Genomic DNA, 437102 nt, shown 5'->3' with positions numbered 1-437102 from the left:
AGCTCCTGGTGGCTCCTGGGTTGATCTTGGTCGACGATCCATCTACCAGGAGCTTCGCCACGTTCACAGCACCAACACACCTACCCCACCACCAGGATGAAAAAGGCTCAATGAAGGGGCCTTTCATTGCAAATTTTGCTATGAAAGGCCCCTTCATTGCAGTCGCGATCGTTGCGGCCGCGCGTCAGGCCCAGAGCTGCCCGTCGAGCCTTTCGGCCGCTTCGTCGAGCGAGCCGGCGTACGCGCCCGTCGAGAGGTACTTCCACCCCGCGTCCGCGACCACGAAGGCCACGTCGGCGGGCTTCCCCGAAGCGTCGGCCTTCTCGGCGACGGCCAGCGCCGCGTGCAGCACGGCGCCGGTCGAGATCCCCGCGAAGATGCCTTCGTGCTCCAGCAGCTCGCGCGTCCGGCGAAGCGCGTCGTACGCGCCGACGGAGAACCGGCTGTTGAGCACGCTCGCGTCGTAGAGCTCCGGGACGAAGCCTTCGTCGAGGTTCCGCAGGCCGTACACCAGCTCGCCATAGCGCGGTTCGGCCGCGATGATCTGCACGTCCGGCTTCGCCTCGTGGAGGTAACGCCCCACGCCGACCAGGGTGCCGGTGGTGCCGAGGCCGCCGACGAAATGCGTCAGCGTCGGCAGGTCCTTGAGCAGTTCGGGCCCGGTGCCGCGGTAGTGCGCGTCGGCGTTGGCCGGGTTGCCGTACTGGTAGAGCATGACCCATTCCGGGTTCGCCTCGGCGAGTTCCTTCGCGCGGCGCACGGCCTCGTTGGACCCGCCGGCGGCCGGGGAGAAGACGATCCGCGCGCCGTACGCCTGCAGCAGCTGCTTGCGTTCGGTGGAGGTGTTCTCCGGCATCACGCACACCAGGCCGTAGCCCTTGAGCTTCGCGGCCATGGCGAGCGAGATCCCGGTGTTGCCGGAGGTCGGCTCGAGAATCGTGGAGCCGCGCCGGAGGATGCCTTCACGCTCGGCGGCCTCGATCATCGCCAGTGCGGGGCGATCCTTGATCGAGCCGGTCGGGTTGCGGTCCTCCAGTTTCGCCCACAACCGCACGTCGTGGGTGGGCGAAAGCCGGGGAAGACCGACCAGCGGGGTGCCGCCGAGCGTGTCGAGCAGCGACTCGTAGCGAGCCATCGATCAGCCACCGGCCACGGCGGGCAGGATGGTCAGGGTGTCGCCGTCCTTGACCTCGGCCTCGAGGCCGCCGGAGAAGCGGACGTCCTCGTCGTTGACGTAGACGTTGACGAAGCGGTGCAGCTTCTCTTCCTTGACCAGGCGGGCCTTGAGGCCGCCGTGACGGGACTCGATGTCGTCGATCACCTCGAGCACGGTCTTGCCGGTCGCCTCGACGGACTTCTCGCCGCCGGTGTGCGTACGCAGGATGGTCGGGATGGACACGGTCACGGCCATGGTTTTCTACCTCCGGTGGGTTCTCTGCTACGCAGACGTTCGGTCCGGGCCGGGTTATTCCCGGGGCCGGGTTCAGCCGATGATCTCGACGGGCTCCTCGGTGATCTCCCCGTCCACGATCCGGTACGACCGGAACTGGTGCGAATCGGGGTCCTTGGTGGAAACGAGCACGTAGTGCGCGTCGGGTTCCGAGGCGTACGAGACATCGGTGCGGGACGGGTAGGCGTCGGTCGCGGTGTGCGAGTGGTAGATGACCACCGGCACCTCGTCGTTGGCGTCCATCTCGCGGTAGAGCTTGAGCAGATCACCCGAGTCGAACTCGTAGAACGTGGGCGAGCGCGCCGCGTTCAGCATCGGGATGTACCGCTCGGGGCTGTCCGATCCCTCGGGACCGGCGATCACCCCGCACGCCTCATCGGGATGGTCACGACGGGCGTGGGCGACGATCTCGTCGACGAGTTCACGGCGGATCCGGAGCACGTCGCCCATCTTAGGTGCTGGACGGGGCGGGTCCATACTCTGAGATTGCCGCCACTCGGACCACGCTCGGTCAGGAGAAGGCTTCGGGCCAGACGTCGCGGTACGCGCGCATATCCCCGGCGGAAGTGGCGTTGAGCACGCCGTGCACCATCGCCCGCCCGAAGACCCGCGCGGCCGCCGAGCAGAGCGTGTCCAGCACCATCGCGCGCCGGGTCGCCGCGACGGGCCCGGCGCCACCGGGCAGCTCCCGGTCACCGGTCGCCAGCGCGAACACCGTGTCGCCGTCGAACATCGTGTGCGCCGGGCGGACCGCCCTGGCGAGACCGTCTTGCGCGGCCACCGCGAGCCGTCGTGCTTCAGCCTTGGACAGCGCCGCGTCGACCGCGACCACGCCGATGGTCGTGTTGAGCCCCGATGCCTTCGCCTCGACATCGCCCGGCCGGTCGGGCCAGCGGACGCCGAATTCGCCGTCGACCTCGTGATCCGCCGCGAACGCGCGGCCGGTCGAAAGGTCAACGGCCTCGCCGGCGGCGTTCACGGCGGCGACGACGCCGACGGTGAACTCCCCGACCTTCTCCGAAGCGGTCCCGATCCCACCCTTGAGTGATCCCGCCTTCGCCCCGGCGCCCGCACCGACGGTCCCTAGCCCGACCGGGCCCAAGGCAGCCGCTTCACAGGCCGCATAACCGAATGAGGCGTCCGGACGGTTTCCCCAGTCGCCTCGGGGCAGGTCGAACAGCACCGCGGCGGGCACGATCGGCACCACCTCGTGCGGTTCGGTCCCGACCGGGATGCCCAGGTTCCGCTCGGCGAGCCAGCGCATGACGCCGTCCGCCGCGGCCAGGCCGTACGCGCTCCCGCCGGACAGGCAGATCGCGTTGACGTGCTGGACCAGGTTCTCCGGCTCCAGCAGGTTGGTCTCGCGGGTGCCGGGCGCGCCGCCGCGCTGGTCGACGGCTCCGACGGCGCCACCGGGGACCAGCACGACCGTCGTCCCGGACGCCCAGCCGTCGCCGACCCGCTCGTGATGCCCGACCAGCACCCCCGGCACGTCGGTGATCATGACGTCAGCGACTGGATGAGGGTCTCCTGCACCCAGGTCAGCCAGTGGTAGACGCCCAGATGCGGCGCACGCGGATCGTCCTCGGGCAGCTCGTCGGGCATGTCATCGGTGACGTCGAGCGCGGTGCCCAGCGCGAGCCGGACGTCGTTGAGCGCGCCCAGCCAAGCGTCGGCCTGCTCGAAGGTCAGCCGCACGTTCCCGCCGTCACGCGGCAGGGTGTCCAGCACGATCTTGGCGACGCCGACCTTCTTGTCCAGCAGTTCGGGCTCGTGGATCGACCGCATCGCGGCGGCGGAGTCGATGTCCTCGCGGGTCGGGTTGTCCGGGTCGAGCTTGTGGAAGTCCGGCAGCAACCGGGAAAGCACCGGGTCGTCCGGCGATTCGGTCGGGCCCATCCGGATGCCGGTCAGCTCGGCCAGCTCGTCCTGCGGCGCCTCCTCGGCGCGCGCGGTGAGCATGTCCTCCAGCTGGCTGACCAGACCGCGCAGAACCGCGGCCTCCTGCTGCTCGAACCCCGCGACGATGGTCTCGCCCTTACGGCGCCATCCGTTCATGAAGGCTGCTCCATCGTCGCCCAGAGACCGGCGGCGTGGAGTTTCGCGACGTCGGTCTCCACCTTCTCCTTGGAACCGGAGGACACGATCGCCTTGCCCTTCTGGTGTACGTCGAGCATCAGCTTCGTCGCGTGGTCCCGGCTGTAACCGAACAGCTTCTGGAACACGTACGTCACGTACGACATGAGGTTCACCGGATCGTTCCAGACGACCGTCCGCCAGGGTTTGTCCTCAGAGACGACCTCTACTCCCTGTGGATCAACCTGCGTCTGCTCGGATGCGACAGGCGTGGACATGCACTCCATGGTGTCACGGGCCCGTTCCGGTATGGGCTGGCAGGTCCGGCCATGTGGGTGAATAGGCTGGTGCCATGGGTTTCCCCGAGGCGGCCACTGGCGCCAGCACCGCGCTGCTCACCGACCACTACGAGCTGACCATGCTGGCCAGCGCCCTGTCCGACGGGACCGCGGACCGGCCGTGCGTCTTCGAGGCCTTCGCGCGTCGTCTGCCCGACGGTCGCCGCTACGGCGTCGTCGCGGGCACCGGGCGGGTCCTCGACTCGATCGCGGACTTCCGGTTCACCGATGCCGAGCTGAGTCAACTGGAAGCGACGGCGGTCGTCGACGACGCCACACTTTCGTGGCTCGCGGACTACTCCTTCTCGGGGAACATCACCGGTTACCCCGAGGGCGAGCTCTACTTCCCCGGCTCCCCGATCCTGACCGTCACCGGCTCCTTCGGCGAGGCCGTCGTGCTGGAGACGCTGATCCTCTCGATCCTCAACCACGACAGCGCGATCGCGTCCGCGGCGGCACGGATGTCGGGTGCCGCGCACGGCAGGCCGATCATCGAGATGGGCGGGCGCCGCACCCACGAGTACGCCGCCGTCGCCGCCGCGCGGGCCGCGTACCTCGCCGGATTCGCCACGACCTCCAACCTCGAAGCGGGCCGCCGTTACGGCATCCCGACCCGGGGCACCGTCGCGCACGCGTTCATGTTGCTGCACGACAGCGAAGAGGCGGCGTTCCGCGCGCAGGTGGACAAGATGGGCGCCGACACCACCCTCCTGGTGGACACCTACGACATCACCAAGGGCATCGAAACGGCCGTCCGGGTGGCCGGGACCGAACTCGGCGCGATCCGCATCGACTCCGGCGACGTGGGCCCGCTGGCGCGCAAGGCCCGCGAGCAGCTGGACGCCCTCGGCGCCAAGGACACCCGCATCGTGGTGTCGGGTGACCTCGACGAACACGCCATCGCGGCGCTCCGCGCGGAGCCCGTCGACGCGTACGGCGTCGGGACCTCGGTCGTCACCGGATCCGGCGCGCCGACCGCCGGGATGGTCTACAAGCTCGTGGAGGTCGACGGCAGGCCGGTCGCCAAGCGCAGCGCGCACAAGGAGTCCCGCGGCGGCAGGAAATCGGCGCTGCGACGGCACCGCGAAACCGGCACCGCCGTCGAAGAGGTGATCTGGACGGCCGCCTCGGCGGTACCAGAACGAGGACCGAACGACCACGAATTGCAGATTCCGCTGGTCCGGGACGGCCGGACGGTGGATGATCTGCCCACGCTGGACGACGCGCGCCAGCGGCTTCGGCGGGCGCTGGTGAGCCTTCCGTGGGAAGGCCTCAAGCTCTCGCACGGGGAGCCCGCCATCCCGACCGTATTCGTCTAAAGAGACTCAGGAGCAACACATGGGGACCGCCTTGATCGTGGTCGACGTGCAGAACGACTTCTGCGAAGGCGGGTCGCTCGGCCTGCCGGGTGGCGCCGCCGCCGCCGAAGCGATCTCCAAGCAGGCCGCGGAAGGCGGCTACGCGCACGTCGTCGCCACCCGCGACTACCACATCGATCCGGGCGACCACTTCAGCGAGACGCCGGACTTCAAGGACAGCTGGCCGCGTCACTGCGTCGCGGGCACCTCCGGCGCGTCGTTCCACCCCGCACTCGACGTGGTCCCGATCAGCGAGGTCTTCTCCAAGGGCGAGTACACCGCCGCGTACTCCGGTTTCGAGGGCAACGCGCGCGACGGCAAGACGCTCGACGCGTGGCTGAAGGAGCACGACGTCACGGAGGTCGACGTCGTCGGCATCGCGACCGACTTCTGTGTCCGCGCGACCGCGCTCGACGCGGCGAAGGCGGGCTTCAAGGTCCGGGTGCTGCTGGACCTCACGGTCGGCGGCTCGCAGCCGACCGTCGACGCCGCGCTCAAGGACTTCGACGAGGTGGGCGTGACCTACACCGGGAAGGCGCCGGTTCCCGCCGCATGATCCAGCACGGCCTCCAGGACACCCTGATCGAAAATCGGCTCGTCGCGATCCTGCGGGCCGCGGACGCGAGCCGGTTCGCCGACGCCGCCACGGTGCTGAACGCCGCCGGGGTGCGGGTGCTCGAAGCGGCGTTGACCACGCCAGGCGCCACCGACGCCATCAAGACCATCCGCAAGAAGCTCGGCGACGACGCGCACATCGGCGCCGGGAGCGTCCGCGAGGTGTCCGATGTGGACATCTCGGCGGACGCCGGCGCGTCCTTCCTGGTCACGCCCACGGTGAACCCGCTGGTCATCGAACGCGCGCACGAACGCGGGCTGCCGGTGATCTGCGGCGCGCTGACGCCGACCGAGATCGACCAGGCGTGGCGTCTCGGCGCGGCGGCGGTGAAGGTGTTCCCGATCGCGGCCGTCGGCGGGATCGCCTACCTGCGGGCGATCCGGGCGCCGATGCCGGACATCCCGCTGGTGCCGACCGGCGGCATCCACCTCGCCGACGTCGGGAAGTACCTCGATGCGGGTTCGATCGCCGTCGCCGCCGCGACGCCGCTTCTCGGCGACGCTCTCACCTCGAGCGGGTCGCTGACGGACCTGGCCACCCGGGCGAGTGAGTTCGTCGCCGCGGCCGCGAAGTACGTCTCACGCGCTTAGGGCCCCTCACCCGCCGCAATTCGTCACCTACTTGCGATCTCGATCCCCGCAAGTAGGTGACGAATTGCGGGCGGGGTCAGGGCTTCTTCTTGCCGTACGGGTCGCAGCGCGCCGTCCCGAGGTAGATGTCGCCCTTCGCCGGGCCGTCACCCTGCGGGAACAGCTTGATGTGCAGCATGTGCGTCACGAGGCTCCCGTCGGGCGGCGTCGGCGTGACGGTCTCGTTGACCGTCAGCGACGCCAGCGCCGTCCCGCCCTTGCCGCCGGCGATGGTCAGCCGGTAGTTCTGCGGGATGTTCTCCGGCAGCGTGAACCCGGAGACGTCGCCGAACTCGATGTAGCCGAGGCTGCCGTCCTTGGTGGTGCTGCACTTCGCCATGAACGTGCGGACCTTGATCACCGGGCCGCCGAACCGTTTGAGCAGCGTGGTCTCGAATCGCCGCCCGGCCGCCTCGGCGACGGCCACCGCACCGTTCCGGCCGCAGCGCGACTCACCGCCGCCGAACCGGGCGAAATCGCCGGTGGCGCCGCCCTGTGTCGTCGCGGTCAAGGGACCGTCGACGTCGCACGGCGCCAGCTCGCCGGTGACCACGTGCTCGTCGCCGATCTCCACGTCGAGCGAACCGACCGACGCGGCCGCCGTCGCGGGCGCGGGCTCGGCCGACGCGATCGCCGGTCCTCCCGTCACCAGCGCCCCGGTCAGCATCGTCACCGACAACAGCCTCGAAACGGGTTTCTTCATGTCCGGCAGCCTCCACCAACTGCCTTTCCCATGCAGGGTCATGCCACCCGGTCGAGTGGATCGTGAGGTGCCCGACATTCGGTCCGCCGCCCGCCGTCTGGCGTTAACCTCGGTTCACATTCGTGTACTCATAGGAGGTCTGAGTGTCTTCGCTGTCCGTGGCCGGCCCCCGTCCGGTCCTCGCCGACCTCGTTCCCGGCGCCCTCGTCCGCGACACGATCCTGGTCGCCGGTGGTGCCGCCCTGACCGGCGCGGCCGCGCAGATCCTGATCCCGGTGCCCGGCTCACCGGTGCCGATGACCGGCCAGACGTTCGCCGCCCTGCTGGTCGGCGCCGCGCTCGGCTGGAAGCGCGGCGCGCTGTCGATGGCGCTGTACCTGGCCGTCGGCGCGGCCGGCTTCGGCTGGTTCCAGAACGGTTCTTCGGGCCTGTTCGGCGCCAGCGCTGGCTACATCGTCGGGTTCGTCTTCGCCGGCGCCCTGGTCGGCGCGCTCGCCGGCCGCGGTGGCGACCGCACGCCGCTGCGCATGGCGGGGACGATGGTGCTGGGCAACCTCGTCATCTACTCGGTCGGTGTGCCGTGGTTGATGGCGTCGACCGGCTTCGGCCTGTCGACCGCGCTGGCGAAGGGCGTCGTGCCGTTCCTGATCGGGGACGCGCTGAAGATCGCCGTCGCCGCGGCGCTGCTTCCGGGCACCTGGGCGTTGGTCTCTCGCTTCCGCAAGGAGTCGTGACCGGTCCTTTCACGGCCCCACGAGCTGCAATGAAGGGGCCTTTCATTGCAAAATTTGCTATGAAAGGCCCCTTCATTGCACGGGGCGGACGATCTTGACGGTGCCCCCGGCTATCGTCTTGTCCCGTGCCTTCCCGTGCTGACTTCCCCGGTGTCCTCGAACTGCTGACCCACGCGGTCGAGTCCGTGGGCGGTGCCGAGCGCGAGGGCCAGGTGCAGATGGCGGACGCCGTCGGCCGGGCGATCCGCACCGGTGAGCACCTGGCCGTCCAGGCGGGCACGGGCACCGGGAAGTCGTTGGCGTACCTCGTTCCCGCGATCCGGCACGCGGTCGAGAAGGAGGCCACGGTCGTGGTCTCCACGGCCACCATCGCCCTGCAGCGCCAGCTGGTCGACCGAGACCTCCCCCGGCTGGCGAAGGCGCTGAAGAAGCCCCTCGGCCGCGAGCCCACCTTCGCGATCCTCAAGGGCCGCCGTAACTACCTCTGCCTCCACCGGCTGGACTCCGGCGCCCCGGACGAGCCGGAAGACCAGCAGTTGTTCGATCCGTTCGCCGTGTCCCGGCTCGGCAAGGAGGTCACGCGGCTGCGGGAATGGTCGTCCGACACCGAAACCGGCGACCGCGACGAGCTGGTCCCCGGCGTGACGGATCAGGCGTGGCGGCAGGTTTCCGTCACGGCCAAGGAATGCCTGGGCGCGTCGCGCTGCCCCATCGGCACGGACTGCTTCGCGGAACGGTCCCGCGCCGAGGCGGGCAAGGCCGATGTCGTGGTCACCAACCACGCACTGCTGGCGATCGACGCGCTGCAGGGCTACCAGGTGCTCCCCGAACACGACCTCGTGATCATCGACGAGGCACACGACCTCGTGGACCGCGTGACGTCCGTGGCGACCGGCGAGCTGACCAGCGGCATGGTCTCCGCTGCCGCCCGGCGCTGCGGGAAACTGGTCGACGACGAAGTGGCCGACCAGTTGCTGGAGGCGAGCGACGGGCTGGCCCTGATCCTCGACGACCTGCCGTCGGGCCGCATGGACTCGCTGCCCCAGGCCCTCACCGGCGCGATCCCCGCGGTCCGCGACGCCGCGCACCGCTGCCTCACCGCGCTCGGCAAGGACCGGAAAGAGGACGTCGACGAGGCCACGGCCCGCAAACTGGCGCGGTCGCTGCTCGAAGAGGTCCACGACACCGCGGTCCGGCTGCTCGAGGCCTTCGACGACGACAAGGCGCATCAGCGTGACGTCGTCTGGCTGACCGGGGACCGCTTCTCCACGAACCCGCGTCCGCCCGCGCTGAAGGTCGCTCCGCTCGGTGTCGCCGGTCTGTTGCGGGAGCGTGTCTTCAACCAGCACACGACCGTCCTCACGTCGGCGACGCTGACCTTGGGCGGCACTTTCGACACCATGGCCCGCCAGTGGGGTCTCCCGCCCGGCGGCGCGAGGGTGGAGAAGGCGCCTGGCGCGGCGACGGACAAGGCCGCTCCCGCCGACAGCGACGACGCCGAGGGCCCGAAGTGGACCGGCCTCGACGTCGGCTCCCCGTTCGATCACAAACGCAACGGAATCCTCTACCTGGCCAAGCATCTTCCGCCGCCGGGACGGGACGGATTGCAGCCCTCGACCATGGACGAGCTGGCCGAGCTGATCGAGGCCGCGGGCGGGCGCACGCTCGGCCTGTTCTCCTCGATGCGCGCGGCGAAGCAGGCCACCGAGGAGATGCGGGAGCGGCTCGACCTGCCGATCCTCTGCCAGGGCGACGATTCCACCGGTCTGCTGGTGCAGAAGTTCTCCGAGGACGCGCGCACCTGCCTGTTCGGCACGCTGTCGTTGTGGCAGGGCGTCGACGTGCCCGGTCCGTCGCTCCAGCTCGTGGTCGTCGACAGGATCCCGTTCCCCCGCCCCGACGATCCGGTCTCGTCGGCGCGGCAGCGAGCTGTGGAAGCCAGGGGCGGCAACGGTTTCCTCACCGTCGCGGCCACGCACGCCGCGCTGCTGCTCGCACAGGGCACCGGACGGCTGCACCGTTCGGTCACCGATCGCGGCGTCGTGGCGATCCTGGACTCGCGACTGGCCACCGCCCGCTACGGCGGATTCCTGCGTGCCTCGCTGCCGCCGTTCTGGCCGACGATGGATCCGAAGGTCGCCCGCGACGCGCTGCGCCGCCTCGACGCCGCCGCCCCGGGCTGAGTGGCCTGGAACACGGCCGAGTACCGTTAACGGAACGCCGAAGACAGGGAGAACCGGTTGTCCCACGAGTCGCCCAACGCACAATCCCGGACCGTCAGCGTCGATGACACCGGAGTGCGGCGCCAGCTCGCGGACGGAAGCGAGGAAGCCGTCATGTGGTCCGAGCTGTCCGCGGTGGTGGTCAGAGTGATCCCTGAAGGCCCGTGGAAAGAAGACGTCTTCTTCATGCTCGCGGGCGCCGACGGGAAGGGCACCGCGATCCCCAGCGGCGACCCGGCCGCCGACGCCTTGATCGAGCGGCTCCAGACGCTGCCCGGCTTCGACAACGAGAAGTTCATCGAGGCCATGACCACCGACGCCGACGAGGCGTACGTGGTCTGGAGCGCCGAAGGCCACGCCGCCAAACACTGAGCCAAGCGCTATGAAAGGTCCTTTCCTTGCAAAATTTGCAAGGAAAGGACCTTTCATAGCATCCGGAGGACCTACTCGACCGGGAAGCTCTCCGTGACCGGGATGCCCTTCTTCAGCGTCCGGCTCACCGTGCACAGCCGCTCGATGGCCCGATCCACCGCCGCCGCGAGCGCCTCTCGATCCGCAGCGGGCAGCGAGGACACATCGACGTCGAAAGCCACATGGACCGCGTCGAGCTCCGAAGCGTCTTCGCGCCTGTCCGCAGTCACGCCGACCCGGAACTTCGAGTCCTCACCGATCCGGCGCGTGATGAGGTTCTCGGCGGTGACGGCCGAGCAGCCCGCCGCCGCGATCTGCAGCAGCTCGGCGGGCGAGAAGGCGCCCTCGGCGCCCTTGCGGCCGATCACGACCTCGGCACCGCGTTCGTTACGGCCGATGAAGCGATGCTCGCCGTCGCGCTGGACTTCCAAAGACACGGTTTTCCCTTTCACAGTGGCGGCAGCCGGGGAGCGATCTCGCCGGCGAGCCGTTCCGCGGCCGGGCACATCTCCTCCGGCCGCTTGACCTTGTTCGCGACGTAGATCTCCACCGTCTCGATCATGGCACGACCGTCGCCGGTGAACGTCCGGTGCGGGATCTCCGCCTGGCAAGCCTTCCACTCGGTCGAGACCTCGACGAAGGCTTCCCGCGATCCGAGAGCGACGCGCCTGCCGTCGTCTTCGAGCGGCGCCTGGTCCCGTTCGAACCGGATCGTCACCTCCGTCTCGCGGTGGTTCCAGTAGCACTCCCAGTTGCCGAACACCGGATCCGGTCTCGCCGGCCCGCCGACGATCGCCTGGGGCAGTTCACCGCCGAGCGCGCAGGCGTCGAGAGTCCCGAGCGAACCCGCGGGGAAGGGGGCCGGACGACGCTCGAGCGGTCCGCGGTTCAGCACCCCAGCCGCGTGCGCGGCGACCGGGTCGACGTAGTCGCAAAGGTGCGCGTGCCAGTTCCGGACATGGCGTGAATGCACCCAGAGCTGGTTGCCGTCCGGCAGCTCGATGGCCCGCTGGCATTTCTCCTCGGTGTCGCTCGGCCATTCACGCACACGCAGCGTCCCGGGCGCGGGCTTCTCCAGCATCGGCGACCCCGGGATGGTCAATTCGAGCCGGACGTCGACGATGTCCTCTTCGTCCGGGCTCAGCCTCAGCAGGACGCCGCAAGCGTTGAAGTTGCCGTTCGCGGTGTCGAGCCGTGGGGTCCCGAACTGTTTCAGCACGGACGGGTCCACCAGCGCGCAGGGGTCGGCCGTGCGCGGATCTCCGACCGAGTTCATCGGCGTGGGGCCTGCCGCGATCGACGCCGGTTCCCTCGTGGCGTAGAGCAGCCCTCCGAGCAGCACCAGCACCGCCGCGGCGGCGCCGATCGCCATGGCTCGCCTGGTCACGCGGAACCGTCGCATCCGTGCGGGCACGCCGACATCCGCGACCTCGGACAGCAGTTCGGCGGCGCGAACGGCGTCCGGACGGCCGGCGGGTTTGCGGCGCAGCAGTTCGGTCAGCACCGGCGCCAGTGGCCCCGCCCGCCGGATCGGCTCCAGGGAGTACGACGTCGCCCGCCGGAGCTGGACGAACGGCCCCACGCTCGCGTCTCCCCACACCGAAGTGCCCTCGACGGCAGCGAACAGTGTCGCGCCGAGCGAGAACACGTCCGCCGCGGCGCCAGCCTGGCGCCCTTCGGCCATTTCGGGCGCGACGTAGCCGGGAGTGCCGACGTCGAGGCCGCCGCCGGTGCGGGTCACTTCCGCCCACTGCGCGATGCCGAGGTCGGTCAGTTTGGCGGTGCCGTCTTCGGCCAGCAGGACGTTGCCCGGTTTGAGGTCGCGGTGGACCATGCCCTTCTCGTGCATCGCCGCGAGCGCGGCGGCGAGCTGGACACCGATCTTCGCCACCTTGCCGGGTGACAGCGGCCCGTCGGTGTCGATGACGTCGGCGAGGTTGCGCGAAGGCAGGTACTCCATGACGAGCCAGCGGTCGTCGCCGTCGATCACGGCGTCGAAAACGGTGACGACGTTCGGATGATGCAGACCAGCGCCGATCCGCGCCTCGCGCCGGATCTGGCCGCTGTCCCCGGCCTGCGACCGCTTGAGGGCGACGACCCGGCCGAGGTCCAGATCGGCGGCACGCCAGACCACGCCCATACCCCCGGCGCCGATCCGCTCCTCCAAGCGATAGCGCCCGGCGATCAGCCGGTCACCCATATGGGGAGTATAGGAGGCTAGGCCCTTTGGGCTAGGACCGTGACGGTTCCGGGATCGACTTCGGTGAACCCGGCGTCCCGGACCGCGACGACGCCGTCACGGCGCCACGAGCCCTCCGGATCCTCGACCGGGCACAGCGCCTTCCAGGTCGCGACCGGCGGCGTCCGCACCGAGCACCGGAACCCGGTCTCGGCCCAGGCCGCCCGTTCGGCTTCGTCCAGCAGCGAGGCCAGGATCATCGTCGCGTGCCCGACCTGGGCGGCGCCCTTGCCGACGGTCATCGTGACCTCGGGGTTCAGCAGCAACCGCGGGAGACCGCCCGGCGCGGGCCCGGGCTCGTCGGCCGGGAGCTCGCTCCCGGAGATCTGCAACCGCGAGACCTCTTTCGGGGTGTCGACGACGCGGCCGGGCACCAACGCCCGCGCCTCGGCGCCGTCCACCTCGATCGTGATGCCGGGCAGCTCCTGGACGGCCTGCCAATGCGCGCCGCGCGCACGCCGGGCGACCTTGCGGATCCGGCCGTCGACCCACGCCTTGAGCGGCTCGTGCCATTCGCCTTCGGGCTCGGCGCGTTCGTCGAGACAGACCGCGACCGCGGCCGCCGCGGCGGCCTCCAGCAACGCGGTCCGCGACGGCGGTTCGGCGCGTTCCATCCGCAGGATCACGGGCATGGCACGGACCTCGGCGGGATCCTCGTCGGAGGTGTCCACCGTGTCTTCGGCAGGCAGCCCCAGCCAGTACGCGTAGCGCGCGGCCAGCGGCTCCAGCACGCTCATGGCCGCGAAAGCTCGAGCCCGTCGGCCGCGTCGGCGGCCTCGATCTCGGCCCTGGTGACCCCGAGCAGGAACAGCACGGCGTCGAGGTACGGATGCGAAAGCGCGGTGTCGGCGACCTCGCGCAGCGCGGGCTTCGCGTTGAAGGCGACACCCATTCCGGCGACCGACAGCATGTCGATGTCGTTCGCTCCGTCGCCGACCGCGACGCACTGCTCGAGCGAGATCTCGTACTCCTCGGCGAACCGGCGCAGCGCCGTCGCCTTGCCAGCGCGGTCGACGATCTCCCCGACCACCCGGCCGGTGAGCTTGCCGTCGACCACTTCGAGCTCGTTCGCGGCGGCGAAATCGAGGCCGAGGTCGTCCACGAGGGACTGGATGATCCTGGTGAATCCACCCGAAACGACCCCGCAGCGGAACCCCATCCGCTTCAGCGTGCGGATGGTCGTGCGCGCGCCGGGGGTGAGCTCGATGGACGCGGCGACCTCGTCGAGCACCGTCTCCGGGAGCCCTTCCAGCAGTGCGACCCGGCGCTCCAGCGACTCGCCGAAGTTCAGCTCGCCGCGCATCGCGGCCTCGGTGATCTCGCGGACCTGCGGTTCGACGCCGGCGTGCGCGCCGAGCATCTCGATGACCTCGCCCTGGATGAGCGTCGAATCGACGTCGAAGACGACCAGTCGCTTGGCGCGGCGGGCGAGCCCGGCCCGCTCGACCGAGATGTCGATCCCGGCCTCGACGGCGGCGTCCGCCAGCGCGGTGCGCAACGCGGCGTCGGCCTCCGGGGTGTCCTGGGCGAGCGAGGTGTACAGCTCCAGCCCGGTGACCGGATAGTCGGCGACACTGCGGATCGAGTCGATGTTGACGTCCAGCGCGGCGAGGCGGCGCGCGACGTCGGAGAACGCCCGCGCGGTGACCGGGCGGCCGAGCATCAGCAGGACATGCGTCGAGTCCTTCTGCCCGATGGCGAACGGGTCGGCGCCGATGGCCGAGCCGATCTTCACCTCGACCTGCATCCCGACCGACGCCATCGCCTGCTCGACGTATTCCTGCAGGCCTTCGGGGTCGCGGTACACCCCGGCGAGCACGCCGAGCACCAGCTGGCCGCGGATCACGACCTGCTCGACGTCGAGCACGTCGACGTCGTGGCGCGACAGCACGGCGAACAGCACCGAGGACACACCCGGCTTGTCGGGACCGGTGGTGGTGATGAGAACTGGTGTCTGCGTCACGGGGTCAGTCTCCCTCAGCCGGAGACGAAAAAGGCGCGTGCCTTGCCCCTGTGTGAGGCAAGGCACGCGCCGATTCCGCTTATCGGGTCACTTCTCGCTGGAGTTGTCCTTGGAGTGATCACCCGGCATGGCCGCCTCGGTGAGCACCTGGGACGGCGCGCGGTGGGTGTTGACCTTCTGCTTCCCGAAGAAGCCGATCTCACCCTCCTTGTGGATGCGCTCGACCATATGCGGGTAGTGCAGCTCGAACGCCGGCCGCTCGGACCGGATCCGCGGCAGCTCGGTGAAGTTGTGCCGCGGCGGCGGGCAGGACGTCGCCCATTCGAGCGAGTTGCCGTAGCCCCACGGGTCGTCCACCGTGACGATCTCGCCGTACCGGTAGCTCTTGAAGACGTTCCAGATGAACGGCAGCGTCGAGGCACCGAGGATGTACGCGCCGATCGTCGAGATCGTGTTCAGCGTGGTGAACCCGTCCGACTGCAGGTAGTCCGCGTACCGGCGCGGCATGCCTTCGGCACCCAGCCAGTGCTGCACGAGGAACGTGGCGTGGAAGCCGATGAACGTCGTCCAGAAGTGCCACTTGCCGAGCTTCTCGTCCATCATGCGGCCGGTGATCTTCGGGAACCAGAAGTAGATCCCGGCGAACGTGGCGAACACGATCGTGCCGTAGAGCACGTAGTGGAAGTGCGCGACGACGAAGTAGCTGTCGGACACGTGGAAGTCGATCGCCGGCGCGGCCAGCATGATGCCGGTCAGACCGCCGAAGAGGAACGTGACGATGAAGCCCATCGAGAAGATCATCGGCGTCTCGAAGGACAGCTGGCCCTTCCACATCGTGCCGATCCAGTTGAAGAACTTCACGCCGGTCGGGACCGCGATCAGGAAGGTCATGAAGGAGAAGAACGGCAGCAGCACGGCGCCGGTCGCGTACATGTGGTGCGCCCACACGGCCACCGACAGCGCGGCGATCGCCAGCGTCGCCCAGACCAGGCCCTTGTAACCGAAGATCGGCTTGCGGCTGAAGACCGGGAAGATCTCCGACACGATCCCGAAGAACGGTAGGGCGACGATATAGACCTCTGGATGGCCGAAGAACCAGAACAGGTGTTGCCAGAGGATCACGCCGCCGTTCGCGGGGTCGAACACATGTGCCCCGAGATGCCGGTCCGCCAGCAGGCCCATCAGGGCCGCGGTCAGGATCGGGAACGCCAGCAGGATCAGGATGCTGGTGACCAGGATGTTCCAGGTGAAGATCGGCATCCGGTACATCGTCATACCCGGGGCGCGCAGGCAGACCACCGTGGTGATCATGTTGACGCCACCGAGGATGGTGCCGAGACCGGAGACGACCAGACCGGAGATCCACAGGTCGGCACCGACGCCGGGCGAGTGGATGGCGTCCGACAGCGGGGTGTAGGCGAACCAGCCGAAGTCGGCGGCGCCACCCGGGGTCAGGAAGCCGGACATCACGATCAGGCCGCCGAAGAGGTACAGCCAGTACGAGAACGCGTTCAGCCGCGGGAAGGCGACGTCGGGCGAACCGATCTGCAGCGGCAGGATGAAGTTCGCGAAACCGAAGAGGATCGGCGTCGCGTACAGCAGCAGCATGATCGTGCCGTGCATGGTGAACAGCTGGTTGTACTGCTCCTGCGAAAGGAACTGCTGCCCGGGACGTGCCAGCTCGGAGCGGATCAGCATCGCCATCGCGCCGCCCACCATGAAGAAGGCGAACGACGTGACCAGGTACATGATGCCGATTTGCTTGTGGTCCGTCGTGCGGAACAACCGCAGCAGGTACGAACCCTTAACCGACTCCCGCGCGGGATACGGGCGCGTGGCGATCGGCTTGGGGGCTACGGCCGTCACTCCTGCCTCCAACACTCAAACCTTGTGGTGGTCAATGTTCTGCCGTCGGCCGGGTTCGAGACCCATTCCGGCGGCTAATGGGGATCGTAGCCCTCACTACCGACAGTCGCGCGCACCGGCTGGCAAGATCGCGCCGTGACCGACGAACACACGCGTGCGGGAGTGGCCGCGGCGATCGCTGTCGGTACTCGGCACGGGCTGCCGACCGGTGCCCCCGATGTCCTGCATTTCAAGTCGAACGTGCTGGTGAGACTGGGTCCGGTGGTGGCACGGGTGCCCGGCACGACGCGCCTCGCGCGTTCCTCCCCCGAAGACTGGCTCGCGCGCGATGTCGAGCTGTCGAGGTACCTCACGGAACGTGATGTGCTCGTCGTCTCACCGACCACGGATCCCCCGGCAGGACCGCATTTCGCCGACGGCCTCCCGGTCACTCTCTGGCACTACACGCCGCACGAACCGGGGCACACCTTGTCGCCGCGCGAGGTGGCGATCTCGCTGGCCCGGGTGCACGCCGCGCTCGCGGGCTACCCCGGCGAACTGCCCGAACTCGGACCGGTCCGAGAACTCCGGACGTTGCTCGACCGGCACGGTTCCGTCATGGGTGGCGCGGCGCCCCGGTTGCGCGAAGAACTCGAACGGGTCGCGGCGGCGCTCCCGGCGGACGAGATCCGGCCGCTGCACGGGGACGCCCATCGGGGGAACGTCATCGCGACGGCGGCCGGACCGTGCTGGCTCGACTTCGAGGACACCTGGCGGGGACCGCTCGGCTGGGACCTGGGCGTGCTCTACGCGGAGGCCGGTCCCGCGGCGCTTTCGGCGTATCCCACCGACGTGCCGCCCTCGTCGTTGGAGCCGTTCATCGCGTTGCGTCGGTTGTTCGAGGTGCCCTGGCGATTCGTGATCGCGCGGCGGTTCCCCGAGCGACTCCCCGAGGCCGAGGCCGCCCTGGAGCGCTACTTCTCCCGCAATCAGTCACCTACTTGCGAAGGGGTGCCACGCAAGTAGGTGACGAATTGCGCGGGGTCAGGAGTTTCGCCGCCACATCGACGCCGTCCGTCCGCACCTCACCGCCGATCTGCCCGGCCCGCGAGGCGACTTCGGGGCGCAGCACCTCATCCAGAGCGAGCGTCAGCGCTTCGGCGGAGGGCTCCCCCGTGATCGACGTCCCCACCCCGAGTTCCCTGACGCGCTGCGCGAAGTAGGGCTGGTCGAACATCTGGGGCACGAGCACCTGCGGCACCCCTGCCACGGTCGCCGCCGTGGTCGTACCGGCGCCACCGTGGTGCACGACCGCCGCGACCCGTGGGAAGAGCGCCTGCTGGTTGACGTCCCCGACGGCGATGCAGTCCGGCTCGTCGTCGATCGGCGCCAGCCCGGTCCAACCGCGGAACACGATCGCCCGCCGCCCGTGCGCCCTCGCCGCCTCGATCATCGCCTTCGCGATCTCCTCCGGGGCGCGGATGCTCCCGAATCCGAAGTAGACCGGCTGCTCCCCGTCGTCGAGGAACGCCTCCAGCTCGGGGGACAACGGACTGTGGTCCGGCAGGATCCAGGCGCCGGTCTGGTGCACGTCCAATGCCGACGGTCCCCGCCACGGCGCCAGCACCGGATCGGCGGCCAGCCACGGGCTCTCGGTGAAGATGTGCCCGCGGACGTCGTCGACCGGTGGCAGGCCGAGCCGTTTCCGTTGCGCGTCGAGCACCCCGCCCCACCGCTCGTTCCATCGTTCCGCGTCGTCGGCCCACAAAGCCGGGATGGCGGCATCGGGATTCTTCGGCGCCCATCCCGGGAAAACGGGCGGACAATGGTGCAGTGAAGGCAGCGTTATCGGGCAGTAAGCGGTGAAGAAATAGGGAATCCCTTTTCGCTCGGCCACCGAATGCGCGGCGATGTTCAACACCATTCCCGCGACGACGGCGTCGCATCCTTCGGCCGCTTCCGGCATCGTCTCGAACTGGTCGACGACCATGGCCTCGGCCATCTTCCTCCGCCCCTCCGGCGTGGCCATCGCCTTGGTCATCGCGGAATCCGGCTTCGCCGTCGACCGGAGCTCCGGCCCCAACGGCACGAAGGAGATCCCGAGACCTTCCGCCCAGTCACGGAAATCCGGCGGCGCGCAGAGCCGGACGTCCTGGCCGAGTTCCCGCAACCGCACCGCCAGTGCCACCAATGGCTGCACTTCACCCCTCGTCCCGATAGTGGACAGGAGTACACGCATGGGAATCCCCCTTCGGCAAAAATGTGAAGGGGCAATTGTGGACCGGGAATGGGGGCTTGCCGCAAGTCCCCCTGTCCGCTATACCTTTGAAGGGGCGAGGGAAATGGGCACTTTCTTCTGCGACCTCGTCATCTGTCGAGGCATCCGCGATCACGGCCGACGGCGGAAGCCGATGCGCATCAGCCGGCTGTGGGCACAGTCTTCGTGAAGCTGTGATCAGCGAGAAGGCTCGCATCCCGGCCGGTCGCGGCACCACCGGCGCCGCTACACAGGTAAGTGGTGCCCACGGCGGGGTGATCTCGATGGCTCGTCGGATGTGGTCAGGTAGGTGGGGCGTGTCCGGAGCACTCAGGCGGCCTCGGCCTGAAGGGCGGGGCCGAGGAGGAGTCCACCGTCGATGACGTACTCCGACCCCGTGATGAACGACGCGTCCGATGACGTGAGGAACAGGAGAAGCCGGGTGACATCGGCCGGCTCTCCCAGTCGGGGAATGGCGAACGGCTCGGGTGAGTAGAAGTCGGCGATCGCCGCGGTGGCACCGGCTGCCGGTTCGTGGATGAAGGGGGTCGAGATCACGCCGGGGTGGATGGTGTTCACCCGGATGTGATCGCGGCCGAGCTCGAGTGCCGCGGTTCGGGTGAGGCCTCGCACAGCCCACTTGCCGGCGACGTACGGCGCGTAGTGAGCCGTGCCGCCCAGGCCCATGGTCGAGGCGATGTTGACGATGGCTCCCCCCGCCGCGCGGCGCAGAGCGGGGGCTGCGGCCTTGATGCCGAGGAAGGTCCCGGTGAGGTTGACGTCGAGGATGCGCGACCACGTGGCCTGGTCCGTGTTTTCGATCGTCGCAGGCGGATTCTGCACGCCCGCGTTGTTGACGAGCACATTCAGGGCGCCGAAGGCGCGCTCGGCGGCTAGCACGGCGGCGGACCACGAGCTCTCGTCGGTGACGTCAAGACGGGAGAAGCGAGCACGGGTCCCAAGCTCGTCGGCGAGAGCGGCGCCGCGTTCGGCGTCGATGCCGCCGATCACCACGTTCGCTCCCTCCGCGTGAAAGGCGCGCACGTGGCTCGAGCCCTGGCCGCCGGTGCCACCGGTCACGAGCACGGTCTGGTTGTCGAAGCGGGGCATCGAATGTTCCTCCGGTACGTGGGCGAACGACCGGGATCACCAGTGATGATGAGCGGCGGCCAGTGGTGAGCCAGACGACTCACCATCCACTCCGACACTAAGTCGACGACAGAGGAGAGTCAAGCCACTCACCTCGTATGCTGGGCCCATGAGCGGGAGCGTGACGACGTATCACCAGCGGGTCGCCCAGGAGAAGCGCGCGCTGATCGTGAGGGCGGCGACCGCACTGTTTCTCGAGCTGGGCTACGACCGGACGTCGCTGGCGCGGATCGCAGAGTGCTCCGGCGTTTCGCGGGCCACGCTGTTCAAGCAGTTTCCGAGCAAAGCCGCCCTCTTCGACGCGATCGTGACCGAGTCCTGGTCGACCGCCGACGAGGAGGACCCTCCGACGGCAGGCAACCTCGTCGACGGGCTCGGCATCATCGGTCGCCGTTACGCCGAGCTGTTGGGCCGCGCCCAGATGACGGACCTGTTCAGGATCGTCATCGCCGAGCTGCCGCGGTTCCCGGAGCTGGCCCATGCGCAGTTCTCGCACGGGAAGATGCCCTACTTCGAGTCCGTACGCGGCTACCTCCTGGCCGAGCACGAGGCGGGAACGGTGCGAGTCGAGGACGTGGAGCTCGCAGCCACCCAGTTCCTGGGCATGATCTCCAACTACGTCTTCTGGCCGGCACTCCTGGTGCCGGGCTGGGAGGTGAGCGCCGAACGCGTCACTCAGGTGGTCGACGAGGCCGTCCGCACTTTCGCCGCCCGGTACGCGACCCAAGACCCGCAGCTACCCCCTCGGCCGTGACGAGCCGGGAACGTTTCTTACGCCGGGTACCAGCCCAAGATCGCTTCGACGACTCCGGCCGGATCCTCCAGCGGCGTCAGATGCCCGGTCTCCGGCAGCACGACCAACGTCGCGTCCGGCAGCGTTTCCACCAGGGTGTTCGCCTCCTCCAGCGGCGTCAGGCCGTCCTCTTCGCCGACCACGACCAACGCCGGCACGTCCGCCGAACGCAGCGTTTCGAGTGAATCGGGCCGCGCCGCCATCGCACGTGCCGCCCACGCCACGCCGGACGGCGGCTGCGTCGTGATCAGTTCGCGAAGCCGTCCGGCCACCTCCGGGTCGGCCTTCTCCGCGAGCAGTCCTGGCGTGACGGCGTCGGGCATCCATCCGGCGCCTTCCGCCTCGACCCGGGCCGCGACGTCGCGCCGGGCCTGCGCGGCTTCGGGGGTGTCGGCCGTCGCCTTCGTGTCGATGAACACGAGCCCGCCCACCCGTTCCGGCGCGAGGCGCAGCACCGCCATCGTCAGGTAGCCGCCCATCGAGCAGCCGCCGAGGACGACCTTGTCGAGTTCGAGCCGATCGAGCAGCGCCACGACGTCACGGGCGGCGTCGTCCAGATCCGGTTCCCGGTCCGTCTCCGGCAACGGGCTGCGGCCGAGGCCGCGCTGGTCGGGCGTGATCAGCCGCAGGCGTTCCGAGAGCGGCGCGCGGACCGCGTCCCACATGCGGGCGTCGACGGGGAAGGCGTGCAGCAGTACCAGCGGGAGATCCTTCATGGCGTAATTCTGTCGCACCCTGGGGCTACCGTCAGATCCGTGCTGACAGAGATCAAGACGGAGAGGCTGCTGCTGCGGCGGCTGCGCGAGGCGGATCGCGAGAACATCGTCGCGCTGCAGGCCGATCCGGAGACGAACAAGTTCAACGTCGTGCCGCACACCGTCGAGGGTGCGCTGGAGCTGTACGACGCCTGGATGAAGCAGTGGGCCGAGCACGGGTTCGGCTATCTCGCGGTGTCCGCCTTGGACGAACCCGAGGTGATCGTCGGCTTCGGCGGCGTCCGCCGGCACGAATGGAACGGCGAGCGAGTGCTGAACCTCGCGTACCGCTTCTGGCCGTTCGCCTGGGGCAACGGCTACGCGACGGAGATGGCGGCCGCCGTCGTCGAATGGGCCGAACGGGAGATCCCCGGCATCCCGGTGATCGCCAACATCATGGTGTCCAACGAGCCGTCGGTCCGGGTCGCCGAGCGGCTCGGCTTCAAGATCCACACGGAGGAGGAGTTCGAAGGAGCGCCCTCACTGCACATGCGGCGCTGAGTCACCAGCGTCCGGGACGGCGCCGGGACCGCGCGCTCCAGCACGCCTTGTGCCAATGACGGCGGTCGGCGACCCCGCCGGTGTCGTCGGCGGGCCAGGCGACCACGTGCGGGGTTCCCTGCCGGATCTCGTGGTCGCAGCCGGGGCAGCGGTAATCCTTGGTGGCCTGCGCGCCGGGCACGGTGCGCACCAGCCAGTCGCCGTCTGCGGCGGATTCGGAGCGCGCCCAGCCGGTCGACGCGCCAAGGTCGGGGCGTCCACCGCGTTCGGGCCGGTTACGTCGTGGCACGCCCGAAACGGTATATGGCCCAGCGCCGGGTGATCCCGCTCGCTCGGTGTTCGGTCCCGCCTGTCGAACACGCGAGTTGCGCCTCCAATCACGCGAGTTGCGCCTCCAGACACGCGAGTTGCGCCTCCAGACACGTGTGATCCGCCTACCGTCACGCGTGATCCGTTGGCCGACACGCGTGATCCGTTGGCCGACACCTGTGATCCGGCGGCCATCACGTGTGATCCGGTGGCCATCACGTGACAGGAGGGGTGGCACGTGGTGGAACCGGGCCGCGGGTATGTGTCGGCCACCCGGTCACGCGTGTCGGCCACCCGGTCACGCGAGTCGGCCGCCGCGACTCGCGTGACGGAAGACGGAACTCGCGTGATTGGAGGCGTAACTCGCGTGACGGAAGGCGTAACACTCGGCTAGCCGCCGAAGTAAGCACCCGGCGTCACACCGACCGCCCGGCGGAAGGCGGCGACGAAGGCGCTCGGCGAGGAGTAGCCGATCCGGCGGGAGACCGCGGTCAGCGGCATGCCTTCGGCCAGCAGCGGAAGGGCCGCGCGCAGCCGGGCCTGCACCCGCCACGCGCCGAACGTCGTCCGGCATTCGGTGAGGAACAGCCGCGCGAGCGTTCGTTCACTCGCGCCGGCGTCGTGGGCGAAATCCGCGAGGCCGCGGCGGTCCGCCGGATCGGCGATCACCGCCCGCGCGGCGGCGAGCGCCCGCCCGTCCGACGGCATCGGCACGGTGATCGGCACGACGTCCACCGGTTCGAGCAGGTCGAAGGCGACGGCCTCGGCCCGGCAGCGCGCGTCGTCGCCGAGGCCGACCGCGCCGAGGTGTTCCAGCAGTTCCCGCAGCAGCGGGCGGACGGCGACGAGCGTCGGTTCGCGCCAGTGCACCGGGCACCGGTCTCGAGCGGCGTAGATCCCTCGCAACACGGTCTGCGCGGTCGCGCCGGTGCGATGCACGACACCGGCCGGGATCCACAGCGCGCGCGTCGGCGGCAGCACCCAGTGCCGCTCGCCGACGTTCACGCTCAGGATCCCCCGCGCCGCCCAGGCGAGCTGGTGCCCGTCGTGCTCGTGCCACGGAAGCCACGTACCGGCGGGCAGCTCCATCTCGCCGAGCACCATCGCCGTCGGCATCGGGGGAAGGAGTCCGATTCGCGACATCACTTGGCAGCCTATCGCCTACCGGTCACGGCTAGCTTCGGGTTCATGCCGATGAACCTGGTGCACCGCAAACTCTGCAGTTCCGCGCTCTGGGCGAAAGCCGTCGCCGCCGAGATGCCGGGCAACATCGCCGGTTTCGACCTCGGCGACTCCGTGCTGGAGATCGGCCCCGGCTTCGGCGCGACCACCCGCGCGCTCGTCCGGCTCGTCCCCCGGCTCACCGCGGTCGAGATCGACGAGGCCTCGGCGGACCTGCTCAAGCGGGAGTTCGACGGCCGGGTGCGGATCGTCCATGGCGATGGTGCGGCGATGCCCTTCGAGGACGGCGAGTTCTCGTCGGTCGTCTGCTTCACGATGCTGCATCACGTGCCGACGACGGCGTCGCAGGACGCGATCTTCACCGAGGCGTTCCGGGTGCTCCGCCCCGGCGGTGTCCTGCGCGCGATCGACAGTCTGGCGAACGTGCCGTTCCGGCTCTTCCACCTCGGCGACACGATGAACGCGCTCGACCCGGTTTCGCTCTGGCCCCGCCTCACCGCCGCCGGGTTCACCGACATCGACGTCGAGCACGTGCCGAAGCGGAGCGTGAAGTTCTCGGCCAGGAAGCCTGCCTGACGCGCAATTCGTCACCTGGTTGCGGTCGTCGCACGCGCGAGCACCGCAACCAGGTGACGAATTGCGGGGGTCAGCCGCGCGCGAGGACCAGCGGGACGAGCTGTTCGGCCGGGGTCAGCGAGCCGTGCTGGCCGACCAAAGAGGACTCGACGGCCTCGGCCAGTTCCCGCACGAGCCCGAACCGCCCCTTCGACGCCACGACCACGTCGCCAATCCGCGGCCGGACCCGGTCGGAGACCGGCCCGAACCAGCCCGCCTCGACGGCCTCGTCGCGCGGAAGGATCCACGCCCGATCGCCGATCACCTCGCGCCAGGCCGCCAGCACGTCGGCCTCGGCGCCCGGTTCGCTGTAGACGTGCCTTGCCCGGACCTCACCACCGATCGCCCGGACGCCGCCGAGCAGCGCCGGTGTCTCGTCGATGTCGACCGCTCCCTCGACGGTCACCATGCCGTGGTCGGCAACGACCGCGAGGAGCGTACCGGACGGCAGGCCATCCACAATGGACTCGACGAGCCGGTCGACATGGCGCAGCTGCATCCGCCATGGCGCCGAACCGGGGCCGTAGATGTGGCCGAGCATGTCGAGTTCGCTGTGGTAGCCCCAGCAGAACGCCTGCCGCGTTTCGAGGCAGTGCAGGATGCAGGCGGCCAGGTCGCCGAGCGCGTGGACACCGACATAACGCGCGCCGGACTGTGTCGCGCGCGTGAGTGCGGTGTCGGCGAACTTCGCCGAAGACACCACGCTGGTCGTGATCCCGGCGGCCGCCGCGCGTTCGAACGTCGTCGGCAGGGGCTGGACCTCGCGCGGCGGCAGAGCGCCGCGGAGATCGCCGCCGTCCACGTGGCTGGTCCAGCGCAACGCGTTCAGGACGCCTGTCCCCGGCACCTCGAAGCTGTACCCGACGAGGCCGTGTTCCCCCGAGGCGAGCCCCGTGCCGATCGCGCCGAGACCGGCCGCCGTCGTCGACGGGAAACCGACCCGCAGCGGTGACTTCGCCAGCTGGGTGAGCACGGGCGCGTCGGCGGCGTGCTCGGCCAGCAGTTCCCAGCCGAGACCGTCGATGAGCAGCACACAGGCGCCGGCCGCCTCTGTCAGGCTCAGCGAGTTGGCGAACCCGTCGGCGCCGAGGGCGGACAGCACGGAGGGGACGACTTGGCCGAGATGCGGCACGTGCGCCGCGACAGGCAGTTCCACCCGGCCAGCTTGCCATCCCGGAGCCGTCGAGGAGATGGGATAATGCCGGACATGCCGACTTACGCTTACCGCTGCCGCGAATGCGCGGGGACCTTCGAACTGCTGCGGCCGATGAGCGAGTCCGGTGCGGCCGCGCCGTGCCCGGAGGGTCACCAGGACACCGTCAAGCTGCTGACGACCGTCGCGCTGACCGGCTCGGCTTCCGGCCCTGCCCCCGTTCCCGCAGGTGGGGGCGGCTGCTGCGGAGGCGGCTGCTGCAGTTGACCCACCCGTTCGGGTGGCACAACGTGTGATCGCCCGATTGGCGGGTACCCCCCTCCCACCAGCCTGGAAGCTCCAGTGGTGGAAGGGAGAACGTCCAGTGGCCACATCAGCACTGGCGGCCGTCGACTTCGGTCAAGGCGTGTCGAGCGCCTGGAGTTCGGTCGCCACTTTCGTCCCGAAACTACTCGCGTTCCTGGTCATCCTGCTCATCGGCTGGCTGATCGCGAAGGCCCTCGCCAAAGCCGTGAGCATGGTGCTCGAGAAGGTCGGGTTCAACCGGCTCCTCGAACGCGGGGGCTTCAAACAGATGCTCGCGCGCAGCCAGTTCGACGCGTCGGACATCATCAGCAAGATCGTCTACTACGCGATCCTGCTGATCGCCCTGCAGTTCGCGTTCGGCGTGTTCGGCCCGAACCCGGTGAGCTCGCTGCTCAACGAGATCGTCGCCTGGCTGCCGCGCGCCATCGTCGCGATCGTCATCGTGGTGATCGCGGGCGCGATCGCCAAGGCGGTCAAGGACCTGGTCGGCAACGCCCTCGGCGGCGTTTCCTACGGCAAGGTGCTCGCCACCATCGCCTCGGTGTTCATCTGGGGCCTCGGTGCGATCGCCGCGCTGAACCAGATCGGCGTGGCCACCGCGGTCACGCTGCCGGTGCTGATCACCGTGCTCGCCACGGTCGGCGGCATCGCCGTCGTCGGTGTCGGCGGTGGTCTCATCAAACCGATGCAACAGCGCTGGGAGACCTGGCTCGGCCGGGCCGAGGCGGAGATCCCCGCCGCGAAGGCGCAGGCCGAGGCCTACCAGCGCGGTCGCGAAGACGCCGGCCGCTCCGGCGACGTGCCGGCCGAGCGCACGACGGTCGGCCAGCCGGTGTCCGCCGGGCATCACGCGGCCGACCCGAACCGGATGGGTCAGCAGCCGACACAGCACCAGCAGTTCCCGCCAAGCCAGGGCCAGGTGCCTCAGCACCAGGATCCCGGCCAGCGGCCCCCCGGTGGAAACATGCCCCCTCCGCCGGAGTACCGCTGACCTTCCACGGGAGCGGGTGGGGCAACCGGCCGCCCTACCCGTTCCCGGTCGGCCGGTCGTCGATCGTGGCGGCCAGCGAACACACGCCGACCAGCCGCGCGGTCATCCAGTCACTGGTGGTCCAAGCGGACAGATCGGCCGGAGCACGGAATGCCCACCCCTTGGTTTTCGCCTCGTCGAGCAGCCCGCGCGTGTAGCCGGCGAGGAGGACGACCCCGGCGACCGCCGCCGAGCCTTCGACCCCCGCCGCGAGGATGTCCCGCACCGCGGCGGAGTGCTGATCGAAGACGGCCGACAGCCCGGGCACGGCCGCCGCCGCGGCCAGCCCGGCGACACCGATCTGCTGGTGCAGCCGGGAAAGCGTGCTACGAGCCGAAGATTCCACCCAGGACGAGACCAGATCTTTCACCCGACCAGGTTAGCCACGCCGGACGATTTGTCGACATCCCGGTGACGACGATCGCAGAACTCAGCACGCTTTGAGTGCCTGATCCAGGTCGTGCCACAGGTCCTCGACGTCCTCCAGCCCCACCGACATGCGGATGAGCCGGTCGGTGACCCCCGCGCCGCGCCGGTCGTCCTCGGCCACGATCCGGTGACTGATCGAAGCGGGATGCTGGATGAGCGAGTCGACGCTGCCGAGGCTGACGGCCGGGGTGATCAACCGGACCGCGCCGATGAGCGCGTGCGGATCCCCGTCGACCTCGAACGCGATCAGCGGACCGCCGACGGCCGGGTAGTGCACGGCGCTCACGTTCGCGTGACCGCGAAGCCGCTCGACGAGCTCGGCGGCTGTCGCGGACGCGGCGTTCACACGCAGCGGAAGGGTCGAGAGGCCGCGAAGCAGCATGTATCCGGCCAATGGGTGCAGCACGCCTCCGGTGGCGAAGCGAATCTGCCGCAGCATCCCCGCGTCTTCGGCGCTACAAGCGACCACGCCACCCATGACGTCGCCGTGGCCGCCGAGGAACTTGGTCGCACTGTGCAGGACGAAGCGGGCGCCGTGCCGTCCCGGCCGCTGGAGCACGGGAGTCGCGAAGGTGTTGTCGACCAGCACCGGGACCTCGCCCGCGGCGCGCACGATCTCGGCGATGTCGACCTCGCGCAGGGTCGGGTTCGCGGGTGTTTCCAGCAGCACGAGGCCGGTGTCGGGCCGCAGCGCCGACGCGACGCCTTCCGGATCGGCCCAGGTCACCTCGGTGCCGAGCAGACCGGACGTGAGCATGTGGTCGGTGCAGCCGTAGACCGGCCGGACGGCGACGACATGCCGTTTGCCCTGCGCGACGGCGGCGAGCAGCGAAGCCGAAACGGCGGCCATGCCGGTGGCGAACGCGACGGCGTCGTCGAACCCTTCGAGTTCGGCGAGCGCCTTCTCGAACCGTTCGACGGTCGGGTTGCTCAGCCGCCCGTAGACCGGTAGCCCGGACAGCGAGCCCGACGCGGCGAATTCATCGATGCGGCTTGCCTCCTCGACGCTGTCCCGCGACGGGTAGGTCGTGGACAGGTCGAGCGGAGCGGCGTGGACGCCGAGGTCCGTGAGATCGTCACGGCCGGCGTGGACGGCTCGGGTACGCAGCGTTGCGGTCATACTCCAGATGGTGCGATTTTCTCCGGATCAACCGCAATATCCTCGGATATCATTCGCTGATGTCGGATTCTGTCGAACTGAGCACGGTTGATCTTCGAATTCTGCGGCTTCTCCAGAACGACGCCCGGATCTCGAACAAGGATCTGGCCGCCGAGGTCGGTATCGCGCCTTCGACCTGTCTCGACCGCGTCAACCGGCTGCGTGAGCTCGGGGTGATCACCGGCCAGCGCGCGGAGGTGGACGCCGCCAAACTCGGCCGCCCGCTCGAAGCACTCCTCTTCGTCCAGGTCCGCCCGCACCGGCGGGCGCTGGTCGACTCGTTCGTCGAGCATCTGCTGGCGCTGCCCGAGGTCCGCGCCGTCTACCACCTGACCGGCCCGGACGACTTCCTCGCGCACGTCGCCACCGCTTCGGCGACCGAGTTGCAACGGCTGGTGCTCGACGAACTGACCGCCCGCGACGAGGTCGCGAGGGTGCACACGAACCTGGTCTTCCAGCACTGGAGCGGGGGACCTTTGCTACCGCCTAGTCGATCCTGACCTTGAAGGGATGCGTGACGTCGGCGGGGCAGGTGAAGACGTTCAGCGCCCCTTGACGGCTGAACGTCCAGCCCGCCGGCTCGCCTTCGTCTGCTTCGCATCCGCAGCCGACCTCGTGCTCCTCCGTGGCCAGCGCGATCGTCTGACGCAATTCGGCGCCGCACTCCCGGCAGCCCAGCTCGGACCGATCGGTGGCGCCCCAGGCTGTCCAGCCGCCGATCTTCGAATAGTGGTCCAGCTCGGGCCAGCCCTCCGGCTCGTCGCCCGCGCCCTCGGGGATACCGAGCGCCGAGCGGGTCTCCGCCGGGAAGTCGCAGAGCCGGGGCAGTTCGTCGATCGAGCACGGTTCGAAAACGCAGGGTTCCGGCAGGTAGGCGGCTTTGGCGTCCTCGGGGGCGGGCGGCGGTTCCGCGATGTCCCGTACCTCGCCCGAATCACGCCAGATCAGCCGCACCGCGGGCCCCTGGTGATGCAGGCTGTCGTGTTCCATCGGGCAGAACAGCATCTGCAGGACGTCGGTGCCCTCCGGGAAGGGCAGCTCCGGGAAGTCGTCGCGGAAGAACTGCGCGGCGCCGACCATCGCCGGGACTGGCTCGTCGAGCGGATGCCCGCCCGCCCAGGCGTCGTCGGAGGCGTCCGGGTCGGGCGGCCAGGTCACCGGGCACTCCGGCCACGGTTCGTCGGACGGCCAGAGCAGCGGGCCGCCGAAGTGGCTTTCGTCCGGACCGGGCACCCCCGGCGCGGGGTGCAGCCGGATGGCCGTCCGGACCAGGTCGTTCAGGCCGGGGATGGGCATCCCGTCGTATGTGAGCTGACGCACTCACGCGAGCTTAGAGGTCCGGCAGCGGATCTTCAGGTTTTGTCCGCAGGATCTCCGCATCGGCCGCGTGCACCACAGCGACGTACTCGTCGTCGACTTCGTAGACGATGCCGTTGAATTCGAACCATGGGGTGGTCTCCGTCTCGACCGGCCCGATCCGGCGGTTGCGCAGTGTCACCGAGACGACCCGTTTCGGGGTCTTCCGGCTCAGGTACCCCGTGGTGAGGATCGTGATCGTCTTGCGGGTCACCGCGAAGAACACGCTGGGATTGGTACTGCCGAAGATGTCGGCCGGGAACACGTAGTGGATCTCGTCGTCCGGATCGAGGAGTTCCTTGATCCGTTTCCTGACCCCCGAGGAAACCGGCATGCCACCCAAGCTACCGGGCCGAGTAGTCCTTGAACCCCTTTCCGGTCTTCCGGCCCAGCCTTCCGGCGGTCACGAGGTGCTCCAGCAGCGGCGCGGGCGCGAAGCCCTCTTCACGGAACTCGTTGAACAGGGTCCGCTGGATCGCCAGCGAGACGTCCAGCCCGACGACGTCGAGCAGTTCGAACGGCCCCATCGGCAGTCCGCAACCCACCTTCATCGCGGTGTCGATGTCGTCGGCCTCCGCGTAGTGCGCCTCGAGCATCTTCACCGCGTCGTTGAGGTACGGGAACAGCAGCGCGTTGACGATGAACCCGGCCCGGTCGCCGCAGTGCACGGGGTGTTTGCCGACCGCCGCGCAGACGGCGTCGACGGTCGCGATCACGTCGGGCGCGGTGGCGATGGTCGAGACGACCTCGACGAGTTTCATCACCGGCGCCGGGTTGAAGAAGTGCACGCCGACCACGTCCGAAGGCCGCGAGGTGGCGGCCGCGCATTCGATGACCGGCAGCGAGGACGTGGTCGTCGCCAGGACCGCGCCTGGCTTCACGACGTCGTCGAGCGCGGCGAAAACGGCCTGCTTGACGGCCAGATCCTCGGCCACCGCCTCGACGACCAGGTCCACGTCGGCCAGTTCCTCGAACTCCACCGCGGGCGAGATCCGGCCGAGCGCGGCGGCGGCGTCCTCTTCGGACAGTTTGCCCTTGACGACTGCCTTGTCCAGCGACTTCTTCACCCGCGCGACGGACGCCGCGGCCTTCTCCGCGCTGCGCGCCCGCAGGATGACCTCGTAGCCGCGTTTCGCGAAGACCTCGACGATGCCGGTCGCCATGGTCCCGGTCCCGACGACACCGACCTTGCGCACCTCCCGCGCCGACGCGGTGTCCACAGTGGACTTGGTGATCGCGTCGGTCACCGTCGGCGAATCGGGCTCGTCATAGGTGTAGAAACCCTGCCCCGTCTTCCTGCCGAGCAGTCCGGCGGTGATCATCTGCTTCAGCAGCGGCGCCGGCGCGTGCAGCCGGTTGCGCGACTGGTGGTACATCGTGTCGAGGATCTCGTACGCGGTGTCCAGCCCGATGAGGTCGAGCAACGCCAAGGGCCCCATGGGATACCCGCAGCCGAACCGCATCGCCGCGTCGAGATCCTCACGCGTGGCGTAGCGCTGCTCGTACATCCGCACCGCATGATTGAGATACCCGAACAGCAGGGCGTTCGCGATGAACCCGGCGCGGTCCCCGATCACCACCGGGGTCTTGCCGAGACGTTCGGCGAACGCGACGACGTCGGTGATCACGTCGGGTTCCGTGACGACCGTGCGGACGATCTCGACCAGCTTGAGGATCGGCGCCGGGTTGAAGAAGTGCATCCCGACGACCTTGCCCGGCCGCGCGGTGTGCACACCGATCTCGGTGATCGACAGCGACGAGGTGTTCGAGACGAAGATCGTGTCCGGGCCGGTGATCTTGTCCAGCTGCGCGAACACGTCGGATTTCGCTTCGAGGTTCTCCGGGATCGCCTCGATCACCAGGTCCACATCGGACAGTTCGGTCAGCGACGTGGTGTACCGGATCCGGCCGAGCAACGCGTCACGTCCGCCGGCGTCGAGTTTGCCGCCGGACACCGCCCGTTCGGTCGAATGCTCCAGATGACCGCGGCCCCGGCTCACGCCGTCGTCGTCGATCTCCACCGCGACGACGGACACGCCGCTCCGCGCGAGCACCTCGGCGATCCCGGCACCCATGGTGCCGAGACCGATGACTCCCACACTCGAGATTTCCCGCGCCACAACCGGCCTCCGGAGGTTACTCGCTGGTAGTTTCCCCGATCGTGCCATGCCGGGGCGCGGAAAGCAGCGGCTGTCACCCTCCGAATCGAGTAAGTGTCACTCGCGGACGAGGTCCTACGGGAGACTTTCCCCTGCGTGCGACGCGAGGACGGCCGTCACGGCCGCCGATGCAATGAAAGGCTCTTTCCTTGCAAATTTTGCAAGGAAAGAGCCTTTCCTGGCGGCGGGCGGCGGGCGGGCGAGGGATCAAGGGACCTTTGCTACCGCCTCCGGGCTACAGCCTCCGGCCGAGGCGAAGTACATGAAGGCCCCTCGATGGACCCAGAGTCCGTGAAGGCCTCCTTCACTACCTTCACGGTAGGCAAGGAGGCCTTCACGGCACGAGACCCTCAGCTCACTCGCCGAAGTTCTGATCGACGAGGTCCTTCACCTTGGTGAGCGCTTCGTCGGCCTGCGCGCCCTTCGCGCGGACCTCGATCCGGTCGCCCTGGCGGGCGCCGAGCGCCATCAGCGCGAGCACGCTGTTGGCGTCCGCGGTCTCGTCGCCGAGCCGCACGGTGACCTCCGCGTCGAGCCCCGCGATGCTCCGGACCAGGACGGCGGCGGGCCGTGCGTGCAGCCCGACCTCGTTCCGCAGCGTGAGTTCGACACTGCTCTCGCCGTCCCGCACACCTTCGTCGAACGTCAGATCCGGCGGGGCGCCCGCCGAAGCGGCGGCCGCGGCGACGGCGTCGCGCTCCGCCCCGCCCTGCGCCGCGACGGCGGCGGCGATCGCGCCTTCGACCAGCGGCGCGTCCACGACGACCGCGGCCGACGGGTCGGCGAGCGATTCGACGGCCAGTTCCGCGGTCATCTGCGCGCTGCCGAGGTCGTACAGCAGGACGACGCCCGCTCCCGCGTCGGCGCGCTGCGTCGCGGCGACGACCTCGTCGTAATCCGTTCCGATCCCGCCTTCGGCCAGACCGCCCGCCGCCGCGATGGTGACGTCCGGTGCCATCTGCGCGGCGAGTTCCGCGAGCCCTTCGGCGAGTTTGGAGCTGTGGGAGACGAGCACGATTCCGACGCTCACTTGGCGGCCTCCGCGAACGCGCGCAACAGCAACGCGGTCGAACGGGCACCGGGATCCATATGCCCCTTGGCCCGTTCGCCGAGGTACGACGCGCGGCCCTTGCGCGGTACGAGGTCCACAGTGGACTCGGCGCCCTTGTCCGCGGCGTCGGCGGCCGCGGACAGGATCGCCGCGACGCCGGAGCCGGAGGCCTCCTCGGCGGCGGAGACGGCGGGGATCAGGGCGTCGACCATGGTCGCGTCTCCCCCGACGGCCTTGCCGCGCGCCTGCACTCCTTCGAGTGCCGCGCGCAGGGCCTCCACGAGCAGCGGGCCGTCCACTTCGGCCGCGTCGCCCAGTTTGACCGACGCGCGCAGGAAAGCCGTGCCGTACAACGGGCCCGCCGCACCGCCGACCTTCGAGATCAACGTCGTGGCGGCCAGTTTCGCGACCGCGGCGGGGGTCTCGGGGGTCGCGTTGTCCAAAGCGGACACGATGGCGGTGAACCCGCGGTCCATGTTCTCACCGTGGTCGGCGTCGCCGATCGCGCGGTCGAGGTCGACCAGTTCCGCGCGATGCTCGGCGATCACCGCGGCCGCCGCCCGCAAGGCGGCGGCGAGCGTCTCGGCGGTGCAGGCCATCAGACTCCCCACCTCAGTGCCGGGGTGTTCACCGGCGCGTCCCACAACTCGGTCAGCTCGTCGTCCAATTTCAGCAACGTCAGGCTCATCCCCTGCATCTCCAGGCTGGTGATGTACGGCCCCACCAGCCGCCGTTCGACCACGATCCCACGCTCGGCCAGCAGCCGCTCGGCGATCCCGTGGGCGAGGTACAGCTCGACCAGCGGGGTCCCGCCCATCGAGTTCGAGAACAGCAGGACCTTGTCGCCCTCGCCGAAGGGCAGGTCCGTGACCACCGCGTCGACCATGCGCGCGACGAGTTCGTCGGCGGACAGGGCCGGTGTCCTCTCGATACCTGGCTCGCCGTGGATGCCGATGCCGAACTCGATCTCGTCGTCGGCGAGGTCGAAACTCGGCTCGCCCGCGTGCGGCACCGTCGGCGCGGTGAGCGCGACGCCGATCGACCGGACCTGGCCGATCACCTTGCGTGCCAAGGCCTCCACCGCGTCGAGCGTGTCACCTCGTTCGGCGGCGGCTCCGGTGATCTTCTCCAGCAGCACCGTGCCGCCGACGCCGCGACGACCGGCGGTGTAGGTGGAGTCCTTGACCGCGACGTCGTCGTCGATGACCACGCTGCGCACGTCCAGCCCCTCGGCGGCGGCGAGTTCCGCGGCGGTCTCGAAGTTGAGCACGTCGCCGGTGTAGTTCTTCACGATCAGCAGTGCACCCGCGTCGCCGGTGGTGGCCTTGACCGCGGCTTCCACGGCGTCCGGCGTCGGCGAGGTGAACACCGCGCCGGGTACGGCGGCGGAAAGCATGCCCTCTCCGACGAAGCCACCGTGCAGCGGTTCGTGCCCGGAGCCGCCGCCGGAGATCACCGCGACCTTCCCGGCCAGTGGCGCGTCCACGCGCACCACGATCGCCGGGTCGTCCTCCACGCGCAGGACGTCCGCGTGCGCCGCGGCGAGCCCGCGCAAGGATTCCGCGACCACCGTCTTCGGGTCGTTGATGATCTTCTTCAAAGCGGCCTCCGACACGTCGGTGGGTGGGGTGTCCCCTTCCTACCTCGCCCGGCCGGATGCCGCCAGCGTCAGGGCTTCGGCAGCTTGGAGATCACCGATTTGGCGATCTTCACTGCCTTCCCGCAGGACGCCGCTTCGTCCTTCTTCTCGTCGTAGTTCTTGTAGATCACGCTGACGATCTCGGCCTCGTCGTCGGCCCACGGCTTGTGCTGCCATTCGACCTTGCACTCGGCGTCGCTGCCGCTGCCGCCCTTTTGGTACGCGGTGACGCCGTCGATCTCGACCTTCGTGCTGCCCTCGCGCTGCTCCGGCGGCAGGCCGGGGCGGAAGCCGATGGAGATCCGCGGGTTGGAGCCCGGGGTCCAGTCGCACGAGTGGAAGGTGGTCAGCGTGGTGGCACCGTGCGGCACCACCTCACCGAGGACGGCGGGGTCGGCCGCGGTGCACGGGTCGACAGCGGTCAGCGTGCCCGCGCTGGAGGGGTACTTCGCCGGTGAGGCGTGCAGGCTCTTCACGGCCTTGGCCGCGACCGCGCGACCGGTCGCACAGGGGTCCCCGCCGTCGTAAGTGACCGAGAAGCTCACCCCGCGTTCAGGCTTGCGCAGCGTCATGATGCCGACGTCGCAGCTCTTGCCGTCCTTGCTCTTCCGCTCGATCTGCGGAAGCCCTTCGACCGCGGAGACGGTGACGCCGCTGGTCGAGACGTACGTCGACGCGCCGATGTCCACACCGATCGTGAGTTGCTTGCCGCCGGCGTCGACGACCTTCGTCCGGCAGCTGCCGAACGAGATGGTGGAGGGCCGCGGGTCCTCCGGGGTGCCGAGGCTGCTCAACGCCTCCTTGCCCACCAGTGGGCAAGGATCGATCGTGCGCATCACCACGGGGGTGACCGCCGGGTCGTTGATGTCACCGTCGGGCACCGAACCGGAACCTGAGCCTGCTTCGGCGGCGACGGTGGTACGGGCGAAGTTGGACTTGCCGAGGTTCTGACCGCAGGCCGACAGCGCGCCGAGTGCGGCGACCAGGGCCAGCACGGACGCGATCCGGCGACGTCGAGCGTTGAGCGACACGTCGTGCACGGTAGCCGGACCGCCTCGCGCCTGTCCGGACAACCCGGCTATTCGCCGCCCTCGCCGTCTGCGCTGGGCGGCACCACGATGGGCCGCAGCTTCGCCCACAGCATGAACAACGCCGCGAACACCAGCATGCCGATGCCCGCCCACAGGTTGATGTTGACGTCGGCGGCCTTGACCAGCTCCTCGTCCGTGGTGAACCAGAGGCCCATGATCGTGAGCACCAGGCCATAGCCGCCGATGAGCAGGGCGATGATCAGCCGGATGTCGAAGACGCCGGCCTTCTTGGGAGCTTGGGACGCAGCCATCTCCGGCCTCCTAGAAGATGATGTTGAGCACGATGGTCAGGATCAGCACGATGCCCGCGAGCAGGCCCGGCTTGCGGTACCAGCCCGCGTCGTCGCCGGTTTCGTCGTGCTTCAGCGACTCCTTCGGGGTGAGGGAGTACACGAGGCCGACCAGCTGGGCCTCCGGCTTCGGCGCGGTGGCGAGCGAAACCGCGACGCTGACCACGATGTCGACGACGAACGCCGTACCGGCGGCCACGAAGCTGACGCCCTGCCCGGTGAGCCCGAGAACCCCGGCCTGCGACAGCAGCCACACGGTGATCGCGGACGCGGTACCGGACACGAGCCCGACCCAGCCCGCCGTCGCCGTCATCCGCTTCCAGAACATGCCGAGGATGAAGGTGGCGAACAGCGGCGCGTTGAAGAAGGAGAACAGGTCCTGCAGATAGGTCAGGATGTTCCCGGAATTCGACGCGATGAACGCGGTGCCGATCGCCAGCACCGTGCCCGCCGCGGTGACCAGGCGGCCGAGACGGAGGTAGTAGCCGTCGGACTCGTTCTTCTTCACGTACGACTGCCAGATGTCATAGGTGAAGACGGTGTTGAACGAACTCAGGTTCGCCGCCATACCGGCCATGAAGGACGCGAGGAGACCGGCGATCGCGACGCCGAGCATGCCGTTGGGCAGCAGGTCGCGCATCAGCAGCAGGATCGCGTTGTTCGCGGTGACCCCGCTGGGCGCTTCGCCGCCATCGAGCAGGATCTGCTTGTCCTGGACGTACTCGGACACGGTGACCGCGGCGATCATGCCGGGGATGATCACGATGAACGGGATGAACATCTTCGGGAACGCGCCGATGATCGGCGTCCGCCGCGCGGCCGACATGCTCTTGGAGGCCATGGCGCGCTGGACCTCGACGAAGTTCGTGGTCCAGTAACCGAAGGACAGCACGAAACCGAGGCCGAAGACGAGGCCGAGGATGGAGAGGAAGCTGTTGCCGAAGCCGGTGAGGTTGTCACCCGGCCAGGAGGACAGCTGCGCATCTCCGCCGGGGCCGGCGGAGACCTTGTCGACCAGTCCCTGCCAGCCGCCGACCTTCACCAGGCCGACGATGGTCAGCGGCAGCAGCGCCGCGACGATCACGAAGAACTGCAGGACCTCGTTGTAGATCGCGGCGGAGAGGCCGCCGAGCGCGGTGTAGGAGAGCACGACCGCGGCCGCGACGATGATCGACACCCACAACGGCCAGCCGAGCAGGAGGTTCACCACGCTGGCGAGCAGGAACAGGTTCGCGCCGGCGATGAGGATCTGCGCGCTCGCGAAGCTGATGCCGTTGACCAGGTGGGCGGGTTTGCCGAACCGGCGGAGCATGAACTCCGGGACACTGCGGACCTTCGAGCCGTAGTAGAACGGCATCATCACGATGCCGAGGAACAGCATCGCCGGGATCGCGCCGATCCAGAAGTAGTGGAAGGTCGGCAGGCCGTAGAGCACGCCGTTGGCCGACATGCCCATGATCTCGACGGCGCCGAGGTTCGCCGAGATGAAGGCGAGACCGGTGACCCAGGCGGGCAGCGAGCGGCCGGAGAGGAAGAAGTCGAGGCTGCTCGAGACCGACCTTCGCGCCATGTACCCGATGCCGAGCACCAGTGCGAAATAGAAGGCGAGCAGGACGTAGTCGATCGGACTTGCGTCGAGCCGCAGGTTCGCATCGGCCAGCACGTGCAACCGACCCACCTCCATTAGTGAATACGTTCACGAGAAACGCCGGTATCGCGTCAATCGCGGACCATACTGCATGGATTCAGGAACGGCAGTGCGGGTGGGCGAGGTCGGCCCGGATGTGTACGAAAGGGCAGTTTTTGACAATTCTTGTCCGGTTCGGCGGACACCGCTTGGGCGAATCGATGGATCCTCCATTGGTCCGTTCGCCCTCGGGCTTCTCGCCCGCTCGAAGCCTGGGCACGGTTGTCGTTCATCCGGCAGAACTGCCGTGTTCGCTCCCGGCTCGGTCCCCTTCACTACCGGGGTGCATTGGGAGTGGATCGAACGGTTTTCCTGGATCGCGGGCATCCTCAGCGCGCTGGTCGCGGTTTTCACGGCTTGGGCGGCGTACCGCGCGGCCAAGGGGACGGCACGCGATCTCGCCTTGCTCGTCTCGGCGGCCACTGACGACCCCGGGCTGCTGGAGAAGGTGGAGGCGGCAGCTCGGAAGCGGGCCGAGACCGTGCGACGGCGAGTGCGCGCGGTCCTGGCCGCGGCGGTGAACGCGGTCGTGTTCATCGCCATCGGCGGCGCGTTCAGCCTCCTGTTCTCGGCCATATCGGACCACGTGGACACCGAAGTCGTCGGCGGCGACGCTCCCCTGACGCAGCGGGAATGCGCCAACGCGAACGAGGCGACGGTATGCGCCCCCGTCCACCGGTACGCCTTGTTCCGGGGTCAGAAGGTGGAGACCCTGTTCGCGGGTGTCCACCGGACGGCGCGACGAGGTGTGGGGGTCCTTTCCGTCGAACTGCCCGGCTGCGCGGCGGAAGTGCGATGGCACGTTTCGGTCGGCGGCGTGGTGGCCGCCGAGGCCGTGTCCCGCGACAGCCTGGTGCGGGTCGAGTTCCCGGTGTCCGGCGACCAGGGATACACGTTCACCGCGGAACGCCCGGCCGACTCCGGCTGCCCCCGGACCGAACTGCGGGTAAGGACCGGGATCACCTTCGACCGCCGGTAACGGAGAAAGGGCCGCTCCTGTTCGGAGCGGCCCTTTCCCGTGACCGGTGGGGGTTTACCGGTCCGTGGGCAGGCCGACTTCGCCGTCCTCCTCGATCAGCCGGGCGAGGACGTCGTCCGGCATGTACGTGCGGTGCGGGTAGCCCGAGCCCCACGAGTTCAGGAACGGCACGGCGCCGAGTTCGTCGGCACGCGGGTTGCCCAGCACCTCGTGCACCTCCTCGACCGTCTTCGCCCAGCGGTAGGCGTGGAGGCCGTTCTTGGCGTCGGGCGTGTAGGCGGCCCGCTTGACGTGATCGTCGTCGGCGTAGGTCTCCGACCACGGGACGTGCCCCAGTTCGAGCAGCACCTCGGCCGCCGCGCGGACGGACGTGCCGTTGTTGTCGCCGGGGTTGGTCTCGCCCCATTCGTCACGCAGCTTCGACTGGTCCCACAGCCATCGCGCGGCATAAAGGTCTCCGTTGAACAGGGTCATGCACCGCGACCAGCCGAAGCCGACGCAAGCGCCTTCCTTGCCCTGGTCGTAGAAGGCGTATTGGGTGTCTCCGTCGGTCGATTCACCGGGTTCGAGGCAGACGCAGTGCCCGCCGCGGATCCTGGTGAGCGTTTTGGCGCCGCCCTTCGCGACGAAGAACTCGCCGGACTTCTCGTCCTTTTCCGGGACGTCGAATTCCTTGTACCAGTTGACGCCGATGACGACCGGAGACCGGGTTGGCCGATCTTCCGTGGCGAGCGCGGTCAACGGATAGCGCTCGATGTGACGCCAGTCGTCCGGGACGAACCGGCCGAGGCGGCCGTCCGCCGGGTCACTGCCGATCGGGCGATAACGCATGGGATCCTCCTATCCCTCATCCCACCGGAATACCGCCGGCGAGTTCACTGCGGCACTATCTTTTCCAGAAACCGCCGCGCGGCCTCCCGCCCGCTTTCGAAGAGGCGCTTCTTCTCCTCTTCGCCGAGCCCGAAGTCGACGGCGGAAATCCCGGTCGTGTCGACGTAGACCGTCCTCCGGTTCACACCTTCCTCGTGCAACCGGTAACGATTCCAGTCCGACAGCAGGGTTTCGAGCGAACCGATGGCGATCCGCAACGCACTCTTCACCGGCTTGTCCCTGCCGCCCACGGGTTCCCCGGAAAGCTTCACGCCCCAGGTCGGCCACCGCGGCTTCTTCGCGTCGGTCCGATCGAAGACGGTGATGGGGAAGTTCGACAGCAGGCCGCCGTCGACCCAGGTGACCGTGCCCTCGGGGCGGACGTCGAACTGCACCGGCCGGAAGTAGAGCGGGATCGACATCGACGCGCGGACGGCGTCGACGATCTTCTCCGCGCCGGGGTCGCGGCCGTACTGGGAATAATCCCAAGGCAACCGGACGAGGACACGGCGGGTCAGGTCGCTGACGTGGACGACCAGGGAATACCGTTGGTACGGAAGCAAAGTACCTTCGGGATCCTCGATGGCGAGATCGGCGAAAGTGTGCACACCGACCTCTTCCAGCAACGGCGTGAGCCATTCGACGAGATAGTCACCGGAATGCATCCCGTCGTGCAGGAGCAGATCGACGCCGTCGCCGATCGGGCCGGTGACCTTGTCGAGCAGGGACTGGTCCTGGAACCGGCGGCAGTCCATGTCGTTCATCACCGCTTCCAGACCGCCGAGATCCTTCCCCGCCTTCTGATAGGCGGCGACCAGCGTCGCGACGATCGCCCCGGCGCTCGTCCCGGCGATCCGCGGGAACGAATAGCCGGCTTCGTGCAACTCCAGCACCGCACCCAGCAGCCCGATGCCTTTGACGCCGCCGCCTTCGAGTACGAGATCGACGTTTTTCCGAGAATCACTCATGGCCCATCACCCCTGCGACCGCGACCACCGGATGTCGGCGGTACCCCTCGCGGAAATCGAGTGTGGCACAGCGTGAGACGGAGGAATCCGCCGTTCACCCGAATGGCACGGAAACAGCTGGTTCTTTTGCGAGAGAACCCGAGTTCGTTAATTTCCCGCTTCCCTTAAGGGCATTCTGTGGCGCGGGAAATAATGCAGATACAAAACCGAGGACTCGATTCGGTATCGGCTGTTCAGCGTCGCGGGCCGGTGCGCCGATGGCGGTTTCGCGTGTCTGGATGGACGACACGTGATGCGGTGGACGACACGCGTGTTCAGGCGGACGAGGCCCCACGCGTGTCGTCCACTCAGTCACGCGTGTCGTCCGCCGGATCACGCGAACCCGGTGCCTGAAGGGGTGCTCAGAAGAGGCGGAACTCGTCCGACTCGATGCCGCGCAAAGCGTCGTAGTCCAGCGTGAGGCACCGGATACCCCGGTCCTCGGCCAGCACCCGTGCCTGCGGCTTGATGATCTGCGCCGCGAAGACGCCCTGCACCGGCGCCAGCAGCGGGTCGCGGTTGAGCAGTTCGAGGTACCGCGTCAGCTGCTCGACGCCGTCGATCTCACCGCGCCGCTTGATCTCGACGGCGACGCTGGCACCGTCGCCGTCGCGGGCCATGATGTCGACCGGGCCGATCGCGGTCGGGAATTCCCGCCGCACCAGGGTGTAGCCGTCGCCGAGGGTCTTGATGTGCTCGGCGAGCAGTTCCTGCAGGTGCGCCTCGACGCCGTCCTTCTGCAGTCCCGGTTCCGCGCCGAGTTCCTGGGCGTGGTCGTGGAAGATCTCGTCGATGGTGATGACGAGCTTCTCCCCCTGCTTGTTCTCGACGATCCACAGCTTGCCGTCCTCGATCAGCCAGCATGGCGGGCTCATCCAGTTCAGCGGCTTGTAGGCGCGGTCGTCCGAGTGCACGGACACCGAGCCGTCGGCCTTCACGAGCAGCAGCCGGGTGGCCATCGGCAGATGGGCGGTCAGACGGCCGGCGTAGTCGACCTGGCAGCGAGCGATCACAAGGCGCACCACGCGAGGGTAGGACAAGCATGGCGATACTGTGCGCATGGACCCCGTTCAGCGTGTCAGCTCGCGTGAGGTGTATCGGAACAACTGGATGATCGTGCGCGAGGACGCCGTCCGGCGGCTCGATGGTTCCGAGGGGATCTACGCCGTCGTCGACAAACCCACCTGCGCCGTGGTGATCCCGTTCGACGGCGCCAGGTTTCACCTGGTCGAGCAGTTCCGCTATCCGGTCGGGATGCGGCGCTGGGAGTTCCCGATGGGCACCGCGCCCGAACTTGCCGACGTCCCGCCGCTCGACCTCGCCGCCCGCGAACTGCGGGAGGAGACCGGGCTGATCGCGGGTTCGATGACCGACCTCGGCACCACCGACGTCGAGCCCGGATCTTCGAGCCAGCGCGGGCGCGTGTTCCTCGCCACCGATCTCACTCAGGGTGAAACACAGCGCGAGGTCGAGGAGCAGGACATGCGGACGGCGTGGTTCGAACGCGGGGAGTTCGAGAAGATGATCGCTTCGGGTGACATAACCGACGCCCAGACGCTGGCCGCCTACACGCTTCTGCTCATGCACGAACGAGTGTCATGAAACCCAGCCCGCGGGCGTGCAATGAAGGACGCTTTCATTGCAAATTTTGCTATGAAAGCGTCCTTCATTGCACGGGGGGCACTCAGTCGGGCCACACCGGGGAGCGCTTCTCCAGGAAGGCCGCCATTCCCTCACGCGCCCCCGGCAGCTGCGACGCCGAGGCCATCACCTCCAGCGCCAGCGCGTAGGCGTCGGCCTCGGGCCGGTCCAGCTGCGCGTAGAGAGTCTGCTTGCCCATCGCCTTGCTCGCCCGGCTTCCCCGCGTCGCGCGCCCGAGCAGTGAGGCGACGGCTTCGTCGAGCGAGTCGTCCGGGACCACGCGGTTCACCAGACCCCAGTCCAGTGCGGTCGCGGCGTCGACGACGTCGCCGGTGAGCGCCAGTTCCATCAGCCGTTTCCGTCCGATAGCGCGGGCCACCGGCACCGCGGGGGTGTGGCAGAACCAGCCGCCCTTGCCACCCGGGAGGGCGAATCCGGCGGATTCGGCGGCGACGGCGAGGTCGCACGAGGCCACCAGCTGGCAGCCCGCCGCGGTCGCCAGCCCGTGCACCCGCGCGACGACGACCTGCGGCACCGACTGCATCGTGCCCATCAGGTCCGTGCACAGGCGCAGCAGTTCGCGCACGCCCATCAGGTCGCGCGCGGCGACGTCGCCGAAGTCGTGTCCCGCCGAGAACACCGGCCCGGCGCCCGCCAGGACGATTCCGGTGGCGTCGGTCCGCCCGGCCTCGCGGAACGCCGCGAGCAGCTCGGCGAGGTGGTCCGCCGACAGTGAGTTGCGCCGCGCGGCGCGGTTCATGGTGATCGTGACGGTGTCACCGTCCCGCTTCACGAGGATGTGCTCGTACTCGGCCATGCTTCGACGGTAACCGACCGGAACGTCCGGCGATACGAATCGGGGCCGACACCGACGTCGGCCCGCAGCCGTCGTCGCAGGTTGGCGGCGGTGCCGAGGCCGGAACGCCGCGCGACCCGCTCGACCGGGAGCTCGGTGGTCTCCAGCAGCCGCCGCGCGAGCCGCACCCGCTGCGCGCGCAGCCACCGCCCCGGCGTCACCCCGGTGGCCGCCGCGAACTCGCGGTGGAAGGTCCGCTCGCTCAGCCCGGCGTGACCGACGAGGTCGTCGACACCGATGTCGTCGGCGATCCGCGCCAGCGCCCAGTCCATTGTGGACGAAACACTCGGCCGCGACGGCTTGGGCGGCAAGGGGTTGTCGACATACTGCCGCTGGCCGCCTTCCCGTGCGGGCGGCATCACGAGGCGGCGGGCGAGGGCGGCGGCGATCTCGGCGCCGTGATCGCGGCGCACCAGGTGCAGGCAAAGATCCAGCCCGCCGACCACACCGGCGGACGTCAGCACGTCACCCTCGTCGGTGAACAGGACGTCCCGCTGGACGACGGCGTCGGGAGCGGCGGCTTCGAGGTCGTCCAGCAGCCGCCAGTGCGTGGTGACGGACCGGCCGTCGAGCAACCCGGCCGCGGCGAGGGTGAAGGCCCCGGAACACAGCGACGCCACGGTGATCCCCGCTCGGTGGGCCTTGCGCAGCGCGGCGACGGCCGCCGCGGGCACCTCGGCGTGCGGATCGACCCGGCCGGGTACGAGGACGAGATCGCAGCCCGCCAGTCCGCTCAGCCCATGGGTGGCCTCGACCTGGCCGAACGGGTGAGTGGCGATCCGGCCGCGGCCGGACGCGCAGAGCCGGACTTCGAAGGGGCCGATGCCGCTGTCGGTCCGGTCCACGCCCCAGACCTCGCCGATCACGCCCAGATCGAAGGACCGGCTGCCCGGCAGGAGGAGCACACCCACGGTTCTCATGGCAGAAAAGTACCGCATCGCGCTTCTTCTGCCACTCCCCTCCGGCGACGGAACGCGTGAAACTCGAAGCCATGACCACTGAGAACAAGGCCCTGCTCGTGATCGACGTCCAGCGCGGCTTCGACAAGCCCGTCTGGGGCCCGCGCAACAACCCCGGCGCGGAGGCCAACATCAAGGCGCTCGTCGACGCCTACCAGGAGCGCGGGCTGCCGATCGTGCTGGTGCACCACGATTCCGTGAAGCCCGGCTCGTCGCTGCAGCCCGGCCAGGAGGGCAACCACTTCAAGCCCGAACTCGACGGTGTGCGCGCGGATCTGGTGTTCGGCAAGAAGGTCAACTCGGCTTTCCACGGCGACATCGATCTCGACGGCTGGCTGAAAACGCGCGGGATCACCTCGTTCGTGCTCGCCGGTATCCAGACGAACTTCTGCTGCGAGACCACCGCGCGCGTCGGCGGGAACCTCGGCTACGACGTGACTTTCGCACTCGACGCGACCTTCACCTTCGACCTCGCCGGGCCGGACGGCAGCGTCCTGACCGCCGACGAGCTGTCCAAGGCGACCGCGACGAACCTGCACGGCGGCGGGTTCGCCACGGTCACCTCGACGAAGGAGATCCTGGCGAGCCTTTGAGGCGTGATGGGCTCGCCCGCCGACGTTGCGAAAGCCACTTTCGCAACGTTGCAGGTTGCGAAAGTGGCTTTCGCAACGTTGCCACCACCGAGGCGCGGCGCGAGTCTCAGGCCCGGTCGATGACCGCCTTGAGGAACCGCCGCGTCCGGTCGTGGTCCGGATCGTTGAACAGCTTGTCCGGTGTGGCGTCCTCCAGCACCTGCCCCTGGTCGAACATCATCACCCGATCCGAGACGTCCCGCGCGAACTGCATTTCGTGCGTGACACAGAGGATCGTGATGTCGGTGGACGCCGCGATCTCGCGCAGCACGCGCAGGACGTCGGCGACCAGTTCCGGGTCGAGTGCCGAGGTCACCTCGTCCAGCAGCAGCACGTCCGGCCGCATCGCGAGCGCGCGGGCGATCGCGACGCGCTGCTGCTGGCCACCGGAAAGCCGGCTGGGGTGCTCGTCCTTCTTGTCCGTGAGCCCCACCATTTCCAGCAGTTCGACGGCACGCGCCTCGGCCTCGTCCCGCGCGACGCCGAGCGAGTGGATCGGCGCTTCGGTGATGTTGCGCAGCACGTTCATGTTGGGGAACAGATTGAACTGCTGGAACACCATGCCGATCCGCTTGCGCGCCTCCCGCAGGTACTTCTCGTCCGCGGGCACCAGTTTCTCGCCGCGCTTCATGTGACTCAGGTAGTCGCCGCAGATCTCGATGGTGCCGCCGTCGACCTTCTCAAGGGTCATCAGCAGCCGCAGGATCGTCGTCTTGCCGGACCCGCTCGGCCCGATCAGCGAAACGAATTCCCCTGGCGCGACAGTGAAATCGAGGTCCCGCAGCACGACGTGCTCGCCGTAGGACTTGACCACCTGCGAGAACCGGATCATCGGGGAATCAACTGTGGGCGGCACGTCGCTCCAACCTTCTCACCAGAATCGAAGCCGGCAGGCTCACCAGCAGGAACAGCACCCCGGCCAGGGTGTACGGCTCGACGACGCGGAACGTTTCGGCGCCGACCTCTTTCGCCCGGTTGAGCACGTCGAGGACACCGATCCCCAGCAGCAGCGGGGTTTCCTTGAACATCGAGATCGTGTAGTTGCCCAAAGCGGGCAACACCCGAGGGACCGCTTGCGGCAGGACGACCGCCGCCCACACCCGTTGGCGTGGCAGGTTCAGCGCGGTCGCGGCCTCCCACTGTCCTCTCGGGACGGCCTCGATCCCGGCCCGGTACACCTCGGCCGCGTACGTCGCGTAATGCACGCCGAGCGCCACGACACCGGTGACGAACGCCGACATCGTGAAACCCGTCAGCGGCGGCACCAGGTAGTAGATCGCGAACACCTGGATCAGCAACGGGGTACTGCGGACGAACTCGATGAACAGCGTGACCGCCTGCGACAGCACGGGAGTCCCCGTGCGGCGGATCAGCGCGAACACCAGCCCGAGCGCGTAGGCGACGGCCGAGGCGAGCAAGGTGATCTCGACCGTGACGAGAAGACCCTCCAGCAGCAGAGGAATCGAATCGAAGGCCGCTTCCCAGCTCCAGTCCATCAGATACCCCCCGCCGCGGCTGTCATCTTCGACGGTGCCCTGCCGAGGCGCCGCGCCGCGACCCGCTCCAGTGCCCGCATCCCGCTGGTGATCAGCAGGGCGATGAGCAGGTAGAGCACGAGTTCGGTGCCGTAGATCCAGCCGATCTCGGAGCCGAACACCGGCCGCAGCAGTTCACCTTGCCGTGCCATCTCCGGAACGGCGATGAACGAGAGCAGCGCCGTACTCTTCAGCAACTGGATGAACAGGTTGTTGAACGGCGGCAGCATTTCCGCGAACGCCTGCGGCAGGATCACGCGCCGCATCCGCTGGGCGGGTGTCAGGTTGAGCGCGATGGCTCCTTCGAACTGTGCCCGCGGGACCGAATTCACCGCACCGCGCACGATCTCGGCGCCGTACGCGCCGTGATTCAGCCCGAGCACGAGGATCCCGGCGAACATCGGGACCAGCTGAAAGCCCACCAGCACGGGCAGGACGAAATACAGCCAGAACAGCTGGACGACCTCCGAGGTACCGCGGAAGATCTCCACGTACACCCGGGAAATCCCCCGCACGAGCCGGGACGGCGATCTCAGCGCGAGCCCGGCGACCAAGGACAGCACCACGGTGAGCGCGATCCCGCCGAACGCGGCGGTGACGGTCGCGGTCAGTCCACTGAGGACGGTCGTGATGATATGCGACACCGACGACGACATGACGTCAGCCCCGTTACACCGCGCAGAGTTTCTCGGTGGTGACGTCGGGCTTCGGCAGGTTGGCCGCCGTGAACCCGAACGGTGTCACGATCTTGGTCCATTCGCCGCTGTCCTGCAGCTTCTTGAGTTCGGCGTTGAAGGCCTCACGCAAGGGGTTGTCGTCCTTGCGGAAGACGAAGGCGCCGGCGGAAACGACCGGCTTGCCGTCCTTGATCGGATCGAAGCCGGGCGTGACTTCGGCTGCCGCGCCAGGGCTCTTGCTCAGCACGTCCTTGAGGGAGATGTCGGTGAGAGCGGCGCAGTAGACCCGGCCGTCGGTGACCGCGCGGAGCATGTTGTCCTGCGAATCGAGGGTGACGATCTGGTCCTCGGCGACACCGGAGTCGGTGGCGTACCCCTTCTCCACGGCCGCCGAGAGCACGGCGACCTTGACCTTCTTGGCCGCGATGTCCTCGAACTTCAGCACCTGCTGCGGATTTCCCTTGGGTACCAGCAAAGCGGTCAGCGCCGAGTAGTCGGGGATCGAGAAGGCCGCCGCGTCGCACCGCTCCTTCTTGATGTTCATCCCGGCCGCGACGATGTCGTACTTCCTGGCGTTGAGCCCGGGGATCAGCTGGTCGAACGAGACCGCTTCGGCTTCCACGTTGTCGATGCCCATGGCCTTGAAGACGGCTCGGGCGACTTCGGGGGCTTCCCCGGTGACCTTGCCACCCTGGTCCGTGAAACCGTAGGGCGCTTCGTTCGCGATACCGATCTTGATCTTCTTGGAGCTTTTCGCCGCCTCCAACGCGTTCCCGGAGGTCGTTGTCGTGCACGCGGACAACAGCACCGGGCCGCCGATCGTCACCGCGCCCAGAACAGCCGACCGCCGGAAGAATTCTCGCCTCGACCACTCGCCGCGCGCCATCGCCGCACCCCTTTTCGATTAATCGGTTCAATCGAAACGTAGGTGGGTACCTTTGTCCCGGCAATGTGAGCGGCTCACCCACCAGTGGCCGTTACGGTACCGAGATTAACGGTGACGTTAAGTGCTCAGACCGTGGCGCTCCCGCACCAATCCGACAATTCCGTCCATGATGTCGGTGAGTTCGTAGTCCTTCGGCGTGAACACCCTCGCGATCCCTCGCTCCAGCAAGAGCTTCTCGTCGTCGGGCGGGATGATCCCGCCGACGATGACCGGGACGTCACCCGCGCCGGCGGCCCGCAAGCCGTCCACGACCTGCGGCACGACCTCGAGATGCGAACCCGAGAGCACCGAAAGCCCGACCACGTGCACGCCCTCCTGGACGGCGGCCGCGACGATCTGCTCCGGCGTGAGCCGGATGCCCTGGTACACCACCTCGAACCCGACGTCACGCGCCCGGACGGCCACCTGCTCGGCGCCGTTCGAATGCCCGTCGAGGCCGGGTTTGCCGACCAGGATCCGCAGCCGCTCGCCGATCTCGGTGTTCGTCGCCTTGACCCTGTCGCGGACGCGGCGGAGTTCCGCGTTGCCCTCGCCCGCGGCCGCCGACGCGGAAACCCCGGTGGGAGCACGGTATTCGCCGAACACCTCGCGCAGCGCACCCGACCATTCACCGGTGGTGACACCGGCGCGGGCACACTCGATCGTCACCTCGAACAGGTTCTCCGACGTTTTCGCGATCGCCTTCAGCTTCTCCAGCGCCGACTCGGCGGCCGCGCTGTCGCGGTGCGTCCGCCATTCGTCGATCGCCGTGACGGCCTGCTTCTCGACGGCGGGGTCGATCGTTTCGATCGCCTTGGCGCCCTCCGCTTGCAGCGGGGAGGGCTCCGTGGTCTCGAACTTGTTGACCCCGACCAGGATCCGCTCGCCGTTCTCCATTCCGCGCCGGTACTCCGCGAGCGAGGCGACGAGTTGCGACTTCATGTAGCCACTCTCGACGGCCGCGACCGCGCCACCGAGATCCTGCACCCGCGCGATCTCCTCGCGCGCGCCCGCCATGATCTCGTCGACCTTGGCCTGGATGACGTGCGAGCCGTCGAAGATGTCCTCGTACTCCAGCAGGTCGGTCTCGAACGCGAGCACCTGCTGCATCCGCAGCGCCCACTGCTGATCCCACGGCCGGGGCAGACCGAGCGCCTCGTTCCACGCGGGCAGCTGGATCGCACGGGCCCTGGCGCCACGGGAAAGCGAGACCGCGAGCATCTCCAGCACGATGCGCTGGACGTTGTTCTCCGGCTGCGCCTCGGTCAGTCCCAGCGAGTTGACCTGCACGCCGTAACGCAGCCGCCGCGCCTTGGGATCCGTGACGCCGTAACGATCCCGGGTGATCTCGTCCCACAGCGCGGTGAACGCGCGCATCTTCGACATCTCTTCGACGAACCGCACACCGGCGTTGACGAAGAACGAGATCCGCGCGACCACCTTGGCCATGTCGGCCTGCTCGACCTGCCCGGAATCCCGGACCGCGTCGAGGACGGCGATCGCCGTGCACAACGCGTACGCGACCTCTTGCGTCGGCGTCGCGCCGGCTTCCTGCAGGTGATAGCTGCAGATGTTGATCGGATTCCACTTCGGCACGTGGTGCACGGTCCACGCGATCATGTCGGTGATCAGGCGGAGACTCGGACCCGGCGGGAAGATGTAGGTGCCGCGGGAGAGGTATTCCTTGATGATGTCGTTCTGCGTCGTGCCGGTGAGCTTGGCCAGCACTTCGTCGACGTCACGTCCCTCGGCTTCGGCCTGCTCGCGCGCCACGGAGACGTAGAGCGCCAGCAGCCACATGGCGGGCGCGTTGATCGTCATCGACGTGTTGGCCTCGGCGAGCGGGATGCCGTCGAACAGGCGCCGCATGTCGCCGATATGCGAGACCGGGACGCCGACCTTGCCGACCTCGCCCTTGGACAGCTGGTGGTCCGGGTCGTAGCCGGTCTGCGTCGGCAGATCGAAGGCGACCGAGAGACCGGTCTGCCCCTTCGCCAGGTTGCGGCGATACAGCTCGTTGGACGCGGCCGCGGACGAGTGGCCCGCGTAGGTCCGCATCACCCAGGGGCGGTCCCGTTCACGGTCCGTGGGATAGGGCACGGTGCACCTCCGGCGCTGGACGACCGCCCGAGCATACCGGCCGGTAACATCGGCCGCGTAGTTGAATCGAACACAGTCGGGTCATTCTCCGGCGACAGGTTCGTGGCGCTGCCGTGCCTCGTCCACGGCTTTCGCGAGCTTTTCCCGCACCTTCGCCACATCGCTGACACCCACAAGGATGACCGGCGCCTCGCGATCCTTCCCGGTGCCCGCACCGAAGTTCGCCGACGCCCACGCCAGCACGCCGAGCCTGCCGAAGGTGATCGTCCCGGTCTTGCCGGGGCCCGGGGTCACCACGGGATCGGCCAGCCCGGCCAGCTCCTGGGACCTTTCCTTGCGGCGGACCAGCGAACTGGTCTCGATGACCCGGCCGTCCGTCACGGCGTAGGTCGTCGAAGCGAGCCTGAGGTAGCGGATCAGCGGCCTGCCGGCGAAATGGAACACCCCCGCGACGGTGAGCACGGCCCACGCGGCCACGTGGAACGCCGTGTCGTGGTTTCCGGCGAAGAACAGCGTGACGCCGCCGAGCCAGAGCAGGCCGACGGGGACGTTGAAGTAGTCGCCGGGATTGAAGAGGGGCCTGCGCACCGGCTGTCCGGCCCAGACGACCCGTTCGCCTGGAAGGAGGTCGATCTGCCCCTCATGCATGCCACGGCACCCTACCCGTCCGCGAGGCGGGCGAGGAGTGTCCGTTCGTCGGTTGCTAACCGGCCGGACGGACCTGGTGAGCCGTCACGATCAGGTCGCGGACGTGGTACCCGTCCGCGATCCTCACCAGCCTCGGAGCTGCGGTTCCGGCGTCACGGTTCGTCCTGCCACCGAGGAAACCCGTGGACAGGCCGTCGTCGAAGGTGATGGTGCCGGTTCCACCCGGATGCTCCACCAGCCGTGGTGCCCCCAGATCACTCAGATACCGCGACGTGACTTCACCACCCCTGCGCCGGACGACGACACGTCGATCGGTCACGACGAACGAACTCGTCCGCGTTTCGAGGTAGCGCTTGATGCCCTTGCCGATCCAGAGCAGCAAGATCACCGACGGCACCACGTAGACGATCCGCGACACGGGCCCCCGCGTCGCGGGATAGAGCAGGAACCCGATGAACAACAACCCCGGCACGCCTGTCAGGTCACTCGTCTCGACGAGCGGAACGCGCCGCGGCGCGCCTTCCCAAAGCAGGCGCTCACCGGACAGCAACGCCCCATCCCCCAGCTGCATGGACGGACGATAAGCCCGCTTCCTCCCGCTGACCAGGGCTTTGCCGGAATCGTGACCGGGGACTGTGACCGAAATCCGGGAGACGGCGCCCGCGGGCGCCGTCTAGCGTGAGTGACCGTGACCTGGAGTTCGTACAGCAGCTATCTGCTCATCGTCGTCCTGATCGTCCTCGCGCCGGGGCCGGACACGATGATCATGCTCAAGAACTCGCTGTCCGGCGGCACCCGCGGCGGCTTCCTCGCCACGGCGGGGATCTTCGTGGCCAACACCGTCCAGGGCACCGCGGCCGCGCTCGGCCTCGGTGTCGTCATCGCGCAGTCGCAGCCGGTGTTCGTGACGCTCAAGTGGGTCGGCGCCGCATACCTCGTCTTCCTCGGTTTCCAGGCGCTGCGCGGCGCGTGGCGCGGCGACTACTCCGGCGTCGCGGCGGTGAAGCAGCAGGGAGCGAGCGGATTCCGCCGCTTCCGCGAAGGCTTCCTCTCCAACATCACCAACCCCAAGGTGCTCGTGCTGTATCTGTCGGTGCTGCCGCAGTTCCTCGACCCCGCGACGACGTCGGCGTGGCACGCGCTGCTGCTCGCCTACACCGTCGCGGTGCTGGGCGCGATCTGGCTGATGACGCTGCTGTTCTTCGTGCACCGCGTGCGCACCTGGCTGGAACGCCGCAAGGTCCGCCGCGCACTCGACGGTGTCACCGGGACCGCGCTGGTCGGTTTCGGCGCGGCATTGGTGCTCGAGTCATGACCTGGGGTGTCTACGGCGGTTTCGCGCTGATGATGCTGGCGCTGGCGCTCGTCCCCGGTCCGGACAACATGGTGGTGCTGAAGAACGCGCTCTCCGGCGGCATCCGCGGCGGGAGTTGGGCCTGTTTCGGGGTCGGCGTCGCGAATCTCGCGCAGGCCACCGCCGCCGCGCTCGGTCTCGGCGCGGTCATCATGAACTCGCGGCCGGTGTTCGAAGCCGTGAAGTGGGCCGGTGCGGCTTACCTCTGCTACCTGGGGATCCGGGCGTTGATCGGCGCCTACCGCGGCGATTACGGGCAGCTCGCCGAGACCGCAGCCGCCCGGCGGAGCGGATTCCGTCGCTGGCGGGAGGGCTTCCTCTCCAACGTCACCAATCCGAAGGTCCTCGTGCTGTACCTGTCGGTGCTGCCGCAGTTCCTGATCCCGGGTGTCACCGGCACCGGCGACGCCTTGCTGCTGGCTTACACGATCGCGGCGGCGGGCACCATCGCCCAGCTTCTGCTGCTGTTCTTCGTGCACCGCGTGCGCACCTGGCTGGAACGCCGCAAGGTCCGCCGCGCACTCGACGGTGTCACCGGGACCGCGCTGGTCGGTTTCGGCGCCGCTCTCGTACTCGAGTAACCCCTTCGGCCGCTCACGCGATACTCCGTATGTCGCAATGGCGCGACCTCAGGGAGGCTTCGATGAACAAGAAGATCTACGGTGTTCTCACCGGAGCCGCCTTCTCCCTCGTTCTCCTCGGTGCGGGCCCCGCCGACGCCGGCGAACGCGGCAACGGCGGCGCTCCTCCCGGGCACACCAAACCGCAGCCACCGTCCAAAGCGGACTTCTCCGGGCACGGTGCCAACAAGCACGGCCCCTACGACTCCACCCGCGACGGTTCGCCGTCCGCCAACGGGAACGGCGGTGGGAAAGCCGCCGGGAAACCCTGTGCCGGTTGTGTCGGCAAGGCCGACGACAAGAACCCGCCCGGACAGCTGCCCGGCGGTTCCGACGCCAACGCGGGCTACGAATGCGACCGCAACCACGGCGTCGGACGCGGCAATCCCGCGCATACGGCCTGCACCCCGGCCCAGCCTCCGGGAGAGAAGCCGCCCGCCGTGACTCCCCCACTCGGGGGGCCACCTGCCCAGGTCGCACCGGCCGCGGTCGTCCCTGTGGCGGCCCAGGCCGCCGCCGTCGTGCCTCGTTCCGACACCGTGGGCGCGAGCCCCGCTTCGCTGGCCAAGACCGGTTTCGATCTCGAACCCGCGCTGCTGGCCGGGCTGGGCCTGCTGACCGCGGGCGGTGCCGTGGTCCTCGCCGGAACCCGGCGGCGCAGGGACACGTGACTACTTTCGGCGGATGACTTCACGGCGTCCACCACGTTGAATCCCGTCTTCAGAAGTACTCAGCCGAGGAGGCCGTTCGTGAGGTTCACCCCCGCCGCCACCGTCGCGACGCTGGCCGCCGCCCTCTTGCTGGGCGGCGCCACCGCCGCGCCCGCGATCAACTCCTACAACGCCACCCCGGCACCCGAGCGCACCGAGGTCGGCGCCCTGGTCGCCACCTGGGACAACGACGGCGACCCCGCCACGCCCGACCGGGTCGACTGGGTGTGCTCCGGCACCATGGTGGACGCCGACACGTTCCTCACCGCCGCGCACTGCACCACCGACTGGCCCGCCAACGTGCGGTTCTTCGTCTCACTCGATCAGGATGTGCAAGCGGGTCTCGACGCGGCAGCGAAGAAGTACCCCGGCGACCCGGCCGCGGTCGCCAAGGCCGTCGCCGTGGAGGGGGTCGCGCACAACGAGCCCGGCTACCCCGGCAACTCGGCCGACTCGCACGACATCGCCGTCGTCCAGTTGCCCGCGAAGCAGGTCGCCGCGCGTTGGGCCTTCAAGCCCGCCAAGCTGCCCAGCGCCGGACAGCTCGACGCGCTCGGCCCGCAGGCGCTGAACTCGACGCCGTTCGTGGTCGCCGGCTACGGCACGCAAGAAGCCGTGAACGGGCCGGGCGGGCACACGCATCCGGGTGGCGGGGTGCGAATGAAGGCACCGGTCACCTTCAACGCACTGAACAGCACGTGGGTGCGGCTCGCGATGACGGCGCCCCAGGGCAACGGCGGCGCCTGCTACGGCGACTCCGGCGGCCCGAACTTCGCCACCATCGGCGGCGAGCGCGTCCTGGTGTCGACCACCATCACCGGCGACGGGCCTTGTTACGCCACCAACGTCACCTACCGGCTGGACTCGCCGACGTCGCGTGACTTCCTCGCGCCGTTCGTCGCCCTGCCCTGATCGCGCGTGAAGGCCCCCTTGCCTCGGCTGAGCCGAGGGAAGGGGGCCTTCACGCGCGTTTGCTCAAGCCCGGTCGGGCTCTCCCGCCACGCGCTCGATCCGGGCGCCGAGGCGGTTCAGGTTCTCCACGAAATGCGGGTAACCGCGGTCGATGTGGAAGACGTCCCAGACCTCGGTGACGCCGTCCGCGCACAGCCCGGCCAGCACCAGCCCGGCACCGGCGCGGATGTCCGCGGCCCACACCGGAGCGCTCGAAAGCCTCTCCACACCACGGACGACGGCGTGGTGCCCGTCGGTGCGCGCGTCGCCGGAAAGCCGCATCATCTCTTCGATGAACCGGAACCGGGCCTCGTAGATGTTCTCCGTGATCATCGACGTGCCTTCGGAGACCGCCGACAACGCCACCGCGAACGGCTGCAGGTCGGTCGCGAAACCGGGGTACGGCAGCGTCACCCAGTCGACGGCCTTCGGGCGCTCGTTCTGGACGATACGGAAACCCTTGCCCTCGAACGTCTCGACCTCGGCGCCCGCCAGGCGGAGCTTGTCGAGGACCAGGTCGAGGTAGTGCGGGTTGACGCCGCGGACGGTCAGGTCGCCCCTGGTCATCGCGGCGGCGAACGCCCAGGTCGCGCCGACGATCCGGTCGCCGATCACGCGGTGTTCGGTGGGGTGCAGCTTTTCGACGCCCTCGACGGTGAGCGTCGAGGTGCCCGCGCCTTCGACCTTCGCGCCCATCTCGATCAGCATCGTGCAGATGTCGACGATCTCGGGCTCGCGCGCGGCGTTGTCGATGACCGTGGTGCCCTCGGCGAGCACGGCGGCCATCAGGATGTTCTCGGTGGCGCCGACGCTCGGGAAGTCCAGCCAGATCTGCGCGCCGCGCAGACCATCGGCCTTCGCCACGACGCAGCCGTGCTCGATGGTGCTGGTGGCGCCCAGTTTGCGCAGGCCGTTCTGGTGCATGTCCAGCGGACGGGAACCGATCGCGTCTCCGCCCGGCAGCGCCACGACGGCCTGCTTGAGCCGTCCGACCAGGGGACCAAGGACGCAGACCGACGCGCGCAGCTTGCCCATCGCGGCCGAATCGGCCCGGTGCGACAGCTCGGCGGGGGTGGTGATCTTGGCCGTGTCGCCGTCGATGACGACGTCGCAGCCGACACTGCGCAGGACGTCGCCCATCAGGGGGACGTCCAGGATCTGGGGGCAGTTCGTGATGGTCGTCGTGCCCTCGGCCAACAGGGCCGCGGCCATCAGTTTCAGGACGCTGTTCTTGGCCCCGACCACGTCGACCTCGCCGACCAGCCGTGCTCCGCCGTGCACGTCGAAGTGCTCGCTCATGGGCGCCAATCATGCCCTCTCGCCCGGATTTGCCTTACGCCGGGCCGGTAGAGTCGGCTTCATGGTCGTTCGCATCAACCGCGTGTACACGAAGGTCGGCGACAACGGCACCACGGCACTCGGCGACGGCTCTCGCGTGCCGAAGACCTCGCCACGGCTGGGTGCGTACGCCGACGTCGACGAAGCCAACTCCGTCATCGGGCTCGCGCTCGCGATGGGCGGCCTCTCCGACGAAATCACGCAGGTGCTGCGTGCGGTGCAGAACGATCTCTTCGATGTCGGCGCGGATCTGTGCGCGCCGATCGTGGAGAACCCGCCGTACGAGCCGCTGCGCATCACCGAGCGGTACATCGAACGGCTCGAAGGCTGGTGCGACGAATTCAACGAGCGCGTGCCGAAGCTGACTTCGTTCATCCTGCCGGGTGGCACCCCGGGCGCGGCGTTCCTGCATCAGGCCCGCACGGTCGCACGACGGGCGGAGCGCTCCGGCTGGGCACTGTTCGAGGCCGAGCAGGCCACGACGAATCAGCTGGCGATCAAATACCTGAACCGGCTTTCCGACCTGCTGTTCATCCTGTCGCGACTGGCGAACCCGGACGGCGACATCCTGTGGCAGCCCGGCGGAGCGTCCTGACGACGCAATTCGGCACCTGGTTGCGGTCGTTGCGTGAGCAACTACCGCAACCAGGTGCCGAATCGCGTGATGAGTAGGAGCTCAGCCCTGTTCTCGTGCTGCCCAATAACGCTCGAGGTCGACTTCGGGCGTTCCGTCCTTGCCCGGGTCGATCGCCTTCATCGTGATCGTGTCCTCCAGGGACACGGACTCGGGAAGGTGGCTCCAGCGGTTCGCGTCCTCGCTCTGAGTCATAGGCCGAGAATAGACGTGGATCACGTCGGAAACCCGGTAGAAATGCCGCTTCGTGATGATCCCATGTTTCCGCGGCCGCCTTCAGCGGCCTAAATGCCCCAGGAACCCCGAAGCGCGGCGAGGGCGTCATGGAAACCGGGGAAGGTCTTCTTCACGCAACCCGGGTCGTCCAGCGTGATCCCGGGCGTCCGCAGTCCCGTGACGCTGAACGCCATCGCGATCCGGTGATCCCGCCGGCACTTCATCAGAGTCCCCGTCGGCACACCCGGCTGGATCTCGATCCAGTCCCGTCCGGTCTCGACCGAGACGCCCATCGCGCGCAGGTTCTCCTCGCACGCCGCCAGCCGGTCGCATTCCTTGATCCGCGTGTTGTAGACGTCCTCGATCCGCACCGGCCCGTCCGCGAACGGCGCGATGGCCGCGAGCGTCGGCACGGTGTCGGAGATGTCGCGCATGTTCACCGTGACACCGCGCAGCCCGCCGGTCCCGGTCACGGTCACCGCGTCCGGCCCCACCTCGACGTCCGCGCCCATCTGCCGCAGGACGTCGACGAAGGCCAGATCGCCCTGCAGAGCGCCTTCGCCCAGGCCCGGCACGGTCACCGAGTTGCCGGTCAGCGCGGCGGCCGCGAAGAAGTAGCTGGACGTCGAGGCGTCCGGCTCGATCTCGTAGCGGCAAGCCCGGTACGGCGTGGGCGGCACGACGAACGTGTCGCCGTCCCGCACGACCTCGACGCCGAAGCGCCGCATCATGGCGATGGTGATCTCGACGTACGGCACCGAAACGAGGTCGGTCACGGTGATCCGCAACCCCTCGGAGGTCAGCGGCCCGACCAGCAGCAACGCGGTCAGGAACTGGGAGGACAGCCCCGCGTCCAGCGTCAGTTCCCCGCCCTTGATCCCGGCGGCCCGCACGACCAGCGGATGGTGTCCCGGGGAGCCTTCGAAGGTGAGGTCGACGCCCAGTTCCTGCAACGCGTCGGTCAGCGGCCCGAGCGGCCGGGCGCGCATCTGTTCGGAGGCGTCGAAGCGGAAGGTGCCGTGCCCGGCGGCGGCCAGTGCCGGCAGGAAGCGCGCGGTGGTGGCGCCGTCGCGGCAGAAGACGTCGGCGCTGTCGACGGCGGGGCCCTCGGGCCTGCCTTCGATCGTCCACTCCCCGTCAGTGCGGGAGACCTGGTAGCCGAGCTTGAGAAGGCCTTCGGCGAAGCCCTCTGAGTCATCCGAACGCAGCGGCCTGCTCAGCACGGTCGTCCCGTGGGCGGCGGCCGCGAGGAACAGGCCTCGGGCGGTGATCGACTTCGAACCGGGGATGTCGACGATGGTCACGGCGTGAGCATACGGCGTGCTCGAACGGCGAACTCACGTGATCAGAGGCGTGACTCACGTGATTGGGGGCGTAACTCAGGAAGCGCGCGGGAGGCGGCGGCCCGGCGGGGCCGATTCGAGCCAGGAGAGAAAACCGGTGAGGGCGCCGGGGCCCATCGCGATCTCGATCGCCTCCTGCGTGGCGGACTCACACCGCAGGACGATCGAGCCGTCGGGGACGGCGTACGCCTCCGTGCCGGAGGGGTCGCGACGGTCCGCGACCTCCATGCTCGCTCGTTGGAACACGCGGTCCGGGCCGGTCCGCAGGCTCCACACGCGGAACCAGACGAACTCGTCGCCCTCGTAGCGGCCCAGCCCCAGATGCCAGCTGGACCGCGCCTCGTCCGGACGCCACCGCAGCGCGACACTCACGCCGCCACCGCGGCGCATCCGGACCCACCGCAACGAATACCAGGCCGCGAGAACGGCCAGGATGGTCAGGGCCCCGAGAACACCCACGGCGATTTCCACGGCCCGGCCCCTGTCCTTCGCCCGGTCAGACTGACTGACCGGCCGCGCGGAGCTGGGCGGTCGCCCTAGCCCGCTCTTGCTCGTCGTCGCCGCTCAACGCCTTCTTGGCCGCATCGACGTCGATCTCGTGCGAAAGTTCCGCGCTTTCGGCGAGGACGCTCACGCCGGTCGCGGTGACCGACAGGAATCCGCCGTGCACCGCGGCGGTCACGGTCTCGCCGTCCGTGGTGGTCACCTTGACGACGCCACCCTCGACGAGCTGACCGAGGACAGGCTCGTGACCGGCCATGATGCCGATCTCGCCCTCGGTGGTCTGCGCCACCACGAACGTGGCGGTACCGGACCAGAGACGGCGCTCGACGGCTACCAGCTCGACAGAAATCTCAGCCACGTAGCTTCCCTTCACTTCAGGTGCTGGCACCGAGTGTAATAGTCAAACTTCCAACTATGCGAACGGCGGGACCAGCGTCCACAGTAGACACTGATCCCGCCGCTCATCGGAACATCACTTCTTGGTGATTTCCTTGTACTTCTTCTCGAGGTCTTCGAGGCCACCGATACCCAGGAACGCCTGCTCCGGGTAGTGGTCGAAGTCGCCCTTGGTGATGCGGTCGAAGGACTCGATGGTCTCCGACAGCGGCACGGTCGAGCCCGGGATCTGCGTGAACGCCTCGGCGACCAGCATGTTCTGCGAGAGGAACCGCTCGATGCGGCGCGCGCGCTGAACGGTGAGCTTGTCCTCTTCCGAGAGCTCGTCCATACCGAGGATCGCGATGATGTCCTGCAGTTCCTTGTACTTCTGCAGGATCCGGATGACCTCGGAGGCCACGCGGTAGTGGTCCTCACCGACGATGGCCGGGTCGAGAATGGTCGACGTCGACGCCAGCGGGTCCACCGCCGGGAAGATGCCCTTCTGGAACACGCCACGCGAGAGCTCCGTGGTGGCGTCCAGGTGGGCGAACGTCGCGGCCGGGGCCGGGTCGGTGTAGTCGTCCGCGGGGACGTAGATCGCCTGCATCGAGGTGATCGAACGACCACGGGTCGAGGTGATCCGCTCCTGGAGCTGACCCATCTCGTCGGCCAGCGTCGGCTGGTAACCCACGGCCGAAGGCATGCGGCCCAGCAGGGTCGACACCTCGGAACCGGCCTGGGTGAACCGGAAGATGTTGTCGATGAAGAGCAGCACGTCCTGGTTCTGCACATCGCGGAAGTACTCCGCCATGGTCAGCGCGGACAGCGCGACGCGCATACGCGTGCCGGGCGGCTCGTCCATCTGGCCGAAGACGAGGGCGGTGTCGTTGATGACGCCGTCCTCGGACATCTCCAGGAAGAGGTCGTTGCCCTCACGGGTGCGCTCGCCGACACCGGCGAACACCGAGGTGCCACCGAAGTTACGGGCGACACGGGTGATCATCTCCTTGATGAGCACCGTCTTGCCGACGCCGGCACCGCCGAACAGGCCGATCTTGCCACCCTCGACGTACGGGGTCAGCAGGTCGACGACCTTGAGGCCGGTCTCCAGCATCTTCGTCTTGCCTTCGAGCTGGTCGAAGGAAGGCGGGTTGCGGTGGATGCCCCAGCGCTCGAGGTCGTCGCCATAGCCGGGCTCGTCGAGGCACTCTCCGAGCGCGTTGTAGACGTGGCCCTTGACCTTGTCGCCGACCGGCACCGTGATGGGGCCGCCGGTGTCGGTGACCTCGGCGCCACGGACGAGGCCGTCCTGCGGCTGGAGCGAAATGGTACGGACGAGGTTGTCACCGAGGTGGCTGGCGACCTCGAGCGTCACCGTCTTGCGGAGCTGCTCGAACTCGATTTCGACCTTGAGCGCGTTGAACTGGTCGGGAACGGAACCGCGCGGGAATTCGACGTCGACGACCGGGCCGGTCACCGAGACGATGCGCCCCTTGGCACGGGCTTCAGTACTGGTCATCAGTCATCACTTCCTGCTGCGGTGAGCGCGTTCGCGCCACCGACGATTTCAGAGATCTCCTGGGTGATCTGCGCCTGACGGGCCTGGTTCATCTCCCGCGTCAGCGTGCTCACCAGATCGTTCGCGTTGTCCGACGCGGCCTTCATCGCGGTCCGGCGGGCCGCGAGTTCGGACGCCGCCGACTCGAGCATCGCCGCGAAGATCCGCGTGTTGATGTACTTCGGCAGCAACGCGGAGAGCAGCTTTTCGGCACTGGGCTCGAACTCGTAGCTCGGGAGCAGGCTTTCCGGCTTCTCTTCGCCCTCGGTGTACTCGACCTCGAGCGGCGCGACGCGCTTGGCGGTCGGACGCTGGGTCAGCATCGAGACGAACTCGGTGTAGACGACGTGGATCTCGTCGACACCCAGGATGCCGTCGGCGTTGCCCGCCTCGTCGTCGGCGCCGTTCAGGAACGACTCGACGATGAGCTCACCGGCCTCCGCGGCGTTGACGTAACCGGGCTGGTCGGAGAAGCCCGTCCAGCTTTCGGTCACCTCGCGGCCACGGAAGCGGTAGTAGCTCAGGCCCTTGTTGCCGGTCACGTACAGCACCGGCTCCTTGCCCTGCTCACGCAGCAGCGTGAGGAGCTCCTCGGTCGCCTTCAGCACGTTGGAGTTGTATCCACCGCACTGACCCTTGTCGCTGGTGATCACGAGGACCGCCGCACGCTTCGGGTCGGAACGCTCGACCAGCAGCGGGTGGTCGAGGTTGGCCGAGGCGCCGGCCAGGGCCGAGAGCACGTTCGTGATCTCGTCCGAGTAGGGCCGGGACGCCGCGACCTTCGCCCGCGCCTTGGTGATGCGCGCGGTGGCGATGAGCTCCATCGCCTTGGTGATCTTGCCGATGGACTTGGTCGCCTTGATACGCGACCGGAGTTCTCGGAGTTGTGCGGCCATGAGCTATCAGCTCACTTCTTCGGTGCGGGCTTGTTGACCTTGACGGTCTCCTGCCCGACCTTCTCGGCGGCCATCGCGTCGGAAACCTCGACGAGGCTCTTGCCCTCGGCGGTGGTGAACTCCTTCTTGAACTCGTTCACCGCGTCGACCAGCCCGGAAGCGGTCTCGTCGGAGAACTTGCCCGACTCGCGGATGTCCTTGAGGAGCTCGCCGTGCTTACGACGGGCGGAGTCGATGAACTCGTGGTTGAAGCGGCGCACGTCCTCGGTCGGGACCGAGTCGTAGTGCCCGTTCGTGCCCAGGTACACCGTGACGACCTGCTCCTCGACCGGGATCGGGGAGTACTGCGGCTGCTTGAGCACTTCGTACAGGCGGGCGCCACGCTCGAGCTGCGCCTTCGACGCGTCGTCGAGGTCCGAAGCGAAGGCCGCGAAGGCCTCCAGCTCGCGGTACTGCGACAGGTCGATACGGAGCGAACCCGAAACCGACTTCATCGCCTTGACCTGCGCGGCGCCACCCACGCGGGAAACCGAGATACCCACGTCGATGGCCGGGCGCTGACCGGCGTTGAACAGGTCCGACTGGAAGAAGCACTGACCGTCGGTGATCGAGATGACGTTGGTCGGGATGTACGCCGACACGTCGTTCGCCTTGGTCTCGATGATCGGGAGACCGGTCAGCGAGCCCGCGCCCAGCTCGTCCGAGAGCTTCGCGCAACGCTCGAGGAGACGGGAGTGCAAGTAGAAGACGTCGCCGGGGAAGGCTTCACGGCCCGGCGGGCGACGCAGCAGCAGCGAGATCGCGCGGTACGCGTCAGCCTGCTTGGTCAGGTCGTCGAACACGATGAGGACGTGCTTGCCCTCGTACATCCAGTGCTGGCCGATGGCCGAACCGGTGTACGGCGCGATCCACTTGAAGCCGGCGGAGTCCGACGCGGGGGCCGCGACGATGGTGGTGTACTCCATCGCGCCGGCGTCCTCGAGGGACTTCTTGACCGCGGCGATCGTGGAGCCCTTCTGGCCGACCGCGACGTAGATGCAGCGAACCTGCTTCTTCGGGTCGCCGGAGTCCCAGTTGGCCTTCTGGTTGATGATCGTGTCCACCGCGACGGCCGTCTTACCGGTCTTGCGGTCACCGATGATCAGCTGACGCTGGCCACGGCCGATCGGGGTCATCGCGTCGATCGCGGTGATACCGGTCTGCAGCGGCTCCGCCACCGGCTGGCGCTCGACCACCGAAGCGGCCTTGACCTCCAGCGGGCGACGGTCGGTGGTCTCGATCTCGCCGAGGCCGTCGATCGGGGCGCCCAGCGGGTTCACGACGCGGCCGAGGTAGCCCTCGCCGACCGGAACCGAAAGGACCTGTCCGGTCCGCTTGACTTCCTGGCCTTCGACGACCGTCTCGAAGTCACCGAGGATCGCGGCACCGATGGAGCGCGCGTCCAGGTTCAGCGCCACCCCGAGGACCCCGCCGGGGAACTCGAGCAGCTCGTTGGCCATGGCCGAGGGGAGGCCCTCTACGTGGGCGATACCGTCACCGGCGTCGACGACGACGCCGACTTCTTCCCGGCTCACGTCCGGGGCGTAACTCGAGACGTAGTTCTCGATCGCGCTACGGATCTCATCCGAGGAGATCGTCAGCTCCGCCATTTCAATCCCGCTCTCGCTTCGTTCGTGCCAGTGTGCAAAGTCGTTGTTGTGGGTCAGCTAGCCAGCCGGCGACGCAGGGCGTCGACGCGCCCCGCGGTGCTGCCGTCGATGACCTCGTCGCCGACGCGGACCACGAGTCCGCCGCCCAGTGACGGGTCGACCTCGACGTGCAGCGCGAGCTGCCGCCCGTACAGGGCGTTGAGCTTCTCGCTCAGCCGAGCGTGCTGCTCGTCGGACAGCGCGCTCGCGCTGGTCACCTGGGCGACCGAGCGCTGACGGCGTTCCGCGGCCAGCTGGACCAGCCGCTCGAGGGCGTTGGCGACCCCGCGGCCCTTGGCGCGCAGGACGACCTGCTCGACGAGGGTCTTGGTGACCACGTCCACCTTGTCGGCGAACAGAGTGCGGACGAGGGTCCGCTTCGCCTCGGCGGGAGCGGTCAGGTCGGCAAGGGCCTGTTCGAGCTCCGGCGCACCCGCAACGATACGAGTGACCCGGAACAGCTGGTCTTCGACAGCGTCGATGTTCCCGGACTTCTCCGCACTGGTGAGCAGCGCCGAGCGGCCGAGGGCCTCGAGCCCGTCGGTCAGTTCGCGCGGGCTCGACCAGCGGCTGCCCGCCACGGAGTCGAGCACCTGCAGGGCCGGCTCGGAAACCTTGCCCGCGAGAATCCCGCGAGCGAGGCCGATCCGGGCTTCGGGCGTGGCCGAACCGTCGGCGACGGCCCGGCGCAGGCCGATCTCCCGGTCCAGCAGGGTGACGACCGAAAGCAGCTCGTCGCCGACCGTCGCCGGGTCGGTACCCGCGGCGGCCAACACCTCGCCGAGACGATTCTCGGCGAGGTCGAGCGCTTCACGGCTCGCAGCATGCAGCGTCATTCTGGTCTACTTTCCCGCTCCGAGACCGGCACCGTTGGTACCGGCGGTCTCCAATTCGGCCAGGAACCGGTCCACGGTGCCGTGGCGGCGCGCGTCGTCCGCGAGCGACTCGCCGACGATGCGGCTTGCCAGCTCCACGGAGTTACGGCCGAGTTCGGCGCGCAGTTCGGCGATGATCTGCGCCTTCTGGGCCTGCAGCTGAGCCTGACCCTGGGCGACGATGCGCTGGGACTCGGACTCCGCCTCGGCCCGCAGTTCCGCCTTGATCTGCTCGGCTTCGAGCCGGGCGTCGTCGCGGATCTTCGCGGCCTCGGAACGGGCTTCCGCCAGCTGCGCCTTGTACTGCGCAAGGTTCTCTTCGGCTTCGGCCTGCGCCTTCTCGGCTCGCTCGATGCCACCCTCGATCAGCTTGGTCCGCTCTTCGTAAGCCGTCTCGAAACGCGGGACGACGTACTTCTTCAGAACGAACAACAGCAGAAGGAAGGCGACGAAACCGAGGATGAGCTCGGGAATGTGCGGCACGATCGGGTTGGGCGCGTCTCCGGCGGCCAACACCAATTCGGTCTTCAGCACAACGTCTCCTTAAAGCGAGATGAGTCGGAAGAACTCAGGCGCCGGAGGCGAGGAAGTAGATGACGATACCGATCAGCGCCAGCACCTCGGTCAGCACGAAGGTGGAGAAGGCGATGCCCTGCAGCTTGCCCTGCGCCTCCGGCTGACGGGCGGTGCCGTTGATGACCGCGGCGAAGATCAGACCCACACCGATACCGGGGCCGATCGCGCCGAGGCCGTAGCCGATGGCGGCGAGACCCGGGTTGATGTTGGAAGCGGCCTCGGCAGCCTGCGCAAGAACGATGTTGCTCACGTGCGTTTCCCTTCAAACTCGGTCCGCGCGACTCACGCGGATCGGGGGCTTTTGGTGTTTCTCAGTGCTCCGACGCCAGCGCGGCGCCGATGTACCCTGCGGACAGCAGCGCGAAGATGTACGCCTGCAGGATCTGGATGAAGGCCTCCAGGAACGTCATCGCGATGGCGAAAAGGAATGCCACCGGCGACGCGACCTTCACGATGCCTTCGCCCTCGGTCAGCAGGAAACTCCCGCCGAGCGTGAAGACCATGATGATGAGGTGCCCGGCGAACATCGCCGCGAAAACTCGGATGGCCAGGGTGGCCGGTGCGATGAAGAACTTCTGCGCGAACTCGATGGTGGAGTACAGCGGCAGAACGAATCCGGGAATACCCGCCGGCGCCAGTTCCTTCTTCAGGTAACCCTTGAAGCCGTGGCGTTTGAACCCGACGTAGTGGTACACCGGGTAAACGACGAGGAACGAGAGAGCGACCGGGAAGCCGATTCGCGCCATGGTCGGGAACTGGAAGAACGGGATGATCCCGAACAGGTTGTTCACCAGCACGAAGCTGAAGAGGCCGAGCACGAGCGGGATGAAGGGCTTGAAGTCGGCAGAGCCGATCTGTTCCCGCGCGATGTTGTTGCGGCCGAAGTTGTAGATCGATTCGGCCATGAATTGTCCCTTACCAGGGACGACCTTCAGCCGGCGCGACGTCACCATGAAGTAGGTGACGATGATGATCAGGGAGATGACCACCAGCAACATCGGCTTGGTGAAGCTCAACCAAGGGCCGGAGCCGAACAACGGCGGTAGGTTGAAGTCTTTGACGCCAGGCGGCGTGAACTCCGCACCTTCGGCTAGTACCAGCGCGCCCACTGGGCTCCTTCCGGTTCTCCCGGCCGGCGTTCACTCCGCCGGGGGAATCGTCACGATCTGGACTTAACGTACCCGACACGTATCGGGCCGTCGGAGGCGGCCACCCCACGATGTGCTGAACACGGTTTCACGTTCCGCACACGAGGATTCTCGTTGCAGTGCTCCCGGGAGACGGACGCCTACCAGCGGGTAAGAGGGGACGATTCAACGCCGCCGCCACACTGCTGTTCGGGGTTCGTCATCAGGAGCCGGCAGCCGAGGCCGCCGCCCATACGCGGACCATATCAGCAGGTTCCGACAGGCCGTACAGGCGTACTACATTGCCCCCGATCGGCCGAGGACCTAGGTCCCGCCCCAGGTCAGGACCTCGGTCCCGGGGTCAGCGGGAAGCGGGGATGATCGTCGGGATCTTGGTCTTGCGGAAGGCCGCGAACTCCACGGCGGCGGACACCAGGATGGCCGCGATCATCGTGATGCCCAAGGACATCGGGTGCAGATCCGACCACCCGCGCAGCAGGGTGAGCGCCCCGAACAGGAGGAAGATCTTGAGCACGTAACCACCGAGAGCGATCACCATCACGAACATCGGGTCCATGCCCGCGCTGAAGCGCATCAGGCCCATCGTCGCGAGGGCGGACAGAATGGCGAGCACGCCGCCGATGGCCGCCCCGACGAGTCCCGGGAGTCCATTGAGGATGGTGAAGAGCACGATGCAGGCCAGCACGACCGGCGGTGTCGCGATCAGGGAGGCCCGCGTCATCGCGTTGGCCGCCTGCAGAACGACCTTGGCGTGAGGGTTCTCCTCCGCCTCGACGGTCTTCTCGGTCTCGCTCACAGAAAACTCCCTGGTCGTCTCAGCCCGCCAGTGTAGGCCCGCGCCGATACCGGCGTTCAGGCAGTCTGAGTTGTGCCGTTCAGGCGGTCCGGTTCCTCGACCGCAGCCTCGGCACGATCGACACCAGGGTCGCCAGCAGGAAACCGAAGCCGACGATCCAGAAAACCGCGACGCTGTCGAACAACGTCACCGAAACCGCGCCGAACGCGAGCAGGCCCGCCCACAAGTAGATGAGCAGTACCGCGCGGCGCTGGGAATGGCCGATCTCCAGCAGGCGGTGGTGCAGGTGCATCTTGTCCGCGGCGAACGGGCTCTCGCCGCGCCGGGTGCGGCGGATGACCGCCATGATCAGGTCCAGCAACGGTACGAAAAGGACCGCGGCGACCACGACGAGCGGCGAGAGCAGCGCGAGCGCGTCCTTACCGCTGAACTGCGGATACGGCACGCGGCCCGACGCGGACGTCGTCGCGCCCGCCAGCATGAGGCCGATCATCATCGAACCCGAGTCGCCCATGAAGATCTTCGCGGGTTGGAAGTTGTACGGCAGGAAGCCGAGACAGGCCCCGGCGAGCGTGGCAGCGATGAGGGCGGGCGGGTACGCGCCGACGTCACCGCCCGAGGAATCGAGCAGGCCGAGCGAGAAGGAGCACGTCGCCGCGGCGGCGATGAAGCCGAGACCGCCGGCGAGCCCGTCGAGGCCGTCGACGAAGTTCATCGCGTTGACCATGACGACCACCAGCACGACGGTCAGCAACGCGCCCTGGTTCTTGTCCAGCACCAGCACCTGGCCGAAGGACTCGCCGCCACCGCCCCACGGCACCCAGAACGACACCCACTGCACCCCGAAGATCACCAGGATCCCGGCGCACATGACCTGGCCGGCCAGTTTCGTCCAGGCGTCCAGTTCGAAGCGGTCGTCGAGCGCGCCGATCAGGGAGATCACCCCGGCCGCGAGCAGGACGCCCAGCGAGTCGAAGGAGAAGTCGAAGCCGCGGCTCAGCGCGGGCAACTGGTGCGCGAGCCCCATCGCGGCGGCGACGCCGAGGAAGATGCCGATGCCGCCCATCCGCGGGATCGGGGTGACGTGGACGTCGCGGGCCCGCGGGTTGGCGATCGCGCCGATCCGGATCGCGACCCGTCGCACGACGCCGGTGAGCAGGAAGGTCACGGCCGCCGCGGTGAGGGCGACGAGGATGTACTCCCGGATCGGGAGACCTTGCGTAGGAGGCATGGTGCGTTACGCCGCCGAGGTCCAAGTCACACGAACACGCTACCGCGCTGGGGGGATACGGCGGCCAACGGTCTAGGCGAGTGACTCCGCGGGCACTCCCAGTACTTCCGCGACGGCGGCGCGGCTGACCGCGCCCTCCCGCAGGATGACCGGGTCGTCGCCGGTGAGATCGACCATCGTGGACGGAACGGGCTCCCCGGTGGACCCGCCGTCGAGGTACACCGCGACGCTGTCGCCGAGCTGATCGACGGCCTCCTGCGCGGTGGAGGCGGGCGGCCGACCGGACACGTTGGCGCTGGAGACCGCCATCGGACCGACGTCACGCAGCAGTTCCAGCGCGACCGGGTGCAGCGGCATCCGCAGCATCACCGTCCCGCGTGACTGGCCGAGATCCCACTGCAGGCTCGGCGCGTGCGGCAGGACGATGGAGAGGTCGCCTGGCCAGAAGGCCTCGATGAGCGCGCGGGCCTGCGGCGGCGTGCCGAGCACGAGTCCGTCCACAGTGGACCAGGAGCCGACCAGGACGCCGACCGGCATGTCCGGGCCGCGGTTCTTCGCCCGCAGGAGGGACTGGACGGCGCCGTCGTCGAAGGCGTCCGCGCCGATGCCGTAGACCGTGTCGGTCGGGAGGACGACGAGGCGGCTGGAGCGCACCGCGCTCGCCGCCGCGGCGAGCCCGTCGGCCCGCGATTCACGCTTGCTGCAGTCGTACACCGCGCTCATGGCGCCTGAGCCTAGCGCTGTGCCGCTTCGTGGCTCGCCAAGGTGCCCCGTCTCGGCCGGGTGGTCGTGAACCGAACCGGCAGGCGTGACTGGATGGACGGCACGTGTGATCAGACGGACGACACGCGTGTCTGGAGGGACGACACCCGCACGCGGCCGGTCCGCCGTGTGTCGTCCGTCTGGACACGCGTGTCGTCCGTCCAGTCACGCGAAATCACCCGGATCGCCACTCGTGACCGGCCCAGCCCGTGCCATGAACGGTCCGTTCCTTGCAAATTTTGCAAGGAACGGACCGTTCATGGCGTCCGCCGCTCCCGTCAGAAGGCGAAAGCGGTGCAGAACGACGTCGCCGTCTTCGCCGGGTCCGCGATCGACGTCGCGGTCAGCTTGACGTGCGCGACGTGGTCACCGCCCGCGGCCCGTTTGGCGTGCGCCGTCGCCGAAGACCGCCCGCCGAACGGGACGGTGGACAGCTCGTTCGGCAGCCGCACCTCCCAGCCCTTCGCGCTGGTGGAGGCGCTCAGGCGGTAGGTATCGGTGTTGTACGGCGCCGCCGCGCCCTTCGCGTTGCCGGTGTTGAGCACCGGGAACGAGCAGCTCGCGAGCCCCTGCTTGGCGAACGCGGGGGCCGACGGCCACAGCGAAACACCCCTGGCCTGCGAACCCGCCCCGTCGAGCGAGGCCACCGTGACGACGTAGGACAGCACGCCCTTGCTGTCGCGCTCGACGTCCGAGACGAGGAACTTCAGCTTGTTCGCCTCGTCGGTGTACTCGTACTTACTCGCGGAACCGGTGCCCGCCTTGAACGCCGCGTCGTTGAGCTGGCGGTAGTCGCCGATGGGGATGGGGACGGCGGTGCCGTCGGGCTTCTTGTAGTCGGTCATGCCGATGTCGGCCGGATTCGCGTCGACGATCCATTCGAACGGCGCGTTGTCCTTGTTCTTCGTCTTCGCGATGATCACGCCGGAATCGGGGGCGAAGGAATCGCTGCCCATCCGGTCGACGACCTCGACGGTGTAATTGTCGTAGCCGCCACCGTCGCAGAACGGATCCTTCGAACGATCGCATTTCGGCGAGAGGTCCCCGCCGTTGAGCGCGATGTTGATACCGCTGTAGGCGCCCTTCCCCGGAAGGACCGAACGCGCCGTGATCCTGGCCGAGACCGGGCCGTTCGAGGCGAGCTGGTTCCGGTCGATCTTCAGTACGTCTTCGGGATCGATGATGTCCAGCTTCATCTTGGTGCGCATCATGTGATGCGAACCCATCGAGCCGCCCTGCGTCGCCGGGATCTGCCAGCGCGTGTGCGGTCCACCGGGACCGTTGAAGCTGCCGCGCGACATCATCTCCCACGGACCGGTGTAGGTCCGGGACGGTGGGGTGCCGAACGGGTTGTTGTAGTTGTCGCCGATGCCGAGAATGTGGCTCAATTCGTGCGCGTAAACCGCCTGACCCGAGCTTTCGGCCTGGGTCGAGGAACCGGTGACCGCGTTCGGCCAGATACTGGCGGCCGATTTCCACGACGTCCACGGGACATAGCGGGTGGACGCCGCGTTCGGCATTCCCTCGACACCGGGGCCGAATTCGGCGGGCACGTTCCCCGGCTCGCCGAACTTCATCACGCCGAATTCCTGCCAGGTCGCGCTCTCGTCCTGGCCGGCGGAAAGATAGAAGATGAAGTCGAACTGTTTGGAGACGTCACCCACGTCCGCCCGCCAGGCGGCGCCCGCGTCGGCGCGCAGGTCACGCTTGCAGTTCGCGCCGGGCGGACACGCGTCGGGCTGGAACTCCATGCCGTATTCGAAGGACTTGCCGGGCAGCCGGTACGGCCCGAACGCGGTCAGTTCGACGCCCATCCTGCCGCCCGAGTCCTCCATCCAGTACTCGTTGATGGTGTGGCCCTGGTTCAGCGCCTGCGGTTTGTTCAGAAAGTCCTGGTAGAACTTCGCGACGCCTGCGCGGGGGATGTCGCTGGCGGCGGGGCCGGGGTTGCCGAACACCGTCGAATGCGCCGGCTGCGTGACGGCGAACTCCTGGTCCGGGTAGTCCGCGAGCACCACGGCGCCCTTGAACGTCCGCTTTGTCGGCTTCAGCGAAGGATCGGCCCAGTTGGTGCCGGGCGGCTTGCGGTAGTCGTCCCACGTCATGTGGTCCTGGTTCTCCCAGGTCGACCCGTCGATCGGGGCGGGCCAGCCCTTCACGGGCACCGCGGCGGACGCGGGCTGGGCTACCAGACCCGGCAGTAGCGCGACGGTGGCGAGGACGGCGAGTGTTCTGAGTGGGGCTCGTCGGAGAGACGATCGCATCGGGGTACACCTCCCAGTCGGACCGCCGATGAGGCGGCCGAGACCGACGTTAGGAGGTGGGCTTTGCCCTGGGCACCGCCGGAAGTCGTGAGTCTCGCTAACTATCCGGCCTTACCCAGCCGCGAAACCTCAGGAGACGCGCAGGGCGGTGACGAAACGAGGTCGTCCGGCGAGGTCGAGGTGCCCTTGCACGTCGGTCAGCACCCGCCGCGCCCGCACCAGCGCCGGGACTGCGGAGCCGTGCGTGTCGTCGTGCTCGATCGCCATCCCGCCGGTGGGCCGCAGCAGCCGGGCGGCGGCGGCGATCGCGTGCCGGATCACCGCGAGCCCGCTTTCCTCCGCGAACACCGCCCGCGGCGGGTCGTGCTCGGCGACCTCGGCCGGCACCGGCGTGCCTTCCGGCACATACGGGGGGTTGCACAGGACCAGGTCGACGAGACCGTCGAGTTCGGCGAACATCGTGCTGTCCGCGACGTCGCCGGAATACAGCCGGATGGGCGTGTCCCCCGCGTCGGCGTGGACGTCGGCGTTGTGCCGGGCCCACGCGAGCGCCTGCGCGTCGATGTCGACGGCGTAGACGACGGCGTCCGGCCGCGCGTGCTGCACGGCCAGCGCCAGCGCGCCGGAGCCGGTGCACAGATCGACCACCACCGGGTACTCGCGCCCGTGCAGCAGTTTGAGGCCCCATTCCAGGAGCAGTTCGGTCTCCGGGCGCGGGACGAACACCCCGGCGCCGACGTTGACCGTGATGTGGCCGAGCGCGGCCCAGCCGGTGAGGTACTGCAGCGGGATCCGTTTGGCCCGCTGGTTCACGAGCTGACCGATCGCGTCGATGACCGGCGGGTCCACCAGCGGCACCATCGGCAGACGCCCGCGGTCGACGCCGAGGACATGGGAGGCGATCAGCTCCGCGTCCGAGCGCGGTGACGCCACACCGGCCTCGGTGAGGATGCGGGTCGCTTCCATGATGGCGAGGCGCAACGGCTGCCGGTTCACTGGTGTTCCTTCACAGAGTCAAGCCTGACACACGAGGCACGCGTGCCGGGGTCGATACACGCGGGCTCAGGGTATCGATTGCTTTCAGCGCACCCGCCACGAGAGCGACGACAACGTCAGCGCCGCTTCGGCCACACGACGCGCGAGGTCGGTCTGAAGGCTCTTCGTCGCCGAAGCGATCCACTCGTCGACGTTCCGAACCCCGACATCGCGGTACTCGACGGCCTGAAGCAGCATTTCGAGCTTGTCCGCGTCGCGTGCGTACAGCGCTTCGGGGCTTTCTGCGGCTTCGTACTCGTCGACGGCGTCGCGTACTGAGTCACGCGCGACGCCGGGGAGCGCAGACGTCTGCGCGGCGGTGATCGCCCGCGGATCCGGCTTCTCGACGAAACCTTTGATCGTGTGCGGAAGATCGCCGGTCCGCGTCTCCTGCGTGTCGTGCCAGAGCGCGAGATACGCCGCCCGGGCCGGATCGGCGCCGCCCTCGGCCGCCAGGAGTCCGGCCAGCTGCGCGACCCGGGTGGTGTGCTCGGCCACCGATTCGGGATCGCGGACCCCGGCCTGCCACCACCCGGCCCGCCGGATCCGCTTGAGCACACCCAGTTCGAACCCGAATCTGGCCAGGGCTTCCACAGTTCTCCTACACGTCGGCGGTGAGATATCCGGCCAGTGTCCCGCGCCGCTGCCGGAGCGTGTCGATGCGGTCGTCCATTTCGGCCAGTTCGCGCCGGATCTCCGCCACCACCGTCGGGCACATGTCCAGTTCCGGCACTTCACCGTTCGCGCACGGCAGCATCTTCGCGATGACCTGCGTGGTCAGCCCGGCGGCGAGGAGCGCGCGGATCTGCCGCACCGTGGTGACCGCGTCGTCGTCGAACGTGCGGTAGCCGTTGAAGTCGCGTCGCGAGGCCAGCAGCCCCTGCTCCTCGTAATAGCGCAGGAGCCGGTGGCTCACGCCGGTCCGCCGGGAAAGCTCGCCGATCAGCATGTGACCCCCGTCATCCGTGGTTGACCCTCACATCGATGTCAGTATCTAACGTCGCCGGCATGACGAATCATTTCGCGCACGTCGTCCGCGGTTCCGGCCCCGGTCTGCTGCTCGCCCACGGCGGTGGCGGCAGCGTCGAGGGCAACTTCGGCGGCATCATCGACGACCTCGCCCGCACCCACACCGTCGTCGGTCCCGACTACCCCGGCTCGGGGGCCACACCGCGCAGCACCGAACCGCTGGACCTCGACGCCGTCGCGGACGAACTGGTCTCCATCGCCGTCGACGCCGGACTCGACCGCTTCGCGATCCTCGGCTACTCCCTCGGCACCGGAGTCGCCGTCCGTGCCGCGACCCGGCACCCCGATCGGGTCACCGGTCTCATCCTGACCGCCGGATTCACGAAACCGGACAACCGGCTCCTGCTGGCCGTCGACATCTGGCGCGAACTGCTGGACGGCGACCGGAAGCTGCTGGCGAAGTTTCTCACCTTCGCCGCCACCGGAGAGAAGCACCTGAACGCGCTGTCGCCGTCGGAGCTCGAAGCCGCCATCGAGGGACTCGCCGGCTTCATCCCGGAAGGCAGCCCCGAGCACGTCGGCCTGGTCGCCGGCGTCGACACCCGGGCCGAACTCGCCGGGATCCCGGTCCCCACCCTCGTCATCGCCACGACACTCGACGGCCTGGCCCCGCCCACCCACTCCCGCGAACTCGCGGCCGGGATCCCCGGCGCCGAACTGGTCGAGATCGAGGCCGGGCACGGGATCGGCGTGGAAGCCCGCGACGAATGGCTCGGCGTGATCCAGAAGTTCCTCTCCGCGGGTTCTAGCGAGGGTACGAGCTGATCACCCTGCGGAATCTTCTAAGGTGACGCGGGTGAAGATCCGGGAAATCCGACTGACCCTTGGCGTGTTCTTCGCGGCGCTCGGGGTGCTGCTCGTCCGTTTCCTGGTACCGCGTCCGATCGGCATGGCGGACAACGGCGACGGCTGGCGCATCCTGTGCCAGCTCGGCGCCCGCGAGCGCGACCGGCCTTCGGAATACTTCGTCCGCTTCTCCTACGGCCCCGCCCCGGCCTGCAACAGCGAGTACATCTCCAGCCAGAGCTGGATCGACAAGATCGCCAGCGAGATCGGGCAGCTGCTCGGCTCGTCCGCGATCCTGAACCTCCTGGTACTGGGCGTGCTGGGCTGCCTGCTGGTCGCGGGCGGGATCGCCGCGATCGTCGTCGGCCTGCGCCTCTCGGTCCGGAACAGCGTCATCGCCACGGCCGCGCTGCTGCTGGTCGCCGCGGACTCGGCCTTCTTCGGGTACTTCGCCTCGGTGCTGAGCGAGGGCGCCGCCTTCGTCGGGATGCTCCTGCTCGCCGGCGGGCTGCTGCTCATGCACCGCACCGGACCGTGGCGCTACACCGGCGCCGCGGTCACCGTGCTCGGCGCGATGATCGGCATCAACGCGAAGTCGCAGACGCTGCTGCTGATCCCGCTGTTCGCGCTCGCGCTGCTGTTCGTCCGCCCGTCGGGCACCCGCGGCCTCGCCAGGTGGGCCCTGCCGTTGGCCGTGCTCGCCGTCGTCGGCACGGGGACCGCGCTGGTGCAGGGTGCGGGCGACTCGGCCAACGCGGAATACCGCGAAGCCAACATGTACCACGTCGTGTTCAACGGGATCGTGGACGGAAAGCACGACACCACCGCCGACCTCGCCGCACTGGGCCTCCCGCCCGAGTTCGCGAAGTACATCGGCACGGGCTGGTGGAGCGCGAACGCGGCCTGGCGCGACCCCGACTACGCCCAGTACCGCGACAAGATCAGCCGCCGCAACGTCGCCAAGTACTACCTCGATCACCCGGGGCGCGTGGTCCAGATGCTGCACCGGTCCGCGCAGGAGACGTTGACCGCGCGGGTGCCGAACCTCGGCAGCTTCGGCGAACACGCCGGGCAGCCGCCGCTGGCCAAGGAGTACCGCGTCCCGGTGCTGTCCGGGATCACCGCCTGGCTCGCCCCGCTGGGACTGTTCGCCCTCCTGCCGATCTGGCTGCTCATCGGCTGGGCGGGGCTCCGTGCCTTCCGCAACCGCACCGGACGCCGCGACGTCGGCATCGTCGTGCTCATGTTCCTGCTCTTCGCGATGGGCCAGATCCTGGTCTCCGGCCTCGCGGAAGGCATCGAGAACGTCAAGCACCAGCAGCTGACGATCTACCCGACCCTGCTCGCCGCCGCCTTCGCCGCGCTCTCGTTCCTGCCGCGGCGCAAGGAAGAGGCGCCGGTCGTCGAGGAACGCGAACCGGAGAAGGCGTCCATCTCCGGCTGACCTTCAGCCGCAGGTTTGCGCTTTCTCGGGGTTCCGGTCGTAGCGCAGTCCGCTTCGGGTAAGTCTTATTCAAGTAGGTAGTCACCCATACCCGTATCATGGGGAAGCCTGTCACTTGACATTACTCATGGGCGTGTCACGGCAATACGGCTCAGACTGGAGCCAGGAACCGCTTTCGCGGCCCCAACACCACTGCACGGAAACTCGACGGATTCGACGATCTCGAAAGAGGATTTCTTGACTTGCCTCAACGAGAATGGACTTCACTACCGCACATACAAGAACCTTACCTTTGAGAAACAAGCCGCATTTCAGGTTCAGGATACCGAAGTAGTGGCCAGTTTCTTCGAGCACAAAGAATCCGACCGCGTCAAGAAGCACGGATTCTACCTGACCGGCATGTATCTCGCGTCGAAATGAGCTCCTAGGCGAAATAGTCGCCATCTGATTACTTGCCTGTCCACGTCCGGTGGTCGGCGCAGTGCAAGTTTCCGAGTGAAGTAAGGTGGGCACGCCTTGTTGTCGCCGAAGGGCTCACGAAATAGTCATGGATCTCCGGGAAACGGAAGTCGTCACGCGGATATCCGCGAACATCGAGACCGAGGATTTCGCCGCAGCCGCCGCGCTGGGCGAACGGCTCATCGGCGAGTTCGAGGCCACCGAGCTGGAGATCTGCCGGGCGGATCCCGAAGGCGGCTGGAAGGGCTACTCGGTCTCCGTCGGCTATCGCACGCCTCCGGCGGACGGTGAGGACCTCGCCGAGACGCTGCACCGGGCCGCGGTACCGGCGCTTTTCCACTTCGGCCTGAACGCGGAATTCTTCGAAATTCACGGCACGCCGGAGACCGGCCAATACGGAAGCTACGACGCCTACGACACCCAAGCCGACGGATACACGCTTTATTCACTGATGGCGGCCGTCGGCGGCACCGACCCGCGTGAACCCGCGTACGTCCCCCGGCACGATTTCTCCCCGCGCGCGGAAAACGATGTCATTTCGCGGGTGCATCTCTACATCCCTACCGGTGACCTGCGCATAGCCGTGGATCTGTGCGGCCGTCCCGCGACCGACCTCTCGGCCTCGCTGGTCCGGATCAGCACGGACGCGGGCCCTTGCGAGGCGGTGCTGCTGTCGGCTTTCCCGGCTCAAGCCGGAGAAAGCGGTGAAGAGGCGCTCAGCCGGGTCACGAGCGAGGTGGCCGACAAGCTCTCGCAGGTGAGCATGTCCGTCCGGGCCATCCATACCGGGCTGGAGGACGACCCGTTCTACACCGAACCCGGCTAGCACGCTGTGTATCCCGTTCGCTGGAGCATCGATCCACCGGAGCCGATCGTGAACCCACCACTCACACCTCAAGATCTGAGAAGCGCCCTGGAAGCGTTGGACTACGTCTTCGAGGCGTTCACAGAGGAGATCGACGAAGAACCGACACTCGGTGAATTCCTCGAAATACTGAGCCTCTCGATTCAGCCGGACGCGGATGTCCTTCCTGATGCTCCTGTCCTCTTGTTGATGAGGGCGAAGAGGAAGAACGGCCGGTGGTACAAAGCCGAACCTTCCGACAGGGTGGCTTCGCTCAACGACAACACCTTCGCCGAGGCCGGTGCGTTCCTGACGCTTCTCATGGACCAGCACACGGCCGGCGGTACCCCGACGATGTCAACCGGGGATCTCGCGAACCGTGTCCTCGAGGTCCTTCAGGCAAGCGAACGCGCCTTTGCCGATATCACGGCCGAGAACATCCATGCGCTGACGATGCCGAAAGCCAAGAAGAGTTTCCGGTCGAAGACCGGCGACGTCATCGCGATCGCCGCGGAGCCGCGGGGATACCACTTGGCGGTTGTGCTCGGCAACGACAGGATGGGCCTCGCCATCGGGCTGTTGGAAGGTGTCTTCTCGCGACCAGCGGTGGGCGACGTGCGCCGCCATCGCGCCCGCCACATCCCGATTCACACAGGTACTCGACTGATCAGGGACGGGACTTGGAAGATCGTCGGGAACCATCCGGACCTGCTCGAGTTGTTCCCTGATCCACCCGATCTCTACTGGAACGCGGTGACCGCCTCGGGGCATCGGTTCGGTGAGCATGGTGGTGCGGGTCCTTTGGAAGGACCTTTCCGTCTCCTCGGAGAGGCCGAGGCGAAGGCCGTCGGCCTGGTGGACGGAACCTACTGCTCGTCCTATATGGACGAATACCTCCAAAAACTGCTCAACGAAGGCCGTTTCGACAACGGACCGGCACCGAGGTCGTGGCTCTGATCCGTCGGGGTCAGCCCGCGTGTTCGGCCAGTCGCTCTTCGCGGTCCGCGGTGATGAGCGCGTCGAGCACGCCGTCGAGGTCGCCGTCGAGGACCTGGTCCAGGTTGTACGCCTTGTAGTTCACCCGGTGGTCGGCGATGCGGTTCTCGGCGAAGTTGTAGGTGCGGACCCGCTCGGAGCGGTCGACAGTGCGGATCTGCGAGCGGCGCGCGTCCGACGCCTTCGCGGCGGCCTCCTCCTCGGCGATCGCCTGGAGGCGGGCCTGCAGCACCTGCAGGGCGCGGGCGCGGTTCTGGATCTGCGACTTCTCGTTCTGGCACGAGACGACCACGCCGGTCGGGAGGTGCGTGATGCGCACGGCCGAGTCGGTCGTGTTCACGCTCTGGCCGCCGGGGCCGGACGAGCGGTAGACATCGATGCGCAGGTCGTTCGGGTCGATCTCGACCTCGACGTCCTCGGGTTCGGGGTAGATGAGCACGCCGGACGCGGAAGTGTGGATGCGGCCCTGCGATTCGGTGGCGGGCACACGCTGCACGCGGTGCACCCCGCCTTCGAACTTCAGCCGCGCCCAGACACCGTCGACGACGGCCGAGCGGCTCTTGATGGACACGGTGACGTCCTTGAAGCCGCCGAGATCCGAGTCGACCGAGTCGAGCACTTCGGCCTTCCAGCCGTGACGCTCGGCGTAGCGCAGGTACATGCGCAGCAGGTCGCCGGCGAACAGCGCCGACTCCTCGCCGCCTTCACCCGATTTGATCTCCATGACCACGTCGGAGCCGTCGTACGGGTCGCGCGGCAGGAGCAGTTCGGTGAGTTTGGCCTCGAGCACGGGGATCTTGGCGGTGAGCTCCTCGGCCTCGGCCGCGAAGGACGAGTCTTCCGACACCAGTTCCTTCGCCGTCTCGAGGTCGTCGCGCGCGGAGTCGAGCTCGCGGACCGTCTTGACGACGGGGCTCAGCTCGGCGTACCGGCGGCCGAGTTTGCGGGCACGCGCCTGGTCGGCGTGCACGGACGGATCGGCCAGCTGCTCTTCCAGCTGGGCGTGCTCTTCGAGCAGACCCCTCAGCGAACTCGAATCCACCACTCCACCTCTCAACGACCTGAACAGAACCATGAAAAACGGCGCCTACCCGGACATGCGGGTAGGCGCCGTCGTTCAAGCTACTTGGCGTCTTCGGCCTTCTTGCGCTTGCCGTAGCGAGCCTCGAAGCGCGCGACGCGGCCGCCGGTGTCCATGAGCTTCTGCTTGCCGGTGTAGAACGGGTGGCAGTTCGAGCAGATCTCGACGTGGAGGTTGCCGGAGGTCTTGGTGCTGCGGGTGGTGAATTCGTTGCCGCAGTCACAGTTGACGTGCGTGACAACGTACTCGGGGTGAATACCGCTCTTCATGGTGTCCTCTCTCGTTGGCCCCGGGTCCCCGTGCGGGGTGAACCGGTGCCGGACTTCAGCGGATGATTTTGCCAGATGCGCTGGCAGTGGACTCAACGCACCCCTCCTCAGGAGTATTCCAACACGTTGAGTTATCAACTATCACGCCCAGTTGTACGAAATTTGTACTTGATCACGAGATTCTCCTCACTGTTGGTAATTCCTCAACAGGAGGTACTGATCATGCGCAGCATCCTCGCCAAGGTGGCGAAGCCGGCGTCCGTCGCCGCGCTGGCCATCGCGGCCCTCGCCCTGGCTCCGGTCGCCGGGGCCGCTCCGGCCGCCCCCGAAGCGGGCGCCACCATCACCGCCGCTGACATCAACCCGGACGCGGGAACGTTCACCACCGTGTCCGACGGCGACCTGGCGATCCAGGGCGCCGGCGACGGCACTCCCGCCGGCGCTGTCCAGTGGTTCAAGAACCGCATCGGCTCCACCGCGTACCAGGGCCTCTGTGAGAAGGCCGTCGAAAACGCATACGGGACCACGGGCGTCTGGGCCTCGGCCAACGCGCACTGGAACGGCGCGAGCCCGAAGCACACGACCGGGACGCCGCCGAAGGGCTCCTTCGTGTACTGGAACATCAGCCAGTGGGGTCACGTCGGCATCGCCGACGGCTCCGGCGGGATCTACGCCTCCAGCATCGGCGGCAAGATCGGCCACGCGTCGAGCGTGCACTACTTCAACAACTACCGCGGCTGGACCCCTGCGGCGGTTCCGCACCGCTGAGCACTCCGGTGGGTCGTGAGCGGCGATTCGGGTCAGAGCCAAGGGTGGCTCAGGTACCTACCTGGTTCCGGCGTCCTTCATGTACCTCAAGCGGGACAAGAAAACTCCGGTACCGAGCCGGTCAAGTCTCGTGAGTGGCGATTCGGGTTAGAACCCGAATCGCCACTCACGACCACCCCGGCCCGGCGCGGTCTGCTGCCGGAATCCGCGCCAGCCAGCACTCCGTCGCACGCGACGAGGTCAGCCGCAGCACCGGCACGTCGGGGTCCGCGGCCCACGCGCGGATCGTGCGCCGTTTGCGGGCGAAAGACCGGAAGTGCCAGAAGATGATCGAATCGCCGGAGAGCATGCTCCGCAGCGTTTCGACGTTGCCGTTGCAGATCCGGCGCCGCGTGACGCAGCGCACCACGGTGCGGCGCACCAGACGGCTCAGCGAAACCCGGCGCGGATAGTCCAGCGCCACGATCAGTTCGGCTCGGGGCAACGCGATATCGCGCCATTTGGCGAACATGCCGTCGATGATCCAGCGGTCTCCTGCGACCAGCGCGCTGATCCGGCGTCGCTGCTCGTCGTCGGGGACGGGGACCCAGCCCGGCTGCCAGGCGAGGTCGTCGTCGACCGAATGGCACGGCAGCCCCGTCCGCTCGGCCAGCTTTCGCGCCAGCGTCGACTTACCCGAACCGGTGACCCCGTAGACGACGATCCGTTCCGGCACCGAACCCACAACGGCCTCCCCCTGGATGCAATGAAGGGGCCTTTCATAGCAAATTTTGCTATGAAAGGCCCCTTCATTGCAGTGCCGAAGGCGACCGGAGGATCAGTCGTCGTCGTTCGAGCCGAGGGCCGTCTTCGAGACCTGCATGAGGAACTCGATGTTGGTCTTCGTCTTGCGCAGTCGCGAGATCAGCAGGTCGATGGCCTGCTGCGAGTCCAGCGCGTGCAGCACCCGGTGCAACTTGTGGGTGACCGCGAGCTCGTCCGGCGAAAGCAGCAGATCTTCCTTGCGGGTACCGGACGGGTTGATGTCCACCGCGGGGAAGACGCGCCGCTCGGCGATCTTCCGGTCGAGCTTGAGGTCCGCGTTCGCGGTGCCCTTGAACTCCTCGAAGATGACCGTGTCACCGGTGGATCCGGTTTCGACCATCGTCGTGGCGAAGATCGTCAGCGAACCGCCGTTCTCGATGTTGCGCGCCGCGCCGAGGAACCGCTTCGGCGGGAACAGCGCCGTCGAGTCGACACCACCGGAGAGGATCCGGCCGGACGCGGGGGCCGCCAGGTTGTAGGCACGACCCAGCCGGGTGATCGAGTCGAGCAGCACGACGACGTCGTGGCCCATTTCGACCAGCCGCTTCGCCCGCTCGATGGCGAGCTCCGCGACCGAGGTGTGGTCGGACGGCGGGCGGTCGAAGGTGGAGGCGATGACCTCACCCTTCACCGACCGCTGCATGTCCGTGACCTCTTCCGGACGTTCGTCCACGAGCACGACCATCAGGTGGCACTCGGGGTTGTTCGTCGAGATCGCGTTCGCGATGTCCTGCATGATCGTCGTCTTACCGGCCTTCGGCGGCGAGACGATCAGGGCACGCTGTCCCTTGCCGACCGGCATCACCAGGTCGATGACGCGGGTGGTGAGCTTGTGCGGCTCGGTTTCGAGGCGCAGTCGCTCGTTCGGGTACAGCGGGGTCAGCTTGGTGAACTCGGGACGGCGCTTGGCCTCGTCCGACTCCAGGCCGTTGATCGAGTCGACGCGCACCAGCGGGTTGAACTTCTGCCGCTGCTGTTCGCCGTCACGCGGCTGGCGCACGACACCGGTGATGGCGTCACCGCGCCGCAGGCCGTACTTGCGGACCAGCGAAAGCGAGACGTACACGTCGTTCGGCCCGGCGAGGTAGCCCGAGGTACGCACGAACGCGTAGTTGTCGAGCACGTCCAGGATGCCCGCGACGGGCAGCAGGACGTCGTCCTCGCGGATCTCGGTGTCGGGCGAACCGCCCTGTTCACGGCCACCGCCGGAACCCCGGCGGCGACGGTCGCGGAAGCGACGGCCGCGACGGCCGCCTTCCTCGTCGTCGTCACCCTGCGGGCCCTGGCCCTGACGCTGGCTGTTGTCCTGGCCGCCGCCCTGCTGGTTGCGCTGGCGGTCCTGGCCACGGTTGTCGCGGTTGCCGTCGCGGTTGCCCTGACGGTTGCCGCCCTGCTCACCACGGTCGCCACGCTCGTTGCGGTCACCCCGGTCGCCGCGATCGCGCTGCTCACCACGGTCGCCACGCTCGTTGCGGTCACCCCGGTCGCCCCGGTCGCCCCGGTCGCCCCGATCGCGCTGCTCACCGCGATCACGCTGCTGGCCACCCTCGCGCTGCTCACCGCGGTCACGCTGCTCGCCACGCTCACGCTGCTGGCCGCCCTGCTCGGGCGATCCCGCGGCGCGGTTGGAGCCGCGACGACGACGGCTGCGGCCGCCCTCTTCCTGCGGCGACTGGCCGTCCTGCTGGCCGTTCTCCTGCTGTGCCGTCCGCTCGCCGGCGGGCGCGGAGCCGTTCTCCGCGACCTTTTCGGCACGCGGGGCTTCGGCCGGGGCGGCTTCCGCCTTCGGTGCTTCGGCCTTCGGGGCCTCCTGCTTCGGGGCCTCCGTCTTGGGCGCTTCGGCCTTGGGAGCCTTGCGCGGTGCATCGATCCCCTCGAGCGGAAGCGTTTCGCTCGCCGCGGCGGGGGTCTTGCGCTTGGTCTTGCCCTGGCGCTCGCGGATGGCCGCGATCAGATCGCCCTTGCGCATACCCGTCGTCTCGCCGATGCCGAGATCCCCAGCGATCGAGCGCAGTTCGGCGACGGTCTTGCCGGTCAATCCGCCGACCGTGCGCTTGGGAGCGACGGCGCCGTTCGACTCGGCGGCGCCACCTTCGACGTCGCTCAAAAGATCGGTGTTGCTCACAAATGTCCTTCCTGACCGATCCACGCCTCCAGGTGGATCAGCGGACCGCCGTTCGCGTCCGATTGCGAAACGGCGTATCTGGCCCCCGATACGGGCGATCAACTCCTCAGCCGTGTCGAACACAGCGGAGCTGCTCCAACAGGACCAAGAAAAGGCCTCCAGCACAGGGATTTGCGTCCTCCAAACGGAGGAAGCGGAATTCGGCACCGCCGAAACCGGGAACCCGCCTGCGTCCATCCGCCACTCCCGCTTGCCAAACGGTGTGCGGTACTGGCGGATCAACGAAGGATGCGGGCCAAGGATGACACTGGTCACCTGGACCGGCACCGGGTGCGGAAACGCACGGTGATCGAACGCCCCCGAGGGTAGACCGCGCCACGGCCCGGTGCAACAACCACCCCCCGCGTGGCGGGGCGAGGCGCCTGCCTGTGACCGAGGCTTTACTGGGCCGCAACCTGGACGCCGCCCGGATCGATCGGCAGCTCGGTGACTTCGAAAGACGTAACGTCGACGCCTGCCGGGAGTATTCCGCCGGTGGTCAGCGCGAGTACGGTCGGGCCGGCTCCGGAGATGGCCGCGGCCACCCCTTCGGCCCGCAGCGCGCGCACCAATTCGCTGCTCGCCGGATACGCCGGCGCCCGGTAATGCTGGTGGAGCCGGTCTTCGGTCGCGGAGAGCAACAGGTCGGGCCGCGCGGTGAGCGCGTGGACCGCGAGCGCCGCGCGGCCCGCCGTGAACGCCGCGTCGGCGTGCGGGACCTGCGCGGGCAGCAGTCCGCGCGTCGCGTCCGTGGAGGATCTCAGCGCCGGGATGGCGACCACGGGCCGGATGTCGTGATGCGGCTGGAGCCGCTCGGCACGGAACCGCTCGCCCTCGTTCCAAGCGACCACGAAGCCGCCCAGCAGGCTCGCGGCGGCGTTGTCCGCGTGTCCCTCGAACCCGGCGGCCAGTTGCAGCGCGTCGTCGTCCAAAGCCTTCTCCGCCAGCGCGTACGCCGCTGCGACGCCCGTCACCACGGCGGCCGCGGACGAGCCGAGGCCCCTGGCGTGCGGAATGGCGTTGAAACACCGCAGTGCCACGCCAGGCGGCTTGAGACCGAGGTGCTCGCAAGCACGCCGGAAAGCGCGGACGACCAGGTGTGATTCGTCGGTCGGGACGTCTTCCACGCCGCCCGCGCCGACGTCGGTCACCTCGATCTTGAGCCCCGCGTCGGTGATCTGGAGCTCGACCCGGTCGTACAACGCCAACGCGAGGCCGAGGGTGTCGAATCCCGGGCCGAGGTTCGCCGAAGACGCCGGGACCTTGACCTCGATCAACGTCATCGCAGGTCCAGCGCGGCGGCGACGGCGGTCGGGTCGACGGCGAGCGGCTCGACCTCGACGTTGCCTTCCAACGCGGTGGCGGGGTCCTTCAAACCGTGTCCGGTGACGGTGCACACAACCGTCGAACCCTTCGGCAGGCGTCCGTCCGCGGCCGTGGCGAGCAGGCCCGCGACGCTGGTCGCCGAAGCGGGCTCGACGAACACGCCTTCCTTGCGGGCCAGCAGCCGGTACGCCTCGAGGATCTTCTCGTCGGTGATCGCCTCGAACAGCCCGGCGGAAGCGTTCTTCGCCTTCATCGCGCCGTCCCAGGACGCGGGGCTGCCGATGCGGATCGCGGTCGCGATGGTGTCCGGATCGGCCACCGGCTCGCCGTGCACCAGCGGTGCGGCACCGGCCGCCTGGAAACCGAACATCCGCGGGGTGTTCTTCACCACACCGTCGCCCGCGTACTCGGAATATCCGGCCCAGTACGCGGTGATGTTGCCCGCGTTCCCGACCGGGAGGCAGTGGATGTCCGGCGCCCGGCCGAGCACGTCGCAGATCTCGAACGCGGCCGACTTCTGGCCGGCGATGCGCACCGGGTTGACCGAGTTGACCAAGGTCACCGGATAGTCGATCGCGGTCTTCTGCGCGAGTTCGAGGCAGTCGTCGAAGTTGCCGTCCACCTGCAGGATCCGCGCGCCGTGCTGCACGGCCTGTGCCAGTTTGCCCATCGCGATCTTGCCCTGCGGGACGAGGACCGCGCAGGTGAGCCCGGCGCGGGCCGCGTACGCCGCGGCCGACGCCGACGTGTTGCCGGTGGAGGCGCAGATGACCGCCTGGAGCCCGCTGGCGAGCGCGTGCGTGATGGCCACGGTCATCCCGCGGTCCTTGAACGATCCGGTCGGGTTCACGCCCTCGACCTTGAGGTAGACCTCGCATCCGGTGAGTCCGGAAAGGTGCGGGGCCGGCAGCAACGGGGTGTTGCCCTCGCCGAGCGTGATCACCTTCGCGCCGGAGGGGACCGGGATCCGGTCGGGATAAGCCTGGATGATTCCTGGCCATGGTTGGGGAATCACTGGTCTTCGCCTTCCACACGCATCACACTGACGACCTGGTTCACCACATCGAGCTCGGCAATGTCGTCCACAGTGGACCGCAGTGCCGCGTCCGGCGCCAGGTGGGTGACCACGACCAGGCTGGCCGTGTCGTTGGCGTCGCGCTGCCGCACCGCGGCGATGCTGACACCGTGCCCGGCGAACGCCTGGGCCACCTGGGCGAGGACGCCCGCTCGATCGGCCACGTCGAGACTGACGTGGTACCGCGTCGGCGTCTGGCCCATCGGCCTGACCGGGAGCGCGGCGTGCGCGGATTCGCGCGGGCCACGGCCGCCGACGACCCGGTTTCGAGCCACCGCGACGAGGTCGCCGAGCACGGCACTCGCGGTCGGCGCGCCACCGGCGCCCTGACCGTAGAACATGAGCTCACCGGCAGCGTCGGCCTCGACGTAGACGGCGTTGTACGCGCCGCCGACCCCGGCGAGCTGGTGGTTGCGCGGGATCATCACCGGATGCACGCGCGCCGAAACGGATTCGGTGCCGTCGTCGGCGGTGACGCGCTCGCAGATGGCGAGCAGTTTCACCGTGCGGCCCAGCACGTTCGCCGCGGCGAGGTCGGACGCGGTGACGTCGGCGATGCCCTCACGGTGCACGTCGGAAGCCGTCACCCGGGTGTGGAACGCGAGCGAGGCGAGGATCGCGGCCTTGGACGCCGCGTCGTAGCCGTCGACGTCGGCCGTCGGATCCGCCTCGGCGTATCCGAGCCTGCTGGCCTCTTCCAGCGTTTCCGCGTAACCGGCGCCGGTGGAGTCCATCGCGGACAGGATGTAGTTGGTGGTGCCGTTGACGATGCCCATCACGCGGGTGATGCGGTCACCGGCCATCGATTCGCGCAGCGGGCGCAGCAACGGGATCGCCCCGGCGACGGCCGCCTCGAAGTACAGGTCCACGCCTGCCGCGTCGGCGGCCTCGAACAGCTCCGCGGAATGCTCGGCCATCAGCGCTTTGTTCGCCGTGACAACGGATTTCCCGGCCTTGAGCGCGTCGAGCAGCCACTGCCGCACCGGCTCGATGCCGCCGACCAGCTCGACGACGACGTCGACGTCGTCGGAGGTGACGAGCTTCGTCACGTCGGAGGTCACCAGTTCCGGCGGCAGCTCGGGGTGCTTGTCGGGGCGCCGTACCGCGATCCCGGCCAGCTCCACGCGTGCGCCCGCCCTGGCGGCGAGTTCCTCGGCCTGCTCGGTGAGCAGCCGGACCACCTCACCGCCGACCGTGCCGCAGCCCAGCAGGGCGACCCTGATCACGCGTCCGTCCACAGTAGACACTTGCTAGACCTCCAGGCGCAGCATGTCGTCCGTCGTCTCCCGCCGCAGCAGCACGCGGGCGCTGCCGTTGCGCACGGCCACCACCGCGGGCCGCGGCTGCCGGTTGTAGCCGCTGGCCATCGAGTAGCAGTACGCCCCGGTGGCCGCCACGGCGAGCAGGTCGCCGGGAGCAAGAGTGTCGGGGAGCCAGCAGTCCCGGACGACGATGTCGCCGGACTCACAGTGTTTTCCCACGACCCGGGACAGCGCGGCGGCGGCCTGGCCGTCCCCGTCGTCGTCGGCGGAACGGGAAACGAGACGGCAGTCGTACACCGCGTCGTAGAGCGCGGTGCGGATGTTGTCGCTCATGCCGCCGTCGACGCTGACGTACCGCCGGGCGGCCTTGTCGCCGAGCGAGACGTCCTTGATGGTGCCGACCTCGTACAGCGTGATCGTGCCGGGACCGGCGATGGCGCGGCCCGGCTCGCCGGCGATCTTCGGCACCGGAAGGCCCGCGTACTCGCATTCCTTGCGGACGATCTCGCGGATCTGCGTGATCATCTGCGCGGGCGGGGGCGGGTTGTCCTTGTCGGTGTAGGCGATACCGAAACCGCCACCGAGGTCGACGATCGACAGCTGGTCGAGCAGATCGGCGCCGTGCTCCTTGCCGAGTTCGGCCAGCAGGCCGACCACGCGACGGGCGGCGACCTCGAAACCGTCGGCGTCGAAGATCTGCGAACCGATGTGGCTGTGCAGGCCGATCAGCTTGAGCGACGGCGCGTTGAGCACGCGGCGCACGGCCTCGGCCGCGTCACCGGAGGCCAGCGAGAACCCGAACTTCTGGTCCTCGTGCGCGGTCGCGATGAATTCGTGGGTGTGCGCCTCGACGCCGACGGTGACCCGGATCAGCACGTTCTGCACGACGTCGTGCCTGGCGGCGACATCGGCCAGCCGCGCGATCTCGTAGTAGGAGTCCACCACGACCGTGCCGACGCCTGCTTCGACAGCGGCTTCCAGCTCGGGCAGCGACTTGTTGTTGCCGTGGAAGGTGATCCGCTCCGCCGGGAAGTTCGCGCGCTGCGCGACGGCGAGTTCGCCGCCGCTGCAGACGTCCAGGCTCAGCCCCTGCTCGGCCACCCAGCGGGCGATCTCGATGGAGAGGAACGCCTTGGACGCGTAGTGCACGAGCGCCGGGTCGTCGAACGCCTCGGCGTAGTCGGCGCAGCGGGATTTGAAGTCGGCCTCGTCGACCACGAACAGCGGCGTGCCGTACTTCTCGGCGAGTTCGCGGACGTCGACGCCCGCGATGCGCACGACGCCGTCTCCACCGCGGAAGGTGTTACGGGGCCAGACTTTCGGGTACAGCCTGTCGAGTTCTTCCGGACTCGACGGCGGGAAACCGGAGGCGTCGGCGTGGGGGTAGACGTCGGCGTGGCGGGGGCCCGCGGGGTGAGCCATTGCTTTTACATCCGTTCCGGAGCAGAGACACCGAGCACGTTGAGGCCGTTCGCCAGCACCTGGCGGGCGGCCTGGCACAGCGCGAGCCGGGCGAACGTGAGGGGGGTGGCCTCCTCGTCGCCCTGGGGAAGAACACGGCCCACGGTGTAGAACTTGTGGTACGCGCCGGCGAGTTCTTCGAGGTACCGGGCGACGCGGTGCGGTTCGCGCAGCAGTGCGGCCCGGCGGAGGACGGTCGGGAATTCGCCGATCGTGCGGATCAGATCGCCCTCGGCGGGCAGCGTAAGCAGGCCGTAGTCCACTTCGCCATCTGTTTTCAGGCCCAGGTCGGAAGCGTTGCGCTGCAACGAAGCCAGCCGCGCGTGGGCGTACTGGACGTAGTAGACCGGGTTGTCGTTGGAGTGCTTGCGCAGCAGATCGAGGTCGATGTCCAAAGTGGAATCGACCGAGTAGCGGATCAGCTCGTAGCGGGCCGCGTCGACGCCGACGGTGCCGACCAGGTCCTCCATGGTGATCACGGTGCCCGCCCGTTTGCTCATCCGGACCGGCTTGCCATCGGAGACCAGGTTGACCATCTGGCCGATCAGCACCTCGACCACGGCCGGGTCGTCACCGAAGGCGGCCGCGGCGGCCTTCAGGCGGGCGATGTAGCCGTGGTGGTCCGCGCCGAGCATGTAGATGCAGAGGTCGAAACCGCGTTTGCGCTTGTCCTGGAAGTAGGCGAGGTCACCGGCGATGTAGGCCGGGTTGCCGTCCTTCTTGATGACGACTCGGTCCTTGTCGTCGCCGTGCTCCTTGGACTTGAGCCACCAGGCGCCGTCCTCGAAGTACAGGTTGCCGGAGTCCTTCAGTTGCTGGACCGACGACGCGACGGCGCCGGAGTCGTGCAGCGAGTTCTCGTGGAAATAGACGTCGAAATCGGTGCCGAAGTCGTGCAGGCTCTGCCTGATCTCGGTGAACATCAGCTCGATGCCGACCCGGCGGAAGGTCTCGGCCCGCTCGTCGTCCGGCAGCGAAAGCGCGCTCGGCTCCTGGCGGATGACCTCGGCGGCGATGTCGTTGATGTAGCCGCCCGCGTAGCCGTCCTCGGGAGCGGGCTCGCCCTTGGCGGCGGCGACCAGGGACCGGACGAAGCGGTCGATCTGCGCGCCGTGGTCGTTGAAGTAGTACTCCCGGGTGACCAGGCCGCCCTGCGCGGACAGCACGCGGCCCAGCGCGTCGCCGACCGCGGCCCAACGCGTACCGCCCAGGTGGATCGGGCCGGTCGGGTTCGCCGACACGAACTCGAGGTTGATCTTGAGGCCGGCCAGCGCGTCGCCGAGGCCGTACTTCTCACCGGCGTCGAGCACCTGCTGGACGATCTGGCCCTGCGCGTCCGCGGCGAGCCGCAGGTTGAGGAAGCCCGGCCCGGCGACCTCCGCCGAGTCGATCCCGTCGGTCGCGGCGAGGGCTTCGGTCGGCGCGTCGGCGAAGTCACGGGGCTTCATCCCCGCCTTCTTGGCCACCTGCAGCGCCAGGTTGGTCGCGTAATCGCCGTGCTCGGGGTTGCGGGGACGTTCGATCGTCACCTTCTCCGGCAGCACGGAATCGTCGAGGCCGCGCGCGGCGAGAACCTGCACGGCGGAGTTACGGACCAGGTCGGCGAGAGCTGCGGGAGTCACTCGCGGAATTCTAGGTGCGACCTGGTCCGGGCTTCGCAGCGACCGCCGGAAGGTGTGAGCCAAGCCGGTGATCATCGCAGGCGTTCACGGTGATCAGACGCGGGGTCTCTACACTGGCCCGCGCAGGGACCACCCCCTTTGGAGAACGCAGGAGCCATGGCTAACGGGACAACCAGAAAAAAGGGCGCGTCGTCGAAGAACGCCATGAAGGCCGCCCGTAGTTCCGTCGTGTCCAAGAAGGGCACGCCCTGGGGCACGATCATCGCCGTCGTCGCGATCGTCGCCCTGGCTGCCTCGGTGGTCACCTATTACATGGTCGCCTCGGCCCCGAAGCGCGACCAGAAGACCCGCGAAGAGGCCGCGGCCGCCTTCGCGCCCTCGCAGCAGGACCCCGACCCCTCGAAGCGGATCGCCGGCGTGACCACGGCGACCTACGAGGGATCCGTGCACGTCACGGCCGCCGAGCGCGTCGCCTACGACAAGACCCCGCCCTTCGGTGGCCCGCACGACCAGGCCTGGGCCGCGTGCAACGGCGTCGTCTACGAGAAGGCCGTCCGCAACGAGAACCTGGTCCACGGCCTCGAGCACGGCGCCGTCTGGATCGCCTACAACCCGGCCCAGATCTCCGGCGACGCGCTGGAGCTTCTGCGGGTCCGCGTCGAGGGCAAGCCGTACACGGTGATGTCGCCGTACCCGAACCTGGACAAGCCGATCTCGGTCCAGTCCTGGGGCCACCAGCTCAAGCTCGACTCCGCCTCCGACGAGCGGATCGACCAGTTCATCGCCGCGCTGCGCACCAACCCGTTCGGCGCGTACCCCGAGCGTGACGCCACCTGCGACGCGCAGATCGAGCCGGGCGACTTCGACCCGACCCCGCCGGGGCCGGACGCGAAGCCGATGGACTACAAGGGCACCGCCGGAACGCAGCAGGACCAGCCCGGCGCCGGTCAGCCGTCCGCGCCCGCCACCCAGCCCTCGGCGCCCGCGAGCAAGTAGTGAGCCAAGTGGACCCCGATCTCCAGTACGTCGACGAACCGGACGACACCTCACGGTCGACCAAGAGCCGATGGCTGGTGATCGGGGCCGCCCTGGTCGTCATGCTGATCCTCGGCTTCGGCCTCGGCGCCCTGACGACCAGGCTGATCGACTCCGACGCGGAGCCCGCGACCCCGGCCGCGGGCTCGGTCGAGGTCGGCTTCGCACAGGACATGTCGGTGCACCACCTCCAGGCCGTCACCATGGCGGGCTGGGCGCGGGACCACACGGCCGACCCGGCGATCAAAACCCTCGCGTTCGACATCGAGCGCACGCAGACCGGCCAGGTCGGCCGGATGAAGGGCTGGCTCGGCCTGTGGGGCCAGCCAGAGCAGGCGACCGGCGCCTACATGACCTGGATGACCGAACCGATGGCAGGCCACGGCGCGCACGGCGACGCCGGCATGAAGCCGTCGAACGGCGCCCCGATGCCCGGCATGGCGACGACGGCCGAACTGACCAAACTGCGGTCGCTGACCGGCAAGGACATGGACGTCTTCTTCCTCCAGCTCATGCTGCGGCACCACGAGGGCGGGACGGCGATGGCCCAGTACGGCCACGATCACACGGCGATCGCGGACGTGAAGTCGCTGACGCAGAGCATGCTGGTGTCGCAGGGTGCCGAGATCACCCTGATGAAGGGGCTGTTGCAGGAACGCGGTGCCGCTCCGCTTCCTGCTTGAGCGGTTCTGTTGTTCCGTGAAGGCCCCCTTCCCTCGGCTGAGACGAGGGAAGGGGGCCTTCACGCGCATCGGGGGCTGACGATGGAGACGGTGCTACCAGGAAAGCTCCCGGCAGCGCTGCGCGCATTGGGGCACTTCTATCTGCAACGTCGCGTGCTCGATCGAGTAGCGGTCCGCCAGGAGGTTCTGCGCTTCGGTCAGCACCGCCGCCTGCTCGACGGTCGGTGCGATGGTGAGGTGCGCCGAAGCGACCTCCATCCCCGAAGTCAGCGTCCAGACGTGCAGGTCGTGGACGTCCTCGACGCCCTTCAACCCGCCGAGTTCGGCCTGGATCCCGGCGACGTCGACCCCCTTCGGCGCGTGCTGGAACAGGATCCGCAGCGCGCGCCGTGCGAGGGCGTAGGTGCGGGGCAGGACGAACAGGCCGATCGCGACACCGATGATCGGGTCGGCGTAGCGCCAGCCGAACAGCAGCGTGATCGCGCCGCTCAGCAGCACCCCGACGGAGCCGATCAGGTCGGCGAGGACTTCGAGGTACGCGCCGCGGACGTTGATGCTCTCCTCCGCGCCCTTGCGCAGGACCAGGAAGGAGACGATGTTCGCGACGAGACCCGCCGCCGCGGCCAGCAGGACGGGCAGGCCGGGTACGACGGGCGGGTCGCTGATGCGGCCGATGGCCTCGATCAGCACGTAGCCCGCGACACCGAACAGCAGGATGGCGTTGCCCAGTGCCGCGAGCACCTCGGCCCGGTAGAACCCGAACGTCCGGGTGAGGGTCGGGCCGCTTCGCCGGGCGAGCATGATGGCCGCCAGCGCCATGCCGACCCCGAGGACGTCGGTGAACATGTGCGCGGCGTCGGAGATCAGCGCGAGCGAGCCCGTGGCGAACCCGACGATGAACTCCATGACCATGAAGCCGGCGCCGATGACCAGGGCGATCGTCAAGCTCTTGAGGTAGCGGCCTGACGCGCTCGACGGCGAGGCCGTCCCATGCCCGTGCCCGTGACCCATTGCTCCGCCTCTCGTGAAGTCGACAGGCCGAATATATTGTCACATGCGCATATGTGCAATACAGGTGAGCCTAAGTTCACCATGTCTTAAGCCGCACAGGGAAGCCATCCCCCATGAGGGCCTTCCCGAAACCTGGTACCGACACGCACCGCTACCGAAGCGACCGGAAGAACCCCCGCAGCTGGCCGACGAAGGCCTCGGGCTGCTCGAACGCGGCGAAGTGACCGCCCTTGGACAGCACCTCGTACCAGCGAAGATCGGTGTAGCGCAGCTCCGCCCAGCGCCGGGACGGCCGGATGATCTCCCTCGGGAAGATCGAGATACCCGAAGGAACTTCAACAGCGGAGAGGTCCCGCTCCTTGCTCTCCCAATAGATCCGCGCCGACGAGGCCGCCGTCCCGGTGAACCAGTAGACGGAGATCGCGTCGACCATCCGCCGCCAGGACAGCGCGGTCTCCGGCGAGCCGTCGTTGTCGGTCCACTCCCGGAACTTCTCGGCGATCCACGCCGCCTGCGCCGCCGGCGAGTCGGTGAGGCCGTAGCCGACCGTCTGCGGACGCGTGGCCTGCTGCTGCGAGTACGCGGACCCGACCGCGCGGAACCGGGCCAGATCGGCGATCGCCGCCTTCTCCTCCGCCGTCGGCTCCCCGAGCCGGGTCTCGTCGTACGGGACACCCGCCATGTTCACGTGCACACCGATCAGCCGCTCCGGCGCGACCTTGGCGAGCATGTTCGTCACCCCGGCACCCCAGTCACCACCCTGCGCGGCATAACGCCCGTAGCCGAGCCGCCCCATCAGCTCGTCCCAGGCCCGGGCGATCCGCTCGACGTTCCACCCCGCCGACGACGGCTTGTCACTCCAGCCGAACCCCGGCAGCGACGGCGCCACGACATGGAAGGCGTCCGCCGGATCGCCCCCGTGCGCCGCGGGATCGGTCAGCGGGCCGAGCACGTCGAGGAACTCGACCACCGAACCCGGCCAGCCGTGCGTGAGCACGAGCGGGGTCGCGTCCGGCTCCGGCGAGCGAACGTGGAGGAAATGGATCCCGAGGCCGTCCACAGTGGTCTTGAAACCCGGGAAAGCGTTGACACGGGCCGCCAAACCGAAGTCGTAGTCCTCCGCCCAGTACCGGCACAGCTCGCGCGCGAACTCCAGCGGAACCCCTTGCTCCCAACCGTCCACAGTGGCTGGTTCGGGCCAGCGCGTGGCGCGCAGCCGGGTCCGCAGATCTGCGATGGCGGCTTCGGGGATCGCCACCTCGAACGGTTCGATCATGCGTCCTCCCAGTTCGTTGGTGACACCAACGCTACGCTGTCCCGATGACCACCGCACCCGTCCGGCTCCGCACCAAGGCCAGCTGGCTGGTCAACCAGGCCGCCACCGTGGCCCACCGGCTCGCCATGGACGAGTTCGCGAAAAGCGGCTCCCGCCGGTACCACTACGGGATCCTGGCGGCCATCGACGAGAACGGCCCGTCGAGCCAGGCCGCCTTGAGCCGCTGCACCGGCATCGACCGCAGCGACGTCGTCGCCGTCATCAACGAACTCGCCGCCGCGGGCCACGTCGACCGCACCCCCGACCCCGCCGACGCCCGACGCAACCTGATCAGCCTCACCGACCCCGGCACCCAGCGCCTGGACCAGCTGGAAGACCTGATCAGAGACACGCAGGACGCGCTCCTCGCGCCACTGAACCCCGCCGAACGCGAGCAGCTGACCAGGCTGCTCGCCCGCGTCGTCGAGCACCACAACGGCTAACGACCACCACTCGTGAGAGGGCCGGGAGACATGCGCTAAGCTTCCAACGTCGCCCAGGCGGCAACGCCCTCGTAGCTCAGGGGATAGAGCACTGCCCTCCGGAGGCAGGTGTCGCAGGTTCGAATCCTGCCGAGGGCACACTACGAAGTGCGAGGAAAACCGCATCTGACCAGCGGTATCGCTGATTTTCCGATCTTCCCCGCACTCCAGCTGACTCCGGCCAAATCCGGCTTCACACGGGTGTCTGTCCCCAATGCGTTCCCATGGGGAACCCACGTGCTCATGTCTTCGGCTTGTGGCCCAGGATCTTCTCGATGCGTGCCCGGTTGGCCGCCTCCCCCTTGTCGAGGAACGCGGCGTAGATCTCCAGCAGCACCGACACCGAGTGCCCTGCCCACTCCGCCACTGTGGCCGGGTCGACCCCGGCCGCCAGCTGGGTGCTGACGGCCGCGTGACGGAGGTCGTAGGGTCGCGAGGCCAGCGGAGTCGCTTGCGCTTCCTCGCTCAGGATCAGTTTCCGCACCGACCGCCACGCCCGCGTGTAGGTGATCATCGGCACCTCGCCGCCCTGCTCCCCCTGAAACAGCCGTCCGTCCGGCGCGTACCCGAACAATCGGATGTGGCGCCACAGCAGACGGGTCAGGTCGGGCGGGAAGGTCACTGTGCGCCCCTCCCCTTCGCCGCGGGCTTTCAGGGGTCGTTCGTCGCGCGGTTTTCCGCTGTCCGTCCACCGTCCTCCCGCGTGCGGTTCGGCGAGGTCCAGGTGGAACTCGCCCCAGTCGTAGACGTGCTCCCCACGTTCGTCGTCCCACTCCGGTTCCGGGAGTGACGCGATGTTGCGCTTGTTCAGAGCGACCGCCTCCTCCGGGCGGAGGCCGGCGTAGTACATCGCGCCGAAGAACGCCTCCAGCCGCGGTCCGCTACGCGGAAGGGAACCGACCCCGGCCAGCAGGGTGCGCGCCTGCACAGGGTTCGGCACTGCTCGTTTGTTGACCTTCCTCTTGCCCGACGGCATGGCGGACCACTTCACCGAACTCAGCGGATTGGAGTCGATCAACTCGCGTTCGACCGCGTAGTCGAGTGCGTTGAACAGCACCGCCCGGGTCTTTCGCGCCACGCTCGGCGCAAACCGTTTGCCGTCGAGGCGCCGGGTCACCGCACGCTGCAAAGCACGCAGAACATCCGGGTCGGTCACCGCTTTCACCGACACCGTCTTGCGCCGACACCACGCCAGCACTTTCTCGACGTCCTCCGGAACCTCGCGGCCGGTGCGGTACTCGGTGTTGTAGCCCCATTGGCGCAGAGCGGACCGCACCACCTTGGCGTCAGGACGATTCTTGGCTTCCTGCATGAACACCGGCATCACGCGAATCAGGGCTTCGGCGATCGTCTGCCGTGCCGTCGCGGCGGTATCCGGCCATTTCATGTCCACATAGGACTCCGTGAACTGATACCAGGTCATGTCGCCCTTGGGCTGCGTCATCGATCGCGGGCGCCCGGTCACGATGTCGAACGGTTCGCCCGCACGCTGCGCAGCGAGCAACGACGAACGGAAACCGTCCGCTTGCGTGTAGAGCTTGAACGACTCCTTGAATTTCTCTTGCTCGACCATCCAGTTCGCGCGGTAGCTGGTCACCTTCCCCGCCGCGTTTACGCGGGACTCCAATTTCCAGATCCGCACCTTGTACGACAGGGTGATCACGCAGCCACCTCCCGTTCAGCCAGCCAAGTTTCAAAGTCGCTGCGTCGGATGCGAACGGCGCCGTTCGGCAGCTTGAGACACTTCGGCGCTCGATTTGTCGCGCGCCATTCGTAGAAGGTGGATGGTGCAACGTCCATCTCTTCGCACACCTCGGTGATGCTGAGAAGTCGCCTCATGAAGGCGTGATCCTGACCCATGGCGAACTCCTTTCGTGCAGGCAGGACGACCGGGTCGCCGGTAGATGCCCGGCGACCCGGTCGCGGTGACGATGTGTAGCCAAATGACGCTCATGCCCAGAGCAGTCCCAGAGCCCTCGGGACGTGGGGGCTGAAACCAAACCCGCAAACCCGCAAACCCGCAAAGTGGTGCTTGACCTGCGTATATGCTTGCGGGTTTACATACGGGGGCGAGACCCGCAAACCCGCAAACCCGCAAACCCGCGCGGGGCGGGCAAGCGGGTTTCGGCTGGCCAGGACTACTGGTCGCGGTTTTCGGACGTGTCGTCGTTCGTGGTGGGCGTGAACGGTTCGGTCCAGTAGGTCCGGCAGTTGTGGTGGCTGTCGATCACGCTGCGTAGAACGATGTCGGTGTGCCAGCGGTCGATGTGTCCTGCGAGCCTCTTGCCCAGAGACCGGGCGGACAGGGGCTTTCCGGCCCGGTCGGTGGGGAAGGTCCCGGCCCAGGGGTCGGTGCCCGCGGTGGGTTCGCCGGACTGGCGGAGTTCCTGCGCGGTGAGGCGGCGGTCGCCGTGCAGTTCGTGCCAGGTGTGGAGGAAGTTCATCCATTCCGCGTTGTCCTCGTCGAGGCCGCGTACGGATTCGGCGTTGGCGAGGAAGTGGCCGATTCCGTGGTGTTCGAGGAATCCCCCGAGGTGTTTGGCCCAGGCGGTGAATTGCCGCATCTGCGGGATGGTGCCGGATGCTTCCGGTGCGCCGTGGTTGGTCCAGTCCAGGATGAGCACCAGGAGGTGACGCAGCACGACCGCCCGGTTTTTCGGTTCCAGGATCCAGGAATCGAGGTTCGGGATGGTGAACCCGCTGCGTGCTTCCGGCCGGGGGCAGTCGGGGTCGAGGCGCACCCAGACCGTCCGGCTCGCCATGTCGCCGCCGGTGCGGAGGTTGTTCCCGGTGGCCAGCCAGAGCCGGTCGTTGGTGTAGGTCGGGGCGGTGTTGGTGCCGAGTTTCCGGTCCGACCACGACCGTTCGGTCATCAGCCGGGCGAGTGTGGCGGAGTCGAGCGCGGTTCCCTCCTTGATGTTGTCGAACACGATGACGCCGGACGGTTCGGCCAGCACGCTGGTGATGGTCTTGCGTAGTTCGTCCTCCGATTCGGTCCAGTTCTGCACGGTCTGCCCCACCAGCAGCCCGACGCAGCCGGTCAGGATCGTTTTCCCCGACCCGGGCATGGACGCCTCGACCAGACCGAACGGGGACAGCGCGCGGGTGTAAGGCCGGATGAGCGGGGTGGCCAGCAAGGCCATGTAGTTGGCCTTGTCTGCCGGGGTCCGCCACGGGAAGTCCCAGAGGAACTTGTCCAGCAGGAATTCCCGCGCGGCGGCCACCTGGTCCGCACTCGGCTTGTCCGGGATCGGGGCGAGGTGGTTGTTGCTGGCCAAGTAGAACTTGGTGTCCGGGTCGTATCCGGGCGTTTGCAGCAGCGTTCCGTCCGGTCGGAGCACCGGGGTGGAGATGATCCCGTTCAGCACCGGCAGACCCGGCCACGATCGCCGGGCGAGCACTGCGGACAGCACCGGCCCGGCCGGGGTGACCTCCGCCGACTTCCCGTTCTTCGCCCCCATCACGGTCGCGTGTTCGGCCAGTAGCGCCGCGAACAGCGACGGCTTGAGCGTCGAGGCGGTGATCGGCAGGGCGGCGTCGTCGTCGGCGGCGACGGGCCCGGCCGCGCCGGAGATCTCCTCCAGCACCACCGGTGCGCCGTCGGCCACGTAGCTGCCGGGGATGATCCGCCCGTCGAGAGCCCGGGTGAGGACCCGGATCATCTCCGGGTCTTCCTCACCGACCCGCAAGACCGGGCGGCCGTCGTCCCCGATGACCCACAGCGGCGTGCCCCCGCTGGACGGCGATGCGCTGGGTACGGATGTGGACATAGGGCCTCCTTCGGTCGTGCGGATGGTGCGTCCGCCGGGTCACGCGGCGGGTTCCAGTGGTTCACCGGAGAAGGTCTCGATCAACGCGGATGCGAGGACCTCGGCCATGGCGGGCGGGACGGCGTTGCCGTAGCCGCGGACCTGTGCGCGTTTGACCTTGCTGGACATCTTGTAGCCGGACGGGAAGCCCATCCCGGCGCCGATCTCGTGGGGTTCGAGCATCCGGAAGGTGCACTTGTCCACCGGCGGGCCCTCGCCGCCGAGCAGGGCGTAGCGGTCCTTGGTGGTCAGCGTCCCGATCGGCTGGTCGGTGCGGTGGGTTCCGCCGTTGCCGTAGTAGGACATCAGCAGCGCCAGCTCCCGGCCCTCGGTCGGTGGGCCGACCAGGCCGTGGTGGTTGCCTCCGGCCGACACGGTCGGGATCGGCCCGCCGACCGGGTAGGCCGTCTTGGCGGAGCCGCCGTTGCGCTGGATGGAGATGAACGGCGGAACCACGACCGCGGTCTCCCGGCGGCAGGTCTGCGACCGCATCGGCCGGTCGACGGTGATCGCGGTACCCACCCCGGCCCGCGCCGCGCACGACACGAGCAGCGGCGGGCACACCAGCCCGTCGGTTTCCCGGGTGGTCCTGGTGGGCATCGGTTCGTCGACCGAGGTGGCGTGCTGGCGCCAGGTGCCTCCGGCCGGGGCCAGCAGCGCGCCCATGTGCCGCTCCAGCCCGGCCTCGATCCGATCCATCGTCTTCGGCGTGAGCGGGTCCGGCCGGCCGCGTTCGTCGACCCGTTCCCCGATCCGCTGCCCCGGGTCCAGGCTCCAGTCGATGATGGACGACGCGGCCAGCACCTCCGGCTCCACGATCTGGTTGCGGCACTTGCGGTGCGGGCACTTGTAGACGTACTGGCCGTTGCGGATGCCGTAGACGCCCATCACATCCGTGGGCTTCTTGAACACCTGCATCGCGTCCACGATCTCGTCACAGCCTGAGCAGTACGCCTTGGGGCGCAGCCACTTGTCCCAATCCGGGACGCGTCCGAGGCTCTTGTGGCAGTAGCCGAGAAAGAACCGGTTCCGGGACTGCGCGACCTTCCCCAGCGTCGGACCGGCGACGTGCATGGCGTTGAGCGCGATCAGCCAGGTGAGGTAGCCCTCGGCCTCGATCTCCCGGCGCCAGCGCTTGAACGCCGACCACTTCACCACCTGCACGACGTTCTCCACGACGCCACCGAGCACGGGTTTGCCGCGCCGGTTCATCGCGCGCAGGTAGCGCGGGATCTCCTCCATCAGCGCCCGTGCCCGCGCCACCGAGGGGTCGAGCGCTTTCGGGCCGGTCTTGGGGTCGAACAGGACCCCTTGCAGGTTCTGGTCGAAGTCCCGTTTCACCCCGCGTGCGTCCGTCCACGGCGGACACGCCGGTGAGCCCCAGAAGAAGTCCACGCGCGGGAACCCGCCGATGTCGGCCTTGGCGATGTCGCCGCGGTAGTGGTCCATCCCCGGGTGGTTCAGCCCGTGGGTGGCGATGGCGATCGGGTCGTGGTTCGCCGCGAGGATGCCCTCGGTGCCGGGGACGGCGAGCACGCCGGTGGTGTCGCCGCCGAACCCGGCGAACTCGTGATACGTCGTGAACATCAGTTCTCCTCGGGTCGGTGCTGGCGGGTGTGCAGGTAGGGCGGCAGGGCCAGGAACCGGAGTTCGTGCCAGCCCTCGCGGTGCAGGTGCGGGACCGCGGTGGCGATGTCGTGGTGCATCCGCCAGACGACGTGGTCGGGAACGCGGCGGGCGTATCCGCAGTCCGGGCAGCGGCGGGGGTCTCGGGATCCGTTGCGGGCCAGTGCGGTCAGCAGCGGCGGCAGGATCACCAGCCCGACGGTGCGTGCGCCGAACTCGGCGGCGAGGTCGAGCAGTTCGGTCCGGAACCGCGGCAGGTAGCCGGTCACGTCCCACACCACGGTGCCGCCGTCGGCGAGCACCTGGCGGGTGGTGGCGTACCCGGCGGCGACGGCGGCGGCGTTGACTGTCTGGTTCGACGAGCATCCGCACGGCGCCAGCGCGGCGCGGGTTTCGTCCAGCGACACCACCACAGCCCGCGGCGGGGTGTGCCGGGTACGCCAGGTGGTCTTCCCGGCCCCGGCCGGGCCGATCGTGGAGATCAGGGTCGGTGTCATGCGGCGAGCTCCCATCCGATGCTGTGGTGGCAAGTGGTGAGGGCGGCGTGCCCGGCGGCGTCGAGAGTGGGTTCGCCGTGCAGGAACTCGTGCAGATACGAGTCGGTGTCGAGACCGGAGCTGTAGAGGCAGGCTTCGCATGTGCGGTGCGCTTTGGGGAGTTCGGCGTAGCCGGTCTCCCGGCATTCGCGGCAGGTACGGCGGGCGGCCATCGCCTTCGCCAGCGCCGCCCGCCGGCCGGGCGTCATCGGCCGGACGGGCTTGGCCTGGTCGATGAGGTAGAGGTTGGCGTAGACAGTCTTCCCGGCCTTGCGGCACCGGAAGTACAGGAACGCCACCGGATCCTGCCCGCCGGGCCGTTTCCCGGTGGCCCGGAGCTGTCGGCGTGTGGCGAGCAGGTGACGGGGTGCGGTGTTGCGCGACAGCAACGGTTTCCCGTACAAGCGGCCGCGGGTGTATTCCAGATCGGGTGACCACGGCACCGCCGCGAGCACCCACGGGTATTGACGTGCCATCGCTGCCCTCCCGGCCAGCACGGGCAGGGCCCGCGCAGCGGGGTGGCTGCGCGGGCCCTGCAACGATTGAGAGGGACTACTTGCTGGCCTTGACCTTGGCGGCGATCTCCCTGGCGAGCGTGCCCTTGGTGACCGAGATCGTCTCGCCGTTGACGCTGATCGCAGCCGAGTCGATGGTGCTCTTGAGGTGCGCGCCAGCGCGCTTGCCCGCGATAGCCCACGCCTCGGCGGCGGTGTACTTGATGCCGCCCTGCGTGATCTCGCTGGTCTTGACGATCCACTCGAAACGGTTCTTCGACATGGTGGTGTTTCCTTCCGGTGTGAGGATTCCGGCCGCCGGTCGACGGCCGGGGTGTGTGGGTTGGTGGTGCGACCGGCCTGGGGTCAGGCCGCTTTCCGGTTGACGCGGCGGGGGTTGCGGCTCCCGGCACGCAGAGAGGTGTCGATGACTCCGAAGTCCTTGGTCATCGATTCGGGGGTGTTCCAGGCGGTGACCGCGGCCTGGAGTTCGGCCCGGGCGTGCGCGAGGTCGAGCAGTCCGGCACCGACGAGCTGACCGAGGGCGTAGGCGGCAGTCGACAACGCCTTGTTCCGCTGCCCTGACGGCGCCGCACGGACACGGTCGGTCTCGCCTGCCACTGCGCGTGCCACGTAGGCGTTCGGCGCCGCTACGGGCTTCTCCTTGCCCGCTGAGACGGCCGTGGAGAGGGTTTTGAGCGAGGCTTGGACCAACCACCCCGGAAGTTCCGGAGGGTCGGTGTCGTCGAACAGTTCGTAGGCCCCGTCCTCACGCACCGAGCCCGGGGCGAGGGCGTAGCCGCCCCAGCCACGGGTGTCCACATGCGGCGCGATGTGCTTGACCGTGCAGGGAAGACGGCACCCGGGTGGTGTCGCGTACCAGAGCTGGCGGCCGGTGGACGGGGTCGTGGTCGTCCACGCCTCCGGCAACGGGCCGCCCCGGTCGGCGGCCAGCGCCTGGAGTTCGTCCCAGCCGTCGGGCCCGGCCGGCTCCGCCGGTTTCCGGACGTCGCAGTCGATGACATGCAGCCCGGACTTCCCGGGATAGACCGCGACGTTGTAGGGCTCCCACGACCACACCCGTTCGATCACCTCGGGGTCAGTGGTGGCCAGGGCTTCCGGGACTACATGCCCGGCGCCGCACGGCCCTCGTCCCGGACAGCGTTCCTCGCGATGCCAGGCGGGCGGCCACTTCCGGCCCGGCATGATCGGGAACACGAACCACCCTCTGCCAGCCATCGTCAGCGCGATGTCGAGGAGCGTCCGCCGTTGGGCGTCGTGCATCGGTCTGCCTCCTTTCGCCAGAACACATCCCGCTCCCAGCCGGGCCGGTCAACGAAGCGGAAGTCGTTGACCGGCCCGGCGGCGGTCACCGTCGGCGCAGGGCGTAGGTGCGGTCCTGGTCCCGGTCGGTGACGACGAACCGGTGCTGCGCCAGCCGGGCGGCGACGCCGGTGACGGCGGGCAGGATCGACGGCCCGCCGACGATGAGCACGCCGGGTTCGTCGTAGACCCGCACTTCGCCGTCGAGATGCCGCGTGCACATCAGGTGCACCTCGGACACGTACACCCCGCTGGCGCCGTAGAAGCCGAGCAGGGCCCGGACATCGTCCGAGTCGTGCACCACGGCGTGCTTGCCGTAGCCCTCGCGCAGTCCGAGCATCACCGTGACCGGCAGGCTCGGATCACCGGCTTCCAGGACTCGCCAGCCGTGGTTCTCCTTGAGCGAAGCGGCGATCGCGGCGTAGTCGCCGATCCCCGGTGCGCCGTCCGAGACGCTCGGATCCCGGATCAGCGTGAACCGCGGCGCCCCGTCGACGGGCTGGTGGATCGCGGCGGTGATCGTCACCCGTGTCGTGCAGGCGGCGGCGACCAGCCGGACGGCGTCGACCCGGCGGGTTCCGGCGGGTGGCACCAGCAGCGGCTGATACACCCCCGCCGCCGACGCGACTTCGCCGTAGAGACCGCTCATGCCCGGGTTTCCGTTCGTCACAAGGCCTCCAGGTGCGCGAGCCAGTAGGCGATCGAGGGACACGCAAAGCCGCACTCGCAGCCGTGGGCGGCCGACCAGGTTTGGTGACCCGGCAGGGAATTCGGGGCCCCGGCACTGATCGCCGCGCCGACGACCGGATGCCCCCGGCGCGCTTCCCCGAGGTGCGACTCGCCGAACCAGCACGAGCAGACGCTCACGACCTCCTCCCCGTTCACGTCGTAGGTCGTCATCAGGTGAACACTCGACATCGGCGTCACTTCCTTTCAGCAGCGGCGGAGCACGGCGGCGATCGCGTCGCGCTCGGCCGGGTCGACGGTCATGCGGTAGTCGTGCTTGGTCTCGACCCAGCGGGCGAGATAGCCGCATCGGTCTTTGGCGGGCAGCCATTTCGCGGGGTCGGAGTCGCCTTTGGACCGGTTGGATTTCGCGGTGACGGCGACCAGGACGCGCGGGTCGTTGGCGTACCGCTGGCGATCGGTACGGGACCAGGAGCGGGTGCCGGAGCGGGCGGCTTCGGCCAGCGGCACCATGTGGTCGACGTCGAGGGATTTCGCGTCGGTGACGGTGACCCCGTCATACGGCGACACCCACCGGCCGCCGGTGACCTTGCACCCGGGACCGGTCGTCACCTTGGCGCCTTGGGATTTCAGGGTGTTTTCGCGGGCGTCGCAGGCACCGGAGACGGTCTCCCAGTGCGGCCAGTCCGCGCGCCGGTAGACGTTGCCGGTGTCCTCGACGGTGACCTTCAGTTTCGCCAGCCGGGCCCGGACAGCGGGAGCGTCGATCCGCGCGGTGCCGTGGTCGGCGGCGGCCGGCGTCGGCTTCGCGGGCGGCGGGGTTCTCGAGTCCTGGCATCCGGCCGGGGTCGACGCGACAGCGGCGGCGAGCGCGACGGTGGCGATCGTGCGGGCGATCACGCGGCCACCGCCAGCGTGACGAGGTCGGCCGCCTGGACTGCGCGGGCGGTGTCGATGTCGACCGCGCGCCACACGATGACCGGGAACGCGCCGTCCTCGCCCGGCGCGGCGCGGCGCATGATCGGGTCGCCGTGTCGGAGCGCGTGGGTGTAGGCGAACCAAGCCAGCCGGAACACGCCCGCGTCGTCCCGAGTCGGCAGGGGCACCCCGATGTCGAGCGCGGCGGCGCCGATGGCGTCACGGGCGATGTCGGGCCGGGTGAAACCGACCGCGAACACGCTCCCGTCGTCGAGGACCAGCACGGTGGGATGGCGCACCCCGAAGCAGGCGTAGGCGTCGGTGGTGACCAAGTCGGGCATGGGCAGGAACATGACGGGACTCCTTGACGTGGTTGGGGTCCGCCGGACCGGCAGGGCGTCGAGCGCCTGCCGCCGGTCCGGCGGACGTCGTGTGATGGAGGGGCCGCGGCTGCCCGGATCGGGGACAGCCGGGTCAGAGCGAGATCCGGCCGTCGCGGACCAGGACCGGGGCCTGCCGCTGGATCTGCGACCAGCGGCGGGCGACTCGGTCACGGGCAAGCGAGCGGGCCTTGCCCTCCGACAGGGCGGGCTTGAGTTCCTTGGCGAAGTTCTTGAAGACCTTGATGTCGTGCGCGGCGTGTCCACGGCGGGCGGGCTTGAGGCGGTGCTCGCGTCGCCATCGCTCTTCGGCCTCGAAACCGGCCCAGCAGCCGACCGCGTAGTCCCTGATGGCCCGCTGGTCCCAGTCCGATTCCCGGACCTTGGCGAGGCTGACCCAGCCTTCATCGCCCAGGAACCGGATCTCGGTGACCGTGAACCCGGCGTCTTTCCAGACCCAGGCGTGACCGAGTTCGTGCGCGGCGGTTGCCAGCTGTTCCGGGTCTTCCGGATCGCGGGCCGGACTGAACAACCCCATGACGAAACCTCCCTATCTGTGACTATGAGTGACCGACCGTGGGGTCGGCGACGGCCCGCGACCGGGCGGCGGCGGGTGATGGCGCGAGTTACGGGGAGGGTTACGGCCCAGGGTGCGAGTTACATCGGTAACTCGCGCCCAAAACGGCCTGTAACCCGGTCTGATCAGCGGAAAGTTACGGAGTTATCGCCCAGGTCAGGGCCGGTTTCCGGCCGCCGGAACCCCGAAATCGGGGTCCGGCGGCCGGGTCGGGGCCGTAACTCAGGCGTCCGGGCCCTCGATCGCGGCGACCTCGTCCCGCCCCGCAAAGCGTTGACGCACAGTGACCGGGTCGACGGGGTAGAGGTTGCCGGTCGACGGCGGTTTGATGCCCAGGGCGTCGAGTTCCTTGACGAGTTTGGGCTTGGTCAGCTCCTTGTAGGGCTTGTATCCGGGGTCGAGATTGCGCAGCGCGCCGACCAGGTCCCCGGCGTTGACTGGCTCGTCGCCGGTCATGACGGTGGCCAGGTCCTCGATCAGGTCCCTGACCTGCGGTTCCAGCGACCTGGGGGTGCTGGCGCCGCCGCGCATCTCCGCCCCGCGGGCGGCGATGGCGGCCAGGTCGTCGGGGGTGAGGTAGAACGACCGGAGCAGGCCGGGGGTGTCCATGAATCCCACGGTCACGGTGGTCCCGCAGTCGTTGAGCGCGTCCTTGGTCTTGGGCTTCAAGCCCAGGGCGGAGATGCCGTTTTCGTGGGCTTTCTCCCCGAGGACGATGTTGTTCCGGGCCTTGTCCCCGATCGCGCCGCACGCCTTGTTCGTAGTGACGGCCATTAGGTCACGCGGCAGGCTGGCGTCCGACGGGTTCGGCGTGGCGAACACCAGCACGATCCCGTATTTCCGGGCGGCGGAGTAGAACCTGACCAGCATGTTCACCAGCTTCTTGCGGTCCTCGGGCTTGTCCTGGCGGAAGAACGCCTGGCATTCCTCGATCACCACGATCCGGGGCCGCAACCCCGGCTCCCGCGCCGCGACCTCCCGATTCACGGCCCTGACCTGGTGTTTCTCCAGCAGACGGCCGCGCACGGCGAGGTCGGCGTAGAGGTGTTCGATGTGTTCCAGGCAGGCGGTGACGTTGTCCTCGGTGTCGCCCTTGACGAACGTGGACAGCACCGGGGCCAGCGGGTCGTAGTCGAAGTTCTCCGCGAAGCAGAACACGTCGATGTCGACCAGCGGGTCCAGGGCGGCGCCGGCCAGCAGGTCCAGCACCAGGGTGGTCTTGCCCGATCCCATGGCACCGGAGAACACGAAGTTCCGTTCGTTCACCGTGGTCGTCACCGTCGACCCGCGCGGGCTCTGCCCGACCGGGAAACCGGTGAAGAAGTCCGTGGAACCCTCGGTGAGCAGCGGATACGGGTCCACCAGCTCGCGCAGGACGCCGGGTTCGAGCCGGAACAGGTCCAGCACGGTCGGGTCGCCCTCGTCCGCGTCGAGGAACAGCTCCTGCGACCGGCAGCCCAGGTTGTGCGCGAGCAGGTCCTTGGCCTTGTTCACGTCCTTCACCGACGCGCCCATGGGGAGCCGGATCTTGGCGGTGTAGGCCTTGCCGCCGTCGGCGAGCATCGGGAACCGCACCCACGCCTGGTCGGTGTCCCTGTTGGGCCAGCCGTCCTTGATCGCGGCGTTCAGCTTGGTGTTGCCGATGTTCGCCAACGCCGTGACCAGCGTTTTCTCGTTCAATTCCTGGTAGGCCACGCTCGCGCTCCGGCGACGCAGCGACTCCGGCAGGACCTGTTCCCCGAGCTTGACACCGTCCTTCCAACGGCGGAACGCCCACACCCCGGCCGCCGCGAGCCCGATCAGCCACGCGTGCAGCACCGACCAGGTCACCACCGCCGCGCCGGTGGTCAGGACGGCGCCGATGGTGCGCAGCACGTCGGTGAGGTTCCAGTCGCCGAACCAGCCGCCGAACCCGTTGAGCAGCCCCAACACCAGCGAGATCCCGAGCAGCAGCACCAGCACGACCGCGGTCTTCTTCGTGATCTGCCACGCCAGCTCGAACCGCAGCTTCGCGGCTTCGGCAGCGACGCGTTTCTGCTCGATGATCTGCGAGTTCAGCTCCGCCACCCGGTCCAGCTCCCCGGACACCAGCGCGGCCTTGCGGGCGGCGCGGGCGTCGAACTGGCCCCGGTCGGCCTTGCGGCGCTGGCGTTCGGCCTCGGCGCCCTTGGAGATGTAGGTGGCGTGGCGACGGACGAACCGGAACGCCGGGGCACCCTTCGCGCGGACCACCTTCCGCCCGCCCCGGACCACGACGGCGGTGCCGTGCGCGACCGTGGACAGGTCCTGGCGGTATCCGGCGTAGCGGGCCGCGCGCTGCGCTCGCTGGTCGGTGATCAGCCGGTATTCCTCGTCGCTGACGATCTCGGCGTCCATCACCGGTCCGGCGGACTCGGGGTTGGACTCGCGCTGCTCAGAGCGGGTGGCGAGGTGGTGGACGGTGGCCAGTTCCCCCGCCGACCCGGCGGACTCGTGCACGGTGGTCGAGGTGGACTCGATGGCGGACTGAGCGGTGGACTCAGGGGTGTCGTTGTGGTCGGTGGGGTTCATCGCAGGATGCCCTTTCGTGCTGGACTCGTGCAGCACCAGGGCAGGGTCGAACCCCGCACCGGGACAGGTGGAGGTCGGCCCTGCCCGGTGTCTGTGCGGGAGGGTGGTTAGGCGTCACCGCCGTTGCGGGCGACGTAGTCGGCCTTGAGGTCGGTGGCCTGTTTCTTGCCGCACTTGAGGGTGCGGCGGATGGACTCGGCGTTCAGCGGGTCGAACCCGGCCGGGCGGTCGTCGAGCGCCTTCGCGAACTCGGTCTTCAACTGCTCCGGGGTGCGCTTCTTCGGCTCCGGGATCGTCGCCCGCGCCGACCGGCGACCACCGGTCCGGCGGGCCGCCGACGGCCGCTTCGGACCGTCGTCCCCGGCCGGGTCATCTCCGGTGTGATCGTCGGCGCGCGGACGGGGTTCGGGCTTAGGGTCGAGGGTGGCGACCCCGGCGGCGTCCCTCCCCCTCTCGCCGTCCGGGGTCGCCTCGGACGCCCCGGACTCCAGGCGGCGGAAGTGCGCCCCGGCAAGGTAGGCGGCGGCCTCGTCGGCCACCGACAGCTCACCGTCCCCGGCCGTGGACACCGGCAGGTTCGACACCGTCGCCGGGGCCAGCCGGCCACGACGGCCCAGCTGGAACAGTCCGGGCTGGAACACCAGCCGCGCCGCGCCGTCCGGGCCGATCTCCGCCACCGCGGACCGGATCGCCGCCCGCCGTGCGGCCTCGACCCGGTCCCGTTCGGCCCGGACGGTACGCGCCGCCGCCTTCTCCTGCCGCGCGGTCTCCTTCGCCGTGCGGCGCAACGCCTTCTCCGCCGTCGACCGGCGCGGCGCGGCGGTGACGATCTGGTGCGCGATCACCCCGGCGACCGACACCAGCCCCATCACCACACCGATCCCGAGGTTCCCGCCCGGCATGGTGATGCCCCGGATCACGGAGATCACCAGCCCGTATCCGGAGAACACCAGCACCCCGAGCTGCAACGCCCACACCGGCCGGTCCGGGTGCCGCACGCGCTGCACGTGGACCGCGACGGAGAACGCGACCATCCCCCACTCGCTGAGCAGGGGCAGCAGGAGCCCGACCTCGCTCCCGAGGTGTTCGCCGCCCCAGTGCGCGACACCCGGGATGGTCAGTGCCGCCGAGACCAGCATCAGCGGGTAGATCAGCAGGTCCACCACGTGCGCCGCGCACCAGGACCACAGGCCCTTGACCGCGGTGACCCGCGCCTGCCGCTTCTCCTTGCGGTCGGCGCGGGTGTCGGCCTTGTCCTTGCGGGTTTCCTCCAGCTGCAGCCGGGTCAGCGCCAGCCGCTGGTCGAACCCCTGCTCCTTCTCCTTGCGCGCCAGCTCCGCCTTGACCCGCTTGTCCTCACGGGCCTGTTCGGCCCGGTCGCTGAAGTAGCTCATCGGGACACCTCCCGTCGATGCGGTCGCCCGGTCCCGGGCGCGGTCTCGTCCTGCCCGGCCTCACCGGGCGAATCACCGTCGTGCGCCATGCCAGGCAGCTCGGGCACCCGGCCGCCAGCGACGGCGCGGTGCCGGGCGGCGCGAGCCCGGCGGGCCAGCAGGATCTCGTGCCGCGCCCACACCCCGGCCACCCCGACCGAGAGCAGGCACACCCACGGCGACACGACCGCACCGGCGGCCAGCGGCACGGCCACTCCGGCCAGCTCCCCGGCGTGCGTGGACGCCCACGCCACCGCCGTCTCCTGCCTCGTGCACCGCGGCTTGCCCTCAGCCATGACGCCACCCCCCTCGCTCATCCGGCCCGCCGTAGAAGTTGCGGGAGTGCCGATCCGGGTAGATTCGGCCCCGCAAGACACCAGACCGGAAACGCAGCCACCGCCAGGTGTTCCAGCCCAGGAACACCACGACCGCGCGGACCGGCCACGCCAGCCAGAACCCGTCCAGCACCAGCAGGTCGAGCCCCAGCAGAGCCATCGCGACGATGATGTTGCGGCGGATCGCGTAGCCCGCGTTCCCGGTGGCCGCCGCACGCCACGCCGCCACATACGCCGCATAGGACAAGTAGCCGAAGTTGGTGTCACGTCCGTACACGCGTGTGCTCCCAGCTCCCCGCCGCCGTGGTGGTGGCGGGGTCGTAGTAGTGGTTGATCGGCCCGCGTGGCGGGGTGGTGATCTGGCGGGTGGTGTAGCCGTCCAGCTCACCGATCACCCCGGCCAGGATCCGCACCAGCAGCACCAGCGGAACCCGGACCAGGTGCAACGCCAGGAACAACGCGAACGCCCCGAACACCTTGCACAGCGCCCAGGTTCCGTTGCGCTCCAGCAGCATCCGCAGCAGCGCCACCGTCGGGTTCAGCGCCAGCGCGTCCGGTGTGGACGGTCGCGTATCGCCCGGGGTCATGACGGCCACTCCAGAATTACCGGCAGGCATCCGCAGTCGGTTTCGGTGTAGTGGTGGAACCCGATGCAGCGGTCATCGGTGCAACCGCACGCGTCGCCGTGCCACTCGTCCGTGCCGAAGTGGCGCTGTGCCCACTCGGTCGGGGTGATCCCGGCGGCGGCCAGCGTTTCCTTGGCCGTGTCGTTGAGGTTCGCCATCGTGGTCAGCACTCCTCGGAGGTCGGGTCGGTCATGGGGCCGGTGGTGCCGCCGTCGGCTGCGGCCGCTGGTAGTCGGTCATGGCCGGGTTCACCGTCCGTTCGTGCGGTCGATGACCCGGCCGGACAGGCTGCGCAGGTTCGAGCGCACCGTGGCATCGGAGTCGGCGGCGAGCCGGATGTCCCCGGACACCGATTCCGCGTGCACCGACGCGTCGCCCACGGCGTGGACCCGGATGTCTCCCGAGACCGTGCCCAGGAAGGCCCTGGCGGCCAGGCTGATCACGCTGACGTCGCCGGAGACGGTGTGGACCGTGGCGTCCGGGGTGCTGGCGATGACGACGTCGCCGGACGTGGTGTTCACGTGCGCGGTTTCGGTCGCCGTGCCGATGGACACGTCGCCAGAGAGGGTGCGCGCCGCGACGGTGCGCGGTACCCCGAAGACGGCCACGTCGGCGCTGGAGGTGTCGACGCTCACCGCGGCGCAGGTGCGCGGAAGTCGGACCGTGACCTGGATCCCGCCGCCGCTGACGACATTGCCGTAGACGGCCCCGCCGTTGACGATGTTGCCGCCGACGACGACGTTGCCGTTGCCGTTGCCGGTGATCGTGACGCCGGTCATCGAGCCGGTCACGGTCCTGGCGGTCATCCGCACGTGGGTGCCGCGCGCGTTCTGCACGACCGTGGTGTTGCCGCCGGGATCACCGGGAACGGTGACCCGCAGCTCATCGCCAGCGGTGACCGCGGTGGCGCCCGCGATCAGCCGCGCGGCGACCGTGTCGATGGGCGCGAGCGGTTCGAGCATGACCGACGCCGTGGCGTAGTCGCCGACCTCGATATCGACCGTGCCGATCGCGTCGCAGTTCAGGACCAGCCGGGCAAGTCCACGACCGTCGTGGGTCAGGGTGCGCATGAGTTGTCCTCCTTGGACAGTGAGAGATGGCGGGGCGGCATGAGCCGGGCCGCGCGGGTCAGTGGTCGCGTTCGGGCGACACGTGTGTGCAGCGGGTGCAGCCGTAGAGGCCAGTGGCCGCGGTGAACGTGCGTTCCGGTCCGCCGCACGCCGGGCAATCAGCGTCGATCGCCAGCACCAGCCCGGCCGGGTCGTCGACCACGACCAGGTTCTGGCCGCTCCCGCCGTCCGTGGCCGTGTCGGTCAGTCGTTCGGATGTCACTTCGCGCAGCACGGGCAGCCTCCACAGTGGACGGTGTTGCCCTCACCGGCGCGGTAGCAGGCGAGACAGGTTTCCATCGCGTTCCCCTTCCACGAGAGGGATATCGGTCAGCGGCGACGACGGGGCGGGCGGTTGATGGTGGCGACCTTCGCGCGGCCGCGTTCGACGTCCTGGCGGCCGGTGTAGCGGCCCAGGTGGTCGACGGTGGTGGTGTGGCTGATGCCGGTCGGGGTGCCGTCCGGGCTGACCATGACGACGTTGATCGTGTCCCCGGGCTGGACGATGCCGGACATGTCGCCGATCGTGCGGGTCATGCGCCCTCACCCACCAGCAACGTGATCTCGCTGTCCCAGTCGAGGACTTCGTCGCCCTCCGGCACGAGCTGTTCGGCCTCGTCCAGCAGCCGGTCGACGTCAGCGCGGGGCAGGCGCAGGATCGCGTGCCCGGACGGGGAATCCAGCTCCAGCAGCACGTGCGAGCCGTGCGCGGTGATCTGGACGTCGCCGTCGCCGACCCGGTCGAGCGTCGACCCGCCGGCCGTCATCGCTTCGGTGAGCAGGGACCGGGCGAACACCCACGGCAGCCAGTTGTCGCAGCCGGTCCGGACGGTCAGCGTGACCGCCCACGGGTCGTCGATGTCGAACGCCAGGTTCGCGCGGGTGGTGGCCTGGACGTGTTCCAGGTCCATCGCCATCACCTCAGCCCGGGTAGGGACCATCGCGATCGGTAGCATGGGAAACCCTTCCTGTTGATGGCCGCCCTGCTGGGCGGCGTGGGTTGGTGGGAAGGCCCGGCCCGGTGGCGCGTTCTTGGCGGGATGAACCACCGGGCCGGGGCCTGCTAGTACGTGATGACGCGCGGCGCGTCCTTCGCGGCGGCCCGGATGGTGCGGATCTTGTCGGCCGCCTGGTCGCGCACCTCGATCGACACGAGACCGTTTCCGAGTCGCACCGGGGCCTGGTGCACCGTGTACTTCCGGCCGTTGTGCCTGATGGTCCAGCCGGGCCGCAGCCCCGCGTAGTCGTCGGCCATGTGCGCAGTTCCTTTCGTCAGAGTGATTCGCTCCATGCGGCCCTGTGTGGCGTACAGGGCAAGGGCTCGTGCTACTTGGTGTTCCGGCCGCTCCTGCGCAGGACCCAGGAGACGAACTCCATCTGCGCGGCGGGGTTGTCGCCGCCGATGTGCCACTTGAGCCAGTCGGAGATCGTCTTCACCGAGTCGCCCTCACGGTGGTGACCGACGATGACCGTGATCACCGGGTCGACCAGCACCGGGCGATGCCCCAGCTTCTCCGACGCTTCCATGACCAGCGGGCTGTACGCGGGCATGACGACTTCCTTCCACAATGGACGATTGGCAGGACTGTGGTGCGGCGTAACGAGGTCAGCCGTAGACCTTCGCGGTGATCTTCTGCTGGCACGCCCACTTTCCGCAGTGGCCGTAGCCGTTGAACTGCCGCTTCGCGCGCTTACCGCACCCACCGCAGTGGCTCTCGGGAAGCCCGTTCCCGGTGTGCGCGACGACCTGCGACCGGTTCTTGCCGACGAACTCAGCGGTCTTGTCGACCGCCTTCGCGGTGGCCTTGACAGCACTGAAAAAGCTCATGACGTCCTCCTGTGATCATGTTGGGTTGATGGGGTGGTGCTTCTCCCGGGACGCGGCGCGTTCGTGGCGGGATGAACCGCGTCCCAGAGGTGGTGCGACAACGTTCGGTGTGATCAGCCGTGCAGGGTCAGAGACGGTCGATATCGAGAGATCCCGTCAGTTCTGTTTCTGGTAGCGCAGGGCGATCCAGGTAGTCACCAGCGAGGCGACCACGCCGATGGCCCGGTGCGCGGCCTGGTCCAGCTCCATCAACGCCGTTCCCGGGCCACAGCCGTCGACCACTCCCTCACGGCGCTGCACCGTGGCGCGCTCGACGTAGCCCTGCTTTCCGGCCAGCCGCGCCAGCTTCCTCAACGGCTCGCGGCGGTCGATCACATAATGCGTCACGCCATTGATCACCGCCCCGGCCAGCACCGCACGCAGCGGCGTCCGGAACCCCAGAACCCGGGTAACCGCAGCAGCGGCCCCAACCTGCCCGGCGGTGTAGCTGGCGACGTGCCTGGCGCAGTGCCTCGCGCCCTCACGCCCCGGCTCACCCTTGCCGAGCGCGTCGGCGCTCGATTGCAACCACTGGTCACACAGTGGATGGATATCGGCGAACGTCGCCTGCAACGCCCCGAACAACGCGAGCCCGCGAACTGTCGATGCACGCACCTCAGGTCACCTCTCCCACTCCCAGGAGGCCAATCGACGCGAAGTTCTTCACAGGATGTGTCCTTTCGTTGGGATGCAGGGGTTAGCGGCCGACGCCGGTTGCTCGTACGGCGTCGGCGAGGATCTCGGCGTGGTCGAACGCGAACCCGCCAGCACGCGCCATCCGGACGGCGACCACGAGCGGGATCCACGACGCGGCGGCCGCGTCGTCGGCGGCGACCGGGGCGGGCATCGTCGGCAGCACCGCGGTGTAGGCGACACCGACATAGCGGCCGCGCGGGTCCCGGCCCGGGGTGTCGTAGACACCGACCAACCGGAGCGAGGTCCGGTCGAGGTCGAGCCCGGTTTCCTCGACGGCTTCCCGTTTCGCGGCCGCCAGCGCGGTCTCACCGGCGTCCACATGCCCGCCCGGGAACGCGGCCTTGCCCTGGTGCGGGTTCTTCCCGCGTTCGATCAGCAGCACGTGCGGCACACCGTCGCGGTGGGCGAACAGCACCACGTCGGCGGCATAGAACACCGGTGCGCGGCGGTCCAGACGGGTCGCGACCCGACCGGCCAGCGCCGCGGCCCAGTACCTCATCTTCGCCATGACCTGACTCCTTCCATAGTGGACAGTGCGGATCGCTGTGTTGCAGGGCCGGATCAGGCTCCGGCAGGGAACGGCGGTGTCAGCAACGGCCCGCTTGCCGCAAGACCCAGGACACGAACGCGGGCTGAGCACTGGGGTTTCGTGAACCAAGGAAGCCCTTGCGGCTCTTGGCGATGTCGGCGGGACAGAGTCCGGCGTCGTAGGAGTCCGTGATGCTGTTCATCGCCATCACCACCTGGTCTGGCGCCATCTTGGTTTTGGAGATTCCTTCTCGGACGGCCTTGTGGTTGCTGTCGAAAACCGGTCGCACGATGTCCTCCTAGGTTGTTGTTCAAGGGAAAGAGCTGGCAGGGATGGGGTTCAGCGACTGGTGCGCCGGAAGGCGTCGGCGATCGCGGCGGCGGCGCCGATGACGCGGTCGCTGTAGCCGCGCCGGTGAAGGTGTGTGGCCAGGGAGTCCAGGACGGCGGCCCGGCCGGCCAGGTTCCTGGCGGTGGCGTAGGTGCCGAGCAGGTAGACCGTCCAGTTGTCGGCCTCCAGCCCGTACCCACCGAACCGGTAGCCCTGGCCGTGGTCGGCGGCGTGTTCGGCGGTGGCGATCATCCCGGCCAGGTCAGCGGCCCACAGGTGCCCTTGGATCCGGTCGGCGACCGCGGTGTCGTCCAGCAGCCGCGAGCCGAGCGGGACCAGCTCAGCCAGGTAGTGCTCCTCGCCTGCCAGCCAGTTCAGCGCCGCGATCCGGTCGCACCCGGTGCGAGCCATCGGCAGGAAGTCCCCAGCGATCTGCGCGGATCGGCGGTCAGCGTCGCGGTAGGCACGGGTCGCGGCCCGGAGTGGTTCGTTGAAGTGGAGGCGGAGTCGCATCACGCCACCGCCCGTCCGGCCGTCGCGGGCACGGTGGCCCCGGCCAGCAGGGCGAGCACGTAGCGCACGAACTCCTTGCGGGCACACGGGTGCACGTGGTCGGTCTGGGGATCGCGCAGCGTGGTGCGCAGCCACAGCGTGAGCCGAGCAACCGACCAGCCCTGACGGCGCCGCTTCGCGATCGCGTCCACCAGGACCTCCAGGAACGCGGCCCGGACCCGGGGTGCGCGGGCGGCGGCCTGCCGCGCGACCTGGTTCGGCACCACCGCGAGCACCGTCGACACCGGGCGCTGGGCCCGCGTCCGACGGGCCGTGGCCTCGTCGGCCTCGTGCCGGGCCAGCATCCGGACCTGCGAGGCGACGTCGCGGTAGACCTGGGCGCGGCGGCGCATCACCGGCTCGGACGTGCCCTTGACCAGCACGCGGGCGTTGGCGGTCAGCTGGTCGGCCAGCTGCGTGAACCGGCGCACCACCACGGTCTCGACATCCTCGGCGTGCAGTGGCACCACCAGCGGGTTGCCCGCGGCCTGCTCCGCCTCGACCTCGACCAGCACCCCGAGCTGCGCGGCGACGTCGCGGTAGACCGTCGAGCGCAGCGCCACGACCTCGTCCGGCAGCCCGGAGGCCTCCAGCACCGTGGCGTTGCGGGTCAGCAGGGCGGCCAGGTCGCGGAACCGGGTGGTGATCGCGGTGGCCGGGTCGGCGTATCCAGGCATGGCGGTACCTCCACAACAATGCGAGAAATGCGGGAAATAGTCAGAAAAGGAGCGAAAAGTCAGCTCAGAAACTCGTGCGCTGGACGGAAACCAGCAGCGGGATCAGCCGCCAGGCCTGCACACCGTGCGGGCCGGGAATCTCAGCGCGGAGCGCGGTCACCGTGGCCTCCAGCCACTCCCGGCACCGCGCGGCCGGCGCCGTCTTCGGCGGCATCGACGCGAACAGCTCGGCGAACACGGCCGGGACGAACAACCGGGCACCCATCACGCCACCTCGCCGAAGCCGTGGAGCTGCGCGAGCAAGCGAGTCGACGTCTTGCCAGCACCCGACACCCCACCGACCGGCCAAGACGACAGCTCGACCACCGAAGCCGTCTCGTCGACCGGGGTAATCGCCGCCTCGAACTCCGCCAGCGTCCGCGTCTCGAAGTCGAACTCCGGCAGGCCGGACACCTCGTAACCCGGGTCCGCCAGCAGATCCGCCACCCCTGCCGGGCTCACCGACAGTGCGTCGAAATCCAGGTCTTCGGCGGCCGCTTCAATCTGGCGGCGGGTCGGTCGTGCAGTCCTCATCGGGAAAGTTCCTTTCGTTTCTGTCGCTTCCGTCGCTCCGGTCGCTGATGTATCGCCAACTTAAGCGCGCGCATTGGCGCTTTGCAAGCGTTCTTGGCCGCTTGCCGCTGCGCCAGGAGATGACGTCCGCCCAACCTGGCGCTAGTATTTGCGCTGGTACAGGCGATGATTGAGAGGTAGTTGTGACCCGTAATTGGGATCTCGTGGGACGAGCTATAACCACTCGTTTGGAGCAGCTAGGGATGACTCAAGTAGAGCTAGCCGCCAGCTCTGGAGTCAGCACCGCAACCCTTCGCGAGATGCAAAACGCCCGCATCGCTCGGCGTCGCAGCTCACGGACCTTGGCCGCGATCTCAACGGCGCTACAGTGGCCGGCCGATCACCTTGAACACCTCGCCATGAACGGCGAAAATCCAAGTCAGCCGACTGACCCGCTGGTGGCGCTGGCAGAACGTGTCGACGAACTTGCGCAGCGCCTCGAATCGCTGGAACGCCGACTGCCTTGATCAGCCGTTCCGAAGACCTCGAAAGAAGGTGATCAGGCTGTCGACCACACCTTCGCCGCTATCGCGAGCGTCGTTGACGACGCCCGCCGCCTCTCCGGGCGACTTGAGCACCATCACGATGACTGCGATCACGACCAGGGCAATCGCCAGCTTCTTGAGGATTCCGACGCTGGTCTTGAAGTCAGGAAAAGAGTTCTTAGCCATTGGTTCATCTCCGTTGTGGGTCTGGGCGACCCATTTGAGGCCGCTCTGCCGTGCTGAGATCAGCTTCGCGGACAGACCCCCAGGCACATCAGTGCGCATGTAAGGGCACATGGCGCACGGAGGGGGCACACGTTGGATCACGCGTGTGCCCCCTTGATCACTACGAGCTGTGTTTTACTGGTGACGGGAGGGCAAGTGACCGTTCGGGAGAAGCATCCAAACCGCCATCTAGCTGCGCTTATGAGCAAGGCGGGCCTCAGCAACAAGGGTCTCGCCGTGCGCATGCGCGAGCTGAGCACACGTGACGCAGGCGAACCGATCGCGCCAAGCCACACCAACGTCGCGAAATGGCTGAGCGGCGAGACCAAACGCCCAAGTGACCGCAGTTGCCACATCATGGCCAGGGTCCTGAGCCAGAAGCTTGGGCGCCCTGTCGGAGTGGCGGACATTGGCTACGGAGACACGGCATCCGAGCTGGCGGACTCCACTCTGGATTACCCCGAGACGATCAGTGCAGCGGCCGTATCGCTGATGCAGCTTGCCAACTACGAACTCGGCCGGGAATCGTCGGAAACATTGCAGGTCGTCCCTGAAGCTTGGGACGGCCTGCTGACGAGGTGGACTTACGGGAGCGATTGCGAGCCGTCACAACCGGTTGAACCTCGCCCAATCAGCGAGGTTGATGTCGCCGTGGTTGTGGATGCCACAGCGATGTTCGCAAACTTCGACTACCGCTACGGGGGTGGCCGGCCGAAGCCGCTGGTCGCGCGTTTCCTTGAAACCGACGTCCTTCCGCTCATACCGCATGTTTCACCGCACACAGCGCTTGGAGTCGAGTACTTCCGGGCCGTTGCCGCCCTCACCCGACTGGCTGGCTGGACCGCCTACGACATCGGCCAGCACGCACTCGCACAGCGGTACCTCTACCTCGGCTTCCGATTGGCCAGGGCAGCGCAAGACAAGCCGCTATGCGGCCGAATTCTGGCGGGCATGAGCCACCAAGCCAACTTCCTCGGCTACTTCGACCGCGCCGTCTACCTTGCACGCGCGGCAGCCCATGGCGCGAAGGGCCACGCAACAGCGACCACGATGGCACTGTTTCACGCCATGGAAGCCCGCGCGCTGGCTTCACAGGGAAATGCCGCCGAAACGGTCGCCGCGCTCACCGCGGCCGAACAATGGCTGGACCGAAGTGACCCGGACAACGATCCCGACTGGATCCGCTACTTCGACAGGGCCGAACTGCATGCCGAATTCGCTCACTGCTTCCGCGACCTCGGAGACGCCGGCCGGGCAGTAGAACACGCTGCTGCCTCAATCGCCGCATCGGAAAATGTGTACGTACGAAGCCTGAGCTTCTGTCGTACAGTGCTTGCTACTGGTCATTTGCAAGCAGGTGAGCTAGAGGAAGCCCTTCGAATTGCGGAAGGCGTGGTCGACACTGCAGCCGAATTGAAATCCTTCCGCGTAATATCATACCTTGACAACTTTCGAGACCGCCTGCAGTTGCACGGCAACGAGAGCGTTGTACGAAGCTTTAGCGACTACTCCGAAAGCAAGCTTCCGTCAAAAAACGCTCCAGGATCGGGGAAACTGATCGTTGCGTAGGTCGGCAAGCCGCCTATGAATCTCCCGGTCAATTCTCGACGACTGACCTATCTGCTGCATAAGCCAAGTGGTCATATTGAGTTCGCGGATTGCCCGCAGGGTCGGGTAACCAGGCCATGCCAATGGATCAAATCCGTACGCGTCAACATAGGCGTCGTACTCACTTCGTGTCATCCATCCGAACGCGTCAAACCGAGTGGCCGCCACCGAGACGTCCCACTCTCGCGGCCCGAGGGCGAAGTCTTCAAAGTCGATTAGGCGGACAGCTCCGTCTTCGTCTCGCATAAGGTTGCCGTTATGCGCATCACCATGAATGGGACCATAGGGAAGCTCGAACGTCAGCCTGTCAAACTCGCCTTCAAGTAGCGCACAACGATCCCACAGAAAGTCAATGTCAGTAGTGCTAACCAGGCCCGACGGTAGTCCTCTAAGGCGATCCGAAACCTTTGGCAGTGGCCTGAATTTCGGCAGGTCCAGACTCGAAGAAGGCGCGAGCGCATGCAAGTCCCGCAAAACTTTCCCAAGATCCTGAGATGTCGGCACCGGCGGGGTTTCACTAATGAATTCCCAGAACGTGACATGGAAGGCAGCCGCTCGGACTGGCTGAGCAATCCGCGCAGCTAGCCGCGCTGCTGGAAAGTCTGCTTCAGTCAACCAGTTTGCGATGCGAACCTCCTTCCTGCTCGCATCCAAAGATCGACCTATTCGGGCCATAATCTTGCCCGGCAAGTAATACAAGGCGTTTTCGCCCATGCGGACAAGCTTCGCGCTTTCTGCACTTAATCCGGTCGCCGCGCAGGCTTCCAGTAGAGCCGACTTGGCAGTGTCCGGCGTAAGGCGCGTATTGGCATGAGTCATGCGTCGTGCTCCCAATCGGTCACGCACATAGGCTACGGGTATATAGACGGCCAAGCTGGCCGAAGGAGCGGGTCTAGCCACCAGTTGCACGGCTGGCCGACTCAGTCCTCCGGAGACACCGAAGGCCGCCAGTGGATCCCGCTGGCGGCCTTCAACTCCCCACGGACAAGCTCAGCCTGATGTTTCTGTCTCTGACGGCGGTCCGCCAAGCAGGCCGATGATCTGTTGGAGCGAGCGGTTCACTGCCGCGAAGCCTTCGCGCATCTCTTCGCGGAGGTCAACCTGGTCCTGACGGAGTGCGTTCAGCGTGCCGGTGTGGGCGCGCAGTTCGGCGCGAACCTCTGAGACGTCGCGGTCTGCGCCGGCCGCGAGCACGCGTGCTGCTGCCGCATCGGTCGAGCGCTCGGTCAGCTCGGCTACCTGACGTTCAAGGCGGGCAACGCGCTGCGTCAGCTCCTCTTCGGGCATGGTGCGATCGTATCCTTCCGTTCGCGCGAATCGACAGGCCACAGGCGCCGGTCCAGACGGTTCGTCAGGGTGACGTTTCGTAGTGGAGCCGACCATGCTGGCAGGTGGCGGAGCGGCGGGTTTGGGGATCAGCGCCACATGGACCAACGCGGCCCTCCACCGGACCGCAAGGCACCAAATGTGCCTGTTGAGCTGCGAAAAGCCCGTTATTTCTACAGTGGTAGATTTGCGGGTTTGCGGGTTTGCGTTTCCCATACAAGGACTAAACCCGCAGCTTATATTTCCAGCTCAGGGAGCATTTTGCGGGTTTGCGGGTTTGCGGGTTTGTCTTCCCGGGTTTCCTAGGGCTCCCCGCGTGTACATGCTCCCTTGAGTCCCGCTGCCACCCAGATTGGTCACGCTCCGTAGAGGGTCCCACCACCACCTGCCAGCTCGCCGTAGACGGGGCGACTTGAGGATCGCGGGATGCATAATCGAACACATGTCCGACTCGGCAAGGTCAGCTGGCGATGTCCCGTACGTGCACGTGGTCGAGCAACCCAAGCCGGTATGGGTCGACCTGCGCGTCGTCTTCCCGATCGGCGCCCCGCGGGGAACGCTCCCTGACGGGCTCGACCTGACCGGGACCGTCCCTGGAACGCTGAGCACGTGGGCGGCAACGGTCACAGGGCATTGGGTTGGATGGGTCACGTTCCCTCTCGGGACGCCCGGGGAGGGCGCCGCGTGGCACCAGCAATGGGTTCTGTCGGACGCACTGAAACCACGTTCCAGTTGACCGCCAGGATGCCGCCTGTTCCCAATGCGTCCCCAAACCGGCGTTGACCAGCAGCCCGAACTAGACATATGTGCAGGTCGGGGCACTCGTGCGAGGTGCACGCGGTTCAGCCCTCCGGAGGCAGGTGTCGCAGGTTCGAATCCTGCCGAGGGCACACATCTTGACCACGCATTCACCAATGCGTCCATGCCGGTGATCGAGCAGGTCCAGAACTGCGACAGTGACAACCCAGTGCGGGCGCTCACTCACAAACAGCACCTGGCTACATGCGTGCCCTCTGACGACTACGTTGACTTCTCTTACCACCTCGGACGCGGGCATCACCCAACCGCCCTGCCCGCCACGTCAGCACCTTCACCTACCCCGCTCCCGTCCTGCACTTCCCCGGGACGCGTCTTCCCGCCGGGGTCCGAGCGAGTCCCGCGGCTTTGCCCACGCGCAATTGGGTGCCATGCCGTGTTCGGGTCCGATCGGAGACTGGATGGCTCACCTGCGCTTCGGGCGCTACAGCCTGCCGCCGAGAAGCCGCGCCAGCGAGGCATATCCGGGAATATTGGCAGCCATCGGACTACCCGCGAGCGTCAAGTGAGCGATCCGGACTTCGCCGTGGCTCCGCTTCACGGTCACGACCAGCGTGTCGAGGTCCTCGTTCCGGCACCACATCGCCGTATCCCCGGCGCCCGCCAGCGGCTGGGCCTGCCCCTCACCCAGACAGTTCTGTTCGGCAACGGCGAGCGCACTCTCCGGCGCCGCCTCGCCCTTGATGGCGGTCACCATCAAGCTGCCGACGCCGGACCCGTCATCAACACGACTGAACTCGCAACCGTAGGCAATGCTCCGCTGCCCCTCAACCGGCTTCTCCTCGACTGACCGGTAAGCGGCCTTCGACTCCAGTGCCCTTTGAAGCTCATCGGCACCAAGAAACGCACAAGCCGCGGAAACCACCCGCGGCGACTCCGCCGGAGCCCAGCTTGAAGCGGGGGCCGGCACCGAACCGACCGGATTCGTCACCACACTCCCTGATTCGATCGAGCATGAGCAGGACAACAACACTGACATCAGCCAAAGTCTGCGCATGCGTTTCAAACTAAACCCATCGTCAAGCGTTTTTAAACAGCAAATATTAAATTTTGACCAAGTGACAATCGGTGTGAGTGAATTAAATTCACGCCGAGATTTACGAAAATCATCCAGGAAACACTACTCGACAATCCAACTCGCAACCCCGACCACCGCATCGCCGGATGGGTCCAGATACAACCCGACGATGACCTCCATCATCACCCCGAGAGCACCACCACGGCGACCTGCACGGTCAGCCTGCCTCGGCGAAGGTCACCACAATGTCCAGTGCGCCATCACAATACTATTTTCTGTGAATCTACGCGCTTCGGATCCCATACGACGCCGTTACCATCAACTACCCACATGGGAGAATCAGCACCCTGCGCCACAGCGTCGAGTAGGCGAACAACCAAATCAACCCATCTGCACTCAAACGAGCATGAGAAAACTTTCGTCATGTCAGGTACGCGGACATCGTCGTCTGCAGCCTCAAAAGGACCATCAGTCACCTCCCACTCCGCGCCGGCCGGAACTCCTTCAAACACCGTAAAGAGACGCCCGCTCTCGTCTGTCAGCTGGACTACTGATTCACCTGGCCCACCAGACGCGGTTGCCGCACCCATCTCGACGAGCACACTTTCCACATGTCGGAAAAAGTCACCGTCCAGAGAGACGATAGAACCACCCATCATCCGAACTCCTTCACGTATGCGATCACATCGTCTGCCGTTCCAAAAATGGGCATTCCTTGCGTGCGACGTTCTTCCAGACTGCATCAGAAATTCCGGCGCGAAGCCAACCGTCATTTTACCAGTACTTTCCTTTGCTTTGGCCATCTGCCCAGTCGGCTTCTTGGCCAAGCCACCCCTGACTTGCACATAAATGTGCACCAAGCTCGATGTCGATCTCGCGCGTCAAGCCATTCGATACAGGTTGGCGGGTGCCCAGGCTTCGGCGAGGCGCTGGAGATCGAGGTGATGTTGCCCGCGGGGTTGTAGCTGTAGCGGGTATCGGTCTGCATCGGCTGCAGCACTTCGGCGTCGACAATGGTGCGGTCGGACTGACGGGCGTTGATGTCGTAGTAGAAGGACAGCCACGCGCGCTTCCCGTTGGTGGCGGTGCTGCTCGAACCACCGAGATGAAGACGTTGCGGTTCCCTGTAGCGGGTGTACTCGGTCTGGGACACGTAGGTCTGAAAGTCGTCGTCCACGCCACCATTGCGCCTGACCTTTGAGGAACGATCGTTCTTGACTGATCGTTCCTCAAAGGTCTACGGTCGTGGCATGGGCAGACGAAGGGCGTTCGACGAGGACGAGGTGGTGCGCGCCGCCGTGGGGTTGTTCGGTGGCCGCGCGTACGACGGGGTGTCCGTCGACGACCTCGTCACCCACCTCGGCGTGCACCGCAACAGCCTGTACAAGACGTTCGGCAGCAAGCGCGGCCTCTACCTGGTCGCCCTGCGCCGCCACGTCGCCGACGACGTCCGCCCCTTGGCCGACGCGCTCGCCACGGCGACGGATGCCGCGGCCGCGCTGCGGCTGGTCACGTCGGCCGACCTCGGTCTGTTGCTGCTCGCGGCGGTCGAACGGGCGCCGGCCGACGAGGAGGTGGCCGACGAGGTAGTCGCGGCGCTGGCCTCTGTCGACCAGGCGATCGCCGACGCGCTCGGCATCTCCACCGCCCTGGCCGCCGCCATCACGGCCGCCGCGCTGGGCATTCGCCTGCGCGGCGACCCCGACGGTGTCGGCGCCGCGCTGACCCAACGCCTCGATCCACTTGACTGAAAGGAAAACCGCTATGGCAGTGGTACGCATCGACGGTGAGAACCTCGTCGTCGTGATGGAGGGGCTCAACAAGCTCTGGGCCTTCAAGAGCAGCGTGACCATCCCGCTGGTCAACGTCCGCGGCGCGACCGCGGACCCCGGCATCGCGGCCGACCCCAAGGGGATCCGGGCGCCAGGTGCCCACTTGCCCGGCGTGATCACGGCGGGCACGTTCCACCTCGACGGCGAGAAGGTCTTCTGGGACGTCAGGGATCCGTCGAAGGCCGTCGTGCTCGAACTCGCCGACGAGCGCTACGCCCGCATGGTCGTCCAGGTCGACGACCCCCGCGCGACCGTCGCGCTGGTCGAGAACGCCCTACGCTGAAAGGGGTAAACCCGATGTTCCCCGCATCGCCGCGGCCGTGATGGCGTTGGCCGTCGCCGTCGTGACCGTGACAAACCGAGCAACCGTCTGCGAACTGGCGCTCATGCCGAGCCCCGCCTGAGCTCGAAGCTCGCCTCGACCACCAATGTGCCGCTGAAAAGCCCCTGGTCAGCCCCGTTCCTGCCGAGGGCACACGTTGCCGCAGGACGGCCACACCATTCCGCAAACGTGACGTCCATGTGCAGCGGCTCGCCTGCCTGCGTGGCAGGTTGCGGGGATCCACTGGCCGACGTTGCGAAAGCCACTTTCGCAACGTTGAAGGTTGCGAAAGTGGCTTTCGCAACCTGCCCCCTTCGCCTTACCCCTCAAGAGAACCCGCCTTCGGGCGCGAACCCTTCGCGCTCAGCGGACTGTCCACATAAGACCACCGACGTTCGCTCGTCTGTCGTAGCAGTGCGAGAGCCTCCTCGGAGGGGGATCCGGCGGGGGTCGTGCAGACGATCAGCATCTGTTCCGGCGAGCGGGCGATCGACAGGGTCTGCTGCGTGATGGTCACCGCGCCGACGACAGGATGGTGCAGGTCGTAGGACGCGGCGTCGCAGGGTGCCACGCGGTGGTCGCCCCAGAGTGCGACGAACTCCGGGCTCTTCATCGTCAGTTCGCCGATCAGCTCCGCGAGCAGTGGGTCCTGCGGATGCCTGCCGACGGTGCTCCGCAGGTTGCCGACCACCGCGCGGGCCTTGCGCTTCCAGTCCGTGTACAGCTCCCGGCAGTGCGGGTCCAGGAACAGGATCCGGCTCATGTTCGGCCGCTCCGCCGGGTTGTCCGGGCTGTGGAAGTCCAGGTGCCCGGCCAGCAGGGCGTGCCCGAGGGTGTTCCACGCCAGTACGTCCGTGCGCCGGCCGAGCACCAGCGCCGGGACGCCGTCCACGGCGCGCAGGAGGTCCCGCGTCTCGTCGGCGAGCTTCTCGGGGCGGGGGCGGCGCGGGCGGGGAGTGCGGCGGGCGGCACCGGCGAGCCGGTTGAGATGCTCGCGTTCGTGGTCGTCGAGCAGCAGGGCGCGGGCGATCGCGTCGAGCACCTCGGCCGAGGCTCCGCGGGACAGCCCCTGCTCCAACCTCGTGTAGTACGAGACGCTGACGCCCGCCAGCTGGGCCAGTTCCTCGCGCCGGAGCCCGGCCACCCGCCTGCGTGGCCCGAGGTCGCGCAGACCGACGTCTTCCGGTCGCAGCAGCGCACGTCTGGCCTGCAAGAAGTCGCCGAGTGGGCCTGGTCCGTCCATACCCTCAGTATCCGGCGCACGGCCCGATCCCAGCCACCCCCTGTGAGGGGTAGGACAACGCGGGACTGGTTCGTGCGCGCCCCCGTGTCCAGGCTCGGTCTCAGTCACCGAACCGAGGAAGGACCACATGGATCAGATCACCCTGGGCGACGTCACCGTCACCCGCGTCAAGGAGTTCTACGGCTCGGTCGAGCTGAGTCCCGGCCAGTTCTTCCCGGACAGCCCCGACGGCTCGTGGGACGAGCATCGCGGCTGGCTGGCGCCCGATTTCTGGAATCCGGAGACCGGTGAGTGCCACTCGGCGATCCAGTCCTGGCTGCTGCGCAGCGAAGGGCGCACGATCCTCGTCGACACCGGCGTCGGCAACCACAAGGACCGGCCCTACGCGCAGGTGTGGAGCCGCAGGGACACCGGTTACCTCGACAACCTCGCGGCCGCCGGGGTGCGGCCCGAGGACGTCGACATCGTGGTCAACACGCACCTGCACATCGACCACGTCGGCTGGAACACCCGGCTCGACGGCCGCACCTGGGTGCCGACCTTCCCGAACGCGACGTACCTGATGACGCGGCGGGACTTCGAGTTCTGGGACCCGGCCAACGAGCACGAGACGGTGCTCGGCCCCGGCAACCAGAACGTCTTCGAGGACAGCGTCACGCCGGTCCACGAGGCGGGGCTGACGCACCTGTGGGAGGGGTCGTACCGGATCGACAAGAACCTGCGGCTCGATCTCGCTCCCGGGCACACCCCCGGCTCGTCCGTGCTCGCACTGGAGTCCGGCGGCGACCGGGCCCTGTTCGTCGGGGACCTGGTGCACACCGCGCTGCAGATCGTGGAGCCGGAGACCAATTCCTGCTTCTGCGAGGACCCGGCCGAGTCCCGGGCCACCCGGCACAAGCTGCTCGGCCACGCCGCCGAGACCAACGCACTCGTCTTCCCCGCGCACTTCGCAGGCCAGGGTGCCGCGGAGGTCGAACGCGACGGGTCGAAGTTCGCGATCAAGGAGTGGGCGGGCTTCTCCCGCATCTCCTGATACTCCAGGAAAGGAAGTGTTTCCCGTGACCCAGTACGCAGATCCGGTCGTCGAAACCCCGGCGGGCGCGGTGCGCGGCGTCCGCGACGACTCCGGCGAGTTCTACCGTGCCATCCCCTACGCGGCGGCACCGATCGGTGCCCGCCGTTTCACCTCGCCCGCACCGCATCCTGGCTGGTCCGGCGTCCGCGACGGCACCCGGCCTTCGCCGACGGCTCCCCAACCGGCCCGCGACTTCGGCAAGCTCGACATGACCCCCTACTTCGGACCGGGCTGGGTCCGGGGCGAGGAGTACCTGACCGTCGACGTCCGCACGCCTGCCGCCGACAGCGGCGAGCGACCCGTCCTGGTCTTCGTGCACGGCGGCGGATTCGTCACCGGCTCGAACCGCGCGGCACTCTACGACGGCAGCGCGTTCGCCCGCGACGGCATCGTCCTCGTGACGGTGAACTACCGCCTCGGCATCCCTGGTTTCCTCGACCTGGATGGCGCTCCGCCCAACCGCGGACTGCTCGACGTGCTCGCCGCGCTCGGCTGGGTGCGAGCCACGATCGCGGCGTTCGGCGGCGACCCGGACAACGTCACGATCTTCGGCCAGTCCGCGGGCGCCACCCTCGTCGGAGCGCTACTCGCGACGCCTGAAGCCAAAGGGCTGTTCCGGCGGGCGATCATCCAGAGCGGCAGCGGCACCGGCGCCTTCACCCCGGAACAGGCGCGACGGGTCACCACCACGGCGGCCGCCACGCTGGGCGTCGAACCGACCGCCGACGCCTTCTCCGCGATTCCGGACGAGCGCTTCCTCGAAGTCCTGCCCGCACTGGCCGGACTCGACCTGCGCACCAGCACCGCGACAGACCCGTTGGCCGGTCTCAGCCCGTTCAGCCTGGTTCTCGCGGTCCAGCCCGCCGACGGTCTCGCGGACGGCCCGGCCCGCGACGTGGACCTGCTGATCGGGACCAACACCGAAGAGGGGCGTCTTTACCTTGTGCCGCAGGGCGATCCGGAGCCCGCCACGGAGGCGGACGTGCTCGGGGAGGCTCTGTTCGGAGCCGGTACGGCCCGCATGGCGCAAGCCCACGCACAGATCTCGGGCGGCCGCACACACGTCTACTCGTTCGGATATCGCTCGACCGCCCTGAACGGACGACTCGGCGCCGCCCACACCGTCGAGCTGCCCTTCGTCTTCGACATCGCCGACAAGCCTTGGCTGCACGGCGACACTGGCCTGCTCGGTCCCGACCCCGCCCCGGACGGCCTCGCGGCCCGGATCCACGGCACCTGGGTCGCGTTCGCCGGTACCGGGGACCCGGGCTGGGCGGCGTACGACCCGCAGCGGCGGTTCAGCCAGTACCTCACGTAAACCTGGATGACCTTGTCCGGCCTGGTCGGTAATCTCCAGCGGACAACGAAACAGGGGGAATGCGCGTGTCGAGCCACTTCGAGGCGATCGGGATCGGCTTCACCGACCAGGACGAGTTCGGGGAAAAGGTCATTTCCCTGGTCGGTATGGGCGAAACCCGGCAGATCGCCGCAAAGCTCAGTGAACATGTTGGGACTGACGCCTCGGGTGCCCGGCTGGTCGCACAGGTCCGCGACCGCGGGATCGAGTACCTCCTGCCGTGTCTGGCCGGCACGACGCCCGCGGTGCCGGTGCGCGACGTTCGCCTCGTCGACGACGAGACCGCGACGCTCGACCTCCTCGATGGCGTCGAGGGGGAAATGGTCTGTCCCATCGCGGTGGAGCTTGAAGACCGAGCGGTTCTCGCCGACGCCGGCGGGCAGCTCGAGACCGGGTCCCTGGTGCTGGCCGCTCTGGCCGAAGACGTCACCGTGCACGCCGACGCCGAGGCCTACTACGCCTCGCAGGGCGACGACGGACCGAAATTCGCCGCCGACCACTTCATCCCTTCCGGCACCTTCGCGCTCGCAGAGCCCGCGTCCGACTGGACACCCTCAGCTCACGCGCTGTTCGCCGGTGTAGTCATCGAGGCCGAGACTCCCGTGAATACCGTTACCGGTGCGGCATTCCATCGGATCCGGGTCCGCACCATCGCCGCGATCGAAGTCGACGTCGCCATCGCGACCACCGACCTCGAGGAACCACCCGCGCGCGGCAACATCGTGACCGGAACCTTCTTCCTGACCGGAAGGCTGGGGCTACAGCCGTCCGGCACCACGGAAAAGCGGCGGCGCTGGTTCCGGCGATAGGCCCGCTACTCAAGTCCCGGAGATGGACCGGATTCCGGTGATCAACCGGTCGATGTGTTCAGCGGTAGTACCGATGCCGATGCTCGCGCGCACCGCGGTCGGCGTGGTCGCGCCCGCTTCGTCCAGCAGCCGCCGGGTGAAGGGGTGGGCACAGAAGAGGCCGTCGCGCACGCCGATGCCGAATTCCGCGGCCAGGCGGGTGGACACCGTGCGAGTCTCGACGCCGTCGACAGTGAAGGAGACGATGCCCAGCCTGTCCGGCCAGCTGTCGCCTGCTCCCAGTATCCGCGCCGCGGGGATCGCCGCCAGGCCGTCGTGCAGCCGGGCCATGAGGGCGTCCTCCTCGGCTCGGACCGTGTCCAGGTCCGCCGCCACGAGGGCATCGCATGCGGCGGCGAGGGCCACGGCGCCGATGACGTTCGGGGAGCCCGCCTCGTGGCGCGCGGCACCGGACGCCCAGCGGACGTCGCCGGGCGCGTCACCGACGTGCGCGGTGGCGCCGCCGCCCGAGAGGTACGGCCGTGCGCCGTCGAGCCAGTCGGCGCGGCCCGCGAGTACGCCGGTGCCGAAGGGGGCGTACAGCTTGTGGCCGGAGAAAGCCACATAGTCGAGGTCGAGCGCGGCGATGTCGATACGCCGGTGTGGCGCGAGTTGCGCGGCGTCCACCGCGATGCGGGCGCCGAAGCGGTGGGCGGTGGCGGCGAGTTCGGCCAGCGGCCAGACCTCACCGGTCACATTGGACGCTCCGGTGACGGCCAGCAGCACGGGGCCCTCGTCCTGCGTTGAAAGCGCGTTCGTAGCGGCGGAAATCGCTTCACCTGGCGACGAAGGCGCGGGGAGCCGGACGACTTTGTTCCAGGGTAAGAGGTTCGCGTGGTGTTCGCCTTCGAACGTGATGACGACGGTGCCCGCCGGAACGGCGTGCGCGAGCAGGTTCAGCGCGTCGGTGGTGTTACGGGTGAACACCACCGCGTCGTCAGGGCGGCAGCCGAGGAACTCGGTGACGGATTCGCGGGCGGCTTCGTACTTTTCCGTGCACAGCCGGGAAAGCGCACCGGCACCGCGGTGCACGCTCGCGTAGAGCGGAAGCAGCTCCCCCACCACGTCGGCCACTTCGCGCAGGCACGGCGCGCTCGCCGCGTAGTCCAGGTTGGCGTAGGCGATCTTCGACCCGTCGGCCAATCCCACCTTGACGTCGGAGCCCAGCACGCCCAGCGTGTTCCCACTCATCCCGAAGCTCCTCCGCCGACCGGATCACCTGTTCGCACCACATGGTCCCAGCGTTCTCACCAGGTGGACATCTCCTACGCTGCCACGGATCAAGAAAAGGCCCACGGTGAAGTGGCGATCGCACATCCGTTCCGCTCGAACCGCCCGGGATGGCGCGACACGAGCGTGCCGAGGTCGCGCCGGACGGGCACCGCGATCGGGCCCAGCCTCCGTGCCCAGTCCGCCACCGGCCGCGTGCCCAGCGCCTTGGTGATCGCGTCCGGTAGTTCTTCGCTTGATGGCAGCGAAATGCCGAGGAGCGAACACAGCGCGTCGACGTCGTCGGTCACGATCGCGAGCAGCCCGTCGGCCGCCGCGAAGACGCCGTCGACGGCGGCGGGCGACGGCTCGTGCAACAGCGCGTCCGCCGCGGCCAGCAGCGACGTCGTGACCTCGCCACCGCGGCCGGTGCGCTGACGCGCCACCAGCGCGGCCAGGATCCCTTCCGCCGAAACGAATCCGCCCGCGACGTCCACCATGATCATCAACGTCGGACGCGGCGGTGCCCCGGCGTGCGTCAGCGCGTCGGCCACCCCGGAGTAGGCCTGGACCATGTAGTCCGTGCCGGCGGGCGGGTTCTTCCCCAGCGCGTCACCCCAGCCGCACGCTGCCGCATACACCAGTCCGGGGTTCACCGCGTGCAGGGTGGCCGCGTCCAGGCCGAGCTCGATGTCCTTGCCGGGCGCCCAATTGTGCAGGAAGACGTCGGCGTCGCGGATCAGCTCCAGGACTTCGGCACGGCCCTCCGCCTGCTTGAAGTCGATCTCGGCGACCCGTTTGCCGTCGTTGAGGACGCGGAACTTCGCCGAGCAGTCGCCCGCCATCGGCGGCATGCCCCGCAAGGGGTCGCCGCCCGGCGGTTCGATCCGGGTGACGGTCGCGCCGAGCAGCGACAGCAGCCGGGTCGCCAGCGGGCCCTGCACCCGGCGCGTCGACTCGACGACGTGGATTCCGGCGAGCGGAAGACCTGCGGTGGCCCCGGATCCGGGCGGCGCCGCACGTCCGGCACGGAAGGACCACGGCGGTGAGCCCGCGTCAGGATCGGTGCGCCGGTCGGCCACCGTCCGCACCGGGCAGACGTGCATCCCGGTCGACGCGGCGATCGAGCGGATCTCCTCGAACGAGGTGGACTCGGCCGCCTCGTGCAGCTCGCGTGGGAGCGACACCGACGCACGTTCGTAGCGGAGGAGGAACGGCCGCCAGCCCCGGCCGATCGCTCGTTCCGGCGTTCCCAGCGAGGCCCAGAACCGTTGCCAGGCCTCACCGCTGAAGGCTTCGACCTCGAACGCGACTCCGTCGGCGGAGACGAACGGCGGCCGCGCCGCCGACGGCGTTCCTTCCTGTCCCTCGGGATCCTCGTCCGCGGTGGCGGCGGCGATGTACTGCCCGACCGCGAACAAGGCGACGCCGTCCGCGCCCAGCTCGACCCGGGACACCGGGTTTCCGCGCAGCTGAGCCAAAGTCGTGGCCAGCATGCCCTGGACGGCGGCGATTCCCGTGAGCACCGAAACATAGTCGACGCCCAGCGGGCGCGGCTGAGCCTCCGACCGTCCGTGCAGTGCCATGATCCCGCAGTCGGCCTGCACGAGGTTCTCCGGGAACTGCCCGCGCAAACCGGCCTCGGCCGAAACGCCCGGCCCGATCAGGCTGAGGGGTCCGGGTCGCGCGGCATCGACTTCGGCCTCCAGCATCCGCAGCCGATCGAGCGCGGTCTCGACGGCCGGGCCGGATCCACCACAGTGGACCCGGAAACCTTTCAAAGGGGCGGAAAAGGACACGACGAACCTCCGGAAGCGAATGCGGGAACGGCCTGGCGTCCGCTGCGGCGGACGCCAGGCCGGAAGGGTCCGATGGCGAAGGACTACACCGGAACAGATTCCCCACGCGGTGGCGGCACCGCGGCGGCCTTGCGGGCGGCCCGGCGCTTGATGACCCGCTCGCCCCAGTTCATCAGCGGGCGTTCCAACAGGTAGTACGAGATCGTCGACAGGATGATCGTGCCGACCAGGGTGACCAGTTGCAGCTCCCAGAACCCGGTGCCGGCGCGGATCATCATCAACGGCATCGGCTCCCCGTTGAAATAGGCGTTCGGCTTCTGCAGATAGAAATGCATCACCGCGAACTGCCACAGATAAACGCCATAGGAGATCTTGCCGATGAACAGGATCACCCGGTTGGTGAACACCGCGCGGATGAAGCGCGACTCGGGTCCCGGCGCGACCATCGAAAGCAACAGGGTCGCCGAGAGAATGGCCAACAGGCCGTAGAAGATCCCGAGTGCGGTGAGACTGTAATAGTCGTCCATGCCGATTTCACTGCCGGGACGGGCGCAGTTGATGAGCAGGCAGGTCAGCGCGATGCCCAGGAACAGCACGCGGTGGCGGCCGGCGAAAGCGAGCAGCTTGGGCGTATCCCGAGGCGACGCCTTCTGCAGCTCCAGCCAGATCGCGATGACCATACCGATCGCGACCTCGGGCATCAGACCCATCGGGTACCAGAACAGCGCGCGGGTGCCGAGGCCGTTCATCTGCGAGTACAGCAGCCAGGCGATACCGGCCGCGAACAGGAGCGGCACCGGGAGCATCATCCGGTACGCCCGCGCCCGCGCGGTCTTGCCGCGGGACGCGAACTTGAAGGTGGCCCAGGCGAGCAGCGGCAGCAGGAGGTAGAACTGCGCCATATCCGGCACGGTCCACGTGATCTCCATGCCGTTGCTCCAGCCGTCCCAGTCGTAGATGTGCAGCAGCAGCATCGGACGGAGGACGTCCCACAGGTTCTCGACCTGCTGGAGGTTCAGCGCGACCAGCACCACGAGGTACATCGCGTAGTACGCGGGGAGCAGGCGCAGCACCCGCCGGATCACCGTGCCTTCGCGTTTGCGCGGAGTGCCGTTGATGATCGACTTCGCGAAGCCCTGGTAGACGAACATGCCCGTGAGCACGAAGAAGACGCCGGCGAAGATCTGCAACCCGCCGGTGAAGAAGCCACCGACCGCACTGGTCGAAGCGATCGTGCCGCCGAGTTCCTTGGTGCCGAGCACTCCCGCGATCATCGCGACGTGTGTGAAGAGCAGGGCCAGCGCGCAGACCCCGCGCAGGCCGTCGACGGCGAGATAGCGTTGTTTGGCTGGCTTTTCCGCGGCTGCGGGCGGCCCGCCAGTCCGCGTTGCGGTAACGCTCATTTGTGCGTCCTTTCTCCCAAAAGCGATGGGGGTGAACCGCGTTCGAGCATTTCCACGTCACGCGGCGGAACCCAGACCAGTAACCGGCTGCCTCGCAAGCTTCGCACCGCCGTATGGGCCACGTCTTATCCCATTCTGCGAGCATTTCCGCCGTGAGCGGGGTCGTGAAGACCAGTTCGAAGGCTACTGCGGTTTCAGCCTTGATCAACGGAGGATCGGGGACACTCACCGTCCCCGATCCTCCGTTGATCAAGCACGGCCGGTCGAGAGGGGCGACACCGATCCCAGCGGCAGTCGAAGACAGTCCGCCAGAACCGTCCTTACCACTCACGAGGCCGGCTCAGGCGGCTTCTTCTTCGAGGCGTCGCGCGATGTCCGCGCGCAGGACCTTCTTGTCGATCTTCCCGATCGGTGTGCGCGGCATCGCGTCGACGACGACCAGCCGCTCCGGCAGTTTGAACCGGGCCACCCCCGCCGTCTCCATGACGTCGATGACGTCTTGCAGCGCGACGGAATTGCCGGGGGTCGGCACGACGTAGAGGCAGCCGCGCTCCCCCAGCACGGGATCCGGCATCGCGACCGAGGCCGCCATCTCCACCGAGTCGAGCTGATAGGCGAAGGACTCGACCTCCTCGGCCGCGATCTTCTCGCCACCGCGGTTGATCACGTCCTTGGTGCGCCCCTCGACGACGACGTAGCCGTCCGGGCGCAGCCGCACGACGTCGCCCGTGCGGTACCAGCCGTCCGGGGTGAAGGCGCGCTCGTTGTGTTCGGGCGCGCGGTAGTAACCGCGGATGGTGTACGGGCCGCGGGTGATCAGCTCGCCCTGCTCGTCCGGCGGGACCGGATTCCCGTCGGGGTCGACGACACGCAGTTCGTCGGCCGGATTGATCGGGCGGCCCTGGGTGTCGCAGGTGATGTCGAACGGGTCGTCCAGCCGGGTGAGGTTGGTCAGCCCCTCCGCCATCCCGTAGCCCTGCTGCAACGTGCAGCCGAACACCGAGCTGATCTGCCGGACCAGCTGGTCCTGCAGCCGCGCGGCGCCGAGCGTCAGCACCTGGAACGACGACAGGTCGTGGTGCTGGTCGGCCTCGCGGTACTCGAGCCAGCGCACCACGATCGCCGGCACCACCGACGTCACCGTGGCACGTTCGGTCTCGATCGCGCCGAGCGAGTCACGCGCGGACGGCGACGGCGAGACGACCACGCGGCCGCCCGCCCACAGCACGCCGAGGATCGCGCTCAGCGGGTAGTTGTGCCCGAACGGCAGCACGGCGAGATACACCGAAGAGGCGCCGAAACCGAAAGCGTCGGCGGATCCGTCGACGTAGCAGGCGTAGTCGTCGTGGGTGCGCGCGATGAGCTTCGGCAAACCCGTGGTGCCACCGGAAAGGATCAGCAGCGCGACCGAACGAGGGTCGGGAGCCGACGCGTCCAGCTCGGTGCGCGCCGCCGCGGGATCCGGCGCCGGGGCACAAAGGGCGCGCAGGTCGACGTGGCCGTCGCGGACGTCACCGGCGACGATGACGTGCTCGATCGTCTCGGCCCCGGCGGCGATCCCGGCCGCGAGTTCCTGGTGGTCGAAGTCCTTCACCCGGTCCGGCACGGCGATCGCGCGTGCCTCGGACAGCTCGGCCAGGTAGGACAGTTCGTGCCTGCGGTGCTGGATCAGCGCCATCACCGGGATCACGCCGAGCCGGAAGCACGCCAGCGTCAGCACGACGAACTCCCAGCCGTTGGGCAGCTGCATCAGGAGCCGGTCGTCGGGCCGGAGACCCAGCGCACGCAACCGCTGGGCGGCACCGTCCACACGGGACAGCAGTTCGGCATAGGTCAGCCTGAAGTCGCCGTCGGTCAGCGCTTCGACGTCCGGAGTCGCGTCGGCGGCGGTCACGAAGCGCGAAGCGAGCGCCTGGCCCTTCCAGTGGCCTTCGGCGACATAGCGCTCGACGAGGTCGGCGGGCCAGGGGACCGTTCCCGCACGGCTCGGCTGGACAGGTTTCGAGGGCACGACGGCCTCCCTTTCTCGTGGAATCATCCGAAGGACACGAAGCGCGCGGGCATGGACTTGGCGCCGTTGACGAAGTTCGATTCGAGCCGGGTCACCGGCCCGGTCAGGCGCAGGCGGGACAGCTGCGGCAGCAGTTCGGTCAGCAGCGTCGACATCTCCAGCCTGGCCAGATGCGCGCCGAGGCAGAAATGCGGGCCGATCCCGAACGACAGATGGGGGTTGGGATCGCGGCCGAGGTCGAGCCGGTCCGGATCGGTGAACACGGCCGGGTCGCGGTTGGCCGAGGTGTAGTAGACGACGACCTTGTCGCCCTCGGCGACGGACTGCCCGGCGATCTCCGTGTCCCGGACGGCGGTGCGGCGGAACTGCATGATCGGCGTGACCCAGCGGATCAGCTCGTCGACCGCGGTGGCCACCGGCACTTCGCCGGACACCAGCCTGTCCCGTTCCGCCGGGTTGTTCACCAGTGCCTCCAGCGAACCGGAGATCAGGTGACGGGTGGTTTCGTTGCCCGCGACCACCAGCAGCAGCCAGAAGCTGCAGAACTCGCGGTCGCTCAGGTGTTTCCCGTCGACCTCGGCGTTGACCAGCCTGCTGATCAGGTCGTCGGTCGGGGTCTCGCGCCGGGACATGCCGAGCTTCATCGCGTAGGCGAACGCCTCGGCGAAGGTCCGGCGGTACGCCTCGACGTCGCCGCCGCCGAACTCCGGGTCGTCGAAGCCGACCAGCGCGTTGCTCCAGCGGTAGAGCAGGTGCCGGTCGTCCGGCGGGAACCCGAGCAGATCGCACAGGACCAGCAGGGGCAACTCGGCGGCGAAATCGGCGACGGCGTCGAACTCGGCGCCGTCGGTGACCTTCTCCACCAGCCGCCGCGCGTGCCCGGCGATGCTGTCACTCAGCCCGCGGACCGATTTGGGCGTGAACACGGTCGCGACCAGACGGCGGATCCGGACGTGCTCCGGGCCGTCCATGCTGACCAGCAGTTGCCGGGTCTGCTTGAGGTCACCCGGCGTGCGCGGGTCGGGCAGGAAGGCGCCCTTGGCAGCGGACGAGAACTCCTCAGGCCGCCGTGACACGGAGTAGACGTCGTCGTAGCGCGTCACCGCCCAGTAGCCGGAGCCGCGCTGGGTGGTGCTGCCGGCACTGGAATGCCGCGTCAGCAACGGTTCCGGGGTCCAGGCCACCGGTTCGGTCTCGCGACGGCGGGCGAACTCCGCATGCGGCACGCCGTCGGCGAACGTCGCCGGATGCGCGATGTCGGGCCGCTCGATGCCGATCACGGCGAAACTCTCGCGCAGCACGTCCTTGCGGAGTTTGCCGGTCGCCTCACGGGGCAGCCGCTCGATGACGTGATACGTCCTCGGGGTTTTGAAGCCCGCCAAGGATTCGCGACAGAACGGGTCCAGCAGAGCGAACAGGTCGGCGGGGGCCTCGCCGGTGACCTCGACGACGGCCTCGAACCGCTCACCGAACTCGTCGTCGGGGACGCCGATGACGGCGACGTCCCGGACCACCGGATGATTGAGCAGCACGGCCTCGATCTCGGCCGGGTACACGTTGACCCCGCCGGAGACGATCATGTCCTGCGCGCGGCCGGTGAGATAGAGGAAGCCGTCCTCGTCGAGGTGGCCGACGTCGCCGAAGGTGAAGGTGCCCGGCTCCAGATGCGCGGACCGCGTCTTCTCCGGGGCGTTGTGGTACCTGAAGCTCTGGCCTTTGACGCGGCGGACGAACACCTGTCCGGAAGCACCGATCGGTTGCGGGGTGCCGTCCTCGCCGAGGATCACGATCTCGTTCGGCGGCACGGCCTTGCCGACGCTGCCGGGATGCGCGAGCCAGTCGCGCGAGCCGGTGAGCGTGACCGCACCGCCCTCGGTGGCGCCGTAGTACTCCGTCAGCACGGGACCCCACCAGTCGATCATCCGGCGCTTGACGTCCGGCGGGCACGGTCCGCCGCCGTGCCACACGCGGCCGAGGCTCGCCCCCGAGAACCGCGCGCGGACCTCCGGCGGCAGCCGCAGCAGGCGGATGAACTGGGTGGGCACCAGATGCGCGGCGGTGATCCGCTCGCGGTCGATGGTGTCCAATGTGGACTCGGGATCGAACGAGCGGCGGATCACCAGCGTCGAGCCGAGCAGCAGACCGAGCAGGGAGAAGAACAGCTGGGACGAGTGGTACCAGGGACCGTCGAGCAGGCATCGTTCGCGCGACGGGACGTCCAGGACGACGTGCGCGTACCGGGTCAGCTTCGCCACCCGGGAGAACGGCGCGCCGACGACGAACAGGCCGTTCACCACGCCTTTGGGCGCGCCCGTCGTGCCCGAGGTGTACAACATCGTGGCGCCGCAGGTCTGTCCATCGGGTTCGGCCGAGGACATCCGCGCCAGCAACGGTTCCGCCGCTTCGAAACCGGCCTCGTCCGCGGAACCGGTGACGATCAGCGTCGCGCATTCCCCCGTGGAACGGGCGACCGCGCGGCCGGCCGTCTCGGCGTACGAAGGCTCGACGACCAGCGCCTTGCTCCCGGAGTCCGAGACGATGTAAGCGATTTCGGGATCGGTGAGATGCCAGTTGATCGGTACCACGGTGATCCCGGAGTGCAGGCAAGCCAGGAGGACCTCGAAGGTCTCGCGACGGTTGCCGAGGACACAGGCCAGCCGGTCACCCTCGCCGATCCCGCGGTCACGCAGGAGGGCGATCCAGCGGTTCACCCGCTCCCCCAGCAGCCGCCACCCGACCGCGCCCGCCTCGTCGACGATCGCGACCCCGGTCCCGTCCTCGGCGATGTAGTCGTTCAGTAGCGTCGGCATGACCTTCCCCTCAATCTCCTTTGGTGAACCCGCGTCCGGTCGTTTCCAGGTATTCGACGAGTAAGGCAAAGTGTGTTGCCAGGGATCACACCGGTGGGTAGTGCCTCTGTGACGAGACCGGCGGCGCCGCCGGCAGACTCAATCCAGCAAGTCCGGTTGGCGGCGCACGAGATCGGCGTACAGCGGCCGGAAGTTGAGCCGCCCCATCCCCGGCGTGCCGATCATCGACGCGGTGTGCCGCGCGACCGCGGGCTCGATCGGTACCGGCTTCCCGGCCGCTTCCGCGAGCAGTTGCACGTGGCACGAGCCGTCCATGGTGGTGAACCACCAGGCCGCCTCCTGCACCGTGCCGCCGACCGTGAGCAGCCCGTGGTTGCGCAGGATCACCGCCTTGCCAGTGCCGAGGCGGACCGCGATCCGTTTGCCCTCGTCGGAATCCAGCACCACGCCGCCGAATTCGTCGAAGACCTCGTGGTCCTCGTAGAACGCGCAGGCGTCCTGGGTGATCGGGTCGAGCTTGCGGCCCAGCGCCGCCCACGCGCGCCCGTAGGTGGAGTGCGCGTGTGCGACGGCGACGACGTCGGGACGCGCCGCGTGGACGTGCGAGTGGATGACGAACCCGGCCGGGTTGATCCTCCCGTCGCCTTCGACGACTTCACCCCGGCTGTCGACCAGCAGCAGGTCGCTGACCCGGACGTGTCCGAAGTGGACGCCGAACGGGTTGATCCAGAACCGGTCCGGGTCGCCGGGGTCGCGGGCGGTCACGTGCCCGCCCGCGCCCTCGTCGAAACCGCGTACCGCGAACAGCCGCATGGTCGCCGCCAGGCGTTGCTTGCGGTAGAGCCGTTCCTCTTCGACGGTCCTCATCCGCAGCCGCCCGGGCTGTCCCAGTCGTAGGCGGCCCCCTCGTCCAGCAGTTCGGCGGGTACGCCGTACCACTGGTCGGTGGGCAGCTCGGTGACCGTGGCCTCCTGGTCCTCGCTCATGCCGCACGCTCCTCTCGCACCGTGGGCTGCCAGACCCCGAGGAAGCCGTCCAGCCGGTCGAATCCCCAGAAGCGGTGGCGGCCCCACTTGAAGTACGGGATGCCGAAGATGTCGTCGAGATAGGCCTGGTAGAGGCATTCGACACCCTCGGCGCGGATCTCCGGGTCGTCGACGGCGCCCACGGCCAGTTCCGGGTCGAGCCCGGCCCGCTCGGCCGCCGCACGCACGATGCCAGGCTCGCAGATGTTCTCGCCGCGACCCCAGCGCGCGTCGTTCAGCGCGTCGTAGAACGGCCACTCGACACCCTCGCGGCGGGCACGCAGCCAGGCCAGATGCGGCAGCTCCCACCACGGTTCGATGTCGATCGGCCAGGCCATCTTGCGGCCCTGCTGCTCGGCGATCCGTTTGGTGTCCATCAACATGTACAGATGCTTCGCGCGGCTCATCTGCACGTAGTGGAACTCGCCGCCGCGCTCGCCGCGGCCGGCCCCGGTGACCGTGTCCGGATCCCAGTACGGGAAGCATTGCAGCTGTTCGAGTGCACCGGGTACCTCGGCGCGCAGCTTGTTGATCGCGAGCCAGCTGTACGGGCTGCGCAGCGAGAAGTACAGCTTGGCGGGCCGGCTCACGCCCGGTCCCCGATCAGCGCGTGCACGACGCCCTCGTCCAGCTGCGCCATCCCGCCCGCGCCAGGACCGGCCGCGATGGCGTAGCCGTGCAGGATCTGGGCGGTCGCGACCGGCACCAGCTCCTGGCCACGCTGGACGTAGCAGTCCATCCGGCCGTCGAACATGACCCCGCGCAGGATGTCGGTGACGGTGAACACCGTGTGCACCGTCTCCTCCATGCGCGCTTCCTCCAGCAGCCGGACGCGGGCGCGGGAGACGACCGGGATCCACGCGCGTTCGGACAGCATGCGGCCGACGGAGATGCCGCGTTCGGCGAGGTACCGGTCGACGACCTCCTCCAGCGTCCGGACGAAACCGGAATGCTGGACGCGGTCGGAGTAGTGGCAGTAGAAGTACGGCGCTCGCCAGGACCACAGGAACGCGCCCGGCGCCGCGGTCAGCACCGACTCGGCGGTCTCGCCCGCCGGGATGGCGATCCGCTCCACTGTGGACGTCAGCGCCGGGACCTCCAGATGCGCCAACGCCTCGGGCGCGGCCGCCGTGCTGTCGGCCGCCCGCTCGCGGACCAGCGCGACGGTGACCTTGCCGCGCAGCACGGTGACCTTCTCGCCGTCGCGGACCACGGAGAGCTGGACGTTCAGCTTGTCGCCGCGGCCGGGCGTGACCTCGACTTCGACCTCGTCGTCGAGTTCCAGCACCGCGGGCAGCTGCACCGAGCAGTCCACGATCTCCGCGCCGAGGCCGTGCGCGAGGAACAGATCGCGCGCACTCGTGCCCTGGTCGCGCAGCCACTGCAGGACACCCTGCTCGACCAGGTACATGAAGTGCTTGAAACCGATCCAGGTGCGGATGTTGGCGCCCTCGAACGCGGGGCGGCCGTGCGTGACGGTCCGGCTTGGCCGCAGGACTGCGGTCATCGGAGCTCACCTACCTTCGGAATGGTCCGGACGTCTTCGACGAGGCCGGTCACCTCGGCCGCGGCGTACCGGGCGTAGCGAACGTGGAAGAAGTGGTCGCCGCGGTCGAGCGTGTGCAGCGTCGCCCCCGGCATGCCGTCGGCGAGAGCGCGCGCCGATTCGGCGGGCAGCGTCGGGTCCATGCCGCCGACCAGCACCTTCGTCGGGATCTCGACGTTGCCGAGCTGGAGGTCGGCGCTCGCGGCGTAGCGGTCGAACACCGCCGCGAAGCCGAGCGGCCCGGCGCGGTTCAACGCGATCTTGACCATGCCGTCGACGACCTCGGGATCCAAAGTGGCCGCCCGTTTGCCGAGCCGGGCGCGGACCCCCTCGCCGACGTGCGCGGTGAACGTCTCGCGCGAACGCTCGAACATCCGCCACGTCACCTCGAACCGGGGCAGCCGGTAGAACGGGCAGAACAACGCCACCGACGAACCGACGCGCGGGTCGAGCCCGCACATCAGGTCCAGCGCGGCGTTGGCACCGAACGAATGCGCGACGAGGACGTCCGGAGTGGCGCCGACCATGTCCAGGCCGTCGCCGAGCCAGTTGCCGAAGGAGCGGTTGCGCCAGCGGAAGTCGTTGCCCGCCTTCCACGGCAGCTCCAGCGAAACGACCCGGTAGCCCTGGTCGAGATGCGCGGCCAGCGGCGTCCAGCTCTTCCAGTGGCCTTCCATCCCGTGTGCGAACAGCACCAGCGGCGCACCGGGCCTGCCGGGCGAGATCGTGTGCGCCTTCACCGCCGAACCGTTCACCGGTACCCCATCTCATCGCTGTGGTGTGTGACGGCGACCGAAACCGACGGCCCGCCGTCCGGCCGGTGCGGGCCGATGCCCACGCGGCCTTCGCCTTCCGCCACGGCGAGGTGGGCGGCGAGCGCGAGCTCCACGACCCCGTGCGCGCCGTAGAAGTCGCCCCACCGTTCCTTGATGTCGAAACCGCCGGATCCGACCGTGCGCCGGGGCGGCGGCGCGACCGGGTCGACGTCGACGACCAGGGGCCCGGCGTTCTCGCGCCAGGGTTCGAGGATCACGCAAGCGCTCCCGGAGCGCAGCGGTCCGTCGTGCAGGATCGAGGCGATTTCGTCCTCCGGTTCGGCGCCGACGAGCACCACCCGCGTGGCCCGGCCGGAGCGCAGCAGCAGACTCGCCATCCGCAGGCCGGCGTGCCCGGCCGTACTGCCGGAACACAGCATCAGGTTGGGGCCGCCGAAGCCGAACCACAGCGCGACCGTGCTGGCCACGACGTTCGGCGACACGTTCGGCGCGTCGAGCACGCTCACCCCGCGGCCGCCTTCCGCCTCGACCGCGCGCGTGACCTTCGCGACCGTCTCGACATTGCCGAGGTTGCTGCAGGCGACCACGGCGGTGCCGGTCTCGATCGGCCCGGTGACCCGGTGCCCTGGTTCGAAACCGAGCGCACGATGCACCGCGCACAACGCCAGCCGGGTCGAGGGTTCCTTGTACAGCAGGCCTTTCCGCCCGAGTACGGTGGCGGCCTTCTCCGGCGGCGCGCCGTCGAACTCCGCGATTCCCGGCAGGTGCAGGCTCCAGCCGGTGAGCAGCAACCGGGCTTTCATACGCGCTCCAGCAGGGTGACGGCGTTGACTCCGCCGAAGCCGAACGAGTTGACCTGCACCAGATCCGGCCGCGCGGTGACCGTGTCCCCGATGACCAGCCGTAATCCGATGCCCTCGTCGAGCGGGTCGGTCAGGCCGGCGACTGCGGGAACCTCGCCGGAGGCGAAGATCCGCAGCGCGACGTCCACATTGACCAGTGCTGCGCTGCCCGAGGTGTGGCCGGTCGACCCCTTCACCGCGGTGACCAGCGGATTCCCGCCGCCACCGAGCACGACCTTGCGCATCGCCTCGCATTCGACCGGGTCATTGAGCGCGGTGCCGGTCGCGTGTGCGACCACGAGGTCCACATCGGACGGTGCGCGGTCCGCACGCGTGTAGGCGTCGGACATCGCGCGGGCGATGCCCTCGATGTCCGGCGCCGTGGCGTGGTGGGCGTCGCAGGAAAGCCCGGTCGCGGCGACCCGGCCGAGCGCCGGGCCGTCCCAGCTCTCGGGCACGACGACGAGCGCCGCCGCGCCCTCGCCGAGGAGTACGCCGGTACGCTCGCGGTCGAACGGGCGGACACGCTCGGTCGGTGTCTCGGCGACGCGCCCGACCATGGCGAGCATCGACCGCGTCATCGCGTCGGCGGCGGCGACCACGACGGCGTCGCATTCGCCCAGTTCCAGCATGTCCTGTGCGAGCGCGAGCACATGGCCGCCGGCGCTGCACGCGTTGACGACCGTGGTCACGTACGCGGCGCCGGGCAGCGTTTCCGCCACGACGTCGGCGAAGTCCAGCCGTCCGGCGGACACCGGCTCACCGGTGAGCGCCAGCCGTTCCACCGCGGACAACTCGCGCAGTCCCGTGCCGACGAGGACGGCGACCCGTTGCGTCGCAATGTCCAATCCGGACTGCGCGACCGCTTCCTTCAGACATTCGGCCAGTAGCCGTCCCGCGCGGAACGGCTCACCGGCCAGCTCGGCGTGGTAGCCATAGGCCACGTTCAGCTGTCCGGAATCCCCGTACCGCAGCGGTGAGACGCCGCAAACGCCACGGAGGAGGCCGTCGAACGTCTCCGCTCCCGAACCGAGGCAGGTGCGCACCGCGCTACCCGCGATCAAGACCGCCATCGGCGTACCTCCTCACGATGGCGGCGCCGACGGCACCGTCCGCGCCCCGCGCGGTGAGCAGGCTCAGCCCGCCGGGGCGGACATCGCGGTCTTCGGCCAGCAGGACACCCAGCGCCACCGCGCCGGAGGCCGCGTCGCATTCGCCGAACAGCCGCTTGACCATGACCCGCTCCGGGCGGTGGCCCAGCGCTCGGACGATCGGGCCGTACTCGCGCTCGTCGCCGTCTTCGACCTCACCGGTGTACACAGTGGACACTTCGGACGCGTCGACGCCCGCCTTCGCGAGGACGCGGTGCACACATCCGGCGAGCGCGGTCTCGGCCGCTTCACCACCGCCCGGCCCGTAGGCCGTCGCGACCGCGAGGACGCCGGCGCGCTGCCGCGTGCCCGCCCACTCCGGGGTGTTCTCCTTGGCCAGCACGAACATCCCGGCCGCCTCACCGGCGGCGACGACGTCGGTCGCCCCGGTCAGATGAGTCGCCCACGCGCGGTGCGGGGTGAACTCCTCCACCGCGCCCGCGACGACGACGTCGACGTGACCGCGCTCGATGGCGTTGCCGGCGTACCGCAGCACGTTGAGGAAACCGAGGGTGCCGCCCGCGATGGTGGTGTTCGCCCCTCGCAGACCGAACCGGATGGCGACCTGCCCGGCGGCGCAGTTCATCACCGTGTTCGGGAACAGCATCGGGTTGACCAGGTACGGTTTGTCCTGCACCAGGGTCTCGCGGGTGTAGTCGCTGGTGGACTTGAAGCTGCCCAGCGAGGTCCCGAGCACCACTCCGATCCGCGGCCGGACCTCGTCGTCGAGGGACACCCCGGCCTCGCGCAACGCCTCCTGACAGCACACCACGGCCAGCCCGGTGGCCCGGTCGTAGGTGCTGGTCCCCTTGCGCCCCAGGTGTTCGCGTGGGCTGAAGCTGTTGAGGAAGTGCCCGCTCGTCGCGGGCAGCGGCTCTTCGTAGAGGTCGCCGATCTCGTGGCCCTTTTCGACTTGGCCCGCCTCGGCCAGAGCGAGCCGCTTCGCCAGCGCGTCCACGCCGACGCCCGCGGAGGTCAGCGCGCTCCAGCCGGTCACCACCACACCGCTCATTCTGGCGCTCCCAACATCACGATGGCGTTGTTGCCACCGAAGGCGAAACCGTCGTTCTGGACCACCCGCACGGTCGCCGGGCGGGCCGCGTTCGGCACCGGGTCGACGCCCAGTTCCGGATCCGCGGTGGTCCAGTTGACCGTGGGCGGCAGGAAACCGCGGTCGATCGCGATGGTCGAGGCAATCGCCCCGAAACCGCAGGCCGCGCCCATGGTGTGGCCGAGCATCGACTTGATCGAGCTGATCGGCGGCGGGCGCTCGCCGAAGACCTCGATCACGGCCTTGCTCTCGACCAGGTCGTTCACCTGCGTGCCGGTGCCGTGCGCGCAGATGTAGTCCACATCGGACGGTGAGATGCCGGAGTTGCGGTGTGCGATGCGCATGCATTCCGCGACCGTCGGCGCGTCCGGCGTGACCGGGTGGATGGCATCGCAGTTGACGCCGTACCCGAGCAGTTCCGCGTAGACCGTGGCGCCCCTTTTCCGGGCGTGTTCGTAGGTTTCCAGGGCGAGCACGGCGCCACCCTCGCCGGTGAGGATCCCCGCGCGGTCCTTGTCGAACGGGGTGCAGGCGTCCTTCGCCAGCGCGCCGAGCCGGTAGAACCCGGCGTGCGCCCAGCGGCACACCGAATCGGCGCCGCCGGCGAAGACGACGTCGGCCTCGCCGCCGGCCAGGAGGTCGTAGGCGTAGCCGATCGCGTAGTTGCTCGCCGAGCAGGCGGTCGCGATGGTCAGCGACTCGCCGGACAAGCCCAGCTCCTCGCTGACCGCGTTCGCCAGCCGGTTGGCGGGCAGCTGGGTCAGCAGGGCCGGGTCCTGCGCGGCGAAACCGCCCTCGATGATCTGCGCGGTGAGCGCCTCCGCGACCGCGGACTCACCGCTGGTGGTACCCATGATCGCGTGGGCACGCCCCGGCGCCACCGACGTCAGGTCGAGCCGGGCGTCGGCGAGCGCCAGCCGCGCGGCACTGGCCGCGAACTGGCTGGACCGGCCCCACTCCGCCGGGTCGACCCGGCGGAGCTGGGCACCCGGATCGAAGGTCTGGACCTCGCCCGCGTTCCGGTGCGGGAACCCGGCCGGGTCGAAGCTGGTGATGGGCGAGATCCCGGATCGGCCGGTGCGCAGCGCCTCGGCGAACGCGGCTATCCCGATCCCGATGCTCGACACCGGGCCGACCCCGGTCACGACAACGCGGGCCACGGTTCATCCCTTCTTGACGGAGTGCCGGATCAGGGCGTCGTTGACCGCCTTGAGCGTGCGCAGCTCCGGCAGTTCGGCCTGCGGGATCTCGATCTTGTACTGCTTGTCGATCCTGGCGAGGATCTCGATGGCACGCAGGGAATCGGCCTCGTAGTCGTCGATGAAGTCCCCGTTGTCCTCAAGTTCCTCGGGCTCGAGCTCGAGCACCTCGGCGACCAGCTCGCGGAGCTCCTCGAGCTGGGTGTCGGTCTGCGTCATGACGATCCTCCGGTTTCGTTGTCCGCGTGCGGTTCTCACGCCGCGGGCCGCACAGGGCGCCGCGTCGCGGTCAAGGTGGTGACGGTGGCGATCAGGCGATCACCGACCCAGGTCCGGCCGGTGGCGAAGGCCGTGTCGGCCAGTACCGATTCCAGGCGGACCTCGTGGCGCAGCACGTCACCAGGGCGGGCGGCGGCCGTGAAGTGGTAGTCACGGGCACCGATGAACATCAACGTCGAGTCGTCGTCCTCGACCGGCGCGCGGCCGTCGAGCCAGAGGAGCGCGGCGCTCTGCCCGAACGACTCGATCATCAGCGACTTCGGGTAGTCGTACCGGCTCGCCGATGCTCCGTCGGGAATCCCCGCGTAGCACGGCTCGGTGCCGGTGACCGCCTTGATCGTGACGATCGACTCGCCGGGGACCAGGTCCAGCACCCGGTCCACCAGCAGCAGCGGATACCGCTGCGGCAGCAGGATCCGGATGTCGTGGTGCTCGGTCATTCCGCGTCCTCCTCGAAGGTGGCGCGGACCTTGGCCGTCGTCGTCTCGCCGAGCACGGCCCTACCGATGACTTCCCAGCCGTCCCGGATGCGCTTCGCGGTGGCCGTGAGCACCATGAGGTCGCCGTCGAGCAGCGGCGCCAGGAACCGGACCGAGCGGACGGTACGCAACCGGGCGTTCGCGGCCTCCCGCATCGCCTGCTCCAGCGTCTCGATGACGAAGACGCCGGGGTACACGGCCTGGCCGGGGAAATGCCCGCGCAGATTGGGTTCCTTGCCGTCCACGGTGATCCGGGCGACGAGCTCCAGATCGTCCCCGTGCCGCCGGACGTCCAGCGTGTCGACCGCCCGCAACGGTGCGGCGTAGGCGGGGATCGGAGTCACAGCGTGATCCCCCCGTCGATCTGCAGTACCTGTCCGGTGATGTAGGAGGCGCGGTCGGACACCAGGAACGCGACCAGTTCGGCGACGTCCTCGCCGGTGCCGAACCGCTTGGCCGGGATCTGCGTGAGCGCCTTGGCGCGCTGCTTTTCGCCGAGGGAACCGGTCATGTCGGTCTCGATGAAACCGGGGGCGACGACGTTGACCCGGACACCGTGCCCGGCGACCTCCTTGGCCAGCGACTTGCTGAAGCCGATGATCCCGGCCTTGCTGGCGGAGTAGGCGGTCTGGCCCGCGTGGCCGTGGACGCCGGCGACCGAGGACATGTTGACCACGACGCCACCGCGGTTCTTCATGAATCGGAAGGCCATGGTGCGGCAGAAGTTCCAGGTGCCGGTGAGGTTCGTGGCCAGTACCGCGTGCCAGTCCTCGGCGCTGGCGAGCACCAGCGGGCTGTCCTTGGTGATCCCGGCGTTGTTGATCAGCAGATCGATCGGGCCGAGCTTCTCCTCGGCGTCCTTGACGAACCGCTCGACCGCTTCGGAATCGGCGACGTCGCATTCCGCGAAATACGAGGGCACACCGACGGCGGCGATGTCCTCTTCGGTTTCTTCCGACGCGGCGCTCGCTTTCGAAAAACAACCCGCGACGGCGTAGCCCTCCTGGGCCAGCCGCAGCGCCACGGCCCGGCCGATCCCTCGTGAAGCCCCGGTGACCAGGGCCCGGTGGTGCTCCGCCACGACGCCTCCTCGTTTTCCAGCACAATTTGTTTCCATTTTAAGAAGCGCGGCGCAAACTATTCTTCTCATCGTTTGCCGCGAGCTCCGCGAGTACTTCGGCGGTGTCCGCGCCCGGCCGCGGCGCACCGTGGCGGACCTTCGTCGGAGTACGGGAGAATTTCACCGCCGGCCCGACGATAGGCGCGGTGGTGCCATTGCTCAGCACCGTTTCCTGAAGCATCGCCCGCGCCTGGACGTGCTCGTCGGCGACGGCTTCGGTGAGCGTGCGCACCGGTGCGGCGACGAGCCCGCGGCCGTTCAGCACGTCGAGCGCTTCGGCGAGCGGACGTCCCGCGCACCAGCCGGAGATCATCGTGTTGATCGCGTCGCGGTTGGTCATCCGTTCGGCGGCCGTGCGGAAACCGTCGGCGAGACCGAGTTCCGGTCTGCCGATGATCTCGGCGAGTGCGCGCCAATGCCGGTTGATCGCGACGGCGAGATACAAATGGCCGTCGGCGCATTCGTAGACATTGGCGGGCACGACGAAATCGGTCTCGTTGCCGACCCTCGGCGGCGGGGCACCGGTCGCGGCGAGGGTCGGCAGGCCACTGCTGCTGGCGAGCAGGCAGTCCACCATGGACACGTCGACGTGCTGACCTTCGCCGGTCCGGTTCCGGTGCGCCAGCGCGGCGAGCGCGCCGATCGCCGCGTGCAGGCCTGCCAGCTCGTCGGCGAGGAACGTCGGAGCACGCACCGGCGGCCCCTCGGGCAGGCCGTTGAGCGACATCCACCCGGCCGCGGCCTGGATCGCGGGGTCGTAGGCGGGCAGATGCGATTTCGGGCCGTACTGCCCGAATCCGGACACGGACACGAACACGACGTCCTCGCGTGCCGCCCGGCAGGCCTCGTACCCGGCGCCCCAGCCGTCCAGCGTGCCGGGTTTGTAGTTCTCGACCACGATGTCCGCGTGCGCCACGAGTTCCAGGAAGCGCGTGCGGTCGGTGTCGACGCGCAGGTCCAGCCCGGCACTGCGTTTGTTGCGGTGCACGGTTTCCCGGAACCACGACAGCCCGGTGCCGGGGATGTTCGGCGGCACCTCGCCGTCGTGGCCGTCGGCGAGTTCGATCCGGACCACGTCGGCCCCCATGTCCGCCATCACGCAGGTGGCGAGCGGACCGGACCAGACCTTGGTCACGTCCAGGACGCGCACACCCTCCAGCGGGCCGGCCGAACCTGCCCGTGCCCGGCGGAAGAACTCCTCTTCGCGCATGGTCAAAGCCTTTCCAGCAGTGAGGCCGTGCCGAGCGAACCGCCACAGCACATGGTGATCAGTGCGGTCGAGGTGCCGGTGCGTTCGAGTTCGTGCAGTGCCGTCACGAGCAGGCGGGTCCCGGTCGCGCCCAGCGGGTGACCGAGCGCGATGGCGCCGCCGTTGACGTTGACGCGGTCGATGTCCGCGCCGTGCGCCTTGGCCCAGTTCAGCACCACGCCGGCGAAGGCCTCGTTCACCTCGCAGATGTCCACATCGGACAGTCGCCGTCCGGTCCGGCGCAGCACTCGTTCGGTGGCGACCACGGGACCGTCGAGCAGGTAGTAGGGATCGGCGCCGGTGACGACCTGGCCGACCAGCCTCGCGCGCGGCGTCAGGCCGAGCGCGCGGGCTTTCCCATACGACATCCAGAGAATGGCGGCGGCCCCATCGGAGATCTGTGACGTCGAACCGGCGGTGTGCACCGCGCCCTCGATGTTCGGCCGCAACGCGGCGAGCCCCTCGCGGGTGGTTTCGCGGATGCCCTCGTCGCGGATGACCGTGCCGACAGGGGAGACTTCACGGTCGAATCGGCCCTCCTGCCACGCACGGGCCGCGCGCTGCTGGGAGAGGAGACCGTAGTCGTCGGCGTCCGCGCGCCCGATGCCCTCGCGCGCGGCGATCCGCTCGGCGCCACCGAACTGGGCCTTCGGCGGGTCGTCCCACGGATAGTCCCGCGTCTTGTAGTGCCCGGGGCCCTGGTAGAGGTTCGTGCCGATCGGCACCCTGCTCATCGACTCGACGCCGCAGGCGATCCCGGTGTCGATCGCGTCCGCGGCGATCAACGCGGAGATCAGATGGTTCGCCTGCTGTGCCGATCCACAAGAGACGTCCACTGTGGAGCATCCGACGGCAGGGTCGAAACCGGAGTTGAGCCAGGCGTTGCGGGTGACATTGAGGCTCTGCTCGCCGGACTGGGTCACGCAGCCGCCGATGATCTGGTCGACGTCGCCGGGCTCGATACCGGCGCGGGCGATGACCTCCAGCTGGACGTGCCGCATCAGCTCGACGGCCTTCAGCTCGGCGAGCACCCCACCGCGTTTGCCGAGCGGGGTGCGGACGGCGGAGACGATGACCGGGGTCCGGTCGTTCAGCGCGGCCACGGGCGGGTACCTGCCTCTCCACCGGACGGGGTGCCCGGCTTCCCCATCGTGGTGCGGCCCTCGGCGGGCGAACGTCTCACGGATTGCGGAGCCGACCAGCGGTTCTCCATAGTTGCGGGAATCGCTCGCGCGGCCCCTCACGATCATCGACGCTGGTTATGGTGCGTACATGCGGCTGGACGACAGCGAAGATCAGGCGGCATTCCGGGCGGGCCTCAAAGCCTGGCTCGCCGGACAGTTACCCGAAAGCACGCCGAGCGCGCCTCGTGCTTGGGCCGCCGACGAATTGCGTGCCTGGAGCAAGGCGCTGCACGCGGCCGGATACGCGGGGCTGACCTGGCCGGCCGAACACGGCGGACGAGGGCTTTCCCCTGCTTATCAAGCGATCTACGCCGAAGAGAGCGCGTTGGCCGAGGCGCCGGACCACGCCGGGGTGATCGGGCTCGGCATGGTCGGCCCCGCGATCGTCCACTATGGAACGGACGCGCAGAAGGCCACCCATCTCCCCCGCATCCTTTCCGGGGAAACGATCTTCTGCCAGGGCTTCTCCGAACCGGACGCCGGCTCGGACCTCGCATCGGTGCGCACCCGCGCCCGCCGCGTCGACGGCGGCTATGTCGTCGACGGTGAAAAGGTGTGGTCCTCCTACGCCCATTTGGCCGACCATTGTCTGCTGCTCGCCCGCACGGACCCGGACGCGGCCAAACACCGCGGGCTGACCTGTTTCCTGCTCGACATGCGCGCACCCGGTGTCGAGGTGCGGCCGCTGCGTCAATTGTCCGGCGACACCGATTTCAACCAGATCCTGGTGACCGGTGTCGAAATCCCCGACGACTGTGTGCTCGGCGAACCGGGACAGGGCTGGCGCGTCGCGCTGACCACCCTCGCGCACGAACGCGGCACGTTCGGCATCACGCTCACCGCGCGGCTGGCCGTCCAGCTCGACAGGCTGGTCAAGACCGCCAAGGCGTGCGGAGGCGACACCGACCCGCGGGTCCGCGCCGAGATCGCCGAGCTCTACGTCGATCTGCAGGGCCTGCGCTTCACCGGATACCGCGCGCTGGCCGCGATGGAACGGACCGGCGAACCGGGACCGGAGAGCTCGATCCTGAAACTGCGCTGGTCGCAGGCGAATCAGCGGGTGAGCGCGCTCGCGCTGCGGCTGCTCGGCGCGGGCGCGGCGGCGGACGGGACCGACGCCTTCTGGGGCGGCTACTGGCAGCACCAGCGGTTGCGCAGCCGGGCCAACAGCATCGAGGGCGGAACGTCGGAAATCCTGCGCGGCATCGTCGCGGAGCGGGTCCTCGGCCTGCCGAAATCACGTTAGGGAGCACCGGTTGGCGGAGCTGAAGATGGACGAGAGAAGTGACCGAACGCGTGAACCCGCCCGGCCGAAGGCCCCGCTATCGCGGTGGCAGGGCGCCCTGTTGACCGTCGTGAGGTGGAAGACCAAGCCGCGGCCTGCCGACGTCGATCGCGGACGCGGGTTCACCAAGGCAGTGAGGGAGCATCGATGGACTTCGCGCTGACCGAGGACCAGACCGGGCTCAAGGCCGCCGCCCGCACCTATCTCGAGGACACGTACGGCCTCGATCGGATCGCGGCGCTGGCCGACGACGGCGAGCAGGATCTCGCCGCGTGGCCCGAACTGGTCCGGCAGGGCTGGCTGGACGCGGACCTCGGCCTGGCGGAGTTCGTCCTACTGGCCGAAGAGGGCGGCCGCGCGCTGCACCCGGTGCCCTGGTTCGCCACGGCCGGGCTCGCGCTGCCGGTGTACCGGGCCGCGGGGGTCGAACCGCCTGGCCCCGCGACGTTGGCCGACGGCGGCGACACCTGTCGAGCGGCACGTCGCGACAAAGGCTGGCGGCTGGACGGCGCGGTGCAGGCCGTCCTGCACGCCGACGTCGCCACGGAGATCCTGGTCGCCGCCCGCACCCCGGCCGGGGTGGCGCTGTTCGGCATCGACCCGGCTGCCGCCTCGCTGTCCGCGCGCGACGGCGTCGACCCGCTTCGGGCGACGTCGGACATCGCGCTGGCCGGAGCCGAGGGACGGCTGCTGATCGGGCCGACTGCCGCCGCGCCGCTGCTCACCGCGATCCGCGGCAGGGCGACGACCCTGCTCGCGGGCGAGGCCATCGGCGTCGCGGACCGGGCGTTGGCGATCGCCGTCGAGCACGCGAAGGCACGGACCCAGTTCGACCGGCCCATCGGTTCCTTCCAGGCGGTGAGCCAGCAGCTCGCCGATGGCTACGCCGAGGTCGAGCTCGCGCGTTCGCTGGCCTACCGCGCCGCGGCAGGCGAAGCCCTCTCCGCGGAGGCCGTCGCGTGCGCCGCGCACGCCGCGAGCCGCGCTGCGGTCACCGTCTGCGAGACCGCGATCCAGGTCTGCGGCGGCATGGGCGTCACCTGGGAATTCCCGCTGCACCGCTGGTTCCGGCGCGCGTTGTGGCTGGAGGCGGAACTCGCCTCGGGACCGTTGGAAGCGATCGCGCACTCACTGTTCGGGGAGCACTCATGAGCCTGCAACTGCACTGGTTCCTGCCGTCACACGGCGACGGGCGGGAAGTGGCGAAGACCGCCGACGGTGTCACGGCACCCGGCGCCCGGCGCGAACCGGACATCGAATACCTGACCCAGGTCGCGCTCGCCGCCGACCGCTTCGGGTTCACCGGGATGCTCACGCCGTTCGGGTTGTTCTGTGAGGACCCGTGGGTCGTGGCGTCGGCGCTGGTGGGCGTGACGCGGTCGGTGAAGTTCATGATCGCGATGCGGCCGGGCTTCGTCTCACCGCTGCTGGCCGCCCAGACCGCGGCGACGTTCCAGCGCGTCTCCGATTCGCGGCTGCTGCTGAACATCGTGACCGGCGGCGACCCCGACGAGCAGCGCCGCTACGGCGACTGGCTCGACCACGACCAGCGGTACGCGCGCACCGGCGAGTTCATGGACGTCTTCCGCCAGGCCTGGCCGGGTTCGCGGTTCGACTTCACCGGCACGCATTACACGTTGAAGGCCGGCATGGTCGCCCGCCCGCACGCGGTGCGGCCGACGTTGTTCCTCGGCGGTTCTTCGTCGGCCGCGCTGGAAGTCGCGGCCGCGCAGGCGGACGTACTGTTGATGTGGGGCGAAACGCCCGCGGCGATGGCCTCGCACCTCGAACGGTCGCGTGCGCGAGCGGAGACCTTGGGTCGCTCGTTGCGATTCGGCACGCGATTCCACGTGATCAGCCGGGACACCTCGGCCGAAGCGTGGAAGGTGGCCGACCAGCTCCTCGCCGGGATGGACCCGGCCCGGATCCGGCAGGCGCAGGAACGGTTCGCCGCCACCGAATCCGAGGGCCAGCGGCGGATGGCGGCGCTGCACTCCGGCAGCACCGACTCGCTGGAGATCCACCCCAACGTGTGGGCGGGCTACGGCCTGGTGCGTCCCGGCGTCGGCACGGCCTTGGTGGGCAGCCACGAAGAAGTGGCCGAACGGATCGAGGAATACCACGCCCTCGGACTCGACCACCTGATTCTGTCCGCTCAGCCACACCTCGAAGAGGCCTATACCTTCGGCGAAGGCGTCATGCCGCTGCTGCGGAAACGCGGGCTGCTCGCGGAGACGCTCTGAGCTCGCGTCTTCGGTGACCTTTGACGCGACTCGCGTGTCCAGACACGGAACTCACGTGATCAGAGACGTATCACGCGTGATTAAGGCCGTAACTCACGTGATTAAAGCCGTAACTCGCCGAAGCTGGTCCGTACTGTGAATTCCGGCTGTAACACGTGAGTTACGGCTCCAATCACGCGAGTTACGGCTGTAAACACGTGAGTTACGGCTCCAAGCCAGGTACTTTCACGTGCGCTATCCTCTTACTCGACGGTGGAGGAATTGGGACACGCGACGTCCCAATTCCTCCACCGCCGTTTTGGTCCGGCCGCGAGCGTCAGCTGAAGCTGATGACCACGCCGCCACCGTTGCCGGCGGCGTCACCGAGGCCGACGACGCAGGTGATGGCGTCGCAGTCCACCGCACCGTAGCTGCTGCCGTCGGGCAGCACGCCGGTGAAGTTCTTCTGCACGGTGACCGAGGCCGAGATCTTCCCGGTCGCGTCAGCGACCAGCGACTGCTGCGAAGGGCTGCAAGGGAACTGCCCCACCGCGTCCTGGGCGCACTCGCCGACGCGATAGGTACCGCCCGGCGTCAGGCCGGTTCCGACCACCTGGACCACGGCACCGTCCGAGAGCCCCGACGACGGCGTGACCGTGACGGCCGCCGCGGCGGAGGCGCCAGGGGCGACGACGGCCAGGAGGCCGAGAGCGGCGATGGCGGAACCGGCGAACTTGGCGACAAGCTTTGCGGACACAGTAATCACTCCGATTCATTGACAGGGATTTTCCGACTTCACCAGGCGCGGGTTCCGTTACCCCCCGGCGTCCTGGTAACAACGTTACGATCATCGAACCTAGATCGTCAACGATTTCTTCGAGCAGTTTTCGAGTAGGCCGCAAGAAAAAACGTGCAATAAACTCGCGCGCTTCATGCGTAATTCATATGCTGCGGGCAAGCCAGGAGAAGAAGGCTCGAGTGCGCGCGCGGGAACCTGATTCAGTGACCTCTTCCAGCTCCGATTTCCTGTTCGGTGGCGCGCCAGAAAGGCACGCCGCCTATACCGCGTCGCGCGAAACCGGCCCGGTCCGGAGGATCACGCTCTCCTCCGGCACCAGCGGCTGGCTGGTCAGCGGCTACGCCGAAGTCCGCCAGGCCCTCGCGCATCCGGGGCTGAGCGGGCGCACCGGCGTCGTCGGCGACCGGCGCGGGCTGTCCGAGGACGTCCGGCTCGGCATGAACACGCATATGCTGAACCTCGACCCGCCGGATCACACCCGCCTCCGAAAGCTGGTGTCCGCCGCGTTCACCGTGCGCCGGATCGCCCAGCTCCGCCCCAGGATCGAAGCCATCACAGCGGAACTCCTCGACGCCGTGGCCGACTTCGACGAGGTCGACCTGATCAAGGCGCTCGCGCTGCCGCTGCCGATCCGCGTCCTCACCGAAATGCTCGGTGTGCCAGAGGACGAGGCAGGCGCCTTCCACGGCTGGACCGAGATTCTCACCGCCAGCGCGCTCCCCGTCGACGAACTCGACGCGGCGGCCGCCGAAATGCTGCGCTATGTCAGGAAACTCCTCGCCGAGAAGCGTGAGAACCCCGGCACGGACCTGCTTTCGGCGCTCGTCTCGGTGCACGACGGCGAAGATCGGCTGACGGAGCACGAGCTGACGTCGATGGTCTTCCTCCTGCTCATCGCCGGGCACGAGACCACCGTGCACCTCATCGGCAACGCCACTCTCGCCCTGCTCGAGAACCCGGCACAGCTCGCCGCGTTGCGAGAGAATCCGGACGGGATGCCCGCCGCGGTCGAGGAGTTCCTGCGCTACGAAAGCCCGGTGCACGCGGCGATGCGCTACTCCACCGAGAAAGTCGAACTCGGCGGCGTGACGATCCCGGCACGGTCGCTGGTCATCGTGTCGCTGCTGGCCGCGAACCGCGACCCCGCCCGGTTCCCCGGCGCGGACACACTGGAGCTCGACCGCGCGGACAATCCGCAGCTCGCCTTCGGCCACGGCATCCACCACTGTCTCGGCGCGCCGATGGCCAGGCTCGAAGGCGGAATCGCGCTCGCCGCCCTGCTCACGCGGTTCCCGAAGCTGCGCGAGGCCGTTCCCGCGGAAAGTCTCCGCTGGCGCGTCAGCATGGTGATGCACGGCCTCGAATCGCTTCCCGTCCGGCTTCGCTGACAATTGTCCTCAAAGGACACTTCGCCGGTGAACGCGGACGGCAAACGCGCAGGCTGGGATAAGACGCGGCCGAAACCGCGGTGCGACACTTTCGGAGACGATCACGAATTCGCGGTGCGTATCTCACGTCCGTGAGCCGCGTCATCTCCTATTCCTGGGAAGGGAGTAGAACGTGTCCCAAGACCTAGGCACCCCGGTCACGAGCACCCCGCCGAGGGGCGCTGCCCCGCCCGCGCGGACGCCGAAGAAGAAGACCAAGACGGGGTTGTCCGCACTGGCGGCCAAACGCATCGCCGTCCTGAGCGCGCTCGTCGCCGGCATCGCCTACGGGTGGGGTATCGGCGGGAACGCCGCACACTACGCCTACGCCGCCGCGGTACGGAGCATGTCCCAGAACTGGCACAACTTCCTTTACGGCGCTTACGATCCCGCGGGGTTCATGAGTGTCGACAAGGCACCCGGCGCGCTCTGGTTGCAAGCGCTCTCCGTCCGCGTCTTCGGCTACGAGACGTGGGCGCTGCTGCTACCCGGCGTCATCGCGGGCGGTGTCTCGGTGTACGTCCTGTTCGTGCTCGTGCGCCGCTGGGCCGGGCACGCGCCGGCGGCACTGGCCGCCGTCCTGCTCGCCGCGACGCCGATCACGGTCGCGGCCACCCGGGTCAACCTGCCCGACTCGACGCTGATCCTGACGCTGCTCGTCGCGACCTACGCCTTCTGGCGGGCGCTGGAGAAGGCGTCGCCGCGCTGGCTGCTGCTGACCGCCGTGCTCGTCGGAGTCGGCTTCCACATCAAGCTCGCCATGGCGCTGGCCATCCTGCCGGTGCTCGGCATCGTCTACCTCGTCGCCGCGCCGGCTTCGGCGGGACGCCGGGTGCTGCACCTGCTCGGCGCCGGTGCGGTCACCGCCGCGGTGTCGTCGATCTGGATGCTCATCGTCTCGTTCACTCCCGCGGGTTCCCGCCCGTACATGGACGGCAGCACCTCGAACTCGGTGTGGCAGATGGTCTGGTCCTACAACCTCTTCGACCGCACGGACGCCGCGAAGGCGGGGAACTCGGCCGAACTGCCCGTCCTGCCCGACGGCAAGGTCACGCCGGTGGACCAGGGCGGCGACACCGGCGTGTTCCGGCTGTTCAACGACCTGATCGGCGGCCAGATCTCGTGGCTGCTGCCGCTGGCGCTGCTGCTGCTCGTCGTCGGCCTGGTCGCCGCGGGCCGCGCTCCGCGCACCGACACGCGGCGCGCGGGCTGGCTGCTGTGGGGCGGCTGGCTCGTCCTCTTCGCCGGCGCGCTCAGCTTCTCGCAGAGCATCCACCCGTACTACACGAGCATCCTGGCACCGGCCATCGCCGCGATCGGCGGCGTGGGCCTGCACTTCGCCTGGACGACCCGCCGTCACCCGTGGGTGTTGCCGGTCGGGCTGCTCGCCACCGGCGCCTGGGCGTTCGTGCTGATGAGCCGTTCCGGCGACTACGTGCCGTGGCTGCGGCCTGTCGTCGCGGTCGCGGCCGTCCTCGCCGCGGCGCTGGTCCTCCTGCGCCGCACGGGAAAGTTCGCCGTCGTGACCGGGGCCGTGGCCGGGGTCGCGCTGCTGGCCGGGCCGGTCGCCTGGGCGGCGCCCACCTTCCAGCCGCCGTCGGATCCGCGTACGGCGATGTTCCAGAACTTCAACCCGCTCGCGGGACCGAATCCGAACGCGCTCTCCACCGGCATCGACCTGACGAAGTTCATGGCGGGCGGCCCGAAGCCCGGCGCGAGCGGTGGGCAGGCCATGCCGTTGCCCCCGCCGATCATGTTCCAGATGATGCCGTCGGACGCCGATCAGAAGCTCCTCGGTTTCCTCAAGGCCAACGACCGCGGCGAGCGTTTCGACCTGGCGACCTTCGGCGGCACCGGCGCCTCGCCCTACATCCGGGCGGGCCTGTCCGTGATGCCGATGGGCGGCTTCGTCGGCACCATGCCGATGCCGACCGCCGCCGGTCTCGCCGAAGCCGTCCAAAGTGGGCAGGTGAGGTTCGTGCTGTTCGGCGGATTCGCCTACGACAGCCCGACCGCGCTCGCCCGTAAGGACTGGGTGGTGCGCAACTGCACCCGCGTCCCGCCGCCCGCCTACACCGCGAACCCGTGGATGGGCTTCACCTCCGCCCTGTTCGACTGCAAACCGGGAGCGTGATGCCCGATGACGGCTGAACTCACCGCGGCACCCCGCCTCGCCCCGGGAAGCCGCACGACGGCGACCGTCGAGATCGTCATCCCGGTGCTCGACGAGGAACGTGCCCTGCACGGCTGCATCACCACGCTGAGCGCGTTCCTCGACGACGGCTTCCCGTTTCACTGGTCGATCACCATCGCCGACAACGGCAGCACCGACCGGACCTGGGAGATCGCCACCGAACTGGCCGAACGGAACCCGCGCATCTCCGCGCGGCGGGTGCCGGTCCGCGGCCGGGGCGCGGCGATCAAGGCGACGTGGGGTTCCAGCACCGCCGACATCGTCGCCTACATGGACGTCGACCTCTCGACCGGCCTGGAGAGCCTGCTCCCCCTGATCGCGCCACTGGTCAGCGGGCACTGCGAGATCACCATCGGGACCCGGCTCGGCCGCGGGTCGCGGATCCGCCGCAGCCTCAAACGCGAGATCGTCTCCCGCACCTACAACGCGATCACGCGGCATGTGTTCGGGCTGCGCAGCACCGACACGTCCGCCGGCTTCAAGGCGGCCAGGCGCGACGCCGTGGCCGGGCTGCTGGAAGCGGTCGAGGACGACCACTGGTTCTTCGACACCGAAATGCTGATGCTGGCCGAGCACAACGGTCTGCGGGTGCACGAGGTGCCGCTGGACTGGGTCGAGGACGTCGATTCGCGGGTCAAGGTCACGCAGACCGCGATGGGGAACCTGAAGGGCCTGGTCCGCGTGGGCCGGGCGATCGCCGCCGGGAAAGGACGGGTGAACGTGCCGGAGATCCCGCAGTTGCGCGCCACCCATCCCGACGCCGTGCTCGCCGAACCGCGGGCCGCGACCTTGGCGAAATTCCTGGGGTTCGCGGTCATCGGTGTCATCTCGACAGTGCTCTACACGCTCCTGTACCTCCCCTTGCGGGTACCGCTGACGCCGGCGGGGGCGAACCTGGTCGCGCTCGTGCTCGTCGGGGTGGCCAACACCGAGGCGAACCGGCGCTGGACGTTCAACCGCGGCGGCGGGCACCGGCTCGGATTGCACACCCGCGCCGCGATCCTGTTCGCCACCACGTATCTGCTGACCACGATGGCCGTGACCGGGCTGCACCTGATCGCCCCGGGCTCCGGGCCGGTCGTCGAACTGCTCGTGCTCATCGTCGCCTACGGACTGATGACGCTGGTGCGGTTCGTGGCCCTCGACCGCTGGGTCTTCGCCCAGCACCGGAAGGAGCGCCGGTGAAGACGGCGGACGTCACGCGCATCACCGAGATGGAGGACCGCCACTGGTGGTTCCGGGAAAAGCGGCACCTGCTCGCCGACGAGCTGAACCGGCTCGGCCCGCCCGGCCGCGCGCTCGACATCGGCGCGGCGGGCGGCGGCAACACACGGGTGCTGCGCTCGCGCGGCTGGGACGTCGTCGCCACGGACTACGACGAGAACGCCGTCGAAATCGCGCGCTCACGCGGTCTCGACGCGATCCACGCCGACGCCCGTGACCTGCCCCTGCCGTCTTCGTCGTTCGATCTGGTGGTGGCGTTCGAAATCCTCGAGCACATCCAGGAAGACGACCAGGCCGCGGCGGAACTGTTCCGGGTGCTGCGGCCCGGCGGCTCCGCGCTGATCAGCGTCCCGTCCGGAATGGACCTGTGGTCGGCGCACGACGTCGCGGTGCATCACGTGCGCCGCTACGACCGGGCTTCGCTGCGGAAGGTCGTCGAGGACGCCGGCTTCGTCGTCGACGAGCTGTGGAGCTGGAACGTCCTGCTCCGGCCGGTGGTGGCGCTGCGGCGGCGTTCGGCCCGCGGGAACGAGCTCAACGAGCACACGCCCTGGCTGGTCAACCGCGCCCTGACCGCGATCGTCACGGTTGAGCGGTACCTCCCGACGCGCTCGCGCCGGGGCGTCTCGCTGATCCTGAAGGCCCACAAGCCTTAGCGGTACATGAAGGCCCCCTTCCTTGCGCCTGGCGCAAGGAAGGGGGCCTTCATGTACTTGGTCGGGCCGCAGGCGATAGCAAAGGTCCCTTGCTTGCTCCGGTGACCCCGTCCTCTCGCCCGCTGATGCAATGAAAGGCTCCTTACTTGCAAAATTTGCAAGTAAGGAGCCTTTCATTGCACGCGCGCGGCCTTACGACACCGGCGGCTGGCGGCCCGAGCACCCGAGCCGCAGGCACGGGAGGCGATAGCAAAGGTCCCTTGCTCTCGTTCGCGCCCGCCCCGAAGTCCGTGAAGGCCTCCTTGAGGGACTCTGGGTCTCTCAAGGAGGCCTTCACGGAACGGCCACCGGCCCACCGCGCAGCGCGTGGGACCTAGGCCGCGCGGAGGCCGGCCGGGGGGACGTCCCAGGCGGTGCCGCGGTGCTCGAGGTACCAGTCCACCGTCTTCGTCATGCCCTCCTCCAGCGTGACCAGCGATTCCGGCTCGATGCCGACGGAAAGCAGCGTCGAAACGTCGGCCGTGACCGGGGTGTTCGGTGTCTCGCCCGGGCGCATGGGCAGGTCGGTGATGCCGACGCGCGGATAGCCGCGCTGCTCGCACAGGCCGATGACCAGCTCCGCGACCTCGCGGATCGTCACCGAGTCGGCGGGCCCGATCTCGACCGTGTTCTCCAGCACCCGCCCCTCGGCGGCGACCTCCAAAGAGGACACCAGGGTGCGGGCGACGTCGCCGACCCACACCATGTCCGAGATCTGCCGTCCACCGCCGTAGAGCTCCACCGGGATGCCGGACAGCGCCCGGCAGACCAGCGCCGGGGTGATCTTGCGGACCTTGCCCGCGGCGAACGGCGGCGCGGCCTTCTGGCGCGGGCCGTAGGCGTTGACCGCGCGGACGCAGTTCACGCGGGTGCCGCGGTCGGCGTTGAACATACGGACGAACCGCTCGACCGTGGTCTTCGAAATCGAGTAACTGTTGTTCATCCAGTGGTTGCCGACGCAGATGTACACGCCGGGCAGGTCGTACTGGGCGACGGCCTCGAGGAAGTTCAGGCCGCCCATGACGTTGGTCTCCACCGCGGGGCGCGGATTGGTGATCGTCTCCTGGGTGCCCAGCACGGCGGCCAGGTGGATGATCCCGTCGCAATGCGCGGCGAGCTCGGTCAGTGCCGTCGCGTCACGGATGTCGCCCAGCATGACCTCCCACGGCCCGCCGTCCCCCTCGCCACGATGGTCGAACACGACCGGCGTGTGTCCTCTCGCGGCGAGTTCCTCGCAGACGTACTGCCCGATGAACCCGGTGCCACCGGTAACACCAACCTTCATTTTAGCCACCTTTGCCCGATAGGCTGGGAATTCCAGGACTTTTCCTTTTCGCAGAATCCCACCGGAGAGTCAGCCGGGACGCCTTCAATACTGCCTCCGAAGGATTCAGCCAAGGAACTTCTGCAGCGCGCCGATGACCTGAGCCGGCTGTTCCTCGGAAAGGTAATGCCCGGCCCCGGCGATCTTGACCACCTGCGGATCGGCCGCCTTGGCCGGCATCACCTGGGTGAAGTACTGATAATTGAACTCACCTGCGAGACCGAGCACCGGCATGGTCAGCTTCCCGTACGACGATCCGGCCGCGATGTCCTGGTTGAGCGTCCGGTACCAGCCGTTCCCGGCCCGGACGGCCTCACGCGTGTGGTAGGCCCGCGCGTACACGTTCCGGTCGAAATCGCTCACCGCCGACGGCGCCACCGAAAGCTGGTCGATCATCGCGTCCACCAGGTACCGCGAGCGACCGGAGACGAGCTGCTCCGGCAGGCCCTGCAACTGGTTGAACGTCCACCACCACGGCGAGAACTGGCCGGGCCCACTGGGCAGCAACGGCAGCTGATAGAGGCTCTTGTCGGGTGCGACCACGTCCATCAGCGCCAGTTTCCCGACCGCCTGCGGGTATTTGATCCCGTAGCTGTGCGCGACCATCGCACCGATGTCGTGGCCGACGATATCCGCCTTGGCGTACCCGAGCTTGGCGAGCAGCGCGTGGATGTCGGCGGCCATCGTCTCCTTGTCGTAGCCCGCCTGCGGCTTCGACGATCCGCCCATCCCACGGAGGTCGACGGCGATCACCCGGTGGTTCGCGGCCAGCGCCGGCATCACCTTGTGGAACGCCCACCACGTCTGCGGCCAGCCCGGCAGCAGGACCACCGGACTGCCGGAACCGCCGGCGACATAATGCAACCGGACGCCGTTGACGTCGGCGTGAGCGCTTTCGAATCCGCCCTGCAGCGAACGTGCGAGCGCCGCGTCGGAATGTCTCCAGCTCGTATTCGCGGAGGTTCCCGCCGCCGCGCCCCCCAGCAGTACCACCGCCGCGACCGCGGCCAGCGCGATCATGACCTTCTTGAACCTGCTCATGAATTCCTCTCCCACCGCCAGGGAAATGGTCATCGACACCTCAATGATCGGCCGGATGGGCCGAATGACGCATCTCGATTGTTGCGGAGGAGGAAAAACATTCACGGCCACCCGTACCGAACCGGCGTTTTCGCGTGACCGATCGGACGACACGCGTGATCCGATGGACGACACACGTGACTGGATGGACGACTCGCGTGATTGGGCGGCCGACTCGCGACCGTGCGCGTGTCGGCCGCACAATCACGCGAGTCGGCCGTCTGATCACGCGAGTCGTCCATCCAGTCACGCGAGATCGCCGTTCGCGCGCTAGGGCAAGGTCACGCCGCGCGCGACTCGCTGCCCGGGCGGGGCAGTTCCGTCACCGTCGCCTCCGGCGCGGGACGCCGCCGGTTGGCCCGCAGCACCTTGCGCACGATGCCCGGCTTCATCAGCGCGGTCGGCGGGTCGACCAGCCCGGCCACCCGCATGAACGCCGCCGTGATGTCAGGGTCGATCGTCGCCGCGTACTGGACCTTCGCCATGTACGCGTTGCCCATCTTGACCTTGAGCGTCCGCTTTCCCTCCACGCCGGGGAAGTCCAGGTCGCCGCTGGTCGAAATGTCCCACGGGTCGTTGACGACTTTGCCGATCTCGCGCAGGAATCGCCGCGAGTCCGGTTCGGACCGGCGGCGGAGGTGTTCGCGCAGCGCGATCGCCTCCATCGACGCGACCGTCATGCCCTGGCCGTACACCGGGTTGAAGCTGCAGAACGCGTCGCCGAGCACGAACAGCCGCTCCGGGAACCGCTTGAGCCGTTCGTACCGCCGCCGCAGGCTCGCCGGGAACTTGAACGTCACCGGCTCGATCAGCGGTTGCGCGTCCTTCACCGCTTCGTAGATCTCCTTGGCGGGCAACGACTTCACGTAGTCGAGATAGCCGCGTGCGTCGGTCGGCGGATGGTCGCCGAGGATGCCGGTCAGCGAAAGGATGCACTCGTCTTCGTTGACCTGCCCGAAGAACGCGCCCCGCGGATGCGCGGGCGAGGCGACCGGGTTGATCGACTGCCAGCCGCCGAACATCTCCGGCCGCTTGCGGAACATCCGGGTGGTGTAGGCCAGCCCGACCTTCACGCGCTCCTCGGCCGGCCGTTCGAAGCCCAGTTCCTCCAGCCAGACCGGCGTGCGCGTACCTCGTCCGGAGGCGTCGACGACCAGGTCCGCGCCGAGGCGTTCCTCCGGCGAGCCGTCCCTCGCCTGCACGCGGACCCCGATGATCCGCTTGCCCTCACGCGTGGCGAGCAGGCCGTGGACGTCGGTGCGTTCGCGATAGGTGACGTTCGGCAGAGCCGCCGTGCGCAGCCGCAGATGATGCTCCAGCACCGGGCGCAACGCGGTGATCGACGGCAGCCCGCTGTCGGCGGGCATGACCTGCTTCCCGTTGAAGTACCACTTCATCCGCGCGAGATCGCCGACCGGGACGCCGGAGTCCCGCAGGTCGTCGAGCAGGTTCGGGAAGAGCTCTTCGAGGATGAAGTAGCCGCGCGCGTGCAATCCGTGCGCGTGCCAGGTGTGCGGGGTCCCGCGCCGCGGTTTGTCCACACCGAGCACCTCGTCGCGGTCCACGACCACGACTTCGCGGTAGAACTCGGAAAGCACTCTCGCCGCCAGGGTGCCGGCGACGCTGCCGCCGATCACCACCGCGCGTTTGCCGACGGGTTCGTTCATGACCATGGCTCCTTGGTGCTCAGGCCGCGAGGTCGCCGGACGAGGGCGGAGCCTGGCCGATCGTGGCGGTGGGGGCGAGAGGTTCGGCCGTCTTGACGCGCCGTGCGGTGCGCAGCACGCCGACCACGAGACTCGGCCGCATCAGCGCGGTCGGCGGGTCGACCAGGCCCGCGGCCCGGAAGAACGCCTCGGTGAACCGGCCGTCGACGGTCGCCGCGGAGTGCAGCTTCGCCATGTACGCGTTGCCCATCTTGACCTTCAGCGGGCGTGGGCCCTCGACACCGGGGAACGCGAGGTCGCCACCCGCCGAGATGTCCCACGGCACGTCGATGATCGGGCTGATCTCCTTGAAGAACCGCAGCGGCCGCACGCCACCGGCGTCGAGATGCGTGGCCAGCTGGGCGGCCTCCATGGCCGCGACCGTCATGCCCTGGCCGTACACCGGGTTGAACGCGCAGACGCCGTCCCCGATCACCAGCATGCCTTCGGGGAAGCGGCGCAGCTTGTCGAACCGGCGGCGGACGCTGGCGGGCACCTTGAAGCTGGTGATCTCGCTGATCGGCTTCGCGGTGCGGACGGCCTGGTAGATCTCAGGCGCGTCCAGCGTCTTGGCGAACTGGAGGAAACCCTCGGCGTCACGCGGCGGGTGGTCGCCGAGCAGGCCGGTCTGCGACAGCAGGGCGACGTTCCCCGGCAGGTTCACGAAGAAGGCGCCGCGCGGGTTCGCGGGCGAGGCGACCGGGTTGATCGCCAGGTCGTCGCCGAACGGGTCGGTGTCCAGCTCGAACAGCCGTGAGGTGTAGGCGAGATCGATCTTGATCTTCTCTTCGGCAGGCCGCTCGTAGCCGAGTTCCTCCAGCCACACCGACGAACGGCTGCCGCGGCCGGTGGCGTCGACGAGCAGGTCGGCGAGGATCGTCTCGGGTTCGGCGTCGTCGCCGGTCACCCGCACACCGACGACCCGCGAGTGGTCGTCGGTGGCGACCGGCGACTGGATCACCGTGCGCTCGCGGACCTCCACGTTCGGCAACGCGACGACGCGTGCCCGGACGTGCTCTTCGAGCTCCGGGCGGGTCGCGGACACACTGAGCAGCCCGGAGTTCTTCTGCCGCAGGCGTTTGCCGTTGAAGTACCAGCGCAGGCTGCCGGAGAGGTCGCCGCTGGGGATACCGTTGTCGGTCAGCTCCGCTTGCAGGCCGGGAAAGAGGTCTTCGAGGATCTGCTGGCCGCGGGCGAGCAGCGCGTGCGCGTGATGCGCCTGCGGCACGCCGCGGCGGGTCCCGGCGACGCCGACGATCGTGTCACGCTCGACGATCACGACGGAGCGGTAACGTTCCGAAAGTACGCGGGCGGTCAGCAGGCCGGCCATGCCGCCGCCGAGCACGACGGCGCGTTCGCCAAGGTATTCGCCCATCGCGGGATTCCTCCAATAGGGTAGTCGGCCGGGCCGTCGGAGTCCGACACGTGAAGAATCGTCGTCCGCCCGCGGCCGGGCGGCGTCTCTTCGACTGCTGCTTCCCAAAGCGTTGTGCGGCAACGTGTTCTCGAGCGGCTCTCCATTCCCGGTTGTTAGCGTCGATCAAGTAATTCCGGCTGTCGGCGTAGTTGGAGAGGTGTCATGCGCGCAAAGACCCGGATCCTCGTGATCGGCGGCGGACCGGCGGGTTCCACCGCTGCCGGGCTTCTGGCCAAAGAGGGATTCGAAGTCACCCTTCTCGAGCGGGAACATTTCCCGCGCTACCACATCGGCGAATCGCTGCTGCCCTCGTGCCGCCCGATCCTCGAACGCCTCGGCGTCTGGGACAAGATCGCCGCGGCCGGGTTCCAGCCCAAGGGCGGCGCCTACTACTTCTGGGGACCCGAAGAGTGGGAGGTGCGCTTCCGGCCGCACGGCCGTGACGGCAGCACCAGCGCGTGGCAGGTCATCCGCGCCGACTTCGACAAGATCCTGCTCGACCACGCGCGCGAGGTCGGCGTCGAGGTCCACGAGGGCATCGCGGTGAAGAAGCTCGACTTCGACGGCGATCGCCCGGTCGCGGCGCACTGGGCCGAGGCGAAGAACCCGGCCAACGCCGGCCGGATCGAGTTCGACTACCTCGTCGACGCCTCCGGCCGCGGCGGCGTGATGGCCACCAAGTACCTGAAGAACCGCAAGTTCCACAACGTGTTCCGCAACGTCGCCGCCTGGTCGTACTGGAAGGACGCGAAGGAACTCGACCGCGGGCCGCGTGGCGCGATCACCGTCGCCTCGGTCGGCGACGGCTGGTTCTGGGGAATCCCGCTGCCCGACGGCACGATGAGCGTCGGGCTGGTCACCGGCCGGGACTCGTTCAACGCCGCGCGCAACGAACTCGGCGGCGTGGATCCGGTGTACCACAAGGCGATCGGCGACTGTCCGGCGATACAGCAGCTGCTGGTCGAGGCCGAGCAGGTCACCGAGGTCAAGGTGGAGCAGGACTATTCGTACGCGGCCGAGCAGTTCCAGGGCCCCGGCTACCTGCTCGCCGGCGACGCCGCCTGCTTCCTCGACCCCCTGCTGTCGACCGGCGTACACCTGGGCACCTACAGCGCATTGATCGGCACCGCCGCGATCAGCAGCGTCATCCGCGGCGAGATCGGCGAACCCGAGGCCTGGGACTTCTACGAGGTCGTGTACCGCCGCGCCTACGAGCGGCTGCTGGTGCTGGTGTCCACCTTCTACGAGAGCTACCGCGGCAAGGAACACCATTTCTTCCGGGCACAGCAACTGTCCGAAAAGGACTGGGCGGGAATGGACGTGCAGGCCGCGTTCGACCGGTTCGTCACCGGCATCGCCGATCTCGAGGACACCGAGGACGTCTACCGCCGGATCCAGGGTCACCTGCTCGGCGAGGAGAGCGGCAAGCACAACCCGCTGGACAACCTCAACCGCGTCCACGAGCACAAGCAGGCGCCGGAGAAGCCCGAAAAGGCGATCAACGGGCTGTACCTGAGCTATGAGCCGCAGATCGGCATCCGGCGCGCGTGAGCGCTGCCACTCCTCCACCGGCCTAGGGAAAGGGTCCTCATGTCAGCCACGCTTCACGGTATGCCCGAGCGGTTCGACGTCATCGTCATCGGTGGCGGCCCGGCGGGCGCGACCTGCGCCGGTCTCCTCGCGAAGGAGGGGCGCACGGTCCTCGTCCTCGAGCGCGAACGGTTTCCCCGCTACCACATCGGCGAATCGCTGATCCCGGTCGGGATGCGCCCGCTGCAGGAACTCGACCTGCTCGAACGTATGGAGGCCCGCGGCTTCGAACGCAAATACGGCGGCAGCCTGGTGTGGGGGAACCGGGACGTGCCATGGAACTTCTCGTTCATGAAGGCCGCGGAGGGCACGTACGCCTACCACACCCGCCGCGCCGACCTGGACACGCTGATCCTCGACCGCGCCCGCGAACTCGGCGCGTACGTCGTGGAGGAGACGACGGTCAAGGACGTACTCCAGTCCGACACCGGCCGGGTCACCGGCGTCCGGTTCGCCCTGCGCGGTTCGGCGGGCGACTACGAGGCCAGCGCCTCGCTGGTCGTCGACGCGTCCGGCCAGTCCCGCGTGATCGGCCGGAAGTTCAGCGACATCACCTGGCACAACGAGCTCCGCAACGTCGCGGTCTGGACCTACTACGACAACTGCGACCGGCTGCCCGGTGACGAGTGGACCAACATCCTCATCGAAGGCACCGCCGACGGATGGTTCTGGGGCATCCCGATCGACAAGGGCACGATGAGTGTCGGCTACGTGACCAAGTCGGACCTCGCCAACGCGGACGACCAGTCGCTGGAACAGCTCTTCCTGAGCGAGCGGGACAAGACCACCAGGCTCAAGGGACTGCTGGCCAACGCCCGTCAGCACGCGGGATACCGGACGGCGCGGGACTGGTCCTACACCAACGAAACCTTCTACGGCGACGGCTGGGTGCTCGTCGGTGACGCCGCCGCGTTCGTCGACCCGCTGTTCTCCACCGGTGTCGCGCTCGCGACGCTGGCGGGCAGCTCACTGTCCAAAGTGGTCCACCAGGTCCTGGAACACCCGGCCATCGAGGAGAAGGCGCTCGACCGGTACGCCGGGAACTACCGTGCGTTCTTCGACGAGATCCGTAACTTCGTCGAGCGCTTCTACGACCGGACCAAGTACAAGGAGTACTACTACGACCTCGCACAGGAGGTCGTCGACCCGGAGCAGCTCCACGCGCCGAGCGTCGACTTCGTCACGCTGGTCTCCGGGCTGTCGGGCAAACACCCGCTGTTGAACATCAGTCTCGACGACCTGATCGCGAACGTCACCGAACCCTGAGCGGGGACCTTGATGGTGGAGATCAAACCCCGCACCGGCTACCGGGCACTCGGGGTCTACATGGGACTGGTCGTGGTTCCCGTCGTGGTCGCGATCATCCTGCTGGGACAGGGCGACGACGGTGACGTCGTCGCCACGGCGAAGGCGTCCTCCGGGCCGTCGCTGGCGCAACTGCTGCTGGCGATCGCCGTGGTGGTCGGCTTCTGCAAGGTGGCGGGCTGGCTGACCCAGCGGATCGGGCAGCCCGCGGTGATCGGCGAGATCACCGCGGGCGTCCTGCTCGGCCCGTCGGTGCTCGGCGCGCTGTGGCCTTCGGGCGCGGCCGTGCTGATCCCGCCGTCGGTGGTGCCGCAGCTCAACGTCGTGGCACAGCTCGGCGTGATCTTCTTCGTCTTCCTCGCCGGGCTGGAACTGAACACCCGGCTGCTGCGCGGGCGCGGGCGGCTCGCGCTGGTCGTCAGCCACGTCAGCATCGCGCTGCCGTTCCTGCTCGGCGTCGGGCTCGCCATGCTCGCCTACACCCGGTTCGCCCCGCCCGGCGGCGGTTTCCTGCCGTTCGCGCTCTTCTTCGGCGTGTCGATGAGCATCACGGCGTTGCCGGTGCTGGTGCGGATCCTGCACGAGATCGGGCTCTTCCGCAGCGAGATCGGCGTGGTGACGCTGACCTGCGCGGTGGTCGACGACGTGACCGCGTGGAGCCTGCTGGCGCTGGTGATCGCGCTGACCACCGCGTCTTCGCTGTTCGGAGTGGTACTGACGGTCTTGCTGACGGCGGCGTTCGTCGCGCTGCTCGGCCTGGTCGTCCGGCCGCTGCTGCGAAAGCTCGTGACGCGGGTTCCGGTGGCGAGCCTGCAGAAGGCGGCGCCGCTTTCGGTGGTCGGCGTGCTGGTGTGCGCGATGGCGACCGAGTGGATCGGCGTGCACGCGATGTTCGGCGCGTTCGTGTTCGGCGTGGCCTTCCCGAGGGACAACCCGATCGCGACGTGGCTGCACGACAAGGTCGGCGGACTGACGACGGCGTTGATGCTGCCGTTGTTCTTCGCCTACAGCGGGTTGCGCACCGACATCGGCCTGCTTTCCGGCGGCGGCGCGTGGCTCTGGTGCGGCGCGATCCTGCTGGTGGCCGTCGCCGGCAAGTTCGGCGGCTCGGCGCTGGCCGCCCGTGCGGTCGGCGAGAACTGGAACCGCTCGCTGCAGGTGGGCGCGTTGATGAACTGCCGCGGCCTGACCGAACTGGTCGTCCTCAACATCGGGCTCGACCTCGGCGTGCTGTCCCCGACGCTGTTCACCATGCTGGTGATCATGGCGCTGGTCTCGACCGCGATGGCGGCGCCGATGGCGACCTGGTTCGCCCGGCGCGACGGCCAGAACGTGGTGGATTTCCTCGACCGCACCTCCGAACGTGCGGCAGCTTGACGCACCGGCAAGCAGGAAGACGCGACGTCTTCCGACCGCTGCGAAGCTGGAACAGTCGACGATCTAGGAGGTCAAGGTGTCGAGCACCGATGTTCCGACGCGGGAGGAACTGGTTCGCCGCGTGGCCGAACTCGCCCCCGCATTGAAGAAGCACTCGAACTGGCAGGAACAGAACCGGCGGGTGCACGAGGAGTCCATCGAGGCACTGGCCGACGCCGGCGTCTTCAAACTGCGCCGCCCCAAGCGTTACGGCGGCTACGAAGCCGACACCCGGACCCTGGTCGACGTCGCCACCGAGATCGGCCGCGCCGACGGCTCCACCTCCTGGGTGGCCTCGGTGTACTGGATCCCGACCTGGATGGCCTGCCAGTTCCCGGAGGCCGTGCAGGACGAGGTGTTCGCCACCCCGGACGTCCGCGTCTGCGGCACGCTGAGCCCGACCGCGATGGCCGCTCCGGTCGACGGCGGGGTCGTGGTGAACGGCAAATGGGGTTTCATCAGCGGGGCACTGCACGCGCAGTGGCAGGAGATCATCGCGATCCTCGTGCCGCCGGAGGGCGAGCCGTACCCGATCATGGCGCTGGTGCCGATCTCGGATCTGCTGATCGTGGACGACTGGGACACCTCGGGTCTGCGCGGCACCGGCAGCGTGTCGACGGTGGCACAGGACGTCTTCATCCCGGCTGAGCGGGTCCTCCCGCTGCCCGCGGTGCTGGAAGGTCAGGGCGCCGCTTCGGCCTCGATCTACCGGGCGCCGCTGCTTCCGGTCGCCTCGGCGTCCTCGGTGGGGACGCTCGTGGGGATGGCGAAGGGCGCGCAGGACACCTTCCTCAAGCGCCTGCCGGACCGCAAGATCACTTACACGGCCTACGATTCGCAGCGCGAAGCCCCGATCACGCACCACCAGGTGGCCGAGTCGGCGCTGAAGATCGACGAGGCCGGGTTCCACGCGCATCGTCTGTCCACTTTGGTCGACCGGAAGACCGCGGACGGCACGCCGTGGAAACTCGAGGAACGCGCGATCGCACGGGCCGACCTCGGCGCCGTGGTCCGCCTCGCCAAGGAAGGCATCGACATCCTGGCCGGCGCTTCCGGCGGTTCGTCGGTCTACCAAGGCATTCCGATCCAGCGCATCGCCCGCGACGTCGCCGCGGTCAACCTCCACGCGCTGATGCACCCCAACACCAACACCGAGCTGTACGGCCGCGTGCTCTGCGGGCTCGAGCCCAACACCCTTTACATCTAGGAGGATCCGCCGATGACCACGACCGAAACCGGCACCGCCGCCGACCAGGCGGCGATCGCGGCACTGACCCAGAAGGTGATCGCCGCGTGGGCCTACCACGACGCCGACTCCTTCGCCGGCGTCTTCACCGAAGACGGCACGATGATCCTTCCCGGCGTCTACAAGAAGGGCCGCGACGAGATCCGGTCGTTCCTCGTGGAATCCTTCGAAGGCAACTACAAGGGCACCCAGGTCACCGGGCGCCCGCTGGAAATCCGGTTCTTCACCCCGGACTCCGGCGTCCTGATCACCCAGGGCGGCGTGCTCGGCCCCGGCGAGACCGAGGTCGCGGACTCCCAGTCGATCCGTGCCTCGTGGACGGTCGTCAAACGGGACGGCGGCTGGCAGCTGGCGTCCTATCAGAACACCCCGGCCAAGCAGCAGCTGCCCAAACCCGGCACGGCCGCCTGACCCTCCCCACCTCGGAACCCGGGCCTCCCTCCTCTGGGCCCGGGTTCCGCCCTGTCCGGGTCCGGCCGGCCGGAGGTGGCGGGCGGTTGCGAAAGTGGCTTTCGCGACACGTCCCAGCGTAGCCACGCGCCCGGCCGACATCGGTACAGGTGGTCGTGAGTGGCGATTCGGGTTAGAACCCGAATCGCCACTCACGACCACCCCGGCCCACCACCTACCCGATGGCGAAGACCTCGACCGGATGCGGAATGCGAACGTGCCCCGCGGAGAGCGTCCCCAGCTCGCCGACGGCGCCGAGCAGCTCCGCGCGGCTCGTCCCGCCGTGCCACGGCTGGTGCCGCGCGAAGGTCAGGAACTCGAGAAGACGGTGCGCCGGCTCGGAAACCGGCACCGCGATCTCCGCGCCCACGGTGACGGACCGGAACTCGATGCCGAACCGCGCCAGTTCCTCCGCGAGCGTCTGCGCGAACAGCGGACGCGTGACGCCTTGCCGCGCGAGGGATTCCGCGAAGGGACCGTTCAGCCGGTTCAGCGGGGTCACCGCCACGATCAGGACCCGGTGCCGGTTGCGGGCCTCCTTCAGCACGGCCATACCGTCGTCGGCGTCGAGGTAGCACAGCGACTGGACGAACAGGCCGTACTCGGTCGGCGCGATCCGGAAGTCGGCGACGTCGGCCATGCTCGCCGTGAGCACGCTGTGGCCACGCACCTTCGGCAGTCCGGTCAGCTCCGTGCGCAGCCGTGCCACCGCTTCGCCGTTGGTGTCGACCCCCTGGAACCACACCGTTCTCCGCGGCACCCGCGCGATCAGCTCCAGTTCGAACATGCCGAACCCGCAGCCGTACGACGTGAGTTCGAGATCGTCGCCCGCACCGATCAGTCTCGATGTCTCCTCGACCATCAGCCGCTGCTGATCGGTCAAGCTCCGGAAGGTGGCATTGCAGGTGTTGTAGTCCAGTTCGTCCATCAGCACTCCCCGGTCCAGGCCACTGAAACACCGAAGCCGTGGCGCGCAGGCGTCACGGCTTCGGTGTTCGAGCGACGAATACTCAGATCCGCTTCTTCAAGGCACGTACCGAAAGCGCCCCGAACACGATCGCGATCACGGCCGCCCAGATGAGCGACCAGACCACCGCCGAGGTGACCCCGACGCCACCGTTCATCAGGCCGCGGCACGCCTTGAGCAGGATCGCCACCGGGCTGACCTCGGCGAACGCCTGGAGCCATGACGGCATCGACTCGACCGGCGCGAACACCCCGCTGACGAAGTTCAGCGGCAGGATCACCGCGAACGCGAACACCTGGACCTTCTCCGCCTGGTCGGCGGCGACGCCCACCAGCGTGGGCACCCAGGAGAACGCGATCGCGAACACCAGCAGCAGCAGCCCGGCCGCCAGCACGCCGAGGAAACCCTTCTCCGGCCGGAAACCGAGCAGCAGCCCGACACCGACCACCAGCAGCACGGACCAGACCTGCTTGAACTGGTCGCCGATGATCCGCCCGGCCAGCGGCGCCCAGCGCGCGATGGGCAGCGAACGGAACCGGTCGAACACGCCCTGGGACAGGTCGGTGTTGAGGCCGATGCCCACGTTGATGGTCGCGAACAGCATGCTCATCACCAGCATGCCGGGGATCATGAACTGCAGGTACGCGTGCCGGTCACCGGAGATCGCGCCACCGAAGACGAACGTGAACAGCAGGGTGAAGATGATCGGCTGGAAACTGATGTCGGCCAGCTGTTTCGGCTCGTGCTTGACCGAAACCGTGCTTCGCCAGGCGAGGGTGAACATCTGCGAGATGCCCTGGAAGAACCCGACCCGGGCCGACAACTGCGGCGGCAGCGTCGTGGTCGCGGCGGTCATCGGATCTCCTCCTCGGTCTCTTCGGTGGTCTCCTCGGCCGGACGTCCGGTCAGGCTCAGGAACACCTCGTCCAGGCTGGAGCTGCGCAGGGACAGCTCGCCGATGACGATGCCCGCCTCCTCCAGCCGCCGGACCGCGCCGGGCAACGCCGCCGGGTCGGTGACCGGGACGCTGACGACCTGGCCAGAGATGTCCGGCGTCACACCGGCGATCTCGCCGATCAGCCGCACGACCTTCTCGAGGTCGGCGGGCTGGGCGCCGCGCACCGTCAGGCGCTGGGCGCCGGTGCTGGCCTTGAGCTCGTCCGGGGTGCCCTTGGCGATCACCTTGCCGTGGTCGACGACCACGATCTCGTCGGCGAGCGCGTCGGCCTCTTCGAGGTACTGCGTGGTCAGCAGCACCGTGACGCCGTCGGCGACCAGGCCGCGCACGACGTCCCACAGCTCGAGCCTGCTGCGCGGGTCGAGGCCGGTGGTGGGCTCGTCAAGGAACAGCAGGCGCGCGTTGCCGACCAGGCTGGCGGCCAGGTCGAGCCGGCGGCGCATACCGCCCGAGTAGCCCTTGGCGGCCCGTCCGCCCGCCTCGGTGAGGGAGAACCGCTCCAGGAGCTCATGCGCGCGGGCCTTGGCCGCCCGCCGCGAAAAGCCGAGCAGCCGCCCGATCAGCAGCAGGTTCTCCACGCCGGTCAGGCTTTCGTCGACCGAGGCGTACTGCCCGGTCAGTCCGATCAGCTGCCGCACCTGGTGGGCGTCTTTTTCGATGTCGTATCCGGCCACGGTGGCGTGGCCCTCGTCCGGCGTCACCAGTGTGGACAGGATCCGGACCGTGGTGGTCTTCCCGGCGCCGTTCGGGCCGAGGACCCCGAGCACGGTACCCGTGCGGACGGTCAAGTCGACCCCGTCGAGCGCGGTCGTCTCGCCGAACCGTTTCACCAGCCCCTCGGCGTGGATCGCGAATTCCGTCTCGATCCCCCGCGGCCCCGGGCCGGCCCTCGACGCGGTCGCGGGTTCGACGTTCTGCAACATGACGCACTACCTTCCTGTTCCTCACTGCGGAGACACTCTCGTGCGGTTACATCATGCGACCGGACGCGGCGCGGGGGGAGTGAATGGTTAACCTCTCGGGTATGAATTCCTCATTTTCGCCGATAATTGTCCCATCATCAAAAAATCACACTGCCGCCGACCATACCCGCGCGGCACGCGGCCGCACTTCTCCATAAATGCGGTAAATAATCGTGGTCGTCTCCCGAATTCCGCTGCTAATCTGCGAATGTCCGCCTTTCGGCTAAAACGCGATTACCCAGCCAGGAAAGGACCGCCTCGGCCATGGTCGCCGTCATCACCGCAGCTCCGCGGACCGGCACGGTCTTCGCCGGATTCGCCGCGTACGGCGCATTGTGGGGCCCGTACCTTTCGATGTTGCCGGACGTCCGCCACGCCACCGGCGCCGGTGAGGCGCAACTCGGTGCCGCGTTGCTGATCGGCGCGCTCGCGGCGATGCCCGCCATGTTCGCGATCGGCAAGCTGCTCGACCGGTTCGGCCGCCCGGTGGCCGTCGCGACCTTCGCCGGATTCGCGCTCATCGCACCGACGCCCGCACTCGCCGGATCCGTTCCTGGCTTGTTCCTGACCTTGGGTTTGTTCGGATTCGGATCCGGCGCCTGCAATGTCGTCGTGGTCGCGCTGGCGGCGTCCGCCGAAGCAGGCGACGGGCCCCGCGTGATGAACCGCGCGCACGCGTTGTTCAGCGTCGGCCTGTTGACGTGCAGCCTCGGCACCGGGGCGGCGCGGAGCGCGGGTGTCCCCGCCGAGGTGATCGCGCTGACGCTTTCGACGCTGGTCGTGATCGGCGCGGTCGCGGCGAGGAACTCCGTGCCGGGACGGCTGGTGCGGCAGGGCCGCGAACCGGGAAAGCGGTTGCGGCTCGGCTCGACGGTGCTGCTGCTGTGCCTGCTGGCCGCGCTCGCCATGGTCGTGGAAAGCGGCGTGCAGCAGTGGAGCGCGGTGTTCCTTGCCGACGTCACCCGGGCACCGGTCGGGATCTCCGCCGCCGCGCCCGGCATCTTCGCCGCGGGCATGGCGCTGGGCAGGCTCGGCGGGCACCTGCTGTCCGGCCGCGCGTCGGACCGCTTGGTGCTGCTCGCCTCCGGCGCGCTCTCCGGGGTGGGCGTGCTGCTGCTTTCCCTTGCCGACGCGCCGGTCCACGGCTTGATCGGCACCGCCGTGGTCGGCGGCGCGATCTCGGTCTCGACGCCCACCGTCTACGGGCTGATCGGACGCGGCGCGACGGCGGAGGACCGCGGCGCGGTGATCGGCTCGGCCGCGTCGCTGGCCAGCGTCGGCCTGTTGCTCGGCCCGGCCGTGGTCGGCCAGATCGCCGGCCACACCGACCTGCGGGTCGCCATCGCGGCCTTGTCCGTGGCCTCGGTCGCGGTCTGCCTGCTCGCCCTGCGCGTGCCCGCCCGGAACGACTGATCGACAGGAGGGACCAGATGGCCGACGTAACAGGAGGTCGTGGAGGCTCGGATTTCGCCGAGGGACGGCATCGGCGGCTACTCGTCGGGGACGACGTCCCTGCCGGATGCCCGATGAGCTCCCGCCCGCGCGACGGGCGGCGTGAATGGCTGGTGAGCGGCTATTCCGAAACGCGTGAATTCCTGCGTGACAAGCGGTTCAGCCGGGCCGTGCTGGCCGAGACGACCCATCCGCGCGGCCCGGCCACCCGGATGTCGGTGACCGATCTCGACCCGCCCCGGCACACCCGGATCCGGAAGCTGATCGGCGGCGCGTTCTCCGCGCGCCGGGCGGAGCAGCTGCGCGGCTACGTGGAAACCGCCGCCACCGACCTGCTCGACCGGCTGATCGCGGCGGGCCCCACCGCGGACCTGCTCACCGATTTCTGCGCCCCGCTGACCTTCAGCGCGCAGGCCGAGTTGCTGGGGGTGCCGCGGTCTCGGCGCGACGCCGTCCGCAAACGCGCGAACGCGCGCCTCGGGAAGCCAGGCTCCCCGCGATCCGCCGTCTACCAGGGCGAACTGCTGCTGCACGACGAGGTCGCGATGATGCTCGCCGACACCGAGGACCCGCCGTCCGGGCTGATGGCGGAACTCGTCGAGGCGCACCGCTCGGGGGCGCTCGACGAAAGCGAGCTGACCGGCCTGGCGGCGTCGCTGTTCTTCGACGGGCACGCGCTGGCGGCCGCGCAGATCACCAACACGGTGCTGTGCGTGATCTCCCGGCCGGGACTGCTGGCCGAGCTGGACTCGAAGCCGGCGGTGCTGGACGCCACCGTCGAGGAAGCGCTGCGCTACAGCCCCGCGGTGAACTTCAGCATGACGCGGATCGCGACGGAGGACGTCGCCCTCGCCGGCACGCGGATCGAACCCGGCGACCTGGTGACCGCGCTGCTGCCGGTGGTCAACCGCGACGAGGGCGTCTTCGCCGAACCGGACCGGTTCGCGATGGACCGCAACGGCAGGCACCTGTCCTTCGGGCACGGCACACACCACTGCATCGGCGCCCACCTCGCGCGGGTCGAGATCCAGTCGGCGCTGCGCGCGCTTTCCCGCCGCGCACCGGAACTCTCGCTCGCCGTACCCGAATCGTCCCTGGACTGGACGGTCTCGCCGACGATGCGCGCATTGTCCGCGCTGCCGGTCCGCTGGAGCTCTTCCGTCGTGCTGGATCCTTTGGAGCGTCGCGAGCGGCAGTGGGAGGATCGGCCCGCGGCCTGAAATCGGGCTTCCGGCCAACGAAGGAGTTCTCATGCGTGAAATCGCCGCGGGATTGTTCATGTCGCTGGACGGGGTGGCGGAACGGCCCGACCGCTGGATGGGCCAGTACTGGTCGGACGAAATGAGCGAAGGCATCGCCGAGAGCCTCGCCGCCTCGGACGCCATTCTGATGGGCAAGGACACCTACCTGGCTTTCGAGCAGATGTGGAAGCCGCAGGGGGACAGCAACCCGATGGCGGCGTTCCTCAACGGCACGCACAAATACGTCGTTTCTTCGACGCTCGACGAAGCGTCGCTGACCTGGCCGGACACGAGCTTGATCACCGGTGACATCGCAGGCGCGATCACCCGGCTGAAGGAAGCGCCCGGTAAGACGATCCGCGTGCCCGGAAGCCCGAAACTGGTGAGCTGGCTGCTCGCCGAAGACCTCCTGGACGAGCTGGCGCTCAACATCATGCCGCTGGTGGCGGGCGAGGGAGCACGGCTGTTCGACGGCGTCGGCAAGGAGATCCCGCTGACCCTGACGAAGTCGAATTCGCTGAAGACCGGCGTCATCGGAGCCGTCTACAACCGGGCGGGCTGAATTCACGGAAATCGCGGCCGGGCACCGACGTGAAAAATTCATTGTCACGTCGTGACGAAAACATACCCCGATCGCACGTGAATGGACTACCGGGGAAGCATCGGCACTGCGATACTGGCGAGCAGGCGCGATCATTCACGCGCGACGGCGAGGAAAGGACCTTCTGTGACTGCCGCAGCCCGCAAGACCAAGCAACCGGCGGGTGAGGGAATCCGCGTCACCGGCGCTCACGAGAACAATCTGAAGGATGTCTCCCTCGAGCTCCCGAAGAACCAGATCACGGTTTTCGTCGGGGTGTCGGGTTCCGGGAAGTCCTCCGTCGTCTTCGACACGATCGCCGTCGAGGCGCAGCGTCAGCTGAACGCCACCTTCCCCTGGTTCATCCGCAACCAGCTGCCCAAACACGAACGACCGCATGTGGACAGCATCGAGAACCTGACCACCCCGGTCGTTGTCGACCAGCGCCCGCTCGGCGGGAACGCCCGTTCGACGGTCGGCACGGTCGCCGACATCCATCCGCTGCTGCGGGTGTTGTTCTCGCGTCAGGGAAAGCCCAGCGCGGGCAACCCTTCGCTGTACTCCTTCAACGACCCCAACGGGATGTGTCCCGACTGCGAGGGCATCGGGCGCGCGCTGCGTCCGGACCCCGAGCTGATGCTCGACATGACGAAGTCGCTCGACGAGGGCGCGATCCTGGTGCCGGGCTACCCGGTCGGCAGCCCAGGCTGGCAGTTCTACGCCAACCACGACGCCATCAACCCGGCCAAGAAGCTCAACAAGTACACCGCGAAGGAGATGGACACCCTTCTGCACGGCAAGGAGGGCAAGGTCCAGCTCACCTTCAAGAACGGCAAGACGCAGACACTGACATTCGAGGGACTGGTCGCGAACTTCACCCGCCGCCACCTCAAACGCGACACCGGGTCGATGAGCGAGAAGACCCGCGCCCAGGCGGAGAAGTTCATCACCGAGGGACCTTGCCCGGCCTGCCGCGGCGGACGGCTGAGCGAGGCGGCGCTGGCGACCAAACTGGCGGGCAAGAACATCGCGCAGTGGTGCGAACTGCAGATCACCGATCTGATCGAGCTGATCCGGTCCATCAAGGACAAGCAGACCAGCGCGATGGCGCAAGGGGTGCTGGCCGCGCTCGAGCGTATCGAGGCGATCGGCCTCGGCTACCTTTCGCTGGACCGCGCGACGACGTCGCTGTCCGGCGGTGAAGGGCAGCGGCTCAAGCTGGTCAAGCACCTTGGCAGCGACCTGACCGGGCTGACGTACATCTTCGACGAGCCCAGCGTCGGCCTGCACCCCCGTGACGTCGGCAGGCTCAATGACCTGCTGCGGGCGTTGCGGGACAAGGGAAACACGATCCTGGTGGTCGAACACGACCCGGACGTCATCGAGATCGCCGACCACGTGGTCGAAATCGGGCCGCGTGCGGGCGTGCACGGTGGCGAGGTCGTCTTCCAGGGGACGTACCGGCAGCTGCGCGCCGGCAAGACGCTGACCGGGGCCGGGCTGGCACGCGCCGGTGTCGTCAAGACGGATCCGCGGCCTGCCAAGGGAAAGCTGCCGATCAAGCGGGCTTCACTGCACAACCTGAAGAACGTCTCGGTCGACATCCCGACCGGTGTGCTCACCGCGGTCACCGGTGTCGCGGGTTCGGGCAAGAGCTCGTTGATCTCCGGTGTCTTCCGCGAGGCGCATCCGGACGCGATCTTCGTGGACCAGACGGCGATCGCGGCGTCCTCCCGATCGACGCCGGCGACGTACCTCGGCCTGATGGACCCGGTGCGCAAGCTCTTCGCGAAGGCGAGCGGCGCGAACGCGGCGTTGTTCAGCTTCAACTCCCAGGGCGCCTGCGAGGAATGCCAGGGGCGCGGCGTGCTGATCACCGAAGTGTCCTATATGGACCCGATCACGACGCACTGCGAAAGCTGTGACGGGCGGCGGTTCAAGGACGAGGTGCTCGCGCACAAGCTGCGCGGCAAGTCGATCGCCGACGTGCTGGAGCTGTCGGCCGAGCAGGCGGCGGAGTACTTCACCGAGACGCCGGTGCTGGCGAAGGTGAACGCGCTGATCGAGACCGGGCTCGGGTACCTCGGGCTGGGGCAGGCGCTGAGCACGCTGTCCGGTGGTGAACGCCAGCGGATCAAGCTGGCGGACCGGCTTTCCGGCGGCGGCAACGTCTACATCCTCGACGAGCCGACCACCGGCCTGCACATGACCGACATCGACATGCTGCTGGGCCTGCTCAACGGCATGGTCGACGCGGGGAACACGGTGGTGGTGATCGAGCACAACCTGGCGGTGATCGAACAGGCCGACTGGATCATCGACCTCGGCCCCGGCGGCGGCAAGAACGGCGGCGAGATCGTCTTCACCGGCCCACCCGAGAAGCTCCTGACCGCGGAGAGCTCGCTGACCGGCGAGTACCTCAAGCGCTACCAACAGGCCTAGGCTCCTCGGTTGGAGGGGACGTCCCGCGTGGGGCGTCCCCTTCGGCATGTTCGGCTCGTCCGGCGCAGGATGCGAGACGCCCTCCGCCGCCGGAATCCGCCATGCTGGGAGCCGGTTCGGTGAGGAGGCTCGGATGGCGGTGCGGCTGGAGCTGACCGGCGGGCTGGAATTGCTGGATTCGATTCCGGAAAGCGAACGCACGACGATTTTCACCGCGTTGTTCGCCATCTGCGACGGATCCGCGTTCCTGACCTACGGCGTTTTCAAGGTCGGCGGCGGCCCCGATCGGTTCCTGCTGACCATGGCCCCCGAACTCGCGATCCGGATCCGGATCGATTGGGCGCGTTCGGAGTTCGAGCTGCTCGGGTTCACCAGGAAAGCCCTCTACTGGCCTCAGGAGCTGGACGCGCTGTGAAAGCCGATTCCGTCGCGGCATCCGGCTGCGGACAATGACGTGACCGGCCTCCCCTGATCGCCGCACCGGAATGCGTATTCCGAGGAATCGCCGCGGCGTTCGATATTGCCGTGAAAATCCTGCTTGCCGAAGATATCCACATGGTCCGTGGTGCGCTCGTCGCGCTGCTGAACCTGGAACCCGACATCGAGGTCGTGGCCCAAGTCGCTTCGGGTGATCAGATCCTCCCGACCGCGAAGTCCGTCCAGCCCGACGTCGCGGTCATGGACATCGACCTGCCGGGCAAGGACGGGCTGACCGCTGCCATGGAGATCCGCGAAAGCCTCCCCGGCTGCCACACGCTGATCCTCACCAGCCTCGGCCGCCCGGGCACGGTCCGGCGCGCGCTCGACGCGAAGGTCAACGGTTTCCTGCTCAAGGACAAACTGGCCAACGCCGTGCGATCCGTCGCGCTCGGACGGCGCGTGATCGACGGCGAACTGGCGCTGGCCGCCCGGGAAACCGACGACTGCCCGCTGACCACACGCGAGATCGAGATCCTGCGGGTGACCGCGCTCGGGCGCGACGTCGCCGGTCCGGTGTTCCCGACCGCGCGCTCCTGGAGCGACCGTCGCCCCAAGGCCACAACGGCGGTGTCGCGCCCGGCTAGGTGTGCCTTCGCGACGATGGAGGATTTGGGACGCTGAACGTCCCAAATCCTCCATCGTCAGCGCTACGGGTGGTCGTGAGGCCTTCGCTCGACCGCCTCCGAATCAGGCCGATGGCTCGACGACGGCAATTTCGTTCTTAACCCAACGAACGGCGCGAAAGAATCCTCCCGCCATTTAACGACCGATCCCCGGGATATTCACGGACGAATCAGCCGATCCGTCGTTCGGCCGGTTCCTGCGGTTCCTTCCGCCCGCCGGGGTCCAGACCAGGTTGCGCGGACGACGTGCTCCCGTCAAGCGACTTACGGCGCCCTGCCGAGTTTGCCTTACCTCTCAAGGGTTCTACCCGACGTCGACGGCAACGCACAGTAACGAGCAACTCAACGACACCGCACGAAACTCACCAAGCCGCCGAGTCCGTGGTCGAACACCCAGGCGACCAGCAGTGAGCCGGCGCGGCTCGACTCGCAGCACTTGACAACCACTCCCGACCGCTTGAATAGTGGAAAAGGTTTGACATTCACCAAGTGCTCTGGGGGCTAGAAGATGTTAAACTGGCATAAGGAGAAAACTGCGGACGGCACGCAGATCCCCACAGCCAGGAGGGAAGGTGAGTGGGCCTCCGCGGGCTCGGATCCACCGCTGGGCGAGGTCGTCGAGGTATCGCTCGACGAGTTGACCATGGAAGACTCCCCGAGGGCGGCGGGGGTTGATCCGGCGTACGCGCGGGTGCTCGCCGAAACGGACGCCCCGCTTCCGCCGATTCTCGTGCACCGTTCCACGATGCGAGTGATCGACGGCACACATCGGTTGCAGGCGGCGCGACTGAAGAAGGCCACCGTGATCAACGCGCGGTTCTTCGACGGCGACGAGCAGGCCGCGTTCATCCTCGCGGTGAAGTCGAACATCGCGCACGGTCTGCCGCTTTCCCTTGCCGACCGCAAGACCGCTGCCTGCCGGATCCTCGACGTCCGCCCGCACTGGTCCGACCGCGCGATCGCGGCGGTCACGGGCCTGTCGCACAAGACGGTCGGCAAATTGCGCCGTCGTTCGAGTGGGGAAGTTCCCCACTCGAACGCCCACGTCGGCCGGGACGGACGCGTCCGGGCGCTGGATCCGACACAAGGACGGCGGCGCGCTCACGAGCTGATTTCGAGCAATCCCACCGCCTCGATCCGGGAAATCGCCCGTGGCGCGGGGATTTCCCTCGCGACGGCGCACGACGTGCGCCATCGGCACCGCCACGGCGAGGACTCGTCACCCACGGCGACACAGGGCAAGTCCCCGGCGCGTGCCTCGGCGAGGCCACGCCTTCGGCAGACCGAAGCCGGCGACCCCGGCACGACACCGGGCGCCGACAATCAAGCGGCGATGGAGCGACTCCGCTCGGATCCCACCATTCGCTACACCGAGTCCGGGCGCACCTTGGTGCGGTTGCTCGACGGTCATCTGAACGACCGCGACGAGTGGGATCAAGTGGCGAGGAACATCCCCGAACACCGGCTGGAACTGATCTCCGAACTCGCCAACGCACGGGCGGAGGACTGGCGGCAGTTCGCGGAACTCCTCCAGAAACGCAAGCGCTGATCCGGTCCGAAGTGCAATGCCGCGTGACCAGGGTGGCGCGGCCGAGGAGTCGTGAGTGGTAAGTCCGTGAAGGCCTCCTTGAGGGACCCTGGGTCCCTCAAGGAGGCCTTCACGGACTCGGGCCTGGCATCAACCGCAGCCGGAACCACGTAGGTATCTGAAACACCCTTGGCTCTAACGACCCAAAACACTCACGACGTATCCGCGAAGAACAAAGAACACCGGCGACGGGGACGGTTGCGGATCGCGGGCGCTTCGAGACACAATGGAGTCACTGGGCGGAACGGCAGAGTGCACACTGTGGTGCTTTTCTCTGCCGCACCAACGTAAACAGGCCTGAAACCACCGGCCTGGTCCGCCGCGCCCGATCGCGGCGGGAACACCTTTCGAACTCATCCATTCGCGCCCGTATGCGCGGATTCAGCAAAGGGGACACATGAACGCGGAAGACGCGCGGACGGAATTGCGTCAGCAGATTTTCTCTCTCCTGTCCGAAGTCGCAGGCGGCGTTCTGGAAAACCAGACCATCGAGGCGGACACGGAGTTCCCCGAGACGGGTATGAGCTCCATCGAGTACCTGGCGCTCATCGAGAAGATCGAGACGAAGCTCGACGTGTTCATCGACCTCGAAGAGAACGAGGATCTGACCACTGTGGACAAGTTCTGCGACTACCTGCTGGAGCAGGTCCCGTCGGCCTGAGCCCCTCTCCCCGGACCCAAGATCAGGAGTTCCAGTGATCACGCACACCAAGGCCTTCGGCTGCTTCCTGCCTCCCTTCCACGACCCTTCGGTCAGCCCGCACGCGTCGCTGAAGCGCGACATCGAGCTGTGCGGCCTGGTCGACGACCTGGGTTTCGACGAGATCTGGCTCGGCGAGCACCATTCCAGCGGCTGGAGCACGCTCAGCTCCCCTGAGATGCTGATGGCTGCGCTGGCCCGCGAGACGCGCCGCATCCACTTCGCCACCGGCGTGATCCCGCTTCCGTATCACCATCCCCTGCATGTCGCGGAACGGATCGTGCTGCTCGACCACCTCACCGCCGGGCGGGCGATCCTGGGTGTCGGCACCGGGACCTACGTCCACGACATGGAAATGATCGGGGTGGATCCGGCCTCGGTCCGCGATCACTTCCGGGCCGCGCTGGCGACGGTGCAAGCGCTGCTCAACGGCGAGACGGTCAACACCACGACACCGTGGTTCACCGCGAAGAAGGCCGTTCTGCAACTCCAGCCGCTCAGGGGCGCGGGAGCCATCGAGACCGTCGTCGCGTCTTCGCTCAGCCCGGCCGGAATCGAGCTCCTGACCGACACCGCGACGACCCCGACCGTCCACGTGGCACCGCCCTGGGGCTCCATCCGGCCCGGTATGGACCCGGATCCGGTCGGCGCGCTGACCGAGCGGGTGGAGTCGTACCGGAACAAGTCCGCCGGCGGGACGCGGGTCCGGTGCAACGTCTTCGTCCACATCGCCGACTCCCCCGCCGCGGGCGTGGAAGAACTGCTCGAGGGCTTTTCCGCGCTGCGCCGCGGCCTGTACCGCAACACCTTGGGCATGCCCATCCCGGACTCCCCCGTCGCGCACCGCAAGACATTGCAGAACCTCGTCGACACGGGCGGGTTCATCGTCGGCGACGCCGCGACCTGTGCCGCCCGGATCCGCGATCTCCTCGACCGCGTCGGTGACCCGGTGTCGCTGAACTTCTTCGTCCCCAGGTGGGTTTCGCATCAGGCGACCCTCGAACAGCTGACGGGGCTCGCGCACGAGGTCCTGCCCGCCCTCACCGGCGGATACGACGGCACCACCGAGTCCATCCGGCTGACCTCGGAAGAAGCCGCCCGTCAGCTGAAGTCCCGGACCGAGCTGGTCGGAAACGGAGGCGACAAATGAGCCCCACCACGGTGAAGCTGGACTTCAGCTCCGACGAGTTCCTCGCCGACCCTTGGCCCATCTACAAAGAGCTCCGGCGCTCTGAGCCGGTGTACTGGTCGGAGGCGTTCAACGCCTTCCTGGTCACCAGGTTCGAAGACGTGCAGAACCTGCTGTCGGATCGCGAGGTCGGCAGCGGCTTCCCGATGCGCAGCAGCAGGCGGCTGTTCGGCCGGACCCTGCTGGACACCGACGGCCCCCGCCATCGCGATCTGCGGAAGCTGTTCATGCCGCTGTTCGCAGGCGGATCGGTGAAGCGGCTTCGCACGGAGATCCTCGTTCCCGCGGTCGACCAGGTCCTCGACTCGATCGAGGCCGAAATGGGGGCCGAGAACAAGGTCGACGTCGAGTTCATGGAGCGGGTCGCGGTCGGCGTGCCGTACGCGATGGTCACCCGGCTGTTCGGGTTGCCGCCGGAGGACGCGGCCTGGCTGCGCCCCCGGGTCCTTCCGCTGGCGGGCGCGATCGAGTTCCCGGCGACCTCGCTGGACTCGGCGCTCGCGGCCAAGGCGGAGCTGATCGACTATCTCAAGGACAAGCTCGCCCGTCGCCGTGAGGGCGACAGCATGCCGTTCCTCGACCTCGTCTTCCCGCCGGGCGAACCGCTCGACGAGTCCATGCTGGGCACGGCCACACTGTTCCTGCTGGCGGGCACCGAGACGAGCGTCGCCACCATCGGCAAGATCATGTACGCGATCCTGGCGCACGATGTCGACCTGTCGACGTTGGCGGACCGGGAGTACCGCACCCAGGTGGTCCGCGAGACGCTGCGGTGGGAACCGCCGAGCCACACCATCCTCAGGTACGCGACCAAGGACCTGAACCTGCACGGGGTGGACATCCCGCGCCGGTCCGCGCTGCTGCTCTCGCTGGGCAGCGCCAGCCGCGACGAGAACGCCTTCGAGGACCCGGATTCCTGGCGCCCGGAGCGGACCGACCAGCGGCTGCTGGCGTTTTCGGCGGGCCCGCACACCTGCCTGGGCATCCAGCTGGCCTTGGCGGAGTTCGACACGCTGTTCGAGCGGCTGTCGCAGCGGTTCGGCGGCGTCCGGCTCAGCGGTTCGCTCGACGGCGTCCGGCCGGGTTTCTGGCGGCTGCGGGAGCGGGGCCACATCTTCCGGCGGCCCGATCACCTCCATGTCCGGCTGGAGCGCAAGCGCGCGGGGAGCAGCGAGGCCGATGCCTGATGTGCTCGCCGCTCACTACGAGCTGAAGGCCGAGCTCGCGGTCGAGCCCTCCGAGTACCGCCGCGCGGCACTGGTACTGGCCGCGTTCGCGGTCACCCTGTGCCGGTGGACGGCGGCGGGCGAGGCCGCGATCTCGATCGCGGGGCGGGTGATCCGGATCCGGGTCGACGACGAGGCCCGGATCGAAGACTTCCTGGGGTCGGTCCACCCGGTCGGCGTCGTCGAAGACGGTCCGGTGGATCTCGTGCTCAGTTCGCTGCACGGGGATCTGCGCTCCGGCGAGGTCCGGTTCGTCACCGAAGTGCCAGGCTCCGAGCACGGGTTCGTCGACGACGTCGCCGCCGCGATGAACGAGCTGACTTCCCTCGAAGGTTCGCTGGAGGACGTGCGCTGCATCGCGCCGGAACGCCGTCGCATCCTCGACGGGCTGGTCGGCGCGGACACGCCTCCGGCGGGCATCGAAAGCCTGTTCCTGGAACAGGTCGAGCTCCGGCCGCAGGCGGTCGCGGTCCGCGACGCGAGCGCCGAGCTGACGTACGGGCAGCTCGCGCGGGCCGCCGACGCGTACGCCGGTGTGCTGCGGCGGGCCGGGGTCCGGCCCGGGGACACGGTGCTCGTCGCGACCCGGCGGTCCGTCGGCGAGATCGTGGCGTTGCTCGCGATCGTCCGCGCCGGCGCCGCATACGCGGGATTCGACGAAGACGCGCCCGAAGCACGGCTGGCGCGGATCGTCGGCAAGCTGGCGCCCGCGGCAGTGGTGGTCGACGCCGCCTCGGCGGGCCATCCCGTCCTGCGCGAGCTCGTCCGGGTCGATTCCTGGCTCCCTGGCGGGGAGATCGACTCTGATCCCGAGCCATCGCCAAGCAGCGAAGATCCACAAAGGACGGCGTACATCGCGTTCACCTCGGGCTCCACCGGCGAACCGAAGGGGGTCGTCGTCCCGCATCGCGCGGTCACGAGGCTGGCGCGGACGCCGGAGCTCCAGATGCGCCCGGGTGATCGGGTGCTGCGGATGGCGCCGCTGGCGTTCGACGCGTCGACGTACGAGATCTGGGTGACCTTGCTCAACGGCGCGACGCTGGAGGCCTTCCCCGGAAGGCTTCCGACGGTCCGGAAGCTCGAAAAGTTCTTCACCGAACGGGAAGTCACGGTCGCCTGGCTGACCGCCAGCCTGTTCCGGCTGGTCGTCAAGTCACGGCCGCAGGCGCTCGCCGGACTCCGCTGGCTCCTGAGCGGCGGCGAGGTCGTCCCCCACGACGCGGCGGCGCGAGTCCTCGAGTCGTACCCCGGCCTGGTGCTCACGAACGGATACGGGCCCACCGAGAACACCACCTTCACGACCACGCACACCGTGCGCGGCAGCGCGGAGATCGACGGTCCGCTGCCCATCGGCAGGCCGATCGCCGGTACCAAGGTCTTCGTTCTCGACCGGAACGCGCGTCTCGTGCCGCCCGGCGGGATCGGCGAACTGTACGCGGCCGGAGCGGGTTTGGCCGACGGCTATCTCGACGACGAGACCGAAACGGGCAAGCGGTTCGGCCACTTCTCCCCGGACGTGGACGAACGCCTGTATCGCACGGGTGATCTGGTCCGGCTCGACCCGAACGGCGACGTGCTCTTCCTCGGCCGCGCGGACAAACAGATCAAACTCGACGGCCACCGCATCGAGACCGAGGAGATCGGCACCATCCTCGCCGGTCACCCCGGTCTCCGCGACGCCGTGATCGTCGTCGCCCGGCAGCCGGGCCAAAGCCCTCAGCTCGTGGCGGCCGTCGTCGCGCACCCCGGGCAGGACACGGATTTCCGGTCCCTGCGCGCGTTCTTGTCACGGCAGCTGCCGAGTTACGCGATACCCGCCCGCTGGGTGGTGGTCGACGAGATCCCGCTCACCCGCAACGGGAAAGTCGACGAAAAGGCCCTGATCGAAGCCGCGACGGACCGCGAGGTCGTCGCCGCCCTACGAGCGAACGCCGGATGAAGGAGAAGTCGATGAGGTTGTCGCTCGGACAGGAGCGGCTGTGGCTGGTGCAGCAACTCGACCGGACCAGCGCCGCGTACAACATCCCGATCGTCCTCCGGTTCCACGACGGCGTCGATTTCGAAGCGCTCGACAAGGCGCTCGGCGCGCTCGTCGACCGCCATCCGGTGCTCCGCTGGCGGTTCGTCGTGGACGGATCGGGGACACCCGCCGCAGTACCGACCCCGGGCTTCCGCATCCCGGTGGCGCGGCGGACCGCGGGGCCGGGCGAGAACGAGTGGCAGAAGCACACGGCCGACCTGGTCAGTGAACCGTTCGACCTCGCGGCGGCACCGCCGGTACGCGCGATGGTGGTCGAATGCGCCGACGGATCGGCCGTGCTGTGCCTGGTGAACCACCACATCATCACCGACGGGCGGTCCATCCAGATCGTGACCGAGGACGTCGTCAGGCTCTACCGGGAGGAGACCCTCGCACCGCTCGACGTGACTTACGAGGAGTTCGTCGCGGTGCAGCGCGCCGGCACCGGTTCGGTGGCGGAACACCTCGACTACTGGCGGCGTGAGCTCGACGGCTTCGAGCCGCTGCGGCTGCCGACGGACCGGCCGCGCACGGGTAATCCCGGCTTCGCGGGCGACCACGTCGATTTCGAGTTCCCCGCCGAGCTCACCAAGGCTTTCAGCGCCTTCGCCCTGCGGAATCGCTGCGCCCTCTCCAGTGCCATGGCCGCGGTGTTCCAGGCCCTGTTGTCCCTCCATTCGGGACAGGTGGACGTCACGATCGGCACGGTGCTGGCCGGTCGCGACGACCGCCGGTTCGCCGACGTCCTCGGCTTCTTCGTGAACACCGTGGTGCTGCGCACGCACATCACCCCGTCGATGTCGTTCCGCGAGCTGCTGAAGGTGGCGCGGACCAAGATGGTCGACGCCTACGCGCATCAGCAGGCGCCGTTCGACCAGGTGGTCGCCGAGGTCCGGCCCGAACGGGACGCGGGCCGCAACGCGATCTTCGACGTCGTGGTCGTGCACAACGGGGAGCTCCCCACCCCCGGCGAAGGCGAGATCTCCAGCGTGCCGTGGGCGGGGGTCGCGACCCGGTTCGATCTGGAGCTGGTCACCCACCTGCAGGACGGCAAACTGCACGGTTCACTGGTGTTCCGCACCAGTCTTTTCGACCGCTCCACCGCCACACGGCTCGTCGGCAGGCTCGTCCGGCTCGTCGAACACACGCTGGAACACCCCGACGAGCCGATCTTCGAGGCACTGCGCGGACAACTGGACTACTGGCGGAAACAGCTCGACGACGTACCCGCGGCCTTGGAACTGCCGACGGATCGCGCACGCCCGCCGATGGCGGCCTACCGCGGCGACTCGCTCCCCTTCACCGTGGATCCCGGCGTCGCCGAGAGCCTCCGCGAAGTGAGCGGTCGTCACGGCGTCACGCCGTTCATGACGCTGCTGGCGACCTTCGACGTCGTCCTGTCCCGCTACGCGCGCACCACGGACGTGACGGTCGGAGTGCCGACGACCGAGCCGCAGACCGGGTTCGACGCCAAGATGCTGGTGCTGCGCACCGATCTTTCCGGCGATCCCACCTTCGCGGAGCTGCTGGGCCGTGTACGGGAAACCACGCTCGGCGCGTACGCGAACCCGGACATCCCCTTCGAGCGCCTCGTCGAGGAACTGGCGCCCAGACGGGACTTCAGCCGCACTCCGCTCACCCAGGTCGTGTTCCGGCTGGTGGACGGGCCGTCGCCGGACGTCTCGCCGGTCGGCACGAAAGCGGAACCGTTCGATCTCGAATGCCGGGTCGCGGACTCCGGCGGCGTGCTGGAAGCGCGGATCGACTACAACGCCGAGCTGTTCGACCGGGTCACGATCGAACGCTTCACCGGGCACTTCCGGCAGCTGCTCGCGTCCGTCGTCGCCGAACCGGAGCAGCCGCTTTCGGCGTGGTCGATGATGGGCGATTCCGAGCTCCGCCTGCTGACGGATGACTGGAACGACACGACAAAGGCGTTGCCGTCCCGGGCGACCGTGCCCGCGGTGTTCGCCGAGCAGGTCCGCGCCCGTCCACAAGCGACAGCCCTGGTCTGCGGTGACGATTCCCTGACCTACGCCGAACTCGACATCCGGTCCACCCGCCTCGCACACCGGTTGCGCACGCTGGGCGCCGGACCGGAAACGGTCATCGGCGTCTGCCTGCCCCGCTCGATCGGGCTGATCACCGCTCTGCTCGCGATCCTCAAGACCGGCGCCGCGTACCTGCCGATCGACCCCGAGTATCCCGAGGAACGCCAACGGCTTCTGCTCACCGACGGCGGAGCGCGGCTGGTGATCGCGACCGAGCTGATCGGCGACCCGACCCTCGAAGAGGAGCCGGCGACCGCGCTGGAGACCGGAGTGGGGCCGCGCGATCTCGCGTACGTCATCTACACCTCCGGCTCGACCGGACGCCCGAAAGGCGTCGAAATCGAGCACCGGTCGATCATCCGGCTCGTCACCGGGCTGCCGGAGGGCGTCCTCGGCCCGGACGAAGTGGTCCTGCACGCCTCGGCGATCTCCTTCGACGCCGCCACATTCGAAATCTGGGGTGCCCTCCTCACCGGCGCCACCTGCGTCATCTCGACCGAACGGGTGCTCACCGCCCGGCCGCTCGCGAACGCGATCACCCGGCACCGGATCAGCACGGCGTGGCTGACCTCGTCGTTGTTCAACCACATCGTCGACGAGGACACCTCGGCGCTGAGCGGGCTCCGCCGTCTGCTCGTGGGCGGCGAGGCGCTGTCGGTCACCCATATCCGCCGCGCCGTCGCCGCACTTCCCGGTACGCGGCTCTTCAACGGCTACGGCCCCACCGAATGCACCACGTTCGCCACGTGTCACCCGATCCCCTCGCCTGTTCCCGAGGACGTCACCGGAATCCCCATCGGCCGTCCGCTCGGCAACACGCGTGTGTACGTCCTCGACGAGCGCGGCGAGCTCGCACCGATCGGAGTGCCGGGAGAACTCCACGTGGCCGGACCCGGTGTCGCACGGGGCTATCGAGGACAGCCGGAGCTCACCGAGGAGCAGTTCGTCCCCAATCGCCACGACACCACCAGCGACCGGCTGTACCGGACCGGGGACATCGTCCGCCACAACGCCGACGGCGACATCGAGTACCTCGGCCGCGTCGACGACCAGGTCAAGATCCGCGGCTTCCGCATCGAACCCCGCGAGATCGAAGCCGCCCTTCTGTCCACTGAGGACATTTCGCAGGCCGCTGTCATCGCCCGTGAAGACGGCGCCGGGCAGAAGAGGCTCGTCGCGTATGTCAAGGTGCCGGACGTTCTCGACGACACCGCTCTGCGTACTCGCCTGCGAAGCGTGCTGCCGGAGTACATGGTGCCCGCGACGTTCGTGTCGCTTCCCGAACTCCCGTTGACCATCAACGGAAAGCTGGATGTCCGGGCGCTACCGGAACCCGAGGGCGAAACCCGGGCGGACGACACCGCTCCCCCGCGCAACCCGACCGAGGAGAAGCTGGCGGCGATCTGGGCGCAGGTCCTCGGCCGCGAAACCGTCGGCAGGGACGAAAGCTTCTTCGACGTCGGCGGGCACTCGCTGAAGGCCGCGCAACTCGCCGTCCGGATCGGGGAAACCCTCCGGATCGACCTGCCGTTGCGGACGCTGTTCGAGCGGCCCACGATCGCGAAGCTGGCCGAAGAGATCAACGGTGAGCGGCGGACCGATGCCCGCTCGTTCGATCCCGCGGCCGTCCTGCGCGGCGTCCTCCCGGACCAGCTGCCACCACGCGAGTCCGGCACTTCGGAGATCCTGCTCACCGGGGCCACCGGCTTCGTCGGGGCGTACCTGGTCCGCGAGTTGCTGGCGCGGAAGAACGTGCGCGTGCACTGTCTCGTCCGCGCGGCCGACGAAGCGTCGGGATGGCATCGGCTGCGCGAGAACCTGGACCGCTACGGCCTGTGGGACGAGGTCGACCACGAGCGGATCACCGTCGTCCCCGGTGATCTCGCCGCGCCGGGACTCGGGCTCACCGCCGAGACCTTCGCGCGGCTGGCAGGCGAGATCGACCTGATCTGCCACAACGGCGCACGGGTCGACGCGCTCTCCAGTTACGAACAGCTCGCAGGCGCCAACGTGGACGGCACCCGCGAACTGATCCGGCTCGCGGCGACCACCCGGCTCAAGCGGCTTCAGTTCGTGTCGACCATCTCCGCCGGCGAGGAAAACGGTTCCCGCAGCGGTTACGCGGAGACCAAGTCGCATGCGGAGCAGCTGATCACCGCCGCGCACGAGCGTGGGATGCCGGCGGCGATCTACCGGCTGCCCCGGATCGTCGGCGACTCGCGCACCGGACAGGGCAACACACGCGACATCATGCTGCGGGTGCTGCGGATCATCCTCGAACTCGGCTGCGCACCCGACACCGAGATCGAGGAACCGTGGATCGCCGTGGACGAAACGGCGGGCACACTCGCGCGGCTCGGCATGGAGCAGCAGCAGGACGGCAGCCGGTTCGTGCTGGCGAGCCGACGACCGATGCGGCTCACCCATCTGGTCGAACTCCTGCGGAGCACCGGCACGGAGATCGGCGTCCGGCCGGTGCCGGACTGGCTTTCGTCGCTCGAAGCCCATTCCCCCGAGGAGCACGCCATCCTGAGGTTGCTTTTCGGATCCGCTTCTCCCACCGGACGGCCGAGCAGTGAGTTCGAACCGATCGTCGTGCCGAGTCCCGACGACGACGCGCTGCTTCGTTACGTCGACCGAATGCTCGTCTCGACTTCCGCAGAAGGGCTGTCGCGAAAATGACCAGTGAAAACCGGATGGCCCTGTACCGGTCCATGAAACAGATCCGGGAGTTCGAAGAGCGCTGCCTGGCGATGGCCATCGCCGGTGAGATCGACGGCGGCATCCACCCGTACATCGGGCAGGAAGCGGTCGCCGTGGGCATCTGCGCGAACCTGACCGACCGGGACTTCATCACCAGCACGCACCGGGGACACGGGCACGTGCTGGCGAAGGGCGCCGATCCGCGCCGTCTGCTGGCCGAACTCCTCGGCACCCTCGAAGGCTTCAACAAGGGCCGCGGCGGGTCGATGCACGCCGCGGACATGAAGCTGGGCATCCTGGGCGCCAACGGGATCGTCGGTGCCGGCGGGGCGATCGCCTCCGGCGCCGCCTGGGCCGCCAAGTCCCGCGGGAACGCGGAGGTCGTCGTCAGCTTCTTCGGCGACGGGGCGATGAGCCAAGGTGTCCTGCTGGAAGCCTTCAACCTGGCCGCGATCTGGTCGCTGCCGGTGCTGTTCGTCTGCGAGAACAACATGTACGCGACGAGCCTCAAACTCGAATCGGGGCTCGCGGGCGGCGCGGCACGGCGCGCGGAAGGCTTCGGGATGGTCGCGCGCACGGTCGACGGCATGGACGTCGAGGCGGTGGAGGAGGCCGCGGCGGAACTGGTCGAAGGGTGTCGCGCGGGCCGTGGCCCGGCGTTCCTGGAATGCCAGACGTACCGGTTCTTCGGGCATCACTCCGTGCTCGAACTCTTGGGCGTCGAGTTCCGCGATCCCGAGGAAGTGGCCCGGTGGCGCGAGCGGGATCCGATTCCTCTGCTGGGAAGCCTGCTGGGCGATGACGTCGTCGCCGAGATCGACGCCGCTGTGAAGAACGAAATCGACGAGGCGGTCGAGTTCGCGAGGAACGCCCCGTCGCCCGATCCGAAGGACGCATTGATGTACCTGTACGCGGGAACGACCGCCGTCCGGCCTGGGGTGATCCTGTGAGCGAGCTGCCTTCCCCGTCGAACTTCGGCTACATGCACGCGATGAACCTCGCCCTGCACGCCGAGATGGCGGCCGACGAAGACGTGTTCCTGCTCGGCGAGGACGTCGGCGTCGGCGCGAGCGGGGTCACGTCGGGGCTGCTGCCCCGGTTCGGCCCGGAGCGAGTGCTGGACACGCCGTTGTCCGAACAGGCTTTCACCAGTTTCGGGACCGGCGCGGCGATGGCGGGCAAGAAGCCCGTGATCGAATTCCAGATCTCCTCGCTGATCTACCTGGTGTTCGAGCAGATCGTGAACCAGGCCCACAAGTTCTCCCTGATGACCGGCGGGCAGGTGCAGATCCCCGTCACCTACCTGGTGTCCGGTTCGGGTTCGCGGTTCGGCTGGGCGGGCCAGCATTCGGACAACCCGTACAGCCTGCTCGCTCACGCGGGGATCAAAACGGTCGTCCCCGGCCTGCCCGCGGACGCGTACGGGCTGCTGCGGTCGGCGATCCAGGATCCCGACCCGGTCGCCGTGTTCGCCCCGTCGTCGTTGCTGGGGGCGACGGATGTGGTCTACGCGGGCGAAGAGGACATCGTCCCGCTGGGCGAGGCGAACGTCGTCCGGGAGGGTGGCGACCTGACGGTGGTGGCGGTCGGCCAGCACGTCGGTACGGCGATCGAGGTCGCCGAGAGCCTCGGCGGCCGGGCCGAAATCGAGATCATCGACCCACGGACGGTGTACCCCTTCGATTGGGAATGCCTCCGCAAATCGGTCGACAAGACCGGGCGCCTGGTCGTGATCGACGACTCGAACCGCATGTGCGGGCTCGGGGCGGAGATCGTCGCGACGGCGGCCGAGGAGTTCGACCTGGTGGCACCGCCGAGGCGGGTGTGCCGCCCGGACGGCACCGTCATCCCGTATGCCCTCGCGCTCGACAAGGCCTTGGTGCCGGGACCCGAACAGCTGATGGCCGCCATCGACGCGACGCTGAAATGAGGTGCCCATGAACGAAATCGCGGACCGCTACCGGCGGACACAAGACGCCTTCGACGCCGTGCTCGCGGCCGTGCCGGAAGACCGGTGGCACACGGCGTCGGCCTGCGAACACTGGACGGTGCGAGACGTGACAGGTCACGTCATCTGGGGTCTGGAGGTGCTGCGGCAGCACGCGGGCGGCCAGGAATTCGCGGTGGAGAACGGGCCCGCGGGCTCCGAGAAGCCCGGCGAACTGGCCGGTGACGACCCGCTCGCCGCATGGCGCGCGACACGCTCCGCGACCGACGCCGTCGTCACCGGCGAGATACTCGACCGGCCGGCCCCGGCGTGGTACGTGGCCAACCGTCCCGATGCGACGGTCACCGACTACCTGGCCTTGCTGACCTTCGACACCCTGGTCCACACCTGGGACATCGGCTCCGCCCTCGGCGTGGACGTGCGCATGGAACCCGACCTCATCGCGCCGTCGTTCTCGCTCGCCCGGCTGATCATCAGCCGCACGCCGGGCACCTTCGGCCCCCGGCTGAAACCACCCGCGGACGCCGACGCCCAGGCCCGGTTCCTCGCCTTCCTTGGCCGCTCGACCTGAGTTCCGCCTCCAATCACGTGAGTTCCGTCCCCAATCACGCGAGTTCCGCCTCCAATCACGCGAGTTCCGTCCCCAATCACGTGAGTTCGCCTCCTTGAGGGATCCAGATCCCTCAAGGAGGCCTTCACGGACTTCTGACTCGCTTATGCTGCCTGGCGTGTACTCACCGATCCCCGTCCTGAACGAGCTGAAGGACCTCTACGACTCGGCCGGCGACTTCATCGCCGATGGCTTCGAGCTGTACGACTACGACGACAAGGACCGTTTCCCCAAGGAGCTGGACGACCCGGAGTTCCTGTCGCGCGTGATTCCCTTCGCCCAGGCGAACGGGAGCGGCTCGACATACGCGATCTGGCGAACCGGCGACGAGACGGATCTCGCCCTCTCGCCCGTCGTGGTCTTCGGCGACGAGGGCGGCGAGCAGGTCGTCGCCCGCGACTTCCGGGATTTCCTGCGGCTGCTGGGCTACGACGGTGAGGTCATGGTCGACCACGACTCGGCCGACTACTTCCGCGAGGAAGACGACGACCACAGCGGCTCGCACGAAGAGTTCGTCAAGTGGCTCCAGGATCGGGGCCTGACACCGGCCGAAGACCCGGACGCCATCGTGGCCGCCGCCCAGGAGGTCCACGGGGAGCGGTTCCGAGCGTGGATCACGCCGTTCTACGAGCGGATCGGCTGGGTCTGACCGGGTCCCGTACGCCTGTCCGTGAAGGCCTCCTTGCCCACCCTGAAGGTCGCGAGCTACTCGAGGCACGCGTCAAGCCCCGAGCGTCCACAAGGGACACTTTCGAGCGGTGAAATGTCTGATTGATGGCTAGATGCGCGGTTCTCAATGGGGGGTCGCGAGTGGCAAGTGTCGTTAGAGCCAAGGGTGTCTTAGGTACCTACATGGTTCCGGCTGCGGTTGATGCCAGGCCGGTCCGTGAAGGACTCCGGTCAGAGGCGCTCACGTGAGCTTTCGCGGTCGTGGGGATGTCGTGAAGGGCCCCTTTGAGACGTTGAAGGTCTCAAAGGGGCCCTTCACGACACACCGGGGCCGGACAGGAACGCCCCCGTGAGCCTCAGCGCCACTGCGACAGCGCGTGAAAGACCCCATCCTTGCGCCTAAGTACAGGAAGGGGACCTTCATGTACTTCAAACCAGGCATCACGCAAGAAGCGCCGCAGGTCACGCAGTACGCACCCAAGACGAGGCTCACCAGAACGACACTTGCCACTCGCGACCCCTTCACAAAACGCCCGAATCAGACACTGCCACCTGGAAAGGGTCCCCTGTGGACGGTCGAGAAGGTGTCCGGCCACTGTGACGGGCCCCTGTCATCAGAATCCGAATCGTCACCCGCCACTCATTCACCAGCAGTTATGCGACTTTGCCGAGACCCTGCCCCCGCGGGCAGGGAAGGAGCCCTCACTACCCGCCGAGGTGACCGCCGGGACGGCGCGCTCGGCCGGCCCGACGTTCCCTGTGCCTGGACGCGAAACTCGCGTGACTGGAGCCGAAACTCTCACAGCGTTAGACCCTCTCACTTTCCTTCTTGACGTTATCCACCGTCTCGCTATAGCTTCTAACTATAGCGATAGCCGCTAACCGAGCGGCTCGCGAACAGAGGGAGAAGGATCATGTTCGGCACCTCAAGCCGTCGACTCGCCACCCGCGCCGCCCTGCTCACGGTTCCGCTGGCCCTCGCCGGCGTCGTCGGCGCCACAACGCCTGCCCAAGCTCACGGCCACAAACCGACTTCCCTTACCTGTCAAGGAAAAGGCATCGACCGCGCCGCCAAGGTGCACTACCGGACCGAAACCTTCATCAAGGCGCCGCCGCGCACCGTCTGGAACCTGCAGACCGACGTGGAGGCTTGGCCGTCGTGGCAGAACCCCGTCCTCCCCGTCACCATGAAACGCCTGGACCACGGCCCGTTCCGCAAGCATTCCCGGTTCCAGTGGACGATTTCCGTCCCGCCCGGCATGCCCTACCCGCCCGGTGACGTGACCATCGTGTCCACCGTCCGGCAGCTCCAGCCCGGCAAGTGCATCCGCTGGACCGGCCCCCTCGACGGCCCCGGCGGCATGCACATCGACGGCGTCCACGTCTGGACCTTCGTCAAGGTCCCCGGCGGCGTCATCGTCCGCACCGAAGAGAGCCACACCGGCCCGCAGGTCGACAAGGACGTGCCCAACTCCACCGAGATGCTGGGACAGGGCCTCGAAATCTGGCTGAAGGATCTCAAGACGGCCGCCGAAAAGCGGTAGCGAAGACGCCCCCCGATAAACTCCCCCGGATGCGGATCATCGGGCCGGACGACGCTCTTCCCGGACGCCGGATCCGGCGGGTCGCGGTGGCGGGCCCCGCCGGATCCGGCAAGTCGACGCTGGCGCGAACCCTGTGCGAGCGCATGGAGTTGCCGTTCGTCGAGTTCGAGTCCTTTTTCCACGCACCGGGCTGGACGGTGCGGGAGACCTGGCAGGCCGACGTCCTGGAATTCCTCACCGGCGACGAGTGGGCCATCGAATGGCAGGGCGAAGAGGTCCGGGAGCGGATGACCGAGCGGTTGGACGTCCTCGTCTGGCTCGATCATCCCCGTGCCCTGACCGTGGCACGCACGGTCGTCCGGACGCTGAAACGTCGTGTGGGGCGCGGCTCGAAGATCGCCGGCGGCAACGTCGAAGGCCCGCTGTACACGTTCTTCACCGACGGCGACCACATCGTCAAGCTCGCCTGGCGCTACCACCCGATCATGCGCGCTCGCGTGCACAGGGTCATCGCCGAGAACCGGTATCCGGACCTCGTCGTCGTCCGGCTGCGGGGTCAGCGCCAGGTCGATCGCTGGCTCGACGGACCCCTGACCCGGAACCTCCGCTAGCGAAGATCGCGGACTCGCCAGACCACACCGAGCCGAGCGTCGATCCGCTCCACCCTGAAACCCTCGCGCTCGTAGAAGGCTGCCGCGCGTTCGTTGGCCACGAAATGCTCGATGTACAACCGTTCGGTGCCCGGCGGCAACTGTCCGATGAGGACGTCGAGCAGCTGCCTGCCCAGCCCGCCACCTCGATGACGAGGGTGCACGTACAGCTTGTAGATCACGTGCTCCGCACCGTCGAGTCCGCGCTGTCCGACACCCACCAGATGCCCGCCGTCGTCGGCGACCACCACCGAACCGCGGGCAACGGCGCCCGCGACGTTCGTCTCGTTCCACCACATCCGCACCTGCAGGGCAGCGGCTTCTTCGCCGATCAGCGGCGTGTAGTGGGATTGGACGTGCTCCTCGCCGAAGCGGCAGATGGCCATGACGTCGTCTCGATCGGCGTCCCGCACGATCGGTCCGGTTTCCATCGCGGTTCCTCTTCCAGGCTCTGGCCCGAACCACCACCACCGGAGGACCTTTCGGGCAATACCTGATCATCCGGGTTGTCCGAACGCCCGCGCGGTGGTAACGATACGTGACGATCTCGGGCAGTTCCGCAGAGCGCCTCGTCGACCTCGCACTCTCTCCGATCGTGCCCCATCCGAACCGAGCCAAGGCGACGCATGCAACCCAATTTCGACGCAGGTGAGGACTTCGCGCTCCTTTTGGAGCGAGAGGCAAAGAAACTCCAGGAAAAAGCCGAAGCCCTGACGGCCGCGTTCACCTCTTCCGCGTCCACGGTGCGGTCCCCCGACGGCTCGGTGACGGTGACGGTCGAGGCCAACGGCTCGCTGAGCGCGATCGAGTTCGGCAACCGGGCCACCGCGCTGGGACCCGCGCGGCTCTCCTCCCTGGTCATGCAGACGGTGCGCGAGGCCCAGCGCAAGACCGTGGAGAAGGTCACGGAGTCGTACACCGAGATCAACGGCAACGACGAGGCCGCCGAGCTGGTCCGCACGTTCCTGCCGAAGGTCGAGGACGAGGAAGACGCCCCGGAGAGTCCCGAGCAGGACAAGTGGGCTCCCGAGGCGCACCACGAGGACCCGCGGCCGCAGGCGGGCTTCCGGCCGCCGCCCCCGCCGCAGGCAGGCCCCCCGATGCCGCCTCAGCCCGGCCGTCCCGTGCGGCCGCCGAACCCCCCGGCGCCGCGACCCCGGCGACCGGCCACCCCCGACGACGATGAAATGAGCCCGTGGTGAGCGGATTCGGTGTCAAGACGGAAGCCCTGAACGAGTTCGCCGGTCACCTCGACAAACTCGAGGACGCGCTGCGGAAGAGCGCCGGCATGGTGGGCAGCTGTGTGGCCGACCCGGGCATCTTCGGCATCTTCGGCGGCCAGATCTACGGCGCCGGCGCGAGCATGCACTGCGGGAAGGCGCGGGACCACCTGAACAAGTACTCGGAGAACGTGCAGGAGTTCTCGGACAGGGTGCGCGAGGCCGCGAAGAAGTACGACGCCAACGAGCAGGAGGCGGAGAAGCTGATCACCGACGCCGGTAAGGGCATCGACGAGGTGAAGGTCAAGTGAGCGACGAATACCGCCCGAACGACTTCGGCAACGGCAGCGGCACCAAGGCCGACGACTTCAAGGACGAGAACCGCAGCTTCCTCGCGGGCAGCGGGGACACCGCGGGCGCGGGCTTCTTCGATTCCGCGTTCTCACTGAAGAAGGCCGTCGACGACGGCGACAGCCTCAGCATCGGGCTGGCCTCGGCGGGGATGGCGATCGAGGTCCTCGGCATGGTCGTCGACCCGATCGGGTCGCTGCTCACCGCCGGAATCGGCTGGCTGATCGAGCACATCGTCATCTTCCGCTGGCCGCTGGACTTCCTGATGGGTGACCCGAAGGGCATCGAGGCGGCCAAAACGGCGATCTACAACGAGGGCAAGGTCGTGAAGGAGTGGTCGGAGGACCACGCGGCCGCCACCAAGAAGTTCATGGAGAAGTGGGACGGCGAGGCCGCCGACAAGTTCCGTGCCGACATGGAGGGCGTCGCCGCCCAGATCGACGCGCTCGCCGAGTACGTCAATTTCGCGGGCAAGCAGATGGGGATCGCCGGTGCCGTCATCGGCGCGGTCCGCGGCATCGTCCGCGACATCATCGCCATGACGCTGGCGGGCATCCTCAAGGCCGCGATCGTGGCGGTGGCGCTGGCGCCGGTCACCTTCGGCGGTTCGATCATCGCGGCGATCGCCTCCATCATGACCACGGTCGGGGTGGCGATCGCCAAGATCGCCAAGCAGATCGCCGACACGGCCAAGAAGCTCGCCGAGATGATCAAGATCCTGGCCAAGACGCGCGGGGCGGCGGACGACGTCGTGAAGCTGACCCTCGGCGGCGGCAAGGTCACGCTGCCCAAGCCGAAACCCGCCGGCGGGACGCCGATGCCCGGCGGCAAGAAGCCGATCGAAGCCCCGCCCACCAAACCGTCCGACACCACTCCGGAAGCCACACCCAAGCCCCCTCGGGAAAAGCTCAGCGACATGCCCCTCCGGGTCGTGCGCGAGAAGCTGACGAAGGTGCTGGAGGGGCGCCCCGAGGCGGCGGACATCTTGAAGCGGTTCGACTACTGGAACAGCTTCCCGATCGGCGACCTGCACAAGAGGTTCCCGAAGGTGGCGGACGCGATCGAGAAGACGACCAAGATCCTCAGCGACCCGACCTACGGCGCTTCGGGCATGGCCGGGAAGACCATCGTCGAACTGACGAAGGCCATCCCGCCCGCCGTGAACGAGAAGCCGCCGGAGGACAAGGAAGAGAAGTAGGTATCGGCGGCCCCGTACCGGTTTCGGTACGGGGCCGTTTCGTGCTTTCGTTCGGTCCATGACTGAACGGGTGAACATCTCCTCCGGCGGGGACTTCGAGCGGGTCTTCGGCTACAGCCGGGCTGTGCGCGTCGGCGAGCACATCCACGTTTCCGGGACGACGGCACGGGAACCCGCCCGTTCGGGCGACGCGTACGAGCAGGCGACGGCCGTGCTTTCGATCATCGAGACCGCGCTGCGGGACGCCGGTTCGAGTCTGGTCGCGGTGGTCCGCACGGTCACCTACGTGACCGACATCAAGGACGCCGAACTCGTGGCGCGGGCGCACCGCGAAGCCTTCGGCGACGTGCTTCCCGCGGCCACGATGGTCGAGGTCTCGGCGTTGCTCGACCCGAAGATGAAGGTCGAGATCGAGGCCTACGCCATCGAAAAGTAGGTCACCTCCCGAACGAACCGACCAGCGCTTCGGGAGCTTCGCGCGTCTCGTAGAGCTTCCAGAAGGCGTCGGCGAAGACATCGGGATGGATCACCTCGGGCTCGAAGTCCAGCGGGCTCGAGGTGAGCACCCGATGCGGAACACTGCCCTCGATCAACGCGCCGACGTTGACGGCTCCGGCGTAGACGCCCTTCTCGGCGAGCACGGCGTTCAGGTTGTGGAAGTAGTTCCGCAGCGCGGCCTGCGCCATGCCGGCGTTGCCGAGGAAGGGCGCCGGGTGCAGACCGGATTGCCCGGCGGTGAACAGGATCGCGCCGTCGCCACGTTCGGTCATGCCCGGCAGTACGGCCCGCACCAGCGCCACCGCGGACACCAGGAAGCGGTCGAGGACGAGCCGGAGGTTCTCCGGATCCACGTCGAGCACCGGCACGATGCCCTCTCCCATGGTCCCGCCGCCGGGATTGAACGCCAGCGCGTCGATGCGGCCGATGGCGGTGACGGCGGCCGCGAGCTGTTCGGACTCGTAGACGTCGGCGACGAACCCGCTCGCTTCGATGCCGTCCTTGGCGAGTTCGGCGACGAGCGCGTCGAGGTTCTCGGTGGTGCGCGCGACGAGGGCGATACGGAAACCCTCGCGGCCGAAGCGACGCGCGAGCGAAAGTCCCAGCACCGGTCCGGCGCCGAAGATCGCGAACGTCTTGGTCATGGCTCCTCCAGGAGAACTAAGTTGAGGTTCTCCTCAACTTATACCCGTAACTTGAGGGTCCCTTCAACTTGACTACGATGGCGTCATGGCCAAACCTCTGCGGAAGGACGCCCAGCGCAACCGCGACCTGCTGGTGCAGGCCGCGAGAGGGCTCTACGCGGTGCGCGGCCTCGACGTCCCGCTCGAAGAGATCGCGAAGACGGCAGGCGTCAGCATCGGCACCCTGTACAACCACTTCCCCCAGCGCGCGGATCTGGTGAACGCCGTGTTCGCCGACCGGGCCGCGACCGTCGCGAAACTGGCCGGACACGCGCTCTCCCTCGACGACGCCTGGGCCGGGTTGACGTACTTCGCCGAACGGATCTGCGAACTCCAGGCCGCCGATCGCGGTTACAACGAACTCGCCTCGACGCGTCCGCCGCAGACCGAAGATCCCGAACACGGCTACGAACTCATGACCAGGATCGTCGAGCGAGCCAAGGAAAGCGGTGACCTTCGCGCCGACTTCACCCTCGAGGACATGGCCTTTGTGACCTGGGGGATCGCGCGCACCGTGGAGGCGACCGCGGCCGTGCGCCCGGAGGCATGGCGCCGCCACCTCGCGCTCCTGCTCGACGGCATGCGGGCCACGGCCGCGAGCCCGCTGCCGGAGCCGCCACTGTTGCCCGGCGAACTCGCGCGGCTCATGGGGCACTGCGACTGAGGGCAACCCGCGGGCCCTCCGGTGCGTGTTCACCCCGGAGGGAGATCCGATGAAGACGAAACTCCTGCTCTTTTCCCTGGTGGGTGCCCTGTTCGCGGTTTCGGCCTGTTCGAGTGGGCCGCCGCCCGCCGGGCCTGCGACAGTCACCGTCACCCCGCCGTCACCGCCGCCGTCGTCGCCCGCCGGGCCCGATCCGAAGGCCGTCGCCTGGCTCGACGGCGTGTGCGGCGCGGTGTACGGCTATCTGAAGGCCCACGACGAATACTCACGCAAACAGAAGCCGGGAATCGAAGTCACCCGCGGCGCCCTGAAGGAAGAACTCGGGATCCGCGCGGGATTCGCGGGCGAGGTCGTCGACGACCTCGCCGCGCTGCCCCCGTCACCGATTCCCGGCGGTGACGCGGTGAAGAAGTCCCTTGTGGACCGATACGCCGCGGCGAGGGACGCGGCGGCCGCGGGCAAGCAGCGTCTGGAGAAGTCCGGCAACGAAGCCGCCATGGACGCCGCGATCGCGGCGATGGACGCCACGCAGAAGCCCGTCACGGACACCCCGGATCTCCTGCCCGCGCTCAAAATCGAGACACCGGGCCTGATGGCCGTCGCGGCCGAGGCCAAGAGTTGCGCTTCTCCCCACTGACCGAAGCTTCACCGCGAACGGAGTCTCCGATGAAGACGAAAGTATTGCTCGTTCCCCTAGCCGTGGCCCTGTTCGCGATAACGGCCTGCTCGGGTGAGCCGCCGCCTGCCGCCGCACCTGTGACAGTCACCGCCACCCCGTCGTCTTCGGTACCCGCCGCTCCGGACGCCAAGACCGTCGCGTGGCTCGACGGGATGTGCGGCGCGCTGTACGGCTATGTGAAGGCCAGCAACGATCACGCGAGCAAACAGGCGTCGGGCGTCGAAGTGACGAGGAGCTGGCTGAGCGAAGACCTCGGGGTGCGCGCCGGACTCGCGGACAAGGTCATCGGCGAGCTGGCCGCGCTGCCCCCGTCACCGGTCCCCGGCGGCGACGACGCCAAGAAGTCCATTGTGGACCGCTACACCGCGGCACGGGACGCGGCGGCCGACGGCAAGCGACAGCTCGACGCGTCCAAGGGACAGGCCGCGCTGGACCAAGGACTCAAAGCCCTTGAAGCGGCCCAGAAACCACTGACGGAGACGACCGATCCCTTCGCTTCCGTCAAGATGGACACCCCGGACTTGGCGGCCGCCGCCGCGGCCGCCAAGAAGTGCGTGCCCGGCTCCTGACCCAGCCCTCGGCGAGTTCCGCCTCCAATCACGCGAGTTACGCCTTCAATCACGCGAGTTCCGTGCCTGGACACGCGAATCACGCCAAACGTCTCGTGAGCGACAAGGACGGTGACCAAGATCGGCGCGTTCCAGGGCCCGGCCCTGTGTCGCGAAAGCCACTTTGAGGACGCCTGGCGTCTCGAAAGTGGCTTTCGCGACACCCTCAGGACTCGATCTCCGCCGTGATCCCACCCGCCGCGGCAAGCGCGCGATGCAGCGCCAGCTCCGCCGTCGGTCCTTCGGCCAGCACGATCCCGGTGCAGGACCGCTGATCCGTGAGGTGCCGGATCTCGTCACCGGGGCTCGCCGTCGGATACCACTCCGGCGCGCCCGGGAGGCCAGGCAGCCTGTCGAGCCCCGACCAACCCTTCAGCACACCTTCCACGGCCGGGTACGCCAGGACGAACCCGATCCCCGGTCCCCCACCGACCTCCTGGGTCAGCAAAGCGGGTTCCTCGCCCAGCGCCATGTCGATCATCGCGGAATACACGTTGGTGTCCAAGGACCGGCACAGCGCCTCGCCGAGCATCGCCCCGCCGATCCGGATGTTGATCTCGACGACCTCCGGCCCGTCGGCGGTGAGCACGAATTCGGTGTGCGCGAAGCCTTGCTCGTGTCCGGCGGCCTTGAGCACCCGCCCGATCCAGTCGGCCAGTCCGGCGTATTCGGCCTCGGGGAACGCCACCGGGAACGCGGCGGCCTCCTCGCGTCGCACGGGTTCGGGTGACAGCTGACGGGAGAGGATCCCGAGCAGCCGCGTCCTTCCTTGCCAGGTGACGGTTTCCGCGCTGTAGAGCGGGCCGGCGAAGTACGGTTCCGCGATCAGATGGCCCTTGAGCGGCGTTTCCTTCGCCTCCAGCCTGGCTCGCTCGAGTTCGTCCTGGTCACGAACGAGCCACACCCCGCGTGACGACGTTCCCGAAGAATCCTTGACCACCAAGGGAAACTCGAGCTCCTCGGCGACCATGACGGGTACCGGCCTGCCCCGGGTGAGCCCGTGTTCGTACAGCAGATCGCGCACGGCACCCTTGTCCCGCAAGACACGGACGGCGGCCGCGTCGGGGCCGGGCAGGCTCAGCCGGGCGGTGAGTTCCGCGCCGGGAAGCGCCCAGGTGTCGGTCGAGTTGATGATCCCGGCGAGGTCCGGGATGGCCCGCAACGCCGCTTCGCAGGCCGCGATGTCGGTGGTGTCGATGTCGACGACCTCGACCCTGCCCGGCCCGAGGGTGCCGAGTTCGTACCGGTAGATGTCGCGGTTTCCGGTGAACAGCACCAGTTTCCGCCCGGCATCCGCCGCTGCGTCGGCCAGCCTGCCCAGGCCGAACGTCAAGGCTTCCAACAGGACGACGGTCACGACGCACGCTCCTTCCGGTACAGCGGCTGCGCGGGTATCCCGAAGCGGCGGCGGCTCCAGTCCATCGCCGCCCACGGCAGGGCGAGTTCGTCCAGTGAAGCGATCTCGCGCGGCGCGAGCCCCGCCGGGTCGACCGCTTCCCGATGCCGGGCGAAAACCCTTGCCGTGTAGCGATGTCCGGTGTCGGCGCCGATCACGACGTGCGTCCGATCCGGGTTCCGCGCCGCTTCCCAGCCCGCGACGAGGTACGCGGCACCGGTGGAAAGCCCGGCGAAGACGGCGTGGTCGCGCATCAGGCCGACGGTCGCGGCCATGGCGTGCACGAAGTCCAGCCAGTGGATCCGGTCGTACAGTGCGTGATCGACGTTGCCGAACGGGATGGCGGACCCGATCCCCGCGATGATCGCGTCCGGATCGGTGAACCGCTCGCTCCCGAAGGTGACACTGCCGAAGGGCTGCACGCCGGTGAGGCGGACGTCCGGATCGCGTTCGCGCAGCGACCGCGCGATCCCGCCGGTCGACGCGCCGGTGCCCACACTGCCGACGACGGTGAGCGGCCCGGACGGCAGCGCGCGGGCGACGAGATCGGCGACCTCGCCGTACCCCAGGTAGTGCACGGGATCGTGGTACTGGCGCATCCAGTGCATCTCCGGATGGCGTTCCAGCAGTTCGTGCACGCGTGCGACACGGCGCCGCTGGTCGAGCCGGAGGTCGTCCGACGGCGGCATCTGGTCCACCGTCGCGCCCAGGATCTCCAGCTGCGAACGCATGGTGAGGTCGACAGTGGTGGACGCGACGATATGGCAGCGCAGACCGTAACGATGACAGGCCATCGCCAGCGCGAGCGCGTAGATCCCGCTGGAGCTGTCGATCAGCGTCTGTCCTTTTCGGACGGTACCGGCCGCGAGCAGCGACCGGACCGCGCCGAGCGCCGCGTAGACCTTCAGGGTTTCGAAGCGGATCAGCACGACGTTCGGCTCGAGCCGGATCAACGCCGGTGTCTTGATCGCGTCGGTGACATGTTCGTGGACCAGCGCGGACATCGGGTTCACCGCCCGATCGAGCGCAGGTACGCGGCCAGCGATTCGGCGCCCGCCGCGTTGCGCGGGCCGCTCACGAGGTCCCCGTAGGAGACGACGTGGAACCGGTTGTCTCGCACGGCGGGGGTGTTCTTCAGCTGTGGCGCGGATTTGATGAACGCGATCTTGTCCTTCGCCGGCTGGTCCGCGTAGTCCACCACGACGATCACCTCGGGCTCGGCCTTCACCACCGCTTCCCAGCCGACGCTGCCCCAGCCGTCCTGGAGGTCGCGGAAGACGTTGGTCCCGCCCGCGGCGTCGATGATGTCGTTGGGAGCGGCGTGTTTTCCGGCGGTGAACGGCTGGTCGGTGCCGGAGTCGTAGACGAACACCTTGGCGGGCGGGGTCTTCGGTGCTCCGGCTCGGACCTTGTCGAAGCGTCCCTTGAGGTCTGTGACCAGTTCGTCGGCCCGCTGACGGACGCCGAAGATGTCGCCGAGATTGCGCAGGTCGGTGTAGAGCGCCTCAAGCGGCGTCACCTCCGACTTCGCGGCCGGATACTCCCAGCAGGTCTCGGTGTGCAGATAGCTCCGGATGCCGACCTGCTCCAGCAGCTTCGGCGTGATCCCGCGTTCCTCGCTGAAGCCCGAGTTCCAGCCGGCGATCACCCAGTCCGCCTTGGCGTTGACCAGGATTTCACGGGTGACCCGCGAGGTTCCGAGCCGTTCGACCTTGGCGTAGTCGTCCTTCCACGGCGACCCGGCGATCGACGGATCGCCGAGCGAGTTCATCACGTAGCCGCGCATCCGGCCGGCGAGGCCGAGCGCGAACATCTTCTCGGCGCCGGAGACGTCGTAGGCCACCGGGCGCTGGGGCGCCGGGAAGGTGACCTGCGCACCGCAGTTGGTCACCGTGGCCTGTGCCGGTGCGGCCGGTCCGGCCTCGACCTGGGCACCGCAGGCGCTCAGAAGCAGCGCCGCGGCGAAGAGCGCGGTCACCCTGGACGGCTTCATCGTGTGATCCCCTCGGTTTCATCGGCGGGAAGGTCGTACAGCAGCTGGAGCGCCCCGGTCACGGGATGGGTCACCGGGGTGACCTCGACGCCGAACACGGCGCGGACCGTTTCGGGCGTGAGCACTTCGGCCGGGGTTCCGCAGGCGGCGAGTGCTCCGCCGCGCAGCAACGCGATCCGGTGACAGACGGCGGCGGCGAGGTTGAGATCGTGCAGGGCGACGAGCACGGTGAGCCCGCAGTCGCGCAGGAATTTCAGCAGTTCCACCTGGTGGCGGACGTCGAGGTGATTGGTCGGCTCGTCGAGGACCAGCACCTCCGGTTCCTGGACGAGTGCCCTCGCCACCAGTACCCGTTGCCGTTCGCCACCGGAAAGTGTCAGCACGCTGCGCTGGGCGAGATGGGTGATGTCCATCCGCCGCAACGCTTCCCGGCACAGCGCGCGTTCGCGGGCCGACAGCCGGAGGTTGCCGCGCTGATGCGGCGACCGGCCGAGCGCGACGACCTCCTCGACGGTGAAGTCCAGATCCGCCCGGCTGTCCTGGGTGAGCGCGGCGATCCGGCGGGCGGTGTCGCGCAGGCCCTGTTCCGCCAGGTCGACGCCGTCGAGCAGGACGGCGCCGCCGGACGGGGTCAGCGCCCGGTAGACACAACGCAACGCCGTCGACTTGCCGCTGCCGTTGGGGCCGAGGAGGCCGTCGAACTCGCCCGCGCCGACGTCCAGGCGCAACTCGCGGATGAGCGTCGATCCGGCCACCTCGACGGAAAGTTCGCGCAGGGACAGCATCAGCGACCCCCGAACGCGTAGCCGCGGCGCCGCATCACGACGAGGAACACCGGGACGCCGATCAGCGCGGTGATCACGCCGAGCGGCAGTTCCTCCGGCGCGACGAGGGTGCGGGCGAGCAGATCGACCCACACCAGGAAGACCGCGCCCACCAGCGGCGCGAGCGCCAGCACGCGGCGATGCCCCGAACCGGCGATCATCCGCACCACATGCGGCAGGACCAGACCGACGAACCCGATCGAGCCGCTGACCGCCACCAGCAGTCCGGTGACGACCGCGGTGAGCAGGAAGAGCCAGCGGCGCAAAGCGGCGGCGTCGGTGCCGAGGCTCATCGCGGTCTCGTCGCCCATGGACAGGACGTCGAGCGCGGTGCCGTACCGCAGCAGGACCACGATCGCCACGGCCACCCCGAGCGCGGCCAGCGGCAGGGACGCCCAGGTCGCCGCGCCGAGGCTGCCCAGCAGCCAGAACAGCACGGTCTGCGCGGCCTGGCCGCTCGGCGAGAGGTAGACGAGCACGCTCATCACGGCTTGGAAGCCGTAGGTGAGCGCGACCCCGGTGAGCACGAGACGCAACGGCGTCAGGCCGAATTTGCTACGGGCGGCGAGATAGACGATCGCCGTCGCGCCAAGCGCGCCGAGGAAGGCGGCCGTCGACAGCGCCAGCACGCCGAGCCCGGCGAACAGGCCGAACACCACGACGGCGGCGGCACCGACCGAGGCACCCGACGAGATCCCGAGCACGAACGGGTCGGCGAGGGCGTTGCGGACCAGCGCCTGCACGGCGACCCCGACCACCGCGAGCCCCGCGCCGACCACGGCCGCCAGCAGCACCCGCGGCGTGCGGACCTGCCAGACGATCGAGTACCCGGTGACCTCGTCGCCGGTGATGGTGCCGCCGGTGATGGCCTTTCCCAAGTAGCGCAGGACATCCGGGAGAGCGACGCTGGACGGGCCGAGCGCGATGCCCGCGATCAGCGAGATCACCAGCGCCGCCGACAGCAGAAGCACCGGAGCGGTGAGCCGCAGCGAGCGGGCGGCTTTTTCGTCGGGCCCGGCGTCGTCCGGTTCGGCGAACAGGCGAAGCGGTTCAGCCGGCACGTTCACCACGCACGATCAGGCGGCGTGCGTGGTTGTCGTACGGCGAGCCGTCGAAGTCACCGAAGCACTCGACGCCGGTGAAGCCCACCGTCTCGAACAGCACCTTCAGTTCCGCCGCGCTGTACAGGAAGGACAGGATCGACGCCTGCTTCGCCGCGCCGTCGCGGACCAGCGTCCATTCGGTCTTGAGGCGGGTCCAGTCATCGAGGATGGTGTCGCGCATGAACACCGTCCCGCCGTCGACGTCGACCGCTTTCGGACGGCCGACCCAGCCCGCGAGTACCTCCTTGCCGAGGACGTCGATCAGCAGCCTTCCGCCGGGCGCGAGACTCGCGTAGGCGTTTCGCAGCACGGTGAGGTTGTCGCCGGGCTCGGTGAAGTAGCCGAATGACGTGTACATGTTGATGATCAGGTCGTACGCGCCGGGCTCGGCGTACTCGAGCATGTCGGCCTGGATCAGTTTCGCGGCGACTCCGGCGCTTTCGCAGGCCTCTCGCGCGCGTTCGAGCATCGCCGGGCTGAGGTCGACGCCGGTCACGTCGGCGCCCTTCTTCGCCAGCGGCACGATGTGGATCGCCGGGCCGCACGCCAGATCGAGCACCTTCGCGCCGTCGGCGACCTGGAGCAGCGGTGACGTGGCCGTCAGGCGTTCGGCCTCTTCGGCCCGGCTGGGCGGGAACATCACGTCCGCGAAGCCGACCCACAGGTCGTCGTCCTCGTACCAGTGCATCTCTCTCCGCTCGCCGGGCCGCATTCAGCCCCACAAGTCGTCGAAAGGTCGTCTTCGGTTCCCGGTTTCACCGCCTTTCTCGTGGAGTGATCACACGAGTGCCGGTCCAGGTGGTCGTGAGTGGCGATTCGGGTTCTAACCCGAATCGCCACTCACGACCAGCCGCACGCTCAGGGAGGCGGGATCAGATCGATGAGGAACGTCTGGTCAGGTGCGCCGGAGCAGCGTTCCCGGACGACCTCCGTACCCGCGACGGTGTCCATGTCGCGCAGGCCGAGGCATTGGCTGGTGCCGACGGGACGGATGACGAACCGCCCCTCCTCCGTCGGACCGGCCGAGCCGATGGTGAACAGCTGGTCCATACCATCGTCGTCGCAGTCGTCGCGGGGTTCGATCAGGTCGTGCCCCAGTCCCTCGTTCACGATCGTGAGGCAGCCGACCCCGGTTTCCGGATGGTGCCACTGGATCTGCACGGCGTTCTCTTCGCCGACCGGGTCGATGAACAGATGCGGAGCCGCGTCGCTGCCGCAGAGCTGCTGGGCGACGACGGTGCCGGCGTAGAGCCTGGTCCGGTCCGTCCCCTCGGCGAGACAGAACTCGGGAGAGCGGGCGGGGCGGATCTGCGCCCAGCTGCCCACCTCCCGGATGTCCAGCCCCGGCACCACGGCCGCGGTGTCCTTGCCCTTCGTGGCCGCGCCGAAGGACCGGGTCAGATAGCCGAGTGCCCCGACGAGGACGATGCTCACGACCGCGGCCACGATCAGCGGCCCACGCCAGCGCCGAGGTCGCCGGGCCGGCGGCGCGGGCTCCGGTTCCGGTTCCGGAGGGAGCGCGGGAGTCACCTTCACGTCGTCGACGAGCCGCAGCGGGACCCCCATCGCGATCCGCGTCCGGGCGCCGAGCCACCGCCGTACGTCTTCGTCGTTCAACCCGCACGCGCGCGTGAACGTCTCGACGAACGATTCGCGGGGCAGTGTGGTCCGGCCGAGAGTGGTCGCGACCGTACTCGCCGGAAGCGTTCCCCCGAGTTCTTTCGCCCGTCCGGCCAGCTGTCGATAAGTCAATCCGGACCACGTTCTCAATACACGCAGTGCCGCCGTGAACTCAGCCGGTGAAGACGCTGAGTCCGGTGACGGAACTCCCGTCGACGACTCCCCGTCGTCGCCCCCCTCATCAACGATCATCGCTCTAGATTGACTGAACCGATCTCGACCGTGATACCGCCATTCAGCGGTGTCGGAATCTGCTGTTCGGGCCACTCGAACGATTTCGAACAAGGCCGAACTACCCGAAGGTTGCCCATGCGCTGGTCAGGAAGTCAGGCTGGCCCCAGTCGGTCCCCACGCCGGCCACCTCGGGGGAGGCTCGGGAATACCGGGCCCGAAAAAAAATGAGCAAACCGGAAGAGTCCGCACGATCATCGTCAAGGGCGACGGTGAACCCGACGGAAACACCTGGTTCATCTCGGAAGGCATCCACTGAAATCTCTGCTCTGAAGACCGGATGACGCCTGACGTCGGCCGTATCGGCCCGCGTCTGCTGATTCCGAAGAGAAATCCTCGTGCGCCGCACATCTGAGCACACACGAGGCATGAAAGCTGCGATTCCAGCAGCGAACCGGCGGTTCGCAGACCGACGCGCCGCGCCGATCGTATCGGCCCGGTGACCGTGCGTGGACATAAGCAACAACCATGCCACGCGGCGGTATGACCCGGTCTCGTTCGAACCCGGTCGTCCATGAATGGCGAACATCGGATTGTGTGGAGCGTTGTTGATGCATAGCGGGCAAAATGATGTGGCCGAGAGGCAGGTCGTCGTCGCCGGGGCCGGTAATGCGGGTCTTTGCGCGGGTATTGCGGCGCTGCAGGCGGGCGCGACCTCCGTCAGTGTCCTCGAAGCCGCGCCGAAAGAACTGCGCGGCGGGAACAGTTCCTTGACCAGGACCATGCGTTTCTCCTGGCAGGGAAGCCCCTTCATCGCGGCCCTGTTGCGGGAGGCGGACAAGGACCGGGTCGAAGAGATCCTGGACGGCCGGTCGGGGTACTCGGACGAGCAGTACGTCGACGACTGGCTGCGGGTGTGCGGCGACCAGGTGGACGTCGCCTTGATCGAATCGATCGTCCGCCGTTCGACGGAAACGATCACCTGGATGCGCGACTTCGGGCAGCGCTGGGCCCCGCGGCCGACTCCGCTCCCCGGTGACGTGCCGATCGTGCTCGACGGTGGCGGTCAGAGCCTTCAGGACCGCAACTTCGCCCGGTTCGAACAGCTCGGGGGAACGGTCTTCTACGACAGCGCGGTCACCGGCTTCGAGAAGACCGCCGACGGCCGGTACCTGGTCCACGGATCCGGGCCCGCCTTCCCGGTGATCGCCGACGCGCTGGTGCTGGCATCGGCGGGCTTCGAGGCGAACACCGGGCTGCGTGAACGTCACCTCGGCGAGGAGTGGGGTGACGTGAAGCTGCGCGGTGTTCCGTTCAACGAGGGCGCTCCGCTGGCGGCCGCCGTCGAATTCGGCGCCGACACCGCGGGCAACTGGGAAAAGTGCCACACCACGCCGCAGGGCGTCGAACTGCCCGACTACATGCTGCCAGGGCAGATGCACAAATCCCACGGCCTCGCCAGGTACGCCTTTCCGCTGGGCGTCGTGGTCAACCGGGACGGGCGCCGGTTCTTCGACGAAGACGGCGGCTACAGCAACCTCACCTACGTCACCCTCGGGCAGAAGATCCAGGAACAGCCGGGACGGATCGCGTTCCAGATCTTCGACGACAAGGTCGTCTCGGCCGGGTCGCTCCCGAACGGATACCTCGGCGATCCGGCCTCGGTGACCGTCTCCTCGATCGAGGAAGGCGCCCGGCGGCTCGGCATCGACGCCGCGAATCTGGCCGCCGAAATCGAGCGGCTGCATTCCGGCCGAACGGAGAAGCGGCTCGACACTCCTCCATTCCTGTTCGTCCCGGTGGTCTGCGGCCTGACGTTCACCTACGGCGGGCTGTCCGTGACCCCTGGCGCCGAGGTGCGTGGCGGCGGCGAACCGATCGACGGTCTCTACGCGGCGGGTGTGATCGTCGGCGGCCTTTACGACCAGGGCTATCCGGGCGGCACCGGTCTGATGGCGGGAGCCGTGCTGGGCCGGGTCGCGGGCACGTCCGCCGCCCGCCACTCCATCCGGTCGCGGGGAGGGGAAGCCCGTGTCGGCATCGTCGCTGGCTGAGAAGACGATCGTCATCGTCGGGCTCGGCAAGATCGGATCCCTGTACGCCGCGTGCTATGGGCAAGCGGGTCATCGGGTCCGCACCGTGGACATCGGTGACGGCGCCGACTGGGACCGGGTGGAAGAGGTGCCGGATCCGTCGGACGTCGACGCCTGGGTGGTCGCCACCCCGACGGCGACCCATCTCGCCGTGGTCGACGAGATCCTGCGGCTTCAGCCCGACGCACGGATCCTGCTGGAGAAACCGGCCTGCTATCCGGACGAACTCGACGCCCTCGGCCGCACGGTCCTGCGGCATCCCCGCGCCCGGATCATCGTCAACGACGTCTATTCCCACAGCGAAGCCGTGCAGCGCTTCGCGGCGTCGGTGCGGGAAGCCGGTGAATTCGATCCGATCCGGAAGGTCACCATCGAATTCACCAAGAACCGGGAGTTCGACGTCGCGAACGGCAGGTTCGTGGACACGCAATACGGCGAAGCCGGCTACGAGGGCTTCCACATGTTGAGCATTCTGCGCGCGATCCTGCCGTCCGATCAGTACCGGACGTATCTGCTCACGGCGCCTTCGGCTGTGACAGCGGAAATGAGGGTGCTGACCTCGGCGATGGACCTGCCGGACGTCGAGCTCTACACGTCTTCGACCGGAGCTGTCGCCTTTCCGGCACTGGCCGGGTTCGCGTTCCCCGAGGACGTGTCGAGGGATTTCATCTCCCCCGCCGCCATCCCCTACGGCTCCGAGTTCCGGTATCGCTTCGCCGACGTGGAGTTCCACTCCGGCAAACACGTAACCCTGGTCTTCGAACCGTTCTTCGGCTCGGACCTCGACCACAAGAACATCCACGCCGTTCACATCCGGCACGCCGGCGACCTCCTGGAACCGGTGGCGGCGCGCCATTTCCTGATCACCGTCAACCATTTCAAGGAGGCACTTCTGACGCAGCTGAACCTCTTGGGGCACCTCGACGAGGGCACCACGGTGACCCGGCCCGCCGAGCACCGGTTCCTCGCCGCGCTGGGTTCGGCGATGTTCACCGGCACCTTCCCGCAGACAACGGAAAACGACCACGAAGAGTTCGCACGAATTGGGAGCGAAGCATGACGCGAAGCATTGAGGACCTTTCGACGCTGTTGCGACCGGCCAAGGACATGCTGGCCGAAGTCTCGGACCGGGAAGCGGCGCTGACCGAGGTCACGAGCCAGCTCAAGAACGACGACGACGCGCGCGCGTTGTTCGGGAAGGTCTGCCGGTTCGAGGCGCCCTTCACCGCGAGCTGGATCCACGGCCCCGGCGACAAATCCCCTTACCTGTCGCTGGAACTGGCCGCGGCGTCGCTCGACGACGACCGGCATCGCGCCCTGCTCGCCGACATCGTGCTGTCGACGTCGCCCTCCATTCCCTACGACTACCGGGCGCTGGCCGCGGAAAAGCTCGTCCAGGTCGGAACGGGTGAGTTCGCCGACGCTCTCCAGGAGGTCGTCGACTCGTACGAACCGCTGCCCAACCGTGGCCTCCAGGCCAAGATCGCCGTTCCCACCGACGGCATCGACCACCTCTTCGACATCCCGGAAACGGTGACCGGAAGGCTCAACCTCCTGATCGCCGCCAGCAGGGCGAAGACGCTGGAGACCAGGCACCGGCTCGCCGTCCGGGTCCTCGCGAACGGCGTCCTGCCGTCGGAACCGGTCGGCGACGCGGAGCGGCTGATCCTCGAAGACGTCGGGACGACCATGGTGGCGCCGTCGGACTACCTGGTGCCGTGGGACCAGGAATTCCCCGGGGAGCACGGCTCCGGCCTCACGCTCGCGGAACTGGTGCGCATCACGCTGATGTGCGGGGAATTCTCGCTTCCGGACACGACCGTGCGGCCGATCCTGGTCGACTTCTACCGATCGGTGCTGCGCACCTGCGGCCGTTCGATCATCGGCCTCTCGGCAGGCGTCTTCCACGTGGAGCACGGCACGCTCGCCACGCCCTCGTACTACTACCAGGGCCGCGACGCGATCCTCGGCAAGGGCTGCGTGATCGACTGCGTCGGCGGGGCGGTCCTGCAGGCGGGTTCGTTCCTCGGCGGCGGCTACATGCCGATCCTGATCCACACCCACAAGCACATCCGCAAGGGCGGTCAGGCCGCCGCCTCGGAGCGCAAGCAGATCCTTCCGTGCATTTTCGCGGCGGAAGCGGGCGCTCGCTATCCGATGGACGCCATCGGCCTGTTCGAAACCGTGGACTACCTCGGCAAGGAGACCCCGTACCAGGGAATCCGGGCGATCCCGCACGCCGCGTGACGCACGACTTGTTCGGCTGAGCACGAAATCCGTATCTCGCGATGCCATCGGGCAGGGCGGCTCCGTCCTGCCCGATGGCATCGAAAAACTGGAGGGTGAAGAGAATGGGTTCAACATCGGGGGCCAAGGTCGCCGTGATCGGCGCGGGCTATGTCGGTCTCACGACGGCCGCGTGCCTCTCGTCCTTGGGGCATCAGGTCGTCTGCGCGGACGTCGACCAGGAGAAGGTCGACGCGTTGCGGCGCGGTGAGGCGACCATCAGGGAACCGGGTATCTGCGAACTGGTGGTGGATGGGCTGGCGTCCGGGCGGCTGGACTTCGTGCTCGGCGCGAGCGCGGCTGCGGCCGGGGCGGACATCGTCATCCTTTGCGTGCCGACGCCGATGAGCGTCACCGGCGCGGCGGATCTGACCACGCTGGAGTCCGTCGTGACCGAGGTGCGGGATCTGCTGCCGACCGGCTGCGTCGTGGTGAACAAGTCGACGGTTCCCGTCGGCACGGCGGCCCGCGTCGCCGGCCTGATCGACCGCGCCGATGTGGCGGTCGTGTCCAATCCCGAATTCCTGCGTGAGGGGTTCGCGGTCCACGACTTCCTGAACCCCGACCGGATCGTGGTCGGCTCGGCCGATCGTGACCCGGTCTCCGCCCGCCGCGTCGCCGATCTGTACGAGAAGCTCGACACCGCCGTCCTGGTGACGGATTCCGCCAGCGCGGAGATGATCAAGTACGCGTCCAACTGCTACCTGGCGACGCGTCTGTCCTTTGTGAACACCGTCGCCGAGCTCTGCGAGTACCTCGACGCGAACGTCGACGACGTGACGGCCGGGATGGGGTACGACGCGCGGATCGGCAAGTCGTTCCTGCGGCCGGGGCCGGGCTGGGGCGGCTCTTGCCTGCCGAAGGACACTTTCGCGCTGCTGCACATCGCGGAATCCGCGGGCAGTGACTTCGCCCTGCTGCGGGCGGCGATCGAGACCAACCTGAAGCAGCAGGATCTGGTGGTGGACAAGGTGCGCAAGGCCGTCGGCGGCAACCTCGCCGGTACCCGGATCGGCCTGCTCGGCCTGACGTTCAAGGCCGGGACGGACGATCTGCGGGATTCCCCGGCGCTGGCGATCGCGGCCCGGCTGGCCGCCGAAGGCGCGGACCTGTCCGGCTACGACCCCAGCGTCCACGCGCCGGTGGCGGGCGTGACCGACAACGTGCGGATCACCGGCACCGCCTATCACGCCGCGAAGGGCGCGGCCGCGATCGTGCTGCTGACCGAATGGCCGGAGTTCCGCGCCCTCGACTGGTCGCGGATCGCCGACCGGCTCGACGGCCGGGCCGTCATCGACACCCGGAACCTCCTCGACCCGGTCGCCGTGGCCAGGGCGGGGCTCTCGTATCAGGGCATCGGCCGTCCGGACGGCACCAGGAAGCCGTTGCCCCGCACCGTCGGCATGGTGCGGCAAGCAGGGTGATCCCGGGGTGGACGACGAGTGGCCTTGCTCGTCGTCCCACCCCTCCGGCGTCGGGAACAGGAGGACGGATGCCGAAGCGAACCAAGTCCTGGTCCGCGCTTTTCGCACTGTGCCTGGGTTTCTTCATGGTCATGCTGGACATCAGCATCGTGAACATCGCGGTGCCTTCGATGGTGCGCGAACTCGGCACCGACCTGACCGCGGTGATCTGGGTGACCAGCGTGTACCTGCTCGCCTACGCCGTCCCGATCCTGCCCGCCAGCAGGCTGGGTGACCGGTTCGGGCCGAAGCGCGTCTTCGTCGCCGGTCTGCTGGTGTTCACCGCGGCCTCGTTGTGGTGCGGGCTTTCCGGCGACGTGGAAACGCTGATCGTCGCCCGCGCGGTACAGGGTTTCGGCGCCGCGTTGCTGACCCCGCAGACCACGGCCTTCATCACGCATTTGTTCCAGCCGGACGAACGCGGTCCGGCGATGGGCGCGTGGGGCAGTGTCGCCGGCCTCGCCATGATCGCCGGCCCGGTGCTGGGCGGCGTACTCGTCGACAACTTCGGCTGGGAGTGGATCTTCTTCGCGAACGTTCCGGTCGGGCTGGTCGCGCTGGTGCTCACCCTCGTCCTCGTCCCCGACTGGCGGCCGGGGAATTCGCACCGGTTCGACGTTCCCGGCATCCTGCTCTTCGGCGCGGGTCTCGTCTGCGTCGTCTTCGGTATCCAAAATGGACAGACCTACGGCTGGGGCACGGTCGGCGCCGGGATCTCGATCTTCGACATCATCGTGGCCGGAGTGCTGCTGCTGGGCGGTTTCGTCCTGTGGCAACTCGTCAACCGCCGCGAACCGCTGCTGCCGTTGCGGATCTTCCGGCACCGCGACTTCTCGCTGGGGACCGCGTCCGCGGTGGCGGTCGGCTTCGCGATGACCAGCATGCTCCTGCTGCTCGTCATCTACGTGCAGTCGGTACTCGGCCTGTCCCCGGCCGAAGCCGGCCTGCTCATCGCGCCGCTCGCCTTGGTGTCCGGCGGTGTCGCGCCGTTCGCCGGACGGCTGTCGGACCGGGTGAATCCCAAGTACCTGTTGATGTCCGGGTTGCTCTCCCTGTCCGGCGGCCTCTGCGTCCTCTCGCTGGTGATCATCCCGGCGAGTTCGCCGCAGGCCCTGATCCCCGCGCTGCTGCTCTGCGGTCTCGGTGTCGGCTTCACCTTCTCCCCGATGAACAACGTGACCATCAACTCGGTCGGCCGTTCGCTGGTCGGCAGCGCGTCGGGCATCTTCAACACCGCTCGCCAGGTCGGCGGGGTGCTCGGCGGCGCGGCCGTCGGCGTGCTGCTGCAGGCACAGACCAGTGCTTCGATGCCCGTCCGGGCGAACGAGGCGGCGGCCGCGCTGCCCGCCGAATTCCGGCAGCGCTTCGTCAGCGGCTTCACCGGTGAGGCCGGGTCCGCGGCCGCCGCCACCGAGTTCGGCGGCTCCCCCGCGGTCCCGGCGGACCTGCCGTCCGATGTCGCCGGCCAGGCACGGGAGCTGGCCGCACAGATCACCGGGGCGGCGCTCACGGACGCGGTCAAGACCGCCTTCCTGCTTCCGGTCGGTGTGCTGCTCCTCGGTCTGCTGTGTTCGGCGGGCTTGCGCGGCACCCGGCGCGGGCTACCGTCACATGATGACTCTCGTACCGACGGTCGACCTGAGCAGCTGGAACGACGGTGACCGCGCGGAACTCGCGCACACCGTCGACGAGGCCCTGACGCGCGTCGGATTCCTCCAGGTCGTCGGGCACGGCATCCCACAGGCGACGATCGACGACATGCGCGAAGCGACCGCTGCCTTCTTCGCGCTCCCTGTCGAGGAGAAGCTCCGGTCCGCGCCTGCCGACCGCGCCTCGGATCGCGGGTACGCGGCCGAAGGCACCGAAGGGCTGGCGTACAGCCTCGGCGAGACGACACCGCCTGACCTGTCGGAGTCGTTCGTCATCGGCGCGGAGGAGATCGACGGTGAGGATCCGTACGGCTTCTTCGCCCCCAACATCTGGCCTGAGCTGCCGAAGTCCCTTCAAACGGCCCTCACCGAGTACGAGGCCGAAGCGCACCGCGTCGCACGAGTACTGCTGGAGATCTTCGAGAAGGCGCTCGGGCTCCCGGACGGGTACCTCGGCGCGTACACGCGGCATCCGACGCGCACCCTACGGGTCGACCACTTCGAGCGCCGCGCCGGCGCACCCGAACCACTCCCGGGGCAGATGCGGCTCGGCGCGCACACCGACTACGGCATCGTCACCGTCCTCTACGCCGATCCCGTCCCCGGCCTGCAGATCCACGGCCCCGACGGCACCTGGCACGACGTCATCCCCGCCGAGGGCGCGCTGGTGGTGAACCTCGGCGACCTCACCGCGCAGTGGACCAACGACCGCTGGCGTTCCACCCTGCACCGGGTCGTGCCGCCGTCCGGGCCTGGTCCGTCACAGCGGCGAAGCGTGGCTTTCTTCTTCGACGGCGACCACGACGCGCGTTTCGAATGCCTCCCGACCTGCCGGTCCGCCGAGAATCCGCCGAAGTATCCGCCGGTCCTCGGCGGCGCGCACCTCTACGCGAAGATCACCGGCGGACGGACCCTCGAACCGGCCGAAGCAATGAACACCGCCGCCGACCGCGGTTGAGGAAGAATCTCCAGCGATCGATGTCCGGTCCTGTCCGGCGGCTCCGACGTCTCCGGCAGAAGGCACCGAAGCGGTGCCCGCCGAGAGGAGCAAGCCATGAAGTACATGATCATGATGATGGGGTCGCAGAAGGACCTGGACAGCATCAGCGGCAGCTGGAGCGCCGACGACATCACGGCCCTGCACGAGTTCATGGGCAAATGGAACAACGACCTGGTCGAGTCCGGCGAGTTCGTCGACGCGCAGGGCCTCTCCCAGCCGGCGCACGCTCGCCGGATCTCCCTGCGTGACGGCGCGCCCGTGGTGACCGACGGACCGTATGCCGAGACGCAGGAGGTCCTGGTCGGTTACACGACCGTCGACTGCGCGAGCTACGACCGCGCGACCGAGATCGCGGCCAAGCTGGCGGCCACCCCGTATCCGGAAGGCACCGACCTCGGCCGCGACTGGTACGTCGACATCCGGCCGTGCGCCGACAGCTTCGAAGAACTGGAGCTGTAAGTGCCGGACAGTGGCATCGAGGGCCTGCTGCGCGAGCTGTCGCCGCAGGTCCTCGGTGCCGTCGTCCGCCGCTACGGGCATTTCGACCTGGCGGAGGACGCGACACAGGAGGCGCTGCTCGCGGCGTCGACGCAATGGCCCGCCGACGGGCGGCCCGACGATCCGCGCGCCTGGCTCATCACCGTCGCCTCACGGCGGCTGACCGACCTGCTCCGCGCCGAGCAGGCGCGGCGCCGCCGGGAGGACACCGTCGTCCAACGAGCGTTGCCGGAAGAGCAGCTCGCCCCCTCGGCGGACCGGCGGGCCGCCGACTCGGACGACACGCTCGTCCTGCTCTTCCTGTGCTGTCATCCGTCGCTCTCGCCGGCGTCGCAGATCGCGCTGACCCTGCGGGCGGTCGGCGGCCTCACCACGGCGGAGATCGCCCGCGCGTTCCTGGTCCCCGAAGCGACGATGACGCGGCGGATCACCCGCGCGAAGTCCGGCATCAAGTCCAGCGGTGTCCCGTTCGGCATGCCACCGGCGACGGACCGCGCCGCGCGGCTCGACGCGGTACTCCACGTGCTGTACCTGATCTTCAACGAGGGCTACGCCAGCACGTCCGGCCCCGATCTGGTGCGGAGCGATCTCTCCGCCGAAGCGATCCGGCTGACCAGGATCGTCCACCGGCTGGTGCCGGACGACAGCGAGGTCACCGGGCTGCTCGCGCTGATGCTGCTCACCGACGCGCGCCGCCCGGCGAGGACGGGGCCGGACGGCGCGCCGATCCCGATGTCCGAACAGGACCGGAGCCGGTGGAACACCGAGTACGTCGCCGAGGGCGTCGCGCTGCTTTCCGAGGCGTTGCCGCACGGGCCGACCGGGCAGTTCCAGATCCAGGCGGCGATCGCCGCACTGCACGACGAGGCGCCGGGCGCCGAAGAGACCGACTGGCCGCAGATCGAGGCCCTCTATGCACTTCTGTTGCGGCTCTCCGACAATCCCGTGGTGGCGCTGAACCACGCCGTCGCCGTCGGGATGGCGCGAGGTCCGCGCGAAGGGCTGGCGGCGCTGGAAAAGCTCGGCGACCGGATCTCCGGCGACCATCGCTTCCACGCCGCCCGAGCACATCTGCTCGAGATGGCCGGGGAAACCGCCGCGGCCGTCGAGTCCTATGTGGACGCCGCGCGACGTGCCACGAGCCTGCCGCGACAGCGCTATCTGCACTCTCGCGCCGCACGCCTGCGCTGACGCAATTCGTCACCTACTTGCGATGGTCCCATCCCGCAAGCAGGTGACGAATCGCGTGTGTGTCAGCAGCTCAGCAGGAGCCCGGTGACAGCCGTGCAGGTCGACGTCGACGCGTCGTTGGCCGCGTTCGGGTCGGCGACGGAGCTCTGCGTGATCTTCGCGGTCGTCTTGACCTGCCCGAGGGACAGCAGTCCGGCGGCCACCGAGAACTTGGCCGTCACACTGGCTCCGGACGCGAGCGACGAGAAATCGCAGTTGACGGTCTTCGCGCCGCCCGGGTTCGAGCAGGTGGACGAGCCGGTGAAGCGCAGCCCGGTGCCGAGGGTCGACACCACCCGGATCCCGGACGCCGCGGCCGGGCCCGCGTTCGTGACCTTGACCGTGTACTCGATCGACGACGTCAGGATCCCGCGCGGCGACGCGGTCAGCGTGACACCGAGATCGGCGGCGCTCGGCGTGCCGGTGACGGTCAGCACGGGTCCGTCGAGGATCTCGAAACTGTAGTTGTCACCGACGAACTGGTGCTGCAAGGTGACGCTGCCCAGCGGGGCGTCGTCCTTGACCCGGAAGGTGAACACCACGGTCTTGCTCTGGCCGGGGGTCACGGTGCCGACCCCGCCGCGGATGCTGCCGCCGAGCATGTCGCAGGCGAACGCGCCGGGACAGGACACCAGGTCGACGATGCCCGGCAGCGAGGATTCCTTGCCGTAGAGCGTCGCCTTGCCACCTTCGATGGTCGATGTGGCGTCGGCGTTGTAAACGGTCTGCGTGACGGTGAACGTCTGTCCACGTTGGACAGTGGTCGGCGAGACCTCCACCGCACTGGTCGGCGGGGCCGCGTTCGCGGAAGCGGGCGCCACGAGCATGATCGTGGCCACCGCGGCCACCAGAGACAGAAGTGAGGCTCTTCGAAGCTTCATCGGTTCTCACTGTTCCGGTCGGGGGCGTCGCGCCGATCGGTGCGGACAACGATCAGTCGCCGAGGAACCGGCATTCGTTACCGGCGTCTCCGGCCGAGCGGCCCGACGGTCTCACCCGCTCGGAGTAACCGCGCCGCGTGTTCCCTGGTCACGGCGACGTCGTGCCGTCACCGCGGAGCGCGGGGAGCAGATTCGCCTCCTCGTAGGCGAAATGCTCCTCCAACCCGTTCGCGACCCGATCGAACTCCTCGCGCAGAGCGGCACTTTCGATTTCCCTCTTGCCCTGCAGCAACTCGTCGAGTTCGCGCAGTGCGCGGGACACGGTTTCGTGCTCCTGGCGCAGCCGGTCCAACGCCGGCGCGAGCCCGGGATGGGCCTTCTGGATCGCGGTGAACGCGCCGTCCTCACGGAGATGGTGCATACGCAGGTCGTTGCAGAACGTCACGCAATGGCCGAGCAGTTCGCGCCGCAGGACCGGTCGGCCCGTGAACCGCTCGCCGTCGAGTTCGGCTCGCGCGGCCGCCAGCGTCTTGCGGAGTTCACCGTGATGGACGAGCAGCTGATCGGCTATCGCCCGGCCGCGGGCGGCGTCGACTTCCAGCAGGTGCAGCGCGACACCGCGCTCCTCGCCTTCGAGCGGCACGGCCCGCGCGGCGTGCGGGACCCCGTCGATCTCGAGTGTCGCTTGTGGACTGACAAGGAGGTCTTGGTACCAAGGCGAATCGACGTCCGGCGCGTACGCCAGATACCGGCTCCCGGAGCGGCGGCAGTCGACGTCGACAGTGCGGGGACGGCCGGTTCCGGCGTCCGCGGTGGTCATCAGCAACGGTACTCCCCAGGTAACATCATCGAGAAAGCCATTTTGCTTTGCAAGCAAAGCCTCTTTGCTTGCAAAGGTATCCAGGAGGGTGTCCGGTGTCAACCGAGGACATGGAAGTCGACGACGCCGTGCGGGCCTTGCTGCTGCTCATGCCACGCATGGTCGGCCGCGCGAAGCGGCTCAAGATCCCCGAAGAACTCCAGTCGCTGTCGCTGGCTCCGCGTCACTTGTCGCTGTTGTCGTACCTGCTCTTCGACGGGCCGATGACGGTGAACGAACTGGCCGAACGACTCGAGGTCGCCCCGACCACGGTGAGCCTCATGGTCGGCGAACTGACCAAGAAGGACGTGCTCGACCGGCGCGAGGACGAGGCGGACCGACGGCGGCGGATCGTCGCCATCAGCGAACGGATGCGGCCCGCGATCGACGGCTGGCTCGCGCAGGGCGCCCGCGCCTGGCAGAAGGCGCTCGCACCGCTGACCTCGGCCGAACGGCGCACGTTCATCGACACCCTGCGCGCCTACGAAGACGGACTGACCGACTAGGAGGAACGGTGCGCTACCTGCTCATGCTGTGCGGAAGCGTCGGCGACGACCCGCTCGAAACGGACATCACCGAGCCTTGCCGCGCCTGGGGCGAGGAGATGACGCGACGCGGCCTGCGCCTCAACGGGATGGGCCTGCGGCCGCCCGAGTCGGCGACGACCGTCCGCGTCCGCGGCGGCGAGGCACTGCTCACCGACGGGCCGTTCGCCGAGACGAAGGAACAGATCGGCGGCATCAACATCATCGAATGCGAAACCCGCGAACAAGCCGTCGAGGCGGCGAGAACCCATCCCTGGGCCGCGATCGGGACGATCGAAGTGCGCGAACTGCTTTAGCCGGTGATCCGCGCGGTGACCTGGTTGTCGGCGTACGTGTAAGCCACGTATTCGAATCGGGTGCCGGTGCGCTCGACGTATTCCAGCCACGCCTTGTGCTCGTGCCGCTGCCAACCGGGATAATTGAAGAATTCGTCGAAATGCACGATGCTGCCGGGCCGCAGGCGCGGGCCCGCCAGATCGAGTACGGTTTTCGCCGAGCTGTACAGGTCGCCGTCCACATGAAGGAAATCGACGACGCCGTCGTGCCGTTCGAGAAAGCCGGGAAGCGTGTCGGCGAAAAGACCGACGACGAGTTCGGCGCCGGGGACGTCCGGCAGGTCGTCGCGTGCGAACGAACCGGCGGGCATCCCGTTGAGCCAGTTCTCCGGCAGGCCTTGGAACCAGTCGAACCCGTAGGTCTCGACACCGCCGCGTGCCTTGGCGATCACCCGCAGTGTGTTCCCGCTCGCGACGCCGAATTCGAGGGCCATCCCTCCTGACGGGGCAAGGGAAAGCGCGTACGCGAGAGTCTCCTGTGGACGCGCGAAGTGCCGGGTGCCGGTCAGCTGCTCGCGAGCGAACCGATTGCTGTCCCGCGCCGCGTCCTGATCACCCGCGTAGATGATGTCGCGGCGGCTTCGGATTTCGAACTCGACGACCCGATCGAAACAGCGATCCCCTTGCCGGACGATCTCCGCGCGCAGTTCCGCGGCGACCCGTTCCAGTTCCTCCGTATACGGATCGTGGAATCGCCGGGCGAGCCGGTGCAGGCCCCGGCCGAGTGTGCCGCGGGCCGATCGGCCCAAGGTCTTCAGTGCTGAATGGGGTACCAGGTGACGCATTCCGGGACGGTACACCATCACCGTTCGGGTGAACGGGTGCAGAACACCCGGGGTCGGTTTCGTTGCGGTAACCGAGGGGTGCGCTCCTAGCATCGCGTTCGCCGCCGGTGATCGGATACCGGCAAGGGAAAAGGGAGCACGATGAGCAGGATCGTCATCTTCGGGGCAGGCGGACGCGGAGGACGCCGAGCCGTCGCCGAAGCCGTGAGCCGCGGGCACCAGGTCACCGCCGCCGTCCGCGATCCCCGGCGCCACGCGGACCTCGCCGGGGACAACGTCACCTTGATCGCCGCCGACGTCACGGTCGCGGACGACGTCGCGAAAGCCGCCGCCGGGCACGACGCCGCGATCAGTTCCGTCTACCGCGCGGACCTCCCGTCGCGGGAGTACTACCCGGCCGCCGCGCACGCGTTGATCGACGGCCTCGGCCGGGCCGGTGTCGCGAGACTGGTCGTCGTCGGCGTCGGATCGGCGTTGGAGATCGCGCCGGGCCTCGCGTTCCACGACCAGCCGGGCTGGCCACCGGAGCACCGCGAGTTCTCGCTCGGGCACACGGCGGAACTGGAGGTCCTCCGTACGTCCGGCGGCGGACTCGACTGGGTGATCATCGCGCCGCCGCCTGCGATGCTCGACGAACACGCCGACCGCACGGGCGAGTACCGCAGCGGAGACCACCGGGTACTGCCGCGCGCGGAGGACGCGGCGCCGTTCTCGTACGCGGATCTCGCGGTCGCGCTCGTCGACGAGATCGAACGGCCGAAGCATTCGCGGGCGATGGTGGCCGTCGATCACTGACCGCGTCGTGAGTGGCGAGAGTGAGCGGGCGGCTGTCTCAGTGCTTCCGACGGCCCGGCGTCGAACTCGTATGTCGTGAAGGGCCCCTTTGAGACGTTGAAGGTCTCAAAGGGGCCCTTCACGACATCCCCACGGACCACTGGTTGTGACTGCTGGTTCCCGTGGGGCGAACGCGGTGATCACCGAAGTCCATGAAGGCCTCCTGGGGGACACCGCATTTGCTTACCCACTACTCGGGGCTCGCGCTCTGAGATCCCCTTGGTCGTCGTGTGGCCTTAGGCGTGACACGCGTGATTGGAAGCGGAACTCGCGTGATTGGAAGCGGAACTCACGGCCGACCCGGTCACGGGCGAGATCGGCCTCCAATCACGCGAGTTCCGCGTTTAAACACGCGAGTTCCGCGTTTAAACACGCGAGTTCCGCCTTCAATCACGCGCGACGTCCATCGACCTGGTGGTGACATCACCTCACGACCCACCCGCCAACCCGCAGGTCAGACGTAGGCACACAAATGAAGGCCTCCTTGAGGGACCCAGAGTCCCTCAAGGAGGCCTTCACGGACAGGCGCTCAGCGCTCCGGCGTCTCCCCGCCGTTCTGCTCGGCAAGGAACCGCTCGAACTGGCTGCCCAGCTCCTCGGCGGTCGGCATGTGCTCGACCGACTCCGCGAGCAGGCTCTCCTTGCCGGACGCCTCCATGAACGTGTCGTACTGCTGTTCCAGCGCGCGCACGACGTCGGCGACCTTCTCCGAGCCGGCGACCTGGCGGGCGATCTCGGCCTCCGCCTCGTGCGAGGCTTCCCGCAGGTCCCCGTCCGGCAGGTTCAGCCCGGTCGCCGAGGCGACGGCGCCGAGCAGGTTCAGCGCGGCGCTCGGGTACGTCGAGTCCGCCAGGTAGTGCGGCACGTGCGCGGCGAAGCCCGACGCGTCGTGCCCCCACTCGCCGAACCGGAACTCCAGCAGCCCGGCGATGCTGCCCGGCACCTGCATCCGGTTGGGCAGCGGGCGGTGTTCGCCGACCAGTTCGTTCCTGGTCGCGTGCGCGGTCACGCCGAGCGGGCGGGTGTGCGGCGCGCCCATCGGGATGCCGTGGAAACCGGTGGTGAGCCGGACGTCCCAGCGTTCGACCAGTCCGCGCACGGCCGCGCAGAACCGCTCCCAGTCGTGGTCCGGTTCCGGCCCGGTGAGCAGCAGGAACGGCACGCCGTCGGCGTCATGCAGGAGGTTGACGACCAGCTCGGGAGCGTCGTAGTCCTCCCAGTGGTCGATGGAGTAGGTCATCGCGGGGCGGCGCGAGCGGTAGTCGATGAGGCGGTCGACGTCGAAGCGCGCGACCACGCGGTGCTCGAAGGAGTTCAGCAGGTGCTCGGCGACGAGCTTGCCCGCCGAACCGGCGTCCATGAACCCGTCGAAGTAGTGCAGGAGCACGGCCCCGCCGAGGTCAGGGACGTCCGAGTCCACCTCGTACAGGTCTTCCGGGTCCAGCGCCACCAGATCCTCCAGGTTTCGTGGGTACGACCGTCTACAGGTGGAACGCCCCGATAGGGGGTATCCATTCCGCCGACGGTGGCCTGGATCCTATCGGTCCGTGACAGCTGTCGTGGGCGGTCCGCACGGAGGTGGTGCAGGGTGGAGGGGTGACACAAGAGACGCTCAGCCTGCGCCCGCCCGCCAATCGGGTGAGCCGTCGCGCCATCGGCTACTGGACGGTGTGGGCCGCGGTCGGCTGGGCGGTGCTCATCGGCGTCCAGACGGTGTTCGTCCTCACGAGTGACGACGCACCGACGTGGCTCACGGTGACGCTCACGCTCTCGTGTGTGCTCGCGCCGCTGCATCTGCTGGTCATGCCGCAGTGGCGCTACCGGATCCACCGCTGGGAGGTCACCGGCGAGGCCGTCTACACCCAGGAAGGCTGGCTCAAACAGGACTGGCGGATCGCGCCGATCTCGCGGATCCAGACCGTCGACATCGAGCGGGACCCGGTCGAGCAGCTGTTCCGGCTGGCGAAGATCACCGTGACGACGGCGTCGGCCGCGGGCCCGGTCAAGATCGCCGGTCTCGACCACACCGAAGCGCTGGCGCTGGCCGCGGAGCTCACGAGGACCACGCAGGCCACTCCCGGTGACGCGACATGAGCACCGAGGCACCGCCGGAAGCCGCGGAGGTCGCCGTCGGCCGGTGGCGCCGGCTCGATCGCCGGATGCTGCTGATCCGGCCGGTGCTCGACGTCGTCAAATCGCTGCCGGTGCTGATCGGGACGGTGATCCTCGGCCGGGGCAACGGCTGGGAGTGGATCGGGCTGGGGGTCACCGCGCTGACCGTGCTCGTCGGCGTCTCGCACGTGCTCACTTCGCGGTACCGCATCGCCGGCGGCCAGGTGGAATGGACCACGGGTCTGTTGCTGCGCAAGCATCGCGCGATCCCGCTGGACCGGGTGCGCACGGTCGACGTCACCTCGGAACCGAAGCACCGCCTGTTCTCCCTCAGCGCCGTGCGCATCGGCACCGGACGGCATTCCGCGGGCCAGGGCGACCAGCTGGTGCTCGATGCGGTCAGCCAGGCCGAAGCACACCGGCTGCGCACGGTTCTTTTGCACCGCAAGGAAGTCCTCGCGGAAGCCGAGGCCACGCCGCCACCGCCGGAACAGGTCGTCGCGGAGGTCGACCGGAAGTGGGTGCGGTACGCGCCGTTCACCCTGTCCGGGCTCGCCGTGGTGGGCGCCGTGTTCGCCGCCGTCTGGCATTTCGCGCACCAGCTGAACATCGCCCCGGAGAACGTCGGACCGCTGCGGGACCTCGTGGACGACCTGGCGAATACGGCGGTGTGGCTGATCGTGGTCGTCGCGGCGGTGGCCCTGCTCGTGGTGGTCTCACTGCTTTCCGTCGGCGGCTACGTGCTCTCGTTCTGGAACTTCAAGCTCACCCGGGAGCCGGAAGGCACTCTGCACGTCCGGCGCGGCCTGATCACGACGCGTTCGGTGTCCATCGAGGAAGAACGGCTTCGCGGCGTCGAGGTGAAGGAACCGCTCCCGCTTCGGATCGCGGGCGGAGCCCGGCTCACCGCGATCGCGGGCGGACTGCGCGAGGGCAAGGGCGGGGACAAGGGGGGCGGGCTCCTGCTGCCGCCCGCGCCCGTCGGCCGGGTTCACGAAGTCGCGGCGGAGGTGCTGCGGGAGAACTTCGACCCGGCCACCGTTCCGTTGAACCGGCATCCGCGACGGGCGCTGACCAGGCGGCTCACCCGCGCGGTGGGTGGCGTGCTGATCCTGGCGGCGGCCTTGTCCGGCCTGGCCTGGATCGGTTTCCTGCCGTCGTGGATGTGGCAGGTCGCGCTCGGCCTGGTGCCGCTCGCCGCGCTCGTGGGCTGGGACCGCTACCGCAATCTCGGCCACGCGATCGTCGGGCGGTATCTGGTCAGCCGTTCCGGCTCACTGGCGCGGGCGACGGTGGCGATCCGGCGTGAAGGGCTCACCGGAATCGTCGTCAGCCGCTCGTTCTTCCAGCGCCGCGCCGGATTGATCACCGTGACGGCCCCGATCGCGGCGGGCAGCGGCGGCTACCAGGTGGTCGACGTCGGCGAGTCGGCCGGGCTGGCGATGGCGGAACAGGCCGCGCCCGGTCTGCTCACGCCCTTCCTGCGCCGGGAGGCTCAGCGGTAGCCGGTGACGTCCGCCGGCTTGCCGGGATCCTGGACCTCGACGAGATAGCGCCAGCAGTCGGGACGGCTGCCGTCGAGGTCGGTGAATCCGTATTCCTTCGCCAATTCACCACTGGAAACCGATTTCCCGTTCCAGCGGCCGACTTCCGGGTCACCGGCCAGTGCCGCGACCGCTCTGCCGACTAACGCGGGGCTTTCAGAAATGGCGAAATGCGGCTGCACCTTCGTGGCGTCCCGCCAATTCTCTTCGGTCACCTGATAAGCGTCGAGCATCGCCTCGGAACGCAACCAGCCCGGGGTGACCGCCACCACGGTACCGCCATGCGGTGCCAATTCGTGGCCGAGTGCGAACGCCATCGGTTCACCGCGGTCTTGGCGAGGTCGTAGAAGAACGAAACACGGTAGTTCTCCGAGTTGTACTCGGCCGTTCCGTCATTGACCTCGACGACCAGCGCGCCCGGATTCCTGATCATCAGCGGAAGCGCGAAATGGCTGGTGATGGCATGGGTGTCGATGGCGAGCCGCAGCGTCCGCAGTCCGACGTCCAAAGTGGACTCCCAGACCGTCTTGCCCCATTCGATGGGCGCGCCGTAGATGTCGTTGACCAGCACGTGCAGCGCGCCCTGTTCGGCGTCGATCCGTTGCACCAGTTCGCGTACCTGGTCTGCCGCCAAATGGTCCACACCCATCGCGATCCCGTGCCCGCCCGCTTCGTCGACGAGCGCCGCCGTCTCCTCGATCGTCTCCGGGCGATTCATTTCCGACCGCCGGGAACCCGTACTGCGGCCGGTCACGTAAACGGTCGCCCCGGCGGCACCCAGCTGGACCGCAATTCCCCGGCCTGCCCCGCGGGTCGCCCCGGCGACCAACGCGATCTTGCCTGCCAATGGCTTTTCCATGGCCCGAACCTAGCAAGAAGTCCGCTTGTTCGTGGACCAAAGACCCTGGCCCGCAATTAACCCAATGTGCTACTTTCTTGACTCTTTGTGATTGCCCCGGCGAGAGGTCGAGATGACGCCTGCCGCACGATCCCTGGACACCACCGCCCCGCCGAAACGGACCCCCGGCGCCAGCAGCTCACGCAAGGTCCTGCAGTTACTGCTCTCCTTTTCCGAACGCCGCTGGGACGCCAGCGTCGCCGAACTCGCCGCGAGGATCGGCACCCCGGTCGCGACGACGTATCGCTATGTCGCACTGCTGAAGGAACTCCAGCTCCTGGAGGAGGGAAGGACGGGGCGCTATCACGTGACGAGCCAGGTGATGCCGCTCGCGCGGGCGGCGCAGCTGGCCAACGACCTCGCCCGCCTGGCCCGTCCGGCGATGGAGGAGGCGGCACGCGCCCTCGGGGAGACAGTGCTGCTGTTCCAGCATTTCGGCGATTCCGCCGTCTGCGCGGACCGGGTCGAATGCGAACGCGCGATGCGTTTCACCTTCCAGCCCGGCCATTCCGTCCCGCTCGGCACCGGCGCGTCCGGCAAGATGCTGCTCGCCATGCTGCCGGAGGGCGAACGCGAAAGACGGCTTTCGTCGATCGTCCACCGCCGCGGTCCGAGCGTGCGGGAAGAGGTCAAACGCGCCGGGGCGAACCGGTATTCGGTCAGCTGGGGCGAACTGGACGACGGCGTCTGGTCCTGTTCGGTGCCGATCCCGAACACCGGGCACCGGCCCGCGGTGCTGACCCTCGCCGCCCCGGCGACCCGGATCGGCGACGACGAGAAACGGGCCGCCATCGTCGCGCTCCAGTCGTACGCGAGCAGGATCCACCGGGCCGTTTCGTCGTTCTCGCTCTGAATTCCCACGGCCGGGGTCACACGTGTCGTCCGTCTGATCACGCGTGTCGTCCCGCTAATTCACGCGCGACCGCTCCCCGCGGCGGGGTAGAACTCGATCCGTGATCCGACTCGCCGTCCCCGAAGACCTGCCCGTGCTCCAGGACATCGAACGCGCCGCGGGCGAACCGTTCCGCGCGCTCGGCATGGCCGCGATCGCCGACGACGACCCGCCGTCGATCGCGGACCTCACGGCCTTCCAGCGCGACGGCCGGGCCTGGGTGCAGGACGCCGGCGACGGCCCGGTGGCATACCTGCTCGCCGAGGTCGTCGACGGCCACGGCCACATCGAGCAGGTGTCCGTCCATCCGGATCACGCGCGGCGGGGCCTCGGGCGGCGGTTGATCGAGCACGCCGCCGGCTGGGCCTCGCGCGAAGGCCTCGCGGGGTTGACGCTGACGACGTACGCCGAGGTGCCGTGGAACGCGCCGTACTACGCCCGGCTCGGCTTCATGACTCTCGACGAGGAGAGCCTCAGTGAGGGTCTGCGCGCCGTCCGGGCCCACGAGATCGCCCGCGGACTGGACGCGTGGCCGCGGGTGACGATGCGGCGGTGACCCGCACGGGGGGTCGGATTGGCGAGGGTCGTCGAACATGTGTTCTACTGTCGGCGCCGGCCCCGGAGGGGGAAGCTCCGCGGGCCGGCACCGGACTTCAGGAGGCACGGATGGCGGTCAAGATCACCCATCTCACCAACGGCCAGCAGGTGCGCTTCGTCAACGCGGACGGCGCCCGGCGGTACGCCGAGATCATCGGCGGCGGGGTCGACAAATGGCGATTCACCGTGGTCAGCGGGCATGAGCTCCCGGAAATGTCGGGGCGCGTGGTTAATGTGCCGGTATGGCGTATGACTTCCAGGTGACACCGAGACCGTCCGCGTGGATCATCACCGCGGACTTCGAGGGCGAAGAACTCCGCCTCCGCTGAAGCGGGCCCACGTGGGCCCGTCGCACTGGGGGTGTCATGAGGGGACCTGGTCCCGTCGGCTGCGCCCTTCATGACCGAGCGCGAGGCCCTCGTGCACGTCACGCTCCGCCGCACCCGCACTCGCTGGGCGCGGCGGACGTGACATGAAGGGGCCTTTCATAGCAAATTTTGCTATGAAAGGCCCCTTCATTGCGCTGGCGAAGCGCGCTAGACCAGCTTGTCCAGAGCGCGAGGCAACGTCGAAGCGAGCAGGTCCAGTTCGGCCTCGCCGGCGATCAGCGGCGGCGACACCGCGATCCCCTTGGCCAGGTTCCGCACGAGGACGCCTTCGTCCCGCGCCAGCCGCTGCAGCCGGTTCGCCGCGCCGGGGTTCGCCTCGACGACTTCGGCCTTCAGTTCCACCGCGCCGAGGAAGCCGAGGCCGGCCCGGACCTCCGCGACCAAGGGATGCGAAGCCAGCCCGGAAAGCGCGTCGGCCAGCGGCTTCTCCAGTTCCCGACCGCGCGGGATGAGCCCGTCACGCTCGTAGATGTCCAGCGTCGCGTTCCCCGCGGCGCAGGCGACCGGATGCCCCGCGTAGGTCGCGCCGTGCCGCAGCACCGGCGCACCCGGCGCGCCGGTGAAGAACGGCTCGGCCACCCTCGGCGCGACGATCAGCGCGCCCAGCGGGATCGTCCCGCCGGTGATGCCCTTCGCGGTCGTGATCATGTCGGGTTTCACGGCCCATCGGTCGATCCCGAACCAGGTCCCCAGCCGTCCGAACGCGGCGATCACACAGTCCGCGACGAACAGCACGTCATGCTTGCGGCAGATCCCGGCGACCGTCTCGATGTAGCCCTCCGGCGGCAGCAGGACGCCGCCCGCGCCGATCACCGGTTCGCAGAAGAAGGCCGCGACCCGCTCCGGCCCGATGCGCAGGATCTCCGCCTCGAGCGCTTCGGCACTGTCGTAAGGCACGTGCGAAATGTCGCCCGGCAGCGGCCCGAAGCCCGCCGCGTTGGCCGCGATGCCACCGACGGCCGTCCCGAAACCGTGCGTGCCGTGGTAACCCTGCACGCGCCCGATGACGTGCACCTTCTCCGGACGGCCGGTGTGCGCGAAATACGACCGGGCGATCTTGACCGCGGTGTCGATGACGTCACCACCGCCCGAACCGAAGAACACCTTCGAGCCCGGCTCCGGCGCCAGCGCCGAGACCCGCTCGGCGAGCTTCAGCGCGGGCTCGTTGGCGTTGTAGCCGAACAGGTTGTACGAATCGAGCGTCCGCAACTGGTCCCCGACGGCCTGCGCGATCTCCTCGCGTCCGTGCCCGAAGTTCGCGTACCAGAGCGACGCGGTCGCGTCGAAATACCGCTTCCCCTCGTCGTCCCAGACGTAGGAACCCTCACCGCGGGTGATGACGAGCCGGTCGCCGTCGACCGCTCCCATGTCCGCGAAGGGGTGCCACAGCGGATTGCGCGCGGACGCCGACGAAACCATGATCTTCCTCCTCGTGCTCGTGCCCCCATCCTCACCCGGATCCGGGCGGGACGCGAACACTCCATCGTGCACAGTTCGCGGCCCGGACCTGTCCGGACTGTAGCCGCGCTGATCGGTCTTGTGCGAAGTTGGGCATTTATGGGCGAAGTGCTAGGAACGGTCCTTTCCTTGCGAAATTTGCAAGGAAAGGACCGTTCATGGCGTCCCTGCCGCCACCGGCCGGGTGCCCACGGACCCGGTAAAGAGGTTGCGAAAGCCACTTTCGCAACCTTCAGCGTTGCGAAAGTGGCTTTCGCAACACCCCGGCAGGGGCCACGGACCCGGCACAGCTCACGAACCCCGCCGGTCGTAAGCGGCCAACAGCTGCTTCTCCGCGTCCCGCAGGTACTTCTCCAGCGCCGTCTCCGCGGGCCCGAAGCGCCCTCGTTCCAGGTCCCGCAGGATCCGCTCGTGCCGCCGCAGGAACGGCTCGAAGAACGTGCGCGTGTTCTCCGCCAGCACGAAGAAGAGCCGCGTCTCCGCCAGCACCTGACGCATCGTCGTGCTGACCCGTTCGCTGCCCGCCAGGTCGCCCACCGCTTGATGGAACGCGATGCTCGCGGTCCCGACGGCCTGCCAGTCGCCTTCGCCCGCCGCGGCATGCCCCTCCCGCACCGCGACCTCGATGGCCGAAATGTCCACAGTGGACAGTTCGGCCGCTCGCCGCAGCGCACCGCATTCGGTGACCCGCCGCATCACGTAGAGATCCGAAATGTCCTGCGCGGTCAGTTCCCGCACGAACACGCCGCGGTTGAGCTCGTGTACCGCGAGCCGCTCGTGCGCCAGGAGCTGGAATGACTCGCGCAGAGTGTTGCGTGAAACACCCAACGCGGCGCTGATCGACGGTTCGGAAAGCCTCGACCCAGGCGGGAAGACGCCTTCGGTGATGCGCTGGCGCAGGATCTCGGCGACCCGTTCCGCTGTCCCGCTCCGTTCGAGCAAGGGTCTGTCGCGGGCCAGTGTCTCCTCGGCGGCAGGAGTGGACATGGCGCTACCTGACGCCGAGTTCGAAGTCGAGGCTGTACCGGTTGCCCGGCATGGCACCGGCGGCCTTGGCGCCGTCGATGGGGAGCGCGACCCCGTTGATGAACCGCGATTCGTCGCTGGCCAGGAAGACGACCGCCTTCGCGACCTCCCACGCCTCGCCGACCCGTGCCGCGGGCGTGCTCGCGGTCAACTGGTGTTGCTTGGCTTCGAACTCCTCCGGCGACGCGAGTGTGCCGCGCAGCATGTCCGTGTCGATCGCGCCCGGGTTGACCGTGTTCGCCCGGATCCCCTGGTGCGCGTGCGCGACGGCGATCGATTTCATCATGCCGACGAGCGCGTGTTTGGTGGCGTTGTACACCGGGTCGCCGGGGCGGCCCATCACCCCGCCGTTGGACGACGTCGTGATGATGCTGCCCGCCTTGTTCGCGATCATCCGCGGCAGCACCGCCCGTGTGCCGAGGAAGGCGGCCCGCACGTTCAGCGCGAAGATGTTGTCGAATTCCGCCAAGGTGGTGTCCGCCAGGGGTTTCCCGAGGTGGATTCCCACATTGTTGAACAGCACGTCGACCCGGTCCGTCTCGGCGAGCACACCGCGCACGAATTCGTCGACCTGTCCTTCGTCCGTGGCGTCCACAAGGGAATGCCGGACGCCTTCGACGGGTTCGGCGAGTTCGCGGATGTCGCTGGAGAACACGGTCGCGCCCTCGGCGACGAACTCCTTCACGGAGGCGAGGCCGATGCCCCTCGCGCCCCCGAAGACCACCGCGACCTTGCCGGCCAGCCGACCCATGCTCATCTCTTCCCTCTCGACGAAACCGCTGTGTAGTCCTCCGGAAGCCGCACCAGCGCCCCGGGTTCTCCGTGATAGGTGACTTCGACGCCGTACAGTTCGCGCGCGGCTTCCACCGACACGTATCCGTCGACGACGTCGGCGAGTACGGCCTCCGGCTCCCGTTCGAACGGGTCGCCGTAACCGCCGCCGCCGGGCAGGATCACGTCCACGACGTCGTCCGGGCGCAGGTTCACCCGGCTCTTCGACGGCAAGGGACCACGGGCGAGCTCGAACCGGCCCACCGCGCCGTCGTGTCCCGAGTCCACACCGGACGCCGGCCGGAGCACCCGATCGACGTTCCCGTTGACACTCCACGAGATCTCACCGCGAGCGGCCATCGTGGTGCACTGACCGAGGCCGCCGCGCCATCGCCCGGCACCGCCGGAGTCCGTGCGCAGCAAGCGTTCGCGCTGGATCAGCGGCGCCATCGTCTCGATGACCTCCGTCGGCGTGGACCGCAGCCCGCTCGGGAACCCGGTGGTGCTGAGGCCGTCCTTCGTGGCCCGTGCGCCGATCCCGCCGGTCTGGAAGACGTTGAGCATGAACTCGCGTCCACTGGCGTCGGCGCCACGCCAGATCGTCATCCACAACGCGTCCGCGCTGTGCGCCAAAGCGTTGCCGGGCAAGGCTTCGTGCAGTGCCGTGATCAGCAGCGACGGCAGGAAGTGCCCGATCAGATGACGGGACGCGACCGGCGCGGGTGGCGCGCAGTTGAGCACCGAGCCCTCCGGCGCGGTGACGTGCACCGGCCGGAACGAGCCCGCGTTGTGCGGCACCTCCGGCGAAATGGCGGCCTTGACCGCGAACGAGGCATACGCCCGGGTGTAGTTCAGGACGACGTTGATCCCGCGGCGGCTCTGCGGCGACGATCCGGCGAAATCGAGGTGGATCTCTTCGCCGTCGATGGTCACCGCGACCTTGAGGACGACCTCTTCGTCGTCGAATCCGTCGGTCACCAGTTCGCTGGTGTACGTACCGTCCGGCAGGTTCGCCAGCGCGTCCCGCAGTGCCCGCTCGGAGCGGTTCATGATCTCGGCGGCGACGTCGTCCAGCGAATCGAGATCGAACTCCTCCAGCAGCCGCACCAGGCTGGCGGCACCGACCTCGTTCCCGGTGACCTGCGCGTACAAGTCGCCGATGGTCTCTTCCGGCGTGCGGACGTTCGCGCGGATCAGCAGTTCGAGATCCGCGTTGACCTCGCCCGCACGGAGGAACTTCATGATCGGCAGGCGCAAACCCTCTTCGAAGACCTCGTTGGCCTCGGCCGAGACCAGCCGCCCGCCGATGTCCGGAGCGTGGCAACAGGAAGCGAACCACGCGACGAGCCGTCCCCGCAGGAAGACCGGCGTGGCGACGGTGATGTCGTTGATCTGCCCTGCCGTCTGCCACGGGTCGTTGGTGAGCAGGACATCGCCCGGCTCCAGGGTCTCCGGCGGGTACGCGGCGACGAAGTGGTGCATCCCGGTCGCCATCGCGTTGATGTGGCCAGGGGTCCCGCCGACGGACTGGCCGATCATCTCGCCGCGCGAGTCGAACACCGCGCAGGCTAGGTCGAGAGATTCCCGCACGACGGAGGAGAACGCCGTGTTGACGAGCGCGTTCTGCTGTTCGGCGAGGATCGAGTGCAGCCGGTTTCCCAGCACTCCCACCAGGATCGGGTCGACACTCATACCGTCACCACCAGACCGGCGTCCTCGCCGACCACGCACCGAGCGCCCGGCGGAACGACCACAGTGGACTCGCGTTCCTCCACAATGGCCGGTCCCTCGACGCGATCGCCCGGCTTGAGGCGATACCTGTCGAACACCGCCGTGTCGGCAAAGCCACCCGCGGCGGGAAAGTACGCCGGACGGCTTCCCTTGCGCGCGTCGCCTTCGGCCTCGGCACCCGCGAGTTTCAGCGTGACCTCGGGTGCCGGGCCGCGGGAAACGACACGCCAGTTGAGCACCTCGATCGCGACGTCCGGCCCGGTCCGCCGGTACAACGTCCGATAGGTCTCGGTGAACGCGTCGACCAGCGAATCCGGCCAGTTCCCCCGCTCGACCGGCACGCGGATCTCGTAGCCCTGCCCGGCGTACCGCATCTCGGCGATCCGGCGGTGCGTCACCTCCGCACCGTCCACACCGGACTCCTCCAGCAGTTCCCTTCCTTCGGCCTCCATCTCGGCGAACAGCGCGTCGACCTGTTCCCAGGACAGGTCGAGTACCGCCGCACGCGCCGAACGCACGAAGTCGAAGGCCAGCGGCGCGGTGAGGAATCCCGCCGCGCTCAGCACCCCTGCCGCGCTGGGCGCGACCACCTCGGGCGCGCCGAGCGCCCGCGCCACACCGACGCCGTGCACCGGACCGGCGCCGCCGAAGGTGAACATCGGCAGCTTCGCCGGGTCCTTGCCGCGCTCGACGGCGTGGACGCGGGCGGCGTTGGCCATGTCCTCGTTGACGCTGGTGTGGATGCCCCAAGCGGCCTCTTCGATACTGACGCCGAGTGGGTCCGCGATCTTCGAGCGGATCGCCTCACGCGCGCCTTCGACGTCCAAAGTCATTCCGCCGCCGAGGAAATACCCCGGATCCAGGTAGCCGAGCACGAGGTCGGCGTCGGTCACGGTCGGCTCGGTGCCACCTCGTCCGTAGCAGACCGGGCCCGGCTCGGACCCCGCGGAATCCGGCCCGACGGTGAGCAGGCCGAGCGCGTCGATGCGGGCGATCGAGCCGCCGCCGACGCCGATCTCGATCATGTCGATGACCGGCACCTTGACCGGTAGCCCGGATCCCGGCAGCAGCCGGTACTTCCGGTCCACTTCGAATTCGTGCGTCACCAGCGGCGCGCCGTCGGAGATCATGCACAGTTTCGCCGTCGTGCCGCCCATGTCGAAGGCCAGCAGATCCCCGGTCCCCGCCGCGGCTCCGATCGCGGACGCGGCCAGCGCCCCGCCTGCCGGTCCGGATTCGAGGATGCGGATCGGGTGGCGTGCGGCGGTGTCGACGGTCGCGATCCCGCCGTTGGACAGCATGATGTGCGGCGACGGCCGCACCCCGGACTCGTGCAGACGCCGCTCCAGATCACGGAGATAGCGTTCGGTGAGGTCCTGGACGTACACGTTCGCGACCGTGGTCGACGCGCGTTCGAACTCGCGGATCTCGGGGACGACCTCGCTGGACAGCGCGACGCGCAACCGGGGCGCGACGTCCTTGAGCACCTCGGCGGCCCGCCGTTCGTGCGCGGGATTCGTGAAGGCGTGCAGGAAACAGATCGCCACCGCGTCGATCCCGCGGGCGTCGAGTTCGCGGCCGAGCCGCGCGACGTACTCCTCGTCCAGTCCTGTGTGGACCGTCCCGTCGGCGAGGATCCGCTCGGGGACGTCGAACCGCAGGTGACGCGGGACCAGCGGGGCCGGAAGCTCGATGAGCAGGTCGTACAGTTCGTACCGATGTTCGCGCCGCATCTCCAGCACGTCACGGAAACCGGCCGTCGCCAGCAGGGCGGTGCGCGCTCCCTTGCGCTCGATCAGCGCGTTCGTGACCAGCGTGGTCCCGTGCACGAACTGCTCGACGTCGCCCGCGTGCAGCCCGGCGTCGGCGAGTGTCCTCTTGAGACCTTCCTCCACCGCGCGAGCGGGCTCGTCGTGCGTCGTCAGCACCTTGCCGACGGCGACGACACCGGTCTCGTCGAGCACGCAGAGATCGGTGAACGTACCGCCGATGTCCACGCCGACGCGGAGCCCGGTCACGGGGATTCCTTGCGGTACCAGCGGGGCGAGGTGTTGAGCGGCGGTGCCATCTTCGCGCGGACGACGAGCACGTTCGGCTCGTCGGACTCGATGAACTCGGCGAGCAGCCGCCGGAACGCGCGCCCGAACCCGGACACCCGGTCCGCGTGCACGCCGAAGGACCTCGCCAGGCCGACGAAATCGGGACTGTCCCAGTCGACACCCCGGCGCGGGACCCCTGCCCGGTCCTGGTCGTACCGAAGCATCCCGTAGCCGCCGTCGTCGACGATGATCACCGTGACCGGCAGCTGCTCCTGCGCCATCGTGGCGAGATCACCGCAGGCGAACAGGAAACCGCCGTCACCACTGACGCAGATCGCGCGGCCGGTGCCCGCCGCACCGGCGCCGAGCGCGGCCGGGAAGCCGTAACCGAGGGTGCCCCAGCCCATCGGATACGCGAGCTTGCGCGGCGCGCGGACACGGTGGAAGCCGCCGATCCAGTATCCGGCCACGCACATGTCCGCGACCACGACGGCGTCGGGCGGCAACACCTCGTCCAAAGTGGACAGCAGATCCGCGGCCTGTGGTTCCTCTTCCTTGATCCGCTGCCGGACCCGGGCGGAGACCTTGGCGAGCCTGCCGACGAGCGCCGCGATACCGGGCCGTTCCTCGACCTTGAGCGCCTCGGTGAGCACCCGGGCGTCCCCGACCAGTGTGATGTCCGGCTGGTAGTTCTTGGCGGCGTCGTCCGGGTCGACGTTGATCGCAATGAGCTTCTTCGGCTGCGGCATCAGCCAGTTCTGCGTCATCAGCCCGTCGAAGTCGGTGCCGATGGCGAGGACGACGTCGGCTTCGTCCCACAATGCCCCGACCTCGGGCGCGTGCACCGGATTCGGGGCGAGACAGGGGTGATCGACCGGCAGGAGCCCGCGAGCGCCGAACGTGGTGAGCACCGGCGCGGCCAGCCGTTCGGCGAGTTTCCCGATCGCCTCGCCGGCCTCGGCGCGCAGCGCGCCGCCTCCCGCCCAGATCAGCGGCCGGTCGGCGGTGGCGAGGAGTGCCTCGGCCTCGGTGAGGTCCGGGATCTCGGCCGGCCGGGCGTGCGACCTCGGCGGACGACGCGCCGGCGTCCGCTCCGAGAGGAAGTCGGCCGGGATACCGAGGTAGACCGGCCCGCTCTGCGGCTGGAGCGCGAGCCGGGCCGCGCGGTGGAGCGTCGCGGCGACCTGGTCGGCACTCGAGACGGTGAACCCGGCCTTGGTGACCGGCGCGAACATCGCCTGCTGATCCGACGTCTCGTGCAGCACGCCGCGGACCACCCCGGGCCGCCGCAGCGTGGAGGGGATGTCGGTGGCGATGACCAGCACCGGCGCCGCCGACGCCATGGCCTCGCCGACGGCGGCGAGCGTGTTCGCCGCGCCGGGCCCCGTGGTCACCAACGCGACGCCGAGCTTGCCTGTCGCGCGGGCGTAACCGTCCGCCGCGTACCCGGCCGTCTGCTCGTGCCGGACGCCGACGAGCCGGATGTCCGTATCGGCCAGCGCCTCCCATAACGGCAGGTTGTGCACCCCAGGGAGACCGAAGACGACTTCGGTCCCCAGAGCGGTCAGCGCGTCGGCGAGATGCTGGGCTCCGGTGGGTGCAGGCACCCCGCCGATAGTGCCAGATCGTTCAACGATCCAGCAACCATCCACTGCGCGTGAAGGCCCCCTTCCCTCGGCTGAGCCGAGGGAAGGGGGCCTTCACGCGCAGTGCGTCGTCAGTACAACCCGGCCGAGTAGGCAGCAGGGGCGTAATAGGCCTCGAGGTCGGCCAAGCTCTCGCCGGGCCGTTCGAAGGTCTTGGCGATCGCCGCGCGGGACGGCAGCGCGCCGGGCGCCCAGCTCTCCGGCGACCAGAGCTTCGACCGCATGAACGCCTTCTGGCAGTGGTGGAAGATCTCGTCGATGTCGACCACCAGCGCCAGCTTCGGCCGGCTGCCCTTCACGATCATGTCGTCGAAGAACGGCGCTTCCCGCACGAGCCGCGCGCGGCCGTTGATCCGCAGTGTGTCGCCGCGGCCGGGGATCAGGTAGATCAGCCCGACGTGCGGGTTCGACAGCACGTTGTGGAACCCGTCGGCGCGCCGGTTGCCGGGGCGCTCCGGGATGGCGATCCGCGTGTCGTCCAGCACCAGCGTGAACCCGGCCGGGTCGCCCTTCGGCGAGACGTCGCAGGTGCCGTCGGCCGCCGACGTCGCGATCAGCACGAACGGTGACGCCGCGAGCCACTGGCGGTCCATCTCGTGCAGTTTCGGACGCGCCTTGTTCGCGGTCCGTTCCAGCGGCGGCGGCAGGATCTCGCGCAGCTCGGCCTCGGTGGTGACTTCGACGAACTCAGACAATGTTGTGCTCCCTCGTCACGGCCCGGTCGCCGGCGAACCGGCGGACGTCGAGCCCGGTGATGTCGATGGCCGGGACCCACCCCAGGTAGAGGTCCCGCACGAGCTCCCCCACCGCCGGGCCCATCTGGAACCCGTGTCCAGAGAAACCGGTCGCGTAGAAGAACCGCGACAGGTGGACGCTTTCCCCCACGATCTGGTTGCGGTCGGGGGTGACCTCGTACAGCCCGGCCCAGCCGCCGCGGATCCCCGCGTCGAGTACCGCGGGCACCCGGCGCGCGGCGATTTCGGCGAGTTTCGGCAGCCAGTCGCCAGGCTGGTAGCGGGTGTCGAAGCCGGGTTCGCCGTCACCGTCGCAGAAGGACATCGCCAGGCCGAGGCCCTCGCGGTGGAAGTAGAAGGCGGACGGCATCTCGATGGTCAGCGGCACGGATCCGGGCAGGTCCGCGACCGGGCCGGTGAACACGACCTGCCGCCGGAACGGCCGCACCGGGAGGTCGACGCCGGCGAGTTCGCCGATCCGCCCCGACCACGCGCCCGCCGCGCAGACCACCGCGTTCGTCCGCACGAAGCCTTCGCCGGTCAGGACACCGGTGATCTCGTCGCCGTCGCGTTCGATCCCGACGACCTCGACGCCGGTCCTGAGCACCGCGCCGTGCGCGCGTGCCGCCCGCGCGTAGCCCTGGACCGCGGAGTCCGGCGTCGCCTTGGCGTCGTCCGGCGACCACAGGGCCGCGATCACGCCGTCGGTGTCGATCAGCGGGGAGAACCGCCGCGCTTCGGCGGGCTCGACGAGCCGGCTGCGGACGCCGTAGGAGTTCTGCAGTTCGGCGCAGCGCTCGAATTCGGGCAGATCGGCCGGGTCGGTGACCAGGTACAGGTAGCCGTCGCGGCGGAAGTCGATCTCGGTCCCGTACGTCTCGGCGAAGGAGGCGTACTCGGCCAGCCCGCGCAGCCCGATCTCGATGTTGACCCGGGTGGTGAACGACGACCGGATCCCGCCCGCGGCCTTCGCGGTCGAGCCTCCGCCGAGGCTCCCGCGTTCGAGCAGCAGCACCGAGACCCCGGCCGCGGCGAGCCGGTATGCGCAGCTGACCCCGACGATGCCACCGCCGATCACGACGACGTCGGTGCGTTCAGGAAGTGGCTCCATCCGTGTCCCCGATCCGTTCGTCCTCGGGCGGCGGTCCCGGCGGCGTGCCGTCGCCGAACGGGCGCCCGCCCAGCCGCTCCCGGTGGTGCGGCGCCGTCCAGCCGGACAGGTCCGGTCCCAGTGGGACGATCCGCGTCGGGTTCACCTGCTCGTGCACCGCGTGGTAGTGCCGCTTGATGTGGTCGAAATCGACGGTGTCACCGAAACCCGGCGTTTGGAAGAGGTCACGGGCGTAAGCCCACAGCACCGGCATTTCGGTCAGTTTGTTCCGGTTGCATTTGAAATGCCCGTGATACACCGGATCGAAGCGGACGAGCGTGGTGAACAGCCGGATGTCCGCTTCGGTGATCGTGTCACCGACGAGGTAGCGCTGCTCTTCCAGCCGCTCGGAAAGCACGTCCAGCATGGCGAAGAGCCGGGTGTACGCGTCCTCGTACGCGGCCTGTTTGGTCGCGAAACCGGCTTGGTACACAGCGGCGTTGACGTCCGCGTAGACGCCCACGTTGACGTCGTCGATCTCGTCACGCAGTCGCTCCGGGTAGAGGTCGGGCGCGCCGGGCCGGTGGAGACTGGTCCATTCGGTGGACAGATCCAGGGTGATCTGTGGATAGTCGTTGCTCACGAGCCGCTTGCTCGGAATGTCCACAATGGCCGGAACGCTGATCCCGCCCATGTAGTGCGGGTCGGCCGCGTGATAGGCCTCGGCCAGGTACTTGATGCCGAGCACCGGATCCCGGTCATCGGGATCGAGGGTGAACCGCCAGCTCTTCTCGTCCTGGATCGGGTCGGCGACGGCCACGCTCAGCGCGGACTCGAGGCCGAGCAGCCGCCGGACGATCAGCCCGCGGCTCGCCCAGGGACAGGCCCGGCTGACCACCAGCCGGTATCTCCCCGCTTCCACCGGCCAGCCGTCACGGCCGTCGGCGGTGACACGCGCGTCGAAATGGTTGGCGGACCGACGGAACTCACCCGTCTGCGGATCGGTCGGGATCGTCATGTGAGCCACCCTAAAGCGTGAGATGGTGGTTTCGGTGTGCGTAGACTCTGGCACCCGGCGTGCTCGCACGCCGCCGCGCGGAAGGTGGTCCGACGATGCCGTTCATGCCCGTGACCGACTCGATGTTCCTTCTCGTCGAGACGCGCGAACATCCGATGCACGTCGGCGGGCTGCAACTGTTCAAGAAACCCGAGGACGCCGGACCCGACTACCTGCGTGACATCCGCCGGAAACTGCTCGATTCCGACAACATGCGCCCGGTGTTCCGGCGCCGCCCGGCCCGGCCGGTCAACACCGCGGGCCACCTCGCCTGGTCGACCGACACCGAACTCGAACTCGACTACCACTTCCGGCATTCGGCGCTGCCCCAGCCCGGCCGGATCCGCGAACTGCTGGAGCTGACCGGACGCTGGCACAGCACCCTCCTCGACCGGCATCGTCCCCTGTGGGAGATCCACCTGGTCGAGGGGCTGCAGGACGGCCGGTTCGCGATCTACAGCAAGATCCACCACGCGCTGATGGACGGCGTCTCGGCGCTGCGGCATCTGCAGGGCACCCTGTCGGACGACCCGTTCGACCTCGACTGCCCGCCGCCGTGGGGTTCCCGGCCCAAACCCGAGGGCGGCCGCGACGGCAAGGCGTCGCCCTCGCTGTTCCAGACCATGGGCAAGACGGTCAACCAGCTCGCCGGTATCGCGCCCGCCGCGATGAAGGTGGCGCGCGAGGCGTTCCAGGAGCACACCCTGACGCTGCCTTCGCAGGCGCCGAAGACGATGTTCAACGTCCCGATCGGCGGTGCCCGGCGGTTCGCGGCGCAGTCGTGGTCGCTGGACAGGGTACGCAAGATCGCCACGGCGGCCGGGGTGTCGCGCAACGACGTCGTCCTCGCGATGTGCTCGGGAGCGTTGCGGGACTACCTGATCGAACAGAACGCGCTTCCCGACGCGCCGCTGACCGCGATGGTCCCGGTTTCCCTGCGGCGCAAGGACAGCGGGGACGCGGCGGGGAACAACATCGGCGCGCTGCTGTGCAATCTGGCCACGCACCTGAGCGATCCGGCCGCACGGCTCGCGGCGATCAACGCGTCGATGCGGAACGGGAAGAAGCTGTTCTCGGAGCTGACCCCGTTGCAGACGCTGCTGCTGTCGGGGATCAACGTCGCCCAGCTCGGCGTGTCGCCGATCCCCGGTTTCGTGAACAACACGAAACCGCCGTTCAACCTGGTGATCTCCAATGTGCCGGGGCCGCGCAAGCAGATGTACTGGAACGGCGCGTCGCTCGACGGCATCTACCCGGCGTCGGTGCTGCTCGACGGGCAGGCGCTGAACATCACGCTGACCAGCAACGGGGACAACCTGGACTTCGGCGTCACCGGCTGCCGCCGCAGCGTCCCGCATCTCCAGCGCATCCTGACCCACCTGGACACCGCGCTGGTCGAACTCGAGCACGCGGTCTCGCTACCCCGCAGCTGACCCCCGCAATTCGGCACCTGGTTGCGGTAGTTCAGCATCGAACTACCGCAACCAGGTGCCGAATTGCGTCGGATTCAGCTGCCGTCGGAGACGTAGAGAGCGCCCGGGGTGATCGTGTACAGCTGGCCGTCCGGGCCGGCGACCGCGTCACGCGTGCGGCCGAGGTTGGTCCAGAGCTTGCCGCCGTTGCCGTTCAGGTCGAGCTTGTACGTGCCACCCTTGAGCGAAGCCATGTACAGCGAGCCCTTGTAGGCCGCGAGCCCGCTCGGCGTCGCCGAAGACGTCGGCCAGGCCTTGACCGGGTTGGTCATCCCCGCCGTGTTGCACGGCCCCTCGCAGGTCGGCCAGCCGTAGTTCTTGCCGGACTCGATCTTGTTCAGCTCGTCGAGCCTGTTGGCGCCGATGTCGGAGACGTACAGCTGACCGTTCGCCCAGGTCAGACCCTGGACGTTGCGGTGGCCGTAGGAGTAGACGCGACTGTTGAACGGATTGCCGGGCGCGGCCGCGCCGTCGGTGGTGACGCGCAGGACCTTGCCGCCGAGGGAGTTCTTGTTCTGCGCGTTGGCACCGTTCTGGCCGTCGCCGGTGCCCGCGTAGAGGTAGCCGTCCGGGCCGAACCTGATCCGGCCGCCGTGGTGATACTGCGAACCGCGCGGGATGCCGGTGACGATCGGCGTCGGCGTCTGGCCCAGCTTCAGCTTGGCGATCCGGTTGTCGGAACTGGTCGTGTAGTAGATGAAGACCGTCTGGTCGGTGGCATAGTTCGGCGAAACGGCGATGCCGAGCAGTCCCGCCTCCGCGGTGACACTCACCCCGGGGATGGTCTGGACCGTGGTGACCTTGCCCGCCTTGTCGATCTTGCTGATCGTCTTGGCGTCCTTCTGCGTGAAGAGGCCGGTGCCGTCGGGCAGGAAGTCGATCGACCACGCCTGGTTGAGGCCGCTCGCGAGTTGTCTGATCGCCTGGACGGACGGCGCTTCGGCGGCCGCCGCCGGAACGGCCGCGATCGACACGGCCGTCGCGGCGGCGAACGTGGCGGCGAGAATACGACGTAAGGACATGGGACGCCTCCTTCAGCTACACCCCTGGAGCTCGGATGGCGGCGGTAGACGGGTGGTCGGGGTGCACCCGTCGAGTTGGATACAAACACACCGCAGGACGAAACGGACACCACTGGACGGGCTATCGACAGGGCCCGCCGTTAACCGTTATGTGCGCCGAGCGTGACGATCGGAGTCGCTCGATCGGCCATAGGTAGGAAACTTTACAAAACACCTCCGGAAGTCGGTCCTTGCGTCTGGTCAGAATCGGCGGCCCGCTTCTAGGGTGACGGTGGCTCGGCCCTGTTCGATCCCATGTGGACGTTAGGAGCGGAAATGATCGAAAGCATCGAGGTATGGACCACCCCCGACTTCGTCGAGTACGAAACCCCCATGGAGGTCACCGCCTACGCGGCCCGCATGGAGGACTGACTTCGTATCCGGTGGTGGGGGCCGTTCCCCCACCACCGCGCCGCCGTCCCGATCAGCGAGCCGTTGGAGGCAGCACGGTGTCCCCCATGTCGTCGTCGGATTTCATCGCGGCCTTGCGCGGGCTTTCGCACCGCTATTGGGGCACCCACCCGTTCCACGAGCGGATGCACCGGGGCGACCTGTCCGAGTCCGAACTGAAGATCTGGGCCGCGAACCGCTGGTACTACCAATGCGTGCTCCCGCAGAAGGACGCGGCGATCATCAGCAACTGTCCGTTGCCGGAAATACGCCGGGAATGGCTCGACCGCATCGTCTATCACGACGGGACGAAGGCAGGCGACGGCGGAACCGAGCGGTGGCTCCGCTTGTGCACCGCGGTCGGGCTCGATCGCGAAGAGGTTCTCGATCAGCGGCACGTCGCCCCCGGCGTACGGTTCGCCGTCGACGCCTACGTGACTTTCGCCCGCACGAAACCGTGGCTCGAAGCGGTCGCTTCGGGGCTGACCGAAATGTTCGCCGGCCATCTCATGCAGCGACGGGTCGCCGACATGCTGGCGAACTATTCGTGGATCGCGCCGGAAGACCTCGCCTATTTCACCAATCGCATCGACAAGGTCTCCGGCGAGGGCAAGGGAACGCTCGATATCGTCGTGCGGCACGCCGTCACCCGCGAGCAGCAGGAGAGGGCGATCGCCGCGCTGTCCTTCAAGACCGACGTGCTCTGGTCCATGCTCGACGCCATCGAGCGCGCCGCGGCCAAGGAGTAGCGATGAGCACCCTCGAAATGGGCTCGGTGCCGCGGCTGCGGCGCGGGGTCCGGCTGAGCTATGACCAGACCAGGGAAACACACGTCCTCCTGTTCCCTGAAGGCGTACTCGTCCCGAATCCGACCGCCGCCGCCGTACTCAAGCTCTGCGACGGCGTCGAAGACGTCGCGGCGATCGCTTCGGCGTTGCGCGAGCGCTATTCCGGTGTGCGCGAGGAAGAGATCCTGGACGTCCTGTCCCGGCTGGGAGAACGGCGGATCGTCGAATGGACCTGAAAACCGCGGCGCCGCCGCTGGGCATGCTCGCCGAGCTGACCCACCGCTGCCCGCTGCACTGTCCGTACTGTTCGAATCCGGTCGAACTGATCGCCCGCGACGGTGAACTGTCCACAGAGGAATGGATTTCCGTACTCTCACAGGCACGGGAGCTCGGCGTGCTCCAGGTGCACATGTCCGGTGGTGAGCCACTCGCCAGACCGGACCTGCCCGTCCTGGTCGAACACGCCACGCAACTGGGTTGCTACGTGAACCTGGTGACGTCCGGACTCGGACTGACCGAGCCCAGATTGGACGATCTCGTCGAACGCGGCATCGCGCACATCCAGCTGTCCGTCCAGGGCGCGACGGCCGAACGCGCCGACCGGCTCGCCGGTGCGCGGGCCCACGACCGGAAACTGATCGCCGCCGAGCTGATCAAGAAGGCCGGGCTGCCGCTTTCGGTGAACGTTGTCCTGCACCGCCAGAATCACGATCAGCTCGCCGGGATCATCGACCTCGCCGAGGAGATGGGCGCGGATCGGCTCGAACTGGCCAACACTCAGTACTACGGCTGGGCTCTGCGCAACCGCGACGCCCTGATGCCGACCCGGCGGCAACTCGACGAGGCCGAGCCGATCGTGCGCGCGGCCACCGAACGGCTGCGCGGGCGCATGGAGATCATCTACGTCGTCGCCGACTACTACGAGCGGTATCCGAAGCCCTGCATGTACGGCTGGGGCGCGCGGCAGTTGACCGTGGCACCCGACGGGAACGTGTTGCCGTGTCCCGCTTCGACGGCGATCAAGACGCTGGAGTTCGACAACGTACGGGACAGACCGCTGGCATGGATCTGGTACGAATCCAGCTCCTTCAACGCCTATCGCGGTGAGGATTGGATGCCGGACACCTGCGGCACCTGCGAGCGGCGCGCGATCGACTTCGGCGGCTGCCGGTGCCAGGCGTTCCAGCTCACCGGCGACGCCGCGGCCACGGATCCCGTGTGCTCGCGTTCACCACAGCGCGACGTCGTCGACCTCATCCTCGCCGCGCCCCCGAAAACGGACGAACTCGTGATGCGCGGACCGCGATGAGGGTGATCCTGCTCGGCACCGCGGCGGGCGGCGGCTTCCCGCAATGGAACTGCGCCTGCGCGCTGTGCGTTTCCGACGCGCCGCCGCGGACGCAGGACTGTGTCGCGGTGAGCGCGGACGGCGAGGGCTGGTACCTGCTCAACGCGTCGCCGGACATCCGCGCGCAGATCCTCGCCACACCACCGCTGCGCGCCGGGCCCGGGCCGAGGGAGATCCCGTTGCGCGGGGTGCTGCTCACCGACGCCGAGCTCGATCATTCACTCGGCTTGCTCCTGCTTCGGGAAGCGGGCGGGCTCCCGGTGTGGGCACCGGACGCTGTCCTGCACGCGCTCTCCGAACAGTTCCCGGCGCGGTCGATCATCGACGGCTACGGCGGCTGGGACTGGCTGCCGTCTTCGGAAATCGCCATCGACGGTCTTCGGGTGAGCGTGCTTCCCGTGAGCGACAAGCGGCCGAAGTACGCGCGTTCGTCCACTGAGGACGGCCCATGGGTGGTGGCGTACCGGATCGAAGACGTCCGGACCGGCGGCGTCCTCGTGTACGCGCCTTGCCTGAAGAGCTGGCCGGACGGCTTCGACGAGTTCACTCGCGACGCCGGCCTGGTGTTGCTGGACGGAACTTTCTTCGCGCCGGACGAGATGTCGGGAGCCACCGCGGCCGAGGTCGGCGACGGCGCCCAGCTGGCGATGGGGCATCTGCCGATCACCGGAAGTCTCGCGAAGCTGCGGCCCGGCCCGCGTTGGGCGTACACGCATCTGAACAACACGAACCCGGTGATCGACCCGGCCTCGCCGGAGCACGCCGCCGTCCTGGCCGGCGGCGCCTCGCTTCCCTTGGACGGTACCGAATTCAAGCTCTAGGCGACACCTTCCGGACTCGCGCCCGACACCGGGACGGCGTCGGCGGTGAGCCGATCGATCTCCGCGAGATTGTCCGCTGTCAGGTCGACGTCGGCCGCGGCGAGACTGGCCTCGATGTTGGCCGGCTTGCGCGCGCCCACGATCGCGACATGCACGCCCGGCTGGGCGAGCGTCCACGCGATCGCGAGCTGACCGACCGAGATCCCCTTGCCCGCGGCGAATTCCTTGAGCCGGTCGACGACGGCGAGATTGCGCCGGAAGGTCTCCCCGGTGAACGCCGAAGACCGGGAACGCCAGTCGGTCTTCTCGAACGTCGTCTCCGGCGTGAAGGAACCGGTCAGCAGGCCACTGCCCAGCGGGCTGTACACGAGCACGCCGATGTCGTTCTCCCGCGCGTACGGCAGCGGATCGGTTTCGATGTCACGGCGGAACAGGTGATACGGCGGCTGCAAGGTCTCCACCGGACGGGTCCGGTCGAAGGCGGCCAGCCCCGCGGCGTCGTAGTTCGAAACACCGACGTGCCGGATCTTCCCGGCGTCGACGAATTCCTGCAGGATCCCCGCGGTCTCCTCGGCCGGGGCGCCGGGATCGGGCCAGTGGATCTGGTAGAGGTCGATGTGGTCGACGTCGAGGAAACGAAGGCTGTCCTCGATTCCCTGTGCCAGCCACTCGCGCCGGGAATCGCGCGGCCGGTCGGAACGCGGCTTGATGCCGCCCTTCGTGGCGATGACGAGGTTGTCGCGGTCGCGCTTGAGTTCCTCACGCAGCGCCTTTCCCAGCATCGCTTCGGACTTCCCGAAACCGTAGGCCTGTGCGGTGTCGAAGAAGTTCACCCCGAGTTCGCGCGCGTGGTGGATCGCCGCGATCGCCGCGTCCTCGTCGAACGAACCCCAGTCCCCGCCGAGTTGCCAGGTGCCGAAAGCGATCCTCGAGACCTCGAGACCACTCCTGCCCAATGTCGTCGTACGCATGACTCCAGCAGAGCACAGACATCGGATCACCGCACCGGATCTCCCGGCCAATGAAACCCCCAAATAACCGTTTGACGGTTCGCGTCCCGGCAGTCGATACTCGTCCCATGTCCGACTCTCCCGGCCTCGACGGGCTCCGTGTCCTCGCTCATCCCGTTCGGCTGCGCATTCTGTCGCTTTTGACCGGTGTCGCGATGAGCGCGGCCGAAGCCGCGCGTGAACTCGGTGAGACACAAGCGAATGTCAGCTATCACCTACGGCGGCTGCACGAGGCCGGACTGCTCGACGTCGTCGAGGAGGTCCGGATCCGGGGCGGGCTGGCGAAACGCTACCGGCACGATCCGGAGTCCGGATCGCGGTGCACGTCGACGAATCCGGAGGAACACCGGCTTCTCATCACGACGATGGCCTCCGAACTCGTGCGCCGCAGCGAATTCCACGTCCACGGTGAACGCGGACTGACGGCCGACGTGGAGATGTGGGTCGACCGTGAGAGCTGGAAGAAGGCACTCGCCCACGCCCATGAGCTGAGTGAGCTTCTGCACTCGGCCGCGAAACCGCCCCGCACCCGGGGGACGATTCCGGTCAGCGCGACGGTCGCGATGTTCGAGACGAGGCGACCGTGACGTCGCTGCGCGAACCCCTGCGCCACCGCAACTTCCGCTGGCTGATCGGCGGCCGCACGTTCGGGGAGTTCGGCAACGCCGTCGCCCCGCTCGCGCTGGCGTTCGCGGTGATCGACCTGACCGGTTCGGCCGTCGACATCGGCATCGTCGTGGGCGCGCGTTCGGTGGCGAGCGTGGTCCTGCTGCTGTTCGGCGGGGTGCTGGCGGACCGCCTGCCGCGTTCGGTGATCCTGCAGGGCACCGAACTCGCCGCCACCGTGACCCAGGCCGTCATCGCGGCGAGTGTCCTTTGTGGATTCGCGTCGATCCCGCTGCTGGTCGGCCTCAGCGTGGTCAACGGCGCGGTGTCCGCGATCTCCGCCCCCGCCTCGGCGTCGCTCACCCCGTTGACGGTGCCCGCGGCACTGCTGGCACCGGCCAACGCCCTCGGCAGGCTGTTGTCGAACTCCGGCCGGATCGCCGGCGCCGGCCTCGGCGGCATCCTGGTCACCGCCGTCGGCCCCGGCTGGGCGCTCGGCGGGAACGCGCTGCTGTTCCTGGGCTCCGCCCTGTCCTACCGGTGCATCCGCCTCAGCCGCCGGGAGCGGACCCCCGGCAGCCGCCCGCTGGCGGAACTCGTCGAAGGCTGGCACGAGTTCCGGTCGCGCACCTGGGTGTGGGTCGTGGTCGTGCAGTTCATGGTGGTGAACGCGGTCATCGCCGGCGGGATCGCGGTACTCGGTCCCGTCGTCGCCGACAGCAGCTTCGGCCGCTCCGGCTGGGGGTTCGCACTCGCCGCACAGACGATCGGCTCACTCGTCGGCGGGATCCTCGTGGCTCGATGGCAGCCGCGGCGCGCACTGTTCGTCGGCGTCGCGGTGATCCTTTTCGAAGCGCCGCCGTTGATCCTCCTCGGCCAGGCGCCATGGCTGCCGCTGCTGCTGGCCGCCATGTTCGTGTCCGGCCTGGCGATCGAGCAGTTCGTGGTCGCGTGGGACGTCTCGCTGCAGGAGAACGTGCCCGAAGAAAAGCTCGCGCGCGTCTACTCCTACGACATGCTCGGTTCCTTCATCGCGCTGCCCCTCGGCCAGATGGCGGCCGGACCGGCCGCCCAGCACTTCGGGGTCAGCACGACACTGCTCGCTTGCGCCGCCCTGGTCGTGGCGGCCACCTGTCTCGCACTGTGCAGCGGCCAGGTGCGCGGCCTCGTCCGGAAGACCCACGCCGCCCAGCCCTGACCCTCTGGAAGCGATAGCAAAGGTCCCTTGCTCCCTTTCCGCAGGTCACGACCAGGGACGGACCTCCTCCAGGAGCTTCGCGACCGCGAGGACCAGGTCGTCGGAGTGTCGCGGGCCCACGATCTGCAGACCGACCGGGAGACCGCGAGAGGTGCGGCCCGCCGGGACGCTGATGGCGGGCTGCTGGGTCATGTTGAACGGGTAGGTGAACGGCGTCCAGTCCGGCCAGCCGCTGAGGCCGCTGCCAGGCGGCACCTCGTACCCGGCCTCGAAAGCGGGAATCGGGAGGGTCGGCGTGATCAGCACGTCGTAGCGCGTGTGGAATTCGCCCATCAGGATCCCCAGCGCTGCCCGCTCGGCGTTGGCGCCGAGATAGTCGCTCGCCGAGAAGGTCTTGCCGAACTCCCACACCTTCCGCAGCCCGGGATCGACCTTCGCCTCCGAACCGGCGGGGAAGGCGTCCAGCCACTTGGCTGCGCCCGTCGACCACAGGATGTCGAAGGCGGGTTTGGGGTCGGTGAAGCCTGGATCGGTCTCCTCGATGTGCAGGCCCGCGTCGCCCAGCGACTGGACCGCCGACTTGACGATCGCCGCGACCTCCGGGTCGACGTCGACGAAGCCGAGCGTCGGCGAGTAGGCGGCGATCAGCCCGCGCACGTCCCGGCGGACGGCTTCGCGGTAGGTCGAGACGGGCGGGGCGAGTGCGGCCGGGTCACGGTGGTCGGGCATCGCGAGGACGTCGAGGAGCAGCGCCGTGTCATCGACCGAACGCGCCATCGGGCCCGCGTGCGAGAGCGGCCCGAACGGGCTCGCCGGGAACAGCGGGATCCGGCCGTGCGTCGGTTTGAGGCCGACGATTCCGCAGAACGAAGCCGGGATCCGGATCGAGCCACCGCCGTCGGTGCCGACGGAGAGTTCACCCATCCCCGCCGCGACGGCCGCGGCGCTTCCCCCGCTGGACCCGCCCGCCGTCTTCGACGGGTCGATCGGGTTGCGGGTGATCCCGGTCAGCGTGTTGTCGGTGACACCCTTCCACGCCAATTCCGGCGTCGTGGTCTTTCCCAGCAGTACCAAGCCGTTCTCACGCAGCCGCGCGGTGACCGGGCTGTCGACGTCCCACGGCTGGTTCGGGTCGATGCACCGCGAACCGCGCAGCGTCGGCCAGCCCTGGGTCAGGAACATGTCCTTGATCGAGGCCGGGACACCGTCGAGCCAGCCGATCGGATTACCGTCCCGCCAGCGGATTTCGGACGCTTTCGCCTGCTCGAGCGCGCCATCGGCATCGACAAGGCAGAAAGCGTTCGTCTCGCCGTCGTGTTCTTCGATGAGACGCAACGCGTTCTGAGTGGCCTCGACCGGCGACAGCTCTCCGGTCGCATACGCGGCCACGAGCTCACTCGCGGTCAACTTGGTGTCGTTCATCCGGCCCCTAACCTTGGCGAAGCGTCTCCGACGGCACGTATCCGAGCTGCTTGTCCACGACGTTGCGCAGCGGCTCCCCCGCGCGCCAGCGACGGAAGTTGTCCGCGAACACCTCTACCAGAGTATTACGCCAGCCGACGAAGTCGCCCGACATATGCGGCGAGATCAGCACGTTCTCCATAGTCCACAAAGGACTTTCAGGTGGCAGCGGCTCGGTGTCGAAGACGTCGAGCGCCGCACCTCCGAGCAAGCCGTCCCGCAAGGCGCCGACCAGGTCCGAAGTGACGACCAGTTCGCCGCGGCCGACGTTGACGAACCGCGCGCCGGGTTTCATCGCGGCGAAGGCCGCCGCGTCGAACATGCCCTTCGTCTGCTCGGTCAGCGGCGCGACCGCGACGACGTAGTCCGCCTCGGGAAGATGGCGAGCCAGGTCCGAAGAGGCGTACACGTCTCCGAAGTCGGAATCACCCTCACGAGGACGGCGTCCGACGCCCGCCACCGACATCCCGGCCGCCCGCAGCGTCCGCGCGATCGACCGGCCGATCGGCCCGGTGCCGACCACGAGCACCCGGCGACCGGAGATCCGCTCACTCTCCCGGTGCTTCCACTGCTTCCGCCGCTGCAGGTCCCACGAACGGACGAAATCCTTGGCGAACGCGAGGACGACCCCGAGGACGTACTCGGCTATCGCCCCGTCGAACACCCCCCGGGAGTTGGTGAGCACGACGTCGCTCTCCTGTAGCCCGGGGAAGAGCACGGGGTCGACGCCCGCGCTGGCGATATGCAGCCAGCGCAGCCTGTCGGCCGCGTGCCAGGCACCCGGGACGGCGGTCGACAGGAAGTCGTAGACGAAGAACGCGTCCGCACCGGATAACGCATCGGCCAACCCGGCCTCGTCGGTGTAACGAACCACCGCTTCGGCTTCGATAGCGCGCATGTCCGGTGGGCGCGTGTCTCCGCAGAGCACCGCCAGCACAGGGGTCTCCGAGGCGATCACGTTGACACCGTAAAAGTGGCTCGTATGATTGTCAACAATCCGAGGAACGACCCCCGGAGCACCGGACTGTGACTGCAGAAGTTTCCGGAGGCTGAGACTTGGATTTCGACTTACTGGAGTTCGAAGGCCCGCTGGCGCAACGCGGAATCGGCGTCATCGCCCCCTTCGACCTGGCCCTGGAACGCGAGCTGTGGCGCTGGGTGCCCATGGAGGTCTCCCTCCATCTGGCGCGGACGCCGTACGAGCCCGTCCCCGTCAGCATGGAGATGGCCCAGCTCGTCAGTGACAGCAGACATCTCGCCGCCGCCACGCGAGACGTGCTCCACGTGGAGCCCGAAGTCGTCGCCTATCTGTGCACCTCCGGAAGTTTCGTCAACGGTGTGGACTACGAACGTTCTCTGACCAAGGCGATCTGCGACGCCGGCGCCCTGGACGCCGTCACCACGTCCGGAGCGTTGGCCGAGGTCCTGCACCAGCTCGACCTGCACCGCGTCTCGGTGCTGACGCCCTACGACGGCGACCTGACCGGGAAGCTGCACGACTTCCTGGCCGAGCTCGGCGTCCGCACCGTCTCCAGCGACCATCTCGGCCTGGGCGGCGGCATCTGGAAGGTCAGCTACCGGACCATCGCCGAACGCATCCTCGCCGCCGACCACGCCGACGCGGAGGCCATCTTCGTCAGCTGCACCAACCTCCCCACCTACGATCTGATCGAGCCGCTCGAAAGCGCGCTCGGCAAACCCGTCCTCACCGCGAACCAGCTCACGATGTGGGCCTGCCTCCGGCGGATGAACCTGCCGATCGTCGGGCCCGGCAAGTGGCTGCGGGAGGTCGACTGACCTCTTCCCCTACGATTGTCGACAATCTGTCCTCCGGAGGTCCCGTGCCCATCTCGCCGCTCACCCCACCCGAGCCGCCGTCCGAGACGACCACGATCGGATTCATCTACCCCGATCACGCGGCCGAAGACGACTACCCGCTCGCGGAACAGCTCCTCGGCGGGGACATGGCCGGGATCAAGCTGCCGGTCGAGCACATCTACGGCACCGATCTGCACGCCGTACCGGAGCTGCTGGACCTCGGCAGCGAAAGCCGGCTCGCCGACGGCGCCGCGCTGCTGGCCAAACACGAACCGGACGCGGTGGTCTGGGCGTGCACCAGCGGCAGCTTCGTCTACGGCTGGGAAGGCGCCCGCGACCAGGCCGACCGGCTGGCCGCCGTCGCCGGTGTCCCGGCGTCGAGCACCTCCTTCGCCTTCGTCCACGCCGCTCAGGCCCTCGGGGTCCGGCGGGTCGCGGTCGCCGCCAGCTACCCGGACGACGTCGCCCGGCTGTTCGTCGAGTTCCTCGGCGCGGGCGGGGTCGAGGTGATCTCGATGGGCAGCGCGGACATCGACACCGCCGCCGAGGTCGGCGAGCTCAGCCCGGAAGCCGTCGTCGAGCTCGTCGTGAGCCGCGACCACCCGGCGGCCGACGCGCTGCTCGTCCCCGACACCGCCATGCGCACGCTCGGCGAGATCAACACGCTCGAGACCCGGCTCGGCAAGCCGGTGCTGACCGCCAACCAGGTCACGGTCTGGGAGGGCCTGCGGCTCACCGGGAAGTCGCCGCTCGTCCGCACACTGGGCGCGCTGTTCGGGAGAAGGGGCAACTGAACCATGTCCTTGCCGGAAATCGAGCCGGTCAGCCGGGAGTCGACCGCCGGGATCATCGCGCGCCAGTTGCGGGACGCGATCATGACCGGCGCTCTCCCTCCCGGCACCCAGCTCGGCGAAACGGATCTGGCCTCCCGGTTCCAGGTTTCGCGGGGACCGCTGCGAGAGGCGATGCAGCACCTCGTTTCCGAAGGGCTCCTGCGCAGCGAGCGGCACCGCGGCCTGTTCGTGATCGACCTCGAACCCGGCGACGTCTACGACATCTACTCGGCGCGCTCGGCCATCGAGCGTGCCGCGATGCTGCGGGCGCTGCGTGGTGACCGGGAACGGGTCGCCACCGAACTCGAACAGGCCGTGAGCGCCATGGCCGCCGCCGCGGACGACGACGATCCGACCGCGCTGTCCTGGGCCGACCTCCGGTTCCACGAAGCGCTGATCGCCGCGTCCGGCAGCAAGCGGCTCGTTCGGATGGCCCGGACCCTGCTGATCGAGACCCGGATGTGCCTCACCGCGCTGCAGGCGACCTATCAGCAGGTCGAAGAACGGGTCACCGAGCACACCAAGATCATCGAGGCCCTCCGGGCAGGCGACGAAGAGACCGCGCTGTCGCTGCTGGAAGCCCATATGGAGGACGCGGTCCAGCGACTGGCCCCGGGAACCAGCCTTCGAGTGGGCGAGGCTCCCGCGGTGCCTTGAGGATTCAGCCACGGCCCCGCGCCCCCAGCACCGGCTGCCCGCCCGTTCCACCGCGGAACTCCCTGTCCCACGGCCAATTGCCGTGCTCGTCCTCGTAGACCAATTGCAGGGCACGGAATTCCTCGCCGTACATGAGCACGGCGGTGATCAGGTGCGCCGACGGCGAACTGAGCGGAACGACCTCGAACGCCGGCCATCCCACCGCGGCGGGCAGCACCTCACCCGCTTCCGGCGGCCCCGACCGGACCACCTGCTTGGCGAAATAGTTCAGCAGCTGCCCGGATCTTCGCTCTCTCAGTCCGGTGACGACGAGTTCCGGGAGCCCGGCGTCGGTGAGCCCGACCGTGTACGCGAAACCGGGTTGGGCGCTTCCGCGCTCGACCGTCTGCACCATCCAGCCGTACTTCCGGATCAGCGGACGGACCTCCTCGATGAGGTAGTCGCTGCGGCTCTTCCCGGGGTTGTCGCAATGCCAGCACATCGGCACTCCTCCAGTCGTCGAATCCGATGATCGACACTGTGCACCGGGGCACCGACAAAAACTCGCGGCCCGGGGTGGCGCGCATGCGATGAACGGTCCTTTCGTGGCGGGTTCGCGCCGAGATTCCCTTTCAGCACACCATTTTCGCCTTTTCGAGAAAATCGGCAGGGCCGGATTCACGGCACCGACGCCCCCGATGTGGCATTGGGGACACGGAGCGGGCCGCCCGAATACCACTGCCTTACTCCACAAGGTGAAGCTGGCGTATTCCTGACCTGTCGAGTGTCGCGAAAGCCACTTTGGGGACGCCTGAGGTCTCGAAAGTGGCTTTCGCGACACGGCAGGCCAGGGTTCCCAATGTCGCGTTGGGGACGCTCAGTGTCCCTAATGCGACGTTAGCGACACCGGACCGCGGCGGCATCGAGCCCGCAACACTAGAAGCGCCACGACAGCCATAACTGCCTTAACTGCCTTAAGTACATGAAGGCCCCCTTCCTTGCGCCTAACGCAAGGAAGGGGGCCTTCATGTACTCAAACCCCACCCGAAGTCATGAATGGACCATTCATGACTTGCCGGGACTTGACACGCCCCTATGCGGATGGTTCAAGATAGAGCGGCGACCACCGCGGACCCGAGTTCGGCGGTGGTGGACTTCCCGCCGAGGTCAGGGGTCTGCACGGTCCCCTCCTCGAGAACCTTTTCCACCGCGGCGCGAACATCCTGTGCCGCAAGGGTTTCCCCGAAATGGTCGAGCAGCATCGCCCCCGCCAGGATCTGCGCCACCGGATTCGCGATGCCCTGCCCGGCGATGTCGGGAGCGCTGCCGTGTACCGCCTCGAACATGGAAGGGAACTCACCGGTCGGATTGATGTTGCCCGAAGGCGCCATTCCGAGCCCGCCCGTCACGGCCGCCGCCAGGTCGCTCAGGATGTCGCCGAAGAGATTGGAAGCGACCACGACGTCAAGCCGGTCCGGCGCCTGCACCATCCGCGCGGCGAGCGCGTCGACATGGCACTGTTCGGCGTGCACGTCCGGATACTCCGAGGAGATTTCGGCGAAGATCTCGTCCCAGAACGGCATCGAGTGGATGAGCCCGTTGGACTTGGTCGCGGAGCAGACCCGGCCCGTCCGCGTCTTCGCCAGTTCGAAGGCGTAGCGGATGATCCGCTCCACCCCGACCCGCGTGAACACGGATTCCTGTAAGACGAACTCGTTTTCCAGGCCACGATTGTGCCTGCCGCCGATCTCCGAGTACTCGCCCTCGGAATTCTCCCGGACGATCACCATCTCCAGCTCTTCGGCGCTGCGGCCCGCCAGTGCCGAAGTCGTCCCCGGCAGCAGGCGGACCGGCCGGAGGTTGACGTACTGACCGAACGCGCGCCGCACCGGAATGAGGAGACCCCACAACGACACATGGTCGGGAACGCCGGGGAAGCCGACGGCACCGAGAAAGATCCCATCGAAAGCGGAAAGCTGCTCGATACCGTCGTCGGGCATCATCGAGCCGGTCTTGGTGTACCGCTCACAACTCCAGTCGAACTCTTTCCAGGACAAGGAGAAACCATGCGATGCCGCCGCGCGGTCGAGGACTTTGCGGGCCTCGACCGTCACATCGACACCGATCCCGTCGCCGGGAATGCTCGCGATCCGATAAGAAGTCACAGAGCCACCGCGATGTACTTGGTCTCGAGGAACTCCTCGATGCCGACAGTGCCACCTTCACGACCGAGCCCGGACTGCTTGATTCCGCCGAAAGGCGCCGCCGGGTTCGAGACCAGCCCTTGGTTGAGGCCGATCATGCCGGCTTCCAACCGTTCCGAAACCCGAAGCGCCCGCTTGAGGTCGGAGGTGTACACATAGGACACTAGGCCGAACTCGGTGTCGTTCGCCGCCGCGATGGCCTCGTCCTCGCTGTCGAACGGGGTGATCGGGGCGACCGGCCCGAAGATCTCCTCCGAAGCGAGCCTGGCGTCCTTGGGCACGTCGGTGAGCACCGTGGCCTGATAGAAGTTGCCAGGACCGTCCACAGCAGACCCGCCGGTGAGGACACGCGCTCCGCGATCGGTGGCGTCGGAGACCAGGCTGCTGACCTTCTCGACGGCGGCTTCGTCGATGAGGGGGCCGACGACGACACCTTCCTCGGTGCCGCGTCCCATCGGCAGGGCTTCCATGCGCTCGGTGAGACGCCGGGAAAACTCGCCGACGATGCCTCGCTGGACATAGAAGCGGTTCGCGGCCGTGCAGGCCTCGCCGATGTTGCGCATCTTGGCGGTCATCGCGCCGTCGATCGCCGCGTCGAGGTCGGCGTCTTCGAAGACGAGGAAGGGGGCGTTACCGCCGAGTTCCATCGAGGTGCGGAGCACCTTGTCCGCGCACTGTTCCAGCAGCTTCCGCCCGACGCCGGTCGAGCCGGTGAAGGACAGCTTCCGGGCACGGCCGTCCCGGATCAGCGGCTCCATCACTCCGCCGGAGTCCGACGTCGTGAGCACGTTCAGCACGCCCTCCGGCAATCCCGCTTCGGCGAGGATCGCCGCGAGAGCCAACATCGAAAGGGGGGTCTGGGCAGCGGGTTTGATGATCATCGTGCAGCCGGCCGCGACGGCTGGGCCGATCTTGCGGGTGCCCATCGCCATGGGGAAGTTCCACGGCGTGATCAGGAGACACGGCCCGACGGGCTGCTTCGTCACCAGGAAGCGACCCGACCCGTTGGGCGCGACGGCGTAGCCGCCGTCGATCCGGACGGCCTCCTCCGCGAACCAGCGGAAGAACTCGGCCGCGTAGGTGATCTCGCCCTTCGATTCCGCGAGCGGCTTGCCCATCTCGAGCGTCATCAGCAGCGCGAGTTCGTCGGCGCGCTTGATCAGCAGTTCGTAGGCGCGGCGCAGGATTTCCCCGCGCTCACGCGGGGCGACGTTCGCCCAGTCGGCCTGTGCGGCGACGGCCGCGTCGAGTGCGCCGACACCGTCCGCCGGTGACGCGTCGGCCACCTCGCACAGGGCTTCACCTGTCGAAGGGTCGAGGACGGGGAAGGTCTTCCCGTCCGTGGCGGGCACCCACTTGCCGCCGATGAACAGTTCCTTGTCGACCGCCTTGACTACGCCGGCCTCACTGATCGAGCTCATCCCAACGCTCCTCCATGTTGTCCCGAAAGCCATGCTATGGATATTGTCAACAATCGACAACAGCTCAGCCGACCTAGGAGCGCAGCCCATGGCCCAGCTATCACCGCTGCTCAAGCAGGCAACGCCGGTCGTGGTCGACCACGGTGAAGGGGTGTACCTCTACGACACCGATGGCAAACGTCACCTGGATTTCACCGCCGGTATCGGCGTGACCAGCACCGGCCACTGTCACCCGCACGTGGTGAGCGCGGCGCGGGAGCAGATCGGCAAACTCATCCACGGGCAGTACACGACGGTCATGCACAAGCCGATGCTCGAGCTGACCGAGAAGCTGGGCGGTGTCCTTCCAGAAGGCCTGAATTCCCTCTTCTACGCGAACTCCGGCAGCGAGGCGGTCGAGGCGGCGCTCCGGCTGTCGCGGCAGGCGACCAAGCGGCCCAACGTCATCGTCTTCCAGGGCGGGTTCCACGGCCGGACCGTCGCGGCGGCGACGATGACGACGTCGGGCCCCCGGTTCAGCGCCGGTATCTCGCCGCTCATGTCCGGGGTGCACGTCGCGCCGTTCCCATATGCCTTCCACTACGGCTGGGACGAGGAGACGGCGACGAAGTTCGCCCTGCGCGAGCTCGACTACCTGTTCGCGACGGTCTGCTCGCCGAACGAGACGGCCGCGTTCTTCATCGAGCCGGTGCTCGGTGAGGGCGGGTACGTGCCGGCGAACCGCGAGTTCCTCGCCGGGCTGCGCGAACGCGCCGACAAGCACGGGATCCTGCTGGTGATGGACGAGATCCAGACCGGCTTCGGCCGGACGGGCAGGTTCTGGGGGCACGAACACTTCGGGGTGAGCCCGGACATCGTGCTCATCGCGAAGGGTCTCGCGAGCGGTTTCCCGATCTCGGGCATCGCCGCGTCGGAGGAGCTGATGGCGAAGGCGCTTCCCGGGTCGCAGGGCGGCACCTACGGCGGTAACGCGGTGGCCTGCGCGGCGGCGATCGCCACGCTGGAGGTGATCCAGCAGGAGGGGCTCGTCGAGAACGCCGCCGAACGAGGGCGCCAGCTCCTGGAAGGCGTCCGGGTGATCGCGGACAAGTCGCCGTCGATCGGCGACGTCCGCGGGCTGGGGCTGCTGGTCGGTTCCGAGTTCACCACGCCGGACGGCGAGCCGGACACCGCGAAGGCACAGGCGGCCCAGAAGGCCGCGTCCGCCAACGGGTTGCTGCTGCTGACGTGCGGGGCGTACATGAACGTCGTGCGGATGGTGCCGCCGCTGATCGTCGACTCCGAGCAGGTCGACGAGGCGCTGCGGATCTGGGGCGACGTCGTGGCGGGGGTCGCGTGATGACCCGCTACATCACGATCACGCTCGACAAGCGCGGAGTGTCCTGCCGGGCCCGGCTGCTCGACGCCGAAGCCCCGCGGACCTGCCGGGCGGTGTGGGAAGCGTTGCCGCAGAGCGGTTCGGCGTACCACGCGAAGTACGCGCGCAACGAGGTCTACACCCTCGTTCCGCCTTTCGCCGAACCGAAACCGGGCCGCGAGAACCCCACGGTGACCCCGATTCCGGGTGATGTCGTGTACTTCGGGTTCGAAGCGTGGGAAATCGGCAACCCGGCGTACGGCTACGACGAGGACAGCGAGGCTCACAGTGACCAGGGCGCGACGGATCTCGCGATCTTCTACGGCCGCAACAACCTGCTGATCAACGGCGACGCGGGCTGGGTGCCCGGGAACGTGTTCGCGACCATCGAAGAGGGACTCGCCGAAATGGCGGAAGCCGCGCAAGACCTCTGGCTGCGAGGTGTCGAGGGCGAGACGCTTTCGTTCGCACGCGCGTAAAACCCGTGGGCGGTGCGGGTTCCCCACCCCACACCGCCCACGGGCCGGCACCCCTCCCTGGCTTACTGCCGCGCTTCGCTGAGCCGGTACTCGACGCCACCGACCTCTTCGCCGCGCTGGTCGACCTGGGTCACGTGGACGGTGTACTGCCCGCCGGCCGCCTCGGCTCCGGCGGTGAAGCTCAGCTTGGCGTCCACCTGTTCGCCCGACTTGAAGGTCAAACCGCTGATCCGGGCTTGCTGCGGGTTCACGATGGCCAGCTCGGTCTCACCGACACGTTCGACGCCTTCCCCCTTCGCGCCGGCCGCCCGCCAGCGTGCGGCGAGGTCGGGGCCGAGGTCGATGGTGATCCGTCCCGGGCCGGTGAACGGCCTGCCCGGCTGCGTGAAGACGATGTCGCCGACCGCCGTGGGCTCGCGACCGTCCCAGCCGAACACGATCGGCCGGAGTACCGGTACCTTGATCTTGAACGGTACGGCGTTCACGTTGTGCCAGCCGATGTTGTTGTTGTTCCGCGCGTTCGTCGACGTGCTCAGGCCCTCGGTCGGCAGGTCCGTCGGCGAAAGCCATCGTGCCAGCAGGCAGAAGTGCGAGCCGATCGGGACCTTCCACGGGATGACGACCCGTTTGGTGCCGTAGGGCACGCTCACGTTGGTGGCCGAACCGATGTAGTTCCACTGGCTCGACCACTGGGCCACGGTGCCTTGCTTCGTGTAGTAGACCTGCAGCGTCCCCTTCTCGAGGCCGTCCCCATACGGGCCGGGGTTGTTCAGCGTGACATGAATGTAGGCGGTGCTCCCCTGGACGATCGGGTCGTCGGTCGCGCAGAGGATCGTCGCCGAGAAACACACCCGGATGTCGGGGCTGGAGTAGAGCGAACCGGTCGAGGGTTCGAACCCGACATCGGACGTGTTGTCCCGGATGAAGACGTCGCTCCGAGCCTCCGGCGCGGCCTGCACCGCCGGCGCGACACCCGCGAACAGCGTCGCGGCGGCCAAGACGGCCGAGGCGAGCAGCGTTCGGCGGCGCCGCGGATTTCTGCTGATCATGTACCCCTCCTTGGGCGAAACTGTCGACCCGTTGACCGTCGGCCAGACCGGTTGTGGCGGGGTTGTCGAGATCGTGTGCCCTAATTGGCCGATTTCGGTGGGTCTTCGCCCGGATACGCTCACCGAGGTCACTTGCCGGAGGGAGCAGGGTGCCCAGGCCAGGGGAACTGCGGGTGCTGGGCCCGGTCGAAGCGATCGGGCCCACTGGGCGGGCGGAGTTGCACGGCGCCCGCCAGCGAGCCGTGCTCGGCGTTCTCGCCCTGCACGCGGGTTCGGTCGTCGCGATCCCCCGGCTGGTCGACGTGCTCTGGGGTGAGGATCCGCCCCGCACCGCGGTGAAGACCCTGCACAGCCATGTCGCCCGGATCCGGCAGGCGCTGGAGGACTGCGGCTTCCCGCCGGTCCTGCTGACGCGCAAGCCCGGGTACGTCCTGACGGTCGCACCGTCCTCTGTCGACGCTCTTCGCTTCGAAGAGGAACTTCGTGCCGCCAAGCGGAGCAATCCCGGCCAAGCGGTGGCGGCGTTGCGTGAGGCGTTGCGGCTCTGGCGCGGCGAAGCCTTCGCAGATGCCGAGCTCGACGGCTGGGGCCAACGCGAAGTCGAACGGCTTCAGGAACTGCGGCTGTCCGCCTGGGAAGAACTCTGGGACGCCGAACTCAGGCTCGGCGAACACGAAGAAGTCCTCCGGGAGCTTCCGCGGCTTCGGGCCGAGCAGCCGTACCGCGAACGGCTCGCCGCGCTGCACATGCTCGCCTTGCATCGCTGCGGAAGGCATGCCGAGGCGTTGGAGACGTTCCGGGTCGTGCGCCGCGGACTGGCCGACGAGTTCGGCGTCGATCCAGGCCCGGAACTGGTCGAGCTGCATACGTCGATCCTGCGGCGCGCGCCCGAACTCGACGCGCCGGCGCGGGGCACCGCGCCCGCGCAACTCCCCGCCCGTGTCGGGCATTTCACCGGACGGCAGCGGGAACTCGCTTCGCTCGACAAGCTCCTCGACGGACCCGAGCCACCGGTCGTGGTCATCTCCGGTGCGGCCGGAATGGGCAAATCCGCGCTGGCCGTGCAGTGGGCGCACCTCATCGCGGACCGCTTCCCCGACGGTCAGCTCTTCCTCGACCTCGCCGGGCACGACCCGAACGAAGCACTCTCACCGGGCGACGCGCTCGCGCATTTGTCGCGTGGACTCGGTCTCCCCGACGATCGGCTGCCCGACGCGACGGCCGAACGCGCGGCGCTCTACCGCTCCTTGTTGCACGGCAGGCGTTGCGTGATCGTCGCCGACAACGCGGGTGGCGTCGACCAGATCCTCCCGCTCGTCCCCGGCACGGCGAAGGCGATGCTGATCGTCACGAGCAGGCAGACCCTGGCCGCGCTCGGAAGCAGGCACGCCGTCCGGGTGTTCGCCCTCGACGCGCTGGCCGACCCGGAGTCGATGACCCTGCTCACCCGGGTGCTGGGTGCCGAACGGGTCGCCCGCGAACCCGCGCAGGCCGCGCGGCTGGCCAGACTGTGCGACGGGATGCCGCTGGCGCTGCGGATCGCCGCCGCGCGCCTGACCGGTGAACCGGGCCGTCCGATCGCGGAACTCACCGCCGAACTGACCGGCGCCGGCAGACTGGAAACCCTTGCGGTACAAGGAGATTCCCGGACGGTCAAAACCGTTCTCGCGAGCGCCTATCTGCCGTTGGACCGTGCGCCGGCTCGGCTGTTCCGGCTGTCCGGGCTGATCCCGGGGGCGTCGTTCAGCTCGGCTCTCGGCAGCGCGCTGTGCGGGGTGCCCGTCGAAGCGGGCCGGGCCGCGGCCGTCGAACTGTCCGCAGCGCATCTGATCACCCCGGCGGGCCCGGACCGCTTTCGCCTCCACGACCTGATCCGCGAGTTCGCCGTCGGGTGCGCCCGCGCCGACGAAACGACGTCGAGCCGCGCCGAGGCCGCGGACCGGCTGATCGATTGGTATCTGCACGTGGCCGCCGAGGCGAACCGGGTCATCGACCCGAACCGCGATCTGGTCATCCCGGCGCTGCGCCACCCGCCACCCGAGCGGCCGTTCCCGGCGGAAAGGCGTTCGGCGCTGGCGTTCCTGAGTGCCGAACGCGCGAATCTGCTGCCCGTGGTGCGGTTCGCGCGCGAACACGGCCGCAACACCGCCGCCTGGCAGCTCACCTATCTGCTCACCAGCTTCTACGACACCACGGGTGGCTGGAACGAGCGGATCGGGCTCTGCCGCGAGGGGGCCGCGGCGGCGGCCGAACTCGAAGACCCCTTGGCAGAGGCGGAAATGCTGCGCGCGCTGGGTGCGGCCTACTTCATGACCCGGAGGCTGACGGACGCGCTCGAAACCAATGCCCGCGCGTTGAAGGCCGCCCGCGCGGCCGGTGATCTCGAAGGCGAAGGGCATATCTACAACAACACCGCGAACGCCTACGCCGCGCTGCGCCGGTTCGACGAGGCGATCACCGCGTACCGGCTCGCGGTCCAGCGGTGCACCTCGGCGGGCAACCGGCTCGGGCGCGCGCTGTCCCAGCGCAACCTCGGCCACGCCTACATCCGCCGCGGCCAGCCGATGGACGGCCTCAGCCCGTTGACGGACGCGCTGGAGACGTTCCGCGCACTCGGCAACGCGCGGCTGGAGGCCGCCACCCTCGACACGCTCGGCGAGGCCTACGAGGAACTCGGCGATCACGACGTCGCGCTGGACCATCTCGGCAAGGCGCTGGCCGCGTCCCGGGCGATCGGCGACCGGTGGCAGGAGTGGGAATCACTGCTGCACGCCGGCCAGGTCCACCTCGCCCGCCGGGATTTCCGGGCCGCGCGGGACGATTTCGACCAGGCGCTGCTGATCAGCCAGGACGTCGGGAACCGGCACAGTGAGGCGGCCGCGCTCGACCGGCTCGGCCGCGCCCACCTGGGGCTCGGTGATCTGGCGGCGGCGCGGGAACACCTCGAGCGTGGCGTCGCCGTCCGGGCGAGCGTCCCGGATCCGTACGAGGAGGCGCACCTGCACCGCGACCTCGGCGACCTGGAGGCGCGTTGTGGTGACACGGCCGCCGCGGCCGCCCACTGGGCTCGAGCGATCGAGCTGTACCGGCGGGCGAACGCGACGGCCGACGCCGACCTCGTCACCGGGCGGAGCTGATCACCACGGTCGAGGTCCCGTACACGAGCTTGCCCTGCGACGGCTCGAAGAATTCGACCCGCGCCTTCCCCGTTTGACCGGACAAGACCGTGAACTCGGCGTATCCCCTGGTTTCACCGGGCCGGAAGGTGACGACACCGTCCTTCACCGGCACATGAGCGGACCCTTCGGTGCGGTAGCGGATCGTGAGCGGCCCAGCGAGCCACGGGCGGGACAGCACGAGCGGCACCTTGCAGCTGGTTCCCTGCGCGAAGTTGGGCGGGATCGACCAGCAGATCTCGCCTTCCTGAGTGGTGGCGAGTGGTGGAGCCTTGGTGGCGTCGTCGTCGGCGATCCAGGCGACGCCGACGCTGTGCCCGATCCGCAGCCCCTTCTCGCCGGACAGGCGCAAGGAGAACATCTCGTCGTTCTCCACGAGGGAGTCGGCGCGGACCCTGACCGCGACGGTTCGCGTGTACGCCGTCCCGGACCAGGTCAGCGTGCCCGCACTCGGCAGGTAGTCGACGCTCTCCTTCGCGATGAACGCCGGGTCGACCGGCGAGCCGTTGCCCTCGATCGTCCGGTATTCGACCGAGCCCTGCGGCGCGCAGCCGCCATCGGCGAGCGAAACGGTGAAAAGAAGGGTTGTGTATCCGGCGCTGGTTCCCTCGGCCTGGCTGACCCCACTGACGTTGGCCACGGGAGCCGTGCAGCCCGTTTCCCCGCCTTCGGCCGCCGGAACCGCGAGCCCGAACGTGACCGCGAGCGCCGCCCCCAGCGTCGCGATCCGTCTCATCTTCGTTCCCATCGAGCGTCCACCCCTTCCGGCGGGCCGCCACGGCCCGCTGCGACATGGGTAGCCGAGTGAGGTTGTCGTGAGGTTGTGACCACCGGAGAGCAAACATGAAAATGATTCATGGCCATCCCCGTCCACGACGTACTACGCTTCGGTAACCAGGCAAAGAAGCGTGAGGAAGGGCAGTCGATGGGCGATGTTGCGGCACGGTTCGCCGAAATCGTCGGGGACGCGAACTTGCTGTCAGGCGAGGCGATCCCCGAGGACTACGCACACGACGAGGCTTTGACCACCTCCGCGCAGATACCCGCCTACCTGGCGAAACCGGGAAGCGCCGAAGAGGTCGCGGAGCTGCTCAAGGCGGCGAGCGAACACGGCGTGCCCGTCACCGCGCGAGGGTCGGGCACCGGACTTTCGGGTGGCGCGCGGCCACGCGAAGACAGCCTGGTGATCTCCTTCGAGCGAATGAACGCGGTGCTGGAGATCGACACCGAAAACCATGTCGCCGTCGTCCAGCCGGGCGTCACCTTGTCCGAATTGGACGAAAAGACCACGAAGGCCGGACTCGGCTACACCGTCTATCCCGGGGAATTGAGCGCGAGCGTCGGCGGCAATGTCGGGACGAACGCGGGCGGTATGCGCGCGGTCAAGTACGGCGTCACCCGGCACAACGTCGTGGGCCTGCAGGCCGTGCTGCCCACCGGCGAGATCATCCGGACCGGCGGCAAGACCTCGAAGGTGTCGACAGGGTACGACCTGACGCAGCTGATCATCGGCTCCGAAGGCACCCTTGCGATCGCGACCGAGGTCATCGTGAAGCTGTACCCGCGCCTGCCGCACGGCGCCACGGTGTTCGCCCCGTTCGAGACCTTCGACGAGGTGATGACCGTCGTCCCGAAGATCATCGCCAGCGGGCTCGCACCGCACATCCTCGAGTACATCGACAACCTCACGCTCGCGGCGATCAGCTACAACGAGAAGCTCAGCCTCGGTGTCCCGGACGCCATCCGTGACAAGGCGCAGGCGTATCTGGTGGTGGCGCTGGAAAATCGCGACAACGACCGGCTGCACGCAGACATCGAGGAACTCGGTGGGCTGTTGGGTGATGTCGGCGCGATGGACGTGTACGTGCTCGAAGGCGCTTCGGCGCGCAAGCTCATCGAGGCGCGTGAGAAGGCGTTCTGGACGGCCAAGGCGGCCGGCGCGGACGACGTCATCGACGTGGTGGTCCCGCGGTCCGCCATGCCCGAGTTCCTGCGCAAGGCCAGGGAAATGGCGTTGTCGCGTGAGGCGGGCGCGCTCGGTTGCGGGCACGCCGGCGACGGCAACGTCCACCTCGCCATCTTCTGCAAGGACCCGGACAAGCGGAAGCAGCTGCTGACCGACATCTTCGCGCTCGGGATGGAACTCGGCGGCGCGATCTCCGGCGAGCACGGCCTCGGGAGAGCCAAGTCGGGCTACTTCCTCGATCTGGAGGACCCGGCGAAGATCGCATTGATGCGCCGGATCAAGGAGAGCTTCGACCCGGCCGGGATCCTCAACCCCGGCGTTCTTTTCGCTGAGAGGGCTTGAAAAGTGAGTGAGATGAACGGCGCCCAGTCCCTGATCCGCACGCTCGTCGACAGCGGCGTCGACGTGTGCTTCTCGAATCCGGGCACCTCGGAGATGCACTTCGTGGCCGCGCTCGACACCGTGCCCGAGATGCGCGGCGTGCTCGGCCTGTTCGAAGGCGTCGTCACCGGTGCCGCGGACGGATACGCGCGGATCGCCGACAAGCCGGCGGCCACGCTGCTGCACCTCGGCCCCGGCCTCGGCAACGGGCTGGCGAACCTGCACAACGCGCGCCGCGCGCACACCCCGATCGTCAACGTGATCGGCGATCACGCGACCTACCACAAGCAGTACGACGCCCCGCTCGAATCGGATATCGAAGGCGTCGCAGGTTCGCTCGAAGGCTGGGTCCGCCGTTCCGAGCACACGAAGGACGTCGGTGCCGACGCCGCCGCGGCGGTGTCCGCGTCCCAGGACGCCCCCGGGCAGATCGCGACGCTGATCCTCCCCGCCGACGCGTCCTGGGGTGAGGGCGGCGAGACCTGCGCGCCCATCCCGCCGCTGATCCCGCAGGCCGTCGACGCGACGACGGTGAAGAACATCGCCGAAGTGCTGGCCGGTGGTGAACCGGTCGCGCTGCTCGTCGGCGGCAGCGGCTGCCGTGAGGCCGGCTTGCTCGCGACCAGCAGGATCGCCGCCGCGACCGGGGCGAAGGCGTTCGTCGAGACGTTCCCCGCCCGGCTCGAGCGTGGCGAGGGCCTGCCGACGATCGAGCGGCTGGGTTACCTCGCCGAGCAGGTCGCGTACCAGCTCGACGGGATCAAGCACGTGATCATCGCCGGGACGAAGGCGCCCGTGTCGTTCTTCGCCTACCCCGGCAAGGCGAGCAATCTGGTTCCCGAAGGCGCGCAGGTCCATGTGCTGGCCGAGGTCGGGCAGGACGTGCCGCGTGCCCTGAACGACGTCGCGGCCCTGGTCGCCGCCGAGACGGAGCCCGTGCTGCAGGAGGCCGCCCGGCCCGCGCTGCCGTCGGGGCCGTTGACCCCGCAGAACTGGGTCGACGTGATCGGCGCGCTGCTGCCGGAGCGCGCGATCATCGCGGACGAGGCGAACACCTCCGGTCTGCTGCTGCCCGCCGCGACCGCGGGCGCGCCCCGGCACGACGTGCTGACCCTGACCGGCGGCGCGATCGGCTACGGCATGCCGGTGGCGACCGGGGCGGCCGTCGCCGCGCCGGACCGGCCGGTGATCAACCTGCAGTCCGACGGCAGCGCGCTGTACACGATTTCGGCGTTGTGGACGCAGGCGCGGGAGAACCTCAACGTCACCACGGTCCTGCTGAACAACCGCGCGTACGCGATCCTCCGGCTGGAGTTGCAGCGGGTCGGCGCGGACGCCAACGGGCCCAAGGCGAACGAACTGCTCGACCTTTCCCGGCCCGACATGGATTTCGTCAAGATCGCCGAAGGCATGGGCGTCCCGGCGACACGGGCGACGACCGCGGAAGAGCTGGCCGAACAGTTCCAGCGCGCGCTCGCCGAGCCGGGGCCACATCTGATCGACGCGATCGTCCCGACGCTGTTCTGAGCGCGGCACCCTCCGTGCGACGTGTCTCCGCGTCGCACGGAGGGAGCTAGCGGACCGAGGTGACCAGAGGTTCTGGCTGGCGTTGCTTCGGGACGAAAGCGGTCAAGACGAGGCCCAAGAGCGCCGCCCCGGCGGCGACCACGAAGCTCAGCCGGAAACCCGCCGCGGACGGAACGGACACCCCGCCGACGGTGATCGCCAGCGACGCGAGCATGGTCGCCATCACCGCGCTGGACGTCGATGTGCCGACGGAGCGCATCAGCGAGTTCAGCCCGTTCGCGGACGCGGTTTCGGTGACCGGGACCGAACCCATGATCAGCGCGGGCATGGCCGCGTACGCGATGCCGACGCCGCCACCGATGATGATCGACGCCGTGATCAGCTCGAAAGCGTTGTCCATCAGCACGGTCGCGAAGACGTATCCGGCCGCGATGGTGGTGGCACCGACCATCAGCGTCGTACGCGGGCCGTAGCGCTCGATGAGCCGGGCCGAAACCGGCGACAGCATGAACATGACCAGCCCGTTCGGCGCCAGGCAGAGTCCGGCCTGCACCATCGTCAAGCCGAGCCCATAGCCGGTCGACCCGGGGGCCTGCAGCAGCTGCGGGAACGACAACGCCATCGAGTACAGCGCGAACCCGATCATGATCGACGCGAGGTTGGTGAACAGCACCGGCCGCCGCGCGGAGACCCGCAGGTCCACGAGCGGATCGCGGCGCCGCAATTGGTAGGCACCCCAGACCAGCAGGATCGCCACCGCCGTCCCGGCGAAGCCGAGGGTGCGGCCGCTGCCCCAGCCCCATTCGCCGCCCTTGACGATCGGCAACAGCAGGCAGACCAGCCCGACCGTCAGCCCCAGTGCTCCGAGGTAGTCGAACGGCGCTGGTGTCTTCACGGGCGACTCCGGCACGACGAACAGGATCAACAGGCCGCAAACGAGCCCGAGCCCGGCCGACGCCCAGAAGAGGACGTGCCAGTCGGCGTTCTGCGCGACCAGCGCCGATACCGGGAGACCGATGGCGCCGCCGACCCCGAGCGTCGAACTCATCACCGAGATCGCGGCGCCGACCCGTTCCGGCGCGAGTTCGTCGCGCATGATGCTGATCCCCAGTGGGATCGCGCCCATCGCACAGCCCTGCAGCCCGCGGCCGACGACCATCAGCGCGAGTGAGCTGGTCAGCGCGGACACCACCGAACCGGCGACCAGGAAACCCAGGCTGATCAGCAGCAACTTACGCTTGCCGTACAGGTCGCCGAGCCTGCCGCTCACCGGCATCACCACGGCTCCGGCGATCAGGGTCGCCGTCACCACCCACGACGCGTCGGACGGGGTCGTGTCGAGCAGCCGGGGAAACGCCGGGATGAGTGGGACGACGAGCGTCTGCATGAACGAGGCCACCAGACCGCAGGTGGCGAGCACGACGACGAAGATCCGGGGCGAAGGTGCCCGTCCGACCGGTTTCACCATGCGCATCCCATGATCCGACCTTACACAGCACCACCCTTCTCAGTGAACGGTTGACCGACGGGATCACAACCAGATTCGGACCCCACCGTGCCCGGAACAGGTACCGCGGCGATTCTGGCTGTAGCTATAGGAACCGTCCTTGCAGATGGCCGTCGCGCCGTCGGCCGCGCCCGGTCCGGTCGCCGGCCGGTGGACACAGACACCGTCGGTGTTGCGGTAGAAGTCGCTTCCGCATTCCGCCAGATTCGGCGCCTTTGCCGTCGGCGTCGTTTTCGGGCGGGTTTTCGTCGGTGCCGGCTCGACCTGCTTCGGCACGTCGACCGCGGCCGTGGTCGGCGGCACGAACTGCCGAGGTGTCGGAGTCGGCGTGGCCGTGCTCGTGGGCGGTGCCCAACTGCTGCTGGGCGTCGGCGTTATGGACGTTGTGAAAGCTGTCGAAACCGGGCCGCTCTGCGGCGTGACCCGCCCGGTGGGCGCGGTCTCGACGCCGCAGCCCCCGGCGACCAGAAGCCCGATCGCCAGCGCCATGCCCAGCTTCGTCGCTCTCTTCGGCATAACGGCCTCCCCGGCACTTGGTAGTGCCGCGTAGTCGGGAGAGCGTTCGCCGTTGTTACAGAGAGAACATCAGTCGACCATCGCGCCGCAACTGATGTTCAACGCTGTCGCCGTCATGCTGCGCGCGTGATCCGACGCGGCGAAGGCCGCCACACGGGCGACGTCATCGAGTGATGCCGTCCGCCTGAGCATCGTGGCTTCTTCCATGTCGCGGATGGCGTCGCCGAGTCCGGCGCCCGCCGGTATCGTTTCCGGGATCCCGCCGGTGCGCAGGGTGACGACACGGATGCCGCTCGGTCCGAGTTCGCACGCCAGCCCTCGCCGCAACGCCTCCATCGCGCTGAACGCGACCTGCAGCCCGCCGAGGTGGTACCCCGGCAACGGATCACCGTCGCCGCCGAACATCAGGATCACCCCGGACCCCTGCCTGATCATGTGCCGGGCTGCCGCCCGCGCCGTCAGGAAGTTCGTCCGTACCGCCGTCCGGACCGGGCTTTCGAGGTCCGCCAACGACATCTCGACCAGTGGAGTGCCCTGGACGTCGTTGTGCGTGATCACGTTCATCGAGATGTCGACACTGCCCGCCGACGAAGCCACCGAAGCGGCGTGCTCGTCGATGGCCGTTTCGTCGAGTGCGTCGAACTCCGCGGTTTCGGCTTTGCCGCCTGCGGCCCGGATTTCATCGGCAAGGGCGTCGAGCTTCTTCAGTGTGCGGCCGGTGAGGTGGACGGTCGCGCCCTCCCTGGCGAAGCCGCGGGCCACCGCGCTCCCGATTCCGCCGGCCGCCCCGTAGACGATGGCGTTCCTGCCTTCGAGCAACATCGGATCCTCCTATTTCCCATCCAGTGTGATGAGCCCTTCGGGTGTTCCCTCCAGGTGGACGTCGACCCAAATCGGGAGCCACGGGTCGACCTCGTGGAACCTGCGCAGTTCCGCCAAACCGCTGAGCCAGCCCATCCACATGCCGTACGGGGGATTCCCCTCGGAGAATCCACTTTGGACGAAGGTCAGCTTCGTGCCGCCGCCGGAGTCTTCGAGTTCCCAGGAGGCGACGATGCCGTCCTCGTACGCGAGCGACATCTTGGAATCGGGCACCAGATCGACGATCTTCGCCGGATCCGGGTCGTTCTCCAGCGAACCCATCGCCCAGCGGCCGCCGACGTGGGTCTCCGCCTCGATGCGGGCACCGAACCAGCGCGTGAACACGGTGGGGTCGGCGATCGAGGAGTAGACCTCGCCTCGCGGCGCGTCGATCCGCAGTTCTTCTTTCATCAGCGGGGAAGTGAGGTCGCAGCGGGCGGTGAGCGGCCGTCCTTCGACGTGGTCCACGAGGTTCGCGACGGACAACGCCCAGAACGTGTACATCATGCCGAGCGGCGAGCCGGGGTCGGCCAGCATCGCGGCATAGTCCGGCAAACCGGTCTGACTGAACGACAGGGAGGTCCCGCCCCCGTCCTCGGTCAGCGCGATCTCGACGACGGTCTCCGTTTCACCGAGGATCCAGGCGAACCGCAGGACCTTGCCGTCGGCCAGCAGGAGCCGCTGACGCGGACGATCACCTTCCGGCGTGTAGCGACCCCAGAATTCGTACCGGGACGGCAAATCGACTTCCCCGTACTCGGAAAGCCAGGTGCGCAGCGCCCCCGGATCGACCAGCGCTTGCCAGACCTCGTCGATCGGCGCGCGCACCCGCACCTGGAACATCGTCGGCTCAGTCATGGACATCTCCCTTCGGGTAACAGGCCACGGCGAGCTTGAAGGCGTCGCCTTCCGCTCCGCCGTAGCGGGTGAACAGATCCTGCAAAGTCGTCTTCAGTTCATCGAGGAACTCCTGGCGCCGCTCCGGCTCCACCCGGATCTCGCCGGAGACGCCGATCGACGGCAGTTCCTGCGCCGTCCTGTCGAGCGCGGCGACGTCCGACTGGACCTCCTCCATGAGGTCCACCAGGTAGCCGAGACTCAGCTCGTCCCGCGCCGCCCGCGGGCCGATCCGGCCGACCAGCCCTGGCGACAGCCAGTACGAACGCGCGCTCGCCTGGTACACGCCTTCACTGACGGCGCGCACCTTCCGCTCCGACACCTGCTTCACCAGACCGGCTTCCACCAGTCGTTTCACGTGGTAGTAGACGCGCTGCGGGGTCTGGTCCAGCACCGCCGCCACCTCGGTGCAGGACCGCGGCTCCGCCAGCTGCCGCAGGACGTCCACCCGCTGCGGTTTCAGCAACGCCTCCGCCTGCTCGAGCCGCTCGAGGTACTCCACATCCTTCACGGCCGCACATCCTTGATCACAAAAATGAGTTTGAACGTAAAAAGCTTTTTTGTCAAACGCGCCGCATCGCGCTACTCTCGTCGTGTGGCGATCCTGCGGCGGTACTCGGCGGACATCGCGATCACCGTCGCGGTGCTCGCGGGTTTTGCCGTGGCCTTCTTCGGTGACAACGCCGAGACGCCGCGCAACGCCGCCCTCGGCTGGGTCTGCGCGGTGCTCGCCTGTGCCGCACTGTTCCTGCGCCGCCGGTATCCGCTCCCCGTCGCGATCTTCACCGCGGTCTGCTGCGCGATCTACTATCCGAACACCGATCCCGACGGGTTCGTGCTGCTCGCCTTCGCCTTCGCGCTGTACAACAACGCCTCCACCGGGCGGATACGCAGCGCGGCGGTCGTCGCGGCGGCCTCGATGGGCGGCGTCGCGATCGGCGAGTCACGGGCCGGCGCCTCACGGCAGGTGGACGACTTCGCGTTCCTGCTGATGGCGGGCTGGTTCATCGCGCTGGTCGCGGTCGGAGCCGTGACGTACTACCGCCGCGAAGCCGAGCGCACCAAGGAGGCCGAGGCGCGGCGAAGGGCAGCCGACGAGCGGCTCCGGATCGCCCGCGAACTGCACGACGTCCTCGGCCACAACCTCGCACTCATCAACGTCCAGGCGGGTGCCGCACTGCACGGCAAGGATCCGGCGAAATCCGAGGAGGCGCTGGCCACGATCAAACAGACCAGCAAGGAGGCGTTGCGCGAACTCCGCGCCACCTTGGGCATGCTGCGGCAGGCGGACACACCGAGCCTGGCCAGGGTCGCCGAATTGGCGGAGGCCGCGGGCGCGCACGGGCTGACCGTCCGGACCGAGATCGACGGTAAGGCGACGGAGCTGCCGCCCGACGTCGAACACGCCGCCTTCCGCGTCGTCCAGGAGGCGCTGACCAACGTCGCGCGCCACGCCGCCGCGAACACCGTCGTGGTGCGGATCGGCTACACACCCCATGATGTGTCCGTGCAGATCGACGACGACGGCCGGGGAGGCGCGGCGAAACCCGGCAACGGGATCCGCGGTATGACCGAACGGGCCGAGGCACTCGGCGGTGAGCTCACCGCCGCCGCGCGCGAAGACGGCGGATTCCGGGTGCGTGCCCGGCTTCCTTTGCGGGTGGGGAAATGATCCGGGTCCTGCTCGTCGACGACCAGCGGCTGGTCCGCGCCGGGTTCAAATCCATTTTGGACGGTGAACCCGACATCACCGTGGTCGCCGAAGCGGCCGACGGGCGTGAGTCCCTCGAAGCAGCGCGCGAACACAAACCCGACGTCGTCCTGATGGACATCCGGATGCCGGTGATGGACGGGCTCACCGCGACCCGGCATCTGCTCGAAGATCCGGCGCTGACCGGGACCAGGGTCGTCATCCTCACCACCTTCGACCTCGACGAAGACGTCTACGGCGCACTGCGCGCCGGTGCCAGCGGGTTCCTGGTCAAGGACACCGAACCGGAGGAACTGATCCGCGGTGTCCGCGTGGTCGCCGGGGGCGACGCGCTGCTCGCGCCGTCGATCACCCGCCGCCTGATCGCCGAATTCGCCGGCCGGGTCGCCAGGCCCGGCCCCTCACCCACCCTGAACCGGCTCACGGAAAGGGAACGCGAAGTGATGAGCCTTGTCGCGGCCGGCCTGTCCAACGACGAGATCGCGAAGGAACTCGTGCTCAGCCCGGCGACGGCGAAGACGCACGTCAGCCGGATCATGACCAAAGTGGACGTCCGTGATCGCGCGCAACTCGTCGTGCTCGCCTACGAATCGGGCATGGTCACCCCTCGCTGGTTGACCCCGTGACCACAACCCCGGTAGTACGGGAGGAGCCTTAGGGGTACCCAGAAGTTGCGACCCGAGTGCCCGCCGGAGCCCGACGCCATCCGGGCCCGGAAAGCCGATGCTTTCCGCCATGGACACCATCACTCTTTCCCGGCGACGGCCGCCTGGGGGCGCGCTCTCGAAGCTGGCGGGCTGGTCTCAGCGCCACCGGTGGCTGGCCGTTTCGCTCTGGCTGCTCACCCTCATCGGTGTCACGCTGGGCTCACAGCTGGCGGGCAGCGCCTACCACGACGACCATTCCTTGCCGGGCACCGAATCCCAGCAGATCATGGATCTGTTCAAGGCACAGGCTCCCACGCAGACCGGTGCGACGGCAGAAATCGTCTTCAAGAGCGAGAACGGACTCGCGACCGCACGCGGACCGATCGACGGGATGCTCGCCGAGGTCCGTGGCCAGCCGCATGTGAAGTCGGTGACGAGTCCGTTCGACACCCCGTCGGCCGTCTCCCGTGAGGGCACGATCGGTTACGCGGCGATCGCTTTCGACCTCGAGTCGAATGATCTGCCGTACGACGACATCGTGCGCGTTGTCGACACCGCGAAGAAGGCGGAGGCGGCCGGGCTCCAGGTCGAACTCGGTGGCGAGCCGATCAAACGGACCAGTGAAAGCGGCGGTCCGTCGGAGGGCGTCGGGTTGCTGGCCGCGCTGGTGGTCCTCGTCTTCCTGTTCCGCTCGATCCTCGCCGCCGGGCTCCCGGTGATCGCGGCGGTCTTCGCCGTCGGCAGCACACTCGGCGTGATCGTGCTCGTCAGCAGGTTCGTCGACATCGCGAGTTACACGGCGCCGCTGATGATGCTGGTCGGGTTCGGGGTGGGCGTGGACTACGCGCTGCTCATCTTTTCCCGGTACCGCAGCGAAATCCTGGACGGTCTCGACCGGGAACACGCGGCGCGACGGGCGCTCGACACCGCGGGCCGTTCGGTGCTGTTCGCCGGCGGCACGGTGATCATCGCGCTGCTCGGCCTGCTCGCGCTGGGCCTCGGTTCGCTGCGCGGGGTCGCCCTCGCGGTGGCGCTGACCGTGCTCGTGACGATGCTCGCGTCGATCACCCTGCTGCCCGCGCTGCTCTCCCTTTTCGGCCGCCGTCTGGAAAAGGGCATCCGCAAGCACGCCGGGAAACGGGAACACGGCAAAGCCTGGGGCCGGCTCGGGGACGCGGTGCAACGACGGCCGATGGTGCCACTCGCGATCGGCCTGCTCGTTCTCGTCGGACTCTCCTTGCCCGCGCTCGGCATGCGCCTCGGTTTCGCCGACGCCGGAACGGATCCGGAGACCGCGACCACCAGGCAGGCTTACGACCTGATGTCGGAGGGCTTCGGCCCCGGGTTCAGTGAGCCGCTGGTCGTGGTCACCGAAAGCGGTGATGGCGTCGCGCTGCGACGGAAACTCGAAGCCACGCCGGGAATCGCCGAGGTGACACCGCCCATGGGCCAGGGCGTCACGACGGTCCTCGCCTTCCCCACGTCTTCGCCGCAGGACGAGGCGACCGCCGACCTGGTGGAACGGTTGCGGACGGAGGTGTTGCCGGGACTGCCGGGCAAGTACCTGGTCGGTGGGAGTGTCGCGGCGGCGGTGGACTTCGCGGACGCCGTCGGCGACCGGTTACCCCTGTTCGTGCTGGTGGTCGTCGGCTTGTCGGCGCTGCTGCTGATGGTCGTGTTCCGCTCGATCCTCATCCCGCTCAAGGCGGCCCTGCTGAACCTGCTGAGCATCGGTGCCGCGCTCGGCGTGATGACGGCGGTATTCGGCGATGGCCTGTTCGGGGCGCAGCCGGGACCGATCGAGGCGTTCGTGCCGGTGCTGATCTTCGCGATCGTGTTCGGGCTTTCCATGGACTACGAGGTGTTCCTGGTGTCCCGGATGCACGAGGAATGGCGGCGCACCGGCGACGCTCGCCATGCCGTCCGTCAGGGGCTCGCCTCCACCGGCGGGGTGATCACGGCGGCGGCGGTGATCATGATCCTGGTGTTCGGGGCGTTCCTGCTCAACCCCGACCGGATGCTGGCGCAGTTCGGTCTCGGGCTGGCGGTGGCGGTGCTGGTGGACGCGTTCGTGATCCGCTGTCTCGTGGTGCCCGCGGTAATGCGGCTGCTCGGGGAACGCGCTTGGTGGCTGCCGCGATGGCTGGACCGGCGGTTGCCGCACGTGGCGCTGGAGCCGTCTTCCGTCTGACCCCGGACGACATGAAAGGCCCCTTCATTGCAAAATTTGCAATGAAGGGGCCTTTCATGTCACGCGCTTATTCGTAGATCTCGCCCTTCGCGGCCTTCGCGACCAGCGACTCCGGCGGGGTGAAGTGGTCGCCGTAGCGCTCCGCCAGCTCACGGGCGCGGTCGACGAAGCCCTGCAGGCCACCCTCGTACTGGTTGATGTACTGGATGACACCACCGGTCCACGCCGGGAAGCCGATGCCGAAGATCGAGCCGATGTTGGCGTCGGCGACGGTGGTGAGCACACCCTCGTCGAAGCACTTCACGGTCTCGAGCGCCTCGGCGAACAGCATGCGCTCCTTGAGGTCCTCGAACGGAACCTCGGCGCTGCCCGCCTTGAACGCGTCGCGCAGGCCCGGCCAGAGACCGGTCCGCTTGCCGGCTTCGTCGTAGTCGTAGAAGCCCGAACCGGTGGAACGGCCCTTGCGGTCGAATTCCTCCACCATCCGGTCGATGACACCTTCGGACGCGTGCGCGTTCCAGGTGCCGCCGGCGGCCTCGATCGCTTCGCGGGTTTCCTTGCGGATCTTGCGCGGCAGCGTCAGGGTCAGCTCGTCCATCAGCTGCAGCGGCGGGGCCGGGTAACCGGCCTGGGCACCGGCCTGCTCGATCGACGCGGGCTCGACACCCTCGCCCAGCGCGGCGACGGCCTCGTTGAGGAACGTGCCGATGACGCGCGAGGTGAAGAAGCCGCGGCTGTCGTTGACGACGATCGGGGTCTTCTTGATCTGCAGCGTGTAGTCGAAGACCTTCGCCAGCGTGGCGGGCGAAGTCTTCTCACCGCAGATGATCTCGACCAGCGGCATCTTGTCCACCGGCGAGAAGAAGTGGATCCCGATGAAGTCCTCGCTCCGCTGCACGCCCTCGGCGAGCGCGGTGATCGGCAGGGTCGAGGTGTTGGAGCCGAGTACGGCGTCCGGGTTGACGAAGCCCTCGATCTCCTGGAACACCTTGTGCTTCAGCTCGACGCTCTCGAAGACGGCCTCGATCACGAAGTCGACGCCGGCGAAGTCCTCCGCCTTGTCGGTCGGCTTGATCTTGGCGAGCAGCGCGTCGGACTTCTCCTGCGTGGTCTTGCCGCGGGAAAGAGCCTTCTCCTCCAGCTTGACCGCGTAGCCCTTGCCCTTTTCGGCGCCTTCGAGCGTGACGTCCTTGAGCACGACGTCGATGCCGGCCTTCGCCGAGACGTACGCGATCGCGGCGCCCATCATGCCCGCGCCGACGACGCCGACCTTCTTGGCGGTGTACTTCTCGAAGCCGTCCGGACGCGAGCCGCCCGAGTTGATGCTCTGCAGGTCGAAGAAGAACGCCTTCGTCATGTTCTTCGAAACCTGGCCGGTGGCGAGGCTGACGAAGTAGCGGGTCTCGACGGTGATCGCGGTGTCGAAGTCGACCTGCGAACCCTCGATGGCCGCGGCCAGGATCGCCCGCGGGGCGGGCATGTTCGCGCCCTTGATCTGCTTGCGCAGGTTCGCCGGGAACGCGGGCAGGTTCGCCGCGAAGCTCGGGTTCGACGGGGTGCCACCCGGGATCTTGTAGCCCTTGACGTCCCACGGCTGCACGCCGCCTTCGGGGTTGGCCTTGATCCACGCCTTCGCGGCCGGGACCAGCTCCTCGACCGTGCCGACGAGCTCGTGCACGAGGCCGAGTTCCTTCGCCTTGGCCGGACGGTGCCGCTGGCCCTGCAGCAGCACGTTCAGCAGCGCGCTCTGGATGCCGAGCAGGCGCACGGTGCGGACCACGCCACCGCCGCCGGGGAGCAGGCCGAGGGTGACCTCGGGGAGACCGATCTGGCTTCCCTTGACGTCGGCCGCGATGCGGTGGTGCGTCGCGAGGGCGAGTTCGAGACCGCCGCCGAGCGCGGCACCGTTGATGGCGGCCACGACCGGCTTGCCCAGCTGCTCGAGCCGCCGCATCTGGCCCTTCATCAGGCCGCTGCTCTCGGTGATCTCGGCCGCGTTCTCCGGCTTGGCCTGGATCAGGTCGTTGAGGTCGCCGCCGGCGAAGAAGGTCTTCTTGGCGGAGGTGAGGACGACACCGGTGATGCTGTCCTTCTCGGCCTCCAGGCGGTCCACGACCACGCCGAGCGACTCGCGGAAGTCGGCGTTCATCGTGTTGGCGGACTGCTTCGGGTCGTCCAGGGTGAGCACGACGATGCCGTCGGCGTCCTGCTCCCAGCGGATGGTCTTCGCTTCAGTCATTGTCTCTTCCTCAGACCCGCTCGATGATGGTCGCGACGCCCATGCCGCCGCCGATGCACAGGGTGACCAGGGCGCGGCGCGCCTGACGACGCTCCAGCTCGTCGACGACGGTGCCGACCAGCATCGCGCCGGTGGCGCCCAGCGGGTGCCCCATCGCGATGGCGCCGCCGTTGACGTTGACCTTCTCCTCGTCGAGGTGCAGGTCCTTGATCCACTTGAGGACGACCGAGGCGAAGGCCTCGTTCAGCTCCCACAGGTCGATGTCGTCCGGGGTGAGGCCGGCGATCTTGAGGACCTTCTCGGTGGCCGGGGTCGGGCCGGTGAGCATGATCGTGGGCTCGGAGCCGACGGTCGCGGTGGCCACGATGCGGGCGCGCGGGGTCAGGCCGAAGTCCTTGCCGATCTGCTCGTTGCCGACCAGCACCACCGCGGCGCCGTCGACGATGCCGGAAGAGTTGCCACCGGTGTGGACGTGGTTGATCTTCTCGACCGAGTGGTACTTCTGGAGCGCGACGGCGTCGAAGCCGCCCAGCTCACCGATGCCGGCGAAGGCGGGCTTGAGCTTGCCGAGGCCCTCGACGGTGCTGCCGGGGCGACGGTGCTCGTCGTGGTCGAGGATCGTGACGCCGTTGATGTCCTTCACCGGGACGACGGACTTCGCGAAGTAGCCGCCGGACCAGGCCGCTTCGGCCCTTTCCTGCGAGCGGACGGCCCACGCGTCGACGTCCTCGCGGGAGAAGCCCTCGATCGTCGCGATCAGGTCGGCGCCGGTGCCCTGCGGGACGATGTAGTTGTCGTACGCGGTGGCCGGGTCCATGAACAGCGCGCCGCCGTCGGAGCCCATCGGCACCCGCGACATCGACTCGACACCGCCGGCGATGATCAGCTGGTCCCAGCCGGAGCGCACCTTCTGCGCGGCGGTGTTGGTGGCCTCGAGGCCGGAGGCGCAGAAGCGGTTCAGCTGTACGCCGGCGACCGTCTCGGGAAGGCCCGCGTTCAAGGCGGCGGTGCGCGCGATCACGGCGCCCTGCTCGCCGACCGGGGACACGACACCGAGGACGATGTCGTCGATCACCGCGGGGTCGAGGTTCGGGTGCCGGACCTTCAGTTCTTCGATGAGGCCGACCACGAGATCGACCGGTTTGGTGCCGTGGAGGGCACCACCCTTGTTCTTGCCGCGAGGCGTACGGATCGCCTCGTAGATGTAGGCCTCGCTACTCACAGAAAAACTCCTCCGCGTACGGCGCTGTATCAGGATGAAACGTACCGGCCAGTAGTCATGCTAATGCCGATTAACATAAACCGCGATAACCCCATGGTGTCAATGGGTTGCGATGCACGCAACCGACGCTATGGTGAGTTCACCTATGGATCACCCGACCGAGCGTTCAGCCCGACCGCGCGACCGCAAGGCCCAGCTGGCAGGCCTCGCCGCGGAGCTGTTTCGCGCCCGCGGGTTCCACGGCGTCGGCATCAATGACATCGCCGCCGCGGCCGGCATCACCGGGCCCGCGCTGTACCGGCATTTCGCGGACAAGCAGGCGGTGCTGTCCTACGTCGTGCTGTCCGGCATCGACGACATGGAGACGGCGACCACCGAGACGCTCGCCGACGTCGACCTTCCCGTTCCCGACCAGGTCAACGCCCTGTTGGGCACCCTCGCCGCGCAAGCCGTGGAGCGGCGCGAGGTCGCCGCGCTGTGGCGCTGGGAGGGCAGGCATCTGCCCCGGGAGGAACGGCGGGAGATCCGCCGCCGCTCGGGCGCGGTGCTCGCGGCGTGGTCCAAGGCGCTGCTCGCGCTGCGTCCGGAACTGACCGCCGACGACGCCGAGCTGCTGTGCTGGGCGGGGCTGAGCGTGTTCGGCAGCGTCTCCGTACATCACACGTCCGTGGCGAAGAAACGCTTCGCGCAGATCCTGGTGCAGCTGGCGGAGTCGGTGCTGCATGTCACACTGCCCGAGCCCGAGGACCGGCCGGAAGAGACGCCGTCGATGACGCTCGGCGAGCCGTCCCGCCGCGAGCAGATCCTCGCGGCCGCGACCGGGCTGTTCGGGCAACGCGGCTTCCGCGCGGTGAGCATGGAGGAGATCGGCGCGGCGGCCGGGATCGCCGGGCCCAGCGTGTACCGGCATTTCCCCAGCAAGGCCGCGCTGATGGTGGCGATCGGGCATCGCGCGGCCGACAGGCTGGCGCTCGCCGCGGAACGCGCGTTGCGGACCGACGACGAACGCGACGCGTTGCGCAGGCTCGCGGCGTCCTATGTGCACACCTTGCTGCACACGCCCGAGCTGCTGGTGTCCTTCTCCGGCAGCCCCATGGAGCTGCCGGAACGCGACAAGGCGGACCTCATCCGCGTCCAGCGGGACTACGTCGCGCGCTGGATCGCGCTGGTGTCGGAAGTCCGCCCGGAACTGAGCCTGCGCGAAGTGAAGATCACCGTGCACGCGGCGCTGACCATCGCGAACGACCTCGCGCGCACCCGCCGCGTCAACGGCCGCCCGAACATCGAAGCCGAGCTGACCACGCTGATGCACGCGGTTCTCGGCGTCTGAAAGCGAGCTTTGGGCAAACTCGCGTGTGCCGCGAAGGAGTGACGGGCACGATGTGCGCGTGCCCAAGAAACGCGGCCTGCATCTGGTGACCCGGGAAGAAGACCACAAGGTCACCACGCTGGAACTCTTCTTCGACCTGGTCTTCGTCTACGCCATCACCCAGACCACGCAGCTGATGGCCGATCACCTCACCCCGCTCGGCATCGGGCAAGGGGTGGCGATGATCGCCGTGCTGTGGTGGTGCTGGTGCGCCTACGCCTGGCTGGCCAACACCCTGCACGTCGACCGCGGTATCGCCCAGCTGGCGATGTTCGCCGCGATGGGAACGATGTTCCTGGTCTCGCTGACCATTCCGGAGGCCTTCACCGACCTGCCCGGCGGCCTGTACGCGCCCCTGATGTTCGTCGGCTGCTACTTCGTCGTGCGACTGCTGCACCTGATCGCCTTCCTCGGCGCCGGGCGGAACGATGCGGAGCTGCGGAAGACCGTCTTGAAGATGTTCGTCGGCCTGCTGCCGAGCGTCGCGCTGCTGACCGTCGCCGCGTTCTTCTCCGGCTGGGTGCAGCTGGGCATCTGGGCCGTCGCGATGCTGGCCGACTACGTCAACGTCTTCCGGACCCGCTCGTCGGACTGGCGGCTGCATCAGCCCGGCCACTTCGCCGAGCGGTTCGGGCTGATCGTGATCATCGCGCTCGGCGAGTCGATCGTGGCGATCGGCATCGGGATCAGCTCGTATCCGATGTCCTGGCCGATCACGCTGGCCGCGGTCTTCGGGCTCACGCTGGCTTCGGCGATGTGGTGGATGTACTTCGCCGTCGTCGCGCACGTCTCCGAACACAACCTGAAACGCGCCGAGGGCGTGGAGCGGGTGCGGATCGGGACGGATACTTACACGTTCCTGCACCTCCCGCTCATCGCCGGGATCGTGCTCGTGGCGCTCGGTCTGAAGAAGTCGCTGCTGTACGTGGCCGACACCGAACACCACAGCCTCTCCGACGGCCTGCACGGAACACCGATCTGGGCGCTCACCGGCGGGCTCGCGCTCTACCTGATCACGTTGAGCGGGCTGCGGCGCCGGAACCTGGGCGCCTGGAATGTGCGGCGGCTGGTGCTGGCGGTGGCGCTGCTGGCGGCGACACCGTTGCTGGAACTGGTGCCGGCGGTGGCACTGGTCGGCATCGTGGCGCTGGCGGTGGTGGGGCTCGTGTCCTTCGAGCGACGCAAAGTCGTGAGTGATTCGGGTCGTTCCAACGACCCGAATCACTCACCAGCGTGACGTTCGCCTCCCCCGTAGTAGCGCAGACGCCCGAAGGGAGTTAACCTACTCACGAGTAGGTAAGCGAGGCAGGGAGACTCACCGTGGGTGCGCCTAGGAAACGAGACGCGATGGGCCTTGGCCTGTCCGCGCTCACCCGGCTGGCCGGGAGCAAGGTCATTGAACGGGCCGGACTTCGGAAGCCCGTGCAGAACCTGGTCAGTGCCGGGACGCGCAACGGCTTCCGGGTCGCGGGCGCGGCGGGACGGACCTTCAAATCCGCCACGAAGCTCGGCAAGCCGGCGCGGCTCGCGCCCGCCGAGGACACGGGGCTGTTCGACCTCACCCCGAGTGAGGACCAGCAGCTCATCGTCGAGACCGTGACGGAGTTCGCGGCCGAGCAGCTGCGGCCCGCCGCGGCCGACGCCGACGCGAAGCTTCAGGCGCCCGAGGGCCTGTTGAGCCGTGCCGCCGAACTCGGCATCACGCTCGTCGGCATCCCCGAGGAGCTGGGCGGTGTCGGCACCGAACGGTCGGTCGTGACGAACGCGCTGGTCGCCGAGGCCCTCGCGCACGGCGACCTCGGCCTCGCGGTCGCGGTGCTCGCGCCGTCCGCGGTCAGCACCGCGCTGGTGTCCTACGGCGACGAGCAGCAGCAGGCGGACTACCTTCCCGCGTTCGTCGGCGAGAACGTCCCGGCCGCGGCGCTCGCGCTGCAGGAGCGCACCGCGCTGTTCGACCCGTTCAAGCCCGCAACCAAGGCCCGCCGCACGCCGAAGGGCTACCAGCTCGACGGCGTGAAGTCGCTGGTGCCGAGGGCGGCGGACGCCGAGCTGTTCATCGTCTCGGCCGACCTGGAAGGCCGGGGTCCCGCGCTGTTCCTCGTGGAGTCGTCGAACTCGGGCGTCACCATCGAGTCCGAACCGGCGATGGGCCTGCGGGGCGCGGCGACCGGGAAGCTGCACCTGGAGAAGGTCGCGTTGCCCGCCGGAGCACTGCTCGGCGGCGGCAAGGCCGAAGTCTTCACCGAGGTCGTCCGGCTCTCGCGGCTCGGCTGGGCCGCGCTGGCCGCCGGAACCGCGAAGGCCGTCCTCGACTACGTGGTGCCCTACGTCAACGAGCGCAAGGCGTTCGGTGAACCGGTGAGCCACCGGCAGGCCGTCGCGTTCTCGGTGGCAGACATCGCCATCGAGCTGGAAGGACTGCGGCTGGTCACGCTCCGCGCCGCTTCCCGCGCCGAACAGGGCAAGCCGTACGCCCGCGAAGTCGCGCTGGCCCGGAAGCTGGCCGTCGACAAGGGAATGCAGATCGGCAGCGCCGGGGTGCAGCTGCTCGGGGGGCACGGCTTCGTCAAGGAACACCCGGTCGAACGCTGGTACCGCGATCTCCGTGCGATCGGCGTGATGGAAGGCGCCGTCCTCCTCTAGGACTTTCGAAAGGCAATCATGATCAACCTTGAGGTTCCGAAGAAGGCCGGCACCCTGATCAACCAGGCGTACCAGGCCGCGGCCGAGGTGTTCCGGCCGATCTCGCGCAAGTACGACCGTGCCGAGCACACCTATCCGGCCGAACTCGACATGTTCGCCGCGCTGCTGGACGGGCTGAACTCCTCCGGCGAGGGCGGCGCGGGCGCGGCGGGCGTCCGCCGGTCCGAGAAGAACGAGAAACCGGGCAACCGCAACGGTTCCAACCTCAACATCGTGCTCGGCACGATCGAGATGTGCTGGGGTGACGTCGGTCTGCTGCTGTCGATGCCGCGTCAGGGGCTCGGCAACGCCGCCATCGGCTCCGTCGCCACCGACGAACAGCTCAAGAAGTTCTCCGGGCTGTGGGCCGCGATGGCGATCACCGAACCGGACTGCGGCTCGGACTCGGCCGCGATCACCGCCACCGCGCGCCTCGACGGCGACGAGTACGTGATCAACGGTGAGAAGATCTTCGTGACCGCCGGCGAGCGCGCCGACGCCGTCGTCGTCTGGGCCACTCTGGACAAGACGAAGGGCCGCGCGGCGATCAAGTCGTTCGTCGTCGAGAAGGGCACGCCGGGCTTCGAGGTGGTGCGCGTCGAGCACAAACTCGGCATCCGCGCCTCCGACACCGCCGTGCTGCGTTTCGAGAACGTCCGCGTGCCCAAGGGGAATCTCCTCGGCACGCCGGAGATCGACACCGCCAAGGGTTTCGCCGGGGTCATGCAGACCTTCGACAACACCCGTCCGCTGGTCGCCGCCATGGCCATCGGCGTCGCCCGCGCGGCGCTGGAGGAGACCCGGAAGATCCTCACCGACGCGGGCGTGGTCATCGACTACGACAAGCCCGTCCACAGCCAGCACGCCGCGGCCGCGGCGTTCCTTCAGCTGGAGGCGGACTACGAATCGGCGTACCTGCTGACGATGGAGTCGGCGTGGATGGCCGACAACCGCAAGCCGAACTCGTTGCAGGCCTCGATGGCCAAGGCGAAGGCAGGCCGGTCGGTCGTCGAGATCACGCTGAAATGCGTCGAGCTCGCCGGAACGTTGGGTTACACCGAGGAATCGCTGCTGGAGAAGTGGAGCCGGGACGCGAAGATCCTGGACATCTTCGAAGGCACGCAACAGATCCAGCAGCTGATCGTGGCGCGCCGGATCCTGGGCAAGACGAGCGCCGAACTCAAGTAGCGTCCGATGTGCGGTGAAACGGGCCCGCTGCCGCTCCGTGCGCGACGGGAGCGGCAGCGGGAGGAACCTGGGGTCAGTACCGGGCGAACGGTGCCCAGTTCTTGATCGCGAAGCCACTGCCACGGTTCTCGACTTCCAGAGCGCCGTGACCGCTGAAATGAGCAGGCAGGACGACGGCGTTGACGTCGGCGGCCCAGCCGAGGACCTTGCGACGGGTCGCGCGGGCCTGCGCCGGGTCAGTGCAGAAACAGCTGTTGTGCTCCGGATGTGCCACCTGGAGCGGAGTGTGCATCAGGTCACCGGCGAACACGGCCCGGTCGCCGCCGGACGCCAGCTTGACGACGCTGGAGCCGGGTGTGTGACCGGGGGCCGCTTCCAGACTCAGGTGCGCGTCGATGGTGTGGCTTCCCTCCCACAGCTGGACCTGGCCCGCGGCGTACACGGGGGCGACGCTGTCCTCGAACACGTTTTCGTTGACACCGCCGGTGATGTCCGGGTTGTTCGCCGGGTTCCAGAACTCGAAGTCGGCCTTGGGCATCAGGTAGGTGGCGTTCGGGAACGTGGGCACCCAGTCGCCGTCGACCGACCGGGTGTTCCAGCCGACGTGGTCGACGTGCAGGTGGGTGTTGACGACCAGGTCGACGTCCTCGGGCCGCACGCCCGCGCGGGCGAGGTTGCCGAGGTAGTCCAGCCGCAGGTGGTCCCACGCGGCGACGGCCGGTCGGGCCTTGTCGTTGCCGACGCCGGTGTCGACGAGGATCGTCCTGCCGCCGCTGCGCAGCAGCCAGGTCTGCATCGCGATGTGGACCATGGTGTCGTCGGCGCCCAAGTGGTCGGGCACGAGCACCTCGCGGTGGTCCTGCCACGTCTGCGCGGGCATGTCCGGGAAGAACTGGTCCGCGGGCATGATCGGCCCGTGCATCTCCTCGATCCGGGTGACGGTGACGTCGCCCAAGGTGATCTCGCGCGTTTTCCGCATGGTGTTCTCCGTGTGGTGGCTCGGTTTTCCGGGGGTGCTAGTGGTTCAGGTGAGCGAGGACCAGGTTGGGGTCCTGCCCGTACCAGGCGGCGCTCAGCACGTAGACCGTGTCGCCGCGCAGGGCGACGGAGGTGGGATTCTGCAGACCGTCCTCCGCCGTCAGCACGATGGAGTGGCTGCCGTCGGGCTGGACGAGCGCGACCTGGTTCGCGACATCGAGAGCGGCCAGTAGCCGGTCACCCTTGCCGGTGAAAGCGAAATCGTCGATGCCCGCCAGACCGGTGGCCCTCGTCTGGACGACACCGGCACGCCCATCGGCGCGGACGGGGATGCGCAGGACGGTGCCCCGGTCGAGGTTGGTGACCCAGACCGCCCCGTTGTGGATCTTCAGGCCGTTGGCGCCGAGGAAGCCGGCGGGAGCCAGCTCGGGCGCGGTGGACCAGGCGACGGGGGCGCCGCCGGTGGTCGGCACGCTCCACACGGTGCCCAGTACGGAATCAGCCACGTAGAGCATCCGGCCGTGCGGGTCCAGCGCCATGCCGTTGGGCAGACCGCCGGACGGCAGCGCGGCGATCCGCCGCGGTTGCCCACCGGGGCGCAGCCGCCACACGCCGGTGAGGTCGGGCGTGCCGGTGGCGTAGAGGAAGTACAGGGTTCCGTCGTGAGCCCGGACGATGCCCGCGGTCAGCGGGAAGCCCAGAGCCGGGGTGTGGACACCGCCGTCGGCGGGCTCGGGCAGCGTCGCCAGGATCCGTACGGCACCGCGGGGCGAGATCTCGGCGATCTGGCGCCCCTTGGCGAAGGTGGCATACACGTCTCCGCACGGGCCCAAGGCGACGTTTTCGGGTGTCTGGCCCTTGGCCAGGTCGAAGTGCACGGCGACCCGTTGGCCGCTCAGCGGTGCGGAGGCTGCCGAAGCCGGAACCGGACCGAGCGCCGCGGTCACGGCCGCGAGAACGACGGCAGCCGAAGCAACGGACTTGGAGAGTTTCTTCGAGAACATGATTCCTTCACTGGGTTTTGGCGCGCGGCAGCGACACGCTGACGCGAATGTGGACAGACGGGTTCGCCCCCACGACGGCAGCCGATAACGGCTGCGCCAGTGCGGTGCGGGTGCTCGTGCCGGACGAGCACCGGAGACCTCCGTGAGGTCAGTCGGTAGCGACCTGGTGGCCGATCCGCGCCGGGGCGGTGGTCTGGGTGGTGGCCTGGGCGAGCAAATCCAGCGCGGCCCGCGAAGACGAGCCCGGCTCGGTAGTGGCGACCACGACGTTGGGGCCCGTCCCGTCGCTGAGGGTCTGCTGGATGACGGTCAGCGAGCCGACCAGCGGGTGCCGCATCTCATAGGTGGCGACGGAGCACGGCTTGACCCGGTGATCGGCCCACATCGAGGCGAACTCAGGGCTCTTGGCACTCAACTCGCCGACCAGCGCGTGCAATGCGGCGTCTTCCGGGTGCCGCCCGGCCACCAGGCGCAGGTTCCCCACCACCGCCTTGGCCTTGCCCGGCCAATCCTCGTACATATCGCGGACGTGACAGTCGAGGAACACCAGCCTGGCCATGTTGGGACGCCGCGCGGGCAGGTCCGGGGCGCCGAAATCCAGATGCCCCGCGAACAGCGCATGGCCAAGGTGGTTCCATGCCAGCACATCGCTGCGCCGGCCGAGCACGATCGCGGGGACGTCCGCCAGCACGTCCACCAGCTGGGCGGTCGCCGACGGCACGCGTTCCGGGGCGGGGCGCCGACCCGGTTTGCGATTCCGGTCCACCTTGGCCAGGTCATGCAGATGCCGCCGCTCCGGCTCGTCCAGCCGCAGCGCCCCGGCGATCGCGTCCAGAACCGCGGCGGACGCACTCAGCGACTGCCCCTGCTCCAACCGGGTGTAGTAAGAGGTGCTCACACCCGCCAGCAAAGCCAGCTCCTCGCGCCGAAGACCCGGCACGCGACGACGCTCCCCGTAAGTGGACACCCCGGCCTCCTCAGGGCGTAACTGGGAACGGCGCATCCGCAGGAGCTCACCTAGCCGCGACTTTCCATTCATGGCTCCGAGTATCACCTGAACGCGCACCGGACAGCCTGCCCCAGCCGTGGATAGGCAACGGCGGATCTGGCTGTCCGGCCGGGCACCCGGTGAAGTGGAGGAAGCCGAACCGGCATCCCACAGACAACCCTGGAGTTTCCATGAGCGCCACCACGGGCGACCACGAGACCTTCGATTCCTTGGCCCCGGCCGATTTCACCTTCACGCGACGCACGTGGGTCGACGCCTCCCCCGCGCGTGTCTACGAACTCCTCAGCGATGTTTCCGCGATCGGCCGCTGGAGCCCTGACGCCAGCGACGTCACCTTCGACAAGGGTGCCGGGCCCGAGGCAGGCAACTGGTTCAGTGGACGCAACCGCCGAGACGGCAAAGAGTGGACCACCCGCTCCCAGATCGTCCAGGCCGATCCCGGAGTCGCCTTCGGCTTCGTCGTCGGCGGCGCCGACGACGGCATCGTGCGCTGGAACTGGACGTTCATCCCCAGCGGGCGCGGCACCGTCGTCCGGCAATCCTGGCAACTGCTCCGCCTCGACCCGGTGCTGGGTTCCACTCGCGCCGATCTGGACGCGCTACGTACCCACATGGCCGACAGCGCCGAGAACACGCTGACCTCCCTGGCCCAGTGGATCGCCGAAGAAGACCACTAGGCCGTGTCCGGTAAGTCTGTTCGATGGGCTTCGTGGTCCAGGTGGTTCCTGGCGGTGCGGGCGGGTCGGCCTCGTACCGGGTCGTACTCGGCCGCGTCCGCCCGTGCCGTCAGGGACCGCCTGGGCGCGAAGACCGCGAACATGACTTACCGGACACGGCCTAGCCACCACGAACCCTCCCCGATCCAAGCCGGGCAATCTCCCGAGTAGACACACCCACTGTCGCCGGCGCAGAGGAAACACCTCGCAACAGTGCCGTGAAGGGGCCCGTGCAGCTGCACGGGCCCCGTTCTCGTTTATTCCCAACGAACTCCGCCATTACGACAACACCATCAAGTGAACCACCGCGACGACCGGGCAGAGGTACTCTCGAACCCTCCCCGTCCGTGAAGCCCGGAGTCGCGATGAGGCTCGCCGCTCGACAGCTCTCCCCTGTCGCACGCTGGTGTCTCGTCGTCCTCGCCGTGACGGCCTGCTATTTCGCGACCGGCCAGATCGGAATCCAGTGGGCGATCGTGCGGGAGCAGATCTCGCCACTGTGGCCCGCGGCCGGGGTCGCGCTGGCGGTGCCGATGCTGCTCGGTCCTCGGTTCTGGCCGGGGATCTTTCTCGGCGCCCTCCTCACGAACATCGCGATCGGCCCCTCGACGGCGGCGGTCTTGGTGATCTCGTCGGGCAACACGATCGGCCCGATGCTGGCCTACGCGGTGATGCGGCGGCTGGGTGGCCTCAACCGGCTCGACCGGCTTCCCGACGCCGTCCTCCTGGTAGTGGTCGGGGCGATCGGCGGCACCGCCGTCAGCGCGGTGCTGGGCACCGGTGTACTGGTCCTCGACGGCGCACTGGTTTCCGGGGAATTCTGGGCGACGGCGCTCGTGTGGTGGACCGGCGACGCGATGGGCGTCCTGACGATCACGCCGTTGCTGCTCCTGGCGCCGAGGTTCCGTCTGCCGACGCGGGTCTCCGTGGCGCGCTGGGGCGAAGCGATCGCGCTGGCGGTCGTGGCCACCGGCACGGCGCTCCTCGCGTCCACCACTCCGGCCAAGCTGTTCGTGGTCTTCCCGGTGCTCGTCTGGGCGGCGCTGCGGTTCCGGCAGGCAGGGGCGCTGATGTGCTCCTTGTGCGTCTGCACCTTCACGATCGTCGCCGCCATACACGGGCGCGGCCCCTACGGTTCCTACGAGCTGGCCGCCCGGATGCTGCACGTCCAGGCCTTCGACGCCACTGTCGGGCTGACGGCGCTCGTGTTGTCCACGATCGTCCTGCAACGCGATCGCGCGACCGCCGAGCTCACCGACGCCTGGCGCCGGATCACGGAAATGGTGGAGCTGATCGCGCCACGCCAGTCGCTGCGCAGCGCCATTTCCCAGCGCAAGGACGCCGAGGCTCAGGCGGCCTGTTCGTCGAGGAAGCGGTCGAGGTAGCGCCACGTGGTCCCGCGCGCCTTCCGTCCGGTCAGCACGCCAAGGTGCCCGCCGGGCGCGGTCTCGAAGGTCACCGACGGTGAGTTGTCCAGCAGCTCGGTGAGCCGTTCGACGGCCGCACGCGGGGCGATCGTGTCGTTCTGCCCGGCGATGACCAGCGTCGGCACCTTGACCCCGGACAGCGCGATGATGCGGCCGTTGAGGTCCACCGTGCCCTCGGCGAGATCGTTGGCGCGGAAGAACCGGTGGTAGATCTGGCCGAACGTCCGCCCGGGGTAGGCGATCATGTTGTCCATGAAGTGGTCGACGGCCTCGATCTGCGCCAGGTAGTCCCGGTCGTCGAGATTCTTCAGGATGGCAAGGGGTTTGGTGATCTCCTTGCTGATCCCGGTCGCCCGGAAGACCCGGCTGACCAAATAGGACGGTGCGCCGCCGAGCGCCCGGTAGAACGGAGTCAGCAGGTGGCCGCCGGTGAGGTCCACCAGCGGGCGGAACGGGGCGATCAGCGGGATCGCGGTGAAGTCGAACGGCGACGCGATGGTCGCGATCGACGCGATCGGCAGATCGGGCTGGTCCGCGGTGGTCAGGAGGGAGAAGATCCCGCCGAGGCACCAGGCGACGACGTGCACGCCCTGGCCGCCGGAGTCCTCGCTGACCTTGCGGATCGCGCGCGGGAGCACTTCCTCGATCCAGTGCTCGATGCCGAGGCGCCGGTCGGAGAACGCGACGTTCCCGTAGTCGACCAGGTACGTGTTGCGGCCGCCGTCGACCAGGTGCTCGGCGAGGCTGCACCCGCGGCGCAGGTCGAAGCACAGCGCGGGCGCGGCCAGCGGCGGCACCAGCAGCACCGGCGGGCCCGACGCCGGGCCCTTGCCGTTCGTCAGCCGGTACAGCGAACGGTTCGGGCCCTGGTCGATCAGGACACGCGGCACCGGGCGAAGATCGGCGACCCCACCGTGCAGCACCTTCCCGACGACGTTCGACGCGGCGGCGGCGAGCCGTGCCGGGGGTGTGGCCATGGTGTGCCTCCTGAGGAATCAACGCGGTAAGACGTAATCTTGCCGCTTGGGAGCGCACGACTCAACACCCCGGCCGCCACAGGCCGTCCATTTCGGACAGTTGCTAGGCCGTACGAGTTAAGAATCGGCGTCCTTTTCCGCCGCCGGGGCGCTCCGCGCGGCACGCGATTCGTACTCCGCGCGAGCACTGGAATGCGTTGCGGAGGACAGAATCTTGTCGCCGCCGAGCGCGCGGAGCAGTCCCTCGCCGAGACGGCGCGGAAGCAGTCGTGTGATCCTGCCCATGGCGTCCAGCGACGTGGGAACGAAGACGTCGAACTTGGGACGGCGTAACGCATCGACAATGGCCTGCGCCACATCTTCCGGCTGCACCGACTTGAAGAACTTCGCCTCGCCGAGCCCGCTGGCCAGTTCCGTGCGGACCACCGCGGGCATCACGCAGGAGACCAGCACGCCCGTTCCGTGCAATTCCAGATGCACCGATTCCGACAACCCGACGACGGCGTGTTTCGTCGCGCAGTAGGTGGCGGCGCCGGGGAAGCCGGCCTTGCCCGCCATCGAGGCGATGTTGACGATGTGGCCGGTGCCACGCGGGCGCATCCGCTTCACGGCTTCCCTGGTGCCGTGGATGACCGCGTGCAGGTTGATCTCGAGCAGCCTGCGGGTCGCGGCGTCGTCCTCTTCTTCGAGCGGCGCGAGCGGCATGATGCCCGCGTTGTTGATCAGCACGTCGATCGGGCCGACGCGCCGCTCGACCTCGTCGAGGAACTCGGTGAAGCCGCGCGTGTCGGTGACGTCGAGCGGCAGCGCCTCCGCGCCCAGTTCGGCGGCGGTCTTCTCGGCGAGGACCTGGTCCAGGTCGCCGATGACCACCTTGGCACCGAGCCGGGACAGTGCCGTCGCGGTACTGGCCCCGATGCCCTGCGCCGCTCCGGTGATCACGACGACCTTGCCTGCCAGGGAACGTTCACGCTTGGCCATGCCGGTCTCCTCTGCGACTTCGCTGTCCGGGGCACTGTTGGCGATGTGTCAACTATGGTGCACCGGAAGCCGCGCGGACGCCAGTCCTACGGGCGCTGCTCGAACACCTGCCCGATCCAGCCCTTGACGTCGAAACGTTCCGTCGGCTTGAAGCCCTGACTCTCGTAGTAACGCTGAAGGTCGCCGTCGCCACCGGCCCAGCAGTCGACCCGCACCAGCCCGATGCCGCGTTCCCGCGCTTCGGCCAGCGCGAACTCGATCAGCCGCGAGCCGACCCGGTGGCCCGTGAACCGGCGCGAGGTCAGCAGCAGGCCGAGGTAGATCTCCGGTTCGTCGACCGGCGAAACGTGCGGAAAACGGTCACCGAGAATGGTCGCCCCGGCCGCCTGGCCATCGACCTCGGCGATGTACAGCCCGGGCCCGTCGGCCATCCCGCGCACCCGCTCGATCCGCTTCGGGATCGTGGACCACGGCTCGGTCCCCCACTGCCCCGCGCTGCCGCGTCCGGCCAGCCACGCGACGACCTCGTCGAACATGTCCAGCAGCGTTTGGAAGTCCCCAGAACCACCCTTGCGGATGACGAAATCGCTCATGCTTCCGTTCTACAACATCGCGAGGACGCGTGCGTCAAGGCGTAACTCACGTGATCGGGGGCGTAACTCACGTGATCGGAGCCGTTACGGCTTCAATCACGCGAGTTACGCCTTCAATCACGCGAAACACGGGTCAGGCGACGCCGAGATGCCGTGCGATCAGCATCCGCTGCACCTCCGAAGTCCCCTCCCCGATCTCGAGGATCTTCGCGTCCCGGTAGAAACGGCTCACCGGGAACTCGTTCATGAAGCCGTACCCGCCGAAGATCTGCGTCGCCTCGCGTGCGTTGTCCATGGCGGCGTTCGACGCGACGAGCTTCGCGATCGACGCCTCCTTCTTGAACGGCTCACCGCGCAGCATCTTCGACGCCGCCGCGTAGTACGCCAGCCGCGCGGTATGCGTGCGCACCTCCATGTCGGCGATCTTGAACTGGATCGCCTGGTATTCACCGATCTTGTGCCCGAACGCCTCGCGTTCCTTGACATACCGCAGGCATTCGTCGACGCAGCCCTGCGCGAGCCCGACGCTCAGCGCGGCGATCGCGACGCGACCTTCGTCCAAAATGGACAGGAACTGGGCGTAACCGCGGCCGCGTTCCCCGACCAGGTTCTCGGCCGGGACGCGGACGTCGTCGAACGAGAGTTCGTGCGTGTCCGAGCAGTTCCAGCCGACCTTGGAGTACTTCGGCGCGACGGCGAAGCCCGGCGTACCGGACGGCACGATGATCGCCGAGATCTCCTTGCGACCGTTCTCCTTCACGTCGGTGACGGCGGTGACCGTGACCAGTTTCGTGATGTCGGTGCCGGAGTTGGTGATGAACGACTTGCTGCCGTTGATCACCCAGGTGTCGCCGTCGAGTTTCGCGCGCGTGCGGGTGGCGCCGGCGTCCGAGCCGCCGCCGGGTTCGGTGAGCCCGAAGGCGCCGAGCGCGGTGCCGGCGCACAACTCCGGGAGCCACTTCCGCTTCTGCTCCTCGGTGCCGAACCGGTGGATCGGCATGGCGCCAAGGGAAACACCGGCCTCGACGGTGATCGCGACCGAGGAATCGACGCGCGCCAGTTCCTCCAAGGTCAGGCAGAGCGCGAAGTAGTCGCCGCCCATGCCGCCGTACTCCTCGGGGAAGGGCAGGCCGAACAGGCCCATCTCGGCCATCTTCGCGACGATCTCGTACGGGAACTCCTCCCGTTCGTAGAGGTCGCCGATGACCGGGGCGACCTCGGAGCGCGCGAATTCCTCGACCGTCTTGCGCAGCGCCTCGTACTCGTCATCCAGTCGAAAGTCGATCATTGGCCATCCTTTTGGGGTGTCACAACGGCTACCGTCTCGTCCAGCGCGACCTGTTGGCCCACCCGGACGGGGAGTTCGCTGACCACGCCGTCGATCGGCGCGGTGATCGTGTGCTCCATCTTCATCGCCTCGACGACCACGAGCGGCGTCCCGGCGCTCACCACGTCACCGGCGGCGGCCTTGACCACCAGCACGGTTCCGGGCATCGGACTGGTGACCGGTCCGGCGCCACCCGCGGCTCCGGCGGCCGAACGCAGCCTTTCGCGCTCGCCGATCGCGAAGCTGTGACCGTCACGCGCGAGCCACACGGTCCTTCCGGTCCCGGCGGCGTGCCGGTACCGGTGGAAACCGGTGGGATGCCGGACTTCCAGCAGGTCTCCCTCGCGTCGCGCGGAAACGCGGACCGGCTCGGCGCCGTCGACGCTGACGAGCGCGTTCGCCGGGGTGCCCTGCACCCGCACGACGACTTCGGAGCTTCCCGACTTCAGCGCGAAGTCGATACCGCCGGAGGCGCCGAGCCGCCAGCCGTCGGGAACATCCCACGGATCGACGACGGAACCCTGCGGCTGCAAGGAAAGCAGCCTGTCGAGCGCTGCCGCCACGAAGAATTCCGGCGGCACTTCTTCGGAGACCAAAGTGGACAGTCGGCGATCGACGAGCTCGGTGTCGAGCTTGCCGTCGCGGACGTCGCCGTCGGCGAGGAGCCCGCGCAGGAAGGCGATGTTCGTGCCGACGCCGAGCAACGCGGTGTCCGCGAGCGCCAGGTCGAGCCGGTGCAACGCGGCCGCGCGGTCCGGGCCCCAGGCGATGACCTTGGCGAGCATCGGGTCGTAGTTCGAGCCGATGACCGCGCCTTCGCTCATCCACGAGTCGACGCGCACACCCTCGCCGGACGGTTCGTGGACCGCGAGCACGGTTCCACCCGTCGGGATGAAACCGCGAGCGGGGTCTTCGGCGTAGACGCGGGCTTCGACGGCGTGGCCGTCCAGCCGGACGTCGTCCTGCGACACGGTGAGCACGTCACCGGCGGCGATCTTGACCTGCCACTCGACGAGGTCGAGCCCGGTCACCAGCTCGGTCACCGGATGCTCGACCTGCAGGCGGGTGTTCATCTCCATGAAGAAGAACTCGTCGGGCGCGGTGGCCGACACGATGAACTCGACCGTCCCCGCGCCGACATAGCCCACCGAGCGCGCGGCCTCGACCGCGGACGCGCCCATCTTCGCGCGCGTGGCTTCGTCGAGGAGCACGGACGGCGCCTCTTCGATGATCTTCTGGTGCCGACGCTGAAGACTGCATTCGCGCTCACCGAGGTGGATCACGTTGCCGTGCGTGTCGGCGAGCACCTGGATCTCGATATGGCGCGGCGTGGTGACGAACCGCTCCATGAGCAGCGTGTCGTCACCGAAGGAACCCTTGGCCTCACGGCGGGCGGACTCGACGGCAGCATCCAATTCGGTCAGTTCGTTGACCAGCCGCATCCCCTTGCCGCCGCCACCGGCGGACGGCTTGATCAGCAGCGGGAACCCGACCTTCTCCGCGGCGGTGGCGAAACCGCCTTCCGGAATGTCCACATCGGACGCTCCGGGTACCACCGGGACACCGGCCTCGGACACCGTCGCCTTGGCGCGGATCTTGTCGCCCATGGCGTCGATCGCCTCGACCGGAGGGCCGATGAAGACGAGGCCGGCATCGGCGCAGGCACGCGCGAATTCCGCGTTCTCCGCGAGGAAGCCGTAACCGGGATGGACCGCCTGCGCGCCCGTGTCGACCGCCGCCTGGACGATCGCCGGGATGGACAGGTAGCTCTTCGCCGCTTCGGCCGGGCCGATGCGGACGGCGGTGTGCGCCTCCCGGACATGCCGGGCGTCGGCGTCCGCGTCGCTGTACACCGCGACCGAACGGATGCCGAGCCCCCGCAGCGAGCGGATCACGCGGACCGCGATCTCGCCGCGGTTGGCGACCAGAACCGTGTCGAACATGCTCACATCCTGAAGACGCCGTAGTTGACATCGGACAAGGGCGCGTTGGCCGTCGCGGAAAGCGCGAGGCCGAGCACCGTGCGGGTGTCCGCCGGATCGATCACTCCGTCGTCCCACAGCCGCGCCGTCGAGTAGTACGGGCTGCCCTGCGCCTCGTACTGGTCGCGGATCGGATCCTTGAAGGCTTCTTCGTCCTCTGTGGACCATTCGCCACCGCGAGCCTCGATGGCGTCGCGGCGGACCGTCGAAAGCACCGACGCCGCCTGCTCGCCACCCATCACCGAGATCCGCGCGTTCGGCCACATCCACAGGAACCGCGGCGAGTACGCTCGGCCGCACATCGAATAGTTGCCCGCGCCGAACGAGCCGCCTATGACGACGGTCAGCTTCGGCACGCGCGCACAGGCCACCGCGGTGACCATCTTCGCGCCGTGCTTGGCGATGCCGCCCGCCTCGTAGGCCTTACCGACCATGAAACCGGTGATGTTCTGGAGGAACAGCAGCGGGATCGAGCGTTTGTCGCACAGTTCGATGAAGTGCGCGCCCTTCATCGCGGACTCGGCGAACAGCACGCCGTTGTTCGCGATGATGCCGACGGGGTGACCGTGGATCCTGGCGAATCCGGTGACCAGCGTCGAGCCGTACTCCTTCTTGAACTCGCCGAACCGGCTGCCGTCGACGATCCTCGCGATGACCTCGCGGACGTCGTACGGCACGCGCGGGTCGGTCGGGACGACGCCGTACAACTCGTTCGGGTCGGCGGCCGGGGCCTCCGTCGGGAGGACGTCCCACGGGCGTGGCGTCCGCGGGCCCAAAGTCGACACGATCGAGCGAACGATGCGCAGGGCATCGGCGTCGTCCTCGGCCAAGTGGTCGGTGACGCCGGACTGGCGCGAGTGGACGTCGCCACCGCCGAGCTCCTCGGCCGTGACGACCTCGCCCGTCGCGGCCTTCACCAGCGGCGGGCCGCCGAGGAAGATCGTGCCCTGGTTCCGCACGATGACCGCTTCGTCGCTCATCGCGGGGACGTAGGCGCCGCCCGCCGTGCAGGAGCCGAGCACCGCGGCGATCTGCGGGATGCCGCGTGCGGACATCGTGGCCTGGTTGTAGAAGATCCGGCCGAAGTGCTCACGATCCGGGAAGACCTCGTCCTGCCTCGGCAGGAACGCGCCGCCGGAGTCCACCAGGTAGACGCACGGCAGGTTGTTGTGCAGCGCGACCTCTTGCGCACGCAGGTGTTTCTTGACGGTCATCGGGTAGTAGGTGCCGCCCTTGACCGTGGCGTCGTTGGCGACGATCACGCATTCGCGGCCGGAGACCCGCCCGATCCCGGTGATGATCCCGGCCGACGGCGCTTCGTCGTCGTACAGTCCGGTGGCGGCCAGCGGGGACAGCTCCAGGAACGGCGAACCCGGGTCGAGGAGGGTGTCGACCCGGTCGCGTGGCAGGAGTTTGCCCCGCTCGACGTGGCGGGTGCGGGATTTCTCCGGGCCCCCGAGCCGGGCGGCGGCGAGCCGCTTGCGCAGGTCTTCGACCAGCTCGGCATGGGAGGTGACGCTGCGGGCGTACTCGTCGCTGCCCGGATCGGCCGAAGTGCTCAGTACGGGTGTGTCCATGGCTCCTCGTCGCCAAGTTAGCCGTCGTTAACTTGCCCTCGTAGGTTAACGCCCACTAACCCGCTCTGTCCACCGCACTCCTCGAAGCGCGTGAAGGCCCCCTTCCCTCGGGTCAGCCGAGGGAAGGGGGCCTTCACGCGCGAAACGATCAGCCGATCGCGGAGACCAGCGGGTTGTAGTAGCCGCCCCGCTGACCGGCGACCGTCGGGTGGTACGAGTTCACGATCGGCCAGGTGAGGCTGTGCAGGTAATCGTTGGCCGACGAGCAGATGTTGTGCCCGGTGAAGGCACCCCGCACGTCGACGAACTTCGCGCCGTTCGCGGCGGCGCGGGCCGAGAGCACCGACGCGAGCGTGTCGGAACCCGAGTTGATCGCCGTGCGCTTGGTGTCGCTCAGCCCGACCGAGCACGAACCCGGCACCGTGTAGAAGCGCGGGTATCCGAGCACGACCAGCTTCGCGCCGGGCGCCTTCGCCTTGATCTTGCTGTAGACGTTGTTCAGCAGCCCGGGAAGCGTGTTGTTCACGTAGGTCTTCGCGGTGTTGACCCGGTTGATGCAGGTCTGGTCGCTGCCGGTGGTGCAGGTGGTCATGACGTCGGCGAACCCGGCGTCGTTGCCGCCGACCGAGACCGTCACCAGCGTGGCGCTGGAGGTGACGTTCGCGATCTGGTTGAGGACGTCGCCGGTGCGCGCCCCCGAGCACGCGACGAACTTGAACGTGGTCCCGGCGTGGGCGTTGGCCCACAGCTGGGGATAGGCGTTGGCACTGCGCATGCAGTCGCCCGAGTTCCCGTAGCTGCCGGCACCGACGCCGGACGAGTACGAGTCACCGAGCGCCACGTAGTTGGTCGCCGCTTGAGCGGTGCCCGCGAGACCGAAGGTGGCAAGGACAGCGACCCCCAGGGCCGCGACTGAACGAGTGAAGGAAAGAGCTTTGATCCGAGCAGGGACGGCCATGGTCACTCCTTCGTGACAAGTTAACGAGACACAGCATTACCAGGTGGTAGCCCCACGCAAAAGGGTCATTTCCCCAGGTAACCCGCTTGGCCCAGGCTGGAAGTACGGCCACGTGTTAGCGCTCGCTAACACACGGCCTTAATATGGCCAGATGCCGGCGAACCCCACCCCACTCGTGAACGGCGAGAAGGCGAACAGGCGTGAACAGATCATGTCCGCCGCCGCCGAGCTCTTCGCCCACCACGGGTTCCACGGCGTCGGCATCGACGACATCGGCGCGGCCGTCGGCATCTCCGGCCCGGCGCTGTACCGGCATTTCCGCAGCAAGGACGCCATTCTCGGCGAGATGCTGAACTCGATCAGCCGCTATCTGCTCGACGGCGGGACGGCGAGGGCGAGCCAGCGGGACGAGCCGAGCGAGGTTCTCGATGCACTGGTGAATTTTCACGTCGACTTCGCGCTCGCGCATCCCGCGTTGATCACCGTGCAGGAACGCAACCTCGCCAACCTCACCGACAGTGACCGCAAACAGGTCCGTGCCCTGCAACGCCAGTACGTCGAGGTCTGGGTGCGCGCGATCAGCGACGCCGTCCCCGGGATCGGCGAGCGTCAGGCGCGCTCGGCGGCGCACGCGGTCTTCGGGTTGATCAACTCGACACCGTACAACCGCCATCTCGGTGACAGCGAACTCGCCGAGATGCTCTGCCGTCTCGCGCTGGGTGCACTGCACGCCGCGAAGTGACCACGTCCGGGTTTCGGCCTATCCCCACTTTTCCGTCCTCTGGTGTTTGATAGGCACGTGGAGCCGGACAGGAGCGAGTACGAGCGGAGGCTCGTCGAAAAGGCGCAGCGTGCGCTCGTGGCGATCAGCCTCGGGGAGGACGCCGAGGCGCTCGACGAGCTCTCGCCGACCGCCGTCGAGCCCCAAGCCCGCTCCGAAGAGACCAAAGAGCTCGTGATGATGCTGTTCGGCGAATGCAGCGCCATGGTGTCCACTCTCGGCGACGGCGGGAGCGCGCCGGTCAAGGTGCAGGTGTTCGACGAGGACGGTGAAGAGGTCTCGATCGACCAGGCGGACCCGCCCGTGCGGACGGCCGTGCGCACGCTGCTGGCCGAGGTGCACGGCAACAGCGAGGCCGCGCAGGAACAGGTCGAGATCGCGCTCGCCAACGCCGCGCCGGACGAGGTCGACAGCCTGGTGCTGCAGGCGCTGCGCTGGACGATCCGGCTGTCGGTGGAATGCCTGGACCGGGACCTGCCGGTGGCGCCGTGGATCTCGGACGCCGTCGCGGACTAGCCGGGCTTGGCCCAGCCGGGTGTCGCCTGTCGACGGCTGGGGACGGCTGATCGTTCAAGGGACTCAAGGTGGCCTTAGCGGCAAACGTGGCGCGCCGGAGTTGGCGCAGGAGCAGGGACTCGCCGACGAGACGCCGGTCCCGACTGTCCATAAGGGACGGCTTCCGAGGTGCCCGTGCCCGAGTTGAGCGATTTATGCGGTTTGCCGGGAGGGTCGCGAGTAGCGATGAGGGTTGGAGCGAACCGTGTTTTAGGTACCTACGTGGGTTCCGGCTGGGGTTGATGCCCCTTTGAGACGGTGAAGGTCTCAAAGGGGCCCTTCACGACATGAGAGTTCGACGCCGGGCCGTCGGGGAGCACTGAAGCAGCCACGGCGGGCGGCGGGTCGGGATCGCAGGTCCGTGAAGGGCCCCTTCCCTACTCTCAGGGTAGGGAAGGAGTCCTTCACTACACGCCGGGCCACCCTCACAGCCCGGGGCCGAGGCGGCCCCGCTGCCACGGGCGGGCAGGAACGCCACCGTGGACCTCAGCGCTACAGCGGCAGTACATGAAGGACCCCATCCTTGCGCCTAGGTACAGGAAGGGGTCCTTCGTGTACTTCGCCAGGCAGCACGCAAGACGCGCCGCAGGTCACGCGGTCGGTACCTAAGAGAGGCTCGCCAGAACGATCATTGCCACTCACGGCCCCCGCGCAAGCACCCAAATCGGACACGCAGAGAGATCTTGGCGTCCTTTATGGACTATCGGGGGTCGTGATCGGCTCACGCGCGCCAGGGCAAGCGATCCGGCGGGAACACGTTGCGAAAGCCACTTTCGCAACCTTCAACGTTGCGAAAGCCACTTTCGCAACGGCACTTGCGCACCGTCGCCAGGCACCGCGGCCTACCCCAGCAGCAGCTTCACCAGCCGCCCGATCTGCTCGGTCTCGATCAGGAACGAATCGTGCCCATAAGGCGACGCGATGACGGCGAACTCCGCCCCGTCGATCCCGTCCGCGATGGCCCGCGACTGGTACAGCGGGTAGAGCCGGTCACTGTCCACCCCGGCCGCGACCGTGCGCGCGGTGATCCGGCCGAGCGCGTTCGCGGCGCCGCCCCGCCCTCGGCCGACGTCGTGCGTGTTCATCGATTCGGTGAGCACCACGTAACTGCCGGCGTCGAACCGGCGGGAAAGCTTCCCGGCGTGATGGTCCAAATAGGACTCGACGGCGAACCGTCCGCCGCGCAAGGGGTCTTCTCCGTCCTGGTACCGACGGCCGAAGCGTTGCGACAGTTCGGCTTCGCTGCGGTACGTCGCGTGCGCGATGCGGCGCGCGATGCCGAGACCGGCGTCCGGGCCGCCACCGGGGACGTCGTGATAGTCGCCGCCGTGCCAGCCAGGATCGGCGCGGATGGCATGCAGTTGCGGCGCCGCCCAGGCGATCTGGTCGGCCGACGCCTGCGCCGTCGACGCGAGGACGAGCAGTGCCTCGACCCGGTCCGGCTCGCTCACCGCCCATTCCAGCGCGCGCATCCCGCCCATGGATCCGCCTGCCACCGCGGCCCACCGGCCGATGCCCAGCGCGTCGGCGAGGACGGTTTCGGCGCCGACCTGGTCCCGCACGGTCACGCCGGGAAACCTGCTGCCCCAAGACTTTCCGTCCGGATGGGGCGAAGAAGGTCCGGTCGAGCCCTGGCAGCCGCCGAGCACGTTCGGGACCACGACGAAGAACGTGTCCGTGTCGATGGCCTTGCCCGGCCCGATCAGGCCGTCCCACCAGCCGGGGCTGACGTGGCCTTCCTCCGCGGGACCGACGGCGTGGCTGTCCCCGGTCAGCGCGTGCTCGACGAGGATCGCGTTGGAGGCACTGGCGTTCAGTGTTCCCCAGGTCTCGTACGCGAGCGTGAAAGGCAACGTGACGCCGGTTTCGAGCGTCTGGACGCCGCTGACGAACCGGCGCCGACCGGGCGGATCTCCCTCCCGCCACGCACCGGTGGCGGGAGGGAGATCGGAAGCCTGGGTCACAGAGCCGCCTTGGCCGCCCGGAATCCGGCCTCGAGATCGGCCTTGAGGTCCTCGATCCCTTCCAGCCCGACGGCGAGCCGCACGAGACCCGGCGTGACCCCGCTGGACGCCTGCTCCTCGGGCGTGAGCTGACTGTGCGTCGTCGAGGCCGGGTGCACGATCAGGCTGCGCACGTCGCCGATGTTGACCAGCTGACTGTGCAGTTCCGTACCGTCCACAAAGGCCCGTCCCACTTCGGCACCGCCGCGCAGGTCGAACGACAGCACCGCGCCGGCGCCCTTCGGCAGGTACTTCTTCGCGGCCTCGTGGTACGGGCTCGACGGCAGCCCGGCGTAGTACACCTTCTCGACCTCGTCGCGCTGCTCCAGCCACTCGGCCAGCGCCTGCGCGTTGGACACGTGCCGCTCCAGTCGCAGCGAAAGCGTCTCGATCCCTTGCAGGATCAGGAAACTGTTCAGCGGCGCGATCGCGGCGCCGGTGTCACGCAGGATCTGGACACGGGCCTTGGCGGCGTACGCGCCCGGGCCGAGTGCCTCCCAGTACTTGAGGCCGTGGTAGCTCGGGTCGGCCTCGTTGAAGCCCGGGAAGCGCCCTGGGTCCTTGCCGAAGTCGAAGGTGCCGCCGTCGACCAGCACCCCGGCGACCGTGGTGCCGTGGCCGCCGAGGTACTTGGTCGCCGAGTGGACCACGATGTCGGCGCCGTGCTCGATCGGGCGCACGAGGTACGGCGTCGGCACGGTGTTGTCCACGACCAGCGGGACACCGGACTCGTGCGCGGCGTCGGCGACCGCTCGGATGTCGAGCACGTTGCTGCCCGGGTTGGCCAGCGTCTCGGCGAAGAACAGCTTGGTGTTGGGCCGGACGGCCGCCTTCCACTGCTCGATGTCGTCCTGGTCCTCGACGAACGAGACCTCGATACCGAGCTTCGGCAGTGTGTAGTGGAAGAGGTTGTAGGTGCCGCCGTAGAGCGCCGGGCTGGAGACGAAGTGGTCGCCCGCGTTCGCGAGGTTGAGGATGGCCGCCGTCGTGGCCGCGCTCCCGGAGGCGAAGGCCAGCGCCGCGACGCCGCCTTCGAGCGCGGCGAGCCGCTGCTCCAGCACGTCCTGCGTGGGGTTGTTGATCCGGGTGTAGATGTTGCCGGGCTCGGCGAGGCTGAAGAGATCGGCGCCGTGCTGGCTGTCGCGGAACACGTACGAGGTGGTCTGGTAGATCGGGGTCGCCCGCGCGCCGGTGGCGGTGTCCGGCGCCGCACCCGCGTGGATCTGCTTGGTCTCGAACGACCATCCGTCCGCGCTCATCGCGATTCTCCTAGCGGTTCAAGGGTTTCGGCTGTTGTCACCGAAGCTAGCTCCGCCGAACGGAGCACCCAACCACTCTCAGGAGGTGGGATTCTTTTCCTGAAGAGCGAACCGGTTGCCCTCCGAGTCGGTGAACATCGCCCACCAGCCCCACGGCTGCTTCTCCGGCCGCGCCGGGAATTCGACGCCCTTCGCCGAAAGCTCCTCGTACGTCTTTTCGATGTCGTCGGCGTAGAAGAAGAAATTGCCCGTCGGAAGTTCGTCCCGCACTTCGAACCGCTTGAGGTCCTCCGGCGCGGTGCTCAGGACGAGCGCCGTCGCGCCATCGGCCGAAGTCACCTCGACCCACCGGTTCCCCTTGTCGTCGTAGGGCACATCGGTGGTGATCTCGAATCCGACGACCTCGGACCAGAACCGCTTCGCCCGTTCCTGGTCGGTCACCCCGACGACGATCTTGTGCACGCCCTGAATCGCCATGCCCGACTCCTTGTATCCATCATGGATATAACGAGATCGGAGTGTATGCTTCCCGGATGGCCGACGGCAACCCGCAGCTCACCCCCGCGGCGTTCCAGACCCTGCTGGCGCTGGCGAAAGGTCGCGCGCACGGCTACGCGATCATGGGTTTCGTCGACGAGGTGAGCGGCGGTACCGCCCAGCTCGGCCCGGGCACGCTGTACCGGACGCTGGCCCGGCTCGTCGCCGACGGCCTGGTCGAAGAGGCCCCGGACGCGAGCGAGGACCAGCCGCACGACTCGCGCCGCCGCTACTACCGGCTGACCCGCGCCGGCCGGGAGGTCGCCGCCCGCGAGGCGGAGTTCCTGAGCAGGCTCGTCGCCGTGGCCGGACAGGCCGGGTTGTTGAAGCGGGCGGAGTCGGCGTGAGCCGGGCGCTCGGTTTGACGCCGCATCTGTTCGTCAAGGACGTCGACGCGTCGCTTTCCTTCTACGCCAAGGCGTTCGGCGCCGTGGAGCTGTTCCGCAACGTACTGCCGAACGGCGTCGTGCTGTTCGTGGAGCTAGCCGTCGGAGATGCGCGGTTGCTGGTGAGCCAGGAGATCCCTCAGCTGGACGCGCTCGCGCCGTCGACCCTCGGCGGCACGCCGATGCTCCTGACCTTGGAGACCGAGGACCCCGACGACCTCGTGCGGCGCGCGGTGTTCGCGGGCGCACGGGTGGAGGCGCCGGTCGAGGAGATGTTCTTCGGCGAGCGTTACGGCCGCATCGTCGATCCCGACGGGCACCGATGGGCGCTGACGACCAAACGAGAGCGGTTCACGCCCGAAGACATCGACGCGAGGACGCCACGCGAGGTCTGACGTGTGCCGCGGTCCCGGTGACCGGCGGACGTCTCCTCGGCAGCGCGTCAGCGCGACGAGGAGACTTCACCGCGCCCGCCTCTTTGGAGCCGGAGGCTCACGAAAACGCGACGAAGGGGCACCTCGACGCTCGACGCGAGCGATCTTCGAGACTGCCCCTGCGGCGCGTTTTCGTCAGCGGGAGCAAAATAAGGCATGGTTTCCGTGCGGAGCGTGGTCGATCGAGTCGGTCCGACGCTGTTGCACGCCCTCCAGGTCCCCGAAGAGTCCCCGGCCGTCGGTGACGTCGTCATCGCCGAACCCGGCAACACCCTCGCCGCGGGCGACCTCGTTCTCGGCGTCGCGATCACCGAGACGTCGGACGCGGCCGAGCTCGTCAAGGTCAGCGCGTCGAAAGGTGCCGCCGCGGTCCTGCTGAAGCCGCCGCTCGCGGCGAAACCCTCGGTGAAGCGGGCGGCGAAATCGGCGGACATCGCGTTGATCGAGGTGCGCTCGGCGACGTCGTGGGCCCAGCTCGTCTGGCTGCTCAGGACGGTCCTCGACGCTCTCGCCGACGAGTCGGACGCGCTGGAGGACGGCGGCGGCCCCGGTTCCGGCGACCTGTTCCGGCTCGCGGACGCCGTCGCTTCGGTGGTCGACGCGCCCGTGACCATCGAGGACACCAACTCACGGGTGCTCGCGTACTCGGCCCGGCAGGATCTGACCGACTCGGCGCGCGTGTCCACGATCATGGGCCGCCGCATCCCCGACGACGTACTCGCGCGGTTCCGGTCGCGAGGGGTGTTCCGCGAGCTTTCCCGTGGGCGGCAGACGATCTTCGTGCCCGCGCAACGCGACGGCACGCTTCCCCGGCTCATCGTGCCGATCCGGATGGGCGGCGAACTGCTGGGGTCGATGTGGGCGGTCGTCGCGGGCCCGGTCTCCGACGAACGCGCGGCCGCGTTCGCCGACGCGGCGCCCGTCGTCGCGCTGCACCTGCTGCGCCGCCGCGCGCACACCGATTCACAACGCCGGGTCTCGGCCGAACTCCTGCGCGCGGTACTCGAAGGGAACGCCAGCCCGCGCAAGGCGATCGCGGAACTCGACCTGTCCGAAGAACCGCACCGCGTCGTGGTCGTCGAGGTCGCCGGCGGCGACGGCCGCGACGACGAGGGCCTGCGGCTCGCCCTCCTCGAACGGATCTCGCAGGGCGTCGGCAGGCGGCCGGTGGCCACGGAACTCGGCGGCATGCTCTACGCGGTCGTCCCGGACGGCGACGGCTGGGCCGAACTCCGGACCGCGCTCGAAGCCCTGCCGTCGTCGAGGAAGGGCGGAACACCACGGGCCGCGGCGGGATCGGCCTGCGAAATCGGCGAGCTCGCGAGGTCGCGCGTCCAGGCCGACGAGGCCCTGGGGCTGCTTCGCGCGAAGCTCGTCCCCGGCCGCGTCGTGGTCTTCGACGAGGCGTGGACGGCCCTTTCGCTGCACCGCGGAGCGACGGCGGCGAGCAGCGCGAAGGTCGCCGAGCTCGGCCCGCTCGGCCTGTTGCGCGCGCACGACGAAGCCCACGAGAGCGGCTACGTCGACACGTTGTACCAATGGCTGCGGCATCCCGGAGACCCGCGCGCGGCCGCGAAGGAACTCCGGATCCATCCCAACACCCTGCGGTACCGGATGCGGCGGCTGCTCGACCTCGTCCCGCTGGATCTCGACGATCCCGACGTCCGGCTGGCGCTGATCACACAACTCGTTTCACTGCGCTGGAGTTGAGTCCACTACAAACCGCTCGATACCGAACACTTTGTAGTGCGACAAAACCGTCCGCAGACGTCAGGAAAGGGTCTTTCAAGACGTTTTACGTCCTGAAAGACCCTTTCCTGACATCCGACGGTTCAGTGCGCGCTGGCGCGATATCCGTCCTCAATGGTCTGCCGTACCGCGGCGAGCAGATCGGCACCGGGGTAAAGCGGCAAAAGAACACCGGGGCCACCGTCGACCCGCAACGCGGCTTCGTAGCCGTGCCCCGGGGTTTCGACCAGGCCCACGACGACATCGGCCGGATTGCCTTCGGTATCGACGGTGCGGACACGCCGCTCCCGCCGCCAATCCTGATTTGTCATGCGGAACAGAATGGCAGCTTACCGGCCAGTAAGATCAACATCTTGACTCGATCGTGCTGCATTTACCGTTTCGCAGGTTGCACGGCCGCGCCCACCCCCAGCGAACGCGGCCGTGCTTCACACCCGATAACCGAGGTCTTCGGCGACGAATCGCTTCGGCACCATCCGGATCCAGACGGTCCCTTTCACCTCGGGATCATCGTGCAGGTACGAACGAAAACGCGCATCCCATTTGTGCTCGTCGGGCCCGAGATACCGGCTCAGCAGCCGCTGTCCACGGGGGACGTCGAAGGGGAGGATCTCCGCTTCGCCGCGCGCGAGCACTTGCCGCACCACACCCGTGCCGACGTCACACACATCGACGGTCACCGCGATCGACGGCGAATCGCGGACGAGGCCGGCCAGCCGCGCCCACGATCCGGTGAGGATCCAGAAAGCCCGCTTCTCCCAGAGGTACCAGGCCGGGCGCACGGTCGGCCCGGCAGCGGCGACCCTGGCCGTGAGCGGACCGGCGAGGAATTCGTCGACGTCGAACATCAGACCTCGAGCAACGTCTTGCCGATCGCGCCACGCGACTGCATGACCGCGTGCGCGTCCGCCGCCCGTTCGAGCGGGAACCGTTGACCGATCACGGGTTCCAGCCGTCCGGCGGCGGCTTCGGCGAGGGCGGACTCGGTGAACGCCCGCATCTCGGCCGGACCGCCGAGACCCTGGATCACCGTGACTCCGCGCGCGGCGGCGTCCTCTTCGGACACCTCCGTCCACGAACCACTCGAAAGGCCGTAGATCAGCATCCGACCACCTGGCCTGAGCAACCCGAACGACGTTGCCCCGATGTCGCCGCCGACCCCGTCGAACACGACGTCGACCTCGCCCGCCTTCGCCGCCCACTCCGGCTCGCGGTAGTCGACCGCCAGATCGGCGCCGCGTTCCCGGACGTGCCCGGCCTTCTCCGGACCACCCGCCGCACCGACGACCTCGGCGCCAGCGGCCTTGGCGAGCTGCACGACCAGCCCGCCGACCCCGCCCGCCGCGGCCTCCACCAGCACCCGCTCCCCGGGCCGGATACCCGCGGCGGTCACCAGCGCGGTCGCCGTGCGACCGTCGGCGAGGATCGCGACCGCGGCGTCGAGCGCCAGGCCGTCCGGCACCTCGAAGACGGATTCGGCGGCGACCGCGACCCGTTCCGCGTACGCCCCGGAACCGCCGGTCGAGGTGACGACGCGCTTGCCGACCAGGCCGAGGTCGGCCCCGTCCCCGACCGCGCTGATCACGCCGCCGACGCCGTTGCCCGGGATCATCGGCAGCTCGCCGCGGAACGGCCCGCTCCCGCCGGCGCGGAACTGCGTCTCGACGAAGGTGATGTTGGCGAACGCCACCTCGATCAGGACCTGGCCCGCTGCGGGTACCGGATCCGGGGCCTCGCCCGCGACGAGCACTTCGGGCCCGCCGAACTCTTTCAACCACACGGCTCTCATGGGCCCAAGGTGCAAGCTCCAGTTCACTGGAGGTCAAGCGATTGTGCCCGGAAAACCATGATCGGTGTCCAACCTTGTCGCGCGCACACGATGACACCGCCGTCCGGGTGGCTCACCGTGAGTGGCAGCACCTTTGTTCGCAGACCCGCCGCCAGGAGGCATCCCGTGCGTATCGCCGTCCCCCGTGAGATCAAGAAGCACGAATACCGGGTGGCGCTCACCCCGGCGGGCGTGCACGAACTGACCGGGCGCGGCCACGACGTCTTCGTGGAGGCAGGCGCCGGCCTCGGCTCCTCCATCACCGACGAGGAGTACGTCGCCGCGGGCGCGAAGATCCTCGCGACGGCGGAGGAGACCTGGTCCGAGGGCGAACTCGTGCTCAAGGTCAAGGAGCCGATCGCCGAGGAGTACCCGCGGCTGCGCGCCGACCAGGTGCTGTTCACCTACCTGCACATCGCCGCGGACCGTCCGCTGACCGACGCGCTGCTGGCCGCGGGCACGACCGCGATCGCGTACGAGACGGTGCAGACCCCGAACCGCGCGCTGCCGCTGCTCGCGCCGATGTCCGAGGTCGCCGGACGACTGGCGCCGCAGGTGGGCGCGTACTCCCTGATGAAGCCGAGCGGTGGCCGCGGCGTGCTGCCCGGCGGCATCCCCGGCGTCCACCCGGCGCGCGTGGTCGTGATCGGCGGCGGTGTCGCCGGCCTCAACGCGGCGCGGGTCGCGCTCGGCCTCGGCTCCGACGTCGAGATCCTCGACACCAACGTCGACCGCCTCCGCCAGATCGACAACGACTTCGGCGGCCGCATCCGCACGGTGACCTCCAACGCGCTGTCGGTCGAGCAGTCCGTGCTGGAGGCCGACATGGTCATCGGCGCGGTGCTCGTGCCCGGCGCGAAGGCGCCGAAGCTGGTCTCGAACGAACTCGTCTCGCGGATGCGCCCGGGCAGTGTGCTGGTGGACATCGCGATCGACCAGGGCGGCTGCTTCGCCGACTCGCGGCCGACCACACACGACGAACCGACCTACACGGTCCACGAGTCGGTGTTCTACTGCGTCGCGAACATGCCGGGCGCGGTGCCCCGGACGTCGACCTACGGGCTGACCAACGTGACGCTGCCGTACGCCGTCCAGCTGGCGGAGCACGGCTGGCACAAGGCGCTGCAGGCCGACGCTTCGCTGGCGAAGGGCCTCAACACGCACGCGGGCGCCCTCACGAACGCCCCCGTCGCCGCCGCGCACGGCCTGCCCGCCACGGAGCTGGCCGACGTCCTGGCCTGACCCTCGAGCCACTCTCCCACGCGGGGGACCTTTGCCACCCCGGTGCGCAAAGGTCCCTCGCTCCTTTTTGCGCCTTTCCGGCCTCCGGATCCCCGCGTCGCGGCACACTGTCCCGCGGGGAGGTACTCGATGGAATTCGAGGTTCTGGGGCCGATCCGCGTCCGTACCGTCACGGTCACCGGACGTATGCAGAGGATCCTGCTGGGGACGCTGCTCGCGAACGCCAACCGCGACGTCCCGGCGAGTGCTCTCGTCGACGTGTTGTGGCCGGGGGAAACCGACGACTCCGCGTCGAAGCTGTACCTGCACGTCCACAAGCTGAGGCGGCTGCTCGGCGAGCCGGATCGGCTGACGAGCGGAGTGGGCGGATATCGCCTGCGTGTGCTGCCTGGGGAGCTCGACGCCGAGCGGTTCGAGTCGCTGGTGGACGAAGCCGCCGCGAACGATCCGCGGCGGTGCGCCGAATTGTCACGTGAAGCGCTCGGCCTGTGGCGCGGTGAGCCGTACGACGGCCTCGACTCGCCGGAGCTGGCCGATCAGGCACGGCGGCTCACCGAGCGACGGCTGGCCGCGATCGAGACGCTGTGCCAGGCCGAGCTCGCCGAAGGCAAGCACGCGTCCCTGGTGGACGAGCTGACCGAACTGGTACGCCGTCACCCGTTCCGGGAACGCCTGCACGAATTGCTGATGATCTCGCTGTACCGGGCAGGGCGGCGCACCGCGGCCTTGGCCGTCTACCGCGCGGCACGACGGCTGTTCGTCGAAGAACTCGGGATCGAGCCGGGCCCGGAGCTTCGCGAGGCCGAACGGCGGATCCTCGACGGGCAACCGATCGAACCGACGGGCGTGCCGGCACCGGCGGTCGTACCGTCGGAATTGCCCCGCACCGTACGGAACTTCGTCGGCAGAACGGCGGAACTGTCCGAATTGGACGATCAGTTCGCGCTGTCCGGCCGGGACTCGGCGCCAGTGTGCGTCGTGGTCGGCACGGCAGGCGTCGGCAAGACCGCGACGGTGGTCCGCTGGGGCAACCGGGTCCGCTCCCGGTTCCCCGACGGCCAGCTGTACGTCGATCTCCGGGGTTACGGGCCGGAGCAACCACCCTCGGCCGCGAACGTGCTCGAAGGGTTCCTCCAGGCACTGGGTGTCGAAGGCCCGGCGATCCCCCGCGACCTCCCGGCGCGGGCGGCCCGGTTCCGGACGCTGGCCGCCCGCCGCCGCCTGCTCGTCGTACTCGACAACGCGCGGACCTGTGAGCAGGTCCGGCCCCTGCTGCCGATGAGTTCTTCCTGCCACGTCGTCGTGACGAGCCGGGATTCACTCGCCGGGCTGGTGGCCCGCGACGGCGCGACCCGGATCGTCCTGCGACGGCTGCCGTCTTCCGACGCGCGGGAGTTGTTCCGTGGCCTCGCGGGCGACCGGACGGACGACGCCGCGGACGCGATCGACCGGGTGGTGCGGCAGTGCGTCCGGCTGCCGCTCGCCCTGCGGGTCGCCGCGGAGATCTTCCGGGCCCGCGACAACATCAGCGTCGCCGACCTCGCCGCCGAACTGGCGGACGAGCATCGGCGCCTCGACCTGATGGACGCCGACGGCGACGCCCATACCGCGATCCGCTCGGTGTTCTCCCGCTCCTTCCATCACCTGCCGCCGTCGTCCGCGCGGCTCTTCGTCCTGTGGGGCCTCCATCCCGGGCACGACCTCACGGCTCCCGCGTTCGCCGCGCTCTCCGGCGAAGACCTGCGTGTCACCCGGCGTGCCCTCGACGCGCTCACCCGATCGCACCTTGTCGAGGAGGGCTTCGCCGGGCGGTACCGGACACACGACCTGCTCCGCGCCTACGCACGGGAACTCGCGGACCAGGTCGAGCCCGCTTGCCGCGAGGCGGCGACGCGGCGCCTGTTCGTGTGGTTCCTGCGCACGGTGATCGCGGCACGAGCACTCGTCGACCCGAAGGCCCGCGTGATCGATTTGGACGGCGTGGAGGAGACGAGGACCGAAACACCGTTCCACACCCGCGAAGACGCGCTCACCTGGTTCGCCGCCGAGCGCGCGAACCTGGTGACCGTGGTGCGGACCGCGGCGGAACAGGGCGCCGAGGACGTCGCCTGCCTGCTGGCCGCCGCGCTGATGCGGTTGTTCTACCTGACCAAACACTGGGACGACTGGCTGGCCACCCACGAGATCGCGGTGACCGCCGCCCGACGGTCCGGCAGGCGCGTCGACGAGGCCTATCTGCTGCTCGGGCTCGGGATCGCCCACGACGACGTCGGCGGTTTCGAGAAGGCGATCGAGTACTTCCGCACCACGGCGGAGGTGTTCCGCGAGCTCGGCAACCAGCACGGGCAGGCGTGGACGTTGAACAACCTCGGCGTGACGCAGGACAGTATGGGCCGCTTCACCGAGGCGGCGAGGAGTTACACGGCCGCGCTCGAGATGTTCCGGGCGGACGGCGACGTCCACGGCGAGGGCATCGCGCTGAACAACCTCGGCGATCTGCGCCGTCAGCAGGGCCAGTTCGACGACTCCCTGCGTCATCTGCGGGACGCCGTCGAACTGCAGCGGAGCAGCGGCGATCGCACGTCGCTGCGGTTCACCCTGCGCACGCTGGGTGACCTGTACCGGGACATGGGGCTGGGAGAGCAGGCGAGCGAGGAGTACCGGGACGCACTCGCGATCACCCGCGAACTGGACGACCGGTGGGGCTCGGCCCGGCTGCTCGTCCAGCTCGCCGACCTGTCTGCGGCGGACGGACGCGATACCGAGGCGCGGGACCATCTCCACGAGGCACTCGGGCTGTGCACGGCCACCGGTGACCCGATCGCCGAGAAGATCCGGGCCCGCCTCGGCGTGTGAGAGTCACGCGCGCCGAGGCGGTCGGTTCAGACCGGGGTTTCTTCGAGCCCGGCGGGCTCGTCCGCCGGTTCGTCCTCGGCCGCTTCCGGTTCGTCCTCGGCCGTATCCGGTGGCGAGACGACCCCGCCTTGCGACTCACCCATCCCGGCTTTACCCGGCAACTTCTTTTCCTCCGGCGGGTGTTCGGGCGCCGGTTCGATAACCCATTTCTTGGGGTCGCTCACTTCCTCCGGCAACGTTCCCGGCGAGGGGAAGCTGAGCGCGGAGATCTCGATGGCCTTCACGTTGGCCGCGAACTCGCCCATCCTCTCGAGGGCGCTTTCGATGAGATCGGCGTAGCTGGTGGCCAGCGCGTTGATCGCGGAGACCACCTCGCTCGGATCGAGAAGGGTGGCGCAGCCGGCGGCCGCCTTCGTGATGAACCCGATGGCCATCCCCCAGGTCTGGTACACGAGAGTGATCGCATCGGAGAGCAGCTCGGCCACTTCCCCCAGTTTCCCGGCCGTCAGGTCGCACTGCTGAACGATCCGATCGGTGTGGGTCTTGAACGCGTCGAACGCGCCTCCCTGCCAGTACGAGTCCAGCGAACCCAGTTTCGAGTTCAGTTGGCCCGCCACCGTGCTCGATATCGGCTGCGCTTCAGCCCATTGAGTGGCGCGCGCCGCGGGGATCGCGGGGTCGCCGAGGATCTTGCGGATTTCGTCGAGAATCATCTTCACCCCGGCGGAGACCGAGCCTGCGGGAATGACGAAGACGTCCAAGAACTCCGCGGCGTCCAGCACGGTCGCCGCGTCGCCTTCCGGGTACGGCGCCGGTTCAGTCATCGTCACTCCCCAGGTAGCCGAACTGCTCGTAGTATTCGGCGTCTTGTGCGGCGTAGGTGTTGGCGACGGTGACGAGTGCGGCCTCGGTGTCGTCGAAGCTCTTGACCGCCTCGCCGAGTTTCTCGACGACGAGCGTGCACGCCGCGTTGTACGCCTCGACGTATCCCACGTTGGTGGCGAGCAGACCGAGGTCACCCGGTTGCATCGTCAGTCCGCCGACCGTGTCCTTGAGCGTGGTCCACGAATCGGCCGCGGCCCGGAACTCCGTCGCCATGTCCGCGAGCGACTCCGGGACGACCTCGTAGCCGGTCCCCTCCGCCATCAGTGCTTCCTCCGTTCGATTCGCCGGGTCCTGGCGGCCTGCTCGGCCCGCTCGATCGCCGCGAGGAGGTGGCCGCCGAGCGCGGCCGGGTTCATCGCGCGCAGTGCCCGCTCGTCGAGTTCGACGGCGACCAGGTCACCGGCCTCGTCGACATGGACCCTGCCGAGACCGGCGTCGATGTCCGCACCGGCGAAGTGTTCTTCTCGACGGGAAGCGGGCCGCCTGTCGTCTTCGTCGTCGTCGAGGTCGTGAAGCCGCAGCAAGCCGTTCATCGGACGCTCGCCTGGAACAGCAGCCGGTATTCGGCGCGGGCCTCGCCACGCGCCTGCCCGACCGCCTCGACGATGTACGCGCCGAGTTCGCCGCCGCGGCTGCGGGCCACGGCGGCCCGGTCGATGTGGATTCCGACGAGCCGCGCCCGATGGTCCACCTCCGCACGCACGAGTCCCCCACGCGCCGAAGCCGTGTAGTGCCGCCCCGCCAGTTCCCGCTCAGCCTGCCCGAAGGCGGCCTTGTTCCTCGCGAGGAACTCCCCGAACTCTCTGATCTTCCGTACCGGATCGGTGTCCACCGGTCGCTCTCCCCTCGTCACCTGAATGACGACAGGATGCGACCCCCACCTTTCCCGGACCTTTCCCCACGGCCACGGCGCTCCGCACCGCAGGCCACTCACCAGCCAACCGCCGCCGGACGCACCGTGGGGGTCCCGGGGGGGGCTCGGCCCCCCGGGTGATACGACGAAGCCCCACCTTCGGGAAGACGCACCAGCGTCGACCGAAGTGGGGCAAAGGGGCTGAGGGCGGCCCGCTCGACCAGCCTGGGGGTCACTGGGAGCGGGCCGCCTCCTTCATCGTAGGTAATAAGTCGCCGTCGCGCTGCATGGGGTTGCCATGTCTTCCGAATTATTTCCTCACGGGGCGCCGCCGTTGTCGGTGAATTTCCGCGCTCCTAGGCACATATCCGGTAGTCAGCGACCATTCGGCCCAGTGTCGGCTGCGCCGGAGGACGGAGTCGGCACCGCACGGAACGTGACGAAGGTCGCTTTCGCTGGATTGACCCCTTCCGCGAGTGCGGACCCACCCCGTGAGGCAGGATGTCGCGTGATCGGCCTTCGTCAACAAAAGGGGACGGTATGCACGACGGCAGTGGCCGCATCGCGGTGCAGAATTTGAGCAAGCAGTTCGGTGCGGTCAACGCGGTCCAGAATCTGAGCTTCACGGTGGAGCCCGGCTCGGTGACCGGCTTCCTCGGCCCGAACGGTGCCGGGAAGACGACGACGCTCCGGATGCTGCTCGGGCTGGTGACGCCCACGAACGGCACGGCGACCATCAACGGGCGCCCGCACGACCAGCTGGGGAATCCGGCGCGGGTCGTCGGTTCGGTGCTGGAGAACGAGGGCTTCCACCCGGGGCGTACCGCGCGTAATCACCTGCGCGTGTACTCGGCGGCGATCGGGATGCCGGATCAGCGGGTGGACGAGGTGCTGGGGCTGGTCGGCCTTTCGTCGGCCGCGGACCGCAAGGCGGGCGGGTTCTCGCTCGGTATGCGGCAGCGGCTGGCGCTGGCGACGGCGTTGCTGGGGAACCCACAGGTGCTGGTGCTGGACGAGCCGACGAACGGTCTCGACCCCGAGGGCATCCTGTGGCTGCGGAACTTCCTGCGCGCGTATGCGCGTGAGGGGCGCACGGTGCTGGTCTCGAGCCACCTTCTGAACGAGGTGGAGCAGACGATCGACCAGGTCGTGATCATCAGCCAGGGCATGACCAGGTACAACGGCTCGCTGGACCAGTTGCGCAAGAGCAACCAGTCCCGGGTGCTGGTGCAGTCGGCCGACGCGAGCGGCCTCGTCGCCGCGTTGCAGGAGGCGGGCATTACGCAGGTCTCGCCGATGCCGGACGGCCGTGTCGCGGTGTCGGGTGCGACGGTGCAGCAGATCGGCGACATCTCCGCCAAAGCGAGTATCGCGGTCTACGGCATGCAGGAGGAGACCGCGGATCTGGAGCGGATGTTCTTCCAGCTGACGCAGGGCCAGTACGCCGCGCCGCCGCCCGGTTTCCAGCAGGGCCCGCCCCCTGGCTACCAGGGTCCGCCTCCGGGTTACCAGGGCCCGCCGCCCGGATATCAGGGGCCTCCTCCCGGCTACGCGCCGCAGAACACGCCGCCGCCCGGTTTCGCGCCGCCGCAGCAGTTCCAGCAGCAGGGTCAGCCGCCGCAACAGCAGCAGTACCAGCAGGCGCCGCCTCAGCAGCAGGCGCAGCAGCAGGGCCAGAACGAGGGCTGGGGAGGCCAGGGCTGATGGGCAACCTGATCAAGGCGGAGTTCCGCAAGACGCTCACGCTCAAGGCGTGGTGGGCGCTGATGATCCCCGCGGTGGTCTTCGCTTTCGCGTTCGCCCTGTTCTGGGGCATGATCACCAACGATTTCAGTGACTTCCTCGGCCGTTCCGACACCCGTGAGCTGACCGAGGCGCTCGGCATCTCGACCGGCGAACTGCCCGTCGGCCTGCTCGCGCTCGGGCACGGCATCAACATCGGCACGATGATCCCGATCATCTTCGGTGTCTTCGCCCTCGCCGGCGAGTACACGAAGAAGACGATCACCACGACGTTCCTCACCGCACCGAACCGGGTTTCGGCGTTGAGCGCGAAGATGATCACCTACATCGCCTGGGGCGCGATCTACGGCGTGATCATCGTGGGTGCGGCGAGCCTCGGCACCGTGATCACGGTCGACAGCGCACGCCTGCCGACGGCGGGCCAGTGGCTCGGCGTGCTCGGGGCGGGTGTCCTCGCGACGATCCTGGCGACGCTGTTCGGCATCGGGGTCGGCGCGGTCTGGCGCAGCGTCGTCGGCAGCATCATCACGCTGACCATCTGGATGCTCGTGGTCGAGAACGTCCTCGTGTTCGTCATGTTCGGCGCCGCCGACATCACCTGGCTGGGCGGCGTCCTGCCGAACGGCACGGTCAACGGCATCGTGGGCGCCATCGGCGCGGAGGCGTTCGGCGCCGCCGGCGTGAAGGTCCCCGGCCTGCAGGACGAGACGGCGTGGGCACTGCAGTACGCGGCGGGCGCTCCCGGCGCGTTCTCGTGGTGGGCTTCGGCGCTCATCTTCTTCGGCTGGACGATGGCGTTCTTCCTCGCCGGCTGGGCCGTGAACCAGAAGAAGGACATCACGTAAGTCACTGTCCACAAGCGCCATGAAAGGCCCCTTCATTGCAAATTTTGCAATGAAGGGGCCTTTCATGGCGTTCGGCCCTGCGCGAACCGGCCGGTCCTGTCGGTGGGGCCGCATAGGCTTGCGGGGTGACTACTGCTCCACCTCGTCCGCGTCAAGCGAGCCCGGCACGTGAGACGGCCCCGGCACCCACCGGAGGCTGGATCCGCCGCCTGGCCGCTTCGTGCTGGAAACATCCTTGGCTCGTCGTGCTTTCGCTGGGTGCGGCCATCATCGGCGTCGGGTTGCAGGCCGCCGGTCCGCTGCTGATCCGCGAGGCTCTCGACGACGCCGTCGCGGGCGACACCTCCCGTCTCGGCCTGCTCGCCGCCGTGATGGCGGTACTGCAGGTGCTGACCTTCGGCAACGCCTTCGCCCGCCGGTACGTCGGCGGGCGGCTGGCCCTCGACGTCCAGCACGATCTGCGCCGCCAGGTGTTCAACGCGGTCTCCCGGCTCGACGGCGGCAAGCAGGACGCGCTGCGCACCGGCCAGGTCGCCTCCCGCGCGATCTCGGATCTGCAGCTGGTCACGTCGGTCCTGATGCAGGTGCCGCTTTCGGCGGGATCGGTGATCTTCGCGCTCCTGTCGCTCGGCGCGATGCTGTGGATGTCGCCGACGCTGACCCTGATCGCGATGGTGGTCGCGCCCGCGATCGCGATCATCATGGCGGTGAGCCGGAAACGGCTCTTCCCCGCGACCTGGGCGGCCCAGCAGCGCGCGGCCGACGTCGCGCAGCAGGTCGAGGAAACCGTCACGGGCGTACGCGTTGTGAAGGGCTTCGGTCAGGAAACGCGCGAAGTCGCGAAGCTTGAGAAGACGGCGAAGAAGCTCTTCGCCGAACGCATGCGCTCGGCGCGGCTCTCGTCCTTGCCGACGGCCACGACGGCGGCGCTGCCCGCGGCCGGTCAGGTCGCGGTGCTGGCCGTCGGCGGCGTCCTCGCCCTGAAAGGCGAGGTCAGCCTCGGCACCTTCCTGGCGTTCGCCACCTATCTGTCCATCCTGATCGGCCCGGCACGGATGATCTCGAGTCTCGTCGTGCAGGCCCAGCTGACCAGGGCCGGGGCGGAACGGGTCAACGAACTGATCGACGCGCAGCCGGACGTCGTGGACAGCCCGGACGCGCGGCCACTGCCCGAAGGCCCGCTCGGTGTCCGCCTGGAGGACGTCTCCTTCGGCTACACGCGGTCGGATCCCGTGCTCGACGGTCTCACCCTGGAGGCCCGGCCGGGCGAAACACTCGCGCTCGTCGGCACCGCCGGTTCGGGCAAATCGACGATCTCCTTGCTGCTGCCCCGGTTCTACGACGTGCACAGCGGTTCGGTCCAGGTCGGCGACCTCGATGTCCGCGACGTCCGGCAGCACGACCTGCGCAGTGTGATCGGCGTGGTCTTCGAGGAGGCGTTCCTCTTCTCCTCGTCGGTGCGCGACAACATCGCCTACGGCAGGCCGGACGCGAGCGACGAGGAGATCCGCGCGGCCGCGCGGGCGGCGGAGGCGGACGAGTTCATCCAGCGCCTCCCGGACGGATACGACACGCTCGTCGGCGAGCGCGGCCTCACGCTTTCGGGAGGTCAGCGGCAGCGGCTCGGCCTCGCCAGGGCGCTGATGACCGATCCGCGCGTGCTGGTCCTCGACGACGCGACGTCCGCCATCGACACGGTCACCGAGGCGGCGATCCACGACACGCTGCGTTCGGTCACCGCGAGCCGCACGACCCTGCTGATCGCGCACCGCCGCTCCACCCTCGCTCTCGCCGACCGGATCGCCGTGCTGGACAAGGGCCGCGTCGTCGACGTCGGCACCGAGGAGGAACTGCTGGCGCGCTGCCCGCTGTTCCGCGAACTCGTCGCGGGGCCGGGTGACGACGTCGAGGAACCGCACCGCTGCGAGGGCCTCGACTGCGGCCCCTCGGGAATCACCCCCGCCCTGTGGCCGGAGCAGGACAAGTCCGACGAACTGGCGGGCGAACGCAAGGGCACCGGCGGCGAATGGGACGTCGACCTGCCACCGAGCGGGGAACTCCTCGAAGGCGTCCGGAAACTGCCGCCGGCCACGGACGTCCCACGGCTGCCGGGCACCGACGTCACCGCGCCCGAACCGAAGTTCCGTCTCGGCCGCCTGCTGAAACCGGTGCGCGGCCCGCTCGCCGTGGTGATCGGGCTGGTCGCGGCGGACGCGATGGCCACCATCGCGATGCCCGCGCTGTACCAGTACGGCATCGACAGCGGGGTACGCGCCGGAGCGGAGGCGGTGATCTGGCTCGCCGCCGGAATCGGCGCTTTGGTGATCCTCACGGACTGGCTGGTGGTCTACCTCCAGACCAGGATGACGGCGCGAGTCGGCGAGACGGTGCTGTATTCGCTGCGCGTCCGCAGTTACGCCCATCTGCAACGGCTCGGGCTCGACTTCTACGAACACGAACTGTCCGGGAAGATCATGACCCGGATGACGACCGACGTCGACGCGCTCTCGACGTTCCTGCAGACCGGTGTCGCGCAGGCCGTGGTGAGCGCGCTGACCTTGGTCGGGATCGCGGCGGCGCTGATGATCACCGATATCGGGCTGGCGGCGTACGCGCTCGCGGTGCTGCCGATCCTCGTCGTGGCGACGGTGATCTTCCGCCGGGCGTCGTCCAAGGCGTACACCGAAGCCCGGGAACGGGTGAGCGTCGTCAACGCGGACATGCAGGAGAACGTGAACGGGCTACGGGTCGCGCAGGCGTACACCCGCGAGGAGCGGACGGCGGAGAAGTTCGCGTCCCGCAGCGACGAGTACCGTCGTTCGAGGCTTCGCGCCCAACGCTACGTCGCGACGTACTTCCCTTTCGCGGCAATGCTTTCCGGATTGGCCGAGGTCGTCGTGCTGATCGTCGGCGCGAACCGGGTCGCGGCGGGCACGCTGTCGGCCGGTGTGCTGGTGGCGTTCCTGTTGTACCTCGGCCAGTTCTTCTCACCGATTCAGCAACTGTCCTCGGTCTTCGACGGCTATCAGCAGGCGCGAGTCGGCCTGACTCGCATCGGCGATCTCCTGCGCACGCCGACGTCCGTTCCGGCGGCGGAAAACCCGGTCCCGGTCCCGGAGCGGCTACGGGGCGAGGTCTCCTTCAAGGACGTCGATTTCGCTTACACCGCAACGGATGAACCTGCGCTGAAACAGTTGACGCTGGAGGTCGCCGCCGGGGAGACCGTCGCTTTGGTCGGCGCGACGGGCGCCGGCAAGTCGACAGCGGTGAAGCTCGTCGCGCGCTTCTACGATGCGACAGGCGGTGTGGTCCGGATCGACGGAACCGACATCCGCGAGTACGACCTGGGCGCCCTGCGCACGCGGATGGGCGTGGTACCACAGGAAGCGCATCTGTTCTCGGGGACCGTCGCGGACAATGTGCGCTACGGCAGGCCTTCCGCGACGGACGCGGAGGTCGAGGAAGCGGTCCGGTCCGTCGGCGCGCTCGACGGTGTCGCCGCGCTCCCCGCCGGTTTCCACCAGCCCGTCGGTGAACGCGGACGGTCGCTTTCGGCCGGGCAGCGGCAACTCGTCGCCCTCGCCCGCGCCGAACTCGTGGACCCGGACGTCCTCCTGCTCGACGAGGCGACCGCGGCCCTCGACCCGTCCACCGAAGCCGCCGTCCTGCGCGCGACGGAACAACTCGCTCGCCGCCGCACGACCTTCGTGGTCGCGCACCGCCTCGCCACCGCCGCCAAAGCGGACCGGATCGTGGTGCTGGACCACGGCCGGATCATCGAACAGGGCACCCACGCGGAACTGGTCGCCGCGGATGGCCACTACGCCCGCCTTTGGTCCTTGGGCTGACTCGGGCCTCGTGAGTGGTATTGCGTCTCAGGTACGTACTGCCGGGTTTCCCGTGACTGAACGGACGACACACGTGCTTAGAGAGACGACACGCGTGATCCGGCGGACGACTCGTGGCGGAACCCCGGCCGCGCGTCGTGTCGTCCATCCAGTCACGCGTACTCGCCGGTACTGGACCCCGTGAGTGGTAGAGGATGGTCAGCGCGGACCGGCATTTGCTCCGATTTTCCGGCCTTGATCAAGTCGGTCGAGAGGGGAGGATTTGGGACGTTGAACGTCCCAACTCCCCTCTCGCCTTCATCACTGTTCCGGGTGCGAGCCGGTTTCAGCGGCAGGCGAATACAGGTCCACCAGAACCGTCTTCACCACTCACGACGCCCGCCTCCGCTCACCAGGAACGCGACTCCGGCGGAGGCGTTGCGAAAGCCACTTTCGCAACCTTCAACGTTGCGAAAGTGGCTTTCGCAACCCCACTTTTCGCCAGACCGCACCGGGCCGAGGTAGTCGCCCTCCGATCACGTCGCGCCAGCCCTCTCACCCAGCTGACAGATCCAGCTGGAACTGCGCCCCTGGAGCCGACGGCTCCCACCCCCGCGTGAGCGCCAGCTGGATCGCGCGTTCGACGTCCGAAGGCAGCACGGCCTTCGACGGCACCCCCATGTAGTTCAACGGATGCGCGTGATCCGTCCGGACCACCAGCACCGCACCCCGCACCCCCTCCAATTCCACCCCGTACGAAAGGAAGTACCCGCCGTCCTGTGCATAGGTGGGCTTCCGCCGGACGATCCACCGGTAAGCGATGTCGTCGACCACGATCCGTCGCGACCCCCTGCGCAGCAATGCCATGAAGCCAGCATGACTCCACGGACAAGGGAATTTCGGTCGCGCGTGAACCCCCGCACCTGGCACCCTCACGACAAATGAACGAAGAGATCCCGGCGCGGCAGATCCGCGCCGTGCACACCGAAACCACGGTCCGCGTCTATCAGGCGTACTCGCCTGCCATCGCCGACGCCGCAGTGAAGGCGGGCACGTTCGTGCCGCCGTTCAAACGCGAACGCATGACCTGGATCAAGCCGTCCTTCCTCTGGATGGCGTATCGCTGCGGCTGGGCCGCGAAGCCCGGCCAAGAACGCGTACTCGCCCTCGACATCACTCGCGAGGGTTTCGCGTGGGCGCTCGAACACGCGGCGCTAAGCCACTACGACCCCGACGTCCACCCCGATCGGAAGACGTGGCAGGACGAGGTCAAGACCAGCCCGGTCCGCATCCAGTGGGATCCGGAGCGCGGCATCCGGCTCGGCGCACTGAAGCACCGCTCGCTCCAGATGGGGCTGAGCGGCGAGGCCGTCGATCGCTATGTCGACAACTGGATCACGGCGGTCACCGACGTCACCTCGACCATGCGCGAGATCGGCGCCCTGGTCGCGGCGAACCGCATCGAACACGCCGAAGCGCTGCTACCCGCGGAGCGCCCGTACCCCGGCTAGGGCCGCCACTTGAGGCCGCTCATCCCGGCGACCTCGAGGTCCAGAGCCGAAGCCCACCGGACGGTCCCCGGCCGGACGTGCACCCCGGCCGTCACCGCCCAGTCCGGCTCGTCGGGCTCGACGTGCTCCATCTCCTTGAAGTCGGCGAACGTCGGCCAGACCGCCGAGCACGAGTCGCACATCAGCACGACCTTGCCGGACTCGGTGACCAGCGGGCGCACGCGCCCCTCGTCCCAGAACGACGGGCACTCGTCGAGCCACATCGGCTGCCACCACCTCGCGGGCGATCGGCGGCAGGCACGACACCGGCCGCATCGTCCACCCAGCGAAGCCCCCTGACGTGAACTACAGGCTGTCCGGGCACGACCAGCCGGCCAACCTTCACCGACGAAACAGTGACCTGACCTGCACGGACGGTGAAAACGACAGCAAAGGTCCCTTGCTCCCCCGAACGGCCGAGGGCCCGGACGGCACAGGACAGATTTTCGGTCTCTTGATCGAGACAGTGACCCATCACCTAGTGCGCCACGCCTCACACAGGCCAGTTCCATCACACGGCCGCGACCGAGGGGGTTAGCCTGGTAGGCGCATCAGCGGTGTTCAAGATCTCGAGACGGATAGAGGCGAGTCCAAGCCGTGTCCAGCAGCAGCCCTGCGTCACAATTCGGCCCCAACGAGTGGGTCGTCGAGGAAATGTACGACCAGTTCCTCGCCGACCCCAGCTCAGTCGATGCCGCCTGGCACGACTTCTTCGCGGACTTCAAGCCAACGCAGGCCGCGCAGACCAAGGCTGACGACGCGCGTCAGAACTCCGGAGACCCCGGCAACGAAGGCCCTGGCGCCAACGGCCAGGTCACCCACCCGTCGCCCCAGACAGTCCGCAACGCCGAGTCCACCGCGAAGCAGACCGCGCCGAAGAACGCCCCCGCGAAACCCGCACCGAAGACCGAGACGAAGGCCGCCGCGCCCGCGAAGGCCTCAGCGCCTGCGAAGGCGGCGGCGCCCAAGGCGGCCGAGAAGGCCCCGGCCAAGCCCGCCGAGAAGGACGCCGAACCGGAGTCGAAGCAGCTCCGTGGCGCCGCGGCCGCGATCGCGAAGAACATGGACGCCTCGCTGTCCGTGCCGACGGCCACGAGTGTGCGCGCGGTCCCGGCGAAGCTGATGGCCGACAACCGCATCGTCATCAACAACCACCTCAAGCGCACGCGCGGCGGCAAGATCTCCTTCACGCACCTCATCGGGTACGCGATGGTCCGTGCGCTGAAGAACTTCCCGAACATGAACCGGCACTACCAGCTGATCGACGGGAAGCCGTTCGCGATCACGCCGGAGCACGTGAACTTCGGTCTCGCGATCGACATGAAGGGCAAGGAAGGCTCCCGCACGCTCGTCGTGGCCTCCATCAAGGCCACCGAGAACATGACCTTCATGCAGTTCTGGCAGGCCTACGAGGAGATCGTCAAGAAGGCCCGCAACGGCAAGCTGACCGCCGACGACTTCGCCGGCACCACGATCTCGCTGACCAACCCCGGCGGCATCGGCACCAACCACTCGGTGCCGCGCCTGCAGGCGGGCCAGGGCGCGATCATCGGCGTCGGCGCCATGCAGTACCCGGCGCACTTCGAGGGCACCAGCGAGAAGGCCCTCGTCGACCTCGGCGTCTCGAAGATCATGACGCTGACCTCGACCTACGACCACCGCATCATCCAGGGCGCGGAGTCGGGCGAGTTCCTCAAGCGCATCCACGAGCTGCTGCTCGGCGAAGACGGCTTCTACGACGACGTCTTCACCAGCCTGCGCCTGCCCTACGAGCCGATCCGCTGGGTCGCCGACATCCCGGACGGCCCGGTCGACAAGACCGCGCGCGTGATCGAGCTGATCGACGCCTTCCGCATGCGCGGTCACCTGATGGCCGACACCGACCCGCTGAACTACCGGCAGCGCAGCCACGCCGACCTCGACGTCCTCTCCCACGGCCTGACCCTGTGGGACCTGGACCGCGAGTTCCCGGTCGGCGGCTTCGCCGGCCAGGAGCGGATGAAGCTGCGCGACATCCTCGGCGTGCTGCGCAACTCCTACTGCCGCACCGTCGGCATCGAGTACACGCACATCCTCGACCCCGAGGAGCGCCGCTGGATCCAGGATCGCGTCGAGGTCCCGCACGAGAAGCCGGACCCCGCGGTCCAGAAGTACGTGCTCTCGAAGCTGAACGCCGCCGAGGCGTTCGAGACGTTCCTTCAGACCAAGTACGTCGGTCAGAAGCGGTTCTCCCTCGAAGGCGGCGAGACCGCGATCCCGCTGCTCGACACGCTGCTGGACAAGGCGGCCGAGTACGAGCTCGACGAGGTCGTCGTCGGTATGCCGCACCGCGGCCGCCTGAACGTGCTCGCGAATATCGTCGGCAAGCCGATCGCGCAGATCTTCCAGGAGTTCGAGGGCAACCTCGACCCCGGCCAGGCGCACGGCTCCGGTGACGTGAAGTACCACCTCGGCGCCGAGGGCAAGTACTTCCGCATGTTCGGCGACGGCGAGACCAGGGTGTCGCTGACCGCGAACCCGTCACACCTGGAGACCGTCGACCCGGTCCTCGAAGGCATCGTCCGCGCGAAGCAGGACATCCTCGACAAGGGCGGCGAAGGCTTCACCGTCCTCCCTGTGCTGATGCACGGCGACGCCGCTTTCGCCGGCCAGGGTGTCGTGGCCGAGACGCTGAACCTGGCGCTGCTGCGCGGCTACCGCACCGGCGGCACCGTGCACCTCATCATCAACAACCAGGTCGGCTTCACCACCGCGCCGGAGAACTCGCGGTCGAGCCAGTACGCCACCGACGTCGCGAAGATGATCGGCTCGCCGATCTTCCACGTGAACGGCGACGACCCCGAGGCCGCACACTGGGTGGCCAAGCTGGCCGTCGACTACCGCCAGGCGTTCCACAAGGACGTCGTGATCGATTTGATCTGCTACCGCCGCCGCGGCCACAACGAGGGCGACGACCCCTCGATGACGCAGCCGGCGATGTACGACATCATCGACACGAAGCGTTCGGTCCGGAAGACCTACACCGAATCGCTGATCGGCCGCGGCGACATCTCCGTCGAAGAGGCCGAAGCCGCGTTGCGCGACTTCTCCAGCCAGCTGGAGCACGTGTTCAACGAGGTCCGCGAGCTGGAGAAGCACCCGGCGAAGGCCAGCCCCTCGGTCGAGGAGGAGCAGCAGGTCCCGGCCAAGGTGCCCACCGCCACCACCGCCGAGGTCATCGAGCACATCGGCGACGCGTTCCTCAACGTGCCCGAGGGCTTCACCCCGCACCCGCGGGTCAAGCCGGTCATGGAACGCCGCCACAAGATGTCCCGCGAAGGCGGCATCGACTGGGCGTTCGGCGAACTGCTCGCCTTCGGTTCGCTGGCCATGGAAGGCCGTCTCGTGCGGCTGTCCGGCCAGGACTCGCGCCGAGGCACCTTCACCCAGCGCCACTCGGTGCTGATCGACCGCAAGACCGGCCAGGAGTACTCGCCGCTGGCCAGCCTGGCCGACGGCCAGGGCCGCGTGATGATCTACGACTCGGCGCTGTCCGAGTACGCGGCGGTCGGCTTCGAGTACGGCTACTCGGTGGCCAACTCCGAAGCGCTGGTCATGTGGGAAGCGCAGTTCGGTGACTTCGTCAACGGCGCGCAGACCGTCATCGACGAGTACATCTCCTCCGGTGAGGCCAAGTGGGGCCAGCTCTCCGACGTCGTGCTGCTGCTGCCGCACGGCCACGAAGGCCAGGGCCCGGACCACACCTCCGGCCGCATCGAGCGTTTCCTCTCGCTGTGCGCGGAAGGCTCGATGACCGTCTCGGTGCCGTCGACCCCGGCGAACTACTTCCACCTGCTCCGCCGTCACGCCCTCGACGGAGTCAACCGGCCGCTGGTGGTCTTCACCCCCAAGTCGATGCTGCGCAACAAGGCGGCGACTTCGCAGGTCGAGGACTTCACCGGCCAGTCGAAGTTCATGTCGGTCATCGACGACGCCGTCGTCGACCCGTCGAAGGTGCGCAAGGTGCTCCTGACCTCGGGCAAGCTCTACTGGGAGCTGGTGGCCGAGCGGACGAAGCGCGAGGCGAACGACATCGCGATCGTGCGGGTCGAGCAGTACTACCCGCTGCCGAAGAAGAAGCTGCTGGCGGCGCTCGAGCGCTACAACGGCGCTCCCGCGGTCTGGGTCCAGGAGGAGCCGGAGAACCAGGGTGCGTGGCCGTTCTTCGGCCTGAACCTGCCGCGGAAGCTCCCGGAGGTGTTCTCCAGCCTGGACGTCGTGTCGCGTCGCCCGATGGCGGCACCGTCGGCCGGTTCGTCCAAGGTGCACGAGGTCGAGCAGAAGGCGCTGATCGCGCGGGCCTTCGACTGATCGCCTAGAAGTACATGAAGGCCCCCTTCCTTGCGCCAGACGCAAGGAAGGGGGCCTTCATGTACTTCGGGGGAAGCTAGCCGATCGCCTCGGAGGTCGCCTTGGCCAGCTTCAGCGCGTTCTCCTTGCACACCGTCTGGTTGACGGTCGCGGACGCGTCGGGGCCGGTCACGATGATCTCGCCCTCGACGTTGCCCTGGTAGAACTTGATCTGGCACTGGCTCGGCGAGTCGAGCTTGGTGTGCACGGCTTTGGTCGACTTCGCCATGCTGGGGATGAGCACGCCGCCATCGGTCACGGCGTTCTCGACACTCGCCTTCGCCCAGGCCTCACCGGCGCCCGACCCCGGCTCCTTCGACTTCGACAGGTACATCACGACGGTCGCAGAAGGCGCGTTGGGCTCACGCCAGCTGCACGACGAGCGGGTGTAGGTGATGTCGTCGTTCGACGTGCTCGCCGGCTCCTCGCCCTTCGGCGTTTCGAGCGGCGGCAGGTTCCGAATCTTGCTTCCGATCTTCTCGCAACCGGGCATGGAGGTGTACTTGTCCGGCGGACCGGTCTTCTTGGACGACGTCGGCGCCGCGGTCGGCGACGAACCGGAGTCGTCGGACAACAGCAGGAAGGCCGCGACCCCGCCACCGCCGAGCAGCACCACCGCGCCGATGACGAGCCCGACGATGAGTCCGGTGTTCGACTTCTTGGGCGGCGGCCCGTATCCGGGTGGCGGATACCCCGGATATCCCTGCGGCGGATACGGCTGCTGAGGTCCCTGCTGATAGGGCGGTCCGGGCTGCATGCGGAGAGGGTAAAGCCTCGCGAAGGTCCTTAGTGGACGAACGTCGCAACTGGGCGCCGAATCACTCTCCGGATACGTGAAGGCCCCCTTCCCAGCAGGAGGAAGGGGGCCTTCACGTACTCCGGATATGGATCAGACGGTCAGCGACCAGCTGTTGAGCGAGCCGGTGTCGATCCGGTACACGTCCTGCACCTTCAGCTTCCAGGCGCCGTTCGCGGCCTCGGTCGAGACGTTGGCGGTGTAGGTGGTGTTGATGTTGTCGGACGAGTCGTTGCTCGAACCCTTCAGGCGGTACGAGCTGCCGTCCGGCGCGACCAGGTCGATGACGAGGTCACCGACGTAGGTGTGCGTGATGTTCACCGCGACCTTGGTGGTGGCCGAGGCGTTGCGGGCGCAGTTCGCGACGGTGATCGTGCTGGTCACCGCGGCACCGGCGTCGGGGATGGCGACGACGCCGCTGTTGGTCTGCGTGCCACAAGGCGTGGGCTCGGGGCCGGGGCCACCGTCGGTGCCGGTGTAGAGCAGCACGTTCGGCGAACCGGTGCCCGGGTTGGTCACCTTGTCCTTGGTGCCGTTGGCGACCAGCGCGTCACGGACCTGCTTCGGCGTGGCCGTCGGGTTGGCGGAGGCGTACAGGGCCGCCGCGCCGACGACGTGCGGGGTCGCCATCGAGGTACCGCTGATGGTGTTGGTGCCGTTGTTCAGCCACGTCGACGTGATGCCGCTGCCCGGCGCGAAGATGTCGAGGCAGGTGCCGATGTTGGAGAAGCTGGACCGCGCGTCCGTGTTCGTCGTCGAGCCGACGGTGATCGCTTCCGGGGTACGGGCGGGCGAGGTGTTGCAGGCGTTGGCGCCGTTGTCGTTACCGGCCGCGAGACCGTAGGTGATGCCTGCCGCGATCGACCGCTGGACGGCCTGGTCGAGGGTGGTCGACGCGCCGCCGCCGAGGCTCATGTTCGCGACGGCGGGCTTGACGGCGTTCGCGGTCACCCAGTCGACACCGGCGATGACGCCGGCGGTCGTACCGGAACCGGAGCAGTTCAGCACGCGGACGGCGACGAGCTTGACGCCCTTGGCCAGACCGTGCGCGGTACCGCCGATGGTGCCGGCGACGTGGGTGCCGTGACCCTGGCAGTCCGTGGCGTCGTTGTCGTTGTCGACGGTGTCACGGCCGTGGGTCGCGCGCCCGCCGAAGTCGGGGTGCGTGGTGAGGATGCCGGTGTCGACGACGTACGCGGTGACGTTCGACGCCGTGGTGCTGTAGCTGTACTTCTGGTTGAGCGGAAGGCTCTGCTGGTCGACCCGGTCCAGGCCCCACGACGGCGGGTTCAGCTGGTCCGCCGAGATCGAGACGGTCTGGTTCTGCTCCACGTAGGCGACCGCGGGGTCGGCGGCGACACGCTTCGCCTGCTTTTCGGTCAGCGCACCGGAGAAACCACGGACCGAAGACGCGAAGGTCTTCTCGACCGTGCCGCCGTGGCGCTGGGTCACGCTCTTCGCGGTGGCTTCGACCGACGAGCCGTCCTTCAGCACGACGATGTAGCTGTCCTTGATCGCCTTGTCGCTACCCGCGTTGACGATCGAACCCTCCGCCGCCGACGCGACGGTGGTGCCGCCCAGCGCCGTCAGCACGGCGACGGCCGCGGCCACACCGAAGGCGGGCAGTCGTCTCTTCAAGGTTCCCAGGGAATTGTTCAAGATATTCCTCCCAGGCAGGGTCGACCCACGGGCGTGAAATGGCCCGCCGGATCGTTGGGGTGACTCAGAGGTGAAGCGCGTTCCACTTAGGAGCGCAGGCTGAGACTAAGTCGCCGATTCACCCCAAGGAAGACCTTGCATTACGGACATCCCGGTAGTAATGGACGTCGCGTCGACGCAGTTCGGGCACCGTTCAGCCCCCGCCTTTAGTCGCGTTTTGCGCCCGTACGGCCCACGAAGAATTGGGGATCCGCACATCCAGTGGTCGCTTTCCGGCCCCCCGGCCGTTTCAGTGGCGTGGAAGTACACACGGATGGCCGCCTACTAAAGTCGCGACCTGACCGGGCGGAAATCGATTTCCATCCTACCTTCGGATGGAGCACACTCGGGCGCATGCTGCTCCGACAGGAAATCCCGGCCGACAGCGAGGCCATCCACGCGGTACATCTGGCCGCGTTCGCGAAACTCAGTGTCCCGGTGGTCGAGGCGAAACTCGTCGATGAACTGCGGGAGGACGGCGACCTGATCGGCGCACTGTCCATCGTGGCCGAACGCGACGGGAAGGTCGCCGGGCATGTCTGCTGCAGCCCGGCCAAGCTCGGCTCCGACGAGAAGTCGACGGTGGGCCTCGGTCCGCTCGGTGTCCTGCCCGAGTACCACGCCTCCGGCATCGGCTCCGCGCTCGTGCACGCGGTTCTCGGCGCGGCGGACGCCCTCGGCTACGGCGCCGTCGTCCTGCTTGGCGACCCGAACTACTACTCCCGCTTCGGCTTCGTACTCGCCGCACAGCACGGGATCACGCCCCCTGTCGCCGAATGGGCGCCGCACTTCCAGGTCCGCCCCCTTCGCGCGTACACGCCCGACCTCCAGGGCGAGTTCCGCTACTCCCCCGCCTTCGACCGCCTCTAGCCCTATCGCGATTCGGCACCTGGTTGCGGTCGTTCGTTAGCCGAACTATCGCAACCAGGTGCCGAATCGCGGGGGTCAGGCGGGCGCGAGGAGGTTGTTCCGGCGCAGGAACTCCTCGGCGACGTCGAGCGGGTTGCGCTTCTCCTCGCTGAACTGGACGTTCAACTCGGTCAATTGATCGGTCGTGAGCGCCGCCGAAACCCGGTTCAGCGCGTCGACCTCCTTCGGCGACAACGTCCCCTTCGCCGCGAGGGGCACGATGTTCTGCGCGGGGAACATGTTCTTGTCGTCCACCAGCGGTACGAACCCGTTCGCGGCGATCGACGAAGACGTGCTGAACAGGTCGGCGACCTGGATGTCGCCGGACTTCAACGCGGCGACCGTGACCGGGCCGCCGGTGTCGGTCGTGCGGATCTCCGCGAACTCACAGCCGTAGAGCGTCTTGATCTTGTCCTTCCAGCGGCTGCTCCACTGACCGGGACCGCCGAGCACGAGTTCCTTGCACCGCTTGCCGAGGTCGGAGAAGGTCCGCACCCCGGAATCGGCGAGTTCCTTACGCACCACCAGCAGGTCCTTGTCCTCCGCGGGCGCCTGTTCGAGGACTTCGAACCCGGACGGCAGTTTCTGCTTCAACTGCGCGTAGACGTCCTGCGGGGTGGTGGCCCGCGTGTCCTTGTCGAAGTAGCGCAACAGGTTCCCGCTGTAATCCGGTACGACCGAAAGCGATTTGTCCTGCAGTGCCTTGACGACGACCTCGCGGCTGCCGACCGGCGGGCGCACGGTGACGTTCTCCGCGCCCGCGTTGCGCAGCGCGCCCGCGTAGATCTGGGCCAGCAGAAGGCTTTCCCCGACGTCGGACGCGCCGATGATGATGTCACCGGTCGCACCTCCCTCGGCTCCGCCGGCGAGCGGGTTGCCACAGCTCGCCGTGAGCAAAGCGATCCCGGCGAACAGCGCCGCCACCCTCCGCCTCATGCCTTCGCCTTCTTCCCGCTCGCGGCCTGCGCCAGCCGAACTCCCTTGGGCACCAGCAGCCGCTGGACGCCCGCCAGCACCAGATCCAGCACGACGGCCAGCAACGTCGTCAGGAGCGCGCCCGCGACCACCTGCGGATAGTCCAAAATGGCCAGTCCGTCGAGCAGGAACCGGCCGAGCCCGCCGAGCCCGACGTAAGCGGCCACGGCGGCCGTCGCCACCAGTTGCAGCACCGAGTTCCGCACCCCACCGAGCACCAGCGGCAGCGAGATGGGCACCTCGACCTTCCACAACCGTTGCCAGCCGGTCATTCCGATGCCCTGCGCCGCGTCGACCAAGCCGTGGTCGGTCGCCTGCAAGCCCGCGTACGTCCCGGCGAGGATCGGTGGGATGGCGAGCACCACGAGCCCGATGATCGTCGAGAGCTCGCTTTCGGTGAAGAGCAGGAACAGGAAGGTCACCAGCCCCAGCGTCGGCAGCGCGCGGATCGCGTTGCCGCCGCTCACCAGCAGCACCGCGCCGCGACCGGTGTGCCCGACGTAGAGCCCGAGCGGGATCGCGATGATCAGCGCAAAAACCAGCGCCAGCGCCGTGTAGCCGAGATGCTGCAGCAGCCGGGCCGGGACGCCGTCCGTGCCCTGCCAGTGGGCCGGATCCCCGAACCAGTTCAGGACGTCGCCGATCATTTCGCCCCCGCCGTGGTCGCCACCCGGTCCCAGGGTGTGAGGAGATTGCGGAGCTGCACCAGCAGCAGGTCGACGACCAGCGCGAGCAGCAGCGTCGCGACGATCCCGACGACGATCGGCGAGAAGTACTCTCGCTGGAATCCGTCGGTGAACAGCACGCCGAGCCCGCCGGTGCCGATCAGCGCGCCGACGCTGACCAGGCTGATGTTGCTGACCGAGGCCACCCGGACGCCCGCCGCGAGCACCGGCACCGCAAGCGGCAGCTCCACGGCGAGGAAGCGGCGCGCGGGTTTGTAGCCGATGGCCGTGGCCGCGGCGACGACGTGCGGCGGGACCGCGTCGAGCGCGTCCAGCACCGGGCGTACGAGCAGCGCGGCGGTGTAGACGGTGAGCGCCACGATCACGTTGACGCTGTCGAGGATCTTCGAACCGATGATGCCCGGGATCACCACGAACAAGGCGAGCGACGGGATCGTGTACAGCAGGTTCGACACCACCAGCAGCACGGAACGCGCCGCGGCGAACCGGTGGCCGAGCCAGCCCGCCAGCACCGCGATCAGCAGGCCCAGCACCAGCGGGACCAGCGAGAGATAGATGTGGTCGAGCAGGTCGCCGAAGAACTGCGAGCGGTTGTTGGCGCTGCCCAGGTAACGACCGAGCTCCGCGAAGAAGTCGCCCATCAGGAGCTCAGCGACGGCGTTTCGATCACTTGGAGGACTTGCTGGGCTCTGACCACGCCGACGACCTTTTGGTCGGCGTCGACCACGACACCGAGGCTCGCGGGCGAGGAAAGCGCCGCGTCGAGCGCGCCGCGGATCGGTGAACCCTGGACGTAGAGCGACCCGCCCGCGACCAGGTCGGTCTCGGCGAGCTCCCCGTCCACAGTGGACCCGGGGCGCAGCCAGCCGCGCGGCTGTCCGTCGGCGTTGACCGCCACCCGCCACTCGTCGGCCGGTCCCGGGGCGGGCTTGCCGACCTCGACCCGCTTGACCTCTTCGACGACGATCCCTTCCGCCGACAGGAACGAAAGCCCGCGATAGCCGCGGTCCTTGCCCACGAACGAAGCGACGAAGTCGTCGACGGGATGACGCAACACCTCGGACGGCGTGCCGTACTGCGCGAGCACCCCGCCGACGCGGAGCACCGCGATCTTGTCGCCGAGCCGCACGGCCTCGTCGATGTCGTGGGTGACGAACACGATCGTCTTCCCCAGCTGTGACTGAAGGCGCAGCAATTCGTCCTGCAGTTCCTCGCGGACGATCGGGTCGACGGCGGAGAACGGCTCGTCCATCAGCAGCACCGGCGAATCCGCCGCGAGCGCTCTGGCGACCCCGACGCGCTGCTGCTGGCCGCCCGAAAGCTGGGCGGGGTAGCGCTTGCCGAGTTCCGCGGGCAGGCCGACGGTTTCGAGCAGTTCGGCGGCACGTTTGCGCGCCTTGCCCTTGTCCCAGCCGGACAGCAGCGGCACGGTCGCGACGTTGTCGAGGACTGTCCTGTGTGGAAAGAGGCCGGCGTGCTGGATGACGTAACCGATGCCGCGTCGCAGCAGCGCCGGGTCGCCTTCGCTGACGTCCTTGCCGTCGAGCAGCACCGTGCCCGAAGTCGGCTCGACCATGCGGTTGATCATCCGCAGCGACGTGGTCTTGCCGCAGCCGGACGGCCCGACGAAGACGGTGATGGTGCCGTCCTCCACGGTGAGGTTCAGGTCGTCGACCGCGACCGTCCCGTCCGGATACCGCTTCGTCACGCCACGGAACTCGATAGTCACGCGTCTCTCCCCATGTCTGGTCGAAAAACCGTAGCCCACATCCTGCCTGTTGGCACGGTGTCTCGAGGGGCGGGTCACCAGGCCGTGTCCGGTGAGACACGCTCGATGGCTTCGTGATCCAGGTGGTTCCTGGCGGTGCGGCCGGATCGGCCTCGTACCGGGTTCGTACTCGGCCGCATCCGCCCGTGCCGTCAGACCGCGAGCGTGTCTCACCGGACACGGCCTAGGTGTACTGACCCGAGACGTTGCGAACGAGCCGACACGTAGTCGGATGATCTTGGCATGAGGGAGGGCCTCCGGGTTCGGTGTGGATTGCGACATCTGCACCGGCTACCTGGAGGCCCTCGTGACTCACGCTAACGCACCGTTGACCCCTGCTGGAAGGCTGCGCCTGGCCCGGTGTGTCGTGGACGAGGACTGGCCGTTGCGGCGGGCGGCGGAACGGTTCCAGGTCGCGGTGTCCACGGCGAAACGCTGGGCCGACCGCTACCGTGAGGACGGCGAAGCGGGAATGGTCGATCGTTCGTCTCGTCCCCGTCACAGTCCGTCGCGGCTTCCGGCCCGGACCGAGCGGCGGATCATCAAGGTCCGGGTCCTGCGCCGCTGGGGGCCTGCCCGGATCGCCTACCTGCTCGGACTGAACCCGTCCACGGTGCACCGGGTCCTGCGCCGTTACGGCCTGGCCCGGCTCTCTCACCTGGACCGGGCCACCGCCCGGCCGGTCCGCCGCTACGAACACGCCGCGCCCGGTGACCTGATCCATGTGGACATCAAGAAGCTGGGCAATATCCCCGACGGCGGCGGGCACCGTGTCCTGGACCGCGCCACCGGCCTGCGGCACAAGAAAGCCACCACCACCGCCCGCTACCGGCACGGTAAACCCCAGATCGGGTCCAGCTACCTGCACAACGCCGTCGACGACCACTCCCGCCTCGCCTACAGCGAAATCCTGGACGACGAGAAGAAAGAGACCGCGGTCGCGTTCTGGCACCGAGCCCACACCTTCTTCACCCGCAACGGCATCACCGTCGCGCGAGTACTCACCGACAACGGATCCTGCTACAAATCCCGACTCTGGCGCGACACGCTGCGCGACGCGGACATCGTCCACAAACGCACCCGCCCTTACCGGCCCCAAACCAACGGCAAAGTCGAACGATTCAACCGCACCCTCCTCGAGGAATGGGCCTACGCACGCCCCTACCACTCCGAGACCGAGCGTCGCGACGCCTACCCAGACTGGCTGCACACCTACAATCACCACCGCGGCCACACCGCACTCGCCGGCAAACCACCCACCAGCCGCGTCCCCAACCTCCCAGGTCACTACACCTAGGCTGCTGGCGTGAGTTCCTCCGTCGATGACGTCTTCGCGGCGCACGGTGTCCACGTGCGACCGCTCCATCAGGTGATTTCCCTGCTCCGGACGGATTGGCGTGATCTCGGCGAACTGGTCCGGCTCAGCACCGCGCCACGCCGGAGTGTCGAAGACGTCCTGAACGCGCTCGGCGACGACCTCGAGCGGAACGAGTCCCGCGTCCGGCTCGCCCCCGCCACCCGGGAGAAGTACGCGCGCTTCGAGGCACGGGACCGGAAATCCGATCCCGACCTGCTGAAGACCATCACCAGCTACGTCGAGAACGTACCGGCGCCGCTGGCCGCGCTCGACCACGTGCAGGCGACGCCCGAAACCGTGCTGAACCGGGCGCTGTGGCTGGACGAACGCTACGACCTCGCGACGGCGAAGCTGCTGTTCCTGGGTGACCATGACCTCACTTCGCTGGCCGTACGCGCGTTGCGACCCGACGCGGACCTCACCGTCGTCGACCTCGACGATCGTGTCCTGGCCTACATCGACGAACTCAGCGAGCGGTCGATCTGCACCCTGCACACGGATCTGCGCGTCGGCCTGCCACCCTCGGTGACCGGGCGGATGGATCTCGTGTTCAGTGATCCGCCTTACACCCCCGAAGGAATGGGCTTGTTCGCGGCGCGCGGGGTCCAGGCGCTCAGCGAACCCTCGGAGGGGCGACTGCTGCTCGCCTACGGTTACAGCCCGCGCCATCCCGCGCTGGGCGCGCAGGTGCAGCGCGCGCTCGCGACGCTCGGCCTGACCTTCGAAGCGATCCTGCCGGACTTCAACCGGTACTTCGGCGCGCAGGCGATCGGAAGCGCGGCGGACCTCTACGTCTGTCAGCCGACCGCGAAGTCGAAGAAGAACCGTGGCGGCAAGGGAAAGGCCGCGATCTACACCCACGGCCCGCAGTCGGTGGAATCCGCGGGCGCGGCCAAGCCGTCGCTGCTGGACAAGCTGCACGAAACCGCCACGGAGGGCGGGCTGGCGCTGGAGTCGCGACCGGTCGACTGGTCCGTTTCCGGGCCGGAGGGTGACGCGGTCGCGATGGATCTTTCGGCCGACCCCGGCCCGTGGCTGCTGCGGACCCTGCTGGGCACCAACGCACGACGGCTGGCGCTGCTGCTCCCGAACTCGCATCCCGACCTGACGAACGCCGAAGGTCAGGGCGCGCTCAACCGGCTGGTCGGGGCGAAATACAAGCTGCGCCTGCTGCGGAGCACCCCGGACAACCGGCACGCCATCGTCGTCGCGGACGCCGTCGAGCACCCGGACGAACTCCTGACCCGTGCGCACGCGCGGCTCGCGAACGTGTCGCTGGACGTGCCGTCGGACCTCACGGACGCGCGGCTGATCGACCTGCCGCGGCACCGGCTGGCGGAACTGCTCGGCTGAGCGGCGCTTCCGGCCGTTGTGTCGGCTGTGGCAGTTGTGTCATCGGAACTTCATGGGCTCTTCCTAGGTTCGGTCCCATGAACGAACCGCGCGGACCTCAAGGCCCGGGAATGCCGATCGCGCAGCCGTACGGATACGCCTACCCGCCCGGTCTTCCGCCGCACCACCCCAAGACCAGCGGCCTGGCGATCGCCACCCTCGTACTGGGCGTGGCCGGTTGCCTGGCACTGCCGTTGCTGCCCGCGATCATCATCGGCATCATCGCGCTCACCCAGACGGGACCAGGGAAGCGGCCGGGCCGGGGCCTGGCGATCGGCGGCCTCGCGGCGGCCGGCTTCTGGGCCGTCGGCTGGATCGCCCTGCTCGGGAACACCATGGGGAACCCGGACCGCTACACCGCGAGCCCGCCGGGCGCCCCGAGCCCGTCGAGCGCGAGTTGCGCGACCCCGCCGTCCGGCCACGCCAACATTTGCACCTTGAAGCCGGGAGATTGCTTGCGACAGCCCGTGGCCTCTGCCACGAGCGTCGAACTCACCGCGTGCGGGAGCCCGCACACCACCGAGGTGATCGGAGCCTTCACCGCGACGAACGGCCCCTGGCCCAGTGGCGCAGACCTGAAAGCGGAAGCCTTGGACCACTGTCAGCGGATCCTGGCCAAGAACGTGGACAAGCCGCGACTCGACGCGGAAGGTGTCTACACCGATCTGGGCTACTTGAAGCCGGAGCGCGAGCCCTGGAAGCACGGTGTGCGCACCGTCTTCTGCACGCTCGTCTCGCCCGGCTCACAGCTGACCGATTCCGCGCTCGTCCCCGGCGCCGATCTGTCCATCCCTACCGGCTGACGTGCGCAACCCCCACACGCTATGAAAGGCCCCTTCATTGCGAATTTTGCAATGAAGGGGCCTTTCATAGCGCTTGAGCGAGCGTGAAAGGGACCGTCACACCACGCCGTCGGCCTCGACGGCCTTCGCGACGGCCGCGGCCACCTCGGGCGCGACCCGCGGGTCCAGCGGGCTCGGGACGATCCGGTCCGGGCCGAGGTCGTCCTGCGCGACGGCGAAGATCGCTTCGGCCGCGGCCAGCTTCATGTTCTCCGTGATCGCCCGCGCACCCGAGTCCAGCGCGCCGCGGAAGACACCGGGGAAGGCCAGCACGTTGTTGATCTGGTTCGGGTAGTCGCTGCGCCCGGTCGCCACGATCTTGGCGTACCGCGACGCCACGGCCGGGTGAACCTCCGGGTCCGGGTTCGACAGCGCGAACACGATCGCGTCGTCGGCCATCCCGGCCAGCAGAGTCTCGTCGATGGTCGCCCCGGACAGGCCCAGGAAGACGTCGGCGCCCTTCAGCGCCTCACCGAGGCCGCCGCGCAGACCGGCCGTGTTGGTGGTCTCGGCGAGCTTCTGCTTGATCGGGTTCAGGCCCTCGCGGCCTTCGTGGATGATGCCGCGCGAGTCGAGCACGGTGACGTCCGCGACACCGGCGTTCTGCAGGATCCTGGCGCAGGCCACTCCCGCCGCGCCCGCTCCCGAGACGACCACGCGCTGGCCGGAGATGTCCTTGCCGAGGACCTGGTTCGCCCCGCGCAGCGCGGCCAGCGTGACGATCGCCGTGCCGTGCTGGTCGTCGTGCATGACCGGGCAGTCGAGGGCCTCCTTGAGGCGGTCCTCCAGTTCGAAGCAGCGCGGCGCCGAGATGTCCTCCAGGTTCACCGCGCCGTACGACGGACGCAGCCGGACCAGGGTCTCGATGATCTCGTCGACGTCGGTGGTGTCGAGCACCAGCGGGATCGAATCGAGCCCGCCGAAGGTCTTGAACAGGACCGACTTGCCCTCCATGACCGGCAGCGAAGCGCTCGCGCCGATGTCACCGAGGCCGAGCACCGCCGTACCGTCGCTGACCACAACGACCAGCCTGTCCGCCCACGTGTACCGCTTCGCCTTGGTCGCGTCCTCTGCGATCGCACGGCTCACCTTCGCCACCCCAGGCGTGTACGCGACCGCGAGGTCACGGGGCGAGGAGATCGGGCGCGTCGCGGCCACGGAGAGCTTGCCGCCCTCGTGGCCCTCGAAGATCTCGGTGTCCGTCACTGGCGTGGTCATCGTGGTTCCCGTCATTGCTTCCGCCGTGTCTAAGGACGGCGAAGTCTCGATTCGAGCGAAGGTCATGGGATTCTCCTGGGACTGCGAGCGGGGGAACTGGCCGGTGAGCAGGCCAAAACTGGGCATGGCCCGGCCACCTGGGGTAACTCGTCCTCCGACACGGCAGCCCAGCGCGGTAGCGCCGGCCTGTCGGCGAAGCGTCCAATCGGCCATCGGTGCCGTGGGTGTGGCGACGGCCGCGGACGCAGCGGTCAGATCATTGTGACAGGCATGCGGACCAGTGTGCCCCTCTGGTGCGGTTGATGTCACAAACGGGCCCGGCTTTCCGCAGCTCACCGGAGGTTTCGCAAGACGTCCATCCGGTTTGGGAACGCCTCGTTAGCATGGAGGCCATGCAAGCCAGGCGCCTCGGCATCCCCGACTGTTTCGAGTTCACCCCGCACGTTTTCCCCGATCACCGCGGCCTGTTCGTGGCGCCGTTCCAGGAAGAGGTGTTCGTCGAAACGGTCGGGCACCGGCTTCGGCTGGGGCAGACCAACACCAGCGTCTCGCGGCGCGGTTCCATCCGCGGCGTGCACTTCGCCGACACGCCGCCCGGGCAGGCGAAATACGTGTACTGCCCGAGCGGTTCGCTGCTCGACATCATCGTCGATCTCCGGGTCGGCTCGCCCACGTTCGGCGAATGGGCGTCCGCAGTGCTCGACAGCGCCGAATACAAAGCGGTCTACATCGCCGAAGGCCTCGGCCACGCCTTTATGGCGCTCGAAGACGAAACGGTCATGGCCTACCTCTGTTCCGAGCCGTACAACCCGGCGGGCGAGCACGGTGTCAACCCGATGGACAGCGATCTCGCGCTGCCATGGCCACCGGACATCGAACCTGTGGTGTCCGAAAAGGACACCGCCGCGCCCCATCTGAAAGAGGCCTTGGAGCAGGGGTGGCTGCCGCGATACGACGATTGCGTGGCGCACTACGAGACGTTGCGGGCCGCGAACCGAGTCGAGAGGTAAGGCGAAGGTGGCAGGTTGCGAAAGCCACTTTCGCAACCTTCAACGTTGCGAAAGTGGCTTTCGCAACGTCGGGTGCAGGGGTGCGGTAGCGAAGGGGCCTTCGCTACTCCGGTGCCTTCGCGGAACCCATGGTCGCGATGTGTCGCGAAAGCCACTTTCGCGACGCCTGAGGTCCCGAAAGTGGCTTTCGCGACACCTGGGTGCCCCACGGTCGCGAGCGAATCCCCGCGACCCGATACCCCTCGAGAGAACCCGAATCGCCACTCACGACCCCCGGCACCGACCACCCCACTTCGCCCTTCGGGTCGCTAGCGCGCCAAGTCCTCCCGCAGCACCCGTTCCACGTTCCGCTCGGCCAGCGCGGTGATCGTGACGAACGGATTCACCCCGGTACTGCCCGGGATCAGCGATCCGTCGGTCACGTAGAGGTTCCGATAGCCCTTCACCCGGCCGTACGGGTCGGTGGCCTCACCCAGCACCAATCCACCCAGCGGGTGATAGGTGAACCGGTTCTCGAACGACCGCGTATCCCCGAACAGGTCACTCCGGTAGATCGTGCGATTCGCGCGGTTAACCCTGTCGAACAACGACTTCGCCGCGTCGATCGACGGCTGTCCCTGCGCCGCGTTCCATCGCAGCCGCGCGGAGTCGGTGGCGGCGTCGTAGGTGAAGTGGCCGCGTTCGGGATTCTTCGTGATCGCCAGGTACAGGCTCAGCCAGGTCTCGATTCCGGCGGGCACCGGCGCGACCTCGGCGAAGACCGGGTTCACCGGGTCGTCCCACGCGTCGATGCCGAGCGCGGGCATCCCCGATTGAAGCGATCCGCCGAGATCCCACGCGTGGTTGGCGCGGCCCAGCATCACGTTGCCGTTGGTGCCCCAGCCGCGGCCGACCTCGTCGTTCAGTCCGGGCAGCGTCCCGGTTTCCCGCGCCCGCACGAGCAGTTCCGTCGAACCGAGGCTGCCGGCGCCGAGGAACAGGTACTTCGCGCCGAGTTGTTTCCTTGCCACGACCACGCCGTCTTCCGTGGTCTCGTGCGCGGTGAGGACGTAGGTGCCGTCGGTCTGGCGGGTGATCCCGCGGACCTGGTGCAGCGTCTTGATGGTCACGTTCCCGGTGCCCAGCGCGGCCGCGAGGTAGGTCTTGTCGAGGGAACGTTTGCCGTGGTTGTTGCCGTAGATGACCTCCGACGCGAGCGCCGACCGCGGCACCGTGCCGTCTTCTTCCCGCTTCATGTACTCGAAGTCGTAGACGCTGGGCACGAACACCGTTTTGAGTCCCGCTCGCGCGGCCGCCTTCCGGGAAACCCTTGCGTAGCGGTAAGAACGGCAGGTCTCGAACCACCGCTGATCGATGTGGTTCACCCCGAGGGCCCGGTTGGCCCGGGGAAAGTACGTCCCGTACATCTCGTCGGCGTCGACGGCGGGCAGGATCTCCTCGAAGTACGACCGCTTCGGTGTCACGGCCATCGCGCCGTTGACCAGCGACCCGCCGCCGACCCCTCGTCCGACGTAGACGGACATGTCGCCGTGGTTCACCCTGTCGAGGACTCCGGGATAACGCTTGATGTCGCGGTTGGCCACATCCATCCACAGGAAGGAGGCGAGCGGGGCCTGCGTGCGGTCCTTGAACCACATGGCCCGCCGGTCCGGCCGGAGCATGTCGCAGAAGACCTTGCCGTCCGGTCCGGGGTCGGCCCACAACTTGCCCATTTCGAGCATGACCGTGGGAATCCCGGCTTCGCCGAGGCGAAGCGCCGTGACCGCGGCGCCGTAACCGGTGCCGACGACCACGGCCGTCGAGAAACCAGGAGACGATTCCCGGGCCTGTGCGGTGGAAATCGTGGTGAGTCCGAGAGCCGCGGCGGAGTTGAGCGCGGTGTACCCGAGGAACTTGCGGCGCGACAGTGGGGACATGGGCCGATGATCGCCCGCCGTTCGACACACCTTCAAGGTCGAATCCGAAGCAGATTCGCGTCAGCTGGGTAAACACCGTTTATTTTCACTCGAACGTGACGATCCCAGGGATCCCCTGGGGGCCTTCCCCGATGTGACCCAGGCCTCCGCGGGCCACTCTTTCGAGTCATGAGACGTCTTCTCGCCGCGACCGCGGCCGCACTGTCCGCAGCCGCCCTCCTCGCCCTTCCCGGCCACGCCGCCGCGACACCGTCGCCCGTGCCCGACTTCGACTTCTCCGCATGCCCGGCACCGCCCGCCAACGCCGACCCCGGGACCTGGCGTTGTGAAGCCTTTGTCTCCCAAGGAGTCCTGACCATCGGCGGCCGGGAGATCCCGCTCGGGGAGATGCGCCTGACGTTCTCCGAAGGCGAGATCGACGGGAAATTCGCGCAGGTCTTCGGCGAACTGCGGCACGCGCCCGCCCGGATCCGCGGCACTTTCGGCGCGAGCATGCAGCTGAAGTACGGCGGCTACTCGGACTTCCAGTCGAACGACGAACGCCGCGGCGAACTGGACCTCTACGCCGCCCTGCGGCATCCCTTGCTGTCCAAGGAATGCACGGTCGGCACCCTCGAAGCGCCGCTCCACTCGGTGGTCAAGGACGATCCCGCGGTGCCCTTCGAGGTGATCTCGCAGAACCCGAAGACGGTGAAGTTCGGCGTCGTCGACACCCAGCTCGCCCTGCCGGCCACGACCGGCTGCGGCAGGACGGCGCCGATCGCGGACCAGCTGCTCGGCCTGCCGTCGCCGAGCGGGAAGAACACCTTCAAGCAGACGACCTACGTCCAGTTCAAGCCCCTCTGACCATCGCGATCAGTCACCTGGTTGCGATGGTTCGCACACGCGAGGATCGCAACCAGGTGCCGAATTGCGGGAGCGAGAGCGCGCTTTACTTCTTCTTGGTCACCCAGATGGTGATGGTCGCGGTCACGACGGGTTTCCCATTCGTGTCCGTGATCGTCACCGGCACGGGGAGCTCGAAGCCCTCGTCGCCGAATTCGGGCAACTCCGGCAGTTCGGCGACCGCGCGCAGACCCGTCTCGGCCTTCGCCACGTATTCGACCGTCATTCCCTTGGGCAGCCAGCGATGCGTCGCCGGGACGGTCGCCTCGGCGAGCATGCCCATGGCGATCTCGGCGAGGTTGCATGCCGCGATCGCGTGAAAGGTCTTGATGTGGTTGTAAACACCCCACCACTTCGGGGACGTCACCTCGCACCGGCCGGGACGCAGGTCGCGCACCGTCGGGAGCACCGTCCGGAAGTACGGCACACGCAGGCACATCGCCGCCGAGAACAGCTGTTTGCCGACCGGCTTGCCCGCCAGCCGGTTCCACATCGCGTAGGTCGGATTCTGCGCCATCACGGTCTCCTCATCATGTTACTCACCAGTAGCATAACCGGACCGCAGGCTATATTCGCAACGTGGCACATCGGCTCTTCCTCCTCCGGCATGGTCAGACCGAGTGGTCCGTCAACGGACGGCACACCGGACGCACCGACATCCCGCTCACGGCCGCCGGCGAGGGGCAGGCCCGCGCGGCGGGCGGCACCCTGCGCGCGGTACTCGGCGGCTCTCCCGCCCTCGTCCTTTCCAGCCCCCGCACCCGCGCGCTGCGGACGGCGGAGCTGGCCGGGCTGCGCGTCGACGAGGTCACCGAAGAGCTGGCCGAATGGGACTACGGCGACTACGAGGGCGTCTCCACGCCGGTGATCCGCGAGACCGTTCCCGGATGGACGGTCTGGTCGCATCCGATTCCGGGCGGTGAAAGCGCGGAGGACGTCAACGTCCGCGCGGACAAGCTGATCGAACGCGTCCGCGAACCGCTCGGCAGGGGTGACGTGATCCTCGTCGGCCACGGACACTTCAGCCGCGTCCTGGTCGCACGCTGGGTCGGCCTGCCGTCGACCGCGGGCGTCCACTTCGGACTCGACCCGGCCGGCGTCGCGGTGCTCGGCGACGAACGCGGCGAGCCGCAGATCGAACACCTCAACCTGCTCCCCACCACAGAGGACTGACGAATGGGCGACGACCGCATCCGGCGTATCCGCGAAGAAGACGTGGACGCCGTCGTCCAGCTCGTCTACGACCTCGCCGAGTTCGAACGCGCCCCGGACGAATGCCACCTCACGCCCGAGCAGCTGCGCACGGCACTGTTCGGCGAGGCTCCCGGCCTGTTCGGGCACGTCGCCGAGGTCGACGGCGAGATCGTCGGCTACGCGCTCTGGTTCCTCAACTTCTCCACCTGGCGCGGCGTGCACGGCATCTACCTGGAGGACCTCTACGTCCGCCCCGAGCAGCGCGGCTCCGGCCTCGGCAAGGCGCTACTGGCCACCCTCGCGGCGGTCTGCGTCGAGCGCGGCTACGCCCGCCTCGAATGGTCGGTGCTCAACTGGAACCCGGCGCAGGGCTTCTACAAGTCCCTCGGCGCGGTGCCGATGGACGAATGGACCGTCGACCGCCTCACCGACGAACCGCTGAAGGCGCTCGCCGCCCAGGTCTAGCGTGAGCGAAGGCGTAACTCACGTGATCAGGGACGTAACTCACGTGATTGGACGCCGCACTCGAAGTTACGTCTCCAATCACGCGAGTTACGTCTCTGATCACGCGAGTGCGGAGTCAGGAGTCCCGCTCCTCGCGTTCGCGACGCGCAGCACGACCCGCGGCGCCGTCGCGCTCGGCGGCCTCCTCCTCGCTTTCGCCGTCCTGCATCCCGAGCGCCCACGCGCGCGAAGGGCGGCGGAACAGCAGCACGATGACGGCGACACCGATCAGCGCGAGCGGCACTCCCCACAGCGGCTGCCCGGACGGGCCCGCGCCGTACCAGCCGACGCCGACCAGGATCAGCGCGACGACCACACCGGGCGAGCGAGCCCACGTCTTCCCCATCGCCAGGCCGACCGCGCAGGCCAGCGTTCCGGCGGCGAGGACGAGGTAGTAGGCGACCTCGGCCAGCAGGTTCTCCGGTCCGGCCTGGCCGTTGACCAGGAGCAGGATCGCGAACACGATCAGGGCGAGCCCCGGCAGCGCGGTGACGGCCCCGGCGAGGCGGACTTCACGGGGCGCGGGCGAGAGCTTGTCTGCGATGGACACGGCGAAACAGCCTTCCAGGCTTCCGGTCACGGCGCTCCACCAGGGCGGGTCACCGTACGTGAGCGCTTTCGATCGTATGCCACCCGGTCGGCCGGTTTCCCCGGACCGCCGTATGGGAAGAATTGGAGGCGTCGTCGATGAGCGGGCGGTCGGCCCGGGTGCACTTGTCACGACACGCTGTCATTCACCGGCAGTGAGGAGGGACGCCCGCCACAGGGGTCATAAGGTCACGCGCGCGTTTCTTGGCGGCCGGAGGCCTCGGATTTGCGAAGATCGGGCCGCTGACACGGCCAAGTGAGTCGTCAGTCGACGCCGCGGCCCGGCTTCGGAAATCCGAAAGCGCGCGTTGAGCGACACTGCCTCGAGGACGCGCGTGCCATTGAGCTTCGCGTCACCTGACGCTCCCCTCTTCGGGCCGAAGAGGCTTACCCTGCGGTATGTGCGTGCCATCCTCGTCGTGAATCCCCAGGCCACCTCGACCACCGCCGGTGGCCGTGACGTGCTGGCGCACGCACTGGCCAGCCAGGTCAAACTCGACGTGGTGGAGACCGACTACCGCGGCCACGCGATGGCCGTCGCCCGGTCCGCCGCCCGTGACGGGATCGACCTGGTGGTCGCCCACGGCGGCGACGGCACGGTCAACGAGGTGGTCAACGGCCTGCTCGCGGACGCCGACGGCGATCCCGCGAAGGTGGGCGACGTCCCCATGCTCGGTGTCGTGCCGGGTGGCTCGGCGAACGTCTTCGCCCGCGCGCTGGGGATCGCGCACGATCCCGTGGAAGCGACCCATCAGCTTCTCAACGCCATCGAGAACGACCGGAGCCGCAAAGTCGGCCTCGGGATCGCCGACGGCCATTGGTTCACCTTCAACGCCGGCCTCGGCTGGGACGCCGACGTCGTCGGCAGGGTGGCCAAGCGACGGGGCAAGCAGACCACCGCCGGGCTCTATCTGAGGGCCGCCGTGGTGTCGCATCTGCGGCCTCCGCTCGGCCGTCCACCCCTCACGGTCCGGATCCCTGGCGAAGAGCCCACCGAAGTGCTGACCGCTTTCGTGTCGAACACCGATCCGTGGAGTTACCTGGGGGACCGTCCCGTCCACCTCAACCCGGGCAGCTCGTTCGACACCGGACTGGGCCTTTTCGCGTTGAACGGTCTGGGATTGCCCACCGTGTTCAAGCATGTACGGCAGGCATTGCTCACGAAGAGCAACCAACGCGGGCGACGTCTCCTTCGTCACGATGACCTGCCGATGATCCGCATAGACGCTGCTGAACCGGTAAACTTCCAGGTGGACGGCGACCTCGTCGGCCAGCGGAAGAGGGTGGAGTTCTTCAGCGTCCCGGGAGCACTGACGGTAATCGTCTGACGACCGGACCGCTGATCGCCTGCGGCAAAGTACGACCTGCCGCTCATCGACGCAGAACCTCCGCTCACCGCATCGGCCTTCCCTTCGGGAGGCTGTTTCGGAACGAAACCGCAGGTCAGAAGCGTCGCTCGGCCGGGTGAGCTGACTCACCGATCTTCAGAAAACCCTTGTCGAAACGGGTGCTTCGTGAAAGCATTCACAAGCACCCAAAAAAACGACCGCCATGACGACTATGGCGCGGAGTACCGCGCCGTTATGAAGGAGCTCAGAAACATGGACTGGCGCCATGACGCGGCCTGCCGAGACGAGGACCCCGAGCTGTTCTTCCCGGTGGGAACCAGCGGTCCTGCTCTGTCGCAGGTAACTCAGGCGAAATCCGTGTGCCACCGCTGCACCGTCGCTTCCGACTGCCTGGCCTGGGCTTTGGCCAGCGGGCAGGACGCAGGCGTCTGGGGCGGGATGAGCGAGGACGAGCGACGGGCCCTGAAGCGCCGTCGTACGCACATCGGCACGCGTACCTCTGCCTGAGTCTTTCGGACTCAGCACGCTTCATCGTATTACTCACAACTGAGCAAGACCCCAAGCTTCGGGAAACTCCTGCGGCGCAGTGGCTGTATGGCCCTGCGTCGTGAGGTGACACGTACCCGACTTGAGCTTAACAAGCGAGGCCGACACACCCTCACGGGGGTATGGCTTCGCTGGACTTTCCCAAGTCCTCCCGCGGAACCGTTACAGGGCCGGCGCCAACTTTCTCTTCGGGCGCCGGCCCTAAAACGTGTCCGGGTAAGACTGTCCACAAGGGACGATCAAAAGCGACAGTCCACACCGGACGCCGTGGCGGTGGAGCTCACAGCCGTCGCGACAACGGGATCCGCAGGGCCGCTTCGGTTCCCGCACGGCGGCCGACGGTCTCCTCGGATTCCCCGCGCAGCCCACGGATCGACAGCGATCCGCGCAGTTCCGACTCCACCAGGGTCCGCACGATCTGCAACCCGAGGCCATCGCTGCGTTCCAGCGAGAAACCCGAGGGCAGTCCGCGCCCGTTGTCGCGGATGACGACGTCGAGCCAGCGGGCCGAGCGTTCCACCTCGAGTTCGACCTTGCCCGGCCGTCCGCCGGGGAACGCGTGCTCGATGGCGTTCTGGACCAGTTCGGCCAGCACCATCACCAGTGGCGTCGCGATCTCGGCGACGACGACTCCGAACGAGCCCTTGCGCGAAAGCCCGACCTGCGATTCGGCCGTCGCGACCTCACCGACCATCGGGAGGACGTTGTCGAGCAGTTTGTCGAGATCGACCCGTTCGTCCACCGAGATGGACAGCGCCTCGTGCACCATCGCGATCGAAGAGACCCGGCGCACGGATTCGCCGAGCGCGAGCCGCGCCTCCTCGCTGGAGGTCCGGCGCGACTGGAGCCGCAGCAGCGCGGCGACGGTCTGGAGGTTGTTCTTCACCCGGTGGTGGATCTCACGGATGGTCGCGTCCTTCGAAAGGAGGGCGCGGTCACGGCGCTTCACTTCGGTGACGTCGCGCACCAGCACGAGCGCGCCCGCGGCCTGCCCGGCGGGGCGCAGCGGCAACGCACGGAACAGCACGACGGCGCCGCGGCGGGAATCCGCCTCCGTGCGGCTGCTGGGCTTGCCGTCGAGCGCTTCGATGATCCGGTGCGAAACCTCGGTCGCGTCGAACGGGTCACGGATGAGCGAGCGGGTCAGCGGCGCGAGGCGCTGCCCGACCAGGTCGGATTCGTGCCCCATGCGGTGATACGCCGACAACCCGTTCGGGCTGGCGAAGACCACGGTGCCGGTCGGATCGAGGCGGATGAGGCCGTCGCCGACCCGCGGGCTGGTGTGCGTGTCCGTCTGGTTCCCCGGGCTGGGGAAGGTGCCGTCGACGATCATCTGGCACAGGTCGCCGGCGCTGCCGAGGTAGGCGATTTCCAGCGGGCTCGGCACCCGCGAGGCCGCGAGGTTGGTCTCGCGGCTGAGGATGGCGATCACCGTACCGGCGAACACCACCGGGATGGCCTCGCGGCGCATCGGCAGGTCGCGGTACCAGTGTGGGTCCTCTTCGCGGCAGATCCGCACCTCGCGGCTCGCCTTCGCCAGCTGCGGATGCTCGTCGACGGTGAACCGGGAGCCGACGACGTCCTCCGGATGGGCGGTCGGCGCCGTCGTCGGGCGCGCGTGCGCGACGCAGACGTAGTCGCCGCCGTCGGGCTGAAGTTCTTCCGAGACGGCGACCCAGAGCAGGAAGTCGGCGAAGGACAGGTCGGCCAGCAGCTGCCATTCGGCGACCACGGTCTGGAGATGATCCGCGGCCTCACCGGACAGGCCGGTGTTCTCCGCGAGCAGATCGGAAAGAGTGGACACGTCCCCATCCAAGCAGGGTGAGGGCCGCATGACACACTGGAGAGGTTGACCCTGGCCCAGCGGTGTCGTACCACCCCGCGAGGGCCACTCGGACGAGGAGTGAAACATGTCGAAGCGCGCCCGCAAGCGTCGCGACCGTAAGAAGAACGGCGCGAACCACGGCAAGAAGCCCAACTCCTGATCATTCGATCAGACGACGAAGGCCCCCGCACCGATCCGGTACGGGGGCCTTCGTGTGTCCGGGGGCTCTACTCGAAGGTCTGCTCGATCTTGACCTCGGTGCGTTCGATGGTGATCGCGCCCTTGGTCTGCACGGTCTGGCGGATCGAGGCCCGCAGCCGGGACTTGAGGTCGTCCGGCGCGTGGTCGCCACCGCACTTACGGGCGAGCAGCTGCTTGATGTGCTCGTCGATGCCGTATTCCTCGAGGCACGGCGGGCAGTCCTCGATGTGCTTGCGCAGGGCGGCGTCGCGCTCGGCGCTGCACTCCTTGTCCAGCAGCAGGTAGATGTCGGCGAGGGCTTCCTCGCACCTGACCTTGTCGTCCGCGCCGGCGCAGTAGTCCTCGCTCATCGCCCCGCCACCTCCTGTTGTTTGCCCGCGCGGATGAAGCCCCGCTCGCGGGCGACATCGGCGAGCAGGTCACGGAGCTGGGCGCGGCCGCGGTGCAGCCGGGACATCACGGTGCCGATGGGCGTGTCCATGATCTCGGCGATCTCCTTGTACGCGAAACCTTCGACATCGGCGAGGTAGACCGCGAGGCGGAACTCCTCGGGCAGCTTCTGCAGCGCTTCCTTGACGTCGGCGTCGGGCAGGTTGTCCATCGCCTCGACCTCGGCCGAGCGCAGCCCGCTGGAGGTGTGATTCTCCGCCTTGGCGATCTGCCAGTCGGTGATCTCCTCGGTGGGCTGCTGCACCGGCTGGCGCTGACGCTTGCGATAGCCGTTGATGTAGGTGTTCGTGAGGATGCGGTACATCCACGCCTTGAGGTTCGTACCCGCCTTGAAGGACGCGAAGGCCGCGTATGCCTTCAGGTACGTCTCCTGGACGAGGTCCTCGGCGTCGGCGGGATTCCGGGTCATCCGCATGGCGGCCGAGTACAGCTGGTCGAGCAGGGGCATCGCGTCCCGCTCGAAGCGCTCGGCCCGCGCGGCCGCCTCTTGGGCGTCCGTGCCCGTGTCCGGCGCGGGATTCTGCGTGCTCGGCAAACCGTTCCCTTCCCGATCGGCGTCGATGCGCTTGTGCGCATGAGACGTCGACGAGTTTACGCGCGGACGGATCACCTGGCCGCCCGGCGTGCGCGGGATCAGGATTCGGGGAGCTTCGAGTGTGGTGGACACGTGGCTTCCAACAGTGCGGCCCGGCCGGGCATTCCCGGCGCGCTCGTAGACTCCGCCCATGGCAGGCAAGGGAACCCCGGCGACGGCGCTGCTGGCGAAGCAGAAAGTGGCACACATGCTGCACGCCTACGACCACGACCCGCGGGCCGAGTCGTACGGCCTCGAAGCCGTCGAGGCGCTGGGGCTCGACCCCGCACGCGTGTTCAAGACACTGGTCGCCGAGGTCGACGGGAAACTGACCGTCGGCGTGGTCCCGGTCACCGGCCAGCTGGATCTGAAGGCGCTGGCGGCCGCCGCGGGCGGCAAGAAGGCGAAGATGGCCGACCCCTCGGCCGCGCAGCGCGCGACGGGATACGTGCTCGGCGGGATCTCGCCGCTCGGGCACCGGAGCCGGCTGCCGGTGGTGATCGACGCCTCGGCGGAGAAGTTCGAGACCGTGCACTGCTCGGCCGGACGCCGCGGCCTGGAGGTCGAACTCGCGCCCGGTGATCTGGTGCGGCTGACCGGCGCCGTCGTCGCCCCGATCGCGAGCTGAGCGATGTCGCCAAGCCCCTCCCGCAATTAGTCACCTACTTGCGATGGGTCGCTCACGCGCCTGCCGCAAGCCGAAGTACCTGAAGGGGTCCTTCACACACCGCTCGGGTACCTGCTGGCGCTGCTGGTGTTCCGTGAAGGCCCCCTTGAGGGACTCTGGGTCCCTCAAGGGGGCCTTCACAGAACGCGAACCGGACTCGGCGCAGTGCTGAGCGAAGCCCTGCCTCCCGCAACTAGTCACCTACTTGCGGTGGTCGCTCACCCTCGCGAGGGAGGAGGGTCGGTCCGCAGCGGGAAGATCACGCGGCCGCGCTCGGGAATCGTCATCGGCGAACGAACGACGATTCCTGGGAGCGACGAAATGACCGAGACCGTGTCCGGCGTACCGAGGTGGGCGAACCTCGCCGCCCACGCCACGCTGCTGGCGACGTTGCCGTCCGGGCTGTGGCGGATCGCGATGGGCCTCGGCGTCCCGGTCGGGTTCACCACACAAGGGCTGGCGGAGTTCGGCATCCCCGGCTGGGGCACGGCCTATGTCTTCGGCCTGAGCTTCCTCACCGAGGCGCTCGCGTTTCTCACTCTCGGGCTCGTCCGGCCGTGGGGTGAGGTGTGGCCGCGCTGGATCCCGGGGCTGCGTGGCCGCCGGATCCCGCCGCTCGCGGCGATCCTCCCGGCCGCCGCGGGCGCGCTCGCGCTGACCGGGCTGGGCGTCCAGGGGCTGTTCGGCTGGATCGAGGCCGATTCCTCGATGGCGCCGGGGACCAGAGAGGACTCGCCGGTCTACGACATCGTCATGGCGGCCTGTTACGCGCCGCTCCTGCTCTGGGGACCGTTGCTGGCGGCCGTCACCGTGCACTACGCCCGGCGACGGCTCTCAGGTGAGCGGCCGCAGCACACGCTCCAGCCACTCGGCGGCCGCGCGTGACACGCCTTCGAGGTCCGCGCTGAGGTTGTGGTCGCCCTTGAGCACCACGATCTCGTGATGCGGGCCCGCCTTGGGCAGGCCGAACGGGTCGCGCTCGCCCTGCACCACGAGTGTCGGGACCTCGACCGCGTCCAACTCGCCCTGCCGGGACTTCTCCGGCTTCCCCGGCGGGTGTTCCGGGAAGGCCAGGCAGAGCACCGCCACCGCCTGTCCCGCCGCGGCGGTCCGGCAGGCGACGCGGGCCCCGGAGGACCTGCCGCCGAAGACGATCGGGAGATCGTCGAAGTGTGCGGAGATCTCGTCGGCCACGGTGAGCCAGGCGGTGTCGAGCTGGGTGGCGGGTGCGGGAGCGCGGCGGCCCGCCACCCGGTACGGCTGTTCGACGAGCGCGACGTGGACACCGGCCGCCTGCGCCGCCCGCGTGACCGCGACCAGGTCCTTCGCGCCGATCCCGCCGCCGGCGCCGTGGCCGAGCATCAGCACCGCGATGCCCTCCTCGGCACAGTGCAGCTCGGCCCGCGCGGGGCCGTAGGCGGTGTCGATCTCCAGCTTCGTCATGACTTCGGCACGTCGAAGAGCGCGCTTTCCGCGGCGGGTTCGACGCGGTCCAGCAGCTGCGGGCCGTTGTTGCGGACGTTGTTGACCAGGCTGGACACCGGCCGCAGTTCGATCGTGTCGACCAGGTCCTCGGCGGGCGGGACGAGCAGGTCGGTGACGTCGGACCGGTCGGGGTCGAGCCAGGTGTCCCACTTCTCGCGTGGCATCAGCAGCGGCATGCGGTGGTGGATGTCGGTGAGCCTGCCGACCGAGTCCGTGGTGATCACGGAGAAGGTGATCAGCGGGTCGGCGTCCTTGTCGTCCTTCGGCCGCCAGGTCTCCCAGATACCGGCGAACGCGAGCGAGCCGTCATCCGGTCCGGTCATGAAGAAGGGCTGCTTCTCCTTGCCGTCACGCCGCCACTCGTACCAGCCGTCGGCGGGGACGAGGCAACGCCGCGCGGAGACCGCCTTCTTGAACGACGGCTTCTCCTTGGCCGTCTCGGCACGCGTGTTGATCATCTTCGAGCCGACTCCTGGGTCCTTCGCCCAGAACGGGACCAGTCCCCAGCGCATCATCCGCAGTGACCGGACCGCGGGCTCGTCCTCGAGCACCGCGCCGTCGGCGTCCCGCGGATGCCGCTGCACCACGGTGGGGACGTCCTTGGTCGGCGCCACGTTGTGATCGGTCCGGATCCGGCCCTCGGTCAGATCCACCGCGGCGAACTCGTCGATCAGCGCCGCGGGATCCTTGGTGGCGGCATAGCGCCCGCACATGCGAAAACCTCCTAATCAGAAGTCATCGTTACACGCTGACCATGGGTTGGCGAGTGGCATGGGATCATTCTTCCGCGGGACGCGAAGAGCAGGAGGCGGTTTGGCTGGCAAGGACTGGCGCAGGCTGGACGAAACCGACGTGCGGATCCGTCCCGGCAAGGGCACCAGGCCGCGCAGCAAACGCCGTCCCGAGCACGCCGACGCCTCCACGGCGATGGTCATCGGCAAGGACCGCGGGCGCTGGACCTGCGCGATCGACTCGGATCCGGAGCGTGTCGTCACCGCGATGCGGGCCCGCGAGATGGGCCGGGTCTCGGTCGTCGTCGGCGACACCGTCGGCATCGTCGGTGACGTGAGCGGCAAACCGGACACCCTCGCCCGCATCATCCGGGTGGACGAACGTTCCAGTGTGCTGCGCCGGACGGCGGACGACACCGATCCCTTCGAACGGGTGGTCGTCGCCAACGCCGAGCAGTTGCTGATCGTCACCGCGCTGGCCGATCCCCCGCCGCGCACCGGGTTCATCGACCGCTGCCTCGTCGCCTGCTACGCGGGGGGCCTCGAACCTGTCCTCTGCCTGACGAAGGCCGACCTCGCGAGCCCGGACGAACTCCTCGCCGGCTACGCGGGCCTCGACATCCCGGCCGTGGTCACCCGGCACGACGAGCATCCGGAGGAACTGACCGGGCGGCTCAAGGACCGGGTCACCGCACTGGTCGGGCATTCGGGCGTCGGGAAGTCCACTTTGGTCAACCGGCTGGTGCCGGACGCCGGACTGGCGACCGGCGTGGTCAGCGCGGTCGGCAAGGGCAGGCACACGTCCGTCGCGGCGGTCGCGCTCCCCCTTCCCGGCGGCGGCTGGGTGGTCGACACGCCGGGCATCCGCTCCTTCGGGCTCGCGCACGTGACCGCCGACGACATCGTGCTCGCCTTCGAGGAGTTCGCCGAGGCCGCCGAAGAGTGCCCTTCCGGCTGCGGCCACCTCGGCCCGCCTTCGGACCCGGACTGCGCGCTCGACGACGTGGTCACCGACGGTCACGCCAGCCCGGAGCGACTGGGCTCGTTGCGCCGGCTTTTGGGCTCCCGAGCTGGGCATGACGACGATCGGTAACTAATTCCGGCCTGGAGCGATAACCCGTTCGGATTAGATCAACTTTTCTGAGGGGTCCACTTGAAGCGCGTAACCACGCTCGCCGCCATCACCACGGCCGCCGTCCTGGCGCTGTCCGCCTGCGGTGGCGAGAAGCAGCCCGGCGCGGCTGCCCCCGCTCCTTCCGAAGCGAAGAGCATGCTTTCGTCACCGCTGGGCGACGCGGTCCAGCTGGCCGCTCTCACCAAGGAGAGCACGACGAAGGCCAAGTCGTCGAAGGTCTCCATGGAGGCCTCCTCCGGCGGCCAGACCATGACCGTGACCGGTCAGGGCCTGTATGACGGCGAGAACAGCAAGTTCTCGATGTCGATGGACAGCGACGGCAAGAAGATGGACATCCTGTTCGTCGACAAGGCGCTGTACTTCAAGCTCGACGCCGCCGACAAGGCGGAGATGAAGACCGACAAGGAGTACGTGAAGGTCTCGGCCGACGGCCAGGACCCGATGTCGCAGCTGCTCGGCAAGATGATGTCGAAGGCCGTCAAGGACAGCGACCCGTCCCGCACTCTGGAGCAGGTCGCGAAGGCCGGGAAGATCACGAAGTCGGACCAGGTCCAGCTGAACGGTGAGCTGACCAACCACTACGTCATCGACATCGAGGTCGAGAAGGCGATCGCGCTCGTCGTCGGCGAGGCCGGTGTGCCGCTCCCGCCCGAGGCGCAGAAGCAGATCGACGCGAAGCTCAAGGGCAAGAACGTCACCATCCCCACCGAGCTGTGGCTCAACGCCGACAACCTTCCGCTGCAGGTCACCATGGACCAGACCGCGTTCATGAAGGCCCTGGGCGCTCCCGGTGAGGGCTCGGCGAAGGCCACGATCAAGTACACCGACTGGGGCACGCCGATCACCGTCACCGCCCCGCCCGCCGACCAGGTCGGCGACCTGGCGGAGATCATGAAGAAGGCCGGCGGCCGGTAAGCGGCTAGCTGCTCGCACGCGTGAAGGCCCCCTTCCCACGGTTCAGCCGAGGGAAGGGGGCCTTCACGCGTTCGGCGAGCGGGGAGGGCGGCGGTGACGCCTCGGTACGGGTGGTCGTGAGTGGCGATTCGGGTTCTAACCCGAATCGCCACTCACGACCAACTTGACCCACCTCGCCCCGACATTCGGACGGTGGAAATTCACGCGACAGGCACTACGGTGGTGGTACAGACCATTCACCCGAGGGAGTCCTATGCGTGCCACCGGATTCGCCGTCGTCTGTACCGCTCTCCTACTGCTGGGCGGCTGCTCCGGTGGAGAGCAACCGGCGGCGCCACCCGCGCAGGACGCGGCGCAGCTGGCTTCGGCCGCCGCCGCGGGCACCCAGAAGGCGCGTTCGTCCAAAGTCGCGCTCGAGACCACCTCGGAGGACGGCCGCAAGGTCGTCGTCACCAGTTCCGGGCTCTATGAGGGTCCGAACAGCAAGTTCTCCATGGTCGCCGAGGTCGCCGGTGAGAAACGGGACCTGATCTTCGCCGACGGCGTCCTCTACTACCACCTGTCGGACGCCCAGCTCCAGGAGAACAGGGGCGGCAAGGAATGGGTCAAGATCACCGCCGACGGCAAGGACGCGCTCTCCGCGGCCAACGGCGCGCTGATGACGAAGGTCGTCGAGACGATGGATCCCACCCGCACGATCGACCGGATCGCGAAATCGGGCAAGGTCACCAAGTCCGGACCGGCCGACGTGAACGGCACGGCCGCCACGCACTACGTCCTCGATCTCGGCGGCGCCCCCGCCGAGGTGTGGCTGGACGCCGAGCAGCGTCCGGTGCAGGTCAGCGTCGACAAAGCCACGGTGAAGTACGAAAGCTGGGCTTCGGACGTGGTGATCATCGCGCCGCCGCCCGAGGCGGTCGGCGACAGCCGCTGAGCCGTTCCCCCGATCGGGGCGAGGTCCGCGGCTGTGTTTCGCTTGGGTGCCCGCACTGTGAAAGCAGGTCCTCATGCGAAGAACGGCCCTGTCGACCGTCGTGCTCGTACTCGGCGCGCTGCTCGGCGCGTGCGACGGCGAGACCGTCTCGTTCGCCGACGCCCGCGCGCTCGCCGACGGGGCCATGTCCGCCATGGACGGCAAGGCGGCGAAGTTCGCCACGGACGTCACGGCGGGCACGATGCGGTCGAAGAGCCAGGGGCAGGCGCGGGTCGCGGGGACGGGCACCGCACTGGCCATGACCACGGACTTCCTCGGCGAGGCGCTCGAACTACGGCTGGTCGACAAGACCGTCTTCGCCAAGGTTCCCGAGGCCGCCCGTGAGGACGTTCCCGGCGGAAAACCCTGGGTCAAGGTGTCCCCCGACGGCGCGGACCCGTTCTCGCAGGTCGCCGGCGGCAGCATCGACCAGCTGGCCAAGCAGAACGATCCGGCCCGCGCGCTCGACCAGGTCCGGCGGGCGGGCACGCTCACCGAATCGGGACACGCCGAACTCGACGGCGTGTCCGCCGAGCGCTACCGGCTCGACGTCGACATGGCCGCGCTGGGCGGTGACCTGCCCGCCGGGTTGTCGGCGGAAGCCGTCGGCGAGCTGCACGGCAAACTCGGGAAGATCCCCATGGAGGTCTGGCTCGACGACGCGCACCAGCCGCTGCAGATCGTGCTCGACCTCGCCCCCGTCCTCGCCGCTTCCGGCGTCCCGGACAGCGCGATGGCCCGGATCGTCGCGCGCTACCGCGAATGGGGTACGCAGGCCGACATCCAGGCGCCGCCGCCGGAGGAGATCGGGGAGATCCCGGCAGGCTGACCCGGTCACGTTCCCCGGACCCGTCTCGTCCCTCTTGTGAAGGCGACAGGAGGAATGAACATGCGCGTGATGGTGATCGGGGCGACCGGGGTGCTGGGACGTCCGCTGGTGCGTCGGCTGCTGGCCGATGGCCACGAGGTGAGCGGGCTGGCCCGCGGTGTGGACCGCGTCGCCGCGGTGCGGGCGACCGGGGCGAAACCGGTGCAGGGCTCGTTGTTCGACGTCGATTCGCTGGCAGGCGCGCTGAACGGGCACGACGCGGTGGTGAACGTCGCGACGCGGATCCCGGACGCGCGCCACGCGATGACGTTGTCCGGCTGGGCGGAGAACGACCGGGTGCGGATCAACGGCAGCCGGACCCTCGCCGACGCCGCCCGACGGGTCGACGAGCTGGGAATCGTGGTGCAGGAAGGGATTTCGTTCGTCTACGCCGACGGCGGCGACGAGGAACTGGACGAGGACGCGCCTCTCGCGCTGCGCGGCAACATCGCGTCTTCGACGGTTGCACACGCGAACATCGCGGAACTGGCGGACGAGGGCCGCACCGCGATCCGGCTGCGGATCGGGCTCCTGGTCGGAGACGACGCGATGACCACGATGATGCTGGCGGCCGCGCGGCGCGGTTCGCCGCTGATCTTCGGCCGCCGGACCGACTGGACCGCGCCGATCCACCCCGACGACGCGGCGGCGGGCGCGATCGCGGCGCTGCGGGCGCCGAGCGGCGTCTACAACCTGGCGGCGGATCCGGTGCGGAAGCAGGAACTCGGCGAGGCGATGGCCGTCGCGGCCGGTGTCCGGCGGCCGCGCGCGGTGCCGAAGTGGATGGCGAACCGGCTGGGCCTGATGTCGGTACTGGCGCGTTCGCAGCGGGTCGTCTCGACCCGGCTCACCGAAGCGACCGGCTGGCGGCCCGAACGCCCGGTGCCCGGCCCGTCCTGGTTCTAGAACCCTCGCAATTCGGCACCTGCTTGCGATCGTTGCGCGCGCAACGATCGCAAGCAGGTGCCGAATTGCGAGGGTGGCTACAGGAGTTCCAGCAGGAACGGGAGCTCTTGGGGCGCGTACCAGGCGAGTTCGTGGTCCTCGGCGTCGCCGAGGGTGAATTCCGCGTCCGGGTCGCCGAGGTCCGCCTGGTCGATCACCGCGGCGGCGGCCTGCACCGACTCCGCGGCCTCCGCGGCGTCGACGTGGATCGCGGCGACGTCGGCGATCTTCACCGGCCCGGACAGCCGGACGACGGCGGCGTCGAGATCCGGGCGCAGCGTGACCTCCTCGACGTCGGCCGAGATCACCACCCGCCGCGGCTCGGGCTTCTCCTCGGCCTCGATCAGCCGGAGCGACGCCCTGGCGGCGTCGAGCAGCGCGGCGTACTCGAGTTCTTCGTCGGATCCGCTGGCGTAGGACTCCCGCAGCGCCGGGGTCAGCGCGAATCCCGTGCCGCTGCGTGCCCGGAACTCTCCCGAGGTTTCGAGCTCACGGAGCATCGCGATCGTCGCCGGTAGATAGACCCTCACCAGTGCGCACCCTTCAGCTCTTCCAACGATTCCTCGATCATCCCGGCGAGCAGGTCCACATCGGACACGGCCTTGCGGTCGCCGTTCAGTCCGAAGTAGACACCCCCGTGATACGAGGTGACCCCGATCGCCAGCGCCTGATTGCGCACCAGCGGCATGACCGGGAACATCTCCACCATCTTCGCCTGTCCCGCGTAGAGCGGCACCTGCGGGCCCGGCGAGTTCGTGATCAGCACGTTGAAGATGCGCCCCGACATCGACCCGGCCGCCCGCGCGCCCAGCGAATGCAGCGTCGCCGGCGCGAAGCCACCGACCGTCAGCAGCCCGCGCGCGGCGACCGAACGGCCGGAGTCGAGGTGGTCCGCCATCGCGTGGCCGATGTGCTGCAACCGCAGGACCGCGTTCGGCTCGCCGACCGGGAGATCCACCAGATAGGCGTCGACCTGGTTCCCGACCAGGGCGGGCGTCGAGTATTCGGCCGTCTCGGCGTCGCGGACGGCCATCGGCACCAGCGCGCGCACGGTGGTCGTCGCCGTCAGGTTCGAACCGCGGGAGAGCAGCCATTCCCGCAGCGCACCGGTGATCGCCGCGAGCACGACGTCGTTGACCGTACCTCCGTGGTCCGCGCGGACCTTGCGGAAATCCTCCAGCCGCGTGCGGACCACGGCGAACATCCGGCCGCCGGAAGTGCGGACGTTGAGCGGCCCGGACGGCGCCGGATGCACCATCGTCTTCAGCGCCGACGCGACGTCGCCCACCGTTTCGGTGACCTTGCCCGCCATCGCGGTGGCGTCGTGGGCGATGGACCGGACGTTCTCCACCAGCTCCGTCGGCCGCTGCACGGTCTCGGCGACCGCGTCGAGGATCAGCTGGGTTCGGCTCGGTTCCCGGCGCGGATGCCAGTTGTCGTCGAACGGTTCCGGCTCTTGCGGGGTGGCGTCGAGGATCAGCTGGCCGAGTTCGATGGTGCCGAGCCCGTCCACGACCGACTGATGCGTCTTGGTCACCAGCGCGACGCGATCCCCCGCGAGCCCCTCGACGAAGTACGCCTCCCAGAGCGGCCTTCCCGGGTCGAGCCGCCTCGACATCAGCCGGGCCACGAGATCGAACAGCTGGCCGTCGGAGCCCGGCTGCGGCAGCGCGGACCGGCGGACGTGGTAGTTCAGGTCGAAGTCGACGTCGTCGACCCACACCGGCCGCGCGAGATGCCCCGGTACCTCCAGCACCCGCTGCCGGTAGCGCGGCAGGAACGCCAGCCGCTGCCCGATGAGGTCCAGCAGCTGCTCGTGGGTGAAGCCGTCGCGCGGTCGCTCGAAGACCGCCACTCCACCGACGTGCATGGGGGTCGAGTGGTCTTCCACGTACAGGAACGAGGCGTCGAGCGCGGAGAGGCGGTCGGGCATGGGCCGATCCTTACATAGTGGGACACTCGCCGGTGTGGGTGATGAGTCGGTGATCTCGCCGAAGGACCGGTTCCTGACGGTGTACGGGCGCAAACCGGTGCTCGAGGCGTTGGACGACGCGGCGCTCGAGGTGGACAAGGTGATTCTCGCCGACACCGTGCGCGGGCCGAACGCCGCCGAGATCGAGCGTGCTGCCAAGGCCGCCGGGGTGCCGGTGCAGCGGGCGAGCGCGCACCGCGTCAAGGTGCTGGCCGGCAACGGCAAACAGGACCAAGGGGTGCTGGCCGACGTCGTCGCCCCGCGAATGCGGTCGCTGCACGCGGCCCTTTCCGACGGCAGGCCGCCGTCGCGGGTGCTGCTGCTCGACGGAATCACCACCCCGGCGAACGTCGGGATGATCCTGCGCACGGCGACCGCCGCCGGGCTGGAAGGTGTCGTGGTGCCGCGGCGCGGGGTCGCCGCCCTCGACCCGATGGTGGTCAAGGCTTCGGCCGGGGTCGCGTTCCGCGCGCCGGTGCTGCGGTGCGGCAGCGCGCGCGAAGCGGCCGAAATGCTCACCGAAGCCGGATACGGCATCTACGCGCTGGGCGCTTCGGCACGCAGTTCGGTGTTCGACGTCGAGCTGCCGCAGCGCGCGGCCTTCGTACTGGGCGGGGAGACGAACGGGGTCGGCGCCGAGGTCGGCGAACTGGTGACCGAATGGCTGTCGATCCCGATGCCCGGCGAGGTCGAGTCGCTCAACGTCTCGGCCGCCGCCGCGGTGCTGTCCTTCGAGCTGGTGCGCCGGGCTACGGCTTCGGGAACAAAGCGCTGAGCTCGGTCAGCGTCTCCTCGACCGACGTGTGGTGCACTCCCGCCATCCCTGCCGACACCGCGGCGCGGACGTTGTGCGCCGCGTCGTCGACGAACACGCATCGGTCGGCGGGCAGGTCGAGCAACCCCGCCGTGAGCAGGTAGACCTCGCGTTCGGGTTTGGCCACGCCGACCTCGCCGGAGAAGACGAGCGCGTCGAAGAACGGGGCGAGCGACCGCTTGGCCTCGTCCGACGCGCCGGGAGCGTTCGACAGCAAGGCCGTTTTGATACCGCGCTCCCTGGCCGCCCGCAGATAGGCGTACAGCTCGTCCGCGCCGTCGTCCGTGAGCACCCCGACGTAGTCGATGACCAGCCCTTTCAGCACCGGCCCACCGTACACAAGCGATCACCGCACGGTTCATCCTCTCGGGCGGTTCCTGTCGCCGGTCGGCCTGCCACCGGTCCCTTACTTGCTGGGCGTGGCCGAGGGGGCCGCGGAGGGGGATTGTCTGATGGGTTCGTACGTACTGAGACGGCTTGAGCCATTCGAACCGCCGTACCGGATCGCCGGAAGGCCGGGCAGGGCGGTGCACCGGGTGGCGCCGCCGGACAACCAGCTCGTGCTCGATCTGCCGCTGTCCGGCGAAAAGATCGTGGAGGTACCGGAGCCACGGCCCGACACCCTGGACGGGCGGCAGGTCGGCAGGCTGCTGACCACCATCCTCGAAGCCTGCGACGGACGCCGTCCGGCGGTCCAAGTGCGGCCGATCCTCGACCCCGCGCTCCACAGCGCGCTGCTCGACCGGGGCCGACGCCGCCCACCGGGCGGCTACCGGCCGAAGTCGATCCACCTGTGCCATCCCGCGGACGGCGTCATCGAGGCCTGCGCGACCGTCGAACAGAACGACCGCTGCCTCGCCTTGGCCGCCCGCTTCGAGCGGACGCCGTCGGGCTGGGTGTGCACCCGCTTCCACCTGCTGAAGCCGCCGCGCCGGGTCTCCGCGCTCGCTGCCTGATGCGCGTGAAGGCCCCCTTCCCTCGGTTGAGCCGAGGGAAGGGGGCCTTCACGCGCTTGGTCGCTTTTAGCGGCGCGGGCCCTTCTTGCCCTTCTTCTGGGAGGCGCGCTGCGCGGCACGGCGCTCCCGGCGGGTTCCGCTCTGGTCACCGCTGTCGCTCGCGCCACCGTCCGAATGCGACTCGACGCCGCCGTCCTCGGACGGGCCCGACATGGTCAGCCCGGACTGCGAACCGCCGCCGAGTCCCTTGCCCCGCAAGGCGGACGGCACGGATTCGGTGTCGGTCGCCGGACCCTGCGGCGGCGTCGGACGGGCGTGCCGTCCGTCGCCGTTGGCGGCCTGGCCGTTCCCGGAGCCGACACCGGCGGGCAGCGCGGACGCGGACTCCGGCGACGGCGTGGCGGGTTCGGCCTGCTCGACCTGGAGGTTGAACAGGAAGCCGACGGCCTCCTCCTTCAGCGACTCCAGCATCGCGCGGAACATGTCGTAGCCCTCGCGCTGGTACTCGATGACCGGGTCGCGCTGGGCGAGGGCCCGCATGCCGATGCCCTCCTTGAGATAGTCCATCTCGTAGAGGTGCTCACGCCACTTGCGGTCGAGCACGGTGAGCATCACCTGGCGTTCCAGGCTGCGCATCGCGCCTTCGCCGACCTTGGCGTCGATGTCGGCCTCACGCTCGTCGTACGCGCGGTGGGCGTCTTCGAGCAGCGCCTGACGCAGACTGTCGGCGTCGAGGTCGTCGTCCTCGGTGAGCTCTTCCCAGGTGACCTTGACCGGGTACAGCGTCTTGAGCGCCGTCCACAGCTTCTCGTGGTCCCAGTCCTCGGCGTAGCCAGAAGAGGTCTCTTCGGTGACGTACGCGTTGATGACGTCGACCAGCATGTGCTCGATCTGCTCGCGAAGATCCTCGCCCTCGAGGACGCGCAGGCGCTCGGCGTAGATCACCTTGCGCTGCTCGTTCATGACCTCGTCGTACTTGAGGACGTTCTTGCGGATCTCCATGTTCTGCTGCTCGACCTGCGTCTGAGCGCTCTTGATCGCCTTGGAGACCATCTTGTGCTCGATCGGCACGTCGTCCGGCAGCCGCATGGTGGTCATGACCCGCTCGACCATCGTCGCGTTGAAGCGGCGCATGAGCTCGTCACCGAGCGACAGGTAGAACCGGGACTCGCCCGGGTCGCCCTGACGGCCGGACCGACCGCGGAGCTGGTTGTCGATGCGGCGGGACTCGTGCCGCTCGGTGCCGAGCACGTACAGGCCGCCTGCCTCGCGGACCTCCTCGGCCTCGGCCTTGGTCTCCGCCTGGATGTCTTCGAGCACCTTCGGCCAAGCGGCCTCGTACTCCTCGGAGTGCTCCACCGGGTCGAGACCACGGTCGCGCAGCACCTCGTCGGCGATGATGTCCGGGTTGCCGCCGAGCACGATGTCGGTACCGCGGCCCGCCATGTTGGTGGCGACGGTGACCGCGCCCTTGCGCCCCGCGCGGGCGACGATCAGCGCCTCCCGGTCGTGGTGCTTGGCGTTGAGGACCTCGTGCGGGACACCCAGCTTGAGCAGCAGCTTCGACAGGTGCTCGGACTTCTCGACACTCGTGGTGCCGACCAGTACCGGCTGGCCCTTCTCGTGCCGCTCGGCGATGTCCTCGGCGACGGCCTCGAACTTGGACTGCTCGGTCTTGTAGATCAGGTCGGCCTGGTCGGCGCGGACCATCGGCTTGTTGGTCGGGATCGGCACCACACCCAGCTTGTAGGTCTGGTGGAACTCGGCCGCCTCGGTCTCGGCGGTACCGGTCATGCCCGACAGCTTGTCGTAGAGCCGGAAGTAGTTCTGCAGCGTGATCGTGGCGAGCGTCTGGTTCTCGGCCTTGATCTCGACGTTTTCCTTGGCCTCGATCGCCTGGTGCATGCCCTCGTTGTAGCGGCGGCCGTGCAGGATGCGGCCGGTGAACTCGTCGACGATGAGGACTTCGCCGTCACGGACGATGTAGTCCTTGTCGCGCTTGTAGAGCTCCTTGACCTTCAGCGCGTTGTTCAGGTAGCCGACCAGCGGCGTGTTCGCGGCCTCGTAGAGGTTTTCGATGCCGAGCTGGTCCTCGACGAACGCGACACCCTTCTCGGTGACACCGACGGTGCGCTTGCGGATGTCCACCTCGTAGTGGATGTCCGGCTTCATCAGCGGGGTCATCCGGGCGAACTCGACGTACCAGCGCGACGACTGGTCGGCCGGGCCGGAGATGATCAGCGGCGTCCTGGCCTCGTCGATGAGGATGGAGTCCACCTCGTCGACGATCGCGAAGTTGTGGCCGCGCTGCACGCAGTCTTCGAGGCTCCACGCCATGTTGTCGCGGAGGTAGTCGAAGCCGAACTCGTTGTTCGTACCGTGCGTGATGTCGGCGGCGTACTGCTCGCGGCGGACCGCGGGCGTCTGGTCGGCCAGGATGATCCCGACCTCGAGGCCGAGGAAGCGGTGGATACGGCCCATCCACTCGGCGTCACGTTTGGCGAGGTAGTCGTTCACCGTGATGACGTGCACGCCTTTGCCGGACAGCCCGTTCAGGTACGCGGGAAGCACCTGGGTCAGGGTCTTGCCCTCACCGGTCTTCATCTCGGACACCTGGCCGAGGTGCAGCGCGGCGCCGCCCATCAGCTGGACGTCGTAGGGCCGCTGGCCGAGCACGCGCCAGGCCGCCTCCCTCGCCACCGCGAAGGCCTCCGGCAGGAGGTCGTCGAGGGACTCGCCGTCCGCGTGCCGTTTACGGAACTCGTCGGTCTTGGCCCGCAACGCGGTGTCCGAAAGTTCCTTGACGTCGTCTTCGAGGGTGTTGATGTGATCGGCGATGTGTCGCAGCCGCTTCACCATTTTGCCCTCGCCCGCGCGGAGCAGGCGGTTCAGCACCATCCGGTCGACCTCACTAGCTGATTGTGATCGCACCCGAGCCGGTCCCGGGCAATCTCGTACGCGGTGGTGCCGGGTAACGCACCACCGTCCGACCCCATCGTAGGGAACACCTCGGTGTTCGCGCACGCACCGTCGGTCGGTACCTGACCGAGCGGGGGCGTATCCCGGCCGATCCGGACACGACAGCGGCCCGCACGGGACGCGTGCGGGCCGCCGTCGTGGACGTAGGGGCCGGCTAACTCAGCCGGATGACGCCGTAGTCGAAGCCTCGCCTCCGGTAGACGACGCTCGGGCACCCGGCGTCGGAGTCGTTGAACAGATAGAAGTCGTGACCGACCAGTTCCATCTCATAGAGAGCCTGGTCGACCGTCATGGGCTCCGCGTCGTGTTTCTTCTCGCGGACGATGCGACCGGGCTGGTGTTCGGTCACCCCGTCATCCCAGCGCTGCTGGGGCATCTCGAACTCTTCACCGCTCTCGACAGCGAAACCGTTGGCCAGGGGTTCGGCCTCGGGCGCTTCGAGTACAGCGGTTCCCGCCAGATGCCGGGTGTCGGTGGTCATGCCACCGGCGGCCGCCATCGAGGTCGCCTCGGCGACGGATTCCGGGCGGCTGCGGCCGTAGTGCACGCGCCGGCGGTCGTGTGTCTTCCGCAACCTGTTTTCGAGCTTGTTCAGTGCGGAATCCAGCGCTGCGTAGAAGTCGCCGGCACACGCTTCGGCGCGTACGGCGGGGCCTCGGCCCTTCCCGGTGATTTCGACGCGCTGGCAGTTCTTCGACTGCCGGCGATTGGGCTCATGGAAGAGCTCCACGTCGTATCGGATGACCTTCTTGTCGTAGCGCTCTAGCCGGGCCAGCTTTTCGCTGACAAGTGCCCGATAGTGGTCGGGCACCTCCACGTTGCGGCCCTTAACGACGATGTCCATACACGACCTCCCTCGCTGAAATGACTGCGAGCTGTAGATGTGTTCACTAGGGCGCCGGTAAAGCGGGGACGAAGCCCGGATCGCGGGCGATGAGGGAACTCGGCATACGGTCACGACGTCTCGTGTCGGATGTCCGAGCGCGGACTCAGCGCGGCTCCGGCGCCAGGGACATGGGCTGGTCACCTCCCTGCCTGCCGGGATTGCTGATAGCGCTGCACGTTAGCTCTAACACGCCGCGAGCAACAGCCCCCGAGCCGGGGGATATCAGGACGTGAGACCCCGTCACCGCATGCGACGGCGACGGTGCGACCAGCGGGACAATCCGGCCTGTCGGGCGTCGTCCCCGTGATTTGTTTTCACGCGGACGGCGCAAGCCTTCGGACAGGAAAAAGCCGAGGGTGACGCTCCCGGGGGAAACCGCCGCCACCCCGGTGGAGTGGCGGGCCGTTGGAGTGTTCCCCGGAAGGTCCCTCATATCTCGTCAACGCCCATGTACCCATTCGCGTTCCCGATCATTCATCACTCTTGTAGGTGACACCTCGATCACCCGGCGGCGGCCAGTGCGATCACCGCGGAAACGTGAATTCCGTTTACACCCAAAAGGCGCGCACAAGCGGCGACGGTCGCTCCGGTTGTGATCACGTCGTCAAGAAGTACGACTTCCTTTGGACAGTCCCCACGGAGGAGGCGAATGCGACCGGCGAGGTTCGCCGCCCGCTCGACACGGGTGAGCCCGACGGCGTCGCGGACCCCGGCGCCGAGCTTGAGGACCGGCGACACCGTCACCGGTTTTCCTTTGCTCACATGCACTTTCGCGCATTCTTCGGCGACACGCTGGACGTGCGGTCCGCCTCGGACACGCGAGGCGTGCCGTCTCGATGGGACGGGGACGAGACAAGGGCCGCGTGGCTCGCCCGGCAACTGCTCCAGGACGTCGGCGACCGCCCGCCCCAGGGACGGCGCGAGGTCGCGGCGGCCGCGTTCCTTGTAGGCGAGGATCAGGCGACGGGCTTCGTCGGCGTACCGGGCCAGGGCGTAGACGGGCACGAGGCCCGCCGTCGGGCCTCGGGTGATCTCGCTGAGCGAACCCCAGACGGCCTGACAGGTCGCACAACAGGGCGCGCCCGGCACTCCGCAGGACGCGCAGCGGGCGGGGATGAGGAGATCGAGGATTTTGGACATGGAGCGAGTGTCGGCCTGGGCTCCGACAGTTCCGGGGCCCGTTATGTCGTGACAGGTCCTGTTTGGACACTTTCCGGCCTGAAGGGGCCAGTCATGGCAGCAGTTCCGGAGAAAGCTGCGGCTGTTGCGGAGACGCTCCTTCGCCACTTCCGGTGCCTTCGCGCGCTACGCGCCTTCGCGTCGCTGCGCACCTTCGCCTCTCCTGACCGCCCTGGCTCACCCTAGGGCGCGGTCCGTGAAGGACTCCTTGAGGGACTCTGGGTCCCTCAAGGAGTCCTTCACGGACTTTCGGCGCCCGGATTTCGCTAGCGACGCTAGGAAAGCTAGCGATACTAAAGGTCCCTTGCTCCCCCAGCAGCGCCGCCGCGAAGACGGCGCCAAGTACATGAAGGCCCCCTTCCTTGCGCCAGGCGCAAGGAAGGGGGCCTTCATGTACTTTCGGAGAAGCCTCAGCCCGGGTAGAACGGGTCCGCGTCGGTGACGGTGTGCGCCTGCGGCCGCCACACCTCGCCCAGTTCGGACGCGACCCACAGCCCGCCCGCGTCCGCGACCAGGTTCTGCCTGCTCGGGGCCGCGGTGACGCCGTGCACCGGCGGGGTCAGGTTCGAACCGCTGAAGGTGTCCATCCGCTGCCCGTCCAGCGGCACCTTGACCACCGGCAGGGTGCTCGACGACGTCGCGGCGATCAGGTGGTCCTGGGTCGCCCAGTCGACGTCGACGACGTCCTTGAGGTCGCGTTCCTGCAGTTTCCGCGGCGCCCGCAGCGCCACCGAATCCGCCGTCCGCACGATCGACGCGACCACCAGCTGCCCGTTGACGACCGCGGCCAGCCGTGAGCCGTCGCGCGAAAGACGCAGTTCGGTGATCTGGCCGAGGCTGGTGAGCATGGTCGCGTCGACGCCGGCCTTCACCCAGCGGCCGTCGGCGGCCAGGGTGACCCTGGCGACGGTGTTGTGGTCGACGACCGTCCAGACCTCGCCCGAAATCCCGCCGCCGCCGCGGGCGACCGGCCGCCAGGTGGGACGGCTCAGGCTGCCGCCGAACAGGTCCACCGAACCGAGGTCGTGCCCGAGGTCGCCGACCCGCAGCCACTGTCTGCCTTCGCGTTCTTCGACCACCGCGAGCCGTTTGCCGTCGACGGACTGCGCGGCGCTGACGACCTTGTACCCGCCGTTGCCCGCGGGCCCGCCGACCGGCGCCCCGTCGCCGAGCGACCGGACCCGTCCGTTCACGGTCATCAGTCCCAGCAGCTCCGAGTTGGGCGCGATGTCCACGTTGTAGTTGGGCAGTTCGCTGGAGCGCCAGTATTCGTGTTCGGGCACCAGCGCGGTGCCGTCGGCGAGCAGCCGGATCCGGCTCAGCGTCACCGTCTGCAACGAGAGGACGATCTGTGCGGCGATCAGGCTCCGGTCCGCGAGGCTGGCCCCGCCGACGCCGGTCAGGTTGATGTCCAGTGTCCCGTCGTCCGTGCTGCGGACGTTGGACTCGGTGGTGACCTGGTCGCCGAGGAGGTCCTTGACCGCGCCCTTCAACCCTTCCGACGGTCCCTGCAGCACCAGGTCCATCACCCGGCCGGGCAATCCGGCCTGCGGTTTCGCCGCGACGTACCGGAGGTCCGGGACGAAGGCGCCGGAGTCGGGCGAGTAGAAGCTGATCGGCACCCGGAAGTAGTTGGTCGCGAAATCCTCGTCGATGACGGCGAGTTCCTGCGGCGGGTCCACGATCCGCCATTGGCCGTTCGGCTGCTTCCGCAGCTTGAACTGCTGCGAGTACTCGGCCTTCACCGGGATGAACGCGCTGTCGGGACTCAGGTTGCCGAGTTTGAACCCGCGGACGTTCACCATCTGCTCGTCCGGGTTCGCCGAGGGCGACGAAGTGTCGTAAACGGTGCCGAAGGTGTTGTCGATGATCGTCAGCCCCGGCGACGGCTTCCAGTTGCGGCGGGCCTCTTCGTCGAGGTAGACCCGCGCGTCGGCGTTCGCCGTGCCCGGCGTCGCGGAGTTGCGGATGAACTGGCGGGTGACGGTCAGCGGGTCGATCCCGGCCACCGGTTCGGCGACGTCCGCCGGTGCCTGTCCCGGTTTTTCCCCGGGGACGGCGACGGGCTGGGATTCGAGCGGGATGTTCGCGCAGCCCGCGACCAGCAGGAACGCCGCGAGCAGGGGCAGCAGCCGCTTCACCGGCCCACCTCCTCGGGTTCGGCGAGGATCGCGTCGGGGGCGGGGCGGACCTCGAGCAGTCCGGACGACCCGTGCGGATCGGTCCCCTGGTGATCGGGCGGCGGCAGGACCAGCGGGCTCTCCCCCATCGGCGTGTCCTGCTGCCGGGGCAGCACGAGCCGGAAGCAGGCGCCGTGGCCGGTCTCGCCCCACGCGTCGAGCAGGCCGCCGTGCAACCGGGCGTCCTCCTGGCTGATCGCGAGGCCGAGCCCGGTGCCGCCGGTCCGGCGGTTGCGGGACGGGTCGGCCCGCCAGAAGCGGTTGAACACCAGTTCCGCCTCGCCGGGCTGGAGCCCGACACCGTGGTCCCGCACCGTGATGGCGACCGCGGTCTCGTTGACCGCCAGTGTCAGCACCACTGGGTTCCCTTCGCTGTGGTCGACCGCGTTGGCCAGCAGGTTGCGCAGGATCCGCTCGACGCGGCGCGCGTCGACCTCGGCGGGCGCCTCCTCGTCCGGCAGGATCAGCTCGACCGAACTGCCCGCGTTGCCCGCGATCACCCGGACCTGTTCGACGGCCCTGGTCGCGATCGGCCGGACGTCGATCAGCTCGGCCGAAAGCTCCTCGACCCCGGCGTCGAGCCTGCTGATCTCCAGCAGGTCGCCGAGCAGTGCCTCGAACCGGTCGAGTTCGTCGACCAGCAGTTCGGTGGAGCGGGCGAGCCCGGCCGGGAACTGCTCGCGCGACGCGTGGAGCACGTCGGCGGCCATCCGGACGGTGGTCAACGGGGTGCGCAGTTCGTGCGAGACGTCGGAGGTGAACCGGCGTTGCAATCCGCCGAACTCCTCCAGCTGGCGGATCTGCCGCTGGATACTCGCGGCCATCTCGTTGTAGGACACGGCGAGTTTGGCGAGATCGTCCTCGCCGAGCACGGCGAGCCGCTGGTCGAGCTCGCCGCCCGCGAACTGTTCGGCCGCCGCGGCGGCCTCCCGGACCGGCCGGACCACCTGTCTGGTGACCAGGTTCGTGATCCCGGCCAGCAGGAGCAGCAGCACGAGACCGCCGACGAGCAGCGTGTTCTGCACGGTCGAGACGGTGTTCTGCTCGCTGGTCAGCGGGTACAGCAGGTAGAGCTGGAGCGGGTTGATCATCGTGGTCACCGGCGCGCCGACGATCAGATACGTCGTCTTGCCGCCGTCGGCCTCGGTGACCGTGTGCATCAGGAAGCTGACCTGCTCGGTCTCCACGAACTGGCGCAGCCGTACCGGCACCTTTTCGTACGGGCCCGCGGCGGCGGGCCTGCTCGACTGGTCGCGGCCGCCCGCGGCCAGCACCGGATCGAAGGTGCCCGCCGCCGATCCGGCGCCGTCCTTCGCCGTCGTGGTGCTGGTGATCTTCTTCAGCGCGTTGTTCAGCCGCGCCGTCATCGCGTCCGGGGATTCGGTGCCGACGCCGACCAGCTCATTGGCCGCGGTCTCGACGACCGCCCTTGTCTGCGCGATCGCCGCGTTCTGCTTGGTCTCGAGCAGCCGTTCGGTGATCTGGTTCTGCAGCACCATGCCCAGTACGAACACCACGGCCGACGAGAGCGCCAGCGTGGACACGGTGACCCGGAACTGCAGCGAATGCCGCCACAGTTCGTTGAACGAGACGACCTTGCGACGCACGAAAACCACGATGCGCCGGAGGTGGCGCATCGTGGTTTGGGCAAGCCTTCGCAAGCGTCCGCTCATGGGGTGGTCACGGCGGGCCGGCCTTGTAGCCGACGCCGCGAACGGTCAACACCACCTCGGGGTGTTCCGGGTCCTTCTCCACCTTCGAGCGCAGCCGCTGGACGTGCACGTTCACCAGACGGGTGTCGGCGGCGTGGCGGTAACCCCACACCTGCTCGAGGAGCACCTCGCGGGTGAACACCTGACGCGGCTTGCGGGCGAGCGCGACCAGGAGGTCGAACTCCAGCGGGGTCAGCGGGATGGCCTTGCCCTCCCGCGTCACCTCGTGGCCGGGGACGTCGATCGCGAGGTCGCCGATCGTCAGCGACTCGGCGGGCTCGGCCTCGGTGCGGCGCATCCTGGCACGGACGCGGGCCACGAGTTCCTTCGGTTTGAAGGGCTTGACCACGTAGTCGTCGGCCCCCGACTCGAGCCCGAGGACGATGTCCACGGTGTCGCTCTTGGCGGTGAGCATCACGATCGGCACACCGGACTCGGCGCGGATCGCCTTGCAGACGTCGATGCCGTTCATCCCGGGCAGCATGAGGTCGAGGAGGACCAGGTCGGGTTTCAGCTCACGGAGCGCGGGCAGCGCACGTGAGCCGTCGGCGACGACGGCTGTGTCGAACCCCTCCCCACGCAGCACGATGGTGAGCATCTCCGCGAGAGCAGGGTCGTCGTCGACGACCAGAACACGTGCCTTCATAAACCTATGTTCGCACTAGTTTCCCCGCGCAGGCGCGCGACCCGGCGATGTGACCACCAGAAAGATCATCGAATCGGGCAAATTGCTCCATCCGAGTAGGGTCTTCGGGCCCTAGAGAGCACGTCGGAGCCTGGTGAACGGCCGTGGGGAGTCGATCGCGAAGACGCCGGTCAGGACGTCGTCGCGGTGATAGGTCGCGACGAAGCGCTTCGAGGCGACGTCACCTTCGGCGATCCGCACGTCTTCCGTGGCCACTCCGGCGAATTGGAGCCGCCTTCCGTACTGATCGGACCAAAAGTAACCGTGTCGTGCGAAATGCGTGACGGTCGAACCGGCGAGCAGGTTCGCGACCGCGACGCGCGGCTGTTCGCCCGCCGCCGTCCAATGTTCGGCGCGGACCCGCCTGCCGCGCAGACGACAGTGGTACCTGGCGACGTCACCCACCGCGATCACTCGGGGATTCGCTGTGACACAGCCGGAATCGGCCAGCACGCCGTCGTCGACGGCGATCCCGGAACCGGTCAGCCAGTCGGTGGCGGGCCGCGTCCCCACTCCGGCGACGACGAGATCGGCGCGGACCTCGTGGCCGTCGGCGAGCCGCACACCGGTGACACGACCTGTTCCGGTGAAGCCGTCGACGGGAACGCCCGTGATCAGCCGGACGTCGTTCTCGGTGTGCAGTTCCCCGCAGACCGCGCCCATCCGCGCACCGAGGACGGCGGCGAGCGGCACGGGCAGCGCTTCGATCACGGTGACCTCGTGGCCGAGCAGGCGGCAAGCGGACGCGACCTCCGCGCCGATGAATCCCGCGCCGATGACGGCCACCGAAGAAGGCCCCGCCACGAGATCCCGTTTCAGCGCGACAGCGTCGCCGAGCGTCCGCAAGGTGTGGACGCCGTTCAGATTCCTTGCCGCGCCAAGGGTTCTGGCCACCGCACCGGTCGCGATGACGTAGCCGTCGGCGGCGATCGTGGTGCCGTCGCCGAGCGTCACGCCTTCGCGGCCGAACTTTTCGGCGCGGACGCCGAGATGCCATTCGGCGGCCAGCGCGTCGAGGTCGTCCTGTCCGGCGAGCGCGAGGTCGTCGGCGGAAGCCTTGCCCAGCAAGAACTCCTTCGACAACGGCGGCCGGTCGTACGGCGGTTCGGCGCCGATCATCACCAGCCGTCCGTCGAACCCCTGACCGCGCAACTCCTGTGCCGAACGAAGTCCCGCCAGCGAGGTGCCGACGACGGCGACCGATCTCAAGCCACTTCCCGGCGCGCCTCGGTGTCGACGTAGATCACGCCGTCGGCGACCACGACCGGATAGGTGCGCACGGCGTTCTTGGCGGGAAGACAGTCCGGGGCGCCGGTTCGCAGATCGAACCGCGCCGCGTGCAGCGGGCATTCGACGAAGCAGCCCTCGATCCAGCCGTCGGCGAGCGACGCGTCCTGGTGGCTGCAGGTGTCGTCGAGGGCGTAGTAGCCGCCCTCGGCGTGGAAGACCGAAACGGGCACAGGGCCGTTCAAGCGGAGGGCTTCGCCTTCGGGCAGGTCGGAAACGGAGCAGGCACGGATCATCGGGGCCTCCGGGGAAAGGACCGACGGTTGTTGATGTTGCGTATTACGAGACGGGACGTGCTCTGCGCAACAATCACCCCTGAGGGGCCGACGAGTCAAGGGATTCGCCCACTCAGCCGAGCGGATGCGGGCGAAACGGCTACTGTTGCGTCATGCGGAACCAGGACGCGGGGAACGCAACGCCCAGCCAGGTACAGTCCGTCGACCGCGCGATCAGCGTGCTGGAACTGCTGGCGCGCAACGGGGAAACGGGGATCACCGAGATCGCGGGCGAGCTCGGCGTGCACAAGTCGACGGCGTCCCGCCTGCTGAGCGTCCTGGAGAACCGCGGCCTCGTCGAGCAGCTCGGCGAACGCGGCAAGTACGCGATCGGCTTCGGCATCGTCCGGCTCGCCGGTGCCGCCGCCGGCCGGATGGACCTGGCGAAGATCGGCAGGCAGACCTGCCTGAGCCTGGCGGAGACGCTCGGTGAGACGGTCAACATCGCGATCGCCGACGACGGGGTCGCGATCAACATCAGCCAGGCCCGCGGCTCGGCGGCGATCTCCACGCAGAACTGGACCGGCCAGCGCACGCCACTGCACGCGACGTCCAGCGGGAAGGTGCTGCTCGCGTACCTGGGCGACGCCGAGCGCAAACGTTTGCTCCGGCGGAAACTCGAACAGTTCACGCACCGGACGACGACCGATCCGGAGCAGCTGACCGCGGAACTCGAAAGGGTCGCCGAGGATGGGTACGCGGCCTGCTTCGAGGAGCTGGAGCTGGGGATGCACGCGGTCGCGGTGCCGGTGTACGGCCCCGGCGGCGAGGTCGTCGCGGCGATGAGCGCTTCGGGTCCGTCGTACCGCCTTTCGAAGCAGCGGGTGCGGCAGATCGTGCGGCCGCTCGCGGAGGCGGCGGCGGATCTTTCGGCGCAGCTGGGTCACTTCGCGGATTGACCTGACCTGCCCTGTCGCGCCCCTCCGGCGTGCAATGAAAGGGCCCTTCATTGCAAATTTTGCAATGAAGGGGCCTTTCATTGCACGCGCTGGTTGACGAGCGCGACCGTTTCGGCTCTTGACAGCGTGCCCGCACGTGCCGCACTTTGTTGCTGAAGACGGAACAACGTGCCTCATCCGCAACAGCGCCTGTCACCCCGATGCCCCTGTGTCCTTTGTGGACTCTCCAGGGCAGGCAGGAGGTACCCCCAACCATGCCCCCAGGACCCCGCGTCGTCGTGATCGGCGCCGGCATCGTCGGCTGCGCGCTCGCCGACGAGCTCACCGAACGTGGCTGGACCGACCTCACCGTGCTGGACCAGGGCGACCTGTTCACCACCGGCGGGTCGAGTTCGCACGCGCCAGGGCTGGTCTTCCAGACCAACGCCTGCCGCACGATGACGTCGTTCGCCCAGTACACCGTCGCCAAATACGGCGGGCTCGACCTCGACGGGAAGCCGTGTTTCCGCCCCGTCGGCGGGCTGGAGGTGGCCACGACGCCGGAACGGCTCGCCGACCTCAAGCGCCGTCACGGCTGGGCGGCCGCGTCGGGCGTCGAAAGCAGGCTGATCGAACCGGCCGAATGCGCCGCGCTGCATCCGCTGCTCGATCCGGCCAAGGTGCTCGGCGGGTTCCACATCCCCTCCGACGGGCTGGCCAAACCCTTGCGGGCGGCCGAGGCGCAGGCCCGCCGGGCGATCGGGCGCGGCGCGAGGTTCCTCGCGCGCCAGAAGGTCGTCGGGATCGAACGGTCGGGCGGCCGGGTCACCGGCGTCACCACCGAGACGGGGAGCTTCCGCGCGGCCATCGTGCTCTCGTGCGCCGGGATGTGGGGGCCGTTGCTCGGCGAACTGGTGGACCTCACGATCCCGCTGGTCCCGATGGCGCATCAGTACGCGCGCACCACCCCGCTGCCGTCACTCGCCGGGGTGACCGAGGAGGCCACCCGGCCGATCCTGCGGCATCAGGACGCCGACCTCTACTTCCGCGAACACGTCGACCGGATCGGCATCGGCGCGTACGGGCACCGGCCGATGCCGTTGCCCGCCGGGGAGATCGGGGCGGACGAGGGCATGCCGTCGGAACTGGCGTTCACCCCCGAGGACTTCGAGCCGTCCTGGGCCGCCGCCGTCGACCTGCTGCCGTCGCTGGGTGAGACCAAGGTCGAGGAAGGCATCAACGGCCTGTTCTCCTTCACCCCGGACGGCATGCCGCTGCTGGGCGAGCATCCGGACCTCGACGGCTTCTGGGTCGCCGAAGCCGTCTGGATCACGCATTCGGCCGGGGTCGCGCGGGCCATGGCGCAGTGGCTGGTCGACGGACGGCCCGACGCGGATCTGCACGGCTGCGACCTCGCCCGGTTCGAGCGGGTGCAGCTGGCCCCGGACTACGTCATGGCGCGTAGTTGCCAGAGCTTCGTCGAGGTCTACGACGTCGTTCATCCCTTGCAACCCATGGAAGAACCACGGCCGCTGCGAACGAGTCCCTTCCACGGGAGGCAAGCGGAGCTCGGCGCGTACTTCCTCGAAGCGAGCGGCTGGGAACGGCCGCACTGGTACGAGGCGAACGCGGATCTCCCGGAGGTCGGCCTCATCCCGGAACGCAACGACTGGGCCGCGCGGTACTGGTCGCCGATCGGCGGCGCCGAAGCGCTGGTCGCGCGGCAGCGGGTGGCGATGTTCGACATGACGTCGCTGAAACGCGTGGAGGTCACGGGTCCTGGCGCGTTGCCGTTCCTGCAGACGATGACCACGAACCAGCTCGGCAAGAAGCCTGGCTCGGTCACGTACACGCTGCTGCTCGACGAGGACGGAGGCGTGCGCAGCGACCTGACCGTCGCCCGGCTCGGTGCCGAGCGGTTCCAGGTCGGCCTCAACAGCCCGATCGACATCGACTGGCTGCGAAGGCACCTCCCCGGCGACGGCGCCGCGCAGATCCACGAGACGACCCCGGGCACCTGCTGCATCGGGCTCTGGGGCCCGCTCGCCAGAGCGGTACTGCAGCCACTGTCCACAACGGACTTCTCACACCAGGCGATGGGCTACTTCAAGACGAAGCAGGCGTACGTCGGCCAAGTGCCGGTGACCGCGATGCGACTGTCCTATGTGGGCGAACTCGGCTGGGAGCTGTACACGAGCGCGGACCTCGGCCGCCGGCTGTGGGACACGCTCTGGGAAGCCGGGCAGGCACACGGGATCATCGCCGCCGGACGGGACGCCTTCTCCAGCATGCGCCTGGAGAAGGGCTACCGGCTGTGGGGCACGGACGTCACCGCCGAACACGATCCGTACGAGGCCGGGCTCGGTTTCGCCGTGCGGATGGACAAGGGGTACTTCATCGGACGTGACGCACTGGCGGGCCGCTCGGAGGACACTGTCGCCAGGAAGCTGACCTGTCTCACCGTCGACGATCCGTACTCCGTCGTGCTCGGCAAGGAACCGGTGTACGCCGACGGCCGTCCGGCCGGGTACGTCACCAGCGCCGCGTACGGCTACACCGTCGGCAAGAACATCGCGTACGCCTGGCTTCCGGTGGAGTTCGCCCAGCCGGGCAGGCCGCTGGAGATCGAGTACTTCGGCGAGCGGATCCCCGCCGTCGTGGCGCGCGAACCGCTGTTCGACCCCGGCATGGACCGGATCAGGAGCGCCGCATGAGCCACTACGACGTCATCGTCATCGGCCTCGGCGGGATGGGCAGCGCGGCCGCGTACCGGCTCGCCCGGCGAGGACAGCGCGTGCTGGGCATCGACCGGTTCGCGCCGGTGCACAACCTCGGGTCCAGCCACGGCGGCTCGCGGATCACCCGGCAGGCGTACTTCGAGGATCCCGCGTACGTGCCGCTCCTGCTGCGGGCGCACGAACTGTGGGACGGCGTCGAACGCGACTCCAGCCGGAAGATCTTCACCCGCTGCGGCGGCATCATGCTCGGCGGCCCCGATTCTCGGACGGTGGCGGGAAGCCTGGCCAGCGCCCGGAAATGGGAGCTGCCGCATGAACTGCTGGACGCGGCGGAGATCCGGCGCCGGTTCCCGACGATGCGCCCGGCGGACCACGAGATCGCGTTGTACGAGGAGAACGCCGGGTTCGTGGTGCCGGAAGGCAGTGTGGCGGCGCATCTCCAGCTCGCCGCCCGGGCCGGAGCGGAGCTGCACCACGAGGAGAAGGTCATTTCGTGGCGGCAGACTTCGACCGGTGTCCGGGTCGGCACGTCACAGAACTTCTACACGGCGGAACAGCTGGTGATCTGCCCCGGCGCCTGGGCACCGGAGCTGCTCGCCGAACTCGGGATCGACTTCACCATCGAACGCCAGGTCCAGTACTGGTTCGCGCCGTCGGGCGGCGCGGAGCCGTTCCGCGCCGGACGGCATCCGATCTACGTCTGGGAAGGCGAGAACGGCCGCCAGTTCTACGGTTTCCCCTCACACGACGACGCCGGAAGCGTGAAGGTCGCGTTCTTCCGCGGCGGCGAGACGTGCACGCCGTCGACCATCGACCGGACAGTGCACGCCGACGAGGTCGACGAGATTTCGGGTTTCGTCGGGCGGAAGATGCCGTCGCTGCCCGGTGCCTTCCTCCGCGCGGCGACCTGCATGTACACGAACACCCCCGACGAGCATTTCGTCATCTCCCGCCATCCGGCGCACGAACGCGTGGTGGTCGCCTGCGGGTTCTCCGGGCACGGCTTCAAGTTCGTCCCGGTGGTCGGTGAGATCCTCGCCGACCTCGTCGTGGACGGCACGACCGGCCATCCGGTCGCTTTGTTCGATCCCGACCGCTTCGCCGGAGTCCCGAGATGACGAGCCTCATCCCGACACTCGGCGGCGGCTACTACACCGATCCCGTGATCTTCGCGGCCGAGCAGGAGAAGATCTTCGAACGCCAGTGGTTCTGCGCGGTGCGGGCGGCGGATCTGCCGTCCGCGGGCGACTTCCGGACCGTCCAAGTCGGACGGGAGAGCGTGATCGTCAGCCGCGGGCGGGACGGCGGGCTGCGGGCCTTCCTCAACGTCTGCCGCCATCGTGGCGCCCGGCTGTGCACCGAGGAGTCGGGCACGGTGAAACGCGCGTTCCAGTGCCCGTACCACGCGTGGACGTACGGGCTCGACGGGAAGCTGATCGCGGCGCCGAACCTGGCGAACCTCCCCGGCATCGACCGCGCCGAGTACGGGCTGCATGCCGTGCGGCTGCGGGAATGGCTGGGCTACGCGTGGGTCTGCCTCGCCGCGGACCCGCCGTCGTTCGAGGCCGGCGTCGAGGGCGCGGTGCGGGAACGGCTGGGCGATCTGGAATCGATCGAGCGCTACGGCCTCGACCGGCTCTCGGTCGGGCGCCGGATCACCTACGACGTCAAAGCGAACTGGAAACTGATCGTCGAGAACTTCATGGAGTGCTACCACTGCGCGACCATCCATCCGGAGCTGACCGAGGTGCTGCCGGAATTCGCCGACGGGTACGCGGCGCAGTACTTCGTCGGGCACGGCGCCGAGTTCGGCGAGGACGTCGACGGGTTCACCATCGACGGCGGTTCGGGGTTCGACCGGCTCGACGGTGTCGCGACCGAGCAGGACAGGCGGTACTACGCGATCACCATCCGGCCGCAGGTGTTCGTGAACCTGGTGCCGGATCACGTGATCTTCCACCGGATGTACCCGCTCGCACCGGACCGGACGGTCGTCGAATGCGACTGGCTCTATTCCGAGGAGGTCGTGGCCTCGGGCCGGGACGTGTCACGCTCGGTGGAGCTGTTCCACCGCGTCAACGAGCAGGACTTCGGCGCCTGCGAACGCTGCCAGCCCGCGATGGCGTCCCGCGCCTACCGCGGCGGCGGGGTGCTGATGCCGTCCGAGCACCACATCGGCGAGTTCCACTCCTGGCTGCTCACGCGACTCGGCACCTGATCGCGATCCTTGCCCATGCGAAACATCGCAAGTAGGTGACTAATCGCGAAGGAGGGAGGTGGCCAGCGCGGCGGTGTCGACACCGGCGACGCCGTCGAGAACGTGCCAGGGCGCGAGCCAGCCCGTCGCGGCGAGTTCGTCGTAAACCACCGAGCACCGCTTCTGGAGCGCGTCGTCGGTTTCGAAGGAATCCCGCGCGCGGTCGGCGTCGCTCTCCGCGCGGCGCTGCGCGCGACGGGCGGCGACGTCCGCGGTGACCCGGAGCAGCAGATGCGCGACGGGCACCGGCAGGCCGAACCGGTCGATCTCCAGCTCCTTCAGCCAGCGCACGAACTCGCCGTCCGCACCCTGATGGAGCCGGGCGGCACCGTACGCCGCGTTCGACGCGACGTACCTGTCGAGCAGTACGACGTCGTGCTCGCCGAGCCGAGCGCGGATCTCGTCGGCCGCGCCCCGCCGATCGAGCGCGTAGAGCATCGCCATGCCGTAGACGGAGTCGGCGAGGTCGCCGTGGCCGCGGTGCAGCGCTTCCTTCACGAGGTCGGCGTGCACGCTTTCGCCGTAACGCGGGAACGCGATGGACGTGACGCTCGCCCCGGCCGCGTTCAGCGCACCGGTCAACGCGTCGGCGAGGGTGCGCTTGCCCGCGCCGTCCAGACCTTCGATCACCACGAGTCGTCCCACACGCCTACCTTAAGGCGCCGTGGTCGACCGGCGGGCCAGACGGGGTCAGCACACGTCCGGCCCACCGGTCCGCTAGGGGACGCGCCTCTTCGAGTGCAGGCAGAAGCCGGCGACACCGATGAGGAGCAAGCCGCCGAAGATCAGCAGCGGCACGAAGCCGGTGTCCTGCGCGTCGGGCGCGGGGCCGCCGTCGCCGCGGGGCATCACTTGGGCGTTGTAACCGCCGGCCTTGCCCTCCTGGGCGTACGGCGAGTTCGCGAGCAGTTCGCCGTAGCGGCCGGAGACCGTCTTCTGGTACTCCGCGAGGGTGACCGAAGCACCGGCCGCGGAACCGCTGGCGCCCGAATCGAGCAACGTCACCCTGCCGTCGCGCAGCGCGTACCAGGCGTCGACCTGGGGTTCGTGGAGCAGCGCCGCGCCGGCGGGCAGCCGCCGGGCCAGTGCGCTTTCCCGGTCACCCGAAGCGATATTGCCGACGCGCCAGGCGCCGTCGTCGCCGCGGACCGACCAGAGGGTCGCGGTCTGCCCGTCGGACGCCGTCACCGGGACCGCGACGTAGGCAAGCCGTCCGGCGACCGCGCCGTCCCCGGCGACGAAGTCCCTCGAAAGCTCGTAAACCGGGAAGGATTCGTCGATGACGTAGACAGCACTGACCGACGGCGTTTGACTCGAACCACTCGCCTGGGTGAGAAAGCGGCCGATTTCGGCACGCAGCGTGGGGTCGTCCGCAGCCGCCTTCGCGGCCGCGAGATCTTCACTGGACAGGTGATCCGCGCGCGCTCCGGGCGCCGAGATCAGCAGCGCGACCGCGACCAGCCCGGCAAGCCCGAGAAAACGCCGCGCGCTCATCGCCGGATCCCGGAGAGCGTGTGAGTCCAGGTGAAGGACTTGTTACCGGCGTAGAAGTCGTAGGTCGACCAGTTGTGGCGGCTCCCGGTGGGCAGTGGATCCCCCCACGAGACCCACTTCCGGCCGGCGTCGGCGCCGTAGAGCACGTGCATGTGACCGCCGCCCGCGGCCCAGCCGACCCGCGTCTGGACCGGCTTGCCCGCGCCGGTCTGCGCATGGACGGCGGCGAAGGGGACGCGGCCCTTGACGTAGTTCCCCGGGGAGGAGAAGCCGAGCTTGCCGAAGGCGCGCCGGACGTCGCCCAGCGTTCCCGGCTTGTCGGCGCACTCCCGGCGACGTTCGTCGTGGGCGATCCGGCAGAATTCGTTCTGAGTGAGGGCCACGCCGTGGTGTGCCGCGATGGTGTTGCCGGAAGCCACCCAGCACCACTGGGACTTCTCCTGCGCCTGCATGGCGATGGGGTGCTGGCGGGCAGCCGGCGAGGGCAGCGCGCTCGCCGGGGTCTGGATCGCCAGCCACGCCGCCAGACTCGCGGCGCCGGCGGCGCAAACCCTGCTCGAGAACACAGGCACGACGGGCCTCCTGGTCACCATGGCGAACCAATGTGGTCACAACGGTGAACAGAAGGTTCACGCAGAGCAAGATGGGCACTCGGTGGAACGGACCGTTCCGGGGCGTTTCCACACCCCGGAACGGTCACTCTTCCGGGGTCAACCACCCCGAACGGGGGACGTAGTGTTCACAGTGCGCTGCTAACGTGAACGTTCCGCGGCGTTCACGCTCAGCGCACACACTGGTCTGGTGAAGGGACGAGCGGTGACACGAGACGGTGTCGATGCGTTCTCGGCGGGAGAGCATGCCTCGGCCAGGGCTGATCCGTCCTCGGCGGGAAAGCTTGCCTCGGCCGTGGACACCCCGACGATCATCGACGGCACGCGCCGTCAATCGCTCGAAGCCCTGCCCAAGGAGCTCGTCGAGGCCCTCCGCAGCGGCGAGTTCCACCACGCCCTGCGGCAGGCGATCGCCTACCGGGGGCTGTCCCTCGCCCGGCTCCGGGCCCACCTCGGGCTCCGCGGTGTCCAAATCGGACAGTCGACGTTGAGCTACTGGCAGCGCGGATTGCGCCAGCCGGAGGTACCCAAGGCGCTCCCGGCCGTGCGTGCGCTGGAATCGGTGCTGCAACTGCCCGCGGACGCGCTCGTCGTACTGATCGGGCCGCGGACGACGCGGGCACGCGGACATCAGATGGCCGCGTCCTTCCACGACATCCGGTCCGGGGACATGGGCTCGATCGTCGACCAGCTGCTGGCCGAACTGGGCGCGTACCCGTCGTCCAACCGCTACAACGCCGACCTCGAGATGCTCGCGGTGCACGACACGATCACCTTCGACGCCGCGCACCGGCAGGTCGGCCTCCAGACCCGGCTGGTGTGCCGGGCCCGGCGGCACGGCCCGGACCGGTACGTCACCGTCTACAACGGCGACCCCGGCTGCAACATCGGCGACGTCGAACTGATCACCGCCGAGGGCTGCCGCGTCGGCCGGATCCGGCGCAACGCCGAGGCCGAGACGATGGCCACCGAACTGCTCTTCGACCGGAAGCTCGCCGAGGGCGAGATCCACGTGTTCTGCTTCGAGGTCCGCGACGATTCCGGCACCGCGTCGCCCGGCTACTTCCGGATGCTGCGGGACCAGTGCTCGAGCTATCTGGTGCAGCTCAAGTTCGCGCTCGGCGCGCTGCCCGCCCGCTGCACGCGGCAGTTCCGGACCCGCGACGACGCCGTGCCCGTCGAGTCCGAGGAGCTGCCGCTCGACATGGGCGGCGTGACCAGTGGTTTCTTCAGCGACGCCGGGCCGGGGCTGGCCGGCATCGAGGTCGAGTGGCGCTAGCGCGTGCGATGAAAGGCCCCTTCATTGCAAATTTTGCAATGAAGGGGCCTTTCATCGCACGCGCTCGGTAGGGGTCGTCAGCGAACTGGTCGCCTGCGCCGGGGACTTTCCGCGCACGATGCGGGGAAAGCTCCCTTCACACCGGCCCGTCCGTTCCTCTAGACCCCGAAGTCCGTGAAGGCCTCCTTGAGGGATCCTGGATCCCTCAAGGAGGCCTTCACGGACCCGCAGCCGTCAGTACCGGTAGTGGTCGGTCTTGAACGGACCTTCGACGTCCACGTCGATGTACTCGGCCTGCTCCTTGGTCAGCTTCGTGAGCTCACCGCCGAGCGCGTCGAGGTGGATCTTCGCGACCTTCTCGTCGAGCTTCTTCGGGAGGCGGAAGACCTCCTTGTCGTACTCCTCGTACTTGGTGAACAGCTCGATCTGCGCGATCACCTGGTTGGAGAAGCTGTTCGACATCACGAACGACGGGTGCCCGGTCGCGTTGCCAAGGTTCAGCAGACGGCCCTCGGACAGCACCAGGATGCTCTTGCCATCAGGGAAGACCCACTCGTCGACCTGCGGCTTGATGGTGATCCGCCGGATGCCCGGGTAGCGCTGGAGGCCCGCCATGTCGAGCTCGTTGTCGAAGTGGCCGATGTTGCCCAGGATCGCCTGGTGCTTCATCCGCGCCATGTGCTCGACGAGCACGACGTCCTTGTTGCCGGTGGTCGTGATGATGATGTCGGCCTCGCCGAGGACGTTCTCCAGCTTCTTGACCTGGTAGCCGTCCATCGCCGCCTGCAGCGCGCAGATCGGGTCGATCTCGGTGATGATCACCCGCGCGCCCTGGCCGCGCAGCGATTCCGCGGCGCCCTTGCCGACGTCGCCGTAACCGCAGACGACCGCGACCTTGCCGCCGATGAGGACGTCGGTGCCGCGGTTGATGCCGTCGATCAGCGAGTGCCGGATGCCGTAGCGGTTGTCGAACTTCGACTTGGTCACCGCGTCGTTCACGTTGATCGCCGGGAACAGCAGTTCACCGGCCGCGGCGAGCTGGTAGAGCCGCAACACGCCGGTGGTGGTCTCCTCGGTGACCCCGCGGATGCCTTCGCCGATCTTGGTCCACTTGCCGGTGTCGGCCGCGACCGAAGCACTCAGCAGCTGCAGGAACACGCGGAACTCGTCCGAGGTGTCCTCGTCCGGTGAGGGGACGACGCCCGCCTTCTCGAACTCGGTTCCCTTGTGCACCAGCATGGTGGCGTCGCCGCCGTCGTCGAGGATCATGTTGGGACCCTCTCCGTCCCAGGTCAGCATCCGCTCGGTGCACCACCAGTACTCCTCCAGCGACTCGCCCTTCCAGGCGAACACCGGAACACCCTTGGGCTCCTCGGGAGTGCCGTGCGGGCCGACGACGATCGCCGCGGCCGCGTGGTCCTGGGTGGAGAAGATGTTGCAGGAGGCCCAGCGCACCTCGGCACCCAGTGCGACGAGGGTTTCGATCAGGACCGCGGTCTGTACCGTCATGTGCAGCGAGCCCGAAACCCGGGCTCCCCGCAAGGGATACACCTCGGCGTATTCGCGGCGCAGCGCCATCAGGCCCGGCATCTCGTGCTCGGCGAGGCGGATCTCCTTGCGGCCGAACTCGGCGGCCTCGAGATCGGCGACGGCGAACTCGATGCCGTTGCGGGTGTCGTGCCGCTTGGCAACGCTTTCGGGGGTCATATGCGCGCTTCCTCCAAGGTTGGATGACATCGGAACAGTACCGTTGTCGGCTCAGTCCCCACTGAACGGTTTGGAGGCCTTCACCGTGGTCATGCCGGGTCCCGATACCCGCGTCGTCGAAATACGCGTACCCGGGCTAGTGGGCACGAGCGGTGAAAGCCTGCTGGATTCGACGTCCGTCGTCGACGTCGCGGGCGACGGGATCGGCAGGCTGATCCGGCCGTCGGACCGGCTGCGCCGTCCCGCTCCCGGTCCGGTGCTGCCCGCGCTCGGCCGTTCGATCCCGCGCATCCTCGAAGGCTACCTGTGGAGCGGGATGACCTCCGGTGGCGCGGCGAAGGCGACGTGGGCGCTGCTGTTCCCGTTCTCGCTGGCGAACGTCGCGCATTGGATGCTGCCGCCGGTCCCGGAGGGCAGGCGGTCCGCGGCACTGCTCGGCGCGGTATGCCGAGGGCTGCTGCGGGTGGCCTCGCTGCTGCTGACGATGTTGCTGATCAGCCAGCTCGCGGTGGTCTCGCTCGACCTGTTCGCCGCGCAATGCCTCGCCCCGGGTTCGACCTGTCTCGAAGGGGCGCCGTCGTTCCTGCGGGACTTCGCGCCGCTGCGGACCGCGATCGGGGTGGTCCCGCTGCTGGTGCTGATCTTCGTGCTCGACCGGATCCCGTCGTCGGACTGGCGGTCACGGGACAGGCGGCACCGCGCCCACAGTTCGAGCCCGCTGCAACCGCAGGACCTGCCGCGGACGCCGGGCCTGCGCACGCTGCACACCGTCGCCGCCTTGACCTGTGTCGCGCTCCCGTTGCTCGGCGGGCCGTTCCGGCTGCCGACGGTGACGTTCGACCTGATCGTCTGGATCTGCGCGCTGGCACTCGTCCTCGCCGCACTGGTGGCCTCGACGGTCGGGTTCTCCGCCGGACCAGTGATCCGGGGCGGGGTGATCGCGGTCGCCGTCGTACTGGTCGGGATCGCCGTCGTACGCCGGACGCCGCTGCCCGCGGGTCTGCCGGGCGGCGGGCTCGGCGGAGCGGACGGGACGGTCGAGGCGCTGGGCGCGGCCATGGTCGCGGCGACCGCGCTGTTCGCGCTGGTGCTCGCCCCGGCGGCGCTGCTCGGCCGGTCGGCCTGGAAGCATCTGCCGCACCGGCTGCGGCCCTGGCTCGGCGGCTGGGCGGCGGCGCCGGTGGTCGCGCTGGCCGGCCTGCTCGGCGGCGGTTTCGGCGCCGGGCTCGCGGTCGCGCTGCGGCAACTGGTCGGCGCGACCGATCTCCGGCTGCCCGACACCTACTCCCTGGTGACGGTGCTGTGGGGCGCCGGGCTCGCGCTCGCCGTCGTGCTCGGCGTGCTGGGCTTCGCGGTGGCCGTCCCGCTGCGCCGGTTGCGCCGCGGCATCCCGAAGATCGTCGCGTTGATGGAGATCGACAAGGCGCAGGAAGAGGAAGCCGCGAGTGCGTGGGCCCGCGCTTCGTGGGAACGCAAGCATCTGCACCATCTCGCGCTCACAGTCGCGCTGGCGATGGCGGCGGGCGGAGGCGCGCTCCTGGTGCTGCGCTTCGGTTTCGGCCCACTGCCCGACTGGTTCAAGCCGATTTCGGCGATCGGCGTGTTCGCGCTGGGCGCGATGGCGGCCGGCCTGCTGCGCGTCGTGTTCGCCGCCGCGACCACCCCCAAGCGCAGCCGTCACCTCGGCGCGCTGGCGGATCTCGTGTGCTTCTGGCCGCGTGCCGCCCATCCGACCGTGCCGCCGAGTTACGCGCTCAGGGTCGTCCCGGAACTCGCGGAGCGGGTCAAGGAGCATCTGGCCGAGCCGGGCACGCGCGTCGTGCTGTCCGGATACAACCTCGGCAGCCTGCTGACGGTGCTCGCCGCGGCACGGGTGATCGCCGATCTGCCGCCGGAGGACCGCGACCGCGTCGGACTGCTGACCGCGGGCTCACCCCTGCAATGGGGTTATCAGCGCGCGTTCCCCGCGATGCTGCCGCAGGAGCAGCTCGCCGGGTTGTACGAGGATCTCGACGGCCGCTGGCGGGCGCTGTGCCGAGGGACGGACATCTTCGGCGGCGGCGTCACGACATGGCGGCATCGGGTGGTGTCCGGGAAACTGCTGGGCGACGGCTACCTGCCCGGCGGCGGGACGGGGCCGCTGGCCGCCGAGGCCGACGAGCAGGGCGTCCTGGTGCTCGGCGGCGATCACTGGCTGCCCGACCCGATGCGCGGGCCGACCGGACGGCACCGCTGGGCGCCCGGCGTCCTCAAGCACACGGATTACGTCGTCGACGCCGAATGGGACAACGCCGTCGCGATGGCCGCCGGTCTCGGCCGCCCCCGGCCCACGAACCCTTGGGGCGAGCAGGGATCGCTGTTCGGGGACTTCCCACAAATGCGCTGAAGGCCCCCTTCACGAGGAAGAGGGCCTTCAGGCGTTCGCTAGCTTCAGTCGGTCTTGCCGCGACGCACGCGCAGCAGGACCAGGACGCCGGCACCGGCCAGCACCAGCAGGCCACCGGCCCACAGCAGCCAGGCGTTGTCGAAACCGGTGTCCGCGAGGCCGCCGCCGTTGCCGCCGTTGCCGTCGACCGCGGGGGCCGGGGCGGTGGTGCTGGTCGGCGTGCCGGAGGACTCCGACGGCTTCGAGGTGGTCGGCGCCGAAGTCGGCGGCTTGGCCGTCGAGGTCTTCGTCGGCTCGCTCGGCTTCGGCTGCTCGGTCGGCGGCGTCTTCTTCTCACCGCAGACGAACCAGTGGCTGATCGCCGCCTGCTGGTCGCCCTTGTTCAGCGGCGAACGCAGCTCGGTCCACGGCGGGTTCTCGGGCAGCCCCTTCTCCCCGGGAACGTAGACGTTGTAACCGTGGCCGCCCTTGACCACGATCGCCGTGACGGTGACGCCCTTGTCGACCGCGGTGATGTTGAGGAGGAGGTTGTCCGTGCCGCCGGTGAAGGTCAGGTCCGAAGTAGGCAGGACCTTGCCCGGCAGCTTGGCACCCTCGCAGGTGGTGGCGTTTTCACCCACGACCTGGGTGGCGCGGTCGTCGCTGCGAGTCGCGAGGGCGGTGCCCGCCGTGCCCAGCAGTGCGACGGTGGCGAGGGCGACGACAGTGACGGCGGAGCGGACGCGCCGTCTGGGGTTGATCTGCATTCAGAGCTCTCCTGTACCGATCGGGGGACAAACGAGCAAAGCGTGGCGCCTCTTTGGAGGGATGAAGGTCAACTCGCGGTACGTCTGCACGAGTCCCGTTCACCCGTCAGGGGGAAGCAGAGACCGGACGCTATCGCACACCGATTTCACACCGAAACCGGGGCCCCCGACAAAACGGCCCACCATCCACAAAGGAATGGTGGGCCGCCGAAACGAGAAAGATCAGTCCGGAACGGACGTCGGGACCTCGTCCTTGTTCTGCTTGCCGAGCAGCGAGTTGCGACGGCTGTAGGCGAAGTAGATGACGACGCCCAGCGCCATCCAGGCCAGGAACCGCAGCCACGTGAGCACGGTCAGGTTCAGCATCAGCCAGAGACAGGCGACGATCGCCAGGATCGGGATCAGCGGGACCAACGGCACCCGGAAGGCGCGTGGCAGATCGGGCCGGGTCTTGCGCAGCACCAGCACGCCCGCGGAGACCAGAACGAAAGCGAACAGCGTCCCGACGTTGACCATTTCCTCGAGTTTGTCCGCCGGGAAGAAGGTCGCCGCGACCGCGACCAGCCCGCCGACGACGATCGTCGCCCGCTTCGGCGTGCCGTGTTCCCCGGTCTTCGCGAGGCCGCGCGGCATCAGGCCGTCACGCGACATCGCGAAGATGATCCGGATCTGGCCGAGCATCAGCACCATGACGACGGTCGTCAGCCCGGCGAGGGCGCCGACGGAGATGATGTTGGCCGCCCAGTCGACGCCGTTGACCGCGAACGCGGACGCGAGCGTCTTCTTGCCGCCGTCACCCGCCGAGGTGGAGAGCTCCTTGTAGTTCACCATGCCGACGACCACGAGCGACACGGCGACGTACAGCACCGTGACGATGGCGAGCGAGCCGAAAATGCCGCGGGGCACGGCCTTCTGCGGGTTGCGGGTCTCCTCGGCGGTGGTCGCGACGATGTCGAACCCGATGAACGCGAAGAACACCAGCGACGCCGCGGCCAGCAGGCCGAAGACGCCGAACGAACTGCTGCCGCCACCGGCGAACAGCGAGAACAGCGACTGGTCGACCCCGGTGGACGCCGACTCCGCGGCGGACTGAGCCTCCGGGATGAACGGGGTGTAGTTCGAACCCTTGATGTAGAAGATGCCGAGCACGATCACGAACAGCACCACCGCGACCTTGATCGCGGTGATCACCATGGAGAAGCGCGAAGACAGCTTCGTGCCGACGGCGAGCAGCGTGGCCAGTACGAGCACCACCAGCAGAGCACCCCAGTCGACCGGGATCGGGCCGAGCTCGAACGTCGTCTTCGTGCCCTTGCCGAAGATGTAGGAGAGCACGGTTTCGAGGTAGGCGGACCAGCCCTTCGACACCGCGGCCGCGCCGACGGCGAGTTCCAGGATGAGGTCCCAGCCGATGATCCACGCCATGAACTCGCCGAACGTGGCGTAGGAGAACGTGTACGCGCTCCCGGCCACCGGAACGGTCGACGCGAATTCCGCGTAACAGAGGGCGGCCAGCGCGCAGGCGATGGCCGCGAACACGAACGCGAGCGAGACCGACGGCCCCGCGAAGTCACCGGCCGTGCGCGCGGTGAGGGTGAAGATCCCGGCACCGATGACGACGGCGACGCCGAAGACGGTCAGATCCCACGCGCTCAGGTTCCGCCGGAGCTTCGTCCCCGGCTCGTCGGTGTCCGCGATGGACTGCTCGATGGATTTCGTACGCCACAGACCGTTTCCGGGCACCCTTGACCTCCTACACCTGACTGCGGTTCAAGGGACCCTATCGCCCGGCCTCGACGGCAGCGCGGTGGGAGAGCAACGAAGTACCCGGAGGTCGCGGCGGTAATCGGCGGTGTATGGACAGTTGCCCCGGCCGCGTTCGCGGCGCCCGAAAAGTCCGTGAAGGCCTCCTTGAGGGACTCAGGATCCCTCAAGGAGGCCTTCAAGGACACCTCTCACGCGACCCCCGCCCACCTGCAATGGAGGGGCCTTTCATAGCAAATTTTGCTATGAAAGGCCCCTTCATTGCACGTCTTGGGCCGGCCGGGCTCAGGCCAGCGCGCGGTCCAGGTCGGGCTCCAGGTAGATCAGCTTCGCCGTCGGCACCTTCGCGCGAACACGCGCTTCGGCGTCGTCGATGGCTTGCGCGATGTCGGCGGTGTCCAGCCCGGGCACCAGCGCGAGCTTCGCGGCCACCAGCATCTCGTCCGGGCCGATGTACAGCGTGCGGATGTGGATGACCCGCTCGACCTTGCCGGCGGCGAGTTCGTCGACGATCGCGTCGAGGTCGGTCTCGGTGGCGCCTTCGCCGATCAGCAGGCTCTTCATCTCGATGATCAGGATGATCGCGATGATCCCGAGCAGCAGGCCGATCGTGACGGTGCCGATGCCGTCCCACACCGGTTCGCCGGTGATGACCGAGAGCCCGACGCCCGCGAGCGCGAACACCAGGCCGAGCAGCGCGCCCGCGTCCTCCAGCAGGACCACCGGCAGTTCGGGGGTCTTGGCCTGGCGGATGAACGCCCACCAGCCCGCGTCGCCCTTGATCTTCTTCGATTCCTGGATCGCCGTGTAGAAGGAGTAGCACTCCAGCCCGATCGCGACCACGAGGATGCCGACCGCCACCAGCGGCGAGGTCAGTGCCTCCGGCTCGCTGATCTTGTGGATGCCCTCGTACAGCGCGAACACCGAGCCGAGGCTGAAGAGCATCAGCGCGACGATGAACGAGTAGAAGTACCGGTCCCGCCCGAAGCCGAACGGGTGGGTGCGCGTCGCCGCGCGCTGCGAGGTCTTCTGTCCCAGCAGCAGGAGGCCCTGGTTCGAGGTGTCCGCGAGCGAGTGCACGGACTCGGCCAGCATCGACGACGACCCCGTGATGAGGAAGCCGGTGAATTTCGCGGCCGCGATTCCGGCGTTCGCCACGAGCGCGGCGATGATCGCCTTGGTTCCGCCACCTGCAGACACGTGCAACTCCCCGGATGGTGTCCCGATATGCCGGGTTCGAAGGCTAGCAGTGCAGATGAGCCCGTACGCGCCGGGCGGGACAGGTCACAGAATTGTCGGGCCCCCTCGCTAGTCTCGCCCCTCTCATGACCTGGGAGGTGCCCGTGCCGCGATTCGGCGTGCTCGGACCGTTGATGATCGAGAGCCCATGCGGGCGGCGGACGACGCCGCGCGGCGATCATCAGCGTGCCCTGCTGGCCGTCCTTCTGCTGAACGCGAACTCGCCCGTCCCGGTCGACGCCCTGGTCGAGACGCTCTGGCCGGAGACGCCGCCGAAGTCGTACTCCTCGAATCTGCACACGTACGTCTCCCGTCTGCGGGCCCGCTTCGAGGGGCTGGAGATCGAGCGGGATCCACACGGCTACCGGCTGGTGGTCGAGCCCGGCGACCTCGATCTGCTGTCCTTCCGCGAAGCCGTCGCGGCCGAGAAGGCGGCGGCGCGGGCGGGCGATCCGGCGGCCGCCGCCGGGCACTATCGCCGGGCGCTGGCGGAATGGCGCGGGCCGGTCCTGTCCGGGCTGCACATCCCCCGGCTCGACGCGGACGTCGCCCGGCTCGAGTCGGAACGGCTCGCCGCCTTCGAAGACTGTGTCGACGCCGAACTGTCCGACGGCAGGCACGGCGAGCTCACCGGCGAACTCCAGGCGATGATCACCGAACATCCCCTGCGCGAGCGGCTGGCCGCGCAGCTGATGGTCGCGTTGCACCGCGCCGGGCGGCAGGCCGATTCGCTGGCCGTCCACCGCGATCTGCGTGCCATCCTCGTCGAGGAGCTCGGCGTGGAACCCGGCGCCGAGGTCCGCCGCGTGCACGCCGCCGTGTTGCGCGGTGAGGATCCGGTGCCCTCGGCGAAGCCGGCGCCGGTCTTCCCGATCTGCCAGCTGCCTCCGGACATCGCGGATCTAGCGGGCCGTGAGGACGAGATCGCGAAGCTTTCCGGGCTGCTCGGCGACGGCGCGGGGGTCCCCGTCGCGGTGATCACCGGCCAGCCCGGCGCGGGCAAGTCCACCCTCGCGGTCAGCACCGCGCACAGGCTCCGCCGGTCCTTCCCGGACGGGCAACTGTTCGTCCCGCTGGCCGGCGCCTCCAGCCCTCGCGACCTCGCCACCGTCCTCGGCGACCTGTTGCGCGCGCTGGGCGTCACCGGCCCGGCCATCCCGGACGACGTCGACGCCAGGGCGGCGGTGTACCGCGGCCGCCTCGCCGATCGGCGGGTCCTCGTGGTGCTCGACGACGCCGCGAGTCCCGATCAGGTCCGCGCGCTGCTGCCGGGAACGCCGGGCAGCGCCGTCCTGATCACCAGCAGGCGGCGGCTTTCCGGGCTCGCCGGGGCGGATCGCCTCCACCTCGCACCGTTGTCCGGCGCCGAGGCGATGACCCTCCTGGCACGGCTCGCCGGGCCGGACCGGGTGGGCGCCGAAGCCGCGGACGCGGAGCGGATCGCCAAGGCCTGCGGCAATCTCCCGCTGGCGCTGCGGATCGCCGGCAGCAGGCTCGCCATGCGGCCGGGGTTGCCGCTCGGAAAGCTCGCCGGGAAGCTGGAAGACGAGGTCTCGCGCCTCGACGAGCTCCAGGTCAGCGACCTCCAGGTGCGCGGCAGCATCGCGTTGAGCTATCAGGCGCTGAGCCCGGCGGCGCGGCGCGCGTTCCGGTCGATCGGCCGCTGCCGCACCCTCGACCTGCCCGCGTGGGCGGTGTCGACCCTGGTCGACGGTGCCGATAGCGAAGGCTCGGACGAGGCCATCGACGAACTCGTCGAGGCCAGCCTGCTCGAAGCCACCGGTCTCGATCCGACGGGTGAGCAGCGGTTCCGCGTGCACGACCTGGTGCGGGTGTTCGCCACGGAACTCGGCAGGGAACTGGAGACCCGCGCCGAGCGGGTGGCCACCGTCGCGAAGGTGTCGGACGCGGCGTTGTGCCTCGCCGACACGGCGGCCCGCCGCCTGCCGAGGACGGTGCCGATGCCGTTGTCGGATCACGATGTCCCCGTGCAACCCCTGGCCGGCGAGCTGGTCGAGCGGCTGCTGCGTGATCCCGGCACCTGGTTCTCGGTGGAGCGGGCCAACCTGGTCGCCGCCGTCTCGTCGCTGTGCGCCGTCGGCTGGCGGCGGAAAGCGTTGCGGATACTGGAAAGACTGAGCGCGTACCTGTACTTGCACAGCCATTACACCGATATGCGGACGGCGTACGAGACGTTGCGTGACGCCGCCCGCGAGGCGGATGACCGGCACATCGTGGTCATCGCCGAGGCGAATCTGGCGGTGTTGCTGCATGTTCGCGGCGAGTACGAACGCGCCGTCGAGGGCTATCGCGAATGTTCGAAGGAATTGGCGGAGCTGGGTGATCTGGCCACGCAGGCGTGGGTGGAGACCAATCTGGCGCACAGCCTGGTCGGGCTCGGCCGGGCCGGGGAATCGCTGCACGCCGCGACCCAGGCCCGAGAACTGTCCACTGTGGAGGATTCCGGGACCCACGCGAGGCGCGCGGAATCCGCCGCGCTGCACAGGCTGGGCAAGATCTCCGAGGCGTTGGAGATCGATCGCCGGATCCTCTCCCAGGCGCGCGAAAGCGGCGACGAACGCCAGCTCGGCGTTGCCCTGCAAGGACTTTCGTGGTCGCTGATGCTCGACGGGCGCCCGGAGGAGGCCTTGGCGACGATCGAGGAATCGGTCCGGGTCCTGCGGCGGACGACGGCGAAATCGGCGCTGGCGAAGTCGTTGCGCACCCAGGGCGCGATCCTCGCGGGCGCCGGACGGCGTGACGGCGCGGTGAAGGCCTACGAGAACGCGCGGCGGCTGGCGGGAGCGCTCGAAGAACGGCCGAGGGAGCTTTCCTGCACGCGGGCGATCGCCGCGAGCTGGATCGGCGACGGCCGGGCCGATCGCGCGATCCCCGTGCTGCGCCGCTGTCTCGACGAATTCCGTGCCATGGGCGGGAAACCCGCGACAGGCCTCACCCTGCACGTGCTGCGCAGGGCGTACGAGGCCGTCGGGGAAACAAAAGCGGCCGAGGCGGCGGGCGAAGAGGCGAAGCGATTGGAAGTCCCCCACGACGCCAACGCTTCGACCCTCGTCCGGTTGCTGTTGTCGCTCACCGAACCCGCCCCGGCCTGACCGAGCGGTGCCCGACCCCTCAGACGGGCACCACCCGGAAATCACCATCAGTCCGCGATCACCATCAGTCCGGATCACCCTCAGTCAAGATCACAGAGCGGCGGGCCTTGGTTCACGCCGTCCGGCGGAGAACCAGGCCAGCGTGATCACCAGCACCCCGTTGGCCGCGGCGTCCCACACCGGCGCCGAGGCGGGCCCGAGTCGCGCGACCGCGAACACGTTGATCAGCCCGGCGACGGTCAGCATCACGCGGACGGGCTGGGTGCCCGTCACCACCAGCGCGGCGGTGAGCAGGACCTGTGCGCCGAGCGAGACGAGCACGACCAGCGGGAGGTTCAGCCTGCTCTCCGCGCCGGCGGCGAGGCCGTGCAGGCCGGAGCCCGCGGCTTTGATCGACTCGATCGTGTCGCCGGCGAATCCTGCCAGCGCCTGCGCCGAACCGGCCAGGTCTTGGCCGCTCGGCAAGGGAAGCACCAGGTCGACGACCGGGACGAGCACGGTCACGACGGCGAGTCCGAGCGCGGCGAGCAGAGCGGTGGGGCGCGCGGAGACCTGCGCCCGGTAAGCGCGTCCGCTCGCCGCGTCGGGATGGGAAGTCACTACTGCTGCTCCTTGGCTATCGACATCCGGGACGAGCCGACGCCAAGCGCCGGGTCACCCCTTCGGGCGATAGTTGCGGAAGCCACCACACGGAACGCACACAGTTCGACCAAGCGATTCCGCAATTCGGCACCTGGTTGCGGTCCTTGCGCGTGCAAGGACCGCAACCAGGTGCCGAATTGCGAGGGTGAGGGGCTAGCAGGTGCCGGCGGTGGCGCGGAACACCTGGGTGCGCTCAGCGGAAAGCGGCCGCACACGGACGGCGGGGTCGGCGGCCGGGAGCCAGACCGACTGGCCGCGGCGGAGCTCGACCTGTTCGCCGTCGTCGGCCGTGACCTGCAGGCCACCGGCGGTGCACAGCAGGATCTGCGGGCCGACGTCGTGGACGGCGACCTCGCCGCCGTCTCCGGCCTCCCATTCGATCCGCGACAGCTCGAACTCCGGTGCGTCGGTGCGGTACACCGACAGGCGCCGGTCCGCGGGGTTCTTTCCCGCCGAGGGCCCATCGGCACTGCCGCGCTCGCCGCTCTGGACCGGCATCTCGCCGCACGCGAAGTCGACGACGCGGAGCAGTTCCGGCACGTCGACGTGCTTGGGGGTCAGTCCGCAACGCAGGATGTTGTCCGAGTTCGCCAGGATCTCGACGGCGGTGCCGTGCAGGTACAGGTGCAGATTGCCGGCGGGCAGGTAGATCGCCTCGCCCGCGCTGAGGGTGAGCCGGTTGAGCAGCAGCGCCGCGAGCACCCCCGCGTCCCGCGGATGCGCTTCGCCGAGTTCGAGGATGGTCCGGCATTCGACGTCGAACTCGCCGCGTCCCTGGACGTGTTTCACACAGGAATCGAGGACCTCGGGCAGCAGTTCGTCGAGCGCGGCCTGCGGCAGCGTGATCCAGGTGGTGAACAGCGCGCGCAAACCGGCCGGATCCGGCTGGGCCTCCAGCAGCACCGCGTACTTCGCCAGCCCGGGTGTTTCGATCGCCTTCAGCAGCGACATCGTGCGTTCCGGGTCACGGAAGCCCGCCAGCGCGTGGAATTCGGTCAGCGCGCAGACGAGTTCCGGTTTCGCCGTGGGATCCGGGTAGTTGCGGTTCGAGGCGTCGCGCGGGATCCCCGCCGACTCCTCGCGCGCGTACCCCTCCGCCGCCTGCGCGGCGGACGGGTGTGCCTGCATCGAAAGCGGCTCTTCGGCGGCGAGGATCTTGAGCAGGAACGGCAGCCTGCCGCCCCAGCGTTCGGCGCAGGTCGTGCCGAGCTGACCGACCGGATCGGCTTCGACGAGTTCCAGCAGGCTCCGCTCGGTGCCGTCCGGGCCGATGACGTGGGACGGGTCACCGGGGTGGGCGCCCATCCACAGCTCCGCCTCCGGATGCGGCGCCGGCACCGGACGCCCCAGCAGCTCGGGGATCGTCGTTCTCGATCCCCACGCGTAGGGCCGCACGGCATTGCGCAGCAGCTCCACTGTCACCTCAACTCCTCGCCGGGCACGGGTGGTGCCGGCCCTCATTGCTTACGTCGCGCTCGGGACTCACGCCGTTGCGGGCGTGTACCTCCCGGCGCCGCCGATGCTGCCGACGGCCAGTCCCAGATAGACCGCGGCCAGCTCGAAACGCAGCGCGAGAACGGCCGCACGCACGATCTCGTCCGTTTCGATCTCTTCGGCCGGGGCGATCACATCCGCACCGGGCAGCAGGTCTTCCGCCTGATAACGGGCCGCGTCCGCGGCCGGTCCCGTCCGAACCGAGAGGAGCAACACCCTCGGCGCCGAACCGTTCCCCTCCTCCGGGTCCGCGAAGATATCGCGATCCCGGCCGCCGGACAACGCCGCCCGCCGCAAGGCGGGCCTGGCCAGCGCCTGGCGGTAGTCCTCCGCGTCACAGACGACGGCGGCGTGCGAGGCGAACGCGTGGGCCGCGTGTTCGCCGACGGCGACGGCGACCGGGTCCAGCCCCCACAGCAGCGGCTGCCGATCGGCCATCTTCAGCGCCATCGCCTTGGCCGGGTTCGCGAACGAATCCCTGGACAGGTAGTCCTTCTCGGCTTCCGCGTCGAGGTGGTCGGCGAGCTGCTCCAGGTCGGCCACGAGCAGGCCGAGCGCGTTCGCGGTCAGCAGGGCGGCCGCGAGACCGCGCGGGAAGGCCATCTCCGGCGGAACCGGGATCCTCGGCGCGAGCAGCAATCCCTTGCCCGCGACGGAGGCCGCGACCGGGCCTTCCGCGGGCGCGGACAGCACGACCGTCGCCCCGAACCGGGCGGCACGTTCCAGTGACGCGGCCAGCTCGCGGTCACCGGCGTCGTCGGTGTGCGCGAAGACGACGTCGAGCGCGCCGATCCAGCTCGGCACCACCTCGGCGACGACCACCGGTACCGGGCACGACGGAGTGAGGAGCGCGGCGATCATCCGGGTCAGCGTCCGGCTGACGCCCGGCCGGTCGATCAGCACGAGCGAGCGCGGGCGGCCGACGTCCAGCCGATCGCTCAGCTCGAGTTCGGCCGCGGCTTCGGCTGTCGCCCGCACCTGGGCGCCCGCCATCGCGGCGGCACGGAGAAGCCCCGCGGTGTCGGCCTCGGCCAGCCTCGCGGGATCGTCGAGCAGGGAATCGTCAGGGACCGTCGGCATGATCGCCATCCGGGGTCGTCGGCTCGGTGGCTTCGTCCAGCAACAGTACCGGGATTCCATCACGGACCGGATACACCCGACCGCACTCGGTGCAGGTCAGCGCGTCGGCCTCCGGGTCGGCCGTCGTCCCCGGCCGCAGCGGCGCGTGATCAGGGGACGGGCAGGCCAGGATCTCCAGCAACTGTGCGTCGAACGTGACGGCCATGGTTACTCCCTACCTGTGGGACGTCTCGATGGGTGTTTTCACGCCACCTTCGTTACCCACGGACGATCGTCAATACGTCTTCGGTCAGCGCCCGGACGGCCTCGGCGTCGGCGGCCTCGACGTTCAGGCGGAGCAGCGGCTCGGTGTTGGACGGGCGCAGGTTGAACCAGCCGCCGCCGGGAAGCTGCACGGTGAGCCCGTCCAGTTCGTCGATTTCGACGCCGTCGCGGGCGCCGAACGCGTCCTTGACCGCCATCATGCGCGCGACCTGGTCGTCGACGGTCGAGTTGATCTCGCCGGAGGCCGCGTAGCGCGAGTACTCCGCGGTCAGCTCGGACAGCGGGCCCGTCTGCTCGCCGAGGGCGGCGAGGACGTGCAGCGCGGCCAGCATGCCGGTGTCGGCGCGCCAGAAGTCGCGGAAGTAGTAGTGGGCGGAGTGCTCGCCGCCGAAGATCGCGCCGGTCTTGGCCATCTCGGCCTTGATGAACGAGTGCCCGACCCGGGTGCGCACCGGCTTGCCGCCGTGCTCCGCGACGATCTCCGGGACACCCTTCGACGTGATCAGGTTGTGGATGATGGTGCCGCCCGGCTCCTTCTCCAGCTCACGGATCGCGACCAGCGCGGTGATGGCGCTCGGCGACACCGGCTCGCCGCGCTCGTCGACGACGAAGCAGCGGTCCGCGTCGCCGTCGAAGGCGAGACCCGCGTCGGCGCCTTCCTCGCGCACCTTCGCCTGGAGGTCGACGATGTTCTTCGGGTCGAGCGGGTTGGCCTCGTGGTTCGGGAAGTTGCCGTCGAGCTCGAAGTACATCGGCACGACCTCGATGGGCAGGCCCGCGAAGACCGTCGGGACGGTGTGACCGCCCATGCCGTTGCCTGCGTCGACGACGACCTTCAGCGGGCGGCTGCCCGACAGGTCGACGAGCTTGCGCAGGTACGCCGCGTAGTCCGCGAGGACGTCCTTCTCGGTCACCGAACCGCGCTGGCCCACGAAGGCGGGCACGCCCTGCTCGACGGTGTCGCGGAGCTCCGCGAGACCGGAGTCCTGCCCGACAGGGGCGGCGCCGGAGCGGCACAGCTTGATGCCGTTGTACTTCGCCGGGTTGTGGCTGGCGGTGAACATGGCGCCCGGCAGATTGAGCGATCCGGACGCGAAGTAGAGCTGGTCGGTGCTGGCGAGGCCGATCGACACGACGTCGAGGCCCTGCGAGGTCACGCCGTCGGAGAAGGCGGCGGACAGCTCGGGCGAGGAGTCGCGCATGTCGTGACCGATGACGATCGCGTCCGACTCGGGTTTGATCAACAGGGCGAAGGCCGAACCGAGGTCGCGGACGAGTGCCGCGTCCAGCTGCTCACCGACCACGCCGCGAATGTCGTAGGCCTTCACGATGCCCGAAAGGTCTGGCACGCCTGCTCCCCGCCAATAGTCTCGTTACAACGCCCTCTGGCGCGCTCGAAAGCCTACCGGCGGTCCCCCGCGTCAGGCTCGGCCGGGCAGGACCCGCAGGTGGCCGCGCCTGCCCGAGGGTCCCTCGGGTTCGGGCTCGGGCGCGGGCTTGTCGGAACGGCCGGCTTCACGCACGGCCTCGGCCAGCGCGGTCAGCTCGTCCGCGGACGGGTCTGGAGCGGCGAAGGCCCCTTCGTGCCGGACGACTTCCCAGCCTTTGGGCACGGTCAGCCGGAGGGCGTGGGCTTCGCAGAGGTCATAGGAGTGCGGTTCGCTCGCGGTGGCCAGTGGCCCCACGACGGCTGTCGAATCGCTGTAGGCATACGTGAGCGTGGCGACAGCGGGTTCGAGACAACCCGTTCGCGAACACTTTCGTACGCTCCGCACGATCGAGAACGATAGCGCGTCGCGGGCCGGGCGTACCGGCGACACGCGCTTTGATTCGCCGAGCGCGTACCCTTCGGTTCGTGGCGACGGCTCGTGATTCCCGACAGCGACGGCGGATGCGCCGGGACCGGCACGGCCGGGGCCTGCGCGGAGCGCTGTATCCGTCGACCCTTCCCGCCGCCGCTAGCAGGGCGGAAAGGTTCGACGCGCTGGTTTTGGACGCGCTCGAACCGATCGAAGCGCGGTGGCGGCACGAGCTGACGAAGCTCGACGTCGCCGTCGACGACGTCCCCGAAGTTCGCTCGGATGGCGCACCGACCGGAGTGGACGGCGTGTTGCACGACGGCGCCGTCCCGCTGTCGCGGCTCGTGCCCGCCGGCGTCGACCGCGCCGGCCTCCCGACGCGCGCCCGCATCGTCCTCTACCGCCGCCCCCTCGAAGCGCGCGCGAAAGACCCGGGCGAACTCGCGGAACTCGTCCACGACGTCCTCGTCGAGCAGGTGGCGGGCTACCTGGGCGTCGAACCCGACGTCATCGAAGGCGAATAACCCTCCCCCTCCACACCCCAGCCCCCACACCCCAGCCCCCGCCCTTCCCCGGGGGGCGTCCCCAGCCCAGCGTATCGCAGGGCAGCGACGGGACCTGCGGAAACGGGGCTGGAGCGCCGAGTTGTCCACAAGGGGAACGGGCTGTGGACAACTCCGGGTGAGTGGTCGGATGCTGAAAGCGGGGTGCCCCCAATGTGGCATTGGGGACACTCACCGTCCCCAATGCCACATTGGGGGCACCCCAGCACCCCCGCACCCAGCACCCGGCACCCGGCATCTGGGGGCTGGCCGGGGCTGGAGTAGGAGCTCGGCAGCGCGAGTGTCCTGAAGGGCACCTTTGAGACGTTGAGCGTCTCAAAGGGCACCTTCAGGACAGCGAAGCCGAAAGCCTCAAGAAACCGTGGGTCGCCTCCGCGTAGGTACGGCGGTCAGCAGCGTGAACAGCACCGCCGCCACCTGCGCCAGCAGCAGCAGGTTCCGCGTGGTGCCCTGGTGCTCCACCACCACCTCCGAAGGCGTAGACGGCACCGAGACCGCCACCTGGTGACCCCAAGCCCGCACGATCGGCACGGCTTTGCCGTCCACGCTCGCCTGCCAGCCGGCCTCGAACTCCGCGGCCAGCACGAGCAGCCGCCCGGTCGGCCCCTCCGAGACGCGCACCCGCACGTCCGGCAGTCCGGCCTGCACCGGAGCCACCCCGGGCGACGCGCCGGGCGCGCCCTTCCCGGTCACGGCGGCCTGCGCCAGTTCCGGGGAGATCAACGCCACCTGCCCGCCGGCCGGCAGCAGGCGAAGCACCGGACGCCCGTCCGAAGTCGGCGTCGCCGGGGCGACCAGGTCACGCGCGAGTCCGACGAAAGCACCGCCGTCGGCACCGCTCGGCAGAACGACATACGAGACCCCTGAGGCCAACGCCGCCGCGAACGCCTGTTTGACCGCGTCCGGCGAACCTTGGAGCAGATCCCGGCGCCACGACGCCAGTCGATCGGCGCTGCCGGGTGTCGGCGCGAGTTCGTCGTCGCCGTAGAACGGCAACCGTCCACCGGTCTGCCGCACCGGCTCGGCCGGGGAACCCACCACCAGCACCGAACGCCCGCTCGCGGCCAGCTCCGCGGAAATCTCCGGCGCGAGCGAAGGACGCTCACCCGAACGCAAGGGCCCTTCCCGTCCGGCGACGACCGCACCGGTCGCCAGCGCGAGCAGCGCCAGCACCCCGGCCACGGCCGTGACCTTCGCCAGCCACGGCGCCGGGTCGACACCGGATCCACCCCGCTGCCAGGTCGCCAGCACCGTCCACAGCAATCCCGCGCTGATCACCAGCAGCGGCACCCCGGCGTACCCGGTCGCGTGCGCGCCGCCCGACATCGGCGTCACCGCCACGAACCGCACCGCCACGAGGCCGAGCACCCCCAGCACGACGACCGCGACACCGCCGCCCGCGCCCTTCGACGGCCGGACGACCAAGGCGACGATCGCGGCCGCGACCAGCGCCACCCCGATCGGCCACGCGCCGGGACCGCCAGGGTCCAGTCCGGCGAGGTCGGCGCCGGACGCGGCCGTGGCAGCACCACCGAGCCCGTGCAGCAGCAGTTCCGGATGCCGCAGCAGCACACTCGGCCACGGCAGCAGCAACGCCAGCGGCAGGAAGACCACGATGCCGACCGACGCGATCCGCCGCGCGAGCCCGGTCGGCGAAGGCAGCACCACGAACCCGATCACCAGCCCGACCACGGCCAGTGCGTGCGCCAGCGGTGAGAAGGCACCGATCAGCGCCAGCCCGATCGCGCTCAGCGCGGAAACGTGCAGCCATCGCGAATCCGCGCGGACCAGCAGCCCGACGATGCCCGCGATCACCAGTGGCAGCAGCAGATGCACGACGACGACGTCGAGCCGTCCCTGCGCGACCGAAGCCGTGGCCGCGGGAAGCACGCCGTACGCCGCCGCGACGACGGCCCGAACCCAGCGACGCACGCGAAGGTGCCGAGTGGCGGCGTACGCGCTCAAGGCGGCGAGCGGGATGTCGCCGATCAGCAGGATCGCGACCAGCGCCGCGGGTCCACCGATCGGCGTGAAGATCGCGCCGAGGGTGCCCAGCACCGGCAGTGTCGCGGGCGCCGGACTCGCCGTCCCGCCGTCGACCGCGTGCCACGGCGCGAGATACGACGACCAGATCTCGCCGAGCCCGCCGACCGGCAGCAGCTTCCCGCCGAAGAGATCGAGCCCGAGCCGGGAACCGTTGAGCACCAACGCGAGCGCCGTCAGCGCAACGAGCACGATCACCGGCGGCGCGAACACGGTCGCGCCGAGCACGCGCTTCCGGTCGACCTCGACGAACACGAGTTCCTGTTCCGGCCGCCGTCCGCCGTCACGCGGCACCGGGGACGGTTTCGGACCCTCCGAAGTGGATTTCTCGGGAACCGCGACAGCGACGACCGTGCTGGGCCGCCGCAGACCCGTCCCCCGCGAGCCGACCCCGCGCATCGCGCCCGCGGGCAGCGCGCCGGGGCCGACGGGACGATCTTGCCCGGCCTTCACCGCCTCCGGCGGGATCCAGGCCCCTTCCTGATCCGCGCTTTCGGGCACCGTCCCGAGCGCGAAATCCCGTTCCACCCCGCGCCGGACGAGGCCGACGACACCGGCGCGGACGGCGTTGCGCAGCCGCGTCATCCGACCGGTGAACAGACCGCGGACACTGCCGGTCTTCCGCCGTCCGGCGCGGGCCGCGCGCAGCCCGCCGCGACCGCGCAGCAGGTACCAGGTGGCCGCGAGTTCCGCCCCCGCCTCGCCGGTGCGCCGCAACAGCAGGAACGCCAGCGCCCGCAACACCGCGAAGACCGGAATTCGAAAAAGACCGAACCAAAAGGACACTGGGGAGCAATTGACGAGGAACACCCGGAGCCCGTGCGCGCGGTTCGCCGTCGCGAGAGGAAGGCCGAGGGCGTCCGGTTCGCGCTGTCCGGTGCTGAGCGCGCGAGCGTGCCGGAGCCGGGCCGCCGGCACCGAAAGCACCCGGCCACCCGCGGCGTTGGCACGCCAGCCGAAGTCGAGATCCTCGCGCAGCAAGGGAAAACCGGGGTCGTAGCCGCCGAGGTCGTGCCAGACTTCGCGCCGCACCAGCGATCCCGCGCTCGGCACGGCGAGCACCGCGGTGTCGGTCTCGTCGGGCGAGATCTGCTGCCGGTGGCCGATGGCGTCGGTCGACAGCCCCGCTTCGACGATGAGCCGCGGATCGCTCCAGTCCACCGCGAGCGGACCGAGCACCGTCGCCTCGGGCTCGTTTTCGGCCGCTGCCAACAGATTTTCGAGACAGTCGGATTCCGGCGCGCAGTCGTCGTGCAGCAGCCAGAGCCAGCCGCCGGGATCACCCCAGCGTTCGACGGCGTGCTCGACGGCCTCGCCGACGGCGGCGCCGAAGCCCACATCACTGGAAAGTGTGAGAATTCCGTCCAAGACCGGCGCTTCGCCGACCGACGCCGCGTCGGCGAGGATTCGCGCGGTCCGGTCAGTGGAACCGGTGTCGACCGCGAGGATGTGCCGCGGCCGGACGCCGCTGCGCCGCAGCGCGGAAAGCGCCAGTGGCAACCAGTTCTCGCCGTTGTGACAGACCACAATGGCCAGTACGGGGACCGTGCGCAGCGCAGGTGACGCGGCAGTGCGAGACAACGGGCACTCCAGATGTGGCGGCGAAGTCGAGTGCCGCCACCCTACGACGCGACCCTGTCACCCGTTGGTGGCCCCACTATGTGGAAGCGGGCAGAAGCGATCTCCGGCGCACGGCGGCCACCGGAGATCGCTGTCACACAGCTCGCTTTTTCAGTTTCCTACGCTCACGTTCGGAGAGCCCGCCCCAAATACCGAACCGCTCGTCATGCGCGAGGGCGTACTCGAGGCACTCGTCCTTGACCTCGCAACCGAGGCAGATCCGCTTGGCTTCACGGGTGGAGCCGCCCTTCTCCGGGAAGAACGCCTCCGGGTCCGTCTGCGCGCAGAGGGCCCGTTCCTGCCAGTCTTGCTCTTCCGCGGAGGCATCGTCGAAAAGCTCGGTGAGATCGCCCAGTTGCTGCTCCGGGACCTCACCCCAACCCACGACTTGCCCCCATTCCCTGCCATCTGCTTCCAACCGCACGTCCGCCTCCTCGCTGTCCACGCACTCCCCAGGCTGGCGGTGTTGAAACACCATCCGCCGCCCCCTTCCAGCGACGAATGACATCACTGTGATTACACCCGTGTAGTGCGGTCAGGTCAAGCGGAGTAGCGAGTTCGGGGGATACCCGCGCCTCATCGCGCAAGGGGACACGCCGAGAACTTCACATCGGGCATACGGAAGACTGGAGGGGTGCAGAGATCAGCAGTGCGGCCAAGCCCGATCTTCCTCGGCATCCTCGCGGTCACCGTCCTTGGCGGTGTACTGGCGGCGTTCGGTGACACGACCACTATTTCCAGCCAGAAGTACGACCCGCTCATCATCATCGGCGTCGTCCTGCTCGTCGCGGGCGGCTGGGTCGCGTCACTGACGCTCCACGAGTTCGGCCACGCGCTCGTGGCGTTCCGCGGTGGTGACAGCAGCGTCGCCCACAAGGGTTACCTGTCCATGGACGTCCGGAAATACACGGATCCGGCACTGTCCATCATCCTGCCGTTGGTATTCCTCTTCATCGGCGGCATCCCGCTGCCGGGTGGCGCGGTCTGGATCGAACACGGACGGCTGCGATCGCGCGGTGTCCAGTCGTGGGTTTCGCTCGCCGGGCCGCTGAGCAACCTCGCCGTCGGCGTGGTGCTGACGCTGCTCGTCGCGCTGGTGCCGATGACGTCCGGTCTCGTGATCGGGATCTCGTTCCTGGCGCTGCTTCAGATCGTCACGTTCATCTTGAACATCCTGCCGATCCCCGGTCTCGACGGCTGGGGCGCGATCGAGCCGTACCTTTCGCCCGGCGCGCGCGAGTTCGGCGCGAAGGCCCGGCCGTGGGCACCGCTCGTGCTGTTCGCCGTGCTGTTCCTCGTACCCGGAGCCAGCTCGTTGCTGTGGCAGGGGTCCTACGCGGTCTTCGACTCCGTCGGAGGGTTCACGCTCGCCGCCCAATACGGACAAGACGCGTTCATGTTCTGGAAGTGAGCGGTCACTTGCCTTCGGGGTGCTCGGTGAACCATTCGTGCGCCCGCTTCCAGACGCGTTTGAGGCCGGACCGCTCGCCGAGGTAGTCGCCCGCCATGCCGACCACCGGCAGCTTCCCGAGCGCACGGTGGAAAAGACGGCCGCGAGGCCGCTTCTCGAGTTCGTCGACGATGCCCAAGAGCCCCCGCCCGAGCCGCCACAGCGTGCCGGCGGCCGCCTTCAGGGTGACCTTGCCGTGCTTCTTCTTCGCGTCGTCGAGTTCTTCGGTGAGCTTCGCCGCTTCGTCGTCTTCGGCGGCCTTGTCGTGTTCGGCGTGTTTGCCCGCCGCGATCGCGGGATCGATGTCGCGTTCGAAGAGCACCCACGCGATCAGCCGGACCCGGGCGCCGACGTCGGTCACGCCGTACTCCCCCGCGATCGCGCACAGCAACATTCCCTGCGCCGCCGAGCCGAGCGCGTCCTGCACGGGCAGCCGGTCGGCGAGCGCGCCGCCGAGACCGGGGATCGCGGTGATCAGCGCGGTGAACCGGCCGACCCGGTTCACCCACCAGTCGGTCCGCTGGTAGTTCGACATCTCGGCCCACGCCGCGGTGCCGGGCACCTTGACCGAGGTGATCCCGTTGAGCAGCTTGTCCTTCAGCCCCGGTTCGACGCCGTCCAGATCCTCGTGACGACGCCCCCTGGCCTGCAAACCGAACGGATCCGCGTCACGCAGCGCGTCGACCATCGGCCCGCAGGCGCGGACGAACGGCCGCAGCACCGCCACGACCTGGCGGTCCGAAATCGCTTCACCCACTGCTGACTCCCTTCGCGACCTTCGCCGCACTGCCCAGACCGCCACCCAGCGCCAGCGCTCCCGGCAACGCCCCGCCGCCGATCAGCAGCAGTGCGCGCCAGTCCTGTATCAGCACCAGATCACCACCGGGTCCGGTCACGCCCATTCCGAGTACGACTAGTACCCAGACGAGCAGCGGAATCACCGAAAAGGAGGGCCGCACCACTTTCGCGGTCGTCCGCACCAGCAACGGGGTGGTGATCACCGCGAGCACCACGGTCACCGGCATGGGCGCGTCACCGAGCTTCGGCAGCACGATCCCGTCGAGCCGGAGCGGCAGGAAGAACAGTTCGAGCAGCCCGAGCAAGAAGGCGTCGAAGGTCAGCAAGGCGAGCAGCAGGCGCTGTCGCGAAGTGAGCGGCGAAGACGGCTCTGTCACTTCGCGAGTCCCCCGAACAGATCGGCCGCGGCACCTTCGGCCGGTCCGTGTGCGAGCACGAAGTACTCGTTGGGGGTGATCGGCTGCGCGACGTCGTTGCTCAGCGCGAAGTGGTCGGCGAGGGCGGGCGGGGCGGGCACGCTGACCTGGGTCTCGTGCGCCCGCAGTGCGGCGGCCTTCGCCGCGATGTACGGGCCGACGTCGAGGACGGTCGTGATGGTCTCGTCCGGCGTCACCGGCAGTTCGCCGTCTTCCGGGACCCGGAACGACGAGCGTCCGCGCAGCGCGGCGAGCCCGGCCGCGACCGCGTCGCGGGAAGAAACGGTGTGGAAGACCCGCTCGACCGACTCGGCCTTCGGCGCCGCGGCCATGGTGACCTCGTGCGCACGGATGTGGTCGGGATGCCCGTAACCCCCGAAAGCGTCGTACGTGACGACGACCTGGGGCCGGACCTCGTCCAGGATCTCCGCGAGCTGAGCCGCCTGCTCGTCGAGGTCACCGCCGGAAAACGCGCGCGGATGGGCCGCGGACGGCGTTCCGGCCATCCCCGAGTCACGCCAGCGGCCGATGCCGCCGAGATACCGGTGCCGGGAGACACCCAGCGCCGCGCAGGCCGACGCCAGCTCGCCGGCGCGGTAGCCGCCGAGTTGATCGGAAGCCCACGAACCGAGCCCGCCGAGGGACGGCGGGATGATCTCGCCTTCCTCACCGAGAGTGCACGTGACGACGGTCACTTCGGCGCCTTCCGTCGCGTAGCGCGCGATGGTGCCGCCGGTGGTGATGCTCTCGTCGTCCGGATGGGCGTGCACGAGGAGCAATTTGGGCCGGTCGGAGATCACGGCTTGAAGACTAATTCGAACACGGCGCGCTTTCCTTTATAGGGTGTCGGGAACGGAAGCCGGAGAGCACCGACCTTAGTCGGGCGACTCTCGGTTATCCTCGCGCACGTCCGAGGCATGCTTTACCGCCGAGGACGCATTAGTAGGGCATGGCCGATGCGCCGTGACCATATGTACCCCCACGAAGGGCATCTTGGTGAGCACTGAAGCAGCATCGTCGGACCTCGGCGGCGTGTCGGGTTCGGTTCTGTCCATCTCCGACCTGAGCGTCTCGTTCCCGACCGACGACGGCGTGGTCGACGCCGTCAAGGGCATCGGATTCGACGTCAAGCCCGGCGAGATCGTCGCGGTGGTCGGTGAGTCCGGTTCCGGCAAGTCGGTGACCTCGATGTCGGTGCTCGGGCTGCTCCCGAAGACGAGCCGGATCGCCGGCGAGCTTCGCCTCGGCGACCGCAACCTGGCCGACCTCAAGGAGAAGGACCTCCAGAAGATCCGCGGCAACCAGGTCGCGATGATCTTCCAGGAGCCGATGACCGCGCTGAACCCGGTCTACACCGTCGGCTGGCAGCTGCGTGAGGCGCTCCGCTCGCACCAGGACATCTCGAAGGAAGCCGCCGACAAGCGCGCCATCGAGCTGCTCGAGATGGTCGGCATCCCGAACCCGCCGCTGCGCTTCAAGCAGTACCCGCACCAGCTCTCCGGCGGTCTGCGGCAGCGTGTCGTCATCGCGATGGCGATCTCGTGCGACCCGAAGGTGATCATCGCCGACGAGCCGACCACGGCCCTCGACGTCACCGTGCAGGCGGAGATCCTCGGCCTGCTGCGCAAGCTGCGCGACACCCTCAACACCGCGATCGTGCTGATCACGCACGACATGGGCGTCGTCGCCGATCTCGCCGACCGCGTGGTCGTGATGTACCAGGGCAACATCGTCGAGCAGGCGCCGGTGCGCGACCTGTTCGCGTCGCCGCAGGTGGAGTACACCCGCAAGCTCCTCGCCGCCGTCCCCGTGCTCGGCCAGCGCCCCGAAGGACGCCGCCTGCTCGACGACTCCGGCATCGACGCCGACAGCGACGAGGCCTCGAAGATCGCCGAAGAGATCCGGCTCGCCGACGCCGAGCTGGAGGCCGTGATCGAGGCGGACGCCCCGGCGCTCGAGATCAAGAACCTCGTGCTGGAGTACCCGGGCCGCCGCGGCCAGGCGAAGAACCGCGCGGTGGACGACGTCTCGCTGAGCATCGCCAAGGGCGAGATCGTCGGCCTGGTCGGCGAGTCCGGTTCCGGCAAGTCGACGGTCGGCCGCTGCGCGATCCGCCTGCTGACCCCGACCGCGGGCACCGTGTCGATCGCGGGCAAGGACATCACGAACATGTCGAACAAGGAGCTGCGCCCGCTGCGCCGCTACTTCTCGATCGTGTTCCAGGACCCGGCGTCCACGCTGGACCCGAAGATGACCATCGGCGAATCGATCGCCGAGCCGATGGTGCTGCACAAGTTCCTGCAGGGCAAGGCCCTGAACGAGCGCGTGGCGTCCCTTTTGGACAAGGTCGAGCTCGGCGGCCACTACCGCAACCGGTACCCGCACGAGCTGTCCGGCGGCCAGCGCCAGCGCGTCGCCATCGCGCGGGCGCTCTCGCTCGACCCGGCGCTGCTGATCGCGGACGAGCCGACCTCGGCGCTGGACGTCTCGGTGCAGGCCCGCGTGCTGGACCTGTTCCTCGACCTGCAGCGCTCGCTGCAGTTCGCCTGCCTGTTCATCAGCCACGACCTCGCCGTTGTCGACCTGCTGGCCGACCGCGTCGCGGTGATGCAGTACGGCAAGCTGGTCGAGGTCGGCACGCGTGACCAGGTGCTGCACTCGCCGCGTGAGGACTACACCCGTCGCCTGCTGTCGGCCGCTCCGGTCGCGGACCCGGTGCTGCAGGCCGAACGGCGTGCGGCCTGGCAGGCGGGCAAGCTGGCCCCGGTGGCCGACTGACCTCTGGCAGTACACGAAGGCCCCCTTCATTGCGCTAGACGCAGTGAAGGGGGCCTTCGTGTATCTGGACGACACTCGCGTGTCTGGAGGCGTAACTCGCGTGATTGAAGGCGTAACTCGCGTGTCTGGCGCCGCACACGCGAGTTACGGCTTCAATCACGCGAGTTACGCCTCTGATCACGCGCGAGATACGGCTCCCGAAGCGCGTGAAGGCCCCCTTCCCTCGGCTGAGCCGAGGAAGGGGGCCTTCACGCGCTAAAGAGGGCCTTACGCCTTCATGCGGCGCTGGCGCGGGTCGAAAGCGTCCCGCAGGCCGTCACCGATGAAGTTGATCGTCAGCGAGATCAGCACCAGCACGATGAACGGGCCGAAGAACAACGCCGGCCGGTTCTGCAGCTGGGCGTAGTTCTCGAGGATGACGCGGCCGAGCGACGTGTCGGGCAATTGCACGCCCAACCCGATGAACGACAGCGCGGCCTCGATCAGCACCGCCTGCGCGACCGCGAGGGTCGCGTTGACGGTGATGAGACCGACCATGTTCGGCACCAGGTGCTTGAACACGATGTGGAACGTCCCGGCACCGGATGCGCGTGACGCGTCCACGAATTCGCGCTGGGACAACGACATCGCCTCGGCCCTGGCGATACGGGCGATCGGCATCCAGCCGAAGGCCGCCAGCACCATCGCGACGATGTACCAGGCACCTCCGCCGAACACCTTCGCCAGGATCGCCGCGGCCGCGATCTGCGGGACGATCAGGAACAGGTCCGTCACGCGCGAGATCGCCGAATCGGTGAACCCTCGCAGATATCCCGCCATGGCCCCGAAAATGGTGCCGATGGTGGTGGCGACGATCGACACGATGAGCGCGATCAGGAGCGAGTACTGGGTCCCGCGCAGGATCTGCGACACCATTTCCTTGCCGACCTGCGTCGTCCCGAGCGGGTAGTCCCCGCTGGGTTTGGCGAAGGACGGGAAGGAGCTGTCTTCGTAGTCGTACGGCCAGAAGATCGGCATGATCAGCACGGTCAGCACGAGGAGCAGCAGGATCGCCGTGCAGATCATCGCCAGCTTGTGCCGCAGGAACTTGCGCAGGACCAGCTTGCCCTGACTGCGCGGCTCCGGCAGCGCTTCGGGAGCGAGCTTGCCTTCGGCGGAATCCGCCGCGATGAGGGAGTTCAAGTCAGCCAACGCGAATCCTCGGGTCCAGGATGCCGTACATGAGGTCGGCGATCAGGTTGGCGACGATGATGCTGGTGGCGATGACCACGAGCCAGCCCATCATCACCTGCGGATCGCTCTTGGTGACGGCTTCGACGAGCAGCGTGCCCATGCCGTGCCAGTTGAACACCGTCTCGGTGATGATCGCGCCCGAGAGCACGGCACCGAAGTTGACGGAGAACAACGTGGTCACCGGGATCAGGGCGTTCCGGAACGCGTGCCGGAAGATGACCCGTCCGCCGGCGAGGCCCTTGGCCCGCGCGGTCCGGACGTAGTCGGCGTTCAGTGTCTCCAGCATCGAGGCCCGCTGGAACCGGCTGTACGCGGCGAAGCTGATCGCCATGATGGACAGCGTCGGCAGCAGGTAGGCGCCCACGTAACTGGCGACGAACCCGCCGGGACCGTCGAAGTTCAGGGATTCCGGGCTGGTGGTGCGGATCCACGGGTTGCCGAGAACGTCCGACAGGCCCAGATCGCGGACCCAGCCGTTGAACTCGATCGCGTAGCCCTTCAGCACGATCGCGACGCAGAAGATCGGCATCGAGAACAGCAGGAACGCCAGCGTCGTGGCGATGTAGTCGATGATCGAGTACTGCTTGACCGCGGCCACGACACCGACGAGCACGCCGAGGACCAGCGCGAGCAGTTCCGCGCCGACGACGAGCTTGGCGGTGACCTCGAACGCGGCCATGACCTTCGGGAACACGGGGGCCAACGCGTTGCCCTGGGCGATCGAAATGCCCCAGTCCCCGGTCACGAAGCTGCCAAGCCAGTCGAAGTAGCGAAGCACGATGTTCTTGTCCAGGCCGAGCTGACTGGCGACCTGGTCCAAGGTCTCCTTGCTCATGGCCGGATTGCTTCTGAGCTCACCCATCGGGTCGCCGGTGCCGGCGACCATGATGAAACACAGAAAAGTCCCGACCAGCAGGACGGGAATCGATATCGCCAGACGGCGAAGAATGTAGATCACCAGGTTCAACGAACTGCTCCTCATCCGGGCCTGGCCGCCGAAGTACTGGACCGCTGCCCGGTTGCCCACCGTAGTGGCGGTAACCCTACGGCCAACAGCTACTTCCGGCGGGTACGGGGCCCGGCTTGTGGCCGGGCCCCGTACCACCAGGATCGCGTAAGCGAATGGTGAGAAAAAGCGGGGCTACACCCTACTTCTTCTGCTCCCACTCGCCGACGTTCCACAGGACACCGTTGTACGACTGCATGTAAGTGCGGTCGATGCCCTTGAACGCCCACATGGACGGGGTCTGGAACAGCGGCAGCGTCGCGTACTCGTCCGCGATCGCCTGGTCGGCCTTCTGGTAGTTCTCCAGCTGGACGGCCTCGTCGGTGGCCTTGACGGCCGCCTCGAACGACGAGTCGATCACCGGGTTGGACAGGCCCTGGTAGTTCTGGCTGCTGTCGTCGACCCGGGTGATGTAGATCGACTTCTGCTCGGCCTTGAACGGAGCGGCGGACCAGCCGAAGAGCGCGACTTCGTAGTCGCCGGCCGCGAGACGGCCACCCTTCAGGAAGTTGGCGTCCGTTTCGTCGGTGATCTCGATACCGGCGAGCTTGGCCTGCGAGATGACGATCTCGACGGTCTGCGTACGACGGGCGTTCTGGTTGTGCGAGATCTTGAACGACGCGCGCTTGCCGTCCTTGGCGAAGATGCCGTCGGCACCCTTGACCCAGCCGGCGTCGGTCAGCGTCTTGGCCGCGGCCTCGGCGCCCAGACCGGCCTTGCTGCTGTACAGGTCCTTGAAGCCCTGCTCACCCGGCATGAACACGATGCTGTTCAGCGGGGTCGCGTCGGCCTGGACTTCCTTGAGCAGCTTGTCGGTGATCTCCTGGCGGTTGACCACCTCGAAGAACGCCTTGCGCAGCGACTTGTCCTTGAAGATCTTGGTGTAGTTCAGGTCGAAGTGCTCGAAGGTCAGCTGCGAACCCGAACCGTAGGTCACGCCCTGAGCCGAGAGGCTCTTGAGGGTGTTCGCCGCGGTGGCGTCCGGCTGGGTCGACGCCGCGACGTCGATCTCACCGTTCTGCAGCGCGGTCGCCATGGCCTTGGTGTCCTCCATCGCCCTCACGACGATCTTCGAGGGGCCACCCTTGCCACCGATCCAGAGCGGGTTCTTCTCCAGCGTGACGGCCTTCTGGTTGGCGTCGAACGCGGTGATCTTGTACGGGCCGGAGGCCGGCATGTTCGCCGCGTCGAAGCCCTTGAACTTGTTCGTCCAGAAGTCGCCGGCCTTCGTCAGCTGGGCCGCGTCGCCGGTCGGCGCCAGCTTGGTGATGTCCTCGATGCCGGCGTTCTTCTCGACGATGTGCGCGGGCATGATCGCCGTCGAGTTGAACAGACCCTTGTAGTCCAGGTACGGCTCGGTGTACTTGGTCTCGAAGGTCAGGTCGTCCTTGCAGGTCGCCTCGTTGATCAGCGAGTAGCCGGTGGTCGAAGCGGCGAGGAAGGCCTGCTTGCCGTCCGCGGTCTTCGCCTTGCCGCTGTGCGCCAGCCACGACAGGTACATGTCGTCACAGTCGAACGGCTGGTTGTCGGACCACTTGACGTTCGGCTTGATCTTGTAGACGACGGTCTGCGGCTCCTTGGAGGTGACCTCCCAGGAGTCGAACACGTCGTTGTTCAGCAGCACCTTGTTGTTGCCGTCGAGCACATCGGCGCCGGCGAGCACAGCAGTCAAGATGTAGGTGTTGTACGACGAGTTGGTGTCCGGCGTGTCGTTGTTGTAGCCCGAGTACCCGTCGTCGATGCCCACCGTGACGGTGCCTTCGTACCCCGGGGTGTCCGCGAGCTTGAAGTTTTCGCCGTTCTGCGCCTTGCCGACCGCCATGCTCTTGATGTCGGTCGACGACCCGTTCTGGTCGGAACTGCCGCTGTCGCCACCGCTGCATGCGCTCAGCACAAGCGCGGAGGCCGCGACCAGCGACCAGGCGGAGACTGCCTTGGACTTCCTCATGAAGTGTGCCCTCCTAGCACTGGGTTCCTGAGATCGGAACAGGACCCCACACCGCTCCGGTGAGATGGCCCGGAGCCTATGACACGCCAAGCAACACTCATTTGGCGCACTGCGGGTGCACGCTAGAAAGGAAATGCACGAACAGTCACCAGTTACGGGGGGATCGTGACCAAAGGGTAACTTGCGGCTGACTTCGAGAAATACAGTGGTTACCTTGAGGAATCAGTCCGCCACTCGAACGTGCCGGGAAAGGTCACCCTCCAGGGTCGGACTCGGACTCGAAACGGCTACTTCGGACCCCGCGTCCAGTTCACCGCGGACCCGAAAGGGCCCACCATAGGAGGACCTGCGGTTACCCCGGAAATACCGGAGCCGATGGCGAGGGTATCGGCCAGCTGGAACAACGGAATGGCAACATTCCGACGCCACAATTCCGGTTCCAGGGCCGAAAGCGCGTCGGCGACCGGGGTGGCGCCGGTCAGCGCGGCGTCGATCGACGGCTGCAGGGCCGGGTCGCAGAAGCCCAGCGGGTTGCCGGGGACGACGGCCTTGGTCTTGTCGGTGAGCTGATCGGGACGGCAGCCGAAGGTGGACGCCAGCGCCGAAGCGACGTCCGCACCCCCCTTGACCTGGCCGATCACCGCGATGTCGATGCCGACGTTGCCCGCGCCTTCCGGGGTCGTCTGCTGGATCCCGTTGAGCACCGGCATGGCCAGCAGCGTCGAGAACAGCTCCCTCGGCTGCGGCGCGATCGCGTTGACCTCGATCCCCGCGGCCACCAGTTGCGCCGTCAGCTCCTTGGCGATCGTCGCGTACGGCTCCTGTTTGGCAGGCGAGGCCACGACCAGAGAAAGGTTCTTCCCGTTCTTGCGCCAGGTTCCGGCTTCCTTGGTGTATCCGGCGGATTTGAGCAGTTCCTCGCCCTTGGCCGGATCGGCCGCCGACGGCGGTCCCGGTGCCGGGATCGTCGGCTGGAAACCGGGGGCCGAGGGGACGCGGACCTGGGCGTCGGCGCGGAGTTTGTCCGACGGGCCGCCGTCGGTCGCCTCGGTGATCAGCTTGCCGCGGTCGATCAGCGCGGTGACGCCTTCGCGCACCTTCGGATCCGACAGCGTCGAACTCACCGGCCGCAGGAGGATCTGCGCGACCGTGGGGCGGGCGACCGTGTGCAGCTGGACGGCGGAGCCGAGTTCGCCGAGCCGTTTGAGGCCGGTGCCGTCGGTCCTGGTCATCGCGAACTGGTCGTTGCCGCTGCGCAGGGCGGCCAGTGTGCCGTCCTGATCGGCCGCACGGAGCACGATCCGGTCGAGGGCGGAGGGTTTCTCCCAATAGCGCTCGTTGCGCTCCAGAGTGACCTCTCCGCGTGCGGTGTCGAGGCCCTTGATCGAGTACGGCCCGGCGACGGCCGGGAACGTCGTCGCCAGCGCGCCCTGCCACCCGTTCGGGGCGTCCTTGAGCAGATGGGCGGGCAGGAGGTTGTTGAAGAGCGTCTGCCAGCCCGGGTACGGCTTGGCGAAGGTGACCTCGACCCGCTTGCCGCCTTCACGCGACTGGATGTCCGAGATCAGCCGGTAGCCCGCGGCGCCGATGACGCCAGGCTGGTCGCGCATGGCCTCGCGGAGGTACGCGAAGTCCTCGGCGGCGATCGGCGCGCTGTCGGACCACGAGGCGTCCGGGCGGATCGTGTACGCGACCGTGAACGGCTGCTGTGACACGACCTCGGCGGACTTCATGAGGTTCTTGTCCAGCTCGAAACTGCCGTCGTCCTTGGGGCGGAACACCGACGGGAGCAGCAGTTGCGAGAGCGCCGACGTCACCTGGGAGGCGTCGGCGAGGTTGTGCGGGTTGTAGCCGCCGAGGACGTCGTCCACACCCACGACGACCTGTGAAGGCGTCTTCGTGGTCGACGTGCTCACCGGGGAGGCCGAGGAGCTGACCACCGGCGGCGGTGGGGTGTTGCTGCAGGCGGCGAGGAGCACGGCCGCGCACGCCAGCATGGGTGCCGCTGTGTTCACTACCCGCACGCCTGGATCCTCCTGCTTTGTCCCTCGCCCCGTCGCCATAGAGCTATCACGCCGGGCATGGCCTCGGCAGCGAGATTCCCATATCGGCCCGGTCGTCGCCCGACCGGCCGCCGCCTCCTCCGGTGGACGTCCGGGAGGCCCCGAAGGTTCCTGTCCGGGCCGAAGCATTTCGTCCGCGCCGGATCGCGGTCCTCCGGCAATGGGTTCCGCAAACCCGGAACATTCCGGAACGCCTCGCCGGAATGTTCACCACCGCACGATTGATGACCGAAACGATCGCGAACTCGAGTCCTATCCGGACGCATTCGGGTTCTTTTGTTTCGCGCCGGTCCGGATCCGCGTTCTCGGCCGGGTTCACTTCACCGGCGCATCGGTCCGTTCCGGTGATGTGAACACCGTCCGAAAAGGAGCTCGGCTTTCCGGCGAAATTGTCGGGAAAGGACCTTTCTTTAACCGGGAACGCCCGACCGAATACGGTGCGTGACCGCGTTCGGGGCCGAAAAAGCCGGAGGGCGTCTACTCACGGTGAGTGAGCAGACGCCCTCCGGCGCGGAGACTAGCTCAGCCGCGGTTCTTCATCTTGTTGCGCTCCTTGGCGCGCTGGTTGACGTCCAGCGTGACCTTGCGGATCCGGACGACGTCGGGAGCGACCTCGACGCACTCGTCGACGGAGCAGAACTCCAGCGCCTCTTCCAGGCCCATCTTGCGCGGGCGGGCCAGCGTCTCCATCACGTCGGCGGAGGACTGACGCATGTTGGTCAGCTTCTTCTCCTTGGTGATGTTGATGTCGAGGTCCTCGGCGCGCGGGTTCTCGCCGACGACCATGCCCTCGTACACCTCGGCGCCCGGCTCCACGAAGAAGGTGCCGCGGTCGGCGAGCTGGATCATCGCGTACGCGGTGATGGGGCCCGAGCGGTCGGCGACCAGCGAACCGGAGTGACGGGTGCGGATCTCGCCCGCCCACGGGAAGTACCCCTCGAACACGTGGTTCGCGATACCGGTGCCGCGGGTCTCGGTGAGGAAGTCGGTGCGGAAGCCGATCAGGCCGCGCGCCGGGAGGACGTAGTCGAGCTTGATGCGGCCGGAGCCGTGCCCGCCCATGTGCTCCATGCGGCCCTTGCGGGCGGCCAGCAGCTGCGTGATGCCGCCGAGGTGCTCCTCCGGGGCGTCGATCGACAGACGCTCGAACGGCTCGTGCAGCTTGCCGTCGATCATCTTGGTGACCACCTGCGGCTTGCCGACGGTCAGCTCGAAGCCCTCGCGGCGCATCTGCTCGACGAGGATCGCCAGCGCCAGCTCGCCACGGCCCTGGACCTCCCAGGTGTCGGGGCGCTCGGTCGGCAGCACCTTGATGCTGACGTTACCGATCAGCTCCTGGTCCAGCCGGGCCTTGACCAGGCGCGCGGTGACCTTGTCGCCACCACTGCGGCCGGCCAGCGGTGAGGTGTTGACACCGATGGTCATCGAGATGGCGGGCTCGTCGACGGCGATCCGGGGCAGCGCCTCGGGGTTCTCGACGTCGGCGAGGGTGTCGCCGATGGTGATCTCCGGGATGCCGGCGATGGCGACCAGTTCGCCCGCGCTGGCCTCGGTCGCCGGGACGCGGGTGAGCGCCTCGGTGACCAGCAGTTCGGAGATGCGGACGTTCTGGATGGTGCCGTCCTCGCGCATCCAGGCCACGGTCTGGCCCTTGCGCAGGTTGCCGGAGTGGATACGGATCAGCGCGATCCGGCCGAGGAAGTTCGACGCGTCGAGGTTGGTGACCAGCGCGCGCAGCGGGCCTTCGCGGTCGGCGAAGGGCGGCGGCACGTGACGCATCAGGGTCTCGAACAGCGGGTCGAGGTTCTCGCTCCCGGGCACCGCGCCGTCGGCGGGCTGCTCGAGGCTCGCCTTGCCCGCACGGGCGGAGGCGAAGACGACCGGGAGGTCGAGGATCGCGTCGAGGTCGGCGTCCTCGATGTCACCGGCCAGGTCGAGCAGGAGGTCGTGGGTCTCCTCGACGACCTCGGAGATCCGGGCGTCGGGGCGGTCGGTCTTGTTGACCACGAGGATCACCGGAAGACCGGCCTCGAGGGTCTTGCGCAGCACGAACCGGGTCTGCGGCAGCGGCCCCTCGCTGGCGTCCACCAGCAGGACGACGCCGTCGACCATGGCCAGCCCGCGCTCGACCTCGCCACCGAAGTCCGCGTGGCCGGGGGTGTCGATGACGTTGATCGTCACCGGGCCGTTCTCGGTCTCGCGGTGGATGGAGGTGTTCTTCGCGAGGATCGTGATGCCCTTTTCGCGTTCGAGCTCCCCGGAGTCCATCACGCGGTCGACGAGTTCGGCGCGTTCCTCGAAGGCTCCGGACTGCCGGAGCATCGCGTCGACGAGGGTCGTCTTGCCATGGTCGACGTGTGCGACGATGGCGACGTTGCGCAGGTCGGGCCGGGTCTTGCCGGACGAGCGGCCGGCATCGACTGCGGTGGCGCTGGCTGCGGGCACGCGAAGGCTCCAAAGGTTTCAAGTTCGGGTGTGGTGCCCGCGCCGCCCCGAGTGCTCACGAGTGGCTCGATCGAGTTGCTCGTTGACGCAATCGGGTAACGTCGGCCGACTTTGGCCATACGCGGACCACACCAGGGTACCTGTAGCCGAACTGTGAGCACCCCCACGCCCCAAGATCGGTTAGCCTCACCTAACGTGGGCGTGTCGCCGACGCCGTCCGACGAGGAGTGCGAGTGGGCAAGAAGCTACCCGACGATCCGCACAAACTCGTGCGCAAGTGGATGAAGTCCGGCAAGGTCAAGAAGAAATGCTGCAGGTCGAAGTCGCGGTGCGGCAAATGCCCCGTCCTCGCCCTGAAAAAGGCGAAGACGAAGATCGCGAAAGCGGCTTAGCGGATCGTCCTCAGTGCACCACCGCCTCGTTGATCGCCCGCAGTTCCGGAGCGGTCCGGGTCGGGGAGAACTCGATCACCTCGTAGGCGGCCATGTGCTTGATCGAGAAGGGGTCGGTCGCGAGGATCGCGTCCAGCTTTCCCCTGGCCATGGGCCTGGTGATGATGACGCCGCCGATGCGCGGGTTGCGCCTGCCGGAGGCGAGGAAATTGCCGTGCTCGTACTGTTTGGTCAGCCATTCGGCGTGATCCGGGAGCACATAGTCGATTTCTTCGATAGGGGCGGTGTAGGTCAGCAACACGACGAACATGAGAAGACGGTAGACCCGGATCCCCAATGTGACAGGCGTACTGCGCCGGCCGATATGAAGTGTTGACGCTACGTGCCCGTAATGAGTGACTCTCCCGTTCTTTTCACTCCGCATGTAGTCCTCTGGATGCGATGGTTCGAGGGCTGCTTGCACGGGGTGGGTAGGATCGTCGGCATGCGCACGCAGAACGCCCAGTGGTGGCCGCCCTCCGGCGGCCCCGAAGTCCTGCGCTGAACCAGACGAGCGCACCACCAGGCCGCCCCACCGGGCGGCCTTTTTCGTGCCCGGACCCTGGGGCGGCCCGAATCCGAGAGGAAGAAGGCAGATGATCAGGTTGTCCGGGATCACCCCGTCCGGCCACGTCCACGTCGGGAACCACCTGGGGGCCATTCGGCGCTGGGCGGACGAGGGCGGGCCGGACGACCTGTACTTCGTCTCCGACCTGCACGCGATGACGAACTCGCACAATCCGGCGAAACTGCGCTCGATGGCGTCCGAGCAGCTGGCCGTGCTGATCGCGGCCGGGATCGAGCCGGACCGCGTGTTCGTGCAATCCGACCTGGCCCGCGAGCTGGGCGCCCTCAACTGGGTCCTCGAGTGCACCTGCAACTACGGCGAGGCCGCCAGGATGATCCAGTTCAAGGAGAAGTCGAAGGGACAGGCCGGGGTCCGGCTGTCCCTGCTGACGTATCCGGTGCTGATGGCGGCGGACATCCTGCTGCAGGGCGCGGACGAGGTCCCGGTCGGCGAGGACCAGCGGCAGCACGTCGAGCTGGCGCGAACGCTCGCGAAGCGGTTCAACTCCACCTACGGCGACGTGTTCACCATGCCGAAGGCGGTGCTGCCGCCCGCCGGGGCGCGGGTCATGGACCTCGCCGAGCCGACGCGGAAGATGTCGAAGTCGACGCGGGAGGAGGCCGGGGTGATCTTCGTGCTCGACGAGGCCGACCACATCAGGCGGAAGGTCAAACGCGCGAAGACCGATGGCGGGTCGAAACCGGCCTACGCGCCGGAAACCCGGCCGGGGATGGCGAACCTGCTGGACATCCTCGCGGCGTGCGTCAAGGAGAAACCCGAGGTCCTCGCGGACCGGTTCGACTCCTACGGCCAGGTCAAGGAGGCCGTCGCCGAGGCTCTCATCGAGGAGCTGCGGCCGGTCCGGGAGCGCGCGCTGGCGCTGCTGGCCGACCCCGGCGAGCTGGAGCGGGTGCGCAAGGCGGGCGCCGTCCGAGCCGCGGAGCGGGGTGAGCACCGGTTGCAGTCCGCGCTGCGGCTCATCGGCGCCGGCTGAAGGTCCGTGAAGGGGTCGTGAGTGGCAAGTGTCGTTAGAACGACACTTGCCACTCACGACCAGGGAAGGATGCCTTCACGGACTTGAGAGCAAGGCGTGCAGGGCGGGCAGGAGGACGCGGTCTGCGGGCAGCCAGTCGAGACCGGAAAGCTCCGCCGAGGACACCCACCGGACGTCCTTGTGCTCCACCGCCCGCGGCTCGTCCCCCGCGCTGACCAGTGAAGCGGCGTAGATCCGCAGGACCTTCCCGTTCGGGAGCGGAACGTCATCGCCGACCCGGCCCGCGACCGTCACGGCGACGTCGAGCTCCTCCAGGCATTCCCGCGCCAAGGCGGCTTCGTCGCTTTCGCCGTCCTCGACCCGTCCGCCCGGCAGCTCCCATTGCCCGGCGTGGTCGGCGGGCCAAGCCCGCTGCTGCGCCAGCACCTGTCCGTTCCGCACGATGGCGGCACCCACGATCACCACACGGCACACCCTAATGAGGCCGTGCCGCCTGCCAGACGATCTGGAACCGCGCCCCGCCATCGGGGGATTCGCCGACGCGCACCCGGCCCCCACGTCGCCGGACGGCCTCCGCGACCATCGCCAGCCCGAGCCCGGTGCCGCCGGAGGACCGCGCCCGCGAATCGGAGACGCGATAGAACCGGTCGAAGACCCGCTCCCGATGTTCCGGCGCGATACCCGGCCCGTCGTCGTCGACCACGACCCGCACGGTGGACCGCGCCGCGAGCACCGACACCACGATCTGCCCGCGCGCGTAGCGGCAGGCGTTGCGCAGCAGGTTGCTCAGCACCAGTTCGACCTCGGCGTGCGTCGCCTGCGCCCAAGCGCTCCCGACCGTGCCGCTCACCCGGATTTCGGGCGCGTCGGCGGGCATCCGCGCGACCGCCGCGCGAACCTCGCTCACCAGCTCGACCGGTTCCGCGGGCGGGACCTCCCCCGCGTCCGACCTCGCCAGCGCCAGCAGCCCGTCGAGCAGCGCGGAAAGCCGTTCGGCCTCTTCGAGGACGTCGGAGAGCGTCTCCTGGGCGAGTTCGGGATCGGGATTGGTGACGGCGACCTCGGCCTGCACGCGGATCGACGCGACCGGCGAACGGAGCTCGTGCGCGGCGTCGCCGGTGAACCGCCGCAGCCGTTCGGCGCCCTCCTCCTGTCTGGCCAGCAGGGCGTTGAACTCCTCGGCGAGCGCGCGGAGCTCGTCGTGCGAGTCCGGGAGCGGCAGCCGCGCGCCCGGCGGGAGCGCCCGCACCGAGCCACGCATCCTGGCCACCGGGCGCAGCGCGAACCGCACCAGCAGCCACGTCGCGATCCCGGCGCCCACCGCGCCGACGGACGCGACCACGAACAGCCACAGCCCGCCGGAGTGCACCGCGGTCGCGAAGCCGACCAGACCCGCGCCCGCGACGACGAGGCGTTGCTGTCCGTCGGGCGCGGTGACCACGGTGCCCGCCCAGCGCCAGCTGTGCTCGCCGCCCGTCGTGACCGGTTCGCCCGCCTTCAGCGCGCGGACCTCCGAGGGGCCGAGGTCCGCGGGCGGCAGGCCGTCCACCGGGCCGCCTCCGGTGTCGAGGACCCGGACGGTGACCGCCGACCCCGACGGCGTCCGTCCCGCGGCGACGTCGGCCTTCGCGGCGTTCAGCTGGGCGCTCAGCTCGTCGTCGACCGAGCCGATGAGCAGCGGCTGGAGGTTGTCGCCGGCGACAGCCGCCAGCCCGAGCAGGAAACCGAGCGTGACGGCGGCCGCGAGCAGGGTGATCCGGACCTGGAGCGAACGGCGGCGCCACCAAGACGGCGAGCCGATCACCCCTGTCCCGCCGGGGCGATCACTTCGTCGAGCTGCGCGTCCGAAGCCAGGTAGCCGTGCCCGCGCACGGTCCGGACCAGCGCGCCCGCGCCGACCGCGTCGAGTTTGCGGCGCACGTAACCGACGTAGACCTCGACGACGTTGCGGGTCGCTGCCTGTTCGTCACCCCAGACAGCGCGCAGCAGCTCGTCCTTCGTGACCACCGTCCCCGCCCTGCCAGCCAACACCTCCAGGAGCGCGAACTCGCGCGGGCTGAACGCCACTTCGATGCCGTCGTAGCGGACCTGCCGCAGGCTCCGGTCGACTTCGAGGGCGCCGATCCGCAGCGGCCCGCGGATCGCGTCCGGTGTCGCCCGCCGCAGCACCGCGCGCACCTGCGCGACCAGGACGACGAACGAGAACGGCTTCACGAGGTAACCGTCGGCGCCGAGGTCGAGGCCGTCCGCCTGGTCGACCTCGCCGTCCTTCGCGGAAATCATCAGCACCGGGGTGGTGACGCCGAGCGCCCGCAGCCGTTCGAGCACGCGATAGCCGGAAAGACCGGGGAGCATGATGTCGAGCAGGACGACGTCGAAGGAGCCCGTCTGCGCCAGGCGCAGGCCGCTGGGCCCGTCGGCCGCCGTGACCACGTCCATGTCCTCGGCGCGCAGTCCCCGCTGCAACGCCTTGCGGACGCCGGGCTCGTCGTCGACCACCAGTACTCGAGGTTTCACGTCCCTCATCATTCACGCTTTCACCAGCTCACGCGCGACCTCTCAGCGCCATCTCAGCTCCGACGGCGGAGTCTGAGTGGTATCTCAGCGTTTCCGGGGAAGCGTTGTCGCCAAGACCCGAGCACACTGGGGTTCGGGGAAACAGGGAGAGACAGCATGGATCCGAAGAGGAAGGCCATCGCCGCGGCGGTGGTGGGCACGGCGCTCGGCGTCGGCGGGCTCGCCGTCGTCGCGATGCCGGCCACCGCGGGCGACGCGCCCGTCTTGCCGCAGATCAGTGCCGAAGAGCTGGTGCAGTCGACGCTGAACGCGAAGCCGTTGGCGTTCGACGGCAAGGTCAAGGTCAACAACGACCTCGGCCTGCCGCAGGTCGGCAGCACGCTGCCCGGCGCGTCGGCGCTCAGCATCGACTCGGCGCAGGTGTCGACGGACGGCGCGGGCAAGAGCAAGGTGTCGCTCACCGAGGGCTCGAGCCAGCAGACCATCGTCAAGAACGGTGAGACCGTCTGGGAGTACAACTCCAAGGACAACTCCGCCACCAAGATCACCATCCCGGCCGACCTGGCCAAGGAGCACCAGAACAAGGTCGACGGCAAGGCCGTCGATCCGGCGACGGTCGCCTCGGAACTGCTCGGCAAGGTGCGCGAGAGCAGCACGATCGCCGTCGACGGGACGTCGTCCGTGGCGAACCGTTCGGCGTACGAACTGGTGCTGACCCCGAAGCCGACCGAGCGGACGCTCCTGCGTGAGATCCGCGTCGCGATCGACGAGCAGACCCGGATGCCGCTGCGCCTGACGGTGCTGGCCAACGGCACGTCCTCGCCCGCGTTCGAGGCTTCGTTCAGCGAGATCAACTTCGCGAACCAGCCCGCGTCGAACTTCGAGTTCACCCCGCCGAAGGGTGCGAAGGTGACCGAGAAGGCCGCCGAGGTCGACCCGAAGAACCGTGAGCTCGCCGAGCAGGCGAAGTCCGAGGTCAAGGTCGTCGGCGACGGCTGGGACACCGCGATCACCGGCAAGATCCCGGCCGACGCGCTGGCGAAGGCCGGCGACGCGAAGGACGAGCAAGGCCGTCAGGTCGACCCGAAGGCGCTGCTTTCGCGGTTCGCCAAGCCGGTCAGCGGCGCCTGGGGCAGCGGCTGGTTGCTGACCACCAAGGTCGGCAGTGGCGTGCTGACCGAGGACGGCCGCTACGCCGTCGGCGCGGTGCCGGAGCAGGTCCTCTTCGAGGCCTTGGCCGCGAAGTGACCACCACGTTCGAAGCCGGGACGGACGCCTCTCGGGAGGCGTCCGCTCCGGCGGTACCCATGGCGGCCCGCACCAGGGGCCTGCGCAAGGTCTACGGCCGCACGGTGGCCGTGGACCACGTCGATCTCGACGTTCCCGAAGGCGCCGTGCTGGGGATGCTCGGCCCCAACGGATCGGGCAAGACGACGACCATCCGGATGCTGCTCGGTCTCGTGCGGCCCACCGAGGGCGAGGTCGAACTGTTCGGCAAGCGGATGCCCGACGAGGCGGCGCACGCGCTGCCCGACGTCGGCGCGCTGGTCGAAGGCCCGGGCTTCCACCCTTTTCTTTCCGGGCGGGAGAACCTGCTGCGCGTGGCCGCGGCGGAACCGAGGCTGGCCTCGGCCGGTATCCCCGGCGCGGTCGACGCGGCGCTTGAGCGCGTCGGGCTGACCGACGCCGCGACCCGTCGCTACAAGGGGTATTCGCTGGGGATGAAGCAGCGGATGGGGCTGGCGAGCGCGCTGCTCGTGCCGAGGCGGATGGTCGTGCTCGACGAGCCGACCAACGGCCTCGACCCGGCGGGCACCAGGGAGATCCGCCGGATCATCGGCGAACTGCACGCCGACGGCGTCACCGTGCTGGTGTCGTCGCATCTGCTGGCCGAGGTCGAAGCGACCTGCACGCACGTCGCGGTGCTCCAGTCGGGGAACGTGATCGCCCAAGGCGAGCTCGCGGAACTGCTGGAGTCGGGGAACGCGGCGCTGCTGGTGCGGACGCCCGACGCCGAACTCGCGGTGGAAACGTTGCGCGAGAACAGGATCGGCGCCCGGCTCACACCGGACGGCGTCCGTGTCGATCTCACCGCGACCGAAGCTCCCGACGTGCTGCGACACCTGGTGACGGCCGGGGTGGCCGTGCACGAGGCGGCGAGGGCGCGCACCGGGCTCGAGGACCTGTTCGCCAGGCTGACCCAGCCGGAGTCCACTGTAGACGGTGAGGGGGAATCGTGACCAACGCTCTTGCCGCGGCACCCGCGGCGCGGACCGGCCACGACAGCGTCGGTCTGCTCCGGCTGTATCGTGCCGAACTCCGCTGGATCTTCCGGCGCCCGCGCACGCTGGCCGTGCTGGGCCTGCTCGCGTTGATCCCGGTGATCATCGGGCTCGCGCTGACCCTCGTCGACGCTTCGGAAACGAGCGGCGGGCAGGACGGCGCACTGCTGGCCTCCGCGGTCAACAACGGTTTCATCCTGCCGGTCGCGGCACTGACCATGACGCTGGCGCTGCTGCTCCCGCTCGCTTCGGCGATGGCCGGGGCGGACGCGATCGCCGGCGAGGCGGCACACGGGACGCTGCGCGGCTGGCTGATCGCGCCGGTCGGCCGGGGCAGGCTGCTCGCGATCAAGGCGTTCGGCGTCGCGACGGTTTCGGCGATCGCCGTACTGGCCATGACGTTCTCCGGTTTCGTCACCGGCCTGATCCTCAGTGGCCCCGACTCGATGTTCACCCTCACCGGCTCGACATTGAGCGTGTGGGACGCGCTGGGCCGTATCCTGCTCGTGGCCGCGTGGGTGATCCTGCAGCTGTGGGCGGTCGGCGCGGTCGCGCTCGCGATCTCGGCGTTCACCGAACATCCGATGCTGGTCGTCGCCTCGGTGCTGGCCGGGACGATCGTCTTCACCATCCTCGGGTTCCTGGACGCGGTCTCGTGGCTGCATCCGTTCCTGCTCAACGAGAACTGGTCGCAGGCACCGGCTTCGGTGCTGATGGACCCGCTGGACACCGTGATGCTCGGCGAAGGCGCGCTGCGCGCCGCCTGCTACATCGCCATCGGGCTCTCGATCGCCTACGCGCGCCTGACCACGCGGGACGGCTGACCTTTCGTTCCGTGAAGGCCTCCTTGAGGGACTCTGGGTCCCTCAAGGAGGCCTTCACGGACTGAGGCGCGGTGCCGAACGCCGTCCGATCTATCGCGGAAGTCGGGCGACGCCGTCGGGGTCAAGGGCGAGCCGGACGCCCTCGCCGGGGCGGAGGTCGGCCGTGACCGGCGCGACGGCGTCCACAGTGGACAGATCGCCGCCCGGCGCGACCACGAGCCGTACGTGCTCCCGCCGGTGCACCACGGCGGTGACCTCGCCCTCGACGCCGTCCGGGGAGACCCGCAGCCCGTGCGGCCGCAGCCCCAGCCGCACCGCGCCGTCCTCGACGTCGGGCAGCGTGACCTCACCGAGCGGCGTCCGCACCACACCGCCGGACGCCTCGCCGTCGACGAACGTGGTCACGCCGAGGAACCGCGCCACGTCCTCGTCCACCGGCTGCCGCCAGACGCGGCGCACCGCGCCCTCCTGCCGGATCTCGCCGTCGTCGAGCACGGCGACGCGGTCGGCGAGTGTGAACGCCTCTTCCTGGTCGTGCGTGACCAGCAGCGCGGTGATCTTGCTGCGCCGCAGCAGGGCCGCGAGATCGATCGCCAGCTGTTCCCGCAGTCCGGCGTCCAAACCGGACAGTGGTTCGTCCAGCAGCAGCAACCGCGGCTCCGGCGCCAGCGCGCGGGCCAAGGCCACCCGCTGCGCCTGCCCGCCGGAGAGCTCGGTGACCCTCCGTCGTTCGTAACCGCTGAGCCCGACCAGGTCGAGCAGCGCACGGACCCGCTCCGCGTGCTCTACACGCGGGACGTCGTGCATCCGCAGGCCGAACGCGATGTTCGCGGCGACGTCCTTGTGCGGGAACAGCTGCCCGTCCTGGAACACCAGCCCGAACCCCCGGCGGTGCACCGGGACCCCGGCGAGGTCCTCGTCGTCCCACCGCACGGTCCCCGACGTCAGCGGCTCCAGCCCGGTGATCGCGCGCAGCAGGGTCGACTTCCCCGAACCGGACGGGCCGAGCAGCGCCAGCACCTCGCCGTCGGCGATGTCCAGCCCGGCCTCCTTCACCGCCGCGAACGATCCATAGTGGACGGTCAGATCCCGTACCGACAGCGACACTAGAACTCCCCTACCGAATTCTGCCCGCGGACCGCGCCGAACCGGTCGATCAGCACCACCGCCACCACGGTCACGATCATGAGCAGCGCGCAGGCCGCATAGGCCATCTGGTTGTTCAGCTCCCCCGGCCGCGAGATCAGCGTCGCGACGGCGACCGGCAGCGTCGGCGCGTCCGGCCTGGCAAGGAAGCTCGTCGCGCCGAACTCGCCGAGCGCGACCACGTAACCGAAACCGGCCGCCGCGACCAGCGAACGCGCCGTCAGCGGGAGATCGATCTCCCGCCACACCCGGCCGGGGCTCGCGCCGAGCGTGGACGCGGCCTGTCGCAGCCGGACGTCGACCGAGCGCAGCACCGGCAGCACCATCCGCACGATCAGCGGGATGATCACCAAGGCCTGTGCGAGCGGGACCAGCAGCGGTGACGTCCGCAGATCGCCCGGCAACGCGTCGAGCGTGACGAGATACCCGAAACCGACGGTCACCGCGGACACGCCCAGCGGAAGCATCAGCGCGGCGTCCATCGTCTCGCCCATCCCCCGCGCCAGCCTGCCCGGCGTGCGACGCAACGCCACCAGCACGACCGAGGCCAGCACGCCGACGATCATCGCGAGCGTCGTCGCGTCGAACGCCGTCCGCAGCGACATCGACGCCGCGTCCCAGCCCGAAACCTGAAGCGCGCCACGCGAGCCCTGTCCGGCGAGCGCTTCGTACCCGGCAAGGCTGAAACCGTCCGAAGTGGACACGGACTCGACGAGCAGCGCCACGATCGGCGTCATCAGGAGCGCGATCACCGCGAGGCCCGCGGAGACCGCCCACCACTCGCCGCCTCTGGGCCGCCGCGCGGTCTCACTCCGCGAACGCAGCCGCGCCGCGTTCTCCCGGCGCCGCCTCGCCAGCGCGCCGACGACGAGCGCCGCGACGACGGCGGCGAACTGCACCAGCGACAACGCGGCCGCGCCGGAGAGGTCGAGCAACTCGACCGTGCGCAGGTAGATCTCGGTCTCCAGGGTGCGGTACTTCGCCCCGCCGAGAATGAGCACGACCCCGAAGCTGGTGGCGCAGAACAGGAACACCACCGCCGCCGCCGACGCGATGGCCGGCGCGAGCGCGGGCAGCGTCACCGAGCGGAAGGCACGCCACGGCGACGCGCCGAGTGCCCGCGCCGCGTCCACGGTGCGCGGGTCGAGGTGGCTCCACAGCCCGGAAACCGTGCGCGCGACGACGGCGACGTTGAAGAAGGCGTTGGCCAGCACCAGCGGCAGCAGCCCGCCGTCGGGCCAGAGCGCGCGGAACGCCAGGCCGACCACGACGGTCGGCAGCACGAACGGCACCAGCACGAGCGTCCGCACCAGCGACACCCCCGGCAGCCGCACCCGCGCGAGCAGGAACGCCACCGGCAGGCCGGCGAGCACCGCGACGATCGTCGAAACCCCCGCGCTCGCCACGGTGAACCCGGCGAGTTCCCAGGTCAGCGGGTCGCCGATGGCCGTGCCGACCCCGCCGGAACCGAAGCCGCGGCCGACGATCGCCGCGACCGGCCAGGCGAAGAACACCACGAGGAAACCGAGCGGCAGCACGGCGAGTGCGGCCAGCCCGGCGCCACGAAAGGTCAGCCCGGTGCTCAGCCTGTGCCTCTCGAAGCGCGCTTTCGGATTCCCGCGGCCGGGCCGCGGCGATGGCAGGCCACTCACTCCGCCGTGTCAGCGGCCCGTCTCCGCGCATCCGGGGCCTCCGGCCGAAGAGCGACGCGCGCCCGTGTCGTCGCGCGACCTGGCGACCTCAGTCCGGGTAACACGTCCTAGCCCTCCAACAGCGTGCGCCACTGCGCGATCCACTGCTCGCGCCCGGCCTGGATCTTGGCCGGTTCGAGCGTCTTCGGCTGCTGCGGCAGCGGCGCGGCCTGCGCCCAGCCCTGCGGGAGCTCGACGCCCTGACGGGCCGGGTACACGTACATGTTGCCCGCCACGGTCACCTGGAACTGCTGGGACAGCAGGAAGTCCACGACCTTGCGGGCCTTTTCGACCTGTTTGCCGCCCGCCAGCACGCCCGCGTACTCGACCTGGCGGTAGCAGGTGTCCAGCAGTGCCTTCGTCCGCGGCTTGCCGTCATCGCCGATCTCGGCGGCGGGCGACGAGGCGTAGGAGACGACGATCGGACGCGGGCCCTTTCCGGAGGAACCCGAGAATTCCTTGGTGTAGGCCTCTTCCCAGCCGCTGACCGTCTTGAGCCCGTTGGCCTTCAGCTGCGTCCAGTACGCCTGCCAGCCCTGCTCGCCGAACTGGGCGACGGTGCCGAGCAGGAACGCCAGCCCCGGCGAGGACGTCGCGGGGCTCTCGGCGACCATCAGGTCCTTGTACTTGGCGTCGGCCAGATCCGCGAACGACTTCGGCTCCGGGATCCCCTTGTCCACGAAGTACCGGGTGTCGATGTTGACGCAGACGTCGCCGAGGTCGACCGCGGAGAGCCGGTGCCCGGGGTCGACGGAGTAGCGCTGCGGTCCGCGATCCGCCTCCGGGCTGGTGTACTGCTCGAAAACGCCCTCGGTGAGCGCGCGGGAGGCGAACGTCGAGTCGATGCCGTACGCGACGTCGCCGATCGGATTCGCCTTGGTCAGCACCAGTTTGTTGGTCAGCGCGCCCGCGTCACCCTGCTTGAGCACGGAGATCTTGATCCCGGACTGCCGCTCGAACGCGTCGAGGACCTCCTGCGGGGCGAGCCACGAGTCGTGTGTCACGAGCGTGACCGTCGCCGGCGCCTGCGGGTCGTTCCCCGTGTTCCCGGAGAGCGAGCAGCCCGCGACGAGGGCGGCCACCGTGCCAGCCGCAACGACCGTGCGGAGGGCGCGTTTCATCTAGCCTCCTGCGATTTTCAAAGGGGGGACCCGTGGCAAAAGTGCAGCGTAGCCGACGGCGTACCACCATGGAGTCATGGCGGAAATCTTGAACGACCAGCAAGCCGACGAAGCCGTGACCAAGCTCTCCGGCTGGACCCGTGACAGCGTCACGATCGAGCGGACGGCGAAGCTGCCGAGCTTCCCGAAAGCCATCGAAGCCGTGGACAAGGTGGCCGAACTGGCGGAGGCGGCCGACCACCATCCCGACATCGACATCCGCTGGCGGACGGTGACGTTCCGGCTCAGCACGCACTCCGCCGGAGGACTGACGGAGAAGGACTTCGCACTCGCGTCGCAGATCGACGAGGTACTCGGCGACATGTGACGTCCGCGACGCTCGCGCCACGAACCCGTTTCCCGGACGTCTAGCCAGTACGACCGACGAGAAAAGGACGAGTGATGACACAGGCGATCGTGGTGGGGTTCTCCGCATTCGGCGCGATGGTGGCGGCCGCTGCCGGAGTGCTCTGGTACACGGCGCGCGACCGGCATCACCAGCACGACCAGTGATCTTGATCACACGGGCGTTCCGCAGGTAACGCGGAGCCTGATCAACGCGCTGTTCACGGCGGACCTGTCGCTTCTCTCCCCAGGGGAACCGCCGTGAACAACGCCTCGATCACCGCCGCCCAGCGCGCCTGGGTGACCATCTTCGCCGCGGCCATCACGCTGCTGACGATCGTCGTGCTCGGTCTCCTCGGCTAACCGGCCGAGTATGCCTCGCGGGCGGCGACAAGCTCCGGAAGGTGCTTCGCCGCCCACTCCCGGCATGCCTCCATCGGCTCGAACAACGTCCGGCCGAGCGAGGTGAGCTCGTACTCCACGCGCGGCGGCGTCTCGTCGTACGCCGTGCGGGTGATCATGCCGTCGCGCTCCAGCGCCCGGAGGGTCTCCGTGAGGACCTTCGACGTGACACCCCTCAGTGGCACCCGCAGTTCGGAGAACCGGCGCGGCCCTTCTTCCAGGCACAGCACGACCAGACCCGCCCATTTGTCGCCGATCCGGAACGGGGTCAGGTTCGACGGGCAACCCGGGGCGAACATGTCGGGACTCAACGGCTTCACCCGTCCGAAGTTACCTGTGTTCGTACGTCGGCCAGCAGCCTCCGCGTGACCTCGGCCAGCCGTTTCGCCGCCCCGGGTTCGAACCCGGGGCCGGTCACCGCGATCCGCCGTCCTTCCACGAACGCGCTGAGCGGCTCGGCGGGCGGGTCGTCGACCCGCGCGATGATCGGCACGATGCCTTCCTCGACGGGTTTCCCGTATCTCTTCAAGGCTTCGACGTGGGCTGCGGTCGCCGCGTCGTAGTCCCCGGAGAAACTCGTCGAGACACCGCCGGGGTTGAGCAGCACAGACGAGATCCCGCTCGCGGCGTGTTCGGCGGCGAAGGCGACGCCGAGCAGGTCGTTGGCGCGCCCGGCCTGCATTTGCGCGGCGACGCCGTCATAGCCCCGCGTCAGCGAAAGGTCGTGCCAGCGGATCTCGGGTTTGCTCACCCCCGGACCGGACACGTTGACGACGACGGGCCGTTCGGCCCGGCCCAAGGCGGCGGCGAGTCCGTGACTGAGCAAGTAACGGCTCAGGTACTCCAACGCGAAGGTGCTTTCGATGCCTTCGGCCGTCTCCACTCTGGTCGAACGGAAGTGGCGGGCGCATAACACCAGCGCGTCCACGACCGGGAACCTCGTGGTGACGCGCTCGACGACCTCATGGTTGCACGCGACCAGGCCGAGATCCGCCTGGATGAACGTCGCGCCCCCGGATTCGGCGAACACCGCGCCTTTCGCCGGGTCCCGGCCGAGAACGACGACGGTGTCGCCTCGGCCGAGGTACTCCATCGCGAGAGCCTTGCCCATCCCGTCGGTACCGCCGGAGATCACGATCGTCTTCACCGGTCACCCCGTCCCGGCAGGCGAACGGCGGCGGCGAGCAGGACGAGCATGGTGCCCGCCACGAACCAGTACACGGCGTGCAGACCCGCGACCGGGCCGGTCGCGGTCGCGAGGATCGACGCGACCACGGCGACGCCGATCGAACCGCCGAGCTGGTTGAGCATGTAGAGCACCGAACTTCCCTGCGGCACCAGCGGCCCCGGCAACGTGCGGTACACCGCCCCCATCGCGGGCGGGCCGACGAAACCGAGTCCGGTGCCGAGGGCCAGCCCGGCGAGCACGACCGCCGCGTCGGCGGTCCGCGCGTCGAACGTCGTGAAGAGGACGGCGCTCGACGCGGACACGAGGCCGCCCGCCAGCGCCAGGTTGCGCGAACCGATCCGGTCGCTGATCCGCCCGGCCAGCGGCGCCGCGACCGCGGCCCCGACACCCAGCGGCGCGACGAGCAGCCCGGCCGCGAGCGCGCCGTGTCCCCCGGCCTGCTGGAAGTACAACGGGAGCACGATCAGGCTCGCGAACATCGCCAGCCCGGTCAGCGCCATGACGGTCACACTCGCGGCGAACCCGCGCCGGGCGAACAGGCGAATGTCGACCAGGGGCGCCTCGCCGCGCAGTGCGTGCACCACGTAACCGGCCAGCAAGAGAGCGCCGGCCACCAGCGGGACGAGCACCGGCGAGGAGAGGAGGTCCGCCCCGTTCGCGGCCTGGGACAGCACCAGGAGCAAGCCCGCGAAACCCGGCCCGAGCAGGGCCACGCCGCGCACATCGAGCCGTGCGCGCCGCTCGACCGGGGGGTCCGCGGGCATCACGCGCACCGCGAGCAGCACCGCCAGCGCGCCGAGGGGCACGCCGAGCAGGAACATCCACCGCCAGCCGAAGCCCTGCAGCACCACACCGCCTAGTACCGGGCCGAGCACGGGACCGAGCGAGAGCACGGCGGCCATCAGTCCCATCACGCGGCCCGCGCGCCGCGGCCCGGCGGCGCGGGCGAGCAGGGTGAGCACGAGCGGATCGAGGATTCCCGCGCCGATCCCCTGCAGCACGCGGAAGACGATCAGGCTTTCGATGTCCCACGCCAGCCCGCAACCCAGCGAACCGGCGAGGAAGACGCCGAGGCCGGTGAGCCACATCCGCTTGCCACCGAAGGCCTCTCCCGCCCAGCCGGTCACCGGGATGGTGACCGTGACCGCGAGCAGGAAGCCGGTCGAAACCCAGCCCACAGTGCCCAGTGAGGCTTCGAAGTCCTCGGCGAGGTCGCGAATCCCGACGGCGACCATCGTGCTGTTCAGGATGCCCAGCGCCCCGCCGAGCAGGATCACGCCGATCAGCGGCCGCAGCGCGGAGCCCAGCCGATCATCCCGGATGGTTGTCATATCTCTTCCCGTCCCTTGCCCCTGACCAGACTTACCAGTCTGGTTTGCCATACCAGCGAGTCTGAGACTAGCAGGTCTGTTTCGCTAGACTGATGAGTCTGGTAATCCGTCCGGCCCGGTACGCTGAGGGCATGAGTGGGACGGGTACGGCCCGAGGCCGGATCGACAAGCGGCAAGCGATCCTCGACGCGGCTTTCACCGTGTTCGCGCGAGAGGGATACGCGCAGGCGGGTGTGGACGTGATCGCGGCCGAAGCGGGCGTCGCCAAAGCCACCGTGTACAGCCACTACGGCGACAAGGAGAACCTGTTCCGCGAGACCGTCTCCGCGTCGGCGGACCAGGCACTGGCCGAGAACATGACCGTGGTCGAGCGGCTCACCGGCGCGGGCGACGATCTCCGGGCCACCCTCGAGACGATCGGCCTGAAACTGCTCAAGTGCTACTGCGCCGACCGCTCATGGGCGCTGCGGCGACTGCTCGCGGCCGAGGCCAGCCAGTTCCCCGACCTGCTCGACGTCATCCACACACGCGCGGCGGACCGCGTGGCCGAGGCGCTGGCCGACCGGCTCGCCCGCTTGACCGTCTCCGGGCACCTGCACACCGGGGACCCGCTCTTGGCCGCGGATCAGTTCTTCGCGCTGCTGTCCGGTCCGGCCGACAAGCGGGCGAGGCTCGGCACCCGCCGCACTCCCGACGCCGAACTCCGCACCATCGCCGAGGCCGCCGTCGACACCTTCCTGAAAGCCTTCGGCGCCAAGGGCTGAGGGAACGTTACGTTACGGAAAAGGGGGACGATCGGAGGTTGCCCTGGGGGCTCCGTGACTCTTAGCTACTCGAACGAGTTTCTTCGAGAAGTGAGGGGTGTTCCATGGCAGGTCTGCGCAGACGTGAGGTGCTCGCGGGCGCGGTGGCACTGGCGGGCGCGGCGACGATCGGGCTGAACCCCGGCGCCGCCGCCGCGGCCACGCAGCAACGACCGGGCGCGCAGTTCCCGCCGTCGCTGGAGTTCGGCGACTACCCCGTGGTCGCACGGGTCCGTTCGCGACGGGCGCTGGAGCACCTGCGGGTGCTCAGCGACAAGATCGGGCCCCGGATCGCCGGCACCGAAGGCGAACTGCGGGCCAAGGAGTACATCGCGAAGGTGCTGCGCGAGCTGCGCTACCAGGTCACACTGCAGCCGTTCCCGATCGCCGACAAGTTCCTGGGTGCCCTGTCGATCGGGCGCGACAGCTGGCAGACCGGCTCGTCGCCGCAGGGCGCGCAGGACATCACCCGCGAAGCCGTCGTCGTCGACGCCGGTGACGGCAGCACCCTGCCCGACGATCTGACCGGCAAGATCGTGCTGATCGCCGCCGTGACGAACAAGGCCGACGCGTACCTGACGGCCGCGCAGCGCGGAGCGGACGCCGTGCTGCTCGGCCGGATCGGCGCCGACCCTGCACGCAAGCTGTCCGCGTTCTCGCCGACGCTCGCCACCCCGGTCACGATCCCGGTGCTCGGCCTGGCCCAGGTGCAGGTGGAACGCCTGCGCGAACGGCTCGCCAAGGGCTCCGTCACGGTGAAGGCGACGGCCACCCACCACAAGAACCTGACGTCGTACAACGTCATCGCCGAACGGCCCGCCACGTTCCCCGGCAAGGACGACGGTGTCGTCATGGTGACGGCGCACTACGACAGCGTCCCCGGCTCCCCCGGCGCCAACGACGACGGCAGCGGCACCGTGCTGTGCCTCGAACTCGCCCGCGTCCTGCGCCACCTGCCGACGAACAAGACGCTGCGGTTCGCGCTGTGGGGCTCGGAGGAGTACGGGCTGATCGGTTCGCGGCACTACGTCAAGAACCTGTCCGACGCCGAGGCGCGGCGGATCACCGGCTGCTTCCAGAACGACATGGTCGCCACCAGCTGGGACCCGGCGATCACCTACTGGCTGCTCTCGGTCGACGGCGCCGACAACGCCACGACCGCGGCCGTCAACGCCGCCGCCAAACGGCTCGGCTACGACCCGCGCGTCAAGGGCCCGGTCGCGCGCGGTTCGAGCGACCACGTGCCGTTCTTCGAGCGCGGGATCGCTTCCGGCAACTTCAGCTGGCGCGGCGAGTCCGGCCCGGCGTTGCTGGAACCGACGTACCACACGCCGGAAGACACCATCAAGGACAACGTTTCCCTTGAGCGGCTTCAGGTTTCGCTGGAGCTGATCGGTTCCGCCGCGTACAGCCTGCTGCGGAAGTGAGTCTCGCCGCGTGTCCTCGATGCCTTGTCGGGGACACGCGGCCCGCCCTCAACGTGTGTAGTCCACCGGCCCCAAGGCGATCGGGCCCGGATTCTTCGCGACCCAGACGACGGCGAGCTCCCTCAAGCGATCGAGGTGGCCGTCCGCGCCGCGGCCCGACCTGACCTGCTTCGCGATCTCCTTGGCTTCTTGGAGTTCTTCTTCGCCGAGAGGCTCGCCCCGCGCCAGGAAACCCGGGAACGCGTCGGCCATCGCACGATAATCACGGTCCCAGTTCGCTCCGCCGTTCCGGAACATCTCGTCGAAGATCCGGCCGGTGACGCGGATGGCCTCGCACTGCACTGTCGCGCCCGCGCCGGTCGACGGCACGAGAAGCTCCCAAAGCGCTTTGTGCCGCTCCCGCCAGGGTCCGTCGGGCACGACGATCGGCGATACCCCGTCGTGCGTCGACCGCCGGGCGACCGGCTCGACCCCGAAGATCCGGTACAGCTCACTGAGCGCGGCGTCGGTCTCTTCGAGTAAATCGGGGTTGAAGTTCTCCCGGTGGAACTCGAAACCACTACCGATCCGCTCGACCTTCTGACGCATCCCGGCCGTGATGCTCGCACCGTGTTCGAGCAGCAGCTTCGCGATCTCGACACACTTGGGGATGTCGGCGTTTCGCGTCCCGATCAGGCCTCGCGTCAACAACGTGTTGCCACGCCTGTCGAGCACCTCGGTCGAGGCCCCGTGCTCGATCAGCACGCGCGCCGCCCCGGCCTTCAAGCCGTCCACAGCGGCCTGAAGCGGCGTTTGCCCGGAGCTGTCGGCCGCCTCGATGTCCGCGCCGAGAGAGAGCAACAAAGGAATCTGCGCGATCGGCTTCGGGGCAGCGCGTGAAGCCCGCGCATGAAGTGGTGTCCTGCCGTAGCTGTCCGGGGTGTCGACGGCGAGGCCCTGCCCGGTCAGCCAGACGATGAGCTCGTCCGGGCACTCCGGGAAGCCGATCGCGGTCCCTTTGGCATAGCCGCCCCGCGCGTCGATCTCGCATTTGCCGAAGACGGCTTTGAGTTCGTCCACCGAGGCCGAGGTCAGCATCTCCGCGAAGTCTTTGGGAAGGGTCTTCCGCTTTCGTGCCAACGTGCTCTCCTCAGCCGAACTTCGGGCGCAGTTGTTCGCGCATCTGCCGGAAGTTCCTCGGCTTCACGGCCCAGCGCTCCTCGTCGGTGTCCTCGAAGGTCACCTCGTGCTTCCCTGCCGTCCGGTCGTATTGAACGAGGATCTTCACCGGCAGCCTCTCACCGGGCCGGTAGTAGCCGCCCAAGTACGCGTTCACCGCCGCCTCGATATTCGCCCATTTACAGGCCACGGGCGTGATGACGTCCCCGGGCGAGTACGCGTACCCGTACGCACTGCGAAACCCTTCCCCGAACTCCAGGATCATCGCCAGCGATTCCCAGCCGTCCACCGATCCCGGCAGGCCCGCGACTTCGACCAACGATCCGATGAGATCGACGGCGGCATCGTTCGGCACTGTTCTCCTTGTCTCGTTGTCCTTCGCTCGCTGCAGGTCGAGGAACTTCCGCATGACATCGGAGACCTCCGGTTCCTCGTCCGCCGGCGAGATGTCGGCGTCGTCGATGCCGAACCGCCCCAACAGTTCGAGTGCGGCGTCGCTGACGAGCAGGTCGACAACGGTTTCGAGCACGAAGTCCTCGCCGCCCTCCACCGTGCCGGTGGGGATGAGGCGCTCCCAGTCACGAGGAAGGCCGAGGTGGCTGTAGAACATGTCGAACTGTTCGTCGGTGGTCACCACCACCTCGCCGAGCTCATAGCCGGTGAGCGGCGATTCCCTCAGTGCGTCGGCGAGCCTGCCGGTGACGATCCAGTACCCGCTCGTCGTGACGATGTCGTCGCCGAGCCAGCCGGCGAACTGATAATGCAGCGGGCCGACGAGTGGTTCGGCCCCACGCCGTGGGTCGTAGTCGATACCGGGACCCAAGCCACCGGCGACCTCGGGTTCGAAACGGTGGTACACGAAACGACCTCCCGAAGTGATCATGCCCAGTTTCCGAGCTCTGCGTCGATACGCGGATCCGTGCGGACCCACACCTCGCCGTCGGCGGTCCCCGGCGGAGCGTCCACGCGCTCGAGTCCGAGCGTCCGGACCAACCTCAGGAGCTCGTCCCGATCCTCACCCGCGTCCTCGATCGAGTAGCCGTCGAACAGGACGTAGTGCACATCCCAGCGATCGTTGTACCCGGAGTCGGCCCAGATCTCGCAGAACCTTTCCACCAGCTCCCGATCGAACGGTGCGGCCCGCTCCTGGTCGCCCACGGCGGCGAAACCCCTCGCGACGTCCTCGGCACTCCACCACGCCACGGCTTCGGCGACCGCGGCCGGGGTGAAGTCCTCCAGTGAGAGAAAACCCTCCAGAAGCCAGCCGATCCCGGTGTCCCCGACGCCCAGCTCTTCCTCCTGCAAGCGGGACACCAGCCCGTCCGTCATGGCGCAGGGGCCGGAGAAGGTGAAGACGCCGGAGGCGACCACGAGGGTGCCGCCCTCAGGATGCGAGGCATTGAGCGTCGTATCCGCTTCCGGCACGTCCTTCACCAGAGCGAGAAGGTCTTCCGGCACGCCGTCGTACAGCGCCGCCTGCGACCGCGGGTCTTCGTAGAAATTGAGCGGGCCGGTGTGGTCGAACGTCAGCACGAGACCACGGCCGTCGGTGGTGAACCAGGCGTTGACCGTGTCACCTCCGCCGTTACCGAAGCCGAAATGCGTGACCCCGTCGACCGTCACCGGCTCGTGTCCGTCGACGCGGGTCAGGATCTCCAGCCGGTGGCGCAGCTCGCCCGGGTGGGTCCGCCGGAGCATCGACTCGTCGAACTCGGAACGGAGCCGGGCACGTTCGAAGCCTGCGACGTCGGGCCACCAGGGGCCGTTGTGGTCGAGGGCGCCGAACCCGCCCCGGACGAAGTTGGCCACCTGGGTCGGGTAGTCGCCACGGTTGGTGACGAGGCGGTATTCGACCCGTTCCCCCTTGACCCGGCAGATGGTGCCGGCGTCGTACCTGAGCAACAGCGCCTCTTCGCTCTCCTCGTCCTCGACGCGGAACGACCCGTTGCCGTCGCCACGGTGCCGGTCGACGAACTCCCGGAACGCGTCGGGCGCGGACTGAGCACCTCCCGGAGCCCACTTCTGCTCGTTGTCCTTGGCGTCGCGGAAGGTCAGTGGTCTCATCGTCATCCTTGCTTTCTGGCCTTGTCGGCGGCTTCGGAGCAGATCAGGAAGCTCACCGTGCGCACCGCGTCGTCGGCGAGGTCCGGGAAGACGCGGCGAACCGTGCGCTGGACCTTCTCCTCGATTCGACGCCAGTCACGCTGTTTCACGGCGTCTTCACCTCGCCGCCGGTCGCGGGAGATCCGCATCCCGGCGCTCGCCTCCTCCGCGGTGGCGATCACCCGCAGGACGTCGGGCAGCAGAGCGGAGTCGACGGCGTCCGGATGCCGGTCCGGCGCCTTCCCGCCGTCGAGATGGCGGCCCGTATACTTGAGGAGTGCCTCGTCGAGCGGGGCCCGCCAGGAGCGATGACGGTTCGCGTCGTACTCGCGGACGAGCGACCAATCGGACCACACGCTCGCGATGCACAACGCGTCGAAGAGCTGCCCGCGCTCGAGCAGCCCGACGTCCGCGCCGTGAGCGACGAGCCGGCGTTCGTCCCAGCGGATGGTCCGGAACAACGACTCGACGTCGGCGGGGGCGCCGAGCAGGATCGGGTCCGGCAACGCGATCGCCGCGCGTTCGTCGAGCGGCCCTCGGATCCCGGCCGCAACGCACAGCGGCAGGATCGCGCTCCACAGCAGCAGGTGCCGGGTCAGGTCGTCCCGGATCACCTCGAGGTGAGCCTCCGCGACAGGGAAGGCGAACGTGCGAGGGTCGTGGTTGGCGTCGGCTCCGGCGCCGAGTTCGAGCCTGAGCTCAC

At 68.5% G+C, this 437102-nt stretch carries 424 protein-coding genes, 2 tRNA genes and 2 pseudogenes (1 of these 428 only partly in view); 166 read left to right on the top strand and 262 right to left on the bottom strand.

Annotation, left to right across the window (positions count from 1 at the left end; genetic code table 11):
- Positions 1 to 184: 184 nt before the first annotated feature.
- The 6 genes from DL990_RS20740 to clpS form a co-directional block, all read right to left on the bottom strand.
- The gene (locus tag DL990_RS20740; protein ID WP_125799614.1) at positions 185 to 1135 is read right to left on the bottom strand and encodes a PLP-dependent cysteine synthase family protein; all 951 of its coding nucleotides are present in this window, start codon (positions 1133 to 1135) and stop codon (positions 185 to 187) included.
- A gap of 3 nt (positions 1136 to 1138) precedes the next feature.
- Positions 1139 to 1411, bottom strand: coding sequence for a MoaD/ThiS family protein (locus DL990_RS20735; protein WP_005165659.1), 273 nt, complete (start codon positions 1409 to 1411; stop codon positions 1139 to 1141).
- 72 nt (positions 1412 to 1483) lie between these two features.
- A complete protein-coding gene (locus DL990_RS20730) occupies positions 1484 to 1900 on the bottom strand; it encodes a Mov34/MPN/PAD-1 family protein (protein ID WP_016336788.1) in 417 nt (138 codons plus the stop codon).
- A 61-nt stretch (positions 1901 to 1961) separates the two neighbouring features.
- Positions 1962 to 2954 (bottom strand): P1 family peptidase, encoded by a 993-nt coding sequence (locus DL990_RS20725; protein ID WP_125785075.1) that lies wholly within the window; start codon positions 2952 to 2954, stop codon positions 1962 to 1964.
- The gene (locus DL990_RS20720; RefSeq protein WP_125799613.1) at positions 2951 to 3508 is read right to left on the bottom strand and encodes a DUF2017 domain-containing protein; all 558 of its coding nucleotides are present in this window, start codon (positions 3506 to 3508) and stop codon (positions 2951 to 2953) included. Before DL990_RS20720 ends, DL990_RS20725 begins: the two co-directional genes overlap by 4 nt.
- The gene (gene clpS, locus DL990_RS20715; RefSeq protein WP_005165655.1) at positions 3505 to 3804 is read right to left on the bottom strand and encodes an ATP-dependent Clp protease adapter ClpS; all 300 of its coding nucleotides are present in this window, start codon (positions 3802 to 3804) and stop codon (positions 3505 to 3507) included. Before clpS ends, DL990_RS20720 begins: the two co-directional genes overlap by 4 nt.
- A gap of 74 nt (positions 3805 to 3878) precedes the next feature.
- Here clpS and DL990_RS20710 point away from each other — a divergent pair, with 74 nt between their 5' ends.
- From DL990_RS20710 to DL990_RS20700, 3 genes are read left to right on the top strand one after another with little or no spacing between them, the layout of a single operon-like run.
- Positions 3879 to 5183: a nicotinate phosphoribosyltransferase gene (locus tag DL990_RS20710; RefSeq protein ID WP_125785077.1), complete on the top strand. Its 1305-nt coding sequence runs from the start codon at positions 3879 to 3881 to the stop codon at positions 5181 to 5183.
- 19 nt (positions 5184 to 5202) lie between these two features.
- Complete coding sequence (locus DL990_RS20705) at positions 5203 to 5778, top strand: isochorismatase family protein (RefSeq protein ID WP_125799612.1); 576 nt, start codon at positions 5203 to 5205, stop codon at positions 5776 to 5778.
- Positions 5775 to 6428 (top strand): bifunctional 4-hydroxy-2-oxoglutarate aldolase/2-dehydro-3-deoxy-phosphogluconate aldolase, encoded by a 654-nt coding sequence (locus DL990_RS20700; RefSeq protein WP_125785079.1) that lies wholly within the window; start codon positions 5775 to 5777, stop codon positions 6426 to 6428. Before DL990_RS20705 ends, DL990_RS20700 begins: the two co-directional genes overlap by 4 nt.
- A 76-nt stretch (positions 6429 to 6504) precedes the next feature.
- On the opposite strand, the gene DL990_RS20695 is transcribed toward DL990_RS20700, so the two are convergent.
- The gene (locus tag DL990_RS20695) at positions 6505 to 7170 is read right to left on the bottom strand and encodes a choice-of-anchor P family protein (RefSeq protein ID WP_125799611.1); all 666 of its coding nucleotides are present in this window, start codon (positions 7168 to 7170) and stop codon (positions 6505 to 6507) included.
- Positions 7171 to 7313: 143 nt separating this feature from the next.
- Here DL990_RS20695 and DL990_RS20690 point away from each other — a divergent pair, with 143 nt between their 5' ends.
- From DL990_RS20690 to DL990_RS20680, 3 genes are all read left to right on the top strand, one after another.
- Positions 7314 to 7904 (top strand): biotin transporter BioY, encoded by a 591-nt coding sequence (locus tag DL990_RS20690; RefSeq protein WP_125785081.1) that lies wholly within the window; start codon positions 7314 to 7316, stop codon positions 7902 to 7904.
- Positions 7905 to 8029: 125 nt separating this feature from the next.
- Entirely contained in the window at positions 8030 to 10087 is a 2058-nt protein-coding gene (locus DL990_RS20685) for an ATP-dependent DNA helicase (protein WP_125785082.1), read from the top strand.
- A 57-nt stretch (positions 10088 to 10144) separates the two neighbouring features.
- Positions 10145 to 10498: a hypothetical protein gene (locus tag DL990_RS20680; RefSeq protein WP_125785083.1), complete on the top strand. Its 354-nt coding sequence runs from the start codon at positions 10145 to 10147 to the stop codon at positions 10496 to 10498.
- A gap of 71 nt (positions 10499 to 10569) precedes the next feature.
- On the opposite strand, the gene DL990_RS20675 is transcribed toward DL990_RS20680, so the two are convergent.
- From DL990_RS20675 to ctaD, 5 genes are all read right to left on the bottom strand, one after another.
- Entirely contained in the window at positions 10570 to 10974 is a 405-nt protein-coding gene (locus DL990_RS20675) for an OsmC family protein (RefSeq protein ID WP_038509009.1), read from the bottom strand.
- Positions 10975 to 10985: 11 nt separating this feature from the next.
- Positions 10986 to 12737 carry a serine/threonine-protein kinase gene (locus DL990_RS20670; protein ID WP_125799610.1) on the bottom strand — a complete coding sequence of 584 codons (1752 nt, stop codon included), beginning with the start codon at positions 12735 to 12737 and terminating at the stop codon, positions 10986 to 10988.
- Between the two features lie 17 nt (positions 12738 to 12754).
- Positions 12755 to 13513, bottom strand: coding sequence for a peptidyl-tRNA hydrolase (locus DL990_RS20665; RefSeq protein WP_125799609.1), 759 nt, complete (start codon positions 13511 to 13513; stop codon positions 12755 to 12757).
- Positions 13510 to 14739, bottom strand: coding sequence for a phosphoserine phosphatase SerB (gene serB / locus DL990_RS20660; protein ID WP_125799608.1), 1230 nt, complete (start codon positions 14737 to 14739; stop codon positions 13510 to 13512). The genes DL990_RS20665 and serB overlap by 4 nt, the downstream gene beginning before the upstream one ends.
- A gap of 87 nt (positions 14740 to 14826) precedes the next feature.
- Positions 14827 to 16605, bottom strand: a complete 1779-nt coding sequence (gene ctaD, locus DL990_RS20655; RefSeq protein WP_034308844.1) for a cytochrome c oxidase subunit I — start codon at positions 16603 to 16605, stop codon at positions 14827 to 14829.
- A 135-nt stretch (positions 16606 to 16740) separates the two neighbouring features.
- On the opposite strand from ctaD, the gene DL990_RS20650 reads away from it, so the two are divergent.
- A complete protein-coding gene (locus tag DL990_RS20650) occupies positions 16741 to 17610 on the top strand; it encodes a phosphotransferase (protein WP_125799607.1) in 870 nt (289 codons plus the stop codon).
- On the opposite strand, the gene DL990_RS20645 is transcribed toward DL990_RS20650, so the two are convergent.
- Together DL990_RS20645 and DL990_RS20635 are read right to left on the bottom strand one after the other, a co-directional pair.
- Complete coding sequence (locus tag DL990_RS20645; protein ID WP_125799606.1) at positions 17582 to 18823, bottom strand: glycosyltransferase; 1242 nt, start codon at positions 18821 to 18823, stop codon at positions 17582 to 17584. The genes DL990_RS20650 and DL990_RS20645 overlap by 29 nt on opposite strands.
- A 348-nt stretch (positions 18824 to 19171) precedes the next feature.
- Positions 19172 to 19951: an SDR family oxidoreductase gene (locus DL990_RS20635; RefSeq protein WP_125799605.1), complete on the bottom strand. Its 780-nt coding sequence runs from the start codon at positions 19949 to 19951 to the stop codon at positions 19172 to 19174.
- Between the two features lie 148 nt (positions 19952 to 20099).
- Here DL990_RS20635 and DL990_RS20630 point away from each other — a divergent pair, with 148 nt between their 5' ends.
- Positions 20100 to 20744 (top strand): TetR/AcrR family transcriptional regulator, encoded by a 645-nt coding sequence (locus tag DL990_RS20630; RefSeq protein WP_125799604.1) that lies wholly within the window; start codon positions 20100 to 20102, stop codon positions 20742 to 20744.
- 17 nt (positions 20745 to 20761) lie between these two features.
- Here DL990_RS20630 and DL990_RS20625 read toward each other — a convergent pair whose 3' ends face one another.
- Positions 20762 to 21499: an alpha/beta fold hydrolase gene (locus DL990_RS20625; protein WP_125799603.1), complete on the bottom strand. Its 738-nt coding sequence runs from the start codon at positions 21497 to 21499 to the stop codon at positions 20762 to 20764.
- Between the two features lie 39 nt (positions 21500 to 21538).
- Between DL990_RS20625 and DL990_RS20620 the strand changes: the two genes are divergently transcribed.
- Entirely contained in the window at positions 21539 to 22039 is a 501-nt protein-coding gene (locus tag DL990_RS20620; protein ID WP_125799602.1) for a GNAT family N-acetyltransferase, read from the top strand.
- Position 22040: 1 nt separating this feature from the next.
- Here the strand turns inward: DL990_RS20620 and DL990_RS20615 are convergent, their stop codons facing one another.
- A complete protein-coding gene (locus DL990_RS20615; RefSeq protein ID WP_125785093.1) occupies positions 22041 to 22328 on the bottom strand; it encodes a hypothetical protein in 288 nt (95 codons plus the stop codon).
- Between the two features lie 410 nt (positions 22329 to 22738).
- Entirely contained in the window at positions 22739 to 23491 is a 753-nt protein-coding gene (locus DL990_RS20610) for a helix-turn-helix transcriptional regulator (RefSeq protein WP_199746496.1), read from the bottom strand.
- Positions 23492 to 23542: 51 nt separating this feature from the next.
- Here DL990_RS20610 and DL990_RS20605 point away from each other — a divergent pair, with 51 nt between their 5' ends.
- Positions 23543 to 24106, top strand: a complete 564-nt coding sequence (locus tag DL990_RS20605) for a class I SAM-dependent methyltransferase (protein ID WP_125799646.1) — start codon at positions 23543 to 23545, stop codon at positions 24104 to 24106.
- A gap of 70 nt (positions 24107 to 24176) precedes the next feature.
- On the opposite strand, the gene DL990_RS20600 is transcribed toward DL990_RS20605, so the two are convergent.
- Positions 24177 to 25301 (bottom strand): alkaline phosphatase family protein, encoded by a 1125-nt coding sequence (locus tag DL990_RS20600; protein ID WP_125799601.1) that lies wholly within the window; start codon positions 25299 to 25301, stop codon positions 24177 to 24179.
- A 51-nt stretch (positions 25302 to 25352) separates the two neighbouring features.
- Here DL990_RS20600 and DL990_RS20595 point away from each other — a divergent pair, with 51 nt between their 5' ends.
- Positions 25353 to 25565 carry an FmdB family zinc ribbon protein gene (locus DL990_RS20595; protein WP_125785095.1) on the top strand — a complete coding sequence of 71 codons (213 nt, stop codon included), beginning with the start codon at positions 25353 to 25355 and terminating at the stop codon, positions 25563 to 25565.
- A gap of 97 nt (positions 25566 to 25662) precedes the next feature.
- A complete protein-coding gene (locus DL990_RS20590) occupies positions 25663 to 26595 on the top strand; it encodes a hypothetical protein (protein WP_125785096.1) in 933 nt (310 codons plus the stop codon).
- A 34-nt stretch (positions 26596 to 26629) separates the two neighbouring features.
- On the opposite strand, the gene DL990_RS20585 is transcribed toward DL990_RS20590, so the two are convergent.
- Positions 26630 to 27004, bottom strand: a complete 375-nt coding sequence (locus tag DL990_RS20585; protein ID WP_125785097.1) for a DUF6401 family natural product biosynthesis protein — start codon at positions 27002 to 27004, stop codon at positions 26630 to 26632.
- Positions 27005 to 27064: 60 nt separating this feature from the next.
- Positions 27065 to 28183 carry a PLP-dependent aspartate aminotransferase family protein gene (locus DL990_RS20580; RefSeq protein ID WP_125785098.1) on the bottom strand — a complete coding sequence of 373 codons (1119 nt, stop codon included), beginning with the start codon at positions 28181 to 28183 and terminating at the stop codon, positions 27065 to 27067.
- A 59-nt stretch (positions 28184 to 28242) separates the two neighbouring features.
- Here DL990_RS20580 and DL990_RS20575 point away from each other — a divergent pair, with 59 nt between their 5' ends.
- The gene (locus DL990_RS20575; protein ID WP_125799600.1) at positions 28243 to 28722 is read left to right on the top strand and encodes an Lrp/AsnC family transcriptional regulator; all 480 of its coding nucleotides are present in this window, start codon (positions 28243 to 28245) and stop codon (positions 28720 to 28722) included.
- Here DL990_RS20575 and DL990_RS20570 read toward each other — a convergent pair.
- The 9 genes from DL990_RS20570 to DL990_RS20530 form a co-directional block, all read right to left on the bottom strand.
- Positions 28709 to 29542 carry a hypothetical protein gene (locus DL990_RS20570; protein ID WP_125799599.1) on the bottom strand — a complete coding sequence of 278 codons (834 nt, stop codon included), beginning with the start codon at positions 29540 to 29542 and terminating at the stop codon, positions 28709 to 28711. The genes DL990_RS20575 and DL990_RS20570 overlap by 14 nt on opposite strands.
- A gap of 10 nt (positions 29543 to 29552) precedes the next feature.
- Positions 29553 to 29912: a hypothetical protein gene (locus DL990_RS20565; RefSeq protein WP_125799598.1), complete on the bottom strand. Its 360-nt coding sequence runs from the start codon at positions 29910 to 29912 to the stop codon at positions 29553 to 29555.
- 10 nt (positions 29913 to 29922) lie between these two features.
- Positions 29923 to 31698, bottom strand: a complete 1776-nt coding sequence (locus tag DL990_RS20560; protein WP_125799597.1) for a 3-hydroxyacyl-CoA dehydrogenase family protein — start codon at positions 31696 to 31698, stop codon at positions 29923 to 29925.
- 394 nt (positions 31699 to 32092) lie between these two features.
- Positions 32093 to 32767, bottom strand: a complete 675-nt coding sequence (gene dhaM / locus DL990_RS20555; protein ID WP_125799596.1) for a dihydroxyacetone kinase phosphoryl donor subunit DhaM — start codon at positions 32765 to 32767, stop codon at positions 32093 to 32095.
- Positions 32764 to 33387, bottom strand: a complete 624-nt coding sequence (dhaL, locus tag DL990_RS20550; RefSeq protein WP_125785104.1) for a dihydroxyacetone kinase subunit DhaL — start codon at positions 33385 to 33387, stop codon at positions 32764 to 32766. Before dhaL ends, dhaM begins: the two co-directional genes overlap by 4 nt.
- Positions 33387 to 34388: a dihydroxyacetone kinase subunit DhaK gene (gene dhaK / locus DL990_RS20545; RefSeq protein WP_125785105.1), complete on the bottom strand. Its 1002-nt coding sequence runs from the start codon at positions 34386 to 34388 to the stop codon at positions 33387 to 33389. The genes dhaL and dhaK overlap by 1 nt, the downstream gene beginning before the upstream one ends.
- Before the next feature lie 68 nt (positions 34389 to 34456).
- Entirely contained in the window at positions 34457 to 35458 is a 1002-nt protein-coding gene (locus tag DL990_RS20540; protein ID WP_233598865.1) for a DUF3558 domain-containing protein, read from the bottom strand.
- A 47-nt stretch (positions 35459 to 35505) separates the two neighbouring features.
- A complete protein-coding gene (locus tag DL990_RS20535; protein ID WP_125785107.1) occupies positions 35506 to 35769 on the bottom strand; it encodes a hypothetical protein in 264 nt (87 codons plus the stop codon).
- A gap of 10 nt (positions 35770 to 35779) precedes the next feature.
- A complete protein-coding gene (locus tag DL990_RS20530; RefSeq protein WP_125799645.1) occupies positions 35780 to 37477 on the bottom strand; it encodes a sodium:solute symporter family protein in 1698 nt (565 codons plus the stop codon).
- 301 nt (positions 37478 to 37778) lie between these two features.
- Here DL990_RS20530 and DL990_RS20525 point away from each other — a divergent pair, with 301 nt between their 5' ends.
- Positions 37779 to 38474, top strand: a complete 696-nt coding sequence (locus DL990_RS20525) for a hypothetical protein (RefSeq protein WP_125785108.1) — start codon at positions 37779 to 37781, stop codon at positions 38472 to 38474.
- Positions 38475 to 38528: 54 nt separating this feature from the next.
- Here the strand turns inward: DL990_RS20525 and DL990_RS20520 are convergent, their stop codons facing one another.
- From DL990_RS20520 to nucS, 3 genes are all read right to left on the bottom strand, one after another.
- On the bottom strand, positions 38529 to 39305 hold the full coding sequence (locus DL990_RS20520) for a hypothetical protein (RefSeq protein ID WP_125785109.1): 777 nt from the start codon (positions 39303 to 39305) through the stop codon (positions 38529 to 38531).
- 44 nt (positions 39306 to 39349) lie between these two features.
- Complete coding sequence (locus DL990_RS20515) at positions 39350 to 40312, bottom strand: patatin-like phospholipase family protein (protein ID WP_125799595.1); 963 nt, start codon at positions 40310 to 40312, stop codon at positions 39350 to 39352.
- A gap of 401 nt (positions 40313 to 40713) precedes the next feature.
- Positions 40714 to 41373: an endonuclease NucS gene (gene nucS, locus DL990_RS20510; protein WP_199746492.1), complete on the bottom strand. Its 660-nt coding sequence runs from the start codon at positions 41371 to 41373 to the stop codon at positions 40714 to 40716.
- Positions 41374 to 41410: 37 nt separating this feature from the next.
- On the opposite strand from nucS, the gene DL990_RS20505 reads away from it, so the two are divergent.
- Positions 41411 to 41953 (top strand): NUDIX hydrolase, encoded by a 543-nt coding sequence (locus tag DL990_RS20505; RefSeq protein ID WP_125799594.1) that lies wholly within the window; start codon positions 41411 to 41413, stop codon positions 41951 to 41953.
- A gap of 82 nt (positions 41954 to 42035) precedes the next feature.
- Here the strand turns inward: DL990_RS20505 and DL990_RS20500 are convergent, their stop codons facing one another.
- Positions 42036 to 42809, bottom strand: a complete 774-nt coding sequence (locus DL990_RS20500; RefSeq protein ID WP_125785112.1) for an enoyl-CoA hydratase-related protein — start codon at positions 42807 to 42809, stop codon at positions 42036 to 42038.
- Positions 42782 to 43768, bottom strand: a complete 987-nt coding sequence (locus tag DL990_RS20495) for a GlxA family transcriptional regulator (protein ID WP_125799593.1) — start codon at positions 43766 to 43768, stop codon at positions 42782 to 42784. Before DL990_RS20495 ends, DL990_RS20500 begins: the two co-directional genes overlap by 28 nt.
- A gap of 71 nt (positions 43769 to 43839) precedes the next feature.
- On the opposite strand from DL990_RS20495, the gene DL990_RS20490 reads away from it, so the two are divergent.
- The gene (locus DL990_RS20490; protein ID WP_125785114.1) at positions 43840 to 44400 is read left to right on the top strand and encodes a cysteine hydrolase family protein; all 561 of its coding nucleotides are present in this window, start codon (positions 43840 to 43842) and stop codon (positions 44398 to 44400) included.
- Positions 44401 to 44506: 106 nt separating this feature from the next.
- On the opposite strand, the gene ehuA is transcribed toward DL990_RS20490, so the two are convergent.
- The 7 genes from ehuA to DL990_RS20455 all read right to left on the bottom strand — a co-directional run bounded on the left by ehuA (position 44507) and on the right by DL990_RS20455 (position 50895).
- On the bottom strand, positions 44507 to 45271 hold the full coding sequence (gene ehuA, locus DL990_RS20485) for an ectoine/hydroxyectoine ABC transporter ATP-binding protein EhuA (protein WP_125785227.1): 765 nt from the start codon (positions 45269 to 45271) through the stop codon (positions 44507 to 44509).
- Between the two features lie 7 nt (positions 45272 to 45278).
- The gene (gene ehuD, locus DL990_RS20480) at positions 45279 to 45935 is read right to left on the bottom strand and encodes an ectoine/hydroxyectoine ABC transporter permease subunit EhuD (RefSeq protein ID WP_125799592.1); all 657 of its coding nucleotides are present in this window, start codon (positions 45933 to 45935) and stop codon (positions 45279 to 45281) included.
- Positions 45935 to 46630, bottom strand: coding sequence for an ectoine/hydroxyectoine ABC transporter permease subunit EhuC (ehuC, locus tag DL990_RS20475; RefSeq protein ID WP_125785116.1), 696 nt, complete (start codon positions 46628 to 46630; stop codon positions 45935 to 45937). Before ehuC ends, ehuD begins: the two co-directional genes overlap by 1 nt.
- A 13-nt stretch (positions 46631 to 46643) precedes the next feature.
- Positions 46644 to 47537: an ectoine/hydroxyectoine ABC transporter substrate-binding protein EhuB gene (gene ehuB, locus DL990_RS20470; protein WP_125785117.1), complete on the bottom strand. Its 894-nt coding sequence runs from the start codon at positions 47535 to 47537 to the stop codon at positions 46644 to 46646.
- A 117-nt stretch (positions 47538 to 47654) separates the two neighbouring features.
- Complete coding sequence (locus DL990_RS20465; RefSeq protein ID WP_125799591.1) at positions 47655 to 49676, bottom strand: protein meaA; 2022 nt, start codon at positions 49674 to 49676, stop codon at positions 47655 to 47657.
- A gap of 81 nt (positions 49677 to 49757) precedes the next feature.
- Positions 49758 to 50324: a hypothetical protein gene (locus DL990_RS20460; protein WP_125785119.1), complete on the bottom strand. Its 567-nt coding sequence runs from the start codon at positions 50322 to 50324 to the stop codon at positions 49758 to 49760.
- Positions 50325 to 50379: 55 nt separating this feature from the next.
- Positions 50380 to 50895, bottom strand: coding sequence for a hypothetical protein (locus DL990_RS20455; RefSeq protein WP_125785120.1), 516 nt, complete (start codon positions 50893 to 50895; stop codon positions 50380 to 50382).
- 117 nt (positions 50896 to 51012) lie between these two features.
- Between DL990_RS20455 and DL990_RS20450 the strand changes: the two genes are divergently transcribed.
- The 4 genes from DL990_RS20450 to DL990_RS20435 all read left to right on the top strand — a co-directional run bounded on the left by DL990_RS20450 (position 51013) and on the right by DL990_RS20435 (position 53920).
- On the top strand, positions 51013 to 51639 hold the full coding sequence (locus DL990_RS20450; RefSeq protein ID WP_125785121.1) for a LysE family translocator: 627 nt from the start codon (positions 51013 to 51015) through the stop codon (positions 51637 to 51639).
- Positions 51636 to 52259, top strand: coding sequence for a LysE family translocator (locus DL990_RS20445; RefSeq protein ID WP_125799590.1), 624 nt, complete (start codon positions 51636 to 51638; stop codon positions 52257 to 52259). The genes DL990_RS20450 and DL990_RS20445 overlap by 4 nt, the downstream gene beginning before the upstream one ends.
- Positions 52260 to 52321: 62 nt before the next feature.
- A complete protein-coding gene (locus DL990_RS20440) occupies positions 52322 to 52969 on the top strand; it encodes a hypothetical protein (RefSeq protein ID WP_233620526.1) in 648 nt (215 codons plus the stop codon).
- Positions 52970 to 53047: 78 nt separating this feature from the next.
- Positions 53048 to 53920, top strand: coding sequence for a trypsin-like serine protease (locus tag DL990_RS20435; RefSeq protein WP_125799588.1), 873 nt, complete (start codon positions 53048 to 53050; stop codon positions 53918 to 53920).
- A gap of 63 nt (positions 53921 to 53983) precedes the next feature.
- Here DL990_RS20435 and murA read toward each other — a convergent pair whose 3' ends face one another.
- Entirely contained in the window at positions 53984 to 55258 is a 1275-nt protein-coding gene (murA, locus tag DL990_RS20430; RefSeq protein WP_125785125.1) for a UDP-N-acetylglucosamine 1-carboxyvinyltransferase, read from the bottom strand.
- 61 nt (positions 55259 to 55319) lie between these two features.
- Here murA and DL990_RS20425 point away from each other — a divergent pair, with 61 nt between their 5' ends.
- Positions 55320 to 55892 (top strand): cob(I)yrinic acid a,c-diamide adenosyltransferase, encoded by a 573-nt coding sequence (locus DL990_RS20425; protein WP_125785126.1) that lies wholly within the window; start codon positions 55320 to 55322, stop codon positions 55890 to 55892.
- Between the two features lie 81 nt (positions 55893 to 55973).
- Here the strand turns inward: DL990_RS20425 and DL990_RS20420 are convergent, their stop codons facing one another.
- The 18 genes from DL990_RS20420 to DL990_RS20335 all read right to left on the bottom strand — a co-directional run bounded on the left by DL990_RS20420 (position 55974) and on the right by DL990_RS20335 (position 72150).
- On the bottom strand, positions 55974 to 56126 hold the full coding sequence (locus DL990_RS20420) for a hypothetical protein (protein WP_233611475.1): 153 nt from the start codon (positions 56124 to 56126) through the stop codon (positions 55974 to 55976).
- Between the two features lie 89 nt (positions 56127 to 56215).
- Positions 56216 to 57451, bottom strand: coding sequence for a 3-phosphoshikimate 1-carboxyvinyltransferase (gene aroA, locus DL990_RS20415; RefSeq protein WP_125799587.1), 1236 nt, complete (start codon positions 57449 to 57451; stop codon positions 56216 to 56218).
- 75 nt (positions 57452 to 57526) lie between these two features.
- Positions 57527 to 57961, bottom strand: coding sequence for a DUF2550 domain-containing protein (locus DL990_RS20410; RefSeq protein WP_125785129.1), 435 nt, complete (start codon positions 57959 to 57961; stop codon positions 57527 to 57529).
- A gap of 25 nt (positions 57962 to 57986) precedes the next feature.
- The gene (locus DL990_RS20405) at positions 57987 to 58352 is read right to left on the bottom strand and encodes a F0F1 ATP synthase subunit epsilon (RefSeq protein ID WP_125785130.1); all 366 of its coding nucleotides are present in this window, start codon (positions 58350 to 58352) and stop codon (positions 57987 to 57989) included.
- 114 nt (positions 58353 to 58466) lie between these two features.
- Positions 58467 to 59891, bottom strand: a complete 1425-nt coding sequence (gene atpD, locus DL990_RS20400; protein ID WP_125785131.1) for a F0F1 ATP synthase subunit beta — start codon at positions 59889 to 59891, stop codon at positions 58467 to 58469.
- Positions 59891 to 60826, bottom strand: a complete 936-nt coding sequence (locus DL990_RS20395) for a F0F1 ATP synthase subunit gamma (protein WP_125785132.1) — start codon at positions 60824 to 60826, stop codon at positions 59891 to 59893. Before DL990_RS20395 ends, atpD begins: the two co-directional genes overlap by 1 nt.
- Before the next feature lie 11 nt (positions 60827 to 60837).
- A complete protein-coding gene (gene atpA / locus DL990_RS20390) occupies positions 60838 to 62475 on the bottom strand; it encodes a F0F1 ATP synthase subunit alpha (protein WP_125785133.1) in 1638 nt (545 codons plus the stop codon).
- 53 nt (positions 62476 to 62528) lie between these two features.
- The gene (locus DL990_RS20385; RefSeq protein ID WP_125785134.1) at positions 62529 to 63350 is read right to left on the bottom strand and encodes a F0F1 ATP synthase subunit delta; all 822 of its coding nucleotides are present in this window, start codon (positions 63348 to 63350) and stop codon (positions 62529 to 62531) included.
- 6 nt (positions 63351 to 63356) lie between these two features.
- Complete coding sequence (locus tag DL990_RS20380; RefSeq protein WP_125785135.1) at positions 63357 to 63923, bottom strand: F0F1 ATP synthase subunit B; 567 nt, start codon at positions 63921 to 63923, stop codon at positions 63357 to 63359.
- Between the two features lie 34 nt (positions 63924 to 63957).
- Positions 63958 to 64215 (bottom strand): ATP F0F1 synthase subunit C, encoded by a 258-nt coding sequence (locus DL990_RS20375; RefSeq protein WP_125785136.1) that lies wholly within the window; start codon positions 64213 to 64215, stop codon positions 63958 to 63960.
- A gap of 61 nt (positions 64216 to 64276) precedes the next feature.
- Positions 64277 to 65074 carry a F0F1 ATP synthase subunit A gene (atpB, locus tag DL990_RS20370; RefSeq protein WP_125785137.1) on the bottom strand — a complete coding sequence of 266 codons (798 nt, stop codon included), beginning with the start codon at positions 65072 to 65074 and terminating at the stop codon, positions 64277 to 64279.
- A 379-nt stretch (positions 65075 to 65453) separates the two neighbouring features.
- On the bottom strand, positions 65454 to 65909 hold the full coding sequence (locus DL990_RS20365; RefSeq protein ID WP_125785138.1) for a hypothetical protein: 456 nt from the start codon (positions 65907 to 65909) through the stop codon (positions 65454 to 65456).
- Positions 65910 to 65988: 79 nt separating this feature from the next.
- Positions 65989 to 67140, bottom strand: coding sequence for a glycosyltransferase family 4 protein (locus DL990_RS20360; RefSeq protein WP_038508920.1), 1152 nt, complete (start codon positions 67138 to 67140; stop codon positions 65989 to 65991).
- A 72-nt stretch (positions 67141 to 67212) separates the two neighbouring features.
- Positions 67213 to 67863, bottom strand: coding sequence for an L-threonylcarbamoyladenylate synthase (locus DL990_RS20355; RefSeq protein WP_125799586.1), 651 nt, complete (start codon positions 67861 to 67863; stop codon positions 67213 to 67215).
- 317 nt (positions 67864 to 68180) lie between these two features.
- Entirely contained in the window at positions 68181 to 70166 is a 1986-nt protein-coding gene (locus DL990_RS20350; protein ID WP_125799585.1) for a M6 family metalloprotease domain-containing protein, read from the bottom strand.
- A gap of 129 nt (positions 70167 to 70295) precedes the next feature.
- The gene (gene prmC, locus DL990_RS20345; RefSeq protein WP_125785141.1) at positions 70296 to 71162 is read right to left on the bottom strand and encodes a peptide chain release factor N(5)-glutamine methyltransferase; all 867 of its coding nucleotides are present in this window, start codon (positions 71160 to 71162) and stop codon (positions 70296 to 70298) included.
- A gap of 84 nt (positions 71163 to 71246) precedes the next feature.
- Positions 71247 to 71795 carry an HD family hydrolase gene (locus DL990_RS20340; protein ID WP_125785142.1) on the bottom strand — a complete coding sequence of 183 codons (549 nt, stop codon included), beginning with the start codon at positions 71793 to 71795 and terminating at the stop codon, positions 71247 to 71249.
- Between the two features lie 7 nt (positions 71796 to 71802).
- Positions 71803 to 72150 (bottom strand): MerR family transcriptional regulator, encoded by a 348-nt coding sequence (locus tag DL990_RS20335; RefSeq protein WP_125785143.1) that lies wholly within the window; start codon positions 72148 to 72150, stop codon positions 71803 to 71805.
- 59 nt (positions 72151 to 72209) lie between these two features.
- On the opposite strand from DL990_RS20335, the gene DL990_RS20330 reads away from it, so the two are divergent.
- The 4 genes from DL990_RS20330 to DL990_RS41290 all read left to right on the top strand — a co-directional run bounded on the left by DL990_RS20330 (position 72210) and on the right by DL990_RS41290 (position 76720).
- Complete coding sequence (locus DL990_RS20330) at positions 72210 to 72995, top strand: alpha/beta fold hydrolase (protein WP_125799584.1); 786 nt, start codon at positions 72210 to 72212, stop codon at positions 72993 to 72995.
- Between the two features lie 31 nt (positions 72996 to 73026).
- Entirely contained in the window at positions 73027 to 74460 is a 1434-nt protein-coding gene (locus tag DL990_RS20325) for a hypothetical protein (protein ID WP_125799583.1), read from the top strand.
- Between the two features lie 547 nt (positions 74461 to 75007).
- Positions 75008 to 75745, top strand: coding sequence for a hypothetical protein (locus DL990_RS20320; RefSeq protein ID WP_125785146.1), 738 nt, complete (start codon positions 75008 to 75010; stop codon positions 75743 to 75745).
- A gap of 48 nt (positions 75746 to 75793) precedes the next feature.
- Positions 75794 to 76720: a hypothetical protein gene (locus DL990_RS41290; RefSeq protein WP_158632641.1), complete on the top strand. Its 927-nt coding sequence runs from the start codon at positions 75794 to 75796 to the stop codon at positions 76718 to 76720.
- Between the two features lie 10 nt (positions 76721 to 76730).
- On the opposite strand, the gene prfA is transcribed toward DL990_RS41290, so the two are convergent.
- Positions 76731 to 77801 carry a peptide chain release factor 1 gene (gene prfA, locus DL990_RS20310; RefSeq protein WP_125799582.1) on the bottom strand — a complete coding sequence of 357 codons (1071 nt, stop codon included), beginning with the start codon at positions 77799 to 77801 and terminating at the stop codon, positions 76731 to 76733.
- A gap of 80 nt (positions 77802 to 77881) precedes the next feature.
- A complete protein-coding gene (gene rpmE / locus DL990_RS20305) occupies positions 77882 to 78109 on the bottom strand; it encodes a 50S ribosomal protein L31 (protein WP_007028345.1) in 228 nt (75 codons plus the stop codon).
- Positions 78110 to 78331: 222 nt separating this feature from the next.
- Between rpmE and DL990_RS20300 the strand changes: the two genes are divergently transcribed.
- Positions 78332 to 78877, top strand: coding sequence for a CHAP domain-containing protein (locus tag DL990_RS20300; protein ID WP_125799581.1), 546 nt, complete (start codon positions 78332 to 78334; stop codon positions 78875 to 78877).
- Between the two features lie 166 nt (positions 78878 to 79043).
- Here DL990_RS20300 and DL990_RS20295 read toward each other — a convergent pair whose 3' ends face one another.
- From DL990_RS20295 to argS, 7 genes are all read right to left on the bottom strand, one after another.
- Positions 79044 to 79601, bottom strand: coding sequence for an AAA family ATPase (locus tag DL990_RS20295; protein ID WP_125799580.1), 558 nt, complete (start codon positions 79599 to 79601; stop codon positions 79044 to 79046).
- Positions 79602 to 79694: 93 nt separating this feature from the next.
- The gene (gene rho / locus DL990_RS20290; protein WP_125799579.1) at positions 79695 to 81806 is read right to left on the bottom strand and encodes a transcription termination factor Rho; all 2112 of its coding nucleotides are present in this window, start codon (positions 81804 to 81806) and stop codon (positions 79695 to 79697) included.
- Positions 81807 to 82246: 440 nt separating this feature from the next.
- Entirely contained in the window at positions 82247 to 83128 is an 882-nt protein-coding gene (gene thrB, locus DL990_RS20285; protein WP_125785151.1) for a homoserine kinase, read from the bottom strand.
- Positions 83125 to 84186 (bottom strand): threonine synthase, encoded by a 1062-nt coding sequence (gene thrC, locus DL990_RS20280; RefSeq protein WP_125785152.1) that lies wholly within the window; start codon positions 84184 to 84186, stop codon positions 83125 to 83127. Before thrC ends, thrB begins: the two co-directional genes overlap by 4 nt.
- On the bottom strand, positions 84183 to 85493 hold the full coding sequence (locus tag DL990_RS20275) for a homoserine dehydrogenase (protein WP_199746488.1): 1311 nt from the start codon (positions 85491 to 85493) through the stop codon (positions 84183 to 84185). The genes thrC and DL990_RS20275 overlap by 4 nt, the downstream gene beginning before the upstream one ends.
- 3 nt (positions 85494 to 85496) lie before the next feature.
- Entirely contained in the window at positions 85497 to 86930 is a 1434-nt protein-coding gene (lysA, locus tag DL990_RS20270) for a diaminopimelate decarboxylase (protein WP_125785153.1), read from the bottom strand.
- 5 nt (positions 86931 to 86935) lie between these two features.
- Entirely contained in the window at positions 86936 to 88591 is a 1656-nt protein-coding gene (gene argS, locus DL990_RS20265) for an arginine--tRNA ligase (protein WP_125799578.1), read from the bottom strand.
- A gap of 204 nt (positions 88592 to 88795) precedes the next feature.
- Between argS and DL990_RS20260 the strand changes: the two genes are divergently transcribed.
- Positions 88796 to 89587, top strand: coding sequence for a DUF3105 domain-containing protein (locus tag DL990_RS20260; RefSeq protein ID WP_125785230.1), 792 nt, complete (start codon positions 88796 to 88798; stop codon positions 89585 to 89587).
- 8 nt (positions 89588 to 89595) lie between these two features.
- On the top strand, positions 89596 to 90309 hold the full coding sequence (locus tag DL990_RS20255) for a DUF305 domain-containing protein (RefSeq protein ID WP_125785231.1): 714 nt from the start codon (positions 89596 to 89598) through the stop codon (positions 90307 to 90309).
- Positions 90310 to 90402: 93 nt separating this feature from the next.
- On the opposite strand, the gene DL990_RS20250 is transcribed toward DL990_RS20255, so the two are convergent.
- Together DL990_RS20250 and DL990_RS20245 are read right to left on the bottom strand one after the other, a co-directional pair.
- Entirely contained in the window at positions 90403 to 91320 is a 918-nt protein-coding gene (locus DL990_RS20250; protein ID WP_125785155.1) for a cation diffusion facilitator family transporter, read from the bottom strand.
- Positions 91321 to 91471: 151 nt separating this feature from the next.
- Positions 91472 to 92596 (bottom strand): epoxide hydrolase family protein, encoded by a 1125-nt coding sequence (locus tag DL990_RS20245; RefSeq protein WP_125799577.1) that lies wholly within the window; start codon positions 92594 to 92596, stop codon positions 91472 to 91474.
- A gap of 44 nt (positions 92597 to 92640) precedes the next feature.
- On the opposite strand from DL990_RS20245, the gene DL990_RS20240 reads away from it, so the two are divergent.
- Positions 92641 to 93078, top strand: coding sequence for a MarR family winged helix-turn-helix transcriptional regulator (locus DL990_RS20240; protein WP_125799576.1), 438 nt, complete (start codon positions 92641 to 92643; stop codon positions 93076 to 93078).
- Positions 93079 to 93143: 65 nt separating this feature from the next.
- Positions 93144 to 93216 (top strand) — tRNA-Arg (locus DL990_RS20235).
- A 142-nt stretch (positions 93217 to 93358) separates the two neighbouring features.
- On the opposite strand, the gene DL990_RS41885 is transcribed toward DL990_RS20235, so the two are convergent.
- From DL990_RS41885 to DL990_RS20070, 33 genes are all read right to left on the bottom strand, one after another.
- Complete coding sequence (locus DL990_RS41885; protein WP_233620525.1) at positions 93359 to 94780, bottom strand: hypothetical protein; 1422 nt, start codon at positions 94778 to 94780, stop codon at positions 93359 to 93361.
- Positions 94777 to 94977: an AlpA family transcriptional regulator gene (locus DL990_RS20225; RefSeq protein ID WP_125799575.1), complete on the bottom strand. Its 201-nt coding sequence runs from the start codon at positions 94975 to 94977 to the stop codon at positions 94777 to 94779. The genes DL990_RS41885 and DL990_RS20225 overlap by 4 nt, the downstream gene beginning before the upstream one ends.
- 278 nt (positions 94978 to 95255) lie before the next feature.
- The gene (locus DL990_RS20220) at positions 95256 to 96887 is read right to left on the bottom strand and encodes a hypothetical protein (RefSeq protein WP_199746487.1); all 1632 of its coding nucleotides are present in this window, start codon (positions 96885 to 96887) and stop codon (positions 95256 to 95258) included.
- 39 nt (positions 96888 to 96926) lie between these two features.
- Complete coding sequence (locus DL990_RS20215) at positions 96927 to 98513, bottom strand: DNA cytosine methyltransferase (RefSeq protein ID WP_233620524.1); 1587 nt, start codon at positions 98511 to 98513, stop codon at positions 96927 to 96929.
- Complete coding sequence (locus DL990_RS20210; RefSeq protein WP_158632640.1) at positions 98513 to 99049, bottom strand: AAA family ATPase; 537 nt, start codon at positions 99047 to 99049, stop codon at positions 98513 to 98515. The genes DL990_RS20215 and DL990_RS20210 overlap by 1 nt, the downstream gene beginning before the upstream one ends.
- The gene (locus DL990_RS20205) at positions 99046 to 99564 is read right to left on the bottom strand and encodes an RRQRL motif-containing zinc-binding protein (RefSeq protein ID WP_125799573.1); all 519 of its coding nucleotides are present in this window, start codon (positions 99562 to 99564) and stop codon (positions 99046 to 99048) included. The genes DL990_RS20210 and DL990_RS20205 overlap by 4 nt, the downstream gene beginning before the upstream one ends.
- A gap of 76 nt (positions 99565 to 99640) precedes the next feature.
- The gene (locus DL990_RS20200; protein WP_125799572.1) at positions 99641 to 99865 is read right to left on the bottom strand and encodes a hypothetical protein; all 225 of its coding nucleotides are present in this window, start codon (positions 99863 to 99865) and stop codon (positions 99641 to 99643) included.
- 83 nt (positions 99866 to 99948) lie between these two features.
- A complete protein-coding gene (locus DL990_RS20195; RefSeq protein WP_125799571.1) occupies positions 99949 to 100866 on the bottom strand; it encodes a bifunctional DNA primase/polymerase in 918 nt (305 codons plus the stop codon).
- 85 nt (positions 100867 to 100951) lie between these two features.
- Entirely contained in the window at positions 100952 to 101575 is a 624-nt protein-coding gene (locus DL990_RS20190) for a hypothetical protein (protein WP_125799570.1), read from the bottom strand.
- The gene (locus DL990_RS20185) at positions 101572 to 101805 is read right to left on the bottom strand and encodes a hypothetical protein (RefSeq protein ID WP_125799569.1); all 234 of its coding nucleotides are present in this window, start codon (positions 101803 to 101805) and stop codon (positions 101572 to 101574) included. The genes DL990_RS20190 and DL990_RS20185 overlap by 4 nt, the downstream gene beginning before the upstream one ends.
- Before the next feature lie 33 nt (positions 101806 to 101838).
- Positions 101839 to 102492 (bottom strand): HNH endonuclease family protein, encoded by a 654-nt coding sequence (locus DL990_RS20180; protein ID WP_233620523.1) that lies wholly within the window; start codon positions 102490 to 102492, stop codon positions 101839 to 101841.
- Positions 102489 to 102863 (bottom strand): hypothetical protein, encoded by a 375-nt coding sequence (locus tag DL990_RS20175; RefSeq protein WP_125799568.1) that lies wholly within the window; start codon positions 102861 to 102863, stop codon positions 102489 to 102491. Before DL990_RS20175 ends, DL990_RS20180 begins: the two co-directional genes overlap by 4 nt.
- 121 nt (positions 102864 to 102984) lie before the next feature.
- On the bottom strand, positions 102985 to 103428 hold the full coding sequence (locus DL990_RS20170; protein WP_125799567.1) for a hypothetical protein: 444 nt from the start codon (positions 103426 to 103428) through the stop codon (positions 102985 to 102987).
- Positions 103429 to 103689: 261 nt separating this feature from the next.
- Positions 103690 to 106017, bottom strand: coding sequence for a zonular occludens toxin domain-containing protein (locus tag DL990_RS20165; protein ID WP_233620522.1), 2328 nt, complete (start codon positions 106015 to 106017; stop codon positions 103690 to 103692).
- Between the two features lie 107 nt (positions 106018 to 106124).
- Positions 106125 to 107411, bottom strand: a complete 1287-nt coding sequence (locus DL990_RS20160) for a sulfite exporter TauE/SafE family protein (RefSeq protein WP_125799566.1) — start codon at positions 107409 to 107411, stop codon at positions 106125 to 106127.
- A complete protein-coding gene (locus DL990_RS42310) occupies positions 107408 to 107746 on the bottom strand; it encodes a hypothetical protein (RefSeq protein WP_199746485.1) in 339 nt (112 codons plus the stop codon). The genes DL990_RS20160 and DL990_RS42310 overlap by 4 nt, the downstream gene beginning before the upstream one ends.
- A complete protein-coding gene (locus tag DL990_RS20150; protein WP_125799565.1) occupies positions 107739 to 108062 on the bottom strand; it encodes a hypothetical protein in 324 nt (107 codons plus the stop codon). The genes DL990_RS42310 and DL990_RS20150 overlap by 8 nt, the downstream gene beginning before the upstream one ends.
- The gene (locus tag DL990_RS20145; RefSeq protein WP_233620521.1) at positions 108049 to 108372 is read right to left on the bottom strand and encodes a hypothetical protein; all 324 of its coding nucleotides are present in this window, start codon (positions 108370 to 108372) and stop codon (positions 108049 to 108051) included. The genes DL990_RS20150 and DL990_RS20145 overlap by 14 nt, the downstream gene beginning before the upstream one ends.
- A complete protein-coding gene (locus tag DL990_RS20140; protein ID WP_125799564.1) occupies positions 108369 to 108569 on the bottom strand; it encodes a hypothetical protein in 201 nt (66 codons plus the stop codon). The genes DL990_RS20145 and DL990_RS20140 overlap by 4 nt, the downstream gene beginning before the upstream one ends.
- Before the next feature lie 90 nt (positions 108570 to 108659).
- Positions 108660 to 109481, bottom strand: coding sequence for a DUF4097 family beta strand repeat-containing protein (locus tag DL990_RS20135; protein ID WP_125799563.1), 822 nt, complete (start codon positions 109479 to 109481; stop codon positions 108660 to 108662).
- Between the two features lie 58 nt (positions 109482 to 109539).
- Positions 109540 to 109755: a hypothetical protein gene (locus DL990_RS20130; protein WP_125799562.1), complete on the bottom strand. Its 216-nt coding sequence runs from the start codon at positions 109753 to 109755 to the stop codon at positions 109540 to 109542.
- A 95-nt stretch (positions 109756 to 109850) separates the two neighbouring features.
- Positions 109851 to 110057, bottom strand: coding sequence for a hypothetical protein (locus DL990_RS20125; protein WP_125799561.1), 207 nt, complete (start codon positions 110055 to 110057; stop codon positions 109851 to 109853).
- Positions 110054 to 110431: an SsgA family sporulation/cell division regulator gene (locus DL990_RS20120; protein WP_199746483.1), complete on the bottom strand. Its 378-nt coding sequence runs from the start codon at positions 110429 to 110431 to the stop codon at positions 110054 to 110056. Before DL990_RS20120 ends, DL990_RS20125 begins: the two co-directional genes overlap by 4 nt.
- A gap of 152 nt (positions 110432 to 110583) precedes the next feature.
- A complete protein-coding gene (locus DL990_RS20115; RefSeq protein ID WP_125799559.1) occupies positions 110584 to 110775 on the bottom strand; it encodes a hypothetical protein in 192 nt (63 codons plus the stop codon).
- Positions 110776 to 110846: 71 nt separating this feature from the next.
- Entirely contained in the window at positions 110847 to 111071 is a 225-nt protein-coding gene (locus DL990_RS20110) for a hypothetical protein (RefSeq protein ID WP_125799558.1), read from the bottom strand.
- A gap of 55 nt (positions 111072 to 111126) precedes the next feature.
- Complete coding sequence (locus DL990_RS20105) at positions 111127 to 111348, bottom strand: hypothetical protein (protein WP_125799557.1); 222 nt, start codon at positions 111346 to 111348, stop codon at positions 111127 to 111129.
- A gap of 156 nt (positions 111349 to 111504) precedes the next feature.
- Positions 111505 to 112002 (bottom strand): hypothetical protein, encoded by a 498-nt coding sequence (locus DL990_RS20100; RefSeq protein WP_125799556.1) that lies wholly within the window; start codon positions 112000 to 112002, stop codon positions 111505 to 111507.
- Between the two features lie 82 nt (positions 112003 to 112084).
- Complete coding sequence (locus DL990_RS20095) at positions 112085 to 112591, bottom strand: NUDIX hydrolase (RefSeq protein WP_233620520.1); 507 nt, start codon at positions 112589 to 112591, stop codon at positions 112085 to 112087.
- A 79-nt stretch (positions 112592 to 112670) separates the two neighbouring features.
- Entirely contained in the window at positions 112671 to 112901 is a 231-nt protein-coding gene (locus DL990_RS20090) for a hypothetical protein (RefSeq protein WP_125799555.1), read from the bottom strand.
- Positions 112902 to 112951: 50 nt separating this feature from the next.
- Positions 112952 to 113455, bottom strand: a complete 504-nt coding sequence (locus tag DL990_RS20085; RefSeq protein WP_125799554.1) for a hypothetical protein — start codon at positions 113453 to 113455, stop codon at positions 112952 to 112954.
- Positions 113455 to 114171, bottom strand: coding sequence for a hypothetical protein (locus DL990_RS20080; RefSeq protein ID WP_125799553.1), 717 nt, complete (start codon positions 114169 to 114171; stop codon positions 113455 to 113457). Before DL990_RS20080 ends, DL990_RS20085 begins: the two co-directional genes overlap by 1 nt.
- 64 nt (positions 114172 to 114235) lie before the next feature.
- Entirely contained in the window at positions 114236 to 114436 is a 201-nt protein-coding gene (locus tag DL990_RS20075; protein ID WP_125799552.1) for a hypothetical protein, read from the bottom strand.
- Entirely contained in the window at positions 114436 to 114744 is a 309-nt protein-coding gene (locus tag DL990_RS20070) for a hypothetical protein (protein ID WP_125799551.1), read from the bottom strand. The genes DL990_RS20075 and DL990_RS20070 overlap by 1 nt, the downstream gene beginning before the upstream one ends.
- 299 nt (positions 114745 to 115043) lie before the next feature.
- Between DL990_RS20070 and DL990_RS20065 the strand changes: the two genes are divergently transcribed.
- Positions 115044 to 115250: a hypothetical protein gene (locus DL990_RS20065; protein WP_370451356.1), complete on the top strand. Its 207-nt coding sequence runs from the start codon at positions 115044 to 115046 to the stop codon at positions 115248 to 115250.
- On the opposite strand, the gene DL990_RS20060 is transcribed toward DL990_RS20065, so the two are convergent.
- Entirely contained in the window at positions 115251 to 115553 is a 303-nt protein-coding gene (locus tag DL990_RS20060) for a hypothetical protein (protein WP_125799549.1), read from the bottom strand.
- 96 nt (positions 115554 to 115649) lie between these two features.
- On the opposite strand from DL990_RS20060, the gene DL990_RS20055 reads away from it, so the two are divergent.
- Complete coding sequence (locus DL990_RS20055) at positions 115650 to 117062, top strand: hypothetical protein (protein ID WP_233620519.1); 1413 nt, start codon at positions 115650 to 115652, stop codon at positions 117060 to 117062.
- Here the strand turns inward: DL990_RS20055 and DL990_RS20050 are convergent.
- Together DL990_RS20050 and DL990_RS20045 are read right to left on the bottom strand one after the other, a co-directional pair.
- A complete protein-coding gene (locus tag DL990_RS20050) occupies positions 117021 to 117920 on the bottom strand; it encodes a phosphotransferase enzyme family protein (protein WP_125799548.1) in 900 nt (299 codons plus the stop codon). The two genes, DL990_RS20055 and DL990_RS20050, sit on opposite strands and share 42 nt — an antisense overlap.
- Before the next feature lie 171 nt (positions 117921 to 118091).
- Positions 118092 to 118388 carry a hypothetical protein gene (locus DL990_RS20045; protein WP_125799547.1) on the bottom strand — a complete coding sequence of 99 codons (297 nt, stop codon included), beginning with the start codon at positions 118386 to 118388 and terminating at the stop codon, positions 118092 to 118094.
- Between the two features lie 857 nt (positions 118389 to 119245).
- Here DL990_RS20045 and DL990_RS41285 point away from each other — a divergent pair.
- Positions 119246 to 119317, top strand: a tRNA-Ser gene (locus DL990_RS41285).
- Positions 119318 to 119667: 350 nt separating this feature from the next.
- Here the strand turns inward: DL990_RS41285 and DL990_RS20035 are convergent.
- The 3 genes from DL990_RS20035 to DL990_RS20025 form a co-directional block, all read right to left on the bottom strand.
- On the bottom strand, positions 119668 to 120222 hold the full coding sequence (locus tag DL990_RS20035) for a hypothetical protein (RefSeq protein WP_125799545.1): 555 nt from the start codon (positions 120220 to 120222) through the stop codon (positions 119668 to 119670).
- A 299-nt stretch (positions 120223 to 120521) separates the two neighbouring features.
- Positions 120522 to 121064, bottom strand: coding sequence for a hypothetical protein (locus DL990_RS20030; protein WP_125799544.1), 543 nt, complete (start codon positions 121062 to 121064; stop codon positions 120522 to 120524).
- Positions 121031 to 121438, bottom strand: a complete 408-nt coding sequence (locus tag DL990_RS20025; protein WP_125799543.1) for a hypothetical protein — start codon at positions 121436 to 121438, stop codon at positions 121031 to 121033. The genes DL990_RS20030 and DL990_RS20025 overlap by 34 nt, the downstream gene beginning before the upstream one ends.
- 73 nt (positions 121439 to 121511) lie before the next feature.
- Between DL990_RS20025 and DL990_RS20020 the strand changes: the two genes are divergently transcribed.
- Both DL990_RS20020 and DL990_RS20015 read left to right on the top strand, forming a co-directional pair.
- Positions 121512 to 122012, top strand: coding sequence for a TetR/AcrR family transcriptional regulator (locus tag DL990_RS20020; RefSeq protein WP_199746481.1), 501 nt, complete (start codon positions 121512 to 121514; stop codon positions 122010 to 122012).
- Positions 122013 to 122025: 13 nt separating this feature from the next.
- Positions 122026 to 122376 (top strand): hypothetical protein, encoded by a 351-nt coding sequence (locus DL990_RS20015; RefSeq protein ID WP_125785161.1) that lies wholly within the window; start codon positions 122026 to 122028, stop codon positions 122374 to 122376.
- Between the two features lie 358 nt (positions 122377 to 122734).
- Here DL990_RS20015 and DL990_RS20005 read toward each other — a convergent pair whose 3' ends face one another.
- Entirely contained in the window at positions 122735 to 123658 is a 924-nt protein-coding gene (locus tag DL990_RS20005; protein ID WP_125799540.1) for a helix-turn-helix transcriptional regulator, read from the bottom strand.
- A gap of 127 nt (positions 123659 to 123785) precedes the next feature.
- Here DL990_RS20005 and DL990_RS20000 point away from each other — a divergent pair, with 127 nt between their 5' ends.
- The 3 genes from DL990_RS20000 to DL990_RS19990 all read left to right on the top strand — a co-directional run bounded on the left by DL990_RS20000 (position 123786) and on the right by DL990_RS19990 (position 126899).
- Entirely contained in the window at positions 123786 to 124691 is a 906-nt protein-coding gene (locus DL990_RS20000) for an MBL fold metallo-hydrolase (protein WP_125799539.1), read from the top strand.
- A gap of 25 nt (positions 124692 to 124716) precedes the next feature.
- Positions 124717 to 126051 (top strand): carboxylesterase/lipase family protein, encoded by a 1335-nt coding sequence (locus tag DL990_RS19995; RefSeq protein ID WP_125799538.1) that lies wholly within the window; start codon positions 124717 to 124719, stop codon positions 126049 to 126051.
- A gap of 146 nt (positions 126052 to 126197) precedes the next feature.
- Positions 126198 to 126899: a hypothetical protein gene (locus DL990_RS19990; RefSeq protein WP_233620518.1), complete on the top strand. Its 702-nt coding sequence runs from the start codon at positions 126198 to 126200 to the stop codon at positions 126897 to 126899.
- A gap of 9 nt (positions 126900 to 126908) precedes the next feature.
- Here the strand turns inward: DL990_RS19990 and DL990_RS19985 are convergent, their stop codons facing one another.
- From DL990_RS19985 to DL990_RS19895, 20 genes are all read right to left on the bottom strand, one after another.
- Entirely contained in the window at positions 126909 to 128129 is a 1221-nt protein-coding gene (locus tag DL990_RS19985) for an aminotransferase class V-fold PLP-dependent enzyme (protein WP_125799536.1), read from the bottom strand.
- Positions 128130 to 128218: 89 nt separating this feature from the next.
- Positions 128219 to 129946: a CoA transferase gene (locus DL990_RS19980; RefSeq protein ID WP_125799535.1), complete on the bottom strand. Its 1728-nt coding sequence runs from the start codon at positions 129944 to 129946 to the stop codon at positions 128219 to 128221.
- A gap of 83 nt (positions 129947 to 130029) precedes the next feature.
- Positions 130030 to 131349 carry an acyltransferase gene (locus DL990_RS19975; RefSeq protein WP_125799534.1) on the bottom strand — a complete coding sequence of 440 codons (1320 nt, stop codon included), beginning with the start codon at positions 131347 to 131349 and terminating at the stop codon, positions 130030 to 130032.
- A gap of 340 nt (positions 131350 to 131689) precedes the next feature.
- Positions 131690 to 133360, bottom strand: coding sequence for a (2,3-dihydroxybenzoyl)adenylate synthase (locus DL990_RS19970; RefSeq protein ID WP_125799533.1), 1671 nt, complete (start codon positions 133358 to 133360; stop codon positions 131690 to 131692).
- A gap of 23 nt (positions 133361 to 133383) precedes the next feature.
- Positions 133384 to 136170 carry a cytochrome P450 gene (locus tag DL990_RS19965; RefSeq protein WP_125799532.1) on the bottom strand — a complete coding sequence of 929 codons (2787 nt, stop codon included), beginning with the start codon at positions 136168 to 136170 and terminating at the stop codon, positions 133384 to 133386.
- A gap of 138 nt (positions 136171 to 136308) precedes the next feature.
- Positions 136309 to 137037 carry a class II aldolase/adducin family protein gene (locus DL990_RS19960; protein WP_125785171.1) on the bottom strand — a complete coding sequence of 243 codons (729 nt, stop codon included), beginning with the start codon at positions 137035 to 137037 and terminating at the stop codon, positions 136309 to 136311.
- Positions 137034 to 137156 carry a hypothetical protein gene (locus DL990_RS42185; protein WP_255431380.1) on the bottom strand — a complete coding sequence of 41 codons (123 nt, stop codon included), beginning with the start codon at positions 137154 to 137156 and terminating at the stop codon, positions 137034 to 137036. The genes DL990_RS19960 and DL990_RS42185 overlap by 4 nt, the downstream gene beginning before the upstream one ends.
- Positions 137153 to 137785, bottom strand: coding sequence for a DsbA family protein (locus DL990_RS19955; RefSeq protein ID WP_125799531.1), 633 nt, complete (start codon positions 137783 to 137785; stop codon positions 137153 to 137155). Before DL990_RS19955 ends, DL990_RS42185 begins: the two co-directional genes overlap by 4 nt.
- Positions 137782 to 138702 (bottom strand): thioesterase family protein, encoded by a 921-nt coding sequence (locus tag DL990_RS19950; protein ID WP_125799530.1) that lies wholly within the window; start codon positions 138700 to 138702, stop codon positions 137782 to 137784. Before DL990_RS19950 ends, DL990_RS19955 begins: the two co-directional genes overlap by 4 nt.
- Positions 138699 to 139496, bottom strand: coding sequence for an alpha/beta fold hydrolase (locus tag DL990_RS19945; RefSeq protein ID WP_125799529.1), 798 nt, complete (start codon positions 139494 to 139496; stop codon positions 138699 to 138701). Before DL990_RS19945 ends, DL990_RS19950 begins: the two co-directional genes overlap by 4 nt.
- Positions 139493 to 140320: a beta-ketoacyl synthase N-terminal-like domain-containing protein gene (locus DL990_RS19940; RefSeq protein WP_125785175.1), complete on the bottom strand. Its 828-nt coding sequence runs from the start codon at positions 140318 to 140320 to the stop codon at positions 139493 to 139495. Before DL990_RS19940 ends, DL990_RS19945 begins: the two co-directional genes overlap by 4 nt.
- Positions 140317 to 141432, bottom strand: coding sequence for a beta-ketoacyl synthase N-terminal-like domain-containing protein (locus DL990_RS19935; protein WP_125799528.1), 1116 nt, complete (start codon positions 141430 to 141432; stop codon positions 140317 to 140319). Before DL990_RS19935 ends, DL990_RS19940 begins: the two co-directional genes overlap by 4 nt.
- Complete coding sequence (locus DL990_RS19930) at positions 141410 to 142522, bottom strand: beta-ketoacyl synthase N-terminal-like domain-containing protein (protein ID WP_125785177.1); 1113 nt, start codon at positions 142520 to 142522, stop codon at positions 141410 to 141412. Before DL990_RS19930 ends, DL990_RS19935 begins: the two co-directional genes overlap by 23 nt.
- The gene (locus DL990_RS19925; protein ID WP_125785178.1) at positions 142519 to 143721 is read right to left on the bottom strand and encodes a beta-ketoacyl synthase; all 1203 of its coding nucleotides are present in this window, start codon (positions 143719 to 143721) and stop codon (positions 142519 to 142521) included. Before DL990_RS19925 ends, DL990_RS19930 begins: the two co-directional genes overlap by 4 nt.
- Positions 143722 to 143724: 3 nt before the next feature.
- Complete coding sequence (locus DL990_RS19920) at positions 143725 to 143979, bottom strand: acyl carrier protein (RefSeq protein WP_005155526.1); 255 nt, start codon at positions 143977 to 143979, stop codon at positions 143725 to 143727.
- Positions 143980 to 144014: 35 nt separating this feature from the next.
- Positions 144015 to 144479, bottom strand: coding sequence for a 3-hydroxyacyl-ACP dehydratase FabZ family protein (locus tag DL990_RS19915; RefSeq protein WP_125785179.1), 465 nt, complete (start codon positions 144477 to 144479; stop codon positions 144015 to 144017).
- Positions 144476 to 144862, bottom strand: coding sequence for a 3-hydroxyacyl-ACP dehydratase (locus DL990_RS19910; protein WP_125799527.1), 387 nt, complete (start codon positions 144860 to 144862; stop codon positions 144476 to 144478). Before DL990_RS19910 ends, DL990_RS19915 begins: the two co-directional genes overlap by 4 nt.
- Entirely contained in the window at positions 144859 to 145599 is a 741-nt protein-coding gene (gene fabG / locus DL990_RS19905) for a 3-oxoacyl-[acyl-carrier-protein] reductase (protein ID WP_125785181.1), read from the bottom strand. Before fabG ends, DL990_RS19910 begins: the two co-directional genes overlap by 4 nt.
- Before the next feature lie 37 nt (positions 145600 to 145636).
- Entirely contained in the window at positions 145637 to 146848 is a 1212-nt protein-coding gene (locus DL990_RS19900) for a CaiB/BaiF CoA-transferase family protein (protein ID WP_125799526.1), read from the bottom strand.
- A gap of 2 nt (positions 146849 to 146850) precedes the next feature.
- Positions 146851 to 147990, bottom strand: a complete 1140-nt coding sequence (locus DL990_RS19895; RefSeq protein WP_125785183.1) for a steroid 3-ketoacyl-CoA thiolase — start codon at positions 147988 to 147990, stop codon at positions 146851 to 146853.
- A 169-nt stretch (positions 147991 to 148159) separates the two neighbouring features.
- Between DL990_RS19895 and DL990_RS19890 the strand changes: the two genes are divergently transcribed.
- The 3 genes from DL990_RS19890 to DL990_RS19880 all read left to right on the top strand — a co-directional run bounded on the left by DL990_RS19890 (position 148160) and on the right by DL990_RS19880 (position 151599).
- Positions 148160 to 149317, top strand: coding sequence for an acyl-CoA dehydrogenase family protein (locus tag DL990_RS19890; RefSeq protein ID WP_125799525.1), 1158 nt, complete (start codon positions 148160 to 148162; stop codon positions 149315 to 149317).
- A gap of 186 nt (positions 149318 to 149503) precedes the next feature.
- Entirely contained in the window at positions 149504 to 150508 is a 1005-nt protein-coding gene (locus DL990_RS19885) for an acyl-CoA dehydrogenase family protein (RefSeq protein ID WP_125799524.1), read from the top strand.
- Positions 150505 to 151599, top strand: a complete 1095-nt coding sequence (locus DL990_RS19880) for an LLM class flavin-dependent oxidoreductase (RefSeq protein ID WP_125785186.1) — start codon at positions 150505 to 150507, stop codon at positions 151597 to 151599. Before DL990_RS19885 ends, DL990_RS19880 begins: the two co-directional genes overlap by 4 nt.
- 316 nt (positions 151600 to 151915) lie before the next feature.
- Here the strand turns inward: DL990_RS19880 and DL990_RS19875 are convergent, their stop codons facing one another.
- Positions 151916 to 152335, bottom strand: coding sequence for an enediyne antibiotic chromoprotein (locus tag DL990_RS19875; protein WP_125785188.1), 420 nt, complete (start codon positions 152333 to 152335; stop codon positions 151916 to 151918).
- Between the two features lie 245 nt (positions 152336 to 152580).
- Here DL990_RS19875 and DL990_RS19870 point away from each other — a divergent pair, with 245 nt between their 5' ends.
- From DL990_RS19870 to DL990_RS19855, 4 genes are all read left to right on the top strand, one after another.
- Entirely contained in the window at positions 152581 to 153765 is a 1185-nt protein-coding gene (locus tag DL990_RS19870) for a cytochrome P450 (RefSeq protein ID WP_125799523.1), read from the top strand.
- A gap of 172 nt (positions 153766 to 153937) precedes the next feature.
- Positions 153938 to 155938, top strand: a complete 2001-nt coding sequence (locus DL990_RS19865) for a glycosyltransferase family 39 protein (protein ID WP_125799522.1) — start codon at positions 153938 to 153940, stop codon at positions 155936 to 155938.
- A gap of 6 nt (positions 155939 to 155944) precedes the next feature.
- Positions 155945 to 157183, top strand: coding sequence for a glycosyltransferase (locus tag DL990_RS19860; RefSeq protein WP_125799521.1), 1239 nt, complete (start codon positions 155945 to 155947; stop codon positions 157181 to 157183).
- Positions 157180 to 157878, top strand: coding sequence for a bifunctional 2-polyprenyl-6-hydroxyphenol methylase/3-demethylubiquinol 3-O-methyltransferase UbiG (locus DL990_RS19855; RefSeq protein ID WP_125785192.1), 699 nt, complete (start codon positions 157180 to 157182; stop codon positions 157876 to 157878). The genes DL990_RS19860 and DL990_RS19855 overlap by 4 nt, the downstream gene beginning before the upstream one ends.
- Before the next feature lie 373 nt (positions 157879 to 158251).
- Here the strand turns inward: DL990_RS19855 and DL990_RS19850 are convergent, their stop codons facing one another.
- From DL990_RS19850 to DL990_RS19835, 4 genes are all read right to left on the bottom strand, one after another.
- The gene (locus DL990_RS19850; protein WP_125785193.1) at positions 158252 to 159202 is read right to left on the bottom strand and encodes an NAD(P)-dependent oxidoreductase; all 951 of its coding nucleotides are present in this window, start codon (positions 159200 to 159202) and stop codon (positions 158252 to 158254) included.
- Between the two features lie 105 nt (positions 159203 to 159307).
- Positions 159308 to 160282 carry an alpha/beta fold hydrolase gene (locus DL990_RS19845; RefSeq protein ID WP_233598869.1) on the bottom strand — a complete coding sequence of 325 codons (975 nt, stop codon included), beginning with the start codon at positions 160280 to 160282 and terminating at the stop codon, positions 159308 to 159310.
- 320 nt (positions 160283 to 160602) lie between these two features.
- Positions 160603 to 161988, bottom strand: a complete 1386-nt coding sequence (locus DL990_RS19840) for an NAD(P)/FAD-dependent oxidoreductase (protein WP_199746479.1) — start codon at positions 161986 to 161988, stop codon at positions 160603 to 160605.
- A 19-nt stretch (positions 161989 to 162007) separates the two neighbouring features.
- On the bottom strand, positions 162008 to 163402 hold the full coding sequence (locus DL990_RS19835; protein WP_125799519.1) for an NAD(P)/FAD-dependent oxidoreductase: 1395 nt from the start codon (positions 163400 to 163402) through the stop codon (positions 162008 to 162010).
- A gap of 204 nt (positions 163403 to 163606) precedes the next feature.
- Between DL990_RS19835 and DL990_RS19830 the strand changes: the two genes are divergently transcribed.
- The 5 genes from DL990_RS19830 to DL990_RS19810 all read left to right on the top strand — a co-directional run bounded on the left by DL990_RS19830 (position 163607) and on the right by DL990_RS19810 (position 169412).
- Positions 163607 to 164995 carry an NAD(P)/FAD-dependent oxidoreductase gene (locus DL990_RS19830; RefSeq protein ID WP_125799518.1) on the top strand — a complete coding sequence of 463 codons (1389 nt, stop codon included), beginning with the start codon at positions 163607 to 163609 and terminating at the stop codon, positions 164993 to 164995.
- A 60-nt stretch (positions 164996 to 165055) separates the two neighbouring features.
- Positions 165056 to 166300, top strand: coding sequence for an NAD(P)/FAD-dependent oxidoreductase (locus DL990_RS19825; RefSeq protein ID WP_233620517.1), 1245 nt, complete (start codon positions 165056 to 165058; stop codon positions 166298 to 166300).
- 12 nt (positions 166301 to 166312) lie between these two features.
- On the top strand, positions 166313 to 167716 hold the full coding sequence (locus tag DL990_RS19820; RefSeq protein ID WP_125799516.1) for a cation:proton antiporter: 1404 nt from the start codon (positions 166313 to 166315) through the stop codon (positions 167714 to 167716).
- A gap of 76 nt (positions 167717 to 167792) precedes the next feature.
- Positions 167793 to 168962 (top strand): acyl-CoA dehydrogenase family protein, encoded by a 1170-nt coding sequence (locus tag DL990_RS19815; RefSeq protein ID WP_125785200.1) that lies wholly within the window; start codon positions 167793 to 167795, stop codon positions 168960 to 168962.
- Between the two features lie 12 nt (positions 168963 to 168974).
- Positions 168975 to 169412: an SgcJ/EcaC family oxidoreductase gene (locus DL990_RS19810; protein ID WP_125785201.1), complete on the top strand. Its 438-nt coding sequence runs from the start codon at positions 168975 to 168977 to the stop codon at positions 169410 to 169412.
- 214 nt (positions 169413 to 169626) lie between these two features.
- Here DL990_RS19810 and DL990_RS19805 read toward each other — a convergent pair whose 3' ends face one another.
- From DL990_RS19805 to DL990_RS19795, 3 genes are all read right to left on the bottom strand, one after another.
- Positions 169627 to 170379: a class I SAM-dependent methyltransferase gene (locus DL990_RS19805; protein ID WP_125799515.1), complete on the bottom strand. Its 753-nt coding sequence runs from the start codon at positions 170377 to 170379 to the stop codon at positions 169627 to 169629.
- 82 nt (positions 170380 to 170461) lie between these two features.
- Complete coding sequence (locus tag DL990_RS19800) at positions 170462 to 171274, bottom strand: ABC transporter permease (protein ID WP_125785203.1); 813 nt, start codon at positions 171272 to 171274, stop codon at positions 170462 to 170464.
- Positions 171271 to 172299, bottom strand: coding sequence for an ATP-binding cassette domain-containing protein (locus DL990_RS19795; RefSeq protein WP_125785204.1), 1029 nt, complete (start codon positions 172297 to 172299; stop codon positions 171271 to 171273). Before DL990_RS19795 ends, DL990_RS19800 begins: the two co-directional genes overlap by 4 nt.
- Before the next feature lie 303 nt (positions 172300 to 172602).
- Here DL990_RS19795 and DL990_RS19790 point away from each other — a divergent pair, with 303 nt between their 5' ends.
- The 18 genes from DL990_RS19790 (at position 172603) to DL990_RS19705 (ending at position 196015) form a co-directional block, all read left to right on the top strand.
- A complete protein-coding gene (locus DL990_RS19790; RefSeq protein WP_125785205.1) occupies positions 172603 to 173751 on the top strand; it encodes an MFS transporter in 1149 nt (382 codons plus the stop codon).
- Between the two features lie 17 nt (positions 173752 to 173768).
- Complete coding sequence (locus DL990_RS19785; protein ID WP_125799514.1) at positions 173769 to 175010, top strand: cytochrome P450; 1242 nt, start codon at positions 173769 to 173771, stop codon at positions 175008 to 175010.
- A 31-nt stretch (positions 175011 to 175041) separates the two neighbouring features.
- Positions 175042 to 175593, top strand: a complete 552-nt coding sequence (locus tag DL990_RS19780; RefSeq protein WP_125799513.1) for a dihydrofolate reductase family protein — start codon at positions 175042 to 175044, stop codon at positions 175591 to 175593.
- Between the two features lie 165 nt (positions 175594 to 175758).
- Positions 175759 to 178053: an excinuclease ABC subunit UvrA gene (locus DL990_RS19775; protein WP_125799512.1), complete on the top strand. Its 2295-nt coding sequence runs from the start codon at positions 175759 to 175761 to the stop codon at positions 178051 to 178053.
- 133 nt (positions 178054 to 178186) lie between these two features.
- Positions 178187 to 178468 (top strand): DUF6235 family protein, encoded by a 282-nt coding sequence (locus DL990_RS19770; RefSeq protein ID WP_125785209.1) that lies wholly within the window; start codon positions 178187 to 178189, stop codon positions 178466 to 178468.
- Positions 178469 to 178608: 140 nt separating this feature from the next.
- Positions 178609 to 179154: a response regulator gene (locus DL990_RS19765; RefSeq protein ID WP_370451359.1), complete on the top strand. Its 546-nt coding sequence runs from the start codon at positions 178609 to 178611 to the stop codon at positions 179152 to 179154.
- Positions 179155 to 179799: 645 nt separating this feature from the next.
- The gene (locus tag DL990_RS19760) at positions 179800 to 180705 is read left to right on the top strand and encodes a ParB/RepB/Spo0J family partition protein (protein WP_199746477.1); all 906 of its coding nucleotides are present in this window, start codon (positions 179800 to 179802) and stop codon (positions 180703 to 180705) included.
- 436 nt (positions 180706 to 181141) lie between these two features.
- Entirely contained in the window at positions 181142 to 181405 is a 264-nt protein-coding gene (locus tag DL990_RS19755; RefSeq protein ID WP_125785211.1) for an acyl carrier protein, read from the top strand.
- Positions 181406 to 181439: 34 nt separating this feature from the next.
- Positions 181440 to 182594 (top strand): LLM class flavin-dependent oxidoreductase, encoded by a 1155-nt coding sequence (locus DL990_RS19750; RefSeq protein ID WP_158632639.1) that lies wholly within the window; start codon positions 181440 to 181442, stop codon positions 182592 to 182594.
- Entirely contained in the window at positions 182591 to 183820 is a 1230-nt protein-coding gene (locus DL990_RS19745; protein WP_125785213.1) for a cytochrome P450, read from the top strand. The genes DL990_RS19750 and DL990_RS19745 overlap by 4 nt, the downstream gene beginning before the upstream one ends.
- Positions 183813 to 185798 (top strand): amino acid adenylation domain-containing protein, encoded by a 1986-nt coding sequence (locus DL990_RS19740; RefSeq protein WP_125799509.1) that lies wholly within the window; start codon positions 183813 to 183815, stop codon positions 185796 to 185798. Before DL990_RS19745 ends, DL990_RS19740 begins: the two co-directional genes overlap by 8 nt.
- An 11-nt stretch (positions 185799 to 185809) precedes the next feature.
- Positions 185810 to 190612: a non-ribosomal peptide synthetase gene (locus tag DL990_RS19735; RefSeq protein ID WP_158632638.1), complete on the top strand. Its 4803-nt coding sequence runs from the start codon at positions 185810 to 185812 to the stop codon at positions 190610 to 190612.
- On the top strand, positions 190609 to 191583 hold the full coding sequence (locus tag DL990_RS19730) for a thiamine pyrophosphate-dependent dehydrogenase E1 component subunit alpha (RefSeq protein ID WP_125799507.1): 975 nt from the start codon (positions 190609 to 190611) through the stop codon (positions 191581 to 191583). The genes DL990_RS19735 and DL990_RS19730 overlap by 4 nt, the downstream gene beginning before the upstream one ends.
- Positions 191580 to 192563 carry an alpha-ketoacid dehydrogenase subunit beta gene (locus DL990_RS19725; protein ID WP_199746475.1) on the top strand — a complete coding sequence of 328 codons (984 nt, stop codon included), beginning with the start codon at positions 191580 to 191582 and terminating at the stop codon, positions 192561 to 192563. The genes DL990_RS19730 and DL990_RS19725 overlap by 4 nt, the downstream gene beginning before the upstream one ends.
- A 7-nt stretch (positions 192564 to 192570) precedes the next feature.
- Positions 192571 to 193152, top strand: a complete 582-nt coding sequence (locus DL990_RS19720) for a TIGR03086 family metal-binding protein (RefSeq protein WP_125785217.1) — start codon at positions 192571 to 192573, stop codon at positions 193150 to 193152.
- Positions 193153 to 193309: 157 nt separating this feature from the next.
- Complete coding sequence (locus tag DL990_RS19715; protein WP_125785218.1) at positions 193310 to 193840, top strand: hypothetical protein; 531 nt, start codon at positions 193310 to 193312, stop codon at positions 193838 to 193840.
- Positions 193841 to 194774: 934 nt separating this feature from the next.
- Positions 194775 to 195404 carry an SRPBCC family protein gene (locus DL990_RS19710; protein ID WP_125799506.1) on the top strand — a complete coding sequence of 210 codons (630 nt, stop codon included), beginning with the start codon at positions 194775 to 194777 and terminating at the stop codon, positions 195402 to 195404.
- Positions 195405 to 195433: 29 nt separating this feature from the next.
- Positions 195434 to 196015 (top strand): (d)CMP kinase, encoded by a 582-nt coding sequence (locus DL990_RS19705; protein WP_125788517.1) that lies wholly within the window; start codon positions 195434 to 195436, stop codon positions 196013 to 196015.
- Here the strand turns inward: DL990_RS19705 and DL990_RS19700 are convergent.
- On the bottom strand, positions 196012 to 196485 hold the full coding sequence (locus DL990_RS19700) for a GNAT family N-acetyltransferase (RefSeq protein ID WP_125799505.1): 474 nt from the start codon (positions 196483 to 196485) through the stop codon (positions 196012 to 196014). The two genes, DL990_RS19705 and DL990_RS19700, sit on opposite strands and share 4 nt — an antisense overlap.
- 195 nt (positions 196486 to 196680) lie before the next feature.
- Here DL990_RS19700 and DL990_RS19695 point away from each other — a divergent pair, with 195 nt between their 5' ends.
- Genes DL990_RS19695 through DL990_RS19680 form a run of 4 tightly spaced genes read left to right on the top strand, consistent with a single transcriptional unit; the run spans position 196681 to position 199259 of the window.
- A complete protein-coding gene (locus DL990_RS19695) occupies positions 196681 to 197256 on the top strand; it encodes a YbaB/EbfC family nucleoid-associated protein (protein WP_125788515.1) in 576 nt (191 codons plus the stop codon).
- On the top strand, positions 197253 to 197585 hold the full coding sequence (locus DL990_RS19690) for a type VII secretion target (RefSeq protein WP_370308681.1): 333 nt from the start codon (positions 197253 to 197255) through the stop codon (positions 197583 to 197585). The genes DL990_RS19695 and DL990_RS19690 overlap by 4 nt, the downstream gene beginning before the upstream one ends.
- On the top strand, positions 197582 to 198823 hold the full coding sequence (locus tag DL990_RS19685) for a hypothetical protein (protein ID WP_125799504.1): 1242 nt from the start codon (positions 197582 to 197584) through the stop codon (positions 198821 to 198823). Before DL990_RS19690 ends, DL990_RS19685 begins: the two co-directional genes overlap by 4 nt.
- 58 nt (positions 198824 to 198881) lie before the next feature.
- A complete protein-coding gene (locus DL990_RS19680; protein WP_233599163.1) occupies positions 198882 to 199259 on the top strand; it encodes a RidA family protein in 378 nt (125 codons plus the stop codon).
- Between the two features lies 1 nt (position 199260).
- Here DL990_RS19680 and DL990_RS19675 read toward each other — a convergent pair whose 3' ends face one another.
- A complete protein-coding gene (locus tag DL990_RS19675) occupies positions 199261 to 199965 on the bottom strand; it encodes an SDR family oxidoreductase (RefSeq protein ID WP_125799503.1) in 705 nt (234 codons plus the stop codon).
- A gap of 85 nt (positions 199966 to 200050) precedes the next feature.
- On the opposite strand from DL990_RS19675, the gene DL990_RS19670 reads away from it, so the two are divergent.
- Genes DL990_RS19670 through DL990_RS19660 form a run of 3 tightly spaced genes read left to right on the top strand, consistent with a single transcriptional unit; the run spans position 200051 to position 201916 of the window.
- Complete coding sequence (locus tag DL990_RS19670) at positions 200051 to 200668, top strand: TetR/AcrR family transcriptional regulator (RefSeq protein ID WP_125788512.1); 618 nt, start codon at positions 200051 to 200053, stop codon at positions 200666 to 200668.
- Between the two features lie 49 nt (positions 200669 to 200717).
- On the top strand, positions 200718 to 201305 hold the full coding sequence (locus tag DL990_RS19665; RefSeq protein WP_125799502.1) for a hypothetical protein: 588 nt from the start codon (positions 200718 to 200720) through the stop codon (positions 201303 to 201305).
- Positions 201306 to 201334: 29 nt separating this feature from the next.
- A complete protein-coding gene (locus tag DL990_RS19660) occupies positions 201335 to 201916 on the top strand; it encodes a hypothetical protein (protein WP_125799501.1) in 582 nt (193 codons plus the stop codon).
- 205 nt (positions 201917 to 202121) lie between these two features.
- Here DL990_RS19660 and DL990_RS19655 read toward each other — a convergent pair whose 3' ends face one another.
- The 7 genes from DL990_RS19655 to DL990_RS19625 form a co-directional block, all read right to left on the bottom strand.
- Positions 202122 to 203312 carry an ATP-grasp domain-containing protein gene (locus tag DL990_RS19655; RefSeq protein WP_125799500.1) on the bottom strand — a complete coding sequence of 397 codons (1191 nt, stop codon included), beginning with the start codon at positions 203310 to 203312 and terminating at the stop codon, positions 202122 to 202124.
- Positions 203309 to 204364: a cysteine synthase family protein gene (locus tag DL990_RS19650; protein WP_125799499.1), complete on the bottom strand. Its 1056-nt coding sequence runs from the start codon at positions 204362 to 204364 to the stop codon at positions 203309 to 203311. The genes DL990_RS19655 and DL990_RS19650 overlap by 4 nt, the downstream gene beginning before the upstream one ends.
- Positions 204361 to 205344: an ABC transporter substrate-binding protein gene (locus DL990_RS19645; RefSeq protein ID WP_125788507.1), complete on the bottom strand. Its 984-nt coding sequence runs from the start codon at positions 205342 to 205344 to the stop codon at positions 204361 to 204363. Before DL990_RS19645 ends, DL990_RS19650 begins: the two co-directional genes overlap by 4 nt.
- On the bottom strand, positions 205341 to 206129 hold the full coding sequence (locus tag DL990_RS19640; RefSeq protein ID WP_125799498.1) for an ABC transporter ATP-binding protein: 789 nt from the start codon (positions 206127 to 206129) through the stop codon (positions 205341 to 205343). Before DL990_RS19640 ends, DL990_RS19645 begins: the two co-directional genes overlap by 4 nt.
- A complete protein-coding gene (locus DL990_RS19635; protein ID WP_125788505.1) occupies positions 206129 to 207238 on the bottom strand; it encodes an iron ABC transporter permease in 1110 nt (369 codons plus the stop codon). Before DL990_RS19635 ends, DL990_RS19640 begins: the two co-directional genes overlap by 1 nt.
- The gene (locus tag DL990_RS19630; RefSeq protein WP_125799497.1) at positions 207219 to 207959 is read right to left on the bottom strand and encodes a bifunctional 2-polyprenyl-6-hydroxyphenol methylase/3-demethylubiquinol 3-O-methyltransferase UbiG; all 741 of its coding nucleotides are present in this window, start codon (positions 207957 to 207959) and stop codon (positions 207219 to 207221) included. Before DL990_RS19630 ends, DL990_RS19635 begins: the two co-directional genes overlap by 20 nt.
- Positions 207960 to 208129: 170 nt before the next feature.
- Entirely contained in the window at positions 208130 to 209143 is a 1014-nt protein-coding gene (locus DL990_RS19625) for an XRE family transcriptional regulator (RefSeq protein WP_255431379.1), read from the bottom strand.
- A gap of 611 nt (positions 209144 to 209754) precedes the next feature.
- Between DL990_RS19625 and DL990_RS19620 the strand changes: the two genes are divergently transcribed.
- From DL990_RS19620 to DL990_RS19585, 8 genes are all read left to right on the top strand, one after another.
- Positions 209755 to 211176 (top strand): FAD-dependent oxidoreductase, encoded by a 1422-nt coding sequence (locus tag DL990_RS19620; protein ID WP_199746473.1) that lies wholly within the window; start codon positions 209755 to 209757, stop codon positions 211174 to 211176.
- The gene (locus DL990_RS19615) at positions 211154 to 212275 is read left to right on the top strand and encodes a Gfo/Idh/MocA family oxidoreductase (protein ID WP_125788501.1); all 1122 of its coding nucleotides are present in this window, start codon (positions 211154 to 211156) and stop codon (positions 212273 to 212275) included. Before DL990_RS19620 ends, DL990_RS19615 begins: the two co-directional genes overlap by 23 nt.
- Positions 212272 to 213462, top strand: a complete 1191-nt coding sequence (locus DL990_RS19610; RefSeq protein WP_125788500.1) for a hypothetical protein — start codon at positions 212272 to 212274, stop codon at positions 213460 to 213462. Before DL990_RS19615 ends, DL990_RS19610 begins: the two co-directional genes overlap by 4 nt.
- Positions 213463 to 213566: 104 nt before the next feature.
- A complete protein-coding gene (locus DL990_RS19605; protein ID WP_125799494.1) occupies positions 213567 to 214925 on the top strand; it encodes a UDP-glucose/GDP-mannose dehydrogenase family protein in 1359 nt (452 codons plus the stop codon).
- A 68-nt stretch (positions 214926 to 214993) separates the two neighbouring features.
- On the top strand, positions 214994 to 216625 hold the full coding sequence (locus DL990_RS19600; RefSeq protein WP_125788498.1) for an MFS transporter: 1632 nt from the start codon (positions 214994 to 214996) through the stop codon (positions 216623 to 216625).
- On the top strand, positions 216579 to 217571 hold the full coding sequence (locus DL990_RS19595) for an isopenicillin N synthase family oxygenase (RefSeq protein ID WP_125799493.1): 993 nt from the start codon (positions 216579 to 216581) through the stop codon (positions 217569 to 217571). Before DL990_RS19600 ends, DL990_RS19595 begins: the two co-directional genes overlap by 47 nt.
- 96 nt (positions 217572 to 217667) lie before the next feature.
- Positions 217668 to 218072 (top strand): YciI family protein, encoded by a 405-nt coding sequence (locus DL990_RS19590; RefSeq protein WP_125799492.1) that lies wholly within the window; start codon positions 217668 to 217670, stop codon positions 218070 to 218072.
- On the top strand, positions 218073 to 219302 hold the full coding sequence (locus DL990_RS19585) for an RNA polymerase sigma factor (RefSeq protein ID WP_125799491.1): 1230 nt from the start codon (positions 218073 to 218075) through the stop codon (positions 219300 to 219302). It abuts the gene before it with no gap.
- 62 nt (positions 219303 to 219364) lie between these two features.
- On the opposite strand, the gene DL990_RS19580 is transcribed toward DL990_RS19585, so the two are convergent.
- Together DL990_RS19580 and DL990_RS19575 are read right to left on the bottom strand one after the other, a co-directional pair.
- Positions 219365 to 220222 (bottom strand): hypothetical protein, encoded by an 858-nt coding sequence (locus DL990_RS19580; protein WP_233620516.1) that lies wholly within the window; start codon positions 220220 to 220222, stop codon positions 219365 to 219367.
- Between the two features lie 148 nt (positions 220223 to 220370).
- Positions 220371 to 221042 carry a hemerythrin domain-containing protein gene (locus tag DL990_RS19575; protein ID WP_125799490.1) on the bottom strand — a complete coding sequence of 224 codons (672 nt, stop codon included), beginning with the start codon at positions 221040 to 221042 and terminating at the stop codon, positions 220371 to 220373.
- 110 nt (positions 221043 to 221152) lie between these two features.
- Between DL990_RS19575 and DL990_RS19570 the strand changes: the two genes are divergently transcribed.
- Positions 221153 to 221587, top strand: a complete 435-nt coding sequence (locus DL990_RS19570; protein WP_125799635.1) for a MarR family transcriptional regulator — start codon at positions 221153 to 221155, stop codon at positions 221585 to 221587.
- An 8-nt stretch (positions 221588 to 221595) separates the two neighbouring features.
- Entirely contained in the window at positions 221596 to 221922 is a 327-nt protein-coding gene (locus tag DL990_RS19565) for a YciI family protein (RefSeq protein WP_125799489.1), read from the top strand.
- On the opposite strand, the gene DL990_RS19560 is transcribed toward DL990_RS19565, so the two are convergent.
- A complete protein-coding gene (locus tag DL990_RS19560) occupies positions 221919 to 222746 on the bottom strand; it encodes a class I SAM-dependent methyltransferase (RefSeq protein ID WP_233620515.1) in 828 nt (275 codons plus the stop codon). The genes DL990_RS19565 and DL990_RS19560 overlap by 4 nt on opposite strands.
- Positions 222747 to 222887: 141 nt before the next feature.
- Here DL990_RS19560 and DL990_RS19555 point away from each other — a divergent pair, with 141 nt between their 5' ends.
- Positions 222888 to 223541 (top strand): NAD(P)-dependent oxidoreductase, encoded by a 654-nt coding sequence (locus DL990_RS19555; protein WP_125799488.1) that lies wholly within the window; start codon positions 222888 to 222890, stop codon positions 223539 to 223541.
- A gap of 568 nt (positions 223542 to 224109) precedes the next feature.
- Here the strand turns inward: DL990_RS19555 and DL990_RS19550 are convergent.
- Positions 224110 to 225030, bottom strand: a complete 921-nt coding sequence (locus DL990_RS19550) for a proteasome assembly chaperone family protein (RefSeq protein WP_125799487.1) — start codon at positions 225028 to 225030, stop codon at positions 224110 to 224112.
- A 104-nt stretch (positions 225031 to 225134) separates the two neighbouring features.
- Here DL990_RS19550 and DL990_RS19545 point away from each other — a divergent pair, with 104 nt between their 5' ends.
- Together DL990_RS19545 and DL990_RS19540 are read left to right on the top strand one after the other, a co-directional pair.
- A complete protein-coding gene (locus DL990_RS19545; protein ID WP_199746516.1) occupies positions 225135 to 225674 on the top strand; it encodes a PH domain-containing protein in 540 nt (179 codons plus the stop codon).
- Complete coding sequence (locus DL990_RS19540; RefSeq protein WP_125799486.1) at positions 225671 to 227197, top strand: PH domain-containing protein; 1527 nt, start codon at positions 225671 to 225673, stop codon at positions 227195 to 227197. The genes DL990_RS19545 and DL990_RS19540 overlap by 4 nt, the downstream gene beginning before the upstream one ends.
- Here DL990_RS19540 and DL990_RS19535 read toward each other — a convergent pair.
- Positions 227188 to 228095: pseudogene (locus tag DL990_RS19535) on the bottom strand (SDR family oxidoreductase). The gene DL990_RS19540 and the pseudogene DL990_RS19535 overlap by 10 nt on opposite strands.
- Positions 228096 to 228207: 112 nt before the next feature.
- Here DL990_RS19535 and DL990_RS19530 point away from each other — a divergent pair.
- From DL990_RS19530 to DL990_RS19520, 3 genes are all read left to right on the top strand, one after another.
- A complete protein-coding gene (locus DL990_RS19530; RefSeq protein WP_125799633.1) occupies positions 228208 to 228987 on the top strand; it encodes an IclR family transcriptional regulator in 780 nt (259 codons plus the stop codon).
- 100 nt (positions 228988 to 229087) lie between these two features.
- Positions 229088 to 229582 carry a GNAT family N-acetyltransferase gene (locus DL990_RS19525; protein WP_125799485.1) on the top strand — a complete coding sequence of 165 codons (495 nt, stop codon included), beginning with the start codon at positions 229088 to 229090 and terminating at the stop codon, positions 229580 to 229582.
- Between the two features lie 110 nt (positions 229583 to 229692).
- Positions 229693 to 229887: a hypothetical protein gene (locus DL990_RS19520; protein WP_125799484.1), complete on the top strand. Its 195-nt coding sequence runs from the start codon at positions 229693 to 229695 to the stop codon at positions 229885 to 229887.
- Between the two features lie 272 nt (positions 229888 to 230159).
- Here the strand turns inward: DL990_RS19520 and DL990_RS19515 are convergent, their stop codons facing one another.
- The 9 genes from DL990_RS19515 to DL990_RS19475 form a co-directional block, all read right to left on the bottom strand.
- Positions 230160 to 231431: an aspartate aminotransferase family protein gene (locus DL990_RS19515; RefSeq protein WP_125799483.1), complete on the bottom strand. Its 1272-nt coding sequence runs from the start codon at positions 231429 to 231431 to the stop codon at positions 230160 to 230162.
- Positions 231432 to 231761: 330 nt separating this feature from the next.
- Positions 231762 to 232457: a GntR family transcriptional regulator gene (locus tag DL990_RS19510; protein WP_125788484.1), complete on the bottom strand. Its 696-nt coding sequence runs from the start codon at positions 232455 to 232457 to the stop codon at positions 231762 to 231764.
- Positions 232458 to 232461: 4 nt separating this feature from the next.
- On the bottom strand, positions 232462 to 233247 hold the full coding sequence (locus tag DL990_RS19505) for an SDR family NAD(P)-dependent oxidoreductase (RefSeq protein WP_199746471.1): 786 nt from the start codon (positions 233245 to 233247) through the stop codon (positions 232462 to 232464).
- Between the two features lie 2 nt (positions 233248 to 233249).
- Positions 233250 to 234959 carry a hydantoinase B/oxoprolinase family protein gene (locus DL990_RS19500; protein WP_125788482.1) on the bottom strand — a complete coding sequence of 570 codons (1710 nt, stop codon included), beginning with the start codon at positions 234957 to 234959 and terminating at the stop codon, positions 233250 to 233252.
- A complete protein-coding gene (locus DL990_RS19495) occupies positions 234956 to 237016 on the bottom strand; it encodes a hydantoinase/oxoprolinase family protein (protein ID WP_125799481.1) in 2061 nt (686 codons plus the stop codon). Before DL990_RS19495 ends, DL990_RS19500 begins: the two co-directional genes overlap by 4 nt.
- Positions 237013 to 238644 carry a thiamine pyrophosphate-binding protein gene (locus tag DL990_RS19490; protein ID WP_125788480.1) on the bottom strand — a complete coding sequence of 544 codons (1632 nt, stop codon included), beginning with the start codon at positions 238642 to 238644 and terminating at the stop codon, positions 237013 to 237015. The genes DL990_RS19495 and DL990_RS19490 overlap by 4 nt, the downstream gene beginning before the upstream one ends.
- 110 nt (positions 238645 to 238754) lie before the next feature.
- Positions 238755 to 239378, bottom strand: coding sequence for a pyridoxamine 5'-phosphate oxidase family protein (locus DL990_RS19485; protein WP_125799480.1), 624 nt, complete (start codon positions 239376 to 239378; stop codon positions 238755 to 238757).
- Entirely contained in the window at positions 239371 to 240528 is a 1158-nt protein-coding gene (locus tag DL990_RS19480) for an FAD-binding oxidoreductase (RefSeq protein WP_125799479.1), read from the bottom strand. The genes DL990_RS19485 and DL990_RS19480 overlap by 8 nt, the downstream gene beginning before the upstream one ends.
- Positions 240512 to 241525 (bottom strand): glutathione S-transferase family protein, encoded by a 1014-nt coding sequence (locus tag DL990_RS19475; RefSeq protein ID WP_125799478.1) that lies wholly within the window; start codon positions 241523 to 241525, stop codon positions 240512 to 240514. Before DL990_RS19475 ends, DL990_RS19480 begins: the two co-directional genes overlap by 17 nt.
- Positions 241526 to 241620: 95 nt before the next feature.
- Between DL990_RS19475 and DL990_RS19470 the strand changes: the two genes are divergently transcribed.
- Complete coding sequence (locus DL990_RS19470; RefSeq protein WP_125799477.1) at positions 241621 to 242997, top strand: wax ester/triacylglycerol synthase family O-acyltransferase; 1377 nt, start codon at positions 241621 to 241623, stop codon at positions 242995 to 242997.
- A gap of 74 nt (positions 242998 to 243071) precedes the next feature.
- Here DL990_RS19470 and DL990_RS19465 read toward each other — a convergent pair whose 3' ends face one another.
- Positions 243072 to 244058: a sorbosone dehydrogenase family protein gene (locus DL990_RS19465; protein ID WP_125788475.1), complete on the bottom strand. Its 987-nt coding sequence runs from the start codon at positions 244056 to 244058 to the stop codon at positions 243072 to 243074.
- A gap of 315 nt (positions 244059 to 244373) precedes the next feature.
- On the opposite strand from DL990_RS19465, the gene pqqA reads away from it, so the two are divergent.
- The 5 genes from pqqA to pqqB all read left to right on the top strand — a co-directional run bounded on the left by pqqA (position 244374) and on the right by pqqB (position 247444).
- The gene (pqqA, locus tag DL990_RS19460; RefSeq protein ID WP_125788474.1) at positions 244374 to 244469 is read left to right on the top strand and encodes a pyrroloquinoline quinone precursor peptide PqqA; all 96 of its coding nucleotides are present in this window, start codon (positions 244374 to 244376) and stop codon (positions 244467 to 244469) included.
- Between the two features lie 86 nt (positions 244470 to 244555).
- Entirely contained in the window at positions 244556 to 245236 is a 681-nt protein-coding gene (gene pqqC / locus DL990_RS19455; protein WP_125788473.1) for a pyrroloquinoline-quinone synthase PqqC, read from the top strand.
- A 2-nt stretch (positions 245237 to 245238) separates the two neighbouring features.
- A complete protein-coding gene (gene pqqD, locus DL990_RS19450; RefSeq protein WP_125788472.1) occupies positions 245239 to 245511 on the top strand; it encodes a pyrroloquinoline quinone biosynthesis peptide chaperone PqqD in 273 nt (90 codons plus the stop codon).
- Positions 245502 to 246584 carry a pyrroloquinoline quinone biosynthesis protein PqqE gene (gene pqqE, locus DL990_RS19445; protein ID WP_125799476.1) on the top strand — a complete coding sequence of 361 codons (1083 nt, stop codon included), beginning with the start codon at positions 245502 to 245504 and terminating at the stop codon, positions 246582 to 246584. The genes pqqD and pqqE overlap by 10 nt, the downstream gene beginning before the upstream one ends.
- Positions 246581 to 247444 carry a pyrroloquinoline quinone biosynthesis protein PqqB gene (gene pqqB / locus DL990_RS19440; RefSeq protein WP_125788470.1) on the top strand — a complete coding sequence of 288 codons (864 nt, stop codon included), beginning with the start codon at positions 246581 to 246583 and terminating at the stop codon, positions 247442 to 247444. Before pqqE ends, pqqB begins: the two co-directional genes overlap by 4 nt.
- On the opposite strand, the gene DL990_RS19435 is transcribed toward pqqB, so the two are convergent.
- A complete protein-coding gene (locus DL990_RS19435; RefSeq protein WP_125799475.1) occupies positions 247441 to 248415 on the bottom strand; it encodes an aldo/keto reductase in 975 nt (324 codons plus the stop codon). The two genes, pqqB and DL990_RS19435, sit on opposite strands and share 4 nt — an antisense overlap.
- Positions 248416 to 248522: 107 nt before the next feature.
- On the opposite strand from DL990_RS19435, the gene DL990_RS19430 reads away from it, so the two are divergent.
- Entirely contained in the window at positions 248523 to 249041 is a 519-nt protein-coding gene (locus tag DL990_RS19430) for a helix-turn-helix domain-containing protein (RefSeq protein ID WP_125799474.1), read from the top strand.
- Positions 249038 to 250258 (top strand): MFS transporter, encoded by a 1221-nt coding sequence (locus DL990_RS19425; RefSeq protein WP_125788467.1) that lies wholly within the window; start codon positions 249038 to 249040, stop codon positions 250256 to 250258. The genes DL990_RS19430 and DL990_RS19425 overlap by 4 nt, the downstream gene beginning before the upstream one ends.
- A 45-nt stretch (positions 250259 to 250303) precedes the next feature.
- Here the strand turns inward: DL990_RS19425 and DL990_RS19420 are convergent, their stop codons facing one another.
- Positions 250304 to 251680 (bottom strand): amidase, encoded by a 1377-nt coding sequence (locus tag DL990_RS19420; protein ID WP_125788466.1) that lies wholly within the window; start codon positions 251678 to 251680, stop codon positions 250304 to 250306.
- A gap of 7 nt (positions 251681 to 251687) precedes the next feature.
- The gene (locus tag DL990_RS19415) at positions 251688 to 252677 is read right to left on the bottom strand and encodes a D-2-hydroxyacid dehydrogenase (RefSeq protein WP_125799473.1); all 990 of its coding nucleotides are present in this window, start codon (positions 252675 to 252677) and stop codon (positions 251688 to 251690) included.
- Between the two features lie 98 nt (positions 252678 to 252775).
- On the opposite strand from DL990_RS19415, the gene DL990_RS19410 reads away from it, so the two are divergent.
- Genes DL990_RS19410 through DL990_RS19400 form a run of 3 tightly spaced genes read left to right on the top strand, consistent with a single transcriptional unit; the run spans position 252776 to position 255027 of the window.
- On the top strand, positions 252776 to 253516 hold the full coding sequence (locus DL990_RS19410; RefSeq protein WP_125788464.1) for an Asp/Glu/hydantoin racemase: 741 nt from the start codon (positions 252776 to 252778) through the stop codon (positions 253514 to 253516).
- A gap of 44 nt (positions 253517 to 253560) precedes the next feature.
- Positions 253561 to 254331: a maleate cis-trans isomerase gene (locus DL990_RS19405; protein WP_125788463.1), complete on the top strand. Its 771-nt coding sequence runs from the start codon at positions 253561 to 253563 to the stop codon at positions 254329 to 254331.
- A gap of 3 nt (positions 254332 to 254334) precedes the next feature.
- Positions 254335 to 255027, top strand: coding sequence for a GntR family transcriptional regulator (locus tag DL990_RS19400; RefSeq protein WP_125788462.1), 693 nt, complete (start codon positions 254335 to 254337; stop codon positions 255025 to 255027).
- 4 nt (positions 255028 to 255031) lie between these two features.
- Here DL990_RS19400 and DL990_RS19395 read toward each other — a convergent pair whose 3' ends face one another.
- The 3 genes from DL990_RS19395 to DL990_RS19385 all read right to left on the bottom strand — a co-directional run bounded on the left by DL990_RS19395 (position 255032) and on the right by DL990_RS19385 (position 258631).
- Entirely contained in the window at positions 255032 to 255508 is a 477-nt protein-coding gene (locus DL990_RS19395; RefSeq protein ID WP_125788461.1) for a DUF4262 domain-containing protein, read from the bottom strand.
- 604 nt (positions 255509 to 256112) lie between these two features.
- Positions 256113 to 257171 (bottom strand): tartrate dehydrogenase, encoded by a 1059-nt coding sequence (locus tag DL990_RS19390; RefSeq protein ID WP_125799472.1) that lies wholly within the window; start codon positions 257169 to 257171, stop codon positions 256113 to 256115.
- Entirely contained in the window at positions 257168 to 258631 is a 1464-nt protein-coding gene (locus DL990_RS19385) for an NAD-dependent succinate-semialdehyde dehydrogenase (protein WP_125788459.1), read from the bottom strand. The genes DL990_RS19390 and DL990_RS19385 overlap by 4 nt, the downstream gene beginning before the upstream one ends.
- A gap of 88 nt (positions 258632 to 258719) precedes the next feature.
- Here DL990_RS19385 and DL990_RS19380 point away from each other — a divergent pair, with 88 nt between their 5' ends.
- Positions 258720 to 259970, top strand: a complete 1251-nt coding sequence (locus tag DL990_RS19380) for an aspartate aminotransferase family protein (protein WP_125799471.1) — start codon at positions 258720 to 258722, stop codon at positions 259968 to 259970.
- Complete coding sequence (locus tag DL990_RS19375; protein WP_125788457.1) at positions 259970 to 260467, top strand: DUF3830 family protein; 498 nt, start codon at positions 259970 to 259972, stop codon at positions 260465 to 260467. The genes DL990_RS19380 and DL990_RS19375 overlap by 1 nt, the downstream gene beginning before the upstream one ends.
- A gap of 62 nt (positions 260468 to 260529) precedes the next feature.
- Here the strand turns inward: DL990_RS19375 and DL990_RS19370 are convergent, their stop codons facing one another.
- On the bottom strand, positions 260530 to 261516 hold the full coding sequence (locus DL990_RS19370) for a hypothetical protein (RefSeq protein ID WP_125788456.1): 987 nt from the start codon (positions 261514 to 261516) through the stop codon (positions 260530 to 260532).
- Between the two features lie 173 nt (positions 261517 to 261689).
- Between DL990_RS19370 and DL990_RS19365 the strand changes: the two genes are divergently transcribed.
- A complete protein-coding gene (locus tag DL990_RS19365) occupies positions 261690 to 264653 on the top strand; it encodes a BTAD domain-containing putative transcriptional regulator (protein ID WP_125788533.1) in 2964 nt (987 codons plus the stop codon).
- Here DL990_RS19365 and DL990_RS19360 read toward each other — a convergent pair.
- Positions 264637 to 265428, bottom strand: a complete 792-nt coding sequence (locus DL990_RS19360) for a Calx-beta domain-containing protein (RefSeq protein ID WP_125799470.1) — start codon at positions 265426 to 265428, stop codon at positions 264637 to 264639. The two genes, DL990_RS19365 and DL990_RS19360, sit on opposite strands and share 17 nt — an antisense overlap.
- Positions 265429 to 265617: 189 nt before the next feature.
- On the opposite strand from DL990_RS19360, the gene DL990_RS19355 reads away from it, so the two are divergent.
- Together DL990_RS19355 and DL990_RS19350 are read left to right on the top strand one after the other, a co-directional pair.
- On the top strand, positions 265618 to 267000 hold the full coding sequence (locus DL990_RS19355) for an FAD-binding oxidoreductase (RefSeq protein WP_125788454.1): 1383 nt from the start codon (positions 265618 to 265620) through the stop codon (positions 266998 to 267000).
- A 12-nt stretch (positions 267001 to 267012) separates the two neighbouring features.
- Positions 267013 to 268566: an acetolactate synthase large subunit gene (locus DL990_RS19350; RefSeq protein ID WP_199746470.1), complete on the top strand. Its 1554-nt coding sequence runs from the start codon at positions 267013 to 267015 to the stop codon at positions 268564 to 268566.
- A gap of 46 nt (positions 268567 to 268612) precedes the next feature.
- Here DL990_RS19350 and DL990_RS19345 read toward each other — a convergent pair whose 3' ends face one another.
- The 5 genes from DL990_RS19345 to DL990_RS19325 form a co-directional block, all read right to left on the bottom strand.
- Positions 268613 to 270040, bottom strand: coding sequence for an MFS transporter (locus DL990_RS19345; protein ID WP_125799468.1), 1428 nt, complete (start codon positions 270038 to 270040; stop codon positions 268613 to 268615).
- Positions 270041 to 270097: 57 nt separating this feature from the next.
- Positions 270098 to 270589 (bottom strand): DUF3761 domain-containing protein, encoded by a 492-nt coding sequence (locus DL990_RS19340; RefSeq protein ID WP_233599158.1) that lies wholly within the window; start codon positions 270587 to 270589, stop codon positions 270098 to 270100.
- A 69-nt stretch (positions 270590 to 270658) separates the two neighbouring features.
- The gene (locus tag DL990_RS19335; protein ID WP_125788451.1) at positions 270659 to 271411 is read right to left on the bottom strand and encodes an SDR family NAD(P)-dependent oxidoreductase; all 753 of its coding nucleotides are present in this window, start codon (positions 271409 to 271411) and stop codon (positions 270659 to 270661) included.
- Between the two features lie 9 nt (positions 271412 to 271420).
- Complete coding sequence (locus DL990_RS19330; protein ID WP_125799467.1) at positions 271421 to 272308, bottom strand: SRPBCC domain-containing protein; 888 nt, start codon at positions 272306 to 272308, stop codon at positions 271421 to 271423.
- Complete coding sequence (locus DL990_RS19325) at positions 272301 to 272858, bottom strand: helix-turn-helix domain-containing protein (RefSeq protein ID WP_125788449.1); 558 nt, start codon at positions 272856 to 272858, stop codon at positions 272301 to 272303. The genes DL990_RS19330 and DL990_RS19325 overlap by 8 nt, the downstream gene beginning before the upstream one ends.
- Before the next feature lie 84 nt (positions 272859 to 272942).
- Here DL990_RS19325 and DL990_RS19320 point away from each other — a divergent pair, with 84 nt between their 5' ends.
- The 3 genes from DL990_RS19320 to DL990_RS19310 all read left to right on the top strand — a co-directional run bounded on the left by DL990_RS19320 (position 272943) and on the right by DL990_RS19310 (position 276896).
- Positions 272943 to 274019, top strand: a complete 1077-nt coding sequence (locus tag DL990_RS19320) for a sensor histidine kinase (protein ID WP_125799466.1) — start codon at positions 272943 to 272945, stop codon at positions 274017 to 274019.
- Positions 274016 to 274684 (top strand): response regulator transcription factor, encoded by a 669-nt coding sequence (locus tag DL990_RS19315; protein ID WP_125788447.1) that lies wholly within the window; start codon positions 274016 to 274018, stop codon positions 274682 to 274684. The genes DL990_RS19320 and DL990_RS19315 overlap by 4 nt, the downstream gene beginning before the upstream one ends.
- A 109-nt stretch (positions 274685 to 274793) precedes the next feature.
- Positions 274794 to 276896, top strand: a complete 2103-nt coding sequence (locus DL990_RS19310; protein ID WP_125799465.1) for an MMPL family transporter — start codon at positions 274794 to 274796, stop codon at positions 276894 to 276896.
- Positions 276897 to 276963: 67 nt separating this feature from the next.
- On the opposite strand, the gene DL990_RS19305 is transcribed toward DL990_RS19310, so the two are convergent.
- Both DL990_RS19305 and DL990_RS19300 read right to left on the bottom strand, forming a co-directional pair.
- The gene (locus DL990_RS19305; protein WP_125788445.1) at positions 276964 to 279135 is read right to left on the bottom strand and encodes a 3-hydroxyacyl-CoA dehydrogenase NAD-binding domain-containing protein; all 2172 of its coding nucleotides are present in this window, start codon (positions 279133 to 279135) and stop codon (positions 276964 to 276966) included.
- 10 nt (positions 279136 to 279145) lie between these two features.
- Positions 279146 to 280357, bottom strand: coding sequence for an acetyl-CoA C-acetyltransferase (locus DL990_RS19300; RefSeq protein WP_125673897.1), 1212 nt, complete (start codon positions 280355 to 280357; stop codon positions 279146 to 279148).
- A 145-nt stretch (positions 280358 to 280502) separates the two neighbouring features.
- Between DL990_RS19300 and DL990_RS19295 the strand changes: the two genes are divergently transcribed.
- The 4 genes from DL990_RS19295 (at position 280503) to DL990_RS19280 (ending at position 285596) form a co-directional block, all read left to right on the top strand.
- Positions 280503 to 281687 (top strand): TetR/AcrR family transcriptional regulator, encoded by a 1185-nt coding sequence (locus tag DL990_RS19295; protein ID WP_125799464.1) that lies wholly within the window; start codon positions 280503 to 280505, stop codon positions 281685 to 281687.
- A 52-nt stretch (positions 281688 to 281739) separates the two neighbouring features.
- Positions 281740 to 282963 carry a low temperature requirement protein A gene (locus DL990_RS19290; protein WP_125799463.1) on the top strand — a complete coding sequence of 408 codons (1224 nt, stop codon included), beginning with the start codon at positions 281740 to 281742 and terminating at the stop codon, positions 282961 to 282963.
- Between the two features lie 110 nt (positions 282964 to 283073).
- On the top strand, positions 283074 to 284369 hold the full coding sequence (locus DL990_RS19285) for an acyl-CoA dehydrogenase family protein (protein ID WP_125788531.1): 1296 nt from the start codon (positions 283074 to 283076) through the stop codon (positions 284367 to 284369).
- 18 nt (positions 284370 to 284387) lie between these two features.
- Positions 284388 to 285596, top strand: coding sequence for an acyl-CoA dehydrogenase family protein (locus DL990_RS19280; RefSeq protein ID WP_125788442.1), 1209 nt, complete (start codon positions 284388 to 284390; stop codon positions 285594 to 285596).
- Positions 285597 to 285669: 73 nt separating this feature from the next.
- Here DL990_RS19280 and DL990_RS19275 read toward each other — a convergent pair whose 3' ends face one another.
- The 3 genes from DL990_RS19275 to DL990_RS19265 form a co-directional block, all read right to left on the bottom strand.
- Entirely contained in the window at positions 285670 to 286575 is a 906-nt protein-coding gene (locus tag DL990_RS19275) for an MBL fold metallo-hydrolase (RefSeq protein ID WP_199746468.1), read from the bottom strand.
- A gap of 37 nt (positions 286576 to 286612) precedes the next feature.
- Positions 286613 to 287578 carry an SMP-30/gluconolactonase/LRE family protein gene (locus DL990_RS19270; RefSeq protein ID WP_125799462.1) on the bottom strand — a complete coding sequence of 322 codons (966 nt, stop codon included), beginning with the start codon at positions 287576 to 287578 and terminating at the stop codon, positions 286613 to 286615.
- Positions 287579 to 287726: 148 nt separating this feature from the next.
- Positions 287727 to 288617: a helix-turn-helix domain-containing protein gene (locus DL990_RS19265; protein WP_125799461.1), complete on the bottom strand. Its 891-nt coding sequence runs from the start codon at positions 288615 to 288617 to the stop codon at positions 287727 to 287729.
- A 140-nt stretch (positions 288618 to 288757) separates the two neighbouring features.
- On the opposite strand from DL990_RS19265, the gene DL990_RS19260 reads away from it, so the two are divergent.
- Both DL990_RS19260 and DL990_RS19255 read left to right on the top strand, forming a co-directional pair.
- Positions 288758 to 289264: an SRPBCC family protein gene (locus DL990_RS19260; RefSeq protein WP_125788439.1), complete on the top strand. Its 507-nt coding sequence runs from the start codon at positions 288758 to 288760 to the stop codon at positions 289262 to 289264.
- Positions 289265 to 289650: 386 nt separating this feature from the next.
- Complete coding sequence (locus tag DL990_RS19255) at positions 289651 to 290688, top strand: MASE1 domain-containing protein (protein ID WP_233620510.1); 1038 nt, start codon at positions 289651 to 289653, stop codon at positions 290686 to 290688.
- Here DL990_RS19255 and DL990_RS19250 read toward each other — a convergent pair.
- From DL990_RS19250 to DL990_RS19220, 7 genes are all read right to left on the bottom strand, one after another.
- The gene (locus DL990_RS19250) at positions 290652 to 291707 is read right to left on the bottom strand and encodes an alpha/beta fold hydrolase (RefSeq protein ID WP_125799460.1); all 1056 of its coding nucleotides are present in this window, start codon (positions 291705 to 291707) and stop codon (positions 290652 to 290654) included. The two genes, DL990_RS19255 and DL990_RS19250, sit on opposite strands and share 37 nt — an antisense overlap.
- Before the next feature lie 117 nt (positions 291708 to 291824).
- Entirely contained in the window at positions 291825 to 292688 is an 864-nt protein-coding gene (locus DL990_RS19245; RefSeq protein ID WP_125788437.1) for an SDR family oxidoreductase, read from the bottom strand.
- 86 nt (positions 292689 to 292774) lie between these two features.
- Positions 292775 to 293281, bottom strand: coding sequence for a GNAT family N-acetyltransferase (locus DL990_RS19240; RefSeq protein ID WP_125799459.1), 507 nt, complete (start codon positions 293279 to 293281; stop codon positions 292775 to 292777).
- A 133-nt stretch (positions 293282 to 293414) separates the two neighbouring features.
- Entirely contained in the window at positions 293415 to 294569 is a 1155-nt protein-coding gene (locus DL990_RS19235; RefSeq protein WP_125788435.1) for an acyl-CoA dehydrogenase family protein, read from the bottom strand.
- Positions 294566 to 296551, bottom strand: a complete 1986-nt coding sequence (locus tag DL990_RS19230) for a biotin carboxylase N-terminal domain-containing protein (RefSeq protein ID WP_125799458.1) — start codon at positions 296549 to 296551, stop codon at positions 294566 to 294568. The genes DL990_RS19235 and DL990_RS19230 overlap by 4 nt, the downstream gene beginning before the upstream one ends.
- Positions 296552 to 296553: 2 nt before the next feature.
- Positions 296554 to 298167, bottom strand: a complete 1614-nt coding sequence (locus DL990_RS19225) for a carboxyl transferase domain-containing protein (protein ID WP_125799457.1) — start codon at positions 298165 to 298167, stop codon at positions 296554 to 296556.
- A 148-nt stretch (positions 298168 to 298315) separates the two neighbouring features.
- Positions 298316 to 299125 (bottom strand): SGNH/GDSL hydrolase family protein, encoded by an 810-nt coding sequence (locus tag DL990_RS19220; protein WP_125788432.1) that lies wholly within the window; start codon positions 299123 to 299125, stop codon positions 298316 to 298318.
- Positions 299126 to 299276: 151 nt separating this feature from the next.
- Between DL990_RS19220 and DL990_RS19215 the strand changes: the two genes are divergently transcribed.
- A complete protein-coding gene (locus tag DL990_RS19215; protein WP_199746466.1) occupies positions 299277 to 299867 on the top strand; it encodes a TetR/AcrR family transcriptional regulator in 591 nt (196 codons plus the stop codon).
- A gap of 57 nt (positions 299868 to 299924) precedes the next feature.
- Entirely contained in the window at positions 299925 to 300422 is a 498-nt protein-coding gene (locus tag DL990_RS19210) for a hypothetical protein (protein WP_125788431.1), read from the top strand.
- A gap of 881 nt (positions 300423 to 301303) precedes the next feature.
- Here the strand turns inward: DL990_RS19210 and DL990_RS19205 are convergent.
- The 3 genes from DL990_RS19205 to DL990_RS19195 all read right to left on the bottom strand — a co-directional run bounded on the left by DL990_RS19205 (position 301304) and on the right by DL990_RS19195 (position 304200).
- Positions 301304 to 302425: a homoserine O-acetyltransferase gene (locus tag DL990_RS19205; protein WP_125799456.1), complete on the bottom strand. Its 1122-nt coding sequence runs from the start codon at positions 302423 to 302425 to the stop codon at positions 301304 to 301306.
- A complete protein-coding gene (locus DL990_RS19200; RefSeq protein WP_125799455.1) occupies positions 302422 to 303723 on the bottom strand; it encodes a bifunctional o-acetylhomoserine/o-acetylserine sulfhydrylase in 1302 nt (433 codons plus the stop codon). Before DL990_RS19200 ends, DL990_RS19205 begins: the two co-directional genes overlap by 4 nt.
- Before the next feature lie 78 nt (positions 303724 to 303801).
- A complete protein-coding gene (locus DL990_RS19195) occupies positions 303802 to 304200 on the bottom strand; it encodes a VOC family protein (protein WP_125799454.1) in 399 nt (132 codons plus the stop codon).
- 56 nt (positions 304201 to 304256) lie between these two features.
- Here DL990_RS19195 and DL990_RS19190 point away from each other — a divergent pair, with 56 nt between their 5' ends.
- The 3 genes from DL990_RS19190 (at position 304257) to DL990_RS19180 (ending at position 306790) form a co-directional block, all read left to right on the top strand.
- Positions 304257 to 304607, top strand: a complete 351-nt coding sequence (locus DL990_RS19190; RefSeq protein ID WP_125788427.1) for a PadR family transcriptional regulator — start codon at positions 304257 to 304259, stop codon at positions 304605 to 304607.
- Positions 304604 to 305041, top strand: coding sequence for a VOC family protein (locus DL990_RS19185; protein ID WP_125788426.1), 438 nt, complete (start codon positions 304604 to 304606; stop codon positions 305039 to 305041). The genes DL990_RS19190 and DL990_RS19185 overlap by 4 nt, the downstream gene beginning before the upstream one ends.
- 195 nt (positions 305042 to 305236) lie before the next feature.
- On the top strand, positions 305237 to 306790 hold the full coding sequence (locus DL990_RS19180) for a CdaR family transcriptional regulator (RefSeq protein ID WP_125788425.1): 1554 nt from the start codon (positions 305237 to 305239) through the stop codon (positions 306788 to 306790).
- A 122-nt stretch (positions 306791 to 306912) separates the two neighbouring features.
- On the opposite strand, the gene DL990_RS19175 is transcribed toward DL990_RS19180, so the two are convergent.
- The 3 genes from DL990_RS19175 to DL990_RS19165 form a co-directional block, all read right to left on the bottom strand.
- Entirely contained in the window at positions 306913 to 307140 is a 228-nt protein-coding gene (locus DL990_RS19175; RefSeq protein WP_005150660.1) for a hypothetical protein, read from the bottom strand.
- A 117-nt stretch (positions 307141 to 307257) separates the two neighbouring features.
- On the bottom strand, positions 307258 to 307677 hold the full coding sequence (locus tag DL990_RS19170; protein WP_125799453.1) for a pyridoxamine 5'-phosphate oxidase family protein: 420 nt from the start codon (positions 307675 to 307677) through the stop codon (positions 307258 to 307260).
- Positions 307677 to 308618 (bottom strand): zinc-binding dehydrogenase, encoded by a 942-nt coding sequence (locus DL990_RS19165; protein ID WP_125788423.1) that lies wholly within the window; start codon positions 308616 to 308618, stop codon positions 307677 to 307679. Before DL990_RS19165 ends, DL990_RS19170 begins: the two co-directional genes overlap by 1 nt.
- Positions 308619 to 308783: 165 nt before the next feature.
- On the opposite strand from DL990_RS19165, the gene ald reads away from it, so the two are divergent.
- Positions 308784 to 309899 (top strand): alanine dehydrogenase, encoded by a 1116-nt coding sequence (ald, locus tag DL990_RS19160; RefSeq protein WP_125788422.1) that lies wholly within the window; start codon positions 308784 to 308786, stop codon positions 309897 to 309899.
- Positions 309900 to 310028: 129 nt separating this feature from the next.
- Positions 310029 to 312755, top strand: a complete 2727-nt coding sequence (locus tag DL990_RS19155) for a BTAD domain-containing putative transcriptional regulator (RefSeq protein ID WP_125799452.1) — start codon at positions 310029 to 310031, stop codon at positions 312753 to 312755.
- Between the two features lie 26 nt (positions 312756 to 312781).
- Here DL990_RS19155 and DL990_RS19150 read toward each other — a convergent pair whose 3' ends face one another.
- From DL990_RS19150 to DL990_RS19135, 4 genes are read right to left on the bottom strand one after another with little or no spacing between them, the layout of a single operon-like run.
- On the bottom strand, positions 312782 to 313579 hold the full coding sequence (locus DL990_RS19150) for a WXG100 family type VII secretion target (RefSeq protein WP_125799451.1): 798 nt from the start codon (positions 313577 to 313579) through the stop codon (positions 312782 to 312784).
- Positions 313572 to 313901 carry a hypothetical protein gene (locus DL990_RS19145; protein ID WP_125788419.1) on the bottom strand — a complete coding sequence of 110 codons (330 nt, stop codon included), beginning with the start codon at positions 313899 to 313901 and terminating at the stop codon, positions 313572 to 313574. The genes DL990_RS19150 and DL990_RS19145 overlap by 8 nt, the downstream gene beginning before the upstream one ends.
- A complete protein-coding gene (locus tag DL990_RS19140) occupies positions 313901 to 314173 on the bottom strand; it encodes a hypothetical protein (protein WP_125788418.1) in 273 nt (90 codons plus the stop codon). Before DL990_RS19140 ends, DL990_RS19145 begins: the two co-directional genes overlap by 1 nt.
- Positions 314170 to 314472, bottom strand: a complete 303-nt coding sequence (locus DL990_RS19135; protein WP_158632637.1) for a YbaB/EbfC family nucleoid-associated protein — start codon at positions 314470 to 314472, stop codon at positions 314170 to 314172. Before DL990_RS19135 ends, DL990_RS19140 begins: the two co-directional genes overlap by 4 nt.
- Before the next feature lie 561 nt (positions 314473 to 315033).
- On the opposite strand from DL990_RS19135, the gene DL990_RS19130 reads away from it, so the two are divergent.
- The 3 genes from DL990_RS19130 to DL990_RS19120 all read left to right on the top strand — a co-directional run bounded on the left by DL990_RS19130 (position 315034) and on the right by DL990_RS19120 (position 320929).
- Positions 315034 to 316197, top strand: coding sequence for an ABC transporter ATP-binding protein (locus DL990_RS19130; protein WP_125788416.1), 1164 nt, complete (start codon positions 315034 to 315036; stop codon positions 316195 to 316197).
- Complete coding sequence (locus DL990_RS19125) at positions 316197 to 317081, top strand: ABC transporter permease subunit (RefSeq protein WP_125788415.1); 885 nt, start codon at positions 316197 to 316199, stop codon at positions 317079 to 317081. The genes DL990_RS19130 and DL990_RS19125 overlap by 1 nt, the downstream gene beginning before the upstream one ends.
- Before the next feature lie 125 nt (positions 317082 to 317206).
- On the top strand, positions 317207 to 320929 hold the full coding sequence (locus DL990_RS19120) for an ABC transporter ATP-binding protein (RefSeq protein ID WP_125788414.1): 3723 nt from the start codon (positions 317207 to 317209) through the stop codon (positions 320927 to 320929).
- Between the two features lie 534 nt (positions 320930 to 321463).
- Here the strand turns inward: DL990_RS19120 and DL990_RS19115 are convergent.
- Entirely contained in the window at positions 321464 to 321775 is a 312-nt protein-coding gene (locus tag DL990_RS19115; RefSeq protein ID WP_125799449.1) for a hypothetical protein, read from the bottom strand.
- Positions 321776 to 321849: 74 nt separating this feature from the next.
- Here DL990_RS19115 and DL990_RS19110 point away from each other — a divergent pair, with 74 nt between their 5' ends.
- Positions 321850 to 322419, top strand: a complete 570-nt coding sequence (locus DL990_RS19110; protein WP_125788412.1) for a DUF4291 domain-containing protein — start codon at positions 321850 to 321852, stop codon at positions 322417 to 322419.
- Here the strand turns inward: DL990_RS19110 and DL990_RS19105 are convergent.
- Entirely contained in the window at positions 322416 to 322682 is a 267-nt protein-coding gene (locus DL990_RS19105; RefSeq protein ID WP_125799448.1) for a hypothetical protein, read from the bottom strand. The genes DL990_RS19110 and DL990_RS19105 overlap by 4 nt on opposite strands.
- Positions 322683 to 323055: 373 nt before the next feature.
- On the opposite strand from DL990_RS19105, the gene DL990_RS19100 reads away from it, so the two are divergent.
- Positions 323056 to 326808, top strand: a complete 3753-nt coding sequence (locus DL990_RS19100) for a multifunctional oxoglutarate decarboxylase/oxoglutarate dehydrogenase thiamine pyrophosphate-binding subunit/dihydrolipoyllysine-residue succinyltransferase subunit (protein WP_125788410.1) — start codon at positions 323056 to 323058, stop codon at positions 326806 to 326808.
- A gap of 76 nt (positions 326809 to 326884) precedes the next feature.
- On the opposite strand, the gene DL990_RS19095 is transcribed toward DL990_RS19100, so the two are convergent.
- Together DL990_RS19095 and DL990_RS19090 are read right to left on the bottom strand one after the other, a co-directional pair.
- On the bottom strand, positions 326885 to 327604 hold the full coding sequence (locus tag DL990_RS19095; RefSeq protein ID WP_125788409.1) for a hypothetical protein: 720 nt from the start codon (positions 327602 to 327604) through the stop codon (positions 326885 to 326887).
- 132 nt (positions 327605 to 327736) lie between these two features.
- The gene (locus DL990_RS19090) at positions 327737 to 329302 is read right to left on the bottom strand and encodes a S8 family peptidase (RefSeq protein WP_125788408.1); all 1566 of its coding nucleotides are present in this window, start codon (positions 329300 to 329302) and stop codon (positions 327737 to 327739) included.
- A 393-nt stretch (positions 329303 to 329695) separates the two neighbouring features.
- Here DL990_RS19090 and DL990_RS19085 point away from each other — a divergent pair, with 393 nt between their 5' ends.
- A complete protein-coding gene (locus tag DL990_RS19085; RefSeq protein WP_125788407.1) occupies positions 329696 to 330211 on the top strand; it encodes a GNAT family N-acetyltransferase in 516 nt (171 codons plus the stop codon).
- Between the two features lie 75 nt (positions 330212 to 330286).
- Here DL990_RS19085 and DL990_RS19080 read toward each other — a convergent pair whose 3' ends face one another.
- The 4 genes from DL990_RS19080 to DL990_RS19065 are packed head-to-tail and all read right to left on the bottom strand — an operon-like array spanning position 330287 to position 333640.
- On the bottom strand, positions 330287 to 331186 hold the full coding sequence (locus DL990_RS19080; RefSeq protein WP_125799447.1) for an ABC transporter substrate-binding protein: 900 nt from the start codon (positions 331184 to 331186) through the stop codon (positions 330287 to 330289).
- Entirely contained in the window at positions 331183 to 331872 is a 690-nt protein-coding gene (locus DL990_RS19075; RefSeq protein WP_125788405.1) for an ABC transporter permease, read from the bottom strand. Before DL990_RS19075 ends, DL990_RS19080 begins: the two co-directional genes overlap by 4 nt.
- The gene (locus DL990_RS19070; RefSeq protein WP_125799446.1) at positions 331869 to 332552 is read right to left on the bottom strand and encodes an ABC transporter permease; all 684 of its coding nucleotides are present in this window, start codon (positions 332550 to 332552) and stop codon (positions 331869 to 331871) included. The genes DL990_RS19075 and DL990_RS19070 overlap by 4 nt, the downstream gene beginning before the upstream one ends.
- Complete coding sequence (locus tag DL990_RS19065; RefSeq protein ID WP_125788403.1) at positions 332552 to 333640, bottom strand: ABC transporter ATP-binding protein; 1089 nt, start codon at positions 333638 to 333640, stop codon at positions 332552 to 332554. Before DL990_RS19065 ends, DL990_RS19070 begins: the two co-directional genes overlap by 1 nt.
- Before the next feature lie 346 nt (positions 333641 to 333986).
- Between DL990_RS19065 and DL990_RS19060 the strand changes: the two genes are divergently transcribed.
- From DL990_RS19060 to DL990_RS19050, 3 genes are all read left to right on the top strand, one after another.
- Positions 333987 to 334976, top strand: coding sequence for an IS481 family transposase (locus DL990_RS19060; RefSeq protein WP_125799445.1), 990 nt, complete (start codon positions 333987 to 333989; stop codon positions 334974 to 334976).
- A gap of 9 nt (positions 334977 to 334985) precedes the next feature.
- Positions 334986 to 336389: a bis-aminopropyl spermidine synthase family protein gene (locus DL990_RS19055; RefSeq protein ID WP_125799444.1), complete on the top strand. Its 1404-nt coding sequence runs from the start codon at positions 334986 to 334988 to the stop codon at positions 336387 to 336389.
- A 77-nt stretch (positions 336390 to 336466) separates the two neighbouring features.
- Positions 336467 to 337231, top strand: a complete 765-nt coding sequence (locus DL990_RS19050) for a DUF4190 domain-containing protein (protein WP_125799443.1) — start codon at positions 336467 to 336469, stop codon at positions 337229 to 337231.
- Positions 337232 to 337327: 96 nt separating this feature from the next.
- Here DL990_RS19050 and DL990_RS19045 read toward each other — a convergent pair whose 3' ends face one another.
- Complete coding sequence (locus DL990_RS19045) at positions 337328 to 338503, bottom strand: NADP-dependent malic enzyme (RefSeq protein ID WP_125799442.1); 1176 nt, start codon at positions 338501 to 338503, stop codon at positions 337328 to 337330.
- 377 nt (positions 338504 to 338880) lie between these two features.
- On the opposite strand from DL990_RS19045, the gene DL990_RS19040 reads away from it, so the two are divergent.
- Positions 338881 to 339498, top strand: a complete 618-nt coding sequence (locus DL990_RS19040) for a dTDP-4-dehydrorhamnose 3,5-epimerase family protein (RefSeq protein ID WP_125788399.1) — start codon at positions 338881 to 338883, stop codon at positions 339496 to 339498.
- A 308-nt stretch (positions 339499 to 339806) separates the two neighbouring features.
- On the opposite strand, the gene DL990_RS19035 is transcribed toward DL990_RS19040, so the two are convergent.
- On the bottom strand, positions 339807 to 341414 hold the full coding sequence (locus DL990_RS19035; RefSeq protein ID WP_125799441.1) for a GMC oxidoreductase: 1608 nt from the start codon (positions 341412 to 341414) through the stop codon (positions 339807 to 339809).
- Between the two features lie 168 nt (positions 341415 to 341582).
- Here DL990_RS19035 and DL990_RS19030 point away from each other — a divergent pair, with 168 nt between their 5' ends.
- Positions 341583 to 342260 (top strand): hypothetical protein, encoded by a 678-nt coding sequence (locus tag DL990_RS19030; RefSeq protein WP_125799440.1) that lies wholly within the window; start codon positions 341583 to 341585, stop codon positions 342258 to 342260.
- An 85-nt stretch (positions 342261 to 342345) separates the two neighbouring features.
- Here DL990_RS19030 and DL990_RS19025 read toward each other — a convergent pair whose 3' ends face one another.
- The gene (locus tag DL990_RS19025) at positions 342346 to 342816 is read right to left on the bottom strand and encodes a hotdog fold domain-containing protein (protein WP_125788396.1); all 471 of its coding nucleotides are present in this window, start codon (positions 342814 to 342816) and stop codon (positions 342346 to 342348) included.
- 62 nt (positions 342817 to 342878) lie between these two features.
- Between DL990_RS19025 and DL990_RS19020 the strand changes: the two genes are divergently transcribed.
- Complete coding sequence (locus DL990_RS19020) at positions 342879 to 343472, top strand: acid phosphatase (RefSeq protein WP_125799439.1); 594 nt, start codon at positions 342879 to 342881, stop codon at positions 343470 to 343472.
- Positions 343473 to 343475: 3 nt separating this feature from the next.
- Positions 343476 to 343958 (top strand): GNAT family N-acetyltransferase, encoded by a 483-nt coding sequence (locus tag DL990_RS19015; protein WP_125799438.1) that lies wholly within the window; start codon positions 343476 to 343478, stop codon positions 343956 to 343958.
- A 115-nt stretch (positions 343959 to 344073) separates the two neighbouring features.
- Here the strand turns inward: DL990_RS19015 and DL990_RS19010 are convergent, their stop codons facing one another.
- A complete protein-coding gene (locus DL990_RS19010; protein WP_199746464.1) occupies positions 344074 to 344577 on the bottom strand; it encodes a hypothetical protein in 504 nt (167 codons plus the stop codon).
- Between the two features lie 409 nt (positions 344578 to 344986).
- On the opposite strand from DL990_RS19010, the gene DL990_RS19005 reads away from it, so the two are divergent.
- Positions 344987 to 345913: a diacylglycerol kinase family protein gene (locus DL990_RS19005; RefSeq protein ID WP_125788393.1), complete on the top strand. Its 927-nt coding sequence runs from the start codon at positions 344987 to 344989 to the stop codon at positions 345911 to 345913.
- A gap of 273 nt (positions 345914 to 346186) precedes the next feature.
- Positions 346187 to 346441, top strand: coding sequence for a WhiB family transcriptional regulator (locus tag DL990_RS19000; RefSeq protein WP_026466945.1), 255 nt, complete (start codon positions 346187 to 346189; stop codon positions 346439 to 346441).
- A gap of 319 nt (positions 346442 to 346760) precedes the next feature.
- On the opposite strand, the gene DL990_RS18995 is transcribed toward DL990_RS19000, so the two are convergent.
- On the bottom strand, positions 346761 to 348284 hold the full coding sequence (locus DL990_RS18995; protein WP_125788392.1) for a sensor histidine kinase: 1524 nt from the start codon (positions 348282 to 348284) through the stop codon (positions 346761 to 346763).
- 106 nt (positions 348285 to 348390) lie between these two features.
- Here DL990_RS18995 and DL990_RS42420 point away from each other — a divergent pair, with 106 nt between their 5' ends.
- Positions 348391 to 348465, top strand: a complete 75-nt coding sequence (locus DL990_RS42420; RefSeq protein WP_369299112.1) for a 50S ribosomal protein bL37 — start codon at positions 348391 to 348393, stop codon at positions 348463 to 348465.
- 67 nt (positions 348466 to 348532) lie between these two features.
- Here DL990_RS42420 and rsrA read toward each other — a convergent pair whose 3' ends face one another.
- Positions 348533 to 348856, bottom strand: a complete 324-nt coding sequence (rsrA, locus tag DL990_RS18990; protein ID WP_034305173.1) for a mycothiol system anti-sigma-R factor — start codon at positions 348854 to 348856, stop codon at positions 348533 to 348535.
- Positions 348853 to 349491, bottom strand: coding sequence for a sigma-70 family RNA polymerase sigma factor (locus DL990_RS18985; RefSeq protein ID WP_125788526.1), 639 nt, complete (start codon positions 349489 to 349491; stop codon positions 348853 to 348855). The genes rsrA and DL990_RS18985 overlap by 4 nt, the downstream gene beginning before the upstream one ends.
- 190 nt (positions 349492 to 349681) lie before the next feature.
- Between DL990_RS18985 and ybaK the strand changes: the two genes are divergently transcribed.
- On the top strand, positions 349682 to 350158 hold the full coding sequence (gene ybaK / locus DL990_RS18980; protein ID WP_125799437.1) for a Cys-tRNA(Pro) deacylase: 477 nt from the start codon (positions 349682 to 349684) through the stop codon (positions 350156 to 350158).
- Positions 350159 to 350518: 360 nt separating this feature from the next.
- Positions 350519 to 351082 carry a hypothetical protein gene (locus DL990_RS18975; protein WP_125788390.1) on the top strand — a complete coding sequence of 188 codons (564 nt, stop codon included), beginning with the start codon at positions 350519 to 350521 and terminating at the stop codon, positions 351080 to 351082.
- Here the strand turns inward: DL990_RS18975 and DL990_RS18970 are convergent.
- Complete coding sequence (locus DL990_RS18970) at positions 351032 to 351640, bottom strand: alpha/beta family hydrolase (RefSeq protein ID WP_125788389.1); 609 nt, start codon at positions 351638 to 351640, stop codon at positions 351032 to 351034. The genes DL990_RS18975 and DL990_RS18970 overlap by 51 nt on opposite strands.
- The gene (locus DL990_RS18965) at positions 351637 to 352395 is read right to left on the bottom strand and encodes an SOS response-associated peptidase (protein ID WP_125788388.1); all 759 of its coding nucleotides are present in this window, start codon (positions 352393 to 352395) and stop codon (positions 351637 to 351639) included. The genes DL990_RS18970 and DL990_RS18965 overlap by 4 nt, the downstream gene beginning before the upstream one ends.
- A 100-nt stretch (positions 352396 to 352495) precedes the next feature.
- Between DL990_RS18965 and rsgA the strand changes: the two genes are divergently transcribed.
- The 5 genes from rsgA (at position 352496) to DL990_RS18940 (ending at position 357210) form a co-directional block, all read left to right on the top strand.
- Positions 352496 to 353506 carry a ribosome small subunit-dependent GTPase A gene (gene rsgA / locus DL990_RS18960; RefSeq protein ID WP_125788387.1) on the top strand — a complete coding sequence of 337 codons (1011 nt, stop codon included), beginning with the start codon at positions 352496 to 352498 and terminating at the stop codon, positions 353504 to 353506.
- A gap of 60 nt (positions 353507 to 353566) precedes the next feature.
- Positions 353567 to 354463: a hypothetical protein gene (locus DL990_RS18955; protein WP_125788386.1), complete on the top strand. Its 897-nt coding sequence runs from the start codon at positions 353567 to 353569 to the stop codon at positions 354461 to 354463.
- Between the two features lie 253 nt (positions 354464 to 354716).
- Positions 354717 to 355397 (top strand): hypothetical protein, encoded by a 681-nt coding sequence (locus tag DL990_RS18950; RefSeq protein ID WP_125799436.1) that lies wholly within the window; start codon positions 354717 to 354719, stop codon positions 355395 to 355397.
- Positions 355398 to 355470: 73 nt separating this feature from the next.
- Positions 355471 to 356265, top strand: a complete 795-nt coding sequence (locus tag DL990_RS18945; RefSeq protein ID WP_125799435.1) for a hypothetical protein — start codon at positions 355471 to 355473, stop codon at positions 356263 to 356265.
- A gap of 60 nt (positions 356266 to 356325) precedes the next feature.
- The gene (locus DL990_RS18940) at positions 356326 to 357210 is read left to right on the top strand and encodes an NAD(P)-dependent oxidoreductase (RefSeq protein ID WP_125799434.1); all 885 of its coding nucleotides are present in this window, start codon (positions 356326 to 356328) and stop codon (positions 357208 to 357210) included.
- Between the two features lie 77 nt (positions 357211 to 357287).
- Here the strand turns inward: DL990_RS18940 and DL990_RS18935 are convergent, their stop codons facing one another.
- Positions 357288 to 357779: a hypothetical protein gene (locus DL990_RS18935; protein ID WP_125799433.1), complete on the bottom strand. Its 492-nt coding sequence runs from the start codon at positions 357777 to 357779 to the stop codon at positions 357288 to 357290.
- On the bottom strand, positions 357776 to 359182 hold the full coding sequence (locus DL990_RS18930; protein WP_125788381.1) for a wax ester/triacylglycerol synthase family O-acyltransferase: 1407 nt from the start codon (positions 359180 to 359182) through the stop codon (positions 357776 to 357778). The genes DL990_RS18935 and DL990_RS18930 overlap by 4 nt, the downstream gene beginning before the upstream one ends.
- A 34-nt stretch (positions 359183 to 359216) precedes the next feature.
- On the opposite strand from DL990_RS18930, the gene DL990_RS18925 reads away from it, so the two are divergent.
- On the top strand, positions 359217 to 359996 hold the full coding sequence (locus tag DL990_RS18925; RefSeq protein WP_125799432.1) for an RNA methyltransferase: 780 nt from the start codon (positions 359217 to 359219) through the stop codon (positions 359994 to 359996).
- Here DL990_RS18925 and DL990_RS18920 read toward each other — a convergent pair.
- The gene (locus DL990_RS18920) at positions 359971 to 360375 is read right to left on the bottom strand and encodes an HAD-IA family hydrolase (RefSeq protein WP_125788379.1); all 405 of its coding nucleotides are present in this window, start codon (positions 360373 to 360375) and stop codon (positions 359971 to 359973) included. The two genes, DL990_RS18925 and DL990_RS18920, sit on opposite strands and share 26 nt — an antisense overlap.
- A 112-nt stretch (positions 360376 to 360487) precedes the next feature.
- Between DL990_RS18920 and DL990_RS18915 the strand changes: the two genes are divergently transcribed.
- Positions 360488 to 360991, top strand: a complete 504-nt coding sequence (locus tag DL990_RS18915) for an Rv3235 family protein (RefSeq protein WP_125788378.1) — start codon at positions 360488 to 360490, stop codon at positions 360989 to 360991.
- A 66-nt stretch (positions 360992 to 361057) separates the two neighbouring features.
- On the opposite strand, the gene secA is transcribed toward DL990_RS18915, so the two are convergent.
- From secA to DL990_RS18875, 8 genes are all read right to left on the bottom strand, one after another.
- Positions 361058 to 363889: a preprotein translocase subunit SecA gene (secA, locus tag DL990_RS18910; RefSeq protein WP_125799431.1), complete on the bottom strand. Its 2832-nt coding sequence runs from the start codon at positions 363887 to 363889 to the stop codon at positions 361058 to 361060.
- Between the two features lie 235 nt (positions 363890 to 364124).
- A complete protein-coding gene (hpf, locus tag DL990_RS18905; protein ID WP_125788376.1) occupies positions 364125 to 364814 on the bottom strand; it encodes a ribosome hibernation-promoting factor, HPF/YfiA family in 690 nt (229 codons plus the stop codon).
- Positions 364815 to 365357: 543 nt separating this feature from the next.
- Positions 365358 to 365996, bottom strand: coding sequence for a ComF family protein (locus tag DL990_RS18900; protein WP_125788375.1), 639 nt, complete (start codon positions 365994 to 365996; stop codon positions 365358 to 365360).
- Positions 365997 to 366445: 449 nt separating this feature from the next.
- Entirely contained in the window at positions 366446 to 368176 is a 1731-nt protein-coding gene (locus tag DL990_RS18895; protein ID WP_125788374.1) for an LpqB family beta-propeller domain-containing protein, read from the bottom strand.
- Positions 368173 to 369852: an MtrAB system histidine kinase MtrB gene (mtrB, locus tag DL990_RS18890; protein ID WP_199746462.1), complete on the bottom strand. Its 1680-nt coding sequence runs from the start codon at positions 369850 to 369852 to the stop codon at positions 368173 to 368175. The genes DL990_RS18895 and mtrB overlap by 4 nt, the downstream gene beginning before the upstream one ends.
- A gap of 43 nt (positions 369853 to 369895) precedes the next feature.
- Complete coding sequence (gene mtrA, locus DL990_RS18885; protein WP_005150760.1) at positions 369896 to 370573, bottom strand: MtrAB system response regulator MtrA; 678 nt, start codon at positions 370571 to 370573, stop codon at positions 369896 to 369898.
- 111 nt (positions 370574 to 370684) lie between these two features.
- On the bottom strand, positions 370685 to 371821 hold the full coding sequence (locus DL990_RS18880) for an NAD(P)/FAD-dependent oxidoreductase (RefSeq protein WP_125788372.1): 1137 nt from the start codon (positions 371819 to 371821) through the stop codon (positions 370685 to 370687).
- Complete coding sequence (locus DL990_RS18875; protein ID WP_125799430.1) at positions 371818 to 372135, bottom strand: bifunctional 3-phenylpropionate/cinnamic acid dioxygenase ferredoxin subunit; 318 nt, start codon at positions 372133 to 372135, stop codon at positions 371818 to 371820. The genes DL990_RS18880 and DL990_RS18875 overlap by 4 nt, the downstream gene beginning before the upstream one ends.
- 152 nt (positions 372136 to 372287) lie before the next feature.
- Here DL990_RS18875 and DL990_RS18870 point away from each other — a divergent pair, with 152 nt between their 5' ends.
- From DL990_RS18870 to DL990_RS18855, 4 genes are all read left to right on the top strand, one after another.
- Positions 372288 to 373073: an IclR family transcriptional regulator gene (locus DL990_RS18870; protein WP_125788370.1), complete on the top strand. Its 786-nt coding sequence runs from the start codon at positions 372288 to 372290 to the stop codon at positions 373071 to 373073.
- A gap of 254 nt (positions 373074 to 373327) precedes the next feature.
- Positions 373328 to 375766, top strand: coding sequence for an FAD-dependent oxidoreductase (locus DL990_RS18865; protein WP_125799429.1), 2439 nt, complete (start codon positions 373328 to 373330; stop codon positions 375764 to 375766).
- Positions 375763 to 376908: an N-methyl-L-tryptophan oxidase gene (gene solA / locus DL990_RS18860; protein ID WP_125799428.1), complete on the top strand. Its 1146-nt coding sequence runs from the start codon at positions 375763 to 375765 to the stop codon at positions 376906 to 376908. Before DL990_RS18865 ends, solA begins: the two co-directional genes overlap by 4 nt.
- Positions 376905 to 378008, top strand: coding sequence for an aromatic ring-hydroxylating dioxygenase subunit alpha (locus DL990_RS18855; protein ID WP_125799427.1), 1104 nt, complete (start codon positions 376905 to 376907; stop codon positions 378006 to 378008). Before solA ends, DL990_RS18855 begins: the two co-directional genes overlap by 4 nt.
- A gap of 39 nt (positions 378009 to 378047) precedes the next feature.
- On the opposite strand, the gene DL990_RS18850 is transcribed toward DL990_RS18855, so the two are convergent.
- From DL990_RS18850 to DL990_RS18840, 3 genes are all read right to left on the bottom strand, one after another.
- Positions 378048 to 378680, bottom strand: coding sequence for a dTMP kinase (locus DL990_RS18850; protein WP_199746510.1), 633 nt, complete (start codon positions 378678 to 378680; stop codon positions 378048 to 378050).
- An 84-nt stretch (positions 378681 to 378764) separates the two neighbouring features.
- Positions 378765 to 379541 (bottom strand): hypothetical protein, encoded by a 777-nt coding sequence (locus DL990_RS18845; protein WP_125788365.1) that lies wholly within the window; start codon positions 379539 to 379541, stop codon positions 378765 to 378767.
- Positions 379538 to 380107, bottom strand: a complete 570-nt coding sequence (locus tag DL990_RS18840) for a papain-like cysteine protease family protein (RefSeq protein ID WP_125788525.1) — start codon at positions 380105 to 380107, stop codon at positions 379538 to 379540. Before DL990_RS18840 ends, DL990_RS18845 begins: the two co-directional genes overlap by 4 nt.
- A gap of 340 nt (positions 380108 to 380447) precedes the next feature.
- On the opposite strand from DL990_RS18840, the gene DL990_RS18835 reads away from it, so the two are divergent.
- Positions 380448 to 381431, top strand: coding sequence for a hypothetical protein (locus DL990_RS18835; protein WP_125788524.1), 984 nt, complete (start codon positions 380448 to 380450; stop codon positions 381429 to 381431).
- 234 nt (positions 381432 to 381665) lie between these two features.
- Here DL990_RS18835 and ahcY read toward each other — a convergent pair whose 3' ends face one another.
- A complete protein-coding gene (ahcY, locus tag DL990_RS18830) occupies positions 381666 to 383138 on the bottom strand; it encodes an adenosylhomocysteinase (protein ID WP_125788364.1) in 1473 nt (490 codons plus the stop codon).
- Between the two features lie 91 nt (positions 383139 to 383229).
- On the opposite strand from ahcY, the gene DL990_RS18825 reads away from it, so the two are divergent.
- Positions 383230 to 385524: a hypothetical protein gene (locus DL990_RS18825; RefSeq protein ID WP_233620508.1), complete on the top strand. Its 2295-nt coding sequence runs from the start codon at positions 383230 to 383232 to the stop codon at positions 385522 to 385524.
- Between the two features lie 44 nt (positions 385525 to 385568).
- Here the strand turns inward: DL990_RS18825 and DL990_RS18820 are convergent, their stop codons facing one another.
- The 3 genes from DL990_RS18820 to DL990_RS18810 all read right to left on the bottom strand — a co-directional run bounded on the left by DL990_RS18820 (position 385569) and on the right by DL990_RS18810 (position 389234).
- Positions 385569 to 386270, bottom strand: a complete 702-nt coding sequence (locus DL990_RS18820; protein WP_125799425.1) for an LPXTG cell wall anchor domain-containing protein — start codon at positions 386268 to 386270, stop codon at positions 385569 to 385571.
- Positions 386271 to 386492: 222 nt separating this feature from the next.
- Positions 386493 to 388013, bottom strand: a complete 1521-nt coding sequence (locus DL990_RS18815) for an amino acid permease (RefSeq protein WP_125799424.1) — start codon at positions 388011 to 388013, stop codon at positions 386493 to 386495.
- A 306-nt stretch (positions 388014 to 388319) separates the two neighbouring features.
- The gene (locus DL990_RS18810; RefSeq protein ID WP_125799423.1) at positions 388320 to 389234 is read right to left on the bottom strand and encodes a cation diffusion facilitator family transporter; all 915 of its coding nucleotides are present in this window, start codon (positions 389232 to 389234) and stop codon (positions 388320 to 388322) included.
- 143 nt (positions 389235 to 389377) lie between these two features.
- On the opposite strand from DL990_RS18810, the gene DL990_RS18805 reads away from it, so the two are divergent.
- The gene (locus DL990_RS18805; protein ID WP_125799630.1) at positions 389378 to 392386 is read left to right on the top strand and encodes a BTAD domain-containing putative transcriptional regulator; all 3009 of its coding nucleotides are present in this window, start codon (positions 389378 to 389380) and stop codon (positions 392384 to 392386) included.
- Positions 392387 to 392476: 90 nt separating this feature from the next.
- Here the strand turns inward: DL990_RS18805 and DL990_RS18800 are convergent, their stop codons facing one another.
- The 6 genes from DL990_RS18800 to DL990_RS18775 form a co-directional block, all read right to left on the bottom strand.
- Positions 392477 to 392986, bottom strand: coding sequence for a hypothetical protein (locus DL990_RS18800; RefSeq protein ID WP_125799422.1), 510 nt, complete (start codon positions 392984 to 392986; stop codon positions 392477 to 392479).
- Positions 392987 to 393181: 195 nt separating this feature from the next.
- Entirely contained in the window at positions 393182 to 394444 is a 1263-nt protein-coding gene (manA, locus tag DL990_RS18795; RefSeq protein WP_125799629.1) for a mannose-6-phosphate isomerase, class I, read from the bottom strand.
- A gap of 66 nt (positions 394445 to 394510) precedes the next feature.
- On the bottom strand, positions 394511 to 395602 hold the full coding sequence (locus DL990_RS18790) for a hypothetical protein (protein ID WP_125799421.1): 1092 nt from the start codon (positions 395600 to 395602) through the stop codon (positions 394511 to 394513).
- Positions 395586 to 395807, bottom strand: coding sequence for a Trm112 family protein (locus DL990_RS18785; RefSeq protein WP_125673982.1), 222 nt, complete (start codon positions 395805 to 395807; stop codon positions 395586 to 395588). The genes DL990_RS18790 and DL990_RS18785 overlap by 17 nt, the downstream gene beginning before the upstream one ends.
- Before the next feature lie 52 nt (positions 395808 to 395859).
- On the bottom strand, positions 395860 to 397215 hold the full coding sequence (locus tag DL990_RS18780) for a phosphomannomutase/phosphoglucomutase (protein ID WP_125788358.1): 1356 nt from the start codon (positions 397213 to 397215) through the stop codon (positions 395860 to 395862).
- A 72-nt stretch (positions 397216 to 397287) separates the two neighbouring features.
- A complete protein-coding gene (locus DL990_RS18775; RefSeq protein ID WP_073848429.1) occupies positions 397288 to 397641 on the bottom strand; it encodes a DUF3499 domain-containing protein in 354 nt (117 codons plus the stop codon).
- Between the two features lie 116 nt (positions 397642 to 397757).
- On the opposite strand from DL990_RS18775, the gene DL990_RS18770 reads away from it, so the two are divergent.
- Positions 397758 to 398189 (top strand): metallopeptidase family protein, encoded by a 432-nt coding sequence (locus DL990_RS18770; RefSeq protein ID WP_007028954.1) that lies wholly within the window; start codon positions 397758 to 397760, stop codon positions 398187 to 398189.
- 390 nt (positions 398190 to 398579) lie between these two features.
- On the opposite strand, the gene DL990_RS18765 is transcribed toward DL990_RS18770, so the two are convergent.
- Both DL990_RS18765 and DL990_RS18760 read right to left on the bottom strand, forming a co-directional pair.
- Positions 398580 to 401852, bottom strand: coding sequence for a glycosyltransferase family 2 protein (locus DL990_RS18765; RefSeq protein WP_233620507.1), 3273 nt, complete (start codon positions 401850 to 401852; stop codon positions 398580 to 398582).
- Between the two features lie 133 nt (positions 401853 to 401985).
- Positions 401986 to 402369 (bottom strand): WhiB family transcriptional regulator, encoded by a 384-nt coding sequence (locus DL990_RS18760; RefSeq protein ID WP_007028952.1) that lies wholly within the window; start codon positions 402367 to 402369, stop codon positions 401986 to 401988.
- A gap of 171 nt (positions 402370 to 402540) precedes the next feature.
- On the opposite strand from DL990_RS18760, the gene DL990_RS18755 reads away from it, so the two are divergent.
- Positions 402541 to 403302 (top strand): site-2 protease family protein, encoded by a 762-nt coding sequence (locus DL990_RS18755; RefSeq protein ID WP_125788519.1) that lies wholly within the window; start codon positions 402541 to 402543, stop codon positions 403300 to 403302.
- Between the two features lie 4 nt (positions 403303 to 403306).
- Here the strand turns inward: DL990_RS18755 and DL990_RS18750 are convergent, their stop codons facing one another.
- From DL990_RS18750 to mshB, 3 genes are read right to left on the bottom strand one after another with little or no spacing between them, the layout of a single operon-like run.
- Complete coding sequence (locus DL990_RS18750; RefSeq protein ID WP_125788357.1) at positions 403307 to 404098, bottom strand: hypothetical protein; 792 nt, start codon at positions 404096 to 404098, stop codon at positions 403307 to 403309.
- Positions 404091 to 404516, bottom strand: a complete 426-nt coding sequence (locus DL990_RS18745) for a hypothetical protein (protein ID WP_125799420.1) — start codon at positions 404514 to 404516, stop codon at positions 404091 to 404093. Before DL990_RS18745 ends, DL990_RS18750 begins: the two co-directional genes overlap by 8 nt.
- Positions 404513 to 405355, bottom strand: a complete 843-nt coding sequence (gene mshB, locus DL990_RS18740) for an N-acetyl-1-D-myo-inositol-2-amino-2-deoxy-alpha-D-glucopyranoside deacetylase (RefSeq protein WP_233620506.1) — start codon at positions 405353 to 405355, stop codon at positions 404513 to 404515. The genes DL990_RS18745 and mshB overlap by 4 nt, the downstream gene beginning before the upstream one ends.
- Before the next feature lie 196 nt (positions 405356 to 405551).
- Between mshB and DL990_RS18735 the strand changes: the two genes are divergently transcribed.
- Positions 405552 to 407333, top strand: coding sequence for an ABC transporter ATP-binding protein (locus DL990_RS18735; protein ID WP_199746461.1), 1782 nt, complete (start codon positions 405552 to 405554; stop codon positions 407331 to 407333).
- Positions 407334 to 407600: 267 nt separating this feature from the next.
- On the opposite strand, the gene DL990_RS18730 is transcribed toward DL990_RS18735, so the two are convergent.
- The 5 genes from DL990_RS18730 to typA all read right to left on the bottom strand — a co-directional run bounded on the left by DL990_RS18730 (position 407601) and on the right by typA (position 416028).
- Positions 407601 to 408524, bottom strand: a complete 924-nt coding sequence (locus tag DL990_RS18730) for an ABC transporter permease (RefSeq protein WP_125789382.1) — start codon at positions 408522 to 408524, stop codon at positions 407601 to 407603.
- Entirely contained in the window at positions 408517 to 409533 is a 1017-nt protein-coding gene (locus DL990_RS18725; RefSeq protein ID WP_125789449.1) for an ABC transporter permease, read from the bottom strand. Before DL990_RS18725 ends, DL990_RS18730 begins: the two co-directional genes overlap by 8 nt.
- Positions 409534 to 409714: 181 nt before the next feature.
- The gene (locus DL990_RS18720) at positions 409715 to 411520 is read right to left on the bottom strand and encodes an ABC transporter family substrate-binding protein (RefSeq protein WP_125789383.1); all 1806 of its coding nucleotides are present in this window, start codon (positions 411518 to 411520) and stop codon (positions 409715 to 409717) included.
- 287 nt (positions 411521 to 411807) lie between these two features.
- The gene (locus DL990_RS18715; protein WP_199746504.1) at positions 411808 to 413517 is read right to left on the bottom strand and encodes an ABC transporter family substrate-binding protein; all 1710 of its coding nucleotides are present in this window, start codon (positions 413515 to 413517) and stop codon (positions 411808 to 411810) included.
- A 588-nt stretch (positions 413518 to 414105) separates the two neighbouring features.
- On the bottom strand, positions 414106 to 416028 hold the full coding sequence (gene typA / locus DL990_RS18710; protein WP_125789385.1) for a translational GTPase TypA: 1923 nt from the start codon (positions 416026 to 416028) through the stop codon (positions 414106 to 414108).
- Between the two features lie 233 nt (positions 416029 to 416261).
- On the opposite strand from typA, the gene DL990_RS41490 reads away from it, so the two are divergent.
- Positions 416262 to 416420 (top strand): hypothetical protein, encoded by a 159-nt coding sequence (locus DL990_RS41490; RefSeq protein ID WP_007028942.1) that lies wholly within the window; start codon positions 416262 to 416264, stop codon positions 416418 to 416420.
- 10 nt (positions 416421 to 416430) lie between these two features.
- On the opposite strand, the gene DL990_RS18705 is transcribed toward DL990_RS41490, so the two are convergent.
- Positions 416431 to 416730, bottom strand: a complete 300-nt coding sequence (locus tag DL990_RS18705) for a YciI family protein (protein ID WP_125789386.1) — start codon at positions 416728 to 416730, stop codon at positions 416431 to 416433.
- Positions 416731 to 417055: 325 nt separating this feature from the next.
- Here DL990_RS18705 and trpS point away from each other — a divergent pair, with 325 nt between their 5' ends.
- Positions 417056 to 418021: a tryptophan--tRNA ligase gene (gene trpS, locus DL990_RS18700; RefSeq protein ID WP_125799418.1), complete on the top strand. Its 966-nt coding sequence runs from the start codon at positions 417056 to 417058 to the stop codon at positions 418019 to 418021.
- A 75-nt stretch (positions 418022 to 418096) separates the two neighbouring features.
- Here the strand turns inward: trpS and DL990_RS18695 are convergent, their stop codons facing one another.
- Genes DL990_RS18695 through DL990_RS18685 form a run of 3 tightly spaced genes read right to left on the bottom strand, consistent with a single transcriptional unit; the run spans position 418097 to position 420550 of the window.
- Complete coding sequence (locus DL990_RS18695; protein ID WP_125789388.1) at positions 418097 to 418486, bottom strand: (deoxy)nucleoside triphosphate pyrophosphohydrolase; 390 nt, start codon at positions 418484 to 418486, stop codon at positions 418097 to 418099.
- Positions 418487 to 418496: 10 nt separating this feature from the next.
- Positions 418497 to 419825, bottom strand: a complete 1329-nt coding sequence (locus DL990_RS18690) for an ATP-binding protein (RefSeq protein WP_125799417.1) — start codon at positions 419823 to 419825, stop codon at positions 418497 to 418499.
- Entirely contained in the window at positions 419822 to 420550 is a 729-nt protein-coding gene (locus tag DL990_RS18685) for a response regulator transcription factor (RefSeq protein WP_125789390.1), read from the bottom strand. The genes DL990_RS18690 and DL990_RS18685 overlap by 4 nt, the downstream gene beginning before the upstream one ends.
- 144 nt (positions 420551 to 420694) lie before the next feature.
- On the opposite strand from DL990_RS18685, the gene DL990_RS18680 reads away from it, so the two are divergent.
- From DL990_RS18680 to DL990_RS18670, 3 genes are read left to right on the top strand one after another with little or no spacing between them, the layout of a single operon-like run.
- Positions 420695 to 421786 carry an outer membrane lipoprotein carrier protein LolA gene (locus tag DL990_RS18680; protein WP_125789391.1) on the top strand — a complete coding sequence of 364 codons (1092 nt, stop codon included), beginning with the start codon at positions 420695 to 420697 and terminating at the stop codon, positions 421784 to 421786.
- Positions 421783 to 422778: an ABC transporter ATP-binding protein gene (locus tag DL990_RS18675; RefSeq protein ID WP_125789392.1), complete on the top strand. Its 996-nt coding sequence runs from the start codon at positions 421783 to 421785 to the stop codon at positions 422776 to 422778. The genes DL990_RS18680 and DL990_RS18675 overlap by 4 nt, the downstream gene beginning before the upstream one ends.
- The gene (locus DL990_RS18670) at positions 422775 to 423644 is read left to right on the top strand and encodes an ABC transporter permease (RefSeq protein ID WP_125789393.1); all 870 of its coding nucleotides are present in this window, start codon (positions 422775 to 422777) and stop codon (positions 423642 to 423644) included. The genes DL990_RS18675 and DL990_RS18670 overlap by 4 nt, the downstream gene beginning before the upstream one ends.
- 90 nt (positions 423645 to 423734) lie before the next feature.
- Here DL990_RS18670 and DL990_RS18665 read toward each other — a convergent pair whose 3' ends face one another.
- The 3 genes from DL990_RS18665 to DL990_RS18655 all read right to left on the bottom strand — a co-directional run bounded on the left by DL990_RS18665 (position 423735) and on the right by DL990_RS18655 (position 427602).
- Entirely contained in the window at positions 423735 to 424751 is a 1017-nt protein-coding gene (locus DL990_RS18665; RefSeq protein WP_125799416.1) for an ABC transporter ATP-binding protein, read from the bottom strand.
- Positions 424751 to 426328, bottom strand: a complete 1578-nt coding sequence (locus tag DL990_RS18660; protein ID WP_125799626.1) for an iron ABC transporter permease — start codon at positions 426326 to 426328, stop codon at positions 424751 to 424753. Before DL990_RS18660 ends, DL990_RS18665 begins: the two co-directional genes overlap by 1 nt.
- Before the next feature lie 221 nt (positions 426329 to 426549).
- Positions 426550 to 427602 (bottom strand): thiamine ABC transporter substrate binding subunit, encoded by a 1053-nt coding sequence (locus tag DL990_RS18655; RefSeq protein ID WP_125791926.1) that lies wholly within the window; start codon positions 427600 to 427602, stop codon positions 426550 to 426552.
- Between the two features lie 76 nt (positions 427603 to 427678).
- Here DL990_RS18655 and DL990_RS18650 point away from each other — a divergent pair, with 76 nt between their 5' ends.
- The gene (locus tag DL990_RS18650; RefSeq protein ID WP_125789396.1) at positions 427679 to 427969 is read left to right on the top strand and encodes a 4a-hydroxytetrahydrobiopterin dehydratase; all 291 of its coding nucleotides are present in this window, start codon (positions 427679 to 427681) and stop codon (positions 427967 to 427969) included.
- A 376-nt stretch (positions 427970 to 428345) separates the two neighbouring features.
- On the opposite strand, the gene DL990_RS18645 is transcribed toward DL990_RS18650, so the two are convergent.
- The 3 genes from DL990_RS18645 to DL990_RS18635 are packed head-to-tail and all read right to left on the bottom strand — an operon-like array spanning position 428346 to position 430908.
- Positions 428346 to 428687, bottom strand: coding sequence for a helix-turn-helix domain-containing protein (locus tag DL990_RS18645; protein ID WP_125789451.1), 342 nt, complete (start codon positions 428685 to 428687; stop codon positions 428346 to 428348).
- A gap of 17 nt (positions 428688 to 428704) precedes the next feature.
- Positions 428705 to 429535: an SDR family NAD(P)-dependent oxidoreductase gene (locus DL990_RS18640; protein WP_125799415.1), complete on the bottom strand. Its 831-nt coding sequence runs from the start codon at positions 429533 to 429535 to the stop codon at positions 428705 to 428707.
- Positions 429532 to 430908: a DHA2 family efflux MFS transporter permease subunit gene (locus DL990_RS18635; protein ID WP_125799414.1), complete on the bottom strand. Its 1377-nt coding sequence runs from the start codon at positions 430906 to 430908 to the stop codon at positions 429532 to 429534. Before DL990_RS18635 ends, DL990_RS18640 begins: the two co-directional genes overlap by 4 nt.
- A gap of 131 nt (positions 430909 to 431039) precedes the next feature.
- Between DL990_RS18635 and DL990_RS18630 the strand changes: the two genes are divergently transcribed.
- Positions 431040 to 431672 carry a TetR/AcrR family transcriptional regulator gene (locus DL990_RS18630; protein ID WP_125789399.1) on the top strand — a complete coding sequence of 211 codons (633 nt, stop codon included), beginning with the start codon at positions 431040 to 431042 and terminating at the stop codon, positions 431670 to 431672.
- Between the two features lie 104 nt (positions 431673 to 431776).
- On the top strand, positions 431777 to 433138 hold the full coding sequence (locus DL990_RS18625) for a M20/M25/M40 family metallo-hydrolase (RefSeq protein ID WP_125789400.1): 1362 nt from the start codon (positions 431777 to 431779) through the stop codon (positions 433136 to 433138).
- Between the two features lie 48 nt (positions 433139 to 433186).
- On the opposite strand, the gene DL990_RS18620 is transcribed toward DL990_RS18625, so the two are convergent.
- The 3 genes and pseudogenes from DL990_RS18620 to DL990_RS41870 all read right to left on the bottom strand — a co-directional run.
- The gene (locus DL990_RS18620) at positions 433187 to 434257 is read right to left on the bottom strand and encodes an ankyrin repeat domain-containing protein (RefSeq protein WP_125799413.1); all 1071 of its coding nucleotides are present in this window, start codon (positions 434255 to 434257) and stop codon (positions 433187 to 433189) included.
- Positions 434258 to 434267: 10 nt separating this feature from the next.
- A complete protein-coding gene (locus tag DL990_RS18615; protein WP_125799412.1) occupies positions 434268 to 435155 on the bottom strand; it encodes a hypothetical protein in 888 nt (295 codons plus the stop codon).
- A 20-nt stretch (positions 435156 to 435175) separates the two neighbouring features.
- A pseudogene (locus DL990_RS41870) lies at positions 435176 to 437102 on the bottom strand (DUF6357 family protein); it runs 25 nt beyond the window's last position.

The organism is Amycolatopsis sp. WAC 01416 (assembly GCF_003947485.1).
Lineage (GTDB): Bacteria > Actinomycetota > Actinomycetes > Mycobacteriales > Pseudonocardiaceae > Amycolatopsis.
This window is presented reverse-complemented; position numbering and strand designations above follow the sequence as displayed.

Coding starts and splice junctions, on each gene's coding strand:
- DL990_RS18875 (WP_125799430.1), bottom strand. CDS start 372,135: ATGATCCGTGCCTGCTCCGTTTCCGACCTGCCCGAAGGCGAAGCCCTC.
- DL990_RS20425 (WP_125785126.1), top strand. CDS start 55,320: ATGGTCGTTCGCATCAACCGCGTGTACACGAAGGTCGGCGACAACGGC.
- clpS (WP_005165655.1), bottom strand. CDS start 3,804: ATGTCCACGCCTGTCGCATCCGAGCAGACGCAGGTTGATCCACAGGGA.
- DL990_RS19755 (WP_125785211.1), top strand. CDS start 181,142: ATGAACGCGGAAGACGCGCGGACGGAATTGCGTCAGCAGATTTTCTCT.
- DL990_RS19190 (WP_125788427.1), top strand. CDS start 304,257: ATGGCCGACGGCAACCCGCAGCTCACCCCCGCGGCGTTCCAGACCCTG.
- DL990_RS20070 (WP_125799551.1), bottom strand. CDS start 114,744: ATGAGGACTGCACGACCGACCCGCCGCCAGATTGAAGCGGCCGCCGAA.
- DL990_RS19845 (WP_233598869.1), bottom strand. CDS start 160,282: ATGAGCAGGTTCAAGAAGGTCATGATCGCGCTGGCCGCGGTCGCGGCG.
- DL990_RS20610 (WP_199746496.1), bottom strand. CDS start 23,491: ATGTCGCGAATCGGACTCCTTCCCCCGATGCCGACGGCGATGGTGCTC.
- DL990_RS19705 (WP_125788517.1), top strand. CDS start 195,434: ATGCGGATCATCGGGCCGGACGACGCTCTTCCCGGACGCCGGATCCGG.
- pqqC (WP_125788473.1), top strand. CDS start 244,556: ATGTCGTCGTCGGATTTCATCGCGGCCTTGCGCGGGCTTTCGCACCGC.
- DL990_RS19915 (WP_125785179.1), bottom strand. CDS start 144,479: ATGACCGAGCACCACGACATCCGGATCCTGCTGCCGCAGCGGTATCCG.
- DL990_RS20030 (WP_125799544.1), bottom strand. CDS start 121,064: ATGGCCAAAGCAAAGGAAAGTACTGGTAAAATGACGGTTGGCTTCGCG.
- DL990_RS18705 (WP_125789386.1), bottom strand. CDS start 416,730: ATGTTCGTCGTGTTGCTGACCTACACCGCCCCTATCGAAGAAATCGAC.
- DL990_RS18760 (WP_007028952.1), bottom strand. CDS start 402,369: ATGGTGTTTCAACACCGCCAGCCTGGGGAGTGCGTGGACAGCGAGGAG.
- DL990_RS20135 (WP_125799563.1), bottom strand. CDS start 109,481: ATGCGCACCCTGACCCACGACGGTCGTGGACTTGCCCGGCTGGTCCTG.
- DL990_RS19275 (WP_199746468.1), bottom strand. CDS start 286,575: ATGCGGAAAACGCGCGAGATCACCTTGGGCGACGTCACCGTCACCCGG.
- ehuB (WP_125785117.1), bottom strand. CDS start 47,537: ATGGCGCGCGGCGAGTGGTCGAGGCGAGAATTCTTCCGGCGGTCGGCT.
- DL990_RS19700 (WP_125799505.1), bottom strand. CDS start 196,485: ATGGAAACCGGACCGATCGTGCGGGACGCCGATCGAGACGACGTCATG.
- DL990_RS19880 (WP_125785186.1), top strand. CDS start 150,505: ATGAGCCTGCAACTGCACTGGTTCCTGCCGTCACACGGCGACGGGCGG.
- DL990_RS20665 (WP_125799609.1), bottom strand. CDS start 13,513: ATGAGCGTGCTGGAGCCGCTGGCCGCGCGCTACGCGTACTGGCTGGGG.
- DL990_RS20500 (WP_125785112.1), bottom strand. CDS start 42,809: ATGGCCGAGTACGAGCACATCCTCGTGAAGCGGGACGGTGACACCGTC.
- DL990_RS19630 (WP_125799497.1), bottom strand. CDS start 207,959: ATGCACTGGTACGAGGACGACGACCTGTGGGTCGGCTTCGCGGACGTG.
- DL990_RS19510 (WP_125788484.1), bottom strand. CDS start 232,457: ATGTCCACTCCTGCCGCCGAGGAGACACTGGCCCGCGACAGACCCTTG.
- DL990_RS19605 (WP_125799494.1), top strand. CDS start 213,567: ATGGGTTCAACATCGGGGGCCAAGGTCGCCGTGATCGGCGCGGGCTAT.
- DL990_RS20625 (WP_125799603.1), bottom strand. CDS start 21,499: ATGAAGGATCTCCCGCTGGTACTGCTGCACGCCTTCCCCGTCGACGCC.
- DL990_RS19695 (WP_125788515.1), top strand. CDS start 196,681: ATGCAACCCAATTTCGACGCAGGTGAGGACTTCGCGCTCCTTTTGGAG.
- DL990_RS19760 (WP_199746477.1), top strand. CDS start 179,800: ATGGAAGACTCCCCGAGGGCGGCGGGGGTTGATCCGGCGTACGCGCGG.
- DL990_RS19890 (WP_125799525.1), top strand. CDS start 148,160: ATGCGGCTGGACGACAGCGAAGATCAGGCGGCATTCCGGGCGGGCCTC.
- DL990_RS19825 (WP_233620517.1), top strand. CDS start 165,056: ATGCCCGAGCGGTTCGACGTCATCGTCATCGGTGGCGGCCCGGCGGGC.
- ehuA (WP_125785227.1), bottom strand. CDS start 45,271: ATGATCCGGTTCTCGCAGGTGGTCAAGTCCTACGGCGAGCACGTCGTG.
- pqqE (WP_125799476.1), top strand. CDS start 245,502: ATGGACCTGAAAACCGCGGCGCCGCCGCTGGGCATGCTCGCCGAGCTG.
- DL990_RS18790 (WP_125799421.1), bottom strand. CDS start 395,602: ATGCCGACGGTCCCTGACGATTCCCTGCTCGACGATCCCGCGAGGCTG.
- DL990_RS19975 (WP_125799534.1), bottom strand. CDS start 131,349: ATGAGCGTTACCGCAACGCGGACTGGCGGGCCGCCCGCAGCCGCGGAA.
- DL990_RS20535 (WP_125785107.1), bottom strand. CDS start 35,769: ATGGCTGCGTCCCAAGCTCCCAAGAAGGCCGGCGTCTTCGACATCCGG.
- DL990_RS20125 (WP_125799561.1), bottom strand. CDS start 110,057: ATGACCCGCACGATCGGCGACATGTCCGGCATCGTCCAGCCCGGGGAC.
- DL990_RS19560 (WP_233620515.1), bottom strand. CDS start 222,746: ATGCGTCACCTGGTACCCCATTCAGCACTGAAGACCTTGGGCCGATCG.
- mtrA (WP_005150760.1), bottom strand. CDS start 370,573: ATGAAGGCACGTGTTCTGGTCGTCGACGACGACCCTGCTCTCGCGGAG.
- DL990_RS20455 (WP_125785120.1), bottom strand. CDS start 50,895: ATGCAGCTGGGGGATGGGGCGTTGCTGTCCGGTGAGCGCCTGCTTTGG.
- DL990_RS19930 (WP_125785177.1), bottom strand. CDS start 142,522: ATGAGCGGTGTGGTGGTGACCGGCTGGAGCGCGCTGACCTCCGCGGGC.
- DL990_RS19200 (WP_125799455.1), bottom strand. CDS start 303,723: ATGAGCGCGGACGGATGGTCGTTCGAGACCAAGCAGATCCACGCGGGT.
- DL990_RS19400 (WP_125788462.1), top strand. CDS start 254,335: ATGTCCTTGCCGGAAATCGAGCCGGTCAGCCGGGAGTCGACCGCCGGG.
- DL990_RS20065 (WP_370451356.1), top strand. CDS start 115,044: ATGCAAAACGCCCGCATCGCTCGGCGTCGCAGCTCACGGACCTTGGCC.
- DL990_RS19765 (WP_370451359.1), top strand. CDS start 178,609: ATGGTCCGTGGTGCGCTCGTCGCGCTGCTGAACCTGGAACCCGACATC.
- DL990_RS19340 (WP_233599158.1), bottom strand. CDS start 270,589: ATGCCGAAGAGAGCGACGAAGCTGGGCATGGCGCTGGCGATCGGGCTT.
- DL990_RS19355 (WP_125788454.1), top strand. CDS start 265,618: ATGGGCGATGTTGCGGCACGGTTCGCCGAAATCGTCGGGGACGCGAAC.
- DL990_RS19140 (WP_125788418.1), bottom strand. CDS start 314,173: ATGAACGGCTTGCTGCGGCTTCACGACCTCGACGACGACGAAGACGAC.
- thrB (WP_125785151.1), bottom strand. CDS start 83,128: ATGACGTTGATCGAGGTCAAGGTCCCGGCGTCTTCGGCGAACCTCGGC.
- DL990_RS20215 (WP_233620524.1), bottom strand. CDS start 98,513: ATGTTCACGACGTATCACGAGTTCGCCGGGTTCGGCGGCGACACCACC.
- DL990_RS19645 (WP_125788507.1), bottom strand. CDS start 205,344: ATGAAGCCGTCCAGGGTGACCGCGCTCTTCGCCGCGGCGCTGCTTCTG.
- DL990_RS18965 (WP_125788388.1), bottom strand. CDS start 352,395: ATGTGCGGGCGCTATGCCGCCACCAAGGATCCCGCGGCGCTGATCGAC.
- DL990_RS19950 (WP_125799530.1), bottom strand. CDS start 138,702: ATGACCGCAGTCCTGCGGCCAAGCCGGACCGTCACGCACGGCCGCCCC.
- DL990_RS19625 (WP_255431379.1), bottom strand. CDS start 209,143: ATGATCGTTGATGAGGGGGGCGACGACGGGGAGTCGTCGACGGGAGTT.
- DL990_RS20145 (WP_233620521.1), bottom strand. CDS start 108,372: ATGACCCCGGGCGATACGCGACCGTCCACACCGGACGCGCTGGCGCTG.
- DL990_RS19555 (WP_125799488.1), top strand. CDS start 222,888: ATGAGCAGGATCGTCATCTTCGGGGCAGGCGGACGCGGAGGACGCCGA.
- DL990_RS19500 (WP_125788482.1), bottom strand. CDS start 234,959: ATGAGTGTCGACCCGATCCTGGTGGGAGTGCTGGGAAACCGGCTGCAC.
- DL990_RS18720 (WP_125789383.1), bottom strand. CDS start 411,520: ATGAGGAAGTCCAAGGCAGTCTCCGCCTGGTCGCTGGTCGCGGCCTCC.
- DL990_RS20635 (WP_125799605.1), bottom strand. CDS start 19,951: ATGCCCCGCTTCGACAACCAGACCGTGCTCGTGACCGGTGGCACCGGC.
- DL990_RS19810 (WP_125785201.1), top strand. CDS start 168,975: ATGACCACGACCGAAACCGGCACCGCCGCCGACCAGGCGGCGATCGCG.
- DL990_RS19280 (WP_125788442.1), top strand. CDS start 284,388: ATGATCAACCTTGAGGTTCCGAAGAAGGCCGGCACCCTGATCAACCAG.
- DL990_RS19095 (WP_125788409.1), bottom strand. CDS start 327,604: ATGCAGCCCGGACCGCCCTATCAGCAGGGACCTCAGCAGCCGTATCCG.
- DL990_RS20095 (WP_233620520.1), bottom strand. CDS start 112,591: ATGGCGAAGATGAGGTACTGGGCCGCGGCGCTGGCCGGTCGGGTCGCG.
- DL990_RS19680 (WP_233599163.1), top strand. CDS start 198,882: ATGACTGAACGGGTGAACATCTCCTCCGGCGGGGACTTCGAGCGGGTC.
- DL990_RS18625 (WP_125789400.1), top strand. CDS start 431,777: ATGGCAGGTCTGCGCAGACGTGAGGTGCTCGCGGGCGCGGTGGCACTG.
- DL990_RS20710 (WP_125785077.1), top strand. CDS start 3,879: ATGGGTTTCCCCGAGGCGGCCACTGGCGCCAGCACCGCGCTGCTCACC.
- DL990_RS20605 (WP_125799646.1), top strand. CDS start 23,543: ATGAACCTGGTGCACCGCAAACTCTGCAGTTCCGCGCTCTGGGCGAAA.
- DL990_RS19285 (WP_125788531.1), top strand. CDS start 283,074: ATGGGCCTTGGCCTGTCCGCGCTCACCCGGCTGGCCGGGAGCAAGGTC.
- DL990_RS19310 (WP_125799465.1), top strand. CDS start 274,794: ATGGACACCATCACTCTTTCCCGGCGACGGCCGCCTGGGGGCGCGCTC.
- DL990_RS20320 (WP_125785146.1), top strand. CDS start 75,008: ATGGATCTCCGGGAAACGGAAGTCGTCACGCGGATATCCGCGAACATC.
- DL990_RS20490 (WP_125785114.1), top strand. CDS start 43,840: ATGACCACTGAGAACAAGGCCCTGCTCGTGATCGACGTCCAGCGCGGC.
- DL990_RS18855 (WP_125799427.1), top strand. CDS start 376,905: ATGACGAGCCTCATCCCGACACTCGGCGGCGGCTACTACACCGATCCC.
- DL990_RS20250 (WP_125785155.1), bottom strand. CDS start 91,320: ATGGGTCACGGGCACGGGCATGGGACGGCCTCGCCGTCGAGCGCGTCA.
- DL990_RS19840 (WP_199746479.1), bottom strand. CDS start 161,988: ATGAACGAACCCGTCGGCAAACGCGCGGTGGTGATCGGCGGCAGCGTC.
- DL990_RS19600 (WP_125788498.1), top strand. CDS start 214,994: ATGCCGAAGCGAACCAAGTCCTGGTCCGCGCTTTTCGCACTGTGCCTG.
- DL990_RS18945 (WP_125799435.1), top strand. CDS start 355,471: ATGCGAAGAACGGCCCTGTCGACCGTCGTGCTCGTACTCGGCGCGCTG.
- DL990_RS18655 (WP_125791926.1), bottom strand. CDS start 427,602: ATGAAACGCGCCCTCCGCACGGTCGTTGCGGCTGGCACGGTGGCCGCC.
- DL990_RS18900 (WP_125788375.1), bottom strand. CDS start 365,996: ATGTCCAAAATCCTCGATCTCCTCATCCCCGCCCGCTGCGCGTCCTGC.
- ahcY (WP_125788364.1), bottom strand. CDS start 383,138: ATGACCCCCGAAAGCGTTGCCAAGCGGCACGACACCCGCAACGGCATC.
- DL990_RS19595 (WP_125799493.1), top strand. CDS start 216,579: ATGACTCTCGTACCGACGGTCGACCTGAGCAGCTGGAACGACGGTGAC.
- DL990_RS20630 (WP_125799604.1), top strand. CDS start 20,100: ATGAGCGGGAGCGTGACGACGTATCACCAGCGGGTCGCCCAGGAGAAG.
- DL990_RS19110 (WP_125788412.1), top strand. CDS start 321,850: ATGAACGAAGAGATCCCGGCGCGGCAGATCCGCGCCGTGCACACCGAA.
- DL990_RS19990 (WP_233620518.1), top strand. CDS start 126,198: ATGGGCGAAACCCGGCAGATCGCCGCAAAGCTCAGTGAACATGTTGGG.
- DL990_RS19640 (WP_125799498.1), bottom strand. CDS start 206,129: ATGCTGTCCCTGCGCGAACTTTCCGTCGAGGTGGCCGGATCGACGCTC.
- DL990_RS19000 (WP_026466945.1), top strand. CDS start 346,187: ATGGACTGGCGCCATGACGCGGCCTGCCGAGACGAGGACCCCGAGCTG.
- DL990_RS18820 (WP_125799425.1), bottom strand. CDS start 386,270: ATGCAGATCAACCCCAGACGGCGCGTCCGCTCCGCCGTCACTGTCGTC.
- DL990_RS19735 (WP_158632638.1), top strand. CDS start 185,810: ATGAGGTTGTCGCTCGGACAGGAGCGGCTGTGGCTGGTGCAGCAACTC.
- DL990_RS19860 (WP_125799521.1), top strand. CDS start 155,945: ATGACGGCTGAACTCACCGCGGCACCCCGCCTCGCCCCGGGAAGCCGC.
- DL990_RS20350 (WP_125799585.1), bottom strand. CDS start 70,166: ATGCGATCGTCTCTCCGACGAGCCCCACTCAGAACACTCGCCGTCCTC.
- DL990_RS19050 (WP_125799443.1), top strand. CDS start 336,467: ATGAACGAACCGCGCGGACCTCAAGGCCCGGGAATGCCGATCGCGCAG.
- DL990_RS19540 (WP_125799486.1), top strand. CDS start 225,671: ATGAGCACCGAGGCACCGCCGGAAGCCGCGGAGGTCGCCGTCGGCCGG.
- DL990_RS19530 (WP_125799633.1), top strand. CDS start 228,208: ATGACGCCTGCCGCACGATCCCTGGACACCACCGCCCCGCCGAAACGG.
- DL990_RS19800 (WP_125785203.1), bottom strand. CDS start 171,274: ATGACCGCCGCGACCACGACGCTGCCGCCGCAGTTGTCGGCCCGGGTC.
- DL990_RS19670 (WP_125788512.1), top strand. CDS start 200,051: ATGGCCAAACCTCTGCGGAAGGACGCCCAGCGCAACCGCGACCTGCTG.
- DL990_RS19015 (WP_125799438.1), top strand. CDS start 343,476: ATGGGCGACGACCGCATCCGGCGTATCCGCGAAGAAGACGTGGACGCC.
- DL990_RS19820 (WP_125799516.1), top strand. CDS start 166,313: ATGGTGGAGATCAAACCCCGCACCGGCTACCGGGCACTCGGGGTCTAC.
- DL990_RS19360 (WP_125799470.1), bottom strand. CDS start 265,428: ATGAGACGGATCGCGACGCTGGGGGCGGCGCTCGCGGTCACGTTCGGG.
- DL990_RS20730 (WP_016336788.1), bottom strand. CDS start 1,900: ATGGGCGACGTGCTCCGGATCCGCCGTGAACTCGTCGACGAGATCGTC.
- DL990_RS20225 (WP_125799575.1), bottom strand. CDS start 94,977: ATGGGTCAGGATCACGCCTTCATGAGGCGACTTCTCAGCATCACCGAG.
- DL990_RS20565 (WP_125799598.1), bottom strand. CDS start 29,912: ATGCCGGTTTCCTCGGGGGTCAGGAAACGGATCAAGGAACTCCTCGAT.
- DL990_RS18930 (WP_125788381.1), bottom strand. CDS start 359,182: ATGCCCGACCGCCTCTCCGCGCTCGACGCCTCGTTCCTGTACGTGGAA.
- DL990_RS18630 (WP_125789399.1), top strand. CDS start 431,040: ATGAGTGGGACGGGTACGGCCCGAGGCCGGATCGACAAGCGGCAAGCG.
- DL990_RS20645 (WP_125799606.1), bottom strand. CDS start 18,823: ATGCGTGTACTCCTGTCCACTATCGGGACGAGGGGTGAAGTGCAGCCA.
- DL990_RS19085 (WP_125788407.1), top strand. CDS start 329,696: ATGCTGCTCCGACAGGAAATCCCGGCCGACAGCGAGGCCATCCACGCG.
- DL990_RS18635 (WP_125799414.1), bottom strand. CDS start 430,908: ATGACAACCATCCGGGATGATCGGCTGGGCTCCGCGCTGCGGCCGCTG.
- DL990_RS20735 (WP_005165659.1), bottom strand. CDS start 1,411: ATGGCCGTGACCGTGTCCATCCCGACCATCCTGCGTACGCACACCGGC.
- DL990_RS19395 (WP_125788461.1), bottom strand. CDS start 255,508: ATGTGCTGGCATTGCGACAACCCCGGGAAGAGCCGCAGCGACTACCTC.
- solA (WP_125799428.1), top strand. CDS start 375,763: ATGAGCCACTACGACGTCATCGTCATCGGCCTCGGCGGGATGGGCAGC.
- DL990_RS20050 (WP_125799548.1), bottom strand. CDS start 117,920: ATGACTCATGCCAATACGCGCCTTACGCCGGACACTGCCAAGTCGGCT.
- DL990_RS18845 (WP_125788365.1), bottom strand. CDS start 379,541: ATGAGCGCGCGGCGTTTTCTCGGGCTTGCCGGGCTGGTCGCGGTCGCG.
- DL990_RS19035 (WP_125799441.1), bottom strand. CDS start 341,414: ATGTCCCCACTGTCGCGCCGCAAGTTCCTCGGGTACACCGCGCTCAAC.
- DL990_RS18940 (WP_125799434.1), top strand. CDS start 356,326: ATGCGCGTGATGGTGATCGGGGCGACCGGGGTGCTGGGACGTCCGCTG.
- DL990_RS20210 (WP_158632640.1), bottom strand. CDS start 99,049: ATGACACCGACCCTGATCTCCACGATCGGCCCGGCCGGGGCCGGGAAG.
- DL990_RS20670 (WP_125799610.1), bottom strand. CDS start 12,737: ATGGGTGACCGGCTGATCGCCGGGCGCTATCGCTTGGAGGAGCGGATC.
- DL990_RS19790 (WP_125785205.1), top strand. CDS start 172,603: ATGGTCGCCGTCATCACCGCAGCTCCGCGGACCGGCACGGTCTTCGCC.
- DL990_RS18650 (WP_125789396.1), top strand. CDS start 427,679: ATGGCGGAAATCTTGAACGACCAGCAAGCCGACGAAGCCGTGACCAAG.
- DL990_RS20515 (WP_125799595.1), bottom strand. CDS start 40,312: ATGAGTGATTCTCGGAAAAACGTCGATCTCGTACTCGAAGGCGGCGGC.
- DL990_RS18680 (WP_125789391.1), top strand. CDS start 420,695: ATGGATCCGAAGAGGAAGGCCATCGCCGCGGCGGTGGTGGGCACGGCG.
- DL990_RS20105 (WP_125799557.1), bottom strand. CDS start 111,348: ATGAGCTTTTTCAGTGCTGTCAAGGCCACCGCGAAGGCGGTCGACAAG.
- DL990_RS19770 (WP_125785209.1), top strand. CDS start 178,187: ATGGCGGTGCGGCTGGAGCTGACCGGCGGGCTGGAATTGCTGGATTCG.
- DL990_RS20445 (WP_125799590.1), top strand. CDS start 51,636: ATGACCTGGGGTGTCTACGGCGGTTTCGCGCTGATGATGCTGGCGCTG.
- DL990_RS20165 (WP_233620522.1), bottom strand. CDS start 106,017: ATGAACCCCACCGACCACAACGACACCCCTGAGTCCACCGCTCAGTCC.
- DL990_RS19785 (WP_125799514.1), top strand. CDS start 173,769: ATGGCCGACGTAACAGGAGGTCGTGGAGGCTCGGATTTCGCCGAGGGA.
- DL990_RS19245 (WP_125788437.1), bottom strand. CDS start 292,688: ATGGCCAAGCGTGAACGTTCCCTGGCAGGCAAGGTCGTCGTGATCACC.
- DL990_RS18770 (WP_007028954.1), top strand. CDS start 397,758: ATGCGCCGGGACCGGCACGGCCGGGGCCTGCGCGGAGCGCTGTATCCG.
- DL990_RS20175 (WP_125799568.1), bottom strand. CDS start 102,863: ATGTTCCTGCCCATGCCCGACTTGGTCACCACCGACGCCTACGCCTGC.
- DL990_RS19170 (WP_125799453.1), bottom strand. CDS start 307,677: ATGTTCGACGTCGACGAATTCCTCGCCGGTCCGCTCACGGCCAGGGTC.
- DL990_RS20045 (WP_125799547.1), bottom strand. CDS start 118,388: ATGCCCGAAGAGGAGCTGACGCAGCGCGTTGCCCGCCTTGAACGTCAG.
- DL990_RS20705 (WP_125799612.1), top strand. CDS start 5,203: ATGGGGACCGCCTTGATCGTGGTCGACGTGCAGAACGACTTCTGCGAA.
- DL990_RS19900 (WP_125799526.1), bottom strand. CDS start 146,848: ATGCGCGAAGAGGAGTTCTTCCGCCGGGCACGGGCAGGTTCGGCCGGC.
- DL990_RS19805 (WP_125799515.1), bottom strand. CDS start 170,379: ATGGACGAACTGGACTACAACACCTGCAATGCCACCTTCCGGAGCTTG.
- DL990_RS20115 (WP_125799559.1), bottom strand. CDS start 110,775: ATGGCCGACGACTACGCGGGGCTGCGGCCCGGCTGGACCATCAGGCAC.
- DL990_RS19430 (WP_125799474.1), top strand. CDS start 248,523: ATGTCCGACTCTCCCGGCCTCGACGGGCTCCGTGTCCTCGCTCATCCC.
- DL990_RS20355 (WP_125799586.1), bottom strand. CDS start 67,863: ATGAGCGCGGTGTACGACTGCAGCAAGCGTGAATCGCGGGCCGACGGG.
- DL990_RS19370 (WP_125788456.1), bottom strand. CDS start 261,516: ATGATCAGCAGAAATCCGCGGCGCCGCCGAACGCTGCTCGCCTCGGCC.
- DL990_RS19380 (WP_125799471.1), top strand. CDS start 258,720: ATGGCCCAGCTATCACCGCTGCTCAAGCAGGCAACGCCGGTCGTGGTC.
- DL990_RS20725 (WP_125785075.1), bottom strand. CDS start 2,954: ATGATCACCGACGTGCCGGGGGTGCTGGTCGGGCATCACGAGCGGGTC.
- DL990_RS20260 (WP_125785230.1), top strand. CDS start 88,796: ATGAAGGCCGCCCGTAGTTCCGTCGTGTCCAAGAAGGGCACGCCCTGG.
- DL990_RS20060 (WP_125799549.1), bottom strand. CDS start 115,553: ATGCGCACTGATGTGCCTGGGGGTCTGTCCGCGAAGCTGATCTCAGCA.
- DL990_RS20240 (WP_125799576.1), top strand. CDS start 92,641: ATGACCACCGCACCCGTCCGGCTCCGCACCAAGGCCAGCTGGCTGGTC.
- DL990_RS18950 (WP_125799436.1), top strand. CDS start 354,717: ATGCGTGCCACCGGATTCGCCGTCGTCTGTACCGCTCTCCTACTGCTG.
- DL990_RS20420 (WP_233611475.1), bottom strand. CDS start 56,126: ATGACTCAGAGCGAGGACGCGAACCGCTGGAGCCACCTTCCCGAGTCC.
- DL990_RS19125 (WP_125788415.1), top strand. CDS start 316,197: ATGGGCAACCTGATCAAGGCGGAGTTCCGCAAGACGCTCACGCTCAAG.
- DL990_RS19130 (WP_125788416.1), top strand. CDS start 315,034: ATGCACGACGGCAGTGGCCGCATCGCGGTGCAGAATTTGAGCAAGCAG.
- secA (WP_125799431.1), bottom strand. CDS start 363,889: ATGGTGCTGAACCGCCTGCTCCGCGCGGGCGAGGGCAAAATGGTGAAG.
- DL990_RS19710 (WP_125799506.1), top strand. CDS start 194,775: ATGTTCGGCACCTCAAGCCGTCGACTCGCCACCCGCGCCGCCCTGCTC.
- pqqB (WP_125788470.1), top strand. CDS start 246,581: ATGAGGGTGATCCTGCTCGGCACCGCGGCGGGCGGCGGCTTCCCGCAA.
- DL990_RS18785 (WP_125673982.1), bottom strand. CDS start 395,807: ATGGCCGTCACGTTCGACGCACAGTTGCTGGAGATCCTGGCCTGCCCG.
- DL990_RS20020 (WP_199746481.1), top strand. CDS start 121,512: ATGGGCAGACGAAGGGCGTTCGACGAGGACGAGGTGGTGCGCGCCGCC.
- DL990_RS19030 (WP_125799440.1), top strand. CDS start 341,583: ATGAGACGTCTTCTCGCCGCGACCGCGGCCGCACTGTCCGCAGCCGCC.
- DL990_RS19480 (WP_125799479.1), bottom strand. CDS start 240,528: ATGGAGCCACTTCCTGAACGCACCGACGTCGTCGTGATCGGCGGTGGC.
- DL990_RS19515 (WP_125799483.1), bottom strand. CDS start 231,431: ATGGTTTCGTCGGCGTCCGCGCGCAATCCGCTGTGGCACCCCTTCGCG.
- DL990_RS19235 (WP_125788435.1), bottom strand. CDS start 294,569: ATGATCGACTTTCGACTGGATGACGAGTACGAGGCGCTGCGCAAGACG.
- DL990_RS20110 (WP_125799558.1), bottom strand. CDS start 111,071: ATGCCCGCGTACAGCCCGCTGGTCATGGAAGCGTCGGAGAAGCTGGGG.
- ehuC (WP_125785116.1), bottom strand. CDS start 46,630: ATGTCGTCGTCGGTGTCGCATATCATCACGACCGTCCTCAGTGGACTG.
- DL990_RS19075 (WP_125788405.1), bottom strand. CDS start 331,872: ATGATCGGCGACGTCCTGAACTGGTTCGGGGATCCGGCCCACTGGCAG.
- mtrB (WP_199746462.1), bottom strand. CDS start 369,852: ATGCGCCACCTCCGGCGCATCGTGGTTTTCGTGCGTCGCAAGGTCGTC.
- ybaK (WP_125799437.1), top strand. CDS start 349,682: ATGGCAGGCAAGGGAACCCCGGCGACGGCGCTGCTGGCGAAGCAGAAA.
- DL990_RS19260 (WP_125788439.1), top strand. CDS start 288,758: ATGAGCGCCACCACGGGCGACCACGAGACCTTCGATTCCTTGGCCCCG.
- DL990_RS20395 (WP_125785132.1), bottom strand. CDS start 60,826: ATGGCCGCACAACTCCGAGAACTCCGGTCGCGTATCAAGGCGACCAAG.
- DL990_RS19745 (WP_125785213.1), top strand. CDS start 182,591: ATGAGCCCCACCACGGTGAAGCTGGACTTCAGCTCCGACGAGTTCCTC.
- DL990_RS19305 (WP_125788445.1), bottom strand. CDS start 279,135: ATGACTGAAGCGAAGACCATCCGCTGGGAGCAGGACGCCGACGGCATC.
- DL990_RS19270 (WP_125799462.1), bottom strand. CDS start 287,578: ATGTTCTCGAAGAAACTCTCCAAGTCCGTTGCTTCGGCTGCCGTCGTT.
- DL990_RS18975 (WP_125788390.1), top strand. CDS start 350,519: ATGACCGAGACCGTGTCCGGCGTACCGAGGTGGGCGAACCTCGCCGCC.
- DL990_RS20695 (WP_125799611.1), bottom strand. CDS start 7,170: ATGAAGAAACCCGTTTCGAGGCTGTTGTCGGTGACGATGCTGACCGGG.
- DL990_RS20200 (WP_125799572.1), bottom strand. CDS start 99,865: ATGTCGAAGAACCGTTTCGAGTGGATCGTCAAGACCAGCGAGATCACG.
- DL990_RS19935 (WP_125799528.1), bottom strand. CDS start 141,432: ATGGCGGTCTTGATCGCGGGTAGCGCGGTGCGCACCTGCCTCGGTTCG.
- DL990_RS19175 (WP_005150660.1), bottom strand. CDS start 307,140: ATGACAAATCAGGATTGGCGGCGGGAGCGGCGTGTCCGCACCGTCGAT.
- DL990_RS19040 (WP_125788399.1), top strand. CDS start 338,881: ATGCAAGCCAGGCGCCTCGGCATCCCCGACTGTTTCGAGTTCACCCCG.
- DL990_RS19965 (WP_125799532.1), bottom strand. CDS start 136,170: ATGCCGACGCTACTGAACGACTACATCGCCGAGGACGGGACCGGGGTC.
- DL990_RS20075 (WP_125799552.1), bottom strand. CDS start 114,436: ATGGGTGCCCGGTTGTTCGTCCCGGCCGTGTTCGCCGAGCTGTTCGCG.
- DL990_RS19575 (WP_125799490.1), bottom strand. CDS start 221,042: ATGACCACCGCGGACGCCGGAACCGGCCGTCCCCGCACTGTCGACGTC.
- DL990_RS19435 (WP_125799475.1), bottom strand. CDS start 248,415: ATGCGTACGACGACATTGGGCAGGAGTGGTCTCGAGGTCTCGAGGATC.
- DL990_RS20520 (WP_125785109.1), bottom strand. CDS start 39,305: ATGCGTTATCGCCCGATCGGCAGTGACCCGGCGGACGGCCGCCTCGGC.
- DL990_RS42185 (WP_255431380.1), bottom strand. CDS start 137,156: ATGAGCGAGGACCAGGAGGCCACGGTCACCGAGCTGCCCACCGACCAG.
- DL990_RS19155 (WP_125799452.1), top strand. CDS start 310,029: ATGGAATTCGAGGTTCTGGGGCCGATCCGCGTCCGTACCGTCACGGTC.
- DL990_RS20720 (WP_125799613.1), bottom strand. CDS start 3,508: ATGAACGGATGGCGCCGTAAGGGCGAGACCATCGTCGCGGGGTTCGAG.
- DL990_RS19520 (WP_125799484.1), top strand. CDS start 229,693: ATGGCGGTCAAGATCACCCATCTCACCAACGGCCAGCAGGTGCGCTTC.
- DL990_RS42310 (WP_199746485.1), bottom strand. CDS start 107,746: ATGGCTGAGGGCAAGCCGCGGTGCACGAGGCAGGAGACGGCGGTGGCG.
- DL990_RS18685 (WP_125789390.1), bottom strand. CDS start 420,550: ATGATGAGGGACGTGAAACCTCGAGTACTGGTGGTCGACGACGAGCCC.
- DL990_RS19215 (WP_199746466.1), top strand. CDS start 299,277: ATGCCGGCGAACCCCACCCCACTCGTGAACGGCGAGAAGGCGAACAGG.
- DL990_RS20360 (WP_038508920.1), bottom strand. CDS start 67,140: ATGCCTCCTACGCAAGGTCTCCCGATCCGGGAGTACATCCTCGTCGCC.
- DL990_RS20195 (WP_125799571.1), bottom strand. CDS start 100,866: ATGCACGACGCCCAACGGCGGACGCTCCTCGACATCGCGCTGACGATG.
- atpD (WP_125785131.1), bottom strand. CDS start 59,891: ATGACCAGTACTGAAGCCCGTGCCAAGGGGCGCATCGTCTCGGTGACC.
- DL990_RS20595 (WP_125785095.1), top strand. CDS start 25,353: ATGCCGACTTACGCTTACCGCTGCCGCGAATGCGCGGGGACCTTCGAA.
- DL990_RS19920 (WP_005155526.1), bottom strand. CDS start 143,979: ATGACGCAGACCGACACCCAGCTCGAGGAGCTCCGCGAGCTGGTCGCC.
- DL990_RS19025 (WP_125788396.1), bottom strand. CDS start 342,816: ATGGCGCAGAATCCGACCTACGCGATGTGGAACCGGCTGGCGGGCAAG.
- DL990_RS20460 (WP_125785119.1), bottom strand. CDS start 50,324: ATGCATGAGGGGCAGATCGACCTCCTTCCAGGCGAACGGGTCGTCTGG.
- DL990_RS19505 (WP_199746471.1), bottom strand. CDS start 233,247: ATGGGTCGGCTGGCCGGCAAGGTCGCGGTGGTCTTCGGGGGCGCGAGG.
- DL990_RS20185 (WP_125799569.1), bottom strand. CDS start 101,805: ATGACGACCTACGACGTGAACGGGGAGGAGGTCGTGAGCGTCTGCTCG.
- DL990_RS19470 (WP_125799477.1), top strand. CDS start 241,621: ATGCCGTTCATGCCCGTGACCGACTCGATGTTCCTTCTCGTCGAGACG.
- DL990_RS20035 (WP_125799545.1), bottom strand. CDS start 120,222: ATGTCAGTGTTGTTGTCCTGCTCATGCTCGATCGAATCAGGGAGTGTG.
- DL990_RS19145 (WP_125788419.1), bottom strand. CDS start 313,901: ATGGCGGAGGGGACCGGCTACGAGGTCGTCCCGGAGTCGCTCGCGGAC.
- murA (WP_125785125.1), bottom strand. CDS start 55,258: ATGAGCGAGCACTTCGACGTGCACGGCGGAGCACGGCTGGTCGGCGAG.
- DL990_RS19385 (WP_125788459.1), bottom strand. CDS start 258,631: ATGAGCTCGATCAGTGAGGCCGGCGTAGTCAAGGCGGTCGACAAGGAA.
- DL990_RS20385 (WP_125785134.1), bottom strand. CDS start 63,350: ATGACGCTGCATGCTGCGAGCCGTGAAGCGCTCGACCTCGCCGAGAAT.
- DL990_RS19780 (WP_125799513.1), top strand. CDS start 175,042: ATGCGTGAAATCGCCGCGGGATTGTTCATGTCGCTGGACGGGGTGGCG.
- DL990_RS20205 (WP_125799573.1), bottom strand. CDS start 99,564: ATGGCACGTCAATACCCGTGGGTGCTCGCGGCGGTGCCGTGGTCACCC.
- DL990_RS20220 (WP_199746487.1), bottom strand. CDS start 96,887: ATGTCCACATCCGTACCCAGCGCATCGCCGTCCAGCGGGGGCACGCCG.
- DL990_RS20330 (WP_125799584.1), top strand. CDS start 72,210: ATGACGAATCATTTCGCGCACGTCGTCCGCGGTTCCGGCCCCGGTCTG.
- DL990_RS18645 (WP_125789451.1), bottom strand. CDS start 428,687: ATGTTCGCCCCGGGTTGCCCGTCGAACCTGACCCCGTTCCGGATCGGC.
- DL990_RS19250 (WP_125799460.1), bottom strand. CDS start 291,707: ATGGCCACACCCCCGGCACGGCTCGCCGCCGCCGCGTCGAACGTCGTC.
- DL990_RS18870 (WP_125788370.1), top strand. CDS start 372,288: ATGCGGAACCAGGACGCGGGGAACGCAACGCCCAGCCAGGTACAGTCC.
- DL990_RS20005 (WP_125799540.1), bottom strand. CDS start 123,658: ATGGACGGACCAGGCCCACTCGGCGACTTCTTGCAGGCCAGACGTGCG.
- DL990_RS19335 (WP_125788451.1), bottom strand. CDS start 271,411: ATGTTGCTCGAAGGCAGGAACGCCATCGTCTACGGGGCGGCCGGCGGA.
- DL990_RS19570 (WP_125799635.1), top strand. CDS start 221,153: ATGGAAGTCGACGACGCCGTGCGGGCCTTGCTGCTGCTCATGCCACGC.
- DL990_RS18970 (WP_125788389.1), bottom strand. CDS start 351,640: ATGACGAAGCTGGAGATCGACACCGCCTACGGCCCCGCGCGGGCCGAG.
- DL990_RS20245 (WP_125799577.1), bottom strand. CDS start 92,596: ATGATCGAACCGTTCGAGGTGGCGATCCCCGAAGCCGCCATCGCAGAT.
- DL990_RS19985 (WP_125799536.1), bottom strand. CDS start 128,129: ATGAGTGGGAACACGCTGGGCGTGCTGGGCTCCGACGTCAAGGTGGGA.
- DL990_RS19720 (WP_125785217.1), top strand. CDS start 192,571: ATGAACGAAATCGCGGACCGCTACCGGCGGACACAAGACGCCTTCGAC.
- DL990_RS19150 (WP_125799451.1), bottom strand. CDS start 313,579: ATGACTGAACCGGCGCCGTACCCGGAAGGCGACGCGGCGACCGTGCTG.
- pqqD (WP_125788472.1), top strand. CDS start 245,239: ATGAGCACCCTCGAAATGGGCTCGGTGCCGCGGCTGCGGCGCGGGGTC.
- DL990_RS19420 (WP_125788466.1), bottom strand. CDS start 251,680: ATGAACGACACCAAGTTGACCGCGAGTGAGCTCGTGGCCGCGTATGCG.
- DL990_RS19220 (WP_125788432.1), bottom strand. CDS start 299,125: ATGGCCGTCCCTGCTCGGATCAAAGCTCTTTCCTTCACTCGTTCAGTC.
- DL990_RS19195 (WP_125799454.1), bottom strand. CDS start 304,200: ATGGCGATTCAGGGCGTGCACAAGATCGTCGTCGGGGTGACCGACCAG.
- DL990_RS20440 (WP_233620526.1), top strand. CDS start 52,322: ATGAACAAGAAGATCTACGGTGTTCTCACCGGAGCCGCCTTCTCCCTC.
- DL990_RS20000 (WP_125799539.1), top strand. CDS start 123,786: ATGGATCAGATCACCCTGGGCGACGTCACCGTCACCCGCGTCAAGGAG.
- DL990_RS19940 (WP_125785175.1), bottom strand. CDS start 140,320: ATGAAAGCCCGGTTGCTGCTCACCGGCTGGAGCCTGCACCTGCCGGGA.
- DL990_RS19580 (WP_233620516.1), bottom strand. CDS start 220,222: ATGAAGCTTCGAAGAGCCTCACTTCTGTCTCTGGTGGCCGCGGTGGCC.
- dhaL (WP_125785104.1), bottom strand. CDS start 33,387: ATGGCCTGCACCGCCGAGACGCTCGCCGCCGCCTTGCGGGCGGCGGCC.
- DL990_RS19225 (WP_125799457.1), bottom strand. CDS start 298,167: ATGGACACACCCGTACTGAGCACTTCGGCCGATCCGGGCAGCGACGAG.
- DL990_RS20015 (WP_125785161.1), top strand. CDS start 122,026: ATGGCAGTGGTACGCATCGACGGTGAGAACCTCGTCGTCGTGATGGAG.
- DL990_RS19610 (WP_125788500.1), top strand. CDS start 212,272: ATGACGCGAAGCATTGAGGACCTTTCGACGCTGTTGCGACCGGCCAAG.
- pqqA (WP_125788474.1), top strand. CDS start 244,374: ATGATCGAAAGCATCGAGGTATGGACCACCCCCGACTTCGTCGAGTAC.
- DL990_RS19660 (WP_125799501.1), top strand. CDS start 201,335: ATGAAGACGAAAGTATTGCTCGTTCCCCTAGCCGTGGCCCTGTTCGCG.
- DL990_RS19350 (WP_199746470.1), top strand. CDS start 267,013: ATGAACGGCGCCCAGTCCCTGATCCGCACGCTCGTCGACAGCGGCGTC.
- DL990_RS18715 (WP_199746504.1), bottom strand. CDS start 413,517: ATGCTGGCGTGCGCGGCCGTGCTCCTCGCCGCCTGCAGCAACACCCCA.
- DL990_RS20740 (WP_125799614.1), bottom strand. CDS start 1,135: ATGGCTCGCTACGAGTCGCTGCTCGACACGCTCGGCGGCACCCCGCTG.
- DL990_RS19795 (WP_125785204.1), bottom strand. CDS start 172,299: ATGTTGCAGAACGTCGAACCCGCGACCGCGTCGAGGGCCGGCCCGGGG.
- DL990_RS19070 (WP_125799446.1), bottom strand. CDS start 332,552: ATGGGCGACTTCTTCGCGGAGCTCGGTCGTTACCTGGGCAGCGCCAAC.
- rsrA (WP_034305173.1), bottom strand. CDS start 348,856: ATGAGCGAGGACTACTGCGCCGGCGCGGACGACAAGGTCAGGTGCGAG.
- DL990_RS19590 (WP_125799492.1), top strand. CDS start 217,668: ATGAAGTACATGATCATGATGATGGGGTCGCAGAAGGACCTGGACAGC.
- DL990_RS19465 (WP_125788475.1), bottom strand. CDS start 244,058: ATGTCCTTACGTCGTATTCTCGCCGCCACGTTCGCCGCCGCGACGGCC.
- DL990_RS19675 (WP_125799503.1), bottom strand. CDS start 199,965: ATGACCAAGACGTTCGCGATCTTCGGCGCCGGACCGGTGCTGGGACTT.
- DL990_RS20700 (WP_125785079.1), top strand. CDS start 5,775: ATGATCCAGCACGGCCTCCAGGACACCCTGATCGAAAATCGGCTCGTC.
- DL990_RS19850 (WP_125785193.1), bottom strand. CDS start 159,202: ATGAAGGTTGGTGTTACCGGTGGCACCGGGTTCATCGGGCAGTACGTC.
- lysA (WP_125785153.1), bottom strand. CDS start 86,930: ATGGCTCACCCCGCGGGCCCCCGCCACGCCGACGTCTACCCCCACGCC.
- DL990_RS19265 (WP_125799461.1), bottom strand. CDS start 288,617: ATGAATGGAAAGTCGCGGCTAGGTGAGCTCCTGCGGATGCGCCGTTCC.
- DL990_RS20085 (WP_125799554.1), bottom strand. CDS start 113,455: ATGCGACTCCGCCTCCACTTCAACGAACCACTCCGGGCCGCGACCCGT.
- DL990_RS18865 (WP_125799429.1), top strand. CDS start 373,328: ATGCCCCCAGGACCCCGCGTCGTCGTGATCGGCGCCGGCATCGTCGGC.
- DL990_RS20140 (WP_125799564.1), bottom strand. CDS start 108,569: ATGGCGAACCTCAACGACACGGCCAAGGAAACGCTGGCCGCCGCCGGG.
- atpA (WP_125785133.1), bottom strand. CDS start 62,475: ATGGCGGAGCTGACGATCTCCTCGGATGAGATCCGTAGCGCGATCGAG.
- DL990_RS19830 (WP_125799518.1), top strand. CDS start 163,607: ATGCGCGCAAAGACCCGGATCCTCGTGATCGGCGGCGGACCGGCGGGT.
- trpS (WP_125799418.1), top strand. CDS start 417,056: ATGATCAGGTTGTCCGGGATCACCCCGTCCGGCCACGTCCACGTCGGG.
- DL990_RS19080 (WP_125799447.1), bottom strand. CDS start 331,186: ATGAGGCGGAGGGTGGCGGCGCTGTTCGCCGGGATCGCTTTGCTCACG.
- DL990_RS20580 (WP_125785098.1), bottom strand. CDS start 28,183: ATGACCGCAACGCTGCGTACCCGAGCCGTCCACGCCGGCCGTGACGAT.
- DL990_RS19345 (WP_125799468.1), bottom strand. CDS start 270,040: ATGCGCATGGTGAAACCGGTCGGACGGGCACCTTCGCCCCGGATCTTC.
- DL990_RS19115 (WP_125799449.1), bottom strand. CDS start 321,775: ATGGCATTGCTGCGCAGGGGGTCGCGACGGATCGTGGTCGACGACATC.
- DL990_RS20495 (WP_125799593.1), bottom strand. CDS start 43,768: ATGAGAACCGTGGGTGTGCTCCTCCTGCCGGGCAGCCGGTCCTTCGAT.
- DL990_RS18915 (WP_125788378.1), top strand. CDS start 360,488: ATGGGTTCGTACGTACTGAGACGGCTTGAGCCATTCGAACCGCCGTAC.
- DL990_RS18825 (WP_233620508.1), top strand. CDS start 383,230: ATGCCGGGTCCCGATACCCGCGTCGTCGAAATACGCGTACCCGGGCTA.
- DL990_RS20300 (WP_125799581.1), top strand. CDS start 78,332: ATGCGCAGCATCCTCGCCAAGGTGGCGAAGCCGGCGTCCGTCGCCGCG.
- hpf (WP_125788376.1), bottom strand. CDS start 364,814: ATGGACATCGTCGTTAAGGGCCGCAACGTGGAGGTGCCCGACCACTAT.
- DL990_RS19730 (WP_125799507.1), top strand. CDS start 190,609: ATGACCAGTGAAAACCGGATGGCCCTGTACCGGTCCATGAAACAGATC.
- DL990_RS19475 (WP_125799478.1), bottom strand. CDS start 241,525: ATGACGATCCCGACCGATCCGCAGACGGGTGAGTTCCGTCGGTCCGCC.
- DL990_RS19105 (WP_125799448.1), bottom strand. CDS start 322,682: ATGTGGCTCGACGAGTGCCCGTCGTTCTGGGACGAGGGGCGCGTGCGC.
- DL990_RS19885 (WP_125799524.1), top strand. CDS start 149,504: ATGGACTTCGCGCTGACCGAGGACCAGACCGGGCTCAAGGCCGCCGCC.
- DL990_RS19295 (WP_125799464.1), top strand. CDS start 280,503: ATGGATCACCCGACCGAGCGTTCAGCCCGACCGCGCGACCGCAAGGCC.
- DL990_RS19375 (WP_125788457.1), top strand. CDS start 259,970: ATGACCCGCTACATCACGATCACGCTCGACAAGCGCGGAGTGTCCTGC.
- DL990_RS20505 (WP_125799594.1), top strand. CDS start 41,411: ATGGACCCCGTTCAGCGTGTCAGCTCGCGTGAGGTGTATCGGAACAAC.
- DL990_RS19230 (WP_125799458.1), bottom strand. CDS start 296,551: ATGTTCGACACGGTTCTGGTCGCCAACCGCGGCGAGATCGCGGTCCGC.
- DL990_RS19315 (WP_125788447.1), top strand. CDS start 274,016: ATGATCCGGGTCCTGCTCGTCGACGACCAGCGGCTGGTCCGCGCCGGG.
- DL990_RS19240 (WP_125799459.1), bottom strand. CDS start 293,281: ATGAGCGATTTCGTCATCCGCAAGGGTGGTTCTGGGGACTTCCAAACG.
- DL990_RS19665 (WP_125799502.1), top strand. CDS start 200,718: ATGAAGACGAAACTCCTGCTCTTTTCCCTGGTGGGTGCCCTGTTCGCG.
- DL990_RS19180 (WP_125788425.1), top strand. CDS start 305,237: ATGGTTTCCGTGCGGAGCGTGGTCGATCGAGTCGGTCCGACGCTGTTG.
- DL990_RS19330 (WP_125799467.1), bottom strand. CDS start 272,308: ATGACTGAGCCGACGATGTTCCAGGTGCGGGTGCGCGCGCCGATCGAC.
- DL990_RS20575 (WP_125799600.1), top strand. CDS start 28,243: ATGTCGGATTCTGTCGAACTGAGCACGGTTGATCTTCGAATTCTGCGG.
- DL990_RS19045 (WP_125799442.1), bottom strand. CDS start 338,503: ATGACGGGAACCACGATGACCACGCCAGTGACGGACACCGAGATCTTC.
- DL990_RS20170 (WP_125799567.1), bottom strand. CDS start 103,428: ATGGGGTTGTTCAGTCCGGCCCGCGATCCGGAAGACCCGGAACAGCTG.
- ehuD (WP_125799592.1), bottom strand. CDS start 45,935: ATGGACTGGAGCTGGGAAGCGGCCTTCGATTCGATTCCTCTGCTGCTG.
- DL990_RS19960 (WP_125785171.1), bottom strand. CDS start 137,037: ATGAGGACCGTCGAAGAGGAACGGCTCTACCGCAAGCAACGCCTGGCG.
- DL990_RS20120 (WP_199746483.1), bottom strand. CDS start 110,431: ATGGACCTGGAACACGTCCAGGCCACCACCCGCGCGAACCTGGCGTTC.
- DL990_RS19740 (WP_125799509.1), top strand. CDS start 183,813: ATGCCTGATGTGCTCGCCGCTCACTACGAGCTGAAGGCCGAGCTCGCG.
- DL990_RS20080 (WP_125799553.1), bottom strand. CDS start 114,171: ATGCCTGGATACGCCGACCCGGCCACCGCGATCACCACCCGGTTCCGC.
- DL990_RS20160 (WP_125799566.1), bottom strand. CDS start 107,411: ATGAGCTACTTCAGCGACCGGGCCGAACAGGCCCGTGAGGACAAGCGG.
- rpmE (WP_007028345.1), bottom strand. CDS start 78,109: ATGAAGAGCGGTATTCACCCCGAGTACGTTGTCACGCACGTCAACTGT.
- DL990_RS20335 (WP_125785143.1), bottom strand. CDS start 72,150: ATGCTGATCGGCGAGCTTTCCCGGCGGACCGGCGTGAGCCACCGGCTC.
- DL990_RS19165 (WP_125788423.1), bottom strand. CDS start 308,618: ATGAGAGCCGTGTGGTTGAAAGAGTTCGGCGGGCCCGAAGTGCTCGTC.
- DL990_RS19835 (WP_125799519.1), bottom strand. CDS start 163,402: ATGGGCGAATACCTTGGCGAACGCGCCGTCGTGCTCGGCGGCGGCATG.